The sequence below is a fragment of the Shewanella algae genome (assembly GCF_009183365.2).
Classification (GTDB): Bacteria; Pseudomonadota; Gammaproteobacteria; order Enterobacterales; family Shewanellaceae; genus Shewanella; species Shewanella algae.
This window is the reverse complement of sequence record NZ_CP068230.1, coordinates 445,001-906,373: the sequence shown is the minus strand read 5'-3', so window position 1 is coordinate 906,373 and position 461,373 is coordinate 445,001. Positions and strand designations below refer to the sequence as shown.

General features: G+C 53.4%; 381 protein-coding genes, 8 tRNA genes, 6 rRNA genes, 3 pseudogenes and 1 riboswitch (1 of these 399 running past the window's edge). Of the genes and pseudogenes, 154 read left to right on the top strand and 244 right to left on the bottom strand.

From position 1 onward, the window contains the following. The 4 genes from E1N14_RS04100 to hldE all read right to left on the bottom strand — a co-directional run. Nucleotides 1-439 carry the 5' portion of an Hcp family type VI secretion system effector gene (locus tag E1N14_RS04100; protein WP_025890191.1) on the bottom strand. Its footprint begins 80 nt before the window's first position, so the window shows 439 of its 519 coding nt (coding positions 1-439); its start codon is at nucleotides 437-439; the stop codon falls past the left edge of the window. A 329-nt stretch (nucleotides 440-768) separates the two neighbouring features. Then, complete coding sequence (locus E1N14_RS04095; protein ID WP_025010373.1) at nucleotides 769-1,248, bottom strand: TetR family transcriptional regulator; 480 nt, start codon at nucleotides 1,246-1,248, stop codon at nucleotides 769-771. A 156-nt stretch (nucleotides 1,249-1,404) separates the two neighbouring features. Then, the gene (locus E1N14_RS04090) at nucleotides 1,405-2,232 is read right to left on the bottom strand and encodes a hypothetical protein (protein ID WP_051546989.1); all 828 of its coding nucleotides are present in this window, start codon (nucleotides 2,230-2,232) and stop codon (nucleotides 1,405-1,407) included. After that, nucleotides 2,232-3,662 (bottom strand): bifunctional D-glycero-beta-D-manno-heptose-7-phosphate kinase/D-glycero-beta-D-manno-heptose 1-phosphate adenylyltransferase HldE, encoded by a 1,431-nt coding sequence (gene hldE, locus E1N14_RS04085; RefSeq protein ID WP_062793522.1) that lies wholly within the window; start codon nucleotides 3,660-3,662, stop codon nucleotides 2,232-2,234. The genes E1N14_RS04090 and hldE overlap by 1 nt, the downstream gene beginning before the upstream one ends. Before the next feature lie 105 nt (nucleotides 3,663-3,767). On the opposite strand from hldE, the gene E1N14_RS04080 reads away from it, so the two are divergent. Then, nucleotides 3,768-4,691 carry an LpxL/LpxP family Kdo(2)-lipid IV(A) lauroyl/palmitoleoyl acyltransferase gene (locus E1N14_RS04080; protein ID WP_025010371.1) on the top strand — a complete coding sequence of 308 codons (924 nt, stop codon included), beginning with the start codon at nucleotides 3,768-3,770 and terminating at the stop codon, nucleotides 4,689-4,691. Between the two features lie 57 nt (nucleotides 4,692-4,748). Here the strand turns inward: E1N14_RS04080 and E1N14_RS04075 are convergent, their stop codons facing one another. Next, nucleotides 4,749-6,473: a potassium/proton antiporter gene (locus tag E1N14_RS04075; protein ID WP_025010370.1), complete on the bottom strand. Its 1,725-nt coding sequence runs from the start codon at nucleotides 6,471-6,473 to the stop codon at nucleotides 4,749-4,751. Between the two features lie 514 nt (nucleotides 6,474-6,987). Between E1N14_RS04075 and E1N14_RS04070 the strand changes: the two genes are divergently transcribed. The 3 genes from E1N14_RS04070 to E1N14_RS04060 all read left to right on the top strand — a co-directional run bounded on the left by E1N14_RS04070 (nucleotide 6,988) and on the right by E1N14_RS04060 (nucleotide 11,893). After that, a complete protein-coding gene (locus tag E1N14_RS04070) occupies nucleotides 6,988-9,261 on the top strand; it encodes a nitric-oxide reductase large subunit (protein ID WP_025010369.1) in 2,274 nt (757 codons plus the stop codon). An 85-nt stretch (nucleotides 9,262-9,346) separates the two neighbouring features. Then, nucleotides 9,347-10,867, top strand: a complete 1,521-nt coding sequence (gene norR, locus E1N14_RS04065) for a nitric oxide reductase transcriptional regulator NorR (RefSeq protein WP_025010368.1) — start codon at nucleotides 9,347-9,349, stop codon at nucleotides 10,865-10,867. Between the two features lie 111 nt (nucleotides 10,868-10,978). Continuing rightward, nucleotides 10,979-11,893, top strand: coding sequence for a L,D-transpeptidase family protein (locus E1N14_RS04060; RefSeq protein ID WP_025890079.1), 915 nt, complete (start codon nucleotides 10,979-10,981; stop codon nucleotides 11,891-11,893). A 68-nt stretch (nucleotides 11,894-11,961) separates the two neighbouring features. Here the strand turns inward: E1N14_RS04060 and E1N14_RS04055 are convergent, their stop codons facing one another. After that, a complete protein-coding gene (locus E1N14_RS04055) occupies nucleotides 11,962-12,783 on the bottom strand; it encodes an N-acetyl-ornithine deacetylase (protein WP_025890080.1) in 822 nt (273 codons plus the stop codon). 100 nt (nucleotides 12,784-12,883) lie between these two features. Continuing rightward, nucleotides 12,884-13,225, bottom strand: coding sequence for an FKBP-type peptidyl-prolyl cis-trans isomerase (locus E1N14_RS04050; RefSeq protein ID WP_025010367.1), 342 nt, complete (start codon nucleotides 13,223-13,225; stop codon nucleotides 12,884-12,886). Between the two features lie 184 nt (nucleotides 13,226-13,409). Between E1N14_RS04050 and zapE (E1N14_RS04045) the strand changes: the two genes are divergently transcribed. Beyond that, nucleotides 13,410-14,528 (top strand): cell division protein ZapE, encoded by a 1,119-nt coding sequence (gene zapE / locus E1N14_RS04045; protein ID WP_062793523.1) that lies wholly within the window; start codon nucleotides 13,410-13,412, stop codon nucleotides 14,526-14,528. On the opposite strand, the gene E1N14_RS04040 is transcribed toward zapE (E1N14_RS04045), so the two are convergent. The 3 genes from E1N14_RS04040 to E1N14_RS04030 form a co-directional block, all read right to left on the bottom strand. Continuing rightward, the gene (locus E1N14_RS04040; protein ID WP_025010365.1) at nucleotides 14,499-15,938 is read right to left on the bottom strand and encodes an amidohydrolase family protein; all 1,440 of its coding nucleotides are present in this window, start codon (nucleotides 15,936-15,938) and stop codon (nucleotides 14,499-14,501) included. The two genes, zapE (E1N14_RS04045) and E1N14_RS04040, sit on opposite strands and share 30 nt — an antisense overlap. Nucleotides 15,939-16,049: 111 nt before the next feature. Beyond that, nucleotides 16,050-17,378, bottom strand: coding sequence for an MFS transporter (locus E1N14_RS04035; protein ID WP_062793524.1), 1,329 nt, complete (start codon nucleotides 17,376-17,378; stop codon nucleotides 16,050-16,052). Further along, nucleotides 17,375-17,902 carry a nucleoside deaminase gene (locus E1N14_RS04030; protein WP_051546982.1) on the bottom strand — a complete coding sequence of 176 codons (528 nt, stop codon included), beginning with the start codon at nucleotides 17,900-17,902 and terminating at the stop codon, nucleotides 17,375-17,377. The genes E1N14_RS04035 and E1N14_RS04030 overlap by 4 nt, the downstream gene beginning before the upstream one ends. A 107-nt stretch (nucleotides 17,903-18,009) precedes the next feature. Here E1N14_RS04030 and E1N14_RS04025 point away from each other — a divergent pair, with 107 nt between their 5' ends. Further along, nucleotides 18,010-18,882, top strand: coding sequence for a LysR family transcriptional regulator (locus E1N14_RS04025; RefSeq protein ID WP_025010363.1), 873 nt, complete (start codon nucleotides 18,010-18,012; stop codon nucleotides 18,880-18,882). A 21-nt stretch (nucleotides 18,883-18,903) separates the two neighbouring features. On the opposite strand, the gene E1N14_RS04020 is transcribed toward E1N14_RS04025, so the two are convergent. Together E1N14_RS04020 and glnE are read right to left on the bottom strand one after the other, a co-directional pair. Next, nucleotides 18,904-19,863 (bottom strand): GGDEF domain-containing protein, encoded by a 960-nt coding sequence (locus E1N14_RS04020; RefSeq protein ID WP_025010362.1) that lies wholly within the window; start codon nucleotides 19,861-19,863, stop codon nucleotides 18,904-18,906. Nucleotides 19,864-19,946: 83 nt separating this feature from the next. Then, nucleotides 19,947-22,802, bottom strand: coding sequence for a bifunctional [glutamate--ammonia ligase]-adenylyl-L-tyrosine phosphorylase/[glutamate--ammonia-ligase] adenylyltransferase (gene glnE, locus E1N14_RS04015; protein ID WP_025010361.1), 2,856 nt, complete (start codon nucleotides 22,800-22,802; stop codon nucleotides 19,947-19,949). Nucleotides 22,803-23,038: 236 nt separating this feature from the next. On the opposite strand from glnE, the gene E1N14_RS04010 reads away from it, so the two are divergent. The 8 genes from E1N14_RS04010 (at nucleotide 23,039) to E1N14_RS03975 (ending at nucleotide 29,705) form a co-directional block, all read left to right on the top strand. Continuing rightward, on the top strand, nucleotides 23,039-23,989 hold the full coding sequence (locus E1N14_RS04010) for a hypothetical protein (protein WP_044733743.1): 951 nt from the start codon (nucleotides 23,039-23,041) through the stop codon (nucleotides 23,987-23,989). Between the two features lie 31 nt (nucleotides 23,990-24,020). Beyond that, on the top strand, nucleotides 24,021-24,920 hold the full coding sequence (locus E1N14_RS04005) for a DUF350 domain-containing protein (protein WP_025010360.1): 900 nt from the start codon (nucleotides 24,021-24,023) through the stop codon (nucleotides 24,918-24,920). Nucleotides 24,921-24,924: 4 nt separating this feature from the next. Continuing rightward, nucleotides 24,925-26,652, top strand: a complete 1,728-nt coding sequence (locus E1N14_RS04000) for a polyamine aminopropyltransferase (protein ID WP_062793525.1) — start codon at nucleotides 24,925-24,927, stop codon at nucleotides 26,650-26,652. Between the two features lie 79 nt (nucleotides 26,653-26,731). Beyond that, on the top strand, nucleotides 26,732-27,145 hold the full coding sequence (locus E1N14_RS03995) for a YjfI family protein (protein WP_025010359.1): 414 nt from the start codon (nucleotides 26,732-26,734) through the stop codon (nucleotides 27,143-27,145). Nucleotides 27,146-27,156: 11 nt separating this feature from the next. Continuing rightward, nucleotides 27,157-27,846: a PspA/IM30 family protein gene (locus E1N14_RS03990; protein WP_025010358.1), complete on the top strand. Its 690-nt coding sequence runs from the start codon at nucleotides 27,157-27,159 to the stop codon at nucleotides 27,844-27,846. A gap of 6 nt (nucleotides 27,847-27,852) precedes the next feature. Continuing rightward, complete coding sequence (locus E1N14_RS03985) at nucleotides 27,853-28,503, top strand: hypothetical protein (protein ID WP_025010357.1); 651 nt, start codon at nucleotides 27,853-27,855, stop codon at nucleotides 28,501-28,503. Nucleotides 28,504-28,509: 6 nt separating this feature from the next. Further along, on the top strand, nucleotides 28,510-28,836 hold the full coding sequence (locus E1N14_RS03980) for a hypothetical protein (protein ID WP_025010356.1): 327 nt from the start codon (nucleotides 28,510-28,512) through the stop codon (nucleotides 28,834-28,836). A gap of 71 nt (nucleotides 28,837-28,907) precedes the next feature. Beyond that, nucleotides 28,908-29,705 carry an ion transporter gene (locus E1N14_RS03975; RefSeq protein ID WP_025010355.1) on the top strand — a complete coding sequence of 266 codons (798 nt, stop codon included), beginning with the start codon at nucleotides 28,908-28,910 and terminating at the stop codon, nucleotides 29,703-29,705. A 79-nt stretch (nucleotides 29,706-29,784) separates the two neighbouring features. Here E1N14_RS03975 and E1N14_RS03970 read toward each other — a convergent pair whose 3' ends face one another. Continuing rightward, entirely contained in the window at nucleotides 29,785-31,269 is a 1,485-nt protein-coding gene (locus E1N14_RS03970) for a CYTH domain-containing protein (protein ID WP_037436941.1), read from the bottom strand. Between the two features lie 232 nt (nucleotides 31,270-31,501). Here E1N14_RS03970 and E1N14_RS03965 point away from each other — a divergent pair, with 232 nt between their 5' ends. From E1N14_RS03965 to putA, 4 genes are all read left to right on the top strand, one after another. Further along, complete coding sequence (locus tag E1N14_RS03965) at nucleotides 31,502-32,182, top strand: TIGR00153 family protein (protein WP_025010354.1); 681 nt, start codon at nucleotides 31,502-31,504, stop codon at nucleotides 32,180-32,182. A 27-nt stretch (nucleotides 32,183-32,209) separates the two neighbouring features. After that, complete coding sequence (locus E1N14_RS03960; protein ID WP_025010353.1) at nucleotides 32,210-33,478, top strand: inorganic phosphate transporter; 1,269 nt, start codon at nucleotides 32,210-32,212, stop codon at nucleotides 33,476-33,478. A gap of 127 nt (nucleotides 33,479-33,605) precedes the next feature. Beyond that, the gene (locus tag E1N14_RS03955; RefSeq protein ID WP_025010352.1) at nucleotides 33,606-34,184 is read left to right on the top strand and encodes a TIGR04211 family SH3 domain-containing protein; all 579 of its coding nucleotides are present in this window, start codon (nucleotides 33,606-33,608) and stop codon (nucleotides 34,182-34,184) included. A gap of 255 nt (nucleotides 34,185-34,439) precedes the next feature. Beyond that, on the top strand, nucleotides 34,440-37,631 hold the full coding sequence (gene putA / locus E1N14_RS03950; RefSeq protein ID WP_025010351.1) for a bifunctional proline dehydrogenase/L-glutamate gamma-semialdehyde dehydrogenase PutA: 3,192 nt from the start codon (nucleotides 34,440-34,442) through the stop codon (nucleotides 37,629-37,631). 75 nt (nucleotides 37,632-37,706) lie between these two features. Here the strand turns inward: putA and E1N14_RS03945 are convergent, their stop codons facing one another. Beyond that, nucleotides 37,707-38,936 (bottom strand): dicarboxylate/amino acid:cation symporter, encoded by a 1,230-nt coding sequence (locus E1N14_RS03945; protein WP_025010350.1) that lies wholly within the window; start codon nucleotides 38,934-38,936, stop codon nucleotides 37,707-37,709. A 230-nt stretch (nucleotides 38,937-39,166) separates the two neighbouring features. Beyond that, a complete protein-coding gene (locus tag E1N14_RS03940; RefSeq protein WP_037474925.1) occupies nucleotides 39,167-39,430 on the bottom strand; it encodes a hypothetical protein in 264 nt (87 codons plus the stop codon). Between the two features lie 407 nt (nucleotides 39,431-39,837). Between E1N14_RS03940 and E1N14_RS03935 the strand changes: the two genes are divergently transcribed. After that, nucleotides 39,838-41,136 carry a DUF5666 domain-containing protein gene (locus E1N14_RS03935; protein WP_025010348.1) on the top strand — a complete coding sequence of 433 codons (1,299 nt, stop codon included), beginning with the start codon at nucleotides 39,838-39,840 and terminating at the stop codon, nucleotides 41,134-41,136. An 87-nt stretch (nucleotides 41,137-41,223) separates the two neighbouring features. On the opposite strand, the gene E1N14_RS03930 is transcribed toward E1N14_RS03935, so the two are convergent. The 5 genes from E1N14_RS03930 to E1N14_RS03910 all read right to left on the bottom strand — a co-directional run bounded on the left by E1N14_RS03930 (nucleotide 41,224) and on the right by E1N14_RS03910 (nucleotide 47,300). Next, nucleotides 41,224-41,796: a NifB/NifX family molybdenum-iron cluster-binding protein gene (locus tag E1N14_RS03930; protein WP_025010347.1), complete on the bottom strand. Its 573-nt coding sequence runs from the start codon at nucleotides 41,794-41,796 to the stop codon at nucleotides 41,224-41,226. Next, entirely contained in the window at nucleotides 41,793-42,083 is a 291-nt protein-coding gene (locus E1N14_RS03925; RefSeq protein ID WP_025888568.1) for a DUF134 domain-containing protein, read from the bottom strand. Before E1N14_RS03925 ends, E1N14_RS03930 begins: the two co-directional genes overlap by 4 nt. Before the next feature lie 190 nt (nucleotides 42,084-42,273). Further along, nucleotides 42,274-44,019: a heme ABC transporter ATP-binding protein/permease CydC gene (gene cydC / locus E1N14_RS03920; protein WP_025010346.1), complete on the bottom strand. Its 1,746-nt coding sequence runs from the start codon at nucleotides 44,017-44,019 to the stop codon at nucleotides 42,274-42,276. A gap of 1 nt (nucleotide 44,020) precedes the next feature. Then, nucleotides 44,021-45,898: a heme ABC transporter permease/ATP-binding protein CydD gene (gene cydD / locus E1N14_RS03915; protein WP_025010345.1), complete on the bottom strand. Its 1,878-nt coding sequence runs from the start codon at nucleotides 45,896-45,898 to the stop codon at nucleotides 44,021-44,023. Between the two features lie 355 nt (nucleotides 45,899-46,253). Beyond that, nucleotides 46,254-47,300: a DUF3626 domain-containing protein gene (locus E1N14_RS03910; RefSeq protein WP_025010344.1), complete on the bottom strand. Its 1,047-nt coding sequence runs from the start codon at nucleotides 47,298-47,300 to the stop codon at nucleotides 46,254-46,256. A gap of 223 nt (nucleotides 47,301-47,523) precedes the next feature. Between E1N14_RS03910 and E1N14_RS03905 the strand changes: the two genes are divergently transcribed. Beyond that, nucleotides 47,524-49,023, top strand: coding sequence for a DEAD/DEAH box helicase (locus tag E1N14_RS03905; RefSeq protein WP_025010343.1), 1,500 nt, complete (start codon nucleotides 47,524-47,526; stop codon nucleotides 49,021-49,023). Nucleotides 49,024-49,163: 140 nt separating this feature from the next. Further along, entirely contained in the window at nucleotides 49,164-50,549 is a 1,386-nt protein-coding gene (gene dbpA, locus E1N14_RS03900; RefSeq protein WP_037436928.1) for an ATP-dependent RNA helicase DbpA, read from the top strand. Between the two features lie 128 nt (nucleotides 50,550-50,677). Here dbpA and E1N14_RS03895 read toward each other — a convergent pair whose 3' ends face one another. Then, nucleotides 50,678-51,142 carry a Fur family transcriptional regulator gene (locus tag E1N14_RS03895; RefSeq protein WP_025010341.1) on the bottom strand — a complete coding sequence of 155 codons (465 nt, stop codon included), beginning with the start codon at nucleotides 51,140-51,142 and terminating at the stop codon, nucleotides 50,678-50,680. Between the two features lie 447 nt (nucleotides 51,143-51,589). Here E1N14_RS03895 and E1N14_RS03890 point away from each other — a divergent pair, with 447 nt between their 5' ends. Next, nucleotides 51,590-53,842 (top strand): TonB-dependent receptor, encoded by a 2,253-nt coding sequence (locus E1N14_RS03890; protein ID WP_025010340.1) that lies wholly within the window; start codon nucleotides 51,590-51,592, stop codon nucleotides 53,840-53,842. Nucleotides 53,843-53,932: 90 nt separating this feature from the next. Here the strand turns inward: E1N14_RS03890 and E1N14_RS03885 are convergent, their stop codons facing one another. The 7 genes from E1N14_RS03885 to E1N14_RS03855 all read right to left on the bottom strand — a co-directional run bounded on the left by E1N14_RS03885 (nucleotide 53,933) and on the right by E1N14_RS03855 (nucleotide 64,248). Then, nucleotides 53,933-54,535, bottom strand: a complete 603-nt coding sequence (locus tag E1N14_RS03885; RefSeq protein ID WP_025010339.1) for a PqiC family protein — start codon at nucleotides 54,533-54,535, stop codon at nucleotides 53,933-53,935. Between the two features lies 1 nt (nucleotide 54,536). Continuing rightward, nucleotides 54,537-56,210 carry an intermembrane transport protein PqiB gene (pqiB, locus tag E1N14_RS03880; protein ID WP_247600934.1) on the bottom strand — a complete coding sequence of 558 codons (1,674 nt, stop codon included), beginning with the start codon at nucleotides 56,208-56,210 and terminating at the stop codon, nucleotides 54,537-54,539. Then, entirely contained in the window at nucleotides 56,203-57,510 is a 1,308-nt protein-coding gene (locus E1N14_RS03875; RefSeq protein ID WP_025010337.1) for a paraquat-inducible protein A, read from the bottom strand. Before E1N14_RS03875 ends, pqiB begins: the two co-directional genes overlap by 8 nt. A 105-nt stretch (nucleotides 57,511-57,615) precedes the next feature. Continuing rightward, nucleotides 57,616-59,091 carry an efflux transporter outer membrane subunit gene (locus E1N14_RS03870; RefSeq protein ID WP_062793527.1) on the bottom strand — a complete coding sequence of 492 codons (1,476 nt, stop codon included), beginning with the start codon at nucleotides 59,089-59,091 and terminating at the stop codon, nucleotides 57,616-57,618. Beyond that, on the bottom strand, nucleotides 59,091-62,189 hold the full coding sequence (locus E1N14_RS03865; protein WP_025010336.1) for an efflux RND transporter permease subunit: 3,099 nt from the start codon (nucleotides 62,187-62,189) through the stop codon (nucleotides 59,091-59,093). The genes E1N14_RS03870 and E1N14_RS03865 overlap by 1 nt, the downstream gene beginning before the upstream one ends. Further along, nucleotides 62,186-63,253: an efflux RND transporter periplasmic adaptor subunit gene (locus tag E1N14_RS03860; protein ID WP_025010335.1), complete on the bottom strand. Its 1,068-nt coding sequence runs from the start codon at nucleotides 63,251-63,253 to the stop codon at nucleotides 62,186-62,188. The genes E1N14_RS03865 and E1N14_RS03860 overlap by 4 nt, the downstream gene beginning before the upstream one ends. Before the next feature lie 110 nt (nucleotides 63,254-63,363). Then, the gene (locus E1N14_RS03855) at nucleotides 63,364-64,248 is read right to left on the bottom strand and encodes a LysR substrate-binding domain-containing protein (protein ID WP_025010334.1); all 885 of its coding nucleotides are present in this window, start codon (nucleotides 64,246-64,248) and stop codon (nucleotides 63,364-63,366) included. A 428-nt stretch (nucleotides 64,249-64,676) separates the two neighbouring features. Between E1N14_RS03855 and E1N14_RS03850 the strand changes: the two genes are divergently transcribed. The 3 genes from E1N14_RS03850 to E1N14_RS03840 all read left to right on the top strand — a co-directional run bounded on the left by E1N14_RS03850 (nucleotide 64,677) and on the right by E1N14_RS03840 (nucleotide 67,643). Continuing rightward, nucleotides 64,677-65,219, top strand: coding sequence for a porin family protein (locus E1N14_RS03850; protein WP_247600932.1), 543 nt, complete (start codon nucleotides 64,677-64,679; stop codon nucleotides 65,217-65,219). A 318-nt stretch (nucleotides 65,220-65,537) separates the two neighbouring features. Next, nucleotides 65,538-66,698 (top strand): class C beta-lactamase, encoded by a 1,161-nt coding sequence (gene ampC, locus E1N14_RS03845; protein WP_168429409.1) that lies wholly within the window; start codon nucleotides 65,538-65,540, stop codon nucleotides 66,696-66,698. Between the two features lie 297 nt (nucleotides 66,699-66,995). Then, nucleotides 66,996-67,643: a CatB-related O-acetyltransferase gene (locus E1N14_RS03840; RefSeq protein WP_025010332.1), complete on the top strand. Its 648-nt coding sequence runs from the start codon at nucleotides 66,996-66,998 to the stop codon at nucleotides 67,641-67,643. 167 nt (nucleotides 67,644-67,810) lie between these two features. On the opposite strand, the gene E1N14_RS03835 is transcribed toward E1N14_RS03840, so the two are convergent. Next, nucleotides 67,811-69,829 (bottom strand): protein-disulfide reductase DsbD family protein, encoded by a 2,019-nt coding sequence (locus E1N14_RS03835; RefSeq protein WP_247600931.1) that lies wholly within the window; start codon nucleotides 69,827-69,829, stop codon nucleotides 67,811-67,813. Between the two features lie 87 nt (nucleotides 69,830-69,916). Further along, nucleotides 69,917-70,990, bottom strand: coding sequence for a redoxin domain-containing protein (locus E1N14_RS03830; protein WP_062793529.1), 1,074 nt, complete (start codon nucleotides 70,988-70,990; stop codon nucleotides 69,917-69,919). A gap of 254 nt (nucleotides 70,991-71,244) precedes the next feature. Between E1N14_RS03830 and E1N14_RS03825 the strand changes: the two genes are divergently transcribed. Continuing rightward, entirely contained in the window at nucleotides 71,245-72,063 is an 819-nt protein-coding gene (locus tag E1N14_RS03825) for an AraC family transcriptional regulator (protein WP_062793530.1), read from the top strand. Between the two features lie 910 nt (nucleotides 72,064-72,973). Beyond that, nucleotides 72,974-73,246 (top strand): annotated as a pseudogene (locus E1N14_RS03820) (transposase); the annotation flags it as partial. A gap of 354 nt (nucleotides 73,247-73,600) precedes the next feature. On the opposite strand, the gene E1N14_RS03815 reads toward E1N14_RS03820, so the two are convergent. Together E1N14_RS03815 and E1N14_RS03810 are read right to left on the bottom strand one after the other, a co-directional pair. Beyond that, nucleotides 73,601-73,687: transfer RNA gene (locus E1N14_RS03815), tRNA-Leu, on the bottom strand. A gap of 130 nt (nucleotides 73,688-73,817) precedes the next feature. Continuing rightward, the gene (locus E1N14_RS03810; protein ID WP_025010328.1) at nucleotides 73,818-75,407 is read right to left on the bottom strand and encodes a bacteriohemerythrin; all 1,590 of its coding nucleotides are present in this window, start codon (nucleotides 75,405-75,407) and stop codon (nucleotides 73,818-73,820) included. A 271-nt stretch (nucleotides 75,408-75,678) separates the two neighbouring features. On the opposite strand from E1N14_RS03810, the gene E1N14_RS03805 reads away from it, so the two are divergent. Continuing rightward, entirely contained in the window at nucleotides 75,679-75,807 is a 129-nt protein-coding gene (locus tag E1N14_RS03805) for a DUF3149 domain-containing protein (protein WP_071237139.1), read from the top strand. Between the two features lie 86 nt (nucleotides 75,808-75,893). Here E1N14_RS03805 and E1N14_RS03800 read toward each other — a convergent pair whose 3' ends face one another. Then, nucleotides 75,894-76,505, bottom strand: coding sequence for a superinfection exclusion B family protein (locus E1N14_RS03800; RefSeq protein ID WP_044735654.1), 612 nt, complete (start codon nucleotides 76,503-76,505; stop codon nucleotides 75,894-75,896). A gap of 167 nt (nucleotides 76,506-76,672) precedes the next feature. On the opposite strand from E1N14_RS03800, the gene E1N14_RS03795 reads away from it, so the two are divergent. Further along, the gene (locus tag E1N14_RS03795; protein ID WP_062793531.1) at nucleotides 76,673-78,304 is read left to right on the top strand and encodes a sensor histidine kinase; all 1,632 of its coding nucleotides are present in this window, start codon (nucleotides 76,673-76,675) and stop codon (nucleotides 78,302-78,304) included. 1 nt (nucleotide 78,305) lies between these two features. Here the strand turns inward: E1N14_RS03795 and pepT are convergent, their stop codons facing one another. Next, complete coding sequence (gene pepT, locus E1N14_RS03790) at nucleotides 78,306-79,535, bottom strand: peptidase T (protein WP_062793534.1); 1,230 nt, start codon at nucleotides 79,533-79,535, stop codon at nucleotides 78,306-78,308. 86 nt (nucleotides 79,536-79,621) lie between these two features. Then, on the bottom strand, nucleotides 79,622-80,455 hold the full coding sequence (gene tcdA / locus E1N14_RS03785; protein WP_037436925.1) for a tRNA cyclic N6-threonylcarbamoyladenosine(37) synthase TcdA: 834 nt from the start codon (nucleotides 80,453-80,455) through the stop codon (nucleotides 79,622-79,624). Between the two features lie 638 nt (nucleotides 80,456-81,093). On the opposite strand from tcdA, the gene E1N14_RS03780 reads away from it, so the two are divergent. Then, nucleotides 81,094-82,170 (top strand): porin, encoded by a 1,077-nt coding sequence (locus E1N14_RS03780; protein ID WP_045283135.1) that lies wholly within the window; start codon nucleotides 81,094-81,096, stop codon nucleotides 82,168-82,170. A 117-nt stretch (nucleotides 82,171-82,287) separates the two neighbouring features. Here the strand turns inward: E1N14_RS03780 and E1N14_RS03775 are convergent, their stop codons facing one another. Further along, complete coding sequence (locus E1N14_RS03775) at nucleotides 82,288-82,944, bottom strand: thiopurine S-methyltransferase (protein WP_025010326.1); 657 nt, start codon at nucleotides 82,942-82,944, stop codon at nucleotides 82,288-82,290. 141 nt (nucleotides 82,945-83,085) lie between these two features. Next, on the bottom strand, nucleotides 83,086-83,433 hold the full coding sequence (locus E1N14_RS03770; RefSeq protein WP_025010325.1) for a hypothetical protein: 348 nt from the start codon (nucleotides 83,431-83,433) through the stop codon (nucleotides 83,086-83,088). Between the two features lie 228 nt (nucleotides 83,434-83,661). Here E1N14_RS03770 and E1N14_RS03765 point away from each other — a divergent pair, with 228 nt between their 5' ends. After that, complete coding sequence (locus E1N14_RS03765) at nucleotides 83,662-85,470, top strand: protein kinase domain-containing protein (RefSeq protein WP_062793532.1); 1,809 nt, start codon at nucleotides 83,662-83,664, stop codon at nucleotides 85,468-85,470. Here the strand turns inward: E1N14_RS03765 and E1N14_RS03760 are convergent. The 4 genes from E1N14_RS03760 to E1N14_RS03745 all read right to left on the bottom strand — a co-directional run bounded on the left by E1N14_RS03760 (nucleotide 85,467) and on the right by E1N14_RS03745 (nucleotide 96,069). Further along, nucleotides 85,467-88,250 (bottom strand): M16 family metallopeptidase, encoded by a 2,784-nt coding sequence (locus tag E1N14_RS03760; protein WP_247600929.1) that lies wholly within the window; start codon nucleotides 88,248-88,250, stop codon nucleotides 85,467-85,469. The two genes, E1N14_RS03765 and E1N14_RS03760, sit on opposite strands and share 4 nt — an antisense overlap. A gap of 119 nt (nucleotides 88,251-88,369) precedes the next feature. Beyond that, entirely contained in the window at nucleotides 88,370-90,775 is a 2,406-nt protein-coding gene (locus E1N14_RS03755) for a zinc-dependent metalloprotease (protein WP_025010324.1), read from the bottom strand. 60 nt (nucleotides 90,776-90,835) lie between these two features. Next, the gene (locus E1N14_RS03750) at nucleotides 90,836-94,528 is read right to left on the bottom strand and encodes a response regulator (protein ID WP_025010323.1); all 3,693 of its coding nucleotides are present in this window, start codon (nucleotides 94,526-94,528) and stop codon (nucleotides 90,836-90,838) included. Between the two features lie 146 nt (nucleotides 94,529-94,674). Further along, nucleotides 94,675-96,069 (bottom strand): PhoH family protein, encoded by a 1,395-nt coding sequence (locus E1N14_RS03745; protein ID WP_025010322.1) that lies wholly within the window; start codon nucleotides 96,067-96,069, stop codon nucleotides 94,675-94,677. A 354-nt stretch (nucleotides 96,070-96,423) separates the two neighbouring features. On the opposite strand from E1N14_RS03745, the gene rapA reads away from it, so the two are divergent. Together rapA and E1N14_RS03735 are read left to right on the top strand one after the other, a co-directional pair. Beyond that, nucleotides 96,424-99,330: an RNA polymerase-associated protein RapA gene (rapA, locus tag E1N14_RS03740; RefSeq protein WP_062793916.1), complete on the top strand. Its 2,907-nt coding sequence runs from the start codon at nucleotides 96,424-96,426 to the stop codon at nucleotides 99,328-99,330. Between the two features lie 228 nt (nucleotides 99,331-99,558). Further along, a complete protein-coding gene (locus E1N14_RS03735) occupies nucleotides 99,559-100,551 on the top strand; it encodes a DUF3530 family protein (protein ID WP_152134858.1) in 993 nt (330 codons plus the stop codon). A 76-nt stretch (nucleotides 100,552-100,627) separates the two neighbouring features. Here E1N14_RS03735 and E1N14_RS03730 read toward each other — a convergent pair whose 3' ends face one another. Together E1N14_RS03730 and E1N14_RS03725 are read right to left on the bottom strand one after the other, a co-directional pair. Beyond that, nucleotides 100,628-101,131 (bottom strand): YqhA family protein, encoded by a 504-nt coding sequence (locus E1N14_RS03730; RefSeq protein ID WP_025010320.1) that lies wholly within the window; start codon nucleotides 101,129-101,131, stop codon nucleotides 100,628-100,630. Nucleotides 101,132-101,221: 90 nt separating this feature from the next. Continuing rightward, entirely contained in the window at nucleotides 101,222-102,025 is an 804-nt protein-coding gene (locus E1N14_RS03725) for a crotonase/enoyl-CoA hydratase family protein (protein WP_062793914.1), read from the bottom strand. Nucleotides 102,026-102,390: 365 nt separating this feature from the next. On the opposite strand from E1N14_RS03725, the gene E1N14_RS03720 reads away from it, so the two are divergent. Together E1N14_RS03720 and E1N14_RS03715 are read left to right on the top strand one after the other, a co-directional pair. Then, a complete protein-coding gene (locus tag E1N14_RS03720; protein ID WP_025888766.1) occupies nucleotides 102,391-103,386 on the top strand; it encodes a response regulator in 996 nt (331 codons plus the stop codon). A 16-nt stretch (nucleotides 103,387-103,402) separates the two neighbouring features. Next, on the top strand, nucleotides 103,403-104,362 hold the full coding sequence (locus E1N14_RS03715) for a GGDEF domain-containing protein (protein ID WP_025010319.1): 960 nt from the start codon (nucleotides 103,403-103,405) through the stop codon (nucleotides 104,360-104,362). A 45-nt stretch (nucleotides 104,363-104,407) separates the two neighbouring features. On the opposite strand, the pseudogene E1N14_RS03710 reads toward E1N14_RS03715, so the two are convergent. Beyond that, nucleotides 104,408-105,039 (bottom strand): annotated as a pseudogene (locus E1N14_RS03710) (transposase); the annotation flags it as partial. Between the two features lie 378 nt (nucleotides 105,040-105,417). Here E1N14_RS03710 and E1N14_RS03705 point away from each other — a divergent pair. After that, complete coding sequence (locus E1N14_RS03705) at nucleotides 105,418-106,689, top strand: hypothetical protein (protein WP_025010317.1); 1,272 nt, start codon at nucleotides 105,418-105,420, stop codon at nucleotides 106,687-106,689. Between the two features lie 300 nt (nucleotides 106,690-106,989). On the opposite strand, the gene E1N14_RS03700 is transcribed toward E1N14_RS03705, so the two are convergent. The 12 genes from E1N14_RS03700 to E1N14_RS03640 form a co-directional block, all read right to left on the bottom strand. Continuing rightward, entirely contained in the window at nucleotides 106,990-107,346 is a 357-nt protein-coding gene (locus tag E1N14_RS03700; RefSeq protein WP_129586052.1) for a hypothetical protein, read from the bottom strand. A gap of 98 nt (nucleotides 107,347-107,444) precedes the next feature. Beyond that, nucleotides 107,445-107,879 (bottom strand): hypothetical protein, encoded by a 435-nt coding sequence (locus E1N14_RS03695; RefSeq protein ID WP_062793913.1) that lies wholly within the window; start codon nucleotides 107,877-107,879, stop codon nucleotides 107,445-107,447. A 107-nt stretch (nucleotides 107,880-107,986) separates the two neighbouring features. Continuing rightward, nucleotides 107,987-108,319, bottom strand: a complete 333-nt coding sequence (locus tag E1N14_RS03690) for a hypothetical protein (RefSeq protein WP_025010315.1) — start codon at nucleotides 108,317-108,319, stop codon at nucleotides 107,987-107,989. A gap of 140 nt (nucleotides 108,320-108,459) precedes the next feature. Then, entirely contained in the window at nucleotides 108,460-109,044 is a 585-nt protein-coding gene (locus E1N14_RS03680; RefSeq protein ID WP_025010314.1) for a hypothetical protein, read from the bottom strand. Between the two features lie 750 nt (nucleotides 109,045-109,794). Continuing rightward, complete coding sequence (cobO, locus tag E1N14_RS03675; protein WP_025011252.1) at nucleotides 109,795-110,409, bottom strand: cob(I)yrinic acid a,c-diamide adenosyltransferase; 615 nt, start codon at nucleotides 110,407-110,409, stop codon at nucleotides 109,795-109,797. Further along, complete coding sequence (locus tag E1N14_RS03670) at nucleotides 110,399-112,063, bottom strand: cobyric acid synthase (protein ID WP_025011253.1); 1,665 nt, start codon at nucleotides 112,061-112,063, stop codon at nucleotides 110,399-110,401. The genes cobO and E1N14_RS03670 overlap by 11 nt, the downstream gene beginning before the upstream one ends. Before the next feature lie 74 nt (nucleotides 112,064-112,137). Further along, on the bottom strand, nucleotides 112,138-112,725 hold the full coding sequence (cobU, locus tag E1N14_RS03665; RefSeq protein WP_025011254.1) for a bifunctional adenosylcobinamide kinase/adenosylcobinamide-phosphate guanylyltransferase: 588 nt from the start codon (nucleotides 112,723-112,725) through the stop codon (nucleotides 112,138-112,140). Then, on the bottom strand, nucleotides 112,722-113,498 hold the full coding sequence (locus E1N14_RS03660; RefSeq protein WP_025011255.1) for an adenosylcobinamide-GDP ribazoletransferase: 777 nt from the start codon (nucleotides 113,496-113,498) through the stop codon (nucleotides 112,722-112,724). Before E1N14_RS03660 ends, cobU begins: the two co-directional genes overlap by 4 nt. Further along, nucleotides 113,498-114,562 carry a nicotinate-nucleotide--dimethylbenzimidazole phosphoribosyltransferase gene (cobT, locus tag E1N14_RS03655; protein WP_025011256.1) on the bottom strand — a complete coding sequence of 355 codons (1,065 nt, stop codon included), beginning with the start codon at nucleotides 114,560-114,562 and terminating at the stop codon, nucleotides 113,498-113,500. Before cobT ends, E1N14_RS03660 begins: the two co-directional genes overlap by 1 nt. Before the next feature lie 17 nt (nucleotides 114,563-114,579). Continuing rightward, nucleotides 114,580-115,650 (bottom strand): FecCD family ABC transporter permease, encoded by a 1,071-nt coding sequence (locus E1N14_RS03650; protein WP_247600927.1) that lies wholly within the window; start codon nucleotides 115,648-115,650, stop codon nucleotides 114,580-114,582. Then, a complete protein-coding gene (locus E1N14_RS03645; RefSeq protein WP_051547098.1) occupies nucleotides 115,647-116,555 on the bottom strand; it encodes an ABC transporter ATP-binding protein in 909 nt (302 codons plus the stop codon). Before E1N14_RS03645 ends, E1N14_RS03650 begins: the two co-directional genes overlap by 4 nt. Nucleotides 116,556-116,654: 99 nt before the next feature. After that, a riboswitch (cobalamin riboswitch) is annotated at nucleotides 116,655-116,791 on the bottom strand. Nucleotides 116,792-116,886: 95 nt separating this feature from the next. After that, nucleotides 116,887-117,630 carry a histidine phosphatase family protein gene (locus E1N14_RS03640; RefSeq protein WP_025011258.1) on the bottom strand — a complete coding sequence of 248 codons (744 nt, stop codon included), beginning with the start codon at nucleotides 117,628-117,630 and terminating at the stop codon, nucleotides 116,887-116,889. 241 nt (nucleotides 117,631-117,871) lie between these two features. Between E1N14_RS03640 and metH the strand changes: the two genes are divergently transcribed. The 7 genes from metH to E1N14_RS03605 all read left to right on the top strand — a co-directional run bounded on the left by metH (nucleotide 117,872) and on the right by E1N14_RS03605 (nucleotide 130,395). Next, nucleotides 117,872-121,591 carry a methionine synthase gene (gene metH, locus E1N14_RS03635; RefSeq protein ID WP_062793917.1) on the top strand — a complete coding sequence of 1,240 codons (3,720 nt, stop codon included), beginning with the start codon at nucleotides 117,872-117,874 and terminating at the stop codon, nucleotides 121,589-121,591. Nucleotides 121,592-121,813: 222 nt separating this feature from the next. Next, nucleotides 121,814-123,316, top strand: a complete 1,503-nt coding sequence (locus E1N14_RS03630) for a hypothetical protein (RefSeq protein ID WP_025011259.1) — start codon at nucleotides 121,814-121,816, stop codon at nucleotides 123,314-123,316. 209 nt (nucleotides 123,317-123,525) lie between these two features. Further along, nucleotides 123,526-123,783: a DUF2999 family protein gene (locus E1N14_RS03625; RefSeq protein WP_025011260.1), complete on the top strand. Its 258-nt coding sequence runs from the start codon at nucleotides 123,526-123,528 to the stop codon at nucleotides 123,781-123,783. Between the two features lie 958 nt (nucleotides 123,784-124,741). After that, nucleotides 124,742-125,347: a hypothetical protein gene (locus E1N14_RS03620; protein WP_025011261.1), complete on the top strand. Its 606-nt coding sequence runs from the start codon at nucleotides 124,742-124,744 to the stop codon at nucleotides 125,345-125,347. Continuing rightward, nucleotides 125,347-127,872, top strand: coding sequence for a hypothetical protein (locus E1N14_RS03615; RefSeq protein WP_062793728.1), 2,526 nt, complete (start codon nucleotides 125,347-125,349; stop codon nucleotides 127,870-127,872). The genes E1N14_RS03620 and E1N14_RS03615 overlap by 1 nt, the downstream gene beginning before the upstream one ends. A 212-nt stretch (nucleotides 127,873-128,084) precedes the next feature. Next, on the top strand, nucleotides 128,085-130,010 hold the full coding sequence (locus E1N14_RS03610; RefSeq protein WP_025011262.1) for a peptidase U32 family protein: 1,926 nt from the start codon (nucleotides 128,085-128,087) through the stop codon (nucleotides 130,008-130,010). A gap of 10 nt (nucleotides 130,011-130,020) precedes the next feature. Continuing rightward, a complete protein-coding gene (locus E1N14_RS03605) occupies nucleotides 130,021-130,395 on the top strand; it encodes a PH domain-containing protein (protein ID WP_014386412.1) in 375 nt (124 codons plus the stop codon). 10 nt (nucleotides 130,396-130,405) lie between these two features. Here the strand turns inward: E1N14_RS03605 and E1N14_RS03600 are convergent, their stop codons facing one another. After that, complete coding sequence (locus E1N14_RS03600) at nucleotides 130,406-132,097, bottom strand: ATP-binding cassette domain-containing protein (protein ID WP_025011263.1); 1,692 nt, start codon at nucleotides 132,095-132,097, stop codon at nucleotides 130,406-130,408. Nucleotides 132,098-132,609: 512 nt separating this feature from the next. On the opposite strand from E1N14_RS03600, the gene hipB reads away from it, so the two are divergent. Together hipB and E1N14_RS03590 are read left to right on the top strand one after the other, a co-directional pair. Next, complete coding sequence (gene hipB, locus E1N14_RS03595; RefSeq protein WP_025011264.1) at nucleotides 132,610-132,858, top strand: type II toxin-antitoxin system antitoxin HipB; 249 nt, start codon at nucleotides 132,610-132,612, stop codon at nucleotides 132,856-132,858. Further along, nucleotides 132,858-134,159: a type II toxin-antitoxin system HipA family toxin gene (locus E1N14_RS03590; RefSeq protein WP_062793729.1), complete on the top strand. Its 1,302-nt coding sequence runs from the start codon at nucleotides 132,858-132,860 to the stop codon at nucleotides 134,157-134,159. Before hipB ends, E1N14_RS03590 begins: the two co-directional genes overlap by 1 nt. 140 nt (nucleotides 134,160-134,299) lie before the next feature. On the opposite strand, the gene E1N14_RS03585 is transcribed toward E1N14_RS03590, so the two are convergent. Continuing rightward, nucleotides 134,300-135,667, bottom strand: a complete 1,368-nt coding sequence (locus E1N14_RS03585) for an L-cystine transporter (protein ID WP_025011265.1) — start codon at nucleotides 135,665-135,667, stop codon at nucleotides 134,300-134,302. 303 nt (nucleotides 135,668-135,970) lie between these two features. Between E1N14_RS03585 and E1N14_RS03580 the strand changes: the two genes are divergently transcribed. Beyond that, nucleotides 135,971-137,998, top strand: a complete 2,028-nt coding sequence (locus E1N14_RS03580) for a S9 family peptidase (RefSeq protein ID WP_025011266.1) — start codon at nucleotides 135,971-135,973, stop codon at nucleotides 137,996-137,998. A 76-nt stretch (nucleotides 137,999-138,074) separates the two neighbouring features. Here the strand turns inward: E1N14_RS03580 and E1N14_RS03575 are convergent, their stop codons facing one another. Next, nucleotides 138,075-138,659, bottom strand: coding sequence for a LysE family translocator (locus E1N14_RS03575; RefSeq protein WP_062793730.1), 585 nt, complete (start codon nucleotides 138,657-138,659; stop codon nucleotides 138,075-138,077). Nucleotides 138,660-138,767: 108 nt separating this feature from the next. Here E1N14_RS03575 and E1N14_RS03570 point away from each other — a divergent pair, with 108 nt between their 5' ends. Next, the gene (locus E1N14_RS03570) at nucleotides 138,768-139,211 is read left to right on the top strand and encodes an Lrp/AsnC family transcriptional regulator (protein WP_025011267.1); all 444 of its coding nucleotides are present in this window, start codon (nucleotides 138,768-138,770) and stop codon (nucleotides 139,209-139,211) included. A 118-nt stretch (nucleotides 139,212-139,329) separates the two neighbouring features. Then, the gene (locus tag E1N14_RS03565; protein WP_025011268.1) at nucleotides 139,330-141,072 is read left to right on the top strand and encodes a sensor domain-containing diguanylate cyclase; all 1,743 of its coding nucleotides are present in this window, start codon (nucleotides 139,330-139,332) and stop codon (nucleotides 141,070-141,072) included. Between the two features lie 32 nt (nucleotides 141,073-141,104). On the opposite strand, the gene E1N14_RS03560 is transcribed toward E1N14_RS03565, so the two are convergent. Continuing rightward, a complete protein-coding gene (locus E1N14_RS03560) occupies nucleotides 141,105-142,307 on the bottom strand; it encodes a NupC/NupG family nucleoside CNT transporter (RefSeq protein WP_028781105.1) in 1,203 nt (400 codons plus the stop codon). A 630-nt stretch (nucleotides 142,308-142,937) separates the two neighbouring features. Between E1N14_RS03560 and E1N14_RS03555 the strand changes: the two genes are divergently transcribed. Beyond that, nucleotides 142,938-144,140, top strand: coding sequence for a porin (locus tag E1N14_RS03555; RefSeq protein ID WP_062793731.1), 1,203 nt, complete (start codon nucleotides 142,938-142,940; stop codon nucleotides 144,138-144,140). A gap of 46 nt (nucleotides 144,141-144,186) precedes the next feature. Here the strand turns inward: E1N14_RS03555 and mtgA are convergent, their stop codons facing one another. From mtgA to E1N14_RS03525, 6 genes are all read right to left on the bottom strand, one after another. Next, nucleotides 144,187-144,903 carry a monofunctional biosynthetic peptidoglycan transglycosylase gene (gene mtgA / locus E1N14_RS03550; RefSeq protein WP_062793732.1) on the bottom strand — a complete coding sequence of 239 codons (717 nt, stop codon included), beginning with the start codon at nucleotides 144,901-144,903 and terminating at the stop codon, nucleotides 144,187-144,189. A 159-nt stretch (nucleotides 144,904-145,062) separates the two neighbouring features. Continuing rightward, complete coding sequence (locus E1N14_RS03545) at nucleotides 145,063-145,731, bottom strand: alpha/beta hydrolase (RefSeq protein ID WP_025011270.1); 669 nt, start codon at nucleotides 145,729-145,731, stop codon at nucleotides 145,063-145,065. After that, the gene (gene trxC, locus E1N14_RS03540) at nucleotides 145,707-146,132 is read right to left on the bottom strand and encodes a thioredoxin TrxC (RefSeq protein ID WP_025011271.1); all 426 of its coding nucleotides are present in this window, start codon (nucleotides 146,130-146,132) and stop codon (nucleotides 145,707-145,709) included. Before trxC ends, E1N14_RS03545 begins: the two co-directional genes overlap by 25 nt. A gap of 80 nt (nucleotides 146,133-146,212) precedes the next feature. Continuing rightward, the gene (locus E1N14_RS03535; protein ID WP_025011272.1) at nucleotides 146,213-146,953 is read right to left on the bottom strand and encodes a sporulation protein; all 741 of its coding nucleotides are present in this window, start codon (nucleotides 146,951-146,953) and stop codon (nucleotides 146,213-146,215) included. A 194-nt stretch (nucleotides 146,954-147,147) separates the two neighbouring features. Beyond that, nucleotides 147,148-148,338, bottom strand: a complete 1,191-nt coding sequence (locus tag E1N14_RS03530; RefSeq protein ID WP_025011273.1) for a class I SAM-dependent rRNA methyltransferase — start codon at nucleotides 148,336-148,338, stop codon at nucleotides 147,148-147,150. Between the two features lie 163 nt (nucleotides 148,339-148,501). After that, nucleotides 148,502-149,554: an endonuclease/exonuclease/phosphatase family protein gene (locus E1N14_RS03525; protein ID WP_062793733.1), complete on the bottom strand. Its 1,053-nt coding sequence runs from the start codon at nucleotides 149,552-149,554 to the stop codon at nucleotides 148,502-148,504. Nucleotides 149,555-150,097: 543 nt separating this feature from the next. Between E1N14_RS03525 and E1N14_RS03520 the strand changes: the two genes are divergently transcribed. Together E1N14_RS03520 and mgtE are read left to right on the top strand one after the other, a co-directional pair. Further along, nucleotides 150,098-150,754 (top strand): hypothetical protein, encoded by a 657-nt coding sequence (locus E1N14_RS03520; RefSeq protein ID WP_025011274.1) that lies wholly within the window; start codon nucleotides 150,098-150,100, stop codon nucleotides 150,752-150,754. 22 nt (nucleotides 150,755-150,776) lie between these two features. Beyond that, the gene (mgtE, locus tag E1N14_RS03515) at nucleotides 150,777-152,132 is read left to right on the top strand and encodes a magnesium transporter (protein ID WP_025011275.1); all 1,356 of its coding nucleotides are present in this window, start codon (nucleotides 150,777-150,779) and stop codon (nucleotides 152,130-152,132) included. Between the two features lie 57 nt (nucleotides 152,133-152,189). On the opposite strand, the gene E1N14_RS03510 is transcribed toward mgtE, so the two are convergent. Continuing rightward, nucleotides 152,190-153,677, bottom strand: a complete 1,488-nt coding sequence (locus tag E1N14_RS03510; protein WP_152134857.1) for a DUF6892 domain-containing protein — start codon at nucleotides 153,675-153,677, stop codon at nucleotides 152,190-152,192. Nucleotides 153,678-153,959: 282 nt separating this feature from the next. On the opposite strand from E1N14_RS03510, the gene E1N14_RS03505 reads away from it, so the two are divergent. From E1N14_RS03505 to E1N14_RS03490, 4 genes are all read left to right on the top strand, one after another. Then, complete coding sequence (locus E1N14_RS03505; RefSeq protein ID WP_025011278.1) at nucleotides 153,960-154,424, top strand: hypothetical protein; 465 nt, start codon at nucleotides 153,960-153,962, stop codon at nucleotides 154,422-154,424. A 143-nt stretch (nucleotides 154,425-154,567) separates the two neighbouring features. Then, nucleotides 154,568-158,791: an ankyrin repeat domain-containing protein gene (locus tag E1N14_RS03500; protein WP_062793735.1), complete on the top strand. Its 4,224-nt coding sequence runs from the start codon at nucleotides 154,568-154,570 to the stop codon at nucleotides 158,789-158,791. 1 nt (nucleotide 158,792) lies between these two features. After that, nucleotides 158,793-159,620: a hypothetical protein gene (locus tag E1N14_RS03495; RefSeq protein ID WP_025011282.1), complete on the top strand. Its 828-nt coding sequence runs from the start codon at nucleotides 158,793-158,795 to the stop codon at nucleotides 159,618-159,620. 39 nt (nucleotides 159,621-159,659) lie between these two features. Beyond that, nucleotides 159,660-160,205, top strand: coding sequence for a hypothetical protein (locus E1N14_RS03490; RefSeq protein WP_025011283.1), 546 nt, complete (start codon nucleotides 159,660-159,662; stop codon nucleotides 160,203-160,205). Between the two features lie 127 nt (nucleotides 160,206-160,332). Here E1N14_RS03490 and fdhE read toward each other — a convergent pair whose 3' ends face one another. From fdhE to E1N14_RS03465, 5 genes are all read right to left on the bottom strand, one after another. After that, nucleotides 160,333-161,232 carry a formate dehydrogenase accessory protein FdhE gene (fdhE, locus tag E1N14_RS03485; RefSeq protein ID WP_025011284.1) on the bottom strand — a complete coding sequence of 300 codons (900 nt, stop codon included), beginning with the start codon at nucleotides 161,230-161,232 and terminating at the stop codon, nucleotides 160,333-160,335. A 2-nt stretch (nucleotides 161,233-161,234) separates the two neighbouring features. Then, nucleotides 161,235-161,858: a formate dehydrogenase subunit gamma gene (locus tag E1N14_RS03480; RefSeq protein WP_062793736.1), complete on the bottom strand. Its 624-nt coding sequence runs from the start codon at nucleotides 161,856-161,858 to the stop codon at nucleotides 161,235-161,237. Beyond that, nucleotides 161,855-162,760, bottom strand: a complete 906-nt coding sequence (gene fdxH / locus E1N14_RS03475) for a formate dehydrogenase subunit beta (protein ID WP_025011285.1) — start codon at nucleotides 162,758-162,760, stop codon at nucleotides 161,855-161,857. The genes E1N14_RS03480 and fdxH overlap by 4 nt, the downstream gene beginning before the upstream one ends. A gap of 2 nt (nucleotides 162,761-162,762) precedes the next feature. Continuing rightward, nucleotides 162,763-165,780 carry a formate dehydrogenase-N subunit alpha gene (gene fdnG, locus E1N14_RS03470; RefSeq protein WP_081782968.1) on the bottom strand — a complete coding sequence of 1,006 codons (3,018 nt, stop codon included), beginning with the start codon at nucleotides 165,778-165,780 and terminating at the stop codon, nucleotides 162,763-162,765. Nucleotides 165,781-166,487: 707 nt separating this feature from the next. Next, nucleotides 166,488-168,251 carry an alkaline phosphatase D family protein gene (locus E1N14_RS03465; RefSeq protein ID WP_062793737.1) on the bottom strand — a complete coding sequence of 588 codons (1,764 nt, stop codon included), beginning with the start codon at nucleotides 168,249-168,251 and terminating at the stop codon, nucleotides 166,488-166,490. Between the two features lie 247 nt (nucleotides 168,252-168,498). Between E1N14_RS03465 and E1N14_RS03460 the strand changes: the two genes are divergently transcribed. Continuing rightward, nucleotides 168,499-168,918 carry a CBS domain-containing protein gene (locus tag E1N14_RS03460; RefSeq protein ID WP_025011287.1) on the top strand — a complete coding sequence of 140 codons (420 nt, stop codon included), beginning with the start codon at nucleotides 168,499-168,501 and terminating at the stop codon, nucleotides 168,916-168,918. A gap of 109 nt (nucleotides 168,919-169,027) precedes the next feature. Here the strand turns inward: E1N14_RS03460 and E1N14_RS03455 are convergent, their stop codons facing one another. The 7 genes from E1N14_RS03455 to E1N14_RS03425 all read right to left on the bottom strand — a co-directional run bounded on the left by E1N14_RS03455 (nucleotide 169,028) and on the right by E1N14_RS03425 (nucleotide 176,969). Then, nucleotides 169,028-169,312 carry a heavy-metal-associated domain-containing protein gene (locus E1N14_RS03455; protein ID WP_025011288.1) on the bottom strand — a complete coding sequence of 95 codons (285 nt, stop codon included), beginning with the start codon at nucleotides 169,310-169,312 and terminating at the stop codon, nucleotides 169,028-169,030. After that, nucleotides 169,309-169,626, bottom strand: coding sequence for a mercuric transporter MerT family protein (locus E1N14_RS03450; RefSeq protein ID WP_037437323.1), 318 nt, complete (start codon nucleotides 169,624-169,626; stop codon nucleotides 169,309-169,311). The genes E1N14_RS03455 and E1N14_RS03450 overlap by 4 nt, the downstream gene beginning before the upstream one ends. Nucleotides 169,627-169,642: 16 nt before the next feature. Then, entirely contained in the window at nucleotides 169,643-170,785 is a 1,143-nt protein-coding gene (locus tag E1N14_RS03445) for a transglutaminase-like domain-containing protein (protein WP_062793738.1), read from the bottom strand. Between the two features lie 274 nt (nucleotides 170,786-171,059). Then, complete coding sequence (locus tag E1N14_RS03440) at nucleotides 171,060-172,280, bottom strand: hypothetical protein (RefSeq protein WP_025011290.1); 1,221 nt, start codon at nucleotides 172,278-172,280, stop codon at nucleotides 171,060-171,062. Then, nucleotides 172,277-172,927: a hypothetical protein gene (locus tag E1N14_RS03435; protein WP_025011291.1), complete on the bottom strand. Its 651-nt coding sequence runs from the start codon at nucleotides 172,925-172,927 to the stop codon at nucleotides 172,277-172,279. Before E1N14_RS03435 ends, E1N14_RS03440 begins: the two co-directional genes overlap by 4 nt. Then, complete coding sequence (locus tag E1N14_RS03430; protein ID WP_025011292.1) at nucleotides 172,927-176,598, bottom strand: ATP-binding protein; 3,672 nt, start codon at nucleotides 176,596-176,598, stop codon at nucleotides 172,927-172,929. Before E1N14_RS03430 ends, E1N14_RS03435 begins: the two co-directional genes overlap by 1 nt. Before the next feature lie 173 nt (nucleotides 176,599-176,771). Further along, on the bottom strand, nucleotides 176,772-176,969 hold the full coding sequence (locus E1N14_RS03425) for a YheV family putative zinc ribbon protein (RefSeq protein ID WP_025890053.1): 198 nt from the start codon (nucleotides 176,967-176,969) through the stop codon (nucleotides 176,772-176,774). Between the two features lie 239 nt (nucleotides 176,970-177,208). Here E1N14_RS03425 and nfi point away from each other — a divergent pair, with 239 nt between their 5' ends. Continuing rightward, nucleotides 177,209-177,886 carry a deoxyribonuclease V gene (nfi, locus tag E1N14_RS03420; protein WP_054743509.1) on the top strand — a complete coding sequence of 226 codons (678 nt, stop codon included), beginning with the start codon at nucleotides 177,209-177,211 and terminating at the stop codon, nucleotides 177,884-177,886. A gap of 154 nt (nucleotides 177,887-178,040) precedes the next feature. On the opposite strand, the gene E1N14_RS03415 is transcribed toward nfi, so the two are convergent. The 8 genes and pseudogenes from E1N14_RS03415 to E1N14_RS03380 all read right to left on the bottom strand — a co-directional run bounded on the left by E1N14_RS03415 (nucleotide 178,041) and on the right by E1N14_RS03380 (nucleotide 184,410). Next, entirely contained in the window at nucleotides 178,041-178,790 is a 750-nt protein-coding gene (locus E1N14_RS03415) for an Imm52 family immunity protein (protein ID WP_062793739.1), read from the bottom strand. A gap of 410 nt (nucleotides 178,791-179,200) precedes the next feature. Further along, nucleotides 179,201-179,422: pseudogene (locus E1N14_RS03410) on the bottom strand (alpha-amylase family glycosyl hydrolase); the annotation flags it as partial. A 214-nt stretch (nucleotides 179,423-179,636) separates the two neighbouring features. After that, nucleotides 179,637-180,626 carry a transposase gene (locus tag E1N14_RS03405; protein ID WP_152134856.1) on the bottom strand — a complete coding sequence of 330 codons (990 nt, stop codon included), beginning with the start codon at nucleotides 180,624-180,626 and terminating at the stop codon, nucleotides 179,637-179,639. Between the two features lie 227 nt (nucleotides 180,627-180,853). Next, nucleotides 180,854-181,276, bottom strand: coding sequence for a GTP pyrophosphokinase (locus tag E1N14_RS03400; protein WP_062793748.1), 423 nt, complete (start codon nucleotides 181,274-181,276; stop codon nucleotides 180,854-180,856). After that, nucleotides 181,273-181,503 carry a hypothetical protein gene (locus E1N14_RS03395; RefSeq protein WP_025011296.1) on the bottom strand — a complete coding sequence of 77 codons (231 nt, stop codon included), beginning with the start codon at nucleotides 181,501-181,503 and terminating at the stop codon, nucleotides 181,273-181,275. Before E1N14_RS03395 ends, E1N14_RS03400 begins: the two co-directional genes overlap by 4 nt. Continuing rightward, the gene (locus tag E1N14_RS03390) at nucleotides 181,493-182,020 is read right to left on the bottom strand and encodes a hypothetical protein (protein ID WP_051547102.1); all 528 of its coding nucleotides are present in this window, start codon (nucleotides 182,018-182,020) and stop codon (nucleotides 181,493-181,495) included. Before E1N14_RS03390 ends, E1N14_RS03395 begins: the two co-directional genes overlap by 11 nt. Before the next feature lie 90 nt (nucleotides 182,021-182,110). After that, the gene (locus E1N14_RS03385) at nucleotides 182,111-182,443 is read right to left on the bottom strand and encodes an Imm3 family immunity protein (RefSeq protein ID WP_028779714.1); all 333 of its coding nucleotides are present in this window, start codon (nucleotides 182,441-182,443) and stop codon (nucleotides 182,111-182,113) included. A 2-nt stretch (nucleotides 182,444-182,445) separates the two neighbouring features. Continuing rightward, on the bottom strand, nucleotides 182,446-184,410 hold the full coding sequence (locus tag E1N14_RS03380) for a deaminase domain-containing protein (protein WP_051547104.1): 1,965 nt from the start codon (nucleotides 184,408-184,410) through the stop codon (nucleotides 182,446-182,448). A gap of 330 nt (nucleotides 184,411-184,740) precedes the next feature. On the opposite strand from E1N14_RS03380, the gene E1N14_RS03375 reads away from it, so the two are divergent. Together E1N14_RS03375 and E1N14_RS03370 are read left to right on the top strand one after the other, a co-directional pair. Next, nucleotides 184,741-186,648 carry an ABC transporter ATP-binding protein gene (locus E1N14_RS03375; protein ID WP_062793747.1) on the top strand — a complete coding sequence of 636 codons (1,908 nt, stop codon included), beginning with the start codon at nucleotides 184,741-184,743 and terminating at the stop codon, nucleotides 186,646-186,648. Nucleotides 186,649-186,692: 44 nt separating this feature from the next. After that, entirely contained in the window at nucleotides 186,693-187,145 is a 453-nt protein-coding gene (locus E1N14_RS03370) for a DUF2390 domain-containing protein (protein ID WP_025011297.1), read from the top strand. Here E1N14_RS03370 and E1N14_RS03365 read toward each other — a convergent pair. Then, nucleotides 187,105-188,718, bottom strand: coding sequence for a GMC family oxidoreductase (locus E1N14_RS03365; protein ID WP_062793746.1), 1,614 nt, complete (start codon nucleotides 188,716-188,718; stop codon nucleotides 187,105-187,107). The two genes, E1N14_RS03370 and E1N14_RS03365, sit on opposite strands and share 41 nt — an antisense overlap. Before the next feature lie 19 nt (nucleotides 188,719-188,737). After that, nucleotides 188,738-189,244 carry a hypothetical protein gene (locus tag E1N14_RS03360; protein WP_025011298.1) on the bottom strand — a complete coding sequence of 169 codons (507 nt, stop codon included), beginning with the start codon at nucleotides 189,242-189,244 and terminating at the stop codon, nucleotides 188,738-188,740. A 122-nt stretch (nucleotides 189,245-189,366) separates the two neighbouring features. Here E1N14_RS03360 and E1N14_RS03355 point away from each other — a divergent pair, with 122 nt between their 5' ends. The 3 genes from E1N14_RS03355 to E1N14_RS03345 all read left to right on the top strand — a co-directional run bounded on the left by E1N14_RS03355 (nucleotide 189,367) and on the right by E1N14_RS03345 (nucleotide 191,576). Further along, the gene (locus tag E1N14_RS03355) at nucleotides 189,367-190,344 is read left to right on the top strand and encodes a hydrolase (protein WP_025011299.1); all 978 of its coding nucleotides are present in this window, start codon (nucleotides 189,367-189,369) and stop codon (nucleotides 190,342-190,344) included. Continuing rightward, a complete protein-coding gene (locus E1N14_RS03350; protein WP_025011300.1) occupies nucleotides 190,328-190,585 on the top strand; it encodes a YheU family protein in 258 nt (85 codons plus the stop codon). Before E1N14_RS03355 ends, E1N14_RS03350 begins: the two co-directional genes overlap by 17 nt. Before the next feature lie 103 nt (nucleotides 190,586-190,688). Continuing rightward, the gene (locus tag E1N14_RS03345; protein ID WP_025011301.1) at nucleotides 190,689-191,576 is read left to right on the top strand and encodes a phosphoribulokinase; all 888 of its coding nucleotides are present in this window, start codon (nucleotides 190,689-190,691) and stop codon (nucleotides 191,574-191,576) included. Between the two features lie 345 nt (nucleotides 191,577-191,921). Here E1N14_RS03345 and E1N14_RS03340 read toward each other — a convergent pair whose 3' ends face one another. Further along, nucleotides 191,922-192,704 (bottom strand): tetratricopeptide repeat protein, encoded by a 783-nt coding sequence (locus E1N14_RS03340; protein WP_025011302.1) that lies wholly within the window; start codon nucleotides 192,702-192,704, stop codon nucleotides 191,922-191,924. Between the two features lie 356 nt (nucleotides 192,705-193,060). Here E1N14_RS03340 and crp point away from each other — a divergent pair, with 356 nt between their 5' ends. Genes crp through E1N14_RS03320 form a run of 4 tightly spaced genes read left to right on the top strand, consistent with a single transcriptional unit; the run spans nucleotide 193,061 to nucleotide 196,114 of the window. After that, nucleotides 193,061-193,696: a cAMP-activated global transcriptional regulator CRP gene (crp, locus tag E1N14_RS03335; protein ID WP_025011303.1), complete on the top strand. Its 636-nt coding sequence runs from the start codon at nucleotides 193,061-193,063 to the stop codon at nucleotides 193,694-193,696. A 54-nt stretch (nucleotides 193,697-193,750) separates the two neighbouring features. Next, nucleotides 193,751-194,128 carry a PepSY domain-containing protein gene (locus tag E1N14_RS03330; protein WP_231473520.1) on the top strand — a complete coding sequence of 126 codons (378 nt, stop codon included), beginning with the start codon at nucleotides 193,751-193,753 and terminating at the stop codon, nucleotides 194,126-194,128. Beyond that, nucleotides 194,109-194,783 carry a response regulator transcription factor gene (locus E1N14_RS03325; protein ID WP_025011305.1) on the top strand — a complete coding sequence of 225 codons (675 nt, stop codon included), beginning with the start codon at nucleotides 194,109-194,111 and terminating at the stop codon, nucleotides 194,781-194,783. Before E1N14_RS03330 ends, E1N14_RS03325 begins: the two co-directional genes overlap by 20 nt. Continuing rightward, on the top strand, nucleotides 194,783-196,114 hold the full coding sequence (locus E1N14_RS03320) for an ATP-binding protein (protein WP_025011306.1): 1,332 nt from the start codon (nucleotides 194,783-194,785) through the stop codon (nucleotides 196,112-196,114). Before E1N14_RS03325 ends, E1N14_RS03320 begins: the two co-directional genes overlap by 1 nt. 92 nt (nucleotides 196,115-196,206) lie before the next feature. Here E1N14_RS03320 and E1N14_RS03315 read toward each other — a convergent pair whose 3' ends face one another. The 12 genes from E1N14_RS03315 to E1N14_RS03260 all read right to left on the bottom strand — a co-directional run bounded on the left by E1N14_RS03315 (nucleotide 196,207) and on the right by E1N14_RS03260 (nucleotide 212,924). Then, nucleotides 196,207-199,665, bottom strand: a complete 3,459-nt coding sequence (locus tag E1N14_RS03315; protein ID WP_062793745.1) for a zinc-dependent metalloprotease — start codon at nucleotides 199,663-199,665, stop codon at nucleotides 196,207-196,209. A gap of 23 nt (nucleotides 199,666-199,688) precedes the next feature. Continuing rightward, nucleotides 199,689-200,552: a hypothetical protein gene (locus E1N14_RS03310; RefSeq protein ID WP_025011307.1), complete on the bottom strand. Its 864-nt coding sequence runs from the start codon at nucleotides 200,550-200,552 to the stop codon at nucleotides 199,689-199,691. Nucleotides 200,553-200,604: 52 nt separating this feature from the next. Beyond that, a complete protein-coding gene (locus tag E1N14_RS03305; protein ID WP_025011308.1) occupies nucleotides 200,605-200,997 on the bottom strand; it encodes a hypothetical protein in 393 nt (130 codons plus the stop codon). Nucleotides 200,998-201,327: 330 nt separating this feature from the next. Next, complete coding sequence (locus E1N14_RS03300) at nucleotides 201,328-202,128, bottom strand: DUF1338 domain-containing protein (RefSeq protein ID WP_025011309.1); 801 nt, start codon at nucleotides 202,126-202,128, stop codon at nucleotides 201,328-201,330. Nucleotides 202,129-202,211: 83 nt separating this feature from the next. After that, nucleotides 202,212-203,672: a succinylglutamate-semialdehyde dehydrogenase gene (gene astD / locus E1N14_RS03295; RefSeq protein WP_025011310.1), complete on the bottom strand. Its 1,461-nt coding sequence runs from the start codon at nucleotides 203,670-203,672 to the stop codon at nucleotides 202,212-202,214. Nucleotides 203,673-203,682: 10 nt separating this feature from the next. Then, entirely contained in the window at nucleotides 203,683-204,702 is a 1,020-nt protein-coding gene (gene astA / locus E1N14_RS03290) for an arginine N-succinyltransferase (protein ID WP_025011311.1), read from the bottom strand. 101 nt (nucleotides 204,703-204,803) lie between these two features. Further along, entirely contained in the window at nucleotides 204,804-206,021 is a 1,218-nt protein-coding gene (locus E1N14_RS03285; protein WP_028779706.1) for an aspartate aminotransferase family protein, read from the bottom strand. 305 nt (nucleotides 206,022-206,326) lie between these two features. Beyond that, complete coding sequence (locus E1N14_RS03280; RefSeq protein WP_028779705.1) at nucleotides 206,327-207,232, bottom strand: alpha/beta hydrolase; 906 nt, start codon at nucleotides 207,230-207,232, stop codon at nucleotides 206,327-206,329. A 37-nt stretch (nucleotides 207,233-207,269) separates the two neighbouring features. Next, nucleotides 207,270-208,412 (bottom strand): HDOD domain-containing protein, encoded by a 1,143-nt coding sequence (locus E1N14_RS03275; protein ID WP_025011312.1) that lies wholly within the window; start codon nucleotides 208,410-208,412, stop codon nucleotides 207,270-207,272. A 138-nt stretch (nucleotides 208,413-208,550) separates the two neighbouring features. Continuing rightward, entirely contained in the window at nucleotides 208,551-211,031 is a 2,481-nt protein-coding gene (locus E1N14_RS03270) for a S9 family peptidase (RefSeq protein ID WP_062793744.1), read from the bottom strand. Nucleotides 211,032-211,209: 178 nt separating this feature from the next. Beyond that, complete coding sequence (locus E1N14_RS03265) at nucleotides 211,210-211,782, bottom strand: anthranilate synthase component II (protein WP_025011313.1); 573 nt, start codon at nucleotides 211,780-211,782, stop codon at nucleotides 211,210-211,212. Between the two features lie 242 nt (nucleotides 211,783-212,024). After that, a complete protein-coding gene (locus E1N14_RS03260) occupies nucleotides 212,025-212,924 on the bottom strand; it encodes a LysR family transcriptional regulator (protein ID WP_025011314.1) in 900 nt (299 codons plus the stop codon). A 232-nt stretch (nucleotides 212,925-213,156) separates the two neighbouring features. On the opposite strand from E1N14_RS03260, the gene E1N14_RS03255 reads away from it, so the two are divergent. The 7 genes from E1N14_RS03255 (at nucleotide 213,157) to E1N14_RS03225 (ending at nucleotide 219,231) form a co-directional block, all read left to right on the top strand. Then, nucleotides 213,157-214,377, top strand: a complete 1,221-nt coding sequence (locus E1N14_RS03255; protein WP_062793743.1) for an MFS transporter — start codon at nucleotides 213,157-213,159, stop codon at nucleotides 214,375-214,377. A gap of 140 nt (nucleotides 214,378-214,517) precedes the next feature. Next, a complete protein-coding gene (locus tag E1N14_RS03250; protein WP_062793749.1) occupies nucleotides 214,518-214,913 on the top strand; it encodes a cyclophilin-like fold protein in 396 nt (131 codons plus the stop codon). 4 nt (nucleotides 214,914-214,917) lie between these two features. Next, nucleotides 214,918-215,421 carry a (R)-mandelonitrile lyase gene (locus E1N14_RS03245; protein WP_025011315.1) on the top strand — a complete coding sequence of 168 codons (504 nt, stop codon included), beginning with the start codon at nucleotides 214,918-214,920 and terminating at the stop codon, nucleotides 215,419-215,421. Between the two features lie 101 nt (nucleotides 215,422-215,522). Then, complete coding sequence (locus E1N14_RS03240) at nucleotides 215,523-216,182, top strand: carboxymuconolactone decarboxylase family protein (RefSeq protein ID WP_025011316.1); 660 nt, start codon at nucleotides 215,523-215,525, stop codon at nucleotides 216,180-216,182. 7 nt (nucleotides 216,183-216,189) lie between these two features. Then, nucleotides 216,190-217,281: an alpha/beta hydrolase gene (locus E1N14_RS03235; protein ID WP_025011317.1), complete on the top strand. Its 1,092-nt coding sequence runs from the start codon at nucleotides 216,190-216,192 to the stop codon at nucleotides 217,279-217,281. A 58-nt stretch (nucleotides 217,282-217,339) separates the two neighbouring features. After that, the gene (locus E1N14_RS03230; RefSeq protein ID WP_037437334.1) at nucleotides 217,340-217,978 is read left to right on the top strand and encodes an NAD(P)H-binding protein; all 639 of its coding nucleotides are present in this window, start codon (nucleotides 217,340-217,342) and stop codon (nucleotides 217,976-217,978) included. Nucleotides 217,979-218,100: 122 nt separating this feature from the next. Further along, nucleotides 218,101-219,231 (top strand): GGDEF domain-containing protein, encoded by a 1,131-nt coding sequence (locus tag E1N14_RS03225; protein WP_025011319.1) that lies wholly within the window; start codon nucleotides 218,101-218,103, stop codon nucleotides 219,229-219,231. Between the two features lie 44 nt (nucleotides 219,232-219,275). Here E1N14_RS03225 and E1N14_RS03220 read toward each other — a convergent pair whose 3' ends face one another. The 21 genes from E1N14_RS03220 to orn form a co-directional block, all read right to left on the bottom strand. Beyond that, nucleotides 219,276-219,728, bottom strand: a complete 453-nt coding sequence (locus tag E1N14_RS03220) for a ClpXP protease specificity-enhancing factor (protein WP_025011320.1) — start codon at nucleotides 219,726-219,728, stop codon at nucleotides 219,276-219,278. Next, nucleotides 219,728-220,357 (bottom strand): stringent starvation protein SspA, encoded by a 630-nt coding sequence (sspA, locus tag E1N14_RS03215; RefSeq protein WP_025011321.1) that lies wholly within the window; start codon nucleotides 220,355-220,357, stop codon nucleotides 219,728-219,730. Before sspA ends, E1N14_RS03220 begins: the two co-directional genes overlap by 1 nt. A 95-nt stretch (nucleotides 220,358-220,452) precedes the next feature. Beyond that, nucleotides 220,453-221,148, bottom strand: a complete 696-nt coding sequence (locus E1N14_RS03210; RefSeq protein ID WP_025011322.1) for a cytochrome c1 — start codon at nucleotides 221,146-221,148, stop codon at nucleotides 220,453-220,455. Continuing rightward, nucleotides 221,145-222,362 carry a cytochrome b gene (locus E1N14_RS03205; RefSeq protein WP_025011323.1) on the bottom strand — a complete coding sequence of 406 codons (1,218 nt, stop codon included), beginning with the start codon at nucleotides 222,360-222,362 and terminating at the stop codon, nucleotides 221,145-221,147. The genes E1N14_RS03210 and E1N14_RS03205 overlap by 4 nt, the downstream gene beginning before the upstream one ends. Continuing rightward, nucleotides 222,362-222,952: a ubiquinol-cytochrome c reductase iron-sulfur subunit gene (petA, locus tag E1N14_RS03200; RefSeq protein WP_025011324.1), complete on the bottom strand. Its 591-nt coding sequence runs from the start codon at nucleotides 222,950-222,952 to the stop codon at nucleotides 222,362-222,364. Before petA ends, E1N14_RS03205 begins: the two co-directional genes overlap by 1 nt. Nucleotides 222,953-223,330: 378 nt before the next feature. Continuing rightward, nucleotides 223,331-224,254: a protease modulator HflC gene (gene hflC, locus E1N14_RS03195; RefSeq protein WP_025011325.1), complete on the bottom strand. Its 924-nt coding sequence runs from the start codon at nucleotides 224,252-224,254 to the stop codon at nucleotides 223,331-223,333. A 3-nt stretch (nucleotides 224,255-224,257) separates the two neighbouring features. Continuing rightward, nucleotides 224,258-225,397, bottom strand: a complete 1,140-nt coding sequence (gene hflK, locus E1N14_RS03190; RefSeq protein ID WP_025011326.1) for an FtsH protease activity modulator HflK — start codon at nucleotides 225,395-225,397, stop codon at nucleotides 224,258-224,260. A gap of 35 nt (nucleotides 225,398-225,432) precedes the next feature. Then, the gene (gene hflX, locus E1N14_RS03185; RefSeq protein WP_062793742.1) at nucleotides 225,433-226,740 is read right to left on the bottom strand and encodes a ribosome rescue GTPase HflX; all 1,308 of its coding nucleotides are present in this window, start codon (nucleotides 226,738-226,740) and stop codon (nucleotides 225,433-225,435) included. Between the two features lie 20 nt (nucleotides 226,741-226,760). Further along, the gene (gene hfq / locus E1N14_RS03180) at nucleotides 226,761-227,036 is read right to left on the bottom strand and encodes an RNA chaperone Hfq (RefSeq protein WP_025011327.1); all 276 of its coding nucleotides are present in this window, start codon (nucleotides 227,034-227,036) and stop codon (nucleotides 226,761-226,763) included. Nucleotides 227,037-227,123: 87 nt separating this feature from the next. Beyond that, nucleotides 227,124-228,050, bottom strand: coding sequence for a tRNA (adenosine(37)-N6)-dimethylallyltransferase MiaA (gene miaA / locus E1N14_RS03175; RefSeq protein ID WP_082813124.1), 927 nt, complete (start codon nucleotides 228,048-228,050; stop codon nucleotides 227,124-227,126). Next, nucleotides 228,043-229,905: a DNA mismatch repair endonuclease MutL gene (gene mutL, locus E1N14_RS03170; protein WP_062793740.1), complete on the bottom strand. Its 1,863-nt coding sequence runs from the start codon at nucleotides 229,903-229,905 to the stop codon at nucleotides 228,043-228,045. Before mutL ends, miaA begins: the two co-directional genes overlap by 8 nt. A gap of 7 nt (nucleotides 229,906-229,912) precedes the next feature. After that, nucleotides 229,913-231,238 carry an N-acetylmuramoyl-L-alanine amidase gene (locus E1N14_RS03165; protein WP_028779695.1) on the bottom strand — a complete coding sequence of 442 codons (1,326 nt, stop codon included), beginning with the start codon at nucleotides 231,236-231,238 and terminating at the stop codon, nucleotides 229,913-229,915. Next, nucleotides 231,225-231,707, bottom strand: a complete 483-nt coding sequence (tsaE, locus tag E1N14_RS03160) for a tRNA (adenosine(37)-N6)-threonylcarbamoyltransferase complex ATPase subunit type 1 TsaE (protein ID WP_025011328.1) — start codon at nucleotides 231,705-231,707, stop codon at nucleotides 231,225-231,227. Before tsaE ends, E1N14_RS03165 begins: the two co-directional genes overlap by 14 nt. A 38-nt stretch (nucleotides 231,708-231,745) precedes the next feature. Then, complete coding sequence (locus E1N14_RS03155) at nucleotides 231,746-233,230, bottom strand: bifunctional ADP-dependent NAD(P)H-hydrate dehydratase/NAD(P)H-hydrate epimerase (RefSeq protein WP_025011329.1); 1,485 nt, start codon at nucleotides 233,228-233,230, stop codon at nucleotides 231,746-231,748. A 421-nt stretch (nucleotides 233,231-233,651) separates the two neighbouring features. After that, nucleotides 233,652-234,107: a ferritin family protein gene (locus E1N14_RS03150; protein WP_025011330.1), complete on the bottom strand. Its 456-nt coding sequence runs from the start codon at nucleotides 234,105-234,107 to the stop codon at nucleotides 233,652-233,654. 198 nt (nucleotides 234,108-234,305) lie between these two features. Beyond that, a tRNA-Gly gene (locus tag E1N14_RS03145) sits at nucleotides 234,306-234,381 on the bottom strand. 286 nt (nucleotides 234,382-234,667) lie between these two features. Further along, nucleotides 234,668-234,743, bottom strand: a tRNA-Gly gene (locus E1N14_RS03140). Between the two features lie 126 nt (nucleotides 234,744-234,869). Further along, nucleotides 234,870-234,945: transfer RNA gene (locus tag E1N14_RS03135), tRNA-Gly, on the bottom strand. A gap of 121 nt (nucleotides 234,946-235,066) precedes the next feature. After that, nucleotides 235,067-235,142 (bottom strand) — tRNA-Gly (locus E1N14_RS03130). A gap of 122 nt (nucleotides 235,143-235,264) precedes the next feature. Next, nucleotides 235,265-235,340 (bottom strand) — tRNA-Gly (locus E1N14_RS03125). 115 nt (nucleotides 235,341-235,455) lie between these two features. Further along, a complete protein-coding gene (gene orn, locus E1N14_RS03120) occupies nucleotides 235,456-236,001 on the bottom strand; it encodes an oligoribonuclease (protein WP_025009371.1) in 546 nt (181 codons plus the stop codon). A gap of 112 nt (nucleotides 236,002-236,113) precedes the next feature. On the opposite strand from orn, the gene rsgA reads away from it, so the two are divergent. The 5 genes from rsgA (at nucleotide 236,114) to E1N14_RS03095 (ending at nucleotide 242,971) form a co-directional block, all read left to right on the top strand. Beyond that, nucleotides 236,114-237,178: a small ribosomal subunit biogenesis GTPase RsgA gene (rsgA, locus tag E1N14_RS03115; RefSeq protein ID WP_025009370.1), complete on the top strand. Its 1,065-nt coding sequence runs from the start codon at nucleotides 236,114-236,116 to the stop codon at nucleotides 237,176-237,178. Nucleotides 237,179-237,209: 31 nt separating this feature from the next. Beyond that, on the top strand, nucleotides 237,210-238,073 hold the full coding sequence (asd, locus tag E1N14_RS03110; protein WP_025009369.1) for an archaetidylserine decarboxylase: 864 nt from the start codon (nucleotides 237,210-237,212) through the stop codon (nucleotides 238,071-238,073). A gap of 2 nt (nucleotides 238,074-238,075) precedes the next feature. Beyond that, on the top strand, nucleotides 238,076-238,966 hold the full coding sequence (locus tag E1N14_RS03105) for a DMT family transporter (protein ID WP_375336954.1): 891 nt from the start codon (nucleotides 238,076-238,078) through the stop codon (nucleotides 238,964-238,966). Between the two features lie 75 nt (nucleotides 238,967-239,041). After that, a complete protein-coding gene (locus tag E1N14_RS03100) occupies nucleotides 239,042-242,245 on the top strand; it encodes a mechanosensitive ion channel domain-containing protein (RefSeq protein ID WP_062793551.1) in 3,204 nt (1,067 codons plus the stop codon). Nucleotides 242,246-242,251: 6 nt separating this feature from the next. Next, nucleotides 242,252-242,971, top strand: coding sequence for a glycerophosphodiester phosphodiesterase (locus tag E1N14_RS03095; protein WP_025009367.1), 720 nt, complete (start codon nucleotides 242,252-242,254; stop codon nucleotides 242,969-242,971). A gap of 32 nt (nucleotides 242,972-243,003) precedes the next feature. Here E1N14_RS03095 and E1N14_RS03090 read toward each other — a convergent pair whose 3' ends face one another. Beyond that, nucleotides 243,004-243,336: a DUF3392 domain-containing protein gene (locus E1N14_RS03090; protein ID WP_025009366.1), complete on the bottom strand. Its 333-nt coding sequence runs from the start codon at nucleotides 243,334-243,336 to the stop codon at nucleotides 243,004-243,006. A gap of 48 nt (nucleotides 243,337-243,384) precedes the next feature. On the opposite strand from E1N14_RS03090, the gene E1N14_RS03085 reads away from it, so the two are divergent. Beyond that, complete coding sequence (locus E1N14_RS03085) at nucleotides 243,385-244,311, top strand: D-2-hydroxyacid dehydrogenase (RefSeq protein ID WP_025009365.1); 927 nt, start codon at nucleotides 243,385-243,387, stop codon at nucleotides 244,309-244,311. Nucleotides 244,312-244,497: 186 nt separating this feature from the next. Continuing rightward, nucleotides 244,498-244,689: a bacterioferritin-associated ferredoxin gene (locus tag E1N14_RS03080; protein WP_025009364.1), complete on the top strand. Its 192-nt coding sequence runs from the start codon at nucleotides 244,498-244,500 to the stop codon at nucleotides 244,687-244,689. A gap of 61 nt (nucleotides 244,690-244,750) precedes the next feature. On the opposite strand, the gene parC is transcribed toward E1N14_RS03080, so the two are convergent. From parC to nudF, 7 genes are read right to left on the bottom strand one after another with little or no spacing between them, the layout of a single operon-like run. Beyond that, nucleotides 244,751-247,018 carry a DNA topoisomerase IV subunit A gene (parC, locus tag E1N14_RS03075; RefSeq protein WP_044733649.1) on the bottom strand — a complete coding sequence of 756 codons (2,268 nt, stop codon included), beginning with the start codon at nucleotides 247,016-247,018 and terminating at the stop codon, nucleotides 244,751-244,753. After that, nucleotides 247,018-248,193 carry a PQQ-dependent sugar dehydrogenase gene (locus E1N14_RS03070; protein ID WP_093982098.1) on the bottom strand — a complete coding sequence of 392 codons (1,176 nt, stop codon included), beginning with the start codon at nucleotides 248,191-248,193 and terminating at the stop codon, nucleotides 247,018-247,020. Before E1N14_RS03070 ends, parC begins: the two co-directional genes overlap by 1 nt. A 47-nt stretch (nucleotides 248,194-248,240) precedes the next feature. Then, nucleotides 248,241-250,127 carry a DNA topoisomerase IV subunit B gene (gene parE / locus E1N14_RS03065; RefSeq protein ID WP_025009362.1) on the bottom strand — a complete coding sequence of 629 codons (1,887 nt, stop codon included), beginning with the start codon at nucleotides 250,125-250,127 and terminating at the stop codon, nucleotides 248,241-248,243. Between the two features lie 53 nt (nucleotides 250,128-250,180). Next, entirely contained in the window at nucleotides 250,181-250,756 is a 576-nt protein-coding gene (locus tag E1N14_RS03060; protein WP_044733647.1) for a YqiA/YcfP family alpha/beta fold hydrolase, read from the bottom strand. 35 nt (nucleotides 250,757-250,791) lie between these two features. Further along, nucleotides 250,792-251,631, bottom strand: a complete 840-nt coding sequence (gene cpdA, locus E1N14_RS03055) for a 3',5'-cyclic-AMP phosphodiesterase (protein WP_025009361.1) — start codon at nucleotides 251,629-251,631, stop codon at nucleotides 250,792-250,794. Between the two features lie 15 nt (nucleotides 251,632-251,646). Then, on the bottom strand, nucleotides 251,647-252,081 hold the full coding sequence (locus E1N14_RS03050) for a DUF1249 domain-containing protein (RefSeq protein WP_025009360.1): 435 nt from the start codon (nucleotides 252,079-252,081) through the stop codon (nucleotides 251,647-251,649). Then, nucleotides 252,062-252,688, bottom strand: a complete 627-nt coding sequence (nudF, locus tag E1N14_RS03045; RefSeq protein ID WP_025009359.1) for an ADP-ribose diphosphatase — start codon at nucleotides 252,686-252,688, stop codon at nucleotides 252,062-252,064. The genes E1N14_RS03050 and nudF overlap by 20 nt, the downstream gene beginning before the upstream one ends. A gap of 236 nt (nucleotides 252,689-252,924) precedes the next feature. Here nudF and tolC point away from each other — a divergent pair, with 236 nt between their 5' ends. Beyond that, the gene (tolC, locus tag E1N14_RS03040; protein WP_025009358.1) at nucleotides 252,925-254,241 is read left to right on the top strand and encodes an outer membrane channel protein TolC; all 1,317 of its coding nucleotides are present in this window, start codon (nucleotides 252,925-252,927) and stop codon (nucleotides 254,239-254,241) included. 68 nt (nucleotides 254,242-254,309) lie between these two features. On the opposite strand, the gene E1N14_RS03035 is transcribed toward tolC, so the two are convergent. From E1N14_RS03035 to E1N14_RS03025, 3 genes are read right to left on the bottom strand one after another with little or no spacing between them, the layout of a single operon-like run. Next, nucleotides 254,310-255,047: a TIGR04219 family outer membrane beta-barrel protein gene (locus E1N14_RS03035; RefSeq protein ID WP_025009357.1), complete on the bottom strand. Its 738-nt coding sequence runs from the start codon at nucleotides 255,045-255,047 to the stop codon at nucleotides 254,310-254,312. A 3-nt stretch (nucleotides 255,048-255,050) separates the two neighbouring features. Continuing rightward, nucleotides 255,051-256,022, bottom strand: coding sequence for a DUF2333 family protein (locus E1N14_RS03030; protein ID WP_025009356.1), 972 nt, complete (start codon nucleotides 256,020-256,022; stop codon nucleotides 255,051-255,053). 12 nt (nucleotides 256,023-256,034) lie between these two features. Next, nucleotides 256,035-256,499 carry a copper chaperone PCu(A)C gene (locus tag E1N14_RS03025; RefSeq protein ID WP_037436342.1) on the bottom strand — a complete coding sequence of 155 codons (465 nt, stop codon included), beginning with the start codon at nucleotides 256,497-256,499 and terminating at the stop codon, nucleotides 256,035-256,037. 52 nt (nucleotides 256,500-256,551) lie between these two features. Between E1N14_RS03025 and E1N14_RS03020 the strand changes: the two genes are divergently transcribed. Then, entirely contained in the window at nucleotides 256,552-257,292 is a 741-nt protein-coding gene (locus tag E1N14_RS03020) for an enoyl-CoA hydratase (protein WP_025009355.1), read from the top strand. 62 nt (nucleotides 257,293-257,354) lie between these two features. Here the strand turns inward: E1N14_RS03020 and E1N14_RS03015 are convergent, their stop codons facing one another. From E1N14_RS03015 to E1N14_RS02990, 6 genes are all read right to left on the bottom strand, one after another. Beyond that, the gene (locus E1N14_RS03015; RefSeq protein ID WP_052657930.1) at nucleotides 257,355-257,729 is read right to left on the bottom strand and encodes a hypothetical protein; all 375 of its coding nucleotides are present in this window, start codon (nucleotides 257,727-257,729) and stop codon (nucleotides 257,355-257,357) included. After that, nucleotides 257,726-257,920, bottom strand: a complete 195-nt coding sequence (locus tag E1N14_RS03010; RefSeq protein WP_025009353.1) for a PspC domain-containing protein — start codon at nucleotides 257,918-257,920, stop codon at nucleotides 257,726-257,728. The genes E1N14_RS03015 and E1N14_RS03010 overlap by 4 nt, the downstream gene beginning before the upstream one ends. A gap of 127 nt (nucleotides 257,921-258,047) precedes the next feature. After that, nucleotides 258,048-258,347 carry a hypothetical protein gene (locus E1N14_RS03005; protein ID WP_025009352.1) on the bottom strand — a complete coding sequence of 100 codons (300 nt, stop codon included), beginning with the start codon at nucleotides 258,345-258,347 and terminating at the stop codon, nucleotides 258,048-258,050. A 243-nt stretch (nucleotides 258,348-258,590) separates the two neighbouring features. Continuing rightward, on the bottom strand, nucleotides 258,591-259,577 hold the full coding sequence (gene dusA, locus E1N14_RS03000) for a tRNA dihydrouridine(20/20a) synthase DusA (RefSeq protein WP_025009351.1): 987 nt from the start codon (nucleotides 259,575-259,577) through the stop codon (nucleotides 258,591-258,593). Between the two features lie 133 nt (nucleotides 259,578-259,710). Continuing rightward, complete coding sequence (locus E1N14_RS02995) at nucleotides 259,711-260,355, bottom strand: response regulator transcription factor (protein ID WP_025009350.1); 645 nt, start codon at nucleotides 260,353-260,355, stop codon at nucleotides 259,711-259,713. Between the two features lie 26 nt (nucleotides 260,356-260,381). Further along, nucleotides 260,382-262,193, bottom strand: a complete 1,812-nt coding sequence (locus E1N14_RS02990) for a sensor histidine kinase (RefSeq protein ID WP_081782871.1) — start codon at nucleotides 262,191-262,193, stop codon at nucleotides 260,382-260,384. Between the two features lie 214 nt (nucleotides 262,194-262,407). On the opposite strand from E1N14_RS02990, the gene dsrO reads away from it, so the two are divergent. From dsrO to E1N14_RS02970, 4 genes are all read left to right on the top strand, one after another. Then, the gene (gene dsrO, locus E1N14_RS02985; RefSeq protein ID WP_025009348.1) at nucleotides 262,408-263,151 is read left to right on the top strand and encodes a sulfate reduction electron transfer complex DsrMKJOP subunit DsrO; all 744 of its coding nucleotides are present in this window, start codon (nucleotides 262,408-262,410) and stop codon (nucleotides 263,149-263,151) included. Next, the gene (gene nrfD / locus E1N14_RS02980) at nucleotides 263,141-264,214 is read left to right on the top strand and encodes an NrfD/PsrC family molybdoenzyme membrane anchor subunit (protein WP_062793552.1); all 1,074 of its coding nucleotides are present in this window, start codon (nucleotides 263,141-263,143) and stop codon (nucleotides 264,212-264,214) included. Before dsrO ends, nrfD begins: the two co-directional genes overlap by 11 nt. After that, nucleotides 264,214-267,324: a tetrathionate reductase subunit A gene (locus E1N14_RS02975; protein WP_062793553.1), complete on the top strand. Its 3,111-nt coding sequence runs from the start codon at nucleotides 264,214-264,216 to the stop codon at nucleotides 267,322-267,324. The genes nrfD and E1N14_RS02975 overlap by 1 nt, the downstream gene beginning before the upstream one ends. Nucleotides 267,325-267,505: 181 nt before the next feature. Then, nucleotides 267,506-267,973, top strand: coding sequence for a chemotaxis protein CheX (locus E1N14_RS02970; protein ID WP_062793554.1), 468 nt, complete (start codon nucleotides 267,506-267,508; stop codon nucleotides 267,971-267,973). A gap of 56 nt (nucleotides 267,974-268,029) precedes the next feature. On the opposite strand, the gene alr is transcribed toward E1N14_RS02970, so the two are convergent. Both alr and dnaB read right to left on the bottom strand, forming a co-directional pair. Then, the gene (gene alr, locus E1N14_RS02965; protein ID WP_025009347.1) at nucleotides 268,030-269,106 is read right to left on the bottom strand and encodes an alanine racemase; all 1,077 of its coding nucleotides are present in this window, start codon (nucleotides 269,104-269,106) and stop codon (nucleotides 268,030-268,032) included. A 68-nt stretch (nucleotides 269,107-269,174) separates the two neighbouring features. Further along, nucleotides 269,175-270,581: a replicative DNA helicase gene (gene dnaB / locus E1N14_RS02960; RefSeq protein WP_025009346.1), complete on the bottom strand. Its 1,407-nt coding sequence runs from the start codon at nucleotides 270,579-270,581 to the stop codon at nucleotides 269,175-269,177. A 130-nt stretch (nucleotides 270,582-270,711) separates the two neighbouring features. Here dnaB and E1N14_RS02955 point away from each other — a divergent pair, with 130 nt between their 5' ends. Next, on the top strand, nucleotides 270,712-272,913 hold the full coding sequence (locus E1N14_RS02955) for a S46 family peptidase (protein ID WP_062793555.1): 2,202 nt from the start codon (nucleotides 270,712-270,714) through the stop codon (nucleotides 272,911-272,913). Between the two features lie 246 nt (nucleotides 272,914-273,159). Here the strand turns inward: E1N14_RS02955 and rplI are convergent, their stop codons facing one another. From rplI to rpsF, 4 genes are read right to left on the bottom strand one after another with little or no spacing between them, the layout of a single operon-like run. Then, nucleotides 273,160-273,612 (bottom strand): 50S ribosomal protein L9, encoded by a 453-nt coding sequence (gene rplI, locus E1N14_RS02950; protein ID WP_025009345.1) that lies wholly within the window; start codon nucleotides 273,610-273,612, stop codon nucleotides 273,160-273,162. A 30-nt stretch (nucleotides 273,613-273,642) separates the two neighbouring features. Further along, the gene (gene rpsR, locus E1N14_RS02945; RefSeq protein ID WP_025009344.1) at nucleotides 273,643-273,870 is read right to left on the bottom strand and encodes a 30S ribosomal protein S18; all 228 of its coding nucleotides are present in this window, start codon (nucleotides 273,868-273,870) and stop codon (nucleotides 273,643-273,645) included. Between the two features lie 11 nt (nucleotides 273,871-273,881). After that, nucleotides 273,882-274,187 carry a primosomal replication protein N gene (gene priB / locus E1N14_RS02940; protein ID WP_025009343.1) on the bottom strand — a complete coding sequence of 102 codons (306 nt, stop codon included), beginning with the start codon at nucleotides 274,185-274,187 and terminating at the stop codon, nucleotides 273,882-273,884. 8 nt (nucleotides 274,188-274,195) lie between these two features. Next, nucleotides 274,196-274,597 carry a 30S ribosomal protein S6 gene (gene rpsF, locus E1N14_RS02935; RefSeq protein ID WP_025009342.1) on the bottom strand — a complete coding sequence of 134 codons (402 nt, stop codon included), beginning with the start codon at nucleotides 274,595-274,597 and terminating at the stop codon, nucleotides 274,196-274,198. A gap of 205 nt (nucleotides 274,598-274,802) precedes the next feature. Here rpsF and E1N14_RS02930 point away from each other — a divergent pair, with 205 nt between their 5' ends. After that, a complete protein-coding gene (locus E1N14_RS02930) occupies nucleotides 274,803-275,546 on the top strand; it encodes a DUF481 domain-containing protein (protein WP_025886868.1) in 744 nt (247 codons plus the stop codon). A 26-nt stretch (nucleotides 275,547-275,572) separates the two neighbouring features. Here the strand turns inward: E1N14_RS02930 and E1N14_RS02925 are convergent, their stop codons facing one another. The 9 genes from E1N14_RS02925 to zapE (E1N14_RS02885) form a co-directional block, all read right to left on the bottom strand. Further along, entirely contained in the window at nucleotides 275,573-276,079 is a 507-nt protein-coding gene (locus E1N14_RS02925; protein ID WP_168429407.1) for a hypothetical protein, read from the bottom strand. Between the two features lie 69 nt (nucleotides 276,080-276,148). Continuing rightward, the gene (gene rlmB, locus E1N14_RS02920) at nucleotides 276,149-276,886 is read right to left on the bottom strand and encodes a 23S rRNA (guanosine(2251)-2'-O)-methyltransferase RlmB (protein ID WP_025009340.1); all 738 of its coding nucleotides are present in this window, start codon (nucleotides 276,884-276,886) and stop codon (nucleotides 276,149-276,151) included. Then, nucleotides 276,887-279,304, bottom strand: a complete 2,418-nt coding sequence (gene rnr, locus E1N14_RS02915) for a ribonuclease R (protein ID WP_025009339.1) — start codon at nucleotides 279,302-279,304, stop codon at nucleotides 276,887-276,889. Between the two features lie 45 nt (nucleotides 279,305-279,349). Then, nucleotides 279,350-279,970: a tetratricopeptide repeat protein gene (locus E1N14_RS02910; protein WP_025009338.1), complete on the bottom strand. Its 621-nt coding sequence runs from the start codon at nucleotides 279,968-279,970 to the stop codon at nucleotides 279,350-279,352. A 113-nt stretch (nucleotides 279,971-280,083) separates the two neighbouring features. Continuing rightward, nucleotides 280,084-281,379, bottom strand: a complete 1,296-nt coding sequence (locus E1N14_RS02905) for an adenylosuccinate synthase (RefSeq protein ID WP_025009337.1) — start codon at nucleotides 281,377-281,379, stop codon at nucleotides 280,084-280,086. 65 nt (nucleotides 281,380-281,444) lie between these two features. After that, nucleotides 281,445-281,633 (bottom strand): DUF2065 domain-containing protein, encoded by a 189-nt coding sequence (locus tag E1N14_RS02900; protein WP_025009336.1) that lies wholly within the window; start codon nucleotides 281,631-281,633, stop codon nucleotides 281,445-281,447. A 116-nt stretch (nucleotides 281,634-281,749) separates the two neighbouring features. Further along, a complete protein-coding gene (gene rpsI, locus E1N14_RS02895; RefSeq protein WP_025009335.1) occupies nucleotides 281,750-282,142 on the bottom strand; it encodes a 30S ribosomal protein S9 in 393 nt (130 codons plus the stop codon). A 14-nt stretch (nucleotides 282,143-282,156) separates the two neighbouring features. Then, on the bottom strand, nucleotides 282,157-282,585 hold the full coding sequence (gene rplM / locus E1N14_RS02890; protein WP_025009334.1) for a 50S ribosomal protein L13: 429 nt from the start codon (nucleotides 282,583-282,585) through the stop codon (nucleotides 282,157-282,159). Between the two features lie 298 nt (nucleotides 282,586-282,883). Next, entirely contained in the window at nucleotides 282,884-283,978 is a 1,095-nt protein-coding gene (gene zapE, locus E1N14_RS02885; RefSeq protein ID WP_062793557.1) for a cell division protein ZapE, read from the bottom strand. 170 nt (nucleotides 283,979-284,148) lie between these two features. Between zapE (E1N14_RS02885) and E1N14_RS02880 the strand changes: the two genes are divergently transcribed. The 3 genes from E1N14_RS02880 (at nucleotide 284,149) to degS (ending at nucleotide 287,233) form a co-directional block, all read left to right on the top strand. Continuing rightward, nucleotides 284,149-284,496 (top strand): ZapG family protein, encoded by a 348-nt coding sequence (locus E1N14_RS02880; RefSeq protein ID WP_025009333.1) that lies wholly within the window; start codon nucleotides 284,149-284,151, stop codon nucleotides 284,494-284,496. A 149-nt stretch (nucleotides 284,497-284,645) separates the two neighbouring features. Then, nucleotides 284,646-286,001, top strand: coding sequence for a Do family serine endopeptidase DegQ (degQ, locus tag E1N14_RS02875; protein ID WP_025009332.1), 1,356 nt, complete (start codon nucleotides 284,646-284,648; stop codon nucleotides 285,999-286,001). 149 nt (nucleotides 286,002-286,150) lie between these two features. Further along, entirely contained in the window at nucleotides 286,151-287,233 is a 1,083-nt protein-coding gene (gene degS, locus E1N14_RS02870; protein ID WP_062793558.1) for an outer membrane-stress sensor serine endopeptidase DegS, read from the top strand. 76 nt (nucleotides 287,234-287,309) lie between these two features. On the opposite strand, the gene rraB is transcribed toward degS, so the two are convergent. The 6 genes from rraB to E1N14_RS02840 form a co-directional block, all read right to left on the bottom strand. Continuing rightward, the gene (gene rraB / locus E1N14_RS02865; RefSeq protein ID WP_025009331.1) at nucleotides 287,310-287,699 is read right to left on the bottom strand and encodes a ribonuclease E inhibitor RraB; all 390 of its coding nucleotides are present in this window, start codon (nucleotides 287,697-287,699) and stop codon (nucleotides 287,310-287,312) included. A gap of 31 nt (nucleotides 287,700-287,730) precedes the next feature. Beyond that, the gene (locus E1N14_RS02860) at nucleotides 287,731-288,474 is read right to left on the bottom strand and encodes a 1-acylglycerol-3-phosphate O-acyltransferase (protein ID WP_025009330.1); all 744 of its coding nucleotides are present in this window, start codon (nucleotides 288,472-288,474) and stop codon (nucleotides 287,731-287,733) included. 138 nt (nucleotides 288,475-288,612) lie between these two features. Beyond that, entirely contained in the window at nucleotides 288,613-289,374 is a 762-nt protein-coding gene (locus tag E1N14_RS02855) for a metal ABC transporter permease (protein WP_093982046.1), read from the bottom strand. Nucleotides 289,375-289,376: 2 nt separating this feature from the next. Next, complete coding sequence (locus E1N14_RS02850; protein WP_025009328.1) at nucleotides 289,377-290,285, bottom strand: metal ABC transporter solute-binding protein, Zn/Mn family; 909 nt, start codon at nucleotides 290,283-290,285, stop codon at nucleotides 289,377-289,379. Beyond that, nucleotides 290,269-291,474, bottom strand: coding sequence for a hypothetical protein (locus tag E1N14_RS02845; RefSeq protein ID WP_025009327.1), 1,206 nt, complete (start codon nucleotides 291,472-291,474; stop codon nucleotides 290,269-290,271). Before E1N14_RS02845 ends, E1N14_RS02850 begins: the two co-directional genes overlap by 17 nt. Before the next feature lie 81 nt (nucleotides 291,475-291,555). After that, nucleotides 291,556-291,855, bottom strand: coding sequence for a hypothetical protein (locus tag E1N14_RS02840; protein WP_062793559.1), 300 nt, complete (start codon nucleotides 291,853-291,855; stop codon nucleotides 291,556-291,558). A gap of 243 nt (nucleotides 291,856-292,098) precedes the next feature. On the opposite strand from E1N14_RS02840, the gene E1N14_RS22140 reads away from it, so the two are divergent. Next, nucleotides 292,099-292,224 (top strand): hypothetical protein, encoded by a 126-nt coding sequence (locus tag E1N14_RS22140; RefSeq protein ID WP_037436329.1) that lies wholly within the window; start codon nucleotides 292,099-292,101, stop codon nucleotides 292,222-292,224. A gap of 4 nt (nucleotides 292,225-292,228) precedes the next feature. Here E1N14_RS22140 and E1N14_RS02835 read toward each other — a convergent pair whose 3' ends face one another. Next, entirely contained in the window at nucleotides 292,229-292,564 is a 336-nt protein-coding gene (locus E1N14_RS02835) for a hypothetical protein (RefSeq protein ID WP_025009326.1), read from the bottom strand. 179 nt (nucleotides 292,565-292,743) lie between these two features. On the opposite strand from E1N14_RS02835, the gene E1N14_RS02830 reads away from it, so the two are divergent. Further along, on the top strand, nucleotides 292,744-294,363 hold the full coding sequence (locus E1N14_RS02830; RefSeq protein ID WP_062793560.1) for a mechanosensitive ion channel family protein: 1,620 nt from the start codon (nucleotides 292,744-292,746) through the stop codon (nucleotides 294,361-294,363). Between the two features lie 60 nt (nucleotides 294,364-294,423). Here the strand turns inward: E1N14_RS02830 and E1N14_RS02825 are convergent, their stop codons facing one another. Next, complete coding sequence (locus E1N14_RS02825; RefSeq protein ID WP_062793561.1) at nucleotides 294,424-296,130, bottom strand: formate--tetrahydrofolate ligase; 1,707 nt, start codon at nucleotides 296,128-296,130, stop codon at nucleotides 294,424-294,426. 233 nt (nucleotides 296,131-296,363) lie between these two features. Then, nucleotides 296,364-297,197: a MaoC/PaaZ C-terminal domain-containing protein gene (locus tag E1N14_RS02820; protein ID WP_044735635.1), complete on the bottom strand. Its 834-nt coding sequence runs from the start codon at nucleotides 297,195-297,197 to the stop codon at nucleotides 296,364-296,366. Between the two features lie 198 nt (nucleotides 297,198-297,395). On the opposite strand from E1N14_RS02820, the gene E1N14_RS02815 reads away from it, so the two are divergent. After that, nucleotides 297,396-298,190 (top strand): methyltransferase domain-containing protein, encoded by a 795-nt coding sequence (locus E1N14_RS02815; RefSeq protein WP_062793565.1) that lies wholly within the window; start codon nucleotides 297,396-297,398, stop codon nucleotides 298,188-298,190. On the opposite strand, the gene E1N14_RS02810 is transcribed toward E1N14_RS02815, so the two are convergent. Together E1N14_RS02810 and E1N14_RS02805 are read right to left on the bottom strand one after the other, a co-directional pair. After that, nucleotides 298,151-298,786, bottom strand: a complete 636-nt coding sequence (locus tag E1N14_RS02810) for a chemotaxis protein CheD (RefSeq protein WP_025009325.1) — start codon at nucleotides 298,784-298,786, stop codon at nucleotides 298,151-298,153. The two genes, E1N14_RS02815 and E1N14_RS02810, sit on opposite strands and share 40 nt — an antisense overlap. A gap of 45 nt (nucleotides 298,787-298,831) precedes the next feature. After that, nucleotides 298,832-299,719, bottom strand: coding sequence for a TraB/GumN family protein (locus E1N14_RS02805; protein ID WP_025009324.1), 888 nt, complete (start codon nucleotides 299,717-299,719; stop codon nucleotides 298,832-298,834). A 47-nt stretch (nucleotides 299,720-299,766) separates the two neighbouring features. Between E1N14_RS02805 and E1N14_RS02800 the strand changes: the two genes are divergently transcribed. Both E1N14_RS02800 and E1N14_RS02795 read left to right on the top strand, forming a co-directional pair. Further along, nucleotides 299,767-300,078, top strand: a complete 312-nt coding sequence (locus tag E1N14_RS02800) for a hypothetical protein (protein WP_025009323.1) — start codon at nucleotides 299,767-299,769, stop codon at nucleotides 300,076-300,078. Between the two features lie 118 nt (nucleotides 300,079-300,196). Then, nucleotides 300,197-301,930, top strand: a complete 1,734-nt coding sequence (locus E1N14_RS02795) for a GGDEF domain-containing protein (protein ID WP_025009322.1) — start codon at nucleotides 300,197-300,199, stop codon at nucleotides 301,928-301,930. Here E1N14_RS02795 and E1N14_RS02790 read toward each other — a convergent pair. Continuing rightward, nucleotides 301,927-302,451, bottom strand: a complete 525-nt coding sequence (locus E1N14_RS02790) for a DUF3016 domain-containing protein (RefSeq protein WP_025009321.1) — start codon at nucleotides 302,449-302,451, stop codon at nucleotides 301,927-301,929. The genes E1N14_RS02795 and E1N14_RS02790 overlap by 4 nt on opposite strands. Nucleotides 302,452-302,733: 282 nt before the next feature. Here E1N14_RS02790 and E1N14_RS02785 point away from each other — a divergent pair, with 282 nt between their 5' ends. Next, on the top strand, nucleotides 302,734-303,039 hold the full coding sequence (locus E1N14_RS02785; protein ID WP_025009320.1) for a hypothetical protein: 306 nt from the start codon (nucleotides 302,734-302,736) through the stop codon (nucleotides 303,037-303,039). A 6-nt stretch (nucleotides 303,040-303,045) separates the two neighbouring features. On the opposite strand, the gene E1N14_RS02780 is transcribed toward E1N14_RS02785, so the two are convergent. Next, nucleotides 303,046-303,555, bottom strand: coding sequence for a DUF4240 domain-containing protein (locus E1N14_RS02780; RefSeq protein ID WP_025009319.1), 510 nt, complete (start codon nucleotides 303,553-303,555; stop codon nucleotides 303,046-303,048). 119 nt (nucleotides 303,556-303,674) lie between these two features. Here E1N14_RS02780 and E1N14_RS02775 point away from each other — a divergent pair, with 119 nt between their 5' ends. The 3 genes from E1N14_RS02775 to E1N14_RS02765 all read left to right on the top strand — a co-directional run bounded on the left by E1N14_RS02775 (nucleotide 303,675) and on the right by E1N14_RS02765 (nucleotide 305,474). Beyond that, nucleotides 303,675-304,070 carry a hypothetical protein gene (locus E1N14_RS02775; protein ID WP_037436326.1) on the top strand — a complete coding sequence of 132 codons (396 nt, stop codon included), beginning with the start codon at nucleotides 303,675-303,677 and terminating at the stop codon, nucleotides 304,068-304,070. Between the two features lie 172 nt (nucleotides 304,071-304,242). Then, nucleotides 304,243-304,515 (top strand): HU family DNA-binding protein, encoded by a 273-nt coding sequence (locus E1N14_RS02770; RefSeq protein WP_025009317.1) that lies wholly within the window; start codon nucleotides 304,243-304,245, stop codon nucleotides 304,513-304,515. A gap of 266 nt (nucleotides 304,516-304,781) precedes the next feature. Beyond that, entirely contained in the window at nucleotides 304,782-305,474 is a 693-nt protein-coding gene (locus tag E1N14_RS02765) for a TorF family putative porin (RefSeq protein ID WP_062793562.1), read from the top strand. A 23-nt stretch (nucleotides 305,475-305,497) separates the two neighbouring features. Here E1N14_RS02765 and rimK read toward each other — a convergent pair whose 3' ends face one another. The 4 genes from rimK to E1N14_RS02745 all read right to left on the bottom strand — a co-directional run bounded on the left by rimK (nucleotide 305,498) and on the right by E1N14_RS02745 (nucleotide 310,785). Continuing rightward, the gene (rimK, locus tag E1N14_RS02760) at nucleotides 305,498-306,403 is read right to left on the bottom strand and encodes a 30S ribosomal protein S6--L-glutamate ligase (RefSeq protein WP_025009316.1); all 906 of its coding nucleotides are present in this window, start codon (nucleotides 306,401-306,403) and stop codon (nucleotides 305,498-305,500) included. 81 nt (nucleotides 306,404-306,484) lie between these two features. Beyond that, nucleotides 306,485-308,212: a putative bifunctional diguanylate cyclase/phosphodiesterase gene (locus E1N14_RS02755; RefSeq protein ID WP_028779647.1), complete on the bottom strand. Its 1,728-nt coding sequence runs from the start codon at nucleotides 308,210-308,212 to the stop codon at nucleotides 306,485-306,487. Nucleotides 308,213-308,224: 12 nt separating this feature from the next. Then, on the bottom strand, nucleotides 308,225-308,656 hold the full coding sequence (locus E1N14_RS02750; protein ID WP_025009315.1) for a response regulator: 432 nt from the start codon (nucleotides 308,654-308,656) through the stop codon (nucleotides 308,225-308,227). Beyond that, a complete protein-coding gene (locus E1N14_RS02745; RefSeq protein ID WP_420877396.1) occupies nucleotides 308,653-310,785 on the bottom strand; it encodes a CHASE domain-containing sensor histidine kinase in 2,133 nt (710 codons plus the stop codon). Before E1N14_RS02745 ends, E1N14_RS02750 begins: the two co-directional genes overlap by 4 nt. A gap of 304 nt (nucleotides 310,786-311,089) precedes the next feature. On the opposite strand from E1N14_RS02745, the gene E1N14_RS02740 reads away from it, so the two are divergent. Further along, complete coding sequence (locus E1N14_RS02740; RefSeq protein WP_025886854.1) at nucleotides 311,090-311,272, top strand: PA3496 family putative envelope integrity protein; 183 nt, start codon at nucleotides 311,090-311,092, stop codon at nucleotides 311,270-311,272. A gap of 71 nt (nucleotides 311,273-311,343) precedes the next feature. Here E1N14_RS02740 and E1N14_RS02735 read toward each other — a convergent pair whose 3' ends face one another. Then, nucleotides 311,344-312,309, bottom strand: coding sequence for a PDC sensor domain-containing protein (locus E1N14_RS02735; protein ID WP_025009312.1), 966 nt, complete (start codon nucleotides 312,307-312,309; stop codon nucleotides 311,344-311,346). 221 nt (nucleotides 312,310-312,530) lie between these two features. Between E1N14_RS02735 and E1N14_RS02730 the strand changes: the two genes are divergently transcribed. After that, the gene (locus tag E1N14_RS02730) at nucleotides 312,531-313,883 is read left to right on the top strand and encodes a flavohemoglobin expression-modulating QEGLA motif protein (RefSeq protein ID WP_062793563.1); all 1,353 of its coding nucleotides are present in this window, start codon (nucleotides 312,531-312,533) and stop codon (nucleotides 313,881-313,883) included. Between the two features lie 56 nt (nucleotides 313,884-313,939). On the opposite strand, the gene E1N14_RS02725 is transcribed toward E1N14_RS02730, so the two are convergent. After that, nucleotides 313,940-315,307 carry an alanine/glycine:cation symporter family protein gene (locus tag E1N14_RS02725; protein ID WP_025009311.1) on the bottom strand — a complete coding sequence of 456 codons (1,368 nt, stop codon included), beginning with the start codon at nucleotides 315,305-315,307 and terminating at the stop codon, nucleotides 313,940-313,942. A gap of 201 nt (nucleotides 315,308-315,508) precedes the next feature. Next, nucleotides 315,509-316,468 carry a LysR family transcriptional regulator gene (locus E1N14_RS02720; protein WP_062793564.1) on the bottom strand — a complete coding sequence of 320 codons (960 nt, stop codon included), beginning with the start codon at nucleotides 316,466-316,468 and terminating at the stop codon, nucleotides 315,509-315,511. A gap of 92 nt (nucleotides 316,469-316,560) precedes the next feature. Between E1N14_RS02720 and E1N14_RS02715 the strand changes: the two genes are divergently transcribed. Beyond that, a complete protein-coding gene (locus E1N14_RS02715; RefSeq protein ID WP_025009310.1) occupies nucleotides 316,561-317,502 on the top strand; it encodes a sodium-dependent bicarbonate transport family permease in 942 nt (313 codons plus the stop codon). On the opposite strand, the gene E1N14_RS02710 is transcribed toward E1N14_RS02715, so the two are convergent. After that, entirely contained in the window at nucleotides 317,490-318,062 is a 573-nt protein-coding gene (locus tag E1N14_RS02710) for an SRPBCC family protein (protein WP_037436323.1), read from the bottom strand. The two genes, E1N14_RS02715 and E1N14_RS02710, sit on opposite strands and share 13 nt — an antisense overlap. Before the next feature lie 237 nt (nucleotides 318,063-318,299). On the opposite strand from E1N14_RS02710, the gene E1N14_RS02705 reads away from it, so the two are divergent. Both E1N14_RS02705 and E1N14_RS02700 read left to right on the top strand, forming a co-directional pair. Next, nucleotides 318,300-318,701, top strand: a complete 402-nt coding sequence (locus tag E1N14_RS02705) for a hypothetical protein (protein WP_025009308.1) — start codon at nucleotides 318,300-318,302, stop codon at nucleotides 318,699-318,701. Nucleotides 318,702-318,763: 62 nt separating this feature from the next. Next, nucleotides 318,764-319,003, top strand: coding sequence for a hypothetical protein (locus E1N14_RS02700; protein WP_025009307.1), 240 nt, complete (start codon nucleotides 318,764-318,766; stop codon nucleotides 319,001-319,003). Nucleotides 319,004-319,084: 81 nt separating this feature from the next. Here the strand turns inward: E1N14_RS02700 and E1N14_RS02695 are convergent, their stop codons facing one another. The 6 genes from E1N14_RS02695 to E1N14_RS02670 all read right to left on the bottom strand — a co-directional run bounded on the left by E1N14_RS02695 (nucleotide 319,085) and on the right by E1N14_RS02670 (nucleotide 325,268). After that, nucleotides 319,085-319,570 carry a hypothetical protein gene (locus E1N14_RS02695; RefSeq protein ID WP_025009306.1) on the bottom strand — a complete coding sequence of 162 codons (486 nt, stop codon included), beginning with the start codon at nucleotides 319,568-319,570 and terminating at the stop codon, nucleotides 319,085-319,087. Nucleotides 319,571-319,683: 113 nt separating this feature from the next. Beyond that, nucleotides 319,684-321,138, bottom strand: a complete 1,455-nt coding sequence (locus tag E1N14_RS02690) for an MBL fold metallo-hydrolase RNA specificity domain-containing protein (RefSeq protein ID WP_025009305.1) — start codon at nucleotides 321,136-321,138, stop codon at nucleotides 319,684-319,686. 423 nt (nucleotides 321,139-321,561) lie between these two features. Next, nucleotides 321,562-322,806: an organoarsenical effux MFS transporter ArsJ gene (gene arsJ, locus E1N14_RS02685; RefSeq protein ID WP_025009304.1), complete on the bottom strand. Its 1,245-nt coding sequence runs from the start codon at nucleotides 322,804-322,806 to the stop codon at nucleotides 321,562-321,564. Nucleotides 322,807-322,817: 11 nt separating this feature from the next. Next, nucleotides 322,818-323,831 (bottom strand): ArsJ-associated glyceraldehyde-3-phosphate dehydrogenase, encoded by a 1,014-nt coding sequence (locus E1N14_RS02680; RefSeq protein WP_028779635.1) that lies wholly within the window; start codon nucleotides 323,829-323,831, stop codon nucleotides 322,818-322,820. Between the two features lies 1 nt (nucleotide 323,832). After that, a complete protein-coding gene (gene arsB, locus E1N14_RS02675; RefSeq protein WP_062794008.1) occupies nucleotides 323,833-324,867 on the bottom strand; it encodes an ACR3 family arsenite efflux transporter in 1,035 nt (344 codons plus the stop codon). Between the two features lie 65 nt (nucleotides 324,868-324,932). Further along, entirely contained in the window at nucleotides 324,933-325,268 is a 336-nt protein-coding gene (locus E1N14_RS02670; RefSeq protein ID WP_025009303.1) for an ArsR/SmtB family transcription factor, read from the bottom strand. A gap of 780 nt (nucleotides 325,269-326,048) precedes the next feature. Between E1N14_RS02670 and putP the strand changes: the two genes are divergently transcribed. From putP to E1N14_RS02645, 5 genes are all read left to right on the top strand, one after another. Then, a complete protein-coding gene (gene putP / locus E1N14_RS02665; protein WP_025886847.1) occupies nucleotides 326,049-327,545 on the top strand; it encodes a sodium/proline symporter PutP in 1,497 nt (498 codons plus the stop codon). A gap of 105 nt (nucleotides 327,546-327,650) precedes the next feature. Further along, the gene (proB, locus tag E1N14_RS02660) at nucleotides 327,651-328,793 is read left to right on the top strand and encodes a glutamate 5-kinase (protein WP_044733611.1); all 1,143 of its coding nucleotides are present in this window, start codon (nucleotides 327,651-327,653) and stop codon (nucleotides 328,791-328,793) included. A gap of 46 nt (nucleotides 328,794-328,839) precedes the next feature. Then, on the top strand, nucleotides 328,840-330,087 hold the full coding sequence (locus E1N14_RS02655) for a glutamate-5-semialdehyde dehydrogenase (protein ID WP_025009301.1): 1,248 nt from the start codon (nucleotides 328,840-328,842) through the stop codon (nucleotides 330,085-330,087). Nucleotides 330,088-331,955: 1,868 nt separating this feature from the next. Beyond that, nucleotides 331,956-333,059, top strand: coding sequence for a phosphoribosylaminoimidazolesuccinocarboxamide synthase (locus E1N14_RS02650; RefSeq protein WP_025009300.1), 1,104 nt, complete (start codon nucleotides 331,956-331,958; stop codon nucleotides 333,057-333,059). 196 nt (nucleotides 333,060-333,255) lie between these two features. Further along, entirely contained in the window at nucleotides 333,256-333,714 is a 459-nt protein-coding gene (locus E1N14_RS02645; protein ID WP_025009299.1) for a universal stress protein, read from the top strand. A 10-nt stretch (nucleotides 333,715-333,724) separates the two neighbouring features. Here the strand turns inward: E1N14_RS02645 and E1N14_RS02640 are convergent, their stop codons facing one another. From E1N14_RS02640 to E1N14_RS02600, 9 genes are all read right to left on the bottom strand, one after another. Beyond that, the gene (locus E1N14_RS02640; protein WP_025009298.1) at nucleotides 333,725-335,005 is read right to left on the bottom strand and encodes a winged helix-turn-helix domain-containing protein; all 1,281 of its coding nucleotides are present in this window, start codon (nucleotides 335,003-335,005) and stop codon (nucleotides 333,725-333,727) included. Nucleotides 335,006-335,178: 173 nt separating this feature from the next. After that, nucleotides 335,179-336,018, bottom strand: a complete 840-nt coding sequence (locus E1N14_RS02635; protein ID WP_051546818.1) for an ABC transporter permease subunit — start codon at nucleotides 336,016-336,018, stop codon at nucleotides 335,179-335,181. Continuing rightward, the gene (locus E1N14_RS02630) at nucleotides 336,018-336,929 is read right to left on the bottom strand and encodes an ATP-binding cassette domain-containing protein (RefSeq protein ID WP_025886842.1); all 912 of its coding nucleotides are present in this window, start codon (nucleotides 336,927-336,929) and stop codon (nucleotides 336,018-336,020) included. Before E1N14_RS02630 ends, E1N14_RS02635 begins: the two co-directional genes overlap by 1 nt. Next, nucleotides 336,916-338,220 carry a nitrous oxide reductase family maturation protein NosD gene (gene nosD, locus E1N14_RS02625; RefSeq protein WP_025009296.1) on the bottom strand — a complete coding sequence of 435 codons (1,305 nt, stop codon included), beginning with the start codon at nucleotides 338,218-338,220 and terminating at the stop codon, nucleotides 336,916-336,918. The genes E1N14_RS02630 and nosD overlap by 14 nt, the downstream gene beginning before the upstream one ends. A gap of 5 nt (nucleotides 338,221-338,225) precedes the next feature. Beyond that, nucleotides 338,226-338,726, bottom strand: a complete 501-nt coding sequence (locus E1N14_RS02620; protein WP_025009295.1) for a nitrous oxide reductase accessory protein NosL — start codon at nucleotides 338,724-338,726, stop codon at nucleotides 338,226-338,228. A 75-nt stretch (nucleotides 338,727-338,801) separates the two neighbouring features. Beyond that, on the bottom strand, nucleotides 338,802-339,455 hold the full coding sequence (locus E1N14_RS02615) for a tetratricopeptide repeat protein (RefSeq protein WP_062793711.1): 654 nt from the start codon (nucleotides 339,453-339,455) through the stop codon (nucleotides 338,802-338,804). An 11-nt stretch (nucleotides 339,456-339,466) separates the two neighbouring features. Beyond that, nucleotides 339,467-340,219 (bottom strand): FKBP-type peptidyl-prolyl cis-trans isomerase, encoded by a 753-nt coding sequence (locus tag E1N14_RS02610; protein WP_062793710.1) that lies wholly within the window; start codon nucleotides 340,217-340,219, stop codon nucleotides 339,467-339,469. Between the two features lie 38 nt (nucleotides 340,220-340,257). Then, nucleotides 340,258-340,644, bottom strand: a complete 387-nt coding sequence (locus E1N14_RS02605) for a rhodanese-like domain-containing protein (protein WP_223828960.1) — start codon at nucleotides 340,642-340,644, stop codon at nucleotides 340,258-340,260. A gap of 113 nt (nucleotides 340,645-340,757) precedes the next feature. Then, entirely contained in the window at nucleotides 340,758-342,794 is a 2,037-nt protein-coding gene (locus E1N14_RS02600; protein WP_025009293.1) for a multiheme c-type cytochrome, read from the bottom strand. A gap of 389 nt (nucleotides 342,795-343,183) precedes the next feature. Here E1N14_RS02600 and E1N14_RS02595 point away from each other — a divergent pair, with 389 nt between their 5' ends. From E1N14_RS02595 to E1N14_RS02585, 3 genes are read left to right on the top strand one after another with little or no spacing between them, the layout of a single operon-like run. Next, nucleotides 343,184-345,109 carry a heme lyase CcmF/NrfE family subunit gene (locus E1N14_RS02595; protein ID WP_062793709.1) on the top strand — a complete coding sequence of 642 codons (1,926 nt, stop codon included), beginning with the start codon at nucleotides 343,184-343,186 and terminating at the stop codon, nucleotides 345,107-345,109. Further along, nucleotides 345,102-345,500 carry a cytochrome c-type biogenesis protein gene (locus tag E1N14_RS02590; protein WP_025009292.1) on the top strand — a complete coding sequence of 133 codons (399 nt, stop codon included), beginning with the start codon at nucleotides 345,102-345,104 and terminating at the stop codon, nucleotides 345,498-345,500. The genes E1N14_RS02595 and E1N14_RS02590 overlap by 8 nt, the downstream gene beginning before the upstream one ends. After that, nucleotides 345,497-346,096: a TlpA family protein disulfide reductase gene (locus tag E1N14_RS02585; RefSeq protein WP_025009291.1), complete on the top strand. Its 600-nt coding sequence runs from the start codon at nucleotides 345,497-345,499 to the stop codon at nucleotides 346,094-346,096. Before E1N14_RS02590 ends, E1N14_RS02585 begins: the two co-directional genes overlap by 4 nt. A 136-nt stretch (nucleotides 346,097-346,232) precedes the next feature. Here E1N14_RS02585 and E1N14_RS02580 read toward each other — a convergent pair whose 3' ends face one another. The 6 genes from E1N14_RS02580 to E1N14_RS02555 form a co-directional block, all read right to left on the bottom strand. Next, nucleotides 346,233-347,255 carry an HlyD family secretion protein gene (locus tag E1N14_RS02580; RefSeq protein ID WP_025009290.1) on the bottom strand — a complete coding sequence of 341 codons (1,023 nt, stop codon included), beginning with the start codon at nucleotides 347,253-347,255 and terminating at the stop codon, nucleotides 346,233-346,235. Continuing rightward, entirely contained in the window at nucleotides 347,255-348,583 is a 1,329-nt protein-coding gene (locus tag E1N14_RS02575; RefSeq protein WP_025009289.1) for a glycosyltransferase family 2 protein, read from the bottom strand. Before E1N14_RS02575 ends, E1N14_RS02580 begins: the two co-directional genes overlap by 1 nt. Next, nucleotides 348,576-349,967 carry a TackOD1 domain-containing metal-binding protein gene (locus E1N14_RS02570; protein WP_152134855.1) on the bottom strand — a complete coding sequence of 464 codons (1,392 nt, stop codon included), beginning with the start codon at nucleotides 349,965-349,967 and terminating at the stop codon, nucleotides 348,576-348,578. The genes E1N14_RS02575 and E1N14_RS02570 overlap by 8 nt, the downstream gene beginning before the upstream one ends. Nucleotides 349,968-350,225: 258 nt before the next feature. Beyond that, entirely contained in the window at nucleotides 350,226-351,161 is a 936-nt protein-coding gene (locus E1N14_RS02565; RefSeq protein ID WP_025009288.1) for a pseudouridine synthase, read from the bottom strand. Nucleotides 351,162-351,242: 81 nt separating this feature from the next. Beyond that, nucleotides 351,243-351,830, bottom strand: coding sequence for an LON peptidase substrate-binding domain-containing protein (locus E1N14_RS02560; protein WP_025009287.1), 588 nt, complete (start codon nucleotides 351,828-351,830; stop codon nucleotides 351,243-351,245). Between the two features lie 168 nt (nucleotides 351,831-351,998). Then, entirely contained in the window at nucleotides 351,999-353,054 is a 1,056-nt protein-coding gene (locus E1N14_RS02555) for a hypothetical protein (protein WP_025009286.1), read from the bottom strand. 469 nt (nucleotides 353,055-353,523) lie between these two features. Here E1N14_RS02555 and E1N14_RS02550 point away from each other — a divergent pair, with 469 nt between their 5' ends. Beyond that, entirely contained in the window at nucleotides 353,524-355,917 is a 2,394-nt protein-coding gene (locus tag E1N14_RS02550) for a TonB-dependent receptor plug domain-containing protein (RefSeq protein WP_025009285.1), read from the top strand. 216 nt (nucleotides 355,918-356,133) lie between these two features. Beyond that, the gene (locus tag E1N14_RS02545; protein ID WP_025009284.1) at nucleotides 356,134-356,598 is read left to right on the top strand and encodes a NanQ anomerase/TabA/YiaL family protein; all 465 of its coding nucleotides are present in this window, start codon (nucleotides 356,134-356,136) and stop codon (nucleotides 356,596-356,598) included. Nucleotides 356,599-356,651: 53 nt separating this feature from the next. On the opposite strand, the gene E1N14_RS02540 is transcribed toward E1N14_RS02545, so the two are convergent. From E1N14_RS02540 to pnuC, 4 genes are all read right to left on the bottom strand, one after another. Further along, entirely contained in the window at nucleotides 356,652-357,359 is a 708-nt protein-coding gene (locus E1N14_RS02540) for an MliC family protein (RefSeq protein ID WP_025009283.1), read from the bottom strand. Between the two features lie 133 nt (nucleotides 357,360-357,492). Next, a complete protein-coding gene (locus E1N14_RS02535) occupies nucleotides 357,493-358,170 on the bottom strand; it encodes a Crp/Fnr family transcriptional regulator (RefSeq protein ID WP_025009282.1) in 678 nt (225 codons plus the stop codon). Nucleotides 358,171-358,232: 62 nt separating this feature from the next. Beyond that, nucleotides 358,233-358,964, bottom strand: a complete 732-nt coding sequence (locus E1N14_RS02530) for a nucleoside phosphorylase (RefSeq protein WP_062793707.1) — start codon at nucleotides 358,962-358,964, stop codon at nucleotides 358,233-358,235. Next, entirely contained in the window at nucleotides 358,964-359,695 is a 732-nt protein-coding gene (gene pnuC / locus E1N14_RS02525) for a nicotinamide riboside transporter PnuC (RefSeq protein WP_269149838.1), read from the bottom strand. Before pnuC ends, E1N14_RS02530 begins: the two co-directional genes overlap by 1 nt. Nucleotides 359,696-360,009: 314 nt before the next feature. Here pnuC and E1N14_RS02520 point away from each other — a divergent pair, with 314 nt between their 5' ends. The 3 genes from E1N14_RS02520 to E1N14_RS02510 all read left to right on the top strand — a co-directional run bounded on the left by E1N14_RS02520 (nucleotide 360,010) and on the right by E1N14_RS02510 (nucleotide 363,099). After that, nucleotides 360,010-360,984, top strand: a complete 975-nt coding sequence (locus tag E1N14_RS02520; protein WP_025009280.1) for a LysR family transcriptional regulator — start codon at nucleotides 360,010-360,012, stop codon at nucleotides 360,982-360,984. Between the two features lie 75 nt (nucleotides 360,985-361,059). Beyond that, the gene (locus E1N14_RS02515; RefSeq protein ID WP_025009279.1) at nucleotides 361,060-362,409 is read left to right on the top strand and encodes a hypothetical protein; all 1,350 of its coding nucleotides are present in this window, start codon (nucleotides 361,060-361,062) and stop codon (nucleotides 362,407-362,409) included. A gap of 15 nt (nucleotides 362,410-362,424) precedes the next feature. Further along, on the top strand, nucleotides 362,425-363,099 hold the full coding sequence (locus tag E1N14_RS02510; protein ID WP_025009278.1) for a TorF family putative porin: 675 nt from the start codon (nucleotides 362,425-362,427) through the stop codon (nucleotides 363,097-363,099). Nucleotides 363,100-363,139: 40 nt separating this feature from the next. On the opposite strand, the gene E1N14_RS02505 is transcribed toward E1N14_RS02510, so the two are convergent. The 5 genes from E1N14_RS02505 to E1N14_RS02485 form a co-directional block, all read right to left on the bottom strand. Continuing rightward, a complete protein-coding gene (locus E1N14_RS02505; protein ID WP_062793705.1) occupies nucleotides 363,140-364,978 on the bottom strand; it encodes an SWIM zinc finger family protein in 1,839 nt (612 codons plus the stop codon). Then, complete coding sequence (locus E1N14_RS02500) at nucleotides 364,975-366,084, bottom strand: VWA domain-containing protein (protein ID WP_062793704.1); 1,110 nt, start codon at nucleotides 366,082-366,084, stop codon at nucleotides 364,975-364,977. The genes E1N14_RS02505 and E1N14_RS02500 overlap by 4 nt, the downstream gene beginning before the upstream one ends. Continuing rightward, nucleotides 366,069-368,279 carry a DUF5682 family protein gene (locus E1N14_RS02495; RefSeq protein WP_062793703.1) on the bottom strand — a complete coding sequence of 737 codons (2,211 nt, stop codon included), beginning with the start codon at nucleotides 368,277-368,279 and terminating at the stop codon, nucleotides 366,069-366,071. Before E1N14_RS02495 ends, E1N14_RS02500 begins: the two co-directional genes overlap by 16 nt. Next, nucleotides 368,267-369,319, bottom strand: a complete 1,053-nt coding sequence (locus E1N14_RS02490) for an AAA family ATPase (protein ID WP_028779601.1) — start codon at nucleotides 369,317-369,319, stop codon at nucleotides 368,267-368,269. The genes E1N14_RS02495 and E1N14_RS02490 overlap by 13 nt, the downstream gene beginning before the upstream one ends. A gap of 66 nt (nucleotides 369,320-369,385) precedes the next feature. Next, a complete protein-coding gene (locus E1N14_RS02485) occupies nucleotides 369,386-373,063 on the bottom strand; it encodes a DUF4132 domain-containing protein (protein WP_025009273.1) in 3,678 nt (1,225 codons plus the stop codon). 308 nt (nucleotides 373,064-373,371) lie between these two features. Here E1N14_RS02485 and E1N14_RS02480 point away from each other — a divergent pair, with 308 nt between their 5' ends. The 3 genes from E1N14_RS02480 (at nucleotide 373,372) to E1N14_RS02470 (ending at nucleotide 374,822) form a co-directional block, all read left to right on the top strand. Then, nucleotides 373,372-373,629: a hypothetical protein gene (locus E1N14_RS02480; RefSeq protein ID WP_141250909.1), complete on the top strand. Its 258-nt coding sequence runs from the start codon at nucleotides 373,372-373,374 to the stop codon at nucleotides 373,627-373,629. Continuing rightward, a complete protein-coding gene (locus E1N14_RS02475; protein ID WP_062793702.1) occupies nucleotides 373,617-374,168 on the top strand; it encodes a carboxymuconolactone decarboxylase family protein in 552 nt (183 codons plus the stop codon). Before E1N14_RS02480 ends, E1N14_RS02475 begins: the two co-directional genes overlap by 13 nt. Before the next feature lie 72 nt (nucleotides 374,169-374,240). Next, nucleotides 374,241-374,822: a TetR/AcrR family transcriptional regulator gene (locus E1N14_RS02470; protein WP_025009271.1), complete on the top strand. Its 582-nt coding sequence runs from the start codon at nucleotides 374,241-374,243 to the stop codon at nucleotides 374,820-374,822. A gap of 1 nt (nucleotide 374,823) precedes the next feature. Here E1N14_RS02470 and E1N14_RS02465 read toward each other — a convergent pair whose 3' ends face one another. From E1N14_RS02465 to E1N14_RS02435, 7 genes are all read right to left on the bottom strand, one after another. Then, nucleotides 374,824-375,738: a cation diffusion facilitator family transporter gene (locus E1N14_RS02465; protein ID WP_051546800.1), complete on the bottom strand. Its 915-nt coding sequence runs from the start codon at nucleotides 375,736-375,738 to the stop codon at nucleotides 374,824-374,826. Between the two features lie 175 nt (nucleotides 375,739-375,913). Then, nucleotides 375,914-379,120, bottom strand: a complete 3,207-nt coding sequence (locus tag E1N14_RS02460; protein WP_044733589.1) for an efflux RND transporter permease subunit — start codon at nucleotides 379,118-379,120, stop codon at nucleotides 375,914-375,916. A 10-nt stretch (nucleotides 379,121-379,130) separates the two neighbouring features. Further along, nucleotides 379,131-380,189 (bottom strand): efflux RND transporter periplasmic adaptor subunit, encoded by a 1,059-nt coding sequence (locus E1N14_RS02455; protein ID WP_243883585.1) that lies wholly within the window; start codon nucleotides 380,187-380,189, stop codon nucleotides 379,131-379,133. A gap of 80 nt (nucleotides 380,190-380,269) precedes the next feature. Further along, on the bottom strand, nucleotides 380,270-381,544 hold the full coding sequence (locus tag E1N14_RS02450; protein WP_025009269.1) for a TolC family protein: 1,275 nt from the start codon (nucleotides 381,542-381,544) through the stop codon (nucleotides 380,270-380,272). Nucleotides 381,545-381,818: 274 nt separating this feature from the next. Further along, a complete protein-coding gene (locus tag E1N14_RS02445) occupies nucleotides 381,819-382,214 on the bottom strand; it encodes a hypothetical protein (RefSeq protein WP_082813121.1) in 396 nt (131 codons plus the stop codon). Nucleotides 382,215-382,313: 99 nt separating this feature from the next. Beyond that, nucleotides 382,314-382,490 carry a DUF3012 domain-containing protein gene (locus tag E1N14_RS02440; protein WP_037436315.1) on the bottom strand — a complete coding sequence of 59 codons (177 nt, stop codon included), beginning with the start codon at nucleotides 382,488-382,490 and terminating at the stop codon, nucleotides 382,314-382,316. 79 nt (nucleotides 382,491-382,569) lie between these two features. After that, nucleotides 382,570-382,935 carry a SpoIIAA family protein gene (locus E1N14_RS02435; RefSeq protein ID WP_025009267.1) on the bottom strand — a complete coding sequence of 122 codons (366 nt, stop codon included), beginning with the start codon at nucleotides 382,933-382,935 and terminating at the stop codon, nucleotides 382,570-382,572. A gap of 171 nt (nucleotides 382,936-383,106) precedes the next feature. On the opposite strand from E1N14_RS02435, the gene arfB reads away from it, so the two are divergent. From arfB to E1N14_RS02420, 3 genes are all read left to right on the top strand, one after another. Then, nucleotides 383,107-383,523, top strand: coding sequence for an alternative ribosome rescue aminoacyl-tRNA hydrolase ArfB (gene arfB, locus E1N14_RS02430; protein ID WP_025009266.1), 417 nt, complete (start codon nucleotides 383,107-383,109; stop codon nucleotides 383,521-383,523). Between the two features lie 159 nt (nucleotides 383,524-383,682). Next, a complete protein-coding gene (aroQ, locus tag E1N14_RS02425; protein WP_025009265.1) occupies nucleotides 383,683-384,126 on the top strand; it encodes a type II 3-dehydroquinate dehydratase in 444 nt (147 codons plus the stop codon). A gap of 41 nt (nucleotides 384,127-384,167) precedes the next feature. Continuing rightward, a complete protein-coding gene (locus E1N14_RS02420; RefSeq protein WP_025886813.1) occupies nucleotides 384,168-384,548 on the top strand; it encodes an acetyl-CoA carboxylase biotin carboxyl carrier protein in 381 nt (126 codons plus the stop codon). Nucleotides 384,549-384,565: 17 nt separating this feature from the next. Here the strand turns inward: E1N14_RS02420 and E1N14_RS02415 are convergent, their stop codons facing one another. After that, nucleotides 384,566-385,006 carry a hypothetical protein gene (locus E1N14_RS02415; protein ID WP_025009264.1) on the bottom strand — a complete coding sequence of 147 codons (441 nt, stop codon included), beginning with the start codon at nucleotides 385,004-385,006 and terminating at the stop codon, nucleotides 384,566-384,568. A gap of 793 nt (nucleotides 385,007-385,799) precedes the next feature. Here E1N14_RS02415 and E1N14_RS02410 point away from each other — a divergent pair. From E1N14_RS02410 to E1N14_RS02385, 6 genes are all read left to right on the top strand, one after another. After that, the gene (locus tag E1N14_RS02410) at nucleotides 385,800-386,744 is read left to right on the top strand and encodes a DmsE family decaheme c-type cytochrome (RefSeq protein WP_025009263.1); all 945 of its coding nucleotides are present in this window, start codon (nucleotides 385,800-385,802) and stop codon (nucleotides 386,742-386,744) included. Nucleotides 386,745-386,759: 15 nt separating this feature from the next. Continuing rightward, nucleotides 386,760-388,754: an MtrB/PioB family decaheme-associated outer membrane protein gene (locus E1N14_RS02405; RefSeq protein WP_062793699.1), complete on the top strand. Its 1,995-nt coding sequence runs from the start codon at nucleotides 386,760-386,762 to the stop codon at nucleotides 388,752-388,754. Nucleotides 388,755-388,781: 27 nt separating this feature from the next. Continuing rightward, nucleotides 388,782-391,331 (top strand): DMSO/selenate family reductase complex A subunit, encoded by a 2,550-nt coding sequence (locus tag E1N14_RS02400; RefSeq protein WP_062793698.1) that lies wholly within the window; start codon nucleotides 388,782-388,784, stop codon nucleotides 391,329-391,331. A gap of 14 nt (nucleotides 391,332-391,345) precedes the next feature. After that, the gene (locus E1N14_RS02395) at nucleotides 391,346-392,011 is read left to right on the top strand and encodes a DMSO/selenate family reductase complex B subunit (RefSeq protein ID WP_025009262.1); all 666 of its coding nucleotides are present in this window, start codon (nucleotides 391,346-391,348) and stop codon (nucleotides 392,009-392,011) included. A gap of 44 nt (nucleotides 392,012-392,055) precedes the next feature. Continuing rightward, nucleotides 392,056-392,706 carry a TorD/DmsD family molecular chaperone gene (locus E1N14_RS02390; protein WP_025009261.1) on the top strand — a complete coding sequence of 217 codons (651 nt, stop codon included), beginning with the start codon at nucleotides 392,056-392,058 and terminating at the stop codon, nucleotides 392,704-392,706. Nucleotides 392,707-392,849: 143 nt separating this feature from the next. Further along, nucleotides 392,850-393,647 carry a Crp/Fnr family transcriptional regulator gene (locus tag E1N14_RS02385; RefSeq protein WP_025009260.1) on the top strand — a complete coding sequence of 266 codons (798 nt, stop codon included), beginning with the start codon at nucleotides 392,850-392,852 and terminating at the stop codon, nucleotides 393,645-393,647. A gap of 168 nt (nucleotides 393,648-393,815) precedes the next feature. On the opposite strand, the gene rpmE is transcribed toward E1N14_RS02385, so the two are convergent. Together rpmE and E1N14_RS02375 are read right to left on the bottom strand one after the other, a co-directional pair. Beyond that, nucleotides 393,816-394,028 (bottom strand): 50S ribosomal protein L31, encoded by a 213-nt coding sequence (gene rpmE, locus E1N14_RS02380; RefSeq protein WP_025009259.1) that lies wholly within the window; start codon nucleotides 394,026-394,028, stop codon nucleotides 393,816-393,818. A 125-nt stretch (nucleotides 394,029-394,153) separates the two neighbouring features. Next, a complete protein-coding gene (locus tag E1N14_RS02375; protein WP_162173413.1) occupies nucleotides 394,154-395,035 on the bottom strand; it encodes a FimV/HubP family polar landmark protein in 882 nt (293 codons plus the stop codon). A 213-nt stretch (nucleotides 395,036-395,248) separates the two neighbouring features. Between E1N14_RS02375 and priA the strand changes: the two genes are divergently transcribed. After that, a complete protein-coding gene (gene priA / locus E1N14_RS02370) occupies nucleotides 395,249-397,444 on the top strand; it encodes a primosomal protein N' (protein ID WP_062793717.1) in 2,196 nt (731 codons plus the stop codon). Nucleotides 397,445-397,469: 25 nt separating this feature from the next. On the opposite strand, the gene E1N14_RS02365 is transcribed toward priA, so the two are convergent. Then, complete coding sequence (locus tag E1N14_RS02365) at nucleotides 397,470-398,147, bottom strand: DedA family protein (RefSeq protein ID WP_025009257.1); 678 nt, start codon at nucleotides 398,145-398,147, stop codon at nucleotides 397,470-397,472. A gap of 281 nt (nucleotides 398,148-398,428) precedes the next feature. Between E1N14_RS02365 and argS the strand changes: the two genes are divergently transcribed. The 5 genes from argS to E1N14_RS02340 all read left to right on the top strand — a co-directional run bounded on the left by argS (nucleotide 398,429) and on the right by E1N14_RS02340 (nucleotide 403,524). After that, complete coding sequence (gene argS / locus E1N14_RS02360) at nucleotides 398,429-400,174, top strand: arginine--tRNA ligase (protein WP_062793716.1); 1,746 nt, start codon at nucleotides 398,429-398,431, stop codon at nucleotides 400,172-400,174. Between the two features lie 3 nt (nucleotides 400,175-400,177). Continuing rightward, entirely contained in the window at nucleotides 400,178-400,747 is a 570-nt protein-coding gene (locus tag E1N14_RS02355; RefSeq protein ID WP_025009256.1) for an SPOR domain-containing protein, read from the top strand. Between the two features lie 224 nt (nucleotides 400,748-400,971). Then, nucleotides 400,972-401,496 carry an ATP-dependent protease subunit HslV gene (gene hslV, locus E1N14_RS02350; RefSeq protein WP_025009255.1) on the top strand — a complete coding sequence of 175 codons (525 nt, stop codon included), beginning with the start codon at nucleotides 400,972-400,974 and terminating at the stop codon, nucleotides 401,494-401,496. A gap of 21 nt (nucleotides 401,497-401,517) precedes the next feature. Continuing rightward, complete coding sequence (hslU, locus tag E1N14_RS02345) at nucleotides 401,518-402,843, top strand: HslU--HslV peptidase ATPase subunit (RefSeq protein ID WP_025009254.1); 1,326 nt, start codon at nucleotides 401,518-401,520, stop codon at nucleotides 402,841-402,843. Between the two features lie 108 nt (nucleotides 402,844-402,951). After that, nucleotides 402,952-403,524 (top strand): nucleoside triphosphate pyrophosphohydrolase family protein, encoded by a 573-nt coding sequence (locus E1N14_RS02340; protein ID WP_025009253.1) that lies wholly within the window; start codon nucleotides 402,952-402,954, stop codon nucleotides 403,522-403,524. Here the strand turns inward: E1N14_RS02340 and torT are convergent. The 5 genes from torT to uvrD all read right to left on the bottom strand — a co-directional run bounded on the left by torT (nucleotide 403,508) and on the right by uvrD (nucleotide 409,572). Continuing rightward, nucleotides 403,508-404,530 (bottom strand): TMAO reductase system periplasmic protein TorT, encoded by a 1,023-nt coding sequence (torT, locus tag E1N14_RS02335; protein ID WP_025009252.1) that lies wholly within the window; start codon nucleotides 404,528-404,530, stop codon nucleotides 403,508-403,510. The genes E1N14_RS02340 and torT overlap by 17 nt on opposite strands. Nucleotides 404,531-404,685: 155 nt before the next feature. After that, nucleotides 404,686-405,114, bottom strand: a complete 429-nt coding sequence (locus E1N14_RS02330; protein ID WP_025009251.1) for a hypothetical protein — start codon at nucleotides 405,112-405,114, stop codon at nucleotides 404,686-404,688. Between the two features lie 139 nt (nucleotides 405,115-405,253). Continuing rightward, nucleotides 405,254-406,294, bottom strand: coding sequence for an NAD(P)H-dependent flavin oxidoreductase (locus E1N14_RS02325; protein WP_044733575.1), 1,041 nt, complete (start codon nucleotides 406,292-406,294; stop codon nucleotides 405,254-405,256). A 149-nt stretch (nucleotides 406,295-406,443) separates the two neighbouring features. Continuing rightward, nucleotides 406,444-407,304: a 4-hydroxybenzoate octaprenyltransferase gene (gene ubiA, locus E1N14_RS02320; RefSeq protein ID WP_028779581.1), complete on the bottom strand. Its 861-nt coding sequence runs from the start codon at nucleotides 407,302-407,304 to the stop codon at nucleotides 406,444-406,446. A 102-nt stretch (nucleotides 407,305-407,406) separates the two neighbouring features. Next, nucleotides 407,407-409,572, bottom strand: coding sequence for a DNA helicase II (gene uvrD, locus E1N14_RS02315; RefSeq protein WP_025009250.1), 2,166 nt, complete (start codon nucleotides 409,570-409,572; stop codon nucleotides 407,407-407,409). Nucleotides 409,573-409,911: 339 nt separating this feature from the next. On the opposite strand from uvrD, the gene E1N14_RS02310 reads away from it, so the two are divergent. Then, nucleotides 409,912-411,555 (top strand): methyl-accepting chemotaxis protein, encoded by a 1,644-nt coding sequence (locus E1N14_RS02310; protein ID WP_025009249.1) that lies wholly within the window; start codon nucleotides 409,912-409,914, stop codon nucleotides 411,553-411,555. Nucleotides 411,556-411,629: 74 nt separating this feature from the next. After that, a complete protein-coding gene (locus E1N14_RS02305) occupies nucleotides 411,630-411,854 on the top strand; it encodes a hypothetical protein (protein ID WP_025009248.1) in 225 nt (74 codons plus the stop codon). A 42-nt stretch (nucleotides 411,855-411,896) separates the two neighbouring features. On the opposite strand, the gene E1N14_RS02300 is transcribed toward E1N14_RS02305, so the two are convergent. From E1N14_RS02300 to E1N14_RS02290, 3 genes are all read right to left on the bottom strand, one after another. Further along, nucleotides 411,897-412,700, bottom strand: a complete 804-nt coding sequence (locus tag E1N14_RS02300; RefSeq protein WP_025009247.1) for an SDR family oxidoreductase — start codon at nucleotides 412,698-412,700, stop codon at nucleotides 411,897-411,899. Nucleotides 412,701-412,726: 26 nt separating this feature from the next. Next, nucleotides 412,727-415,324 carry a putative bifunctional diguanylate cyclase/phosphodiesterase gene (locus E1N14_RS02295; RefSeq protein ID WP_025009246.1) on the bottom strand — a complete coding sequence of 866 codons (2,598 nt, stop codon included), beginning with the start codon at nucleotides 415,322-415,324 and terminating at the stop codon, nucleotides 412,727-412,729. A gap of 97 nt (nucleotides 415,325-415,421) precedes the next feature. Then, entirely contained in the window at nucleotides 415,422-415,649 is a 228-nt protein-coding gene (locus tag E1N14_RS02290) for a hypothetical protein (RefSeq protein WP_133087278.1), read from the bottom strand. Nucleotides 415,650-415,680: 31 nt separating this feature from the next. Between E1N14_RS02290 and E1N14_RS02285 the strand changes: the two genes are divergently transcribed. The 3 genes from E1N14_RS02285 (at nucleotide 415,681) to E1N14_RS02275 (ending at nucleotide 417,946) form a co-directional block, all read left to right on the top strand. Continuing rightward, nucleotides 415,681-416,382, top strand: a complete 702-nt coding sequence (locus E1N14_RS02285; protein WP_025009244.1) for a spondin domain-containing protein — start codon at nucleotides 415,681-415,683, stop codon at nucleotides 416,380-416,382. An 11-nt stretch (nucleotides 416,383-416,393) separates the two neighbouring features. Continuing rightward, entirely contained in the window at nucleotides 416,394-417,137 is a 744-nt protein-coding gene (locus E1N14_RS02280) for a spondin domain-containing protein (protein ID WP_025009243.1), read from the top strand. Nucleotides 417,138-417,229: 92 nt separating this feature from the next. Beyond that, nucleotides 417,230-417,946 carry a response regulator transcription factor gene (locus E1N14_RS02275; RefSeq protein WP_025009242.1) on the top strand — a complete coding sequence of 239 codons (717 nt, stop codon included), beginning with the start codon at nucleotides 417,230-417,232 and terminating at the stop codon, nucleotides 417,944-417,946. 50 nt (nucleotides 417,947-417,996) lie between these two features. Here the strand turns inward: E1N14_RS02275 and hemE are convergent, their stop codons facing one another. Then, entirely contained in the window at nucleotides 417,997-419,061 is a 1,065-nt protein-coding gene (gene hemE, locus E1N14_RS02270; RefSeq protein ID WP_025886797.1) for a uroporphyrinogen decarboxylase, read from the bottom strand. A gap of 634 nt (nucleotides 419,062-419,695) precedes the next feature. Here hemE and E1N14_RS02265 point away from each other — a divergent pair. Then, a complete protein-coding gene (locus E1N14_RS02265; RefSeq protein ID WP_025009241.1) occupies nucleotides 419,696-420,178 on the top strand; it encodes an Rsd/AlgQ family anti-sigma factor in 483 nt (160 codons plus the stop codon). A 116-nt stretch (nucleotides 420,179-420,294) separates the two neighbouring features. On the opposite strand, the gene acnB is transcribed toward E1N14_RS02265, so the two are convergent. Then, nucleotides 420,295-422,892, bottom strand: a complete 2,598-nt coding sequence (gene acnB / locus E1N14_RS02260; RefSeq protein ID WP_025009240.1) for a bifunctional aconitate hydratase 2/2-methylisocitrate dehydratase — start codon at nucleotides 422,890-422,892, stop codon at nucleotides 420,295-420,297. Nucleotides 422,893-423,284: 392 nt separating this feature from the next. On the opposite strand from acnB, the gene hxpB reads away from it, so the two are divergent. Further along, the gene (hxpB, locus tag E1N14_RS02255; protein ID WP_025009239.1) at nucleotides 423,285-423,947 is read left to right on the top strand and encodes a hexitol phosphatase HxpB; all 663 of its coding nucleotides are present in this window, start codon (nucleotides 423,285-423,287) and stop codon (nucleotides 423,945-423,947) included. 57 nt (nucleotides 423,948-424,004) lie between these two features. Here the strand turns inward: hxpB and E1N14_RS02250 are convergent, their stop codons facing one another. The 9 genes from E1N14_RS02250 to ampD form a co-directional block, all read right to left on the bottom strand. Then, complete coding sequence (locus tag E1N14_RS02250; RefSeq protein ID WP_062793715.1) at nucleotides 424,005-426,059, bottom strand: M13 family metallopeptidase; 2,055 nt, start codon at nucleotides 426,057-426,059, stop codon at nucleotides 424,005-424,007. Nucleotides 426,060-426,210: 151 nt separating this feature from the next. After that, nucleotides 426,211-428,427 (bottom strand): patatin-like phospholipase family protein, encoded by a 2,217-nt coding sequence (locus E1N14_RS02245; RefSeq protein WP_062793714.1) that lies wholly within the window; start codon nucleotides 428,425-428,427, stop codon nucleotides 426,211-426,213. Nucleotides 428,428-428,515: 88 nt separating this feature from the next. Next, entirely contained in the window at nucleotides 428,516-432,958 is a 4,443-nt protein-coding gene (locus E1N14_RS02240; protein ID WP_025009238.1) for an EAL domain-containing protein, read from the bottom strand. Between the two features lie 171 nt (nucleotides 432,959-433,129). After that, nucleotides 433,130-434,560, bottom strand: a complete 1,431-nt coding sequence (lpdA, locus tag E1N14_RS02235; RefSeq protein WP_025009237.1) for a dihydrolipoyl dehydrogenase — start codon at nucleotides 434,558-434,560, stop codon at nucleotides 433,130-433,132. Nucleotides 434,561-434,717: 157 nt separating this feature from the next. Next, the gene (gene aceF / locus E1N14_RS02230) at nucleotides 434,718-436,694 is read right to left on the bottom strand and encodes a dihydrolipoyllysine-residue acetyltransferase (protein ID WP_062793713.1); all 1,977 of its coding nucleotides are present in this window, start codon (nucleotides 436,692-436,694) and stop codon (nucleotides 434,718-434,720) included. Between the two features lie 13 nt (nucleotides 436,695-436,707). Further along, a complete protein-coding gene (gene aceE / locus E1N14_RS02225) occupies nucleotides 436,708-439,374 on the bottom strand; it encodes a pyruvate dehydrogenase (acetyl-transferring), homodimeric type (protein WP_044733568.1) in 2,667 nt (888 codons plus the stop codon). Between the two features lie 72 nt (nucleotides 439,375-439,446). Then, on the bottom strand, nucleotides 439,447-440,199 hold the full coding sequence (gene pdhR, locus E1N14_RS02220) for a pyruvate dehydrogenase complex transcriptional repressor PdhR (RefSeq protein WP_025886793.1): 753 nt from the start codon (nucleotides 440,197-440,199) through the stop codon (nucleotides 439,447-439,449). A gap of 274 nt (nucleotides 440,200-440,473) precedes the next feature. Next, the gene (gene ampE, locus E1N14_RS02215; protein WP_025012050.1) at nucleotides 440,474-441,325 is read right to left on the bottom strand and encodes a beta-lactamase regulator AmpE; all 852 of its coding nucleotides are present in this window, start codon (nucleotides 441,323-441,325) and stop codon (nucleotides 440,474-440,476) included. Nucleotides 441,326-441,378: 53 nt separating this feature from the next. Next, a complete protein-coding gene (gene ampD, locus E1N14_RS02210) occupies nucleotides 441,379-441,957 on the bottom strand; it encodes a 1,6-anhydro-N-acetylmuramyl-L-alanine amidase AmpD (protein ID WP_051547208.1) in 579 nt (192 codons plus the stop codon). Between the two features lie 158 nt (nucleotides 441,958-442,115). Between ampD and nadC the strand changes: the two genes are divergently transcribed. The 9 genes from nadC (at nucleotide 442,116) to mutT (ending at nucleotide 450,378) form a co-directional block, all read left to right on the top strand. Further along, nucleotides 442,116-442,976 carry a carboxylating nicotinate-nucleotide diphosphorylase gene (gene nadC / locus E1N14_RS02205; protein ID WP_025012052.1) on the top strand — a complete coding sequence of 287 codons (861 nt, stop codon included), beginning with the start codon at nucleotides 442,116-442,118 and terminating at the stop codon, nucleotides 442,974-442,976. An 867-nt stretch (nucleotides 442,977-443,843) separates the two neighbouring features. Further along, nucleotides 443,844-444,257: a pilin gene (locus E1N14_RS02200; protein WP_025012053.1), complete on the top strand. Its 414-nt coding sequence runs from the start codon at nucleotides 443,844-443,846 to the stop codon at nucleotides 444,255-444,257. Between the two features lie 9 nt (nucleotides 444,258-444,266). Continuing rightward, nucleotides 444,267-445,973, top strand: coding sequence for a type IV-A pilus assembly ATPase PilB (gene pilB, locus E1N14_RS02195; RefSeq protein WP_025012054.1), 1,707 nt, complete (start codon nucleotides 444,267-444,269; stop codon nucleotides 445,971-445,973). 152 nt (nucleotides 445,974-446,125) lie between these two features. Further along, entirely contained in the window at nucleotides 446,126-447,391 is a 1,266-nt protein-coding gene (locus E1N14_RS02190) for a type II secretion system F family protein (protein ID WP_025012055.1), read from the top strand. 68 nt (nucleotides 447,392-447,459) lie between these two features. Next, nucleotides 447,460-448,374 carry a prepilin peptidase gene (locus tag E1N14_RS02185; protein ID WP_062793712.1) on the top strand — a complete coding sequence of 305 codons (915 nt, stop codon included), beginning with the start codon at nucleotides 447,460-447,462 and terminating at the stop codon, nucleotides 448,372-448,374. Next, a complete protein-coding gene (gene coaE / locus E1N14_RS02180) occupies nucleotides 448,375-448,986 on the top strand; it encodes a dephospho-CoA kinase (RefSeq protein ID WP_025012056.1) in 612 nt (203 codons plus the stop codon). After that, nucleotides 448,983-449,723 (top strand): cell division protein ZapD, encoded by a 741-nt coding sequence (gene zapD, locus E1N14_RS02175; protein WP_028779562.1) that lies wholly within the window; start codon nucleotides 448,983-448,985, stop codon nucleotides 449,721-449,723. The genes coaE and zapD overlap by 4 nt, the downstream gene beginning before the upstream one ends. Before the next feature lie 44 nt (nucleotides 449,724-449,767). Then, on the top strand, nucleotides 449,768-449,980 hold the full coding sequence (yacG, locus tag E1N14_RS02170; RefSeq protein WP_025012057.1) for a DNA gyrase inhibitor YacG: 213 nt from the start codon (nucleotides 449,768-449,770) through the stop codon (nucleotides 449,978-449,980). Continuing rightward, a complete protein-coding gene (gene mutT, locus E1N14_RS02165) occupies nucleotides 449,980-450,378 on the top strand; it encodes an 8-oxo-dGTP diphosphatase MutT (RefSeq protein WP_025012058.1) in 399 nt (132 codons plus the stop codon). The genes yacG and mutT overlap by 1 nt, the downstream gene beginning before the upstream one ends. A gap of 370 nt (nucleotides 450,379-450,748) precedes the next feature. Here mutT and rrf (E1N14_RS02160) read toward each other — a convergent pair. The 4 genes from rrf (E1N14_RS02160) to E1N14_RS02145 form a co-directional block, all read right to left on the bottom strand. Continuing rightward, nucleotides 450,749-450,864: ribosomal RNA gene (rrf, locus tag E1N14_RS02160) — 5S ribosomal RNA — on the bottom strand. Nucleotides 450,865-451,030: 166 nt separating this feature from the next. Continuing rightward, nucleotides 451,031-451,106: transfer RNA gene (locus E1N14_RS02155), tRNA-Val, on the bottom strand. A gap of 90 nt (nucleotides 451,107-451,196) precedes the next feature. After that, nucleotides 451,197-454,089, bottom strand: a 23S ribosomal RNA gene (locus E1N14_RS02150). A 337-nt stretch (nucleotides 454,090-454,426) separates the two neighbouring features. Continuing rightward, nucleotides 454,427-455,971 (bottom strand): 16S ribosomal RNA (locus tag E1N14_RS02145). An 845-nt stretch (nucleotides 455,972-456,816) separates the two neighbouring features. Between E1N14_RS02145 and E1N14_RS02140 the strand changes: the two genes are divergently transcribed. After that, entirely contained in the window at nucleotides 456,817-457,035 is a 219-nt protein-coding gene (locus tag E1N14_RS02140) for a helix-turn-helix domain-containing protein (RefSeq protein ID WP_051472875.1), read from the top strand. A gap of 101 nt (nucleotides 457,036-457,136) precedes the next feature. Continuing rightward, nucleotides 457,137-457,655: an IS630 family transposase gene (locus E1N14_RS02135; protein WP_037437727.1), complete on the top strand. Its 519-nt coding sequence runs from the start codon at nucleotides 457,137-457,139 to the stop codon at nucleotides 457,653-457,655. 160 nt (nucleotides 457,656-457,815) lie between these two features. On the opposite strand, the gene rrf (E1N14_RS02130) is transcribed toward E1N14_RS02135, so the two are convergent. From rrf (E1N14_RS02130) to E1N14_RS02115, 4 genes are all read right to left on the bottom strand, one after another. After that, nucleotides 457,816-457,931 (bottom strand): 5S ribosomal RNA (gene rrf, locus E1N14_RS02130). A 40-nt stretch (nucleotides 457,932-457,971) separates the two neighbouring features. Then, a tRNA-Thr gene (locus E1N14_RS02125) sits at nucleotides 457,972-458,047 on the bottom strand. Nucleotides 458,048-458,097: 50 nt separating this feature from the next. Then, nucleotides 458,098-458,213, bottom strand: a 5S ribosomal RNA gene (gene rrf / locus E1N14_RS02120). Between the two features lie 101 nt (nucleotides 458,214-458,314). Then, a 23S ribosomal RNA gene (locus tag E1N14_RS02115) occupies nucleotides 458,315-461,207 on the bottom strand. The 16S, 23S and 5S rRNA genes sit together here with 2 tRNA genes alongside, the layout of an rRNA operon. Nucleotides 461,208-461,373 lie beyond the last annotated feature (166 nt).

Here is a 461,373-nt window from a genome sequence, read left to right as displayed (position 1 = left end):
CCATTGACACCTCAACCAATTGAGTGAAATCCGCCTTGTTCGGGTCCTGGCAGTGTGGCATGTGGCAGTTGATGTCCACTATCGTCGCACCTTCAAGCTTGGTAGTGAAGAAGTGCTCCTGCTTGCCCTCGATAGAGGTGCGGTACCACTTCAACTCAACCTTGTTCAGCTTCTCACCGGATGACAGCGAGTTGTACATCAAAGGCACTGCCTTGTTCAGCGCCACGGTGAACTTGAACGGCTTGTGCACCCGCTGACCCGAAGGCATACCTGACTGTGGGTCGGTCGGCACTGTCACCACATGGTTGAATTCCTGAACCAGCATCTCGTCTTCATGACCTTCCACAAAGATGTCGCCCACTGACTCGGCTGTAAACGCGCCTGCGGTGATGTTGCCCTGGGTTTGACCTTCGATGGAGATATAACATGGTGTTGGCATGGTTAATTCCTTTTACTGTTGAATGAGTGATAAAACCTCATCACCCAATGCCAGAAGCATGCCAAATCGTAAGCCACTGTTTTACAACGACATCCAAACCCACCCCCACTCTCCGGGCAATTTCTTGCCCGAACCCGGGCAATTTTTTGCTCGCCGGGCAAATTCTTGCCCGAAAGAGTGGCCTGAAAGAGTGGCCCAAGGAATAAGCTGAAGTCGATTGGATTTTGTGTACATTAAAAAGAAATGAATGGATAAAAAAACAGCAAGCCTTAGCTTGCTGTTTTTTTATCCCTATGAATCGCTTGAATGAGAGTCGCTTAAACGGAATTTCAAGCGGCGCAGGCGATACCGGGATCGGAAAGCAACATAACGGCGCTGCGCCCCAGGAGATCGTTGATCATCTGCTCGCCCTTTTCACCCAGCTCTATCTGGGCATTTTCCCTGGCCATGGCCACGGCGCGAAACAGGGTTATCTCAGGATTGTTGTGTCCGCAGAGACTAAAGAAGAGTCTCAATACTGCCCTGTGCTCTGCTTGTTGCAGCGCTTGCATCCAGGATTTTTCGAGTGCTTCAACACTGGAAAAATCCAGAGCGGCCAAAAACAGCCGACCAATGCGCACATCCAACCTGGCAAGAAAATCGATTTTGCGCGGAAAATGGTGACTGATCCCCGTGCGGCTAATCCCCGTTGCTTCTGAAAGAGTTGTGTAAGACATAGCCTCAAAACCAATAGTTAAGATTTGTTTGAGAGCTTCGTCCATAATCTGATTGATAGTCAGCTCAGTCTGAGCCTTTGAACGCTTGGCCATTCTTGTCTGCCTCTTATCCCCGTTGTTTTTATTGCCAACGAGCTTATCAAAGGCATAGAGAGAATACTGCCAAAAAGAGGGGTGTTAACAGCGTTTTTCACTTTTGTTCAGCAAGGGTTCAGCTAGGACAGCTGAAAAAAAGCCTTATTTGTCACATTATTGCAACATTTTTTCTTTAACCAACCAACGATTGGCCATTTCAGTTCCCACCAACTGTTTCAGAGTGGGTTGCAGCACTTTGCCCAGTTGCTCACGACGCCAAAACATATAGCCAGGAAGGGTTTGCCGACCAGCCCGGTTAAAGAGATGCTGCAGCAAGCTGGAAAACTCTGCCACTTCACCTGGAGAATAATGGCGGATCTCTGGATAAAAACTGAGCACAAATGTAGCAAAATCAGCAAATTCCGCGATTTGTTTCAGATCATACTTATTTAACACTTGTATCAGATAAAGTGGGCTCCAATGTGACAAATTGCCGATATCGGAAAATACTGCCAGGTTACGACGGTGGTATTGTTGCCACACAAGTTCCAGACTGTTCCATTCTTTAGCACAACGCCAAGCGAGATAAGTATCAGCCAACCACTCGTGGTCCAATTCAGACAACTCAGTAGGCAGAATGTTTCCCTGCAAGCGCTTTACTTCCAGATGCCCCAATTCATGCCACAGGGTTAGTTGCGGCTGATGCTGCAACAGCATTTCATGGTTTTGGCCGTTCCAGATAGCAGTTTGACTTTGTGGGAGATAGTGCGGCACCCAGAGAACCATACCGGCAACGCTATCATCTTCGACGGGCAGAGACATGGCGCCTCTCATTCCCAGTGCATCGAAGAAAGCCTTTTGAGACAGGGGCAGTTGTTGTTTGACTCTATCGGGGAGTTGTTGCAGACACAGTGGCAGTTCCGATGGCGGGCATATCAAGGCTTGTTTTGGACCTACATCAGCCCAAAACACGCTTCCCGATAGCAGCGCCGCCATCAACATCAGGGCTTGGCCATAATATTCTGAATAATGGCGGTGGTGGAGATACCATCTTCGAATCCCAGCACCTTGACACTGCCACCGGCGGCGATCACCTCTTCACCTCCGGCTATCTCCTCCACCCGGTAGTCGCCCCCCTTGACCAGGAGATCCGGCAGCAATCTAGAGATCACTCGCTGCGGTGTATCTTCACTGAAAGGCACCACCCAATCGACAGCGGCCAGCCCCGCCAGTACTGTCATTCGCCGCTCAAGACTATTGACCGGACGCCCCTCGCCTTTGAGCCGTTTAACCGAAGCGTCATCATTGACCGCCACAATCAATCTATCGCCCAAGGCACGGGCTTCTTTGAGGTAACTGACGTGCCCGGCATGGAGTATGTCAAAGCAACCATTGGTCATCACCACCCGCTCACCTCTGAGCTTGGCTTGCTGCATGGCGTACAGCAGTTGATCTTCGCTGACCACACCAAAGCCTGACTCTCCCTGATGTTGAGCCAGGGCCTCGATGAGTTCAATGCGGCTGATGGTGGAAGTGCCCAGTTTACCAACCACCACACCGGCGGCGGTATTGGCAATGGCACAGGCTTGCGGCAGGTCGCTGCCGGCCGCCAAAGCTGTGGCGAGTGCCGAGATCACAGTATCTCCGGCGCCGGTCACATCATAGACTTCCCGTGCCACTGTAGGGATATGCAGCTCATCCCCTTCGCTGGTGATCAGTGTCATGCCCTTTTCAGAGCGGGTAACCAGAATCGCTCCCAGTTGATGCTTGCTAATCAAAGCCTGGGCCTTGGCCGCCAGATCGGCTTCCGAGCTGACAGTACCCACCACAGCCTCAAACTCACTCATGTTGGGAGTAATTAAACTGGCACCGGCATAACGGCCGAAATCGCTGCCCTTGGGGTCCACCAAGACACTGATCCCCTTGGCTCTGGCCTTGGCGATAAAGGCCTGAGGCTCAAAGATGGCACCCTTGGCATAGTCAGACAGCACCAGCACCTTGCAATCGTCCAGTAGAGCTTCACTCTGCGCCAATAGCGCCTGACTCTGCTCCTGGGCAAAGGTCTCTTCGAAATCCAAGCGGATAAGCTGTTGGTTACGACTCAGTACCCGCAATTTGGTGATTGTGGGTTTATCTTCAACCGTCAGCCACTTAGGCTCCACACCTAGAGTACTGACACCTGTATTCAGGGCCGATGCGGCTTCATCGGCTCCGACAATACCGGCCAGTTGCACCGAGCCGCCCAGCGCTGCGATATTCAGCGCCACGTTGGCTGCTCCGCCGGGCCTATCCTCTATCTGATTGATACGTACCACAGGTACAGGCGCCTCGGGTGAAATACGGCCGGTTGGGCCAACCCAGTAACGGTCGAGCATCACATCACCAACCACCAGAACCTTGGCTTTTTCAAATGGGGGCAGAGTTACCTTCATAACGGACTTGTCTTATTAGGCAAAATAAACCCCGATTGTACCTAATTTTCACACTGAATTGGGTTAGAATATGCGGTAATTTTTCCTGTAAACGGGTTTATCGTTTTGGTAGAGAAAGCACAATTTTCCGCTCACTTGTATCACCCTAAATTCTGGTTGCTGTGGCTGGCTGTCGGTCTGGCCAGACTGACCCTCCTGCTGCCTCTCAAGTGGCAGATGAAGCTTGGCAGTGGCATAGGTCTGCTGGCAATGAAGCTGGCCGGAAGCCGGGTTAACACCGCCAAACGCAACCTGGAGTTGTGTTTTCCACAAATGAGTGAGGCCGAGCGAGAGACGCTGCTCAGACGTAATTTCCAGGAAACCGGCAAGGCAATTTTCGACACCATCAATGCCTGGTGGTGGAGCAACGACAAAGTGCAGAAGCACATGCAGATAAAGGGCCAGGAGCATGTTGAGCAGACACTGGCCGCCGGTCAGGGGGTTATTCTGTTTGCGGTTCACTGCTTGCCGCTGGAAATGGGTGCAAGAATATTTGGCCAATTTCAGCCCGGGGTTGGTGTGTACCGCCCCCACAACAACCCTGTAATGGAATATCTGCAGGTGAAGGGCCGTTTGCGTTCAAACAAGGCGCTGGTTCCCAAGCGGGATCTTAGGCAGATGGTGCGTTGCCTGCGTAACCCTGATGTCATTTGGTACACAGCAGATCAGGACTTTGGCCGCTCCAGCGCCATCTTTATCCCCTTCTTCGCCGTTCCCGATGCTGCCACCATCACCGGCGGCACCACCTTGGCCAAGCTGGGTAAAGCCAAAGTGCTGCCCTTCTTTGTTGAGCGCAACGCCGACGATACGGGTTACAACATAGAGATCCAGGCGCCGCTGGATAACTTCCCCGGCGAAAATGAGGTGGAAGACGCCAAACGCGGTAACGGCATTGTCGAACAGTTGATCAGCCGTAACCCGGCGCAGTACATGTGGCTGCACCGCAGGTTCAAGACCCGCCCCAATGAGAGTGATCCCTCGCTCTATTGAGAAAGTAGCCGTAAAAATGCCGACTCAAGGTCGGCATTTCTTCGTTCTTCGCTTTTTTCAGTCTTCAGAGGGCAATCTCAAACCAACCCGGCTGACTGTCCCTTCCTGCACCTCGGCGACAATCCAGTCCAGCCCTTGCCAGAGGAATTGATCCCCCACTACAGGGTGACTGCCGAGTTGCTGTAGCAGTAAGTCGGCAACTCGCATCTGCTCATATTCGGGTTCCAGCTGCATGCCGTAAATCGGTGCCATATCGGCCAGCATCACATCCACTGAAATAAAGAAATCACCAAAGAAGCGGGGCGCCTCGCGTTTTTCTGGCGCCTCACTGAAAAGCTGACTCAGAGGCTCTAAATCGTCCTCTTGCCCCAGCACACAAAGAATGTCATCGGCCATCAGCCTGGTACTCCCCGAAGGGTGCAACAGTTCGTTATTGCGAAATACGGCGGCAATCCGGGTTCCCGCCGGCATGGCAAGACGCCTCAGAGGCTCACCGATACACCATTTGTTTTCACTGAGGCGATAGACAAATATCTCCCATTCACTGGTGGGATAAATTTCCACACCAGCGCGGGAAATAGGTGCCGGTTTGGGTGGCAACTCCACCTTGGCCAGCTGCGCCGCCTTGGACAAGGTACTGCCCTGCAGCAGCAAGGAAACCATCACCACGAAGAAGGCCAGGTTGAAGTAAAGCTGCGCTTGTGGCAGCCCCGCCATCATGGGAAATACCGCCAGAATAATGGGCACAGCGCCGCGCAGCCCGACCCAGGAGATAAACCATCTGTCTCTGTCATGGAAACTGCGAAACGGTAGCAAACTGAGCCAAACCGCAATCGGCCGCGCCAGAAAGATCATCCCGAACGCCAGTGCCAAACCCGGTAAGGCGATATCTTTCAGATCCGATGGCGTCAGCAAGAGTCCCAGTACCAGGAACATGCCTATCTGACTGAGCCAGGTCATACCATCGAGCACGTTGAGAATCGAGTGTTTGCCACGGGTCGCCTTGTTACCGAGAAATAGACCCACCAGATAAATAGACAGAATACCACTGCCTCCCAGGGCATTGGAGATGGCGAAGATCATCAGTCCGCCACTCAGCACCAAAATGGAGTAGAGGCCTTCCGGCAATTGATTGCGATTGATAACCTGCCACAACAGCCAACCGCCGCCGACACCGAGGATCCCGCCCAGGCCAAACTGTTTGATAAAGCTCAGTGCCAGATAGCTACCCGAGAGTTCATCGCCACTGCTGCCGAGAATGGCAATCAGAGTCACGGTCAAAAACACAGCCATGGGGTCGTTACAACCGGATTCGATTTCCAGTGTCGAACCGACACGCTCATTCACGTTTTTGCCCTTGAGCAGGCTAAATACCGCCGCGGCATCGGTCGAACCGACAATGGCTCCCACCAACATGCCCTGGAGTAAGTTGAGATCGAATAACCAGGCAGCCAACAAACCTGTCAGTGTGGTGGTTAACGCCACCCCAAAAGTGGCCAATGACAGAGCCGGCCACAATGCCACCCTGAAACTGGCAACCCGGGTACGCATGCCACCATCGAGCAGAATAACCGCCAGAGCCAGGTTACTGACCAAATAAGCAACTGAATAGTCATTGAATACTATGCCGCCTGGGCCATCTTCACCGGCAAAGATACCCACCGCCAGAAATACCACCAAAATAGGAATACCGAGTCGCGAAGACAATGGGCTAAGCAGCACGCTGACTGCAATAAGCAAGGCCCCGACAAGGAAAAAGCTGTTGATGATATCTGCGTTCAAATGACCCTCCAGTTGAAAATGCGGGGAAGCTAATAAAAGAGAAACCTGACTCTAACGAGACTCCGGAAAACACGTGGGTTACAGACGGGATTATATCATTAATTCGGGTTATTTTTCAGTAGAAACAGTTGACTTATTTTTACTTCCAGCGAAAAAGACCAGTAAAAGAAGCCAGGTAAACCCTTAAAAAATGGAAAATTTACCTATAAAACATCAAATCTTGACCCAAAGAAACATAAACTCAAATTAATGAAAAAAACTTTATTTTTTCAAATAACTAAAGAATTTGAAATCCAAGAATTCTCGTCAAGATATCAGCTATAGCTTTCTGGCAAACAGTCAGTGTCATAATGACAGCTGCCAATGTTAAAAAGACACTTTAAATACAATCAAAATGACACCATCAAAAACACATAAACAAGTAACATACTGATTAAATACAAGAATAAAAGTTGGCACGTTGGCTGCTCTATGTAGGAAAACCTATCAAATAGACTTTGTCAGAGGGATGCCAATGAGCAGACAAAAATTCACCCTGATCGCACTGTTACTTGTGTTGGTCGCTTCTTTCACTGTACTTCTCAGTATCGGCAGTGAAATCTATCGGGAAAAACCACCGATTGCCGATGTCTATAGCGACATCCAGGGCCAAGTGGTTTTCAGCGGCAAGGACATAGAACAAGGGCAGCTGGTTTGGCGCTCCATGGGCGGACATCAACTTGGCTCAGTCTGGGGCCATGGCGCCTATGTGGCTCCGGATTGGACCGCAGACTGGCTACACCGTGAGGCCGAAGCCTGGCTGGATATTCGCGCCAAGGAGACATACAACAAGCCTTTCAATAGCCTGGACAAGAGTACTCAGGCCGCATTGGAGCAGGCCTTAAGGGACGATTTGCGCCATAACACAGTCACTACAGACGAGAGAGGTCACACCCGGGTGGTGCTTTCCGATACCCGTATCGCCGCCATGGCGCAAGTGAGTCAGCACTATCAATCTTTGTTTGGTGACGATCCCGCGCTGAATGAGCTTCGGGAAGCCTATGCGATGAAAACCAATACCATAGGTTCTGCCGAGCGCCGTCAACAGCTCAATGCCTTCCTGTTTTGGGGCGCTTGGGCCGCAGTGACCGAGCGCCCGGATGCCAATTACAGCTACACCAATAATTGGCCCTACGATCCACAACTGGGCAATACACCGACATCAGACAATATCGTCTGGTCGATTCTGAGCATAGTGACTCTGCTGGCCGGTATCGGTGCCCTGGTTTGGTATCATGCCGCCGGCAAACATGAAGCCCTGCCAGCTCCTGCCACTGAAGATCCCCTGTTCAGACACAAACCCACCCCTTCACAAAAGGCCACGGGTAAATACTTCATTACCGCTATCGGCCTATTTCTGCTGCAAATACTGCTCGGTGGCGTCACGGCGCACTATGCGGTTGAGGGCCAGGAGTTTTACGGTATTCCCTTGAGTGAGGTCCTGCCTTATTCAGTGACCCGCACCTGGCATACTCAACTGGCAGTATTCTGGATAGCGACGGCCTGGCTCGGTACCGGGCTCTATATCGCACCGGCGCTTTCCGGCCACGAGCCCAAATATCAACGCTTCGGTGTCAACCTATTGTGGGTCGCTCTGCTGGTAGTGGTGCTGGGCTCCATGGCCGGTGAATGGCTGGGGGTACAACAATACTTCTCACTGGACAACAACTTCCTCTTCGGTCACCAGGGATATGAATACATAGATCTCGGCCGGGTTTGGCAATTGCTGCTGTTGGCCGGATTGATGATCTGGCTGGCGCTGGTGAGCCGCGCTATGTTGCCCGCCCTGAAACAGGAATCTGAGCTAAAGCCTGTGCTCTGGGTACTCTACGCCTCTTGTGTTGCTATCGGCCTCTTCTATGGTGCCGGGCTGTTTATGGGTAAACACACTAACCTTGCCATCGCCGAATATTGGCGTTGGTGGGTAGTACATCTGTGGGTTGAAGGCTTCTTTGAAACCTTTGCCACCTCGGTTATCGCCCTGATGTTTGTGCGTCTTGGCCTTATCCGTGCCCGCAGTGCCAATGGTGCGGTACTCTTCTCTACCCTGATCTTCCTGACCGGAGGCCTGATAGGCACACTGCATCACCTCTATTTCACCGGCACACCCACTTCGGTCATCGCCTGGGGCGCTATCTTCTCGGCGCTGGAAGTGGTGCCTCTGGCCCTTATCGGTTTTGAAGCGGTGGAAAGCTATCGCCTGCGCCGGGCCGCTCCCTGGATGCAACGCTATCACTGGGCCATCATGTTCTTTGTTGCCACCGCTTTCTGGAATCTGGTGGGCGCCGGTGTACTGGGCTTCCTGATCAATCCACCGATTGCCCTCTATTACATTCAAGGACTGAATACCACTGCCACCCACGCCCACGGCGCCTTTATGGGAGTCTACGGCATGTTGGGGATAGGCCTGATGTTGTTCTGCCTGTCAGGACTTGCCGGTAAACTGCGCTGGGAAGACAAGTGGCTCAAGGGGGCATTCTGGAGCCTGAATCTGGGACTGGCCGCCATGCTGTTCCTGTCATTGCTGCCGGTGGGCATAGTGCAGTTCTTTGCCGTGCTGGATCATGGCTACTGGTTTGCCCGCTCGGCAGAGGTGATCCACAGCCCGCTGGTAGAACGCCTGGTATGGATGCGGATGTTCGGTGACATCATCTTCTCCGTCGGCGGTTTATTGCTGGGCGCCTTCCTGCTGGGATTGTTGCGACAGGCGGTCAAGGCCAAACGCTTGGCCATTGCTACCAGTCACTAGCCACTCACACTGAAAAATAATGTCAAAATGACATTCCACTGTCCCTGGGGTAGACTCACCCCAGGGATTTTATTCAGGTCAGCTTATGCCACTCAGCCATTCCGATCTCACCCGTATCGCGCTGGATATCACCTCAGGTTTGCCAAACAGCGACAGATTCAGCCGTCTGCTGGCGACGGTACGGGACAATCTCCATTGTGATGCCGCCGCTCTGCTGCGATTTCAGGGCAATAGCTTTATCCCACTGGCAATCGACGGCCTCAGGGCCGATGTACTCGGTCGCAGCTTCAACATCACAGAGCACCCGAGACTGGAGGCCATCGCCCGCGCCGGCGATCTGGTGCGCTTTCCGGCAGACAGCCAATTGCCGGATCCCTACGATGGCCTGATAGCCGCCCACACAGATAAGCTCAAGGTGCATGCCTGTATCGGCCTGCCGCTGCTGGACAAGGAACAACTGATAGGCGCCTTGACCATAGATGGTCTGGACCCTTGCCAGTTCGATGATTTCAGCGATGAAGAGCTGCGAAGCCTGAGCGCCATCGCCGCCGCCTCCCTCGGCAATGCCCTGCTGCTGGATAAGTTGGAAAGCCTGTCGTTACAGAGCCAGAGTCGACCGCTGCCGGAAACCGGCCACAGTGAACTTCTGGGGGAAAGCCCGCAGATGTTGGCGCTGAAGCGGGAAATTGCCGTGGTCGCTCCCAGCGACCTGAACGTGTTGATCCTCGGTGAAACCGGCACGGGTAAGGAGCTGGTTGCCAAGGCAGTACACGCCGCCTCGCCCAGAGGCAACAAGGCTCTGGTGTACCTCAACTGCGCTGCACTGCCCGAGTCGGTCGCCGAGAGTGAACTCTTCGGTCATGTCAAAGGCGCCTTTACCGGCGCCATCAGCAATCGCGCCGGTAAGTTTGAATTGGCCGACAAGGGGACTTTGTTCCTCGACGAGATAGGCGAGCTCAGCCTACCGCTGCAGGCCAAGTTACTCAGGGTGCTGCAATACGGCGATCTGCAACGGGTTGGCGAAGACAGAAGCCTGACAGTGGATGTACGGGTTATCGCCGCCACCAATAAGGATCTCAAAACCGAGGTGGTTGAAGGCCGCTTTCGCGCCGATCTCTACCACAGGCTGAGTGTTTTCCCGCTACTTGTGCCGCCACTGAGAGAAAGGGGCCGCGACATACTGCTGCTTGCCGGGCATTTTCTTGAACGTTGCCGCAGCAAGCTGGGGCTGGAGCGCCTCAGTCTGTCCGCCGAATCGGAAGCCTGGCTGCTGGCCAACGACTGGCCCGGCAACGTCAGGGAACTGGAACACCTGTTGCACCGCGCCAGCGTGTTGGCGCGCGCCGCCAGTGACCATAACCAATGCCAGTTGCAACTGGGTGAGTTGCAGTCAAAGAGCCCCTCTCCAAGTGCACTGCCGCGCCAGTTGGACACAACAGTGCCTGCAGAAGCCATTACACTCAAGCAAGCCACAGCGGAGTTCCAAAGACAGCTGCTGCGCAGTGTGCTGGAACGGCACCAATACAACTGGGCCGCCAGTGCCCGCGAGTTGGGTGTCGACCCGGGCAACCTGCATCGACTGGCGAAACGCCTGCAACTGAAATAGTTTTTTTGCCGCAATCTGTTGAAATCTGCGCCGGAAAAGGTAAGGATGCCTGCTCGACTCTGATGCCTGAAACCATGGCGACTGACAGCGTTTAATGAAGAATAATATCCTATGACAAGAATTCCCCGCCTCGCCCTGTTACTGGGCCTGTTGCTTCCCGCCTGCCTGTCGCAGGCTGTTGAATATCCTCTGCCGCCAGAGGGCAGCAGTATCGTCGGTGACAACCAGTATTATGTGGTGCCCGATGACAAGCGCACACTGGAGAGTGTTGCCGACGAATATCAACTGGGGCTGACCAACATGACCGAGGCCAACCCAGGGGTCGACCCTTTTCTTCCCAAGCCCCGCAGCACATTGCTGATCCCTCACAAGCTGATCCTGCCGGATGCCCCCCGTAAAGGGATAGTGATCAACGTGGCCGAAATGCGCCTCTACTACTATCCCAAAGACAGCAATACGGTACAGGTCTTACCCATAGGCATAGGCCAGATAGGTCGGGATACCCCGGAAAACTGGGTGACCAAGGTTTATCGCAAACGCGCCAACCCCACCTGGACCCCAACGGCCAGGATCCGCAAGGAATATGCCGCCAACGGTATCACCCTGCCCAAGGTCTGGCCCGCAGGCCCGGATAACCCCATGGGCTTGTATGCGCTTTATATCGGTAACCTGTATGCCATTCACGGCACCAATGCCAGCTTCGGTATTGGCCTGCGTGTCAGCCAGGGTTGTGTCCGCCTGCGCAATCAGGATATCGAGCATCTGTTCAATACTGTGCCCAACGGCACCCGGGTACAGTTTGTCAATCAGCCGATAAAGGCCAGCCTGGAGCCGGATGGCGGTCGCTATCTGGAAGTGCATCAGCCGCTGTCGCGCACCGAGGCCGAGTTTGAATCCACCGCACCTGTGGTATTGAAGATGACCCCGGCCATCAGCCGCTTTATCGCCCATGCCGACACCGACTCCACCGTGCTAAAACGCCTGTTGGATGACAGAAGTGGTATTCCGACCCGCCTCAATCCCTGAAAGCCTTTCAAAAGCAAGACCCCAGCCTAGGCTGGGGTCTTGCTTTTGAGCGGTATCGCTTTTGGCTGTTACCCCTTGATGGGAGCCAACTGCTGCTGCACAAAGGCGTGCATCACGGCGCTGTTGGCCAGAATTCGCTGATCCAGATTCTGGGTTGCCGGCGTTTCACTGCAAACACCCACCTTGGCACCGGTGCGAACCAGCCAGGCCTCGAACGAAGTATCAAAGTGGTTGAAGATGACCCCGTCTTGCACCGGACAGCCATCGATATCGCCATCGGCGGCAATATCAAAGAAACGCCCCAGAGTATCACGCAGCTGCAAACTGAACTGGCCGGGTGATTGTCTGGGCTCAAAAGAATAGATATAGGTGTGCTGCTGCAACACATCCTCATGACAGGTCAATATGCCTTCGCGGCTGGCGCCCTGCAGCAGTTGGCCATATTCCAGCAGCAGCTTGCCTTCAACCGAAGGTGAACTGGCTTCGCCCTCTTTGGGCTGTAAAAACCCCCGGTTGGGGTTTTCACCGAACTTATTGAATCTGTGCCCCTTGGCAAAGCCAGTGGGGTTGACCAAAGGTAACAAGCTTAGATTAATTCGCTCGAAAATATCCTGTTGCAGTTCACTGAGGAAATGCAGCATACCCCAAGGGCCTGCAGCCTCTTCACCGTGGAATCCGGCACTGATCAACACAGAGGGCAGCTCCGCCGTCGCTGAGGGCGACTGATACAGCTCCAGTGGATAATCACCTATTTCGCCCAGCTTCTTGCGCCCCAACTGCAGACGGTCAACTTCCTGTTGCAATTGGGCATAGAAATGTTCGATATCCGTACTGTCGCAGGCAAAAATGTCTGAATGCCATTGAAAAGATGCGAAGGGGGAACGGCTCATAGTGCTTTTATGACTCAGATGAATGAAGGGCAAAGCTATAATATCAGCTTTATATAAAAACAAAATCCATCTGAGCCAATAGCGCTCAAAAGCCCTGGACTCAATCGTCGCGGGTCAGGACTTCCAGCAGTTCAATTTCAAATTCAAGATCCGAATTCGGCTTGATCAGCGTCCCAACCTGGCATTCGCCATAAGCCAGATGTGCCGGAACCTTGAGTCGGCGTTTGCCACCGACCTTCATCCCCATCAAACCCAGATCCCAGCCCTTGATCACCCGCCCTGTGCCAATGACACACTGAAAGGGACTCCCCTTATCCCAGGAAGAATCAAATTGAGTACCGTCACTCAACCAACCTCGGTAGTGAGCCGTGATAAGCGCTCCTTTCACCGCAGCTTTGCCCTGACCTTCCTCAATATCTATGATTGCCAATTCTGCCGTCATGGCTTGTTCCTCAACCTATGGTTCAAAAGGCGCATCTTATCCGTAAAAGGAACTGAACACTATTCCATGGATAGATGAAGCGGCATGGCAGGCACTTTTCCTTCAGGCTCAAGCCCTTGCTATACTGGCCGCCCGCGGCACTTATATGGCACTTAAATAACAGTCACAGGATGAGACGTCCAGAATGAAGCACACAATTTCACCCTCTGAACGCTATGCCCAAGGCCCTTGGCAGCAAGACCCCGCCCAGTTGCCTGCGCTGGCAGCGCTTGATAAGCGCTTTCAGTCGCTCGGTCAGGGAAACAAAGCCCCCGGGCTCTACCTGTGGGGGGATGTCGGCCGCGGCAAGACCATGTTGATGGATCTCTTTTTCAATGCCGTCGAGGGGCAACCCAAGCTCAGACTGCATTTTCATCACTTTATGGCCAGGGTTCACAGAGATCTGAACCGCATCAGCGGCACCCGTGAGCCTTTGGATCAGATTGCCGCCACACTGGCCAAAGAATGCCGCCTGTTATGCTTCGATGAGTTTTTCGTCTCGGATATCGGCGATGCCATTATTCTTGGACGTTTACTCGAAGGCCTGTTTAACCGTGGCGTTATGCTGGTCAGCACTTCCAATACGCCAATAGAGCGCCTCTATGAAAACGGCCTGCAGCGAGAGCGCTTTTTGCCGACTATCGACTTGTTGCAACAGAAGATGGAATCGCTGCACCTCAATGGCGAGCAGGACCATCGCCTCACCAAAGGCGCGCTCCATGCCCAGGCGGCACTTCCCCTGCTGCAGCTTGGCAATGAACCTGACTTCAGCCAGTGGTTTTCAAAAAACGCCTCGGGTCCAGGGCAACTCTGCATCATGGGCAGACCGCTTTTTTTCCAAGCTATGGAAGCCACACAATCCCTGGCCTGGTTTCGCTTCGATCAGCTCTGCGAAGGGCCGAGATCCACTCTGGATTATATGGAGCTGGCCGAAACACTGGATACTCTGCTGCTGAGCCATGTACCCAGGCTTGGCGGTGAGCGCCGCGGCTGGATCCGCGCCCGTGGCACCGAAGATGCTGCCGAAGCCGTCAGCACAGGCGATAGAAAGCTCAGTTACGCGCCGGAGGATGATGCCGCCCGGCGCTTTATCGCCCTGATAGATGAGTTTTATGACAGGGGTAAACAACTGGTGCTGCATGCCCAAGTACCACTGGAACAGCTGTATCAGGGCGGCGCCCTCAGCTTCGAGTTTCGCCGCACCTACAGTCGCTTAACCGAGATGCTGGGCAGCTCAGAGCTGGCGCCTGGCGTTATCCAATAGCCGCACTGACTCGGCCGCCTCGGTACGCATAGCGTCCAGCGCTTTGCTATCAAACAAGGTACCGCGATAGAAGAGCCCTCTTATCGATTGAGTGGCACCTATGTCCTGCAGCGGATTGTCCTGCAGCCATAGCAGTTCTGCCTTTTTGCCGACTTCAATGCTGCCATAGTCCTTGCTCTGGCCCATGAAGCGGGCGCCATTAATGGTAGCCGAGCGCAGAATATCGGCATTGTTCACCCCGGCCTGTTGCCAGAGTTGCAGCTCAGTGTGCAGCCCTTCGGCGGGGTAAACATAAGTGTTGAGCGCAGCAGAATCGCTGCCCGCCAGCAGGGTAACCCCGGCCTGCAACAGTTTTGGCAACTCGGCAGCCAGCGCTTGATAATGCTGCTTACGTGTCTGCCACTGCTGAGGTGTTTGCGCTCCCATACGCTCAATTCGCCAACGATATTTTTCGGTAAAAGCTCGGGTCAGAAACGCCATGAAAGGATCTTGGCTGTGATCTTGAGTATCGAGCCAGGCCAACTGGTGGCCGCCAATCAAGGTTGGTGTCACGGCAACGCCTTTGGCTGCCAACATGCGGTAACCCAGCTGCGCCTGCTCCGGGTCGAACCCATCACGATACGCCTGACTCGCCTGCTTAGTGCTCATACGTCCGGCCGCAACCGCAGCAGCAATTTGAGGCTCTTGGGCATTTCCCAGCCTAAGTACATATGAAGCATGTTCTATGCTGGACAGCCCGCTCTTGGCGGCTTCGAAAATGCTGACCCCATAGGGAATATGGCTGGATACCAGATGTCCACGGGCACGGGCCTCTTTGAGTGTTTCCAGATAGAGAGCCGCCGGCATGGTATTTTCAGTGATCTTGATAAAGTCGACCGCCATACTCTCAAGCTTGTCCATGCCTTGACGCATTTCGGCGCCATCGGCCACTTCCAGATCGCCATTCCAGACAGAGTCCGGACCTTCAAACTTCTGCCCGGCGCTGAAAATTTTCGGCCCCAAACGGTTACCGGACTCAATCTGTTTACGCCATAACAGCACTTCCGGCGCCAGATCGCTGGCCGCTTCACGCACCGCGGTAATGCCGTAACTTAAGTAAAGCGGCAGTAACAGGGCATTGTCCTCCACCAGTTCCCGGCCTTCGAAGTGCACATGCATGTCCCACAAAGATGGCATCAAAATGCCGCCCTGAAGATCCACAGTGCGCTCAGCCGTTAACTTGGCAGAGCTGTCTTCAATGGCGCTGATCCGCCCCTCATCGATCGTCAGTTGTTTACCTGATAGCAAACGCCCCTGCTCCACATCCAGCAAACTGAAATTGGTCAGCAGCCACTCATGGGGTTTGGCCTGCAGCGGCGGGGTAAATGATGTGGCCAAGAGACATAACAGCGACAGTTTTTTCAATGACATTCCGGCTTCCTTAATTATTATTTTAGGTCTAATAAACAAATTGTTATCAACAGTTCCAGGTATCTGGAGAGTTACAACGCAAACCTCTCCTGCCGAGGAATGATTTCGGCCTTATTGAGCATGAACCTTGGAGACTCGTTGCTGCTCATCTGTCACCCGGCGCGCAGGCAAACCTGATGGACCAAAACCAAAACAAAGCACGGTCACCACCAAGACAAACAACCAATGCAACAACCACAGTGGAGCAAAATCGGTACTGCTCTGCATCACAGGCGCTGCGCCGTCAAGCAACAAGGGCGGTAAGATCAAGGGAGGCAGCGCCGCCAGCAGGAAGCCGCCGCCCTGCACCATGGCACTGAGGCCGGCCGTCTGCTCGGCGCCGCGGTATTCTTCATGCACCAGGAGCAAGGTAAGTGAAAAGCTGCCGCCAAGCCCCACGCCAAGCAGCAGACTCCAAAGCACAGGGGCGCCCTGAGGCCACAAAGCCAAGGCCATAAAGCCTACTAATTGCGCGATAAGAGCCAACCACAACCAGGGACGGCGGTCGGCTTTTGCTTGCTTGCCGGCGAAACGACCTGCCAGCAGCGGTAACGTCAGGGCTGAAAACATCTGTGCCAGCGCCATCAGGGCCACCAGCCGCCCACTTGCAAGCTGAGACATGCCCAGTTTCTGATAGCTGAGCGGTAACCAAGCCACCAGGCTGGCATAGCCTCCATTGATAAGCCCGAAACTCAGCAACAAAGACCAGGCCTTTGCCCGGCGCCATGGCAAGCTTGGTTTAGTGGGCGCGGGATTATCCTCCCCTGATGTACTCACAATAGAGCCTTCAGTCAGAGGTGCAACTCTGGAAACAGCCGGTTGAGAGTCACGCCTGGCCAACCAAAGTGCGAGTAACAACACAGGTATGCAAGGCAGCGCCCATAATGCCAACACCGAAGCCCCCTCTGAAAACAGCGTTATCAACCAAGGAGTGACTCCAGCGCCCAGAGCGCCGCCGCCCATCAACAGCGCCGAGTATCCCCCCATTAATACCGGCAAGTGTCCGGCGAAATGCTGTTTGATAAGCCCTGGTAACTGCAGTTGCATCCAAGCTACGGCAAGCCCGGCCAGCAAGGTGGAGAGCCAAAGCAGTGGCATGGTAACTCTTGCTCTGAGTACCAGCGCCAAAGTCAGCAAGCCGAGGCTAAGAGCCACACCGGGCAAGCTGGAGAGCCTTTTAGGTAACCAAGGGGCAGTCAGCGCTCCAACCCCCATCAGCAACATGGGCATTGAGGTCAGCCATCCCAAAGCCTGCACCTCAATACCAAGCTCGCTACTGAGCTGTGCCAGCAAAGGCCCGGGCGATGTCAGAAAAGGCCTCAACGCCAGTGCACCACCAAACAATAACAGCAGCAGAGCCACTGCTTTCAGCCTGGTCAAATACGGCTGTTGGAGTGTCATTGCTCTTCGCTATCCCCAGCTGGATTTGCCTGAGCATCATGTGCCAAAGCGCCATAGAGCCAGGCAGGTTCAAAGGCGCTGTGACAACGACGAATGGTAAACCCCGGGCTCTGTGCAAGCTTTTGGCTCTCCAAACCCAGCAAACCATAGCTGGCTTCACTGGAGAATCCCCAGAATTCGGCATCGTGATTATCGAATACATAGCGTATCTCACGTATGCCTGCCATCAAGGCGGCAGCCAAACACATGGGGCAAGGGTGACCACTGGCGTAGAGCACGGCACCATCGAGTTGTGTCGTCTCTAATGACTTGGCCGCCGCACGTATGGCCTGCATTTCGGCGTGAGCCGAAGGGTCGCAGTCGGCTGCGACCCTGTTGACACCTTGTGCAATAATCTCCCCGTCTTTCAGCAACAGGGCGGCAAAGGGTCTGGCGCCGGACAGCAGATTATCTTTGGCCTTGATCACCAAGCGTTCTATTAGCTCGGCTTCTGTCAGCGGCATGCTTGTGAGTGTTGCTTTCATTCTGTGGCTTCCAGGCAAATTTTCCATCCAGTCTAAAAACTGCCTATTTGATTTGGAAATTAAATAATGAAATATTCATCAGTGGAATTCTCACTAATCCGGTACTGATGAAAACACCTCATTCTCCCGCCAACCTGGCACTGCTCGATCCTGTATTACTGCGGGCCTTTGTCGCCGTCGCCGACAGTGGCAGTTTCACCCGCGCCGCGGCCGCCACTCACCTGACCCAGTCAACAGTTAGCCAGCAGCTTCGCCGTCTGGAGCAACAATTGGGTTATCCTTTACTGGATCGCAGTGGCCGTTATGCCCAAACCACACCTGAAGGTGAGCGACTGCTTACTTATGCCAGACAGATACTGGCGCTGATGCGGGAAGCCGGAGGTCGAACACAAGAGGCGTTTACCCCACTTCGATTGGGAGTGCCGGAAGATTTTGCCGGTGAGGTACTGACCCTGGTGTTGGCCAAGCTGCAACGCCAGGAGCCGACATTACAACTGGAACTGACATCTGGGCTGAGCCAAGGCCTTTATGAAGCATTTCGTGATGGCAAACTGGATATAGTGCTGGTGAAACAACGCCTCGGCGCCAGTCGCGGCGTCGCCTGCTGGCCAGAACCTGTTTGCTGGTTCGACAGTCGCAGCCACTCGCTGGCAGAAAAGCGCCCGCTACCTTTGGTGGCCTTTCCCAATGGTGGTTTATATCGAAGTGAGATGATCCAGCTGCTTGATGAAACCGGGATAGAGTGGCAAATGGTGCAAGTCAGTAATTCACTGTCACAGGTGAAAGCCGCTGTAGCCGCAGGCATAGGAGTGAGCCTGTTGCCCAAACGCCTGCTCACAGACGCCCATATTCAGCAAGAGACTCTGCCACCGCCATTACCGATGGAACTGGTACTGCATGCTGCGCCCAGCCTGAACCATATGGGCAAGCGGCTAATTCAGGACTTGGTCGCCCGTTGTAATGACTTGATGGTTACTTAAGAAAACAAAACGCCAACCCAGCTAATCGCGCCCCGGCTTTCTGCGGTACATCAAGCAGTCGGCCTGAGCCATCAACTCGGCCAAGCTCCTGGGTTGGGCCGGATCGTATAGGGCTTCTCCGAGGCTGGCACGGATCTGATAGGGTTTTGCCAAGCGGAAGTTGAGTTCGGCCAAGGCTTTACGGAACCTCAACTTGATGGCCCTGACATCCAATGGTCGCAAATGGGTCAGCAGTACGGCAAACTCATCACCTCCAAGCCTGGCTACCACATCCGACTCGCGGAAACAGCTCACCAGCATGGCGGCAAAGGCCTGCAACACGGCATCACCTTCACTGTGACCATAGGTATCATTAATGGGCTTGAATTCGTTGAGATCCAGATACAGTAAGGCGCCGTAGAAACTTTCACGACAACAGGAAGACAGTGCCATCTCCCCCAGTAACTCAAAGCCCCGGCGGTTGGCCACGCCGGTGAGTTCATCCTGACAGACCTCTTCCATATGCTGCAGTTCGTTTTCCACCATATGGCCGAGATCTTCCAGACACAGCTTATCTTCCTGGGACAGTTCTCTTGGGCGTACATCTATGATGCAGAAGGTGCCAACCCGACAACCATTGCGCATAGTCAAAGGATAACCGGCATAAAAGCGGATATGGGGAGCGCCGGTAACCAGAGGGTTGTCGGCAAAACGAGGGTCCTTGAGAGTATCCGGGATCAGCATGGATTCAGGCGACAGGATGGCATGACCACAAAACGACTGATCTCTGGGTGTCTCCCTGAGGGAGATACCTAAGCTGGACTTGAACCATTGTCGTTTGGCATCAACCAGACTAACCAAACAGATGGGCACTTCAAACAGTCGCTGCGCCATGCGGCTGATGCGATCAAAGCGCTCCTCTGCTTCGGTATCCAACACCCCGAGTCCTTGCAGGGTAGCCAGCCTTAGTGGCTCATCCAAGGGCTTTGGGGGTCTTGGCATAGGCATTCCTCAACAGTGGCTTCAGGCAAAGCAATCGACAAAACTTCTCCGTTAACTATAGATAGCCTGAGCGCACCGGTAAACTATTGCCCCAGGATAAGCTCATAGATGTTACTAACCCGTTCGGCCTGCTCCGCCACTTTTTCCTGTGCCACCAGCCCAGGCAAACCGGCCAGAGTCAACCTGTGGTTTTCATCCCTCAGCATGCAATAGGCCTGGGTCAGATGCTGCGCCGACATCAAGGGCAGCAGTTCAAGCTCGGCCAACACCTCAAAAATCCGCACATTATCAGACCAGATACACAGCTCGGGGTGCTTATGGGCATGGGCCAGCACCAAATACTGAGCGATAAACTCAATATCGGCGATACCGCCAACGCTTTGTTTAAGATCGAACATTCCCTGCGGCGCTTTGAGCAGATGGTCGCGCATCTTAAGGCGCATCTCACGCACTTCGCTGGCCAGCTGTTTCCTGTCTCTTGCTTGGCGCAGCACGCTGTCACGCACCGCCTGAAATTCCTGCGCCAAGGCGTTATCACCGAAGACAAAGCGGGCACGAACCAAAGCCTGATGTTCCCAAGTCCAGGCCTCCTGCTGCTGATACTCGCCGAAATGCCCAATTTCACTGACCAAGAGCCCGGAGGCGCCCGATGGTCGTAGGCGCATGTCTACCTCGTAAAGCTCGCCCGACATGGTGCGGGTGGAAAACAGGTGTAATATCCGCTGCGCCAGTTTGAGATAGAAGTGCCCTACATCCAACGGCTTGTCACCGTCAGTCGAGCCGCCCTTGGCATTGTGCAGAAACACCAGGTCGAGATCCGAGCCGTAGCCCAGCTCAATGCCCCCCAGCTTGCCATAGCCGACGACGGCAAAACCTATCTCCCCGTCAGCCAGGCCAGGCGGCACGCCGTGGCGCTCTGTCATTTGCTGCCAGGCCTGTTGCACCACTTGCTCTATAATGGCCTCGGCAAGAAAGGTCAGGTGATCGCTGACCTGCATGATAGGTAAGACCCCGGTGACATCCGCGGCGGCAATTTTCAACTGTTGCGACAGTTTGAACTGCCTGAGCGCCTCCATCTGCTGCTCCATATCCTCTTCCGGAACCCGCAGCAGGTATTGGCGCAGTTCACTGCCGTAGTCATCCAGAGAAGTGGTGTCATAAAGCTGCGCCGGATCGATCAGTTCATCCAGCAACATGGGGAATTTCGCCAGCTGCTGGGCAATCCAGGGACTGGCACAACACAGGCTCACCAATTGTTGGCGGGCGCCAGGGTTTTCACACAGAAGTTCAAGATAAGTGGTACGGGTCAGGATCTGCTCCAGTACGCCGGTTACCGGCTTGAATGCCTTGCCGGGATTGGGCTGCAGCGTCAGCTCCTCAAGCATTTTCGGCATCAGCTTATCCAGGGTATCCCGCCCTCTTGGCCCTATGGCCCGGCGTGATACCGTCTCGCGCCAATGAGCCAGACTGCTCCAGAGTTCATTGTCTTCTATGCCTCGCTCGGCCAGCAGCGATTGTATGTCTTCCTCGCTGTCACAGACCCAGAGCTGGCAGGCCCAGCTATCACTTTGCTCCTCATTGTCTTCATCACCGCCGACGGTATCGCGAAAATGGCGATGAATCTTGAACATGGCGGCCTCAACCTCACTGCGCAGCTCTGCCTCATTGGCCATCCCCAATGCGTAGCAGAGACGATGCCAATCCAGGCCGTTATCCGGCAGGGTCTGGGTCTGTTTATCCCCTATGGCCTGCAACAGGTTTTCTACCCGGCGCAGCAGCAGATAACTCTGCTTGAGTTCATCTACCGCCAGGTACTCAAGTTGCCCCAAACTAAAGAGGGTATCTATGGCATCGAACAAGCTTTGACTGCGCAGCGCCGGCTCCCGGCCGCCGCGGATAAGTTGAAAACTCTGCACCACGAACTCCACTTCGCGGATACCGCCGGCACCGAGTTTGATGTTGTCCTTGAGCTGGCGCCGCCGCACTTCCTGGGCAATCAGGCGCTTCATCCGCCTTAAGGAATCTATGGCGGAAAAGTCGATATAACGCCGGTAAACAAAGGGACGTAGCAGGTCGTGAAGCTCATCCGAGTATTGAGTCCAGGGACCAAGCGCGCGGGCTTTGACCATGGCGTAACGCTCCCAATCACGCCCCTGTTCCTGATAATAATCCTCAAGGGCGCTATAGCTGACCACCAGCGGGCCACTCTCGCCATAGGGGCGCAAACGCATGTCGACCCGAAACACAAAGCCGTCAACTGTGACCTGCCCCAGCAGATTGACCAGGCGTTGCCCCATGCGGATAAAGAACTGCTGGTTATCCAGGCTGCGCCGACCGCCCTGGGTCTCACCGTGTTCCGGAAAGGTAAAGATCAAGTCGATATCAGATGAGAAGTTCAGCTCACGGCCGCCCAGCTTACCCATCCCCAGGATCATCAAAGGTTGTGGCTTGCCGTCGCAGTCACAAGGGGTTCCCAGACTCTGGCACATTTCGCGATAGAGCCAGTCTCTGGCGCCAATTATCAGTGCCTCTGCCAATACAGAGAGATCGAGCAGTGACTCCTGCAGCGGGCTATAACCCATGAAGTCGCGCCAGGCGAGGCGCACCATTTGCCGGTTGCGATAGTTTCGCAGCACTGACTTGGCGGTTTCTTCCTGGGTGACAGGGTCGAGCAGGGATTGGATTTCGTCGGCAAAGTCTTGTCTATCCAGGCGAGTGAGCTGGCCGCTAAAGAAGGGGGCAATCCATTCAGGGTGGCGGCACAGCTGAGTGGCAACATAATCACTCAAGCCCATAACCCGTTGCAGCTCCTGCTGCTCTATGAGGCTGAGCTCGGTAACCACCTCAGGCCAGCGCTCCACCAGCAGATGCCAATGCTTACCGGCCTGTTTGCACAGCAACTCGGAAAACGGCTTTTGACTGTCACACCCCAATTCCATAGTTATCCCTGTTCGATTGTATTCAAGACCATTTAGACATATTATGTCATCTTTGCCGCACAAACGTCCGCTCGACATGGATTTTAACCGGCCGATGCAGATGATTCTGACTTCACCCCAATTCTTGTGGGTGATACTCTGTGCACAGATTACACCAACTTGCACTGACGGCCTACGGGGACCAGAGGTTTTAGCAGCGTTTGCCGGGCTCAAGTGCTTATCATAATGGAGAAAACATGGCAGGAATGCTGATCCGTATTCTCAGTCTGCTGATGCTGTTATCACTGACAGCCTGCGGTGACGACAGACCCGAGCAGATTGCCCAGTTGCAACAGCTGAATGACCAACGTCTGGAAAAACTCGGCCAGATGCTGGACAAAGACCAGCTGCGCAATGGCATCTTACTCAAACAGTATGGTCAAATTCTGGCGCAGCAGCGGCCGGAGCTACAGCCGCTGGTGGAACAACTGACACTGGATGCCACCAGTAAGGGACCACTGTACAAGTCACTGGAAAGCAGGGTGAAAGACGCCAAGGTGGCGAGCAACTTTGTCAATCTTGACCAACAGTTGGAAGAGGGAAACAACCTCTATCAAGCGCTGGACTCCAGCCTGTTCAACGACATGCTTTCAGATCCCGTCAATGTGATTGCCGATATGTCAGAGGGCAAACTCGCCAGGGTCAACGCCATCAGCCGCGAGGCTTCAACCCTGGCCAATGGCTCGGAAGACTTTGGTGCCGGCAGCCAGTTAGTGGGTAACCCCGCCTATGGCCAGTGGCAAACCGATTCCAACGGCATGTCCTTTTGGGCCTGGTATGGCATGTACTCCATGTTTTCCAACCTGTTCCACAGGCCTGTTTATTATGACAACTGGTCCAGAGGCAGGGATTACAGCTACTACAATGATGTGGGGCGCTATCGCTATACCTCCCCCAAGCAGGCTAAAGCCCAAACCCAGGTCTATGAGCGCACCAAAAAACGTTTCGACTCTCAAGGCAAACGCTTTGACAGCCCTTATGCCAAGTCCCGCTCCGGCTCAAGCGCCCTCTCTCGTCAGAGCAGCGCCGCACCCAAGCCATCCAGCAGTGGGCAAACGGCCAGCAAGTTTCGCTCTAATTACTCTAAAGACAGCAGTTTCCGTAATTCTGGCAGTCGCACCAGCCGTGGTGTCAGCCGGGGCAAATAACTCAGCCAGGATCACAACTTAAGGAATGAACATGACTCTATTTCAGGAATTCGGCATCACTCAGGAACTGGCCGTCATACTCGCCATCGACCTTTCTATCGCCGTGGTACTGCTCACTCTGACCCGCTACCTGCAGGGATGGAGTGTTCGGGTAAACAGCAGTGAAGAGCTGGCGGTCAGAGACAACTTCGCCTTCGGCATCAGCACCGCCGGCGCTGTGGCGGCACTGGGTATCGTGCTGACCGGCGCCATTACCGGCGCCGCCGCTCACAGTTATCTGCAGGAAGCCATCGGCATGAGCGCCTATGGCCTGTTTGGGCTAGTGCTGATCAAACTGGGGCGCTTTTTGCACGATAAAATCGCCTTGAATAATATCGACAAGAACGCCCTGGTGCTCAAAGGCAATGTGTCGGTTGCCATAGTCGATGCCTCGGCCGCTATCGCCACTGCGATTATTATCCGCGCCGTACTGCTGTGGGCCGAAGATCTGACCCTGGATACCTTTATTGCCATCCTCAGCGCCTTCGCTATTTCTCAATTGATGCTGGTGTTGCTGACCCGCCTCAGAGAGAATCGCTACGCCGCCCGCAACCAGGACAGCTCAATGCAGCAGGCGCTGGCGCAGGGAAATACCGCCCTGGCGATACGTCATGCCGGGGCGATGATCGCCATGGCACTGAGCTTCAATGCCGCCAGTCACTTTATCGTCTTCAGCCCTGAAGCCTATGTCACCAACGCCCTTGGCTGGCTGGTGTTCTCCTTCATTATGTTGGTGGTACTGAGCCTGTTGCTGCCCCTGGTCAAACTCCTGGTGCTGGCAAAAATTGACCTCGCCGATGAGGTGGAGAAGCAGCACAACATAGGCTTGGCCGCAGTTGAAATGGCGATCAGCATAGCGGTTGCGCTGATCCTCACCGCTTTGATGGCCTGATCCCGTGGCATTAAGTAGTCACACCAACACCCAAGAGCCCAACAGACGTCACTTAGGTGCCCTCGATGATGCCTTGCTTCTGGGGATCATGGGGGTACTGGCGGCCTGTGGTCTGATATACGAATACCTGCTTTCCCATTATGCCGGGCGCATTTTGGGCGCCCTCGAGGCGGCCATCTACACCATGATAGGCTTGATGATAGTCTCCATGGGCTTGGGGGCCTTTGCCGCCCGCAAGATAAAGTGCGCCTTCAGCGGCTTTGCAGTATTGGAATTAACTGTCGCCTTGCTGGGCTCACTGGCGATTCTGATCACCGCGGCCGTCATCGGCTTTGGCCACGAGCTACCGGAACTGATAGGACGAACTCTGGGGCTACCGCCGGATCATCTGCCTCAGGGTGGCTTTATCGGCCGTTTTCAGGAGTTGTCCCGCTACCTGCCCTATTTCTGGGGTGTGTTGCTCGGTTTGATGATAGGCATGGAGATCCCGCTCATTGCCAGGGTGCGTCAGGCACTGTCCGATGAACACCTGCTGCACAATGCCGGCACCATTTATGGCGCCGACTATATAGGTGCTGGTGTGGGTGCGGCGCTCTGGGTCGGCTTTATGCTGGCGCTGGATATCCAGCTGGCTGCAGCCATGACCGCCGCCTTTAACCTCCTGGCCGGGTTTATCTTTATCATCCGCTTCAGGGACAGGATCCGCGCCGCCAACTGGTTACTGGCGGCACACGTACTGGCCACAGGAGTGCTGCTGATGCTGGCCATCAAGGGGCCGACCTGGGAGCAAGGATTCAACAACCTCCTGTATCAAGACAAGGTGGTCTATGCCAAGGCTACCCGGTTTCAGCAACTGACACTGACCAAGCGCCTGATGGGTAACCATCTGCCGCCTGTTTACTCCCTCTATATCAATGGCCGGCTGCAGTTCTCCTCCAGCGATGAGCATATCTATCACGCCTTTCTGGTACATCCGACTCTGGCTGCCAGTGCCCGTCACGACAAGGTGTTGATCATAGGCGGCGGTGATGGATTGGGCTTGAAACAGCTACTGAAATGGCAACCCAAGCAGGTCACTCTGGTGGATCTCGATGCCGAGATGGTCAAACTGTTCAAAGAACCCGGGGCTGAAGTACCGGAAGATCTCAGGACAGCATTGCTCGGCCTCAACGGCAACGCCTTTGCCGATCCCAGGGTGGAAATGGTTTTCGACGATGCCTTTAACGGTGTCGACCGCTTGCTGGCCCGCGGCGATAAGTACGATGCCATCATAGTGGATCTGCCTGATCCCTCACATCCGGATCTCAATAAGCTCTATTCAGACCTGTTTTATAAAAAACTCAGGGAACTTTTGAGCGCAGATGGGGCCATCAGTATACAGTCCACCTCGCCTTACCATGCGACCAAGGCCTTTATCTCTGTAGGCAAGACCCTGGCACTGGCGGGATTCAAGGTGAATCAGTATCACCACAATGTGCCCAGCTTTGGCGAATGGGGCTGGACCATAGGGACACTCAATGGCCAGGACGCCAAGAGCCGGCTGCAGCAGATGCAGCAACTGCCGGTAGAGGATGACTGGTTGACGCCCGGGCTTATTCGCGGAGCCTTCGAGTTTCCGAAACAGTTTTACACTAAGATGGACCAGGTTCAGCCCAACACCATAGGCTCGCTGCAGCTGTATTACTACCACCTGCAGGCATGGACAGATGAACAGGGTGTAGCAACCTTTTAAACAGGCAAAGATAACGCTTGACATATTATGTCTCGGTGTTATCTTTAAACGCAGACATAATATGTCAAAGAGGACAAATATGAATATTCACACTATTGCCAATCATTTAAATGGACTTGGCGACAACAGCTCTACTGGGTTCCAGTTTGACTGTTACCCCATTGAAGGGGATGTAGAAGTGTTGCAGGTCAATGTGGTTGGCCGTGAAGAGATCCCCGTATTTGTTTCGGTAACGGAAAACCAAATCCTCTGCATCAGTTATCTCTGGGGAGAGGATGAACTCAAGCAGGAACGCCGTGCCGAGATGTTTGAAACCATGTTGGAACTCAACATCCCTATGCCACTGTCTTCATTCGCCAAGATTGACGATAAGTATGTGGTTTACGGTGCACTCTCCCTGCAATCGAGCATGCTGGAAATAGAGCAGGAACTCTCTGTCCTGTCTGACAACTGTCTCGAAGTCATTGACGAACTGGTCGACTTTTTGAAATAAGGAGCCAAATCATGGGCATACTGAACAAAATTCTTACAGCATTCCGCGGTGGGGCCAACGAAGTCGGCCAAAGCATAGTGGATGCCAACTCAACCCGCATCTTCGAACAGGAGATCCGTGACGCCGAGAAACACCTCACCAAGGCCAAGCGTGAACTGACAGATGTGATGGCCAAAGAGATGCAAGCCAGCCGTGAAATCGATCGCATTAAGCGTGCTGTCGCCGAGCATGAAGGCTATGCCACTCAGGCACTGGAAAAAGGCAATGAAACTCTGGCACTGGAAGTGGCCGAGAAGATTGCCCAGCTGGAAATGGAACTGGCCGAGCAACAAACTGCCAACGACAGCTTCAGCGCCCATGCTGCCCGCCTGAAAGATCTGGTGAAGAAGACCGAACGTCAGTTGGCCGACTATCAGCGTCAGTTGAGCATGGTCAAGACCACTGAAAGCGTGCAAAAGGCCACGGCTTCCATTACCGACTCTTTCGCGTCAAGCAACTCCAAGCTGCTCAACGCCAAAGACTCACTGGAGCGTATCAAGGCACGTCAGCAACAGTTTGACGACCGCTTGAAGGCTGCCGAAAACCTGGAAGCCGAGAACAGCGACCAATCGCTGAAAGCCAAGCTGGCTGAAGCAGGTATCGGCGAGCAGAAGAGCAACGCCAGCGATGTGCTCGAGCGTTTGAAAGCTAAGAAAGGCTGATAACCTATGGGATTCTTTGGCAGCCTGTTTGGCAAAAAAGAAACTCCAGTGCGTCAGCTTAAGCACCCATCAGAGCTGCAAAAGGGCGATATGATCTCCCTTGATGACAGCTTTGCCCTGCCCGCGCATCTGCGCGGGCAGCAGCTTAGGGTCGAAGCCGTCAATACCTATGAGTATCAGCGCAGTCAGTCGACTGAATGGGTACTCAAGGGGCACAGCGGCGAAGCCATCTATCTGGGGCTGGATGAAGACGACGAAACCTGGCTGGCTTTCTCGCTGAAGATAAGCCGCGCTCAGGTCGATGCCTTATTCGATCTGGATGATTTCTCCGCGATCTTCGATGAGCCGGGGAAAGCAGAGCTGAGTACCAAGGCACTCACTGCCGAGACTGAGATGCTTGAGCAATGGCTCGGGAAACACTACCATCAGGTCAGTTTTGCTGAGTTTGGCTATTTCCACCGGGAAGATTACCGTGGACTCAGGCCGCCTCAGGATGCTGACGGTGCAACAGGTGATGCCTTCGAAAGCTATCAGTTGCTGGATGACGATGAGTCTCGCGCTCTGGATATCGAAGTCTATGAAGGCGGCGAAACCGACGTTGCGCTGACCCTTTACCGCCCCCTCAGCGATATTCGTGACTACTGGCCAGGAGAATAATGCGGCATGAGCAAGAACCACCCTTATCCGGAAAAATGGTTACAAAACCAAAAGGCTGCCAAGGCGACTCAGGTAGCTTTTGATCTGGATGAAAGGTTTCAATACTCCATCCGCAAGGCGGCCCTGGATACAGGTGTCAGCCCTTCAGATCAGATACGCATGATATTGGGTTTATCCGTGGCCAAGCGTCCCAAGCGGCCACGGTTAACCGTTTCGCTCAGCCCCACCGATTATGTCCAGCTCGCCGAAAAATACGGCCTGGCTCCGGATGCGCAATTGGAAATCAAAAAACGGGTATTGGAAGACCTGGTACAATTCGTAGACGAGCAATAAACAAGCGCGTTTACAGCTAACGGCAAGTCTTTTACCCTGAAAGGATACAAAGTTTCTCAATGGAAGAACCAATGCCGGATAAATCTCGCTGGTTCCTGAAACCGCCTGTTCAGGTCTCCCCTTTCGAATTGGCGATGATGATGTTGTCGCTGATCTCTGTGGTTGTGATCCTTATCATGACCTTTGTCCCTGTCGATCCTGAAACCCACAAGTTGTTGTTTTATATTGATACGGGTATCTGCTTTATCTTTATGAGTTATTTCCTGGTGGGTCTGTTCCGGGCAGAGAATAAACTCACCTATATCAAGTCTCACTGGGTCGACTTTGTCGCCAGTATTCCGGCGATTGAAGCACTGCGCTTTGCCCGTTTATTTCAGATCCTCAGGGTATTGAGGCTCATTCGCATGAGTCGCTCCCTGATAGGGCCACTGCTGAAGCAAAGGCGTCAGGCCACCATCGCCAGCTTGCTGGTATCCATGGTCACCATCATCACCATAGCCTCGGTATTGATGTTGCTGGTGGAAAGCGGCGCCGAAGGCGCCAATATTCAAACCGCCGAAAACGCCATCTGGTGGGCAATAGTGACCATTTCCACCGTAGGTTACGGTGACTTTTACCCTGTGACTACAGTGGGTCATGTGATAGGTGGGGTGGTCATCGTCTGCGGGGTCAGTTTCTTCGGGGTTATTTCCGGTTATATGGCATCACTATTTGTCGCTCCCGATGAGCAGGAGAGCCTGGAAAACCAAAGCAAGGTCATCAAGAGCGAGTTAGATTTGGTACTCGAACGCATGGAAGCCAACCAACAACAGATGCTGACGGAAATCGCCGACTTGAAACAGAAGCTGGCGCAGCAACAACGGGACTAATCAATCGACTAAAAAGGACGCCGAGGCGTCCTTTTTAGTGCTTACTCCCAGGCGATTCGTCCGGAACTCTTACCAGGCATCAGCGCCAGTAGGGTTGCTGCTGCAGTGCCATCTTGCGGGATTGTTCCATGGCAAAAATCAGACTCTGCTGTTTGTCTGCCAAAGCCTCGGCAAGCTCTGGCGCCAACTGCTCGGCCATGGCATAAGCGCCAAGACTGATGATCCCCTGACTCAAGTCCTGCCAGGGCGCGCGGAAACTATCGCGAGCCTTGGATGAGTAGAGACTGCCATAGGCCAGCCCCACCAGAATGCCTTCATCCAAGGGAGCTGCCAGCTTGAGATAATCATCACGGCTGAGTTCGTCTCCCGGCATGGCCGCCAGCAGTTTTTGCCAGGAAGCCTCCTGCAGACCGTCACAGGTTCCCTTCAAGCCCCCTGCCACGGCTATCTGCATCTCGCCACTGGCCAGCTCAAGCAACATATTCACCAGTTGCAACTGCAGCTGACCATAACGGCAATCCTGCCATAGCGCTTGCAAGCGGCTGCGGAAATCCATCTTTTGCAACTGTTGCACGGCTCGCTCGCGCACGCTCTCGGCATTGGCCAACTTACCAAGCAACAATTTATCCTGGGCCAGACGCGTGAGAGAGTTGGCTTCTGTTACAAAGGCGAGTTGCTGCTCCAGCCAGGAAAATCCCGCATCTGTCTGGCTGTTGCCCAGAGTAAACTGGCCCAGGGTCAAGCGCAGCAGGCGCACACAGGAGCGCAGACGCTGCCACAATAACGCTTGCCCTGCCGGGTCATCCAAACTCTCGGCAATCATGCCCTCCAACAGCTGCCAACGCTCCAGCGCCGTTTCCAGCACCACCAGGAGGGTAGCTTTGATATCACTGTCGCAGGGCAGGCTGATATATTGCAGCGCCTCCAACGCCAGCGGACTGGCCTGCTGCGCCAGACGATAACCTCGCTGCGCCTTGCTAGCCTTCCCAAGACGCATGGGCAGATTGGCAGCAACCTGCTGTGCCAACGGCAAGAGATCGGCCGCCCGGCCACGCTTGAGTTCAAACTCCAACTCACAAAGCGATTCGCTCTGGCCCCCGGCGGCGATAGTGCCGGTATCCAGAGCCAGTTCTATCAGGCTCTCCCCCTGAACCACCAACCAGCGGCAACGCTGAAAATCGGTATGAAACAGGCAGGTAAGCCGGGCCTGCAACGCATCGATGTCGGAATTCTCAGGCCAAATTTCGGCGGGAAATAGCGACAAAACCGGGCTATTGGCGTCTATATCGACATTGTATTCCGGCCGACTATGGATCCCACCGCTAACACGACCGGCCGTTTTTATAGTTTGCTCCCGCTTGCCATCACATCCGCGGACTCTAAGGCCCATATCCAGCTGACGCAGTGCCAGCTCGGGCGTATCATAATAGCCATTACTTAGCTGCTGGCACCCTTGGGATGTGGCGGCGGGTAAGGAGTTCAGAAATGTGGTCAGGCGACTGACTTCCGTGGCGGGGAAAAAGAGCTTAAGTTCTATCTCATTTTGTTGATTGTCGGCATCCATGGTGCACTACTGCTCATTTTGTCATCAAAAATTCATCATCTCGTCATTTCGAGGTCACAATGTCATATTGTTGTCACAAAAATGACCTAGGATTATCCTGTCGGGTGATATATAACCCGATAGAATAAGAACTGACGTGTTTTCTGTAAAAACACAGTTTCAATAAGCGGACGCTTGGGTTAACATTCGCCCGCTTTTCCAATAGTGGAATAACCTAAATAGGTAAACGGCTATGCCAGTAAACTCTATTTTAGGCGTGTTTGCAAAATCGCCGATAAAACCTCTGCAAGAGCATATAGACAAAGTATACGATTGCGCTTCGTTACTTGTGCCCTTCTTCGAAGCAACCATAGCTGAAGATTGGGACAATGCGGTCACTATTCGCAAGAAGATCAGCCAAGAGGAAAAAGAAGCTGACTCACTGAAACGCGAAATCCGCCTGACACTGCCAGGTGGTTTGTTTATGCCAGTAGAAAGGACTGACTTGCTGGAGCTCCTGACTCAACAGGACAAAATCGCCAATAAAGCCAAAGATATTTCAGGTCGAATCATCGGCCGCCAACTGCTTGTCCCTCAAACCATCCAAACCCCTTTCATCGCTTATTTGCAGCGCTGCCTGGATGCAGTCGCCCTGGCCAAAGAAGCGATCAACGAGCTCGATGATCTGCTGGAAGCAGGCTTCCGTGGCCGTGAAGTGGATTTGGTTGCCAAAATGATCAGTGAACTCGATGCCATCGAAGAAGACACTGATGATCTGCAAATTCAGGTGCGTCGACAGCTGTTCGCTATGGAAGCTGAACTGAATCCTATCGATGTCATGTTTCTCTATAAGATAATTGAGTGGGTTGGTGACCTGGCAGATCTTGCCGAACGTGTCGGTTCCCGCCTTGAGCTGATGCTGGCTCGCGTCTAACAAACAAAAGGTTATCAAGGTAACAACATGGTTGATGTATTAGTCACCTATGGCCCCTGGCTCATAGGTATCGCGGCTGTTTTCGGGTTTCTTATGGCCTGGGGCATTGGAGCCAACGACGTGGCGAATGCAATGGGTACGTCTGTTGGTTCAAACGCAATTACCATTAAGCAAGCGATCATTATCGCAATGATCTTTGAATTCGCCGGGGCCTATCTGGCCGGTGGCGAAGTCACCAGCACCATTCGCAATGGGATCATAGATTCCAGCTACTTTACCGAAGTGCCGGAACTCCTGGTCTACGGCATGATAGCTTCGCTACTGGCCGCAGGCATTTGGCTGGTCGCCGCATCAGCTCTGGGCTGGCCGGTTTCCACCACTCACTCTATCGTGGGTGCCATCATAGGTTTTGCCGCCGTGGGCGTGGGCACTGAAGCCGTTGCCTGGGGCAAAGTCGTTGGTATCGTTGGCTCTTGGGTCATCACCCCTGCGATTTCCGGCTTTATCGCCTTTATGATTTTCCAGAGCGTACAAAAACTGATTTTCAACACCGAAGATCCTCTGGGTAACGCCAAACGTTATGTGCCTTTCTACATGGCCTTTGCCGGCTTTGTAATGTCTTTGGTCACCATCACCAAAGGATTGAAACACGTTGGTCTCAAGTTCAGCACTGTCGAAGCCTATCTGCTGGCACTGGCGATTGCCATTCTGGTGGGTATCGCAGGTAAAATTGCCATCAGCCGCCTGAAAATGAGCAGCAAAAATGACCGCCAAACTCAATTTGGTAACGTGGAAAGAGTCTTCGCTATCCTGATGGTAGTGACTGCCTGTTGTATGGCTTTTGCCCATGGTTCCAATGACGTGGCCAACGCCATCGGCCCATTGGCCGCGGTAGTCTCTGTAGTCAGCAGTGGCGGAGAAATCGGCTCTAAGTCAGCTTTGGTTTGGTGGATTCTGCCTCTAGGCGCCGTCGGTATCGTTATGGGACTGGCCATATTCGGTAAGCGCGTAATGACCACCATAGGCAAAAATATTACTCACCTGACCCCAAGTCGCGGCTTTGCCGCCGAGCTGGCTGCTGCGTCAACCGTGGTTATCGCCTCGGGTACAGGTTTGCCTATCTCCACCACTCAAACTCTGGTGGGTGCGGTACTGGGTGTGGGCATGGCCAGGGGTATTGCCGCCATCAATATCGGTGTGGTTCGCAACATTGTGGTCTCTTGGGTCGTCACCCTGCCAGCCGGTGCCGGCTTGTCTATTCTGTTCTTCTTCACCATTAAAGGTGTGTTCGGCTAACAGAAATAGCTGTAGAAATCACGGTAAATATCATGATTATAAGAGGGAAGTCGAATGACTTCCCTCTTGCATTGGCGCCCTCAAATCCCTAGCATGTGGGCAGTATTTTGCGACAGAGAATGACTAAGTGTTAAGACTCCTGACTCTCATAGGGATGATGCTCCTGTCTCCCACCCTATTGGCCCAAGGCCAGACGCGCTATATTTCGGACGATGTCTTCATCTACATTCATGGTGGACCCGGCACTCAATACCGGATCCTGGGTAGTGTCGAAGCCGGTCAGCAGATAAGCGTGTTGCCTGAGCGCCAAGGCGATTACACCAAGATTATCGACCATAAGGATCGTGAAGGCTGGGTATTGACCAGCATGATCTCCAAGGACAAGTCGCTGCGTTTTCGCGTCTCAGAACTGGAAAGCCAGTTGGCCGAAGCCAAAGGCCAGCTCACAGGACTTCAGAGCGAAAATGGTGACTTCAAGGGCGAGCTTGGCAGCCTCAAGTCTCAGCTGAGCAAGGCTCAGGCGGAACTGGCTGAAGCCAGCACAGAACGCGATGAAGCCATAGCCAAGCTCAAGTCGATGAAAGACAATGAACGTTTCCGTATGTGGCAGGAAGGCGGGCTCATCGCCGCCCTGGGTTTGATCCTCGGGGTCATTCTGGTTTACATGCCAAGACCACAGCGACGCAAGAAAGATCGTTGGATGTAATAGCATTTTTCCCTTCTCAAAGGCCAGTGTTTAAAACCACTGGCCTTTTGTTTATGTGACTTTACAGCTGGGCTACGTAAAGCCAATTAAACAATTTTCACATTCCCGCCAAGATTGGTGTCACAGATCACATTTTGATTGTATAATCGGCGCGCGCAAGCGCCAATATTGTATACAAAAATAATAAAGCGTCTTTTGCGTCAGACATATTCCAGGTAATTCGAGCAGTCCTTAACTGCCCCCCAACCGGCTTAGATGGAAGCGATAACTATGTTCAAAGCGAGTGAAGTTCTGGCAGGCCACTATGATAGCGCCAATCTCGACGAACTCTTTAAAGCCATCAGTGACAACTATATTGTCGACGAAGAGCAATATCTGTCCGATCTGATCAAGCTAGTCCCGTCGAGTGACGAAACCATAGAGCGTGTGACCCGTCGCGCCCACGACTTGGTCAGCAAGGTTCGTCAATATGACAAAAAAGGTCTGATGGTAGGTATAGACGCTTTTTTACAGCAATACAGCCTTGAGACTCAGGAAGGCATCATACTCATGTGCCTGGCCGAAGCCCTGCTGCGGATCCCGGATCCGGAAACGGCCGATGCCCTGATTGAAGACAAGCTATCAGGTGCCAAATGGGACGAGCATCTGTCAAAGAGTGATTCTGTATTGGTCAACGCCTCGACATGGGGCCTGATGCTGACGGGCAAAATCGTCAAACTGGATCGCAACCTGGATGGCAGTCCAAGCAACTTATTGAAGCGCTTGGTTAATCGCTTGGGTGAGCCGGTGATCCGTCAAGCCATGTATGCCGCCATGAAGATCATGGGCAAGCAGTTCGTACTCGGCCGCACAGTTAAAGAAGCGCTGAAAAACAGTGAAGACAAGCGCAAGCAGGGCTATACCCACTCTTACGACATGCTGGGTGAAGCCGCACTGACCCAGAGAGACGCCCAGAAATACTTCCAGGATTACTCCCACGCCATCAGCGAATTGGGAGCCCAGCAGTACGATGAATCCCAGGCGCCCAGACCGACGATTTCCATCAAACTGTCGGCGCTGCATCCCCGCTATGAAGTGGCCAATGAAGACAGAGTCATGTCCGAGTTGTATGCCACAGTGATCAAGCTGATTGAGCAAGCTCGCAGCCTGAATGTCGGTATCTCTATCGATGCCGAAGAGGTAGACCGTCTCGAGTTGTCGCTCAAGTTGTTCCGCAAGCTATACAACTCAGAAGCCGCCAAGGGCTGGGGCCTTTTGGGCATAGTGGTGCAGGCTTACTCCAAACGGGCACTGCCTGTGCTCCTGTGGCTGACCAAGCTTGCCAAAGAGCAAGGCGATGAAATCCCGCTGCGACTGGTGAAAGGCGCTTATTGGGACAGCGAACTCAAGTGGGCTCAGCAGGCAGGTGAAGCCGGTTACCCTCTCTACACCCGCAAGGTGGGGACGGATCTCTCCTATTTGGCCTGTGCCCGTTTCCTGCTGTCGGACAAGACCCGTGGTGCCATCTATCCACAATTTGCCAGCCATAACGCCCAGACGGTCGCTGCCATCAGCGATATGGCCGGCGATCGTGAGTTTGAATTCCAGCGTCTTCATGGCATGGGACAGGAACTGTACGACACTATTTTGGCGGAAAGCCGAGCTCGCACCGTCCGAATTTATGCCCCGATAGGTGCCCATAAAGATCTGCTGCCCTATCTGGTGCGCCGTCTGCTGGAAAACGGTGCCAACACTTCATTTGTGCATAAGCTGGTGGATCCCAAAACGCCTATCGATTCACTGATCACCCACCCTCTGGTGACAGTCAAACAATACAAAACCCTGGCCAATAACAAGATAGTGAAGCCTGCCGACATCTTTGGCAGTGAACGCAAAAACTCCAAGGGACTCAATATGAACATTCTCTCTGAAGCCGAACCCTTCTTCGCAGCACTGGATCAGTTCAAGACTCATCAATGGCATGGCGGCCCGCTGATCAATGGTGAAACCCTGAGCGGCGAGTCAAAGGCGGTTGTCAGCCCCTATGACACGACACAAACCGTCGGTCAGGTGGTTTTTGCCGACAACCAAGCCGTCGAGCAGGCCATAAGTTCAGCCGTCGCCGCCTTCCCAGCCTGGTGTCGCACACCGGTGGAAAAGCGCGCCAGCGCGCTGCAAAAACTGGCCGACCTGCTGGAAGAAAATCGCGAAGAGCTGATCGTGCTCTGTACCCGCGAAGCAGGCAAGAGTCTGCAGGACGGCATAGATGAAGTCCGTGAAGCCATCGACTTCTGCCGCTACTATGCGGTGCAGGCCAAGAAGATGATGAGCAAGCCCGAACTGCTCCCTGGACCAACCGGTGAATTGAACGAGCTGTTTGTTCAAGGCCGCGGTGTCTTTGTCTGTATCAGCCCCTGGAACTTCCCATTGGCGATTTTCCTCGGTCAGGTGACTGCTGCCCTGGCTGCCGGCAACACAGTTATCGCCAAACCTGCCGAGCAAACCTGCCTGGTGGGTTACCGCGCCGTACAACTGGCCCATGAAGCCGGGATCCCCAAAGAAGCGCTGCAATTCCTGCCGGGCACAGGCGCCAGTGTCGGCGCTGCACTGACCAGCGACGAACGTATCGGCGGCGTATGCTTCACAGGTTCGACCGGCACGGCCAAGGTGATCAACCGTGCTCTGGCTGCCCGCGAAGGCGCCATCATTCCGCTTATCGCCGAAACCGGTGGTCAAAATGCCATGGTGGTAGACTCCACCTCCCAGCCGGAGCAAGTGGTCAACGATGTGGTTGCCTCTTCCTTTACCAGCGCTGGCCAGCGCTGCTCGGCGCTGCGGGTACTCTATCTGCAGGAAGATATCGCCGATCGGGTACTGGAGATCCTCAAGGGTGCCATGGATGAACTCAGTATTGGCTATCCTGGTTCAGTGAAGACAGATGTCGGCCCTGTGATCGATGCCACAGCCAAGGCCAATCTCAATGCCCATATCGAGCATATCAAACAGGTAGGCAAGCTTATCAAACAGGTGGAGCTGCCCGCTGACTGCAAAGATGGCCATTTCGTTGCTCCAACCGCGGTTGAAATCGATTCCATCAAGGTGCTGGAGAAAGAACATTTCGGCCCGATACTGCACGTTATCCGTTTCAAAGCCTCAGAGCTGGACAAGGTGATTGCCGATATCAACAGCACAGGCTTTGGTCTGACTCTGGGGATCCACAGCCGCAATGAAGGCCACGCCCTGAGCGTTGCCGACCGAGTCAATGTAGGTAACGTCTATATCAACCGTAACCAGATTGGCGCTGTGGTGGGTGTACAGCCCTTCGGTGGTCAGGGGCTTTCCGGCACAGGCCCCAAGGCTGGCGGGCCACACTACCTGACCCGCTTTATGACGGAAAAGACCCGTACCAACAACATCACAGCCATAGGTGGCAATGCCACTCTGCTGTCACTGGGTGATGCGGAATAATCTCCACCCATGAAAAAAGCCAGGAATAGTTTCCTGGCTTTTTATTACCTGCTCGCGGCAAACAAACTCACGCTATCAGCTCTTGGCTTCCTCGGGACAAAAGTTGTCCATCACCAGAGCGCAGGCTGCATCGCCGGTAATATTCAGCGATGTACGTATCATGTCAAATACCCGGTCGAGGGCAAACAGCAGTGGCAGTCCATCAATAGGGATCTTGGCCGCCAGTAATACGGCCACCACCAGGAAAGAAGGTCCCGGCACCCCGGCCTGGCCAATAGCGCCCAAGGTAGAGGTGAAGATGATAGCCGCATAGGCGGCAAGGCTCAGATCAATGTTATACATTTGGGCAAAAAACATGGCGACCAAACCATAATAGATGGCGTTGCCGCTCATATTGATGGTGGCGCCCAACGGCAATACGAAAGAAGCCGTGGCTTTTGAGACTTTCAACTCCTGCTCACAGGTTTCCATATTCACCGGCAAGGTTGCCATGGAGGAAGCTGTGGACAGCGCCATGACCTGGGGCTTTTTCATTGCACTGATAAAGCGTGCCGCCGACACCTTGGAAAACAGTTGCACCACCAAGGGGAAGAAGATGAAACCATAAATCAAAATTGCCCCAACGAAGACGATGAACAGTTTAAATACCACCTCCAGGGCTTCAAAACCAAAGGTGCCGACTGAGTCAGCCATCAGACCGAATACGCCTATGGGGGCCACCAGCATCACACAGTTGATCATCCATACCATGGCCTCCGTGATGGCGTTGAGCGCGCCGAGGATCGGCTTGGCACCATCGCCCTTGACCTTGGTCAGTGCTATGCCGAAGAAGATACTGAACACCAGGATCTGCAGAATATTGCCGCCTGTCAGCGACTCAAACACATTGGTCGGTATCATGCCGATGAAGGTATCCATCACCCCGGGGAGATCGCCCTGCTCCTTGGTGACCTCCATCAGATCCGTCATACTGTGAGCGGTAAAATCAACACCCTTGCCCGGTTCAAAAAGGTTTCCCAGCGCCAATGCCATCGCCACGGCAATGCCCGAAGTCACAATAAAGAAGCCGAATGTTCCGAGACCGATTTTCCCCGCCGATGGCGTATCCCCCAGGCTGGCGGCACCGGAGATGATGGCCACCAATACCAGAGGAATGACCAGCATCTTGATTAGATGGATAAAAATAGTCCCCAGTGGAGCAAACATGCTGGCATCTTTGCCCAACCACCAGCCGACAGCCGCCCCCAAAAACATGGCAATCACGACTTGCACGCCGATATTGCCAATCCAGTGTTTGTTATTCATTGTTATGTCCCCGCCGCACAAGGGCGTCATCTTGTCAAAATCAAAGCGGGCAAAGGTACCACATTCAAGCCAATCGCTTCCGTGAGTTTTCTCGACTCAGGCTCAACAATTAGTCAAAAATGGCAAAAGATGCAAAGAGAATTGGAAAAATTCAATTCTCTTTGCCTAGAAATGAGGAAAGTTTAAAAAAACTTGGATTTTAGCGGCCAGAAGTAGAGATATTTCAAAGCCTACAGCTGAGTAGAAACTGCCAAGGCTGCCGCTGCGGCCAATGCCACCAGCACTATCCAGACCATTGCATTGCCGCTCCCCGGCTCTTGGTCGGCCAATTCCAGTTCCGGATGCCCCTGCAAATAGTCTTCCACCTTCCTCTTTGCCTCTTTTAGGCTCAAGTTCTCACGTTCACGCAGGTGTTTAATTGCAAGAATCTTTTGCTTGTCTTCCAGCAAACTGATCACTTCCAAATCCAAGGAGCTTTCTTTGGTAGGGTTCATAGTATCTTCCTGATTGAGGGTGGACATCATTGTCACGACTTTCCTAATACAGATAACTTTAGCCATAAAAAGGTGTTGAGCCAAGTAGTAACTTGTTCTCTTTTTTAGCTATTAATGTTTTCCTACGGGATAAAAGCCTGGCTCCTACAAGGCAAAAAACATCAAAGCGCATTGATTGCGCTGCAACCGCATGTTTGTGCCTCAATTGCGGCCAATATGGGAGATTTATTCCCATAACCGCTTCAGAAAAAAAACCACTACAGCACGGGGATTTTCACAGTAACCCGCTATTTATTAACGGCAACACCCGATTATTAACAAAGTTTAATTCCCTCCTCATCTTGGCCTCATCTGCAGTTGTTTATTCTGCCGCCGTTTTTGAAATCCATGACCCTAAGGAGAACAGAATGCAAAGAAGCATATGGCTGGTTCCTCTCGTTGCCGGACTGAGCGCCTGTGGCGGTTCAGACTCCAATGAGCCGAACAATCCCGATCCCCAACCGCCGGTTTCCACTTTGGCCAAGACTATCCAAGGTACCCTGCAAAAGGTCGATACGGATAAGCTCTGGGTCAATGGTGTAGCAATCCCGGCGGCCCGGGCCAGTGTTGAAATCAATGAAACCAAGGCCAGTGTCGCCGAGCTGAAACCCGGTATGCAGCTCAACATCAACACAGATGGCAGCAGTGCCACCAGCGTGGATTATGACCCTGTGCTGGTTTCCCCGGTGAGCGCTATTGATGGCGAGCAGGCTGTTGTGGCCGGCTACCGGGTGACAGGGCTGGACATAAGTAAAATTAAGGCCGGCGACATAGTTGAGATCAGTGGTTATAACCTGAGTGATAACCAGTTCAAGGCCACCTATTTTGCTATCGACAATGACAGGCAAGAGATGGAAGTTGAAGGCCGGGTAAGCAAGCTGGACACCCATCTGAAGCAGTTCTATATCGGTAGCATGCAGGTGGACTATGGTGCCAATGCCGTGCAGGTAGAAGGCACACTGGCCAATGGTTCCTGGGTAGAAGTTGAAGGTCAATATCAGGGTGAAGTATTACTGGCTTCTGAAGTGGAAGTCGAACGCGCCCCGGATTTGGACAACGGCACTGAGGTGGAACTCGAAGGTCAGGTTACCTGGGTCAACGAGTTGCAAACCCGCTTTACCCTGAACCAAAAATGGCAAGTGACACTGGATGGCAAGACTCTCTTTGAAGATGGCACTGTTGCCGATCTCAAACCCGGTGCCTTGGTCGATGTGGAAGGCCTGTGGCAAGACGATACTCAAGAGCTGAAGGCCACCGAAATTGAATTTGAGAAACAGAGTCAGCCTCCTGTAATTGCGGGCCACGGCTTCGAGGTTGAAGGCAAGGCAGTGTATGAGGCCGGTGTATTCAGCATCAACGGCATAGTGTTGACACTGACGCCTCAGACCCGCTTTGAAGATGGTTTGAACCAAGCCAGCATCAACGGCACCTGGGTACAGGTTGAAGGATCAGAGCAAAATGGCCAATTCCTGGTAATGGAAATTGAACCTGAGGTGCAGGAAGCGGACATAGAGCTCAAGGGCTTGGTCAATGATGACGGCCAAGGCGCCAGCCTCTGGGGTTATAAGGCCAGCGACGACAGCCTCAAGCCCCATATCGGCAAGAGGGTCGACCTGGAATGCCGCTTAAGTGGCGAACTGCTGAGCCAGTGCCGCCTGGATGATTGATAGCGCAAGACTTTGCTAACCCAAGGTTTTGGGCAGAAGAGTGCCGGCTTACTGCCGGCACTCTTGTTTCTATTTTTGTAGATGGCTTTATCGCAAAGGCCTGAAGCCTGCGTAACTCAACTTGCCTTGTTGGTTTAACGGGTCACCAAGAGGTTTTAGTTTGGCGTCGGAGCGGCTCTTACAGCCACAGCCGCCACAACCGCCTTTCGCTTCCGCTTCATGGCCATGATCATCACCATGACAAGCTGCGCCGGTTTCATTATGACCATGGCAACCACAGCCGCCACCACAACCTCCTTTGGCTTGATGTTTGAGTGACGGACGTCCAGCCGCGGCATTGGTCAGCCGTAACTGAATATCGCTGGCCGCAACCAGCAAAGCGGCGATATCGCTGTTCTCTTTAGCGGGCCGACAAACGCTGATGCCGCCATCGAGCAGCTTACCCAACATTCGCTCGCCGATTTGATCCACCAACACAATGCGGCCACCTTTGTCCTTGATAAGTTGCAGCATCGCCTTTTTGGCGGCGCAGTTACCGCCTGCGGCTGCCGGGTTATCCAGGGTAAAACAGTGGTTATGGTGGTTATCATAAAAGGCCAGTTCTTTGGCCTTGGTAAAATGCCCGGCCAAGCGGCCCCGGCTCAAGGGTATCACTATCATCTCTGCTCCTCAGTGTGGGGCAACTCCAGCATCTGTCCCTCTATCAGGGCCTTGGCCAGCTTATGGCGTGCCTGCTTAATCAAGTTGCCAAAGGTCTGTCTGGATATCCCCATCTGCTCGGCGGCCTCTTGTTGCGCCAGACCGCGAAAGTCGGCTAGCGCCAGGGCCTCAAACTCATCGGCTGCCAAGGCGACCGCCTCCAGGGCTGAGGCCGGAATGCCGTTGGGTTTGTAGAAGCGGCAGGGCGTGCCATGCTGCAGGCGACGGCATTTTCTGGGTCTGGGCATGGGAGTATCCTTATTGGTTATTGGCATATGCCAATAACTCTATTCTGACTTTGAACCCTTATGGGATCTGTGATCCAGGCGAGAATTTAGCGCTTTCAAAGAAAAAGGGATGCCGATGCATCCCTTTGAATAAGCTAACTTGAGCCTCTTTTTGAGTATCTTCTTGAGTCTTTTTTTGAACCTCTGCGGCTCAATGTAACCTCTGATACAGGGCGCTGTAGGCGGTCGACTCCTGCAGCAGTTGCTCATGGCTGCCACTGGACACTATCTTGCCTTCATCCAACAGGTGAATGGCATCCATCTGCGCCATACCGGTTAAGCGATGGCTTATCATCACCAGCGTCTTATCTTTGGCAAACTGCAGCAGCAACTTGAGGATCTCCTGCTCGGTACGCCGATCAAGCCCCTCTGTGGGCTCATCAAGCAGCAGCAATGGCGCATCCCGCAGCAATGCACGAGCCACGCCGATCCGGCGCTGCTCACCACCGGATAGCTGACGCCCGCCCTCACCTATCCAGGCATTGAGCCCCTCGCCCTCAAGCAGCCCCTCCAGCCCAACCTGGCGCAGCACCTCGGCTAGCGTGTCATCAGTGACTTTTTCCGGCAAGGCCAGCTGCAGGTTATCTCTGAGACTGGCGCTGAGCAATTGTACCCGCTGACTGACCACTGTCATGGAAGCCCGCAAGGTCTTTTCATCCAAGGAGGCCACAGGCACGCCGCCCAGCAGTATCTCCCCCTGCTGCGGCTGCCACTGACGGGTTATCAAGGCCAGCAGGCTGGACTTACCCGAGCCGGTTTTCCCAAGGAGCGCCACCTTGCTGCCCGCCGAGACCTGCAGCGACAAGCCCTGCAGCACTGGCTGGGTATCTGTGTAACCGAAATGCACATCTTTGATGATAAGGGCGCCGCTCTCGGGCATGGCTGCCGAGACGGCAGGGAATTCAATGTCAGAGCGCTGCTCTGTCAGCTCGGACACCCGCTTGGCGGCCAAGAGCACAGAAGACAGATGTTGAAAGGCGCCGGCCAGCGGCATCATCATCTCGATACAGGCCAGAGTGGCAAACAAAACCATGGCCAGCAAAGGCCCGGGAGGCACGGCCGGCCCAACACCAGCGGCGGCAAACCAAAGCAACAGCAACACCAACAAGCCGTGACAGAGGATCAACATGGCCTGGCTCAGGCCGGTGATCGCCGCCATCGCCTTCTGACTGGCAAACCAGCTCTGCTCGGCGCGGTCGAGTTCCGCCCGAAAGCTTTCAGCAGCGCCGTCTTTGGCATCGGAAAACAAACTCAGCTCTGCCTGGCCGGACAACCACTCCAGCAGCCGTACCCGGTAGCTGCGCCGCGCTTCAATCAACTCGCGCCCGGGCTGCCTGCCAAGCAGATAAAACACACTCGGCAACAACAACCAACTGAGCAAGAGGCCAGTACAAAGCAGGATGGCCAAGTTGAGATCAAACCAACCGATAAAGGTGGTCAATGCCAACAACATCAGCAAGAAGGCAGTCAGCGGCGTCAACAACCTCAGATACAGGTGATCTAGCGTGTCGATATCGGCCACCAAACGGTTGAGCAGATCGCCGCGGCGCATCCCGGATAGATTGCGTTCACTCAAAGGCAGCAAAGAGCGCCAGGCCCACAGCCTGAGATCGGTCAGGATCCTGAAAGTGGCCTCATGGGTAGCCAGCCTTTCACCGTAGCGGCTTGCCGTGCGGGCAATGGAGAGGAAACGCACCCCGCCCGCCGGAGTAAAGTAGTTGAAGGTTTCCGCCGTTGCCAGAGCCAGACCGGCCACTGCCGTAGCAGATAAGAACCAGCCGGAGAGCGACAACAGGCCAATACCGGCCATTAGGGTCGTTACTGTCAGCAGCAGGCCGACAAACATCATCAACGACTGGCGGCGGAACAGCCGGATAAAGGGCAGTAACAGCTTCATCTCAGCGCTCCTCCCCTGACTCTGGTTTTGACTCAGACGCGGGTTTTGAGTCTGCCCCGGCTTCCGCCTCAGTGGCCGCGGCAATCGGCGGCGCCGATGCCTTTGACGTATCATCGAGGGAGACCGCCAGCGGCAGCTCATCCAACATCTGTGCCAGTAAGCCCGGCTGCGCTTTGAGCTCGGCAAAGGTGCCCTGCTGCACCAGTTTTCCCTGATCCAGCACCAGGACTCTGTCCATCCGATCCAGTTGATCCAATCTGTGGGTCACCATCATGCAGCTCTTGCCTGCCATCGCCTGCCACAGCGCACTAAGCACCAGTTGTTCACTCTGGCTATCGAGGCTGGCGCTGGGCTCATCGAGCATAAACAGCTGCGCCTGACGCCCAAGGGCACGGGCCAAAGCCAGCCGCTGCGCTTGCCCCACAGACAGGCCTCCGCTGTATTCATCCAATTGATGCGCCAGCCCATCCGGCAAGGCGCGAACATAGTCGGCCACCTTGGCCTGTTGCAGATAATCCCACAATTGCGCCTCGGTCAGCTCGGGCTGGCCGAGGCGCAGATTATCGGCGATGGTGCCGTGGAACAGCTGAGGATTCTGGCCAAGCCAGGCGATACGGCTGCGCCAGGCGGCAGGATCCAGCTCGGCCAGTTCAATACCATTGAGCTTTAAGCTGCCCTCATAGGGCAGAAACCCCAGCAGAGCGTTGAGCAGGCTGGTTTTACCGGCGCCACTCGGGCCCACCAAGGCCAACTTCTCGCCCGCCGCTAAGCTAAAACTCAGCGGCCCCAGTAAAGGCACGCCGTCTATGCTCAACACCTTGAGATCCCTGGCCTGCAGTTCAATGCTCTCACCGGAGAGGGGCTGTTCGCCACGCTTGAGTGGCTCAGGCAATTCCAGCAGTGCCATCAAGGATTCGGCGGCGCCTACCGCCTGGGCCTTGGCATGGTAGTGAGTGCCCATGTCGCGCAGCGGCTGATAAAACTCTGGTGCCAAAATCAGTACAAACATCCCGGTAAACAGGCTGATACCCATGCCGTAATGGCCAAAGTCCAGGTGCCCCAGATAACTGAAGCCGAAATACACCGCCAAAATGGCGATGGATACCGCGGCGAAAAACTCCAGCACGGCGGAGCTGAGAAACGCCATTCTGAGCACTGCCATGGTACGCTCACGAAAGTCTTCCGAGGCCTTGCCTATGGCGCGCTGCTCCGCTTCAGCGCGATAGAAAAGCTTGAGTGTCGGCAAAGCCTTGAGGCGATCCATAAAGTGGCCGCTCAATTGCTGCAATGCACTGAAATGCTTGCGGTTGGCATCGGCGGCGCCCATGCCGACCAAAACCATAAACAGTGGAATAAGGGGAGCAGTGCCGAGCAAAATCAGGCCACCGGCCCAGTTGATGGGGAAAACACATACCAAGATGATCAGCGGAATAAAGGCCGCCAGGCTCATCTGCGGCAGGTAACGGCCGTAGAAATCCTGCAAGTCTTCTATCTGTTCCAGCACTATACTGGCCCAGCTGCCGACAGGCTTGCCATTGACAAAGGCCGGCCCCAGACGCTCAAGCTTATTGAGCACGGCGGCACGCATCTGCTCTCTAAGGCGTCTGCCAGCCTCAAAGCTGACTCGCTCCCTGAGCCAAGCGATAACCGCTCGCAGCAACACCAGAGTGGCAAAGGCCAACATATGCGGAATAAATGCCTGCCTCTCTAGCTCGTTGATGATTAGCCCCTGCAACACAGTGGCCAGCACCCAGGCCTGGCCCACCAGCGCCAAGCCGTTGAGCACGCCCAACAACACAGAGAGTTTAAGGAAGGGGCCACAGGCAGATTGCTGCGCTTTGAGCCAGCGACCGAGTTGTTTCTCTAAGGATTTGTCCATGGGATCCTACTGCAAAATCAGCTAATGACTCTATTGCTGCCAAAGCCGCAAGGCAATAGCTTGACCTAAGGCGAATCGTTCGGTAGGAAAGCAGTATCGCAGGCATTGCCAAGGGAAGAAACCCGCCGCCAAGGAACTGTTACCGGACTCACAAAATTTGCGCCAGATCAAATAATCGTATCTTACGCCGAACGGATTAAGCCCAGGTTAACGCCATCCCCACAATCTACTTAACGCTAGATCTACTAATGCTAGAGGTTCACTTCGATGGCACAGCTACCGCAGTGAGCACACGGTGCATACTCACGGGGTAATACCAGCTCAATCGAGACTACCGACCAGAGATGGAGTGCCCTCAACGGCTGTGACCAAAACGCACCAGCACATGCCACAGCAACTTGAGCTGCTGCTTGAGCTCGGTTTCATTGCCATGCATGCGCCACTGCTGCGGATCTTTATGCAGTGCCAGCGCCGCCTCCCCTATCAGACGGGCATCGAGCAGGCCATCCGGTGCCACCAAGGAGGCGAGCTTGGGCATGGCGGCACCGCGAAAATCTGGCGGCACCTCATCAACCGGCATTTGATAGCCCTGATGCCAACACAGCTGCAGTCGGTACTTGTCACACAAGCGCTGAATCAGAATCTCCATCTCTGTGCCTTTGAATGCCGGGTCGGCCACCAAGTGAGTCAGGTCTTCACCTATCACCAGCTCACCATGGCATTGAGCCTCAATGTAATGATCCAGGTCACCGCTCATGGGGCGCTCAAACCTGGCTGCCACCCCCAAAGGCAAGGCATCAACTAGATAATCGACCAAGGCCGCCGGGCGCAACTGACCTACGCCCAATGCCGAACTACGTTCAAAGCACTCATTGAACAGTGCGGCAAAAATATCTTCAAAGCAGGCCGCAGTGCCTTTTTCCCTGGGCTCACGGCAGGAGTCCAGATAGCTGAATGTGCAGCGGTGCAACAACGCAGGTGATGACAACAGATAACAACTGCCGAAACGGGCCGAGGGGCCGTTTTGGTGCATGCCCAGATCCAGGGCGCCGTATTTGGGGCGCCCTCTGGCGCCACGATAACAGTCGCCGAACAGCTGGTTTTCCCAATGATCTCGCGGACCACCAACCTGAGGTGAGAGTTTGCCGTTGGATACACGAGTTTCAAACTGGGTCTTGTAAATACCGTCGGCCAGCATACCAGCCAACACGGGCCAACCGCGGGAGTCGATTCTGTCCGGGTGGAAATGAAAGGCGATACGGCCATGTTGAGCCAGCATATTCAACCCGAGCGCAAGCCGTGCCGTGTCGATGGCGGACATCGACTGCACATTCTTGATCACGCTCAGGGCATACTCCCTGCGATGCAGGGCCTGTGCCTGTATATGCTCTATTGCCCCCATACACCTCACCGAGTTGAGGCCTGAATTTGGCTCTTGCTTTTCCAAGATAGGTTAAGCGGCTGCTTTGCAACAGTAAAAGTTAAGACAAGCGTAAAATAAAAGGGTTCAAGTTGGCTGCAATTAGCACTTTAGCCGCAAATGCTGTAAGCTTGCCGCCTTCGCCGCAACGCTGTGCACTGCGGCTCCCATATCTCAGCTCCGCGCTGTCAATTGAGAAGATTGCATGAGTTTTGCCTCCCTGGGCCTGTCGGCCCCGATTTTGAACGCTGTCGCCGAACAAGGTTACTCCACTCCATCCCCCATTCAAGCCCAGGCCATTCCCGCAGTATTGCAGGGCCGGGATGTGATGGCTGCCGCCCAGACAGGGACAGGCAAAACCGCCGGCTTCACCTTGCCTTTGCTGGAGCGTCTCAATGGTGGCATTCGTCCGCGGGGCAACCATATCCGCGCTTTGGTGCTGACACCCACCCGTGAGCTGGCCGCTCAGGTGGCCGAAAGCGTCAGTCTCTATGGCAAGCATCTGGATCTGCGTAGCTCAGTGGTCTTTGGCGGTGTTTCCATTAACCCACAGATGCAGACCTTGAGAAAAGGGGTCGATATCCTGGTGGCCACACCTGGACGCCTGTTGGATCTGTACCAACAAAATGCCGTCAAATTCGGCCAGTTGGAAGTGCTGGTGCTGGACGAGGCCGACCGCATGCTGGATATGGGCTTTATTCACGACATCAAAAAAATTCTGGCTTTGCTGCCGGCCAAGCGACAAAACCTGATGTTCAGTGCCACCTTCTCTGACGACATTCGCCGCCTGGCAAAGGGCTTGGTGCACGATCCCGCCGAGATCTCAGTGGCTCCGGCCAATAGCACCGCCGAGCGGGTGAGCCAGAAGTTGCACCCGGTAGACAAGTCAAAGAAATCGGCGCTGCTGACCTCGCTTATCAAAGAGTACAAGTGGCAACAGGTACTGGTGTTTACCCGCACCAAACACGGTGCCAACCGTCTGGCCAAGCACCTGGATAGCAAAGGGATTGGCGCGGCCGCCATCCACGGCAACAAGAGCCAGGGTGCCAGGACCAAGGCACTGGCCGATTTCAAGAGTGGCAAGGTTAAGGTGTTGGTTGCCACAGATATTGCCGCCCGCGGCCTGGATATAGATCAGTTGCCGCAAGTGGTTAACTTCGATCTGCCCAATGTGGCCGAAGACTATGTACACCGCATCGGCCGTACCGGCCGCGCCGGTGCCAGTGGTCAGGCAGTGTCTCTGGTAAGTGCGGAAGAATTCAAGCAGCTCAAAGACATAGAGCAGCTGATCGGCAAGACTATCGAGCGTGAAATCGTCAATGGCTTCGAACCTCAGGAAGCCTTGCCGGAATCGCGGCTCAACCCGAACAAGATAGGCCCGAAAAAGCCCAAGAAGCCGAAAAAGCCCAAAGAGGGACATCAGGATGGCCAGCGCAGCGGCAACCTGGACAAAGGTAATGGCAACAAGCCGGCCAATGCTGAAAACCGCCATCGTCGTCCGGCCCAGGGCGCCAAGACCGAGGGTTCAAGTGCCAGACGTAAGCCCACAAACGCCAAGCCTCAGGGCGGTCGCTCTCAGGAGAGTAAGCCGCAAGGCGCCGGCAAGGGCAATAACAGCTCAGGTCAGCAGCGCAATAACCAGGGCCGAACATCACAGCAACGCGACTCACAAGCGCGCGGCTCCCGGCAAAGAAATGAGCGCTAAGCTCAATCAAGCCTGAGATTGAAAGCCCACCCGAGTGGGCTTTTTCAATGCTGCTAGATTAGTCTGCCTAAAAACCATCCCCGCCTGTTACAATACCCCTTTACCATTTTTGCTCCATTTGCGAGCCCATAGGACACAGCTTGAGTGATTTACCCTTTTCCAGCCTGCCGTTGAAACCCGCCCTGCTGGCCACCCTGAACGATCTTGGTTTCACTGCCATGACCCAGGTTCAAGCCGCCAGCCTACCGGCCATTATTGAGGGCCGCGACGTGTTGGCTCAGGCGAAAACCGGCTCGGGCAAAACGGCGGCCTTCGGTCTTGGGCTGTTGAATCGACTCAATGTGAAACGTTTTCGGGTGCAGTCCCTGGTGCTCTGCCCTACCCGGGAGCTGGCCGATCAAGTGGCCAAGGAGCTGCGCCGTTTTGCCCGCGGCATTCACAACATCAAGATCCTGACCCTGTGTGGTGGTGTGCCTGTGGGGCCACAGATAGGCTCGTTGGAACATGGCGCGCACATTATAGTTGGCACCCCGGGGCGAGTACTGGACCACCTGCAGAAGGGGCGTCTGGATCTGGGCGAATTGCAGCAACTTGTGTTGGATGAAGCCGACCGCATGCTGGAGATGGGCTTTGGCGATGCGCTGGAGCAGATAAGCGCCTATATGCCGGACAAGCGCCAGAGTTTACTGTTCAGCGCCACCTTCCCGGAGCCGATTGCCGAACTGGCCCGCGCCATGATGGATAAGCCGCTAAGCATTAAGTTGGAGCAGCAACATGATCAACTCAGCATAGCGCAGCAGTTTATCGAAGTGACGGACACCGCCTCCAGGCTGCAAGCGGTGGAAGCATTGCTACTGGCCCACAGGCCGGAGAGTGCCGTGGTATTTTGCAATACCAAAAAAGAAACCCAGGAGCTGGCCGACAGCCTGGAGCAGCAGGGCTTCAGCGTGCGTGCACTCCATGGCGATCTGGATCAGCGCGAGCGCGATCAGGCGCTGGTGCAGTTTGCCCTCAAGAGCGTGGTGGTGTTGGTGGCCACAGATGTTGCCGCTAGAGGGCTGGATATCGAAGCCCTGGATCTGGTGATCAATTATCAACTGGCGTTCGATCCCGAAGTGCATGTGCACAGGGTAGGTCGTACCGGCCGCGCCGGTGCCTCGGGCCAGGCAGTCAGTCTGGTAGGCCCCAAGGATGGCATGCGAATGGCGCTGCTGGAGGATATCTTCGGCCCGCAAACCATGAGCGAACTGCCACAGCCCGGCAGTTTTTCCTCTGCGCCGATAAGAGCGGCCATGCGCTGCATCCGCATTGAAGGCGGCAAGAAGCATAAGCTGCGCCCAGGAGATATTCTCGGCGCCATCACAGCCGACAACCGCCTGACCGGCGCCGATGTGGGCAAGATACAAATTCAGGATATCTGGTCTTATGTGGCGGTGCGCAGTGAGTGTGCCAGTACCGCGGTCAAATTACTGAGTGAACGCAAGCTCAAAGGCAAGTCGTTCCGCGCCTGGGCGATGAAACCTTAAAACCGAAACCATCAATATCGCCAGAGGCGGGGGTTTAAGGATGATAAAAAGCCTGCATCAATTGCAGGCTTTTCTTTTCACAAACTGTCTTTTCATTTTTGCCGCTTTTTCACTTCAGGTCAGGCAACTCAGCTCTTATGGCTGCATTGTTTGCAGCACCCCAGCAGCTCAAGCTGAGGCGATGCCAGGCTGAACTGATTGGCATCGGCACTCTGTTGCAGCGCTTTACTGATCCCGGGTTCCAGCAGCACTTCCTCCACCTGATGACACTCTTGGCAGATGAGAAACTGTGCCTGACTATGACATTGGCAGTCGAGGGCACCGCAGCTAACAAACTTATTAAGCGTCAGTAGCTTATGTACCAGTTGCTGTTCAGCGAGAAACTCCAGCATGCGATAGACAGACACTATGGGAAGTTGCTGGTGAAACTCACTCTTGACCCTATCGGCTATCTCATAGGCAGACAGCGGCGTATCGCTCATCAGCAGTACACTCAACACCTGGCTGCGCTTTGCCGTCAACCGGCCACCATTGGCCTGGCAACGGGCTTGCGACTGCTGGAGTTGTGCTTGGAACTGTTCATTTTGATTCATAGTGGCGTTTGAGTTTAATTAAATGATCTGGGCTGAGCGTTTTGGCCATGTCTGTTGCCAATGTAAGCGGTCTGCATCGGCTCGGACTCTATGCTTCGAGTCTCTATGTTTCGAATCTCTGAGCTTCGAATCCCTGTGCTTTAAGCTCTGGCTCCCGGCTCATAGCATTGTACCTGCAATGGCTAGCAGTCGTCCAAGCCGGGAGAGAAAGCCTATCCAGCTTCACTGCATCAAGCGATTGTTTTGGGCTTGTCTATTGCCACGGCCCTTCCCTCGACTGTGACTTCAATGTCTGTGTTAGCTGGCGCACCCCGACCCCCTGCACTGCCGCATAAAAGATCAAAAACAAAACAATCAAAACAAAAACCAAACAAAAGTAAATGAACTTGCTCCAAAGTCATGACAACAACAAAATAATGAAACGTTATAACATTACAAAATAAACCAATGAAATACTCAATTCCTTTGCTCTTGCTTGGCAGCGTGCTGCCGGTCGCAGCTGAGCAGATAGAACACCTGCAAGTCAGTGGTCAACGTCCTGAAACTTCACTCAGCTATCGCCTCGATGCCGATAAACTGGTTATGGAGGGGCCCAAGCTTGAGGAACAGAAAGCCGCCACTCTGGGAGATACTCTGAAATTACAACCCGGACTCAACAGCAGCTTTTTTGGCACTTCAGCCGGTCGCCCTCAAATCCGCGGTCTTGGCGGCCAGCGGGTTCTGATAGGCCTCAATGGCCTGGGGGTAAGAGACATGTCCTCAATAAGCGATGATCAACTGATCCCGGTGGAACCCTTTCTTGCCGACAGCATTAGTGTCATCAAGGGACCAGCGGCCACCATTCTCTACGGTGGTGAGGCGATAGCCGGCCTGGTAGAGCTTCAGGATGGTCGTATTCCATTAGAGCAAGCCACTAGCCCCCTCCAAGGAAAGCTGGAGCTGCAAACCGGCTACAATGCCGATCAGAGCCTGATGAGCCGACTTCAGGGCGGCAATGAACGCCTGGTATTTAACTTGAACTTACTGCACAGGGAACGCAGTGATTATCATATCCCCGGCTTCAGTAAAGACCGCGATTGCAAGGATTGGAGCCAGATTGTGGGCGACTCACGCTTGGCGGATCAGTGCCAGGTCGTACGCAGTCAGCCAGATTGGGAGTGGAACGGCAGTCGTTGGGTTGATGCAACCCCTGTTGAGCGGCAACAAATACGCGACCGCTCCATAGACAGCTTTGGTCGCGTCGACAACAGCAGCCTCTATATGACCAGCGGCAGTCTGGGGGCCAGCTTGCTGGGTGACAACAGCCTGCTGGGCGCCTCTGTAGGATATACAGAGAGTAATCGCGGCATTCCCGGATTCATGCATCTTGGCTCAAGGGCCACTGACACGCTGGAGCAAACCGGCGATATTCGCATTCACAGCAAACAACTAAGATTCGACAGTCTCTACCAATACAGATTCAGCGACCAGACATGGTTGCAGGACTTCAATCTCGCCACGGTCTACTCCAAACAGGAGGATGACGAGCAGATGTCAGCTCTGGACGTCAACGGCTTTGAACTCAATAACTGGCAACTCAACCCCAAGCTGAGCTACCAGCTCCATCCACGTCTTCCCGGAGCGCTGGGGCTGCAATGGGAACAAAGCCAACACCAAGGCTCGGGTGTGGACAATTACCTGCCGGAAATAGACACCAAGCGCCAGGCCGCTTTTTTGCTGCAGGACATTCTGCTGGGGCCTGTCAGTGTGCAACTCGGTGGCCGCTTGGAAAAAGTCGACTATCAACCCGAATTGGGAGATTACCAGCCGGGGAGAGGCGCGGGAGCCAATATCAAGGCCCGTGATTTTCATCTGAAAAACTATTCCGCCACCCTGCGTTGGGATATTTCCTCCCTCTGGTGGTTACGCACCGCCTTTGTCCATGCAGAACGGGCTCCTGCGGCGAATGAGCTTTACGCCAGTAATCCCCATTTTTCCTTACTCATAGAAGAGCAAGGCAACAGCGACCTCAAGGCCGAGCAGAGCGACTCTTTGAGTCTCAGTACCGGCTTCAGCTATGGCGGCTTCAGCGCCAGTGCCAGTTGGTATCAAAACAAATATCAGGACTTCATCTATCTGGGGAACACAGGTGTCAGTCGCGGTGGTGTTTACGTCAGAGAATGGCGTCAGGCCGATACAGATAACGAAGGTATGGAGGCTGAAGTCAGCTATCGTTTGCCCTGGCAACGCTTTGGCGACATAGAACTGAGCGCCTTCATAGACAGGGTCAAAAACCAACCTGTATACCGCTACGATGGCAGTTATAACCCCTTTGATTTCCAAAATCCGCGAGAACCCCGCCCCGGAGAAGAGAAGGAATACTGGCGCCGTACCATGGAGGGCAGCAGCATGCCGAGAATGCCCGCCTCCCGCCAAGGGGCGGAACTGCGCTGGCAATATGGCGATCTGCGCGCCAGCATCAACTATATCCACTACGACAAGCAGGACAAGGTGGCTTATCTGGAAAATCCTTCCCGCAGCTATGGCCTGTTGGGGGCTTACCTGGGAATAGAGCAAAACCTGTTTGGCCTCGACAGCGAGTGGTTTATCCGCTTGGATAACCTCACTGATGAAGATGCCCGCCCACACAATAGTTTCCTGCGTTACCTGGCACCATTACCGGGAAGAAGCGCCGCAGTGGGATTCAGAGCCAAGTTCTGACGCCATTCCCATTGCAGTAGACTCTCTAAAAGAAGCACACTGCTGCGACCGCATGATGCAGCCGCAGCAGTGGCTAAATTGGGCGAAACCTTAGCGATAAGAAGCCAAATTCTGTTCGCTAGTGAGATTCAGGCTCGCAATCCCGGGATTAATATCCCGCGCCAGCTTTTCAAGCCCCAGGGAGAGGCTCTCCACCAGCGCCGGGTATCCGTCTGAAGCCAGGGGCACGTCATAATGAAAGTCGGCCTGCAACACTTGTTCGCCGGAAGACTTACTGAGACGCCAATGGCCCCCAATCAAGGCATCGCCGCTGTATCGTCCGTGAAACTCGTTGAAACTTAAACTCAGGGTTAATGGCTGCTGCGCCGGTATATTGACCCAGGCCTCACGTGGGCATTCATTGGCCAACAAAGATGCCATCTTGACCTTTATCTGCCCAGTGATATCACCGGCCCACAGATGCTGACGGGCGATAGCCAATTCATGGTTTGAAACCTGATAAACCAAACCATTACCCGCCAGAAAGTCGGCCATTTCCACCCCGGCGAGGCGCCATTGGCACTGGCACAGAGGGGATGTTGCTCTCGCTTCAGGAGTTACCTGCGGCGCTTTACCCAAGAAGTAAGTGGCCACCTGGGGTTGGCTGGAGCAGCCGGCCAATACCAGCAGTAGAGAAAACAGGATAATTCGCATATCAATCGGCCTTTTTCGGTGCCGGATCGGCGGCAATATCTGCCCCCATGATCAAGAGGTTGGGTTTTTCATTCAGTTGCCGTGACAAAGGCTGCAACTCCCGCATCACAGCCTTGAGCTGTTTCAGACTGGATTGCAATTCGGCGTACATGGCCGAGTCCTGGCCATAGTCCTGCGCCATCCCTTGAAATTCCCGCAGCGTGTTTTGCAGCTCACCCGGTAAGGCCTGCATCTCCTGTTGCTTAAGCAACTGCTCCAATTTTTGCCCCACCTTGTCCCATTGCGCCAAGGCGGCACTGGTGTTTTCCAGGGTATGGTTGACCCCCTGGAAAGTGCTCTCCAGTGGTAAGTTATTTAATTTGCTGATCAGTTGCCCCACCTGTTTTTGTATTTCGGCCACTCCGGCACGCTTGGTGGGAAACAGTGGATACTCCATAAAAGTCCCGGCCCGGTATGGCTCGGCATCCGGATACAGATCCAAGTCGATGAACAGCGCGCCGGTTAACAGACTCCCTGTCTTGAGACTCGCTCTCAGGCCGGCCCCCAAATCTCTGTCTATTTCTGCGCGCAGCTGCTCAAGCCCCGCCGACTCGGCGTTTTCAAATACCCGCGCCAGCTCAATTCTGACCAATACCGGAATGGTGCCATTGCTGAATCCTGCGCCATGAACACCATACTGCTGCAACGTCAGCGGTGCCTTGACCACTTTACCTATAGTAATACCGCGGAATTCGACGCCGGCGCCTTCATGCAGCCCCCGCACCGACTCATCAAACAACATGACATATTCCAAATACTGGCTGTAGAGGCTCTGACTGGCCAACTCCCGCGAGTCATAGAGACGGAAATGGTCCTCACCATCCTCAACCTTTTCCCCGGCCAAACGCCCCTCCGGCAGGCCAAAGCTGACACCTCCTCTGAGCAATGACTCCAGGGAACCCACCTGCAGATCCAGCCCCTTGGCAGACAGCTGCATATTCAGCCCCGAGACCAGCCAAAATTGGCTGTTGCTGCGTACCAACTCATCATAGGGTTTATTGATAAACAACTGGTAAAACGCCTGGCGTTTATCGGTATCAAAGCCGGTGCTTTCCACTCTGCCGACAGTGAAGCCTTCGTAGAGTACAGGGTCGCCGACACCGAGCTTGCCCGCCTGGCGGCTATTGAGCACTACCCTGATGCCCTGTTCATCGGCCGAGGCCACCGGAGGATGCTCCAGCACATTGAATTCATAGTGGCCGACGGCCGTTCTTCCCGGCTCCAGCTCTATGTAGGCACCGGACAACAAGGTATCCAGCCCTGTTATCCCCTCTTTGCCGATTCTGGGCTTCACCACCCAGAAGCGGGCGTCTGTGGTGAGCATTCTCTCGGCGTCCGGCGACACTCTTGCCGTCGCGATAATCGCGCTGTAATCATCGCTCAGCTTGATGCTCTCAATCACACCAACATTGACATTACGCGACTTGATAAAGGTTTTGCCTACCTCTATGCCTTCGGCGGTCTTGAGGTGTAGCTTGATCTCACTGCCGAGCTGATTGAAGTAGTCGTAAAGCATCCAGCAACCGATGAGTAATGCAACTATAGGTATCAGCCAAACGGCAGACACCTTGGCGCTGGGGGACTCTTCGGCCCGGACAAATTCGTCATTTAACATAGATTCACTCATATTATTCATGGGCCCGCTTTTTGAGCCCTGACTGACTCCAGAGCACCCTGGAGTCAAAACTAATGGCAGACAGCATGGTCAGGATCACCACCATGGCGAAGGAGAGTGCCGCAGGTCCCGGCTTGATGGCCATAAGCTCATCCAACTGAACCAGAGCGGTCAGCAAAGCCACCACAAAGATATCTATCATGGACCAGCGGCCGATGAATTCGGTTACCCGGTACAGCGATTGATTGCGACTCTCTTTGCCCTTAACCCGCCCTTTACCCGCCTGGCGAAACAGATAAGCCAGAGACAGGATCTTGGCGGTAGGGATCACTATGCTGGCCAGAAAAATCACCGAGGCCACGGGATAGGAACCTAGATGCCAAAGCAATACCACACCGCTGATAATGGTCGATGCTTCGGTCTGCCCGACGCTGGTGGTATACATGATGGGATAGAAGTTGGCCGGTATATAAAACACCACGGCGGCCAGCAAAAAAGCCCAGGCCGTCTGCATACTTTGCAGTGGAATATAGGGCTGAACCCCAGCGCCGCAGCGGCAGCAGTTTTTACTCGACACCAGATTCAATTGGCCACAGATATGGCAGGAATCATGGTTGTGATTTAGATGGCTGTCACCGCTATGGACCTGGGCAATCTCTTCTCTGGGTGACAAGCGATCCCAGATCCATGAGCTGTCGATGACGGAGACAAACTTCACCAATAGCAGGCTGTAGAGGCAAAAAGCCCAGAAAGATGGCCCAAAACCGACATCTGCCAAGGCGATGATCTTCACCATGGCCACCAAGATCCCCACCAGAAACACATCGGCCATCAACCAGGATTCAAACTTGAAAATAAGCTTGCTGCCGGTTCTGGCCCAACCTAAAGATACAGCTCTCCCCTGGCTCGCCAGATAACCCAGGCGATAGATGCACATGGCAAAAAGGATATAGATCAGCGGCAAGATCACCACGCACAGTAAGATCACCAACGCCAATATGCTGTTGCTGGCGTAATGCATGCTGACCAAGGCGCCCCAGAGGCTGACCTTTTGCGACAAGCCCTGGACACTGAAAGACAGGAAGGGGAAACCCAGGCTCAAGGCCAACAGGATAAGGGTCGCCAAACCATAGGCCCAAACCTGCTGAAACGGTGCCTTCAAGGCTGACTGTAAGCCGTGATGACAGCGAGGACAGCTCACCTTATTGCCGGGTTTGGGCTCGCTAAAAGCACTCACCAAACCGCACTCTTCACAGGCCTGCAGCTGGGTATTTTGCCCTTGGCGGCCAGCATCTTCCGGCGGGGTATTTAACGACTCCACAATAACTCCTGTGATTTTCAGTGTGACCAGACTCAGCGGTTCACCCTGGAAAAAGCGGGTGCAGGGATAGACTCATACAAAGCCCCTGCACCTAAGATCAATGCCTTATCGTTGCGACTGGGTTTGCTTCAAGCTCCAGTCGCCCCCAAGCGCCTTATACAGAGTGACAACAGTAGAGGCGGTATTGAGCCTAGCCACCACTTCGGCATCCTGAATGTTGTTTTTAACGTTCTGGGCATTCAACACACTCAAGTGGTTCTCAAGCCCGGCTCGATACAGGGAGGTGGCCTTGGTCACCGCCGTCTCGGCCTGGGCCTCAGCCTTGGCTATATGCTTATGATATTCCAGGCTATTGCCGTATAGCCTAAGCACAGTTTCCACCTCATTGATGGCGTTATTGACTGTTTGTTGGTAACTCATCACGGCGGTCTTAAAACCACTCTCCTGGATATCAACCATGGCTTGAGTCCGACCGGCATCGAAAATATTCCAGTTAAACCCCGCCGCCAGCGCCCAAGTGGTGGAGCCTGAGGAGAAGAGATCGTCAAAGTGATCTGCCGATAATCCCGGGGCGCCGGTCAGATAAAAGCTAGGGTACTTGGCGGCAATGGCGGCCCCCAACTCCTGGTTCTTGGCGGCAATTTCCCGCTCGGCCAAGGCGATATCCAAACGCCGGGTCAACAATTCAGAAGGCACCCCGGTCGGGATCAACTGCTGCATCTGCGGCAATGCGGCATCAGTCAAACGCGCCTGGGTTTGGTTGATATTCTCCCCAAGCAGCAACGCCAGCCGATGCAGATGCGCCTGCTTGGCCGAGTCCAGCATGGGCAGCATCGCCTTGGTCGTCGCCAGTGCCGCCTTGGTATTGGCTACATCCAGGCTGGAGCCATAACCATGGCGCTCCAGCGACTCCACCAGTGCCAGCACCTCTATCTGCTCCTTGATATTCTTGGCCGCGATCAGCATCCGCTCCTCGGCGCCGCGATATTGCAGATAGTTATCTATGACTTCGGCCGTCATCAGGGTGGTGAGGTTGGCTCTCAGTATTCTTGCCTGCTCAACCCGAATTTCGGCGGCCCGGCTCAGGCTATCTATGCGACCAAACAGATCGGCCTCCCAGGCTATCGTCGCCCCGAGAAAGCTGCTATTGGGGTCTCTGTCCATCAGTTTGACGCTGCCGCCACCGAGGGCATCGGGCAAGGCAACACCGGAAACGGCGCCCCCCATCATGGGATCGTTCTCGCTGATCCGCAGATCCATATACCCACCACCCAGAGAAACCGAAGGCAACTTCAAAGATGACACTGCCGTTTCATAGGCCTGAGCCGAACGGATCCGCTCGGCGGCGATTTTCAGGTTGATGTTTTGCTGCTGCGCCTTGGCTACCAAGGCATCCAATTGCGGATCATTGAACTGCCGCCACCACTCTTGATAGTCAAGGGCCTGAGCCGCCACGCCTTGGGTATCGGCATTGAAATACAGCTCACTGACCTTCACGCTTGGCAACTGATAGTCAGGTGCCATACTGCAACCACTGACCAGGGTTACAGCGACAATGGCAGCCAAAATATGCTTCTTCATTACTTCACCTCTTTGGCTGTCAATACAGGCTGTGATGGGGCCGCCAACTCAAGTTGTTCGGCTTCTCTTTGTTCATCCCTGTGATAAAACAAGCGATAAAGGGCCGGCATTACAAACAGTGACAGCACGGATGCCGCAGTGAGACCGCCAATAATGGTGGCCGCCATCTGATCGAACAGGCGATCGGTAAGCAGAGGGATCATCCCCAGCGCCGTAGTCAACGCCGCCATTGAGATCGCCATGGTTCGATTCAAGGTCGCAGCCTTGATCGCCTCGGCAATGCCCAAACCGTTACGACGCTCAAGCTCTATCTGATCCATCAGGACAATGCCGTTTTTGATGATCATGCCCGAGAGGCAGATCATGCCGACTATCGCCATAAAGCCGAAGGGTTTATCCAGCAACAACAGGCTCCAGACAATGCCGATGGAGGCCAGCGGCAAGGTGATCATGATGATCAGAGGCTGGCGGAAGGCATTGAACATGGCGACCAGAATGATCAGCATCAACAAGGTGGCCTTGGGATTTTGTTCCAGCAAGTCATCAATGGAGCGCTGCTCGTCATAGTATTCACCACCCCACTCCATCTTGTAGCCGGCCGGCAAGGCAATGGCTTCAATCTGGGCGGCAATCTGCTGACGAACATTGGATGCGGTGTCGCCGCTAACTCCGGCCTGAACCGTGATAGCCGGCAGCCGGTTGCGACGCCAGATCATGCTTTCTTCACCCTTAATCTCTATGCTCTCAACCAGTTGCCCCATAGGCACACTGTGAGTCCCCAACAAAGAGCGCACCGGAATATTCTCAAAGTGCTCCAGAGTCGCGTTGGCGCTGCGCAGCTTAATGGGAATAAGGTCATCCCCATGCCTCATGGTGCCCACCTGGCTGCCTTCGGTCACCCGATTGATGGCATTGGCAATATCGGTTCGGGTTACGCCGGCGAGGCGCGCCGCATGCAGGTCGACCATAGGCGTCATCACCTTGCTTTCCTGGCGCCAATCGTCGCGAACATATTTGAGATTGGGGTGTGAAGCCATCACAGCCTTTGCCTCATCGGCCAGGCGATGCAGCACCTCGGGCTCCGGGCCGATAAAGCGCGCTTCAATCGAATACTTATCCTTGGTCGCCAGCTTGAGATCCCTGAATCTCGGCTCGGCATAGGGGAATTGCGCCTTTAACCAGGCATCACCACGACTGACCAGGGGCTCAATATCCTCATAGCTGCGGGTGTTGATCAGTATCTGGCCATAGCTGGAGTCCAGCGGCTCGGGTTCAACCGTCACCGAAAAGCGCGGCGCACTCTCGCCGACCGAGCTGGAGATACTTTCCACCTCTGGCTGCTGCAATAACCAGGCTTCCACCTTGCGCATATCGGCAGAGGTCTGCTCTATGCGACCACCATTGGGCAACCAGTAATCCAGAAACACTATCGCCCGGTCCGAAGACGGCATGAAGTTCACCTTCAGCAGCGGTGCGGCCAACAGGGTGCCGACCAGTAAAGGGATGACATACAACAAGGTTTTCTTGGGGTTTTCCACGACCCAATCAACTGCATTTTGATACATCAGCCAATAGCGTGAAGGAGCTTTCGCCTTATCTTCATCAGCGACCTTACCGAGGAAGAACCAGCACATCAGCGGCGTGACTATCATGGCGATCACCCAGGAAAGCAGCAGTGAACTGCACAGCACCTGGACAATAGACAGGGAAAACTCGGCCGAATCGGTTTGTGACAGCAATACCGGCGCCGTGCCCATGGCGGCAATCACAGTCGCCGCCAGCAGCGGGACAGCCATCTCCTTGATGCTGTCGACAACCGCCTGAGTGCGCTCTATCCCTTGTTTAATCTTGGCCTGGAACAGATCCACTATCACAATGGCGTTATCCACCAGCATTCCCAAGGCCAACACAAATGAACCCAGGGAAACCCGCTGCAGATCCACATTGGTCAAATTCATATAGACCAGGGTAAAGAGAATCGTCAGCAGCAAACTGGCGCCGACAATCGAAGCGCTGCGCCAGCCCATAAAGATCAGCAGCACAACCACAACAATCACAATACTTTCAATAAGATTGCTGATGAAGTTATTGACCGACTTCTGCACCTCTTCCGGCTGATAAGCGATAACCCCGATACCGGCACCCGCAGGCAATTCGGCCTGGTAATCCGCCAGCACTTGTTTGAGGGTGTCGCCTATGCTGACCACATTGATACCGTTGACCGGGCTCACAGCCAGAGTAACCGCTTGTTGGCCATTGAAGCGGCTCAAAGTAGTGGCAGGATCCTGATAATCCATGCTGATATCGGCGATATCGCCCAGGCGGATCACCGCCGAGTTCAAACCATTGATCCCGGTTTGAATACTGACGTTACGAATATCATCCACGGTTTGGAAACTGCCGCCCTGCTCTACCCGCAGGTTTTCAATCCCGAGATCAAAATCACCTGTGGTCACTGGCATATTCTGGCTTTGCAACTGATCGATCAGTTGCAGCATGGTCAGGCCGGTTTCGCTCAGACGTTCTTCCGAGATGCGGATATTGACCACCTGCTCGTGAATGCCGTGCAGCTGCACTTTTTTCACGCCCTCGACCGCCTTGATCCGCCGCTGCAACTCCCTGGCGTGGTCTTTCATCTCCGCCATACTCATGTTGTCGCCATAGACCGCAAACAACATGCCGTAGACTTCGGAAAACTCATCCTGAACTATGCTGATCTGCGCCTGCATCGGCAGCTCCAGCTTCACATCTTCCACCTTGCGGCGCAGTAAGTCCCACTGCTGCGGCAATTCGTCAGAGTTCACCTTCTCTTTGAGATCGACAAAGATCATCGAGCTGCCGGGACGGGACAGCGAGCGCAGCTTCCACAGCGACTCCATCTCCTCCAGCTTGGTCTCGACCTTGTCGGTCACCAACTGTTCCACTTCCTTGGCATCGGCCCCCGGATAGAGAGTCACGATAACCGCGCTTTTAACCGTAAATGAAGGGTCTTCCAACTTCCCCAGATCGAAATAGGAATAGATCCCGGCAATCATCCCCAGGACAGTGAAAAAAATGACAAAGGTTTTTTGTCTCAGTGCAAAGGTAGACAGACTCATGACTCAACCTGCGCCTCGCCCAATACCACCACCTTCTGCCCTTCCTCCACAAAGGCGCCACCGGCCAAAATAATGCGCTCGCCCTGCTGGAGTTCACCGGAAACACAGATAGAGTCATCGGTTTGGCTCACGGCTTTGACCGCTACCGCCCTGGCATGCTCATCAACCACCCGATTGACATACAGCTGAGTCTTTTGGCTGGCGTAAGGCAAGCTTACCGCCACATTGACCGCCTTTCCGGCAACCAGCTGCCTGGGCGCTTGTTTCAGGGCAAAGGTCACTTCATAGGTGCGTTTGAGCCTATCGGGAACACTGGCAATCTGGGTGATCTCGGCCGCAACCGAGCCTTCGGCATTGAACCAGGAAACCTCACCACTGGCGCCCTGGCGCAGATTCCAAATTTGGCTTTCAGAGACATCGACCACGGCATTAAGTGTGGTGGGTTGATGTATGGTCACTATCTGGGTGCCGACATCCACCAGCTCATATCGGTCGACGAAGCGCTTACCTATGACGCCGTCATAGGGGGCCTTGAGAGAGGTATAGGCCAGGGAATCCTGGGCCTTTTTCAAAGATTGCTTCAGCAGATCCACACCGGCATTGGCGCGGGCTTCGGCGCTGATCGCCCGATCCAGCTTGACCCCGGCTATCGCCTTGTCATTCATGGCGGCGCGAACCCGCTTAAGCTCAATGGCTGCCAAGCGATGTGCAGCCTCGGCCTCGCGGAGCCTGGCCTCAAGCTCCATCACACTGACCCGGAAGTCATGGGGATCCAAACGGGCGATGACCTGGCCCTTTTTGACCTCACTACCTTCATCGGCCAAGATCTGCTCCAGTGTGCCCGGCACCCGAAAAGACAGCTCGGCCGTCTTGTCCGACTCCAGAATGCCACTGAACTGATGCACTCTGTCACTGACAGGAGCCGGAAGCTCCATCACCTGCACCAGAGGAAGCGCGGCCGAGGCCGCCTGTGGTTGCTCACTGTTACCGCAACCCCACAGCATGAATACCACGCTACTGCAAAGCAGGCTCACCTTTAGCCCGGTCGGTTTTACTCTTGTCACTGCAATTTCCTAACTACTTGAATCAATTGCGGCACAGAGTAGTAGTAGCACTAATCTAAAACAATAACGTATGTTTATACAACAATGTCACGTTTTCCGTGACAATGTATTCAGGGGTGAATTTTCTGGGCTTCTTCCAGCAGGCTGTCGATCAACAGTCTGGCGGCGTGAGTCATCCCCTTGCGGCTGGGATACACCAGCCAGGCGTCATCCACATAAACCTCAAGCTCCGGCAGCACTTCCAGCAACTCACCCGACTTCACATGCTCTATAGCGCTCAACTCCGCCAACAAACTGATGCCGGCACCGTTCAAGACAGCATGTTTAATATAGTGACTGCTGTTGGATATCAAACGGCTGTGAACCCGATACTCGCCCAGATTAAAGTTCCAGTTATCTTCCAGTTCGCCGTTGGCCAAGCGGTGGATAATCAAGGCGTGATTACCGAGATCATCAATCGATGTCGGCATCCCATGCTGCGCAATATACTCCGGGCTGGCATAAAGCTTACGTAGTACTCTCATCAAGGGTCTGGCAATAAACGAGCTGTCTTTCATCTCGCCTATATGCATGCTGGCATCCAAGCCATAAGTCAAAATATCGTGGTATCCGAGGTTGCTGACATGGGTTTCCAGCGTAATAAGAGGGTAGGTTCTGAGAAACTCCTGCAGCAAGTTGTGCGCAATAACATCCGCATCCCCGACCAAGCCCAGCTTGACCGAACCTGTAGGCATGTTCCTCTGGTTCTTTATCGACTCGTTCAACGACTCCAGCCTGGGAATAATCTCCAGCAGCTGCTGGTAGTAGATTTCACCGGTTGGCGTCAGAGTCAGTTTACGCGTGGTTCTGGTAAAGAGTTTGCTGCCTAAATCGGCCTCCAGCTCACCGATACGGCGGCTGACAAAAGCCCTTGGAACCCCAATAGAGCTGGCCGCAGCCGCGAAGCTACCCAGATCCACAACCGACAGAAATAACCTGAGATCATCAATTTTCACTGTGCTTTTCTCACACCATTGCCACTTACAAACTATGCCACTGAGTATACCAGTATGCGGAGGCGCAATTCCTCAAGCACACTGGTTATTCGCCAATAACTGCGAGTGACGCAGTATCGAAAGCCATGTCCTCTCAAAGTTATTCACCTCCAGAGTCAAGATAGATGAAGATAAGACGGCAAAAACATCACTTCGACTGGCGCAGGGAGCGTGTAATAGAGATTTACTGTCAAAATCGATAGCGGCAATCACCTTGATTTACAGAACAAATTTAAGATCAATAAGCGTAATAATCTCAAAATTGTTTCAATTTTCAAGACAAAGAGGTTCGTTTGTGAGGACTTATTCCAAACGATTCCCTGGCGTAAAGTAGGACTCGTCAATCCAATCGATATTTTAATACAACGACTTAGCAGTCTTAGGAGTCCATGATGAATCTGAACAAAATAATGATGATGGCTGCGGGTGCAGCATTGGTTTGTAGCAGTGCTCAGGCCGTCGAAATCGATTACTTCGCCGGGGTAGGCCTGGGGTATCAAACAGATGAGATAGAGGGCGCTATCAATAAAGATAGCGAAGATCTGAACTATCAGGCCCGAATAGGCATGCTGATAGGGCAGCAACACCGAATTACCGGCACATTCGGTTATATGGAAGACAAGTTCAGCTATGCCGCCAATGACTATAAACAGGAACAATACAGCTGGTTGGTCTCCTATGACTACCTGCTGCCGGTACATCAAGATGTCAATCTGTTTGCCGGTGTCAGCTTGGGTGCAAATGACAACAAAGTCGCCGGTGAATCTTCCACTGATTTCGTCTGGGGCGGCCAGGTTGGCGTGCAGTACAAGTGGAGCGAACACTTTTCCTCAGACCTCGGCTATCGTTACCTGGCCCAAGACTATGAAGAGAATGGCATAGAGATTAATAACAGCCAGCAGGTGTACCTGACTCTGGATTACAAGTTCTGAACTGAATTGGCATGATTGCCGATAGCTAGTTAACCCAGCAAATTTATTCTCATCCTTAATTCATCAACCCAATGGCCATTTGGCTAATACCAGTCAGCTTTTAACTGACTGGTATTTTTTATTTTGGGCCATACACCTCTGAATAGGGTCCGGTTTCAAATATCAACAAAGCTTTTCCTATGAGTGAAGAAAGAAACTAATAACGGATAGATATCACCAAAATTGTGTTAGTGTGATTTCCATAGGATACTGGCGGCATAAACAGCAAGCGGCTTTGGTATCAACAGACAATTCAAGTCATTAATGCACGGAGATAGAATGATAAATAGAGTGACAAAACTTCTGGCTATGGTACTCGGATTCTCCGTTCATTTTGCTATGGCAGAAACACCTGCTGCAAATATCCAGTCGATAACGGATGAAGTAGACCAACAAGCCGGTATGCTGATGGAAAAGTACCATATCCCTGGCATGGCTATCGCCATTAGTATTGGTGGGGAGCAGCATTTTTATCACTATGGCATGGCCGATGTGAATGCCGGCATTAAGGTATCTCGGCACACCTTATTTGAATTGGGCTCTATCAGCAAAACCTTTACCGCCATATTGGGCAGCTATGCACAAAGCCTGGGAGCATTTAACCTGGAAGATAATGCAGCCAGGTATGTGAAACTATGGGAAGGGACTCCGATTGGTAATACCAAACTTATCAATCTCGCCACTTATACAGCGGGAGGGTTGCCGCTGCAGTTTCCCAATGAAGTCACCACCAATGATGGGATGCTGGCTTACTACAAGGCCTGGCAACCTGAATTTGCCGCCGGAACCCATAGACTGTATTCAAACCCCAGCATAGGTTTGTATGGCTATCTTGCAGCGCTGAGCATGAAACGTGAGTTTTCTGAGTTGATGGAGCAAACTGTCTTGCCTCAGTTGGCAATGAACAACACCTTCGTCAAGGTACCCGATAACAGAGTGGCGCAATATGCCTTTGGTTATAATGCAAAAAATGAGCCCGTACGAGTGTCACCAGGCATGCTCGATGCCGAGGCTTATGGCGTCAAATCCACCAGTGTCGATATGCTGCACTACCTCGAGGCCAACATGGGACTCAAGCCTTTGTCACCTCAAATAGCTGCAGCCATCAAAGAGACTCACAAGGGCTATTATGATACAGCCAGCTTTACCCAGGCGTTGGGCTGGGAGATATACGAATATCCACTGACCTTGAGTAAATTACTTGAAGGAAACTCAAGAGAAATGGCATCGCAACCAACAAAAGTGAAGGCCAGCGACGATATCGTTGAAAAAACGGGGGAAGTCTGGATAAACAAAACCGGCTCCACCGGCGGTTTTGGTGCTTATGTAGCTTTTATTCCGGCCAAAAAACTGGCCATAGTGATGTTGGCAAATAAGAGTTATCCCATTAGCGCACGGGTTGAAGCTGCCTATAGAATACTTGCAGCAGCACAGGAATGATGAGCATTTTAATATTTCCATACAGAGAAGGTTCGTATCTCATGCCGGCGGCTATGAAGCGTAAAAATTATTAATTTCCAAGCTGGCACTTGCTTTCGCAGGCAACAAAAAGCCAAAGATGCGCCATTAAATTTAACACAAGACAGTATTAACCATTGAATAAATATTGTTATTACAAATCCAGAATCGACATTAAAAAATATATGGCTTGTTAGATGCAAATGTAACTCCAAGGTAAATGGAGATTTGAAATCAGCGGGCTTTCATTCAGTTAAACAGAATTCCAGAGTATCTATTATGAGTAACAAACATTGGTCAAAAGTGACCTTACTGCATGAAGCTGTCACCAACCCCAACATCACTATCAAGGGTAAACACAGTTATTACAGTGACTGCTGGGACTCGGGCTTTGAACAATCCGTCGTACGATATCTTCAAGGGGATGAGGTCAGCCGCGATTGGGAGCTGGCATGGACAATCGATAAACTCCATATCGGTGACTATGTTTGCATCGCCCCGGAAGTGGTTATCTTGATGGGTGGAAACAGCACTCACAGAGCCGATTGGTTTTGTTTATACCCATTTATGGACTTTATCGAAGATGCCTATGTCGGCAAAGGTGATACGCATATTCATGATGGGGTATGGCTGGGCATGAGATCCATGATCATGCCTGGGGTCACCATTGGCGAAGGTGCCATTGTTGCCGCAAACAGTGTTGTCACTCATGACGTTGAGCCGTACAGCTTTGTGGCTGGCTCGCCTGCCAAAACGGTGAAATATCGCTTTGATAAAGCCATTATTGAAGAGCTTCTGGCTCTTAAGATTTATGACTGGCCCGAAGACAAGTTCAATCACCTTAAACAATATCTTTGCGCAAATGATATTGACGCCCTGAAGCAAGCCTGTGCTCTTTACGATAACGACATTCTGGAAGCTGATTAAGCGGTTATTTCAAGTTACTGACTGAACCTTGCCTAGTGGCTCAGTAAGCCATACTGAAGCCCCGGATTCATTCTATCTCAGTCAGGGTATTCGAGTTATCGCCAGCTCGGCGCTTATGTTTGAGCTGGCGACTTTGCCAAAAGGCAGACGGCTATGACTTACCGTCACTAATTTGTTGCCCTTCCTGCGGCTTTTTCAATCAGCATTGAGGAAGTTAACACTTGCGGCAATACTTGCGGCTGCAGGTTCCCTCTTTGATACCAAAGATATAATGGCACACCAGAGCGTTGATGTTTGGCCAGAAAGCCAGTGATCTCTGGGTCACCATTTGTCCAGTCCCCCAACATCACCGCCGTATTGGCTCGGGAAAAAGCCGCTTGGGTTTCCTGCCGCTCAATGGCTGTCTTCTCATTCACTTTACAGGTTAAACACCAGTCGGCACTGAAATAGACAAAGACATCCTGATCTTTTACCAAGGCCGAGAGAGTCTCTTCATTGAACGCCATGGTGCTCTCTGCATCTGTGACTGTTGCCTTGGTGCCACTTCCGGGAGCAACTGTTGTCAGGGAGCCGCCGCTAATGACTAACACCAAAACCAGTGGCCACCAAGGTTTTTGACGCCCGGCCTGTTGGAACAATCCAGTAAGCCATAGTCCCAAACTCAGTAACAACACCAACAGCAACGCAGTAAACACATATTGGCTGTCAGACTGTTGCATCAATACCCAAACCAATCCCAGAGCCGTTAAGAACATGGGCACAGCAAAAAAACGTTTTGCCGTCACCATCCAGGCACCGGGTCTGGGCATACGTTGACGCAATGCCGGAACAAACCCCACCAGTAAAAAGGGCAAAGCCATGCCCAACCCCAATCCAGCAAACACCATCAACCCTATGCTCGTCGGCAACACCAGGGCGGCGCCCAGCGCGGTGGCCATAAAGGGCCCGGTGCAAGGGGTTGCTACAAAAGCAGCCAGTACTCCGGTCCAAAAATCTCCCGCCGCCCCAGGCTTATGCTGCAACCGACTACCCGAACTCAGGGTACCCAGTTCAAACAAACCGGCCAAATTCAGCCCTATGGCCATCATCAACAGAATAAGCGCTACTATGATTTCCGGTCGCTGCAATTGAAACGCCCAGCCCACTTGATGACCAAACTCCCGCAACATTAAGATGAAGGCACCGAGGAGAAGGCACGCCAGCACAGCACCAAGGGTGTAAGCCACAGCCCCGGTTCTGGCCACACGCTCATCACTCAAATTGGCAAGACTCAGCACTTTCAAACTGAGAATAGGAAATACGCAGGGCATCAAATTCAGCAAGAATCCGCCCAGTACCGCCCCGAGCACGGCAATCAGAGAGGTGACAAGCAAATTGCCGGGTTGCTCGGGCGGCAAACTCACCTGGGTTGGAAACACCAAGTCGCCCTCCGGTTGCCGGACAGCCTTGATTCTGATTGCCAGCGTCTCATTCAAGGAAAGCACCCCGTAAAAGTCGCTGACATTGCCCTCAGTGGCAACGGTTTGCATAAAGAGGCGATCGCCGTTTCGAACAAAGGATTGTGATGCCGTATTGGATAGCACCCCGTTCACCTCGGGGTAAAAGTGCAGCTCCTCGGCCAGAGTGGTAGATTCAGGTAACGGCAGCGACAATACAAACTGATCCTTGTGAACAGTAAAATCTGCCGACGCCGCGGCAGGCCTTGGTATCAACTGTCGCCATGTATTAAAGGTCTCAAGATATTTCTTGGACGCTCCCTTTTCCCCAACTTTGAACCGGGTTTGTAACCGCTGCTGCTCGGGCACGCACAACTTGGGACTGCACACCAGATAGCGAATATCCACGGCGAGGGTGATAGGTGTGCCCGCCGCAATATCATCAGCAATAACCAATGGTGCCAATAAGGCATAGTCGCCGTGATAGATATAATTCATCAGGTCACTTGCCAGCAACTGCTCGGGAGCGGGATATTGCAGCTCGCCAACCGTTACCCCTTCAGGCAGATGCCATTGCAGCTGCTGCGGGAACCCGGCGTCCCCTGGGTTTAACCAGTAGCCATGCCAGCCCGCCTTGGGAGACATACGTATTGCCAAGGTGGTTTCGGTTCCGGCCGCTGGCATGCGGGACTCAAGTAAAAGTGATGCCGCTATCTTTTGGCCTTCATCTTCATAGGCTTGCGCTGACATTGCAGAACACACCATGAGCAGGCAAGCAGTAATGATTCGCATCCATAACGAGGTGGTTTTCATAGTATGTTCTGCGCTCCAACCGCTTTACTTACCACTGAGTAACACCTGGAGGCGTTCGGCAAAGTCATGCGCCTGATGGCTAACCTTTTCAGTGACTTTGCCGCTCTCATCGATAAAGACTATGGTCGGCAACTGGGTAACACCGAATTGCCCAAACAGGCTGCCTTCCTCATCGAAAACAATTGGCAAACGAGTGTGATAATTGGTTTGGTATTCGACCAAATCTGTCCGGGATGACCAGAGGTTAGTGGAAATAAGCAGCCATTGAGACTTGCCATTGGAGGCGGACTGCTCAACCATTTCCCGCACCAATCGACACGATTTGGCGGTATCCGGCTCTGATTCAGCCAGGTACCACTCACACCAGGGGGCAAAGAACACTAGCCCGGTAGCTTTACCCTGCCGGGTTGTGGACGGCAACGGGTAGTCAATGCTGTCAATCGACTTCAATCTCAAAGAGGCAAGCTTATCGCCAACTTCGTAGCCTGAAGCTTTTTCGGCAACAGTGCCGCTGAGCGGCGCCTTGTTTTCACCTTTGTCTGCGATAACCGCTTCCAACGCCTGATGAAACGCCTCGTCATCCTGATGCCCCACATACGCAATACGACCACTCCTATCAACCAAAAAGTGCTGCGGGGTTACCCTTAGCTTAAACGCCCTGGCCAGAGTGCCATCGTCTATGGTCACCGGCATGTTCAAACCGGCCTGTTTCACAAAAGCCCCGACGGAATTGATGTCATCACTGATACCGGTATTCACGGCGATCACTTGCAACTTCTCACCGTACTGCTGATAAATTTTTTCAAACCCCGGCATTTGCTGGCGACATGGAATACACCAAGTTGCCCAAAACTTGATGTATACAGGCTTGCTGCCATACAGCTGTTGTAGATTGAGCGTTTCTCCGGTCAGAGTGGTCAGCACTCGCTGCGGCGCCGGTGTGCCAATGAGTTCGCTACCGGCGAGTTTGGCCCTTCTTTCCCCTTCGGCGGCAAAATCATCCTCCGCCAAGGCCTGCCCTCCAAACACAACAGACAGAAGCTGGGTTAAAAGACCCACAATCAATAACTTGGATAGCTTAGGGGGTAAATGCGTCATGCTGTATTCCCATATCAGGTAATGGCTAAATGAAGGCCGTGGGGACCAAGGAGGTTTACCTGACTGAGATACAAAGTCGCCTTGAATTGGTTACGCAATGAAATGCCAGGTATCACGGCTGCTGGAATATTAGCTAATGATGGGAAATGCGAATTGTAGATTTTCGACATTTCATTAAGATGCAGTGAGGGGTACCGTGTTTTTGCCCAGCCGAGCTTTGATATACCCGCCCCCAGTTGATGGAGCACAGTAATATGTCGACATTGCCACATCTTGGTTTTCAGCGTTATCAGCCCTGTGCTCTACTGCGGCCTTATATCAGTTGTTACTGGCAGATTTTTAGACCAGCCGGCCCTGAGTCACTATCGACAGAATTTATGCATCCCGAAGGAGGCACAGGCATCATCTTCAATTTTGGCGCCCCGATGCACCTTGATGGCTTGCTGCATAAATCGCTGTGCCTGGTGACGGGGCCCACAAGGCAAAGCACCAGATTGGAGTTGTCAGGTCAGGTAGATGCCTTGGGGATCCGCTTCTGGCCTGGCAGCGGACGCGCATTTTTAAAATCCCCCCTTTCGGAAATCTTGGGGCAAACCCTGACACCGGCCGACCTGTCTTTGGCGCTGCTCAGCGATGAACTGGCGCAGCGCTTGGCCTTACTGCCGACAGCGCCGGAACGCATTGCGCTTCTGGAAACCAGGCTGATGCAATATCTGGCAGGTCATGAATCATTGGCCAAGGCAATGGAGCCGAGGATGAAATATGCACTGCACTGGATAACGGCCCAAAACGGCCTGGGAGAGATCCGCAACTTATTGACCAAGATAGATATCAGCCAACGCCAACTCGAACGTTTGTTCCAGCAAAACTTAGGCATGTCTCCCAAGAATTACAGTATCTTGCAGCGCACAGCCTTCGCCCGGGAACTACTCAAGCAGGAAACAGATAAGTCTCTTACAGAGATAGGCTATCACGCCGGCTTTTATGACCAAGCCCATTTCATTCGAGAATTCAAACAGGTGATAGGCATTACCCCTGGAAGTTTTAGAAGCAAGGCCCTACAGGGGCGATAGCACTGAAACCACCACATTTTGATAGCACTAATAAACTCAAGACTGTACATTTCCATCGATAAGATTTCCCTGTTTATATGTTAATATTCCAGTCGACGTCCTGAAATGGTGTTTCAGGAGTATCGTCATGCTGGATATGCGGGTGTGGCACTGCAAAGTTGAGCTGTCGCCAAAATGCACAAATTGTTCAAAAGACTATGAAGGAAGTACTTTTTGTTTTTTATCATACTATTATCATGCCTATTCATTAGAGAGTCCGGCATCAACACTTATGCGGTTTCGCAAGATCTTGTCAAAATTAACAATGAATTGATCGATTCAAACAAAGTTAATGGCGATATATTTTTTGATATAAGAAACTCATCTGAACCTTACATAAGGATTTTGATGAAAAAACACAGCATTAAACGAATTACTTTTAGTAAAATTAACCAAAGGATATCTATACGGTATTCTTTTGGCGGATGGGCGAGTTGGTTAATGCCCTATCGTTATTACTTATTTAGCTCCGACGGATACACTGAAGAGTATCAAGTTAAGTCTGTTAGACAATCAGTGAAAGATGAAACCGAAGAGTTTTATCATTTCTGCCAAAAGTTAGAATATGAAAACTGGTTCTATTGTGAATCTCAATCGTAGAAAGCATACATTAATGATATTTTTACAAAAAACTAAGTCAGTTCACCCCTTTACTTACTCCTCGAATTAATGGTGCATACAAAAACTCCATCAGTCGGCGGGTACCCGTTTTAACCTCTACCATGACTGACATGCCAGGCTTTAACTTAACCCACTTGCCATCAACATTAATTTCGTCTGTCACCAATGATGCTTTAAGGGGAAACAATAGACTAAGCTGTTCGTGCTCTATCGCGTCGGCTGAAATATCAGTTATAACACCATAGGGTTATCGAACGAAGGACGCAATCATACAGCACAACAAAGTTACCGTATTGGCAGTAAAGAGCCTTGGTTACTGGCAACCAACTTACCTATGGAGGTTTTCTCTTCAACCCAGGTGATCAAGCTTTATGCCAGACGGATGCAAGGAGAAGAAATCTTTCGCGACCTCAAACGACATGGACTCAGACGAAACTGCAACCATTGTCCAAACCGTTATGATGTGTTGCTGTTGATAGGCTTTGATGTATCGCTCTGGCTTGATAAGGAGGCGCGACAACATCCGGAATACTCAATCACATTTCCGTAGGCCCTAGGGTGAATTTCTTAAACGGGTTAATACTTCTGGGAGACCCGAGTTATGAGGGGATCCTCCAGCGCCAGATTAACAGGCTAGTTGACCAATAAAATGCCGGCATAGTGAAGTGATAAAGCCTACTAATGTGAGCGTTTGGTTGTAGGAAATTAAAGCAGAACTATGGGGTCAAGGTTGTGGGCCGGATGATATATCCACCTGAAAACAAAAAAACCGACGCAATGACTTACTCAGACCTGACTCGGGGCTGACTCGGGGCTGACTCTGACCTGAAAACAAAAAAACCGACTCAGGGTCGGTTTCTGTTATCTCTTAGAGAGATGGTACCAGAGGTCGGACTCGAACCGACACGCTTTTAAGGGCGGGGGATTTTGAATCCCCTGTGTCTACCAATTTCACCACTCTGGCACATATAGATTGTTTCGCGACGAAGTCTCATCGGCGAGTGAACGGCATTATACCTGTGCTCACTTCAATGGCAAGCGCTTTACGAGCCTGTTTGCCAAAATCCTGATCGGTTGGACAAAATTCAGTCTGACTACAGGGCTCCGCGGGCAATTAGGAAGCCAGTGTACTCCTTGTCACTGCCCTGAATATGGTTGATAAGCCAGGATTTGAGGAAGGCCATCAATTCATCGGCAACATCTTCACCATTGGCCACTCGTTTCTGGAAATCCAGTACCTTAGCCACTAATTGCTGGTGTTTAAGCTTGTGCTGCTCGGTCTGCGGATAACCGAAACGGGCAAACAACTCCTCTTCATAGGCGAAATGATTAGCGGTGTAATCCACCAGGCCCTGTACTATGCGTTTAATCGCTTCCAGGCCATAAGCTTCTTCCAAGGTGCGGTGCAGTTCATTGATCAGGGATACCAGACGTTGGTGCTGACGATTGATCTCTTCCATGCCGAGATCCAACTGCGGCCCCCACTCAACAAAGCGATGGCGTTTCTCCAACTGTTCCATCGCCCGTTTGTCGACATGGAAGCGCCCAAGCAGGGAACTGATCTCCTGCGACATATTGAATACCTTCAGACTGGAGAGGTTGGTACTGTGGGTCTCTTTGGCATTCTCCACCGCCACTTGTGCCATGGAGGAGATATTGCTGCTGATCTCTTCGGCAACTGCCTGCTGTTGTTCCGAAGCCGCCGCTATTTGATGCGACATATCTGTAATGCTTTCAATCTGAGCCACAATTTGCCCCAATGCTTGCTGCGCCTGGTGAGCCATCGCATGGGTGGCACCGGCCTGCTCGACACTGGTGGTCATCACTTTCACGCCTTCATCGGCGCCCTGTTGCAATTGCAATATCTGTTGTTGGATCTCAACTGTAGCCGCAGACGTCCGCTGTGCCAGGCTACGGACTTCATCGGCAACCACAGCAAAACCTCGGCCATGCTCGCCGGCGCGGGCACTCTCGATAGCGGCGTTGAGCGCCAGCAGATTGGTTTGCTCTGCCACTTGGGAAATGGTGTCTATGATGGTACTTATGTTGTTGCTGTCTTCCGCCAGGCGGGCAATAACTTGCTGAGTTTGCCCAACCTGAGCCGACATATCATCTATCTGCCGCACCACCTGCCTGACAGTTTGGTCGCCACTGCGGGCCGCCTGCCTGGCTTCTTCTGCGGCATTGGCGGCACTGGCAGCATTGCGGCTGACCTCCTGCACAGTAGAAACCATCTGGGTCATGGCGGTCGCTGCCAATTCCGCTTGTTTTTCCTGCTCCTCCACTCCGATATGGGCGGCATCGCTGATGGACTTGATATCCATGGCCACACTCTTCATCGCATCTGCGGTATTGACCAAAGACAGAATGGTGCGACCAACGTCCTCTCCCATACGGTTGATACCGTGGACCACAGAATGGAACATGCCGGCATCCTGTTCCGACAACTGATAGCTGAGATCGCCTTCTCCCAGATGACGGGCGGCGTTTTCCAGGCGCTTGAGATTGGACAGCTGTCTGGCACCGAGCCAAGCCAGCACTATCAAGGCGACCAATAGAGAAGCAAAGGCGAGATAACTGGCGCCGTGTAACAGGCTCCACAGGGGGAAAAGCAACAAGAGCAACAGTGGATAAAACTGCCACTGGTTTAATATCAGTTTTAAAAGACCTCGGGATGTTTGCATCGCACGCTCCTTGCCAATGAACAATCGCAGGCCAAGCCACCCTACTCCTTTAGTGTAGTAATTAATATTAGCCTTTGATCCTATTCCCTTTAGGGAACACTTACGTTGCTCCTTAGCCAGCTAATTTAAGCAAAACATGATAAAGCTCATGTTTTAACAAGCTGATTTACCCGATTAACAACTCTGACAACATTTGTTGATCGAGATCAGCTCCGGCCGAAGCAAATTTGGTTAGTTTAGCTTTGACTTTACAAGAAAGAGGACTTCAGTGATGGCATTCTGGTTAGATCTAATGTTCGGAAACCCCATAGGTTTACTGTCGATGATAGTTATCTTCAGTACTATCGGGATCATCTCCTACATTATGTGGATGTTTATTGTAAAGTCAGCAAAGCCTTAGCTTTGATTTCCATGTTCTTTTAAATGCAATGACGTTTTTGAGTATTGCTTGGGCAGCCCTGTGGCTGCCCTCTTTTTTTGCCGTCTTCAAGCGGCATGTTTCCGCACTTGGGCAATACCATTGATAAATTGCGGTCTTGCCTTGATAAGATGCTGCAGCTCTTCCTGGCTGGGCTCTCCGGATGGTAAACGCAATACTTTGCGGTTCAGATGCTTACGGGCAGCCATGGCTATCTTGTACTCGGCTGTGGGGCCTTGAATGGCGTAATGGCGTTCATTTCCCAGGCTCTCGAGTATGTGAGCCTTGAGCAGTGCCTGCACCGGCGTTTCATTTTGCGGCAGAGTCAAAACACTGGCTCCCTGCAGGAAGAACTCCCTTAACAGGGCACGCTCGGCGGGATCCAGTAACCTGACTTTCTCTTCAATCATTTCGTTGATCCGGCGCTCACTCAAACGGCTTATCGCTTCATCCAACAACAGATTGACGGCCAGCGCACCAATATAGGCCAAGGCCAGCAACAGTGTCAGGCCAATATAATGGGCATTGGTGTCTACCCAGGATTCCAAATGCAACAGGGCCAGCAAGGACTTTGGCATAAACAGCAGCAATGTGGTTATCAGCAGCACCCACAGTGTCAGTTGCAATGCAGCGGCCTTGAACTTGCCCTCTTTCAATACCTCAAGTTTCAGTCTCTTCATGGCTCTATCCAGCGTCAGAAAATTGTTCCAACCGCTAATCAAGCAAAACCAGTGCCAGGATTGCTCAGTGAACTTTGCCATCAGCGGCAACAAAAAATGCCGCGAAAGTCAGATGCGAAGCTATGCTTAAAGCTATCCACAGCAAGCACTTAAGATAGTTGAAATTAATGCCCGGTTTTATGCAGCAGCTCATCAGTAGTCCCATCGGCCGCAGGCTGACTCTGGCTATTATCCTGTTCAGCTCACTGATCACTCTGGTGACCACAGGTTTGCAGTTGGTTTCCGATTACAAGGGTGACATTGGCCGAATCAACGATGAGTTTGCCAATATTGAAAAAGCCAACCTGGATGTGCTGGCGGCAAGTATCTGGGTAATAGATGAAAGGCTTATCAAGACCCAACTCAACGGTCTCAACCAACTGCCGGATACCAGCTATGTGGTCATAGAAGATGACAGTGGTAAAGAATGGACCGCCGGCGAGTACAGAGACCAAGGTGTAATAGAGAAGCGCTTTCCGCTGGTGCACAAGACCAGCAGCCAGAATTTCAATGTCGGTGAGCTGAGAGTTCAAGCCGATCTCTCCAAAATCTACGACAGATTGGTGAACAAGGCCTTACTGATACTACTGGCCAATGGTATCAAGACCTTTCTGGTGGCCGGTTTCATTCTCTATCTGGTTTGGGCCACCATTACCCGGCACCTGTTGCAACTGAGTGAGTACTGCTCAGAGCTCGATTTGGAGCAGGATTATCAACCACTGCAGTTTAAGCGCCGGGACAAACAGGATGAATTTACCCAGGTTGCCCTGGCCATCAATTTGATGCAGCAACAGCTGCGCACCTCCTTCACACAATTGAACCGCTCCCGCTACGAACTGCAAGAAGCTCTGAGTGACAGGGAAAGACTGTTGGAACTGGAACGCAGTTATAAAGATGAGCTGGCAAGACAGGTCAAAGAACAAACCAAAGAACTTGAACAGTCGCTGTTGGTGTTGGAACGGGCTCAACAGGTGATGGTCGAACAGCAGAAAATGGCCGCGCTCGGCGGTCTGGTATCCGGCATCGCCCATGAGATAAACACCCCGATAGGTATCTGCCTCACCGCTGCCAGTAGTCAGCTGCAGCATATCAATGAATTGGTTGAGCTGTTGCAAAACGATGGCGCTACGCTGGAAGAGCTCAATGCCATTCTCAACGAGTATCAACAGAGCTGTGAACTGATCATCAGTAATATTACCCGCGCCAGTAACCTGATCCAGAAGTTCAAGGCGATTGCTGCCGAGCAAGGCAATGACGTGCACGAACAGATGCTGCTACCCCAGGTATTGCAGGAATTTGCCGATGCTGTAGCGCTATCTTTCAAGCAATTACAGGTAGATGTGGAGATCCAGGTCGAAGCCGATCTTTGGCTTACCAGCAGCCACAGCCTGCTGAAGCAGATAGTGACCAACATACTTTCCAACGCTTATGCTCACGCCTTTGAGGGTGATACCGGCCATAAGATCAGCATCAGCGCACAACAGCAGGGTCAAGAACTACAGCTGGATATCGAAGACAATGGCAAGGGAATCGCCCCCGAGATTGCCGGCCAGATCTTTGAGCCCTTCTTTACCACCAGCAGACGAACCGGCGCCACCGGGCTTGGATTGGCGGCGGCCTTCAATGCCGTCACACTACTGAAGGGCAATATCACCCTTCTCAATGACTCCAGCCTCGGCGGCGCACACTTTCGGGTTCGCTTCCCGGCTGTGATAGAGTCCCGCCCCGCCGATGACGACAGGGTAGAACTCTTTATTTAGATTACTCGGCGTATCTTTGAGTGGTTAACCTGGCGATATTGATGATCACCTCTACCGCCTTTTCCATTGACTCAAGACAAACATACTCATGTTTGCCATGGAAATTGTGGCCGCCGGCAAAGATGTTGGGACAAGGCAGCCCCTTCCAGGACAGTTGCGCACCGTCAGTGCCGCCGCGGATAGGTTTGATATCCGGTGTGATGCCGGCCATCTCCATCGCCTGACAGGCAATATCTGTCACATGAGGCACTGGCAAGATGCAGTCCTTCATATTGTAATAACTGTCGCTGATGTTAATCTCCAGGCTACCGGCCTGCAGCTCGGCATTACATTTGGCCACTGATTCCTGCAGCCAGGCCTTGCGCTGCTCAAACTGGGCCCTATCAAAGTCCCTTATCAGGTATACCAACCTGGCTTCTTCTGTTTGGCCTTCCATGGATAACAGATGGAAAAAGCCCTGATAACCTTCGCTGGTCTCGGGTGCATCATTGAGTGGCATTCTGGCGTGAAATCTGGCAGCCATGGTCAAGGCATTGACCATCACCCCATAGGCACTGCCTGGATGACAATTATTGCCTTTGGCGGTGATCACCGCTGTGGCGGCATTGAAGTTTTCATATTGAAGTTCGCCAACTGCGCCACCATCGACTGTATAGGCCCAATCGGCGCCGAAACGCTCGAGCTCCAAGCCATCAGTACCTCGGCCTATCTCCTCATCGGGCGTAAAACAGAGGTTGATCTCTCCATGGGGAATTTCAGGGTGTTGCAATAAATAGTGCAGCGCCGTGATGATTTCGGCTATGCCTGCCTTATCATCCGCGCCCAATAGCGTAGTGCCATCGGCAGTGATCAATGTTTTATTGAGGTAGTTCAGCAAAGAAGGAAACTGCTCAGGACTAAGCGCTTCCCCCTGCTCCAGTTCAATGATCTGCCCTTGGTAGTCATCTATCACCCGAGGTTTTACCCCGGCGCCGGAGTAATCTGCCGCCGTATCCATATGAGCCAAAAAGCCGATTGCCGGCACCTTGGCAGTATTCGCCGCTAATTTGGCATAAAGGCAGCATGATTCACTGAGGAAGACATCATCAAATCCCAACTCGAGCAGTTCTTGCTGTAACTGCCTGGCAAAGGCCACCTGACCTTGGGAACTGGGAATAGACTGGGAGTTCGGATCGGCTTGTGTATCCTGTTTGACATACCGCAGGAAACGATTGAGCAGCGCTTGTCGCATAAGCTGAATATCTGTAGCGAAAAAGTGTCTGGATTCTAACAATCCAGACACCTGCTGCATTAGACTCAGATCATGTTTTGTGCTGTTTATTCAGGCTTGGGATTATTGGCTTCCTGCGCCAAGCGCGCCAACACCCGGCTGGCTGCCACAAAGCCAAAGCTGCCGGTCACCATGGTCACGGCACCAAATCCCGAGGAACAATCCATTCTCATGCTGCCTTCGACACCAACCTTGGTGGAACAGACACTGCCATCCGTCTGGGGATACTTGAGGTGTTCACTGGAAAACACGGCATCAACGGCAAACCGCCGCTGTGGATTCTTGCTGAAACCATACTCTTTACGCAGCAAGTTGCGTACCTTGGCCAGCAATGGATCCTGAAAAGTCTTGGCCAGATCCGTTTGCTGGATCTGGGTTGGATCTGTCTGACCGCCGGCACCGCCAATAGTCACCAACTTAATCTTATTGCGTTTGCACCAGGCAATTAAGGCCGCCTTGGGCTTTACCGCATCTATGCAGTCCACCACAAAGTCTATGCCCTTGTCCTGTGCCAGATACTGACTCAGATTATCTGCTGCAATAAAGTCTTCTATTTCATCCACCCGGCATAGAGGATTAATCGCCTTAATCCGCTGCGCCATCACGGCGACCTTGGACTCGCCTATGGTGTCTGCCAAAGCATGGATCTGACGGTTGGTATTGGTCACACACACATCGTCTAGGTCCATCAGGCTGATGTGCCCTATTCCACTGCGGGCCAAAGCCTCTGCAACCCAAGTGCCGACGCCACCTATACCTATCACCATTACATGAGCCTTGGAAAAGGCTGCCAGTGCAGCAACACCATATAAACGGGCAATGCCGCCAAAGCGCTGTTGATAGGCTTCGGACTCCAGTAGTTCTGTGTCTGTATCTTGCATAACTTGGTTCCCAATTATCTTCGGTGGCATTTTAGCCGAATACCCGGCTATCCCCAAGCCGAGTAAGAGAGTGTGTATATCCCGGGTATGTTTTGCTTGGGCTTATGGATATAAACGGCTTAGTAAATACAGAGCTTCTTTTAGGGATAGATAGGGCACCATGGAGTGAACCAGGACAGCTACTTGGCTATATAAGGTAGAGTTTGCCACTGGCCGGATTGGGTGCCTAAATGAGAACCAGAGCACATAAATATCATTTTTATGATGAAAAATTTCACTTTTATTAAAACTTCATCTATCACTAATTTACAATTTGATCTATTAAAAATAACCAGCTGATACAGTCCCTCATACTGCAAAGTTATCTTTTTATAGCGAAAAGATGATTATGCTGATTTTGTGAACAATGGCGGTTGAATAGTTTTTAACCGAAATGGACATTTTGGTCACAGATTAAGGCTTTTCCCACAAGAATGGGGCAAAAAGTTTGATCTAGGCCACAATCTTGAGCAAACAAAACTGTAAGAATCAGCGCAGCTTTGTGACGGACAGGATGTCCGCTACAAATCCAGGAACACTCGTTTGTTAAATAACCATAAATACATGGAATAGAACTCAGGTTCTAGGGAGCACAACACATGAAGAAGACCCTTATCTCTGCGTCAGTAGCAACAGTTCTGGCCGCAGCCTCTTTCGGTGCGCTGGCTGATGGCCCAACTCTGTATGGCCGTCTGGATCTGTCTATCACCAACTCTGACACAGGTGCCACACTGCAAACTGGTACTAGCGGTGTTGAGTACGGTGAAAGCGGTACTTACATCGAAAACAACTTCTCACACCTGGGTGTAAAAGGTTCCGAGAAGATTGCTGATGGCGTAGAAATGCTCTACCAAATGGAATTCCAGGTAGAGAACACTTCAGGTTCTGGCGACACTTTCAAAGCCCGTAACACTTACCTGGGTGTAAAAACCAACTTCGGTACTGTACTGGCTGGTCGTAACGACACAGTATTCAAGCAAGCTGAAGGCGGTGTAGACGTATTCGGTAACACCAACGCGGATATCGACCGTTTGGTTGGTGGCCAAGTTCGTAGCGGTGACGGTGTTTGGTACTACTCACCAAAGATCGCTGACCTGATCACTCTGAACGCCACTTACCTGATGGAAGACAACTACGCGACTTACGACGCGAGCGGTAAAGAAATCGACAAAGACAACATGTACGCTCTGAGCGCCACTATCGGTGACAAGAAGCTGAAAGCTCAGAACTACTATGCTGCCATCGCCTACAACAAGGCTATCGGTGGTATCGATGCATACCGCGCCGTTGGTCAAGTTAAGCTGGGTGACTTCAAACTGGGCGGTCTGTTCCAGAACTCTGAAAGCATCGTTGACGGTTCTGACGACAACAACACTTACTTCATCAACGTGGTTTACAACCTGAACGGCGTTAACCTGAAAGCCGAATACGGCTATGACGAAGCCGGTTTCGGTAAGTACTTCAAAAACGTTCCAGTTGATGGCGTTGGTGTTAAAACAGCCAATGACATCGAAGTACAAAGCTTCATCGTGGGTGCAGACTACCGTGTAGCCAAGTCTACTCTGCTGTTTGCTCACTACGCAAACTACCAAGGCGAGTTCAAAGATGTTGGCGGCCTGAAAGTTGACCTGGAAGACGACAACGTATTCACCGTGGGTGTACGTTACGACTTCTAATCTCTGTTGAGATAGTGGTTATAGACACTAAAGGCGACCTCTGGGTCGCCTTTTTGTTTGCCAAAATTTCTACTAACCGATTGTTCCGCCTTGGATTATTATAATTTCCTGGGTAACTTATTTACGTTTCAGCAGATAGGCACTCTCATTGAGCCAAGGCACCTCTTTGGCAATGAACCTGGGGTTGTCGGCCAATACATCGGCTTGCTCCAGCAAAGTGACCTCAAACCACTGGCTCATACGCTCCGTTATCCACTCCTGAGTCACGCTGAATGGCGGCCCCTTGAGCATATCCTGCGGATATTCCAGAGTAACCAACAAACCGCAACAACCCCTTGGCAGCAAGGCGGCCAGCTTGGCGGCATATTGCAAACGCATCTCCTCAGGCCAGGCGATTAGCGCCGCCCTGTCGTAGAAGGCGCCAACCGACGCCAATTGCTCAGCCTTGATCGCAAACAAGTCACCCTGCAACAAGGTCATCTGTTCGCTGGAAAACGCCTGCAATTCGCCAAAGGCATTCTGTTGATACTCAAGGCCGTTCTCTTCAAAAAACTGCCTGACAGCCAATTCGCTCAGTTCGCAACCAAGCAGATCATGGCCCTTCTCGGCCAGATAACACATGTCCAAAGACTTGCCGCAAAGCGGGACAAAGACCTGCTCATTCCCCCTGAGTGCGAGTGTGGACCAGTACTTCACCAAAAAAGGGTTAATATCCTGCTGGTGAAAACCTATCTGCTGCTTGTGCCAGCGTTCATGCCAGAATCCGGGTTCCATCTATCCATCCTGTGTATCAGAAAACCTTGATACTCTATCGACTTGGACGCCGATTGCAAAGAGCCCAACAGCAACAGACAAAAAAGCCCGCCGCGGAGCGTGCAATGACTCCGGGGCGGGCAGCATCAGTTTTCAAGCTATTCAGGGCAGTCTGGCCAGGGTCTCCTGCACCTTGCGCAACCAATTACAGTTATCACACTGGCACTTGCGTCGTGACAAATGGTGCGGGCTCAGGCTGGAGTCGACAAAGTCGACGGCAATCAATAACTGCTGCTTCAACTCTTCGAGTGATTTCTGTTCCAGATCCACCAGTTCATCATTCTGGTTCATCCAGATACACTCCAATCCCTGATGACAAAAGTTACAGCGGTCGTCCACCGGATTGTAGAAACCCGCATGGGGACAATGACGCAATTCCATCGACTGTATCACCCTGGGACGAGCATACTCGAACAGTTCGATCAGCTCCTGCTTATCTGGCACTGACATAAGGCCTCCAAATCTCTTCTGCCACTGCGGCTTGTTGCAAACAGGTTACTCTGGGGAGGGCGCAATGAAATTGATATAGGTCAAAGTGCCGCCCAAAAGGATACGCTAGGAAGCCTGGTTCTGAGCTGGATCCCAGAGTCACAACTTGCCGCTGTTATCCCTTGCTGTTTTAATGAGCTTCTGCTTGTTGTTATTTTGTATCCTTGCCTGTGCCAATGGAGAAATCGCTTGCAAACACCTGAACTGCAGCACTTTTATATTTCTGAAGAGCAGTCCGTCTATCTGCTTAAGGCCGATGATGCCCGCAAACACAGGGCCTGGATCCGCCTCTGCCGCCAGCAACTGATCAAGTTGGGCTATGATGACCCGCAACTGATAGGCAAAGGCGCCTATGGTTTTGTGTTCGCCGGACGAAACAGCCATGGTCAGGAACATGTATTCAAGTTCTCTCGCATCACCCTGCCTCAGCAGGTACAGGACAGATTGGAAGAAGAGGCTTTCATGCTGTCTCAGGTCAATCATCCCAATGTGCCGCCACTGATAAAGTTCGACAGAGTCGGGCGCCAGGGGATCCTGGTGATGGCCAGAGCTCAGGGCCAGGATCTGGATCAGCGCTGCCGCCGCCAAGGCGCCTTGCCGGTGGCAGAAATCATGAGCATTGCCAGGCAGTTGGCGGATCTATTGCAATATCTTCGCAGCGGCAGACCCTTGGTACACGGGGATATCAAACCTTCCAACCTGGTTTATGACCCAGAGGAAGACAAGTTGTCTTTGATTGACTGGGGCTCGGCGGTATTTGCCCAGCGCGATGCCGACAACCGCCCGGTTGGCGGCAATGTGATGGAGTTAATGTCGAGCGATCAGCAGCATACCAACGCCCGCATGGGCGATGTTTACTTTATCGGCGATGAGCAACTCTCGGGGGCGCTTTCCAGCCCCAGGTTTGATGAACAGGGGGTTGCCGCCACCCTCTATGCGCTGGCGTCCGGTCAGGCCAGCCGCTTCGGTTCCCAGGTTATCCCGCCTACCAGCATAGGTCTACCGATGGAACTGGCCAGGATCCTCGAGGGGATGTTGGGCTCAGATCCTCTCACCCGCCTCAAGGCCGGCGACTACTTCCTGCGCAGTATGAGATACAGCCAGCATCTTTTACTGCCACCGCTGCCACAGGAGCTGAATGCCGAGATCCCCGTCTGGGTACAGAAGCGAGCCCGGGATGTGGAAACAGTCAGCTACAGTTCGCGTAAGTCGTTTCTGCGCAGCCATCATCCGGACGCCGATGCCGAGGCTATTCGCGCCGAAGATATTCAACTGGAGAAGTACTACCGCAACTTCCTCGCCGGTATGGGAGACACAGAGAAGGGCTTTATCGCTGCCGTAGGCCGCCTGGGTCAGTATCCTATAGTGGGCGGTTTGGCGATTCATTGGCAGGAGACAGGCGTCTATATCGACTCCAACCTGGCGCTTTATGATGAAGAGCTCAGGCCGGCATTGATTCAGGCGGTCAACAACATGGTGACCCTGGCCCGGGGCATTCATCGCATAGGTATCTTCAAGGCCTGTTTCTTCAACGCCAAAGATACCCTGCACCTGGAACGCAGCGCCCCTTCAGAGCCGTTCAAGGCCAAGGCGGATCAGCTGCTGCCCTTTGAGGTGGGCGATGTGCCGACACTCGAAGATCAATCCAGGCTGCACTCTTACTTTGAAGATGGCCGGGATCCGGATGAAAACCTGGAGCTGCCTGCGGAAATCATGACAGAGCTGGGCTGGCTCAACCAGATACACCACACAGGCTGTATCATCTTCGAAGCCCTGCCAACCCATATGAAGATCCACAGTTATCTGAGACTGCTCAACCCGAGAAAACAGGCGCAGTTTCGCGCCTGTCTGGACAGGATCCTCCGTCATGTCGACAAGATCCAGGGCCAGGGGGTTTCGGGGTTTATGAAGCTGCCCTATAAAAATACCCGCAGGTTCGAACACCTGCAGCGCAAGCCGGAACGCTTCTATCCGAGAAACCCCAAGAGCGGAGGTTAGCCGCCGTAACTGCTGGTCACACTCAAGCGGCGATCATTCTCAAGATACTCACGGGCCACGGCTTCCAGGGCTTCTCCATCCAGTTGCCCCAGTATCTGCCTGCGCTGCTGCCATCCCTGCCAGCGGCCCGGCCGACTTTGGGCCGTTGCCGCCAGATCCAACCAGAAACCGTTACTTCCCGGGGCACTTTCAAACCACTGCAACAAGGGCTGGCGCGCCCGCTCCAGCAGATCGGCATCTATGCCACCCTTGGCCTTGACTCTGGCCACGACCGCGGCAAAGCCCTGTTCGGCAGCCTTCAGCTTGGCGGCATCTGTGACAGTAAAGAGCCCCAGATAACCGTAACCTGTTGGATGCCAATCGAAATGATTAAAGGTATAAGGCGAATATCCGGCGCCGGCTTTTTCCCTGACCTCTTCATTCAACAGAATGCCCATCACCTGCTCAAGTAACATCAGTTCGCTGTGGCGTCGAACATTCTGCATGTCGGTGGTCGGCCACAGCCAGGCCAGTGCCGCCGAGTTCTCTGCGCCCCGGTGCAAGATTTGGCTCTGTGCCGGCACCTTGGGGAATACCGGCCGTTCGAAGGCCGGAGCCTTGGCCGGATGCCGCTTGATGGCGGCGAATGTCTCAGCGACCGCTTTTATCCCCTGAGCCTCATCGAAATCACCTACCAGCGCGATTTCCAGCATTCCCTTATCCAGCGCCGACGCCAACACCTTGGCAATTTCAGCAAAGTCCCGCTGTAATACCTGTTCTTCCCGGCCGTAACCATATCGGGGATCGCCGGGGAACAAGAGTCCGCTCAGACCATCCCAGAAGGCCTCTTCCGGATTGGCATTACGGCTCTGGCTCTCTGCCTTGACTTGTTGCCGGAAGAGGTTGATGGCTTCCTGTCGCCAACCCGGGGCGGTTAGAAAGGCGGCCTGTAGCCCAAGTTGGGTTCTGAGTTCATCGGCATTGGTATTGGTCACGCCGCCAAAGCCTTCAGTACTGACGCCAATATTTGCCGAGATGTTCTGCCCGGCAAAGATATCCGCCAGCTGTTGCCAGGAGTGCTGCTCCAGCCCGCCGTAAATAAAGGCATTATTGAACAGAGTGCCCAAACCTTCTTGGCGCGGAAATGGTAAATCACCGAATCCCAATGACAAGCTGACGGCCACATTGCCCTGCTCAAGCTCGGTAGGTTTGAGATTGAGTAGAGTCCCATTGGCAAAACGTAACTGGCGTATTCCGGTATCGGGATCCCGTTTATCGGCCACTATCTTCCCGGGTTCACCAAAGCTTTGATAGGCAAACTCGCTGGCTTGTTTGGCCTTATAGGGGGTAACAGATTGCAGCAAGCTGTTCTCATATGCCGTCAGCAGTTGTTGTTCCGCCGCGGCCGGCGCCTTGGCACCGGAGAGATAGATCCAGGGTTGCCCCTGCCAAAGCTCAGTCAGTGTCTGTTGGATAAGCGCCGGGGTAATTTGCGGCGCCAAAGCCTCAAAAATGGCCAGCTCATCTGCTGGTTCTATCGGTATCAAGTCCTCGGCATCCATTGATACCAAAGCCTCGGCCATATTCAGGCTGTGAATGGTGTTACTGCCGGCCAGATTGAGCAGATACTGCTTATGTTGGCGTTTCAGCGCCTGCTGCAACTCTTCATTGCTGAAACCGTATTGCAAGGCCTGGCGTATGGTCTGCTCCAGCAGTACCACGCCATCCTGCCAGTTGTCTTCCAGGGTCGCCAGAGCCAATTGCACCCTTCCCGCAGTGCCAAACTCTTCCCCTATCTCAACGGAGGCATCGGTGAAACCTTCTTCGGCAAACAGGTGCGGTTGCAACCTCTGATAGAGCATGTTACTCAGCAGCGACTCAAGCATCAACTGACGACGCCGTTCAATACCATCAGGCTTTGGCTTTATGGGCGTCAGCACTCCAAGAGAGACTTGAGTCGGCAAACTGGGGTCGAAGAAAGCGTCCGCCTGAGGCTGCTTTCTGACTACAGGCGGAGAAAGCTTCACCTGAGCTGCGGCAACCGCCTGAGGGTGCGGCTTCCAATCGGCAAACAACTGCTTGATTTGAGCCTCGGTACGGGCGATGTCCAGGTCGCCGACCAAGATCAGCGTTGTCCGCTCCGGGGTATAGAAACGTTGGTACAAAGAGCGCAGCTTGGCGACATCTGCCGCCTTGATGCTGGCGACTTCACCGATAGGGAAACGTCTGGGCAGCAGGCTGGAGGGGTACCAGAAATGCAACTGGTTGCGATAGTTTTCCAGCCCGGCCGATGTGCGCTCCTTGAGCTCGGCCAGCACTACGGCTTTTTCCTGGGCAAGCGCCTTGGGATCCAGAGTGAGTCTGTCGGCAATCTCCCGCATCAACATCAACCCGGTATCCAGCTTCTGCTCATCCCCTTGGGTGATGTTGAACTTATAGACTGTTTGCGTAAATTCAGTCACGGCATTGGTATCGGCGCCAAAGCTCAAGCCGAGACGCTGCAACCTTGGGATCATATCCCCTTCAGGCACAGCGGCCGAGCCTTTGAACGCCATATGTTCCAGCAGGTGCATCAGCCCCTGCTCATTTTCCGCCTCAAGCAGCGAGCCGGAGGCGATCCGCATCCGCATTATGACGGTATTGGCCGGCGTCTTGTTGTCCACCAATTGATATTTAAGACCGTTGTCCAGTTGGCCCTGATGAATGCGAGGGCTGACGCTGAGCCCATCGGCCTTGGCAACGAAGCAGAGAAGCAGCAATAAGCTGCCGAGCCAGGCTCTGAGAAACAGGATTTTTGGCAAAAGAATTCCCCCAAAAAACAGAGGTTCGGTGCAAAACGGGCCCGAACCTCTGGAATATGAAAGATGCCAATATAAGATATGGCATTAATTATGTCACATAATCAATACCTTACGACGTACTAAATCGGCGATCCCGGTGGTATTTCCGCAGGTTTGCTGATCACTCTGACTCCGGCTTGTTTCAGTGCCTGTTCAAGCACAGCTTGCAGTTGTCCATAGTGGGCAGCCTTGTAACCTGAACTTCTTTTTTCCTTTCTGGGCAACTGCTTAAGCAGATAATCCAGCTTCATTCTCACCATGGCTTTGACTTCCGGGGCGCTGGCGTCACTCTCCAGACTCTGCAACATGCCGTCCAAAACCACCGCATTTACCCGCATCGCAATACTGGTCTGATCTCCCGAAGGCAGGGATTTCAACAGTGTCTTACCCAGCAATCTGTCCAGCAAATCCTCTACCGAAAGCTGCTCTGTGTCTCTGGCAAAGGCCTGATCCACACGGTTGAGCCGCTCAGGGTTCAACAGCGCCGACACTGTGTGGCGACTGAGCACTTCTGCCATGGACAGCTGATCCACGGCAACCCCCAGAGATGAGCCGAAACTCTCGCGGCTGCGGTAATAGTTGCCGGCCTTGGGCACCAGTTGCTCCAGGAGTTCGGTTGGCAGATAAAGCTCTCTGGGATCCAGAGTCGCCAACAGGGTATCGAGCGCCCGCTTCTGCAATTCCGGCGCAATAAAATGCCAATTACCGCTATCGGCATCGGCCAGATAATTATAGTCAATGCCGCCGACAAACTTGGCCGCGGCGCTGATCTGGTAACGATTCAGCAGATAGATGGGCACCAGAGCATCGCTGAGTTCACCCAAGGGTTGCCCCGGCAACAGCGCCTTGGCGGAGAAGGTCTCCAACGCCTGGCGCCTGACCAGCTGCATTCTGGCCAGCTCCTTGACAGGATCCTCGCCTCTGTCCCAGAGACTGGCATAGGCATGGGCAGCTGAAGCAGCTCTCGAGTCGCCCTCGCCTATGTATCTCAGCCCCTGCTGCTGCACCTCTTTGAGCAGCGACTTGAGCGCGGCCTGGGTTTGGGCTTCATCACCAAAGTCACCATAACCGTACTTGATGGCGAACTTATCCCAGGCCCCCAGCCCTTCGGCGTAAGGCTGGCTGATATCCACCCGCTTGCCATCAAGGCGCACATAGGGATGGGGATAATCCATCACAGAAGCGTTGTTATTGGTGGAAGCGGCAAAGTTATGGTCCAGCCCCAGGGTGTGACCGATTTCATGAGCCGATAACTGGCGAATACGCGCCAGAGACAAGGCCATGGCGGCTTCATCGGCCGCTTGCCTGTCTTCCCAACCTGCGGTAAGGCCACGGGCAATCAGGTGATCCTGACGCACCCGCAGACTCCCCAGAGTGACCTGGCCCTTGATGATTTCACCACTGCGGGGATCTGTCACCGCCGCACCGTAGGACCAGCCACGGCTGGCCCTGTGCACCCACTGGATCACGTTGTAGCGCACATCCTGAGGGTCGGCGCCTTCCGGCAATAGCTCCAACTTAAAACCGTTGATAAACCCCGCCTCATTGAAGGCCTGCTCCCACCAGCGGCCGCCTTCAAGCAAGGCACCACGGATAGGCTCGGGTACACCGGGATCCAGATAATAGGTAATGGGCTCAACCACTTCGCTTGGCTCAGGGCCGGGATTAACCTTCTGCAACCGGTGGCGCAGCAAGAAGCGCTGGTTGATATCCTGATCTATGGCGGTGGCATAGTCCTTGTATTCATCGGACAGATAACCACTCATGGGATGATAACGACGCGCCTGATAACCCGGCTCGGGCAAGGCGATAAAGGAATAGCGCAGTCTCAGAGACAGGGCCTGGCCATCCGGGGTCACCTCGGCGACTCTGGCGCCGGCCTTATCACTGGCAAAGGTCAGCTGCACATCCACATCCGAGTTACGCTCGAACGACTTGACCGAGGCTGGCAACACCACAGAGCGGCTGGTGTCCAGACGATAATGCCCTTGGCCCCTGGCCACCAACTGTTGGCTGATGCCGTGCAGGTCCTGCAACATCAAGTCATTGACCGGCACCAGCAGACGTTTTCCTGGCAGGAGTTTACCGCGCCAGAGCACAGATTCGGCAAAGGCTTCATGCACGGCTCTTTGCTCGGCTTGGTCGTCGGTATCGGCACGAAAACGGGTATTGAGCTGTTTGAGCAGAATATAGGGCCCCTGACGCTCAAACTGCACCATGCGGGTATATCCCAGTTGCCCACGGTCAAGCCCAATATCATTGGAACCGGCGCCGTGGGGCAAGCTGGATAGCAGTAGCATAGGCTGGTTGAGTTTGCTCGGTTCCAGATACAGCTGCCCGGCTTTGGCATCATAAAAGAGATTGATAAAACCTTCGGCCTGAGTGCTTTCGCTGATGACGTCGGCGGCCTCCCTCTCCTGTGCCGCCTGCGCCAATCCGGGTACCGCGATCAGCGCCAGCAACAAGGTCCAACTTTGAGGTTTCATCCCATCTCCTGATTGTTATCTGTAAGTTGCCATTCAAGTTAAGGGATCGGCCGGTTTATCTCAAGTCCTGCCCACCCATTCACTCAAGGTATCAAAGAGTTCATTGAGCATAATGGGCTTGGTGATATGGGCGTTCATTCCCGCCGCCAGGCTCTTCTCACGATCGCCTGACATGGCGTGGGCCGTCATGGCGATAATCGGCAAGGTCTCCCTGTCGTATTTCTTGCGCAGTTCCCGGGTCGCCGTCAGGCCATCCATCACGGGCATCTGAATATCCATCAATACCGCGTCGTATTGACGCTGCTCCACCATCTCGAGGGCAATTTGACCATTGTCGGCCAGATCTACCTCATAACCGGCGCTGCGCAGCAGTTCAGAGGCCACCTGCTGGTTGATCAGGTTATCTTCCACCAGCAGCACCAAGCCTTTATGACCACCGCTCTGATTGTCGGTAATTTCAGCCACGGTCGCCGGATGGGGTTTCTCGGCGAAGGCAGAGATTATCTCATCAAACAGAGTCGAGGCCTTGAAGGGCTTTTGCAGCAACGCAAACACATTGGCGTCTTCCACCTCCTGTGCCAGCGGTTCGGCGGCATAGGCCGTCATCATGATCACCACGGGGCGCTTGCTTATTCTGCCATCGGCCACCATCTCATCCAGGGTACGGATCACCTCGCGGCCATCCATTTCCGGCATCATCCAGTCGATAAGCAGCAGGTCGGTTTCCTGTTTGCCCAGCTTATAGAGGGCTTCGGCACCGCTGGCGGCGGTGTCCACCTCGAAGTGGAAGTCGCGCATCAGGGTGGAGTAAATCTGCAGCGCCGTGGAGTTATCATCCACCACCAGCGCCCGCAGGCTGTTGAGCTGCTCCGGCATCACAAGAGGTTCAATCTTGGCCTCTTCGGCGATCTCAAAGCTGATGGTAAAGCTGAACACACTACCGACACCCGGCTCGCTCTGCACTTGCATCTTGCCGCCCATCATGGACACCAGATGCTTACTGATGGACAAGCCAAGGCCGGTGCCGCCATATTTGCGGGTGGTGGAGCCATCCGCCTGGGCAAAGGCGTCAAACAGTATCTCCTGTTGCTCCTTGCTGATACCTATGCCGGTGTCCCGAACCCAGAATTTGAGGGTGATGCGATGATCGCGTTCGCCGACATCTTCACAACCGAGTTCAATCTCCCCCTGGGAGGTAAACTTAACCGCATTGGACAGCAGATTCACCAGCACCTGGCCGAGACGCAGCGGATCGCCCTTGAGGATCAGCCCGGCGGTCACAGGGGCATACAACAACAGCTCGACCCCTTTCTCCTGTGCCTTGAGTGAGTTGATATCCAGGGCGTGCTCCAGCACCTTATCCAGCGGGAAGGAGACACGCTCCAGTTCCAGCTTACCGGCTTCAATCTTGGAGAAGTCGAGAATATCGTTGATGATCCGCAGCAGTGACTGAGCCGAGAAGCCGGCCTTCTCCAGATAATCTTTCTGCTGCACCGTCAGGTTGGTGCGCTGCGCCAGCTGCAGCATGCCTATGATGGCATTCATCGGCGTACGGATCTCATGACTCATATTGGCCAGGAATTCACTCTTGTAGAGGTTGGCCAGTTCGGCATCTTTCTTGGCCTCCAGCAAGGCCACTTCATTGCTCTTGCTGCGGGTAATGTCTTTGTGGGTACCCAGCATACGCCTGGGCTCATTGTTGGCGGTAAATTCCACCACCCGGCCACGGGACAGCACCCAGTGATACTGACCACTCTTGCCGCGCATCCTGAACTCTATCTCGTAGGCTCCAATAGGATCGGCCAGATACTGCTCGCGATACTCTTCGACCCGGATCCTGTCATCCGGATGGATCAACTCGTCTATGGTCGACAGCAGCGCCGGAAACTCATTGGTCTTGTAACCCAGCATGGTGTAGTAAGCCGGGTTGCAGATGATCTGCTCCGAATCCAGATACCAGTCCCACAGGCCATCTTCCACCGCGTCCATCGCCAGGTGATAACGTTCTTCCGACAATCGCAGCTGTTCGGCCGATTCATATTCGCGGGTCACATCACGCCAAACGGCAATCAAGCCCAGCATCTCGCCGCGGCGGTTATAAAACGGCAGCTTGAGGGTGTCGAGCAGCACGGGCTTGCCGGCCAGCTCGACCTTTTCCTGATAACGCAGCGGCGCCCTGTCTTTGAGTACCTGTTCATCCTCGGCGCGAATTCTGGCGGCCTGTTCCGGGCTGGTAAGTGTGTCTGAATTCAGGCCTATCATCTCGGCTTCTGTGTAGCCAAGCACCCGCTCGGCCGACTTGTTGCAGCCGAGGTACTTGCCTTCTTTATCTTTGAAGACAATGGCTTCCGGAATAGAGTCCAGCAGAGAGCGCAGCAGGGCATATTCCCGCTCACGTCGCTCTGTGGTTTCTTTCAGCCGTTCGGTGCGCCGGGCCACCAGTTTATCCAGCCGCTTGTTCTGCTCCGCCAGGTGACGGGTATATTGCTGGTTCTCTTCAAAAATGCGGCTGACCAACTGGAACCAGGGCTCCCAGCCCTGGGTGATCTTCTCCGGCGGCCGAATCGGCTCACGGGAACAGTCTTCCAGGTGCGAAAGCAGGCGCGAGGCAGGGCTGACGAAAGAGCGACGAGTCTGCCAGTGCACTATGGTCACCAGCACGGACAGCGCCAGTACCACAAGAATAAAGGTCAGCTGCAGCTTCTCGAACGAGTCCAGAAACAGGTCATCGACATCCTGCAGATAGAGCAGGCGCCAGGGGGCGTTGTGCAGCGCCACTGAGTGGATGTAATAGCCGTTACGGATCATCCCCTCGTGGGCATCGAACAGCTCGGACTCCGGCAGTGAATGCAGCTCGGATGGGATCCGCTGACTGATGTGGTAGACCCGGTTAATGCTGGAGGTATCAAAATCGCTGTGGGAGAGAATATTGTTGCCTTGATCCAGCAAAATCACTGTGCCCGGCATCTTGAAATAGAGACGTATCTGTTTGGCGAGCGATGCCAGTGTCATGTCCAGATTAATGGAGCCGATAAACTCATCTTCGAGATAGATGGGCACCCCGAGCGTGGTCAAAAGACCATTGCCGGCCGAGTCCACATAGGCCTCACTCCAGAACACACTGCGCTGGGGGTTCATCGCCGGCGTCGCCAGTTGAAACTGTTTCTTGTTCAGCAGTTCATCGCGAAAACGCTGCTCGTCCGAAGGCCAAGGGTAATAGGACATCATTCGCCGCTTGGACAGGTAATAGATGGCCGAGGCCTTGGGTGCGGCTTCCTTGGCGACCGGGAACGACAACGACAGCTCGAACAGCATCTCCAGTTCCTGATAGAACTTGTCGCTGCGGCCATCGAGAGAACCGGAACCGGTTATCCGCCCCATGTTGGTGAATGGCTCACCACTCTTGGCGTAATTGGGCTCCAGGGTAAAGAACTGACCGCTTTCGTTGAATTTCTCGTACTGGGGCAGTCTGTCCTTGCGTACCTGCTCGGCCAGGCGCAAGTGGTCCACGGCCACATTGCGCAGGCTCTTGACCGCACGGATACTGGATTCCAGCAAGAGGTCAATCTGCATCACATGGCGATCGACCTGTTCTTCTCTGAGCTCCATCTGTTGGGTCTTCTGGCGCTCAAAAAACACCCAGGCGGTGAGCAACGCCAGTACAATTACCCCCATATAGGTGTAAAACACTGCGCGATTGTAATTTTTCTGGATCGGAGATTTCAGCTGCAGATCCGGCTCACTCGATTTCATCCATTACCCTTGCATCACGTCCCATCCCCAAGCGGCGGGAAGGAAGAAGAACAAAGCCAATATCATATACTTAATTTGGTCGAATATGCAGTACCCCGCACAAAGCAAAGGCCCCGAAATGGGGCCTTTTTCAGTAGCAGGGGTTATCAGAGCTGCTCTTCGGCAAACTCCGCCAGCCGTGAGCGCACTACGCCGTTGAGGTAGATGTTGGCGCTGCCTTCAAAATTTTTAAAGCGTTCAACCATATAGGTCAAACCCGAGGTGACCGCGGTCAGATAGTTGGAGTCTATCTGCGCCAGGTTGCCACAGCAGATAAGCTTGGTGCCTTCTCCCATACGGGTGATCATGGTTTTCAGCTGTGAGGCGGTCAGGTTTTGACACTCATCCAGCAATACCACTGAGTTCTGGATCGAACGCCCACGCATGAAATTGATCGACTTAAACTGGATATTGGCCTTTTCCATTATGTAGTTGAGTGAACCACTGGGATTAACGTCATGCTTGTGCAACACCTCCAGGGTATCGGTAATTGCCGCCAACCAAGGGGCCATCTTCTCCTCTTCCGTGCCCGGCAGGAAGCCTATCGATTCGGCGATTTCCGGAGTATTCCGGGTGACTATCACCTTGTCGTAGAGATTACGCTCCACCACCAGCTCCAGTGCCGCCGCCATCGCCAGCAAGGTCTTGCCGCACCCTGCTGGGCCGGTGAGAATAACCAGATCGATATCTGGGTCCATCAAGGCCTGCAGCGCCATGCCCTGATAGATGTTCTTCGGCCTCACGCCCCAGGCCTCCATATTCATCAGGCGCTCGCGACCGAGATCCAGCACGTTGAGACTGGTTTCGCTGCGGCCGACCACCCGGCCACAAAACTCGGATTCCTCATCCAGCAGATATTGGTTGATGTAAAAGAGATCGTCGCCCAGGTCCTTGAGCGGCACATCATGCACAGTATGACGGCCATGACGCTCGGTGGCCACCTTGTGCAGATGCTCCCAGAAGTTGCCTTCAAATTGATGAAAACCCTTGGATAGAAAACGTATGTCATCGATCAGTTGATCTGTGCGGTAGTCTTCTACCAGGAGTATCCCGGCACCTTTGGCCTTGAGACGCATATTGATGTCTTTGGTGACCAGCACTACGGTACGGGGCTCATATTGATTTTGCAGATGCAGGGCTGTGTTGATGATGCGGTTGTCGTTGTTGTCGCCGGGCAGCGAGCCTATGGTGAATTCAATCTGGTGGTCGGGGAAGATGGCCAGAGTACCTGTGGCATCTGTGTGCCCTTCGCGGCTTGGAAGGGGAACCCCTTTGATTATCTGTTCCGGTGTGGTCTTGCCGCCGAGGATATCTTCCAGTGCCCGAATGGCGACCCTGGCATCGCGGCTGACATCCCGCTTTCTGTCTTTTATCTGGTCCAATTCCTCCAGTACCGTCATTGGGACCACAACATCATGTTCTTTAAAGGAGTAAATCGCTAAGGGTTCATGTAATAACACATTGGTATCAAGTACAAACAACTTTCTGTCGTCTTGTTCCATGGCGCCTCCATTTGCGTCAATGAGCTACTCACAGCTTTGTTGTCATGGGCCAGCGCAGGCCTGGGGTTGGGGTATATGGCACTCCTGTTTCTGACAGATGGCGGGTAGGTTTCACCACTGTGACATGGCTTAAACTAATACTGGCACCTTTAGCAGCGGATGACAAATACCCTTTGCAGTCTGTTCAATGGCCACTGCGCGGTATCCGTTTTTGAGTGTAGGATGCTAAAGATGACGATTGGATGACAAGCGAGCGAAAAGGCCTGCGTCATAAGGGGGGCAGGATTGGTATTATACTCGGATTGGTATAACATACGCGCCCTTTGAGAATCCGCCCGGAGATGAGAGTTAAAGATGCCCTTCGCCTTAGGTCAACGCTGGATCAGTGATACCGAATCAGAGCTTGGTTTGGGTACAGTAGTACAACTGGAAGGCCGCATGGTCTCACTGCTGTTCCCCGCCACCGGAGAGAACCGCATGTTCTCCCGCAACGACGCCCCGTTAACCCGGGTGATTTATAACCCAGGTGATCAGGTCAAGAGCCATGAAGACTGGACACTGACCATCAACTCTTTGGATGAAAAAGACGGGCTGGTGATCTACAGCGGCATTCACAGCGAAACCGGTGAAGAAGTGCAGCTCCGGGAAACCCTGCTGGACCACAATATTCGCTTCAACAAGCCGCAGGACAGACTCTTCGCCGGCCAAATAGACAGACTGGACAGATTCGGGGTGCGCTACGCCGCCCAGCAGCTACGCCACAATCTGGCCACCTCAGATCTACTGGGGCTGCAGGGTCCCAGAGTCGGCCTTATTCCACATCAGCTGTGGATTGCCCATGAAGTTGGGCGCCGCTATGCGCCACGGGTGCTGCTGGCCGATGAAGTGGGCCTGGGCAAGACCATAGAAGCCGGCCTCATCATTCATCAACAGTTGATGACAGGCCGCGCCGAGCGGGTACTTGTGATAGTGCCCGATACCCTGCGCCACCAATGGCTGGTGGAGATGCTGCGCCGCTTTAACCTGCGGTTTGCCGTATTCGATGAAGACCGCTGCATCGAGGCCTTTGCCGACCACGACAACCCCTTCTACACAGAACAGTTGGTGATCTGCTCGCTGGAATTGCTGCGCAAGAAGCGCCGTCTCGATCAGGCGCTGGATGCCGACTGGGATCTTATGGTGGTCGACGAGGCCCATCACCTGGAGTGGACCGAAGAAGCTCCGAGCCGCGCCTATCAAGTGGTTGAAGCTCTGGCGGAAGTGGTGCCCGGCGTACTGCTGCTGACCGCGACCCCGGATCAACTGGGCCATGAGAGCCACTTTGCCCGACTGCGACTGCTGGATCCGGATCGTTTCTACGACTATCAAGCCTTTATCAAAGAGGAAGAAGGCTACAAAGAGGTGGCCCTCGCCGCCGAGGCGCTGGCCAGTGGCAACAAGCTGCCCGACAATGCCATCAACAGCCTGACCGAACTCTTGTCCGAGAAAGATATCGCCCCCGCCATTCGCCTTATCCAGGCTGACGGCGTCGATTCTGAGCAGCAGCAAGCCGCCCGTGACGAGCTGCTGCAGGAGCTGCTCGATAGGCACGGCACGGGTCGAGTGCTGTACCGTAACAGCCGCGCCTCGGTCGAAGGCTTCCCGAAACGCATTTTCAACGCCTATCCACAGGCCATGCCGGAGCAGTACCTCACCGCGGCCCGAGTCAGTGCCATGATGAATGGTCACCGCACCCTGGAAATGAAGGCCGCCTATGCGCTGGCGCCGGAAAAAATGTATCAGGAGTTTGATGAAAACTCCGCCGCCTGGTGGAAGTTCGACCCCAGAGTCGACTGGCTCATCGATTTCCTCAAGCAAAACCGCAGCAAGAAAGTGCTGATCATCGCCAGTCAGGCCGCCACGGCGCTGAGTCTGGAAGAAGCGCTGCGCACCCGTGAAGGGATCCTCGCCACTGTGTTCCATGAGGGCATGTCCATCATAGAGCGGGACAAGGCCGGTGCCTTCTTCGCCCAGGAAGAAGGTGGTGCCCAGGCGCTGATCTGCTCGGAAATCGGTTCCGAAGGGCGTAACTTCCAGTTCGCCAGCCAGTTGGTGCTGTTCGATCTGCCGCTGAACCCGGATCTGCTGGAGCAGCGCATAGGTCGCCTGGATCGCATAGGTCAGAACCATGATGTAGAGATCCACCTGCCCTTCCTCACCGACACAGCGCAGGAGCGTCTGTTGGCCTGGTACCATGAAGGCCTCAATGCCTTCGAACTCACCTGCCCCGGCGGCCATATTCTGTTCAAGGAGTTTGGCGCCCAGTTGCTGCCACTGCTGGTGGAAGAAAACGAAGAAGAGATGGCCAAGCTGCTGCGCGACACCCGTAGCCGTTATAAAGAGCTCAAGCAGGCAATGGAGCAGGGCCGCGACAAGCTGCTGGAACTCAATTCCCACGGCGGTGACAGGTCATTGGCATTGGCCGAGAGACTGGCGCAGATGGATAACGACACCCAGCTTATCGGCTCAGTGATCCGTCTGTGGGACATCATAGGTCTGGATCAGGACGACAGAGGTGAAAACACCATAGTGCTGCGTCCGAGTGAGCACATGATGTTCCCCACTTATCCCGGTCTGCCGGAAGATGGCATTACCGTGACTTTCGACCGGGATACAGCCCTGTCCCGCGACGATATCGCCCTGATAACCCAGGAACATCCGCTGGTGCAAACCGGGTTGGATCTGATCACAGGTTCTGAGACTGGCACCACAAGTGTTGCCATCCTCAAGAACAAGGCGCTACCGGCAGGTACCGTATTCCTGGAGCTTATCTACCTGGCACAGGCCTCGGCACCCAAGTCCAGCCAGCTGTATCGCTATCTGCCGCCGACACCGCTGCGCATTCTGCTGGATAAGGATGGCAACAATCTGTCTGACAAGGTGAGTTACGAGCATTTTGATCGCCAGCTCAGCGCGGTTAACCGCCATATCGGCAGCAAGCTGGTCAATGCCTCGCAGGCGATATTGCATCCACTGCTGGCCAAGGGCGAAGCCCACGCTATGGAGGCTATGTCCAACCTGCAGGCCGAAGCGCAGCAGCAGATGGAGCGCCAATTAGGCGCCGAGCTGGAACGTCTGGAAGCCCTCAAGGCGGTGAACCCCAATATCCGCGATGCCGAGCTTGAGTATCTGCAAAATCAGATAGCCGAACTACGCGGCTATTTGGATCAATGCCAGCTGCAGCTCGATGCCGTGCGCCTGGTGCTGGTCAGCCACGCCTGATAATCCACTCAAATATCATCCCCCCAAGACCCGCTAACTGCGGGTCTTGTTTTTTGCGCTAAAGTTCAGAAGCCCTGGTGCACCACGCCTTCAAGCATTGGATCGACACACAAACTTTCGATACAACAGCTACTAGTGCACAAATTTGCGGCTTATAATTTTGGCATTGAGTCAATAAAGGCTGCAGAATCATGCTATTCCAGCCTATGAAAAGTTTAAGGAGTTCACTTGGCGCTGATATCCAGGACGATAGCTATGCTGTGCTTTTTCCCCTTGATAGCACTGGCAGCCGACGAACCAGCCAACAAAGACATGGCCAACCAGGAGCAGACTCAACCGCAACCGGTGCAGAAGCCTGCCAAGCAAACACCTGAAACAGCCCCTATGAAACCCAGAGACAATAGCCGGGCGTTGGAGCATGTCGCCGCCTCAGAACAGCAAAAGATCCAAGTAGATGGCGAGGAGCAAACCGTTCTGGTGCGCCCCTGGAGTGGCCCGAAACAATTGGGCGCAGCGCTGTTGCTGCCGCCCCCCGGCACCCATGCCGATGCCCCCGGGCTCAACGCCTTCTTGCGCCGCGGCATCAATCCGGCAGGCTGGGCCAGTCTCAGCATGACACCACCTCCCTTTCCTGAGCAGCCCAACTTCACCACAGAGGCCCAGGAAATAAGCAAGGCCGGCGATGGCAAAGTGCAGGGCAAGAGTAATCAGGCAACAAGCCGCAGAGAGGCGGAGGAGTGGCAGAAACTCAGAAAGCAGCAACAAACCTTTATCCAAAAGAGTCTGGCGCAATTGGACGCCTTGGGTGAGCCCTTTCCCGGCAAGCGCTTGCTGATAGCCCAGGATCAGTCCGCCGCCTTGGTGATTGAGTTGTTGGCGGCGCAGGAGTTGGCCAAGCCGGACTTGTTGGTGGTGATCAATCCCTACCTCGACGATCCCTATGCCAATTTGGCACTGCCAAAGCAACTGGCCGGGTTGGAGTTGGCGATACTCGATATCCAATCTCCCGACGGTCACCAGGCCTCGCAGGCTACTGTGGAAAGTCGCAAAACCCTGGCTTCAAGCAAGCCGGACAATCAATATCGGCAGCAGTTGCTGGCGCTGGATCTACGCCAGGATGTTGCCTTTGAAAACACCTTACTGATGATAGAAGGCATGGCCAGAAAGGTGCTGAAACAGCAGGCGCCAAACGAGAAGGCGGCCACTGAACCCCATCAGTGACCGCCTAATTGCAGAAGTTGCTGCCAAAACCGGCCGGCAGACCAAGCTTCCCGTAGAGCAAATATCGGCAGTGCGATTACTCTTTCTTGCCGCCCTTGGAGAACATCAACGCCAGGGAGATGAGCACCACAGTGCCGCCCATGAACAGCAAGTCCAATGCCGAGCTGGGTTTGATATCGGCAAAGAAGGAAAACACCTTGATGATCAGCATCATCAATATCACTTTGCCCAACTTGCTCTTGAGCGCATCTATGCTGGAGATGATCAATATCTTGCCGCCGGTATCCGAGTTACCGGCCGGCTCCAGGTTACGGATAAAGAGCTCATAGAGGCCGAAAGCGAAGATCAGCAGCACAGCCCCGAGCAGGAAGGTATCCAGTATCTCCACCAGTACCATCACAAGATCGTTACGCACATCATAGCTGCCACTGAGCAGGTATTCCCACAGCAGGGCAAACATATGCAGCACGTCCTTGACTCCCATGACAAAAGTGACCAAGGCCGCCAGCACACAGGAGAAGACTCCGACCATGACAGACAAGCGACTGCCCCAGAGCAGGCGTTCAAAAAAAATCCGCATCCCAATTTCCGTCTAAAAATAAAGTGACGGATTTTCAGGCAGTTTTGCCATTGAGGTCAAGTTATTATCCCATCATACGTGATAGGCATCTCACCAGTTTCGCCGCGGTTCAAAGGCCCGCTCGGGATCCTTGCCCTGACGCACGGCGGCAATGGCTCTGTTGCGCCCCAAAAGCAGACGCACCTGGCTCCAGGACTCCCGCGCCAGCAGGCGCCTACGGGAACCGTTCCAGCTGCGGTTAATACTCAGCTTTATCGCCGCCAACGCATCGGGAGAGCGCTCATTGAGCTCAGCTGCCAGTTCTTGTGCCCGGGCCAGGGGATCACTGCAGCACTCGGTCACCAGCCCAAGATCCAATGCCTTGGAAGCCGGGATTAATTCCGCCGTCATGCTGAGTTTCAATGCCTGATCTTTTGCCAGAATTTCCCGCAAACTCACCAGGCCGCCCATGTCGGGAACCAGGCCCCACTTGGCTTCCATTATTGACAACTCGGCGTCATTGGCGGCAATGCGAAAATCGGCGCCGAGCGCAATTTGCAAACCGCCGCCATAACAACGGCCATCCAAGACGGCAATGACAGGAACCGGCAACTCACGCCAGGCGACAGACACCTGCTGCGCCAGATTGGCATTGCCCGGTAACAGCTTGAACAGCAGTTTCAGCGCTTGCCAGGGAGAGTTGGCCACACTCTTGATATCCAGGCCTGAACTGAATTGGCCGCCCTCACCTCTGAGGATCACCGCCCGCAAATGTCGTTGACGGCGCAAATGACGTGCCATCGCCTTGAGTTCACTGAACATGGTGTAATTAATGGCATTGAGCTTATCCGGCCGATTCAAGCTAACGATAGCCAGCTGTTGTTGCCATTCCAGGCTGAGTGTCTGCCACTGCATCTGCAGGTCCTTGAAAGTTGAAGTTATGTTAACGGTATCACCATCACACTGGTCAGGCCAGAGCAAAAAGCGTCCCGTTTCAACAACACAGAGCAGTCTAAATTTTGACTAACGTCAACAATCTGACATTAGCTTTGACTTAGTGACAACAAGTGTTCACAATATCGACCCTCAACAGGCAAGCCATTGCACTATAATAAGATTTTCTCCTGCCAAATGTATGAGAAACGGGCATCAAGCCCGAGCTCGCCGATAACTGACTATCGGCCCAGTCCTCACTGATCCAGCGGCATAATCAGAGGATAATCACAAAAATGCCGCTGTAGGTGTTATCTTCAAGTAATGCAGTAGAACAGGAAATCTCTATGGCGATTCCGGTACTCATATGCGACGACTCTGCGCTGGCGCGAAAGCAGATGGCCCGTACTCTTCCCAAAGATTGGGAGGTAGACATCAGCTTTGCCGCCAATGGCGCCGAAGGACTGGAGGCAATTCGTGCCGGCAAGGGCGAGATTGTCTTTTTGGATCTCAACATGCCGGTCATGGACGGCTACGAAGTGCTGCAAACGATTCAGCAGCAAGACCTGCCGGCCATGGTGATAGTCGTCTCGGGCGATATACAAATTAAGGCTCATCAGCGAGTCAAGGCCTTGGGCGCGCTGGATTTTATTCAAAAACCCGTCAGCGCAGATGCCATCAGCAGCATACTGCAGGAATATGGCATTTTGCAGTTGGCCGAAGGCGGCGAAAGCAATGAAGAGCCAATGATCCAGGTGGATATGCGCGATGCCTGCCAGGAGGTTGCCAACGTTGCCATGGGCCGCGCCGCCGATCTGCTGGCCAAGCTGTTGGATGTATTTGTGCTCTTGCCTATTCCCAACGTCAATGTGCTGGAGGTCAGCGAATTGACCATGGCACTCAAGGCCACAGAGGAAAGCCCCAAAATTTCGGCGCTGTGCCAAGGCTTTATCGGTGCCGGGATTGCCGGTGAGGCTCTGCTGCTGTTTCACGACTCCAGCTTTAAGGATATGGCCAAGTTGATGGGCCTGTCGGATCCCGAAGATGCCAACACAGAAATCGAGGTGATGATCGACACAGCCAACGTGTTGATCGGCGCCTTCCTCAGCGGTATCTCGGAACAACTGGACATGCAATTCAGCCAGGCGCACCCTGTGGTGCTCGGTCGACATTGCACAGTAAATGATCTGATCCACGATAACTCAGATCGCTGGCAACGCACGTTGGCGATGGAGATCAATTATCGTATCGAAGATCACAATGTGCAGTGCGATCTCTTGCTGCTCTTTACCGAAGACTCCTTGCCGACGCTGAATTTCAAGCTCGGCTATCTGATGAACTGACAAAAACAGGTTTGCCATGGCAAAGGATTTGGATGCAATGAATGAACTGCACTGGCTGATCGATATGGTACAAACCATAGAGGTCGGCCTGGTGGTGCTGGACAGAGAGTACAATATTCAGCTGTGGAACGGCTTTATGGAGAACCACAGCGGCGTTTCTCCCAACGATATCAAGGGCGACAACCTGTTTGAACGTTTCCCGGATCTGCCAGCCAACTGGCTCAAGCAGAAGATGGAGTCTGTGTTTCTGCTGAAGAACCGCGCCTTCATCAGTTGGGAGCAGAGGCCCTATGTATTCAAATTCAAGAACTACCGGCCCATCACAGGCCGCGCCGAGTTCATGTTCCAGAATGTCACCCTGTTGCCGCTGGCCTCTCTGACCGGGCAGATCTCCCATATCAGCATCATCATCTATGATGTGACGGATATTGCCATCAACAAGCTGCAGCTCAAGAGTGCCAACGAGCGCCTGGAACACCTGAGCCAAACCGATGGCCTGACCCAGCTGCATAACCGCAGACACTGGCAACTATGCATGCAGCGGGAATTTGATCGCCATTCCCGCTATGGCGATCCTGCCAGTCTGGTGATGTTCGATATAGATCACTTTAAGCGGATCAACGACAGCCTGGGGCATATCGCCGGAGACAGGGTTATTCAGCATCTGTCCCATATTCTCAGCCAAAACCTCAGGGAAACCGACTGCGCCGGGCGCTACGGGGGCGAAGAGTTTGCTGTGGTCTTGTCCCACACCAGCGCCGAGGATGCCCGCTCCTTTGCCGAGCGGCTGCGCTCTCAGGTGGAAAGCAGCCGCTTCAGCTTCAATGGTCAGCCGGTGCCCTTTACCATCAGCCTGGGGATCTGCGATCTGAGTGATGAGGTGGAAAACAGCGATCAATGGCTGGCCAATGCCGATCAGGCCCTCTACCAGGCCAAGGTTTCCGGCCGCAACTGTGTCAGTATTTTCAGTGATTGATCCACAGATGACGGCCAATAAAAAACCACCTTCAGCGTTAATGAGATAATTGTTTTTATTCATTTTTAACGCACGTGGATAGGCTCCCATCAAGCTTGAATTGCCTCCTCTTGGTGCATTTCCCGGCGTTTGAGATGACAGTTGAGTCAGTTTAAAAATAATATAACTCGACGCATCTCTAAAACTTAATTGGTTCGGATGTAACGACGGTAAGCTTTTAGCCATCAACACCCTCTTGTATCTGATGAAGTTTTAGGCCAACAGTACACACCATAATTCTTGGATAACCAACTCGGCAATTGACTGCGTAACGTAAAGCGACTCTCCAGAAGATGCTGCTTCACTTCCCGATAGCCCACTTCTATCTCCCATCGATGGGCATATAAATCCACTATCTCTGCCCCCGGATAACGCAAGGGGTCAGTTAATGAGGTCAAAATGGAAACCGACTTACCTTTTATCGTCTTCGTCAGTAAGCGAGCTTCAATACTGTCAGGCAGCATAGGCCACTTCTTTCTGGCTTGAGGCGTGGTGGCTAACTGCACTAGTTGGTCGTGTTTTCCTAAAGAGCGTACCACTTCATATTGCGTCCCTTTCTTCAACGGCAGCGGCCAGTGACTCTTCGGTTGAGCCTGTTACCAGGCGTGCAAAAGTCCTAACGAATGGAAGCCTCTGTCAAGCTGCAATGGTATGGCGATTTATGGAAACGGTTTCACCATTTCCGGGCAGCGGACACGGCAAAGAAGAAATGTAGCAGTATTGCAGTTATTTAGAGCCTTCGCTCAGCTAAAGGGATCTCTATTGTTGTACTGCTGTCTTTTACGCCCAGAAATAGCCGTTGCACTAAAAGCCTCATGCCGCAGCTATTTCCCCCTCCCCCTTGTTCCCTATAAACTAATGACAAAGCGGGACTGTTCACGATAGCATAAGCGAATGAAAAACCATCATTCACTAAGCCCCTCATTTTAATTGTAAATACAGGGGTATTTCGCGAAAGAGTGATGGCAAAAGCCCAGCTACAAGCTTAATGAAACAACTCGCAACAAGGACTTTGCATGAAACAAGGATTGGTATTTCTTGGCCTGACCCTGGGTGGCCTAACCCTCAATGTCAACGCTCAGCAGTGCGATCTCAGCATCACAGGCACTGTGCCCGAAGGGATTAGCCTGGATAAGTTGGTCGTTTCCACCTATGACAAGGAGCTACCGGTCACCAGCAGGGACTACTCCCTGTGCGCCAGTAAGCAAGATCTCCAAGTCGTCGGCCGCCATAGCCCCAACAACACCATCTACCTGATGGATAAGAGTGGTGCCATCCCCAGAGGCATCTATACCGCCGAAGTATTTATCCAGAGCGAGGCGATCACCTTGGGCCCGGCTTCCAGTTTGACCAAGCAAGCCTGTAACCTGCGCTGTGGCTACTATGCCAGTCAAAGGGTACAGAACTCCAAAGAGTTGCAACAACTGGCGGCCGAATACCAACGGCTGTCTGCCAAAGATGGCAAGGCGATTGGCGCCTTCCTTAGCCAAAACCAAGCCAAATTAGATCGAATCTATTACGGCGATATCCACCCTAAGCCATCAGCCCCAATAAGCACGGGCGATCTCTGGGTCGATCCCTACAGCGGCGCGGGACTCTACTTCGATCCCCCCGAAACCATACTCAACAGCACCTTTAGAGATTATGTGAGCTCCGAAGCCAGAGCGGCGCGGCAACAGGATGAGGCCATAGCCGAAGCGATGAAGCAGCATAAAGCTTCACTGCAAGCTCTAGTGAAGGGTTTCAACAGTTGGCAAGAGCGGGTGGAGGCCGTCAACAGAGTCAGCGCGGAGCTAAAGGCCAACCAGGATCCGGCGGCGATAAAGGTGGCGCAAATATTCGAGCGCGGCCTTGAGGAAGCCGAGGCAACTCTTAAAAGTTACCTTACCAACGACAACAAGACCCCCATCGCATCTCTGACCCAGGCAAAAAAGACGTTCGAACTCTTGTTGGCCGACTGGACCAACGCCGCCTATATCCACAGCAAGGACAAACAGGCCTTCGCCGCCCTGTTCAGTGAGCAGTTTAAGCAGCAACTACCGATACAAGATCGCGAGTTGGACAAGGCGCTGAGCCGCCTTATCGATCTGCCAAATCATCTGGGGAAGTTGTCTATTGAGGATGGTTATCAGCACATTCAGCTGGAGTTTAACAATCTCCTGCCAGACTCGAACCAACGCTATGACTTTAAGGATGCCCTGCACAGCGTTAGCTTCGTGTATGAGAAGGGAGCCTGGCGACTCGACAGCGTCAGCCAGCTGCCCATTCGCCACTATGATAAAGGCTAGATATAAAATGGCGATCAAGGGGGCGAGTTTGAATCAACACCTCAGCCCCTTGATTCCCACTCTTTCAACAACTCTGGCATCTTGACTTTGTTCACTCTTAACACGTTATTTTTATCAAAAAACAATAAACTAAGCCAAAGCAGCAACTGATAAATCATAGCAAGCCATCATATTATCTAATCTCTTTATCATAGGTTTTCATCTACTTGGCCAAAGGAGTCATATCAATGCCCACCTCATGAACTGGCAGACAATTTCGCCGCCCTTTGAGTGATAGGTCTGATAGTCCATCATCACTTGTTAGGGTAAAAAGTTAAGATCACGCCTAATCCATCTTGCTTGGTATCTTGCAGCATGCCCACCAGTTTCTAAATATATGACAAATATAGCCATACACGAATCACAACGATATACATCACTACCGTTGTAAGGGTAATGCGATAAACTCACAGGAGCCATATCTGAAAATGGATTACTACCATTTTTGCTGTAAGTCTGATAACCGAGAAAAGTCATTGGTTCTATTTTACCCATAAAATGAAGTTTGTTTTCCAGGCCATCAGAGTTAGTCAAATGAAGCTTGGATTCCTTTCCGCACTCAGAACAAGAATTAGATTCTTGTTCTGCTACAACATTGAGTAAGTCATCGATATTCATAAAGCCCTCAGAACACAAAATAAAAATTGGAAAAGAAAATGCAAGCTGGAAAAATCGAGTCAAAAATTAGGAAATATATGGCCCTCTGCTCCGCAAAGCTAATGTTGGCTCTTACTTAATTTATTACATGCTAGTAAACCGCGATGCCTCACCAGTTTCTTAGCTTTATCAGCTTCAAGCAACCAGTATACTTCAAATACATACAATGGAAGAAAACTTATAAACGCAGCCATTAGGCTTTCTTCAAGCAATTTATAAAGTGGCCCCATTACCAATAACAGTACATAAAAAGCAATCACTCCCCAAAACAACATAAAGTAGGAATGTGCTTTAATAGATTGAAACATAACCGCATCCTGGTTATATCTCATCGCTCTAATTTCGTTTAATCTTTTTAATTTTATCTTGCGAAATGGCCCCTTTAAAATATGCGATATTTTTCGCATCATTGAATCTATGTAGGGGGCTAACTTGGGTATTAGATACGCCAAAATAGCACTACCCAACAAACCTATTACTACACCTGTATCCATCTACTTTCATCCTCCGACACTTATTTCATGTGTAACACAGTGCGCATGACCAAGGTAATTGGCGGCTTCTTTGCGTAAGCAAAAAAAGGGACTATTGTTGTGTTTTATTATGCGTTTGATTTATTTTCCTGAAACAATTCATAGGCCGATGCCTCTAACTCACCACAATCTGATATTAGGCTGCCATGCTCATCATATATTTTATATTCTTGCTGTATCCCACCGATTGAAGCACAGCCATCTAAACCCAGTAGCAAGTTATAAAATGTATCGTTCAGCAATTGATCAACTACCTTTGCGAAAACCTCTCGCTGATCAGAACTTAGATTAATTTGTTCTACCAACTTAGACAGAGCGCTTCCATAATTTGCATTGAAGCACCGTTCTAGAATCATTTCCTTTTCCTTCCTCCATAACTCGCAAAACTGATCAGAATTCATTCACATTCCTTACGCATAATACCCTGTTAATGGGTGAGCAACGCAATACTGAAGCTGCCACATGCCACCTTAATCACTAAATTCAACGCATAGTAAAAATTCCACGAGTTGCGAATCACCTTTAAATAGTTTATATGCAATCATTCCGAGCGTTTTCCAATTTCACTTCTGTCATTAGCTTGTTGATTCCATTCAGAAACTCTGTGGATACATTCTTCATCAAAATCACTCAAGGCATGTCTAGTTTGGTAAATTTGATCGACGATTGCATCTAGTGACTCAACAGAAAATTGGCATAGCTCGTGTTCAAGCCCGTCATTTCCGACTTTGAACTTAACTTGAGTGTATCCATCTTCATCTGTGTATTCCCAATTGGCATGAACTACTTTATTCCTTAGCACTCCACATTCTTTTAGGCTAGATATCAATGGCTTGTATTCTTTAATATCCCATCCGAAACCACGAATAAAATCGTCATTAAACTTTTTAAACAGATCAACTTTCGTTGAATACATCATTGAATGTAAGACAAGTAAGCCTCTTTGATCTGATCGATCAGAAAACTTTTCGCATAGCATGCTATCAAGACTCGCCTCTAAAGCGTTAAAGGCAACAACTATTTCACCAATTATTGGCAAAAAGTCTTGTATCACCTCGTAGCTATTTCCCGTATCATCCAATCCGTCCAGTATATTCTGCCCAACTGGTATCTTTTTAATTTTCATACTGAACCCTAATTATGTTGCATAACAGCTGGATAGTGCGCATGCGTGGTTTCCAAATCTATTATCTACCAACAGTATTTTATATCTTTTTGAATTTAAATCTATTTTCTGTGATATTACAGAAATAATGCGCAAATTTATCTTCAAATTGCCAGGCATTTTGTCAAAACTTTAATAGACAAGCAGCGTGGCTACCGCAGGGGGATTAAGTGTTCTGCCTCTTCCCCTAACCTAAATTTTATCTTTCTGTATCAGTATCTTGTCAGAGATTAACAACATTAGGCAAGCGATAAATTTGCTATCTTTTGGTCAATTCTTCAATCTGTGCCTGAGTGAAATCACTCATCCAGTAGCACCAAAGATAACCGCGAATAAAACAAGAGCGATACAAGCCGCGGAGTCACTTCAATCCCTAAACCAATGCACCTATTTCAAACTGTTTGCGGCTGTGACTAAGCCGTCAAGAAGGCTCAGCCCATGAGCATACAATGAGTATGTGATTGGGGGAGCCGACGCAGCCAATAACGCCACGGTCGTCAACAAAAAATACAGCACTGCAGTCTGATCGAGGGCTGACAAAGCCGACTAGTCACTTCAGCCCCTAAACCAATGCACCTATTTCAAACTGTTTGCGGCTGTGGCTAAGCCGTCAAGGAGGCTCAGCCCATGAGCATACAATCAGTATGTGATTGGGGGAGCCGACGCAGACAATAACGCCACGGTCGCAAACAGGAAGAAATAGAAGAAATATCAGTAGTCGAAACCAGGCTGCGCTTTAACCCCCGCCTCAAACGCATGCTTCACGCTATTCACCTCACTGACAGTATCTGCCAATTCAATCAGTTGCCTGTGGCAGTTGCGGCCGGTGATGATCACATGCTGCATTGGGGGACGATTTTGCAACGCATCGATCACTCGCTGCAGATCCAGATAGTGGTAGCTGACCATGTAGGTGAGTTCATCGAGCAGGAGTATGTCTATACTGGCATCCTGAAGCCATTTTTCGGCGGCCGCCCAGGCCTTTTCGGCGGCGGCGATATCCTTGGCTTTGTCCTGGGTGTCCCAAGTAAAGCCTGTGCCCATGACTTCGAACTTGACCCCGGCGCCTTCCAGTAGCTTGCGCTCACCGCACTCCCAGGTGCCCTTGATAAACTGCACTACGGCGCCCTGCTTGCCATGACCGACCGCGCGGGCCAGAGTGCCAAAGCCGGAAGTAGACTTACCCTTGCCGTTACCTGTCACTACCAGGAGTATGCCCTTCTCTTCGGTGGCGGCCGCGATTTTGGCATCCACCGCCGCTTTCACTTTCTGCTGCCGCTGTTTATGACGCTCTGCCTTGATATCGGTTTGATTATTATCGGTCACCCTGGTCTTCCTCTTTGAATATGTTGATTATTTTATTGAAATCCAGATGTTGCTCCAGCACATCGGCCAAACGATCCAGCTGTTGCTGACGCTGCTGATTGATATCCACTGTGCGGCCCTGTGGCGCCGTCATCCCGGCCCAGGTGAGCAGCAGTTCACAGGCCTCAGGGCTGTCAAACAAGCCATGCAAATAACTGCCGAGAATTTGATTATCCTCCGACAGCAGGCCCTCGCTGCGGGGTGCTGTGAATTGTGTAGGCCCTGCGATTTGTGAAGGTGCTGTGGCTTTTGCAGGCTCAGTGATTTTTGCGGGCTCAGTGGCGCTGACACAGTTGGCGTCACTGCCTCGCTCATTAAGCAACAGTGGCTGGGTGCATCTGTCCGGGATCCGCGACGCTCCGCAGTGGATCTCATAGCCGGAGACTGATGCCGATGATTGCCCAAGCCTCAGGGTACCGCTGATATTGAGCAGCTGTTTTTCGACTTGCAGCTCGGTAGTGAGCGGCAGGTAGCCCAGCCCTTGGCTGGTACCGGGCAAGTCTTCCAGTCCCAAGGGGTCGGCAATGCTCTGCCCCAGCATCTGAAAGCCGCCGCAGATACCGATAAGCTTGCCGCCGTAACGCAGATGGCGAGCTATGCCCTTATCCCAGCCCTGTTGGCGGATAAAAGCCAGGTCGGCGCGCACATTCTTGCTGCCGGGCAACAGCAGGAGATCCAGCCCTGGAAGTTCGTCCTGATGGGTCGGCCCTATATAACAAAACTCGATATCCGGATGCAGCCGCAGCGGGTCAAAGTCGGTATGGTTGCTGATCCTGGGGTACACCAAGACGCCGACTCGCAGTCGCGTCCCAGTTTGAGCTGTTTCAGATTGAGCTCGTGCTGATTGAGCTGTTACCGGCTGCTCGGCAGCAGCCCCCTGAGACTGAGCAGTTGTTTGCACCAGTGCATCTTCGGCGTCCAGATGCAGGGCATCGAGGTAGGGCAATACGCCCAATACCGGCTTGCCGGTGTGAGCCTCGAGCCAATCCAGCCCGGACTGCAACAATGAGATATCACCGCGAAAACGATTGATCACAAAGCCCTTTACCCTAGCTTGCTCACTCTCGGACAGCAGGGCCAAGGTACCGACCAGGTGGGCAAATACCCCGCCCTTGTCGATATCGGCGATGAGGATCACCGGGCAGTCCACCGCTTCGGCAAAGCCCATATTGGCAATATCGCCCTGGCGCAAATTGATTTCGGCCGGGCTACCGGCGCCTTCTACCAACAGCCAGTCAAACTCCTGCTGCAACCTGTGCCAGGATGCCAACACCGCCTGCATGGCAGCGGCTTTATAGTCACGACTCTCGGGGCCGAAAAAGGCGGCGGCTTCCAGGCTGGTCAGCGCCTTGCCCTGAATAATCACCTGCGCCTTGGTATCTGAGCTGGGTTTCAGCAATACCGGGTTGAAGTCGATTCTCGGCTCAAGACCGGCGGCCACCGCCTGCAGCGCCTGGGCCCGGCCAATTTCACCGCCATCCCGGGTGACGGCGCTGTTGAGCGCCATATTCTGCGGCTTAAAGGGCGCCACCCGCTGACCATGACGATGAAACACCCGGCAGAGTCCGGCTACCAAGGTGCTCTTACCGGCATCCGAAGTGGTGCCCTGCACCATAAGGCTGCGGCCAGGCCGGGCCAGAGTCGAAAATTCAGCTTTAAGTTCTGCGCTAATAAGGGGTACTGGGTTACTCATGCCTTGCCCTGCGGATCCGGGCTTGTACCCGAAGCGCTCAAGATCGGGTAATCAGAGCTCACAGGCTTTAACGCCAGCGGTAAACCTGCGACAACCAGAGTGACTCTGTCTGCCTTGGCGGCCAGCGCCTGATTGAGCCAACCGGCCTCATCGACAAAACGCCGACTCAGCTCCCCAAGCGGCACTATGCCGGAGCCGACTTCGTTGCTCACCAGCAGCAGATCGCCGTCAAACCCGGCTACCGCCTGCAACAAGGCCGCGCGTTCGCTAGCCATATCGGCACCAAAGCAGAGCTGATTACTGAGCCAAAGCGTCAGGCAGTCTACCAATACCGGCGCTCCAGAGCCTGAGCGCTGCACAAGCGCCTTGGCCAAATCGAGCGGCACCTCGGCCAACTGCCATTCGAGGCTGCCACCTTGGCGCGCAGTTTGATGGTGGGCGATACGCCGGGCCATCTCCTCATCGGCGGCCTCGGCCGTTGCCAGATACCAGGGTCGGATATTGGCCGGGCACAAGTCGGCCAGTTGCCGCTCGGCGTAACCACTCTTGCCGCTGCGGGCACCGCCCAGAATTAGATGGATCATGCCGGGCTGCCCCCCAATGCCAGCAACAGCATATAAACCGCCAGCTCACTCACCTGCTGCGCCGCTCCCAGGGTATCGCCGGTGTAACCGCCAATCTGACGCCGGAACCAGAACACCAGGGCCCAACGCAGCAGCAACATGGTCGGCAGTAGCCAGAACAGCAGCGTGGTGGACAGCAGTGCCGTCAGCACAATTCCAGTCAGCAGCAAAATACCCAGCTCATTGAGCCCCTGCTGCTGCGCCAGAGGTTTGCTCTTGCCCTCGTCGCGAACATAGGTTTCGCTAAAGATAATGCTGGCCGCCGTCACCCGGCTGACACAGTGCGCCAATACCAGAGCTAGCGCCGCCTGGTTGATGTCGTAAAGTGCCAATTCCAGCAGTAACTGGTACTTAAGCAGCAACACCAACACCAATGCCAAGGCGCCATAGCTGCCAAGGCGGCTGTCTTTCATGATTTTCAGTTTGTCTTCTACCCGCCAACCGCCGCCGAAACCATCTGCGGTATCGGCCAGGCCATCTTCATGAAAACCGCCGGTAACCAGCACACTGCTAATCATCGCCAGCACTATGGCAATGGAGCTTGGCAATATGCCGGCGGCCAGCAACAACACCAAGGCGGAGATCAAGCCCACCACCACGCCCACCAGGCCAAAGTAGCGGCTGGCCTTGTTGAGGCTGTCGCTGTCCACCGTCAGGGCACTGGGCACAGGAATACGGGTGAAAAAACCTATTGCGATCAAAAATAGCCGCAGCTGTCCGAGCCAGAATCCCATCAGAACACCTCTTGGGTAGCTGGCTCTACCACCTTGTCGACCCCGGCTTCACCAAAGCTGGCCATCTGGTTGTAGAAGTTGGCCGCCGCCTGCACCAAAGGCAGCGCCAGCGCCGCGCCCGAGCCTTCACCCAACCTGAGCCCAAGCCGCAGCAAAGGCTTGGCGGACATGGCCTCGAGCAGCAACTTGTGGCCGCGCTCTTCAGACTCATGGGCAAAAATAAGATAATCCCTCACCCCCGGCGCCAAACGCACAGCCGCCAGCGCCGCTGTCGACGCGATAAAACCGTCCACCAGCACGGGCACGCCAAATTCGGCCGCCGCCAACATGGCTCCTGTCATCTGCACTATTTCAAAGCCTCCGAGGCAGGCGAGGATACTGAGCGGCTCGGTCAGCTCGCAGTGGTGCAGCAGCAGTGCCTGCTCTATCAGCAGGCATTTGCGCTTAAGCGTCGCGGCATCTATACCGGTGCCGCGGCCGACACATTCACTCACAGGCAAGCCGGTCAGAGCAGCCATCACGGCGGCGGCAGAAGAGGTGTTGCCTATTCCCATCTCCCCCAGCGCCAGCAGGTTGCTGCCGGCATCGATATGGCGTTTTACCAAGGTGCGCGCCATGGCAAACCCTTGATGCACAGCGCCCGGTGTCATGGCGGCGCGTTTGTGGATAGGCCCGGTACCGGCGCCCAGGCGCTGCTCTGTAACCTCGGGGATCCCCAAGGGGCTGAGAATGCCGCAGTCAATCACCTCCAGCTCGAAGCCGGTCTGGCGACAAAACACATTGATGGCGGCGCCGCCGGCAACAAAGTTGAGCACCATTTGAGTGGTCACCTCGCTGGGGGCAATCGACACCCCGGCCGCGGCAATACCATGGTCGGCGGCAAACACCAGCATCACGGGACGGCGGATGACCAACTCATCAGTGGCGGAACCGAGCTGAATGCGCCCCAACTGCAGCGCCAAAGCCTCCAACTCACCCAAAGCGCCCAGGGGTTTGGTCTTGTTGTCTATGCGGGCCTGAATCGCGTCATCCAGCGCGTGATTGATTGCTGCAACCTGGTACATCCTTCCCTCTCTTATCGTTATTGGCCGCGTTTACGCAGCACCATCAGGAAAAACAGACTGCCGATGGCCGAGGTGATCACCCCCACCGGCAGCTCTTGGGTGGGCAGTATGCTGCGAGCCAGCACATCGACCCAAACCATAAACAGGCCGCCCGCCAGTGCCGTCAGCACCATGGGGTGCTGCCCCGGCAGCAACAACCTAACAATATGAGGCACCATCAGCCCCACAAAACCAATCCCGCCGCAGTGGGCCACCAGAGTGGCGGTAATAATCGAGCATAACAGCAGCATGGAAACCCTGAGCCTTTGCACCCTTATTCCCAGAGTGTGGGCGGTTTCATCACCGGCAAGCATCGCCAGTACCTGGCGCTTGAAGGCCAGGATCACCAGCAAGGCCGCCAGCACCACCAGAGTGGGCAGTCCAAGCCCATCCCAACTGGCGCGGGCAAAACTGCCCAGGCTCCAAAACAGCAAGGAGGTGGTAGCCTGCGGGGTGGAAAAATACAAGATCAGGCTGGTGAGGGCACTGAACATAAAGGAGATGGCGACCCCGGAGAGCAACATTCGCTCTATCTGGTTGCCGATATTCCTGCCCGCGAGCAGCAGTACCATAAGCACAGCCAAACTGGCACCGATAAAGGCTCCCAGCGGCAGCGATACCCCGGAGATGGCCGAACTCAGCCCAAGGCCGGTCGCCAGGGCGACCGAGACCACGGCGCCGAAGCTGGCGCCCGAGCTGATACCGAACAGGTAAGGATCAGCCAGCGGGTTGCGGGTCACCGCCTGCAATACATAACCCGACAATGCCAGACCGCAGCCGGCGATAAAGGCCAGCAAGATACGCGGCAGGCGCAGATCCCAGACAATACGCTCGCTGATGGCAGAAGGCTCCCCCACGCCCAGCAGGTGTTTGCCAATCACTCTTGCCACATCGAAGAGACTAATATCTGCGGCGCCAAAACCGGCGGCGGCCAAGGGTGTCAACACAGTGCCGAGCAGCAACAGCAGCCAGCACCAGTAAAGTCTGGGCAAGGGCTTGAGAAACCAGCCGATAAGCGAGCGCCCCGGTGCGACCATGGAAGTAGTCATGCGCCACCTCCCACCGAGCCTGGGCGCCGGTCAGTTTCCTTGTGGGCAACACAGGTTTCGGCCGAGGCAGGCCCTGCCATTGGCTCGACTATCGCAGCGCCGTGAGCCTTGCCGTGACCAGGCTCTGGCGACTGATAGCCGTAAAAGTAGTGGATCAGCGGCCTTCCTAACTGCGGATGCGTCCCCACCTGGCAGCAGACGCCGAAGACACCGGCAATTCTGTCTTCGGTCAATACGCTCTGGGGCGAGCCGTGGGCAATACGGCGGCCGTTATCCAGCAGCAAGAGTTCGTCACACAGGGCCGAGGCCAGATTGAGATCGTGAATCGAGGCGATCACCGTGACCCCCAGGCTGCGCACCAGCTCGAGGATCTGGATCTGATAGCGGATATCCAGATGATTGGTGGGCTCGTCCAGGATCAAAAGCTTGGGGCGCTGCACTATGGCGCGGGCAATCAAGGCCCTTTGCTTCTCACCGCCGGAAAGCTGCGCGAAAGGCTCTGCGGCCTTGTGCTGCAACCCGACCTGCGCCAATGCCGCCTGCACCTGGGCCTTGTCGGCCGCCGATGGCATATCAAACAACCCCTTGTGGGGAGTCAGTCCCATGGCCACTAATTGAGTCAGATCCAGTGCCAGTTGGGCCGGGGTATCCTGCAGCACCACGGCCACCTCTTTGGCGAAGGCTTTGGCAGACAAGCTATTGATATCCTGCCCAAACAGCTGGATCTGGCCGCTATCCGGGCGGATATAACGATAGAGGCAGCGCAGCAGGCTCGACTTACCGGCACCATTGGGGCCTATGAGCCCGAGCATCTTGCCGCTTGGCAGCTCAAAGCCCACATCGGCCAATACGCTGTGGCCATCGGGAAGCCAGCTAAGCTGTTGCACCTTGAGTGCCAGGCTCATAACCGCCCCCCGACATTGAGCCTGTGACCGGCAGAAGACTCAGGCTGCAGTGGAAGAATCATCTATTCGCTCCCCCGGTTTACCCGCCCGGGTTTCTGGTTTGGTTTATCAGCCTGGGCAGGTCTCCTGACTCGTCGCCAAAGGCGACTCACAGTTGCGGGCACAGTCCGGGCTTTCCCGGTTCCCTGGGTTGGTTCACCTGCAAAGGTGCCAACACCCTGGCTGCTGCCGCACTTGGCGGCCATTTGGGGTTATTATCCCGGTTTTATCGCCCGGCACAATTGCCTGGCGCAATAGCGCAGCACAATCACCGTCGGACGCTTGGTCCGCACTATTGCGGCCAGTGGAGCTTGCTGAAACACCGCCATTCCTGGCCACTTTCACCGCTGGCATCACGGCTGGCATAGAGGGTTATTCTGACCCAGGCCGCATAAGGTAGCTCCAAGGCGTTGAACACTGCCGCAGGCGGCATCTGCCCCGGCAGCAAAATCTCGGCCAACAGCAGCCGGATAACCCCGCTGTGAGTCAGGATCAGCGCTGCATCGGCGCTTGCTGAAGAACCAGAATCTCCTGAAACAGAGCTTTCGGAAGAATTAACCTCTCTCGCAAGCCAGCGCTGCACCATAGTCTGCCAGCCATCCAACACCCGGCGGCGAAAGGCTGGCAGCGATTCCCCGCCCGGCGGAGTATTGGCCACGGGATCACGCCAGAAGGCTTCGGCCGCCTCGCTATGCTGCTGATAGACACTCGCCACCTTCATGCCGTCCCAGTCACCGAAGTCCAGCTCCCAGAGCCAGTCATGCTGCTGCAGCGGCGCCGGGAAATAGTCGGGCATATCGGCCTTGAGCTCGGCGGCAAAGGCCTGGCAACGCTGGGCCGGAGAGCTCAGCAGCGACAGGCGTTCGGGAGCACTCGGCAACATCTCCAGCGCACTACTGATAGCCCGCCAGCTGCGCCACATCTGCGCTTTGCCCTCATCGCTCAGGGCCACATCACTGCGGCCGCGGATAATCTCGCCGCCTTCACATTCGCCGTGCCGCAGCAGATAGATATTCAGTTGCCTATGTTCAGCCACACACTTCTCCCATCAGAGTCCGGTGGTTACCGGACCAATTTAACCTTGCCGCAGGCCGCCGGAATCCGTATATTATGGACGTCTATACGTATAAATGTCCAAAATAACTTTCCGCGCCCACACACGCCTTTGGCTATCATGCCAGATAGTGCCCCGGGCGTCAGGTCGGCAGAGATGATGTCGCGGATGCCAAGCGCCGCGAATGTAAAACAGCAATAAGACAGGTATGAAAGGTAACCCTATGGCGACTTCACAGCACTCCCAAAGCCAGACAGAGCTCAAGCTCAAACAGACCCTCAAAGAGCGGATCCTGATTTTAGATGGCGCCATGGGCACCATGATCCAGGACTACAAGCTGGAAGAAGCCGATTACCGCGGCGAGCGCTTCAAAGATTGGCCTTGTGATGTCAAAGGCAACAATGATCTGCTGGTACTGACCCAGAGCGAGATCATCAAGACCATTCACAGGGAATACCTGCTGGCCGGTGCCGACATCATAGAAACCAACACCTTCAACGCCACCACCATTGCCATGGCCGACTACGAGATGCAGAGTCTGGCGGCGGAGATCAATTACCAAGGCGCCAGAATCGCCCGAGAAGTGGCCGATGAAGTGGCCGCCGCCAGCGGTATTCCCCGCTATGTGGCCGGGGTGCTCGGCCCCACCAACCGCACCTGTTCCATCAGCCCGGATGTGAATGACCCCGGTTTTCGCAACATACATTTCGACGATCTTGTGTTGGCCTACAGCGAATCCACCGAGGCGCTGATCGCCGGTGGCGCCGACATCATTCTGGTGGAAACCATCTTCGATACCCTCAATGCCAAGGCGGCGCTGTTTGCCATCGAAAATGTGTTCGAGAAACTGGACCAAAGGTTGCCGGTGATGATTTCCGGCACCATTACCGATGCCTCGGGCCGCACCCTGACAGGGCAAACCACAGAGGCCTTTTACCATTCTCTCAGACATATCAAGCCGCTGAGCATAGGCCTCAACTGCGCCCTGGGCCCGAAAGAACTGCGGCCCTATGTCGAGGAGCTTTCCCGTATCAGCGAGTGCTTTGTCTCGGCGCACCCCAATGCCGGTCTGCCCAATGAATTCGGCGGCTATGACGAGACTCCGGCGGAGATGGCAAGCGTGATAGGCCCCTGGGCCGAAGAGGGGCTGCTCAATATTGTCGGCGGCTGCTGCGGCACCACGCCTGCGCATATCAAGGTGATTTCTGAAGCCGTTAGCCTTCATGCACCAAGGCCGCTGCCTGAGCTGCCGGTGGCATGTCGCCTCTCCGGACTGGAACCCCTGACCATAGATGCAAGCAGCCTGTTTGTGAATGTGGGCGAGCGCACCAATGTCACCGGCTCGGCCCGGTTTCTCAAGTTAATCAAAGAAGGCCAGTACGAAACCGCGCTGGAGGTGGCCCGTGACCAGGTGGAAAACGGCGCCCAGATCATAGATATCAACATGGATGAGGGCATGCTCGACGGGGTCGAGATGATGCAGAAATTCCTCAACCTTATCGCCTCAGAGCCGGATATCAGCAAGGTGCCTGTGATGATCGACTCCTCCAAGTGGGAGGTGATTGAGGCCGGGCTCAAGTGCATTCAGGGCAAGGGAATAGTCAACTCCATCTCCCTCAAAGAGGGCGAGGCCAAGTTTATTGAACAGGCCAAACTGGTGAAGCGCTACGGCGCCGCCGCCATCATCATGGCCTTTGATGAACAAGGCCAGGCCGACACCCGGGAGCGCAAAACCGAAATCTGTACCCGCGCCTACCGGGTGCTGGTGGATAAGGTGGGCTTCCCGCCGGAAGATATTATCTTCGACCCCAATATCTTCGCCATCGCCACCGGCATAGAGGAGCACGATAACTATGCGGTGGACTTTATCGGCGCCATTGAAGATATCAAGGCCAACCTGCCCCATGCGATGATTTCCGGCGGGGTGTCCAACGTTTCTTTCTCCTTCCGCGGCAACAACCCGGTGCGGGAAGCCATTCATGCCGTATTCCTCTATCACGCCATCAAGGCGGGGATGGATATGGGCATAGTCAACGCCGGTCAGTTGGCCATCTATGATGATATCGACCCTGAGCTGAAGCAGAAGGTAGAGGCCGTGGTGCTCAACCTGCCGTGCCCGGTTGCCGACTCCAGTAACACAGAGCAGCTGCTCGAGGTCGCCGAGAAGTATCGCGGTGGCCCGGGCGGCGCAGGCAAGAAAGAAGATCTCGAATGGCGCAAGTTGCCGGTCAACAAACGCCTGGAACACGCGCTGGTGAAAGGGATCACCGAATACATAGACGCCGACACCGAAGAAGCGCGCCTGCAGGCCAAGCGGCCGCTGGATGTGATTGAAGGCCCGCTGATGGACGGCATGAACGTGGTGGGCGATCTCTTTGGCGCCGGTAAGATGTTTCTGCCGCAAGTGGTCAAGTCCGCCCGGGTGATGAAAAAGGCGGTCGCCTATCTCAACCCTTATATCGAAGCCGAAAAAGTTGAAGGCCAGAGCAACGGTAAGGTGCTGATGGTCACAGTCAAGGGCGATGTTCACGACATAGGCAAGAACATAGTCGGGGTGGTGCTGGCCTGTAACGGCTATGAAGTGATAGATCTCGGTGTCATGGTGCCGGTGGAGAAAATCATCGAAGTCGCCAAGGCCGAGAAGGTCGACATCATAGGCATGTCCGGGCTCATTACCCCGAGCCTGGATGAGATGGTGCACAACGTTAAAACCTTCGAGCGCGAAGGTCTGACCCTGCCGGCGATTATCGGTGGTGCCACCTGCTCCAAGATCCATACCGCAGTGAAGATAGCGCCTCATTATCCCCATGGCGCCATCTATATCGCCGATGCATCGCGCGCCGTGCCCATGGTCAGCAAGCTCATCAACAATGAAACCCGCCAGGCCACCATAGACGAAACCTATCGCGAATATGAAATGATGCGCCAAAAGCGTCTGTCGCAGACCAAGCGCAAGCAGATTGTACCCTTGCAGGTAGCACGGGATAACCGCTGCAGCCACGACTGGGCCAACTACCAAGCAGTGAAGCCCAACACCCCGGGGATCCAGGTGTTTGACGACTATCCGCTGGAGGACTTACTCGATCGCATCGACTGGACGCCATTTTTCCGCGCCTGGGAGTTGCACGGTCATTTCCCGCAAATACTGGATGATGAAGTCGTTGGTACTGAGGCCCGTAAAGTCTATGCCGACGGCAAGGCGATGCTGGAGCAAATCATCCAAGAGAAGTGGCTCACCGCCAAGGGCGTTATCGGCCTCTTTCCCGCCAACAGCGTCAACTTCGATGATATAGAGATCTACACAGATGACTCTCGCAGCCAAGTGTTGCTGACCACCCATCATCTACGGATGCAGCTGGAGCGGGTGGGCAACCACAACTTCTGTCTCTCTGACTTTGTTGCTCCCAAAGAGAGCGGCGTGGCCGACTATATGGGGGGATTTGCGGTCACAGCCGGCCATGGCATCGATGCCCATATTGCCCGTTTCGAGGCGGCCCACGATGACTACAGCGCCATCATGCTCAAGTGTCTGGCCGACCGCCTGGCCGAAGCCTTCGCCGAGCGGATGCACGAGCGGGTGCGTAAGGAATTCTGGGGTTATGCCAGCGAAGAAAACCTGGATAACGAGGCGCTTATTCGTGAAAAGTACAAGGGCATACGCCCGGCTCCCGGCTACCCTGCCTGCCCGGACCACACGGAAAAAGGCCTGCTTTGGCAGCTTCTTAAGCCAGACGAGTGTATCGACCTCAAGATTACCGAGAGCTTTGCCATGTACCCTACGGCGGCGGTCAGCGGCTGGTACTTTGCGCACCCGCAATCACGCTATTTTGGGGTAAGCAATATAGGCCGAGATCAGGTGGAAGACTACGCCCGCCGCAAAGGGATGACAGTCGCCGAAGCCGAAAAATGGCTGGCGCCCGTATTGGATTATGATCCTGAGTAAAAGAGGCTCTTAAGCGAACAACTGAGCTGTTCAGGGGCTCTCGCCTATTCGGGTGAGGGTCCCTGAATTCAAGACCGTTCCACATTTTTGATAACAGCCATACTCATCAAACACTTACTGTATCTCTCCTTCGCCCGTAAGCTGGTGCTTTTTGCAAGAACCTGAAACTGGGATTACTTTTAATGAGGTTGTCTCCATCACTTCATTGAAAAGGAATTCACTATGCGAACAGTGCATTTGGCCGCGGCCTTGCTTTGCCTATCTGGATGTACCAGTACACTCACCACAACGGTCATTAAAAGTAATGACGATCCCGGTGCAACATCGGCCAAGCAAGGTTTGGTTTACCATTTGCCGGCTTCATCGCAAACAGTAACGCTGACTCATAAATTGGTCTTTTGTCGTGTGGTCAATGATACCCTGGAGTTTGATTTCAACACTACCGCAACAGTCAAACAAACAGGGCATCCTGATCTAACCAAAGTATTCGTGATTAACCCTTCAGAGTTACATGCTTTCTCCAAAGCCTGGGGCATGAACGTGGTGATGCATCCCAATGGTTTGCTTAAATCCTTTTCCACCCATGCTGACGACAAATCCATAGAGTTGGGCATGGCGGCGATAAAAACCGTAGCCAACATTGCCGCCATTTCACAGGGAATTCCTATATCGATTGGTTCAGCTTCTCTCCCTCCAAGCGATAAAAACAATCAGGGGCAAGGCGTTACGCCTCCCAAAGCAGCTTGTATTCCAAAACTTTTGCATCAACCCTTGGTATCCGTGGTTATCGATAACCTGAAAGCTACAGTGACAAATAAACAAGGAGAGCTGAAGAAAAAACAGAAGCTCCTGGCCGCAAAAAAAGGGAATACCTCTGCAGAAGAAGCTGCGGTACTCAGCGCACAGAAAGCCGTATCCATGGCGACTCTTGAACTCGATACATTCCAGAAAGAAATCTCAGTGCAACGCGAATACACCATAGATACAGTATCAATCCCCCAAAATCAGCCTTATCTATTGCCTCTTGTTAGTGATGATTTCTTGCCTTGGGTAATATCCCGGGATACCGAGTTAAGAAATGACGTGGCGATAACTATGGCCAATAGATACCTATTTGGACTATCACTTGAAAAACTGGCTGATGTCGGATTAGCGAAAGAGAGCACCTTAAAAGCGGAAGAGGATTATCCGGGGTTGTATTACACAACGTTCGGAACCCGCAAACTACTATTAGTGCGACAAGACACTGCTAAGAAACAAAATAACCTGACGATGGTATTCAGCGGTTTTATTAATGCGCCTGAATTCGGCCACGTAGGCATTTTGCCCTACCAAAACCATATTGGAGAAAGTAACTCTTTTACGGCCGTATTCGACGCCAATGGTGCACTGACTTCAGTCGATTACGGAACTGAACGCCCTGCCTCAGAAAAAGTGGAGTCTGCCCTCTACGAGGTCACTGATTTTTATAGCGATTACGCCAATAATCGACAAACTATCCGCGATGCAGACAAGCTGGAGAGCCAGACATTGACCATCCACGCATTATCGATAGCCAATAGCACTTATCCGAACCTGACCGTTGATCAGTTAACCGCACGTGCCAGCATAGTCCAATCACTGCTCATCAAGCTTGGTGACACGGAGCAGAGTCGGGCGGCAATAACCTCTCTGTCGATGAACATAGACAATGACAATCTGATTCGATTAGCTGAGGCGTTATAAGCTGCCAAAGGTACTCGTCGGCTATCGAGTGGAACTGCTTAATATTTGCAATATAGGCAATTGGTTAGCCACCAATTGCCACTATGACTAGGGCTGATGTAATCGATATCCTGCTTCATTTTCTTTCACTAGTAAGGAAATACCTATTCGGGTCTGTTTCTTCTGTTAAAATCAGCGCAAATTGAATGTTTCAAACCAATGAGGAGCTTATGAATCCTATTATTGCCCTGCTGAAAGAGCACAATATCAGCGATGAACAAATAAACAGCCTGTTCCAGAGCCTGACCGAAAATCCCCTGATGGCCATGGGCACTCTGGGGCAGTTGGGATTGCCACCGGAAAAGCTGCAGGGGTTGATGATGCAAGTGATGCAGAACCCGGCACTGATCAAAGAAGCCGTCGAAGAACTGGGACTGGATTTCTCCAAGGTTGAAGCCGCCAAAGCCCAAATGAACAAGTCTGTTTAATCTTGTGCGCCCTCAAGGCCTGACTCATTTGGCTTTGAGGGCCGATTTCATGTTCTGTCATTCATCAGGTATTAGGCTGACAAATTGGCTGTGCCATCAGCTCAGTTCGCTGCAACGCTTAGGAAGGTGCGAATAGGTCCTCGTGGCACTCTCTTTTGTAGAGAGTGGCTTACACAGCAATTGGCGCTCAAGGCATCTGACTGAAGGCATGCCGGGGCATGTTGAAGTCGGATAACGCAGAGAGCCGGTTGCTGTGAAAGCCCCGAAGGGCGTGGCTTACAGACCTGTCTGCTGTGTTGTGCTTCTTGCAAAGGGCTAGGGCCATTTGCTGCGAACCACGCCTTGCATCCAGGCCTGTAAGCCGACGCAGAGCACACATGGGACTTGTTCGCACCTTCCATTTTTGATAGTTCTCTGAATCAATCCCCGTATCAAGCGCCCGGCAATTTCTGCAATAACTTTGATGCCCGTCCGGATTGGCCGCTGTCACTCGTGCCGGCGTATTACCAAAATCAGCGGGATAGGGATGAAATATATGTTCCTCACCATGAGTCGTTGAACAGTTGGGACACGACTTAAACTTCCGACCGCTTCCCGGCTCCTGCTTACGTAACATTCCGTTATTCAAACGCCCACCACAAAAGTTACAGTTCATCAGCGCTCTCCCTGTTATTAACTGATATTCAGCATGGCAAACAGCTCACGCTGAGCAAAAGATAACCAAAGGTGTGTTGAAAGCCAATCTATTCCCTCTTGTCTCTCCGCCATCGCCCTCACCTAACACAAGATTGAGACAAACCGTGTGTGTTTAACAAAAACGCTACAAAACGCTACATCATTTGCCGTGCCTCCCATTGAGTCGGCGTGCTTAAGTAGGTGCTCGGTCAATATTCGGCCAAGGAAGTATGGGTCGATGATCGAAAGCTGAATTTATCCCAATCATACAGGAGGTATTACAGTGACAAGATCCCAGTGGTTCCAGCGTCTATCGGCGCTATGTCTCGTCTCAGCCAGTTTGCTGCTGACACCGGCAGCCGTGGCCCAAAAACATCTCAAACAAAATCTCAGTCAATTGACCAGTCAGGCGTCCAGCATAGTCTCGGGCCAAGTGGTGTCTGTGACCGATGGCTTTGATGAGCGCAAACGCCCCTATACCCAGATCACTATTCGGGTAGGTATGGATGCCAAGAACAAACATAAGGCAGGCAGCGAATATACCTTCCGCCAGTTTGGTTTGCTCAAGCCCCGTTCCATGGGTAACGGCAAAGTCTACCTGGGCGTATCCCCCGAAGGCTTCGCCCGCTGGTCGGTTGGCGAGCAGGTAGTGGCCTTTATGAATCCGGATCTCGGTGCAGGCCTGACTTCTACCGTAGGGTTGGAACAAGGCAAATTCATTGTGCAAAACGGCAAAGTCAGCAATCAACTGGGCAACATAGGCCTGTTTGATGGCATGAACACCCAGTCGCTCAGCCCTGAAGAGCAGAGCCTTATCACCACGGCCGGCGCTGTGGATGCCGCCGCATTTATGTCTCTGGTTGGCAAACTGGTACAGGAGGCCAAATAATGAAGCTTTCAAGAATTGCCACGGCCTTACTGTTGGGCTCAGTCTCCTCTGCCGCGCTGGCCGGTGGCCCGCTGTATATTCACGAACCCACAATGCAGCCCTATAAGTGGGATACTTCCAAGGGGGCAATTCCCGTCTATACCGATGGCGGCCCTGTGATTAAAAACAAGGATGGCGTTGACGTACAAACCTTCACCGTTCTGGAAAAAGGGCTGGTGTTCAATCTCGACATAACACTGCCGGACGGCACTGTTATCCCGGCAGGTACTGTGTTGGACCGGGATTACACCTTCCTCAGCATAGCTCAGGCCAATGCCATTACCGCCAAGGCCGTGGGCGAATGGTCTGCGGTGGAAACCTCCACCTTTGAAATGTCGGTTCAAGGCACCATTGAACAGCAAATCGGCATCAAGGACGTCAATCAAACTAATGTCGATCAGATCTATTCCGCCGTAAACGGCTATGGTTTCTGGGTCAACTATGACACCGACGGCCAGATCCTGGAACAGTATTTCGGCGTACCACGCAGCCAGGTACTGGGGATAGCCTTCCCCGAGTGGGCCGATGAAGAAACCGGTGAAATCCTCGAGGCCACTGCCTTGATGAACGGCTGGTACGTGGGTATAGATGACACAGAAGGCGAAATGATTGCCGGGGTATTTACCCATGAATTCGGCCACGCCCTCAACATGTCGCACTCCCAGGCCAATGGTCATCTCAGCTATATGTCGGCCTCTTACAGCCCGCAATATGACGGGGTACCGGGCTGCGCCATCACCAATCAATACACCAGCGCCAGCCAGATAGCGCCGGACACTATTGAAACCATGTTCCCCTTCATCAATGTGTTAGGAGTTCAGGGTGCCGAGCAATCAACTGTTAATGTGCGCGACGATATAGTCAACCTGTCCGACCTCTATCCAACGGCGGAATATCGTTCAGGCTACGGCTCGATTTCCGGCACCTTGTACACCAAGGAAGGAGTGGACTATTCGGGTATGAACATGGTGGCCCGCAACCTGGATAACCCTCTGTACGATGTGGTCACTCAGCAGTCCGGCAACCTGACTCAAGGACTGGTAGGCCCGGATGGAAAGTTCACCATCAATGGATTGACTCCCGGCGGCCGCTATGTGCTCTATATGGAGACCATCAAGGCCGGTGGTTATCCTACCCGACAAACCGCCCTCTTGTCAGAGGCCGAATACTGGAACAGCAATGAAAGCAGTAATCCGGCCAGCGATAGAGCCTGTGATTTCACTCCTATCATTGCCGAAGCCGGGGTGACCAAACAGGCCGATATCTATTTCAACGGCTATAGCGATGGCATCCAATATACCCCGCTGGTAAGCGCCTTTGTGCTGGATCATGCCAAGAACGGCAAACGTGCCATGGGGATAACCGGCACTACGCCTTTCCTCTATGACAGCACCAAGAAAGCCCTGTTCGAGCTGCACCCGGCCGGTAATGCCGTGGTTGCCGGACACGCCACCATGAACAAAAACGCTACCAAGGCCGGTGTCATGGCGGACTTCAGTGGCAACGGCATCAGCAATGCCGCCATCTGGGATCTGCGCAGCGACAAGCTGACCTCGCTTGGGGATCTCAACGGTAACAGCTGCGGTGGCTCGGGACAGTCAGGCACCAACTCCAGCTATGTCTGGGATATGGATGACAATGGCGACACAGTTGTCGGCACCGCCTATCTGGATACTGACGGTAACGGCGCCTGCCAGAGTGCATTCAAGGACGAGATAGTGCCCTTTATCTGGACCAAGAAGGCCGGTATGCAGCAACTGCCTTACCAATTTGCCGAAAAGGTTCAATGGTTGCGTGCCGACAGGATAGCCGGCAACGGCAGTACCATTACCGGCACTTATGATGGCACCAGTCAGGTTGCCTGGGTCGATGGCCGCTTCCACGACACCTCGGCTGAGTTTGGCGCCCAGGACTCCTCGGTGATATCCAACGACGGCAGCACAGTTGGCTTTGGCACCCGCACCGGAGTCACCCTGTGGCATACGGACTCGGGCCAACAGGAGAACATAGGCAGCCTGCGCTGGTGTGAGCAGGTACCTTTCAATCACTTCTTCCTGGGTAATCTGTGTGCCGAAGGTTGGGATCACGACAGCATCAGCGCCGAATTTGGCGTACCGCGTATGCTGCTGCTTGATGCCAGCGACGATCTGTCGATGATTACTGCTCGCTCCGGTAGCCTGTTTACCGGTTTCAGTGGTGGTATCTACCTGGAAGGTTTGGGCTGGATGAGCACCAGGGAGTTCTTCGCCAAGCAGGGCGTTACCGAAGCCAAGGCACTGACCATAGATAACCCATTTGCCATCAGTGCCAACGGCTCTGAAATGATGGGTGGTATCGCAGGAGCAGTCTTGTCTATCGATGTCGATCTGAACAAAGCCTTTGTCTGCCGGGATGGCCAGGATGTTCAGCTAAGCTTCCCGAAACAGGTGGTTGCTGCCGTCAAAGGCGGAGCCGAGTTTGGTCGCTGTGCCCACCTGAACGATTGATACAAAGTTGAAGTAAACAACTGCCAACGGGAGCCTCAGGGCTCCCGTTTTTTGTCCGCCTGAAACCTTCCATCAGCGGTTGCTCTCAAGCCAGGCAGCCACTTTCCAACCGAAGAAATTGGTGCATCTGATTCCTTAGGCTTTCATGAATTACTGGCTCTGCTATAATTTGTGCCCGAAATTTTCAGGCATTTCCAGACGAGCGGTAAGCCATGTCCACTACAGGTGTTGAACTCTTTAATCCCGGCCAACAGGCACAAGCCCCTGATGCCGCCCCCAGCCAAGCGGTGCAACTGGCCGACAATAAGCTGGAGTTGATGGCTCCGGCCAAGAATGCCGATTTCGGTATCGAGGCCATTCGCCACGGGGCGGATGCCGTCTACATTGGTGGCCCGGCGTTCGGTGCCCGCCATACTGCCGGCAACAGTGTCGAGGACATTGCTCGCCTGTGTGAGTTTGCCCATAGATATCACGCCCAGGTATTTGTCACCTTCAATACCATATTGCTGGACGATGAACTGGAAGAAGCCAATCGCCTGATCTGGGCCGTGTACGAGGCAGGTGCCGATGCCATTATTGTGCAGGACCTGGGGTTGCTTGAGCTGGACTTGCCACCTATTGCACTGCACGCCAGTACCCAGATGGATAACAGGGTTCCGGCCAAAGTCGCCTTTCTCGAGCATGTGGGCTTCTCCCAAGTAGTGTTGGCGCGGGAGCTGAGTCTGAGCCAAATTCGCGCCGTGGCCGCCGAGACCAAGATGCGACTGGAGTTCTTTATCCATGGCGCCCTGTGCGTGGCCTACAGCGGCCAATGCTATATCAGTGAAGCCTACACAGACCGCAGTGCCAACCGCGGCGAATGCTCACAGCAATGCCGGATGCCGGGTAATCTCAAGACCCGCCAGGGCGACATCATTGCCAGCAACGACCATATGCTGTCGCTGAAGGACAACAATCAGACAGATAACCTCGAAGCGCTGATCGACGCCGGGATCCGCTCCTTCAAGATAGAGGGCCGACTCAAGGACCTCAGCTACGTCAAGAATGTTACCGCTCACTACCGCCAGCAACTGGATGCCATCATGGCGCGTCGACCCGAGTTTGAACCCTCGTCCCACGGCCGCTGCCGCTACAGCTTCACCCCGGATCCGGACAAGAGCTTTAACCGCGGCAAGACGGACTACTTTGTCAATGAGCGCAAGGCAGACATCGGCGACTTCCGCACCCCGAAATACTTGGGAGTAGAAGTAGGTAAAGTCAGCAAGATAGGCAAAGACTTCATCCAGGTCGACTCGAATGCCGAGTTCCACAACGGTGATGGCCTGGGCTTCTTCGCCGCCAACTATCAAAAGGCCAGGTTGTCGGATGACAAGCTGACAGGTTTTCGGGTCAACCGCGCCGAGGGTAACACCCTGTATCTGAAAAACATGCCGAAAGATCTCTATGTCGGTGCCACCTTGTATCGCAACAAAGATCAGGCCTTTGAAGCCCTGCTGGCCAAAGAATCTGCCGAGCGAACCCTGTTGCTGGACTTCAGCCTCAGCAATACCCAGACAGGTCTGGCGCTAACCGCTGCCGACCGTCATGGTCATCAGGCGACAGTGACCGCTGACTTCGAAAAACAGCAGGCCAAGGATATTGGCCGCAACCGTGAATCACTCGGCAAGCATCTCGCCAAGCTGGGCAATACAGATTTTCGTCTCGGACAAGTGGATTTGGGCGATGCCGAAGCCGTTTTTGTACCGGCATCCATCATCAATGGCCTGCGCCGTGATGCCATTGCTGCGCTGGACGAAGCGCGCATTCAGGGGTATCAAAGACCCACACCCTGGGTACGGGACGACAGTGCCCGCTTCCCGCAGCGCAGCCTGACCTATCTAGGCAATGTTGCCAACCAAAAGGCCAAGGACTTCTATACCCGTCACGGGGTGGTGTCCATCCGTGATGCCTATGAAGTGCGGCCGGTAAAAGGCGATGCGCCTTTGATGATCACCAAGCACTGCATACGTTACAGCTACAACATGTGCCCCAAAGAAGTGCCGGGGATCAAGGCCGAGCCGCTGGAAATGGAGCTGGGTGGCAAGCAGTTCAAGCTGGTGTTCGACTGCCATAAGTGTGAAATGCTGTTGGTAGGCTAAGGAGAAAAACATGGGATTTTTGAACGCCTTGATGGGCAACGCCAGTGAAGTGGATCTGGATAAACTCAACGAAGAACTGACGCCGATTATGGCCGACAGCGAACAGTTGCAGCTGGCCTATAAACTGGTTCGCGACATGTTTGTCTTCACCAACAAGCGCCTGATCTTGATAGATAAACAAGGCATGACCGGCAAGAAAGTGAGTTATCACTCCATCCCCTACAAGGCGATAGTGCACTTTGAAGTGGAAACCGCCGGACGCTTCGATATGGATGCCGAGCTCAAGCTGTGGATCTCAGGCCAGGCAGAGCCCCTGGTCAAAGAGCTCAAGCGCGGCACTGATGTGGTGGGTATTCAAAAAACCATAGCCAAATTCACGCTCTGAGGTTAAAAGTTTAAGATCCGCTATTTGACAGGGAAAACGCTTCTTCAATGCCGGTCTGCGCCACAAACTCCTCATCGTGACTGACCAGAATAAAAGCGCCCGGGTATGCTGCCAGCGCCGCTGCCAGACGCGCTTTCGATTCTATATCCAGATGATTGTCAGGCTCATCCAGCAGCAGTAAGGGATTGCCCCGCTGATGACTGACATAAAGCATGGCCAGCTTCATCTTTTCACCGCCGCTGAGACAAGCCACAGTGCGGTGCACCTGCTCGGCGCGAAAGCCTATCTGGGCCAGCAGAGTGCGGCGCTGACTGTCATCCATCAGGCTGTGATTCACCTGGTTATGATTAATCGGGCTGCTATCAACTTGAGCACAGCGCTGCAGGGTTTCCAGCAGTGTCCACTCTGGCTTGAGTAAGCTGAAATGCTGATCCAGATAGACACTGTGGCCATTGAGTTGCACTTGCCCAGAGCTCAACGCCAGCCTAGCCTGCAAGACCCGAAGCAAGCTGGACTTACCACTGCCATTGGCCCCCGCCAAACGCAGTTTCTCGCCACTGCTGAGGGTTAAATTGATAGGTTCTCGACTGCCATAGGGCAAGACAGCGTCCAATAGCCTTACCAAAGTCTGCTTTGCCACTGGCTGGCCATGGGTTTCGCGCCCCAGAGTCAGGTTTTGCCTGCGCCTTTGCTCACACTGCTGTTTCAGCCCGGCAAGCTCAGAGTCCAGCAGTCGCTGATGTTGCCGCTCCCGGGTCGCCATGGCCGCCGCATTGGCACCGGCCCGCTCTTTTTGACGGTCGAGCAACACTTTGGCCTGGCTGCCACTGCGCGCCAATTTCTCCCCTTTGGCTGCTCTCTGTTGTGCCCGCTCCCGACTCAACTGCGCCTGCTTTCTTACCTGACGCTGGGCCTTGACGACATTCTCCAACCTGCGATCAAGCGCTTGCTGTGCCAGGGTGTGCTGATGCCAATAGCTGTCATAGTTGCCGCCATAGGAATCGAGCCCCAAGCTGTTGAGCTCCCAGATTTCATCCATCTGTCGCAGCAGCTCTATGTCGTGGCTTATCAGCAGGATCTGCCCAGAAAATGCCGACATCCGCTGCCGCAGCCACTGTCTACCGCCTCTGTCCAAATGATTGGAAGGCTCATCGAGCAGCAACCAGTCTGCCTCGCTTTGAAACAAACGCCATAGTTTCAACTTGGCCTGCTGGCCACCACTGAGGCGTTCGAACTCAAGCTCGGGCTCTGCCGGCAACCCCAGCTCCCGGCAGAGTTCGAAAAAGGTTTGCCGCACCTGCCAGTCGTCATTGAGCTGCTCAAACCAATGACTGTCACAACAGCCCTGCTCTATTTGTGTCAGCGCCTGTAATCTGGTCGCCAAGCCCAGGCATTGGCTCAGGCAGCTTCCGATTTGCATTGTCGGCACTTGGAACGAGGGGCCATCAACCCGGCTTGCTGCGGCCGTTAGCAGCTTTGGTTCTTGCTGCTGCCGGTATATACCGCAAATGCCCCGGCGCTCAACCGTGCCGCTATCCGGCGCTCTCAAACCGCAGAGTATTTCGCCCAGCAAACTCTTGCCTATGCCGTTGCGACCAATCAGGCCGGTCATTCTAGCGCTCAGGTTACAGCTGATATCGGCAAACAATGGCTCAAGGCCATGAGTATAGAGTGAGATTTGTCTTGCATTAAATGCCTGCATCTTGCCTCCTGCAGACAGGGAGGCACGGCGAGATCCGATCCGGGTTTAAGCAGTCATGACATGGCGAATGAGTGCCAACTGACTGCAACAATAAAGACTTGAGCGAACACGCCGACCGACCCTGCCAATCTAATAATGGAAAAGTAAAAAAGATTGGTGATCAGGTGTCAGTTGTTCATTTTGGCGTGAGCTCCAATAGGCGAGGATGGCGGAATTATAACCGCCTGAGACAACAAAGATCCAGCTTGTCCCCTTTGGGGGGTTGTCCTTTGGGATGAGAGTGCGGCTCAAAACTAAACAGGATGCTAGAGCAGTATATGACTCAGCTCAATATCATTGTTCCTTCTGACTTCTATTGACTAAATATCCTCAATAGCGGATATTCAGTCAATTATACCCCAGTGGGTATAAAGTAGCATTTATCCCAACAAAGGGATAAATGCTAGCTAATCCTCTAGTGGGGATATGAGATAACTTTAAAATTCATCTCTAATCATTGAGGGCTGGAACTAATGATATATAGTCCAAAGCAACTCGCAGATATGATGCTACTGATACGCCAAAAGAATGGCTGGACTCAGTCAGAGTTGGCGAAAAAAGTCGGTATAAAGCAAGCAACAATCTCGAACTTCGAGAACAACCCCAACAAAACAACGCTTTCTACCTTCTTTAAGCTTGTACAAGCTATGGATCTAACACTGAGTATCCAAGAAAAAACACAGCTGACTTCGCCAAGTGAAAATGATGATGAGAGTTGGTAATGCAAAAGCTAATAGCATACATGAATGGTGAACTTGTTGGCACCTTGGCGAAGCATAAGAACGGCGCTCACACTTTTCAATATGATAAGGACTGGATAACCAATGCAATGACTCGCCCACTGTCATTGTCTTTGAGGCTTCAATTACCGACTATCACTTCCGATGCCGTTATCAACTATTTTGACAACCTCTTACCAGACAGCCCACAAGTCAGAGATAGGATCGTTGCAAGGTACAAAGCCTCGTCCAAACAACCATTTGATCTCTTGAAAGAAATTGGAAAGGATAGTGTTGGCGCTATTGCACTATTTCCTCCCGAACACCCCTATAAAAAAGAGCCACTCAGCTACGAAATATTGGATAATAAGAAACTAGAAGCCGTTCTTTCTGCATACAAGTCTGATATTCCCCTCGGGATGCTCAAAGAGGAAGAAGACTTTAGGATCTCAGTGGCAGGTGCTCAAGAAAAAACCGCACTCTTATTCATTGATGGACAATGGTGTATACCGAAAGGAAACACCCCAACCACTCACATTATCAAGCTGCCAATAGGCGAAATACCACAAGCTAACGCGACACTGGATCTCAAAGATAGCGTAGAAAATGAATATCTTTGCATTGAGCTAGCTAAAGCGCTGGGATTCGCAGTTCCCAGCGTCAATATAATCAAAACAGACAACCTTAAAGCTTTAGCTGTAGAACGATTTGATCGACGCTGGACAAAAGACAGAGCAGGCTTGCTACGCTTACCTCAAGAAGATATTTGCCAAGTGTTTGGTATGCCATCATCCATCAAATATGAATCTCAAGGTGGTCCAGGCATAGAACAGATCATGAAGTTATTAATGGGCTCAAGTAATGCACTTGAAGATCGATATAACTTCATGAGATTCCAGGTATTTCAATGGATCATTGGGGCTACGGATGGACATGCTAAAAACTTTTCTATCTATATTGATAGAGGAGGTAGCTATCGACTCACTCCATTCTACGACATTCTTTCAGCCTACCCATTACTGGGAGGAAAAGGACTCAATATTAGACAACTTAAGCTCGCTATGGGATTAAAAGCCACAAAAGGCAAGAAGTATGAAATCAATAAAATCCTGCCTCGTCACTTTTTAGATACTGCGAAAGCTGTGAATTTTAGTCAGGATAAGATGCAAAGAATAATGGATGAAATGAAAGGTGCGTTACCTGAGGCAATCTCGCAAGTAAGGGCGAATCTACCGGAGGGCTTTCCAGAGCATATCTCCGACTCCATTTTTGAGAATGCCAACAAAATAATTAAAAAAATCTAGCTATAAGATATTAATTTTAAATGCCATTTCCATAAGCGGATGCGGGTTAATTTCCTTTTTAAGTAAGATTTTCATTACCCGTGCCAATCTAAAAAAGGATGCCGCAGCATCCTTTTTCTCAAGCCGTTAGCCGGGGCAACTTACTGCTGCTCGGCCGTCTGGTTTTCCGTGGTTTGCTTCAATAGCCGACTGGTCATGGTACCTGCGGTCATGGAGCCGGATACGTTCAAGGCGGTACGCGCCATATCAATCAGCGGCTCGATGGAGATCAGCAGCGCCACAATGGCCACCGGCAGCCCCATGGCAGGCAGGACGATCAGCGCCGCAAATGTTGCACCGCCACCGACACCGGCTATCCCGAAGGAGCTGATGGTCACTATGGCAATCAAGGACAGCATGAAATGCAAGTCCAGTGGATCTATGCCCATGCTGGGCGCCACCATGACAGCCAACATGGCAGGATAGATACCGGCGCAGCCGTTCTGACCGATAGTGGCACCGAACGAGGCCGCCAGATTGGCAATGGCCGGCGGCACATTCAGCTGGGTCACCTGAGCCTCGACATTCAATGGAATAGTCGCCGCCGAACTGCGCGACGAGAAGGCAAAGGTCAGCACGGGCCAAATTTTACGGAAGTAGTCCAGCGGGCTAACGCCTACCATAGCCACCAGCATGCCGTGAACAACAAACATCAGTAGGATGGCGACGTAAGACGCCAGAATAAAGCCCAACAGGTTGAGCATGTCGGCAGCGCTGGAAGAGGCGACCACCTTGGCCATTAGCGCGGCAATACCATAGGGAGTCAGCGCCATAATCATCTTCACCAGGCGCATAACAATCGCCTGCGCACCTTCAACAAAGGTTCGTATAGGGGATTCCAGTTGCTCTTTCTCATGCATCACTTTGCGGGCCGCTATCCCGAGGAGGATACCAAAAATCACCACGGCAATGATGGAAGTGGAACGGGTACCAGCCAGATCGGCAAAAGGATTTACCGGAATAAAGCTCAGCAGCATTTGCGGTACAGTCAGATCGGCAATCGAAGCCGCCTTGGTATCCAATACCGCCATTTGCGCCGTTTCCCGGCTACCGGCTATCAGCCCCTCGGCAGAAATCCCTGAGATGGAAGTGACCAGAATACCTATCAAAGCCGCTACGGCCGTGGTCGCCATCAAAATAAATATGGTCAGGGAGGAGATCTTGCCGAGCGAGCCGCCCTTATCCAACTTGACCACTGCCGCTACCATGGACACCAACACCAAGGGCATGATCACCATCTTCAGCAAGGCCACATAGCCACCACCGACTATGGCTATCCAACTGAGCGCCTCTGCAGTGACCGGGCTGTCCACGCCAAAGTAAGACTGCATCAGGAAACCATAGGCACTGCCGAGGATTAAACCGATCAGCACCAGCCGGGATAATTTGTGCTCTTTTTGCTGTTGGTGAAACAGAATAAACAGAACGCCGAGAAATACCGCAATGGATGCGATAACTGCAATAGACATATGGAACCTTATACGGGAAACGGTATATGAAGAGAGAATCTACCGCATAATAAGCGCTAGTTTAAGCACGACAAAATATTAAGTTATTATTCTTTATAGCCTCTGATTATAAATAACCTGACTTAACCCCATACAAAACGGCCAAATTTCGCACGATACCGTACGATCGCTAACAGAAAGTTACACAAAATAATCCCATCAAACCGTGCCCGGATAAGCTTGTTTTCATCATCCGGGGATATACTCCCGAGGCAGCCTTCGCTGCCAAATATAATAACTATCTGTATCTAAAGGAGACTTTCCGTGAAGAAGGTTGGAATTCTGTTGCTCTGCCTCTTGATGCCACTGGCATCGGCGTGGGCAGAGCCGGGCAAGCCCTTGTCGGTTGAGCTATTGTGGCAACTCAAGCGTATCGGCAGCCCGGTAGTATCGCCCGGCGGCGAGCATATCATCGCCCCCGTGACCGAGTATGATGTCAAGGCCGACAAAGGGTCGACCCAACTTTGGTACTTTGATGCCGATGGCAAACATCAACGCCCACTGACTGCCGCCGGACTCAAGGTGAGCAACCCGGTATTTTCTCCCGATGGCAACACTCTGGCCTTTGTCAGCCAGCGTAATGAAGACGATGCCGGGCAGATCTATCTGCTGCCGATGAATGGCCCGGGTGAAGCCCAGCGGCTGACCGAAGTGCCTACCGGCGTGTATGGCATCAAATGGGTTGGCAAACATCTTTATTTCATCAGCAACATCTTCCCCGGGCAGGACTGGAAGCAGATGCAAGATCAGCTGAAAGCCGACAAGGACAACAAGACCTCGGCCAAGCAGTGGAATGCCCTGCCCTATGCCCAGTTCGATCACTGGCTGGATGAACGTCGTCAGGCGCATGTGTTCCGAATTTCCGCCAAGGGAGGCGAGATAGAAGCCATTACTCAAACGCTGGGCCATGAGCTGCCTCGTTCGAGTCAAAGTGCCGGCAGCTATGATGTTTCTGCCGATGAGAAACTGATCGCCTTCAACGCCTACGGTTCCGACAACCGGGTCGATCCCAAGCTGGACATCTTCCTCGGCAAGATAGGCGCAGACAAGGCAGAAAACCTGACACCGGACAACGAAGCGCCCGATAGCCGCCCAAGCTTCAGCCCCGACGGCAAGACGCTGGCCTTCACTCGCCAGAAGATCCCGGGTTTCTATGCCGACACCTCCAGGCTGATGCTGCTGGATATCCACAGCCGTAAGCTCAAGACCCTGACCGCCAATTGGGACAGATCTGTGTCTCAGTTCAGTTGGACGCCGGATGGCAAAGGCTTCTACGCCGCCATTGATGATGCCGCCACCAGCCGTATCTATCATATCGATGCCAAGAGCGGCAAAGTGAAGGCGATCACCAAGGACACCAACTATGGTCAGCCGCAGATAGGCAAGAAAGGTACTCTGATTGCCCTCAACGACAGCTTCCTTTATCCGGCGCGACTGCTGGCGATCAATCCCAAGAACGGCAAGGGCCAAAGGCTGGAGCAGTTCAATGACGAACTGCTCAAGGATGTGGATCTGGGCAGCTATGAGTCTGTGACCTACAAGGGTTACAACAACCAGGATATCCAGATGTGGGTGCACTACCCACCGGGTTTCGATCGCAGCAAGAAGTACCCGCTGTTTATGCTGGTACACGGCGGCCCACACAACGCCATCAGTGATGGTTTCCACTATCGCTGGAACGCCCAGACCTTCGCCTCCTGGGGTTATGTCACTGCCTGGCCCAATTTCCACGGTTCCAGCGGCTTCGGCCAGGACTTTTCCGATGCCATCAACCCGGACTGGAAAAACAAGTCTCTGGATGATGTCCTCAAGGCAGCCGACTGGTTTGAACAAAAGAGCTGGATCGACAGCGATCGCATGGTGGCCGGTGGTGCCAGCTACGGCGGCTATCTGACTTCCATCATCCTCGGGCAGAAACATCCGTTCAAGGCGCTGTTGATCCATGCCGCCGTGTACGACATGTACTCCCAGATGGCTTCCGACTTCGCCGTACACAGCACCCGCTTCGGCCACTACTGGGAAAACCCGGAAATCTACCAGTCGATTTCACCCCATTACTTTGCCGCCGGTTTCAATACCCCGACGCTGGTGAGCCATGGTCAGCTGGACTACCGGGTGCCCGTGGGACAAGGTTTTGAGCTGTTCCGCACCCTGCAAAGCCGTGGAGTGGAATCGCGGATGATCTATTTCCCCGATGAGAACCACTGGATCATGAAGCCCAACAACTCCATCTATTGGTATAACCAGGTCAAAGACTGGATGACCCATTATGCCGAGCCGGGCCCGCGTTAATCGCCGATAATCGGCATCCAAGCAAGAAGGCGACTCAGGGTCGCCTTCTTTCATATTAATGCCATGGAAGCGAACATCAGAGCATGGGTACTATGGATGCCAGCAAAAGACCGCCCATCAACAGGTTAAAACCACGGGCGTAGTTGGGCGCCGTCAGCCAGCGACTCAACTGTTTGCCGATAAGGGTCCAGATACTGACAGACGGGACATTGACCAAGGCAAATATTACAGAGATCAGCAACAACTGCTGCCAACTGGCACTCGGGTTGTATAGACTCACCGCAGCCAGCGCCATGGACCATCCCTTGGGATTGAGCCACTGAAACAATGTCGCTTGGATAAAGGTCATGCTGCGATAACCTTCATTGGTATTTCCCGGACGACTCAAGGCGATTTTCAGCGCCAGATACACCATGTAAGCAATACAGAGCAAACTCAGTAACTGGTGCAACCAAGGATAGGCCTGAAACAAGCCGGTCACGCCGATCCCCACCAACAACAGCATCAGGCTGAACCCCAGCACTATCCCCAGCATATGCGGTAAGGTGCGAACAAAACCCACATTGGCACCTGAAGTCATCAACATGATGTTGTTGGGCCCTGGGGTCACGGTTGAAACAAAGGCAAACATCACCAAAGGCCATAGCAAATTAGGCTCCATTCTTGCTTTACTCCTGAAATAAACAGTCAGCAAATACTAGATGGATTGGGACGCAATTTTGTGCTTATATTTGCTCTTAAAGTGAAAATTAAGCAACAAAACATCACCATGGATAGATTTGACGAAAGAATATTGCAAGGGCTACAGAGTGATGGCCGGATCTCCAATGTCGAGCTGGCCGAGCGGGTGGGATTATCTCCCTCTGCCACCCTGAGGCGGGTACAGGAACTGGAGCGAAAAAAACTGATCAAGGGCTACCGGGCCGTATTGGACAAGAGCCAACTGAACATAGGTTTTATTGCTTACGTCGCCATAGGCCTCAACAGTCACAGTAAACAATCCCAGTTGGGCTTTGAAGAGCATATCCGCTACGCCAAAGAAGTGATCGAGTGCCACAATATCACAGGCGCCAACGAATACCTGTTGCGGGTCGAGACCAAAGATCTCAGCAGTTATAAACGTTTTCATGCCGAAGTCCTCGGAGAATATCCTCAAGTCAAATCCATCACCACCATGGTGGTAATGGATTCACCGAAAGATCAACGTCAATAATTGTCTGCGATAAACCGCATGTCGCATGGTATTGCTGGCGACACTTTTTATCCTTGGGTACCATTGAGCAATAAAGAGGCGCCTGGACATGCCGGCGCCAGGGAAGATGGATACCTGAATGGAATTGAGATATGCGTTGCTGTGCTTGTTTTTGCTGCTAACCAGCCTAAAACTATTTGCATTAGAGCAGGTTAAGCTTCCCATTGTTGACATAGAACAAAGCAACGTCGCACTTGATGAATTCAAAATCGGCTATTTTGTTGATGACAGCCAGAGCCTCGGTTTTGAGCAGGCAAGCCAGAAGCCTTTCGGCGTAACCAATAATGTCACCACCTTGGGCACCAATGCCAGGGTCACTTGGTTCAAGCTGATACTGCACAATAAGCTCTCGCAGGAAAAGCCGCTGTTTTTACACCTGCCCCATGCTTACCATGTGCAGCAAATCGACATATATGAGGAAAGCGGCCAACAACTGCAACGACACGAGCAGTTGGATCTCGAACAGGCCGCCGACAACCCACTCATGTATCGGGGTACAGGCGTCTACCCATTGAAGCTGGCCCCAGATCAGATAACAACCCTGTATATTCGTAGCCACGCCTACTCCCATCAATGGTTTGCCATGACACTGATGGATGAGGAAAACTCGCGGCGGGCCCTGGTGAGCACTCACTATGATATTGCACTTATGGTGGGCATGTTGCTGGCACTGGTGTTCTACAACTGCCTGCTGTATTTCGCCACCAGTAAGAAAGAGAACATCTACTATTCGTTGTATCTGATCTCGGGTCTGGTGTGGATAGCCTTATCCTATGGTCTAGTTGCCAGCGTGTTCAACGCCTACGGCTCGAGCGTCTTCATGCTCAATCTGTCGCTGATCACCATGCCGATTTTCCTGCTGCTGTTTATGACGGCCATCTTCGAGACCAGGCAGTTCTACCCCACAGAGCACAAGGCGTTGCAGCTGATGTTGCTGTTACTGCTGGCGACCCTGTTCTGGGGCTTATTTGATATCTCTGCGGCACTCAAACCCGCCAGCAGCCTGGCTGCACTCATGATGCTGGTGACCTTCTCTGTGAGTATCTCCCTCTATCGCAAGGGCAACCCCCTGGTGAAGTACTTTCTGGTGGGCCACAGCTTCTTCGTGATCTTCAACGGCATAGCCGTGCTCTTCTACAAGGGCTTGATCTCTCCGAGCTATCTCAGCAGCCACGGGGTCGGCATAGGTATTATGCTGGAAGCCCTGACCCTGGCATTTATCATCTCCTACAGGATTAAAATCCTGGAGGATATCCGCGCCTCGCAGGAAGAACTCAAACGCCAGGCGGCCACAGATCCTCTGACCAAACTCTATAACCGGCGCTATTTCTATTCTGAGGCCGACTATCAACTTAAGCTGGCCGGCCGCAATGGCGAGGCTATCTCTGTGCTTATTCTGGATATAGACAGTTTCAAGCAGATCAACGATAACTTTGGTCATCACTTGGGCGACAGGGTCATAGTCGCCCTGGCCAAATTATTGAAGCAACACTGCCAAGGAGCCGAGATGGCGGCCCGCTTCGGCGGTGAAGAGTTCGTGATCTTGCTGCCGGGAGCCCCCCTAAGCCAAGCCTTGCAGCGAGCCGAGCAGCTGCGCCTCAATGTCGAAGCGATGCAGCTAACCGCCGACACGGGAGACAGGATAAGTTGCACCATAAGCTTGGGCGTGGCTGAGGTTGAAATTGCAACAGAATCGATAGAAGCGGCCGTAAAACGAGCCGACCGCGCGCTATACCAAGCCAAAAACAGTGGCCGCAATCGTGTATGTGCCGACACGCCAGGGGCGCTAGAGAGCTTACCGGCCGCCGCAGACTCGGTTTGAAGAAACAGGGGGGAGCCTCGGCTCCCCACTGCTTAGAGCATGATGCCTGCAATAACCGCCGACAATAAGCTGACCAGAGTCGCCCCGTAAACCAGTTTGAGACCATAGCGGGATACTACAGCACCTTTTTCGGGGCTGAGCGCCTTCACCGCGCCGGCAATCATTCCAATTGAACTGAAGTTGGCAAAAGACACCAGGAACACCGACAACACTCCAGTAGTATGAGCCGACAAGGCCCCCTCTTTGACCATTTTGCTCATATCTATCATGGCGACAAACTCATTGGTTACCAACTTGGTGGCCATGATACTGCCCGCTTGCATCGCTTCGCTGGCAGGAATACCTATCAACCAGGCCAAGGGATAGAACACATAACCCAATACCTGTTGGAAACTGATACCGAACACCACCTCAAACAGATAGTTGACCAAGGCAATCAGGGCGATAAAGCCAATCAACATGGCCGCGACTATGACGGCAACGGTAAAACCGGCAATGATATATTCCCCCAGCATCTCGAAGAAACTGACCTTGCCGCTACTCTTTTTATCGGCAGTCATCAGTTGGTCTGTGGTCGAATTATCCACTTCATAGGGGTTGATAATATTGAGCACCACAAAGGTACTGAACATATTCAGTATTAAGGCGGTCACCACAAAACGCGGCTCTATAAGCTGCATATAGGAACCGACAATCGACATGGATACTGTGGACATGGCTGTGGCAGATAGGGTGTACATCTGCTTGTCTGTCATGTGAGGAACCAGGTTCTTGATGGCAATGAAGTTCTCTGACTGGCCCACAATCATGGAGCTCACGGCATTGAATGACTCCAACTTTCCCATACCGTTAATCTTACTGAGACAGATACCTATCCCCTTGATGATCAAGGGCAGGACTCTCAAATACTGCAATATACCTATCAAGGCAGAAATGAAAATAATCGGCATCAACACCATGAAGAAAAAGGTAAATCCCCCCTCATTGGTCACACTGCCAAATACAAAATCCGTCCCTTGCTTGGCAAACTCCAGTAACTTGGAGAAAGCGGCGGCAAAGCCCCCCACTATTGTCACCCCAACAGAAGAGTTCAACAGGAACCAAGCCAGCAACAATTCCACCAGCAGCAGTTGTATCACGTAGCGGATTTTTATCTGGCGCCAGTTATTAAGGTTAGCCAATAGTGCCAAGCCAAGAATGGCCAACATACCTACAAAAAAATTTACATATTCCATAGCATCCACCTAACGCTGTTTTATTTTTAGCCACTCAAAAGTTAATTCAGTAAAAACTGAATATGAGTGTGTTGTGATTTTAATAATCTTGAATAAGTTAAAAACAATGTGATCGGCAATAGTACAACAGTGAATCCAAGCAAATTCATGAATATTAATTAATAATAGATTATTAAATCCATTCATAGTGTTATCGATCAAGCTTGATAAGATTAAGTTCAAAAAACAAACAATCTTCTTGTTGGCAATAAAAAACCAAAACATATAGCAACAATTAAAAACACAAAACCAATCACAAAAGCCAACAACGGCAACCTGAAAACAGGCCATACCACCAAAAAACAACAAAAAATCGAAAAGCGAAAACGGATTAAACACAAAAATTAATCATGCTTTATATTCCACTTTTCACTTAAGTGTAAAAACTACTCAAAGGAAAATAAAAAACACCAATAATTAAAAGGTTAGAGAAAAACAACCATCATCAACGTAGATTAAAACCCATCAATAATTTAGTCATAGAACTCGGCAACAAGTGTTAATTCCACAAGAGCCAGGACAAACCACTTTAAAAAAGAAAAAGCCTCAATAAAATCCGGATAAAAATAGTGAGAGTGAAACAAAAACAAGATGAAAGGTTCAAGTCCGGCAATTAACCCCATAGCCTTATTGGTCATATCAATATTGGCAAGTTTTACGGCCAGTGCCGTCGAAATCTATGGCGATGAGAATAACCAGGTGATTGTAGGCGGTAGGTTGCAACTGCATGTGATCAACACCCAGGGAAAAACCGAGATGGCCAATGCCGGCTCCAGAGTACGCTTCGGCTTCGACCATAAGCTCAATAACGGCTGGGTCATAGACACTCTATTCGAATGGGGCGTCAACGCCGTTGGCAAAACCGATTTGGTATACAGCAGCGACAGTGCCTTACATGCCGAAAGTGACGATTTTCTCAGTAATAGATTGGGTTATGTCGGCTTCAGCCATGAAAACTATGGCCGCATCTCCTTCGGTAAGCAATGGGGGGTATGGTACGACGTTGTCGGTGCCACCAACCAAGGCATGGTGTGGGATGGCAACGCTGCCGGAGTATTCAGCTATAACAAAGGCGATGGCGCAATCAATGGTGTCGGCCGCGGTGACAAAATCGTGCAATACCGCAACAGCTGGGGAGCATTCGAGTTGGCTGTTCAGGCACAAATCAAAGATGAATTAACCGAACTCAAGGCCAGTGGTGACCCAATAAATCCTTTCCCTCCGGGTTCCATGTTGAATGACTCATTCCATGACACTCAAGTGCGAATGTACAACACCTACGGAGTTGCCCTTGCCTACCAGCTGGACGGAGGTTGGAAACTCACCTTGGGTGGCAACACGGGTGATATAGACATCATACGTGCCGGCCAACGGCAGCAACAAGAGACAGATTACATCTATGGCATGGGAATCAGCTATGGTTGCTTTGGCTGTGACGGCCTGTTTGCCGCGGCTAACTACAACCATAACGCCTGGCACGATACCGATAACTTGGGGCGCATGTTGCCAAAATCCCAAGGTGTGGAAACTTGGATATCCTATCAATTTATCAATGGCCTGCGTCCATTCATCTCCTACAACATGCTCGATGCCGGTGCCGAATATGCCAGCGCCTATGGCGGCGATGAATTCAAGCGGCAGTTCGTATTTGCCGGATTGCATTATCAGCTGGACCGCAGTGTGACCCTATTCCTGGAGGCCCGGAAAGACTGCAGTGAGATCCATTCCAGCCTCGCCGGCATGGCCGACTCAGAGGATGACGGCGCAGCCATAGGAGTACAATACAACTTTTAGACCTGTTCTCCCTTTGCAGGTTTGCCCGTTTGACCAGCGGGCTTTTTTATTGCAATTGCTTCAGGGTTCCGCTTCCCAGTTGCCGCATCTGTTGCTGGATCCAGTCGGCGCGGCGGTTCATGTAAGCGCTGGGGGGATTGATTTGATATTGCCAGGGATTGGGCAACAAGGCGGCCAGCAAGGCTGCCTCGCGGGACGACAACTGGGCGGCGCTCTTATGAAAGTAGTGCTGCGCCGCCGCTTCGACGCCGTAGATCCCCGGGCCGAATTCGACAATATTCAGATACAACTCAAGGATCCTGGGCTTATCCAACACCAGCTCCAGAAGCAGGGTGAACCAGGCTTCGGCCCCCTTGCGAATAAAGCTGCGCGAAGACCACATAAACAGGTTCTTGGCGGTTTGCTGGCTCAAGGTGCTGGCGCCTCTGAGACGCTCCCCCTGAAGTTTATCTTCTATGGCAGTCTGAATCGCCTTGAGATCAAAACCGGAATGAAGGGCAAAACGCTGATCTTCACTGGCGATCACCGCCAGTTGCATATTGGCAGATATCTGAGTCAGCGGCTGCCACTGATGTTGCACCTGATGTTGTACCTGTTTGACCGGCGCAGGCGGAAACCAATAGCGTTCAATACGCCAGCTCCACAGCGGTGGGTTAACAAACTTAAGGGCAATCACCATCAGCAGGGACAGTATCACCGAGCCCAACAGCAGTTTTATCAGCCAGGCTGTCAGTCGCCTAAACCATCCCTTTTTCGCGGCCAAATTCGCTCCTGATAAATAAGCTCCCCCAAACTGAGTGAGCCTGGAAACCCTCTGTGAATAATAATTGAGTATTTTGCAAGGTGCGAACCAGGCCCGGAATGACAATCTGTAAGCTTATCCGGAGCACCCGGGAGACTCAGCGGCGCTTTTCTTAGCCCCTTAGTCAGCGCCGAAGCTGCCGCGCTCAAGAAAGCCCTGTACTGCCGCCAGCGTATCCTGATGCCAATGTATGGCCTTATGGCACAGGGGCAACACCATCCAATCACTGGCATCATCACAACGGGTAGAAGCCAGGGGTACCCGGCCATCGGACTCGCCGTCAATCAAGGTACCCAAGGGATCTTGAGTCCCACTGCCGGCGATGATCCCAAGATGAGCCTGACTATCCTCGCGCCAACTTGCCCAGCGCTGCCCCGGCAGCAGAGATTGCAGCGGCTGAAATAGCCGGGAATATCCCGGAAGCTTATCGGCCAGGCTCGCCAGCGGTGAACCATCATGGGGCGTGGCAATAAACACACTGTGGCCCAAATTGTCGGGCGGCTGCTCTACCAGCAGTTGCCGGACGATTAAGCCTCCCATACTGTGAGCCACAAAGTGCACCCTGGTATACTGCTGCCAATTCTGCTCATCCAGCGCCTGGCGCAATGTCGCTACCGCTTGTTGCAGTGAGCCGAAACGGGTGGGCAATCTGGGGCACAGGATACTGTATTGCCGGGCCAAGCCTTGGGCCAGAAATCCCATGTCGCGCTCATCTTTATTGAAGCCATGAACCAGCACCACCAGAGCTTTTTTGTTATCCAGCCTCAAATTGGCTGGCTCTTGAGCCATTGCAGGAATGCCTGTTTGGGCATGGCACCGGCCTGTTGGGCTATCACGCGGCCATTTTTGAACAGTATTATGGTCGGAATGGAGCGGATCCCATACTGAGCCGCCAGCGCTTGCTGAGCCTCGGTATCCAGCTTGCCAAAACGAAACTCCGGCTCCAGCTCGGCCGCACTCTGCTCGAATATGGGGGCAAACTGTTTGCAGGGGCCACACCAACTGGCCCAGAAATCCACCACCAACGGCAGCTCTGACTTGTGGGCATGGTTGGCAAAGTTGGCGCCGGTCAGCTCAAAGGGTTTGCCCTGAAATAAAGGCTGCTTACAGTGACCGCACTTAGGGCCTTGAGACAGCCGTTCTTCCGGCACCCGGTTCATTCCAGCGCACTGGGGACACGCAATCAACATAGAACTCTCCTCTCAAGCGGCGTTATCGCCGCACATTGTGAGATATGGGGATGACTCACGCCAGGCTCAAGCCAGTCGACTCAAACCAGATGAGGCTGCAACGCGGCCAACACCTGGGGATAATCGGCCTGGTTATCCAAGGTCAGACTCAGATAGCCATCGCCGCGAAAGGCCCGGTCCAGCTCCAGCAAGATATGGGTTTGCTTTCCGGCCGGTACCAGGGTGAGCTCCACTTCACGCAAAAGGCGGATCCCAAGCCCTGCGGGTACAAACTCCAACTCTTGATAGCAGCCTGAACCACTGCGAAACCCAGAGGTGTTGATATAGCCTTGCTCGACATCGGCTTTTTTAAGGACAAAGCCCAGCTCCTCCATGGCCTGCAGCAGGTGCAGCAACAGCTGGGTAGGCTGGATCGGCAGCAGATCCTGATCGCCCGGATCTATGGCGTAATCTATCGCCAGCCCGGTTTGCAGCCAGACCCGGCATTGATTGTTACGCACAGGCAACTCGGTAAATGGGGTCTCAGGATGCAACTGACCGATGAAAGGCAGTTCTCTCTCCTCTCCGGCCTGAAGTTCAAAGCCCTCGCTGATGCGCCAGCTGGCCAGGCAATGATTGATAAAGTGGCTGCTGTCGCCATCACTGACCTTAACCCGGGTCATTAGGGCCAGCTCCAGGCCGGCAATACTTTGGCTTACCTCGCCGCCTTTGAGCACGATTCTGGCTTCAAAGGTTTGCCCGGGTTGCAGGCTGGCATTGAGCAAGCGGGTATCTACACTGGCACCACCAACGCCAATTGCGGCAAGCAGTTTCTTAAACATCCTCTGTTCCTGTTTACTTAATAGACCTTGCCGCATTTAAGCCCCTTTTCCCCATAGAGTAAAGGGCACCAGGGGTTAACCCAAGACGGCAACAGCACAGATAGCGGTGGTTGAAAAAAGATTAGGAACAAAAAAGGGAGCCACGCCCCCTTTGTTCTTTGTTGATCATGCCTGGTTAACCAAAGTGGCCTGAGTTACCAGACTCTGGCCACCAAACCTTTGAGATAAAAGCCTTCCGGGAAAGCGCCACCTATGGGGTGATCCGAAGCCTGTGACAGGCGCTCGATAAACTGCAACTCGCGCTTTGCATCCAACGCCGCATCGGCCACTATCTTCTGGAACAGATCCGCCTGCATCAGCCCCGAGCAGGAGAAAGTCAACAGAGTGCCGCCCGGCTGCAACAGCTGCATGGCGATCATATTGATATCTTTATAACCGCGGCAGGCACCGTTGAGTTGCGCCTTGTTATCGGCAAACTTGGGCGGATCCAGCACTATGACATCAAACTTACGCCCTTCATCGCGATATTGTCTGAGCAGCTTGAAGACGTCGGCCTCATGGTAATGCACATGGCTGTCGTCCAGTTGATTGAGTGCCATGTTCTGCTTCGCCGTGTCCAGCGCCAGCTTGGAAACATCGACATTCTCAATACTGGCGGCGCCGCCCTTGGCGGCATAGAGGCCAAAAGTGCCTGTATAACAGAAGCAGTTGAGCACAGACTGACCCTTGACGAAACGGGCAGCCATGGCACGATTGTCACGCTGATCCAGATAGAAACCCGTCTTGTGACCCTTGGTCACATCCACGGCGATCTTGATACCGTTTTCCTCTATCACCACAGGCATGGCCGGCAATTCGCCATGCAGCAGGCCGGTAACCAGCTCCAGGCCCTCTTTTTTACGTGACTCGACATCGGAGCGCTCGTAGATGGCGCAGTCCGGGTAGAGCTCAGAGAGCACAGAGACCAATGTATCGCGCCAATAGTCGGCGCCGGCCGACAGCAACTGGCACACAAGCACATTGGCATACTTGTCTATGGTGATCCCGGGCAAACCGTCCGACTCGGCGGCAATAAGGCGGTAACCCGTAAGCCCCTGCTCGGCAATCAGGGCATCACGTCCCTTTTGGGCCCGCACTATGCGGCGTTTGAAGAACTCCCTGTCTATCTCTTCATCACGATTGAAGCTCCAAATCCGCACCTGGATCTGCGACTCCGGCGACCAGGAGCCCCGCCCCAGCCAGCGGCCATCATGGGCAACAACTTCAACCGTTTCGCCCATTTGTGGTTTGCCTTTGATATTGTGAATGCCGCTGGAAAAGACCCAGGGGTGATGCCGCAGCAGGGATTTTTCCCGGCCGGGTCTAAGTTTGATTTTGAGTACCATGATGCGCCTGTCTGGAGTGTCGGCAACCGGGTCCTGATGACCCGACTGACTTTTCAAGGGGCGAATAATAGCCTAAAAGTCGGCTCACCACAGGAGTTTTCGACAACTTTTTCGCGCGTTTTTGGGACTTTCGGCCGTTTGATTAGCCCACTTGAGTGCAGCGTCAGGGATGGCGTAAACGGACTTCTGCCAGTATTGGTGTATGGTCGCTCGCCTGTGCATCCTGCTCAAACTGCGGCCGCAGCAGATGCTTGTCATAAACCCGATAATCCACCACTTCTGCCAGGCTATGCTGGCTACGGGCATCAAACTCCTGACTCAACAACAGATAGTCGACCACACTGCCTTGAGAGCCGTGAAAATGGGTCACGGGGCGAGTAGCTGTCACTTGCCCGCAGGCTGGCTCAGAGACTTCTCGCCAGAGCTGCCAGGCGTCAAGCAGCTGAAAATGTGCCAGTTGCAGTTTCAACCTTTCATCAGGCAAGCCGTGGAGGCCTGCAGCGCGAATATCCCCGTTGTAGAGCTGTCCGGCGCCCACCAATAGGCCCTTGAGTTCACTGGAATCTATGCCGGCGTTGAAATCCCCCATCAGCACCACAGCGTTGTCGCTTTGCCGGCGCCGCTTGAGTATCGCCTGATACAACAACATGGCCTCACTGCCACGCTGCAAAGCGGCTGACCACCGTCCCAGCGCACTCTCGGCAAGCAGCCCGGCGGCACCTTGCAACTCGACCGCGCCCTTGGGCAACTTGTTGCGAGGTGATTTGAAATGCACCACATAGGTATCACAGTGGCCGATCCCAGGCAGCATCAAGGTGGCTCTCAGTATCTGACGACTACTTTGAAACTCATCCTTGAGTCCCAGTGAAAATGCCAGTTCGGCATCCAGCGCTACCGCCACCAAGGAAACAATCGGAAAACGGCTTGCCAGAGCCACCACACTCTTGCGGGCAACAAAGCCTTCTATGACCGGCGAATCCACCAGCGCAAAGTGGGCAAGACCGGCAGACTGACACAATTCGCGTAGCGGCTCGGGGCTGAATACCTCCTGCCAGCCCACCAGATCTGGCTGCGCCTGCTGCAGCCAGCGGGCTATCCAGTCGCACTTTTGTTGCCACTGTCCTTGGGTATAGATGTTGTTGAACTCATGAAACGCCAGCGGCGGCATGGCAAAGTTGAACAGATTCAGGCTGGCGATGCGGATATTGGAAGACATGAAAAGCGTTGCGGCTCCGGTAACTCTGCTGAGTGATAGTGTTGATATTAAGCCGCTGCTGGGATTTGTCCAATAGCGCCCCAAAAACAACCTTACGGCTACCCCTTCCACCCCAATAACCCAACAAATAAACAACATACCGCCGCTATTTGTGACTCAAAAACCCAGTTTGGCAGGCTTTTTCAATCTCCCGCTTGACTTGTTTGGTTTCGACCATACAATCGCCGCTGAATTAACCATACGGAGACCCACTGTGGACACACACATAGGTGACAGTAGATGCCCTGTCAGTCAGACAGGATTATTTGCCCGGCACTAGTCTGCAGCTTCGCAAACTACTGCCAGGCCTGGCAGTAGCGTAGTAAAGAATCCCTTTTCCGTTACTCCCCATTAAAAACCTTTTGAACTTTGCATGCGCGAGCATACCGCAGCGATCCCCTGTGGCTGTCAGCTTAATGCGCTTGCAACGACACAGGTTTGCTTCGGGTAGCCTTGCTGCCCCATCTACGACCTTGAGTGTTCCCCCACACAGGAGGAACAAGCATGAAACTCAGATATACCAATGCGCTGCTGCTGGGCGGCCTGCTCTGGCATGGACAACTGCATGCCGGCATTCAGTTACTGGAAGATCCCGATATTGCCGCTGCCACAGAGCTCGCTGTCGACTGGCAACGACAAGCGGGCAACAACGGCTTTGCCCTGGGGCTCAACCAAGCCGTCTTTGGCGGCGAGTTGGCGCTGGAACTGCAAACAGACAACCGGGATGCCCCCTGGGACAGGCATGAGAGCCGCGGCTGGCAACTCGGCTACAAACAACCACTGGCCACAAACGGCTTATCTCAGGTTCAGGCTCTGGCTCTGGAGCTGGGGCGTCATCACAGAGATGGCTGGCAGGGTCACGCCCTGGTCAGTACCGATCTGCCGATTGCCACCCAAGGCTTCTTTGTACGCAACAACTTGGGGCTGAGCCTGGAGTCGGGTGAAGGCCCGACAATGATTTTTGGCCTGGGAGCCGGCTTCAAAGTTCAGCAGCAAACCCTGCTGTTTGAAAACCAGTATCTGGGCCAAGGCGACTATGGCTACCAGCTACTCTGGCAAAACCAGCCCAACGCCCATTGGCAGTGGCAATTGGGTTATGGCAATCAGTATGGCGGTGGCGCCCGCCAGTTTGGCGCCGGCATACAATTTTTCTTTTCTTGATAGCTCATTGGGAGAATGACCTATGAACAGCAACAACATCATACTCAACCTGCACCTTATTCTGGCCAACAAAGACGCCAAGGCGATGCAGATGCTGGCATCCGAGCTGCACCCGGCGGACATAGCCGCCGTGCTGCCGGCCTTCGACAGCCAGCAAACCGCCTCAATACTGACCCTGTGCCAGCCCAAAACCGCGGCGGCGCTGCTGCGGTATCTGTCCCATCAGCAGCAAAAGCTGCTGGCGGAAGCACTGGATCATCAAACCCTTGGGAAAATTATCATGGAGATGGCGGCGGACGAGCGCGCCGACCTCTACAACGAGTTGGAGATTGAGCAGCAGGCCCTGCTGCTGCCGACACTGGCCAAGGCGGAGCGCGAGGACATGCGTACCCTGGCGGCCTATGATGACTCCAAGGTCGGCTCCATTATGACCTCTGACTATGCCCTGCTGCGGGTCAATCAAACCGCAGAAGAGGCCATAGACAGCCTGAGGAAAGTGGCAGCGGATCTGGAAACCATCTACCAGACCTATGTGGTGGATGAGCGCGGACGCCTGATAGGCAATGTGTCGCTGCGTCAGCTCATCATCGCGCCGCCCAAGGCGTTGGTGAGAGACTTTATGAAAGAGCAGACCATAGCCATAGAAGCGGAAGCCTTCAAAGAAGAAGCGGCGCAGATGATAGCCCACTATGATCTGCTGGCGCTGCCCGTGGTCAACGGCAACGACCAACTGGTCGGCATAGTCACTTATGATGATGCCATGGATGTGGCCAGTGCCCAGGCCGATGCCGAATTCAGCAAACACGGCGCCGTGGGGCAGTTGGCATGCTCTTTCAAGGAAGCCAGCATTGGCATGCTCTATCGTAAGCGAGTCTTTTGGCTGGTGTTGCTGGTGTTCGGCAATGTGTTTTCCGGCACAGGGATCGCCTACTTTGAAGATACCATCACAGCCTATGTTGCCCTGGTGTTCTTCTTGCCACTGCTCATCGGCAGCAGTGGCAACGCCGGTTCGCAGTCTGCCACCTTGATGGTCAGGGCGCTGGCCACCGGGGAGGTCGTCCTCAAAGACTGGCTGTCGCTACTGGCCAAAGAGCTGTTTGTAGCCGGCTTGCTGGGTGCCACCATGGCCATTGCGGTATTTACCCTGGGTTATTGGCGCGGCGGTGATATCGCCCTGGTGGTCGCCCTGACCATGCAGCTTGTGGTGATTATCGGCAGCCTGATAGGCATGTCCCTGCCCTTCTTGCTGAGCAAGCTCAAGTTGGATCCGGCCTCGGCCAGCGCGCCGCTGGTGACTTCGATAGCCGATATCATAGGTGTCATCGTCTACTTCAATGTCGCCACCGCTATTTTGGATTTTCCGCCTGTCAGTGGTTAATTGGCCTTGGCACAACCTATGCTGAAACCAAGCCAGGTTGTGCCATCCCAAAACGGCTTAATCCCCCTCTTCGATAACCTTAACGCCGCGTTTTTCGGCTGCCGCAATAAAACCTGCGCTCAGGTTGTTAAGGTCAGTGGTGGTGATCAATTTAAGATTGGGAAGCAGGCTTAAGTCTTCAGCCGCGATATCCTTCACCGCCAATATGCTGTCGCCGCATCCGGGATCCCAATAAGGATTGATATTGTAATAGACCTCAGCCCCACCGGATAAACCATCGTCCTGATAGAGCTCGGTTACCTTTGCCAGTTCCGTATCGGCAATATCCAGCGCCTGATAAAAATCTATCACCTGTGGTATCTCCCCGGCATCATTGCGCTCAATTTCGCCACCACAATACTCTGCGGCAAACTCCGCCAATGAAAACTTGGGCGAAAGCGAGTCTTGTCTATACATAAGTTCTTCAATAACCAGCAACTTCAACCCGAAATCTTTAAAACTATTCACCGCAGTTGACGCGGGGGCAAACTTTTTCGGGCCTTTGGCAAAGCGATTGGCCTCGAGCAGTAGCTCAGACAGCTGTCTGGCCTTGTCATTGATGGCAGCATATTGCCCGGCAACGCGGCAAGCAAAATCATAAAACTTCCGGGACACAGCCAACTTGCGAGCTGCCTCCTGGCGATTGAGGCTAATAAACTCCGGATAATGATGCTCAATATACTCGGCCTGTTGCTTATAATATTTTTGATCCGACTTGTTCTTTAACACCTTGGCAAGTCTATGATTCAATTCAATTAGCTCTGCCTGGCTGCGCATTTCCACATCAAGAGGCTCAATGAGCAAACGTTCAATAAGATAGCCGAGTTCAGATGCATCCCAGCTCTCTTTGAAGGAGATAACTTTCTCAAAGACTTTCAAAGAGTGCTTATACAAAAAGCCTTTGTATTCACCGGCCGCCAGCATATCTCTGGCAATATCGGCTATTGCAGGACAACGTCTATAGATGTCACGATTGAGCATACAGGCGTATATCACCCTCGCATAAAGGCTCTCGGCTTGCGGATGACAGGAGATACACCCCAGCGCCAGGGAACAATCAAGGTTAGGGTACAACTCCAGCATTTTTACTACAGTCGGAGCTATCGAGGCGCGGGTCTGTGGGTCAGCATAGCCATGATAGAAATAAAGCTGGCACAGGGTTAGGGCCAGCTCTACCGAGCTGAAGTTAGATTTGGGATCAGCGATAAGCTCACACTCCCCTCGGTCCAGGAGAGTATTGGTAACGGCGATAATCTCGGGGGATTTGGCAGAGATGATGCTTGAAGCAATGGATATTTTTGATGAGCACAGGGCAACGGCAACCTTGGCACACAATTCGGCTTCAGCTTGATTGCTCCAATCAGTCGTTTTCAATAGAAAAACAAACTTATCCAGGCAAAGCTTCACATTGTTCCCCGACCAGATTTTTCTGGCTCTATCCAGAGCAGACTTGTTACGGAACTTGGCCTCGGCCACTAACTTGAAACCTTCCTCTATTGCTTCCATGCGCACCACACTACCTCCCATACTCGTGTGAAAAAGACGAAATAACTGCACAGATGCCTGCATCGGCAGGCTCTGTCACTGCGAGATGTTACCGGAAAACTCTGCTTCAGAGGAAATCGAGTAAACAATGGGCAACCTCAAAGATTTACCTTTGCAAACTTTGCAGTAAAGCAAGAGAGTGGGATAATCCCCAGCTGCCATTTCGCTGACAAGCCCAACCCAGGCAGGCTCAGCGGGATAAATCACAGGACAGGCCTCTAGGCCGCCATGACAGGGAAACATATGCAAGGTATTGCACAGTGGCAAAGCGCCCAACCCACCGACAAAGTACAACGCTATCTCAATCGACTCGACGACTATGACGCTCCTTATATGCTGATTATCCAGCTGAATACTGAGGTGGCCGCGTCAATCGAGATACTCAATACACTCATTACTGAATTTGAGCTCGACGCCGAATGTGTCGAAAAGCTCAGCGATTCAATGCTTTTCTTAGCGCTTGAGTATTTATCCGGCGACGATGAAGCCGGGCAGATACAGGCATTTGCCCGGGAGTTTCAGACCCGGCTCACAGCCCTTGGCATACTCAGCCACGGTGCCATAGTGCACCACAACTGTCTGGGCCAAGCAGAGCAGAGCTTTCGCGACTGTTTGTCACTGGTCAAACGAATCATTGACGGCGCAGCAAACCAAAGCGAGCTGGCCATCATGGATTTCGGTGATAACAGCCCCAGGTTCATAAAGTAAAGACGACTCCAAATGGCGCTAATGCTAGGGGCAATCTCTCACACTTGTTGTCCCTTTTGTCCGGTTTATCAATGGACTTAGACCCTTTAGTGTAATCACGCCCGCAAGGCGGTGATGCAGTTACAACATCAAGAGACTAATCAATGGAACATTTCACGGAAGACAGCCGCAGCTTAGGCGGTGCGCTCAAGGATCACATTCTCAACCAGGATCTGGTGGCTATCAGCCAAATTGTCAGCACAGACAATGTCGATCACAGCCTGGTTCAGGACGGACTTCGCCAATGCAGGCCACTGGACTTTGTGCTGGAACAGGCCGATCCCAAGTTTGACAGAGTCGTCCAGCACCTATTAAAACTGGGCGCCGGTATTCGTCACTTGTTGGATAAAGAGCGTAAACCCAATCATCTGCTGCAACGAGCGCTGCGCTCGGCAGAGATGGTGCAGATGCTCAGCGAGCAAGAGGTTAATCTCAATATCCTGTGGCAGGGTGAATTTAACCTCTTGTCATTGGCCACCTGCCGCGGTGACTATCGTATGGTCAAGGCGGTGTTGGAACAGCAACTGCCGCTTTTGGATGATGAATGTTTCTTCTGGCACTGCTTCAGTCGTAACTCGGCGCTGGAGCAACAAACTGTGCAGTTACTGCTGTCTCACGGCATTGAATATCAAGGCAGTGAAGAGCGCGAATATTGTGATTCACTGCTGTTTCAGCTGTTCAACTCTCCCATGCCAGAACTGAAAATACTCTCCATTTTCAATATGTTGATCGAACAGCAATACGACTGTGACTTAGAGCGACGTTACTCTGGTAACACCTTGCTGGCGATGACGATAAAGAATGGTCAACGCCTATTGTTGACTCGCCTGGTAGAACTGGGAGCGGATATCAGCCACCATCAGCCGGAAGTGGCGCGCATGCTGCTGAACAAGGAGAAGCTGCAGTCCCGTCTGGTACTGGATGACAGCCTGGATCTGTTTTCTGCCGATGCCGCCGAGGTTGAGCGTTATCTGACAACCCAAGCAGATTTCACTGGCAAGTCGGTTATCGGCCCTATCCTGTGTCACACCAACCTGTCATCCAGCCAACGCTGCCGATTTGCCGAGTTGGCCATTGCCAAGGGAGCCGATGTCAACCAGGCATTCGCTTTCAGCACGGCCGGTGGCACCGAACTCTTCTGCACGCCTCTTTATGCCTTGTGTTCCATGGAGCAGGACAGACTGGATGAAGTCGCCCTGTTGCTGCGCCACGGCGCCGTGGATCCCGTTGAGAATCGCAGTGCCCTGTTTCTGACTATCAGCCAGGCCAGGCTCGAACTGCTCAAGGTATTGTTGCAAGGTGGCATCAACCCCAACTTTGCTCTGCGCGGCGAGCCGGTGAATGAAAACTGCCGTATGGATGATGAAATGTGGGTAAGCCATTTCTATCCAAGCCATCTCAGGGTTAAGCCCAACCCGGCGCAAAAGCGTGCCATGTTCAGCATGCTGCAGGAGGCAGGGCTCAGCAGCCTGCTACAGACAGATTCCGCATGGACCGCTCTGGATATCGCCTTGCTTCGCAGAGATCATGAGTTTGTGCAGCAGATGCTGGGCGAAGGTTTCCAGCCGCCCTTGAGCCCAAATACCCTTAACTGGGCGTTCGAATACTGCAGTGACCTGGCCACGCTGGAAACCTTAATTGCCTTGAGTGATACCCAGGTTGAAGTCACAGAGGAGATGGTCTCAGGTTATTTCCACTGTTTCGCCAACAAACCCGAGGAAACCTCTCAGGATCGCGAAGCCATTTTTGAACTCTTGCTGCGTCTGGGATTGGATCTGCAACGGCAATATGACGGAGGTTCACTGCTGGAGCTGGCGATACGCACCCGCAACGAGCCTGTAATACGGCGCCTGTTGCAGCTGAGACAGCAATTCCAGATCCCGGCCGATGCGGTCGCCTGGGCGATACACTCACTGCAAAGTCCACAACTTGTGGGCGATATCGTTGCCCTGTTCCCGGATTTTGAACTGGCCGATGTGCATCAGAGCTTCTCCGGCAACCACAAAGCCCCGGCAACGGCAATTACCCTGGCACTGCATAAGAAACGCTGGTCTTTGGCGCAATATCTGTTGCAACGTTTCCCGACTATGCGCGCCTGGACCGAGGTACGTTGGCTGACCGAAGATGTACTGTGGGAGCTTGAAGAGGACGGCCTGGAACTATTCCGGCTTCTGATAGAGCGCGAACAGGATCTGGATCGCCTCTGTTTGGATGGCAATGATGCCTGTCGTTGGAGCCTGTTGTATTTCCTCTGTTTTCGCTACGCCAAGCTCAAACAACACAAACAACTCTATCTCAGTGCGGTGGAAATTCTGCTGGAGGCGGGAGCCGCTGTGGATCAGCCCTACTCCCTGGATGTGGAGCGCACGCCAACCAAACCGGATATCACCCATATTTTCTCCTGCATTCTCTACGATGCGGAAAACGACTTTGAATACTGCCGCCCCATGTTTGATCTGCTGATCGACTATGGTGTCGACCCGACAGTGCCCGTGGGACAGTTCCACGAATCCGGGGTGATGAGCACGGTTCAGAGATATCATTCTATTATCAACGAAGAAACCAGTCTCAAGTTTGTCCGCTATCTGTGGCAAAGAACCGGATTCAACATCCATGAAGTCAACAATCTGGGCAATAACCTGATCTTTGCCGCCGCCATGCCGGGACGCCCGGAACTGCTGCGCTGGTTTGCCGAGCACGGTGCTGACATTCATCATGTCGGCGGCTTCGATCATTCCAATGCCATGCACAAATGTTTGTCCAACTATTCGGACATCAATCCAATCGATCGCGCCAAGACTGTGGCTGCCCTGTTGGATCTCGGAATGGACATAGAGGTACTGGATCCGGATCCCGACTCCAGGGCAACGCCGCTGATGACGGCCTGCACCTTTGGTATTCAATCCTGTATCGACCTTTTGTTGAGCCGCGGGGCCAATATCAATGCTGTCTCGCCTTTGGGCGACACCCCACTGCTGGCGGCCATCACCAGCCAGTACTGTTACGATGCCCACTCTTCTGTCGAAGCCAGCAAGAAGGGGCTGGTCACTCAACTGGTGCAACAGGGAGCCAAGATCAATCAACTGACGCCCGGGCGCAGCCATCCCTTGCTCGAGGCCGCCTTCGCCGATCGCCCCGGGATCTTCGAGTGTTTGCTGGAACTGGGGGCCGATCCCTGGATGCTGGATCCGAATCTCAAGTCAGAATCCTCGGGCAGCATAGGCTTTGTCAAACCGCAAACCCCGGATGCCGATGGCATGAATCCATTGGGCTTTCTGTTGATGCATGGTGAAAAGGCCAGACAATATCTGCAAATAATTGCCCGTTACTATGGTGATGACGTCATAGTCTCGGCAATTGCAGACCTTGAAGCCATGCGGCCACCGGTTTGCCCGGCGCAGGCAGCGGCCAAACTGGCGGAGCTTCAGCAGCCAAAACCACAGCCATCTCAAACACCTCAGGCGCCGGGCGCCGAAATTGAGCCAAGTGTTACCTTTAAAGATAACGAAACCCGGCTCAAATTCCGTCGCATCATCCGCCAATCGGTTACCTTGCAGGGTATCAGCGTTAGTCTGGATCTGGCATTTGAGGAAACCCGCGCCCTGGGCGCGGCCATAGAGGCCCAGTGCCCTGGTGCCAATATGAATAACCCCGTCAACTGGCAACGCTTTATCTGTGCCGTGTTCAATCAAAGAGCACCTGAGCTGGCGCAAGCGCTGCAGGCCAAGGATGATGAAGGTCTATGTGTCTTCGAGGTAGAGCCCGCCAAGGTATCAAGCCTGACTCAGATGCAGGCCTTGGGGCAGTTGTTCCGTGAACTGTTTGCCACCCCGAGAGCTGTGCTGGGCGCCCTCGAGGAAGTACAGCATGAGATTGAATGGCAAGCCGCCAGCGCCGCAACTTCAGCCGAGGACAAGACCACAGAAGATTCTGCACAAGCCCCTGATGAGGCCGTACCATTGGATCTTCGCGATCTGTACCAGATCATGGCCAACTTCGGTTTTGTCAACGTGATCTTCAAGCTGGACTCGACCACTATGAAACAGCTGGCCGCCAGCGTGCAAAGCCTGCTGCCACTGGAGATGAACGCCGAAGACTGGAGCAGGATCATCCAGGCCATCTGCCAAAGCCAATTTGGCGAACAGACAGATCTCATCTCCTTTGAGGCCATAGGCAACTACTTCCGGGTGGTGCTTGAGGATGAACCCGGGGTCAAACATGAGCTGGTGAAAAACTTCCGTCAACTGCTGCGGCAACTGTTCCACACAGAGCAGAGCTTCATGCAACAGGTAATGGCCGTACGCCAGCATCTACCGACCGAGGCCTGACTTGAAGGCCATCAACTGGCTGCTGTATGCCCTGCTGATGTTGCTTAGCCTACCGGTAGTTGCACGCTACTACTTGCCGGCCAAACTGGCAGGGCTCAAAGCCACCTGGATTTGTCGGCGCCATTTCGGCGCCGACCTCAGAGTGAGTGACTGCCGCCCCTTTTCTGTCGGCGGCGAGTTGGTGCCCCGTAAGGGGCGCTACAATCTGGAGCTCTACAGCCAAACTCTGGGTGAATACCTGAATCTGTACCAGCTTAAACGCGAAGAGATATCGGTTGAGCGCTTGTCGCAGGCGCGGGCAAAACAGCGGCAGCAGGCCCAAGCCGAGCGGGCGAGGCTCAAAGAGCTGTCCGATCTGCTCGGCGGCCCACTGTGGCTGTTTCGTCATCTTCGCGCCAACGAGCTCCACCAGCAGCAACTCTTGCTGGTGATGCCACCGGAAGGGAGCGAGACCCTGACACCTTGGCTGCAACGCTTGACCCGTCTACTGCTGGATAACCCAGATTGCTGTGCTTATTTGATACCCAAGGAGCGGCAAGCCAACTTGGCAAGCGAGTTGGCGCCGACCTTGCTGCCTGAGCGGCTCGGGGACAATGTCCGCCTCAAATTGGGCCTCAAGGAGCGCAAATTAAATTCGGCTCTGGCGCCATATCAACTGTTTGAGGCGCGGGCTTGCCTCAAAATTTATCGACCAAGGAAGTTTGGCAAGCTGCAGCCGGAAACACAGGGAATAGTGCCCCAAACGCTGTCTTTGGACAGCGAGCTTCTGAGCCGGGCCTTTCCCTCTCTGGTCTTCAGGCCACTGCCGCAAAACCGCCAAGAAAATTGAATTTGACCATCAATAACTTACACCAACCAAGAGGGACCTATGCCTACAACCTTTATATCCAGTCACAGACTGGGCAATGAAGCTTGCCCCGAAGATTTGGCCTTCCTGCTTAAACATTGCCGAGACTGGCTTGAAAGCGAGCTGTTCGTCCGCTTTCCTGAAGATGAAGATTGGGCGCCGTGGGAGGATACCAGTTACCTGAATGAAGATGACTGGGCCGACCCCGAAATAGCCGCCAACGTTAAAGCCATAAGTGATACCTGCAAGCACATCGCCTTTGTGGCCGAACTGCCCGATGGTGAGTACCTGGGTTACTGGCGCGGTGAAGCCAAGCGCCCGATAGCCGAGAGCCCGCTGGTCAAATACAGCAATGACGGCTGCTTCAGCCTCTGGGGCACGAGTATGCTGCAGGCATTGCATTTCGACATGGAAGAAGCACTCTTGGATGAACTGCGGGAAATCGCCGAGCGGGCAGGATGGCAACTGAGCCAAGCCCACTTGAGCGACTATTGCGAGAGCGAAGCGCCGGACAGCCCGGATGAGTTCCATCAGGCCAGATATCAATTCCATCGGCAGCATCCCTGAGCAGGAAAACAACCTTCTGAGCCAGCAGGCGTCAAAGAGCAAGAACTAAAAAACAAGGACAGCCCTGAGCCGTCCTTGTTGCTATGAGCTTAGTTCGCGTTTTTAGCCATTCACACCAATAACCAAACTAATCAGAGAGCTCATCTGCCAGCAAAAACGGATTTACCGTAGAAGCATGAAAGCCTTTTGCGTTTAACTTGGCATCCAAAGCCATAGAGGCAATATCGTCCGCAACCACATCCATCCTGGGATCTAGGTTCATAAACAGCATCTTGCTGTAGCCGTGGCAATCATCGCAGCTTTCAATGCGAACCGGCGTCTGATATTTGTCAAACGACCACAAACTCACCTCTTTTGCTTGATTGCAACTGCTGCAATGCGCCCGAATAAAATGCCATTGTGTTTCACACAAACTGCAGTGCAAATAACGCAGGCCTTCACGGGGTTTATCAACCACCACACTGGCTACCGGATGACTGCCACACACAGGACACATGGATTGCTGTTTAATCTCAGTGGTATCCATACGGCTGGCTACGGCCGCTGCCCAATGACTCCAATAAACAGATAACGCAGCCCACAAAAACAAGCGGTATTCTGCCGGTACCTGGCTGAATCGGCCATCCAACAGGCTGCCCGCCCACTGTTGCAGTTGCTCGGGTGTTTGACGCATCAACTGCCGTATCACTTGCGCCACATTGGCAGGCACAGTATCCAGCAGTTCACTGAGCAGTTGTTGCAACAGTGCTATCCAGTAGCCATTTTTCTGGATCCCGCGCAGTGGCATGGTGGCGCCGGTGTCGATATCCGGTGCCGGCCCCATTAGGGTGTCGCATAGTTTATGCTGCACCAACACCATGGAGCGACACAGCGCCAAATAATCTTCCAGCGAAGAATCCTTGGCAAGCTCGGCCAAGCGCTCCGCGCGGCGTAGGTAAACCTCTTTGGGATCGGCCGTGATCAGCACTTTCAAAGCCAAAGGGGAGCTGTCGGTAAAACTTGATGGGATCTCGCCGGCAAGACTCATGGTCAGTTATCCTCGTGTTCGTTCAACATGGCCGGATGGTGTTTGCAGGCCCAGGCCTTCGACACTTTGCCGTACAACATGCCAGTGATAGAACCTTCAATCCAACAAGCCATCCATACATGCACCACCAAGGCTATAAGCATCAGGATGCCGCAGGCCGAGTGGATCAAGGTGGCCCAGTTCACCGCTTCGGCAGAGAACATAGGAGCAAAGTAGGGCTGCCACATCATGAAACCGGTGACGATAAACGCCAACACGAAAACCACAAACGAGCGGAACAACATCTTTTGGCCAGGGTTGTAATGACCAACTGGAGGAATGTTTTCCTCTTTCTGAAGCAAAACCCACACAATGGCCTTCATCCACGGCAGATCATACCGGTTCCATTTGTTGTGGTTGTAGTAGCGCAGCAGCATCACTGCCAGCAGCACACACATAGCTATGCCAAAGAAGGGATGCATCACTTTCGCCAGTTGTGGCGTACCCACTATGCCACTCAGCCACTGAAACGATGGAAAGAAGAAGGCAAACCCGGTCAGGAAGGTGACCAGGCCCACAAAGACAATGACCCAATGGCAGATCCGGTCAATGAGCTTATGACGAACAATCATCGGCTGGTTACTCATTGTTTTTCCTCCTCTGCTTCGGTGACAGGCTCTGCATATCCGGGCTGATCTTCCTCAACGATATTGCGACCCACGGTAATCCTGTGCAGCAAGGCAATACCCGCTGTGGCCAACAGGCCGGCAGCGCCCAAAGGCTTCAACCAGTCCTGGCGGATTTCGGTTGCAATCGGTACCCGGGGTTCTATCGGCATGCCATAGGTTTCCGGCTTATTGATATTGTGCAGAATCATCATGTAGTGACTGCCGCCAACCCCTTCAGGGTTGTACAGGCCGGCGTTGGCATAACCCCGCTCTTTCAACTGTGCGACCCGCTTTTCTGCGTAGAACAACATGTCTTCGCGGGTTCCAAATCGCAGAGCCCCTGTGGTACAGGTCTTCACGCATGACGGCTCCAAACCCACGGCGAGCCGGTCTGAACACAGAGTACACTTATAGGCCTTGTTATCCTTTGCGCTCACTTTGGGCACATTGAATGGACAAGCGCTGGCACAATAACCACAGCCGATACACTTGTCAGAATCAAAGTCCACAGTGCCGTTGGCGTGTTGCACTATGGCCCCGGCGGTTGAGCAAGCTTTCAAACAAGCCGGGTCGGCACAATGCATACAGGCGGTATGGGTAAACTGCCAACGCAGTTGGTTGTCATCCACAACTTCGTGATATTGCATTATGTTCCAGCTATCCGGAGACAGAGTCATAGGATTCTGGTAACTGCCCTGGAAAGTACCAACGTCTTCACGCAGGTCGTTCCACTCTGAACAGGCAACCTGACAAGCCTTACAGCCGGTACATTTGGTCGCGTCAAACAGCTTGGTCACTTGTTGTACTGCACCGATGCGGCCATGAGCGGCCGGAGTGATATCTGCGGTACCCGAGCGGCGAATAATATCCTGAGAAGCCATAATCAAAAGCCCTCCGCTTTAGAAATATTCACAAGGAATGCTTTATATTCAGGAGTTTGCGTATTGGCATCCCCCACTGCAGAAGTCAGCTCATTGACGATATAGCTCTTTTGCGTCAGCGCTTCATAACTGCCATGGCGTGGAATACCTATGGTGTGCACAGCTTTACCTTGTACCATCATGGGTTGCAGACGCTTGGTCACATAAGCCTTGGTGATGATATGGGATCGTTTGGAGGTCACTTTCACCCAATCCCCATTGGCAATGCCCTTCTGAGCCGCCAGGGTTTCATCGATTTCGATAAAGTGTTGTGGCTGGGTAATGGCCGCCAAACGGCAGTGAGTCGTCCAGTTGTTGAAGTGCTCTGTCATTGAGTAGGTTGTGCCTACATATGGGAACTCTTCATTGGTCCCGAAGGTTTCACGCATTCCCTGGAACATACGGGCCACTGGGTTGTTGGTGACCTTGGGATGCAAGGGGTTGCTCGCCAGCGGTGATTCAAAGGGTTCGTAGTGTTCAGGGAAAGGACCATCTTTCAAATCGCGCAGTGCAAACAAATGCCCCACCCCATCGGCCTGCATGATGAATGGGTGTGCCGAATCCTGAGCATTCAACTTGGAATTGAAGTCAGGCACATCTATGCCTTGCCACTTACCGTCTTTGTACTCGAGCAATACGCGGCTGGGATCCCTTGGCTTTCCTTGCACATCGCATGAAGCACGGTTGTACAGAATGCGGCGGTTGGCAGGCCATGCAAATGACCAGTTGGGCGTTATCCCCTTACCCGATGGGTCACTGTTGTCGCGGCGGGCCATCATGTTGCCCTGCTCTGTCCACTGACCTGAGTAGATCCAGATACCGCAGGACGTTGAGCCGTCGGCTTTCAATTCAGTGAAGCTGTTCAGCAGCTTGCCGGTTTTAAGATCGTAGCCGTTCATCTCTTTCGCCAGCTCTTCCGAACTTGGCTCATGTTCGATGGCATAATCCCATTTGATTGCTGCTATAGGCTCTGGCAAACGGCCGCCTTCTTCACGATACAAGCGTTTCAGTTCCAGCATGATGCCGGAGAGAATGGCAGGATCCGACAGGGCTTCTCCCGGTGGATTGGCACCTTTAAAGTGCCATTGCAGCCAACGGCTGGAATTGGCAATAGAGCCGCTTTCTTCGGCAAAACAGGTGGTTGGCAGACGGAATACTTCGGTTTGAATATTTGCGGTATCAACATCGTTGAACTGCCCCGCATTACGCCAGAAACTTGAAGTTTCATTCGCCAAGGCATCCAGAATGACCAGAAACTTCAGGTTTGATAAACCTTTGGATACTTTCTGTTTATCTGGTTGAGAGTTCAGGGTATTGATACCTTGAATAAAGTATCCATTCACTTCACCGTGAACCATCATGTCTATCTGTTTGTTGATATCGTACTGTTGATCCCATTTGGGCAACCAGTCATAGCCGTAATCGTTTTCAGCCGTGGCGTAATCGCCGTAGAAAGATTTCAGCAGCGACACAGTAAAGGCCGGGTAGTTATGCCAGTAATTGGTTGAATTGGGACGCAGCGGTTTGGGCGTGTAATGGTTCAAGTAGGCTTCAAGATTAATATCCTGATCCTGTGGCAGTTTCAGATAACCAGGCAGACCTTGGCACAACAACGCCAAGTCAGTAGCCCCCTGCACGTTTGAGTGACCACGCAGCGCATTGACCCCACCGCCCATGATCCCCATGTTACCCAACAGCAACTGGATCATCGCCATGGTACGAATGTTCTGCGCGCCGACACTGTGTTGCGTCCAGCCCAGCGCATACAGGAAGGTGGCCGCTTTGTTGTCGACATGGGTAGCCCCAAGCTGTTTGCATACATCCAAATAGGCTTCTTTGGGGGTACCTGTGATACTCGAAACCGTATCCGGGTCGTAGCGTTCAACGTGCTTTTTCAACATGTTCAACACACAGCGGGGATGCTGCATGCTTGGATCGACTTTAGCGTAGCCTTCATCATCCAATTCATAGAACCAGGAAGACTTGTCATAGGTGTTGGCCGTTTCATCAAAACCACTGAATAGCCCCTCGTTGAAGTCAAAGTCTTCACGCACGATAAACGGGGCATTGGTATAGGCTTTAACATACTCAAGGTTGATTTGATTGGTGCTGAGCAGATAACGGATGACCCCGAGCAAGAAGGTGATGTCTGTACCTGATCGCAATGGAGCATAGGTATCGGCCACAGCAGCACTGCGGTTAAAGCGAGGGTCCACCACAATCAAGCGCGCATTATTGTGCTCCATCGCCTCGGTTACCCAACCAAAGCCAACCGGGTGTGCTTCAGCCGCATTTCCCCCCATGACAATCGCCAGATCGGTATTTTTCATATCGGCCCAGTGGTTGGTCATGGCTCCGCGGCCAAAGGTCGGTGCCATGGCGGCCGGTGTCGGCGCATGGCATACCCTGGCAATGTTATCCAGGCCCAGCATGCCTATGGCACGACCAAATTTATGGGTCATGAAGCAACCTTCGTTGGCCTGTGCCGACGAGGTCATCATCCCCAGACTGGTCAAACGGTTTACAGTTTGGCCCTTGGCGTTTTTCTCAACCAGGTTCGCGTCACGCTCATCCTTGACCAAGCGAGCGATGCGTTTAAACGCTTCCTCCCAACTGATACGTTGCCATTTATCACTGCCGGGAGCCCTGACTTCAGGGTATTTCAGTCGATGAGGACTGTTCACGTAATCCACCAACCCGGCCCCCTTGGGACACAAGGCACCGCGATTGATTGGGTTATCGGCATCACCTTCGATGTGGAAGATGTGCTGCTCGGCATTCTTGCCATTACTGCTTTGGCTGTACATCAATAAGCCACAACCTACTGAACAATAGCAGCAGTTATTGCGCGTCTCTTTCGCCCTGAGCAGTTTGAATTGTCTGACCGCAGCAAATGCCTTTTCAGACATCAATCCCAGTGCAGAGATTGCAGATGTTGCAGCTCCGGCAGCACAGAGTTTGAAAAACTGTCGTCTGTTCATTGTCATTTCACACACTCTCTTGTTATGTGCAATTTCCAACTGCGGCATGGGTGCCACAGACTCGAGTCAGGTAAAGTCCTTACTCACAGCAGGAGCATTCTAATAAATGACAATAAATAACAAATACAGACATGTGATCAGCAACACACTATCACAGCCACAGAAATTAAAACCAAAATTAATTTATGAAAAAGAATTAAAAACTAAAAGTATATTTAAAAACACAAATCAACAGAATTTAACTCCAAATAGCCATTGGTCAAATTGTCTGGTCAAAATGACCATAATGTATAACTTTGATAGCGAAGCAATTAATTAGCGTGACATACATCACCAATTAATCAATATAGAGCCTGTTAATAGAGCTAAATCAGCAAAAGCTTATTTGTGACCTATTTCTCACTTCAAGGATCTTTAATTTCATTAGAGGGGAGGGAATTCGCATCAAACAGCAGAGAACTGCTAATTAAGTACATGGTGATACTGGGTAAATTGGCTGGCAAGAAAGCACTGATAAATGAACCTGGCAGACTGAAATGATTTAAAGATTCTGGCCATATTTTGAATCGAAAAAGGACAGTTCTTGATCTGTCCTTTTTTCAGGTATGACTTGAAGTTTTCGTTTGGCACCTATTTCAAACCCAACTCATCCAAAAAGGTGCAAACGCCTCAGGCATGTCTGAAACTATCTATGCCTGAAGCACTTGTCAGCCAAGCAAGATCCCCGGCTTTCCATCCAAAGAACGGGCAATGGCACGGCGCCCCTCTGCTTCAGTGAAATCTTTGCTCAGAATGCTATCCACATAGAACCACTCGCTGACCACCTCTTCGCTGCTGAAGGTCAGCGTCATATAACCCCGGTTCAACAGGTTGGCGTATTTAAGGTCATCCACCAGCCCTACAACGGCCGCCTCTGTCGCCGGGATCTGCTCTGAAGGCAGGTTGAGGTAATACTCAAGACCAGGGGAGGAAACCGAACTGGTGGCAAACTCAACCCCAACCATGTTGCCGTCTTTGTCCTTGAGATCATTGGCCCAGGCATTGTGGGTATCACCGGCAATCACCACCAGGTTTTTACCCGAGGCCCGGGCAGTGGCCAGCACGACTTCACGCTCATAGGCATAGCCATCCCAGGCATCCAGGTTGTAGGGGATCGATGGCAGTTGCAAAAGTGCCAGCACTTCCGGCGTCAGTTTGGCCTGGTTGGCAGCCAGATAGGTCAGTTCCGCTTGGGTCAGTGTCGGATCGCCGGCCTGAGCACGAGCCGCCAGCTGGGCCAATGCCGCCAACTCGGCAAACTGCGGAATAGACAGCTGCTGAGTGGCTATCGCCGCCGGCAACATCATCCGCCCCATCAGTATCTGCTGCCCCAAAAGCTGCCACTTGGCACTGGATTGCAACAGTTTTCCCTGCAACCACAGCAGTTGGGTCTGGCCCAGAAGCGTACGCTGAGTGTCGGTCACGTCGGCGAGAAACTGCTGATCGTTGAAAGCGCCGGTAGCCGGATCCAGATAGTTGCCATAGTCCAACTGTTTGTCACGGGCCAACACCCGGGTATCCAGCATATGCAAATCCAGCAGATCGCCGAAGCTGAAACTGCGGTAGATCTCTTCATGATTGCCCTCGCGCCATGGGCGGATAGGCAGCCATTCGAAGTAAGCCTGCAATGCCGCCTGTTTACGGGCGTCGAAGTCCCCTTCCCCTTGGTTATGGTTTTCGGCACCATCCTTCCAGGTGTCGTTGGCCACTTCGTGATCGTCCCAGACGGTAATAAACGGCAGCTTGGCGTGCAGCTTCTGCAAACTGGCATCGCCGCGATACTGGCCATAACGGGTACGGTAATCGCTCAAGGACAGCAACTCTCCCGCGGGTAGTACCTCACGGCCCAGCTCGGCGGCATGTTCACTGGCATAACCACCACGGCCATATTCATAGATATAGTCGCCCAAGTGCAGCATGGCGTCGAGATCGTCCCGCTGCGCCGCCAGTTCATAGACATTGAAGTAACCGGCCGGGAAATTGGCGCAGGACATAACCGCCAGTTTGACCGAATCGACCGCGCCCTCGGGCAGGGTCTTGGTCATACCGACTGTGGATGTCTTGTCACCCGTCATAAAACGATAGAAGTAGCGGCTGCCGCTCTCCAGCCCTATGGCATCGACTTTAACCGTGTAGTCACGCTCGGCATTGGTCACCATTTCACCTGTGGTCACCAAGTCGCTGAAGGCACCATCACGGGACACCTGCCAGGATACTCTGACATCCCCCGCCGTTTGCGGTGTTACCCGGGTCCAGATAATCACGGCATCCTGAGTGGGATCACCACTGGCGACACCATGAAGAAAATCGGCGGCGACAGTATTGTCATCATTGTCACTGGAGCAGCCCATCAGGCCATATGAGAGTACGGCAGCGCCAACACCTTTGGCTGAGAGGGCAAGAAAGTCACGACGGGAGAAGTTGCGGGTCATTGTTATTATTCCTTTAAAAACGCTTCATAATGCTGGTATGAGGTCGGATGTCCAGATTGTGAAGTCAAACTATTACACAATTGTGACAACCAGGTAAACATCTGTTGATATTCAAACGAATTCAGTCGGTTAAACAAAATGACGTCCGCTTTAGGCCAAGGCACTTGCAGCCCGCGGTAACAGGGGGCAAAATGCCTTACAGGACAGAGAATTAGCCCTCTCAGGGCCCAGGTGAAGGAACAAGACAATGAAAGTCAAAGACATCATGAGCACCCAGGTGGTGTGTATCAGTGACGGCGCCAGCGTCAAGGACGCCCACCAGTTGATGCATTCCCGGGGCGTGCGCCATCTGCCGGTGATATCAGAAGCCAGCGGCACTCTGGTAGGGATACTCACTCATAAAAAGATGATTGCCACTGTAGTCAATCTGCTGACCCGCTACGGTCAGGGGGCGCTGGAACGAAAAGAACGCGGTACCCTGATAGCCGATCTGATTGAAACCGACTTTGAACCACTCAAGGCCGATGCACCACTGACCCAAGTGGTGGATTATTTTATCGCCAACAAGCATGGCTGCCTGCCTGTGGTGGACGAGCACAACAAGGTGCAGGGCATAGTCACCTCTTCTGACTTCGTCAAACTTTGCCGGGCGTTGCTCAAGGCTTGAACCCATCAAAAAAGCGTGCTTAGAGCACGCTTTTTTGGACTGAGCTTTTGCTTTTGGCGCAAGCTGAACCTATTGAATGAACCAGGTCTTAGGTCTTAATTCTTAGTTCTTAGGCCTCTGGCTCTATCTTATTGATACTGCCCTTATAGCCGGTTTCATCCACCGCCTTTATCAGCGCATCCATATCAAAGCCTTCAGGCACTATCACTCTGGCCTGCTGGGTCTTGAGCGAGGACTTGGCCTTAATCACGCCCTCTGTCTTGCGCAGCGCCTTGTTGATTACCGTGACACACAAAGGGCAGGTCATGCCTTTAACATCCAGGGTAACCACCAGATTGCCCGCCCAGGCAAACGGCGTGCACAGCAGCAGTAAAACCAGTAACAAGCTTCTCATTCAAACACCTCTAACAGCCAAGGTAATACAAAAGGGTAAAGCTGAAACGCCAATACCACAGGCACGGCCAGCCAGTAGAGCAGCAACATTCTGGTGCGGCTCATGGTCGCGGTGCACAGAGGCCTTTTGGAAAAATACAAACGCCAAAAGCCCAGCAGGATCAACAGAGTCGACAGCGCCAGCATGGGAACTTGCAGCCAGCCCAGCTGTTCAATGCCCGACAGCGAGGCCGCCGATACCCCAAACACCAGATAGATCAGCGGCCCAATACAGCACAGACTGGAGGCGACAGCGGCAACAACGGCTGCTGCCAGTGTCGCCAAAAACCCCTTAGAGCTGTTCTGTTGACTGGAAATCATAGGCGAAAACTTTAGGGTCATAGTAGTTCACAGGGTCGCCATCCACTTCGGCATAAGGATAGCCAAAGTTGTTCAGCGGCGTCTGCTCGGCCATGGGCGCCAGATCAAAGTCACGACCGAAATTGAAACCAACCCAGTTCATTTCCCAGTTACCGAACAGATAGTCGTTGACCGCCTGCACATCGGGATCCTGGTGTTGCTTGTTCTCGGTCAAACGCATCTTGGTCACATCCGCAGGGTCGGCCGGCAACCAGCCGTAACCCGCCAGATAGAACATGGCACGGCAGTGCTGACCACCACTGACCTTGGCCAGGCCGTTGACATCACTGCTGCCGAAGGCTTTCTTGGAGTATTTGCCCATCTTAATAGCCTGTCCAACACGGATCCCGAACATCTCCCGGGCAGGTATGCCGGCGGCGCGAGCCAAGGCCACAAATACCGAGTTGATATCAGTACACTTGCCACCCAGTTTGCCGCTCTCGAGAATAGTGGCCACATCACCCGTACCGCAACCGATAACATCGTTGTCGCGGAACATATTGGCGCTGACCCAGTTGTAGATGAGGCGGGCCTTTTTCAGCGGGTCGGTTTCCTTGCCAACAATCTTGTCTGAAGTCTGCTTCACTATGCCATCAATGGGCATATGCTTGGTCGGCAGCAGATAGCGCTCCACATCCACCGGGTACTGGATGGTTTTTGGGGCGCGATAGTGTTCGAGTTCGCCGTTTTTCAGCGGTTCCCAGTCGAGGGTTTCCAGCTCCATGACCAACTGCAGCTCCATCTTGCCTTTGGCATCAGGCCAGGTGGCAAACAGAGTCTTGGCACCATAGCTGTTATCGGCAGTGATATAAGCGTCCTGGAAATTGCCTTTGAAGTTCAGCTTGCGTAGCTGCTGAAACTGGGTGTCTTCCACCAGCGGGATCCACAACTTGACCACGCCCTCTGAGCCCTCGGGTGCGATCAGTTGGTAATCTTGAGTCAGGGTGAAATGTCTGCGGCCGTCGGCGGAATAATGCTCGACGGCCTTGGTCTTCGATGTGGCCGCCATCACAGGGCTGATGATACCGGCCGTCGACAAAATAGCCGCAGTTTTTAAAAAATTGCGTCTTTGCATTATTCGATTCCTTACGTTTGATTAACAGACGAGTCAATGAGGTGCCCGCTGGCGGACCGAAGCATTATAAGTGGCGGCCCCTGGCACCGCAACAAAGCCGCAGACACAGGGTCAGTGCAGCCAGAGTCACCAGCAAGGTGGAATAATAAGAAAAATTAACAAGTTTGCGAGACAAAACAACCATATTGGTCATCTTGTCTCGCCTTACGTTTACCAATGTAAAGCCGGTATGGCAGACAGAAAAACCGGCGCCGGATCACATTCTTACCTGGGCTTATCTCAGCCCCACTTCCACGTCGCGGATAATGAAGTTACCCGAATAAAGCGGATGGGGTTCACCCAAAGGCTCCAGGGCAAAGAAGCGTTTGTGCTCTTCACTGAGCCCCTCGAAGCCGCCTATCACCTGATAGAGCCAGCTTTCCGGATCCCAGGACAGCTGTTGCTGCTGCAGATATTCCAGCGCCGAAGTGTTGCGGCCCGAGTCAATGACGGCGCAGAAGTACTCATCCACGGCCTCTTTGAGCGGGTTATCAGGAATATCAAAGTCTTCCTGAGGATTAACCGCAACCGGCACATCGTGCTCCTGCAACCTCTTCGGCAGATGGTCACGACTGATAGCCTTGATACGGGCCACCATCTCCATCAGTTGCAGTTCCTGGCCGCTGTTATTCACATCCACAGATGCCGGTGCCAGCAAGGCCTCGGCATGATTGAACAGCACAGGCACCTGCTTGTGCGCCACATGGTCGGCCACCTGGTAGTCTGGGTGCAAATCTGTATACAGCAACCAGCCTTTGAGCAAACGGGTACGACCGCGGATCTGCCTGAAGCGTCCCAGCAATTCCAGTAGACGCCCCTGCACCACACTCAGCTCCTGGGTGCAATCACTGAGAGTGTCCTGCAACATGGTCACCAGCAGGCGGCGCAGCTCACGGATATCACCGGCAATTTCGCCAAGCTCGGTAAACTCAAACAGCTCCAGGCCGTTAAGCAGTTCCGATACCTGACTCTGAGCCAGCTCGTTTTCACGGATCTTGGCGTTAATTGAGCCCACATACCCAAACTCGTTATTGATCCGGCCCCAGAGCACACGAATGGAGTAACGCAGGCTCTCGGTGAAGCTGAATACGTGTTCGGTCAAGTCCGCCAGATAGGCCTCGGCGGCGCTGTAATCCACACTGGCGCGCGCCTCACGGTAGTGATTGGCCAAGGTCTTGATGGTAGCCAGGGCCGAACCGACGTTGGCGTTGATCTGGCGGTTACGCTCATCCTTGAGGCCCTCTTCCAGCAGGGCCCTGACATTACGCGACAATCTGAGCGGTTCGTCCGGCTCGGGGCGCCAGAGAATGCCGTTGTCGGTAAGCTTCTTCAGCAGCGCAGGTTCCTGCCGGGTCTCGTCCAAGCTACCGGAAAGATAGGCGTCCATCACCAATTCGGCGTTACGCCCAAGCAGCCTCAGCAGCTTGACCCCGGCCTGATGCAGGTTGCTGCTCATATCAGATCCCTCTGGGTGGCAGTTTCAGCCTGAGCCTCCAGACTGAGGCCCTCGGTTTCATCGATAAAGCGGATCACTTCGTAGAGGTAATCCAGCTTGCCGGTGGCGATATAGATCTGTTTTTCCGGATTCGGCCGCACCAGATAACCCAGCTCCTGCAAGCGCTTGAAAACCAGTTTAATCTGGCCATCGACACTGCTTGAGCTGGAGCCGAACAAGCGATACTGGCTCAGCTTGGCCAGTTGTTCGCGAAACGCCGGCGTATCCTCTATGCGGCTCTGCAATTCGGTAAGCCGCACCGCCGCGCCTTCGGTCAGGGGCGCGTCCTGGCCGCTGGCTTCCTGCACCAATACCAGCCATTCCACCATGGGGATCAACGCCTGGCAGATATCGCGAAACTGCGCCGAAATCACTTTGCGCTCGTCCTCTCCCAACTGCAGATAACCGCAGAAGAAGACTTCGCCCTCGGCGGCCTGGGCCACAGTGCGGTTGATTTGGTTGAGATAGGCCTCGACTCTGTCACGGGTGGCCGGGCTCTTGAGTGAGCGCCAGCCTTCCTCATCCGTGGTGCGGCAGATAAATTCACCCTTGAGCAGGCGCTCAATCAGGGCGCCTGAGCCGACGATAGTGCTTTGCAGTTCGCTCATTACACCGCCTCCTTGGCCAAGCGCTCAGAGAGCTTTTGCGCTATGGGATCGACCTTGGGTTTAACCACCTGCAGTCGCTTGGTCTGCTTGTTGATGATGTAGCGGTTGGCAAACAAATTCAGTACCTCGGACTCAGGGTTGGGGAAAGCACCCAACACGCTGATATTGTTGTTTTCACAGGCATCGAAGATCTTCTTCACGTTAGCGTGGTGCAAGGTGCCCAGCTCATCAATCGGCCAGTGCACAGTGACATCCGCCTTGCCCCGCAGCAAGCGGGTAAAGGCCAGCAGAAACTTACAGAGGATCAGATAAGCCATACCATGACTGGATGACTCGTTGAGCTGACGGTCGGTGCGGATCACCAGATCTGAGTTGCCCTCCTTGAGGCGCAGCTCAATCTCCAGCAGCTTGGCGATGCCGCCGGTCAGGGCCGAGCGGCCTATGATATCCAGTGCCCGGCGCATGCTGTTGGTATAGTGCTCATCCGGCAGACCGGTGAAGCCTTCGGCCTTCCAGGCACGGAACGCCTTGACGAACAGCTCCAGCTCAGGCCAGAACTCAAGTTCGCTGATACGCGAGCGGATCCTGACCGCAGATTCAGAGACGCCGTCGAGGAACAGCTCCTCCCCGACTTCGCGGGTAATACGGGCGCTCTGGGAGGCAATACGGCGGTCGATATCGGCCAAAACATCGTAGAAGGCGGTCAGGTCGACACCGAAGATCCGGCCCTGTTCACGCAGCGCGGTAATCGACTGCGGCACCATCACATTGAGCAACTGGGCCAGATGCGGCACCAACTTGCGATAATCCAGCAGGCGTATGCCCTTGTCGTTGACTGAGCTGGACTCTTCACGGGCCTTTTCCCAGAACTCGGACAGGCTGGAGCCTGACTTGCTGGCAATCACCTGATCGAAATGATCCACATACTGCCTGACCGAACCCAGCAGATGCTCCCGCTTGAGCAACAGCTCCTCGCCCTGACGCAGACGTTCACCCAGGCTGCCCTGGGGCTCTTCATCGTTACGCGGCAACTTCAGTTCAGCCAGCTTACGCAGCAAGGCGCGCAACTTGGTGAGGTTTTCCGAGGCCTCTACCTGAGCGGCATCGGACTGGCGCCTTTGTAGCTCCAGTTGCTGGCGGGCATGTTTGACTTCGTTGGCCTTGGTTTTCAATTGCTGATCCAGCTCGGAGGCGGCGCGCTTTACTTCGCCCAAGTCGGTCACCAACTTGGGTTTACGCACCAACCAGGTATGCTGATACCAGTCGTCATAGCGCAGCACTTCACTGCGGCGCTGCTCGGCAGCGGCAATAGCACCTTCCAGCTCGCGGATCTCCCGCTTGAGGGCGAGAATTTTGTCTTCGTCCACCCCGCGGGACTTGAGCTCGTTCTTGTACCACTGCTCGCAGGCTTTTTGCTCCTCTTTGGCACGACTGCGACGCTGATTGATGCTCTCCTTGAGCTGCTCCAGGTGCTGCTCCAGCGCGCCGACCACTTCCTGCCAGTAGGCATTCTTTTCCATTCTGGCATCCAGCGCCTGCTCTTTAAGCTCCTCCAGCCATTCCAGGTGCTGGTTGCGCAGCTGTTTCATCTCCTGATCCAGCAGTGTCAGGCGTTTACCGGCCTGCGCCTTACGCTCTGCCAACGCCTTGTTGATCTGCTCCTGCACAGTGCGGCGCTCCTCGAACAGACGCCGCAAATCGTCACGCAAATTCTTGTATGCCGTGCGGGCAAAGGTCAGCTCGCGGTTCAGTTTATCCAGCGCTTCGTTGGCCTGCACCAGGCGCTCTTCCGCTTCTTCCTGCAGCCCATAGGCGTTTTGCAGCGCATCTTCGGCCTTGGCCAGCTTGGCCCTCAGCTCAGGCTCTGAACTGGCGTATTCGGGAATTTCCAGCGCCTTGAGATCCAATGAGATCCCGAAAAGGCTGTCACTTTCGACGCCGACATTGGGGTGCAAGTCAGTGCGGTGCAGCAAGTCGGGATGTACCACCTTACCCAGGTGCTGCTCCCAACCCGGCACCTCTTTACGCAGGAACTCCAGCAAGGTGTGGGACTGGGGGAACAGCATGTGTTTGAGATCGTCCAGATCGCCCTGGCGCTCCGTGACTCTGAGCGCGGCAATTCTGAGTGATTCGCTGGCCTGATCCCTGAGTGAGCGCTGCTTGCGCTCTTCGCTCATCAGCCGCTCCACCTTGGCGTTGGCAGCCTCCTGCTCGGCATCGGCGCGGTCGATACGCTCGTCGAATACCGCCAGGCTGAGCTTCTCCTCCTCGGTATAAGTCACACTGTCGACCTGCAGCTTGAGCTCGGCCGCATTGAGCTTGAGTTGGTACTCCTGCTCCTGGAATTTGGCCTTGCCGTTTTCCTGTTGTTCACGGAATTCGGCATCGAGGCGCGCCAAGTCTTCCCGGGCCACTTCACGCTGCTTGTCGCGGGCCTCTCGTTGCTTATCCAGCTCCTGCTGCAGCTTTTCCAGCTCCTTGTTGAGCTGTTCGCCAATCTTGCTGCGGCGGGCGTTATAGGCGGCTTCTATGTCCTGGTGTTTCTCTGTTTGCAGCTTGTGTCTTTCGCTGAGGTTCTCAAGATCGCTACGCCACAGCGGCAGCTGTTCCAGATTGGCCTTGGCCTGTTCAATATCGGCATCGAGAAACGCCGCATGCTGGTTTTCGATGGCGTCGAGTTCATACTCCAGCTTGGCGACATCGCCCTTGGCGGCAGACAGCTCCTGGTTAAGCTCGTCGCGCTGCTCTTTCCACTCATCGTCCAATGCCTTGAGACGGAAGTTCAGCTCCCGCGACAGGGTCTGATTTTGCTCCTGACGCTGGGCCTCCAGCACTTCGTCATTGCGATAACCTTTGGCCAGGCTGCCAAGACGCAGTTCGGCCGACAGCAGCTCGTTGAACTCCTGCTCCAGCTTGTCAAATTCGGGACGGATCTGCTCAAACCCGGCGATCAGCTGACTCTCGCGGATCCAGGCCTCGACGCGTTGTGGATTGAGCCTTGATGCCGGTGGGTTAACGCCATCTTCTTCCAAAATGGCGGCGATCATCGACTTGACCGTTTCCATTTTGCCTTCTTTGGAATGCACCGCCTTGGCCAGCTTTTCGATATGGCGCAGTGAATGGTCGGCCTCGCACAGAGAGAACAAACGGGCATAGCTGCGCAGCTCAGTGCGGCTGGTGCCTGTGTTGAGCAAGGTGCGGTCATTCTGGATGATGGCGCGAAACTCTCGGGTATTCAAAAGCTTGGTATGGTTCACTCCGGCGCGTTTCATCTCACGGCCCAGTTCGGCCATGGTATGGCACAAAATAGTGTCGCCGTTTTGGGACTTGATATAGTCTCCCAGTTCAAATCCCTTGGCGATAAAGCGATAGTTGACCCCTTTGCCATCGCCGGCCGAGGCCAGCACCGCCTGATACAGCAAGCCATCACTCTTTTGGTATTCGTAAATGATATAGCTGGATTCTCTGGGCAGATACCAGCGCTCGAAGCTGTCACGGGTCGAAGGCACGACCCGGCTGGGGTATTCACCATAAAACACAGGCACCAGACGCTGCAGCGTGGTCTTACCCGAGGCGTTGGTACCACAGATATTGGTATGGCCATCGAGCTTCAGTTCCACTACGCCCGGCAGATGGGTGTCGATCAGCACTATTCGAATCAAGCTTGGCATATAAATCCTTATGCAGACAGCAAGCACCAAACGGCCAGAGGCCCCGGCACTCGCGGCAACAGGCGGGCAAACCGCCTCAATACAGCAAAACCCTTAAATTAATGGAAAGACCCACCCTTGGCAATTGAATGGCCGGTAAAGAAAGCGGGATCCGCTGCGGGTTTCAAAGAATATTATTCAGGTTTGAACAGGCCTATCACTTCACCTGTCGCCTTATGGCTGACCTTGTCATCGGTCTGCTGCTCGCGGTAATCACACTCGACACACTCGACCGTTTCTATGCCGTTCTCCTTGAACAGCACTATGCTGTCCTGAGCCTGACATTTGGGGCATTTGGCACCGGCCACAAAGCGTTTCTTGATCCTGTTCATCTTCTGAGTCTAGTTGATAAGCAATGGCGCTATTTTGCCATATCTGTAGCCGCTGTGGCGCATTTTAAACAGCATTACGGCAATGTTTGCGCCAAGGTGCTGGAAAAGCGGGGGGATCCCCGTGCCGGATGATGACGTTAGCAAAACAGGCCTGCTGGTATCCGAAAGCCAAAGTTATAATGAAAATATCTGGCTATCGGGTACAATCGCCTGCTGTAGCGCGGATAGGGAAATCAATAATGGATCTTATTATCAAGCATGACTGGAATATTAGCGAAGTAGAAGCTCTGGCTTTACAAAAAGAGCTGGCAGCCAAAGTTGTAAAGACAGATCAGTTTAATGAAATCAAACTGATCGCTGGTGTTGACGTTGCCTATAAAAAAGATAACGACAACTTAGTAGCTGCTGTTGTTGTTCTCGATGCCAATAGTTTAGAGATTGTTGAAACAGCAACCGCAGAAGACAAGGTTCAATTTCCATATATTCCAGGACTGTTTTCCTTCCGAGAACTACCACCATTAATTCAAGCATTCGCAAAACTTCAGCACTCACCGGATTTGGTCGTGTGTGACGGACAAGGTTACGCACATCCCCGTCGTTTTGGCTTGGCTTGTCATCTTGGTGTTATTTTTGATATACCCACCATTGGCTGTGGTAAAACACGATTACTCGGCGAACATCAAGATCCAAGTCCAATAAGAGGGGCTATTGCACCTCTAATGGATCACAATGAAGTAATTGGTAATGTGTTGAGAACTCAGACAAGGATAAATCCTATCTACGTTTCAATTGGTCACCGTATTTCATTATCAACTGCTTGTGATTGGATTCTGAAGCTATCACCTAAATATCGTTTACCAGAAACGACTAGGCAAGCAGATCAACTTGTGAACTCTACTATCAAGCAGCTAAGCTAATACATCCTCTCGATTGAACTCGACATAACAATCTGGCTTATCAGATTTAAATAACTTTACGTCATCCAAGTTTATAAAAAATCAAGTCACCCATGATAAAACAATGAATTGCCACTGATTTCTTTCCTAGACACCTTTTAGTTAGATAAACTAGCTAGAAATCATCTTCAACAGAAATAACTCCTGCATTAACCAATGCAATCTGAGTATTTCTCAACAGATTAACGACTTCAGAATCATTAACACCCATTAAGCGTTCAATTACCTCCAACTGACAACCATTAGCTAGATTACTAATTATGACATCACTAGGTATAGACTGGCTGTTGACTGTAGAACTCACGTATGAAATCCAACCGACACTATTGTCAAACTCCATATCAGGATCTATTTTGCAAGCCAAATCATGAGACGTGAACACTGCAAATTCTGGATTACATTGTGTAACTAAAAGCTTCCAAACTTGCCTAAAAAACTGCAATTCATTGACTCTACTTTCAACTGTATAATCTAGTTTACATACAACAGAATTTCCCGGACTAGCAGTACCATATGCTCCCGAACTCACTATAATAAAAAAAACTGGCCCACAGTCCAATTTAACTTTCCACTGCGATGTGAACCCCAAAGGGGACAATAGGGAAACAGTCGAATCTTCTTGAACAACTTCTGTATATGCGACATCAGGGTCAAGCACTAAACTAATAATTTTACTCTTTTGTTCGAGAAAATCATCTGGCATCACATCTAGTTTTAGTCCCTTTGAGAGTATTTCAAATGAGCACGGGCGTTCTACCGCTGCCTCAATACCTATGAGTAAATCAATGATGAAAGATAAGTATTCATCTAGGCACTGTTGCCTGTCTTGCCAATAGAATCCCATGTATTCTTTTGCTCTAATCATTATTGACCACCCTTAGGCGTATAAACTGGTTTAATATGTTTAACTTTACTCTCTCTTAACAACTGATTTACAAGTTCAAACTTTTCTTGATTAGGTATATGCCACTCGACTTTCGTTTTCACCTGTGATGCTACAGCTGACTGCTTTCTCGAAGATATATGATATATAGGACATCCTAAAATAGGATATATAGGACATCCTAAAAAATATGATATATAGGACATCCTAAACACTTTCTGAGTTATAAGGAAAAGCTCACTGCAGGGTGTCAGTCTCTGATAAATAACGACGTATTTTTGGAAATGAGACTCTCTGAGGCGCTCACTTTCGGAGGTTCATGCAGAATTGCCGTAGCGGCATGCCTGCAGCAGGCTTAAGCCTGTTTCTGAAAAATTACCAACGGTTTAAGGTTAATGGAGATGTATTGCTTGGCTTTGTTGCTTACCCCGGCACCATTTACCGCCATATTTGGCCTTCATGGCACACATCGCATCCCATCGGCCACTCATGCCACTGTACTGACGGCGAAACTCTTTGGCGGAAGTTATCCAGGCATCGTCACTGATACCAAGCTCAAGCAGTAATTTGGGTCTGGAATAAGCAATATAGCCACGCTTGTCTTCCCGCACCGCCCAAAACATGCAGGACAACATGCAGGACACCCTAAACATTTTCTGAGCAGCAAGGAAGCACGCCGCCGGGTGTCAGTCTCTGATAAATAACGACAGTTTTATGGAAATGAGCCTCTCTGAGACGCTCACTTTCGGAGGTTCATGCAGAATTGCCGTAGCGGCATGCCTGCAGCAGGCTTAAGCCTGTTTATGCAAAATTACCAACGGCTTAAAGTTAATGGGGATGTATTGCTTGGCTTTGTTGCTTACCCCGGCACCACTTACCGCCATATTTGGCCTTCATGGCACACATCGCATCCCATCGGCCACTCATACCACTGTACTGACGGCGAAACTCCTTGGCGGAAGTTATCCAGGCATCGTCACTGATACCAAGCTCAAGCAGTAGTTTGGGCCTGGAAGAGGCAATAAAGCCACGCTTGTCTTCCCGCACCGCCCGGCCTGTCCAATCAATCAGCTCCAGATAGTCGGCAAAGTGAAATGGAATCCCGACTTGTTCGGCGGTAGTTGCCGCACCATCAAATTGCAGCAGTGGCTTAACTGAAGCATTGGCAGATGCAGGCTCAGCATGTTCTTCTATGCGCTCCTGAATGGATGTGTAATCAGAAGTTTGCAGCGAATCTGCAATACCTGCGCGAATGGGATTTAAATCCACGTACATCATGCAGGCCAGTAGCGCCTGTTCATCGAGCAGCGCCTGCGACTTAAAGCGTCCTTCCCAGAATACGCCCTTGCAGCCATCTTCTCGATTGGCCTTGCGGGCGATATCTTCGTTTAAACAGCGCATAAACCAACTGATACTGCCAAGGCGTTCCTGCCAATTACCAATCAGCGTATCCAACAGTATTCGCTCACCGTCTGAGAGACTATCGCCCTTGAGGAACTTTGCCGCCACAGGATTGCCACTAAAGAGCCCTGTCCAACGTTCAATGACTTCAAATGGCGACAACGATTGTTGCGCTGCAAGGTCGATTTTGAGCACCAAATGGTAGTGATTACTCATAACCGCATAAGCGCAAACGTCGATGCAGAATATTGACGACAACTGCCTGATTTTATCCACTATCCAGCCACGCCTATGTTCGTAACTGCGCCCCGACAGTGCATCTTCACCACACAAAAATGCCCTTCTCACGCAACGGTTAATCACGTGGTAAAAAGGCGTACTTTCAGCATCTATCAACTGGCGACGGGCGGTGGTCATAACCAACCTCGACTGAGCTTTGATGGGTATTTCAAAGCCTAGTCGAGGCTGTGTGAAACATCAAAAAGATATGGCTGTCCTGTTTTTTATTGTTTTTTATTTAAAAAAGATATGGCTGTCCTGTTTTTTTTGTTTTTTATTTTTTTATATGGCTTTCCTGTTTTTTGCTGTTTTTTTTTAGTTTTTCTTTGGTCCAATACATGTAAAGACATTCGGTTTGTTTGGAACTACTTATTTTCCAGCCGCTTTAAAGCCCGGTGATATTTTTCAACTCTCGCCAAATCTTTGTCCGTTATCTTGCCCAATCTAGTCAGATCCAGATTATCCCTAATATCTTCAAGCTTAACTTTTCTCGCTAAATCATTGTTTGATACTCGTAAGACAAAGTCTTCGTAGCTTTCGCCTTTACTCTTGGTCAAGCTCGCTACAGCGTTAATGACGACTTCTGAAAACTCATACTTTTTTAAAGATTCCAGAGTAAACGAGCTATCTTCAACCACATCATGCAACACTGCTACAATCATTTCATCTTCAGCCTGAAATTTAAGCATCAACCTTAGCGGGTACAAAATATATGGTTGACCAGCCTTATCAAGCTGGCCAGCATGTGCTTTTGTTGCAATTGATATTGCCTGATCTAGGTCGCTCACCCTTTCTTTCCTGCCTCATACTCTTCCTTCGTTATTTCATCTCCAGACAACAGCGCCTCATTAAAGAGTCTATTATCGTCACTAATCACCTCTGAAGACTCCTGCTCACCGTAAAACTTCCGATAAATAGCTCCGTCATTCTTCATGCGCCTAAACATTACATCTTCAAACGGATAGTCAATATAAACATCTTTTGTATTCAGATATTCACCTGTCTTAATTGCCATAAACTGATCTCCTAACAGCGTCGTAATACGCTTTACTTTGAGCTTCAAGTGCAGATCGTCCTGGATCGGATGATGGCAATACGCGCCACTGCTCATAGAGCTTATGACCTTGTCCTCCAGGTATTCCAGATTTGGTTGCTATTGAGCTATACAGATCGTCACCAAGTAGAGTCCTCGCCATTGGTTCAGACTCCTTAGCGTAGATCATTGCAGGTGTGTTTACTTGGATCTCACCAAAAATACCGGCTTGAGTTTTTATAGTCGAATTAACCCCGCTATAACCCAACGGATCAGTAGCACCATTTATGACTTTGACTTTTGCGCCACGTTGAGCAAGTTCTGCTACGACTAAATCCATTTTATCGGGAGATACAATTATCGTATTTCTTGCCAAATCCTTAATTCTCGAAGCATCTCCACCATAGTGATTCATGATTTTTTGGATAGCTCTTTCTTGAGATTTAATTGGTGCTTTCGCAACTTGACCACCAAACATATCAGCAATCTCGTCCGCCATTGTATCAATCTCTAATTTTGCCGCTGGTGCCTTAGAGTAGATTTCACCAAACTTGTTTGGAACAACATACCCGCCACTGTCGGGTTCGCTTTATGCAAGAAGAGAAGATATTCGATTCATATCATCTCTTAACCTACACTGTTCATCATCACTAAGTTGTTGATCACACCGTTCAAGATTAATCCGCTCTAACAATTCTAGAGTTTGCTCCTTGATATCATCCCTGAGAAATCCATGCATTAGGCCTTCTTCACACAAAACCATATAAATAATTAGCTTTTCTAGCTCACCACTCTCAATTGACTTCGCATACTCAACCTGTACACGTGAAGAAGCTTGTCGAATATCGAGCCCATCGCGCATAAACTCTTCAATATCCTCATGGATAAATTCTTGAAGTTCTTCGTATGACCATTTGTCCATAATTATTCCCCCGCAAACACGTTTAGCTGAATATTAGGATAACGAGCTTTAAAATCGAAAATAACATCAGTGCAACTGGTACAAGTTAACCTTTCTGTAAACAGGTTTATTGAGCCTGTTGCATTTCGATTATTTCCAAGCCTTAAAGCCACATCGTTCAAGATCTTAAACTCCGTATCCCATTGTCTTGTATACGCGTCTGGCGTACCCACTCTAACATTGTCGGGATCGACTGCCTTCGGTTTAAAAATCCAATCAGATTCATCAGCTAAATGCACAAACCCATCAGCGCCCTTATCGGTTGGATAGTTAATACGACTATGAGCCTTCAACTCTATTGGCAATCCTGGAATATCAAGCTGAGCAACTCCAACATTGCCGCTACCTTGAAGCTTTTTAGGTAGCTCAGCACGAATATCTTCAACTCGGGTTTGTAGCGCCTTTTGGATGTTTAGTCTTTCAGCTTTAGTCAACACTTGCCTGTTTGGAACATCTTTATCCGCATTCTTCCGACTTTTCTGGGGAGTGTCAACATCACCCTTTGGCGTCTTGCTATTCAGTGGAGTCTGGTGTTTTCCGATATAAGTTTGAACTGCATGGTCGTTCCGAATCGCCTTTTGGGCCTTGGCGATATCTTCCAATACGCTACTGGCCGGGCTGATAATCCTGCTGGCCCGTTTCTTGGTCACAACAAGAAACATCAGGATCACCCCAAAGACGCTGCCAACCAGCGCCGCAAGCAGGACAAGAGACATCTCCAACATGCCATCCAAACTGACCCGGCTATGTATATAACCGGTTATTTCGGCCAGCTTATCTTTGGGAAGGGCGTCGAGATAACGCAGTGGCAGTGATTGCAATAAGGCCCGGACATACTCATCTTTTAACAGCAAGATCAGCATTTCCATCGCCTCACCTGTGGCCTTCAAGCCATTTTCACCGCGGGCACGCCATTGGGCCAGTTTGCTCTCCAGAGCATCGACATCGCCTGTCATTATCGCCTCGAGCAACAAAGAAAGACTTATCTCTGCTTCCTCGAGGAATGCCATCAAGCCACTGAAATCCAGCAAATCGTCCATGAAGCTGGCTGTTCCCTGACTCAGCCCCTGTGTATAAGCCTGGCCAGTCTGCAAGGCTTGTTGCCAGATTTGCTGTTGGTTGAACTGCTCTCGCTGAGCCGTCAGCTCCGCCAGCTGTGCATCCACTTTTTGCCTGAAGCTGTCACTGATTTGCTGAACATCCGCCTGAGCGGCCAACTGTTCGCTTTTCTTGGCCATTTCCGCTGCCGCGGTGTCCAGCGACGCCGCCAACTGACGGTAGAGGCCGGGTAACCTTTGCTCTGCACTTTGGCGCTCAGCCTCATCGCCGAAGATCACTGTGGCTTCCCCGTTGGGGCAATCTTCCAGGCAGGCCCAGCCCTTGGCATTCAATACCCCGCTCTTTTGCGAACCATCACTGAATTCGACTCTATAGGGCACCTTACCGGCCGCCGTCTCCTCTTTGTCATCGTAAACCAGTTCCAACTCCAACCTGCGTCTGGCTTGAGCGAACTTGGGGCTGATTTTGGCCGTTGGCGCCGTGGTGGGCGCAATCTGAGTAAGGCTGGGATCCGGGCTGTAAACAGGTTCGATGGCCGGGGCCAGGCTGCCGGTGGATGTCTTAAAGTGAGCACTGCTGCCTGCAGAGGCAAAACGCTTTTGGATCTGATTAACGGCGTGAGGGGAAATACCTTCTTGAATGTTGGTAATCCACTCGCCTGATTGATAACGAAATAGTGGCAAGATTGGAGTATCACTGAGGATCACTCTGCTGCCATCGGCCAGTTCCCGCTTGAGCTGCTCGAGCGAGCGCCCGGACGGCGCCAAAGATACCAGCTGTTCATTGCTCAAGCTTTGCCAGTTGGCCTCAATCTGCCCGGCATCGCTGAGATGCAACTCAGCCATGCTGACTACGCGGATTACGCCCATCTACGACTCTCCCTGTCTGCCCCAAGGTAATTAGGTTACCCCTTGGTAAAACTCCTTGTTTCCTGTGGCGCTTTTTTGAGCGCGCCTGGATGGTACTGCAAGTTTTTACAAAAAGCAGCTCAGAAATATCTGAAACTTTGGCTTTTTCCGATATTTTTCGCGTCGTTAGCCGTAAAACTATACTTTTGAGGGGAGTCTTTCATTCGAAATGATGACCTACTTTTACACCCAGGTGCCAGCTCACAGCAAAGTGTTGCTGCTATAGCCTGAGGCCGGGGTTCTGGGCTATCATCTGGCCCCATAAATTCAGCGTATTCCAAAGCAGTATTCATGATCACCATTTCCGATGCCCAGTTGATCCGTGGCACCAAGACCTTGCTTGACGAGGCCTCATTGACTATTTATCCCGGCCACAAGGTGGGATTAGTCGGCGCCAACGGTACGGGCAAGTCCTCATTGCTGGCCCTGATTTTAGGGCAACTACACCTGGACAAAGGCGAGATCAGCGTGCCATCCCAGTGGCGCATTGCAACTGTCGCCCAGGAAACCCCTGCGCTGGAGGTATCGGCACTGGAATATGTGCTCGATGGCGATCGTGAGTTTCGCGAGCTCGAAACCCAGCTGGCGAAAGCTGAAGCAGAGGATAATGGCCACAGGATAGCCGAACTGCACGGCAAGCTTGATGCCGTAGGCGGCTACAGCATACGCGCCCGTGCCGGTACCCTACTGGCAGGTCTTGGCTTTACCGAGGCCCAGCAGAGCCATCCGGTGAAGAGTTTCTCCGGCGGCTGGCGGATGCGTCTCAATCTGGCGCAGGCACTGCTGTGTCGCTCGGAATTATTGCTGCTCGATGAACCCACCAACCACCTGGATCTGGATACTATGTACTGGCTGGAGGGTTGGATTAAATCCTATCAGGGTACGCTGGTGCTGATCAGCCACGACCGTGACTTTATCGATGCCATAGTGGACGAAATCGTCCATGTGGAACACCAGAAACTCAACTTCTACAAGGGTAACTACAGCGCCTTTGAACACACTCGCGCCGAGCGTATGGCCCAGCAACAGGTGGCCTATGAGCGCCAGCAGCGAGAGCGTGCGCACATGCAGTCTTTTGTGGACCGCTTCCGTTACAAGGCCAGTAAGGCCAAACAGGCCCAAAGCCGCCTGAAGGCACTGGAAAGGATGACTGAGTTGATGCCTTCCAAGGCCGACAGCCCTTTCTATATGGAGTTTCGCGAGCCGGATGCGCTGCCCAACCCCTTGGTGAAGATGGAAGATGTGTCGGTCGGCTACGGCGACAAGGCTATTCTCAACAAGGTGCATCTCAATCTGGTACCCGGCGCCCGCATCGGTTTGCTGGGGCGCAACGGTGCCGGTAAGTCCACCCTGATTAAGTTGCTGTCTGAGCAACTCTCGCCCATGCGCGGCCTGTACGAGCCCAATCCCGGGCTCAATATCGGCTACTTTGCCCAGCATCAGATAGAGTTTCTACAGCTGGATGATACCCCGCTGCAGCATCTGCAGCGCCTGGCCCCCAATGCCCGCGAACAGGAGTTGAGAGACTTCCTCGGTGGTTTTGGGTTCCAGGGCGATATGGCACTTGCCCAAGTGCGTCCCTTCTCCGGTGGTGAAAAGGCCCGTCTGGTGCTGGCGCTGCTGGTTTGGCAACGCCCCAATCTATTGCTGCTCGATGAGCCCACCAACCACCTGGATCTGGAGATGCGCCACGCCCTGACCGTAGCGCTGCAGGGCTTTGAAGGCGCCATGGTGATAGTTTCCCACGACCGTCACCTGCTGAGACTCACCTGCAACGACTATTATCTGGTCGACGGCGGCGAAGTGCGGATGTTCGATGGCGATCTGGATGACTATCACCAGTGGTTGCTGGATGCCGCCAAGGCCGCAACGGCGAGTGTGTCCCAGGTTGACGAAGCCTCACCGGCCCAGGACAAGAAGCTGCAAAAGCGCCTGGAAGCTGAATTGAGACAAAAACTATCACCACTGAAGAAACGCCAGGCCAAACTGGAAGCCGAGCAGAGCCAGGCTACCGACAGATTGGCGGAGCTGGAAAATCTGCTGGCGGATACTTCTCTCTACGAGGCCGAGCAAAAGCCCAGACTGACGGAGATCCTCGCCGAGCGCACCCAACTTTCGCAGGCGCTGGAAGAGAGTGAAATGAACTGGTTGGAACTTCAGGAAGAGATAGACACCATCGAAGCCGAGTCAGGCCTTTGAGCCGGGGAAACCCGGGTGTTGAGATTGCAAGCAAGGAGAAAAGCGTGCCACATACGAGTCTGTTTACCTCTAGTCTTTGGCAGGAATGTGAAACACTTTACCCGGCGCTGGAAAGCCTGCTGATAAAACTGCAGGACGAACACGGCCTGATAGTCAACCTCTTGCTGCTGGCGCTGACCCTGGACAACAAAGGCGTTAGTCTCAACCAGGGCTCATGGGCCCAGCTCCACAGCGAAGTTGAGCAGTGGGAAAGCGGCATTCTGCGTCCCTATCGGCGGCTGAGACGCCTGGCCAAACCCAACCTGGGACAAGCCGAGTACCAACAGATGTTGGATGTCGAGCTGATGATGGAACGCAGAGGGCAGCAGTTGATATTGCACAAACTCAATGGCCTGCCTCGCAGCGTCACTGAAGACAAGCAACACAATCTCAGTACCTATCTGGCACAGTTCAACCTCAGCCCTCAGCAACATCCTGCTCTGCTGGCTCAGGCTTGAGCCTCCGAGCCAGCAAGCTGGCGTTGCGCGCAGTCAAACCATAGATACTCAGCTGTGGATTGGCTCCCAAACTGCTGGGGAATACAGAGCCATCCATCACCGACAGATTGCTGTAGTAATGCGCCTGGCCTTCGCTGTTCACCCAGGATAACTGCCTGTCTTCCCCCATGGCGCAGCCACCCATCACATGCGCCGAAGCCACTATGGTCTTCAGTGGCGCCAGCGGCATCTCGGCAATAACCTGTTTGGCCTCTTGCCAGGAGGACAAAATTCCGGCGCCCTCATTGATGGGCATAACCTGCTCGGCGCCTGCGGCAAACTGCAGCTCGGCCATGCTGGCAAAGGCCCTTCTGGCGGCGGCAAACAAGGCCGGCGTCAGAGGGTAATCCAGGGCAGTGCCTTTATCTGTCAGCAATACCTGGCCACCGGGCAATTCCGGCGAAAAGCCATCCCGGATCAGGGCTATGGTGACCTGCAGATGATTGAACCAGGACATCAGCTCGGCATGCTGTGGCCCATAGCCCAGGGTCTTGGAGGCGATAAGCACAGGATGCACCGGCGGTACCTCCAGCTTATATCCAGGTTGACCAGTGGCACCATCTTGCCAAACAAACTGATCCGAATATATCGACTGCGGTGCACCGGAGTGGGCATTGATTGCTTCCCGAAAGCGGGCGCCACTGAGCACGGTTGGGTGTAAACAGGTCTGCTTGCCGAGGCGCTGATAGGGATCTGTCATTTGTGAACGCAGCAGTAATGCCGGAGTGTGGATTGCCCCAGCCGCCACCACATAATGACGAGCGCGGATCATCAATTTGACTCCAGTGGGCTTGTTATAGCCATCGAGCGCCTCGGCTCTGAGGGCAAAAACCCGCTCACCATGATGCTCGAAGCGCTCGGCGCGAACATGGCTGTATAGCTCTGCCCCGGCATTCAGGGCAGCCGGTATTGTGGTGACCAGCATGGATTGCTTGGCATTCACCGGGCAGCCCATGCCGCAGTACCCCGTGTTCCAGCAGCCCAGCACATTGCGTTTGATAACTGTGTAGTCCCAGCCAAGCTCGACACAGCCATCCCTGAGGGCCTGATTGTTGCGGTTGGGATCTATCGGCCAATGACTGATATTGAGCCTTTGCTCCATCTTGTCGAACCAGGGATCCAACTCGATGCGGGACAAACCTTTAACCCCAAGGCTTTGCCAATAATCCAAGGTGGCTTTGGGGGTGCGAATCGAAGTGGTCCAGTTGACTGTGGTGGAGCCGCCGACCGACTTACCCTGGAAAATACTGATCCCCTTATCCTGGGTCTTCATGGCCGCCGCTTGCTGGTAGAGCTCTGGATAGGCGCGGCGCTCCTCCATGACAAAGTCAGAGGATGACTTGAGCGGCCCGGCCTCCAACAGCAAGACTCTGAGCCCCGCCTGAGTCAATACTTCAGCCGCCGTGCCACCGCCGGCACCTGTGCCTATGATGACAACATCCGTCTCCAGTTCAAGATCCTCGGTCAAAGAGGCTCCATCTGTATGTTTCCAACCTGCGGCCAGCCCGGCCAAAATGGGATCAGCTATCGGCAAATGTGTCTCCAGTCGGGTATCAGAGTGCCAGTTTTGGCTTGTTATAGTTGAGTCTGTCCCAATGCTCAGGGCAGGCATAATAGCTTGCCATCAACAACTCTCTGAGACCGAGATAAGCTTGTTGCAGCAGCTCCATCCAAGAGCTGCGCCAGGATTCCAGCATCTCGACCAATTCATTGGGGCTGCGCAGCATCAGAGGCGTCATGCTGCCACTCAGCAAGAGTAAACCAAAGCGGTTCTCCAGGATGTCGAGCAGCTGTTCCAACTCCTGACGCTGGGCCTTAGGTAGCCATTTCAGGGTTTGATTGACCGCATCCAGAGTGCGATTGATGGCACTGCTTCTATGTTTGTTAATCTCCGGCAATGCCCCTTCCAGCAACACGGGGATCAAGGCACCAAGCAGAAGGTCATGGGGCTTTTCGTGCTCACTCAGGTTGGCGATTTCCTCCTCCTCATAGAGGCTGACACCCAATGCCAATGCACTGGTTCCCCCCAAAGCCCAAAGCAGAAACTGCCGTCTTTGCATGCCTGTCCTCCTGTCATTCCCCTGCACTCAGCTGTGCTGACATCTGTGTTACAATCCTGCCAATAACCAATTAACCACAGCAAAGTGCCCACGGCAATAGGCCATTTCGCAAGCGAGATCCCATGAGCAGTAGTTTTCGTCCGCCCTGGTGGGCCAGGAGCCCCCATTTTCAAACGATCATACCTGTTTTGACCAAGGTGGCAGGGCTACCGCTGCGGCGTGAGCGGCTGGAGCTGGAAGATGGCGACTTTATCGACCTCGACTGGTTCAAGACGCCAACCCCGGGTAAGCCCTTGTTGGTAATACTGCACGGGCTGGAAGGCAGCGCCGACTCCCACTATATCCGCCGCCTGCTACGCGAGTGTCAGAAGCTGGAGCTGGCAGCCGTAGTGCACCATCACAGAGGCTGCTCGGGTGAAGACAATCGCCTGGCGCGCAGTTACCACAGTGGTGATACGGCCGATATCAGCCATAGCCTGCAAACCCTGAAGCAGCGCTATCCCCATTCGCCTCTGCTGGCGGTAGGTTACAGTCTCGGCGGCAATGTACTGGCCAAGTACCAGGGAGAATTTGCAGATAAAAGCCTGCTCAGCCGCGCCGCCGTGGTATCGGCACCGCTGGCGCTGGCATCCTGTGCCAAGCGGTTGGAGAAAGGCTTCTCCAAGGTTTATCAAAGTTATCTTATCCGCCAATTGCAGCAAAAAATGCTGCTGAAACTCGAGCGGGGCAACAGCCAGTTGCCGCTGAATGGTGAGGCCATCAAACGGCTGAACACCTTTTATGATTTTGACCATCAGGTGACTGCACCGCTGCACGGTTTCAACGGTGTCGATGACTATTATCAAAGGGCCAGCGCCTTGCCTTTATTGGGCAAGATAGCCAAACCGACCCTGATACTGCATGCGGCAGACGACCCTTTTATGACTGACGCCGTAATCCCTTCATTGGAACATTTGCCCGCCTGCGTCGAATATGAGCTGCATGCCAATGGCGGCCATGTGGGCTTTATTGAGGGCGGCACACCGTGGCAGCCACGCTATTATCTGGAGCAGCGATTGCTGCGTTATCTGACGGAGTCAACCCATGCTGATACCCTATGAATCCCTGCTGCAACTGCCCAAGGAAACCCTGGATAACCTGATTAAGGAATACCTGCTTTCCCAGGTGGAAGACGGCAGTTTCGATGCGCTGGGTGACAAGGCGTTGGAGCAGGCCATCGGCAAGTGCCGCCTGGCGCTCAAGAGCGGCCATTTACTGGTAGAATTCAGCGAAGATGACGAGTCTGTTGCCATCCGCTCCCGCGAGGAGATCATGCGGCGCACCCCACTTGTCGACGATTGACCCGTCCCCCTGCATTCCTTTATAAGTAGTTAACTAAAGGTTAACGGGTCAGATAACCACAGCGTCGGCCTGCGGCCCAAGTTCTTTGAAACAGGTAGGAAAAATGTCTGCAAAACATCCAATTATCGCAGTGACAGGTTCATCGGGTGCCGGAACCACGACTACCACAACCGCCTTCAGTCACATCTTCAGACAACTGGGGATCAATGCGGCCATGGTGGAAGGGGACAGCTTTCACCACTATACCCGCGCCGAAATGGAAGTGATGATCCGCAAAGCCAAGGCCGAGAACCGCAACATCAGCTATTTTGGCCCGGAAGCCAATGACTTTGCCCGTCTGGAGAAGTGTTTTTCCGACTATGCTGGCACGGGACAAGGGGAAACCCGCTCCTACCTGCATACCTTCGATGAAGCCGTGCCTTACAACCAGATGCCGGGTACCTTTACTCAGTGGCGACCGCTGCCGGAAGACACGGATATGCTCTACTACGAGGGGCTGCACGGCGGTGTAGTGACCGGCGAAAGCAATGTTGCCCAGCACGTGGATCTCTTGATTGGCATGGTACCCATAGTCAACCTGGAGTGGATCCAGAAGATCATTCGCGATACCTCTGAGCGCGGCCATACCCGTGAAAAAGTGATGGGCTCAATCGTGCGTTCGATGGACGACTATATCAATCATATGACGCCACAATTCTCCCGCACTCATATCAATTTTCAGCGGGTTCCTACGGTAGATACCTCCAACCCCTTCAGCGCCAAGGATATTCCCAGCCTGGACGAAAGCTTTGTGGTGATCCGCTTTCGCGGCATCAACAATGTCGACTTCCCCTATTATTTGAAGATGATCCAGGGGGCTTTTATGTCCAGGGTTAACACCCTGGTCGTGCCGGGAGGCAAGATGTCACTGGCAATGGAGCTTATTCTGACACCGCTGATTAAAGACCTGATGGATAAGCGCCAAGCCCTGCTGGAGCAGGATATTGAATAGGCTGGATGCAGATAAACTTTGGCTTCAGACTCGATTAAGTTTGATTTAAGTCTAAAGGGGTAAATTACAGTCATCGGGATTTCAGGCGAAATACTGATGGTTGACATACTCTTGGGGATAGATTCCCCCATCTTGATCTGTTTGTTCCCTCGAGTATGTCAACAACCTACCCTATTTTAGATGCCCATAATGGGCATTTTTTATTGCCCGAATTCGTGCTCCCCATGCAAGCGTCAGTTTCTTCCTCTGACGCAAACACAATCAACCACAGCTAAAACTTCAACCAAAACCCCAGCGTTCGGCAAAGGGATTATCCGTATCGGCTTGAAGTATTCACAATGGGCGTTATTCCATCAAGGGCACCACTTCACGGTAAGGCTTGTGACTGCGATAACTCTCCAGCCGCTGCCGGAATTCAAGCGCCTTACTGAGATCCTGCGACTGCTCCAGCGCTGCAATGGCCTGCTGCTGAGTCGCCACCGCGGCGGTAAAATCCCCTAATTCGGCGTAAGCTGCCGCCAAGTTATCGAGATTGGTGGGGTCCTGATTGTTGTCTTCCAGTAGTTGCTTGGCAAGCGCCAACGCCCGACCACCATCGCGGTACTTGGCTTCGGGGCAAGTGGCCAGGATCCAGGCGGCATTACCAAGAGAGATGTCATCACCGGCCGAGCTGAAAAACGCCACCGCCTTGCCGCAATGGCGGTTAACCCCTTCACCACCTGAAGCATAGAGGAAACCCAGTCTGAACCTGGCCCAATGGTTGCCCTGCTCCGCCAACGGCAGATACCAACGCTCGGCCAGCGCCAGATCCCGCTGCATCAACTTGCCTTCAAATGCCAGGTCTGCCAGGGTTTGCTGCGCCTTGGTTTCGCCCCCTTCGGCAGCCTTGGTCAGCCAAGCGAGGCCGGCAATTTTGTCCTCGGCAACGAAGCGGCCGGAGAGATACATCAAACCTAGCAGGTACTGAGCTTCCACTTCACCATTGGCGGCATTGAGCTGAATATAGGCCAGTTTACTGGCGGCAATTTCCTTGCTTGGCTGGGGAATGGCAAAGGCCTGTAACTGTCCGCTGAACAGACTCAAGGCCAACATGGCAGCCGCTGCAATTAAGGGAGACTTCACTCTGATACCCTTTGATAATCTATGCATACAGACTCATAAATTAGCCCGAACCCGGCGTGAAAGTCGAGGTCAATCCACCAATAAAACGCTAATAGTAGCTCTCAATGGGCTTGGCGAATTGTGAGCAAGGTGAAGAAGATGTGATTTAACCTACAGACTGGAGCGATTCCAGGGGCTTTTAATCTGTATTGGTTGACATGTATCACTAAAGTATCAGAATGATAACCAAGATTAGCGATTTAATTGCGTTGATTCACTCAGTCTAAACTAAGACCTGGTTCAAAGTTTACTCTTTGATATTGACGTAAAATCCTTATTTAGAATATCCTTACTTTCGTTTTAATCAATCGAGGAACATAGGCATGGCTCTGATTGGTAAGCCAAAACCAGATCCGACTTTGGAGTGGTTTTTATCACACTGTCACATTCATAAGTATCCAGCCAAAAGCACTCTGATCCATGCTGGTGAAGATTCAGACACTCTGTATTACATAGTAAAAGGGTCTGTTGCCGTATTGATTAAAGATGAAGAAGGTAAGGAAATGATCCTCTCTTACCTGAATCAGGGCGACTTTATCGGTGAACTGGGTCTGTTTGAAGAGCAAGCCGAGCGTACCGCTTGGGTTCGCGCCAAGCAAGCCTGTGAAATTGCTGAGATCTCTTACAAGAAGTTCAAGCAGCTGATCCAGGTTAACCCTGAGATCCTGATGAAGCTGGCCGCTCAGATGGCACACCGTCTGCAAAGCACCAGCCAGAAAGTGGGCAACCTGGCCTTCCTCGACGTGGCCGGTCGCATCGCTCAGACCCTGTTGCATCTGGCTAAACAGCCTGACGCCATGACACATCCAGACGGCATGCAGATCAAGATCACCCGTCAGGAAATAGGTCAGATTGTTGGCTGCTCCCGCGAAACCGTGGGCCGCATCCTCAAGATGCTGGAAGAGCAGAACCTGATCCAGGCGCACGGTAAAACCATAGTAGTTTACGGTACCCGCTAAGCCAGCTTCAGCTTGATTTAAGCCTGATTCTATAGAGTGGCCAAGGTAATAACCTTGGCCACTTTTGTTTTTCAGGAGCATCAATTGAGAGGGCTATTTTTCATTTGCTTTATTAGCCTGACTTTGAGCACTGCAAAGGCTGAAGTGGCCAGTCCCCACCTGGAACCCGATCACGATATCGCCAAGGAATTAGTGAAATCCGGGACGATCCTCTCCCTGGATGCCACGCTCTCTCAGCTACAATGGGTGTGCCATGGCAAATTGATTGACGCTCATCTCTATCAGAAAGAGGGTGAATGGCGTTATGATTTGCAGATAAAAGTCGAACATGGCCATATCGTCAGTCTGAGTCTGAATGCAGGCACAGGTTTACACGATGATCTAATCCCATTACCGAGCGAATGTCGTCCCAATGAAACTTCTACTCGTTGAAGATAATGCCCTGCTGGTTGAAGAACTGGCAAAACAACTAAAGCAAGCAGGCTATGTCACGGATGTGACCGACAAAGCCATAGAAGCCGACTATCTGGTCAAAGAAACCCAGTATGACTGTATCATTCTCGATATCGGCCTGCCCGATGGCAACGGCTTGCAGTTGCTGGAAAAATGGCGTCAACAGGGGCTGACTACTCCTGTGATTATGCTGACCGCCCGCAGCCAGTGGCATGAAAAGGTTGAAGGCTTCAATGCCGGTGCCGACGACTATCTGGGCAAACCCTTTCACACCCAGGAACTGCTGGCCAGACTGCAGGCGATAATCCACCGCACCCATGGCCGTGCCACTGTGCCCGGCAAGCAATTAAACTTCGGCGGCGTCAGTCTGGATGAAGCCGAGCAGACAGTGACTGTCAATGGTCAACGTTTCGACCTGACCGCCATGGAGTTTCGCTTGCTGCGGATCTTCTTGATGTCGCCCAAGAAGCTGCTTTCCAAGGCACAGATCACAGATAAGCTGTACCAGTTTGATGATGAGAAAGAGAGCAATGTGGTCGAGGTCTATGTCACCCATCTGCGCAAGAAACTGGGTAAGACAGCGATAGAAACCCGTCGCGGCCAAGGTTATATCTTTCACGGCAGCCAATCCTGATGATGTCCATCCGCACCAAGCTGAGCCTGTGGCTGACAGCACTGGTGTTACTGAGTACCCTGATAGGCCTGGCGTTTATGGAATCCATGCTGCGCCAGGCATTTCACGACTCTATTATCAACCGCTTGCAGGAAGATCTGGAGCAAGTGGCGCTGGCCACTCACCTCAATGACGGTGAGATCCTGATAGATCAGAGCCTGCTTTCCGGCTTCTACAAACCCGCCTATTCCGGGCGCTACTACCAGCTCAATCTGCCGGATCGGGAGATCCGCTCCCGCTCCTTGTGGGATCAACGCCTGGAAATAGTGCAATTGGAGCCAGGGCAAACCCGCGCCTGGCAAACCAAGGGGCCACAGAATCACGACATTCAACTGTTGTCTTTGGGGCTGACCTCAAGTAGCAAGAAGATCAATGCCACCCTGACGGTGGCACAGGATCTCAGCATTGGTCGCAAGGTATTTACCGAGGTTTATGGCACCAAACTGAGTGTCAACCTGGCCATGTTGCTGGCGATGATCCTGGGAATATTTCTGGTATTGCGGCAATCCTTCAAGCCGGTGAAGCAGATAAAACAGGCGCTGGCCAAACTCAGGGAGGGGGAGATCAACTCGCTGTCGCTGGAGACCATTCCTCCCGAAGTCAAACCTCTGGCCGAAACCTACAACGAGCTGCTTGAATACACGAGTAACCAAATTCAGCGCAGCCGCAATAATCTGGGCAATCTCAGCCACGGCCTGAAGACGCCACTGGCAGTGATGCGCCAGCAAGTAGAAGCGCTGGGGCTGAAAGATCCCGATACCGCCAGGGCACTGGAGCAACAACTGGATCAGATCCACAAGATGATAGAGCGTAAACTGGCGGCGGCGCGGATCACAGGCGATATGCTGCCGGCGGCACAGTTGGTACTGCCAAGGGATTTGGAGAGCCTGTGCCAGACCCTGGATAAGGTGCATAGACACAAGCAGATTAGCTGGCGCTTCGATATCAGTGATGGTATTCCCAGGCTGCCAATCCACAGGGAAGACGGCATGGAACTGCTCGGTAACCTGTTGGACAACGCCTATAAGTGGGCCTCAAGCCAGGTGTTGGTGAGGGTGTGGCAACATCAGGGACTGGTGTATGTCAGCGTCGAAGATGACGGCCCTGGGGTGGCAGAGGAAAACATGCAAACCCTCACCCGCCGCGGCAATCGCCTGGATGAAGAGATCAATGGTCATGGGCTGGGGTTGTCGATAGTCAAGGATATTGCCGAGCAGTATCAGTTGGATATCGACTTCTGCAAGAGCCCGGCACTGGGTGGACTCAAGGTTTCACTGACCTTCAAGGCCTGAAGGTTAGCCTGGCTCCTCAAGGAGTCACTCAGACAAAAATAAAGAACCCAGCCTAGGCTGGGTTCTTTGTTATCAAACAGTCAGACCTTGGCTCAATCAAGCACAGGCAGGTAGCTCAGAGCCAGGCGGTCGCGGCTCAGTTGACCATTGAGTATCTCACCCACAGTGCCACCCTTGAGCTGCTGTGCCAGCAGTTCAGGAGAAGCCGAGGCGATAAACTGCTCCACCTCCTTGATGCGGGCAATCAGCGCCAGCGCCAACTTGTTCTCGGCGGTCGCGGCGTAGATTTTACCGTTCAGGGACACTTGGGCCTGCATATCCAGCCCAGGGGCAGCCTGATGAATACCGACATATTCACGCCATACCCTGGCCTTCTGCTCACCCTGATAGTCGCTGTCGACCGATGCCAACACCACTTGTCTCAGCATCATCTGCAGCAGGTTACTCTTGCCTTTGGGTTGACCATTGACGGTATCAAAGCCGAAGAAGCGTGATACTGTACGGTCATAATTGGGCAGAGGCTCTATGCTCTGGCTGGCAAAATCGCTGTAGTAAGGCAGATACGTTTCCAGCTCAGGGCTGCTGTTGCAGGCATCGGCAAACAAAGGCTTGCCATTGCTGACCAGATCCGGGCCATTACCCAGCGCCATGCGGCAAAGCATATCTTCGAACAGCTTGCCGGTTTGTGGCAGATCCACCAGCGCCTTGTGACCACGGCTGGAAGTCGATCTCGGAGTCGTGCGACTTACCAAGGCACGCACTGCCAGCAGTTTGTCCGGCCATACCCCAAGCACATCACGCTCGTTGACATAAGGATGGTTGGGCGAGCCTTCAGGCGCCTTGATCCCGTTCAGCAAACGACCGGCGAAGGTAACATCGGCGCTCAACATATCCCGGAACTCTTCCTTGATACCATAGTTGATGATCAGTTCCTTCAATGCCTCTGGAGAGTCGGCAAACCTGCTGATCACTTCACCCGGAGCAAACTTCATGGTCATGTCGGCGCTCTTGAAGCGATACTGTTCCAGCAACTTGGCAAAGTTGTACTGCTGTCTCAGGGCTGCCTGACCATCTGCAGTGCGGAAGGTGACATCTACCACGGCATCGTTCTCACCGGCAAGGCGCAGGAACAGGTCTGCCGCCTTGTTCATCGCCCTTTGGTTGGCACAATACCAGGCATCCTGGCCGGCTGCGGCTTTCAGCTGACAGTCGTTGGCGAAGAAGTTTTCCGGCAAGTCGAACAGCCCCTCGAGGAAGCTGACATCTTCAATAAACTGGCGGATCTCATCAAACTGACGCTTGCGGGCAATGGTGTAACCCAGGCTGTGGTCTTCATAAAGCGACTGACGGTTATGTCTCAGGTTACTGGTTTCATAGCTGTCCTGATATCTGTCGATATAGAACTGGGCGATGTCATCCAGGTTCTGACCGGCATCACTGCGGTTACAGTTGCTGTTGAGCGACACATGCTCGTCGGTACAGAAGGCATAGCTGCGCAGCTTGTGGTCGCGGGCAATGTTGTAGAGCGCACCGAAACGTGTCTCGCCCTGGATCACTCCTTTTTGCAGCTCATCACGACGCTTGGCATCTTCGTCTTTGAGGGAGACAAAGTCGCCGTTGTCGGCCTCAACTTCACGGGCATAACCGAAACGCAGCGCCGCCAGGTCATAGGGCTCAAAAGTGGTCGCAAAACGGTTGACGTTGTAGTCCATCTGGCTGGAGAACTCGGCGTTCACTTTCAGATCAGGATAACCGGCACCGGCAAAGGCCTGGTTCAGTGTTTCCATTTCCTGTTGGTTGAAGGTGTTGTCACCATCGCGGCTACCGGCGAAGTTGTGTCTCAGGCCGAAGTTGTGGCCCAGTTCATGGGTCAGGGTACCGGCAAAGGCCTGGGCGGCCAGCGCAGTGCTCAGGCTATCCTGCAGATCCAGGCTCAGCTTCTCGAATGCCTGCAGCTTACCGCCAACATCACCATTGACCCACAACTCGGCATTCTGCCAATCAATCTTGTGGTCCTTGACGCCGGCCGGCAGCATTCTTTGCTGACCACCTGCGGCAAACACAGTGTCGACATGCATCAAAGTATGCTCGGACCAATAGTCACGGCTGGCTTCATCGAAGTCGGCCAAGGCGTTGAACTGCTGCTCAGCGGGCTTGAGTGGCAGAGCTGCCGGAGTGGCGGCTACCATCACATCGGCGGGCTTGTCCAGCGCGGCAGGCGCTGTTTCCAATGTTGCAGAAGCCGCTGGCTTAACCACGGCTTGCTGATAAGGCACGCCGGTGAGCGCTTCGACCGAAGCCGCATCCAACTTGCCGCGGTTATAATCCAGCATCAGTTGCCGATAGTAACGCACCGCGCCTTGCTTGAGGTTGGAGCTGTATTGGTTAACCCTGGCGCTGACAATCTCCCCTGTCAGTGGGTTGGCTGCTGAAGGACCGTAACCGGCCAGACCGTTATCCAGAGGCTCATCAAACAGAGTGATATGGTTATAACGCAGATCGCCATGGCGTTTATCGCCCGCCTGCTCCAGCTTAATCTGTGGCAAGCCGGTATGATAACGACTGTTGGCGATATTCATCGCGGTCACAGATTCGATAGCCGCATCCAGGAAAGGCTTGTTCTTGGCTTCATAGAAGTTGTTGGACAAGTAGTACACCAACTCACTCTTAGCCGGGTTGAAGCGGTTCAGGTAGGTACGAACATAGCCATCCACCCCTTCTGAGTCGGTTCTGTCCCGATAGCTGTGACTGGAGTTGAAGAAACCAAAGGTGCCCTTCTCATGCTCGCTGTAAGGAATGGCTTGATAATCTTCACTGGCCAGCTGATCCAGCGCCACTATGGAGATAAATTCCGTGGTGGTGAACGACAGATTATCCAGATTGCCACCGTAAAACTGATTGAAACACTGGCCCGATGCCTGATAGGTGTGTTCAATCTCGAAGTTGATCACGCCCTTGTCCAGGTCCATTTCATAGCCTTTGTAGGCTCCGGCATTGACCAGTTTTGGGGATTCAGTTTCGGTGACACACTCACCAAACATAAAGATATCGTTGATCCCCAGCTCGGCAATCTTGGTGTCGGCAAAGTCAGGCACAAAGAAGCGCTTGTCCTGCCAGGTCAGGTTGGCATCTGTATTGACCTGCTCGACGTTGATGCATTCACGCCACTTGTCTTCGGTACATCTGAAGTCTATATACTCACCGGGGATAGTCAGTACCGGGGCCTGGTTGATGCCCTCCTGGTAGCGGCTGTCATGACCAAGACCTATGGCGTCCCGGTCCAACTGGCGAACCTGAATACCATTCTCTGTCTTGTGCAGGGTCACCAACTTGGGATCCCCCTGGCTGAAGCCGCGGATAGCGGCGGCATAACGCGGCGCCTTGCCGACACTGCGGATATAGAGGTATTGGCGCTCACCGGCCTTCTCTATCGAGTCGCTGCTAATCTGTTTCTCATCTTTGGGCAATTCCTTGTATGGTTCTTCTCCTGCCCCACATCCTGCGAGTGCCAGGCTGGCTGCTATCGCCAGGCTCAGACTTGACTTCTTCATTTAATCCTCTGAATAAATTGAGTTTATAGGTATTTTGTTACTGAGAAATAGAAGGTGGAGCTGCGCTTGTCATACAGCTCAAAGCCTTCGGAAGGCCCCAGTTCCGGGTGGTAGAAACGGCCGCTGTTGTTATGGCCAATGGCCAGTGTCCAACTCTCGGCAGGCATCCATCCCAGTTCCTGGGCAAAGGTGAATTGGTCATCCATACGACGACCACGGTAATTCTTCGACATCCGATAGCGGCCGCTGATATCCAGGTACCAATTACTGGCAAACTGCCAATAGGCATCGGCCACCAGATCGACCTGATGTTCAATCAGCACCCGCTCACCGGCGGTCTTGTACTTGTAGGCGTTGTACCTGTATCTGGGAGACAGGTAGAAGCTGAAGTTGCCCTCAGGGCGATAGAAGAGATAGGCCGCCACTCTGGGGGCATACTCCAGTCTATCCAGCTTGGTGTAATGCGCCGCCGGCAGATAGACACCGACACTGCCCTTGAGCGACAGGGTATCGGTCAGGGAATAGAGTGGCGTTCGATACTCGAGCAAGGGATCAAAAAAGCTCGACTCCTTACCGTGCAGCGTCTCTTTTTCACCGCCAAAGGTCAGCAGCACACTGCCCCAATCACTGTTGTAATCGACCCTGGCATCCAGACTATAAGCCCGATACGCATCGAAGGCCGACTCACTGTAGACATTGCGGGTATAAGATGCATTGAAATAGGCAGTCCATTCGCCGAATTCTTCCTGTTTGAGTTCAAACTCATTAACCGCCTGAGCTTGTCCCGCAAGCAATAGTAAGCCCAGCAAAGGGAAGCTCGTCTTTGCTTTTTTACTTTTTATTATGCGTGACAAGGCCAGATCGCGGTGATATTTACCGGATCTCATATTTAAAAGCCTTAATTTATTTAAAACGAATTAATCTGGAGGTAATTCCAGTCTAAGAGGTACTGCCACGAATAGGTTTTACCCATTCAAGGAGTAGTTGCACCCAATAGGGCATCCAACCAAAGGAAAGTTGCGGGACACCCAGGTTGGGAATACGGGGCCCGCATAAGAACAAAATAAACCAACTGACTGTAATGGCTTTAAACACTTCGGCCAAGACGGCGTTATCCGCCAGTTTAACGGCCATAATACAAGGCAAGGAGAAAGAATAGATTGCCAACTGATTTACCGGTGACGCGTTCTGTTTGGCAATAGATATCAGCGTATTAACTTCTTCAAACTCATTAGATATCGCTGCATTAGAAAAAGCCAAAAACAACAGCAAAGGCATGGCCAACTTGACCAAGCTCTGCAATTTACTATTCGACTTATTTCTCTTATTCATGTGATTTTCCGCCGCCCCAAACGGAATAGCGTCTCGATATTAGCTCGAATGCATTCAATACATATTGTTACTTATGTAAACAGCATAATCATGAAAAACACAGTGATCAACACCAACACTTAATGACTAGTCTAAATAGATTAAAAACTGGGTATATATCATAAAAAACATCATAAAAATAAATTAACCTTGGCAAATCAACACCAATATAAAACATAATTAAAACATCATAAAAACATTAATGCTTCACTATATTAAGCATGATGTTTTGTTTACTTACAAAAAAGCCTCCTTAATTAAGGAGGCCATTCTGTAACTAATTAAGCACTGTTACGACTTGACGTTGGTACTCTCAAAAATCTTATCTGCCGAAGCCGCAACAAAGCCGGTATAGAGTTCACCATCGGCTTTGGGATAACGCAGGGCAAATTCATAGAAACAACTGGGGATCTCTACCGTCTTGTCATCAAAGGCGACAGGGATTCTGTCGGCCATGGTGGAAGACTGTTCCAACAAGACTTCAGCTGAACCTTTGATCTCACCGCCAACACTGTTGAGGGTAAAACCAGCCTCCTTGAGCGCAGTATTCACGGCGGCCAGGGTGCTGAATTCGGCCAGGTGGTTCACAGACACGGTAAAGTGGTTGGCACGATAACCAAAGGCGGCAACCCAGGCAGCATACTCACTCTCGGCGAGCAGGGCTTGGTAGGTGTCATAGTCAAGCTGCCAGTGTCTGCCTGAATAAGTAAAGTTATCTGCGGTCAAAGCCTGGGTTGGGATCTGCTCAACCAAGTCGGCAACCCGCTGTTGCAACTCTGGGCTGAACTCTTCCACTAGCAGCTCAGAAATAAAGACCTTGGGCTGAGTCGGGTCCGGATGCTCAAAGTGCTTTGCCACCAGCTTTTTCTGCTCAAAGCGATAATCGCCGCAAGCCACATAGCCCAGCGCTTCGAAATGGGCTGCCAGCACATCCAAGCCCACCTTGGGCAGATTGAATGTACGCAAGGCGATATGGTCGTTAATAATCGCCTTGCCTTGCCCCAACAGCTGGTGCACTTTGGCCGCCGATGGCGTCATCTTGATATAGTCCTGCCACATGGCATTGAACAGCGCATTGATATCTGTATGCATGGTTATTCCCTGTGTAATGCAGTTTGCCCAAAGGCAAATGGTATGTTCAAAAAAGGGAAGCGCCACTGCGCTTCCCTTCACTGTCAGAGGCTAAGTCCCGGACTCAATGCCTGTGGCAAACTCAGACCATCGGCCTCCATGGAAGCCACGGGATAAGCACAATAGTCGGCCGCATAGAAGGCGCTGGCTCTGTGGTTACCCGATGCCCCGACACCGCCGAATGGCGCCGCACCTGAGGCTCCGGTGATCTGCTTGTTCCAGTTCACTATGCCGGCACGAATCCGTGCCAGGAAATAGTCATAGTCTTCACGGCTATCGGCCAGCAATCCGGCAGAAAGGCCATAGCGGGTATCATTGGCCAGCGAAATCGCCCGGTCAAAGCTGCTGTAACGCACCAGTTGCAACAAGGGTCCGAAATACTCTTCATCAGGTAGTTCAATCACCTCGGTAACATCAATCAACCCTGGAGACACCAGGCCGGTACCGCTCTCAATATGGGTTAGTTCCACCAGCGAGACCCCGCCGAGATTCTGCAGATTACGCTGCGCCGCGACCATTCCCTTGGCTGCTGCTTCAGAGATCATCGAGCCCATAAAGGGCTGAGGTTCGGCATTCCAAGGGCCGACAGCTATCGCTTTGACCGCCGCAACCAGTGCGGCAATCAAAGCATCGCCCTGCTCACCTTTCTCTATGTAGAGTCGGCGGGCACAGGTACAGCGCTGGCCACTGGAGATATAGGCAGATTGAATTATTTCGTGCACGGCCGCCTTGATATCACTGATCCCTTTGACGATGAGCGGATTGTTACCGCCCATTTCCAGGGCAAGGATCTTGCCCGGATGACCGGCGTACTGCTGATGCAGCAAGTGGCCGGTGCGGGAGCTGCCGGTAAAGAACAGACCATCAAGCTGAGGATGTGAAGCCAGCGCTTTGCCGGTTTCCACTTCGCCCTGCACCAGATTGATAACCCCGGCGGGCAGGCCGGCTTTCTCCCACAGCTTGAGCATCAGCTCTGCCACTTTTGGCGTCAGCTCCGATGGCTTGAATACCACGGTATTGCCCGCCAGCAGAGCCGGTACTATATGGCCGTTGGGCAGATGCCCAGGGAAGTTATAAGGCCCGAAGACCGCTACTACGCCGTGGGGCTTGTGTCTCAGCACGGCCCGCCCGGCAGGCAGTTCATTTTCAGTTTCGCCGGTACGCTTGTGATAAGCCGCGACCGACAGACCGATTTTGCCTATCATGGCACCCGCCTCGGTGGCCGTTTCCCACAGTGGCTTGCCGGTTTCCTGCGCTATGGTGTCGGCGATTTCCGCCTTATGGGCTTCCAGCTGATCGCGATAGGCCTCTATCACCTGCAAGCGGCCGTCAAAGCCGAGCATAAACCAGTCAAACTGCGCCTCTCTGGCGGCTGCAACGGCAGCTTCAACTTGAGCCGGGGTAGCGGCATTACCCTGCCACAGGGTTTCGCCGTTGGCCGGGTTGCTTGAACTCATTGCCTGGCCTTCGCCAGCGAGCCATTGGCCCTTGATAAATTGTGTCATTATGCTGTTCCTATATTGCCAATACCCTGACCGATTGCCCGTCTGCCACCAAGAGTGCGGCGGCCAACTCGCTCGACAGGATCACTTCTTCACTGTCGTCTGTCAGCGCCAACTTGGCCGAACCGGCACGGTAGTCTGCCAAATGGGTGTTGGAGAGAATAAAGCTGTCCTTTGATTGAGGCATATCGCCGATACGCACCGTCAGCAGGCGACTCTCGCGCACGGAGCGAATGTCCGCCAGATTGCATTCAACCGTGGGGCCACCATCAAAAATATCCACATAGTTGCGCCAGCGGAAACCTTCCGCCTGTAACAGGCTCAGGGCCGGGCGTGTATTGGTGTGCACTTCACCGATAACCTTCTGCGCCGCTTCGGGCAACAGGCAGACATAGACAGGGCTGCGGGGCATCATCTCGGCCATAAAGGCCTTCTGCCCCAGACCTGAGAGGTAATCGGCTTGAATAAAGTCTATGCCGAGGAAGTTTTGCTGCAGCCAGCCGTAGAAAGGGGAATTACCGTTTTCATCGCTGACCCCGCGCATCTCGGCAATAACAGTTTCACCGAACCGATTGGCATGCTGGGCCAAAAACAGAAAGCGGCTGCGTGACAGCATGCGGCCATTGTTGCCCTTGCGGTAGGAGTCTCTCAGAAACAGGGTGCAGAGCTCGGCGGCACCAGTGTAGTCATGACACAGGCTGAGGGTTTCAACCTCGTTACGCACTTCTATCTGCGACGAATGATAAACCTCTGTGCCCAAACGGTAATGGTAGAAGGCATCTTCCATTCCCACCGCGGCTTCCAGACCACAGGTGCCCACGACCTCCTGGGTCTCTGTGTCTTCCAACACCATGAGGTAGCCTTCATCAAAAGGCGTTTCCACCGCCTTGGCGAAAGAAGCTTCCGAACGGGCAATCTTGCGGGTCAGCAGCTCATCATTGACCGGCAGCGAGGTGAATCCATGGCCCGATTCTTCGGCGATACAGCGCAGCGCCGGGAAATCTGAGGCTCGGATAGGCCGTATGATTAACATGGTTAAATCTCCACTCATCCACAGTTGCTGCTCCGTCGGGCCGGCCCGTCAGAACAGCAGCTGTGAGTCTATTGCGCTAAGTGGGCCTGGGCCCACGGGGATCAGGCGGCAACCACCTTGGCGACCGCTTTTTCAAAGCGTGCCAGACCCTCGGCAATATCACTTTCAGGGATGATCAAAGAAGGAGTAAAACGAACCACATTGGCACCGGCCATCAGTGTCATCAGGCCATTGTCGACCGAGGCCAACAGAAACTCACGGCTGCGTCCCTGATACTGTTCATTCAACACGGCGCCGAGCAACAGTCCCTTGCCGCGTACCTCGGAAAACACCTGGTACTTGGCATTGATTTTTTCCAGGCCATCACGCAGCAGTTGCTCACGACGCTTAACGCCCTGCAGCACTTCGGGGGTATTGACTACATCAAATACCGCGTTGCTGACGGCGCAGGCCAGAGGGTTACCACCATAGGTGGAACCATGAGTGCCCACTTTAAGATGAGCGGCAATCTTGTCAGTGGTCAGCATGGCCGCGATGGGGAAACCGCCGCCCAGAGCCTTGGCAGTGGTGAGAATGTCCGGCACTATATCTGTCCCCATGTAGGCATACAGCTCGCCGGTACGACCAACGCCGGTTTGCACTTCATCGAACACCACCAACGCATTGTGCTTGTCGGCCAGTTCACGCACCTTGGCCAGAAACTCTGGAGTGGCGTTTATGATACCGCCCTCACCCTGCAGCGGCTCCAGCATGATGGCACAGGTCTTGTCCGACACCGCGGCTTCCAATGCGGCAACATCGTTGAATGGCAGGTGTGTGATCCCCTGCGGCTTGGGGCCAAAACCATCTGAGTAGGCGGCCTGGCCACCGACACTGACGGTAAAGAAGGTTCTGCCGTGGAAGGCCTTGTCGAAGGCGATAATCTGATCTTTTTCGGCGCCGAAATTATCCAGAGCATAGCGGCGGGCCAGTTTCAGGGCCGCTTCATTGGCTTCGGCACCTGAGTTGGCGAAATAGACCTTGTCGGCAAAAGTGGCGTTAACCAGTTTGGTCGCCAATGCCAGTGCCGGCTCATTGGTCATCACATTGGACAAGTGCCAGAGTTTTTCGCCCTGCGCCTTAAGCGCCTCAACGGCGGCTGGATGACAGTGGCCCAAACAGTTAACTGCAATACCACCGGCAAAGTCGACATACTCTTTGCCTTCCTGATCCCAAACACGACTGCCATCGCCACGAACCGGGATAACGGGTGACGGTGCATAATTAGGCACCATGACTTCATCAAACTGGGCACGTGTCAAATTCATGTTTACACTCATTCCTTCTCATCCTTTGTGTTGTCGGCGGCTCTGTCGGCCACCGTTTTAAGCAGTTAATCTTTATTTTTTGTGAGTAAAACTGCACTTACTTGTGTTGCTTAGGTGTCATTATTAGCGAAATTGTGATCAAAATACCAGTTTGATCAATATGCAGGAGCAATGCCTTGGCCTATAAGTGCATAAAGATCTGAGTTTGAGAATTAAGCAGGCAAATATCTGCCGTTTAACGGCATAAATAGTCACAAAAAATCTCAACTGACACCGAATCCGTTAACTATTCACCTATTTTGAATAGTTAACGACAATCATAACAGTAGATTATTGCGTATAAAAGCAGCGATTTGGCCCCTGGCTTCCATGGCCTCGGGCAAGAGTTCAAATAGTGGAAAGACATGAGGCATATTGAGGTAGAAGCCAGCTTCTATCCGGCCTCCGTCGCGCAATACCGCCTGTTGCAGGCGCTCGGCATCCTGTAGCAGCAGCTCACGGGTACCGGCCAGCAGCAAGATGGGCGGCAAGTCCTTAAAGCAACCATAAAGCGGCGAAACCCGCTCAGACATGGGGTTACTACCGGCGAGATACGCCCCTCTGAGTCTGAGCAGTGATTCAATGGTGAACAAGGGATCATCGGCCGCCAGAATGCGCTCGGTATCACCTGTGATGCCGAGATCCAGCGCCGGAGAGAGCAACACGCAGGCTCTCGGCAACGGTAACTCGAGCTGTTTCAGCTGCAACAACAGGCTCAAGGCCAGATTGCCTCCGGCAGAGTCGCCCATCAGCACCAGTTTGTCTGGGTCACAATGCTCAAGTGTCATCCGATAAGCTTCCAGCACATCATCACAGGCTGCCGGAAACGGGTGCTCCGGCGCCAGACGATAATCGGGCACATAGCAGTCCGCCAGACTGCGCCGCATAATATCGGCCAGGAAACGGGCATGGGCATGGGGAGTCTTGAAACAGAAGCCGCCGCCGCGAATATAGAAGAGGCTGACTTCTCTTGGCTGCGGCAGCTGGTAATGGATGAGTGGCGAGTGGCTCAGCGGCCAGTGCTCGACCTTGAGTTCCTGCGGCCAGCCCAACCAGCGGCGATCCATCTCCAGTAAGCGCCGGCGAATGCCGCACAGAGGCACTTTGGCACTGCCGCGACTGACCGATGGCCGCGCCACGTAAGTTAACAACCGGTTCAATACCGAGGCTTGCCAACTGGGCATAGCTCCTCCATGGAAGGCCTACAGGCTCCGCAACGGCTTAAAGCAGCTCGGGTTTGCGGTAATTCTGGCCTTTGAGACGAATGAGTTCCTGTTCCGTGAGCTCATGATACGCCATCATGATCCGCCTGTCCCTGAATTCCAGTTGCCGCATCTCTTCCAGTAAAAAACACTTGGCAAAACAATCGGCTTTGGCCAGCACTGCCGCATTGGGTGACAACTGACTGAAGCCAAGGGCCGTGTCCCGCTCCTTGAGCAGAGTTACCATGGCCGCATCCGCAAACCCAAGCTGGGTTGGCAGTTGCCAATTGAGTGATAGCGCATGCTGCTTGACCAGGGAATAGACCAAGGCGGCGGGGAAATCACACAGGGCTATGGCATCATAGAGCGCCTTATCCCTGTCGCTGCTCGCCTCCCTGAGCCATGAGCCGCGCAACTGCTCAAACAGCTTGGCGCTCATGGAGAGCAGCACTGAGATCCCCAGTTGCTGCATCAAGGAAACCGCATACAGCATTGGTGCATCCAAGTCATGCAACTTGGCCAGGGTTCTGGCGGCAATGCCCTGCACCTGAGAGAAACGCCATAGCTTGCGCACAGTCCAAAGCAAGCTGGCGTGGCCTGTGGGCAGCCAATGACGACAGGTGTAGTAAGGGATCAATACCCGCAAGTGCTCAACGCCTATATAGCTGAGCACCAGCTTGAGATCTGTCAGTTGCACATCCAGATTCTGCGGCCTGCGGGCCCTGAAGGATGGGCTGTTCACCAGAGAACTCAAGTCTCTCACCAGCCAACTCTGCTCGGCAACGACCGGACGAAGGCGTGCCAGATCAAGCCTTGGGTGCTGCAATAACTCCAGCAGCAAGATCTGTTTATCTGTGATGCCTGATAAGCGTGTCACCTCTTCGATGGAAGCCAGACGGTTGCCGAGCTCAGCCGCCAGGGTATCGGTCAACTGAGCCGACACTCTTTGATAAAGCGCCTTGGCCTGTTGCTGCCTGGCGAGCCGCTCCAGAGTCGCCTCGCGTTCAACCTCAAGCTTGAAGGCCACCGCCTCCAGCTCAGGTTCAAGCTCATCGTCACCGCTGTCAATGCGTTGCTTGCCCAGTATCAACTGCTGATACAGACGCTGCTCTATCTCTATTACACTGCCGGGTTTGACCCCACCCGCTACCGACAAGCCCAAAATGTTGCCTTCCTGCCACGCCCGCACCCGGGCCCTGTGTTTTTATGTTAGTCCCTTTAGGGTTATATATATAGCGGTCACACCGGCAAAATCTTGATACCAAAAAGAAACAGGCCTCGAATGAGGCCTGCAAAGTGACTATTTCAGCTCTTGTTCAAACAACTTATAGATGCGGCGATACTCGTCCAGCCAGCTCGATGGCTGTCTGAAGCCATGGGGTTCAACCGGGTAGATAGCCGTCTCAAACATCGGCTTTTCCAGCTCTATCAGTCGCTGCACCAGGCGGACACTGTCCTGGAAGAACACGTTGTCGTCCATTACCCCGCTCATGATAAGCAGCGGCTTTTGCAAGCCCTCGGCATGATAGATGGGCGAGCTGCGTTCATAGGCGATGTGGTCCACATCCGGGGTGTTGAGTATGTTCGAGGTATAAGGCGCATTATAGTGAGCCCAGTCGGTCACAGGCCGCAACGCGGCACCGGCCTGGAACAACTCGGGTTGGGTAAACAGTGCCATAAAGGTCAAAAAGCCACCGTAAGAACCACCATAGGTGCCTACCCGCTTGGCATCAACATTGGCATGCTGACTCATCCACTTGACGCCATCGGCCAAGTCTTCCACTTCCGGATGCCCCATATTACGGTAGATGGCGGTGCGCCAGTCGCGGCCATAGCCTTTGGAGCCGCGATAATCCATGTCCATCACCACATATCCCTGCTGTGCCAGCAGGTTATGGAACATGAACTCACGGAAATAACCGGAAAAACCATAATGGGCATTCTGCAGATAACCGGCACCATGATTGAAGATCACCGCCGGATATGATTCGGCGCGATCCTTGTCGAAACCTGCCGGCAGATACACCCTGGCATAGACTTCACCTGCGCCATGGCTGGAAGGCACGGCAACCACCTCAGGCGCCTGCCAAGGATAGCTCTTGAAGCTGTCGCTGGTGTAATGGGTCAGTTGGGTCAGCTCACCGCCTATGGCTTGAATATAGAGCTCATCCGGCTGGGTCAGGCTGGAGGCGGTCAACAGCAGCGAACGGCCATCCGGGCTCAGGCTGTAGTCGAGCACTCCATTCCACTGGGTCAGTTGTTCATCCTTGCCGCTACTTATCTCAACCCGATAAACATTGTACTTGCCGGGGTGTTCTTTGTTGGCCTTGTAGTAGATATAACGATTATCCGGGCTCAGAGTGATGTCACTGACCACGAACTTGCCCGAGGTCAAAGCCCGCGCCTTGCCACCGAGCGGCTTGAGATACAACTGCGAATAACCACTCTCTTCCGACAGGTAGTAAAGGGTGTCGCTGCCGGGTAACCAACCATACTGATTGTAGTCATAGTTGACCCAAGCATCGTCATGCAGCCTGTGCTCAGTGACCAGCTTGCCCTTGGCCAGATCGACACTGGCCAGCCACCGGTCTTTGTTGTCCACAGCTTCCAGCATTACGGCCAAGCGCTTGCCTGAGTCTTGCCATTGAATGGCGCTCTGACTCCAGCCCCAATCCTGCATCAGTTGGATCTTGCGCGGGGCTTTTTCACTTTCGTAGCGTTCCCCCTTCGCCTTGGCGTTTTCTGCCTTGACGCCGGCCAACACATCCTGGTTGTAGCCGAGCAAACCTTCGATGGTTATCTCTTTCTTACTCTGCTGCTGCAAGTCCAGCAGTACCAAGCGCTGCCCTGGCGCCTTGTCTTCAGCCACTCTGGCTCGCACGGGCACAGGATCGACATAGCCATCTTTACCAAGATAGTTGGGCATGATGTCATGCTCGCCACGCCAGTTGTAACTCTTGTCCTGCAACGCCAGCAGCACATAGCGTCCATCCGGCGACAGGCTCAGTTCCACCAGCTGCTCACTCTCACCCAGATACCAAGGCTTGGCCGACAGGGTCGGGTCTTCATTCCGTAACTGCTGCTGATACGTCTCCCGAGCCTTGGCGTTTTCCTGCTGTTTGGCCACATAGCGGATCAGCTTGTGTTGCTCCTTGGCGAGATAAGTTTCCGGCTCTTTGGTCTGTGCCAGCTCTTTGGTCATCTTGATATCCGCGAGCTGCTCCACAAGGCCTGAGTCTGCATGCAATCTGAATATCTGCCCCGCCTGCCAATAGGCAAGATCGCCATTCGCTAAAAAACGCAGCCCTTCAACCTTGGTATTTTGCCGGGTCAACTGAGTGATCTCACCGCTATCGAGCGCCTTCACAAACAGGTTGCCTTGATAGATATAAGCCTTGCGGCGCTTATCCGGGCTCAAAACACCGTCTCGTTGTGAGACGGTATGCAGATCAGACAACGCCAGCTCCTGCGCCTGTTTGTCTGTCACTCCCTGACGATAGTAACTACGCAGCACAGATGCACTCTGCTGGCGGGCGAACAGCACAGCGTGGCTGTCATCGCTCCAGTAGGCACCTTTGGGGGCGAGTCCCATCCAATCGGGATCCGCCATAATTTGATTCAGAGTTAACGGCTTGTCGGCCACAGGAGGCGCTGCCAAGGGTACTGTTTGGCTGGGGTTGGTGATCTCTTGGGGGGTGAGTTGCGGCTCGGTGGCGGCACAGCCGCTGAGAACGGCCAGAGTCAAAACACTCAGACCGGCATGACGCATCAGGCTTTTCATCATCCTTCCTTTTTTATAGTTATCTTGGCCGCCGGGAAGCGACATATGACAGAAAACAAGCGATTGCGGCCTGTTATACCATATTTGCCAGAGGATGTTGTTCTGCAAAAGCTGAAAACTTGTAAAGGCTTGTTAAGGATGGAGCCTTGGTACGAATCCGGGACTGACTCACTGCTCCTTAAGCCAGACGCAGGAAATTATTGAGCAGTTCAAGCCCCTGCTGGGTCAGAATGGATTCAGGATGAAACTGCACACCGTAGAGGCGTTTTTGTGCATGGCTGATGGCCATGATTTCCCGCCCGTGTACCGGGTCATCATACCAGGCATCCAGACTGAAGCCTTCAGGCATGCTGTCAATCAACAGCGAGTGATAGCGGGTCACGGTCAAGGGGTTGGCCAGACCTTGAAACAGCCCGCGACCATTGTGACTGATTGCCGATGTCTTGCCATGCATCACCCGCTTGGCCCGAACCACCTTGGCACCGAATACCTGAGCCAGCGACTGGTGCCCAAGACAGACACCCAAGATAGGCAACTTACCGGCAAAATATTCGATGGCGGCCAGCGAGATCCCCGCCTGATCCGGGCTACAGGGCCCGGGAGAGATCACCAGATAATCCGGCGCCAGCTCGCGGATCTCATCGAGCCCAATCTCATCGTTGCGCTTGATAACAGGCTGCTGCCCCAACTGCTGAAAATACTGCACCAGATTGAAGGTAAAGGAATCATAGTTGTCGATCATCAGCAGCATATAACGGGAACCGATTGATTTAAGAGATAGGGCTTACAGTGCCGCAAACAAGATACCGCTGTAGGTATTCCATCTTTTTCAGGCGCCATCTTTTTGCGCACGCTATGTTACGTTTAACGCTGAGCAGGTTCAACCTGGGGATGAACAAGGATAGCTTTATTCGGTCAGCTATTGGTTCATTCAAACGACAAACTTATTGTATCCCGAATAGATGCCTTGGGCCGGTTCTCCTAGAGGCCAGTTCAATCCTTACCCTCATACCTGAGTCTGTCGATAACCAACCTGAATGCCGAACTGATATTACGCCGCCCGGAATAACACAGGCAGTATCCTTCAAACGGCGGACACCAATCGGCCAACACCCGCCGAAGGGATCCATTCTCTATCTCTTCCGTCACTTCGGCTTCGGTAACAAAGGCAATGCCGTGCCCGGCCTTGGCCGCTTCAATACACACATCACTCTCACTGAAAATAAAGGGGCCGGATACATGTTTGACTATCTCTTCGCCCTCTTTTTCAAACTCCCAGTCATAGACGGGTGCATGAGCATGAAACCTCAATACTAGGCAAGCATGCTCGTCCAAGTCATGGGGGTGCTTTGGCACGCCATGGCGTTTGAAGTATTCAGGGGTGGCCACGGCTGCCAATCGCACAGCGGGGCCAATTTTCACGGCAATCATGTCCGGGCCGACAAACTCCCGCAGCCTTACCCCGGCATCGAAACGTTCTTCAGTCAAATCCGTGAGGCGACTTTCCAGATTCAGCTCAATCTGCACTTCCGGGTAGTCACGCACTATCTGTGACAACTTGGGCCACAGCAGGGTTCGCAGCGCAGGTTTACTGGTAGCCAGTCTCACCAATCCTCTAGGGGCATCGCCCAATAGTCGCAACTCTTCAATTCTCGCATTGATCATCCCCAGCCCTGGCTTGAGGGCCGCCAACAATTTTTCACCTGCATCTGTGGTGGACACTTTACGGGAAGTACGATTGAGTAATTTGATACCAACCCCCTCTTCCAGGCGCCTTATTGCATGGCTGACCGCGGATTGGGACAGCTCGAGTCGGGTCGCCGCGCGAGTAAAACTGCGCTCTTCAGCGACCGCCATAAATAGAGTTAAATCACTCAATTCTTCCCGCTTCATATTATTCCCCAGCTTGGCCTTCAGCTCACCAAATCAATCAAATATTCACAAGAATACTTCGAAAACCAGGCCAATATAACCGAAAAACATCCATCATTAATGAATTGAATTCATAGTTTCAATGAATTTAGAGCGCTTGTTACCACAGGCGTCCAGACCTATTCTGCTGGTCATAGATTCATCCATCAGCGGCTACCAGCGCCAGCTACTCCTGAGGGGAAATTCTCAATCTATGAGCCATTCAGTTACAGACCCGCTTCCAACCACTGAAGATACCGCCTGCTGGAGTGGTGTCTTTGCCATGTCGTTATGTGTCTTCGTCCTAATTGCGTCTGAATTTATGCCGGTCAGCCTGTTGACTCCTATAGCCTCATCCCTGCAGATAACCGAAGGAATGGCCGGCCAAGGGATAGCCATTTCCGGCATATTGGCCGTGGTGACCAGCTTACTTATCCCGGTACTGGCCGGTAAGGTAAACCGTAAAACACTGCTTCTGGGACTGACAGGGCTGATGGGGATTTCCGGCCTCATCATAGGTCTGTCCGATAGCTATGCCAGTTACTTGCTGGGCCGGGCACTGATCGGTGTCGTCATAGGTGGATTCTGGTCCATGTCGGCGGCTATTGCCATGCGCTTGGTACCGAGTGAACAAGTCCCCAAAGCGCTGGCCATCTTCAATGGCGGGAACGCCTTGGCGATGATTTTGGCAGCCCCTCTCGGCGCTTATCTGGGCTCACTGCTTAGTTGGCGTGGCGCCTTTCTCTGTTTATTGCCAATAGCTGTCATCACCCTGATTTGGCAATGGCTTAGCCTGCCGTCCATGCCGGTTAGAGAGCGTTCAGCGAGGATCCGCGGCACTTTTGCGGTACTGGGCTTGTTACGCACTCCAGTAGTACTGGCCGGTATGCTGGCGATTGCCAGTTTGTTTATGGGGCAGTTTACCCTATTCACTTATGTTCGCCCGTTTCTGGAAAGCGTCACACAAGTGGCTGTAAAGCCATTATCCCTGATCCTGTTGCTCATAGGCCTGGCCGGGCTCATAGGCACCAGCCTTATCAATGGGGCTCTGAAACGACAATTTTATCTGACGCTGAAAATCATGCCCTTGTTGATGGCTGTCAGCGCACTCGGTTTGGCGTTCTTTGGCACTCAATTGATCCTGGTGATTGTGTTGTTACTCCTCTGGGGACTTATCGCCACAGCCGCCCCTGTGGGTTGGTGGGCCTGGGTGCCACGGACTATTCCGCAATCGGCCGAAACAGCCGGTGGCCTGATGGTCGCAGTCATTCAGCTCTCTATCGCCTTGGGTTCTACCTTGGGAGGTGTGTTATTCGACATTGGTGGCCACCAACTCTGTTTTGGTATCAGCGCCCTGCTGCTGTTGCTATCCACAGCTTTGGCCGGGGTAACACAAGGCTACGAAACCCCGAAAAGCCAAAAGGATAGGGTCTGACGATGACATGGACAAAGCCTTTGACCAATACAGCCTGTTTAAAGATAACCAAGGTATTTATGTTTGTCCTGCCTTTCCTTGGAGGACAAATGTCTCAGGCTCAAGACCGGTTATCCACTCAGATTGAGGAGACAAAAATCATGCACAGCATAACTCTGTTACTGGACGGCAAAACCCTGGTCGCGAGCCTGGAAGACAACTCTGCCAGCCGGGATTTTCTTGCCTTGTTACCCCTTGAACTTGAACTGAGCGACTATGGCGCCAGTGAGAAAATAGCGGACTTACCCAAAAAGCTCTCCACCTTGGATGTCCCCAGCGGGCATTCGGCCAAGGTTGGCGACCTCACCTATTACGCCCCTTGGGGGAATCTGGCCATTTTCTATCGTGATCACGGCTACGCCCAAGGCTTGATCCCGCTAGGGCGGATAGACACTGGCAAAGAGCTGATGAAATTTTCAGGCAGGCAGAAAATCCGCATAGAAAAAGCGGGGCTTATCGAAAGTAAACAGCTCAAGTCTCACTCTAACAAGGAGTAAAGCAATGAAACTCAACTTCATATTCACTTGCACATTATTGCTCATTTCGCTGCCAAATGTGGCTGCTCAGCCAAAGCAAAGTATCTCAGAATCAGGTTCCCGGCCTTCAATTGCCGGGCCAGAGCAATTTTTCACTGGTGCAGCACGTATCGACCCACTGTTTCCTGCGACCGATGAAATCAATGCATCTGCAGCCTATGTCACCTTTGAGCCTGGTACCCGCACAGCCTGGCATATCCATCCCAAAGGCCAACAAATTATTGTGACTCAGGGCGTAGGCTACACACAGGAATGGGGCAAACCTCGACAACAGATAAAGCCAGGCGATGTGATCTGGTGCCCTGCAGGCATAAAGCACTGGCATGGCGCAGCTCCCAAGACTGCGATGACACATCTTGTGGTCACGGGTCAAGACAATGAAGGCCGTAATGTCAGTTGGCTGGAAAAGGTCAGCGATGAACAGTATCTGGGACAGGATCAAGCAGACAAGACAGGGAAGCACCCATGAAACCCGGGATTAGTTATTGGCCGCTGATACTGTGTCTTTGCATCCCAATATTTCAGACTGCCGGACAAACACCCCATACGCTCCAATCGAGGACACCCACTATGACAGAACCAGAGCCTTTAACCTCAAGACAGCAAGCGATAGTACCTATTGCGGCTTTTGCCGCCGAAGGTAACTTGGCCAAGCTGGATACCGCCCTGGAACAGGGACTGGATGCCGGACTCACCATCAACGATACCAAGGAAATACTGGTACAGGTTTATGCCTACGCCGGCTTTCCCCGTAGCCTCAATGCGCTGGGAACTCTTATGTCAGTAGTAGAGACACGCAAGGCTCGCGGCGTGACAGATGAAATTGGCAAGTTGCCCAGTCATCCGCTCCCCAAAGGTGATGCGTTACTCTCAACGGGTACAGCCAACCAGACACAACTGGCTGGAGGCGTTGTCCAAGGCCCTCTGTTTGACTTTGCACCGGCCATTGATGAGTTTCTCAAGACCCATTTATTCGGTGATATTTTCAGCCGCGATAACCTGAGCTGGCATGACAGGGAAATCGCAACGCTGGCCATGTTGGCGGTTTTGCCTGGCACTGAACCCCAACTTCAGGCCCACATAGCCATTGCCATGAATCTGGGACTAACACCTGAGCAACTCACATCTGTGATCACCGGCTTGAAGCAACTGGTGAATCAAGCCAGCGCCGAGCGCGCGCAAACCGCGCTGAACCAGCACCTGGAGCACCAGCCCTACAACCAAGAGTAACACCAGCATGAACAACCTAGACACAGCAAAATCCCCCTCTGAGACGCTCGATAATGGGCGTCGTGAACTATTGAAAATGACAGGAGCCGGTATCGCCATGACCATTGCAACCACCATCCCCACTCCGGCATTGGCCGAGTCTGAATTGAAGCTCAGTGACAGTTGGGACAAGACCTTCAGCAAGAGTGACAAGGTCGAACATCAAAAAGTCACCTTTAAAAATCGCTACGGCATCACCCTGGCCGCCGACTTCTACCTGCCAAAAGCAAGGCAGGGCAAGCTGGCCGCAATCGCAATAAGTGGCCCCTTCGGCGCGGTGAAAGAACAATCATCAGGCCTATACGCCCAAAAGATGGCCGAATACGGCTTTGCCACATTGGCGTTTGACCCCTCCTATACAGGTGAAAGTGGTGGAGAACCCAGGAACGTCGCATCCCCGGATATCAATACCGAAGATTTCAGTGCCGCCGTGGATTTTCTCGGCTTGCAAAGCCAGGTGGATCGCCAACGAATTGGCATTATCGGCATATGTGGCTGGGGTGGCATGGCACTGAACGCTGCCGCAGTGGATCAACGCATCAAGGCCGTGGTAACCAGCACCATGTATGACATGTCCCGGGTCATGTCCAAGGGCTACAACGACAGCATGACTCATGAGCAGCGCAAAGAAATTCTGGGCCAGTTGAGCCAACAGCGCTGGTTGGATGCCGAAAATGGCTCACCCGGCTATGGCCCAATCTCTCTGGAACTTAAGGGAGGTGAACCCCGGTTTGTGCAGGAATACGCCGATTACTACAAGACCTCGCGTGGTTTTCACCCAAGGGCCATCAACTCCAATGCGTCCTGGACCATCACCAACCCTATGTCATTTATGAATCAACCTCTGCTGACTCATATCGCCGAAATCTCTCCCAGGCCTATTTTATTGATCCACGGTGAGAAGGCGCATTCCCGCTATTTCAGTGAAACAGCTTTCGCTGAAGCCGCCTCTCCCAAGGAACTGCTGATTATCGAAGACGCCAACCATGTTGACCTCTATGACCAATTGGAGCGGATCCCCTTCGATAAGTTGAACGCATTCTTCGGTGAGTATTTATAACTTTCAAGCGGACAGAGGCTCTCCTCTGTCCAGCTTTCATCTTTAATGGAGTTTGTTGATGCACATTTTGTTAATCGGTGCCAATGGCCGTTCGGCGCAAGCCATCTTGCCGCGTTTGTTGGAGATAAAGGAAGTGCAACTGACGCTTTTTCTTCGAAGATCTGAACGACTGCATCACCTTTACAATGACAGAGTTCGGCTGGTTGAGGGGGATGCCAACAAAGTCGATGACCTGGTCTCGGCATTGCCCGGAATCGATCTGGTGATAAACACCATGGGTGGAATGGATTTGGACCGCAAGACCCGAAATCTGGTGCACGCCATGGAAAATGCTCAGGTGCAGCGCCTCGTTGCACTCAATGCCGGCGGTATCTATGAAGAACTTCCTGAACCCTTCAATAGCTGGGACAAGAGTATGGTGGGTTTCACCCGGCCTGTTAACCTCAGAAGTGCCAATGTTATCGAAGCTTCATCACTCGACTACACCATACTGCGCCCCGTCTGGTTAACCGATAAACCGATAGAAGAGTTTCAACTTACTCAAAAAGGCGAGTGCTTTCTGGGGACCGAAACTTCCCGCGCCAGCTTGGGTAGATTTATTGCCATTTTGGCCAAGAATCCTAGCCTCTATAGCCGCTGTAATCTGGGAATAAGCCAAAGTGGCACAGAGGGCGAGATGCCTGCCGCTTACCGCTGAAAGACATTGGCCGTTCCGCCAAACTTCACCGGCAATCCGCTGCTATCTGTCGCCAAGACTGGTTCAACAACTGGGTTTGAATTAAGCTGATATTTCGAGTGGCTTATAAAAGTGCTTTGCCTATGCCCAATATGACCAGGTTGCTGAATTTTTTGCTGATGCTGGGGTGTGATAGATGTGCTATCAAGACCCGGGAGCGCAAAGTCATTCAGGTCAACTTGGGCGTACTGGTTTCCGTAACAACTATATTGCTGTTTATTTTGGGTTTTTATATCAGCGGTAACCAAGGCTTTATTCTTTCCGGCTTGAATCAGCTGCCCTTTGTTGCCCTGCTGCCTCTGGTGTTACTGCTCAACTACAAAGGAAAGTTCTTTGCCGCCAGGTGGTGTTTAATGTTGCTGTTGATGGCCGATGCCGCCACAGCTTTAATGACGGCCCAAGGTACCAGTATCAAAATCCACAGCTATTACCTGCTGTTTGCCATCATGTTGGTTGTACTGTTTGAGATCCGTGAATGGCGTTCCATCCTGATCCTGATGTTAGCCAATCTGGGGTTGTTCAGCTTCTTTGAGCTGCACGGCTGGCCATCCCACCCTGATATCGCCCTGCTTTCTACACACACTCTGGCCATTTTAAAGGCCTTGGTGATCTGCTCATGTATTATCAGCTCCTGCGCCATACTGCTGATCAGCGAAATGTATGCCGAGCGCGCCGAGCTGGTACTGCAACATCAGGCCGACACAGACACCTTGACCGGATTGCTTAACCGCCGCGCATTCATGCGCCAAGTCGCACTGCAAAGAGAGCAGCCGGGCTGCTGGGTGCTTGCCCTGTTGGATCTGGATTTCTTCAAGAAGATAAACGATAACTTTGGCCATGATGCCGGCGATGTCGCCCTTATTCATGTCAGTAAGCTGCTCAAGAAAGCGCTCAAGCCTCAGGAGCGACTGGCCAGAATAGGCGGGGAAGAGTTTGCCTTACTGCTGAGGCTGGATGAAACCGGGACTCAGGCCCTGCAGCAAAGAGGCGAGCAACTCCTTGAGTCCCTCAGACAACAAGGCCTGGAATATCAAAGTCATTACCTACAACTGACAGCTTCTGTTGGCCTGGCAACTCTCGATCCTGGAGATAGTGCAAGCGAGGCACTCAAACAGGCTGACAAGGCTCTGTATCAGGCCAAGATAAATGGTCGTAACCGAGTGGAGCTGGCAGGCGCGGTATTGCAGCCACTGAAAAGAAAAAGCCAGTCATAGTGACTGGCTTTTTGCAATGCTGTAGCTGAAGCGTCAACCCGGCTTTATTTAACCAAAGTCAGGTGGCCACGCCGTTTGGGCTTGTCTGCTGTAGGTTCAGTTTCGGCTTCAGTCCGTGGCTGTTCAACCTCTTCAACCACATTCAGCAGTGATTCTTCACCCTCTTCAAGCAGATAGGCATCTTCCATATCGAATACTGTGCCGGCACCATTTTCACGGGCATAGATGGCAACGATAGAAGCCATAGGCAGCAGCACTTGCTGTGGCACACCACCGAAACGAGCATTGAACTCGACAAACTCGTTGCCGAGCTGCAGGCCACCGACAGCACTGCCGGCGACATTCAGTACTATTTGACCATCCTTAACATACTGCAGCGGTACCTGAATATCTGGCACAGTGGCATCCACTACCAGATGTGGAGTCAGCTGATTATCCATCAGCCATTCATAGTAAGCTCTAAGCAGATATGGACGACTTGGGGTCAAATCTTTCATCAGATACCCATGCGCATTTCGCGCTCGGCTTCGGTCAGAGAGGCCTTAAAGGACTCACGCTCGAAAATACGGTTCATATAGGCTTTGATGTCTTTACCCGCGCGGTTATCCAGTTCGATACCCAGCACTGGCAGACGCCACAACAAGGGGCCAAGATAACAGTCAGCCAAACCGAACTCTTCACTCATGAAGTAAGGCATTTCGGCAAACACAGGCGCGATAGACAGCAGGCTTTCCTGCAACTCTTTACGGGCCGCATCGGCGCGGTCACCCTTACGGATACGGTCGACCAAGCAATACCAGTCCGTATCGATGCGATGCATCATCAGACGGCTTTGACCACGGGAAACTGGGTAAACGGGCATCAGCGGCGGGTGCGGGAAGCGCTCGTCCAGATACTCCATGATAATACGGCTTTCGTACAACACCAGTTCACGGTCTACCAGTGTAGGCACTGAGTTGTAAGGGTTGAGTTCCAGCAGATCCTCTGGCATATCATTGGGATCCACCTGCAACACATCAACAGTTACCCCTTTTTCAGCCAATACGATGCGAACCTGATGGCTATAGAGATCATCGGCACCTGAGAACAGGGTCATGATAGAGCGTTTATTGGCAGCAACAGCCATTGATACCCTCCGGAATTGAAAAAAACAAATGTAAACGAGGGGCAATGCCCCCCGTTTACATTATGCGGATAATATATTCTACCCCTTTCTAAGGGTTAGTGTACATCCTTCCAATATTCTTTCTTGAGCAGGTATGCGATCACGAAGAATATGAACAGGAAGCCGAGTACCCATTTACCCAGGTTTTCGCGCTCTAGTTTAACCGGCTCAGCCGAGTAAACCAGAAAACCGGTAAGGTCGCGAACAACCTGATCGTACTCTTCTGCAGACAGACTGCCACCGCTGACGGTGATGCTGCCATCTTCCTGCTTAACCGGCATACCTTGCAGGCCTTCCAGCACATGCGGCATACCGACTGACGGGAACACAGTGTTGTTCACGCCGAAAGGACGACTTGGGTCTTTGTAGAACCCTTTGAGGTAGGAATATACCCAATCTTCACCACGGACACGGGCTACCAGAGTCAGGTCCGGTGGCGCGGCACCGAACCACTTGGCCGCATCTTTGGTTTCAATCGAGTTTTCCATCAGCTCGCCGATCTTGGCATCTGTGTGGATTAGCTTGCGCATCTCATCGACAGGAATATCCAGATCTTCGGCGACACGTTGGTAACGTTGATATTGAGTGCTGTGACAACCGGCGCAGTTGTTTTGAAACAGCTCCACACCACGACGCAGCGACTCTTTATCGGTCAGATCAATATTGGCATCTTCCAGGTGCACATTGTGACCGCTGGCGGCAGACACCATACCAGGCACAAAGGCAACCAAAGCAATCAATAACTTTTTCATTTGAATGTCACCCTTTCTGGTACTGGCTTGGTCTTTTCACTCTTGCTGTAGATGAACAACAGCAGGAAGAAACCGAAGTAAGTGAAAGTAAAGATTCGGGCAACAATGGTCAGTGTTGGTGTCGCAGGTACCGCACCCAGGTAACCCAGGACGATAAAGGACACAGCAAACTGAGCAATGTTCAGCTTGTGAATCATGCTGCGGTAGCGAACCGACTTGACCTTACAGCGATCCAGCCATGGCAGAACAAAGAGTACGGCAATCGCCAGACCCATCATAACTACACCACCCAGCTTGTCCGGTACGGCCCGCAAGATGGCGTAGAACGGAGTGAAGTACCATACAGGCGCGATATGCTCAGGCGTCTTCATTGGGTTAGCAGCTTCGAAGTTAGGCTTCTCGAGGAAGTAACCACCACCTTCAGGCATAAAGAACAGCACGTAACAGAAGACAATCAGGAAGCCGGCAACGCCCATGATATCTTTTACAGTGAAGTAAGGATGGAATGGGATGCCATCGACAGGCCAGCCATTTTCATCTTTGTTCTTCTTGATTTCGATACCATCCGGGTTATTGGAACCCACTTCATGCAGCGCAATCAGGTGCAGGAATACCAGTACCACAAGTACCAGAGGCAACGCGATAACGTGCAGAGCGAAGAAGCGGTTCAGGGTTGCACCTGAGATCACATAGTCACCACGGATCCACAGGGTCAAGTCATCACCGATAACCGGAATAGCACCGAACAGTGAGATAATTACCTGAGCGCCCCAGTAGGACATCTGGCCCCATGGCAGCAGATAACCCATAAAGGCTTCGGCCATCAGCACCAGGAAGATCAACATACCGAACAGCCACAGCAGTTCACGAGGCTTCTGGTAAGAACCGTAGAGCAGGCCACGGAACATATGCAGGTAAACCACCACAAAGAAGGCCGAGGCCCCGGTGGAGTGCATGTAACGCAGCAACCAGCCGTACTCGACATCACGCATGATGTATTCGATGGAGGCAAATGCGCCTTCGGCGGTAGGCACATAGTTCATGGTCAGCCAGATACCGGTCAGCAGCTGGTTTACCAGAACCAACAGTGCCAGAGAGCCGAAGAAATACCAGAAGTTAAAATTCTTGGGGGTGGCGTACTGACCAACATGGCGGTTATAAGTTGCCGTCATAGGGATACGCGCATCGATCCAGTCAATTATATTCTTAACCATTATGCAGCTCCCTGGTCTACGCCGATGAGCACGTTACCATCATCAATGTATTGATGTGGAGGAATCACCAGGTTCAGTGGAGCAGGTACGCCCTGGAAGACGCGACCGGCCATATCGAACTTGGAACCGTGACATGGACAGAAGAAACCTGAAGTCACACCTTCAACCTGCTCTGAGAAAGAGTCTGGCAGGTAAGTAGGTGAACAACCCAGGTGAGTACAAATACCTACGGCAATAAAGTACTCAGGCTTAATCGAACGTACGCCATTTTGGGCGTAATCAGGCTGCTGTAATTCGTCAGAAGCCGGGTCCCGCAGTCTGTCATCGTGGGTTGGGAGCTCGTTAAGAACTTCCTCAGTACGGCGGACAATCCATACGGGTTTGCCACGCCATTCCACACGGATCAGCTGACCTGGTTCTAGCTTACTGATATTTACTTCTACCGGCGCACCTGCAGCTTTCGCTTTGGCACTCGGATTCCATGACTTTATAAAGGGAACCGCTACAGCGACGGCACCAGCACCGCCCACTACGGCGGTTGCAGCTGTCAGGAATCTGCGACGTCCGGTATCGACTGGCGCATTGCTCATCCACTTATCTCCCAGAGGGTGTTGGAATTTTTGTTTTTCAAGACTTTAGGCCTCTTAGTTCTCACTAAAGGGAAAAGTCGAATTTTGAGGCGGGGCTCATTATAGCGAAAAATTAGAAGCAGATCATAGTCAAAAGACACAAGTTGGTTAGGGAGATTACAGTTTTTTAGCAGGCAGGGTTAAAAAAACAGCAGATTTAGGCTACAAAATCTGAGCATCTCGAGAGTAATTTAACCATAGCTAAAACATAACCAATTGACTATTAACAGTATATTTTGGCTTTACACATTAATGCCAATAATTCTGTGACTTTCGCATCAAGCCGAGAAAAAGATAAAAAAAGACCCGGAACCAGTCCGGGTCTTTCAAGCAGTGCAATTACTTGCCTTTTTGCTTCATGTATTTGAAGAATTCGCTGTCCGGCTCCAACACCATGACATCAGACTTACCGGCGAAGCTGGCCTTGTAGGCCTCCAGGCTACGCAGGAAACTGAAGAATTCAGGATCCTTGGTATAAGCATCGGCGTAAATCTTGGCAGCAATGGCGTCGCCTTCACCGCGGATGTTCTCTGCATCGCGACGGGCATTGGCCAGAGTCACAACCACGTCGGCATCGGTCAGTGCACGGATTTTCTCAGCCGCTTCCTTACCTTCTGCCCTGTGTTTCTTGGCTACCGCCTGACGCTCGGCACGCATCCGCTGGAAGATACTGTGGCTAACGTTGGATGGCAGATTGATCTGCTTCACCCTGACATCGACCACTTCTATACCCAGACCTTCAGCACTCTTGGCAGCATTTTCCAGGGTAATACGCATCAGGTCATCACGACTGCTGCTCTCAGACAAGCTTGTGCTGCCTTCACTGGTACCGGAAACAATCTGTTTAATGGTCAGCTTACCGAACTCGGTACGCAGGTCACTGTTAATCTTACGCTGCAACAGTGACTCGGCCTTGGACTTGTTGCCACCATCTGTAGCCAGATAGTACTTTTCAAAGTCTTTGATCCGCCATTTGACATAAGAGTCGACCATAAGGTCTTTCTTCTCAGAGGTCACAAAGCGGTCGGCGGCGCCATCCAGAGTCTGGATACGGGCATCCATATAGCGGACTTTGTCGATCAACGGGATCTTAACGTTGAGACCCGGGCCATAGACTCGGGGCACCATTTTACCGTCGACCTTATCTTTCAACACTTCACCAAAGCGGGAAACAATAGCGCGCTCCCCTTCGTTGACGACCATCAGCGAAGACACACCAACGACCGCCAGCAGGGCAATAATAATGAGTACGAATCTGCTCATGGTTTACTCCCTTCCCTGACGCATACGCTCTTCGCGGGACATGCGTCCGTTGAAACTGCTGCTGTTAGTGTTTCTTTGACTACTGACGGCATCCACTTGCTGCTCGGGTTCCTGTTCAGTTTTGGGTTTAGACTTGCCTTCCTGAGACATCAGCTTATCCAGTGGCAGATACATCAAATTGCCATTATTCTTGGCATCAATCAGTACCTTATTGGTATCACTGAACACCTGCTGCATCGCATCGATATAGAGGCGATCGCGAGTCACTTCAGGGGCCTGCTTATACTCGGGCAGCAGCTTGTTGAACTTGGCCACGGCGCCTTCGGCATCCTGGATAACACGTTCTTTGTATGCACGGGCGTCCTGCTTGATACGTTCCACCTGACCACGAGCCTTGGGCTCAATTTCCAGCTGATAAGCTTCGGCCTGACGGATATAAGTGTGCTCATCTTCCTGCGCTGAAATCGCGTCATCGAAGGCATCTTTCACCTCTTCAGGCGGTCTGGCCGGCAGGAAGTTAACGTCTTCAATCTGCAGTCCCAGGTTGTAAGGCGCGATAATACGTTCAATCTCGGCGCGGGTGTCGTCACGAACTTTGGCACGCCCTGTGGTCAAAATGTCATTCATTTTTGAATGACCTATGACATAACGCAGCGCACTGTCGGTAGCTTCACGCAGGCTCGAGTTGGCATCAACGGCACTGAACAGATACTGGTAGGCATCTTTCACCTTGTACTGCACATCGAGTTCAACCACGACCATGTTTTCATCGGCTGTCAGCATGCTGCCGGAAGCAGGAATAGAGCGAACCGTTGAGACATCTACCGGTAAAACCGAATCGACAAAAGTGGCTTTCCAGTGCAGGCCGGGACCAACTTCGCCGACATGTTCACCGAAACGCAGCACGACACCCTGCTCCGCTTCCTTGATAGTGTAGAAACCGGAAAAACCCCATACTGCCAGGGCAATACCTGCAACTATGGCCAGAGTCCCCATGCTGAAGCCAGAACCACCGTTGCCCTTGCCGCCAAAGCGTTTGGTCAGATTGCGAAATACATCGTCCAGATCCGGTGGCCCCTTGTCGTTGCCACCTTTGTTTCCCCAAGGATCATTACCCTTGTTACCGGGCTCGTTCCAAGCCATTTAACTCTCCATAAGTGGATGAATAAACGAGATTATTAACAAACTACTTTATCAATCTCGGGTTCGAGGATAAAGGTTTCCAACTCACCTTGACTCTGTTTAACCAGCCGATGCCAGTCCGGCTGTGGTAAACGAATAGACAAGATACAGTTCCCCAGGTCGTCATACTCTTTCTGCTGTATCGCATCCAGTCGATAAAACTGGCCAAGATAATGTCCGGCCATTGCCGGTATTCTCAAGCTAAGCTCAACTATAGTGGCAGCGGTCAGTTGATCCACCGCCTGCTTGAGAAGGTCCAGTCCCAACCCTTTTTGGGCCGAAATCCATACTCTGTATGGCCGGCCTTCGGGGTCGAAATCTATTTTTGGGCCTATCTCTTCCAGCAGATCTATCTTGTTGCAGACCAGAAGCTGCGGAATTTTATCGGCCTCAATCTCTTTGAGCACTTCTTGCACCTGCTCAAAGTTGTCATTCATATTGTCGTCGGCGCAGTCCACCACGTGCAGCAGGAGGTCAGCCTGGCGGGTTTCCTGTAATGTCGCCTTGAACGCCGCCACCAACTCATGGGGCAAATGACGAATAAACCCCACAGTGTCGGCTAAAAATACGGCGCCGTTGTCCAACTCCAGCTTACGCAGCGTCGGATCCAGGGTCGCAAACAACTGATCGGCGGCATAGACCTCCGATGTTGTCAAAGCGTTGAATAGAGTGGACTTTCCGGCGTTGGTATAACCGACCAGTGACACAGTAGCCAAGTCGCTTCGCTGTCTGGCCCGGCGACTTTGTTCCCGCTGTTTGTCCACTTTTTCCAAACGACGATTGATGGACTTGATTCGCCCCCGCAGCAATCGCCGGTCAGTTTCCAGCTGGGTTTCCCCGGGGCCGCGCAAACCTATCCCGCCCTTTTGACGTTCAAGGTGAGTCCAGCCCCGTACCAGGCGAGTCGACATGTGGCGCAACTGCGCTAGCTCCACCTGCAACTTACCCTCATGGGTACGGGCCCGCTGAGCAAAGATATCGAGGATAAGCGTGGTTCTGTCCAACACCCGGCATTGACACAGGATTTCAAGATTTCTTTCCTGTGCAGGACTCAATGCGTGGTTGAAGATCACCACATTTGCCTCGGTCGCAGCTACCAAAGCTGCCAGTTCTTCCGCCTTTCCCGTCCCCAAGAAAAACTTTCGGTCAGGTGTCCGGCGGCTTCCTGTTATCACCCCTACCGAACGTGCTCCAGCCGAATCGACCAAGAGTTGCAATTCGAGAAGGTCTTCCCGGCTGTCTTCGTCGGAAAAGTCGATATGAACAAGTACTGCAGTTTCTCCCGCCTCATAGCGATCAAACAAGAAGTGAACTCCTTAACTTATTACTGTTCGCTGCTATCATCATGCTGCGAGTTATAGCCCTGCTGGCCGCCGCCCTGGTGATTGCTCACGTTGAATGGACGAGAAGGCACAACAGTTGAAATGGCATGCTTATATACCATCTGGCTAACCGTGTTTTTCAGCAAGATAACGAACTGGTCAAAAGATTCCACCTGTCCCTGCAACTTGATACCGTTGACCAGGTAGATGGAAACAGGAACGCGCTCACGGCGTAGTGCGTTCAGAAATGGGTCTTGTAAAGATTGCCCCTTAGCCATGTTTTTATTTCCTTTTTTTAATTTATATAAAATCTAACAAAAAGCTTTCTTGTTCGGTTTGAGTATTATACAGCAAGGGCTATTAAGCTAGCGGCAGTGGCGTATAAGCTGAACTATATTCCCTTGCGCCCCGCTCTCCAGCCAATTCAACTCTGGCCATCCTCGCAACCATGTTAATTGACGCTTTGCCAATTGCCTAGTAGCAGCGACGGCTTTTTCGACCATAGTATCATGGTCAAATTCACCCTCCAGATATTGCCAACACTGACGATATCCAACACATCGCATAGAGGGCATATCCAGGTGCAGATCGCCCCTTTGCTTCAGCTTGGCCACTTCGTCTGTGAATCCGGCCTGCAGCATCTGCATAAATCTTGTCTCAATCAGCCCATGCAGCGTCTTGCGCTCCTGTGGCGCAATGGCAAACTGCACCACATCATAGGGAAGCTCAGGAGATTTGGATTGAGTCAGCTCAGTTAAACTCTTACCGCTGATACGATATACCTCCAGTGCCCGAGCCAGTCGCTGTGGGTCATTGGGATGAATGCGTGCGGCCGAAACCGGGTCAATCCGCGCCAACTCCTGATGCAGCATTTGCCAGCCTTGCTGCTCGGCTTCCTGCTGTATCTGAGCCCTTATCGCCTCATCGGCACTGGGAAGTGGCGATAAGCCTTCCAATAATGCTTTAAAATACAACATGGTACCACCCACCAAAAGCGGGGTTTTTCCCATGCTGATTATCTGCTCAATCTCCCGCAGACAATCGCTGCGAAAATCGGCAGCTGAATAACTTTCGCTGGGATCACGGATATCTATCAGCCTGTGCGGCCCGCGAGCCAGCTCTTCCGCGCTGGGCTTAGCCGTGCCTATATTCATTTCCCGATAGATAAGTGCCGAATCTACCGAGATGATCTCGCAGTTGTGATGTTCGGCGAGTTCCAGCGCCAACGCTGTTTTTCCTGAGGCAGTGGGCCCCATCAATGTCAGCACTCTTGGCTGTTTCGCCTTACTCACTGCCTTCTTCTTCCAACCATTGCTGCCAGGGCAATACCTTGGCCAGCTGTAAAATTTCTTGTCGAGCTTGCTCGTCCAATGCAGAGATCCCCTGCCATATCAATGGTGCCGAAACAAAGCTACTTAAGCTGCTCTGCGCCAGCCAATTGGCCAAGGCCGCTTCCTGGGGCTGCTCAAATCTGAGCCATTGCAGCAGCTCAGGGATCAAACTCGCCAGCTGCGTGTCCCTCAGATATGGGGGCACTTTTTTGATTATCAACTGCGAATGACGAATACTGAGATCCAGCCCTAGCTGCCTCAGCAGAGTCGCCCTTTCCTCCAGCAATACCGGCCATTCAGGGTCGGCATCCACAGCAACCGGCATCAACAGGGGCTGACCAGTCAGCCCGGTAGGGATGCGAGCGATAATCTCAATATATCTCAATCGCTTGGCAGCAGCTTTCACCTTGAGCAGTTTAAGTTGCTCATCTTCGACCAACACCCAATGCTCGCCATCCAGCAGAGGCGGCATGACGGTCATCTTAGCTTCTGGGCTTGCTTCATTGACCACGCCAGGCGTCGACAATAAAGCGCCATAACTGCTGATGGCCGACTTGGACGGGGCAGCGGCTCCCTGACGGGGATTACCCCCAGAATATGAACCCGATGCCTTGCCACCTAAAGGGGCGTTGCCGCTATATTGGCTTTGATATCCAGCGCTGCCGCCGCTTGACTCGGGCTCGCGAAAACTCGGCTCGGCACGGCTGCTATCAGTCGTCCCACCTTGGGTGAAGCTTGTGCCAGCGGCGTCTGAACGCGCGTCAATGGGCGCAGCATAATCTGTTTGGCTTAAATGCGGATTAACGTCATCGACCGGCAGTTGCTGCGCTTGCTGCAGGGCAGAGCTCAAGGCCTGCAGAATATAATCGTGCACATATCTGGCCTGATGGAAACGCACCTCATGCTTGGCCGGGTGCACATTGACATCTACCTGGTGGGGATCCAGCTCCAGCATCAGCACATAGCCGGGTTGTTCCAACTCGGCCAAACCGGCAAAGGCCTGCCTGACCGCATGGTTCACCAAACGGTCTCTGACCAGGCGGCCATTGACATAAAAATAGTGAGTATCACAAGGCTCAACTTGCCAGGGTGACTGCAGGTAGCCACTGAGGCGCATGTCGTCATGCTGACATTCCACCTTCAACGCCTGCTCGGCAAACGGACGACCACAAACCTGAGCCAGACGCTGCAGATATTGGGCTTCATTCTCTGCCGGACGATAGTTGCGCACCTGTTTGCAATTGTGTTTCAAAGTCAGGTGAATTTCCGGCCTGGCCAGCGCAATCCTTTTCAGCCACTCATCGATATGGGTGAATTCTGTCTTGTCACTCTTGAGGAAACGTCTGCGCGCCGGGGTATTGAAGAAGAGATCGACCACTTCAATACTGGTACCCACTGGATGAGCCGCAGGCAGTATCTTGACCCCCATATCCGCGCCTTCGGCGTAAGCAAGCCAGGCCTCGGATTGTTCGGCCGTGCGAGATGTCAGGGTCAGACGGGAAACCGAACTGATACTGGCCAGCGCCTCGCCTCGAAAGCCAAAGCTGAGAATTGCTTCAAGATCGTCCAGTGTATGCACCTTGGAAGTGGCGTGACGGGACAGCGCCAGTGCCAGTTCCTCCTTGGCGATACCGCCGCCATTGTCCTGAATTCGAATAAGCTTGGCGCCGCCCTTATCGATTTCAATATCGACTCGGGTTGCACCGGCATCCAGGCTGTTTTCCACCAGCTCCTTCACGACGGAGGCCGGCCTCTCTACCACTTCGCCCGCCGCAATCTGGTTGGCCAGTTGTGGGGGTAATATCTGAATTGCCATTTCTTCCTCAGGCTCTGGGGATAACCAGTTGCTGACCTATACGCACTACATCCGATTTCAGGTTATTGGCTTTCTTGATATCGGCCACCGACACCTCATAACGATTGGCGATTACCGACAGAGATTCACCTCTGACAACCTTGTGTTTAATCACGCCCTGTTTGGCCAGCATGGTACCGGCCGGCGGATTGGCTTCAAAATACTTGAGCACGCCTTTATGAATCGCCTTGGCCAGCTTGTCCTGATGGTTGGCATTACTGAGCAACTTCTCTTCCTGAGGGTTGGAGATAAAACCGGTTTCCACCAGAATGGACGGGATATCCGGCGACTTGAGTACCGCCAGGCTCGCCGACTCGGGCTTGTGCTTGTGCAGTTTGGTCACCTTACCCAAACCAGAAAGTATGTCGCTGGCCACTGTGTGACTCATCGCCATGGATCTATCCATCGACATATCCAGCAAGGTCATCGCCAGATACTGTTCATTATCGGTATTTTGAATAATCTCACCGGCACCGCCGAGCAGCTCTGAATGTTTCTCTTTCTGCTCCAGCCAGCGGCCGATCTCGGTATTGGCTCTGCGCATGGAGAGCACCCATACAGAGGCGCCTCTGGGCTGAGGTGAAGTAAAGGCATCGGCGTGGATTGAGATCAGCAGATCGGCCTTACTCTGTCGCGCCAGTTCCGAGCGACGGTTCAGGTTAACAAAGTAGTCACCGGTGCGAATCATCACGGCTTTAAGTCCGGGAGTCGCGTTGATTTTCTGCTCGACTCGCTTGGCAATCGCCAGTGATACCTTTTTCTCGTACAAACCGGAAGGCCCGATAGAGCCTGGGTCATCACCGCCATGACCGGCATCGATGGCAATAATCACATCCCGCACCGCTTCAGTGGCTGTCGGGGTTACCCTGGCTTTGGCCGAAGTGCTCTTGTCATCGAGATCCACCACCAAACGGTTGCCGTATGGTGCAGTTGGCGGCAGGGAGAACAGATTGGCCTTAGCGGCCCGCTTGAGATCTATGACCACCCGCAAGGTGCCTTTCTCCGGCGGCTGGCTCAAACGCACCCTTTTGACCAAGGGGCTGTTGTTTTCAACTTTTTCCAGTTTGACGCCATTGGTGCTCTTTTTCAGATCCACCACAAGTCTGTCAGGGTTGCTCAGTGTGAAATAGCTGTAATCAGGCGCCTGGCTTAAGTCAAATACCACCCGGGTAGACTCGGGCGCCGCCCAAATACGCACACCGTCGAGTTTATTGGCTGCCCAAGTTGGCGCCGCCATTACCCAACAGATAACAAAAAAAGTCAGTTTAAATAAGATGTTATTAGTCTTTACCATTGTTTGTTATTTTTCTTAATAGCACCTTACCCTTGTCGGAACCGGCTTGCAGAGAGACTTCGCGACCAGTATTAGCATATTTGATATGCAGATGTATATCGGCAGCGGGCAAGCCCCCCATCCCCTGTTCCGGCCATTCAATAATGCAAAGGCTGCGCTCGTTGAAGTAATCCCGGATCCCCATAAACTCCAGTTCTTCAGGGTCGCTGAGTCGATAAAGGTCGAAATGATATACTTCGATTCCTTCAAGCTCATAAGGTTCCACGAGTGTATAGGTCGGACTCTTAACCGCACCTTGATGACCCAAGGCTTGAATTAAGCCACGGCTGAAAGTTGTTTTGCCGGCACCAAGTTCTCCGGTCAGATAAATGGTCAGTGGCGCACTGATCAAGGCCGCCAATTGCCGCCCGAAGGCGACAGTTTGAGTCTCATCTGCCAATTGCAGAGTCAAGCTGTGTTCGATAGTCATTTAAGTGAGGATCCACGCCTTACATTGGCCCATTAAGCTTACAAGTCAGTGTTTACCAGATGGCGGATCCAGGGCATAAGATCGCTGGCGAGCATGCCTCTCTCCCCGTCACGGGCAGCAAGGTCGGCAGCGCCGCCGTGAACTATCACGCCTGCCACAGTCGCGCGGGTGTTGTCCAGCCCCTGAGCCATCAGCGCGCCGATTATACCAGATAACACATCGCCACACCCACCGCTGGCGAGCCCGGGATTCCCCACAGGGGCAACAAACAGCTGTTTACCGTCATAAATGAGAGTACCCGCGCCCTTGAGCAGTACCACACCACCATATTGAGCCTGCAGCTTTCTAACCGCTGCAAACCTGTCGGCTTCGACATCAGCAATATCCGTTGCCAGCAACCTGGCGGCTTCCCCCGGATGAGGGGTCAGAACCCGATTGTCCTGGGAGCGTTTTTCCTGGCTCAAGAGATTGAGCGCATCGGCATCCAGCACGCAGGGCTTATCGCTCAAACTGACCGCCTTGAACAGATTGTATCCCCAGTCGGCGCGGCCAAGCCCTGGCCCCAACACCAGTACCTGTGCCCAGCCAAGGCGCAGATAAACTTCCATATCCACCAATTCACAGCCCCAGAACATCAGCTCCGGCCTGTTGGCATTAACCGTGAGTTGATGCTCCGGCCGGCTCACCACAGTAACCAAACCGGCGCCGCCCCTGAGACAGGCTTCGCCCGCCAGTCTGACTGCCCCACCCATGCCATAATCGCCGCCTATAACGGTGACCTTACCCGATTTGCCCTTGTGGCTGTCCCTGGGACGGGCTTCGAAAAGCCCCTTGAGGTACTCAGCGCCGACTCTGACCACATCCGATGGTGGCAGGAAGTCACTCAGCCCCAAGTCAACAAAATGCAGTTCGCCGCAGCAGTGCCTGGCCCTGCCGGTCAGTAGCCCTTGCTTAAGGGCCGCAAAGCAGAGTGTCTGCTCGGCTTCGACTGCCGCCCCAAGAGCTGCGCCGGTATCGGCATCTATGCCGGAAGGCAAATCCAGACTCAGCACCTTGGCCCGCGCGGCGTTTATCCGGGCTATCATGACGGCGGCTTCCGGCCGGACATCGCCCTTGAGGCCGGTACCCAACAGGCCGTCCACTATCCAATCGTATTCGGCTGCGGTTAAATCTGATACCTGAGCCACCTTCGGCGCGGATTGCTGCAACTTATCCCAGGCTTGCTGCCACTCGGTGCTGGGCTGACTGGCGGGAAAGATAAACAGGCTGGCGTTGAAACCCGAGTTCAATAACCAGCGCAAACAAACCAAGGCATCGGCGCCGTTGTTTCCCTGCCCGGCAATGACCAGTACCCGGCTGCCTTGAGTCAGCTTGGCCGCCAATAACTCAAAGGCGGCTTTCCCTGCCCGCTCGACCAACTCATAGAGGCTGCCCTGTCCGGCAGCCCCCCAGTCCAATTCGGCCTGGCGCACGGCCTTGGCGCTATACAGCTGACGGGGCATATCTGACAAATCCTGGGCCATATCGATTCTCCTATCTCCTGACTGACAGATACTGATGACTTGTTAACTCGAAAAAATCCACTCGTTCACTAAACTTATGCTGTGGCAAAGGATGCCGGAAGGAAGCACAGGGATGATGCTGCTGACACTGCTTATTTTAATACTTTGCGTATTACTGCTGGGATTACCCCTTAACGGAGGATTTCCCTGGTTCTGGCTCCTGGCTCTCTGCGCCTTATTGGTCGCCGTTGGCATCTTTCGGGCGCTGACACTACCGATAAAAAATCAGCATAAAGACTGTGATGATTGATAACACACTAGCAGTAAAGTCAGTGAGTATTTATGACTTGAATCAGAACAAGTTGATAAAAATGAAAAAGCCCGGTCTGGGCCGGGCAGAACTAACGGCAGACCCAAGCAGATCCGCCAAGTCTGGGAGACATTAAATATCGTCCATACGTATGGTACTGTGCACCAGTCGTTGCTGCTGGATCTTCTCGACCCGCACCAAATCCTCCAAAGCCCCTTTTACCTCGGCCGAAGCCGACGAACCGGCAGTTTTTTCCAGTAAGGCAATCAAGCGGTTTTCCAGATCCAGATGCAGATTCAGCACATCATCCTCTGTCATATTGGCCGCCAGCATGGTATCGCGGCAGCGCTTGCCAAAGTCCTCAAACACAATGTCTTTGTACCAGGTATCGAGGATCTTGTTTGGCGCATCATCGATATAATCTTCGAGAGTTTCAGCAATATGTTTCTGATGCTGTTCAAAATATTCCAGCATTAGTTTGACCCTGGATGAGTCGGCCTGAGTGTGTAATCTATGATAGAGCTGAGCCATATCAAGACGACATTTCGCTATAAATTCAAGGAGTTCACGTAACTGTTGAATACGCATCTGCCTATCTCCATTTTTCTGCCGTCAACGGCACAATTCAATTCGGTATGGAGACATTATGGAAGTAAAAAAGGTGGGAATATTTGAACAAGGTCATAAATCAGTGCTTACAAATGTCGCTACATTAGACAAAACGCAAGAAACCTGCGGCAGATCACGAAAAGCACTTTTTAATAATTTTGAGGGGGAAATAAAGATTGGAGCGACATATCGGGTTCGAACCGATGACCTGTACCTTGGCAAGGTACCGCTCTACCAACTGAGCTAATGTCGCATTGCTTATTTGCTTCATCATCCGAGCTGATAATCAACAAAGGTACCGACCTTCTATTTTATCAACTGAGCTAATGTCGCACCGCTTGTTTGCTGCATCACCTGCGTCAATAATCAACAAAGGTACCGACCTTCTGTTTTATCAACTGAGCTAATGTCGCATCGCTTGTTTGCTGCATCACCTGCGTCAATAATCAACAAAGGTACCGACCTTCTGTTTTATCAACCGAACTAATGTCGCATTGCAATAATGCATCCACCTTTAAAGACAGTGGGCGTCTGGAATTTGGAGCGACATATCGGGTTCGAACCGATGACCTGTACCTTGGCAAGGTACCGCTCTACCAACTGAGCTAATGTCGCATCGCTTGTTTGCTGCATCACCCGCGTCAATAATCAACAAAGGTACCGACCTTCTGTTTTATCAACTGAGCTAATGTCGCATTGCAATAATGCATCCACATTTAAAGACCGTGAGCGTCTGGAATTTGGAGCGACATATCGGGTTCGAACCGATGACCTGTACCTTGGCAAGGTACCGCTCTACCAACTGAGCTAATGTCGCATCGCTTGTTTGCTGCATCATCCGAGCTGATAATCAACAAAGGTACCGACCTCTGTTTTATCAACTGAGCTAATGTCGCATCACTTAAGTCCACATTTAAAGACCGTGGGCGTCTGGAATTTGGAGCGACATATCGGGCTCGAACCGATGACCTGTACCTTGGCAAGGTACCGCTCTACCAACTGAGCTAATGTCGCATCGCTTGTTCGCTTCATCATCCGCGCTAATAATCAACAAAGGTACCAACCTTCTGTTTTACCAACTGAGCTAATGTCGCATCACTTAAGTCCACATTTAAAGACAGTGGGTGTCTGGAATTTGGAGCGACATATCGGGTTCGAACCGATGACCTGTACCTTGGCAAGGTACCGCTCTACCAACTGAGCTAATGTCGCATTTCCACTTACTTTAACCGTTCACACTGGTTACCACCAGCGGAAAGGTGAGGCCGCATTATATGGAAATTTCCATCTGCTGCAACCCCCTGAAACAGATTTATCTACCGATCGCTCAAATTTTAAATACCCGCTCACGATAGAATTTCAGCTCGGCGATCGACTCCTGAATATCCATCAAAGCCTGGTGAGTATTTTGCTTTTTGAAATCCTTCATGATTTCCGGCTGCCAACGCTTGGTCAGTTCCTTGACCGTACTGACATCGATATTGCGGTAATGGAAGTAATCTTCCAGCTCACGCATATACTTGTTCAGAAAGCGTCTGTCCTGACCAACACTGTTGCCACACATGGGGGACACGCCTTTAGGCACGTACTGGCTCAAAAAAGCTATGGTCTCGGCTATGGCGTCAGCCTCTGTGTGTTTCGAAGCTTTCACCCGCTCAATTAGCCCAGAAGCGCCATGATGTTGTTGATTCCAATCATCCATGGCAGCCAACACTTCATCGCTCTGGTGAATCGCTATCACAGGCCCTTCACCGATAATGTTCAGCTCCTTGTCTGTAACCAAGGTGGCTATTTCCAGTACTCTATCGGTTTCAGGCTCCAGCCCGGACATCTCGAGATCTATCCAAATCAGGTTATTTGCATCCGCAACCATAGCTCAGCCTATCGCTCCTGTTCGCCTAAATTCAGGCTTTTTTGTTTAAGACCGTGTATCATACTGCTTTTTGCCAAGACACAAAATCACCTTATACCGCGAAGAACAGCCTGTGAGTAAAAAGAAACCATTGAGTCATGGCCAACTGCGCCGTATGAAAGCCAATCATCAGAAGCGTCTGCAACGTGGAAAAAACGCTACAGAGGCCGCTCCTGAAATACAGGATAGCTCACTCGGCCCCGAGCTGGAGGCCACGGTTATTTCCCGTTTCGGTCAGCATGCCGATATTGAAACCCATGATGGCCAACTGGTTCGTTGTAATCTTCGCCGCACCATAGGCAGCCTGGTTACCGGCGATAAAGTAGTGGTACGCCTGGCGACCGATCCGCAAACTACTGTCGCCGGTGTGGTTGAAGCCGTCCACCCGCGTAGCTCGTCACTGACCCGGCCCGATCTCTATGATGGCGTTAAAGTCATTGCCGCCAATATAGATCAAATTTTTATAGTGTCATCTGTGCTGCCGAGCTTTACTACCCAGATTATTGACCGCTATCTGGTGGCGGCTGAAGACACAGAAATTCCGCCAGTGATCATTCTCAACAAGGTCGACTTGCTGGACGAGACTCAGGCTGTTGAAGTGGAAACGGCTCTGGCCCGTTACCGCGCTATCGGCTACCCGGTCTATAAAGTCAGCAGTAAAACCGCTGAAGGGATAGAGCAACTGAAAACCCTGTTGCAAGGCAAAACCAGTGTATTTGCCGGGCAATCCGGGGTAGGTAAATCGTCTATTGTCAATGCCCTGCTGCCACAGGCGCAGTTACAAACCGGGGAAGTCTCGGAAAACTCAGGCCTGGGTCAACACACTACCACCACGGCCAAACTGGTTCACCTTCCTAGCGGCGGCGATCTGATTGACTCTCCAGGAGTTCGCGAATTTGCCCTCTGGCACTTACCTGCCGACCGTGTCGGCTGGTGCTTCGTGGAGTTCAGGGATTTTCTCGGCGGCTGTAAATTCCGCGATTGCAAACATCTGGACGATCCCGGCTGCGCATTGCGTAAAGCGGTAGAGGAAGGCAAAATTGCCGAAGACAGATTCAACAATTATCACAGAATTATCACCAGTCTGGATGAACAGCGTCACGCCCGCCACTTCCGCGCCGGCATGGACGACATTTAAGCTGGCAAAGCCCATTTGAAGGAAGCAAAAATTGGATAAAGTGAAGATTGCACTGCAGTACATGCTGCCCAAACACCTGTTGTCCCGCCTGGTCGGGAAACTGGCCGCGGCCGAAGCCGGCAAGCTGACCACCTGGGCTATTCGCTGGTTTATCAAACAGTACAAGATAGATATGTCAGAAGCGGCCCAGAGCGAGCCTGAAGCCTACAAAAGCTTCAACGCTTTTTTCACCCGCGCCCTGAAGGACGGCGTTCGCCCTCTGTATCAGGACTCAGAATATATAGTGCACCCGGTCGATGGCGCCGTGAGTCAGTGTGGCCCCATTGAAGACGGCCGCATTTTTCAAGCCAAAGGCCATCACTATTCGGCTCTGACCCTGCTGGGTAATCAGGCCAAAGACGCCGAACGCTTCGAAGACGGTGACTTTGCCACCATTTATTTGGCGCCCAAGGACTATCACAGAATCCATATGCCCATCAAAGGCACGCTGTCGAAAATGACTTATGTGCCCGGCGAACTCTTCTCGGTCAATCCGTTGACCGCCCGCAATGTACCCGGGCTGTTTGCCCGTAACGAGCGAGTGGTAGCCATATTCGAAACCGAGATTGGCCCCCTGGCCATGGTATTGGTCGGCGCCACCATAGTGGCCAGCATAGAAACCGTTTGGGCCGGCACTGTCACACCGCCGACAGGCAAACGCGTCTTTACCTGGGAATACCCCACCACTGGGCCGGATGCGATCACATTGGAGAAAGGTGCCGAGATGGGCCGCTTCAAATTGGGCAGTACCGTGGTCATGCTGTTTGCCAAAGACGCCTTGGATGAATTTGCCGATGATGTTGAGCCAGGTGCAGTGACCCGTATGGGTGCACCTTTTGCCAAAATAGAGGACTGAACTTGTCTGCCAAGGGGCAAGCTCGTACAGGCCTGACAGAACTGCATCTGGCGGTACTCCTGTTCGGGGGAACCGCCCTGTTCTCCCGGCTTATTCCCTTGAGCGCCCTCGATATCACTCTGCTGCGCTGCGTTATCGCCGCCATAGTTCTGGCGCTGCTGGTTAAACTCAGCCGTCAACGCCTGCGCTTGCTGCGCGGCAAAGATTACCTTATTGCTCTGTTACTTGGGGTGATTGTCAGCCTCCATTGGGTGACCTACTTTGCGGCGATGCAACTCTCCTCTGTCGCCATCGGCATGATAGCCTTTTTCACCTATCCCGTGATGACTGTGCTGGTCGAACCCTGGTTTACCGGCAGTCGCTTACACCTCAGAGACCTTGTCAGCGGTTTGGCGGTGCTGCTGGGGGTGATTCTGCTGATCCCCGAGCCATCATTGGGCAACGACGTTACCCTAGGGATCCTGGTCGGCGTTGTTTCCGCCATCTTGTTCACCGCCCGTAACCTGTTGCACAAACGCTACTTCACCGCCTACAGCGGCCAGCAGGCGATGTTTTATCAAACCGCGGTAGCAGTGCTGGTGTTGGCTCCATGGCACAGTCTTGATACCGCTGACATCAGCAACCAAACCTGGGGATTGCTGCTGCTTTTGGGAGTCGTCTTTACCGCGGCGCCCCATGCCTTGTTTACTTCGGCACTCAGATACCTGAGTGCCAAGACTGTCGGTTTGGTTGCCTGTTTACAACCCTTCTATGGCGCCATGCTCGCCTGGTTGCTGCTGGATGAGTCGCTGACTCTGGCAACCGCTATCGGTGGCACTTTAGTGGTAGCTACCGCCTTGTTTGAAACATCACAGAGTCACAAATCACAAGCCCCGAAAAAGAACCTTGGCTGACATATCAAAACCCGCTTAACTTAGCTAATATGAGCTGTCGATTAACTCTTTGAATTTAGCTCTTTGAATTTAACTATGGTTCGAGCCTGCCTTCTGCTGTTTTGTCTATTTATCGCCTCCGCCCAGGCCAATTCGCCACTGGGGTTGGATAAACGTCTGGGTCTTAACCAACAAAACACTGAAACCCTGTCGCAGGAGCAACAACTGGCGCAGCTGGAAAAGAGCATTCAGCAGCTTGCCGACACCAACCGCAGTTATCAGGAACTGCAACTCAATTTCGAAAGCAGGCGCCAGCATCTTTATGATCAGTTGCAGGAAGCCGCCGCGCCACTTAAGCCCGAACTCCATCAGGATCTGGATCAGCAGGCCTCCATGGCCTATCTGCGCCTTTCCGAACTGAAAGAGAGTGAAACCAGCCTAAGCCAGGCCAACAGCGCCATGCTCAAGCGCCACAGCGAGTTACCTGCCGAAATAGTCAAAATCAGACAGGCACTGCTGCAACAGCAAAAGGCCCAGGCAGTGGCCGGTGACAATGCCGCCAAAGAGCTGCAACAGGCACAGTTGTTATTGCTGGAACAACAGCTCACCACGCTGGAAAGCGAGTTGGCAGTCAGCCAACAAAAGCGCGAATTACATCAGTTACAACTGCAACTGGTACGCAAGCAGTTGCAGCAACAAGAGCTGCTTATCGAACAGCTTAACCGCGCCATTACCGATGCCAGGCAGCAGCAGGTCAATGCCACACTGGCCGAAACCCTCAATGCCGAGGCTGATGGCCGCGATCGCCTGACCACAGAGCTGAGTCTGGCCAACCAGAGATATGGCCAGCAATTGCAGCTACTGACGGAGCAGACCGCGCAGACCATAGCCCTGCAGGAACAAGCGGAGAAGCTGGATCAGTCCCACAGCAAGCAACTGGACAACATCAAGGAGCAGATAAGCTGGGTAAAGATGAACCCGGTTTTCGGTGAGCGCTTTTTGCAGATCCTGCAGTCACTGCCAAAGCCCCCCAACCAAGAGCACCTGCAGACCCAGATAGCCGATGCCAGACTCAATCGCTATCAGATTGAGCAGCAGTTTGCCGCCAATGAGCAACTGCTAACGACCCAATCCTACAGCAATGAATCTCAGCTGCGGCTGCTTGAGTCGCAACAGGCTTTGCTGAATCAACTATTGAAAGGCTATGACACTTATCTCAGTGAACTGGCCAAGCTCAAGAGCAAATATGAGCTGCTCACCGACAGCTACCAGAGGCTCAAGTCCACCCTCAATGAACACCTGTTCTGGGTACCCAATGCCTACAGCATCAGCAAGCTGTGGCTGACGGATCTGCAGCGCTCCAGTCTCTGGCTCTGGCAACAAACCAGTCTGCCTGAGATAAAGCAGGGACTGACCGAACTGAGTCCATACTGGTCCTGGTGGATCATCCTGGTGGTGTTGTGTCTGGTGGCCCAGGATATTCTCACCCCCAGATTCAAGACCATGATGCGCGAATGTGAGGCGCCGGTCGGCAAGGTGACCCAGGATAAGTTCATCTACACCATCCAGACATTAGTGATCAGCGCCGGTTACAGTCTGTTCAAACCCTTTCCCATAGTGGCTGCCGGCTTGATTATGCTGCAGTCAGACAGTAATCCCATTCAGGCCATCGGCATGGGTGTACTGGCCATAGGCAGCCTGTACCAGCTCTATCGCTTCATCTATCTGCTGGCGCTGGACAAGGGCCTGCTCATAGGCCATTTCAAACGGCCGCAAGAGGTGATCCGTCAAGGCCAACAGCGTTTTCGCCGCTTTGTCATCATGGCCATGCCTCTGGTGGGCGTCATGGGCTTTACCGAAATTCTCGACTCCTCTCTGGTGCGCAACAGCATAGGCCGCGGTGCCTTTATTCTGTTCTGTATCATGCTGTTTATGCTCTATCGGGACGTACTGACTCTGTCCCGTCGCTACCGTGAAAGCCATCTGGACGACAAGAACAAGCGCCTGCTGCAAAAGCTGCTGTGGCTGCTGCTGTTGCTGGTGCCGCCACTGAGCGCCGTGTTGGCATTCAGGGGCTACTATTTCACCGCCTTCCAGATGCTGCTGCAGCTGCAGCTTTCTTTACTGCTGGGACTCGGCTTCCTGTTGCTGTACCAGTTGCTGAAACGTTGGATGTTGATTGAAAGGCGCCGCATCGCCTTCGATCGCGCCAAGGCCCGCCGAGCCGAGCGTCTGGCGCAGCGGGAAAAAGGCGATACCTCATCGGGCACCAACGATCATCAGGACACCTATGAAGAGCCGGTAGTCGATTTGGAAACCATGTCCAGCCAATCACTGGGTTTGGTGAGATCCCTGCTGCTGCTGGCGTTTCTGGCCTGTTTGGTCGGCCTGTGGACCCAAACCCACACCGCCCTGTTCAGCTTCCTCGACGGCATTACTCTTTGGACAACAACGACTACCGGGGTAGGCGGAGTCGAGCAGCCTCTACCCATCACCATGAAGTCGCTGGTATTTGGCGCCATTGTGGTCGGCTTTTCCATGATGATAGCCACCAATCTGCCCGGCCTGTTGGAGCTGACTGTGCTGCAAAAGCTGGATCTCACCCCGGGAACCGGCTTTGCCATCACCACTGTGACCCGTTACCTGGTGGTCTTTATCGGTATCGTCATCGGCTTTGCCACCCTGGGGATGGAGTGGTCCAAGCTGCAATGGTTGATTGCGGCCTTGACTCTGGGTCTGGGTTTTGGTCTGCAGGAGATCTTCGCCAACTTTATCTCGGGCCTTATCATACTGTTTGAAAAGCCGGTGCGTATCGGCGATACCGTCACTATTCGTGAGCTCACAGGCACGGTTTCCAAGATCAAAATTCGCGCAACCACCATCATAGATTGGGACAGGAAAGAGATTATCATCCCCAACAAGGCCTTTATCACAGAGCAGTTAATTAACTGGTCGCTGTCAGATCCCATTACCCGGGTGATCATCTATGTTTCGGTCGCCAGGGATTCAGATCCTGCCCGGGTGGAGGCCGCGCTCTATCAGGCAGTGAAAGAGTGTGAAAACGCGCTGGAAACCCCTGAGCCGGAAGTCTGGTTTGCCGGTTTCGGCAAACACACTCAGGACTATGAAGTCAGGGCTTATGCCAAAGATATGTCTTCCCGCTGGCCGCTGCGCCACGATCTGCACAAGCGGATCAGCAAGAAGCTCAAGGAGAACCAGCTGGAGCTGGCTTATCCTCAGCTCGAAGTGCATATCAGCAACACGCACAACAAAGACACCAGCGGTATTATCAGAGGTTAATCGCAGATGTTGATTTTCGCGCACCGTGGCGCCAGTGGTTATGCGCCGGAAAACACCCTTAAGGCGATGGCGCTGGCACTAGAGCTTGGTTGTGAGGCAGTTGAGCTGGATGTGCACCATGCCGATGGTGAGCTCTGGGTCTTCCATGACCGCCGCCTGAGTCCCAAGAGCGACGGCAAAGGGCTACTCGCGCAGCAAAGCAGTCGCTATCTACGGCAGCTGAGGGTCGAGGGAGAACCTATCCCTACCCTGCGCCAGGTACTTGAGCTTATCGAGGGGCGCATGACGGTCAACATAGAGCTCAAGGGAGTGGGTTGCGTCGAGCCTTTTATCCAGCAATACCCGCAGCTACTGCAACTCGGCTACCAGCCAGAGCAGCTGCTGGTGTCTTCATTCAATCATCTCTGGCTCAAACAGGTAAAACAGCAGTTGCCCGACGTACCCGTGGCACCACTGCTCGAGGGGATAGCTCTCAACCAAGCCGCCGTGGTCAGTGAACTCAAAGCCTGGTCACTGCATCTGGATATCAGCTTTATCAGCCGTGAACTGGTTGCCGATGCTCATCAGCGTGGCGCCAAAGTGTATGTCTATACCGTAGATGATGCCGATGATATCAGGGCACTGGCGGCGCTGGGGGTAGATGGTATTTTTGCCAACTATCCAGACAAAGCCGCCGCCGCATTGACTCAGAAGTCACAAACCGACTACTGCCACTGGTTTGAGTGATTAGTCGTTTGAATGCTCTCTGATTAGTGTATTCAACTCTGGTTATTGCGCTGGGCCCAACTGCCGACAAAGATAAAAGTGGCGCTGACCAAGAGTAAAGTCCACAGTGCCGGTAAGTGCGCCAGCTGCCTGGCGAGCCAGGGACTGAGCGCCACTATCAGCATGCCGTAACCAAAGGCGTTGACCAGAATAAAGATCAGCGTGCGTAGCACAAAGTTGCGTGCTCCAAGCTTACGGCGCAGAAAACGGTTGAAATCGGCACCGAACACCAAAATGACGCAGGCAACCATGGCGGTGGCAATCTCATTGAGCCAGGGATAGAGCTGACTGCCCAGCTGGGTCAGCAGTTGCGTAACTGAATCCATTAAAATATAAAATCCATAAAAATAACGAAAACAACAAGGACAGATACTATGGCATACAAGCTGCTGTTACTCACCCGGGAAAATGCTGAATATCGACAGTTGTTGTCAGAAAAATCACTTCCTGGCCTTACTATCCTGGGCGATGACCCGGCCAATATCGCCAGTGCCGATATCTGGCTGGCCGAGCCGGCTCTGGCCCAACCGCTGCTGAGTCACGGCAAGAATCTCAGTTGGTTGCAATCAACCTTCGCCGGTGTCGATAAACTGCTTGGCGCTAAAACCAGGAAAGACTACCTGCTGACCAATGTGAAAGGTATCTTCGGCCCCTTGATGAGTGAATATGTGTTCGGTTATCTGCTCGCCGAAGTTCGCCAACATGCGCTGTATCATCACCAACAGCAGGAGAAATACTGGCACCCAGGTTCCCTGGCCACCCTGCAGGGGATGAAGATGCTGATCCTGGGCACAGGTTCCATCGGCGAGCACCTGGCCGCCAGCGCCAAGCACTTCAAGATGCAGGTCTGGGGTATGAACCGCAGCCAAAGGGCCGTCGCGGGCTTTGATTGCATCATCAGCCCGGCCCAGCTCGATGAGCTTTTGCCCCAGGCCGATGTGGTCGTCAACACTCTGCCGAGCACTCAGGAGAGCCGAGGCTTGCTGAGCAAAGAGAGACTGGCACAACTCAAAGACAGCGCGATACTGTTCAACATAGGCCGCGGTGACGCCCTAGATCTGGATGCCCTGGTGGTCGAACTCGGTCGCAGAAACCGGCTCAAAGCCGTGCTGGATGTGTTTGCCCAGGAGCCGCTGTCACCGCTGCACCCCATCTGGGATTGCCCCAATGCGGTAATCACTCCCCATATTTCGGCGCCCAGCTTCCCGTCTCAGGTGGTCGATATTTTCTCCCGCAACTATCACCACTACCTCAATGCCGAATCACTGGAGAACCTGGTGTACTTCGACAGAGGCTACTAATCCTTACTCTAGCGCGCCCATTCCTCCGGGCGCGGTGCTATTGGCTGACTAAAGACCTAATAACCAACTAAAGGGTGATCTGCCCTAAAATATACCCAAGCGTTATTAGTATTGATAACGGTTTTCATTTAGAATTACAAACTGAAAATTGCCTTCCACTTACCAGCAGCAACCGGAGCCCGATAAATGTACGTTTGTCTGTGTCATGCGATTACGGATACCCAGATAAAGCAGGCTGTCAGCCAGGGAGATGTTAGCCTCAGCGAGGTGAAAAAACGCCTCGGTGTGGGTGATCAATGCGGTAAGTGTGTACGGATGGCGACGCAAATCATCCAGAATCAGCTGGATCTCGAGCCCAATTATTACGAAGTCGCCTGATATATTGGGTAAAAAAACAAAAGCCGCATCATAATGCGGCTTTTGTAATTTCTGGGCCGGGCTACAACGCCGGCTCCTCCAAACTGACTTCGACACTGTCGACCCTTTGCAGTCCTCTTGGCAGCTTGGCGCCGCGACGGCCACGCTCACCACGGTAATGCTCCAGATCGCTGCTCTTCAATGTCAGCTTACGCTTGCCGGCCCAGAGGGTGACATTGGCACCTTCCGGCACCAGGTATAGATGTGTCACCAACTCTTCACGGTTTTTCGCCCGCTCCGATGGGATGCCGATGATCTTGTTGCCCTTACCCTTGGCCAACTGCGGCAGCGCCTCCATGGAGAACATCAGCATCCGCCCTTCATTGGTAATGGCCAGAATCGAACTGGGTCTGGACTTGTCCAGTTTACGCGGCGTTAAAGCCTTGGCATTGGCCGGCAGTGTCAGCAAAGCCTTACCCGCCTTGTTGCGCGAGACCATGTCCTTAAAGGCGCAGATAAAGCCGTAACCGGCATCACTCGCCAGCAGGAAGCAGTTATCATCATCCCCGAGCAATACGTGCTCCATGCTCTCCCCTGGGGCCAGATTGAATCTGGTGGTAATAGGTTCCCCTTGGCTACGGGCCGAAGGCAGAGTATGGGTATCCGTGGCGAAGGCGCGCCCGGCGCTGTCAATAAACACAGATTGCTGATTGCTGCGGCCGGCTGCGGCGCAGAGGAAACTGTCACCAGCCTTGTAGGACAACCCGGCGGCGTCTATATCATGGCCCTTGGCACAGCGTACCCAGCCCTTTTCAGACAACACCACAGTCACGGGCTCGGTCGGCACCAACTCCTGCTCCGACAGTGCTCTGGATTCGCTTCTCACCACCAGTGGAGAACGGCGGTCATCACCATAGGTTTCCGCATCTGCCTGCAGTTCTTTCTTGATCAAGGTCTTCAGGCGGCGTTCCGAGCTGAGCAGTTGCTGCAACTTTTCCCGCTCGGCTTCAAGCTCATCCTGCTCACCACGGATCTTCATCTCTTCCAGCTTGGCCAGATGGCGCAGCTTGAGGTCCAGAATTGCTTCGGCTTGCTTGTCTGTCAGCCCGAAGCGGCGCATCAACTCGGCCTTGGGTTCATCGTGGAAGCGGATGATCTCTATCACTTCATCAATATTGAGGAAGGCAATCATCAAGGCTTCAAGAATATGCAACCTGGCCAGGACTTTATCCAGACGAAATTCCAAACGGCGGCGCACAGTATGAATTCGAAACTCCAGCCACTCACTCAAGAGTTGCTTGAGCCCCTTGACCTGAGGCCGGCCATCGAGACCAAGCACATTGAGGTTGACCCTGTAGCTCTTCTCCAGATCTGTAGTAGCAAACAGGTGCGCCATCAACTGTTCGATATCGACCCGGTTGGATCTCGGCACTATCACCAAGCGAACCGGACTTTCATGGTCCGACTCATCGCGCAAGTCCGTCACCATAGGCAGCTTCTTGGCTTGCATCTGCGCCGCCAACTGCTCGAGGATCTTGCTGGAGCTGGCCTGGTGCGGCAAAGCCGTTATCACCACTTCACCGTTTTCCACAGTGTAAACCGCACGGGCCTTGATTGAGCCGCGGCCCGATTCATAGACCTTGGCGATTTCGGCGCTCGGGGTAATGATCTCGGCAGCTGTCGGATAATCGGGCCCAGGCACGAATTCCATTAGCCGCGGCAGGTCAGCCTTGGGATTATCCAGCAGCTCGATACAGGCATTGGCCAACTCGCGGGCGTTATGGGGCGGAATATCCGTGGCCATACCCACTGCGATACCGGTAATACCGTTGAGCAGAATATGCGGCAGTCTGGCTGGCAGGACCAAGGGCTCTTTCAGGGTGCCGTCGAAGTTGACGCCCCAGTCCACTGTACCTTGACCTAGTTCGCTGAGCAGTACCTCGGAAAACTTGGATAGCCTGGCTTCGGTATAACGCATGGCCGCAAACGACTTGGGATCGTCCGGAGCCCCCCAGTTACCCTGACCATCCACCAGGGGATAGCGATAGGTAAAGGGTTGCGCCATCAGTACCATGGCTTCGTAACAGGCGCTGTCACCGTGCGGGTGATACTTACCCAGTACGTCACCCACGGTACGGGCCGACTTCTTGTATTTGGCCGCCGCCGATAATCCCAGCTCGCTCATGGCGTAGACGATTCGCCGTTGCACCGGCTTGAGGCCATCGCCGATATGGGGCAAGGCCCGGTCCATGATCACATACATGGAATAGTTGAGATACGCCTCTTCGGTGAAGCGCCTGAGCGGCATCTGCTCCACGCCATCCAGGCTCAAGGCTATCGCATCACTCATTATTCATTTTCCTGTTCAGGTGTCGGCGCATAGTCCGACTCAGATTCAGCATCTTCTGCATCAGTGTCTTTGTAGTACAGGCGGTAGATGTTTCCCTTCAGATCATCCGAAATATAGACGGCGCCATCCGGGGCCATCGCCAGTGAATGGGGTCTGGCCACCGGAAACTCACCATCGAGAAAACTCACCAGGGTGCGGCGATTGCTCACCTGACGGCCATCGGTTTCCAATACCACTATCTGGTAGCCCACCTTACTGGAACGGTTCCAGGAGCCGTTCTCAGCCAATAAAATCTGGTTGTGATATTCGGCGGGAAACTGGGTTCCCCGATAAAACAGCATCCCCATAGGAGACACATGCGCCGGCAGTTCATAGACTGGCTTGGTAATATTCAGGCTCTTGGGCTCCTCATAGGCAGGCTCCTGCACCGCTTTGCCATGCACATAAGGGAAACCATAATGCGCCCCGGCAACATCGACCCGGTTGATTTCATCCGGTGGCAGATTATCCCCCATCCAGTCGCGGCTCATATCGGCAAACCAGAGGCGGTTATCCAGTGGCGACCAGTCAAAACCTATGACATTACGTATTCCGAGCGCTATCTGCTGACTACTGCCCGAATTCACATCCACGGCAATGATGCTGCCAAAAGGGGCACTGGGCTCACACACATTGCAGGGGGCGCTGATGGCGATATAGAGCCTGTCATCCGGGCCAAAGCGCATGGCTCTGGCGCTTTTCTTACCATTGCCCGGCAGTTGATCATAGACTTCCCGTGCCCGCGGAGGGCGCCTGAGCCTGGGTTCGATATCACGGAATACCACAACCCTGTCTTCCAGAGCGACATAGAGATCGCCCTTATGAAAAGCCAAGGCCTCCGGGTAATCCAGGCCCTTGGCTATCAGATAACGCTTATCGACCCGGCCATCATTGTTACTGTCGACCAAAGCGTGAATAGTGCCACTCTTGTGAGAACCGACAAACAGGGTACCTTCATCTCCTACTGCCATCTGCTTGGCATCGCCAACATCTGTGGCATAAAGAGAAACACCAAAGCCTTTGGTCACAGTAATGATCATCGACTGAGATGCATTGGCCGCCGCACTCAGCAACGCAGCGCCCAGCAGGAGCAAGCCTCCGCCAGCCGCGATACCGACTCTGTTATTCAGGTTCATCATATCCTTGCCTTTAAGTTTTATAGTTATTGGCACATCAAGGGCGATTACAGCTGAGCAAGGTCTCCCTTGGTTTCCAGCCACGACTTACGATCACCTGAGCGCTTCTTGGCCAGCAACATGTCCATCAATGCCACAGTCTCGTCGACATCGTCTATGGTCAGTTGTACCAATCTACGGGTGTTGGGATCCATGGTCGTTTCCCTCAGTTGCAGTGGATTCATCTCACCCAGACCTTTAAAGCGGGTGACCTGCACTTTTCCTTTCTTGTTGTCGGCGGCAATTCTGTCAAGAATGCCTTGCTTTTCAGGCTCATCCAAAGCGTAAAACACTTCTTTGCCGATATCGATACGGAACAGTGGCGGCATAGCGATATACACATGCCCCTTTTCAACCAGAGTGCGATAGTGTTTCAAAAACAGCGCGCACAGCAAGGTTGCTATGTGCAAACCATCCGAGTCGGCATCGGCGAGAATACAGATCTTGCCGTATCTGAGTTCAGAGATATCGTCGCTATCGGGATCGCAGCCTATGGCCACTGAAATGTCGTGCACTTCCTGAGAGGCCAGCACTTGGCTCGCTTCCACTTCCCAGGTGTTGAGAATTTTGCCCCGCAGCGGCATGATCGCCTGAAACTCTCTGTCCCTGGCCTGTTTGGCACTGCCACCGGCCGAGTCCCCTTCCACCAGAAACAGCTCGGAACGCGCCGGATCCTGACCTGTGCAGTCGGTCAGTTTACCTGGCAGCGCCGGGCCTGAAGTGACCTTCTTACGGGCGACTTTCTTCGCCGCCTTGAGGCGCTTCTGGGCGTTGTTGATGCACATCTCGGCCAGCAGTTCGGCTTGATCTGTGTTGCTGTTGAGCCAGAGGCTGAAGGCATCACGCACCACACCCGATACAAACGCAGAACACTGGCGGCTGGAGAGTTTCTCCTTGGTCTGGCCGGCAAATTGCGGATCTTGCATCTTCACCGACAGAATAAAACTGGCCTTGTCCCAGATATCTTCCGGGCTAAGCTTAATCCCCCTTGGGATCAGGTTGCGAAACTCACAGAACTCACGCATCGACTCGAGCAGTCCCTGACGGAAACCGTTCACATGGGTACCACCAAGCGGCGTTGGGATCAGGTTGACATAGCTTTCGCTGATACTGTCGCCGCCCTCAGGCAGCCAGGTAATGGCCCAGTCGGCGGCTTCCAGATTGGTCTTGATACTGCCGACAAAAGGCTCCTGTGGCAGCGCCGGGGCTTCTTTGAGGGAGTCTTTCAGATAATCGGTCAGGCCCTCTTCATAAAACCACTCATGAACCTCACCGTTTTGTTTGTTGGCGAAACGAATTCTAAGCCCAGGACAGAGTACCGCTTTGGCCCGCAACAGATAAGTCAGCTTGGTGACCGAAAAGTTCGGTGAGTCAAAATAGCTGGGATCCGGCCAAAACTGCACCCGGGTGCCAGTATTGCGGCGCCCGCAGGTACCGGTTTCCCTGAGGCTCTCGGCCTTGTCGCCATGCTCAAAGGCCATTTCATACACTTTGGCATCGCGGCGAACCGTGATCTCAACCCTTTTGGAGAGGGCGTTGACCACAGAGATCCCCACCCCATGCAAACCACCGGAAAACTGATAGTTTTTGTTGGAGAACTTACCACCGGCATGCAGTTTGGTCAGGATCAGCTCGACCCCGGGGATCCCCTCCTCCGGGTGAATATCCACTGGCATACCACGGCCATCGTCTGTGACTTCCAGCGAGTTGTCTGTGTGTAACACCACATCGATTCGGGTTGCAAACCCTGCCAAAGCCTCATCGACACTGTTATCTATGACTTCCTGACCCAGGTGGTTGGGTCGGGTGGTATCGGTATACATGCCGGGACGGCGTTTTACCGGATCCAGTCCGTTCAGTACTTCAATGGCATCGGAGGTGTATTGATTGGTCATAGCACACACTGTCTTTTATGTTCAGGCCATGGTGGGCCGCGAGGATCTGATTGTCAAGATAAGTGTAAAAAACGGCAGACTGCGTCCAGCTTGTCGCCGTAACCCACAAAACTATGGTTTCCACCGCTTTCCAGCAGCATCTCACAGCAGTGATATTTGCCCAGGGCCTGGCGATAATCCAGCACCTCATCGGCAGTCTGTAATAATACAAAAAAACGATCCGGATTGAGAATGACCGGCGTATCAAATTCAATCAGCTGCTGCTGATGTTGGGGCAATAATTGGTAATGTTCGTCGGTATAAGGGTTGTATTGCGGTCCCAAATAGTCGCTGAATAACTCAAAGGGACGCACCGCCGGGTTGACCAATACCGCCTTGCCGCCATAGCGCTCCGCCAGCCAAGAGGCAAAATACCCGCCGAGGGATGAACCGATAAACGCCAGTGGCTCGCCCTTGGCTTTGGCCGCTTCGGTCAACTGGATCAGCAACGCCATCGCCGCCTTGGGCGAAGTGGGTAGCTGTGGCTGCTCCAGTCGCACACCGGGAAAATGTTGTTCAATATAGGTGCGGGTAAGCACGGCCTTGTCAGACAAGGGAGAACTGTTGAAACCGTGAATGTAGAGCAGCATAGTTCCTCACAAGGGGCCACTGCTCCAAAGCAAATTCAGTAGCCGCTGGCCTCAGCATCCGGTGCGAAGCGCTCGCCCGGGATCCGATAAACATTGGTGAGCATGCTACCATCGGGCTTGAGCTCCAGCAAACGGTAGCCAGGCTGCAGTGCATCCAGCGCAAAATAGGAAGACAAGGGTTTGAATTGAATACAGGTCGATGGTGTCGCCATCAGAGATAACTTGTGAGTTTCACCCTGATATTCTGTATCCAATTGCTGATGAACATGGCCCCAGAGCATGCCCTTGACCTGAGGATAACGCCCCATCTCTTTGAGGAAATGGGCGCCATTGTCCATACAGTGCTGATCCAGCCAAGTGCAGTCCACCAGCACAGGATTATGATGCATCACCAGCAGCACATGTTTGTCCGGTTCGGCGGCTATGGCACTGCGGATGATCTCAATTTCGCTTTCGGCCATATGGCCCCCGGGCTTTCCCCGCACTGTGGAGTCCAGCAAGATAATCTGCCAATTCCCGGCCAATACCCGCCTGTGACCATAGACACGCTCACCCTGCATATGCAGATACATGATCCTGGGGTCATCGTGATTGCCAGGCAGATAATGGCAGGGCAGATTCAGCGGTTTGATGGCTTCGACAAAGTTGCGGTAGGACTCACCGGAGTAATCCTGGCTAATGTCACCACTGGCCAGCAGCATGTCGGCGGGATACTTGACTGCCTGGATGGTATTGATAACGGCATTGAGACTGTTGGCGGTATTTACGCCAAGAAGCTGTCCTTCAGGATCGGCAAACAGGTGAGGATCTGTGATCTGCACCAAACGAACACTCTTGTCCTCAGGAATACTGTATGTGATTGCCTCTTTCAGCACTTTGATTACCCAATCTCAGGACTGACAAACGAGGCGCGCCTGACAGTCTATTTTCAATAACTCCTCCAGGAAGGCGTTTACCTGGTACTTTTCATCGCGGTGGTACATGCGTAAGTTCGGATAATCATACACTGGCCGCAATTGGTAAATCTGTCGGCTGCTTAACACTTCTGCTAATTTAGCATCATGATAAATCCGCACAGTGACCTTGGGGGCAGGTATCAATCCGCCCTTCCCTACATGGCGGGAAATACTGACCAACTGGGTATAGCGGGTATTTTCCAGCAACTCGACATCCAGGCAGCCGAAATCCCCTTCTACCTGCCAGCTTTCACCCACTTCACCCTGCTCCGGCAACCAGCGCTGAATATGGCCATAGTTGCGGCCACACAGGGCTAAAAAGCGGCTGACATCCGGCTGGTATTTCTTGTCACTGTCTTTCTTGTTCATTGGCCTGGATTAAACTTTGATAGTTAAGCTGCAACCATTGCAGTCCGAGCACGGTCGAAGCATTGTCGATTTCGCCACTAAGCACTTTGGCATAAGCATCACTGCGGGAAAGCACATGCAACCTAATGTCTTCATGTTCTTCGGCCAAGCCATGCAGCCCTTTGGCCTTGGATGAATCCACCGCCGCCCAGTAAAAGAAGAAGCGTTCACTGCAACCTCCGGGGCTGGAAAGATAACTGCTTACTGCCGAAATTGCACTGGCATTGAGTCCGGTTTCTTCCAAAAGTTCCCGTTTGGCCACCTCATCGGCCACTTCGCCGGGGGCAATCATACCCGCCACCAACTCCAGCAGCCAAGGAGATTCACTGGTTTCCAGCGCAGGAAACCGCACCTGCTCAATCAACACCACTTTGTCTTCTTGCGGATCATAGGGTAAAACCACCACGGCATGGCCGCGCTCAAACACCTCACGAGTCACTTCATCGCTCCAGCCACCGGCAAACAGCCGATGACGGAAACGGTATTCCTCCATATGGAAAAACCCACGGTATAGCGTGCGCTGCCCCAGCACCTGAACATCCTCTTTGGTGAATTTTTCTGCTGCCATTTTCACTCCGCTTTAGCTATAAAAGGTGCAATTTCAAACCACCCGGCACCATTTGCCAATAAAATCTGTTACACTTCCGAATTGACTTGAAAACGGTTGATTTTTTAGTATCAAAACCATTAAGTTTTGCTGTATCGGGAAGCGTCGGGAAGCGCAAACCGCCTTTATCAAAGGCATTAACAGTCTAACGAAGTTGAAACCGCCCGTCACAGGGTGTTTGTCTATAAGGACAGCCAATGAAATTCAAGATCCGCACTTTATGCGCGGCGTTAACGCTCGCAGTTTCTGCCCCGGCCGTTCAAGCCGACGATTTACTTCAGATATATCAGCAGGCATTAACCAATGATCCAGTGGTACTCCAGGCCAAGGCCCAAAGAGACCAGTTGTATGAGAAAATTGAAGAGAATCGCGCACCACTGCTGCCAACTATCAGTGCCAATGTCGGTTATGATAAAGCCTGGAACGATCCCAGTGCCGACACCAGCGGCCTGACAGGTGCGATTAAACTTAACCAGGTCATCTATGATCATTCTGCCTGGGTCGGTTTGAGCCTGGCGGAGAAAGCCGCATCACAGGCCGATGCCGTCTACGCCTCTGCCCTGCAGACACTGATCACCCGGGTAACAACCGCTTACTTTGACGTGTTGGCCGCCAAGGACAACTATGAGTTCAAAGGCGCCGAGAAGCGTGCCATCGAGCGTCAGTTGGAACAAACCAAGCAACGCTTTGCCGTTGGTCTGACAGCCATTACCGATGTTCATGAAGCACAGGCTCAGTATGATCTGGCGACCGCCGATGAAATTTTGGCAGAGAATCAGTTGATCAACAGCTATGAAGCCCTGCGTGAAATCACAGGTATAGATCACAAGAGCATCGACATTCTGGATACCAACCGCTTCTCTGCGGCCAGCCCAACCCCGGCAGTGCCAGGCGATTGGCTTAAGATGGCCGAGACCAACAGTGTCGACCTGCTGACCCAGCGTATCGGTAAAGATATCGCCCAGGAAACCATCAGCCTCTATAAGGCCGGCCATATGCCGTCTCTGAGCCTGAGCGCCGGTTATACCAAAGGCCTGGAGCAGGAAATCGGCAGCCAGAGCCAACCTGACTTCGATAACGGTACCGTTGGGGTTAACCTCAGTGTACCTATCTTTGAAGGTTTCAAGGTCAGCTCTCAGGTGAAACAGGCGCAATACGCCTATGTTGAAGCCAGCCAGAAGCTGGAACAGACTTACCGCCAGGTAGTCAAAAATGTTCGCAACAACTTCAACAACGTTGGCGCTTCTATCAGCTCCATCAAGGCCTATGAGCAATCAGTGCTCTCTTCCGAAAGTGCATTGAAAGCCACTCAAGCCGGTTTTGAAGTGGGTACCCGTACCATAGTTGACGTGCTGAACCGTACCCGGGATCTGTATGATTCCAAGCGTCAGCTGTCCAACGCCCGTTACGGCTATATCAAGTCGATATTGGCGCTGAAACAAGCCACAGGCACCCTGAATGAAGATGATGTCATCTCCATCAACAACGGCCTGACAGCTCCTGCACAGCAGTAAGCTGAAGCTTAACCAATAAAAAAACCGCCAACTGGCGGTTTTTTTGTGGCTAATCGACTGAAACGGAATTAGAACACCAGTTCAACACCGGCAAAGAAGCCGTCAAACTGCATATTACTGCTCATGCCGTTGAAGCCGTTCACGTCAAATTTAAAGTCGCGGTAGCCGGCACGCACCCGGGTATCCAGCGCCACGCCATCAAACTCCCAGCCCAGACCTACTTGGTAGTCATAGACACTGGATTCATTGATACCGGCCAACACATCGGCAAAGGCGTACAAGCCGAAGAAAGGCAGGCCAACCTCGGCATTGGCATAACCCATGACCACACCGCTGTCGATATCACGCTGCTCAGGATGCCCCTTGTCTGCCACCCGGAAAGAACCATCCATCAGCTTGTAGGCCCCACCCACATCCAGAGAAACCAGATCATTGTCCAGTAGCTCATAGTAGAGGATAAAGTCTGTGTTGCTCAGGTCGGCCGTAGCATACACATCACCGCTGAAGGTGTGGCCGTTGAAACTGAAGTTGGCATTGCTCATAGCGCCATCTTCCTTCAAGCGGTTTTCGCGGATCTTCAGGTTGGGCAGCAGTGGTACAGGGTGCTCAACGCTGAACCAAAGGCTGTACTGGGCGGAAGAGTCATAGTTGAACTCCTGCTGCGGCTGGCCTTTCTCGGCGAAAGTACCGCTGGCATCTCCTTTCCAGTAATCGGCGCCTACCTTAAAGCCTACGACTGTTGCTGCCTGGGCGGAGGTCGCCATCAAAGAAGCCAGCAAGGCTGTCGCCAATAAAGTCTTTTTCATAAATTAACCCTGTGAAAGCAAGTTGGTTAAATCAATCACCGCGGCATTGGCGCGGGACACATAGTTGGCCATCACCAAGGAATGGTTGGCCACCAAACCGAATCCGGAACCATTGAGGATCATTGGGCTCCAGACTGTTTGCTGAGTCGCTTCCAGTTCACGGATGATCTGTTTGAGACTCACTTCGGCATTCTTTTTCTTCAGTACGTCAGCAAAATCGACCTCTACTGCCTTCATGAAATTCAGCAAGGCCCAAGCAGAGCCTCTGGATTCATAGAAGACATCGTCTATTTGCCACCAGCTGGTCTTAATCTGCTGGCTCGCCAGGTTGGGGGTCGACTGACGGGCGGCACTGTCACCGGCCAGATCGGTATTCAGCCTCTCCTGACCAACACTGGCGGCCAGACGCTGTGACATGCTGCCCAAGCGCTTCTGCACCTCTTTCAACCACTCATTGAGGTTGTCGGCGCGGGCATAAAACTGGGCATCCGGGTTATTGGGATCCATCATCCGCGCCCGGTAAACCTTCAATAGCTTGATAGCATCGCGATACTCGCTCTCGGCACTGGGCACCAGCCAACTGGTATGCTCGATATTCAGCTTGGAGTGTGCTTCCAACAGATCTTTGTCGGCGGTGGACTGAGACTGGGAGCGGCTGAACTCTTTGCGCATGATCAAGGCGAGATCCCGCACCTGTTCCAGGGCACCGAATTCAAACGCCGGCATGTTGTCCATCATCACAGAAGGCGGCATCATGTCGTTGGACAACCAGCCTCCTTGCTTATCCAGCAAGGTCTCCATGGTTTCGATCAAGGCGCTGGTAGTGGCATAACCTGTAATTTTCTCTCCCTTTTCCGATGTCATCACCTTGGGCGTCAACACTTCGGGTTCAATACTCCACCAAACACTGATGCCGTATGCGATAACGAACACTATGACCGCTGCACCGACACCTTTTTTCCATGTCATTTGCATCCCGGGTTCTCCTTAATGATGGTGATGATGCTCTTGGGCTGCAGGAGCATCATTGGGGGATTTTACTTCGAGTTCGATATTGAGGGTGTCACCATTGGCAAAACTTAATGTCATAGGCACTTTTTGCCCCAGCTCTAACGGTGCCTTGAGGCCCATGATCATGATGTGATCGCCGCTGCTTTGCAGCGTCAACTGGCCATGCTCAGGCAGCGGGAAAGCTGCCACATGGCGCATTTTAACCAGGCCATCTTCTTCAATCAGGGTATGCAGCATGGCTTCACGGGCCACAGGGGTGCTGGCAGAAACCAGCTCAGTCGCCGCGCCATGGTTGCTGAGTGTCAGATACGCCGCCGTATTGGGAACAGAAGCGGGCATGGCCCGGATATATCCTTGTTCGAGCATTATGTTCGAGGCGAAGGCGCTGGCACTGATGCCGGCCAGCAAGATAACTTTAAACAGTTGTTTGAATATCGCCATCTATGTCTTAAACTCCATGTAAAACCCATTTCGTCAGCAAAGGAAACAACGAATGAGCACGATTCAGGTTCAGGATGAGCAGGGTGTACGCATCATACGTTTTAACCGTCCGGATAAACGTAACGCCCTCGATCTCGATATGTATAAGCAGCTTACAGAATACCTGATCCAGGGGGAAGCGGACAACGAGATCCGTGCCTTTCTGCTGGCAGGCAGTGAAAACTGCTTTACTTCAGGCAATGATGTGGCGGATTTTCTCAAGCAGCCGGATCTGGGCCCCAACCACCCTGCAGTGCGATTTCTCTTTTGTCTGCTGGAGCTGAAAAAGCCCTTGGTCGCCGCTGTCAGCGGAGCCGCTGTCGGAATCGGTACCACGCTGCTGCTGCATTGTGACCTTGTCTATGCCGATAACACAGCCCAGTTCCGTTTGCCCTTTATCGACCTGGCACTGGTGCCTGAAGCCGGCTCCAGCCTGCTACTGCCTGAATTGGTCGGCTATCAAAAGGCCTCTGAACTGCTGTTGCTGGGCGAGAGTTTCGATGCCGAAACGGCGCTGGATCTCAAACTCATCAACCGCATGTTGAGTCCGGTGGAACTCTTCCCTTATGCGCTGGAAAAGGCCAAAGCCCTGGCTTCCAAGCCACCTCAGGCGCTGCAACTCACCAGACAACTTATGCGGCCACACAAGAGCCGGGTACAACACCAGATGCATCAGGAGTTGGAACTCTTCGGCCAACGTCTGCAGAGCGATGAAGCCAAAGCGGTTTTCCGCCAATTTCTCAACAAAGGTTAGATCATCGAGGCTGAATCCAATGTTGCTGCGACTGGGCTGACACCAAGCCAGTCGCAGCAACACTACTCCTGCCATTGACTGGACTTGCCTATTCCCCATACTGCCAATGCCAAAACCAGCACGGGCCAAATCACTGCAAAGCCGCTGATAAACATCAGTAATGCCGCAGCAACACAAAGTACACACACCACCGCCAACACACTGAAAGTCATTGCGGCCCACACCAATGCCAGCATCGCGGTTATCAGGGTCAACACCCAGCTCCAGTTCTCGGCATCCAGCCATAAAAACGGGCTACCCCAGATCCCCACTGACATAAACTCGCGGCTGAGCAGAGAGACCATAAGGATCAGCGCGCCGACTATGCTCCATACCAGTAACTGAGACAGCAACCTATATCTTCTGTGCTTGTTTCGACTCTTGTTATACATACTCATTTCACCCACTTGGGCCACAACAGTGCCAGGGCAAAGTAAGCCGTCAACCCGAGCAATGGGTGCATCAGAGTGATGACTGCGGCAACAATTCGGGTCCAGAATACCGACCAGCCAAAACGCTCGGCCATATCGCGGCATAGGCCACAGACGATGGAAGAATTTCCCTTGAGTGTACGTTCCAAATCAAACATAACTGACTCCGATTATCTCGTTAACTGTATCTGCCGGGCACCGCAGGCTAACAACGCCACCAGGGTGTAGCCAAGCAACGGCAGAAACATCAGTAGTGCCAAGGTGCTATTTATCCACATAGGCACCTCAATCGTTGGCTTGGGTCAGAACACTGGTCTCCACGGGTAATTCGGTGATCTGACTCAGGGTTTCTTGAGTCATCTCGTCGCTCAGTTGGGCCACACTACGCTCCAGTTCCTGTTGCAGGGAGGCCAGCATTTCACGCTTGGCACTGAGCAACATGGTCTGGGCCTGTTGACTCAGGTTCTGTTCAACAGCACTGAGGATAGGTTGAGTAGGCAGTACATCGGCCTGGGCTGAAACACTGGCTGAAGCCAAAACAACGCCAAGAAGCAAAGATTTAATAGTCAGGTTGGAAGTTTTCATGCTTGTCATCCCTTTCTGGTTAAGCTGAACGGGTCAGCGGTCAAGATGACTAATTCAAAGGACGTGCCAACTGGGAAAAACTTTAGTTAAGACTATGATATTAAATGAAATAAAAAATAAAAACGGTCAATCATTAACACAGAATGACTGACCGTAACAGCACAAAAATACAGCAATTTCCTATCTGTTGGTAAAAAGCACTATCACCATAGCGATTTTCACCACTCGGGTATTACAGCAAGGTCAAACTCCGCTGTGCATCATTTCACGAGCCTTAAGCAGCACTTCGATGCCAGCCCCCGGCTTGTGGGCATTCTCGCTCAAATGACGGCGCCAACTGCGAGAACCGGGGATCCCCTGATACAGGCCAGTCATGTGTCTGCTGATATGATTCAAGCGGCCACCCGACTGCAGATGAGCTTCCACATAGGGCAGCATGGCATCCACCACCTGATCGCGACTCATAACCTGGCTATCGAGGCCAAAGATCTTCTGATCCACCTCGGCCAACAGATAGGGATTTTGGTAGGCTTCACGCCCCACCATAACCCCATCCAGCTGGGCCAGATGGGCATGCATCTCTTCAAAGCTCTTGATACCACCATTGATGCTGATATGCAGGCCGGGAAAATCCTGCTTCAATTGATACACCCGGGGATAATCCAATGGCGGGATCTCACGGTTTTCCTTGGGACTAAGCCCCTGCAACCAGGCCTTGCGGGCATGGATGATGAAAGTATCGCAGCCGGCGGCACTCACCTTGGTAATGAAGTCACAAAGAAATTCGTAGGAATCTTTATCATCTATGCCGATGCGGGTCTTGACCGTCACCGGGATATCCACCTTCTGGCGCATGGCATCGATGCAATGGGCCACCAGCTCTGGCTCTTCCATCAAACAAGCACCAAAGCGGCCGTTCTGTACTCTATCCGATGGGCATCCCACATTGAGGTTAACTTCGTCATACCCCCTTTGCCGGGCGATTTCGGCGCAGCGGGCCAGATCCTCAACATTGGAGCCGCCCAGTTGCAATGCCAGCGGGTGCTCTTCCTGGTTATAAGCCAGATAATCGCCCTTGCCATGCAGTATCGCGCCTGTGGTCACCATCTCAGTGTAGAGCAGCGTCTGGCTCGACATCAGCCGGGCAAAGTAACGATAGTGGCGGTCCGTCCAATCCAGCATGGGGGCAATGGAAAAACGGCGGTTGGTGGCATCGATAGGGCTTGGCATTAACGGATCCGGTACGCAAAAATGGGCCGCTATTTTACCCTCTGTGGCCATAAAACGACAGCCGCAGATGAATCCCTCTCATAAGCCCCTAATCAAAGGTCATTCTGTTGCCGCCGAAGACTTTTGACCCGAGTTAATCAAACTCTGTCTCTATCCCGGCATAAATCAACAGCATTTCAGCCAGTGAGCTCACCTGCATGCCCTTCATCAGGTTGGATCTGTGGATCTCCACTGTGCGCATGGCGATGCAGAGTTCGTCGGCTATTTGCTGGTTCTTATAGCCCTTGGCGATGAGATGCAATATCTCTTTCTCCCTCGGAGTCAGCGCCTGGTAGATGCCTTGCAGCTTTCGGCGTTTGGCAATTTCGGCAGAGTGACTCAGCGCCTTGGTGACCGCCTCGGCGAGGCGAGCGCCATCGGCGGGCTTTTGAAAAAAGTCCACCGCGCCGGATTTAAGCGCATCCACCGCCAGCGGCACGTCGCCATGACCGGTGAGAAAGATCACCGCCAGCGGGCTATTACGCTCATTGAGCAGCTGCTGCAGCTGCGCCCCACTGAGCCCAGGCATACGCATATCGAGGATAAGGCAGCCGGGCTGCTCCAGCAGCTGCGCCTTGAGAAAATGCTCGGCATCTTCAAAGGCCTGCACCTCAAAACCATAGCCTTCCAGCATAAAGCCCAACGAGCGCCGCACCGAATCATCGTCATCCACCAGATAGACTGACTGACGCTTGTCATCGGTCGGTGAACTGTTTTGGGCCGCAAATTGTCCCGGCATTTTTCTTTCTCCTTGGCAAAACGGGTTTAAGCCAGCACCACAGTGACCAGACAACCGCCCTCAGGCGGCTGCAGCAGACTGATGCTGCCGCCATGGCTCTCGGCGATTTCGCGGCAGATCACCAGCCCCAGCCCCAGGCCATCTGTCTTGGTACTGGTAAAGGCCTGCATCAGGCTCTTGCCATCCTGTTTAAGCCCTGGGCCATTGTCCTGCACTTCCAGCAAGAGCTTGCCGGGCTGGGATTGATAATCCAGCCGCAGCGCAATAATTCGCTCGGCTTTAGGCTCTTCAGCCAAGGCTTCGATGGCATTCTTAAGCAGATTCAACAAGAGTTGTTGCATGGCGACCGTATCCAGTTGCATGGGGCTTTCTTCGCCGACAATCTGCCAATCGACGCGGATCGCTTGTTTCTCCAGTTCATGCCCCAGCAGAATAAGCGTCTCGCTCAGCAAGGGGCTGAACGGCTGCAACTGTTTTTGCGGCGGGCGCTTTTTCAAAAGCCCCCTGAGCCTTTGAATGATACCGTGGGCGCGGCCCACTTCCGCCTGTATCTGTTCCAGCGCCAGCGGCAACTTGTCCAGTTGCCCCTGTTGCAGCCTGACACTGGCGCCGTGGCAATAGTTGCCTATGGCCGCCAAAGGTTGGTTCAGCTCATGGGCCAGGCTTGCCCCCAGTTCACCGGCCACCGCCGCCCGCTGGGCATGTTCCAGCAGACTGAGGTTTTCACTCAGTTGCCGCTGGGCCTTGGCCAGTTCCCGGCCGCGGCGGCTGAAACTGTATTCGAGCCAGAAGTGATAACCGTTGAGCACCACCAGCAGCGCCAGCAAGCTCCAGCCCCAATGACTGTGGGCCTTGAGCCACTGCAACGCCCTTTGCCACCAAGGCGCCTGCAATGGGTGCAGGTCCAGATCCTTGAGCAGCTTATCAATGGCCAGTTGACTGACCGCCGTGGTCCACCCCAGCGAGCCGGACATTTTGGCCGCCTCACTGTCTTCCGGTAGTGCCAACAAAGCCAGGGTCAACTGCTTGGCCAGCCCCTGACCGGCACGGCTGGTCTTGGCCATGGACCAGTTGGGATAGAGGCGGGTCGACACCTCGCAGGCAAACCCTGCCGGCGCCTGGTTGTCCAGCACCCGATAGTGCCCGGCATCAATAAGCCCCTCCGCCGCCATCTGCTCCAATTGGCAGACTGGCACCACGGCGGCGTCTATGCTGCCATCGCGCAGGCGATAGAGCAGATTATCCAGCGGGAATCCCAAAGATTGGATCTCGGCCACATAGCTTGGCAGGTCTATCTGCTTGAGCCGCGCTTCATACACCAAGGTCAGGTAGCCGCCGAAGGCCTGGGTCGAGACTATCCCCAGGCGCTTGTGCCTGAGATCTTGCAGATGTTGCAGGCTGGACTCGCTTCTTACCACCAGCGCCGAACCCACCTGCATCGGCTCACCGGCATTGAGGCGGCTCTTGAGGGTCGCCAGCCAGCTTAAGGAATATTGCCGCGCCAACAGCACAGATTGGCCCGGATTGGTGATCACAAAGTCCAGCTCCTGGGCGGCCACCGCCTGCGACAGCTGCTCCAGCGTCAAAGGGTGCAGGCGAAAGTAATATCCCGGGATCTGCTGCTCGAGCCAATTCATGGTGGGTTGCCAGCGGTTGATGCTGTCGCTGTAGCCCCGGGTAGCCAACACACCTATATCCACCACCGCCTTATCCGTCAGCGCTCCAGTTGTCATGGCTGGGCCTGATACCGGCAACGGCTCAGTCGCTGCCGCAGCTGACGGCCAATGGCCGAGCAGTACAGCCGCAAACAGATAACACAGCAGATACAGGGTTCTCATCTCTTGATTTTGGCTCCGGTTAGGAAATGTTGCGGCCACAAGCTGCAGGACCAGCATCAGTCTGCCCGCCATTCTAGCCTCAATTTCTTGCGCTGGATCAATAGCGGCCCCGATATGTGGAAAACCACTATAGAGACCAGGGGCGCCAGTTGCCGAGAATACAGGCAACAGGAGCCCGGTGGGTTTCCAATCACCGCAAGACTCAGGAGTCTGTATGGACAAGAGTAAACGTCAACTACTGGGGCAAATCGCCGCCATCAGCGCCGGAGCTGCGTTTTTGCCCGTCGCCCAGGCATCGACTTCCAAGCCCCAGGCAACCAGTGGCAAACGCTATGGCATGCTGATCGATCTGCGCCGCTGCGTCGGTTGCCAGGCTTGCACTGTCGCCTGCACCATAGAAAACCAACCCCCACTGGGGCAGTTTCGTACCACAGTCAACCAGTATGAAGTGACCCAAGGGCAGGAAAGCGCCTTTATGATGCTGCCCAGGCTCTGCAACCACTGCGAAAACCCACCCTGCATCCCGGTTTGCCCCACAGGCGCCACATTTCAGCGCCAGGACGGCATAGTGGTAGTCGACAGCCACTGGTGTGTTGGCTGCGGTTACTGTGTTCAGGCCTGCCCCTATGATGCGCGCTTTATCAACCATGACACCAACACCGCCGACAAGTGCACCTTCTGCGCCCATAGGCTGGAGGCGGGCTTGCTGCCGGCCTGCGTCGAAACCTGTGTCGGTGAAGCCAGGATCATCGGCGATCTCAACGATCCCGGCAGCCAAATCAGTCGCATGCTGGCCGAGCACAGAGACGAGATCAAGGTACTCAAGCCCTCGGCCGAAACCTCGCCCTGCGTATTCTATCTGGGGATGACAGCCGCATTTGAAGAAAGGATCCGCGGCGAAGCACCGGTTCGCAGCCTGATGACCGCCACTGGAGAGGAGTTGCACCATGGACATTAAAGAGATCTTGACCCCGGATATCGCCATCACCTGGTTACCCTGGGCGGTGCAGTACTTCTTTATGATGGGACTGGCCTATTCCGCGGTGTGGATTGCGGCGCTGACCATTATCCGCCCCGGCGCCAAAGATAGGCGCCTGCTGACACTCTGCGGCAGCCTGATCCTCAGCACCGCCATTGTGGCACCTGTGGCACTCTTGGCCGATCTGCACCAACCCGCCCGCGCCTGGCACTTCTATATGCAGCTCAGACCGGATTCCTGGATGTGGTATGGCGCCTGGTTACTGCCGCTGTTTATGGCAACGGCGCTGGCCTTTGCCTACCTCTTGCTGCGCCCTTCCCTTCCGACTCAGCCCAAAGATGGCTGGAGCCGCCTGGGATACTGGTTACGCCTGGGGAACTGGCAAGGCGAGCCCTGGCTCAAGCCTCTGGCCTGGGTTGCCCTGCTCAGCGGCCTGAGCATCGCCCTCTACACCGGCATGGAAACCATGGCCATCAAGGCCAGGCCACTGTGGCACAGCTACTGGCTGCCGCCTCTATTCGCCGCCAGCGCCCTGGCCGCCGGCAGTGGCATGTTGATTTGGCTCAACCGCCTGTTCAATGGCCATAAGCAGGAGACCGACAAACAGCTGCTGCTCTGGCTGCGTGGCTCCTTCGCCCTGTTTGCCCTGTTGCTTATCGGCTGGGCCCTCAGTGGCGGCAACAGCGCCAATGAAGCCAGATTACTGCTCGGCGACAGTCCCAGTTGGCAACTGGCCGCTATCTGGGTGCTGGCAACCCTGGCCTTGTTGGCGCTGCTGCTGGCCTTCAGACATCTGCCCCGCTGGGCCTTGCTGTTTGGCAGCTTTGCCGCCATCCACCTGGCTTGGGGCTTTCGCTGGCTGGTGCTCATCCAGGCGCAGACAGATCCCAAGTATGGCGCCGGCACCTACTTCTATGAACTGCCCTGGGGCCCACAGGGGCTGCTGGGGATCCTGGGTACCTTTGGCCTATGGCTGGCCCTGATCACCCTGATTTCCGAACTGATACGTCAGTCTGCCACCGGACTGAAAGGAGCCGCATAATGGACAAGAGTAAGCGCCGTTTTATCAAAGGGGCTGCCATCACAGGTGGTACCGGACTGTTTGTTGCAGGCTACAGCCATACCCTGACCCAGCTAGGCAAGGGCCTGGTCAATGGCAGCTCGGGCAAAAACACCCAAGAAGCGATTCATGGCAACTCGCTGGCACCTGAGCTCAGGGTTGACCTGAATAGTGGCCAACTGAGCGCCAATGACAACCAGCGTCTGGCCAACACCATGTGTTTCGGCTGCTGGACCAAGTGCGGGGTACGAGCCCGTATCGATAATGAAACCGACAGCATTATCCGTATCAGTGGTAATCCTTATCATCCGCTGTCGGCCCGTGAACACCTGGACTTTGACACCCCGGTGCGCGATGCCCTGGTGTCCACCAGCGCCTGGCAGGAGCAGGGGCTTGCCGGGCGTTCCACCGCCTGCGCCCGCGGCAACGCCATGCTGGAGTTATTGGACAGCCCCTATCGGGTAACACGCTGCCTGAAACGGGTCGGCCCAAGAGGTTCGGGCCAGTGGCAGAGCATAGCCTTCGAGCAGTTGCTCAAGGAGGTTGTCGAAGGCGGCGATCTGTTTGGTGAAGGCCATGTGGATGGACTCAGGGCGATTCGCGATCTCAATACGCCATTGGATCCCGCCAACCCTGAATACGGCCCCAAGGCCAATCAGCTGTTGGTCAGCAACGCCTCGGATGAAGGGCGGGACACCTTGATAAAACGATTTACTTTCAACAGCTTCGGCACCCGTAACTTTGCCAACCATGGCTCTTACTGTGGCTTCAGCTATCGGGCCGGTGCCGGCGCCTTGCTGGACGATCTGAAAAAGTACGCCCACTTGAAACCGGACTGGGATCATGCCGAGTTTCTGCTGTTCATCGGCACTTCACCGCAGCAGTCCGGCAACCCCTTCAAGCGCCAGGCACGGCAAATGGCCAATGCCAGGGTCAACAACCGCAACTTCTGCTATGTTGTGGTTTCGCCCATGCTGCCCAACACCTCCAACCTAGCGTCGGCGCCGGACAATGTCTGGTTGCCGATCCGCCCGGCCACAGACGCCTCGCTGGCGATGGCCATGTTGCGCTGGATCATCGACAATCAGCGCTACAGCGCCGAGTTTCTCAGTGCTCCCAATGCCAAGGCCGCTAAAACAGCCGGTTTCCGCGGTTTCAGTAATGCCGGTTTCCTGGTGCATTCAGACCAGGCGCATCCGAGATACGGCCAATATCTGCACGCCAGCGAATTGGGTTTGACCTTCAGCGGCAAGCCCTTCGGTGATGAAGACCCCTTGCTGGTGCTGGACGCTGTCAGCGGTGAACCCATGGCCGCCGAAGCCTGCCCCAAGGCGCAGCTCGAAGTGGACCGCAGACTCACAGGACAAAATGGCCAGAGCCTGGCCTGCAAGAGCAGTTTCAGCCTGCTGGCCGAATCGGCCCGGCTCAAGACGTTGGCGCGATACAGCGCCGAATGCGATGTGCCGGTCGATGAGATTGAGGCCCTGGCCAACAAGTTCACCAGCCATGGCAGCAAGGCGGCGGTGATCAGCCACGGCGGCACCATGAGCAGTGATGGCTTCTATACCGCCTGGGCCATCATGATGCTCAACGCCATGATAGGCAATATCAACCAAAAGGGCGGCGCGCTGGCCAAGGGCGGTACTTTCCCCCCCTTCGGCAAAGGCCCACGCTACAATCTGGCCGAGTTTGACGGCATGGTACAGCCTAAGGGAGTATTCCTGTCACGCTCCCGTTTTCCCTATGAAAAAAGCTCGGAATACAAGCGCAAGCAGCAGGCCGGCGAGTCCCCCTACCCGGCCAGGGAACCCTGGTTCCCGATCTCGGCGCCCATGCTGAGCGAGCATCTAACCGCGGCGGTCAACGGTTACCCCTATTCGCTCAAGGCCTGGATCAACCATATGGGCAACCCTGTCTATGGCCAGGCCGGGCTCGGCGCCGCCATAGGCGAAAAACTCAAAGACCCCAAGGTGCTGCCGCTGTTTATCAGTATCGACAGCTTTATCAACGAAACCACAGCACTGTCCGACTATATAGTGCCGGATACCCTCACCTATGAGTCCTGGGGCTGGACCTCGGCCTGGCAGGGCACCATGACCAAGATAGCCACCGGCCGCTGGCCGATAGTCAAACCCAGGGTGGAACACACAGTGGATGGCGATCCCGTGTGTATGGAAAGCTTTCTTACCCGGGTTGCCATGGCGCTGGCCCTGCCCGGCTTCGGTGAAAACGCTGTGCAGGCCCATGATGGCACACGCCACCCGCTGACCCGCGCCGCCGACTTTTCTCTCTACGGCGCCGCTAACGTCGCCTGGTTGGGAGAGAAAGTCCCCGCCATCGGCAAGGAAGATCTCTATTGGTCCGGGGTTGCCAGGATCATTCCCGAACTCAAGGCCCGTCTCGGCGAAGAGGAAGCATCGAGAGTCGCTTATCTCTATGCCCGCGGTGGCCGTTTCGAATCAATGAACAAGGCCAGGGACGCCGAAGGCAACCCCGCCAAGGTCTGGCCCAAGCCGATGATGTTATGGAACCCTCAGGTGGGCAGTCGCCGTCACTCCCAGAGCGGCGAGTTTCTCAGTGGCTGTCCGCGCAGCTATGGTCAACGTCTGGCCGATGGCACAGAACTCAGGCAAGCCTTCGACCGCCAGTCCTGGCCCATGTTGCTGTCGAGCTACAAGTCGCACACCATGAGCTCCATGAGTATCGGCTCTGACAGGCTCAGGCAAGTGCACCCCAATAATCCGGTGCGGATCAATAAAGACACGGCCCAAAGATTGGGGATAGCCACGGGGGATACAGTGAAAATCAGCACCCCCAACGGCAGTGTGCTGGCACTGGTGGAATGCGTCGCCGGCGTGCACCCGGAGTGCATCGCCATTGAACACGGCTTTGGTCACAAGGAGCTCGGCGCGCGGGCATTCAGCATAGATGGCAAGCAGGTTGCTGCCAATCCGCTGATCCGCGCCGGGGTTAACCTCAACGATCTCGCTGTGCTGGATCCCAGCCGTTCGGGTTCCTACCCTCTGGTGGATTGGGCCAGCGGCGCTTCGGCCCGCCAGGGGCTACCGGCGAAAATCGAAAAAGTCTCCTGAAGCTCGCTCTGTGCCCGGTTTTTATGCCGGGCACAGTTTTTCCGGGCAAGAAATCGCCACAGAGCCCAAGCCATTGTTCTAAGCTAATAAGAGTGTGATCCAGTGGGCGGGAGTGAAACCGCTTATGGATTAGCCTTACGCTATCTGCACTTCCCTAGGCAGCAAGAGGAACAAATCCGGCATGAATGTCACTTTTATCAATCCCTTTCTTCAGTCACTTCTCAATGTGGTTTCCACCATGGCCAACATGCAGTTGACCCCGGGCAAGCCCAGACTCAAGACAGACAACCTGGCCAAGGGCGATGTCTCCGGGCTTATCGGTATGGTGGGGCCACAGACTAAAGGATCGCTGTCGATCACCTTTGAGCAAGGGCTGATCCTGGAGATAATGCAAAATATGCTGGGAGAAAATCCCGGCAATATCAATGAAGAAGTGACAGATCTGGTAGGGGAGATCACCAACATGGTGACCGGCGGCGCCAAGAACCTGCTGTCGGACAAAGGCTATGAGTTTGAAATGGCCACCCCTGTGGTGGTTTCCGGCATAGGCCATAAGATTTCCCATCAGGCTCAGGGCAAGAAGATCATCATGCCTTTTGTCGCTCCCAAGGGCTCGGCCTACATAGAGATCTGTTTCGAGAATCAATAATGACAAAGGGCGCCGAGGCGCCCTTTAGTGTTTGCCAACTCAATGGCATGACTCATTCAATCGAGGCAGACGGCCACTCTGGGAGTTAGCTTGGTCACCAGTTCATAGGCCACGGTTTCGATATGAGCCGCTACCTCTTCCACTGGTAACGCCGGCCCCCACAAGAGGGCATCATCACCGACCGCATCCCGGGCATCCGGCCCCAGATCCACAGTCAGCATATCCATGGACACCCTGCCAACCACAGGCACCCGGCGACCATTGATCAGCACAGGCGTGCCCTCGGGGGCATTGCGAGGATAACCATCACCATAACCTATGGCCACCACGCCGAGGCGGGTATCCCTTGATGAGCGCCAAAAACTCCCGTAGCCCACGCTCTCCCCGGCCTTGTGCTCGCGCACGGCTATCAGTTGTGACACCAGACTCATGGCCGGTTGCAGGTCGTGGTTGGCGCCTCGGTCACCGACCACAGGCGACACCCCATAGAGGGCGATACCCGGGCGAATCCAGTTTTGCTGGCTGCTGGGCCAATAGAGGGCACCGGCCGAGTTGGCCAGACTGCGGTCGCCATCCAACCCGGCGGTGAGCTGGTTGAAATGCTCCAACTGCTTGCGGGTATAGTCATTGTCCGGCTCATCGGCGCAGGCGAAATGGGTCATCAGATTGATGGGCTTGGCCACTTGCGGGCAATCCAGCAGCCGCTGATACACTTCGCTAAACTCGTCGCTGCGAAAACCCAATCTGTGCATGCCGCTGTCGACCTTGAGCCACACAGTTACCGGCTTATCCAGCTTGGCTTGCTCCAGCATCTGCAACTGCGACTCATGATGCACCACAGTGTCTATGTCATGCTTAACCAGTAGAGGCAACTCAGTGCTGCGAAAAAAACCTTCTAGCAACAACAGCTTGGCCGTTACGCCACCGGCCCTGAGCTCCAACGCTTCTTCGAGCCGCGCCAGACCGAAGCCGTCAGCACTGCTCAGGCTCTTGGCCACGTTCAGTGAGCCGTGGCCATAGCCGTTGGCCTTGACGACAGCAATAACTTTGCTGGCGGGCGCGATCTCACGCAGCCTGGCCAGATTATGTTGCAGCGCCCGGCTGCTAATCTCTGCTCTGGGAAAGGGTTTCAAAGCTTACCTTCAATCTTGGATTGGATGGCGCGCTCTCTGGCCGCGCCGGGAAAACCGTCCGCAGAGGTTTAGTCCTCTTCAAATTGCGGACCGGCGTAATTGTCAAAACGGGAGAACATCCCCTGGAAAGTCAGCCTGACCCGGCCGATGGGGCCGTTACGTTGCTTACCTATGATGATCTCTGCCGTGCCTTTATCGGGCGAATCGTCGTTATACACCTCGTCACGATAAATAAACATGATAAGGTCCGCATCCTGCTCGATAGAGCCGGATTCACGCAAGTCAGAGTTTACCGGGCGTTTATCGGCCCTTTGCTCCAATGAGCGGTTCAGCTGTGACAGGGCGATCACCGGGATCTCCAGCTCCTTGGCCAGGGCCTTGAGCGAGCGGGAGATTTCAGCAATTTCCAGGGTCCGGTTATCGGCCAGCGCCGGCACCTGCATCAACTGCAGGTAGTCGACCATGATCATAGACAGACCGCCGTATTCCCGGGCGATACGCCTGGCCCTGCTGCGCACTTCGGTCGGCGTCAGGCCCGAGCTGTCATCGATATACATCTTGCCCTGCTCGAGCATGATCCCCATGGTAGAGGACACCCGCGCCCAATCATCATCATCCAACTGGCCGGTACGTATCTTGGTCTGATCTACCCGGCCAAGCGACGCCAGCATACGCATCATGATCTGTTCCGAGGGCATCTCGAGACTGAAAATAAGCACTGGCTTGTTTTCATTGAGCGCCGCGTATTCACACAGGTTCATCGCAAAGGTGGTCTTACCCATGGAAGGACGGGCCGCGACAATGATCAGGTCACCGGACTGGAAACCTGCAGTCATCTTATCCAGATCGGAGAAGCCGCTGGATACACCGGTCACACCGTTGTGCGGGTTGTTGTACAGCTGCTCAATCTTGTCGACGGTTTTTTCGAGGATGGTCTTGATCCCCTCCGGGCCCTCGTTGGCGTTGGCGCGCTGCTCGGCTATCTTGAACACCTTAGTTTCGGCCAAGTCCAGCAAGGCGCCTGAGTCCCGCCCCTCAGGGTTGTAACCGGCATCGGCAATCTCATGTGCTACCCGGATCATCTCCCGCACCACGGCACGCTCACGCACGATTTCGGCGTAGGAAAGAATGTTACCGGCGCTGGGGGTGTTCTTGGCGATCTCACCCAGATAGGTAAAACCACCGGCATCTTCCAGCTCATCAGTCAGTTCCAGTTGTTCTGAAACCGTAATCAAATCTATGGGTTGGCCATTTTCTACCAGCTTTTGCATGGCACCGAAAATCAGCCTGTGGGAACGGGAGTAAAAGTCTTCTCTGACCACGGCCTCGGACACCTTGTCCCAAGCCTCTGCATCCAGCATTAGTCCCCCGAGCACGGATTGTTCCGCCTCAATGGAATGGGGGGGCAGCTTGAGCGCGTCAACCTGGACGTCTCTTCGCTTGTCTTTGGCCTTAAAGGCACCTTGCTGTTGCATAAATCTCCAACTCTCCAACAATCAGGCAAAATGTGATATAAAACCCGGTTCAATCAGAACAGGAATTTTACACCTACAATAACCTGTTTTTCATATCCAAACGGACACTAACAATAAATAAGGAATGAACATGCGCAATGCATTGGCTGCAGCCTTGGCGCTGACCTCTGGCCTCGCCATAGCCGATGAAGGGCAGTGGCAACCTTACCAAATGCCCTCTATTGCCGACAAGCTCAGTGAGCGCGGCATCGCCATCCCGGCAGAGCAACTGGCCGATCTCGGAAAGTATCCCATGAACGCCGTGGTGGGCCTCGGCTATTGTACCGCCAGTTTCGTCTCACCCCAAGGATTGGTTGTCACCAACCATCACTGTGCCTATCGGGGTATTCAATACAACAGCACCAAAGAACACAACTATCTGGCCGACGGCTTTTTGGCCAAAGAACAACGCCTGGAGCCTTCGGCCGGCCCCAACGAGCGCCTCTATGTCACCGAAGCGGTCACAGATGTCACAGATAAGATAACGGCCAATCTGCCGACCGAGCCACTGGCGCGTTATGAAGCCATCCAGGCCAACAGCAAGGCGCTGGTCAAAGAGTGTGAAGCCGACGACAACTACCGTTGCTCAGTACGTAGTTTCCATAATGGACTTGAATACTACCTGATCAAACAGCTGATTATTCGCGATGTGCGCCTGGTTTATGCGCCACCCGAGAGTGTTGGCGGTTACGGTGGCGACATAGATAACTATGAATACCCTCGCCACAGCGGCGACTTTACCTTCCTCAGGGCCTATGTCGGCAAGGATGGCAAGCCTGCGGCCTATGCCGAGGATAACGTGCCTTATCAGCCCAAGAGCTTCCTCAAGGTCAATGCCGATGGCGTTAAGGCCGGTGACGGCGTGTTTGTGGCCGGTTACCCGGGTTCAACCAGCCGCTACCGCCTGACCTCAGAGTTGAGATTCGCCAGCGACTGGCTCTACCCGACTCAAGCCGCCCGCTATCAGGCCAGAATCGACACCATTGAGGGCATGGGCGCTTCCGACAAGGATATCGCCATCAAGTATGCCGGGACTCTGGCTGGCATGGCCAACCGGATGAAAAAACTCAACGGCTTGTTGGATGGCTTCCACGCCACAGATATTGCCGCTATCAAGCAGGTCGAGGAAAATGCCTTCCGCGACTGGCTGGCCAAAGATAAAGACGCACAGCCGCTGACGGCACAACTGAGTGAGCTCGAACAACTGCTGGCCGAGCAACAGCACAAGTATCAGCAGAGCTACTATTTTGACAATGCTCAATCCAGTGCCTTGCTCAGCGCCGCCAAGCAGCTTTATCGCCTGGCCCAAGAAAACCAAAAGCCGGATGCCGAGCGCGAAGCGGGTTATCAAGAGCGTGACATGAAGATGTTCGCCGCCCATCTCAAGCGACTTGACTCCAGCTTCGATATCAGCGTCGACAAGACACTGTGGCAGATGGATATCGACGCCTACCTGGCGCAGGATAACCGGGTCGCCGTGATGGATCAGTTGCTGACACCCGAGCAAGGTATCAGCCTGGGCGACAAGCTCGAAGGCATGTATGCCCTGACCGAGCTGACCGACCAAGAGAAACGCCTCGACTGGATGCAGGCCAAGCCGGAAGCCTTTGAGAGCAGCAGCGATCCCTTCATTCGCATGGCTGTGGCCCTGTACGACACCAATATGGCGCAGGAAAAAGCCGGCAAGGAACTGGCCGGTAAGCTGTCCATCGCCCGCCCCGCCTACATGAAGGCGATCATTGCCTATAACAAGGCCATGGGTAAGCCTGTCTATCCGGATGCCAACGGCACCTTAAGGATCAGCTATGGTATGGTCGATGGCTATCAGTCCCGTGATGCGCTCTACAAGCAACCCTTTACCAAGCTGGAAGGGATAGTCGCCAAGCACACAGGTGTCGAGCCCTACAATGCACCGCAGAAGCTGCTGGATGCCATCAAGCAGGGACGACTGGGCGAGCATAAGGTGCAGCACTTGTATCAGGATCCTCGCAGCTGGTTGTGCCGCCTGTTCTCCTGCCTGGATAACCCGGCCGAGTTCAACTCTGTACCGGTTAACTTTCTCTCCAGCGTGGATACCACAGGAGGCAATTCAGGCTCCCCCGTGTTTAACGGCAAGGGCGAGCTGGTTGGCCTCAACTTTGACTCCACCTATGAAGCCATCACCAAAGATTGGTACTTCAACCCCACCATCACCCGCGCCGTGCACGTGGATATCCGCTACATTCTGTGGATGATGGATGAAGTGGATCATGCCGACAACCTGCTCAAAGAGCTGGAACTGGTGCGCAACTGATAGCCACTAATCTGCAATAACCCAGAAAACACCCGCCCCGGCGGGTGTTTTGTCTCTGTAGTAATAAGCAATCCAGTCAGCAGCGATTCTGCCTGAGATAGCCACAGTAACTGTGGGTAAGTGACAGTGTGCTTAAGTTTGGCATTAGCAGGCGAAGAAGAAAGGGGAAAAACCGTCGGCCCCGGCCAGCAAACAGGCATAAAAAAACACCGCCCGAAGGCGGTGTTTTTCTAGTAAAAGCCGGGATTAAGCTTCAGCAACAACAGTTACTTTAACTACCGCTTTTACTTCAGTGTGCAGCTGAACTTCAACTTCGAAGTCACCAGTAGTGCGCAGAGCGCCCAGTGGCAGACGTACTTCGGCTTTGGCCAGTTCAACGCCGGCAGCAGTTACTGCGTCAGCGATGTCACGGGTACCGATAGAACCGAACAGCTTGCCTTCGTCACCGGCTTTAGAAGCGATAACAACCGCTTCCAGAGCAGAGATCTGCTCTGCACGAGCAGTGGCAGCGGCCAGGTCGGCAGCCAGCTTGGCTTCCAGCTCAGCACGACGAGCTTCGAAAACTTTTACGTTCTCAGCGTTGGCAACAACAGCTTTGCCTTTTGGCAGCAGGTAGTTACGAGCGTAACCGGCCTTAACTGATACCTGGTCACCCAGGTTGCCCAGGTTTGCGATTTTATCAAGCAGAATAACGTTCATTATCAATTCCTCTAGCTAGAACAGTGCCGATTACTGATGCAGATCAGTGTATGGCAGCAGTGACAGATAACGAGCACGCTTGATAGCGCGAGCCAGTTGACGCTGATACTTGGCAGAAGTACCAGTGATACGGCTTGGAACAATCTTACCGCTTTCTGTGATGTAGTTTTTCAGAGTAGCGATATCTTTGTAATCGATCTCCGTAACACCTTCAGCAGTGAAACGGCAGAACTTACGACGACGGAAATAACGTGCCATTTGACAGTCTCCTAATTTTTCAATTCGACATTTTCGGCGTGTAACACCAGTCGGCTTTGGCCATTGCGACTCTGTTGTAGAGCCAGAAAACCACTGACTTGGATATCCACACCCGCTTTCAGCTTGTCTGCAACGCTCTTGAAGCGTTCACCACTCAATATCACTTGAAGTTGGCAATAGACGTTTCTGGGCAAATCGGCCTCGAAACGCTGCGACCTGTGTTCCAGTTGAATTACCGTGTGAGGTATTCCAGCCGGGCTATCAAAGTGTCTGGACCGAATGACGGTACCGGACAACACCAAGTGATTGGTGGTCACAGAAAAACTTACTCAGCGCTTGCTTCAGCGTTTTCTTGGGTTTCTTCAGCGGCTTTTTCGCTAACGGCGCTGCGACGTGAATCGCGCTCGTCTTTAGCTTTGGCCATTGGAGATGCTTCAGTGATGGCAGCTTTAGTGCGCATCACCAGGCTACGCAGAACGGCGTCGTTGAAACGGAAAGCAGTTTCCAGCTCTTCAACAGACTCTGCAGTGGTCTCAACGTTCATCAGAACATAGTGAGCCTTGTGCAGATCCTGGATTGGGTAAGCCAGTTGGCGACGACCCCAGTCTTCCAAACGATGGATTTGACCGCCAGCTTCGGTGATAACACCTGTGTAGCGCTCAATCATACCTGGTACTTGTTCACTCTGATCAGGGTGAACCATAAATACGATTTCGTAATGACGCATTTAGTGCTCCTTACGGTTATCTAGCCTCGTTGTTGGCTCAGTCAGACCAAATTGAGGCAAGGAACGAAAATTAATGTGACTGAATTAGGCGCGAAATAGTACATAAAGGCCGCGGTAAACTCAAGCAATAACTTTGCCTCGGCCCCATGAGCAGGTATTATGTGACGCTAAATTTATGGCAGTCACAGCAAAAGACATAAGAATAATGACAAGATCCTCTGTATTGGCGTTATTGTTTGCGCTACCGACTTCGGCGTGGGCCTTGGTGCCTCCGGATTATCGCGAGCCTCCAAGCGACTTCACCGCTGAGATTGAGGCCGGCTTTCAGCTCAACACAGGTAACACAGACTCAAGCAGTTTCAACGGTCGTACCAAGTTGGTTTACGACACGGAAAACGCCAAGCAGGAAGGAACCCTCAAGGCCTATTTCGCCTCTGACTCTGAAAAAACCACTGCCGAAAAATACGATCTGCAGCTGCAGTCCAACTACAAACTCAACGGCGGCTATATCTTTGGCCGCGGTGAATTCATCTGGGACAAGTTCGGTTCCTACACAGAGATCTACACGGTTTCCAGCGGTTATGGTTTCGATGCCATCAGCACCCGCCGTACCAAGTTGAGTCTCGAAGTCGGCCCTGGTTACCGATACAACATGCCGATAGAAACTGACGCGGCGCCGGATCCTGTGGCCGAGAAAGATGTGATCCTACGAACCGCGGCCAAGTTTGAACAGAAGATCCACGAGTACACCAGTTTCACTGCCGACCTGACCGCCGAGGTGGGCGAAAATAACAATACTCTGGCACTGGACATGGGCTATAAAAACACCCTGTTTCAGGACTGGGCCTTCAAGATAGGCTTCAACGTCAAATATACAGAAGTGGTGCCGGAAGGCAGTAAACAGACAGATACAATCACCACCTTCAACCTGCTCTATACCTTTCAGTAACTCCCGCGCTTGAAGAGCTCTTTCAACTAAAGAGCTCCAAGAAAACGCTCCAGGATTAACGCGGCGCGCTTTTCACCGCGCTCAAGCGCCTGCAAGTAGAGATAGATGGCGGTTTCATGCCGCTCCAACAGACGAAAGGCTGCGCCGTACTCAGAGTTATTCTCGGCATCATCCGCCCACTTGGCATATTTTTGCTGGTAAGGTTCGACCCAGAGGCGCAGCGCCGCAAGCAGTTTATGCCATGGAAGCTTAAGCCAACTGTCCACCTCTTTCTGCGCTTGCATGCGCAGCTGCTCCGGCAACGCCTCATCCAGACTCGCCAGCTCAGGCAGCAGTTTCAGCAAAGCCTTGGCAGTATATTGCTCCACCTTGAACAGTAGAGAAAACACGGCTTGGCTTTCTGTTAAGTGGATTTCTGTTAACTGACTTTCTGTTAACTGGCTCTCGGTTACCTGAGAATGATAATCCCGGCCGAGGCGCTCGAAGAACGCCATGCCATAGATTTCACCCAGATAGCCTTGTTGCAGTTGCATGAGATACGGGCCGGCACTGCTATACAGTTCATGGCCCGTATTCTCAAGAGAGGCTGCCATATTCGGCAGTTAGAGGCGCTGACGCACAGCTTCGAACAGGCAGATACCTGTTGCCACCGACACGTTCAGACTGGAAACACTGCCCGCCATAGGAATAGAAATCAGGGTGTCGCAGCTTTCGCGGCTCAGGCGTCTCAGCCCCTTGCCTTCAGCGCCCATGGCAATAGCCAGAGCCCCCTTGAGGTCAGCCTGATACAGGGTGCTGTCAGCCTCGCCTGCAGTGCCGGCAATCCACACACCCCGTTCCTGCAAACGCTTCATGGTACGCGCCAGGTTGGTCACCTGAAACAGAGGTACTGTCTCGGCCGCGCCGCAAGCCACCTTGCTGACGGTCGGCGTCAGTCCCACGGAGTTGTCTTTGGGCACTATGACGCCGTGAACTCCGGCCGCATCGGCATTTCGCAGACAGGCCCCCAGATTGTGGGGATCTGTGACGCCATCCAGGATCAACAAAAATGGCGAGTCCGTCTTGTCCAGCAGGACTTCCAGATCGTTTTCGGTCAAGACCTTGGCCGGACGCACCCGGATGATGATCCCCTGATGCTGAGTGCTTTCAGCCTTGTCATCAAGTGTCTTGCGGGATGCCTGCTGGGCGCGAATGCCCCACTGAGCCGCCATCTCCAACAAGGGCTTGACCCTATCATCCTGACGGCCACTGAGCAGCCACATTTCCAGCACCCGCTCAGGAGCGTGTTTCAGCAAAGACTCGACCGCGTGAATGCCAAACACCAGTTCCTGTTTTTTCATTTACTTCTTTCTCTTGACTCGTTTGGCTGCCTTGGGCTTTTTCGCCCCGGCGTTGCCGGCAGCCTTGGTTGATTTGCTCTTGGCGGCGGATGCGCCTGTGGACTTAGACTTGGCGCTCCCTTTACCTGCCGGCTTCTGTGCCTTGGCCGAGCGGCGGGCTCCTTCAATATTGACCCTTTCCCGCGCGGTCAGCGGCTTACTCTTGCTGCGGCCTTTACGGCGCTGGCTGCGGCCCTCTTCGTCCACCATCAGCAAGTCTATCTGTCTGTCGTCCAGATTGACCGAGGCGACTTTGACCGTCACAGCATCGCCAATCTGGTAGATCTGCCCTGAATGCTCACCTATCAGGCGCTGGCGCATGGGATCATACTGGAAATAGTCGCTGCCCAGGGTGGAGATATGCACCAAGCCGTCGATAAACAGCTCATTGAGGCGCACAAACAGCCCGAAGCTGGTGACAGAAGCCACCACCGCATCGAAGGTGTCACCCACATGGTCCTGCATAAACTCACACTTGAGCCAGTCGGAGACGTCACGGGTGGCTTCATCGGCGCGGCGCTCGGTGTTGGAACACTCTTCGCCAAGCTGATCCAGCTCATCGAGCTGATAGTGATAGCCACCGTCCGGGGTCCACTTGTCGCTCGCTTCACCGCGCTCCTTGGCGAGCAGGTAACGGATCACCCTGTGCAACACCAAGTCAGGATAACGGCGAATCGGCGAAGTAAAGTGAGCATACTCCTCCAGCGCCAGACCAAAGTGGCCTTCATTGTCCGGTGTGTAAGTCGCCTGGCGCATGGAGCGCAGCAACATCACCTGAATGAGTTCGGCATCGGCGCGCCCCTGGACTTTTTCCATCAGAGCCTGGTAGTCACTGGGTTCAGGTTCGAGACCGCCACCCATGGAGAGCCCCCGCTCAGCCAGAAACTCCTTGAACTGAGTCAGCTTCTGCTCGGATGGCGCTTCGTGCACCCGATAGAGGACTTCACCCTTGTGCTTTTTGACAAACTTGGCCGCCGCCACGTTGGCGAGGATCATACACTCTTCGATGATCTTGTGCGCCTGGTTACGGGCTCTGGGCACTATCTTGTCTATCTTGCGCTGCTCATTGAAGATGAACTGGGTTTCCAGCGTCTCAAAGGCGATGGCGCCACGGTTGGCCCGCTGGCTATCGAGCGCCAGATACAGCTCCTGCAACACCTTGAGATGCGGCAGTAAAGGCTTATGCTCTTCCAGGCCTTCTTCGCCTTCCAGCATGGCCGCCACCTGGGTATAGGTGAAACGGGCGTGGGAATGCATCACCGCCGGATAGAACTTGTAGCCGGATAACTTACCCGACGCCGACACTGTCATCTCGGCCACCATACAGAGACGGTCAACTCCCGGGTTCAGGGAACACAGGCCGTTGGAGAGCTTTTCCGGCAACATGGGGATCACCTGTGACGGGAAGTACACAGAGTTGCCTCGAGCACGGGCTTCTTGATCCAGCGCCGATTGAGTACGCACATAATAGCTGACATCGGCAATGGCCACCCACAGGCGCCAACCGCCGCTGCGCTTGCGCTCGGCATAGACAGCATCGTCAAAGTCGCGAGCATCTTCACCGTCTATGGTGACCAAGGGCAGTTGCCGCAGGTCGACCCGACCTACCTTGTCCTCTTCCTGCACTTCATCGGATATTTTGCGCAGTTTCTTTTCGATGGCGGCAGACCAGGTATGGGGTAGATCATAGTTGCGCAGGGCAATTTCTATCTCCATGCCCGGCGCCATCTCTTTACCCAGCACCTCAACCACCTTACCGGCGGCTTTGACATAGCGCCCCGGCCTGCGGGTGAGTTCCACCACCACGACATCGCCCTGACGGGCGCCGTTGCGATCAGCGTTGTCTATCAATATTTCCTGGGTAATCCGCTTATCATCGGCAATAACAAAGGCCATGCCGCAATCGACATGGAAACGCCCCACCAAGGCGGCGGTTCGCTCGGCGACCAAGCGCACTATGCGAGCTTCGCGGCGCCCCTTGCGATCGACTCCAGCCTTCTGCGCCAACACCTTGTCGCCATGGAAGTATCTGAGCATGTCACCATGGTTGATAAACAGGTCATCACCGCCTTCATCGGGACGGAAGAAGCCATAGCCATCTCTGTGGCCCAGCACAGTCCCCTGGATCAAGTCCATCCGCTCCGGCAGGCCATAACACTGGCCGCGGGTAAATACCAGCTGACCATCGCGCTCCATGGCACGCAGCCGACGCCGCAGCGCCTCGAGTTGTTCTTCGTCGGAGATGTTGAGGGCCGTGGCGATCCGCTCACGATTCAGGGGAGAGGTCTGCGAGCGCAGATATTCCAATATAAATTCCCGGCTGGGGATGGGGTTGTCGTACTTATCTTGTTCTCGCTCAAAATGAGGATCTTTTATCATTCAATTTCCAATTTTTTCGTTGTCGCATCCAGTGCGACAAGCTAATTAACGGCTTTGCAGATGTTCCTTTTTGGCCTTCTCCACCTGACTGGCGGGCATTTTAGCCGCTAACAGCTGCAATAATCTTTTGGCGTCTTGCTGGGTCTGTTCATCGCTGAACACCTGGTTGTAGAGCCAGTGATACCCCAAGACATAATCCCTTGGGCTACCATAACCCTTGGCAAACAGTTCGACCAGCATCATTCTGGCCGGCAGGTCACCGTTGGCGGCAGCGGGTAACAGGTACTGCACCGAACGTTCTTTGTCCTGCAGTACAAACTTGCCATCTTTATAATACTCGGCAATGCGCACCATGGCTTCGGCACTGCCCTGCTCGGCGGCATCCCTGAGCAGCGATATTCCTCTGGGCGGATTGGCCTTGACGCAGATGCCGAAATTAAGCATCTCACCCCAGAGGTACTGGTACAACGGCTGCTTGAGCACTTCGGCACGCGCCTCAATATCCTGCACCAGCTGACAGTCATCGGCTTTGACCCGGGTCAGGTATTGCTTGCTGCGAATAAGCTCCAGCAGTTCTTCCTGGCTGTAGATATCCACGGCCTTGGTTTCTTCGGCCAACACATTGGCACTGGTTACTAACAAGAGTAATAGGGCTATACGCAACATAAGCTGTCCTGATGACAAATAGACTGTCTTTTCATCGGCAGTATAACCCAATTCTTAAGGGCAAACAGTGTAAGCCCCATAAACGAAAAAGGCCGCTTAGGCGGCCTTTTTACTTAACTGAATGGATTCACCAGAATCATGGTCTCATTCCGGTCAGGCCCGGTTGAGATGATATCGACAGGTGTTTCCAGCAGTTCTTCAATCCGCTTGATATAGTTGATTGCTGCCTGCGGCAGTTGCTCCAGAGAAGTGGCACCAAAGGTGTTTTCACTCCAGCCTGGCATAGTCTCATACACAGGAGTAACGTGCTCGTAGCCTTCGGCCGCCAGCGGAGTCACATTGGACACAGTACCGTCTGGGTGCTGATAGCCTACGCAGAGCTTCACTTCTTTCAAGCCGTCCAAAACGTCGAGCTTGGTCAGGCAGAAACCACTGATGCTGTTGATCTGAACCGCGCGGCGCATAGCCACTATGTCCAACCAACCCGGACGACGCTTACGACCGGTTGTCGCACCAAATTCCTGGCCCTTGGTTCCCAGGTGATCGCCGATTTCACATTCCAGTTCAGTCGGGAATGGGCCGGCACCCACACGAGTGGTATAAGCCTTGATGATACCGCAGACATAGTCCAGGTGACGTGGGCCGAATCCTGAACCTGTTGCCACACCACCTGCGGTAGTGTTGGAAGAGGTTACAAATGGATAAGTACCGTGGTCGATATCCAGCAAGGTGCCCTGAGCGCCTTCAAACAGTATGTTGTCGCCATTCTTGCGGGCTTGATCCAGCAATTCGGTGACATCCACACACAGACCTTTCAGGTAGTCTGCCAGTGCCAGCGCGTCATCCAGAGTTTTCTGGTAATCAACGGCTTCGCACTTATAGTATTCGGTCAGCATAAAGTTGTGATAGGTCATCACTTCTTTCAGCTTCTCGGCAAACAGTTGTGGATTGAAGAGATCCCCTACGCGCAAGCCGCGACGGGAAATTTTATCTTCATAAGCCGGGCCGATGCCGCGCCCTGTAGTACCGATAGCCTTGTTGCCACGCGCTTTTTCGCGAGCAATATCCAGCGCACAGTGGAAAGGAAGGATCAGAGGACAAGCTTCAGAGATCAGCAGGCGTTCCTCTACCGGAATACCTTTCTCTTTCAGCATGCCGATCTCTTTCATCAGAGCATCGGGCGCCAAAACCACGCCGTTGCCGATAATGCACTTGACGTTATCGCGCAGAATGCCTGAGGGGATCAGATGAAGAACGGTTTTTTCACCATCGATAACCAGAGTATGACCAGCGTTGTGGCCACCTTGGTAACGGACTACGAATTTTGCCTGTTCGGTCAGAAGGTCGACAATCTTACCTTTTCCCTCGTCACCCCATTGAGTGCCGAGAACAACTACATTTTTGCCCATTGTTTGCTGCAAGGTTGCGGTTAAAGCAGGATTCTAACAGATATTGGCATGGAAGGGGCAAGTATTTATGAAAAAATAATCAATATGACAATTCCTGCAACAACCAGGACGCCGCCCAGGCGTTGCATGATAGCTGTCGGTTGGGAAGCCACTTCCAACAGGTAACGACGCCAGCGGTTGGGGAATAACAAGGGCCCCACCCCTTCCAGGATCAATACCAAACCCAAGGCCATCAACAGTAGTTGCCAACTCATGTTTCACCCCATTTAAACCTGCCACAACAACCCTGAGTATACAGGGCTGCCAGGGATAAATCTCAGCCATAAAAAAACCCAGCGTACGCTGGGTTTTTGGTATCTCGAAAGCGATATTAACGCTTGGAGAACTGTGGCTTACGACGTGCTTTACGCAGACCAACTTTCTTACGCTCAACCTTACGAGCATCGCGGGTTACATAACCAGCAGAACGTAAAGTAGGACGCAGAGCTTCGTCCAGCTCCATCAGAGCACGGGTGATACCGTGACGGATAGCGCCGGCTTGGCCAGTGATACCACCGCCCTTAACAGTTACATAGATGTCCAGCTTTTCAGTCATTTCAACCAGCTCAAGCGGTTGACGAACAACCATACGAGCGGTTTCACGACCAAAGTAAACATCCAGAGGACGTTGGTTAACAACGATGTTGCCACTACCTGCTTTAGCGAATACGCGAGCAGTTGAAGTTTTGCGACGGCCAGTGCCGTAGTACTGAGTTGCAGCCATTTGCTTAATCCCGTTTAGATATCAAGAACTTGAGGTTGTTGTGCAGCGTGGTTGTGCTCTGCGCCAGCGTAAACTTTCAGCTTACGGAACATGGCACGACCCAGAGGGCCTTTCGGCAACATACCCTTGACTGCTTTCTCGATGATCATTTCTGGCTTGTGAGCTTGCAGCTTCTCGAAGCTGATTTGCTTGATGCCACCTGGGAAGCCTGAGTGCGAGTAGTACGTCTTGCCTGCAGCCTTGTTACCGGTCACAGTTACTTTCTCGGCGTTGATCACGATGATGTAGTCACCGGTATCTACGTGAGGAGTGTACTCAGCCTTGTGCTTGCCACGCAGACGCAGAGCGATTTCAGTGGCGATACGACCCAGGGTCTTACCTTCGGCATCAACAACGTACCAGTCACGAGCTACAGTTTCTGGCTTAGCAGTAAAAGTCTTCATTATTACAAAAACCCAAAGTTAAATTCTGTCACATGCTACCTGCGGATGCAGATAACACAAAAATGCCTTTCTCTGCCCCTTCGAGCAAAGAATCTGGCTTTTAAATCCGCCCAATCGGCGGAGTAACGTGGGCAGGTGGCGGATTATAGACAAAGCTGAACTAAAAATCACCTGCTTTTTGAGATCCCGCCGTAAAAGACGATCTTTTTCAAGTCGTTACCGCTTTAGCACCATCGACGCCTTGGTCACCGCGCTCATTCGGTTGGATTGTCGGCAACAAAACGGGGGCAATCATCCCCTATGGCAGGTGCTCCAAAGCCAGGTAATCCCGGGACTGCATCTCAATCAGACGGGAGCGGCAGCGACGAAATTCAAAACTCAGTTGCCCATCTGTGTAAATCTGCTCGAGCGGTACCTCGGCCGAGATGATAAGTTTCACATGCCGCTCGTAGAACTCATCCACCAGCGCCAGAAACCGGCGGGCGATATCATCCCCTGTCTGCTGGGCGCCCATCTGTTCCAGGCCACTGAGCAACACTGTGTGAAACAGCTGCGCCAATTCCATATAGTCCCGCTGACTGCGCGGCCCATCACACAGCGCGCGGAAGTCGGCCAGCAAAACACCCTGGGCCTGCTTACGGATCACTATGCTGCGCCCATCTATCTCCAGCGGCGTTTCAGAGACTTCAGACTCAGGCGCCAGTTGGGTGAAATAGCGTTGCAGATTGCACTCGGCGGTTTCATCCAGCGGGTGATGGTAGATCTCGGCCTGTTCCAGGGTCCGCAGTCTATAGTCAATTCCAGAATCGACATTCAACACCTGGCAATTGGCCTTGATTTCGGCGATGGCTGGTAAAAATCTGGCCCGCTGCAAACCATTCTTGTAGAGGTCGTCCGGCACTATGTTGGAAGTGGCCACCAAGACCACGCCCTCCTTGAATAGGGCCTCGAACAGCGTGCCCAGTAACATGGCATCCGTGATGTCTGAAACAAAGAACTCATCAAAGCAGATCACCCGATATTGCTGCGCCATCTGTTTGGCTATAACCAACAGTGGGTCCCGGGTTCCCTTGAGCTCGTCCAGTTCCCGATGAATTCTGTGCATAAAGCGATGGAAATGCGCTCTCAGTTTCTGCTCACCCGGCAGGGCATCGAAAAAGGTGTCCATAAGATAGGTCTTGCCGCGCCCAACACCGCCCCAGAGGTAAAGCCCCTGAACCTTGCTGTTTTTTTCCCGGCTGAACCAATTGCGCCATCCGGACTTTTGCGGCCTTTGTAGCTCATCATAAACACGCTGTAATGCCTTTACCGCTTGCTCCTGCGCCGGGTCATGACTGAAATCTTCACGGGTGAGATCTTGTTGGTAATGCTGCCAGGGGGTTAACTGCGACACTTGAATTCTTCTCTTTTAACCTTAATTTGATGGGTACCTAACCCAACTCACGCAACAGAGTTGGGGCGGCAAATGGTATCATGAGACCCACGCTCGGGGTATATTTTGCCAGGTATCCCTATGGGGTCGAGCAAGAGCATAAGACACAAAGACAAACTTAAGGAGTCGATATGGAATGGCCACTGGTGTTTGCGGCTTTCATTCTGGGGTTGATACTGGGTTATATCGGCAAGACCTTGGTCAGCCGGGGGCTCGGCAAGAGCAATAAAGGGGCTACCATAGAGCGCAGCAAGATGGAATTGAGCCAACACAAGCAGGAGGTCAGCGATCATCTGGCCGAACAAAGGGCACTGCTGGGACAACTGACAGAACAGATCAATCGCCTCAATCAGCATTGGAATCAGGGCAGCCAAAGATTGGCCAAAGAGGAGCAACTGGCCCCTTTGCCAGCTATGCTGACCAGTGTGCCTGACACGGAAGAAAGGCCAGAGACTGCGTCCCCTGTCAGCGTGCAATAAAAATTAATCTTTGTTAATGAATGATGAACTTTTTACACAGGATTAAAGTCGGATTAATTACCGGACGCTCGTAAGAGCCTTTATGATTCAGCCACCTCGGTGGCAAACAGTACATGGTTATTTGATCCCGTATTAGGAGCAATGCATAGATGAAGACCAAGTTATCTCTTGTTTCCGCCGCCCTCCTAGGGGCCACCCTGACACTGGCCCCTGTAGTCTCCCAGGCCGCGCTGCCACAAGCCGTAGACGGCCAAACCATGCCGAGTCTGGCACCCATGTTGGAGCAAACCACACCTGCGGTTGTCTCTGTCGCCGTTTCCGGCACTCAGGTTTCCCGCCAACGGGTACCGGATATATTCCGCTACTTCTTTGGCCCCAACGCCCCTCAGGAGCAAGTACAGGAGCGACCATTTCGCGGTTTGGGATCCGGTGTCATCATAGATGCCGACAAGGGCTATATAGTCACCAACAACCATGTAATCGATGGCGCCGATGATATTCAGGTAGGGCTGCACGACGGCCGCGAAATCAAGGCCAAGTTGATAGGCAAAGATAAAGATGCCGATATTGCCCTGTTGCAGATTGAGGCCGACAACCTCACGGCAGTCAAATCTGCCGACTCGGATGACTTGAGGGTTGGCGACTTTGCCGTGGCCATAGGTAACCCCTTCGGTCTTGGGCAAACCGTGACTTCAGGTATTGTCAGCGCTCTGGGGCGTACAGGCCTTGGCATAGAGATGCTGGAAAACTTCATTCAAACCGATGCCGCCATTAACAGCGGTAACTCAGGCGGCGCCTTGGTTAACCTGCGCGGCGAGCTTATCGGTATCAATACCGCCATTGTGGCTCCCGGCGGCGGTAACGTAGGTATCGGCTTCGCGATACCGGCCAACATGGTTCATAGCCTGGTGGATCAGATTATCGAACACGGCGAAGTCCGCCGCGGCGTTCTGGGGGTCATGGGTCGGGATCTGGACAATGAACTGGCTCAAGGCTTCGGTCTCAAGACCCAACACGGTGGCTTTGTCAGCGAAGTAATGGAAGGCAGCGCCGCCGATAAGGCGGGCATCAAGGCAGGCGATATTATCGTCAGCATTAATGGCCGCAAGATCAAGAGCTTCCAGGAATTGAGAGCCAAGATTGGCACCATGGGTGCCGGCACCAAGGTAGAGCTTGGCCTGATACGTGATGGTGATGACAAGACAGTCAAAGTCACTCTGGGCGAAGCCAGCCAAGTGAAAGAAACTGCGGCCGGCGCCGTTCATCCTATGTTGGCCGGTGCCACTCTGGAGAACAGCAAGAAAGGTATCGAGATCACCGATATCGCCCAGAATTCTCCAGCGGCCATGAGTGGCTTGCAAAAAGGTGACCTGATTGTTGGGGTCAACCGTACCAAGACCGCCACTCTCAAAGCACTGAAAGAAGAACTCAAAGAGCAACAAGGCGCAGTGGCACTGAAGATAGTCAGGGGCAACAGCAGCCTGTATCTGATCCTCAGAGGTTGACAGTCATCCGGAAAAAGCGGGGATAACCCCGCTTTTTCTATTTCCGGTGCCCAATTCAGGGCAAAATTGACTTCCTGAGCCTTGACTATTGTTCGCAAGAGCAAGAAACATGCTAATCTAACGAGCCTTTTTTAATATTCAGCAATGTCATCATAATGAAAGAAACCCTGATCTATATCTGCAAAGCTGTGGTCTTTGGCCTGGTAATGGCGGCAGTCTTTCTGCTGGCCAACCGTTTTATGGGCGAAGGCAATCTCGGTGGCAACCTGTTGCAGTTCAGGGGAAACAGTGGTGCAGAGCTGTCCTTTGCCAAGGCGGTACGCCGCGCCGCGCCGGCGGTAGTGAATATCTATAGCCTGAGTATCAACCAGAGCCGGCCTCTGAATGGCGGCTCTCTGCAGGGCCTGGGCTCAGGCGTCATCATGAGCAAGGAAGGCTACATTCTCACTAACTATCATGTGGTCAAGAAGGCCGATGAAATTGTGGTGGCATTGCAGGATGGCAGAAAATTCGGTGCAGAGGTAGTCGGTCAGGATCCTGAAACTGACCTGGCTGTGCTGGAGATCCAGGGGGATAACCTGCCAGTCGTACCGGTTAACCTCGACAGCCCACCTCAAGTGGGCGATGTGGTGCTTGCCATAGGTAACCCCTATAACCTGGGGCAAACCATTACCCAGGGGATCATCAGTGCCACAGGTCGTAACGGCCTGAGCACAGGCTACCTGGACTTTCTGCAAACCGATGCCGCCATCAATGCCGGTAACTCGGGTGGTGCCCTGATAGACACCCATGGCGGCCTGATAGGCATCAACACTGCCGCCTTCCAGATAGGCGGTGAAGGGGGTGGCCATGGCATCAACTTCGCCATTCCCATCAAGCTAGCCTACGCTGTCATGGGCAAACTGATCAAGGACGGCCGGGTTATTCGCGGGGCTCTGGGGATCTCGGGTGAAGACGTCAGCCCGGTTGTGGCGCAAATACTTAATTTGCCGGATCTTCGCGGCGTAGTGGTAACCGGCATAGAACCCAATGGCCCGGCAGCACTGGCCGGTCTGAGGCCCAGAGATGTGATCACTCAGTATCAGGGGGAAGAGGTTACCCGCATCTATATGCTGATGGACAGGATTGCCGAGACCACACCTGGTACCAAGGTCACACTGCAGGTGATCCGCGCCGGTAAACAGATAGAGCTCCCGGTCGTTATTGGCGAGAAGCCGGTCGACTACAACTGAAAATAAATCTGCCGGCAAAACTGGCAGAGACAAAAACACCGGGCCAAGAACCCGGTGTTTTTATTGGTAACAGGACTTAGTCCTGCTCTTCGTCGTCTTCATCTTCCAGCTCGTCACCTATGTAATAGGTGCCCCAGCCGTCATAGTCAACCTTATGCTTGACCGCCAGCTGCAGCAACTGCTCACAGGCCTTATCCAGAAGTTCGGCTTCCAGTTGGTGGTAGGCAATGGCGTCAAAACAGAAAATCAAACTACCATCATCCAGTTCCACCTCTTCGGCATCGTTAACCTCAAAGCCCAATTTAAAGGCATCGACTGCGGCCTTTTCCAGGCGGTCAAAGTTAGTGGACGAAAAATGGTGCTCTATGGTGTATTCAGCATCGGCCTCAGAACCGTCATCCAGCAAGGACTGAATAATGTCACGGTTTTCCTGCTTCTGTGCCTGCAACAGACGTTCAATGGACATGCTTGTCTCCGAAAAAATAGGTCAGAGGGTATTATACGATATCCGCGGGCACAGTTTTACCCATAAGTGCTGCCGCCTCGGCATTGAGTTGTTTCAGTTTGCTGGCCATGGTGGCATGGACCTTATCGGACAACTCTTTAACATTGGCCTTGCTTAGGCCTTTGGTCGCCACCGGCTCCATCATCTCAATGATCACCACGCCATTGTTCCAGCGGTTGAGCTTGATATGGCACTGATTGGAAGCCAGTACCGGTACCATAGGCACTCCGGCGGCTATGGCGGTATGAAATGCCCCAGCCTTGAAGGGCAGCAAGCCGCGACCGCGACTGCGGGTGCCTTCAGGAAATATCCATACAGAGAGGCATTTCTCTTTGATCTTACGCGCCGTCTCGGCCATGGTTTCAAAGGCGCGGGTACGGTTTTTACGGTCGATGAGAATATTACCCGAAAGCCAATAAAGCTGACCAAACAGCGGCATCCACAACAGGCTCTTCTTTCCCAGGCTGACAGTGCCTTTGGGAACCGCTGCTGTGTGGGTAAACATATCGAAATTATTTTGATGGTTCGCCAGAAAGATACAGGGCTCACCCGGGTTGGTTTTGCCTGCACGCACTATGACTTTAACACCCAGTATAGGCGCTACCGCCGAAAACAGTCGGGCAAACAGGTGTACATTGTCTCTGTGTCTTGGACGCAAGATGCAAAAAATGCCACCAAAAACAAAGGCCAGCAATAAGAGTACCGCCAGCAGCAGAGAACGGACTATCAACAGCATAAATTTACTCCACTTATGCAACGGCGGACAGTATAGCTACAGGCCTGCTGTGGCTCAATCTTTTGTTTACATCTGTGCGCTGATTTTTAACAGCATAAAAAAATGCGGCCACTGGGGCCGCATTCAATCTCGCCAGTCTCAGCGGCGGCCGCTGAAGCCAAGCAGCACACGGAACAGCAGAGCGCTCAGTGCCAGAGTTGCCACTATCGCGGCCCCACTAGGCAGGTCATAACTCGCCGAGGCCCACAGACCGGCGACATAACCCAATACCCCGACCAGATAGGCCCAGCCAAGTGCGAAACGGCCGCTGTATTTATTCAGCGCCAGTGCCGGCAGAATCAAGGTGCTAAACACCAGATAGACACCCACCAGCTCCACCGACAGGGTTATCACCAGGGCAAACAGGGGATAAAACACGGCGCCATTGAGCAAAGACGGGCGCCACAGCAATAGCCCCAACACCAGAGCATAAACCAGTGCCGGCAAGATCAGTTGTGGCCAGTTGACCCAAAGGATCTGCCCCGACATCAGTTGCTTGAGCAGCTCGGCACCATGGGGGTCGTTGGAGAGCAGCAACATGGCAGCCACAGCAGCCAACACGTAGAAGCAGCCGATCATGGCCTCCAGCTCAGAGGCCATCTTACGTGACAACCAGGCTATGACTCCGGCCCCGGCCAGGGCAAACAATGCCGGCATCCATACATGAGAATAAGGAATATCCTCCAGATCATGGTTAAGATGCGCCACTATCGCCCCCAGAGCCGCCACTTGGGCAATCGCCAGATCGATAAAGATGATCCCGCGCTTCAACACCTGACGCCCCAATACCACATGGGTTGAGAGTACCAGCAGGCCGGCCGCAAAGGCCGGCAAGAGTATGCTGAACAGTCCGCTGTCCATAATCAATTCACGCTCTTGAGCAGCGAGATGGCGCTGTCATACAGGCTGAAAAGATCCTGACTCTGGGCGTTACCACCGACCGACATGGGCAATACCAATACAGGCAACTTGGCTCTTTCACCCAACCAGTTGGCGCCACGTTCATCCTGATAGGATGCCACTACCACGGCACTGACATCCCCTTGCCCTGCCCGCTCAAGCAGCGAAGCCAAGTGTGAACTGCTGGGGGGCAACCCGGGCTTGGGCTCGAGATCCGCGACCTGAGAAACTCCCAACCAGTTGAACAGATAGCGGAAACTGGTGTGATAGGCGATAACCTTCTTGCCCTTGAGTGATGCCGCTTCGGCTTCCCACTTGGGAATAGCCTGCTGCCAACGCTCGCTGAATGCCTTGAGCGCAGCCTCGTAATCGGCTTTTCCTTGAGGGTCCAGGGCCACCAGCTTGGCGCTCAGCGCCTTGGCGATATCCAGCATCCGATACGGGTCAAAGTGCAGATGCGGATTCCCCTTGGCGTGCACATCCCCCATGCTGCGGTCGACCGAATCCAGCTTATCCAGGGTCTCAACCTGATCGGCTGCAAAAAACAGCCCCTGATCCGTAGAGCGCACCTTGGCGTTGGAAGATTTCATCTGCAGCATAGGCAACCAACCGATTTCCAGATCCGCACCGGCGCAGACCGCCAGATCAGCCTGGCGCATCTTGGCGATTAAACTGGGCCGAGCCTGCACCTGGTGAGGATCCTGCAAGGCGGTTGTGGCCGAATAGATGTCCGCATCCGGCGCCAAGCTCTTGGCCAACGCGGCATATTCAGGTTCACAGGCAAAAATATTCAGGCTGGCCTGAGCCTGCCAACTGGCCACCAGAGTCAAAGCGGCCGTGGCCAGGCCGACAAATTTAGAATTGATGCGCACCGTGGGCCCCCAGAGTCATAACGTATTGCAGAGTGATAACATTGTCGTCTTCGATACCGTCGAAATTAGTGCCACGCTGATTGGTGTACTGCAGTCTTACGGTAGAGAAGTGGCTGTGATGCCAAGCCAGGCTAACTTCGGTTTCTTTCAGCTTCTGACCGTGGAAATGATCGTCGTGGGCCTGCTGGGTATCCAGCTCGCCGTAGCGGATCCCGGTAGACCAGCTGGGGCTCCATTGGTAGACACCGCTCAGATACCAGCCCTGATGGTAATCTTTCGGCTCTGCATGGGCGTGTTCATCCTCGTGATGCTCATGCTCGGCCTCGGCAACGAAATCTGCCACCCGGAAATATTCACCACTAACAGTCAGATGCTGATACTTGTAGTTGCCGTTGGGTGCCCACTTATAAACAAAGTCGGCAATATAGGTGTTTTCACCCGTATAAGAGGCACCATGGCTGTGACCTTCATGGTCGTGGCCGTGATCATGCTCCTCTTCCTCACCTGCGTGCTCTTCAAAAGGGGTCATGCGGCCATTTTCATTGCGCAGATATGACAGCCCCAACTGCCAGGAACTGTCTGTCCCTATATCGCCACCTATCTTGGTGTAAGCGGTATAAACACCCACATCCTTGAACTCGCGCTCGCCGTGTTCATCCTCGGCACGCATCTTGTCGCCCTTGAAAGCTTCCAGACCCATTACCCAGTAAAGGTCTGTCGGCGCCACATAGTTCAAGCGGATACCATCATCGAAGTAGTGATTGCCCAGGAAGGCACGGTAAGCCGCCGGTCTGTCGGTAAAGGCGTCTGTGTGGGGATGTTGGTTATTGAGATAGCCCACATCAGACAGGAAACGTCCGGCGCGCACCGCAAACCCTGCCGGCATCGCCAAGGTCTGAATAAAAGCCTCTTCCAGATTCACTTCGGTATCACCATCATGATTTTCTATGGTGGTGGTGAGTTTGCCGTAAAACATATCGTCAATATTGGCGCTGAGCGCCAGTTCGGTTTCCCCCAGACCAAAACCTTCCTGGCGCTCGGCCATGGGACGATCCGCCGTTTGATAATAGCCATCCAAAACCGCACTGATCGCCGGATTGGTCAGCGTAGGGTCCTGGGCCATTGCACAGGTGGAAACCAAGCCACAGGCCAAGGCCAGAGGCGAAATACGAGTTGAAAAAACAGTCATTTTAGCTCCTGAAATACAGCAGTCATCGCACCGCAATTCCATGCGGTCGATAGCAAAATTTAAATAGATGTCTCTTTAAATTCAGGCTGTTACAGGTGGAGCACGACTGTTAAACAGGCGAACGTGGGGCGCCTGCCAGGAAGGAGCCGTAAAACTGACTCTGATATAGGATTGTTTGACAGCATCCAGATGCAGCCCGGTGCCGGGCATGAGCTTGTTCAGCTGATGCTGATGGAAACAGAGAGTACAGTGGGTCTTGTGACCCTCTTCGAGATGGGAAATGCTGTGGGCCGATGCAGCCACAGACAAGAGCACCAGTATGGCGGCAAGCCATATGGCAATAGTGCTTCTTGTACGAACAGCGATATACAAACCTAACATCCCCCAGATAGATCCGGCGCTAGTGTAAGCCAGCCTACCCCGAGGTTGCAACAAGGTTAACAAGGCGAAGCTGAAACTAAAAGTTACAAGATATGTAACAACGCCAAGGTTTCGGCGCTAATTACAGCTTACAGGCCTGGCTGAGATTAAGTTCTGCTTAAGCTCTGCCGGTTAAGGTTTACCCTATACTCTTTGTGCTCGCGCGGGCCCGCCCATGGGAGCAGCCTAACCAAAGGAAAAGCTATGTTGGCATTTCTCAAAAATAACCTGGGGATTATCCTGTTTGCCATTCTGTTTTGCGGCGCCATTTTGGGCGGCATCTATTACGTAGAAACCTCCCTGGCCAATCAGGTACAGGTGGTAGACTGAGCCCTCAGCGATACTTCTGCCGCTGCGCCGAATCATCCTCTTCAACTTTAACCGGCGCTTCAACCGTGTGCAGATGATCCATCAGGTGGCTGATCAGCAAGACGATCAGCCCAAGGATTGCGACAGGTATCCCGAAGTGTCTGGTCTCTGGAACCAACCAGGCAAAGATAGCCGCAGCCGCCCCCAGATAAAAACCCACCAGTTTCAATTTCAATAACCAAGGCGTCTTCCCAAGCCAGGCTTCACAATGAGGACACTGGATCTGCGCGGAAAAGCCACTGCCCCGCTGCCGGGCTATCTGAGAAACATTAAAGGTTTTATTGCAATTGGAACATAGCACTCGAGCGTTCTCCGGCGAGCTCAACAAAGGGCGCTATTCTAGCAAAGCTGGCGTCTGCCTTATATCTCCCATGAGTGAAAAACCACAAATCCGTGAGCTTTTTGGGCGTCATGGGACATTTCGTGTCATATTTATTGACTCCAACACTTCAAAAATACAGATAAAAATCGGACAAAAACATGGTTAGAACTCTCTTGCTCGTGTTGTGTTTATCTCTTTCCTGGCAATCTTTCGCATCTGAACCCGAACCGCTCGCTACCGAGCAGCTCACTTTGATGCAGCAAACCATAAGACAAAATATCCAACAGCTTCGCAGTGCCAAGGGCGAACTCAAGGCGGTGACTGAGTTTAGGATCAAGGCGCTAACTCTGGCACAAAGAAATAAACTCAAAGAGAGCATAGATGCCATTGGCGACAAGAGCGCAGAACAGAATGCCAAGGTGAATGTTTTGCCGCATCTGCAAGCGCAGCGGCAACTCCTGCAGGAGATGGTGCAATATCTCGACAAGGAGATAATGTCGCTGCAGGGCAAGCTCGGCAAAGGGGAAGATCAACAGCTGATGCTTGAGATCTCCCGCCGCAGCCTGGAAAAGGATGAAATTCAAAAAGGCTTGCTGGAACTGCTCAACTGGTCAGAGCAACTGGGACAGGATGTCAGCCAGGCGAAAGAATCACTCAAGCAACGTCTTATCGTCAGAGCCGAGTTGCTCGAAAGTCTGGTGAGCTACAACCAGCAGCAGTTGGGCGTGCAAATGGCCGAAAATGCGCTGGCGGGCAAAGATGTCAGCAGCGAGCAGAGCAAGACCTTGACCCTGCTGAAAGAGCGGTTGGAAAACAACAGCAGCAGCCTGAGTGCAGTGATAGGCATGCTGGATAAACTGGATGTAGATACCAGCGATCTGAAAAAGACCCTGTTTGCCATTTCCGGAGATATCACCCAGGACGTCCTCAATATCGATATCGTCTCCAGTCTGGCCGGACAATGGTTTGATATCGCCAAGGCGCAGTTGATTGAAGGTGGGCCGGATATACTGTTCAAGATATTTATCTTCTTGTTTATCTTGCTACTTTCCGTCTTGTTGGCCAAATTAACCAAGCGAATCGTCGCCAAGGCGGTCAGTAACTCCAAGCTCAAGTTCAGCAAGCTGCTGCAAGATTTCTTCACCTCGCTTTCCGGCAAGATTATTTTCACCTTGGGGCTGCTGATAGCCTTGTCACAGCTTGGATTCGAACTCGGCCCATTGCTGGCCGGTTTCGGTATTGCCGGGGTAATTATCGGTTTTGCGCTACAGGATACCCTGTCCAACTTCGCCTCAGGGATGATGATCCTTATCTATCGTCCCTTCGATGTGGGAGATCTGATCCATGCCGCCGGCGTCACAGGCAGAGTCAGCCATATGAGCCTGGTATCTACCACCATCAAGACCCTGGACAACCAGCGGCTGATCATTCCCAACAACAAAATTTGGGGCGATACCATCAACAATATCACCGCCGAGCATCACAGACGGGTAGATATGACCTTCGGCATCAGCTACAGCGATAATATTGAACAGGCCGAAGCCGTGCTGGAGCAACTGGTACAAGAGCATCCCAAAGTACTTAAGCACCCTGAGCCTACGGTTAAACTGCACCTCTTGGGCGAATCCTCGGTGGACTTTGTGGTGCGCCCCTGGGTCAGGCCGGAAGACTATTGGGAAGTTTACTGGGACATCACCCGGGCGGTGAAGATGCGTTTCGACGAGGAAGGGATCAGTATTCCATTCCCGCAGCGGGACGTACACTTCTATCGCGGTTAAATCGGCGCGGCAGGATCCAATACAACCAAGGGCGCATCTGCGCCCTTGGTTGTTATCGAGTTAAAGCCCCATCACTTCACCCTGCTCATTGATATCGATATGCAGGTAGCCTGGATTCAAACCCAGCCCAGGCATGGTCATCACCTTGCCCACCAAAGCGGTGACAAAACCGGCTCCGGCGTTAAGCCTAAGCTCAGTGATTGGCAGGGTAAAACCGCTGGGTGCCCCCTTGAGTTTGGGATCGTGGCTGATAGACATAGGCGTCTTGGCCATACACACAGGCAGCTTGTCTGCGCCAAGACGCCGGATCTCTGCCAGTTGCTCACGGGCCTTGGCCGACAACTCTACCCCGGCCGCACCATAACCAAGCTCGGCCAAGGTTGCCAGACTGGCCTCGAGTCCAAGCGAAGGGTCATAGAGAGGCTTGAAGCCATAGCCCTTGCCTATGGCCGCCAATACCGACTCGGCCAGGGACTTGGCGCCATCGGCACCTAGGGCAAAGGCCTCACTGAGTTCACAAGCATCGGCGCCCTCGGCGAGGCAGGCCTGCCTCAGCCACTCAAGCTCCTGCTCGGTATCCTCGGGAAAACGGTTGACGGCCACCACCACAGGTGTGCCGTAGCGGCGCACATTGGCCAGGTGCCAGGCCAGGTTGGCAAAGCCCTGCTCCAGTGCCTGTTGGTTAGGCCGGCTTACTGCCTCCCCCTTGAGCCCGGCATTACTCTTAAGCGCTCTCAAGGTCGCCACCAAGACGGTGCAATCCGGCTGACGCCCGGAAATCGGCGCCTTGATATTGCAGAACTTCTCAAAGCCCATATCCGAGCCAAAGCCGCCTTCAGTGACCACATAGTCGCTGAGTTTCAGCGCCATTTCGTCGGCAATGATAGAGGAGTTGCCATGGGCGATATTGGCAAAAGGCCCGGTGTGGATAAGACAAGGGGCGCCGTTGAGGGTCTGCATCAATGTCGGCTCCAGCGCCTGACGCAAAATGGCGCACATGGCACCGGCAACCCCGAGCCGCTCGGCTGTGATGGCCTGTCCGGAGGTATCGAGTGCCAGCAACACCTGGCCGACACGGCGGCGCATATCGGCAAGATCGCGACTCAGGGCCAAAATGGCCATCAGCTCCGAGGCGGCGGTGATATCAAAGCCAGACTCATGCTCAGGGCCATTGTTATTTCCCAGCCCTACCTGAATTTGCCGCAGGCTGCGATCATTGTGATCCATCACCCTGTGCCAAAAAAGCTTTTCCGGATCGATATTGAGCGCATCCAAGCCACTGCGACGGCTGAACTCTGCCGCCCCGAGGCGTTGTTCGTGATGCAGCCTGGCATCCAGCGCGGCGGCGGCCAGGTTGTGGGCGCTGGTAATGGCGTGAATGTCCCCGGTAAGATGCAAATTCAGTTCTTCCATCGGCACTATCTGGGCATAACCGCCGCCGGCAGCCCCACCCTTGACGCCAAAGACCGGCCCCATACTGGGCTGGCGCAAACAGGCGCAGACCTTGTGTTCGAGCGCATGCAGGGCCTGGGTCAAACCTATGCTGGTCACCGTCTTGCCTTCACCGTGTGACGTAGGCGTTATCGCAGTCACCAGAATCAGCTTACCGGGCAGATAGTCATAGACCCGTTCGAGCAACGACAGCGGGATTTTTGCCTTGTGGTCGCCGTAACAGCTGAATTCACCGGGACGCAGCCCCAACTCAGTAGCGATATGCTCAATGGGACGCCTCGGCGTCATTCTAGAGATCTCTATGTCCTTCAACATTCAGTAAAACTCCCACAAGGGCCAAAGCAAATAGATCAAAGGACCCGCATACTAGGCCATTCCAGCTTCAAGCTAAAGTCGGAGCCCTCTTTATTCAGCAATACCTTAATCTGGGTCAAGAAATCTCTGGCAAGAGTTGGCCGAAAAACAGTTTCCGAACGGAGGGAAAATAGCGGGCGCAGGAATAATGGAGCCAAACAGGGGCCAAGGCGGGAAACCTAGGCCCCGACAGCTCAGAGCAGGGAGATCTCACCACAAAGATGCGGCCTGCGCCCTTTCTGATCTCTGAGTTCAAACTTATAGCCCTGCTCCATGGCCTCGGCGCAGAAGCAAACACTGGCCGGCATAAACAGCGGCAACTTGAACGCCACGTCAATGACACAGGGCCTATTGCCCAGCTCAGGCATCAACTGAGCCACGCAGCGGGCCTTGGACCACATACCATGGGCCAGCACCCGGTCGAAACCAAAACGCTTGGAAAGCAAGGGATGCAGATGGATCAGGTTATAGTCACCCGAGGCTCTGGCATAACGCCGACCCAAGTCGTCACCCAACTCCCAGACACTGGGGTTTTCCCACTGAATATCCCCGGCCTTGGGTGGTCTTGCCCTGCGCCCCGGCTTATCTATGCGATACAGATAAGTAGACAAGGATTCCCACACCAGCTCTCCAGCCACAGTCACCCTGGAAATAAGGTCAAACTCCAGCCCGGAATCTGTCTCTCGGCTGTCGGTGAGGCGACAGTCGATATCGAAACGCTCATCAAGGGTAACACTGCGAAACTGACTGATACGGTTACGCAGGTGGATCATTCCCAGCAGAGGAAAAGTGATGGCGTCATGGGTAAAGATCACCGCATGTAACCTGAAGGCCATCACATACAGATAGGTAGGCGGCAGAGTTTTGCCATCAAACTCGAAGCCACACACCTGAGCGTAGTCGGCCACCTTGCCGGGCTCCAAAGCCACGCCGGGAGTATTAACGCTGATACGAGGTAAAGGCTGGTTGTCCCAGCCAGGCTTTCGCCCGAAAAAAATCTTGCGATACAGCGAAAACAACGAAGGCATTGTTCGCAGTTCGACACTGAATTCCATAACCAAAAAGCCCACCTTGAGTATTCCAAGCCGAGCATTATACCTCATCCCTGCCGTTTTCGGAGCTATCTATGATTTTGCGATCTGTCCACCATAAGCGCTTGGGCCTGATGCCAAGGGCTGCGGCTTGTGAGACACTATATGCCTTCAAGTCATTCAGAACCCTCCAAAGTGCAAGATCAGAACTTTGACAAGCTGGCGCAAAAGTTCGCCAACAATATTTATGGAACCCCCAAAGGGCAGATCAGAGCTGCGGTACTCTGGCGCGATCTGCAGGAACAGTTACCCTATTTTGCCGGCCGTAAACTCAGAGTACTGGATGCCGGTGGCGGTTTCGGTTTTTTCAGTCAAAAACTGGCGGCCATGGGGCATGAAGTCGCACTTTGCGACATCTCCTCGGCCATGCTGGAACAAGCCAAAGAGCAGATTGCCGCCTCGGCCGAGCCCTTGGATATTCAACTGCTGCACTGCGCCATTCAGGAGCTGAACGTAACGGAACTGGGCCAGTTCGACCTTATCCTCTGCCATGCGGTTGCCGAATGGTTGCATGATGCCAAGGGGACGCTGGCAGGCTTGCTGTCACTCTTGAAAGATGACGGCCTGTTTTCACTGATGTTTTTCAATAAGGAAGCGATGCGCTTTCACGCCTTGGTGTCGGGCAATCTCGACTATGTGGCTGCCGATCTGCAGACCCGCAAAAAAGTCCGCCTCAGCCCGAAACATCCGCTGCAAATAGCCGATGTACAAGCTTGGTTTAACGAGTGGCAACTGGAGTTGAGGTGTGAATCCGGGGTAAGAGTCATCCATGACTATCTTAAAAAGAGCTTGCCGGATAATTTCGACTTCCAGCAACTGCTGGAGATGGAGCTGAAATACTCACGCCAGCAGCCCTATCTTTCTCTGGGCCGCTACGTGCATTTCATTGCTCACAAGGCATCCGGGCCGAACAACTCGATCGAGGGTTGATCTTTGCCATCCACTATCTGATCCAGATAACGGTTCTCTTCCGGCACCAGCTGCGCCAGGCGTTCGGGATCCATGTGCTTGAGCAAGACCTTGCCACTGTTGGGGTGAAACATCACCTTACGCGGCCAAGGGCCGCCCAAATCCTCCGCCTGCACTGGGATCTGCTCGAGTTCGAGATAACGCAGTACAAAATCTATGTTGGACTGGCCGACATTCAGCACACTGCTTTGGCCCATTCTGGCGCCGCCGAATACTTTGGCCTGTAATCTGTGTCGCTGACCACCGACACAGAGTATGGCATTGATCAACTGCTCCATGGCCCAGTTGCCGTAGCGGCAGCTGTAGCTGGTCAGTTGGTGCCAATCTTCGTGAAGTTTGCGCTCGGGTAACAGAAAATGATTCAGGCCACCTATGCCGAGTACGGGGTCCCAGATACAAGCCGCCACACAAGACCCCAAGCGGGTAAAAATGTACTCATCGGCACCTGTAATATAAAAATCGCCGGGATCGACCCTGGCAACCACCTTGCCAAAACGTTCATCCCACTGACGAACTGTTCCTTCAAACCCCTTGTACGCCTCGCTAATGCCTTGCATCTCAACTCCCTGTGTCCAAGCACAGCAAGTATAGACCCCAGCGCCTCAGTTTGCCTCGCCGGGCGGTATATCACAGCTTTGCCGCCAGCAGTTACGGCTGCTGACTCCGGCTTTATGCAAATACTCGAGTAGGCTCTTTTTACCGGCCAGATGCCCGGCACCGACGGCCACAAATAGTGGCGCCTGATTGGAACCCATTAGACTCAACAGGCGCTCGGCCATGCCTTGGTTACGCTGCCACAGCAGTTTTTCCAGCAATACGTCTTCACCTTCGGTGGACAGCTGATGCAACATCAACTCGGCCAACGCTTTTTCATTACCGCTGCGCCAAGCCGTGATCAGCGCCTGGATCTCCCGATCTTCGCCGCGAATACTCTCCCTAACCATACTCCACTGGTGCTCCAGCGCCAGCGAGTCCAGCAGTGCCAACTGCATTTCTGTACTTTCCAGCTCCAGCACGGGTCTGTCACCGACCCCATCCAACAGATACTGTTCCACACCCAGGCTGGGTTGATAACCCAGCTCCACGAAGCGCTGCATACTGATCTGTACCGACTGCAACCAGGGGGACATCATAGCCAATTGCCGGCACAAAGGCTTGCCGCCACAGTATCCCTGCAGCAGCGTCTGGGTTTCCTCATCCGGTGTTGCGGCCTTCAAGCCATACTTCTGCAGCAACTGCTGCGCCGCAGGATCGCGGACATCGGCTTCCAACACCAGAGCACCGGCGTGGCGATAGGCCTGCTCTATCTGGTTTGGCAGTGGATAGAAGTCGGTCTGGCCGACATGCACTGATCCCATGAGAAAAGCCGTCTTGCCGGCAAACTCCAGCTGATGGAAAGGCGGCTTGTCGCCATCTCTAGCTTGGGCCATACCGCTTAAAAGCAAGCCACATCCGAAGAAGATCCACAGCAGTCGACTTGTTGCGCGCATCCCTGTTCCTTATAATTTCAGCCAAAGTTCACCAGTTAGAGGCTGTTATGCCATACACCAAGGTCATTGAGCAACTGAAAGCCAATCTGCAGACCGCTTACCGTCAGGCTGTCGATGCCGATAACCGTCTGGATCAGCTGCAACAGGCCGGCCATGGAAAGTTTTCTGCCGTATTCACCCAAGAGCAAGGCTTTACCACATGCAGTAATCGCTTCCTCCCTTATGTACAGGAGCTGGCACAGGCGGTAGCGGATCTTGAAGCCGAAACGGCACCCACCCCGGAACAGCTGGAGGCGCTGCTGCCGAAACTGGCGGTCTTGCTGCAGACGCTGCAAAAATTTAAACAGCAGAGTAAGTAGCAAGAGTTCAAACTGCAAAATCACCCCGATAAGCCGGGTCAAGTCCGGCTTTGTCATCTTAGTGTCACTTGCAACACCTAGACTCTATCCGATTTGGGGCCTGGTGAGGTATTGCAGTTTGATGGCCATAGACAGGATTGCTGAGCTGAGAAGTGTGTTGGATAAAGAGGATATCACCGCACTGTTTCAGCCGATTATCAACATAGACAGCAACAGTATTCATGGCTTTGAAGCCCTAAGCCGCGGCCCTATCGGCAGCAGCGTTCATTCTCCATTTCATCTGTTCAGTACCGCCGAACGACTGGGGCGCCTCTCCGAGCTGGAGACCTTGTGCCGCCGGGTCTCCATAGCACAATTCCAGCAAAGACAACTGCCGGGCAAGCTGTTTATCAATATCTCCCCCAAGGCACTGCTGGATCCAAGTCATCCCAAGGGGCAAACACTCAAACTCTTGCAACAGTTCGGCATAGCACCATCCAATGTGGTCATAGAGCTGTCGGAACAATACCCGGCCGATGACATAGATCAGCTCAAAGCCTGTCTGGATCACTACCGCAATCAAGGGTTTCTGACCGCACTCGACGACCTTGGCGCCGGCTACTCAGGCCTGCGCCTCTGGTCAGAACTCTCGCCCGACTATGTCAAAATTGATCGCCACTTTATCCATCAGATAGATAAGTTTCCGGTTAAACAGGAGTTTGTCCGCTCCATCATAGAACTGTGCCAAAGCCTGACCTGTAAAGTCATCGCCGAGGGCATAGAGACAGAAGCCGAGCTGACGATACTGCGTCAGCTCGGGATCACCTATTGTCAGGGCTTTTTGCTTGGCAGACCCGAGGCGCAACCTGATAGGCAACTGCAGACCCGCTATCTCGCCATTCGTCAGCAGGAACAACCGAGATACAACGAGGCAGCAGAGAGCCTGTGCCATCAGGCGCAAACCTGCTGCTCTGATACCGAACTCAAGCAGTTGAGCGAACGCTTTCTCTCCCAGCCGGAGCTTCAGTGCATAGTGGTGCTGGAGCAGAAACATCCCTTGGGGCTGGTCTATCGCCATCGACTGATGGAGCTGTTTTCCCGGCCCTATGGCCGCGCCCTTCATGAGCACCAAGCGGTCACAGAGCTCATGGACAAAGATGTGCTTATGGTCGATGCGGCCACGCCGCTGTCGCGGGTGAGTCAAAAACTCACCGCCAAGCCTGGTACCGAAATAGCGCAGGAATTCATTATTCTGCGTCAGGGCGACTTCATCGGTCTGGGCCACACCCGCGAGCTGCTGCAGCGCATCACTGAACACAGAATACAGACGGCGCGCCACGCCAACCCATTGACTGAATTGCCCGGGAATGTGCCCATTCAGGAAGAGCTGCAACGGCTGCGCAAACTGCGACAGCATTTCTATCTGGCCTATTTTGATCTATGCCATTTCAAACCCTATAACGACATCTACGGCTTCAGTCGCGGTGATGAAGTAATAAGGGCCGTCGCTGGCCTGCTCAGACAATACGGCAAGGCGCAATTTATCGGCCACGTGGGTGGGGATGATTTCGTAATGATAGGCACAGAGCCGCAACTGCTCGGGGTTTGTCAGCAAATATTGGCAGAGTTTGAACAGGGCAAGAGGCAGTTTTTCAGTGACGAGCACTGGCAAAGACAGCACTTGTTTGCACAGGACAGACAAGGGCAGAAATGCCTTCAACCGCTACTGCGCCTCAGCGTCGGTATACTACCACCGCCATTGAGTTTGGACGCCAGCGAGCATGAGTTGTCCCGCTTGTGTGCACTGGCAAAAAAACAGGCCAAGCACAGCACCCAAGGGCTGTGCTTGCTGGAGATGCCGAGGACGGCTTAGAGTTTAGGCTTGAGTGTTTTCTGGAACCAGTCTTTCAGCATTCTTTCTTCATAACGGAAGCTGTCGCTGTTAATTCTGTCTACATGGTCGAGAAACTGCATATCAGTCAGCTTTTCATCGCCGGCAACGACCACCTGATCGCCTTCCAACAATCGATAACTGAAGCTTATCTTGGGCGGATAAACGTTCTTGACTACACGTATATCGTTGGCGGTAGCGCCAAAGGTAGGCCGCACATCGCCGGCCAAATCCACATCTGTGACTGTCAGTTCCAGCTTTTGGTTGTCTTTTAGAGATGAGGAAACGTCTTTATCCAAGGCTTTGGTCAAGGTCTCGAACAGACGTTTTTCGTAACGGGATTGCAGCTCGCTGGCAGACTTGATGTCCCGAAAATCCTTGGGTGACTGCCACTCAATTTTTACCTTACCCGACTCGGTAACCGGGTTTTCATCGACCTTGTCGGCCGCCAGCGCCGAGCCAGAGGTCAGGGCTGCTGCAAGTAACAGATATCTGATTTTCATATCAGCCTCCTTTGGGAGCGAATGTCAGTATGCATTTGGTTCAAACTCAGAGTATAAAATTTAACCTGAATCCGGGCTTAACGCAAAACTAATATGCGAACATCATCCTGTTATAAGTGATTATTTTATTTTGTTATTTTTCATAGACACCCACAAAAATGCGTTAACCTGAGTATCAATTTGTAGCAGCCCCAACAAGCTTTAACACAAGGCTGCTTGAGTCAGGCCCGAGGAAGTAATCTAATAGCAGTGCTAAAAAAACCAGTCACAACAGGAGCGCCAGTGAAATTCTCGCCGTCTTTGCTGATTACCTTGGGACTATTTACCGCCCTGGGAATTGTTCTCGTCGCCATCAATCAGGATGCCAAACCCAAGGGGCCGGAAACCTGGAGCGCCTTCATTTATACCCATGGCTTCGATTCGGGGCGTTATGTCAAAGAGGACGACTTTGGCGACTATGCCAGCTGTAAGGCGTTTGCCATCGAGAAGTCCCAGGCCTCGGAGGGGGCACCTTGGGAGTGTGGCAGCTACTGCCGCTTCGACTCCCGCCGTCAGGGCTTTCAGTGTGAACAGATGCGCAACGACTAAGCCTGCTTAGAAAGGGAAACGGGCGCTGAGCTTGGGGTAAAGCTTGCGCAGTGCCTTGGGTTGATCGTTGAAACGCTTACCCTTGGGCTGACTCAGCCCCGAAGGCACAAAAGGCAACTCTTTCCCGGTACGGGTCTCGTATAGCTGGCCGGCCAGCAGATCTATCTCCTCAACAAAAGGATAAGCATAGCCATTCAGCTGCGGCCAAACTTCCAGTTCCCCCAGCGAATCCGCTGCATTGCAGGCCGCCTGATAACGCTCCTTACCCAGAGTCACCAGGAAGTTGCGAAACTCGGCAAAGCCATAATCTGAATCGACTCCGGCGATGATGTAAGCAGCTCCCCAGAGATCCCAGCTGTAACTCAGCCTGAGCTGCCGGGCAAAGTGTTTATCAAACTCTGCCAGCTCATCATCGCTAAGACCTTGCAGTTTTTCGGTCAAACGCGCCTGGAGTTGTTGTTGGTCCTGTTCGGGATAGTCGCGGCTGACCAGCTCCCAAAACTGCTCTTCTGTCATTGAGTGTTATCCTGCCAAAAATGTCGGCGGTTATTTTACCGCAAAAAGCGATTAAAATCCGGCTGGACTCCCCCCAGGGCTTTCCATAGACTTAGGCCAATTTCTCACAGGAGTCATTTATGTCCATTTCAAGACCAATACCATTGGTACTGCTTTGTATCCTCTACCTGGTACTGGCTGTGGTAGCACTGTGGCGCACCATCAGCACCGGCGCTGTGGATCTGTTTACCTTGGGAGTCATCCCTGTATTGGTAGGCATAGTAATGCGCACATCCTGGTCATTGTGGGCATTGCGTATCTATCTCTTTATTCAGACTCTGGGACTCATGGCATTTGCCACTACGGCTTTGGTTGCACTGCAGATTACGCCGCAGGATGTCAAACTGGAGCTGGCAGGGCGAAATATCCCCTTGCTGCCGCTGGCGGCTGTGTTGCTGGCCTTGCTGTTATTCCAGTATTGGGTGGCTTTTTCCGGCAGGACCAAGCGCTTTTTGCAGCAGGAAAAGTCTGACTAGATCGCACTGAATTTAAGGAAATCGGCGACCGGCTCACAATTTTGTGTCTTTTTGGTTAAAAAATAGCGGATAAAGCCCAAGAAGCCCGCTGAAAGGCCTTTTCAAGCCAAAAACCTTATGGCATGTTAGATGGGCAATAATAACTTATCGACGGAAAGAAGAGACGCTCCAGATGAACAAAACTGAACTGATCGCTAAAATGGCAGAACACGCCAACCTGTCCAAGGCAGAAGCTGCCCGCGCACTCAAGTCGTTCGAAGTAGCAGTGACCGATGCCATGAAAGAAGGAACTAAAATCTCCATCGTAGGCTTTGGCTCTTTCGAAACTTCAACCCGTGCAGCCCGCACTGGTCGTAACCCGCAAACCGGTAAAGAGATCCAAATCCCTGCCGCCACTATTCCCAAGTTCAAGGCCGGCAAGGCACTGCGTGACAGCGTCAACTAAGCCGCTTTTCACGGATGAAAGCGCCTCATCTTGAGGCGTTTTTTATTGCCTGAGGTTCCCAACACTCCATTGCACAAAAAAAGTGCAGCCCGCCCCAGCCAAATGCAACATTTCCTTAACCTGCATCACACTCAAAAGCTAACCACATGTATTTAATGCCTATTTAAACTTGGCACAGGATTCGCTCATTCCGCACAGACAATAACGAGTATCTGCACCGGTCAAGCTTGCCCGGCTCCAGAACCCAAACCATCGAGGGGATGAGAATGAAACACACCAAGTTTTCACTGTCAGTTATTGCAGGTCTGTTGTTGGTGGCCGGCGAAACCCAGGCCGCTGTATCGGGGAATATAGGTGCCGCCTCCAACTATCTGTGGCGCGGCACCACCCAGACGGATGACTCTGTCGCCGTTCAAGGCGGTATAGACTATAGCCACGACTCGGGCTTTTACCTGGGAACCTGGGCCTCCAATGTCGACTTTGGTGACGATACCAGTTACGAGCTCGATTTTTACGGTGGTTACTCCGGCAGCATAGGCGAAGACTTTGGCTATGACATCAGCTATCTCTACTATGGCTACCCGGATGCCGAAGGCGATATCGACTTTGGTGAGCTGGCGCTGACTCTCAGCTGGAAGTGGTTTGAGTTGGGTTATGCCAAGGTGGTTAACGCCGGTGATGACGTGGCCGCTGCGCCACTGGATAACAAGGATTTGAGCTATATCCATGCCGGTTTCAGCTATCCCATCACGGAAACCGTGACGCTGACGGCACACTATGGTTATTCAGACGGTGATGTGGTGCAGAGTTGGTTCGGGGTTTCCGACTACGCCGACTACCACTTGGCCATCAGCAAGGAAACCGGCATAGGCTCAGTCTCCTTTATGGTGGCCGATACGGATCTGCCGGACGACGATGCCAAGATAGTGCTCAGCTATGTCTATGAGTTCGAATTCTAAGGATGGGAAAGCCCGAGGCGCAATCAGGCGATGACAGGACGATTGCGTTTACGGGCGGCAACCATTTTTTCGATATGCTCCACTATCGGCTCGGCCACCTTGATACCTGTGGTCAACTCTATACCTTCAATACCCGGAGCTGAATTGACTTCAAGCACCAAGGCGCCACGCTCGGAGCGAAGAATATCCACCCCGGCAACGGCCAGCCCCATCGCCTTGACCGCATCAATGGCTGTCTTGCGCTCCTGAGGGGTAATCTTGATTTTCTCGGCGCTGCCGCCCAAATGCAGATTGGAGCGAAAATCCCCCTCCGGGCCCTGACGTTTCATGGCTGCAACCACCTTGTCGCCCACCACAAAGCAGCGGATATCACTGCCGTTGGCTTCTTTGATATATTCCTGCACCAGAATATTGGCCTTAAGCCCCAGAAAGGCTTCAATAACGCTCTCGGCGGCCTTTTTGGTTTCGGCCAGCACCACGCCTATCCCCTGGGTGCCTTCCAAAAGCTTTATCACCAGCGGCGCACCACCCACCATGGCGATGAGATCCGGAATATCATCCGGCTTGCTGGCAAAACCTGTGACCGGCATACCCACCCCTTTACGGGAAAGCAACTGCAGTGCCCGCAGCTTATCCCTTGAGCGGGCTATGGAGATAGAGTCATTGGCAGCATACACCCCCATCATCTCGAACTGGCGCACCAGGGCGCAGCCATAGAAAGTCACACTGGCATGGATCCTCGGGATAATTGCATCAAAACCGCTGAGTTCCTCACCTTCAAGATGGATACTGGGCTGCACCGAGTTGATGTTCATATAACAGTTGAGTGGATTGATCACCCTGGCCTGATGACCACGTCCCTCACAGGCTTCCACCAGCCTGCGGGTAGAATAGAGCTCGGGAAATTGAGAGAGAATACCGATTTTCATGTTTGAGTGATCCGCCAAAGAGTTATGGCCCAGCAAAAGAAGTGGCATCTTTGACTATCCCTTGCCAATAGGCAAGTAAAATCAAACATCCCCCTCGGCCAGCAAAGGTAAAATATGCTGGGTTTCAAAATCCTGGGGCTGAATTGGCCGACAATAGAGATACCCCTGCAGCAGGTTACAGCCCCGCTCACGGCAAAACTGCGCCTGCGCCTCGGTTTCTATGCCCTCGGCTACTGACACCACGTTAAAGCCGTTGGCAAAGTTGATCAAGGCCGACAACAGACGCTTGCCGCGTTCATCCTGTTCGACCGAGGCCACAAAACTCTTGTCGATTTTCAGCACATTGATGGGAAAGTACTTGATGTGCTCGAGGGATGAAAAGCCGGTGCCAAAATCATCCAGAGAGAAAACAACTCCCAGTGCAGCTATCCGCTCCAGTACCTTGGCCAGCTCCAGCGGTTCCTCTATCAAGGCATTTTCGGTGAGCTCCAACTCCAGCAGCGAAGCCGGCAGCCCGGTTTGCTGCAATACCCTGACTATGGTCTGATACAGGGTTTCACGAATGATCTGTGACGGTGACAGGTTAACCGCCACAGATAACTGCTTGCCTACCGGAGCCAGCATGGCCAGCCACTTGACGGTTTGCGCGCAGGCCTGTGCCAACACCCACTCGCCTATCTCATCTACCAGGCCTATCTCTTCTGCTATCGGCAGGAAACTGTCCGGCGCCAGCAGCCCATCTTCAGGATGTTGCCAGCGCAGCAAGGCCTCCATTCCCAACAGCTCGCCGGAAATCGCATCGAATTTCCCCTGATAAAAGACCCTGAATTCATCCCGCTCCAGCGCGGTTCTCAGGCCCATCTCGATGCGGTTGCGAAACCTGACTTCTCTGGCCAACTCTTCGGAATAGAACTGGATCTGGTTGCGGCCCACCTTCTTGGCGCGATACATGGCAATGTCGGCACACTTGAGCAACTCAGAGCTGTCACAGACAGAATCGCTGTACACTGCAATGCCAATACTGGCGCCGATAAGCACATCATGTTCCCCCAGAGGGAAAGGCTCTTCAAAGGCCCTTTGCAGCCTGTTGGCCACCGCCATCGGGAAGTAACGATTCTCCGACTCGGTCACCAGCACTACAAATTCATCGCCGCCGAGACGGGCAATGAGATCCCCTTCCCTGAGCGCCGCACTGAGACGGTTGGCCACTTCCACCAGTAGGATATCCCCCACCTGGTGCCCTAAGGTGTCGTTGATACCCTTGAAATCATCCAGATCCAAGAGGATCACCGCCAGCATGTCCTGATGACGCTTGACCTGACTCAAGGTACGGTTCAGACAGAGCTCAAAACCGTAACGATTGACCAGCTTGGTCAGGGAATCATGTTCGGCCAGCTCTTTGAGTTTCTCGTGGCTTTGGCGCAATGCCAACGCCATGGAAGCCCTTTGCTTGGCATTGCGGATAGCACGGGTCAAGCGGCTGGTATTCACTTCATCCTTGAGCAAAAAATCCTGCGCCCCCAACTCGATGCAACGCTGCGCCAGCTTGTCGTCTTCATAACGGGAGATCATCACTACCGCGGTTTGCTCTCCGGCCGATTCATTGAGGCGGCTCAATACTTCCAGGCCATTGGCATCGGGCAACATATAGTCGAGCAATATGCCGTCGAAACGCTGCTGGCAGGCGAACTCCAAGCCACTCTGGGCACAGTTGGCTTCCATCACCTTGAACGCCAGTGACGATTGATCCAGGGCGCGGATGATAGCAGCTCTGTCTATCTCATCATCATCGATCAACAGCAGATTCATGCTTTCCATCCCTCAGGCTTCCGGCAACTCAACAATACGCCAATAGCTTTCCAGCATATTGAAAATATTATAAAAACCATCGCTTATTTCATGTTTGACCATATAGCCGGCCACATGATGCTTATAAGCCTCAACCTTGTCTTCATCGGCGCTTGAGGTGGTCAACACAAAGACCACGGAGAGAGACAGCACAGGGTCATTGCGGATATGGCTGAGAAACTCCAGGCCATTCATCCGCGGCATATTGAGATCCAGCAAGATAAGATAGGGGCAGCGCACCCGACCGTCGCCCAACATCTCCAAGGCCTCCAGGCCATCTCTGGCTCTGACCAAGGGGTTGAGCAGCCTGAGCTGCTGCATCGCCCGCTGCACCGCCATGAAGTCGACATCGTCGTCGTCCACCAACAGAATAGTCACTTCCTTGTATCTGGCTGTTTGACTCATGACTCCTCCTTGAAGTGGGCCGGCCAGGTGAAGTAAAAGCTGCAACCACGCCCTTCCGATTTCACCCAGATCTTGCCGCCCATGTTTTCCACCGACTTTTTCACCAAAGAGAGACCAAGGCCACTGCCTTCAACTTCATCTCTTGGCTTAAGCGTTTGGAATATCGCGAAAATTTTATGATGAAACTTGGCGGCTATCCCAGGGCCGTCATCCGTGACACAAAAACAATAATAGTCGCCCTGGCGCTCGCTGCTGACGCTGAGAACCCCCTCACCCTTGTCGTGGTGTTTGATGGCGTTGCTGAACAGGTTTCGGAAAACCAACTCCAGCGGTACTCTGGCCGTGGTCAGCAACGGCATATCAGACAGGATAGTCAGCTTGAACCCGGTTGGCGGCGCCACCAAGCTGAAGGTATCCTGCACCAATTGCTTGCTGTCCACTTCCGTCAACTCGGTATCCACCCTGCCTATGCGCGAGAAAGTCAGCAGGCCGTCCAGCAAGAGTACCATTCGCTGTACCCGGCTCTTGATCAGTCGCAGATACTTTTGCACCTGTTCACTGCTGTTGTCGCTGAGATCTTCTGCCAACCACTCGGATAACTGCTCTATGCCACGCAGCGGTGACTTGAGATCGTGAGAGGCTATGTAGGCAAAACTGTCCAGCTCACGGTTGATCTTCTCCAGCTCCTCAGTGTGTCGGGCTTTTTCGGCTTCAATCCGTTTGCGATCCGACACATCGTTGATAGTGGCCAGAATCGACTGGCCATTGGTGAAATGGATTGGGGTCAACCCCACTTCGACCGCCACCAAAGAACCGTCTTTGGCGCGGCCGAACAGATCATCGCGCTGGGACATATTCTTGGCAATCGGCTGCTGCAGATAACCACCCATGTGCCGATTGTGCGACTTATGCAGGCTTTCCGGCAGCAGTATATTCACGCTGCGGCCCAGTAGTTCGTCCCGGGCGTAACCGAACAGTTGCTCTGTATGGGCATTCACCAGAGTGATGAGTCCATGGCCATCTACCATGATCAGCGCCGATGGCGAGGCCTCAATAACCAGACGGAAGCGTTTCTCATTGGCAAGGATCTCATTGGCTAGCAAGCCTTCCTGATACCTGGCTCTGGCGTTATTGAGCAAGAAATAGAACAACACCATGATAAACAGCACGCCTATGCCCAGCATCAGCTTGCTTTGCAGCTTCTCGGTTTCGGAGACAAAACTCTTGTCGGCGCCGATTTTCAGCAACCATTGATGACCACCGACTTTGAGCGGCAACACATGGTTGTAGGTTTTGGTAACCTGGCCTTCCTCCTCAGTACTGTACAGCAACGAAGTGTCAGAGGCGGTATCACCATCAAATACCTGCAGAATCAGGGAGGGAAACTTATCCGCCAAAATGCCTTGCATCAGGTTGTTCATCCGAAAGGCGGCATAGACCACGCCCTTGGCGGCCTTGGGACCGGCGGCAGATTCATCATAAAGCGCCAAATACATCAAAAAGCCGGCCTGAATATCCTGCTGGGTTTCCTGTACCAGGGTGATTTTGCCGGAGACCGCCGCCTCCCCTGTGTTGATGGCTCTGTCTATCGCTTCACGGCGAGTCGGCTCGGAATACATGTCATAGCCAAATGCCCGCCGGTTACGCCAATCGAAGGGTTCCAGATAGATGATGGCCTGATAAGTGTCGCGCTCACCGGCAGGGTACACCCGATACTCATCAAAGCCTTCAGCCCTGATGGCCGCCTCATGGGCCGCCAGTTGCTCCGGGTGCAAAATAACGCTGTAGCCTATCCCCTGGATCCCGGGATAAAAGCTTTCCATCTTGGCGTTGGTCACATACTCATGCCACTCCTCACGAGTCACTCCATCGGATGCCATAAACAGGCCCACCCCGCCCCGCAGCACCTGCTCATAGGTCAACAGACGATCTCTTATGGCATCTTTGACCAGCATGGCCTGATACTCAAAGCGCTCACGTCCGCGCTGCTCCGCATATTGATTGAACAGATACCAACCCAGACAGGTGAACAGAAGCGCCACCAACATGATCAGCCAAACCGAGGCCGGAGTGGAAAAACCGAAGCTTTTTGCAGGGGAGGATGATGCGGTGAGACGATCGTCCTGGATCATAAACAGCCTAGTCCTTAGCCAATAAAGCGAATGCTATGAGGTTAATTCTGGTCAGGATCATGGAAAAAACAAGTCAAAAACAGCAAAAAATCCCCAAGTTTTAGGTCCTTGGAAAAGATCGTCAAAATGTTGTCTCGATCTCACTTCCTGTTGCGACTCAGTGCTAGATTTCAGTTTAACCAAGGCTAATATTGAGTAGAGGGACGGACAGAATCATTTGCTTTGTTAGACAAAAATTTTTGCTTTTCAGCCAATGCTTTTTTGGCTAGAAAATCCTTGGATAAACCGTGAGGAATTCGTTATGGCCCATATTGTTGAACTCGTGCCCAACGATGCTGAAATTGAAGCGATGACCACCCCAAAAAACCGTCAGGCCGAGAAGGCACTGCAGCACAAACGTCAGGTAAAACGCCGCTTGGAAGATTACCTGGAGCGCCTGGAACTCAGACGAGCCATGGGGCTCGATGATGACGATATGTTTTAGGGAAAGTGTGAACAAGTCCCATGTGCTCTGAGTCGGCTTGCAGATGTGGGAGGATGTCAGCAACATCCTCCTTATCCTTGCCGCCCCCGCAAAGACTGGGTTTGAATAAGCAGGGCCTCGGCTTTTGCTCCCAACCAGACGTATAGTCCCAAAGCCACCAATAAACCAACCACTGCCAGCATCATCAAAATCGCTCCCTGAATATATTCCACCTGCCCGAGTGATGCCTTGAACATGGTCAGCAAGGCCTCAATAGAGATGGCGATCAATATGGTGGAAACAAAGCGGGTAATGGTGCGCCGGGTGGAGCTGTGGCGGAAGATGTCTTTATGCATCAACACCTCCTCTTCCAGTATGGTCTTGCCGAGATCGAATATCGCCAACGCCAGGGTGATATAGATGATGATCCCGAACGGCTTGAGTGAGTCATGAGCCAGCTGCGGCCCCTGCGCCAACAAGTGCCAGATATCCCTGGCCGAAATCAGCACCAGTACCCCAACTATAATGAATAACCCTGTTACCAGAGTGAGATAAACCGCCTTGAACAGTGGCGTCACCTTGCGCCTGTGACTGTCGCCCATCATAAATTCAATCAGCCGGGTCAGGTTGATATCCACTACCACAAAGCCACGACTGGCATCCAAACGACTCACTCCCAGGGACGCCGACAGACACAATTGCCCGGACGCATTGGAAAGATAAGGTGAGGTTATCTGCACCCCGCTCTTGTCGCTGGCATTGAGAAAATAGGGGCGCTGGCTGCGATCCGGGTGTTCACCCACAGCCAGCAGTTTGATCTTTTGCTTGATAAGCGCCAGATTCGGGCTCACTTGGTGACCATTTTCGTCGAGTAAATACATCAATTCCACGAAGGGATAGCAGGCTGCCACTTCAGAAAACACTCTGATGGCCCGCCCTGTGTCGTCAAAGAGCTGAGAGTCGGCCATTCCGGTCAGAATCGACTGCAATAGTTCATCGATTAGCGGCTGATACTCATGAAAACGTTCAATCACACTCAAGTAACTCATGTTTGCCATAACTGCTCCTGAAATTCCGGCCATCTATCTCAGGTAAGCAGCTTGAATGCCAACAATGCAACATGATGAATATCAATTAATTAGCTTAAATCATCTGGGGCGACTATGCTCAATAACCAAGCGGTTGCACCAAGATCTGGCAAAGATAAATTCTATTGCCAGACAGCGCGTTATCCAAGATGATAGCCGCCAATAACCTGTGTCTTCCGAGGAGACTATTGATGCCAGACACAAGTGCCTATAAAGAGGATCTGCGGCGCCTCTCGGACGAGCTGATCCGGTTGCAGACGCCGATAAAAATCCTCGATGCCATCAAGTGGCCGAGAGAGATGGAAGCCCGTTTTCTCGAGAATAACGGCAAGCAATTACCCGCCATAGACGCCGAGTTTTACCAGCGTCTACCGCTGCCTTTTGACCCGGACAAGACCCGCCAAGAGTTATCCGAACTGCGCCTGCAGACCCGCAAGCGCCTGGGAAGATACGACAAGCTGGGCAAGATATTGATAGCCAATATCGAGCAATATCTTCAGGTTATCGACATGCTGCAACACCGCGGCAAGGCCGACTTCGGCGAATTCAGCCGTCGCCTCTACGGCAGCGCCAACCATAAACTCCATGGTGACAGACACAATCTCAGACAGCTCGGCGACCGTTTGAGTTACATCTTCTCGCTGCCAGCAGCGCTGCGCAGCAATCGCCATCACCCCAAAGAAATCGCCGCGCCGGAGGCGGTGGATATACTCGGCCGCCGCCTGAAAGATTACTTTCACAGTGACGATATTCGGGTGCGTCTCAGTGATGGCATAGTCTCGGATGCCGCCGTGGGCGGCGACACGGTCAAGCTCAACAGCAAGGCGCTGTTCAGCCAATCGGATCTTGATGTCTACGAGGTGCATGAGGGCTGGGTGCATGTGGGCACCACCCTCAATGGCCGGGCTCAACCCTGGGCCACCTGGCTCAGCGTCGGTTCTCCCAGGGTAGCAGCAGCCCAGGAAGGGCTGGCCGTATTGATGGAAACCATTACCCTGAGCTCCAACCCAGGGCGGGCCAGGCGTATCAGCGACAGGATCACCGCGGTCGATATGGCCGAGCAAGGTGCCGACTTTATTGAAGTATTCAACTATTTCTGCGGCCAGAATCTCAGTAAACGAGACAGTTACCGGGTAACTCAGCGGGTGTTTCGCGGCGGCATGGTACAGGGTGGCAGCTACTTCACCAAGGACATCTCCTATGTGCGCGGTTATGTGGAGAACATTAACTTTATCCGCTCCGCCATCACAGCCGGGATCCCGGAGATCATCCCTATGCTGTTTGTCGGCAAGCTGGCCATTGAGGATATCCCCGTGCTTTATCAGGCCCACAGGGAAGGGCTTATTGCCGCCCCCAAGTATCTGCCGCCCATGTTTGACAACTTCAGTGGCCTCTACGCCTGGTTTGGTTTCGCCTCCGGGATGGCCGGGATAGACCTCAAGGGGGTGCAGAGACACTTCAGCCGCCTGTTCAAACAGTTACCCAATGCCGAACCTATGTTCGAGTTATTGGAAGACACTGAGTTTGACAGCAACGCCGACTGATAAAAAAACAGGGCAACTCGAGTTGCCCTGTTTTTGGTTCTAAAGCAATTGGCTCGCTATTTTTGCAACTCGGCCTGGCGCTGCTTGATAAAGTATTCCCGAGTCAAAGCAAAGACCACTGGGCTGAGCAGCGCCAGGGCTATCAGGTTGGGGATCGCCATCATGGCATTCAGGGTATCGGCCACCAGCCAGATAAAGTCCAAAGACGCCATGGCTCCCACGGGCACCATCAGAGTCCAGACCAGGCGAAACGGCACTATAGCCTTGGTACCAAATAGGTACTGCACACATTTTTCACTGTAAAAGCTCCAGCCGAGAATGGTGGTAAAGGCGAAGATAGCCAGTGCCACAGCCACTATGTACTGCCCTATGGGCAAGGCATGGCTGAAAGCGTAGGAGGTTAAGGCTGCGCCGGTTTCCCCCGAGGTCCAGGCACCGGAAACGATAATCGCCAAACCTGTGATGGAGCAGACCACTATGGTATCGATAAAGGTACCCAACATAGCCACCAATCCTTGAGCCACAGGGTTATTGGTCTGGGCTGCAGCATGAGCAATCGGCGCACTACCAAGACCTGCCTCATTGGAAAACACCCCTCGGGCCACCCCGAAACGTATGGCGGCCCACACTGCCGCACCGGCGAAACCGCCCTGGGCCGCCACTGGGTTGAAGGCGCTCTCGAATACCAGCTCCAGCGCCGCCGGGATCTGATCGAAATAGACCACAATCACAGCCAAACCTGAGGTGATATAAAACACAGTCATCAGGGGTACCAACTTACCGGCAACGTCGGCAATCCGCTTGATGCCGCCCATCAGGACGGCCCCCACCAAAATCATCATCGCCAAGCCAGTTGCCCAGGCTGGAACACCAAAGTTGCTGTCCAAGGCATCGGCCACCGAGTTAGCCTGCACTGTGTTGCCGATACCAAAACCGGCAAAACCACCAAATAAGGCGAATAGCGTTCCCAACCAGGCCCATTTCTGGCCGAGACCATTCTTGATGTAGTACATGGGGCCGCCTATGTGGTTGCCACTATCATCGACCTCGCGATACTTGACCGCCAGCACGGCTTCAGAGAACTTGGTGGCCATTCCCACCAGCGCGGTGCACCACATCCAGAACAGTGCCCCCGGGCCGCCAAGAAATATTGCCGTCGCCACCCCGGCGATATTCCCTGTACCTATGGTGGCCGACAGGGACGTCATCAGCGCATTGAAGGGGCTGATCTCCCCTTTCATATTGGTGTCTTTATCCGGGATCCGCCCGGACCAAAGTAAACGGAAGCCTCTCCCCAGCTTGAGAAGCTGCATAAAGCGCAAACCTATGGACAGAAACAGTCCTACCCCCAGGATCATCACCAGCATGGGCACACCCCAAACCAGGCTGTTGAGCTGGCTAACCCACTCCATTATTGTTTCCATTCCAACCTCGTGTAGTTATTGTTATCGCTGCAGTTTCCATCTGTGATGGCAAAAACTGCATAAGGAACACCCAGATTACAACGAAAGATTAACAATTGGAAACCTACTGTTAAACCTCCCGCCGGGAAGCGAAAGCACTCAACGTCCACGCCCCCTTAAGAGAAAGGGCACGAACGCGAGCTGGATTAATTAGGATAAGACTCAATCGACCAATCCCAGGTTGACCGGCAACTTGGCTATGTCACCGGCCACCCATTCGGCCTCTATGCACTGCTGCAGATGCTCTGCCATAAAGTGCACCAATTGCCGCGCCGCATAGGGCATACGCCTGTCTTTACGGCTCACCAGATACCAATTGCTTTCCAGCGGGAAGCCTTTCACATCCAGAATAGCCGGGCGCTCACGCCCTTCCTCCAGGGTATGAGCCGAGATAACAGATAACCCCAGCCCCGAGGCGACCCCCAGACGAATGGCCTCATTGCTCTCTATCTGCATACAGTCGCCCAGTTCCATCCCCTGACCGCTGAGCCAGGATTCAAACATTAACCGAGTAGCCGACCCCGGCTCACGGATGAGAAACCGCTCGCGACTGAGCTGCTCAAACTTGAGTTCACTCTGCCCGGCGGCCCAATGATCTCTGGGGGCAATCAGCTGCAGTGGGTTACGGATGATCCGCGCCGATTGCACAGTTTCGCCCCTGGGAGGATGGCTGAAGAGGTAGAGATCGTCTTCCAGATGCTCAAAGCGATTCAGCACATGGGCACGGTTACCTATGTTCAGTGTGACTCGGACACCGGGGAAACGACGATAGAAGGCGCCGAGGATCCGCGGCACCACGTACTTGGCCGTGGTCACCAGGCCGATATTGATGTGGCCGCTCTCCCCTTCCCGCACCTTGGCCAGCATGCCGTTGAAGTCTTCCAAACGGGTCATCACGTCGACGGCGGCGCGGTAAAGCTCCTGCCCCACCTGAGTCGGCCGCAGTCCCCCCGGGCCGGTTTCCAGCAAGGGCTCACCCACCAGCTCGGCCAGTTTTTTCAATTGCAGCGACACGGTCGGCTGAGTCAGATACAAGTGTCTGGCAGCGGCGGAAATATTCTGCCGCCGGACCACTTCAATATACACCTGCAACAAGCGCAGGCTGAGATGGCGAAGATCCATAGATAATTATCTATATATATGTAGTGAATAATTTATTTTCCAATATAGCGCCGGGCGAGCACAATCTCCAGCCGTCTAACAAGGAGAACCCCATGCCTGATGTTGTTATTGCCTTTTTCGGTCTAGGCCTGTTGGCCGGTCTGCTCAAATCGGATCTCAGAGTCCCCGAATCCACCTACGAAACCCTTTCCATACTGTTAATGCTGACCCTGGGCCTCAAGGGCGGCATGGCGCTGCACGGCCACACAGATCAGCTGTCCTTTGCCGAGCTGGGGTTAGTGATAGGTCTGGGACTGGCTATCCCGCTGGCCCTGTATCCCATATTGAAAAAAGTGGTTCGCCTGTCACAGAGCGATGCCATCAGTATTGCCGCCCACTACGGCTCGGTCAGTGCCGGGACTTTTGCCGTTGTCTACGCCATGACAGAGCAGCTGGGCTGGCCACTCAAACCCGAAACCACTCTCTATCTGGTACTGCTGGAGCTGCCATCCATCATAGTCATGTTGTGGCTCTATCGACGCCTGAACCGGGATAAGCCGGGACGCGGCGGTAATATCCTGCTGGAAGCGCTCACCAGCCGTGGGGTGATATTGCTGGGGGGCGGCGTGCTTATCGGATGGGGCTACGGCTCTGAGGGCTTGGCCTCTTTGAGCCCTGTGCTGATGCAGGGATTCAAGACCTTGCTGGCGCTGTTCCTGCTGGAGATGGGATTGTGTACCGCCAGGGTTTGTGCTCCGCTGCCCTTGAGTCACTGGCGCCTGTTGGCATTCGCTGCCGTCACGCCTTTCGTACTCGCCTGGGTGGGTATCATTACAGGTCACGCCCTGGGGCTGCCCGCTGGTTCGGCACTGGTACTGGCCGGCCTCTGCGCCAGCGCCTCTTATATTGCAGCACCGGCGGCGATCCGCGCGGCCATTCCATCGGCCAATATCGGCGTGGCCATGCTGGCCTCGCTAGGGGTCACCTTTCCGATTAACCTGTTGATAGGGCTTAATCTTTACCGTCAATGGGTGGCCTGGATTTACGGGCTCTGAATCTGTTCCTGCGGCGTGGGTTCAGATTCGAGTAACAGCTTGAGATTGCTGAGCCCGCGCAGTAGATCCGTGGCGATCATGGTTTCAAAGTCAACAAACAGAAACATCAGATTCGTCGGGTAATCCAGATGCCCCTTAAAGCTCCAACTGAGGTTGGTTCTATTGCCTTCATAGGGTTCAAATAGCATGTAGGCAGGTTCAGTGGCCTCGAAGGGAGTCAGAAACCTGAGCTCATAATCGATACGCTTGTTAGTTTCCATGGCGACTATCTCCTGCTCGCCTTGGCCCACCTCCGGGTTATCACTCTTCCAGGCAGAGACAAAACCGACAGTGCCGTCAACGCCGCGATAGCTGCGTTTCATCGCCGGATCCATCTTGGCCCAGACGCTGAAGTTATCTTGATTTTTCAGATATTTCACATAGTCATAGACCTCAGCCACCGGGCGGTTTATCACCACATTGGTGGTCACCTGGTAGTCGCTTTTGACAAACAGGGCGGCAATCAGCGGCACAGCCACTATCAGTGCCAACAGGATAAACAGTGTCTTGATAAAACGCATAAGGATTCTCCAAACAAGTTTTCTTCCGACAACAATTACTTGCCTGAGTATATCCTGCAAGCAGACCAAAAAGTAACCAAGTCGTTAGAGATTGAAATAGCCTTCTTGAAACCGCCTGCACAAACAAACCCTGGCCGAGAAGCGAACCAAGCCACAAATCCCCTCAGGCGATTTGTTGTGCAAATGCTTTTAGGTTACAGTCACCTGTAAACATGGACGTCTAATCAAGGGACTGTAATGGGATTTATCCTGGCGCCATTGCTTGTTATCTGGCTGGCAATACTGACTGTGGCGGGTTACCAGGCCACTTTATACTTCAAAGAAACTTTCAGCCTCAGCGGGCTGTTGGCATTTTCCAGTGTCAGTTTGCTTTGCGCCGCCCTCTATTTCCTGCTCCATTTCCGACGCTATCAGGACGCCGAATCCTTGGGTGCCTTCGATATCAGCATGGAACTGCTGTTTAACCCCATAAGCGGTGGCATCTGCGTATTGGCGCTGCTGCTGATCTGGCTGGTGCCCATGGGGGTTTGCAAGCCTCTACTGCTGGCACTGGTACTTGGCCTGGCTATCGCCACCCTGGCCGGGGTCGTTTATGAGGAGAGCTTTATGACAAAACATGGGATTCAACGCACTTACTGAACAAGATATAGTGCGAGCTGTGATTTCCGGCCACTGAGGCCACATCAACCCAAGGAGAGAGAATGATCAAACTCAGCAATAAAGAAACCGGCGCTTTTATCGGCCATATCTCTGAGCAGCAGCTGCAGTATCTGATCGACAACCTGGTAGAAGAGCATGATGCCGACCAGGATTACTGGCTGAACCGCACTCAAATAGAAACCTTCAAGGCCAGCGGTGCTGATGCCGAGCTCGTCAACCTGTTGGAAACGGCCATGGGCGAAGCCGATGAGCTGGAGATCCTCTGGCAGCACCAGGGCTAAAGCCAAGTTTGCGCCAACAGTAAAAACGCTCCTTTATCAAGGGGCGTCTTTACTTGTTGTTAATAGCAAAGATAAAAATAGTTAACCGATAATAGCCTTCAAGAGCACCCCTAAAATAACTCCTAGTAGACTCATGGTTCCGGCTATCCACCAACGAGTTTCCTTTTTATGGGCAATTTCGCTTGAGTGAAGGTTAATGGCAGTGGTTACCAATGTTGATATATCAGAGTTACTCAAAGGGTTCCTTGAAATGCGTGCTTTCTTTTCAGAACATAGCCCCCGAAACTCTTCTCTTGATATTTTTTCTTCTTTATCAATATCATATAATTTTTGATAATTCCTGCGCCAAACAAGAGATGCCTTAGTTCTAGTTTGATCCAAACGAAAAAATTCAGGATGTTGCTCAAATATCCTTTTCCAATATTCTCCCTGACTTTCATCGCCAGATATACGATCAGCCCAACCAGAAAACTCCAACTTGTAAAACTTATATGTTCCCATAACCTGTATTGCGGCTATGACATCAGCTAGACGATTTTTATTATCAATGTACGGGGTATTACTCATATTGCTTTACTTTGTCTCACTTAAGGTTAATTCTCTTTTGATTCAACGTCATAGCGCTCGACCTACTATAGGGAATGAACCGAAAAGTTAAGTTTATGACTTCCCACTAAAATTTAGCCCACAACCCAGCTCAGTTCGGGTAAACGGCTGAGATCCAGCTTGTCGCCTTCGGTCGCTATGGCCGAGGCCTGGGGTCTGGGCTTGGGCTGCACGCCATCGGCATGTTCCAGCACACTCAGGAGTTGCCGCTGGGCATCCGGCTCACCATGAACCAGAATGAGTGGCGGCGCCCCCTCAAACTCACGGTACCAGCGCAGCAGTTCGGCCTGATCCGCATGGGCCGACAGCCCACCGACTGTGTGAATTCTGGCGGCGACGTTCACCGAATTACCGTTGATGGTGAGCTCACTGGCGCCATCGACCAACAGCCGCCCCGGGGTTCCCAGTGCCTGAAAACCACAGATGATAATGTCACACTCGGGCCGCCACAGGTTGTGTTCCAGATGACAGCGGATACGACCGCCGTTACACATGCCGCTGCCGGCAATAATGATAAGCCCCTGGTGTACGTCGTTGAGTTCCATCGACTCTTCGGTACTTTGGATAAACTCTATCCCAGAAAGCAGCGGGTGCTGCCCGGGGTGTTGATGCACGAAACGCTTGAAGTCCTCGTCCATCAAGGGATAGTTATTGATATACACCTTGGTGGCCTCTATGGCCATGGGGCTGTCGAGGCAGATTTTCCAACGTGACAGATCCCACTCCCCGGCATAGAGGTGAAACAGATACAAAAGCTCCTGTGCCCGGCCAACCGAAAAGGCAGGGATCAGGATATTGCCACGGCTCTCACTGATGGCTGTAGCGAAGATCCCCTTGAGTTCTTCCAGGGTCGCCTCCCAACTACGGTGCAACCTGTCGCCATAGGTACTTTCCATCAGCACCAGATCGGCCTGTTGGATCAGCGTCGGGTCTCTCAGAATCGGCATACCGGCGCGGCCAAGATCGCCACTGAACACCAGTTTTTTCTGGGTGTTGCCATCATTGATCCACAGCTCCAGTAGCGCCGACCCCAGAATATGGCCGGCATCACTCAAACACAGGGTTACACCGGGAATGGGATCCAGCTTGGTGCCATAGTCCAGTGGAATAAAGCGGGTCAGTGCCAGTTCGACATCTTCTTCGGTGAACAGCGGCTCTATGGGCTCGAGATCTTGCTTGGCACGTTTGCGATTCTGCCGCTCGGCATCACGCTGCTGCAGCATGGCGGCATCCTTGAGCATGATGGCGCACAGCTCCATGGTGGCCTTATGGGTATAGATGGGGCCGCTAAAACCCTGCTTCACCAGCAAGGGCAAGCGCCCCGAATGGTCAATATGAGCGTGGCTCAACACCACGGCAGTCAGGGATTCAGGAGCAAAGGGAAAGGCTTCATGGTTACGCAGTTCATCCTGCCGCCCTCCCTGAATAAGACCACAATCCAACAGCAAGCTTTCGCCGTTGACCCGCAACAGATGGCAGGAACCTGTGACTTCTTGGGTGGCGCCCCAAAACTGCAAACTCATGGACATGACACTTCCCTCTTTGAAACAATTCGGTCAATGAAGCTGCGGATAATCCTCCCAACGCTATTAAGCCAGAATCTCGGGAAAACTCTGCCGCACCTTCCTAAGGAAGGTGCGAATAAGTCCTCGTGGCACTCTGGCTTGCACAGCAATTGGCGTTCAAGGCATCTGACTGAAGGCATGCCGGGGCCTGTCGAAGTCGGATAACGCAGAGAGCCGGTTGCTGTGAAAGCCCCGAAGGGCGTTGCTTACAAACCTGTCTGCTATGTTGTGCTTCTTGTAAAGGACTAGCCATTTGCTGCGAACCACGCCTTGCATACAGGCCTGTAAGCCAACGCAGAGCACGCATGGGACTTGTTCGCACCTTCCCTAAGCCTATGCCCTTATGGAAAAAAGTGACACTCCCTTATAGTCTAATTTTGCAGTGGATCATTGCGCCTCATGCTCTTCCGGCAGACCACGGGAGATAACCAATGTCAGCAGTAACATGGCGCTGGAAACCCACAGACAAGCCTCCAGCCCCCACCACTGAAACAGCGCGCCGGAAAGCACTGTGCCCAGCAAGCGCCCGGCGGCGTTGGCCATATAGTAGAACCCCACATCCAGGGATACCCCATCCTCACGGGCATAACTGACAATCAGAAAACTGTGCAGCGAAGAGTTCACCGCAAACAAGGCGCCGAACAGCAACAGGCCGCCGATCAGCCAGACATGGGAGTATTGGCTGCCAAGCCCAAGGGCGATAAGCGCGGGCACCAGAGTGAGCAGGCCGCACCAGAAGAGCGCCGCCGCCCGTTCCGGCAAGGCCGAGCCTTTATGCTTGCCGACTGTCTTGCCGTCAGTACTGGCGGTCAGCCTGGGTGCCAGGGCCTGCACCAAGCCGTAGGCGATAATCCAGCCGGCCAGAAAGCCCCCCACCTGCCAGTGATCCCAGCCAAATTGGCTGGCCAGATACACAGGCAAGGCCACCACAAACCAAACATCCCTGGCAGCAAACAGAAACAGCCTGGCCGCAGAGAGAATATTCACTGCCCGGCTTTTGGAAAACAGCTCACTGAACTTGGGCTTATTCTTGGCCAGGCCCAGTTCCGCCTTGAGAAACAGCAGCGAGCTCAGCCACACCAAGGTCAAAACAGCGGCCATGGTGGCAATGGCACCGGCAAATCCCAGCAGGCTAAGCAGGGCGCCGCCGAGGAAGAAACCTATTCCTTTGAGGGCGTTCTTGGAACCGGTCAGCAACGCCACATAGCGATACAGGGTCTGTCCCGCCTGAGCCGCATCCTTGGGTACCAGAGTCTTGATGGCACTCTTGGCACTCATCTTGTTGAGATCTTTGGCTATCCCCGACAGCGCCTGGGCCGCCATTACCCAGGGAATGGTCAGCCAGGCCTGAGGCACCAACAGCATGGCCAGCGCCACTATCTGCAGCCCAAGGCCGATATTCATGGTGCGGTTGAGCCCCAAACGGGCGCCAAGCCAGCCGCCCAACAGATTGGTTACCACACCGAAAAACTCATAGAAGAGAAACAGCATGGCAATGGCCAGCGCACCGTAACCCAACTGATAGAAATAGAGCACCACCAGCATGCGTAGCGCACCATCTGTCAGGGTAAAGGCCCAGTAGTTGCCGGTGATCAGCAGATATTGGCGCAGCGCCGGACTCATTTCAGCCATGGTGTTGTCCTTCAGGCATCCCGGTCCAAACGGCCTACCATCAGAGCCAATTCGGCGGTGCGATTGGCATAGCCCCATTCGTTGTCATACCAACAGTAGAGTTTGAGCTGAGTGCCGTTGATCACCATGGTAGACAGCCCATCCACTATGCAGGAGCGGGGATCTGTCTTGTAGTCCACCGACACCAGCGGCCGCGACTCGAAGCCGAGAATGCCCTTGAGCTCAGTCTCGGCCGCCTGTTGCAGCAAGTCGTTGACCTGTTGCTCTGTCACTGTTTGCTCCAGTTCAAACACACAGTCGGTCAGCGAGGCGTTGGCCAGTGGCACCCTGACCGCATGGCCGTTGAGGCGGCCTTTCAGCTCAGGGAAGATATGGGTAATGGCGGTGGCACTGCCTGTGGTGGTCGGGATCAGGCTCTGGCCACAGGAGCGGGCACGGCGCAGATCCTTATGGGGCGCATCCAATATGGTCTGGGTATTGGTGATGTCGTGAATTGTGGTCATGGAGCCATGACGAATACCGAAGTTCTCATGGATGACCTTGACCACAGGCGCCAGACAATTAGTGGTACAGGATGCGGCTGTTACTATCGGATGCCTGGCCGGGTCGTAACACTGATGATTCACCCCCATCACCAGATTGGCGACGCCGTCCTCTTTCACAGGCGCTGTCACCACCACTCGTTTGACCCCTTGATCAAGATAGGCCTGCAGCAGCGCCTTGGTTTTCATCTTGCCCGAGGCCTCAATCACCAGATCGCATTGAGACCAATCGCTGTCTGCAATGGCCTGATTGCGACTGGTCGCTATCCGCCGCCCGGCTATAACTATGGTACTGCCCTCATGCTCGACTGGGTGCGACCAACGGCCATGAACCGAGTCAAACTCCAACAGGTGCGCCAGGGTGGCGGCATCGCCGGCAGGGTCGTTGATCTGCACAAATTCGAGTTCCGGCCAATCCCAGGCAGCCCTCAAGGCCAGCCGTCCCATGCGGCCAAAGCCGTTAATTCCCACCTTTATTGTCATCTCAGTTCTCCGTTAATTTATTGGCCGCTGGCCAGTTACCGCGGCGGCGATTGGCAAACGCCACCAGGGATAGCATCACAGGCACTTCCACCAGTACCCCGACGACTGTGGCCAGCGCCGCTCCCGAGTGCAGACCAAAGAGGGAGATAGCCACGGCAACCGCCAGTTCGAAAAAGTTGGATGCCCCTATCATGCAGGCCGGAGCGGCTATGTTGTGGGGCAGGCGCAAACGCTTCGCCAACCACCAGGTCAGCAGGAAAATACCGTAAGTCTGCAGTAACAGTGGAATGGCTATCAGCACAATATTTTGTGGCTGGGCCACTATGGTTTCGGCTTGCAATGCAAACAGCAATACCACAGTCAGCAGCAGCCCCAATATCGACCAGGGCTTGAGTCTGGACAGCAAGGCCGTAATCGCCTCTGGCCGGCTATTGAGGTGTTTGCGGGTCCAGATCCCCGCCAATAGAGGCAGCAACACATACAAAGCCACAGACAGAATCAAGGTTTCCCATGGTACCTGAATATCGCTCACCCCCAGCAGCAGTGCCGACAGTGGTGCAAAGGCAAAAATCATGATCACATCATTGACCGATACCTGCACCAGAGTGTAGTTGGCATCGCCCCGGGTCAGTTGACTCCAAACAAACACCATGGCGGTACAAGGAGCGACTCCGAGAAGGATCATCCCGGCGATATACTCCTGCGCTGTTTGCGGCTCTACCCAAGGGGCAAACAGAAAACGGAAAAAGAGCCAGCCGAGCAGCGCCATGGTAAAAGGCTTCACCAACCAGTTGATCACCAGCGTCAGCAGCAATCCCTTGGGATTTCGGCCAACATCCTTGATAGCGGAAAAGTCAATTTGCACCATCATGGGATAGATCATCACCCAGATAAGCACGGCGATCACCAGATTGACATGGGCGTATTCCAGCGCCGCCACCGCGGCAAATACATTAGGCGCCAGATAACCCAGCGCTATCCCAGCTAAAATACACAGCCCTACCCACAGGCTGAGCCAACGTTCAAAAGTTCCCATACATCCCCCTCTCCGGTCCCCCGGCGGTTAACTTCCGGTGCTCAAGTGATAGATCCCGGCCGGATTCAACAGCAAGCTTGCGGCCTCGAGGCCATGGCCTCCAGCCGAGTCAGCTCATTAGCAATAAAGCCCGGGTTGGCCGTCAGTGTGTCCCGCAGCAACTGCTCGCACCAGGGTGCCAGCTCGGGGCTGAGACGATAAAACACCCATTGGCCCCGGCGTCTGTCCTGCAGCAGCCCCTGAGTTCGCAGCTGCGCCAAATGACGGGAGATCTTCGGTTGACTCAAGGCCAGGGCCTCAGTCAACTCGCAGACACAAAGCTCTCCCTGCTGCAGGATCAACAGCAGACTGCGCAGCCGGGTTTCATCGGCCAAGGCTTTGAAAAAAATGGTTAGTTCCATGATAAATGCCACTCCTTAAGGCCAATGATCGGCCTGCCATACATCTGCCAATTTCAGTTGGTCACTCAAATAAGCACCTTCAGCAATCTGGAGAATATATGGATAAACAGATATATGATAAATCATATATAAAAACGCCTATAGTTCAAGCGCTATTTTGAGGAGTTTGTCGGGTTGGAATTGGAGATCTGCCCCAGGGGTTACACGGGTTTGCAGTGGTTCGCTTGGCAGAAGCCGACGCTATCGTAAATTAATTTTAAACCCTAATTATTTCCGGTTTATTTCAGAACCAAATCAGAAAATTGTTATAGCTCAAATATAGAACCTATCGCCTACCTTATAATTGTATGCAATATATTAAAAATTGAAAAAACTAAAATAACCACAAAATAACCAACTGATTAATATAAAAATAACCTTCCACAGCCAGTTTAAAACCTAGTATTCCACTCAGATATAAACTTGATCATTTTCTGATAAACATGAATAATATCGTTCGAACAAAAACCATTTGAACACTAATCAATAGATTGGTTAGCCTTCAAGTGGTTTTTCACTAGCCCAACTTCAGATGAAACTTAAGGAAGGAGAATCACGATGAATGCCAACAGCTCACAGGAGTCTGACAGTCATCTTTCACGCTACCAAATCAGCCTCAGAGATAAAGCCAAGCACCTGATCCAATTAGGGTGTTTCTGGCTCGTACTCTCAACCTACCTGTACCCATTCTGCAAACAAAAACTCAATCAAGCCTTCACTGGCAATAACGGGCACTAATCTATGGATTATTCGAGTTATATCTCTTTGGCCATCTACTTTGTGGTCATGCTGGCGATAGGCCTGTTTGCCTATCGCAATTCTACCGATGATATTTCGGGCTACATTCTCGGCGGCCGTCAGGTCAGCCCTCAGGTCACGGCGCTGTCGGCCGGCGCTTCCGATATGAGTGGTTGGATGCTGATGGGTCTGCCGGGCGCCATGTTTGTTATCGGCTTCGACACCATCTGGATTGCGCTTGGCCTGCTTATCGGCGCTTGGTTCAACTATCTGCTGGTAGCGCCCAGGCTCAGGGTTTATACCCAGGAAGCAGATGACGCCCTGACTCTGCCGGACTTTTTCAGCAAGCGCTTCGAGAAGAAAAACGGCTCGGTGCGGATGATTTCTGCAGCGGTGATCATACTCTTCTTTACTCTCTACACCTCTGCCGGCCTGGTCGCCGGGGGCAAACTGTTTGAATCCGCCTTCGGCCTGAGTTACCAGCTTGGCCTGGTGATCACTGTCTCAGTGGTGGTGGCCTACACCCTATTGGGGGGCTTTCTGGCCGTCAGTATGACCGACTTTGTTCAGGGCTGTATTATGTTTGTCGCCCTGGTGATGGTGCCTATAGTGGCTTTTCAGGAGTTCAACAATGGCACTGAGATGATGGCGCAGGCCAATCACACCATAGTGCCTCTATCTGAATCTGTGGAGAAAATGAGCCTGCTGGCGATTGTTTCCAGCATGGCCTGGGGACTGGGTTATTTCGGTCAACCACATATCATAGTGCGCTTTATGGCAATTCGTTCGGTGAAAGATATCAAGACGGCCCGCAACATAGGCATGAGCTGGATGTTGGTGACCATACTCGGCGCCCTGGCCACAGGCCTTATCGGTGTCGCCTATGTCAACAAGTTCCACCCTGGGCTGCAGGACCCGGAAACCATCTTTATTCTGTTCTCGGAAATTCTGTTCCACCCCTTGGTGAGTGGCTTCCTGCTGGCGGCGATTCTGGCGGCCATCATGAGCACCATCTCCTCACAGCTGCTGGTGTCATCCAGTTCGCTGACAGAGGATGTCTACCGCGCCGTGTTCCACAAGGACATAGACGAGAAGAAGCTGGTTAACATAGGTCGCCTTGGGGTGTTTGCCGTTGCTGCCGTGGCCACTTTACTGGCACTGGACAGCGACAGCAGCATATTGTCACTGGTGAGTAACGCCTGGGCCGGTTTCGGTGCCGCCTTCGGGCCACTGGTGCTGTTCAGTCTGTTCTGGTCGAAGATGACCCACTCGGGTGCCGTCGCCGGTATCCTCACCGGCGCCATCACTGTGCTGCTGTGGATCCTGCTGCCTGTCTTGCCCGATGGCAAGACACTCTCCAGCGTGATCTACGAGATAGTTCCCGGCTTTATCATAAGCTCCACGGCCATAGTGCTGGTCAGCCACTTTAGCCAGGATCCCTCACACTCAGTGCAGAAGACCTTCCACGCTACCCGGGAAAAGCTGCAACAGGCCGGCTGATAGCTGGATAGTACAAATCCCGTTATAGACCCGGTGGCAGACGCCGGGTCTAGCTTCAATCCCCAATCCGCTTCGAAGTAACACCTCAAACAGGTTAAGGAAGTTATGAATAAGCAACCAAGGCAACGAATTGTTTTAAAAGTCGGCAGCGCCCTGATTGCCCCTGACAGACAGGGATGTAGCTCGCGCTATCTGCTGGCCATAGCCCAATTCATTGTGCGCTGCCGCGCTAAAGGCATTCAGACCATACTGGTTTCTTCCGGCTCAATTGCCGCCGGAGCCCACAGATTTCCGCTCAAACCGGGCAGTGAAGCCAATAGCCCTGAGGCCCAGGTAGTACTGAAAAAAGCCATGGCCGCCGCCGGGCAGACTGAGATGATGGCGACCTGGGATAAGTTTTTCGACTTTCCCACGGCGCAAATTCTGCTGACCCATGGCGATCTACGCGACAGAGAGCGTTACCTGTCGATTAGGGAAACCGTGTTTACCCTGCTGGATCACGACATACTGCCGATCCTCAACGAAAACGATACCGTCACCACAGATGCACTCAAGGTGGGTGACAACGATAACCTGTCAGCCATGGTGGCAGCCGCGGCCGACGCTGATACCTTAGTGATCTGCTCGGATATTGATGGGCTCTACAACAAGAACCCGCATCTGCACAGCGATGCCGAGCTGCTGCCCGAGGTCAATAAAATCGATGCCGCCATCTATGCCATGGCCGGCGGTAGTCACAGCGATGTCGGTACCGGCGGTATGCGCACCAAGATAGAAGCGGCGGAAAAGGCCAGCTCCCACGGCATTGATACCTATATAGTCAACGGCTTCAAAGAGGAGAGCTTTAATGCCCTGTTGTCGGGCCGCAATCCCGGCACCCTGTTCCGGGCATCCGAAACTCCGTTGCAGGAGCGGATGCATTGGCTGACCCACACTGTCAGGGCTCAAGGGGAAGTGATAGTCGCCGCCGATGAGGTGATGGACAGCGCCAAGAATTGCGCCGAGCTTTCCAGCAATGAAGTACTTGAGGTCAAAGGCAACTTTGCCGCCGGCGATACCATACTGCTGCGCAGCGACGACGGCACCCGTCTGGCCAAGGCCCGCAGCAACTACAGCAGCAGCCTGCTGAGTTTTATCGCCGAGCAGGAAGACCCTGAACTGGCCGACAGCTTCACCGACAGCCTGGGCGGCATAGTCTCGGAAAAAGATATCGCCCTACTCAGTAAAACGCCGCAACTGGAGAAATAGCAGCGGCCCGCCACCAGAGTAGCGCAACGAACAAAGGAGGACCCTAATGAGTCTGATAACCACACTGGCAAGCTCAGCGGCCAAGGCGGCCAGGGAGCTGGCACTCATAGATACCCAAACCAAAAATCAGGTGCTGAAAGCGATGGCCCGGGCGCTTCTCGCTGAAAATGACAATATTCTCAAGGCCAACGAGGAAGATCTCCTTGCGGCCCGCAACGCAGGTCTCAGCGAAGCCATGCTCGACCGTCTGACCCTGACGCCAGAGCGGATCGCCGCCATGGCCAGTGGCATTGACACCATAGTCGAGCTGGATGACCCCGTGGGTCAGCGCCGCGAGCTGGGCCGCCGCCCCAACGGTATTCAGATAAGCAAGCTCAGAGTGCCGCTCGGGGTAGTCTGTATGATCTATGAGGCGCGCCCCAATGTGACCGCGGATGCCGCAGCGCTGTGTTTCAAATCGGGCAACGCGGTAATACTGCGGGGCGGTAAAGAGGCGCTTAACTCCAGCCTGGCGATAGCCAAAGTGCTGCACAAAGTGCTGCAGGAGTTCAAACTGCCGACCGCGCTGGTATCCGTGGTGCCGGATCCCGACCGTGCCTTGATGCTGGAACTGTTGCAGCAGCGCGACTACATCGACCTGGTGATCCCAAGAGGCGGCGAAGGCCTAATCAACTTTGTCAGCGACAACTCTAAAATCCCGGTTATCCAGCACTTTAAAGGCGTTTGTCACCTCTATGTCGACAGAGATGCCGATGTGGAAAAGGCGCTCAACCTGCTGCTCAACGGCAAGACCCAGCGCACCGGTGTCTGTAATGCCCTGGAAGGCCTGTTGGTACACAAGGATATCGCCAAAGTCTGGCTGCCTATCGCCGCTCAGGCCTTGGCCGACAAGGGGGTGAAGATCAATGCCGATGAGAAGGCGGCGCCCTTCTTCGACCAGGCCACTGTGCTGACGGAAGATGAGTTCGGCCAGGAATACCTGAGCCTGGAAATCGCCGTACGCCAGGTCGACTCACTGGCGGATGCCATGGAGCATATCGCCCGCTTCGGCAGCCACCATACCGAGGTGATCTGCACCGAAAGCCAGCAAGCGGCGCAACAGTTTCAGCAAGGGGTCGATGCATCTGTGGTGATGGTCAACGCCTCATCGCGCTTCAGCGACGGCAGCGAGCTTGGGCTCGGTGCCGAAATCGGTATCGCCACCACTAAGCTCCATGCCTACGGCCCCATGGGACTGGAGTCATTGACCACGGAGAAATTCTTGGTCAATGGAACAGGTCAGACACGCGACTGAGGAAGGGTTTGGCAATAGCGGGGCTTACTGCCAAACCGCTATTGCCCACCACCTAGAGTGCGGATGCTGGAAGCCCGGATGCCGTGAATGACAGGATGTCCGAGAGCGGCCTTCTCACACTTGCTCCCCTGTGACATGGAGAGAGTTGCGCAGCAACGTGCTTACGAGCGAGATCAAGAGATGGCAACTTGGCTGTTATGCATTGAGGCATTTGAACCACAACTTTAGGCCGCTGGCACAGCGGCTAGCATTGCTTTCAGCTCAAAATAGCCAAATAACATAGATTGAACTTCCAGCAACTGATGTCTCCCATTGCCTGCCGCAGGCTTATGCACAGGCGATCCTGTGACACGGCGTGAATACGTCCCTGTAACCTCGACGAAAACGTCCCTGTTTTCGACGGTCACAGTTCCGCCTGTGCCTGGGGAATAGGCGTATGTCTGTGGGTATATAAGCAATTTCAAGCAACGCTATTATTACAGAATTGCACCAATTCCCGCTCGAAGCGGCCGCAGGGCGTTGATGACAATCGCGTAGCGAGGCATGGATGCCGAAGCAGCGCCAGTCGAATCAGGGATGAGCGTCTGGCGCGATAGCGAATTGACATCATAAGCACAAGGGGTTTTCCGCTGCGTCGCGGGTCGCTGGGGGTTTGGAAAGGGGGCGAGTCGATACAGCCCCCTTTTCTCGGGTGTGGGGCGAAGCTCCACGACTTTACGCCGCTGGCACAGCGGCTATCATGGCTTCCAGCTAAAAGTATCTAAGTTAGTATTGGCAGGGCCTCCGGCGACGGATGTTTCTCATTGCCTGCCGCAGGCTTATGCACAGGCGATCCTGTGACACGGCGTGAATACGTCCCTGTAGCCTCGTCGAAAACATCCTTGTTTTCGACGGTCACAGTCCCGCCTATGCCTGGAAAATAGGCGTATGTCTGCAGCTCAAAACAACTCTGTGTGGGAAGAATTGCACCAATTCCCCCTTCGGAGCCGCCGCTGGCGTTGTTGCAAATTGGCGTAGCCGAGACAGGGATGTCGAGGCTCGAAGGTCGAGCAAGGAGGCGAGTCCTGAGTGTAGCCAATTTGCTTCATAAGCCAGTGGGGATTTCGGCTACGTCGGGGTGTCTTTGGGGATGCAAGGGGCTTTGGACAAGCAAAGCCCCTTGCCCGGTGTGGTTTGGCGAGAGTTGCGTAGCAACGTGCTTTCGAGCGAGAGCCAGGGATGGCGAACTGGCCGTTGTGCATGGATGCATTTGCTCCACGACTTTAGGCCGCTGGCACAGCGGCTATCATAGCTTCCAGCTAAAAGTTACTAATTAGTATTGGCAGGACCTCCGGCGACGGATGTTTCTCATTGCCTGCCGCAGGCTTATGCACAGGCGATCCTGTGACTCGCTGCGAGAACATCCCTGGCTCAGAAGGTCACAGTCCCACCAATGCCTGGAAAATAGGTGTATGTCTGTAGGTATATAAACAATTTCAAGCAACGCTATGATTGCAGAATTGCACCAATTCCCCTCGGTGTAGCCGAAAGCCATTGGCGCATAATAAGGCAGCAGAAACATGGATGCCGAATCAGCGCCCAAGCTCCCTGGGTTCAACCTCATTAGTCTCTATCGCGAACAGAGTTTTGCTCCAGTAAACAAAGCCTCCCCGTGGCAAAAGGTTGCGACTGAGGTAAAATAGCCCATCTTTTGTCGGCGGCATCTCATACTTGTATGACTCCACAGCGGCTCTACCTCTCAAGCACAGCCTTTTTTGCTGCTTGCTGCTGCCCCGCCGCCGGCTCGCATTCTCCCGGAAACAGGCAGATAACAATAACCCCGCCTGCCGGACTTAGCCTTAAACCCTACACCCAGAGGAATACTCGTCATGAGTCTTGCTGATTCCGTTCTAGCCGTAAACAATGATTTGCCTATCCGCACCGACAAGCCGGTTCACAGCGGAAAAGTGCGCAGTGTCTACTGGTTGACCGAGGCCGACAGCGCCAGATTGATCCGTGAAAAGGGCTATGATGTGCCCGCCGATACTCCGCTGGCGATCATGGTGATCTCGGATCGTATCTCCGCCTTCGATTGCATCTTCCACGGCGAAGAGGACCTCAAAGGGATCCCGGGCAAAGGGGCAGCGCTCAATGCCATCTCCAACCACTGGTTCAGCCTGTTCAAGGAAAAAGGGCTGGCCGACAGCCATATTCTCGACATTCCCCATCCCTTCGTGTGGATAGTGCAAAAGGCTCGCCCGATAAAGGTGGAAGCCATTATTCGCCGCTATATTACCGGTTCCATGTGGCGCGCCTATCAAAAGGGTGAGCGGGTATTTTGCGGCATCACGCTGCCGGAAGGATTACAAAAGGACCAGCAGCTACCCGAGTTACTGATCACCCCATCGACCAAGGGCATACTCAAGGGGATCCCCGGGGTACCGGAGCAGGATGATGTCAACATCAGTCGCGCAGATATCGAAGCCAACTTCGAGGCCTTCGGCTTTGAAAAGCCTGAAGATATCGATCTATACGAAAAGCTGCTCAAGCAGGGATTCGAAGTCATTTCCGAGGCGCTGGCACAGCAAGATCAGATCTTTGTCGATACCAAGTTCGAATTTGGCTATGTCACTGACAAACAAGGCCAATCCAAGCTTATCTATATGGATGAAGTGGGAACCCCAGACTCTTCACGTATTTGGGATGGCAGCGCCTACCGTGACGGTAAGATCCTCGAGAACTCCAAAGAAGGCTTCCGTCAGTTCCTGCTCAACCACTTCCCGGATCCGGATATCCTGTTGAACAAGGATAGAATGCCGGAACGTGAAGCCCTGGCCCGCGACAACGACCTGCCACTGGAGGCCATGATGAATGTCTCGCGTACCTACACAGGTATTGCCGAGAAAGTCACCGGAGCCAAGATTACTCTCTCGGATAATCCCAAGGCAGAAATCATCCGGGTACTCAAGGAACAATACGGCTTGGTGGACTAAGGCATTCTGCCGCGGCTGCGACTCAGGCAGTTTCCCGTTAAGCATAAAGCCCCGTCCGGGGCTTTATTCGTTCAATGACAGGGATTTTAGCCGAACCGGCACCTGCGAATATCTCCCCTGAACGCCAAATTTGTACCTTGCCAAGGCTGGCTTAAACTTAAAGAAGTGGCCAAGGCCGAGTAAAAGGAGATGCATCATGCGTACCCGACAAATCCTCTGTCCGGTCGACTTCTCTGAAGAATCCGAACACGCCCTAGAATATGCCATAGAGTTGGCGGCGCTCTATAAAGTAAAACTGAGACTGCTGCATGTGATCAGCAAGGCCTATGGCGAAGACATTACCACTCTACCCCATCACGAAGAGAACTTCGGCATAGTGGCCGTGACCCAGGCGCAGCTGCAACAACATATGCAGGCCTATGCCTCGGAGAAAATCCATGCACTTTTGCAGCAGTTGCATCCAGAGCAGCAACTCGAGGTGCTTATCCGCCGCGGCAGCACTGCCGGCCAAATCCTCGAAGAGGCCGAGAGCGCCAATGTCGGCATGATAGTTATCGGCTGTCATCAACGCACTGCGCTGGCCCATTGGCTGCTGCCCAGCGTCGCCGAGGAGATTATCAACAAGGCCAAGTGCCCTGTGATGGTAGTAAAGTAGCCTTATCGGCTCAGAGCTTCACTTCACTGTAGGTAGTCCAGGCCAGTAAATTACCCATCTGCGGCACTATCCAAACGGCTGTCTTGTGATCCTGGTAGACCCGGAAGTAGTAGATCTCCTCGTCACGGATATCGTCTTTACGGATCTCGCGATAGAAGTGCATCGCCGAGTCACTGACATTGTCCGGCTTGGTGAGTTCTTTCTGGTTCACTTTCACCTGGAACACATCCACCGGGGTGCCGGAGATCTCGGTGCGGTACTGGTGAAAATAGCCCCGCAGTTGATATTTGATCGGTGTGGTAAGGCAGTCCTGGTCGGTAACGCAGGCCGATGAATAAAACTGCCCCGAGTCTTTGCTGTCGTAAACCAGCGATAGGCTGAGATCGGTACGCACCAAGAGCTCATCTGCGACCGGGAAATAGATATCCGCATGGTAGTTGTGCTCCACCAACTCGGCATTGTCTACCGCCGGCGGCAGAATAATGCGGTTATAACGGATCCGCCGCTCCATCTCCTGGCTCAGGGGCACAAACTCCTTCATGCTGAGACCGGCAGGTTTGGGATCTATGGCGGTGATATTGATGATGCCATCGCCGTCACAGCCTGTTTCATCGGCACTGGGACAGATGGCAAAAGAATAATTACGGCCATCCGAGGCGGCATAAGCGCTGAAATGCTTTAATCCGGGGATAAGATTTCCCTCAGGCGCCAGATGCTTTTGCCACATGGAAGGATGCAGCTGCTTGGCCTCATCACTGTAAAACAACTGCGCCGAGGCCAGCGTGCCTCCCACATTCAAGGGTAACTGCTTGTCGGCACGCCAATGGCTCACCTGTTTGACCATTTCGTGATAGTCACTGTAGTACCAGAAGAAGCCCACCAGCCCCAACAGCAATAAAATACCCAGGAGTTTGATTTTCAGAGACACACTCACCAAGGCAGTGCGGATGGCTTCACCATCGGAGATGGCCAGCATATGCACATGGGACTGTTCGGAAATATTCAGCTGATAGCCACGGCGGGCAACCGTCTTGAGTTGAATTTCGGGATAGGGTTCCAGTTTCTTTCTGAGAATACTGATGCATTGGGTCAGTGAGGTCAGCGCCACCACCCGCTCCGGCCAACCTACAGCCAGCAACTCATCTTTTCCAAACACGTTTCCCGGGGCAGACAACAGGTGTGACAATACCTGAGCCTCAGAAAACGACAGGACGATTTCTGAACCATCGCGTTGATCCAGCAAGTGTTTTGCCTTGGTATCCAACGCCAAATAGGGAGTCAGCTGTTGCATTGGCACTCCGAAAAGTCACTCCAGAAGATTTGACTGCCCCCATATCACGGGAGCTTGAGGATAGGTTATAAGTTTAACCTGAGTGCAACAGTCAGAATGTGATACTTATATCAATTAACAATTTGTTTTCGTTAAATAAAAACTATCTAATACAGCAAACTCCAATAGCAGATTCACAGCGGCCGGCGCTGAAAACTGTAGCGGCACAGCCAAGATAACAACAACAGCCAGCCAAAGAGTATTCCCAGTAACCAGGGCCAGGTCGGCACACCACTGGCCAAGCCCAGAAAGCTTTGATTAAGCAAGCGAAACACACTGGCCGGGTTCAGCAACATCAGCCACTGCAATCCCGACTGCCCAAGGGTATCGGCCGCAACCACGGCCAATACCAGCAAGGCCAGATCATAGAGCAGCACCAGCAGCAGCCAAAGCAGCATCAGCAGCGCCAGTGCCTGAGCTTTCTGTTTGACCTGCATGCTGACCCAGTAGCCTAAAAGCATAAACACCAACCCGAGCAACCAGGCGCTGGCCAGCAAGAGGGCAAGGGACGCGGGCAACTCGACGCTACGATATTCCTGAGCCAATACAGGCAGTAACCCCAAAGGCAAGCCAAACCCCAGCAGCAAAGCCAGCAGCAGGGCGCCGCCCTGCCCCATCAGTTTACCGGCCAGCCACTGACTGCGGCTCAAGGGGTAGGTCAATAGCAATAACAGGGTGCCGGCTTCGGCCTCCCCCACCACGGCATCGAAACTCAATAGCAGCGCCAGCAGCGGCACCAGAAAAACGCTTAAGGTTAAAAGAGAGTTGAATAGCTGTGGCAGCGCCTGCCAACGAAACTCACCGCCTAAGGCCCCGGCGCCGAAAATAACCGCAGCCGCCAACAGGGCAAACAAACAGCAAGCCGTTTGCAGCCAGCGGCTCCGCAGGCAATCTTTGAACTCCTTGGCGGCAACGATAAATAACGGATTAGGCCGCTGGGGTGTCAATGCTTCATTTTCTCTGACCAGTTGCATCAGGCGGCCTCCCCGAATCTTTTAGCCGCGACATTCCGGCGATTTGAGTCAAGCGGTGCCATAAAATGATGAAACAGTTCACCGAGGGATGCCGGAGGCAACTGAAAGTCAAAGCAGCGGTATTGCTCCGTCAGTATGGCTATCGCCTCCGGCACGCTGGCCTTAGCCAGTTTCAACCGGCCAGCGGAAAAGCTCGGCCCCAGCACGGGATCGCCACTGAGGTCCAGCCGAGATGGCAACTGGATTTCCTGTGGTAAGTCAGCCTCTTGCCTCAGGTTATCCAGGCTTCCCAGCGCCCGCATCCGGCCATTTGCCAGCATGAGCGCCAAGTCAAGATGCGGCTCAACCAAAGCCAGTTCATGGGTGCAAACCACTATGGTGCAACCTTGCTGTTTCAGCGCCGCCAATTGGGCATACATGAGCGCCGAGGCCGAGGGGTCCAGGCCCACTGTCGGTTCATCGAGCAACAGTAATCTGGGGCGGCTCAGTAGCGCCTGCGCCAACCCAAGTCGCTGTCTCTGGCCCTTGGAACACTGTCCCAACCTGCGTTTTACCAAGCCATCCAGTTCAAACTCAACCAGCAGCTCTTTGACTCTGGCCGCACCTATGCCCTTGAGCCCGGCGAAATAATTCAACAGTTCGCCCAAGGGCATATTGTCGTAGAAGCTGACGTTCTCCGGCAGATAACCCACCTGCATTGGGCTTTCACCTGCGGCCTTGCCGAGAATCTTCAGCTCGCCACCGGCGGGTTTCAGCAGCCCCAGCAGCAGTTTGATCAGGGTCGATTTGCCGGCACCATTATGGCCCAGCAATGCCAGCAACTTACCCTGGGGCAGCTGCAAGCTGATATCCTCCAGCACAGGCCTGTCGCCACGGACATAGGCCAGTTGCCGACAATCAATGCTGGGCATAGTGGGTCTCCTCGTCACTCTGTTGCGAATTGGTTTTCATCTCTTGTTTCGGCGTAATATCAATGGGCTGCAGCAAAGGAAAACTGTCGCGAACACCTATATCCTCGGCCAGTGCCAGCTGGCGCTGCAGCCAGCGCAGCAAGAGCACCACAGGGCTGTCCATCAACCATCTGGCCTCGGGGTAAAGCCAAAACAGCCTGTCCAGGGCATCGTTGGGCAGATAGGGGGTATCGCCTATGCCATCACCATCGAGATCCCAGCCCTGATAGCTGCTCCAATAGTTGCCCTGTCCCAGAAGGCTCCACTCCTGCGACTTGCTGCCGACATAACGCACCTGAGTCAGATTGTTTTCTATGTTGTTGCGCCACAGACTATTGCCCTCACCGCCCAGGGCAACACTGATACCGGTATCGCTGTCACTGAAATGGTTATGGCTGATACGGTTGTCGGCGGCGCCATAGATAAACAGCCCCTTGCCTTCACTGGCGATGGCGGGATCGCCCTTGGGGTTGTGAATAGTCGCCACCCTGTTATGGTGCACCTCGCTCTGCTGAGTCACATTGAGCAAGATACCAAAATCGATTGCGGCGCTGACTTGATTGTGTTCCAGGGTGATCCCCTTGGAGCTCATCAGCGCATAGCCGCCCTGTAGCCACTTGGCGCTGTTGTTCCAGGCACTGTCATTGCGGGTATACATATAGTGAATGCCATATTGCTGGCGGCTGAATTGATTGTGGCTGACCCGGCTGGCGTCGACGTTTTCCAGATAGATACCGTCGCGCACCGAAGCTATCTGATTGTGGTGCAGCTCGGGGGCATCAACATATTTGAGAAAGATGCCGTCACCTCTGTCCAGCAGATAACGCCTGTCGTCACCGCTTATACGGCAGTATTCCACTTCCGGGCGTTTGAGCTGCTCGCCATGAATGCCAAATCCAGGCCCCGACAGCTCAAGCTGCAGCAGGCGGACATCATCTGCCCCCGGCAGCAGACGCACCCCGGAATCATGTTCATAAAGATCGCCGCCCCAGTTACGTATCTCAAGCCCCTGCAGGCGCACGCCGGCGGCCTTGATAGTCACAGCGCTGCCTTTACCGCCGGCATCGATTATGGTGCCTGGCTCACCGACAATGGCGATAGCCTTGTCGATCACCAGCGGCCCCAAATACTCGGCGGCAGAGAGAGTCAGCACCTCGCCTTCACTCAGTGCATCTATGCGTGCCTGTAGCGGGCTTTGGCCGCCAAGGCAGCCAAAAGAGAGCAGCATCAGCGCCAGCAGGGTGCGTAACATCTGTCTCAGTTGGCTCCTTCCAGCAGTTCCAGGGTGACCTCTTCATAGGCTAGTACCCGGCCACCCCAGGCTTCGGCGAAAGCCTGTGCCGCTTCCTTGGTTGAAAACGGTGCAACAGCAGGCCCCATCACTCCCTTCTTGCTGGTGCCATAGACATACCAGGCCTTGGTGGCATCGATAAAGGCGTTGTCGTCCGGCTGCTCCCAGTCGGTAGTGCCCATGTCATGAACAAACATGGCGGCAATACGGCGTTGATTTTCCGGTTGCAGCGCAAAGCTGAACATGTCGCGGCTGGAGCAGAACTTGGGCACGGCATCACTGTCTTTGAGCATAAGTTGCCCCTTGGGCCCAGGGTATTTGGTGATCATCATGCCGCACATATGGCACCTGTCATGCTGTTTCAGGTGCTGGGCGTGATGTTCATGATTGTGGCTCTGCGCCGGTGTGCATCCGGGCAGCCCCAGCAGCAGGATGGGAATGGCGATGGCCAGCAGTGTCTTTTTCATCTTTCTCTCCAATCAATAGATTCAACGCCTCGCCGGGGCCTTGCAGGGACAACCCATTTGGCGAGGGTTGAAAAATCACTCGAGTCGGCTGCGGGCGTTGGCAATGGCATATTGCAACGCCTCACAATCCAGTTGCGTATTGTTGCTGTCCAGCAGCAGTTGCCAGTGGCCTATGGCCTCGGCATATCTTTGGTTGAGGAAGGCATCATTGGCCAGCAGCAGCCGGGTGCCGGGATCGGCACTATCCAGCGCCAGGGCCTGTTCGACCCAATCCTGGGATTCCGGCAACCACTGGCGTTGATCTCGGTAATAGGCGGCTTCGGCCAACTGCCCCAGTAAGGCGGCGCTCTTGCCCTGAAGCTGCAACTGCTGCTTCAGGGTAGCCACCGCATCCAGATACATGCCGCCGCGCACATAGGCCTGGGCCAGCTGTTGCATCAAGGCACTGTCTTGTGGCGCATCGGCACTGGCGCGTCTGAGCCTGACAATTTCGGCGGCCAGCAGGTAGTCTATGCTGTCGTCGGCCTCGGCCGACTGCCAATCCTGGTAGCGGCCGGTATAGGAGTAAGTCCCAAGACTCAGGCCTATGATCAGCAGCGGCAGCAGACTCCAGTGCCACAGGGCAGGAAGAACTCTGTCCCCGCGGCAGGTTTGCCACTGATAGAGGGCAAACAGGCTCATAAATGCCAGGCTCAGCAGGGCCAGTCCCAACCAGAGCGGATTAGCCATAGTGCCTCCTGTCAACCGTGGCCAGGCATTGAGTGCTTGCTGTCTTTACCCGGCTTTTCGACCTTGACAAGCTCGACTTCAAACACCAGAGTGGCCTGCGGCGGGATCACCCCGGGGGCCTGCTCGCCATAGGCCAGCTTGGCAGGGATCACGAAACGGAACTTGGACCCTTCAGGCATCAGTCTCAGGCCTTCTTCCCAGCCGGGGATCACTGTCATCAGCGCGAAACGACCGGCAGCCTTGTTTTTGCTGCTGTCTTCAAACACAGTGCCGTCGATGAGCTTGCCGACATAGTTGACTGTCACCACATCTTCCGGGTTGGGCTTCTTGCCCTTGCCCATGCTCAGCACTTCGTACTGCAGGCCACTGTCGGTAACCTTAACGCCGGACTTTTTCTTGTTCTCGGCCAGGAAAGCTTCGCCGGCCTTGAGGTTTTCTTCGGCCAGTTTGTCGAAGCGCGCCTCTCTTTCTTCATTGAGGGCGATGGCTCTTTGGTTGAGCAGATCCAGGATCTGTTCATCTGTCAGTTGCTGCTTGTCTTTAAGAGCATCGGTAAAGCCGGTGATCAGCAGCTCCATATTGACTTCGGCGCCCAGCTCCAGCTGTTGGTAAACCTGGCCCGAAATATAGTTGCCCACTGAGGCACCCAGGGCGTAGGAGGTCTTGTCTGTCTCTGTCTTCAAGTCGGCCGCCAGCGCGGGCAGGCTCAGACAAAGCGAGAGGGAAATAGTAGTAGCAAGTTTTTGTAATTTCATGGTTTTCATCCTGCAATTTCTAAATTCAATGCCCAAATAATCTATTTTCAAGGACGCTCAATCGGCCGTCCCGAGATGCGCCAGCCATAGATACCATCCGGCATCTGCCTGACATCGGTATAACCCAGTTTCATCACCTCTCTGGCGGCCACATTGCTGGCGGTGCAGAGGCGGTTGGCACAGTAAAACACCATGGTGGTGTCCTTGTTTTCCGGCAACAAGGTCTTCCAGTTATTGACGTTGAAGTAGATGGCGCCGGGAATGAAGCCATCCCCCCATATCTCCAGAGTGTTGACGTCATAGAAGATCACTCCGGGCTGGCTGAGCAGCATCTCGGCCTCACGCATGGAGATCTGGTTGAGTATCTCTTCGTGGTAAGGGGCAGGAACCAGATCCCCGCCACCGCCGGCCAACACCGCCGGTGTCGCAACCATAAATGCCAGTGGCAGCAAGGACTGTTTCAGCGCCTGTTTCAATGAGAGTCGGACTCGCATCTTTATCCTCCATTAAAGGCTCCGGACGAGCGCCCGGAGCCTGAGTTGCCTAATTACAGCGAGGCTGTCTTGGTGCCTTTGCCGTCGGCGATGGCTTCAGCCTGAGTCACATAAGTGACAGCTGCATCCATACGCTTGACTGCGTAACGGGGAGCGTGAACCCCCCAGGAACCGTCTTTACGAATAAACTCAACTATGTCGCGGGCCTTGTCGGTCAGCAGCAGTACCTGAGTCTTGTCTTCAATAGACAGCTTGTTCTTGGCGACTTTGCGATCAACACGCTTGAGCGCTTCTTCCACTTTGGCCAGGCTGTCTTTAACAGGTGTCTGCCACTTCATGACCTTGCCGTAGATCTCTTTCTGATCCTTGAAGTGCAGGCCCTTGCTCAGCTCAGACTGGAACTGGCTGTGACAACCTTTACGCTCAACCACATCGTGGTCAGAGATAGAGGTACGGGCACAGGTCCACATCAGGTCGAGATAGCCGTGACCATTCTCATCCTTGGCCACAGTCCAACCTTTGGTGGTGGACTTGCGAGGTTGACCTTCGGGTGGGTTAAGGGTCTTGCGATCCGGGCTGACATCAATCTTCCACAGGTGAGACTTACGCACTGCGTCGAAACCGGCCATATCCGGATACTGAATCGCGGTGAAGTTCTCACAGCTGCCCATGTTGGGCATGTGACAGCTGGTACAGCTGTTCTTGGCGTGGGTACCTGTATTGGCTGCCATTTCGGCCTGAACCTGGTGACAGTCAACACAGTCTTTCTTGATGGCAGGCTTGGTATAACCTGATTTCCAGTCATTGCTGGTGACTTCGTGTGGATCGTGACAGGTAGAACAGCGCATGCCCTTGTCATAGTGAGAAGACATGAACATCTGTGAACCTTCGGTACCACAGGAAGGACAGGCAGACTTCATCTTGACGTTGAAGGCATATTCCAGCTTTTCTTTGCCTTGATCTGTCTCGGCCAGCTCATCGATATAGTTGAAACGCTGGTGACAACGTTCACAGTTGGAAGGCATGCCGCCGCCGTTACCACCATCCAGGTGACCACCGGCGCCGTGACACTCTTCACAAGCGATACCACGGCTGATGGTGTGTTCCTGCAGCTTCTTGGGATCGCCAAGAGCATCCAGGTATTCCTGCTTGTTCTTGAAGTCAAACTTGAAGCTATGGCAAACCTCGCAGTAGGAGCTGGCAGGCTGGAACAGGAACTCTTTCTTGTACTTGGCACCGTAGGAGGTCATACCCCACTGGTGAGAACCACTGGCGCCGAAGTCTTCCATCTTGGTGGGGAAGTCAGGAATCACCTTCTGGATCTTCTTGGCCATTTCCGGGGTCAACCATTCGGCCCAACCACGGGAGAACTGGTTACCACCGGCAACCATGGTACCTGTACCGTCTTTCAGCAGACCGCCTTCAATATGGTAGGAACCACGCACCAGGAAGCTGTCGATATAGCCATACTTGGTTCTTGGAGTACCGACTGTGGCGTAGATAGCATCCGGAGTTATGCCGTCCGGCAATACGGAAGCATCAGAGCCATACAGCTTTTTCTTCAGATCATTGTCCACTTCCGGGTGTTCACCGGGGAAACGTATGGTCTTGGCGTGACGCGAGCGCTGCCACTTCTCATACTGCACCGCGTGACACTCACCGCACTTCTCAGGGCCAACAAACTTATTGGGGAAGTCGAGAATAGACTTGGCCGCCAAACGATACTGCACCGCAGAGGGGCGTCCCACCCGCTTGCTGTACTTCTGGCCGTTACCTTGGTCCATGTACTCTTCACCGCGGTCACTGACCTTGTACATACCAATTAACTTGCCCTGCTCCTGATACTTGAACACAGGGTGATTCTGGAACAGGTAGTCGAACAGCTCTTTTTCCTGAACGATATAGTCCTGCAGCGTCTTGACGCCGTTTACCTTTTCCATGCCGTTGGGATTGGCGATCACCTTCTGCGCCGACTCTCCCATCTGCTTATTGCCGTGACCTGGTTTATCTGCCGCGAGCGCACCAGCCCCGCTGACGGCAGTTAAACAAAACAACATGCTGAGTGTTGTCCTTTGTTGCCATCGTCTCATCATATACTCCTGAATTTGTCGTCGGTTATTTCACAAACGAACTTGTTATTGCCGGCTTGACCGGTCACGACTCATTCTTCATATGTACAAGGACAAAAAGCTGCGCCAGAGCACAGCTAGCCCCCGCTTGAGAACTCAAGAAAGCAACACCTTACATTTACCTTTAAAAACAGTAACTTTAATCTTGAACAACAGAACTATTCAGTTCTTTTTTTGAGCGTTTTATTTCTCAAAAAACCTCAAAACCCCGGCTGAAAATTGAAAAATACCGCACCGGCAAACATAGGCTGATAAAGGCGTGACAGATCACAGAGCCAAAGGGGTAATAACCCTAGTCTCAGTGCCATAGATCCATTTCCGGGAAGTCCCGGCATAACAAGAGAGCGGCCATGTTTTCCATCACCATGTTGCCCGAACTGGGACACTTCCTGCTGATCCTGGGCGGTAGTTGTGCCTTGTTTGGCGCCTTGCTTGCGCTGCTCAAATATCGCAACCCAGGTATCGAATGGCCACTGCGGCCACTGCTGCTGGGGCAAGCGCTGGGACTAACAGGCGCCATACTCCTGCTGGCATTGGCGTTTATCCTCAACGACTTCTCTGTGGCTTATGTGGCCAACAACTCCAATTCGGCCCTGCCGCTGTTTTATAAAGTGGCCGCAGTCTGGGGCAGCCATGAAGGGTCTTTGCTGTTTTGGATGACAGTAATGGCATTATGGGCCTGGCTGGGGTTGCCGAGGCGCTCGCAAGATCAGAACTATCTGTTGATGTTGCACGGTAGCTGTTCGGCGATTCTCTGTGGCTTTGTCTTTTTTATGTTGCTGTACGCCAATCCCTTTGCCCGCCTGCTACCGGAAGTGCCGATAGAAGGACGCGATCTCAGCCCCATGTTGCAGGACATAGGCCTTATCCTGCACCCGCCATTGCTGTTTCTTGGCTATGCAGGCCTTGGGATCTGTTTTTGTATCGCGCTGGCATTGCTTGTCAGCCACAAGTTCAGCGCCGCCCGCCTTGGCAAGCTCAAGCGCCATCTGCTGCTGACCTGGGTGTTTCTCACCGCGGGTAATGCCCTCGGATCCTGGTGGGCCTATAACGAGCTGGGCTGGGGTGGTTGGTGGTTCTGGGATCCGGTGGAAAATGCCGCCTTTATTCCCTGGCTGGTGACCACAGGCGCGCTGCACTGCCTGTTGATCAAAAACCACAACCCTTTGGCACAGCTCTCGGCCCTGGCACTGGTGTTGCTGGGCTTCAGCCTGTGCCTGCTGGGCACTTTTATTGTGCGCTCCGGCATTATTCAGTCTGTGCATGCCTTTGCTGCCGATCCCGAGCGCGGGGTGATCATTCTATTGCTGTTGCTGCTCTACGGAGGCGCCGGTTTCTGCCTGTTTGGCCTCAGATGTCGCCATCACTGGCAACCGGGCAAGCTGGCACCACTTGGCCGGGACGGTCAGCTGTTGCTCGGCAGCCTGATCTTGCTGACCATGGCGCTGACGACCCTGCTGGGTACCCTTTACCCGCTTTTCTATCAGGCACTTGGCCTGGGAAGCCTGTCGGTAGGGGCGCCCTACTTCAATACTCTGTTTGTGCCCATGTTGGCGCTGCTGCTCTTACCCCTGGCGCTAAGCACCCTGCCCCATATGGCGCCAAGGCGCCTGGGGCTGCTGGCGCTGGTCACTGTAGCTGCGACCGCTCTGGCGCTGTTTTTCGAGGGCAGCCTCGACCCTTGGCTACTGGCGGGCGGTGCAATGAGCCTCTTTCTGCTCTGCACCCTGCTGCTTTATCTATTGCCGCTGGGCCAGATTGCCGGTAAGCGCCGCAATATTCCCATGTTGCTGGCCCACACCGGCCTTCTTGTCAGCATCATGGGTGCTACCGGAGTCAGTTGTTTCGAGCAGCACTCTCTGCTGCGTATGGGCCCGGGCCAAGGCAGTATTCTGGGCGACTACACCTTTATCTATGAGCAGACCCGTTTGCTGGACAAGCCAGCCTACCGCGGTGAACAGGCAGTAATTCGGGTTGAGCGCAATGAGCAACTGCTTACTTACCTCTATCCGGAGCGTCAGGAATTCAACTCCAACGGCATGTCGCTGTCCCAGGCTGCCATCTATCGCGGGGCCTTTGGCGATCTCTATGTCTCCATGGGCACCCAACTGAGTTATGAAGAGTTTCTGGTACGTCTCAGCATCAAGCCGCTGGTGAGTTGGATCTGGCTCGGCGGTGGTTTGATGGCCATTGGCGGCCTACTAGCCCTCGGAAGCCGACGACGCCTGCTGCAAACCGATGTATTAACCGCCTCAGGGAGACTTCAACATGATTAAGCTAATGCTGCTTGGATTATGGCTCAGCTTGGGTTGCGCCGAAGCCCAGGCGACCGACATGGATATTGCCCGTCTCAGCATAGATATTTCCAAGGAACTTCGCTGCCCCATGGCCACCAACCAAAACCTGTTTGAGTCGGAAACCGCCATTGCCAGCGAGCTCAAGGCGCAGATCTATCTGATGCTGCAGCAGGGCAAGAGCCGGGAACAGATACTCGACTTTATGGTGGAACGCTATGGCGAGCAGATCCGTTATCAACCCACGCTGAACGCAGGTACGGCGCTGCTGTGGTTGGGGCCAGTACTCTTGCTGCTTGTGCTCCCCGGCGTGTTGCTGTTTTTCGGCCGCAGCAACAATCAACCCCCTCACGATCAGGAGAATCCATCTTGAGATCCTATTTGCTTCTATGTCTTGCCCTGTTGCTGCCGCTGTCGGCCCAAGGGGGCATAATGCAGCACAAGGCTTATCACACAGGTGAACCTGTGCCAAACAAGCCTATGATTATGCGTGAATTTGTTGAAATGCAGCACGCCAGAAAGGTGGCAAAGGTGACCTTTGCCGATCTACAGGGTAATCCCAAAACCTTGGCTGAATATCAAGGGCGTTTGGTGCTGCTGAATCTGTGGGCCAGCTGGTGCCCGCCCTGCCTGCGTGAGATGCCGGCACTGGCCAAGCTGCGCAGTAAACTGCAGGGCAGCAGTATTCAGATAGTGCCGCTGTCGATAGATGAAGATCCGGCTGCTGTGGCACCTTTTCTGGCCAAGCATGAACTCAAGTTGGATGACAGCTGGATAGACAGCAAGAAAGAGATAGAGAAGATCATGCCGGCCAACGTGGTACCGGCAACTTATGTGTTTGATCCCAATGGGAACTTAGTCGGCTTTATCCGCGGCTATCTGGACTGGGATGACCCGGATATAGCCGACTATCTGTTGCGCTTTGCCGCCAAGTATCAGGCGCTGGCCCAAAGCAAAGTGCCACAGTAAACCGTGCAACCGTCCCGGAGCATCTCCCAAGTCACTCCGGGCAACTCTTTGGCAAAGAACAATGTGACTTCTCCGCCATACTTTTTGCCCGCTTTCCCGTCACGCACGCCAATTTTTGTCGGGAAAGCCTTTTTTCTCAGAAACGATCGAAACTCACTTCCACCGGAACGCCCTCAATCGCCAAAGGCAGGCTCTGATGCAAAGCAAGCGTGACCTTGAGTGCCGGTTTGTCACCATCGAAAGGACCGGACAGCTGCTTGGGCACCTTACCCACCAATTCGGTCGGTTCTTTAATTTCGGCGCGGATCCGGGTTCCATTGGGGAGTTTGACGCTGGCCTGCTGTCCCTGAGCAACATAGTTGAGATACTTGGGCGCCAGATAACAGACCACCACAGGCTGTGCCCGCCCCGACAGCCAAAGCATAGGCTGCTGCTCGGCTATGGTTTCCCCCTGCTGCACCAAAACATCGGCTACCCGGCCGGCAAACGGCGCCTGTATGGTCAACTGCTGGCGTTTGGCCTGCAGCTCAGCAAGCTTTAGCAGCAGGCTGTTGCGACTCTGGGCTATCACCCCCGCATCCCGCTCCTGCTGCTGCAACTGCCTTTGCTGCAACAGCTCGGCCCTGGCCTGCTCCAGCGCCATTCTGGCACTGGTATGGGCCTGCATCACCGCCGCCATATCTGCAGTGGGAACCACCCCCTGCTTACGAAATGACTCGAACTGCGACAATAGTTCATCCTGACGCTTTACCCCCTGCTCGGCCACCAGCACCCGTTGTTCCAGTTGCCCCAGAATAGCCAGGTCCTGCTCCAGCGATGGCGGTGTCAGCTCGGCCAACTGGCGCTGTAACTCGTCAATGCTGGCGTCCAGACCGGCATCGACCCTACTCCCGGGTTGTACCGAAAGCTCCAGCAATCGGCCCTTCTGCATTGCCCGCATCTCCAGCGGCTCAGAGGTCAGTATTCCCGGTGCCAGCACAAACAGGCTGGGGCGCAGCAACACCCAAAGCAGCAAGACCACAGGGGCGATAACCAGCAATAGCAGCAGATACCAACGCCATTTCATTCCGCCCCGTTTTGCCGGGGCATAGTCCACCTTTAAACCTTGATCCCGGGTGGGTTGTTGCGCCTTGGCAGCCGCTTGATAAGTCACTTTCACTAAAATTTTCTCCCGCGTTTCAGCACCCACCAGGGAGCCATGGAACTCTCTTCATGTGAGCGTCTGACCACTTCATTAAGCAAGGCAAACAAGCAGATACTGCGCATAAACAAGGCGTAGAAGGGATAAAGCGGCAACCAGAGCAGCAGCTTCAGGTCCTGACGTGGCCGCTCGGAAATCGCTACCAGTACCAGCAGATAGAAGAACAGCAAGAATCCCAAATATCCCAGGTAGATGGTCAGGGCAATGGTTGTCAAAAACTGCCAGGGGTACGCCAGTGCTATCCCTAAGCTGTAGAGCAAGATGACAAAGGGCATCAGCACGTTTTGCAAGAAGCCGTAGACCAGAGTAAAGGCGAAGGTGGCACCCCCCAGAAGCCCGGGGGTAAAGGCCGGCCAGTGCTTGCGAAAGTAGAGAAACAAAAGGTCGCCATCCCAACGTAATCTTTGCCAGACAAGCGTCTTGAGATCCATGGGGGCATCGGTATGCCCTATGGCCAGCGTGGCAAAGGGAATGCGCCAATTGGGATGACGGCCAAAGTACTGTTTGAATCTCAGCGTCAGATCCAGATCCTCGGCGGTATGGGTATCCCAGCCGCCGATTTTGACCAGCAAGTCACGGCGAAAAGCGCCGAATGCTCCTGAGATATTGTTGAGCAGATTCCAATGCCCAAGACCGGTCTTGCCGCCTTGCATGGAGATCAAATATTCAATCGCCTGCATCCGGGTCCACAGCGAATCATCGACATTGCGCACCCGCAAAGAGCCACCGACTGCCGGCACGTTGGGATCGGCGAACAGCGGCACGATTTGGGAAACCATATCATTGTCGAACGAAGTGTCGGCATCGGCATTCATCACCAGCTCGCCGCTGGCCCTGGCCAAACCGGCATTCAGAGTCGAAACCCGGCCGCCACGTTGCCACTTGGGCAGTACGATAATCTCCCGCCCCGGGCGGCGGCATTGTGCCGCTGCTGCCTTGGCGACCTCGAAGGTTTCGGCGTTTTGCACCGCGCCGTCAACCATGGCAATGATCTCCATCTCCCCCGGGTAGTCCTGTTCGGCCAAGGTGGCTATGGTTTGCCGCACCGCTTCTTTCTCGGCATAGCAAGTAATGATGCAACTGACCTTGGGTCGATAAGCCTTCTCAACCTTGGGGCGGCGGAACGTTTGCCAATGCCAGCCGATGACGCCTGAGACCACTATCAGCATCAATGGCATTTCGTAGAGAAAAATCATCGGCACCAGCCAGAGAAACAGGCTGACGTCTGTCGCCAGGTTGTGCCAAATATCCAGGCTCATAAAAGCCAGGGTATTGAACTCACTCACCGTCCAATACCTCGGCCTGCTGCAGACGGCTGGCCAACCAGGATTCAACTTCGGCACCAAGTTGTTGATCCGGCAGGCTGACCGCCTTGAGCCTTAACCTCAACTCTCCCTCTGGCACACTGTCATTGAGCCGCTGTAGTTTTTGCTTCAATGCCGGTAACTGTGACTCGCCAGTGTAAGGCAATAGTAACAAGACGCCTTGGTCATCATGGCTGCTGCAGGCATCGGTCACCCGAACCAGGCTCAACAAGCGCTGCTTGAGAGCATCGAGCAGAGTCAAGGCGCGGGCTTCTCCGCTGCCGGCCAGATCCGGCGCCAACGCCTCCAGATCCAATACCAACAACAGGTGCTCATGACCATGACGCAGTGCCAACTGATTGTGCCACTGCAGTAACCAGAGGAAGTGAGCCCGGCTCATCTGTTCGCCAAGCGCGGCAAACAGTTGCTGCTGAACGCCATGGCGCACCAGTTCCCTTCCCTGCTCCGCCAGTTCAAAGTCAGAGATGCGACGTATGGTCAGCTCGTCCGGTTGATGTCCATGACCACAGTGCATACAAACAGCATCGACCTTGGCCTCCAAAAACAGGCTATTACAGCTATTGCAGTGTTGGTTTTCTATTGGTCTGTCATAGTCGACACCTATATGCCGCAGCCGCTGCAAACAGTTGGGGCAACTGAGTCCGCCGCTGCGACTGAAGGCTTGCTGACTATCCACATGACCACAGTTAAAACAGTGCAAACTGGTCTGCATATCAATTTCTATGCTGCGGCACTGGGGACAAAGATCGATATAGTTGAGGTGCCCTGAGTGGCACTTGCAGCATAGCCTGACTCTGTCCTTCAGCTTGGTGGGTGCCAGCCAATGCCGGTTCAATAATTTATCCAATAGCAGTTGGCTTGCCTTTGCTGACCCCGTCAATAGCTGCAGCAGTGGATACTCATAAAGATGTGGTTTTTCCGGCGTAGCCACAGGTTGTAAACGATATTCAGGAAATAACCACATAAAACTCAACAGCCGATAACTGACATCATCCTGGCTGGGTAATTTAATTAAGCTCTTCCTTTGCCAATAATTTTCCAACTCTTGTTTGAAGTCAGGCTGAAATAAACCATTGGCCAGATATTCAGAGAGAGGGCTTGGCGTTATCACTTTGATCATGGCCATAAAGCTTGATGGCTGGCATCTCAGCTGAATCAGCGCTTGGTCCTGAGCTTCAGCCGGCAGGTTCAGGCAGATGACTTCATAATCAAGACCGGCAGCCAAGAAATCACTAACATCATTAAACACTTCAAAATCAGTGCTATAACTTTCTGAATTTCGAAAGCCAATCCAACAGGGGATGGCCTGTGCCTCAACACTGATATCGGCTCTGGTAATGGACATATAAATCTCGGCAACGACAAGCCCGCCAATGAAAGATGAAAACATCCTTGGCGAAGTTTGTACGAATCAATTAGAATCTATTTTTAAGCGGTGGAGATTATATAACCAAAAAAAACAAAACCGCCAATATTTTGACGAAAAAAGAGAGCCTGCCACTTTATTATTCAGATCAACTCATAATTAATTATATTTAAAATAAAACTATGAAATATACTTAATTACCCCTAAACAATATCCTTCTTTTTATTTCCAAAAGTATCAAACTGTATCAATCAATTCAGTTTCAAAACCATCCACTTTTATATCCTGCTGTTTGCCACTGATGGGATCGATAAAGCGCAAGCGACAAGCCATCAGCTTGAGGGGCTTATTGAAGTTATCTTCGCTCCTGGGTTGCAGTTCGGGGTAAAACCTGTCGTTCAGCAGTGGCATTCCAAGACTCTGCATATGCAGCCTGAGTTGGTGAGTCTTGCCGGTAATTGGACTCAGACTGAACAGCCCCATATCGCCATTAACGGCGATGAGACTGATTTCCGAGTGACTGTTGGCCTCACCCTCTGCCAAGCGCATGATAAAACTGGGCTCGCCCTTGATGAGGCGATTTTTCACTGTCCAGTGCAGCGGCAGGCTAAGTTCGCCAGTTGCCAATCCAGCCTGAAGCTCAGGTGTCAGCCGCGCCAGCGCCTGATAGTCCTTACGTATCTGGCCTTCACGGAACAAAGCATGATAGGCATGCCGAGTTTCGGGATCGGTGGACATCAGCATGACTCCGGCCGTTTCTCTGTCCAGCCTGTGCGCCGGCGCTATGGTTTCTATTCCGGTGCGGCGCCTTAACCTATGCACCAGGCACTCGTTGACATAGTTACCGCTGGGAGTCACAGGCAAAAAGTGCGGTTTGAACACCAGAATGCTGTGCTCGTCCTGAAACAGGATCCGCTCTTCAAAAGGGATCCGGGTTTCTTTGGGGACTTCACGGTAATAGTAGACCCTGGCGGTAGGCCGATAAGGAGTATCAGCCTGGATAGTCTCACCATTCTGCCAGTGTACCTTGCCGGCAGCGACCCGCTCACGCCAGACATCGGCATCGATGCGGCTGAAATGGTCGATAAGAAAGGCCAAAACAGTGGCTTTGTCGGTCACATCCCTTGGCAAGACTACATAGGAGGGCTGTGCGGCTCTGTCTGTTTGGCTCATAACTCTTCCGGCAAAATAAAAATGGCGACTCAGGGCCGCCATTCTACTCTATCTACCTTAAATTATTCGAGGCAGGTACACTCAAAGCTGCTGCTGAACATGGGACTTAATCAACTTGAGCACAAAGTCCATGGTCTTGTGGCAATCAGGTTGATTCAACAACAGCTGTTTGTCCTTGTTGTATAAGGGCAAAACTTCCAACCAACGCTGGCTAACCCAAGCGGCATCATCCAGATGCACTTCTGATGAGTAGAGCCCGCGCAAGTCCGGGTTGACCTCATAAAACTGCTCCAGCGCCGCGCTGATAAGGGTGAACTCGCCCCGAATAGGCTCCTCGGCCCAGTTGGGACAATCCATGACCTCGGCCAGCCAGCGGCCATCTTTTTCCTGTTTGGCGGACAGGACTTTGACCCTTTGCTTGCCTTCCAGGGTGATACTCAGCGAGTCATCTTCCAACTGATTGAAGTCGATCAGCTCGCAGCGAGTGGCAATGGGGAAACTGGGCGGCATGGCAACGCTGTTACGCATTCCGAAAGCCAGCGGATATTTCCCCTTCAGGACATCGGCCACCATGCTCAGGGTGATGGGGTCAAGGATCCTGATCTCAAGCCGTCCACCTGGCAACAACAAGGCATCATAGGTCAGTAACGCCATTTCCTGTGTATGCATAGCAACCTCCTTCCCCTCGGGGAGTGAGTAACCGAAAGCGAACCTGAGGTTCAACATTCGCTTTAAAGTCTAGCAGTTGCTGAAATTTCATCCATTGGCAATTTGGGCTAGTCCTTAGGTCTGCTAATGAATTAGACAGGCGTTGAGTGGGTTTTGTTGCAAGCTTGCTTACAGAGGCTCCAGCCTTTGGGCTATCCTGCCACCGAGAAATACCTCGGCAAATTCATCAGCCAATCTGTTACTCATATCGGCGGCGCGGCGCCAATATTGAGTACGACTGGCGGTATCCAAGGTTTCAAAGTCCTTGCGATCCGGAATTTTGCCATAGGGCAACGAAGCGACAAATTCCTCGGTGGGAGCCAACACCAAAGCATTATGATAACGGCGCTTGGCCCGGCGCCATGGCAGGGATTTATCGAACCATCCCGGCGCCATATGGGGATAAAAATGCGGATACAGGGTCAACCCCGGCGCCCGTGACAGCGGCAGGTCGAAGTGGTAATCAGTGATGCCGCCATCATAGAAGTGCCCGCTGGTCACACCGCTGATTTCGGTTACCGGTGACAGCAGCAGTGGAATAGAACCTGTAGCCAGCAATACGGCTTCGATATTGTCACTGCTGAGCAAGGCGCTGTCTCCCGGGAGATCTTTCAACTGAGCGAAGGGAGAACCCTCTATGGCAGAGGCAAATACCAGACGCTCAAAGTGCCACCCCAAGGTGCGGCGACTGACAAGGTTGGTCATGGCGGTAGCGCCCAGGCCTGCCGCCAGCGCCAACTTGCTGCCGGCCCGGTTCAAGTGACGGGCGCGGCACACCACTATGTGACTGCGAATATGCGGCTGTTTGAGGATCTCTTCGGTGCCGCTTGAGCCTAAAATCCCGCTGACTATACCGCGGACCTGGCGGCTGACCTCTTCCCGGCTCGGACGGGTTTCATAGCGCTGGCCTATGTAGAGTTGTTCCAACCTTTGATAAGCCGCCAGCGGATCTGCCTGAGCCAGACAGGCCAAACGCCAGGCTCCGGATGAAGCGCCAAGAGTGTAAAGCGGTGTCTGCCTCTGTTTGAAAAACTCGCCAAACAGGTATTTGTCGAGCCCGGCAATCCCCAGCCATTTGGGACCACCGGACGCCGCCAGTAGTTGAGTAAAATGATCAGGCTTTAATCCCTGTTCCATCAATGTCTGATAGGCATCTGTACCGGCAAGAAATCGCAAGTTAGCCAAAAAGTCACTCCCTGAGCCGCAAAAGTCACAGGCAAGATACCGCAGCCTTGCACGGCAGCCAAGTTTGACTCAAGTGTGCCTGGCTTTTGCACTGCCAGAGTGTTCCCCCTCTCCTCCCGGCGGCTCCGAAAAACGGCCGGGACGACTCAAGTTCAAACGCCCAAGAAAACACTCGTAAGGCAGATTTGAAAGTCAAGATAGTCATAAATAGGCTTTCAACTCAAAAACAACTGTATAAATAAAAGCGAAACAGCCAATTAAACCCCAAACAAACCCAATATTTCCCTTATATAACCCAAACAGCCAAAACCCCGGATAGCCAAGGTCAGGGAAAGGTTTCTATCCAAAAAACTAAATGTTTCTAGAACGCTGCGCTCTGAGTTATCACTTTTACGTCTAAATGCATCAATTGTAACAATGCTACTATCCGCGCAATAAAAATGCAGTTTTGAATCATTCAAGAGGTCGTATGCGCTTAGCTCTTATTTCACTGGCAGTGGCGAGTCAACTGACTGTTCCTGCCGTCTTTGCTGCCGAAGAGCAGCCCAGTATCGAAACCATCTCCGTCATAGGTTCACGTATCGCCCTGCGAACCGCCACCGACAGCGTGGCACCGGTCGATATCATTACGGCCGAACAACTTGAAGCCACTGGCATGACGGAAACCGCCAAGGCGCTGCAGTTTGCCGCACCTAGCTACAGCTTCCCCTTCTCCTCGGTCACCGATGGCTCAGATGCCGTGCGTCCCGCCAGTCTGCGCGGCCTGTCACCGGACCATACCCTGGTGCTGGTTAATGGTAAACGCCGTCATGGCTCGGCACTGGTCCACCTCTCTGGTACTGTGGGCAAGGGCTCGTCCAACGTCGACTTGAACGCCATCCCTATGACGGCCATCAAACGCATCGAAATTCTCCGTGATGGCGCTTCGGCACAGTATGGCTCTGACGCCATAGCCGGGGTGATCAACGTGGTGCTCAAAGACAACAGTGAAGGTGGCATGGTATCGGCCCAAGCCGGTCAAACCTATCAGGGTGATGGCGAGCAATGGCGTGTCGGCCTCAACCACGGCCTCAGCATAGGTGACACTGGCTTTGTGAATCTGTCGCTGGAAGCACATCACAAGAACAGCACCAATCGCGCCGGTTTGGATCCGCGTCAGCAATATCCATTGCTGGCCGATGGCAGCCCGGATCCCCGCGAAGAAACCGTTAACCGCAAGAATCACCATGTGGGTGACGCCGAATATGACAACCTGGGGTTGTTTCTCAATGCCGCTCAGGAGTTTGCCAATGACAGCAAACTGTACGCCTTCGGTGGCTTGAGCCAGCGCGAGACCCGCTCCGGCGCCTTCTTCCGCCGTCCACTGGATAGCCGCAATGTTGCCGAAATCTATCCCGATGGTTTCCTGCCGCAGATAACGCCCAAGATCACAGATCAGTCTCTGCTGCTGGGTTATGAATTTAACCTGGGCGAGTGGCAGTTGGATGCCTCGGCCGGATACGGCAAGAACCGCTTTAAGTACCGGGTTGAGAACACACTCAACGCCTCTTTGGGCCCCGACAGCCAAACCGAATTCGACGCAGGTACCCTGTCCACCGAAGAGTGGAACCTGACTCTGGATGCCTCACGTTACTTCGACTTTTACAATGACTCAGAGCTCCTGGTCGCTGTAGGCACAGCCTGGCGCCAGAACGCTTATCAGGTGGAAGCCGGAGAGCAAGCCTCTTATATCAATGGCGGTTATCAGAACAAGGCCGGCGGCAGCCAAGGCTTTGGCGGCTTTACCCCAGAATCGGCGGTAGATGAGGATAGAGACAACATAGGTGTCTATCTCGAGGTGGAAAACCAACTGACCGACGACTTCTACTGGGCCGCCGCGGTGCGCTATGAAGACTATTCCGACTTTGGTGACAACACCAGTTGGAAGCTGGCCGCCAGATACGATCTGACCGACAACCTGGCACTCAGAGCCACTGCCAACACAGGCTTTCGCGCACCCAGCGTGCAGCAGTTGTACTTCACCAATATCTCGACCCTGTTCAACCCGGATCCCGTGACAGGCCAGCTGGTACCGACCGAGTCGGGCACCTTCAACAACCTGTCTTCCGTGACCCAGGCGCTGCAGGTAGGCAAGCTGCAACCCGAGTTGTCAGAGTCCTTCAGCCTGGGATTGGTGTACACCAATGATTCCGGTCTGGCGGTGACTCTGGATGCCTATCAGATCAGCATAGATGACAGAATCGTGCTCTCCAGCTCACTGACACCGGCCGACTCCCAGGTGGTGGCAGATGCACTGGCCGGTACCAACGCCGAGTCGGCACGCTTCTTTATCAATGCCGTAGATAGCCGCACCCGAGGTGTGGATCTGGTGGTGACCCAGGACTTTGATCTCGGCAGCTACGGCGATCTGCGCGCGAGCCTGGCCTATGCCTATAACGACACGGAAATCCGCGATATCCATCTGCCAAACCTTCTGGATGGCCTGGAAGATCAGCTGTTTGACCGTATAGAGCAGACCCGGATGACCAAGGCCAATCCGAAGAACACAGGTAACCTGGGGCTGACCCACAGCCTGGGCGACTTCAAGACCAACCTGCGCCTGAGTTACTTTGGCCCCTACACCATAGGTTACTCACGTGAAGACGTGGAGTACGACGGTAAGTTCACCGTGGATCTGTCGCTGACCTATGCGGCCACAGATAACCTGAGCTTCACCGCCGGGGTGCAGAACCTGTTCGATACCTATCCGGAAAAACGCCCGGACGACAACAACTTCAACGGGATCTTCGTCTATCCATTGACCAACACACCTTTTGGTTTCAACGGCGGTTACTACTTCCTCGAAGCCAGATACAGCTACTGATTTACCGGAAAACACATTTGCAGGGAAACATATTTGCAGGGAAACATGGGGGCCGGCGATATCGCTGGCCCTTGTGCTTTTTGGCGCTGATCCCCCCTGATATCGGCCGCTTGGCAACTCAAGCGCCTGTCAGGCGCCTGCAGCTTCTCAAAGAGATCAAACTTCCAGCAGGAATGCTATTATACTGAGCCAACCCCTTTCCCCAGAAGATACAAAATGATAGTGGATACTCTGGCCAACCGTGGCCATTACCGAGTGCTGGGCCCGCGTATTCAGGCTGCCCTGGATTATCTGGCCGCAACAGATTTCAGCCAACTGGCCCCCGGCAGCTATGAACTGGATGGTAAAAAGCTGTTTGCCATAATCAACGATTACCACACCAAGCCCAGAGAAACCGAGCCATTCGAGGTACATAGACGCTATCTGGACGTGCAGTATGTGGTCAGTGGTGAAGAGGAGTTTGGCTACCTGCCGCTGGGAGCCCAAACGCCCAGTAGCCCCTATCATGAGGCGCACGACTATGCCGAGTTTGATTATCAATCCAACCGCGAAGCCGCGGCATTTATCCCTTTGAAGGCCGGCATGTTTGCCATCTTCTTCCCCGGAGACATGCATATGCCGGGTACGCTGGCCAAAGCCGTTGCTGTCCGCAAGGTAGTCGTAAAAGTACTGTTGGATTAGAAGGCCACTTGCAGTAAAACGCCCGCGATTGCGGGCGTTTTTGGGTCTGTGGTTTACTTATCGTCTTGGGTTGTGGGCTTGCAAAGCATCTCCTCGGCGCCATAACCCCAGGTCACCCTGGCCTCGCCCTGATGCTCCCAGAAGCTGTAGTCACCGCCCTGATACTTGGCGCCGCTGCCGCTTGGCACACTGAACATCAAAATGCTTCTGTCGCCGCGCTCGGCAATCATGGTTGCCGGCTCTGTCTCGAAGAAAGTGGTCACCAACTCATTGGCCGGGTTGCCGTCACAGGCAAAGAATACCGGGCCGCTAGACGCCACCAAATGATAACGGGCCTGCAACTCCACTATCCGTCTTTGATATGAATCCCTGGTACATTGCAGCTTGTCTTCACTCTTCCAACATTCGTTGCGGCCCTTGATCCAGCCGCGCTGCTCGGCCTTGAGCAGGGGTGGCTGTTCATTGACCGCCTTGTCACTGGCCTTGGCATAAACTTCGGCCAGCTGCTGATCCAGCTTGGCAAGCTCTGGCTCCTGACAAATAAGCATCTCTATGCTGGAAGCCCGCTCGCCCAAGGCGTTGCAATCAAATGTCGGCAGTTCCCGCTCTGTTGCCTGGGGCGAGGTTGAACCACCACCTGTAGCCAATGCGGCGGCAACATCCTGGCTGTTATCCAGTGTCTGCTGCCCGCAGCCACTGAGCGTCGCCGCGGCGACCAACGCCAGTAAAAGCCCTGTCTGTGAAACTGTCCCGAAACTCATTTTTGCTCCTTAATCTTCTCGCTAAACCTACTCGCGGATGCCTAAGCCTTTGCACAAATTAATGCCTAAGCCTAGTCTAAAACCCGGCGCCTGTCCGCTGGCTGAATTAAATATGAGATCAATGAGTTGGCTATTAAGCCTTATCGACAAAATCCTGCAATGCCTGCAGGTTGGCAATTTTCAGCAAGGCGCCCTGTTTTATGACCAGGCCCTTGTCGATAAGCTCTTTTACCGCCCTGCGATAGACCCGGCCAGAGGTGCCGAATCGTTCCGCCTCCTGATCCGGGCTGCCACAGGAACCCAGCATCACCTCTTCGTGTTGACGCCTGAGCAGATCGAAAGCGATGTTATAGCTGATGGGGTGCAAGAGCCTATTGGTGTAGATGTCCAGCGAGTCCTGATAATCCCAGGCCAGGGCGCTGGCAAAAAAGAGGGTAAATTCGGGTTGTTGCAGCAGCATCTGCCTGACTTTCTTCAGGCATAACTGGCGGATTTCCATCGGCTCTTCGGCCACCACACTCCACTGACAACTGGTGGCGGTAAAGAACTCCATCTCACCGAAAAGGTGCCAGTCGCAATCCAGCTCCCCCAATTGAAACCTGCGACCGTTGACGGCGCAGATATTCATCGACACCCGGCCTTCGGGCACCAGGCACATATGGGTCAACTCCCGCCCCTGAGACAAGAGATCTTCACCGGCCTGCAGCAATTGGCTCTGGCCACAGCACTCGAGCATGGCATCGCAAAACGCCTGGTGAGACTGCTTAAGATGCGCACTGAAACGCCCGGTGCTGTATGGTTGCAGCTGCATAACAACAAGATCCCGTAAAGATGATGGCTCATGCTAGCCCATCAGCCTTACGGGCACAAACTTCAACAGCAGAGCGCCTGCAGCGCCGCCAAAGATGCCAGCTTCTCCCCCTGCATCATGGCGCTATCGGCGTCGACATACTGGTTGATGCCCTGTTGCACATCTTCACCATACAAGACCACATTGTTGAGCACCGCGGCCACTTCCAGGCCTCTCAGGCGGCCGAGAGTCAACAGCGCAGCAGTTTCCATGTCGGCCCCCAAGACTCCGAGTCGATGCCAATGACGGCAAATCTCCAGCTCATCATCCCGGTAAAAACTGTCGTGTGAACGCACTATACCGGAGTGGAAGCGGCAATCCCGGCGCTGCAAATAGGCCGCCATGGCATTGATAAGCTGCCGACTCGCCAGCGCCGGATAGCCGGGCGGCGCATAACAGCCGGAGCCACCGTCATCACGCACTGCGGCCTCCGCCAGAATCAACTCGCCCAAGGCTATCTGCGGTTGCAGCGCGCCGGCGGAGCCGACCCGAATGACACGGCGGGCGCCACACTGATACAACTCTTCCAGGGCGATGATCGCTGATGGTGCGCCTATGCCTGTGCTGCAAACAGTGACAGGTACGCCTTGGTAAAATCCGTCCATGCTGCGAAACTCGCGGTTCTCTGCCAACAACCGGCCATCGTCCAACAGCGCGGCAATCCGATTGACCCTTTGTGGCTCACCGCAGAGAATCACCCGCTCACTCACCTGCGATGGAGACAGACAGATATGCGGCTGTTTATCGGCACTCATCAGCAAGCCTCCGCCGGACGACTGCCATTGTCTTTGGCGGTACGCATCCACTGACGGGTGCCGTTGGCGGCAATAAACAGCAGGATGATGTATTCAATCGATAGGGCATAAACCCCTTGGGCGGCATAGATGCCGACACTGACCACATTGATAAGTACCCAGAGGATCCAGTTCTCGACATATTTTCGGGTCATCAGAATTTGCGCCACCACAGACAGCACTGTCATCACTGAATCCCAGAAGGGGAAGGCATCCGGCTCCAGCACAGGCTGGGCCAGCCCGGCACCAAACAGGTTGAGCGTATCGACACTGACCTGGGCAAAGAGAGCAAATACCGGGTCGATATAGACAGTCATCAGGCCGATGCCCAGCACCGAAACCGCCGCGGTAAAGGCCAGTTTCTGCTTCGATAGCCAACGCACCTTGAGGGTGTCGCCGGTTTGCTGATCCGGCCGGGTCCAGGCATACCAGCCATAGAGGTTGGCGCAGAAGAAAAACAGCTGCAGCAGCAAGATGCCATAGAGCTGTATTTGATAAAAAATAATCGCAAACAGAGTTACATTAACCAATCCAAACAGATAGTTAATCGTTTTTTCCTGGCTGGCGAACCAGATACAGAGCAAACCAAATACTGTGCCCACGGCTTCAATCCATGACATGGCATAGCCACTGCCAATGGGAATGTTCACCAGGGTATTGTTGATATCAAACCAGGCGGCAATATCCATCATCTATTCCTTGCATTATTGTGTTTTGCACCAATGTAAGCAGATGGCAAAGCTCAAGTTAAGGACATTTGTCCACCTTGACTGATTTAAGTCACAGCTCACTCTTGTGTGGCGCCTTCAGCACTGAAGCTGTGCCCTGACGCAGATGTTCACAATGGACATTTTCCGCTTTCGGGATTCGCTTTTTTCGATTCGGCAACATTGGGCGCCATGTAACATTTTGGTTAATTCACTCAAGTCAGATGTGACTCAGTTCACTGTCCAGGGCTGGGCTAGCCCCCATGATGCGGGCATACCTTAGAAGCATTTAACCAGCTATGAAAGATATAAAACGACTGGACTATGAATTAATGCAGGTGCTGATCGCCATAGATGAGCACAGAAATTGTCAAAATGCCGCCCATGCTTTGAGGATAAGCAATTCCGCCATCAGCAGGCACCTCAAGCAGCTCAGGGAAATTTTTGATGACACCTTGTATATCCGCCGTGCCAGTGGTTTTATTCCCACCCATAAGGCAAGCCAGTTGCTGCCCATGGTTCAGGACCTGTGTCAGCGCTATCAGGAATTGGAGAATCAGTTCACCGAGTATCAACCGGCCAAGTCACGGGAGCACTTTGTTATTTCCGTCTATGATGACTTCAGCCCCATTATTCACAAAATACTCAATAATAAGGTGCGCCCTTTCGCACCTGATATGAGTTTTGATATTCGAATTCTGTCCCACGAATACACCACAGAACTGGAAAACGGCAATATAGATATTGCCGTGATGTCAGAAAGCTATACCGGCGCCCATTTACAGGGCAATCTATTTGCCGAAGTGAAAAATCTGTATTTATTGGGCAACCGTAAACATCCTTTCTTGCAGGATAACGTGCAGGTGACTTTAGAAGACTTGTTCAAATATCCCTATTATGAGATGGATAATTTCTGCGACTTGCCCGAGCCTTTAATTGTCTCTGCAGCCAGACAGCGCAACCAGGAGTGTGTCATCGCCGGCTCTACGGGGAGTCTGGCCAGCCTCGCCAGCGTATTGCTGGACATGCCTTACTACTCCATCTCCTGCAATCTCTTTACCACAGATTATATCGCCGGTTTTCCCAATCTTATTTATAGAAAACTGCCCCTCGAAATAAGTCAGACCCTATTGAGCGAAATAAACACCAACAGAGATATAGGCCATTATGTCGTGGTCAGTGATCTAAATAAATCACAGGCCAGAGACTGGCTTAAGGAGGTATTGGTCAGAGAACTGAAAAGCGAATGGAACCTTAGAAAACCCAACTCATAACAAAAAGTCTCCCGGAATGAAAAATGGCAAGAGTCCGCTCTTGTCAGGGGGAGCTATTACCTAAGGGATAACAAGATGAAACCAAGAATACTGAATATGGCCACATATTCGGCAGGGCTGGCTGCGCTCCTTTGTCTGCTGGGGCAAGGGGTTCAAGCGGCAGACAGCTGCCTGAATTGTCACAGTGATCAAGCAAAGTTACAGGCGCTGATAAAGCAGCATCAGCTGGAAAAAGAGTCGCTCTCCGTCGAGCAACAATCACTACAACTCCTGGTAAGCCAAACAGATATGGGTAGTCACGCCGAACTCGGTTGCCGTGACTGCCACAGCAAAGCCGACAAACCAGAGGGCAGAGCCTGGCACCCAGGCGTTCTGGCCGATCCCAGTGCCGATGGCGGCAGTGTCTGTGGCGACTGCCATGGTGAGGAGATGATTACCAACTTCCGCCACTCACTGCACTTCACTGTCAATGGTGTCGCCAAGGGCTTGATGGAAAGGTTACAGCAGACCCCAGAGCGGGCCCAGTTGTTTGAACAGATGCATAACGGCGAAGAAGGCTGCGCCAGTTGTCACGCAACCTGCGGCCAGTGCCATGTCAGTGCTCCCGACTTCGCCGGTGGCGGCCTTTTGAATAAGCACGCCTTTGTCGCGACTCCGGATCCGGTCAAAACCTGTGAAACCTGCCACTATGAAAATGCCGAGCAGCACAAAGAGCAAGATGTACACGTCACCAAGCACGATATGAGCTGTATCGACTGTCACAGTGCCCAGCAGGAATTCCACGGTCGGGACATCAAGCAGATCCCCGAAGGCAGACTCTACAGCGAAGGCCCGGACAGCAACAAGACCGGCCCTTACGAGCAGACCCAGAAACGCGACATAGTAGCGGTGAAATGTGAAGACTGCCACCAGGATAAAGTCGCCGATCACACCGAACTTCTGAGCGGCAAGGCATCGCCCATAGATCACAATGCCAAGCTGAAGTGTACCGCCTGCCACACCCAGCCCTACAGCAACTGCTTCGGTTGCCATCAGGACGACACCTTGTCTGTGGGCAACTGGCAGAGTCTCAAGACAGCCGAGACTCCGGAGCAAAACATCAAACTGGGGCTAAGCATAGCCAATGATAAAAACAGCAAGCTGATCCCGCTGAGCCATTCGGCCGGGATCAGTATCGATGCCGGGGTCAAGGTGGATCTCAAAGATCCGGCCACCAAATCCTATTGGGTGCCCTTTTCTACTCACTTTACCGCCAAGAACCCTCTGGCCACCAAGCAGGCACGCGAAAGTGGGCGCATGTGTGAAAACTGCCACAACACTGATGAGGATATCTTCCTCAAAGAAAGCGATTTGCGCTTGGGAGAGACAGATCCCGTCTCCGAAAGCCAGTGGATAGTCCCTAAAGAACGTTTACCCAAACACTGAGCCCAGGAGCCGAACATGAAACATAGGATGATAATCAGTTTACTGCTGTGCGGCCTTGGCAGCATGCAATACGCGCAGGCCCAGGAAAGCGCCTTTCAGACCTCAGGAGTGATCATGGGGCTGAGCAACTATCTGTGGCGTGGCCTGACCATCAGCGATGACAAACCCTCACTGCAGGCCGATATCATGTTGGAGCATGAGACAGGTTTCTATGCCGGATTCTCCTTTGAAACCTATAGGTATCAAGGTGATGAGGGGATAGAGAAGGATTATGAAATCGACTACTACGCGGGTTACTACCTGACGGTCAGCGACGAGTTGGGCTTTGGCTTCAATGCCATGCGTTACACCTATGGCGACAGTCACTCCAATCTCGAATATGCCCTATCCATGGATTACAACAGCTTAAACTTGGCGCTCAACTATGATCAGGACTTTGAAACCTGGTACAGCGAGGCCAACTATGCGCTGCCGCTGGCGAATTATGGCGAGCTGGTTATCCATGGCGGCTATTACTTCGATGCCGAAACCATGGACTTTGAAGATAAGGGGGAACTGCAAGACAGCGCCTACGATTTGGCGCTGCGCTACAGCTATCCCCTGTTGTCACAGCTGGATCTACTGCTGGAAGCCAGCTATCAGGAGTTTGAGCACGACCACTATATGATAGGACTCGCGTTCAACTTCTAATCAAAGCTAGCTGACGACGAATTCCTCACCATAACAATAATTAGCAACTCCCAAACTCTTGCCCCGCCCCTGCTGCGGGGCTTTTTTTAGATTCATCGCAGCCCTCCGGATAATGCACCGGCTTGATCAGGCACATAGCGAGCATTTTCTCGGCGCAATAGGCGGCGCGCAGATAGTCCCGCGCTTTAGCTCCCTTGAGGTTGTGATTCAGCGTCATCAGCCCGAGACGCTCGGCCCTTTGCGCCAATGTTGGCCTTGGTGCCGGCAGACCATCGGCCAGCTCATCCAGCACCCCATGCAGGGTTTGCTGCATCAGGCCAAGGCGCGGCTGCGGCGCCTGGGGTGCTGACGGCTCGGCCAGCGCCTGCGCGAGTAGTTGCTGGTCGCCGGATTGGGGCAAGGTATCGAAAAAGAGGCTGAACCAGTTATCCAACAGCAGGGACACAGGCCGCAGGTATAAGTGGCTGGCAGTGCGCTCGATGCGCGCCACTATCAGCTCGGGGACCCGCTCGCCCAGCAACTCCAGATTGGTCACGGCTCTTTGACTCAACTTGTTGTAAGGCAGTGAGAAACTCAGCAGCGCCCGCTCCCTGTCCCAATAGTGCAGTTCCATACACTGACTGGCCTGATTGAAACCACTTAGGTAGAGACCGCTCGGCCGGAAACACAGGTACTCCTGTTGCCAGTCTATTTCGTCGGCAACAGAAAGACTCACGGGCTCCAGCGGCTTGGTCGCGGGGTAGACCCGGGTATCCTGCAAACGCCGCAGGCGCCCCCAGGCATTGAGTTCGGCCTGAGCCAGGGTTTGGGTCTTACCCTGCCAACCCAGGGCCGACGGCGCGCCTGCCAGCATGGGCAGACCGCGAAATACGCTGGCATAATCCAGCCGCTGCTCGGCTTTGGTGCGGTTCTCGGCCAGAGTGATAAAACGCCCCTGCTCATCCTGCAATACCTGAGTCACACCATGGGCGCCCCCTTCGCTCTGCCAGGGGAAAGCGCCCAGCCCCAGCACCTGCTCCGGCGCTTGTTGATAGGGTCTGAGCGTCTGTGGCTGGCTGCCTTCCAGAGCCGCCAAGGAGCGGGCCAGACAGCTGAGCAGCAATTTTCTATCCATGACGCCTTGGCCCGAGACATATTTTTCCAGCGTGCCATGCAGCTGTTTCAAAGCGGTCAGTGGCAGATTTTGTCTGTCCATGGGCACCAGCAGGAGTTCCAGCTCTACCAGGGACGCGGGTCGCAATCTCTCAATGCCGAGCTCAGTCATATGCTCCAGCAACTTAAGGCAACGGCTCTTTAACTGATCGCGGCTCTGCTGCCCCAGATACTGCAACTGCGCCTGCTCATCGAGCAGCCATTGCGGCCATTCAAAGGCGATGGCCTGTTCTTGGCAATAGAGCCAGACGGCGAGCAGCGCATAACGCTGCGCCTCTTCGGTGCAGATAATATCCTGCAGCCCCTGTACGCACCGAAAATACAGCTGCTGCCTCTCCAGTTCGACGCAGACTGTGCCTTGCGCAAGCTTAATTTTCGCCGCCCAGCGGCGCTGACTCTGCTGATACAGGCGGCGAACCTGAGTCTTGCCAGCATCATTCAAAAGCTCGGCCAGATGGAGTTCCACCCGGGGCGGCTCTTCGACGCGAGTCTCAGGGGATGCGGGCCGCTCCAGCAGATAAAGCGCCGCTGCCACTATGTGTTTACACAGGCCGGAGGCGCCGCAATCGCAGCGACTGGCGAGCGGGTTATCCCAATCCAGCTGCCCCTTTTGCCCTTCAAACTCAAAGCCATAATCCTGCATCTGCGGCTGACTTTTCTCCAACGCCTTGCGGGCCCGGCGCACCAAACCAGCACTGCCGAGGCTGGTGAGTATGGTTTCATTCATCGGCGTAGCCCCATAGTCAGCGCCAGCCATTCGGCAAAGTTATCCGGGCTGAGTGAGCCTATCTCCATCCCCAGGCGCTGCAGCTTGTCGGTGGTAAAAGTACTGTAGAAAGGCTCGGCATCGTGATTCATGGCGGTCATCCCCAACATCTTGATACCACTGTCTATCATCCCCTGGGCCTGGGCCAGCAAGGCCTGCATCGAACCGCCCTCTTCAAAGTCGGACACGGTTGCCACCACAGAGCGCCCCGGCTCAGAACAGAGTTGCTGACAATAGCGCCAGGCCTGGGAGATTAGGGTGCCGCCGCCCAACTGGCAATTCAGCAACACAGACACGGGGTCCTGGGCCTGCTCACTCAAGTCCACCACTTGGGTGTCGAACACTACCAGCGACAACTTCACCGATGGCAAGCGGGTCAGGATCCCGGCGATCACTGCCGAGTAAATCAGCGAAGTCGCCATGGAGCCGGACTGATCTATGCAGAGCACTATGTGCCAGGGCAGTTGGTGCTGCTGACGGGCATGGAAATAGACCCGCTCGAAACAGACCTTCTCGCCATCAAAATGCTTGAGGTTGCGGCGAATACTGGTCTGCCAGTCCAGATTGGCCAGCCGTTTCACCGGACTGTGGGCCTGGCGGTTGAGCCTGCCACTCAAGTTGTTGATATAGGTCGGCCGCAGGCGACGCAGCAACTCCTCGACCACTCCCTGAATAATCCGCTCTACCTGTTGCCGAATGGCCGGCTTGTGATGGGCATTGAGTTTCAGCAACTGCTTCAGCACCCCCATACTGGGAGTGATCTTTTCCAGCACCTGCGGCTGCTCCAACACCTGATGCAACCCAAAGCGCTCGACCGCATCGGACTGCAGCCTGTCGTTGACCGAACGGGGAAACAGGGTCTCCGCCGCCTCCAGCCAGTTGGTCACTGCCAACTCGCTTTCCCCCAAGCCAGCGCTTACCTTGAAGCCACGCTGCAGCTGGCCCTCCTGATAGAGCTGCTGCAACACCTCATCCTGTTGCTGTTGCCGGGAGCTGAGACGGGTATCAAGCGCGTTGGCATAGCGCCCCAACACCAGACGCCAGCGCTGCTTCAGTTGCTCATCCATTGACTCAATCCTTGTTGCTCCAGGTCAATTCGCAGCTGCCGCTCCAGCGCCAACCCCTGTTGAAAGTCCTGTTCAGATATCCCGTATTGCAACCAATTCAGGCCGTTATCCCACTGATTCAGCTGCAGCAAGCGGCGGCAGAGCTCATCCACCTCTCTGGCATCCAGCGCGCAAAACAAGCCCCTCATGGCCGGTAGCTTGTCGATAAACTGCGCCTCACTCAGCTCACTGAGCCAGTGATTCAGCATGGGCAACAGGCCATGGTCTTGCCGCAACCAGTGCGGCACAACCTTAAGCAGCGCCTCAATCACAGGGAAGGGATCGTTTTGCAGTTGCAACTGTTGCAGCAGTGGCGCCGGGTCCAACTTGTCCAGCTCGATAGCCAAGGCCTGCAGGACAAAATAGAGCACGGGTCGATGGGCGTTATGGCTTGTCAACCAGCGCAGTCTGTCACGCCAGGGAGACTCGAGCTCGTCCTGATGCAAGACAGCTACGCTCTGCAGATCCAACAGTAACTTCAGCGCCTCTTCATCGCTCAGGCGGTTGATTGCCGGTAAATGAAAGCCGACCTGATGCCACAGGGCTTTTTGGTAAGCCAGCAGCTCAATATCGGCAAACAGTGGATGATGCGCTGCCGCCAGCAAGGTCATAAAGCTATTGGCCAGTTGCTGAATGTCGCTGCATTGGCTTATCTGCTGCGCAATGGCATGGGCGCTCAGCTCTTCCGGCATCCCCAGATGCAGTGCCAACACCAGTTTTTCCACCAGTTGCTGCAAATCTTCCTGGGGCAACTCACTGAGCTGCCGTTTTACCACCAGCTCGAGACGCAGCCCCAGGCTGGATTTCTCGGCCAGTGCCACTTCCACCGCCGGAGTCCAATGATAGTTCCAATGTTCATGGCGATGGTTGAACTTCAATTGCCGGATGACCGGCATGCCATTTTGTGGCCTGGCAAAACCGCTGCCCACAAACAGCAGCCGACACAGGAGGCGACGGCGCTCAATATGCTTGTCCGTCATGGCGTAGAGATCGAAGTGGCAGCGTCCCGGTTTATCCGTCTGCAGCCTGGCCTTGCGACATAGCGCCAACACCTCTTCCACCAGCGGTAAACTGGGTTGGTCGGCCGGTAACTGCCCCAGGGCATCGCCGCTGAGCAACTTTTGCCAGGGTTCGAGTGTCGATGCCGACAGCTGCTGTTTAATCAGGCAGCTGCCCAGAGAATCCAGCAGATCATAGCTGCCGGGGCGCGCCAAGCCACGCAAACGACAGAGGGCCTGCAGATGCTCAAAGCAGTTTTTCTTATAGATCAGCGGCAGTTGCGGCATCTGCTCCAAGAGGTAGAGCAACCAATCATCGGCGTTCAATTGCCGCTGCTGAAACTGCCAGCGACAGAAGGCCGGATAAGGCATACCGGCGCCGTAGCCTTTGCGGGCATCCAGCAAGGGGTCACTGAAACGGATCACAAAGCTGTCTTGCGTATCATCGACGACGATCGCCTCGGCCTCGTCGGCAAAGTTGATCAACGCCGGGGTATGAAAACCACCTGTGAGCACAGCCACTCGCTCATAGCGGCGGCGGGCCGCCTTGATATGGGCCCGCATCTGGGTTTCACGGGCCAGATCGCCCATCTCTTCCAGGCTGTCTGTGCCAAAGCAGGCACGACTAGCGGCGCAGAACAGCAATACCTGGGTAAAGAAGCTCTCGGCCGAGGCGAAATTTTGTTGTTCAAACAAACGCTGCCAGAGTTCGTCGGCATCCCGGCATCCCAGTTGCTGCTGTAGGCGGCTGCTGTAGTCCGAGCTTAAAAAGCGGCTATCACTCCAACGGTTGCTTACACCGCCCTCCTGCGTCTTTTCATCCAGATCGATGAAGATCACCTCAATGCCCTGCGCCATCGCCCAGCGCAGCGCCTGCCATTCAGGGCTGTTCTCGGCCAGAGGGTAGTAGCTGCCACTCTGATAGATGGCAATAGGCGGCACTACAGTATCGCGCTGCAGCAGTGGCAGATGGCGGATAAAACTGCCGGGGGCTTCTATTAACACAGCCTGGGGCTGCCGGCGCTGCAACTGCTCCAGCACCATGGCGGCGCAGGCCGGGCTGTGATGCCGCAGTGGCAACCAGCACACCCCGGGATCGGCCGCGGCGGCCTTGAGCAGTTCACCAAACTCCCCTCTAAGGAGCATCACCTCATCCACAGAGCTTTTCCTGCCTGGAAGAAGGCTTGCCAGCCCTGGCGCTCTCGGGCAACCACATCCATGTAATGAGCCAGCTTCTTCACATCGTCGGCCTTGTCCTTGATTAGCGTGCCGTGCATCTGCTGCACCAACTGGGCGGCACTCATGGGCTCTTGCCAATAGAGGCTGTGCAGGGCGCAGCCATGCACTATATTAACCGCCTCGGCCGTGGACAGAGTGGCATCCATCGCCTGTGGGCCGACGGTACTGCGAAGGTCGTGAAATACCCGCACCAGCAAGTCCACCAGCGCTTCATCCAACTGCACCTGTTGGCCGCTGTCCGCCAAACGTTGGCTCACCTGAGCCAAAATCAGCTGGCGCTCCAGCAGAGGATCGCTGAGCACAGGCACTGTCTCGAAGTTGAAACGGCGCTTGAGCGCGCTGGACATCTCGTTGACCCCACGATCCAGCAGGTTGGCGGTGGCTATCAGGTTGAAGCCGGGCTTGGCCTGAATCGAGACGCCCAGCTCGGGGATACTGAGGCTTTTTTCCGACATCAGCGAGATCAGCACATCCTGCACCTCCTGCGGGCAGCGGGTGATCTCTTCGATACGCACCAGCTTACCCTGCTCCATCGCCTGATAGACGGGGCTTTTCAGCAGGGCTTCCAGGCTGGGGCCACCGGACAGTAACAGGGCAAAGTTCCAGCTGTACTTGAGCTGCTCCTCCGTAGTGCCTGCTGTACCCTGAATGAGATACTCACTGCTGCCGCTGATGGCGGCGCTCAACAGCTCAGAAAGCATCGACTTGGCGGTACCGGGTTCACCAACCAGCATCAGGCCGTTGTTACCCATCAGGCTGACAATGGCCCGCTCCACCAGGGCATCTTCCCCGTAGTATTTGCGACTGATATCAAGCGCCGCATCGCCGCAGATAAAACGTCGCACCGCCCCGGCCGACATGGCCCAGCCCGGTGGAATAACGCCCTTGTCGGCCGCCATCAAGCGTTGCAATTCATCCCGATAACGCTGCTCGGCATGAGCCCGAATGACTTGTTCCATCCTGTTTGCTTCTCCTTATTGGCTGCCACCAGTAAGGAAGCAGCCTAATCCATCCGTTATCGACCTTTACCAAGGCAGTTTCAATTCCCAGTCCGGATCTGCCACACACTTGTCGCCGACTTCACGATAGTCAACGGCGATGGCATTGAGCAGGTTGACCGGCACCTCGGCCAACGGCAGTTGACGGTAGCGGGCATAACGGCCGCGGGGGTTGGTCCGCTCCATGACCCTGATGTCATAAATGGCGGCTGCCTCGTTTTCTTCCGGCACGCAGTTACCGCTGAAGCCGAACTCCACTCTCAGCCCCAGGGTATCGAAACGCTTGAAGTAGTGATCAAAGAAACCGCCGTCTTCCGCTTCACCGCGCTGATAACCTTTCTTGGTCAACAGGCCACGCAGGGTATAGCAGTCGGTCATCCGGCCGTGCTGGTCATTGAGAGCCTCCTGGCCTTCAGTTAGCGTCACTTCGGCACTTCGCAGCTGCTCGAACAACGGCTTGACCTTGTAATCCTTGAGATGTGAACGCCAGGCATCCAGCGCTGCCGCCGCTAATAGGTTACCGCTCACCAGGCGTATACTCGCCGCAGCGGGCAGTTGCAGCTCTTCATCGTCAATATCGATAAAGGCGCCGTCTTCCGTGGGTCTGAAGGTTTGCCATTGACCATCAATCTCCACCTGCCAGAGGGTGCGCTGCAACAGGCGATACATGACCGGATGCTGATGCAGGTATTGCTGCCAGTCCGCGGCGAGCCAATGCCGCTCTGTGACCATGGCCTCATACAATCTGGCACTTTGCTGTTCAACCACCTGCTTGAGTTCTTTCTTGCAGTTGCTGAACCATTTTTTCACTTCGGCAATATCGCCTTCGTTGTCTGTCTGCCGAGGTTGCGGCAGGCTCTTGAGCAGCTTGCCCTCTTCGTTGAGCAATCTCAGCTTGAGGTCGTCCCCGAGTGCCAGCGCCAAAGTACGGCTGCCGAATTCAAACGGGCTGGGCTGGGTCAGATGTTCGAGCCCGGCCGTCTGCACAGTGCGATCCGCCAGTTCATCCTGAGTCCAGCCGTTACGGGCCGCAATTTGACTGACTTGCGCCCGTGCCAGCTCCTGCACCGAGTTGGTGCGATAACGCCGCGAAATACTCAGCAGAAACTGAATCGCCACAGGATCGTCCGAGTTGGCCAAAGCCTGCAACATGGCCTCTATCTGTGCCCGCCGCTCATAGCGCTTCTTCATAAAGGGTTGGATCATGCCCAGCAGGGTTTGCGCATCGCCGCCAGCGATCAGGGCCAACATCCCCTTGTCTTTGATGGCCGAGCCCAAGAGCTCATTCTTTTTCTCGGCAAAGCAGGCCTGAAACGCATCCTCAAGGGTCTTGTGTTGATACTCCTGACCCCAGTCGTATTTGGCCCAATGCTGATAAGATTGAAAGGTCTGCTGCTGATGCGCCTTGGCATATTCCAATGCCTCATCATCTGAAGGGCAACGGGTATCCTGGGCGATAAATGCCGCCAGAATGAAATGCCCAAGACGCTGACGGCTTTCGCTATCCAGCAGCGACAGATAGTGACTCAGCAATGGGTTGCCCTGAGGCTGCTTGAGCTTCACCGCCAAGACTACCCACCAGAACACAAGTTCGGGCTCGACCGGGCTGCCGTCTTCAAAACGGCATGCGGGCAGCGCTTCACGCGGGAACCAATCCATGGACTTGGGTGGCGCCTTTTTAAGGCCGGCCTTGGCTTCGGCCAGCAGCGCTTCCTTGCCAAGAAACTGGCTGATATCGGCGCCGGTTTGCAACAATGCTTCCAGCAACACGACCCGGGTTGGCATATCTTTCTCTTTATTCAGCGCCTGGCTCAATGCCTCCTGCGCCGAAGCCGCCTTGAGGCGACCCAGCCAAGTGGCGGCCAGCACCCGGTTATCCTTGCTGCCGGAGGCCAGCTCAGGAGTGATAAGGGTGATATCGGCGCCGTGGCGTTCGGCGCAGTACTGAGCCGCCGCCTGTATGGCTTTGCGACCATGGAAGGCATGTTCATGAACCTTCCTTTGCCAGTGCTGCGGCAGCTTGGGAAATTCTGCCAGAATCGCCAAGGTCTGTATCAATACCTGATTGGCATCGTGTCGATAGGTTCCATTGAGCACTTGGCCATTGAGGCCATGCTCTATATAGTCGGGGTTTTCGGCAAAGAAGGGCCAAATCAGCAGTTGTTCACAGGCGGCCGGCAACCAGTCACCTTCCCGGCCTTCGTAGCCAAACAGGGCTTCAATCAAGGCCGCGGAGGGTTGATTCTCTTGGTTGCACAGGCTCAAGAGTTGTCGTAAGTCCGTCATCCCCTGCAGACTTTTCAGAATATGTTCCTGGCTCAGCATACGCTCCCAGGAATGGCAGGAGAGCTCATGGCGTTCCATCCGCAAAATCAGCCTTAGACAGGCTTTGGGGTGCTCGTCGAGATCGGCGTGGCTGATCAGAGAATAAAACCCTGACAGAGATGATTGCCGGCCTCTTTCGAGGTCCATCAGCGCCGCTTGCAGCTGGGCACTACTGACTTGCTGCCAACGTTGCAGACTTTTCCGGTCGTCGGCCAAATGCCTTTTGCGATAGCTGGGGGCATCTGGGTGCTCCGCCGCAGCGATATCGTTTTCAAGCTCTTTGATCTCTTTAGCCAACTGCTTTTCACACAGACCTAGCCATTCTTCAGGCACTTTGACGTTTTTATCAATGGCCGCAACGGCCGGAATATCCCAGCTAAACTGGTCACTCTGTTGCTGCCGGGTCGTGTTATCCAGCATTTTCGCCAGTGCCGTTTTTACCGCGGCGGATTTCTCTTCACTGTGCCAGCGCTGCAGCAAGGGGGTCGCTTCAGGATAGAGGCCGGCCACAACCAGCCAGTGGCCACGGGTAGCCGCCTTGGCCGCCGGAAATTCCCGCTCCAGAAACGCCAGCAGCTCTTGTTGCGAGCTCTTTTTCAGCAGTTTCAGGGCCTCTTCACGGACAGTCGCCGAACCATCGGCGGCCAACGCCATGACCAGCGGCAGCTGCGCCGGTGACAGGGTCTGACAGGCTTTATTAAGCAAAGCACAAAAGGTTTCACGGCCGCTGAAATGCAACTGTTTCAACAGCTGCAGATATTCAGGATCTTCACTGAGCTTGAGCCAGTCGGTTCTCTTCCTCAGCGCGGTGCGGAATGTATCGTTATAATAAGAGTCAGAACCTTCAAGAATAAAGGCTTCCAGCTCATGGGGCGGGTGTTCATATTGCGCGACCAGCGAAGCAAGATAGTCACGACTGGGCAGATCTTTGCCCGCCAAACGGCAACCGTAATACTCTTCCGCCAACTCTTTGAACAGCATCAGCACGCCATTGAGCCAGCCGCTCGAGCTGTTTGGCACGCCGTAGATGCTTATGTCGGGGTTGCAGGCATGACACACCAAGCCGAGACGGCGCATAACGGCCGCTTCATTACAGGCACCGGTTGCCACAAACCGGTTAATGGCATCACGGGCCTGAATCAGCCGCTCATCATTTTGTCCGTAGCCATAGGGAACACCCGGCCGCGCCAGTGTTTCTCCAGCACTGAGCTGCTGGAGCTGCGACAGACACGCCACAGGTTCACCGGTCAAAATATACTGACTGACGGCTTGTGCCAAACCCGTTTGCTGCTCATCGATAATCCGGCAAGCGTCTAGCAATAACTTGTCTGTATTGGGGCGAGTGAAGGCTTCAAGCTTGTTTTTTAATACGTCCAGCATCTCTCATATTCCTTGAGTCATTAGCAAATATGTCTTCCTTCCCCCAATAGCAGACATTCAGTAAACACCTGCTTAAGCCGGCGGTTGAGCCTCCTTTTCGGACGAGGAAGGGCAATTCTAACGGAAACGCAAAAACAATATCGTTTACAAAACACCCATTTACAGTTCAATGCCGCCAAATGTGATCTGCCCTCCCCCGGGATGACGCCATATTACCCATAGAGTGCGGTTGATTGACCTTAAAGCCGCCAGCGGCTTTAGCCACGCTAACAGCAAAATCAGTGATATCCGGCAAGGGGTCATGGTCAATGTCTCAAACCTTGTTTGAAAAACAGGCTAGCTGGAGATTGCAAACAAAAGTTACCAATGGTAACTTTGCAGTTGTTACTATGAGTAACTTATTCAACCAAGCGCCGGTGCTTTCGTTTCATGGATATCCGTTTCATGGGTATCCGTTTCAAGGACAGACAAAGCAGCCGACCGGCACAGCTTGGTATTTTTTGCCGTTGCGCTCAAGCCGTAAACGGCCAATAACAGCAACAGGAGTTTTAGTGTGGAAAGGTTAACCAAGTGCACTCTGGACAATGCCGATGAACTGGCCAAACCCATATTGCAGGAGATCAAGAGTCGCTACGGCATGATCCCCAACTTCTATTCGGCTCTGGGCATAAATGGCGCGGTCATGAAGGGCTATCTGGAGTTTGAGGCCAATCTGGAAGAGCACAGCCTGCTGAGCCTGGCCCAGCGGGAGATGATCTCCCTGGCGGTTGCCAACTATAACGGCTGCGAATACTGTGTCAGCGGCCATAGCTTTTCCGGGAAACGTGCCGGGCTCAGCCCCGATGCCTGCATCAAGGCGCAGCAGGGCAAGGCCGATAACCGCGAAGACCAGCTGCTGCTGGACGTCGCCCTGGCGTTGCTGCAACACAGAGGCAAGTTACCGGACTCTTTGCTAACAGACTGTCTGGATGCCGGGATCAGTGAGGCCAAGGTGATGCAGGTCTGCGCCTGGAGTGGCCTGAATAACTTCAGTAACTGGGTTAACAACACAGTGCAGCCGAAAATCGACTTCCCAAGGGTTCCACTGCAACCCTATACTGAGTGACAAAAGAGAAGCGACAATGCGATGCATTGCCGCTTTTTCAATTTTATTAAACCAGCTATCTGTGGGGGATGCGTGAAGAAGAGAATGCTCAAAGATCAGCGCCGCGAACAACTGCTCGAAGTTGCCTGTGAGATTGTCCGCGAAGCCGGTACCGATGCGCTGACCTTGAACACCCTGGCTCAAAAAGCCGGAGTGACCAAGCCTTTGACCTATCGTCACTTCGCCACCCGGCAAGGATTGCTGGCACAGATGTACCGCCATTACGACAATCTATTTGTCGAGGCGGTGAAACAGGCCGCAGCGGAGCAAAAAGCCTCGCTGGCAGAGCTATGCACCCTGGTCTGCCGCGCCTATCTGGACTGCGCCGTACGCTGCGGCCCAGAGTATGAGGCGATAGTTGCGGCGCTGCGCGGCTATCCCGAGTATCAGAACATCACCACAGATATTCGCGACTTCTTCACCGACTTCTACAGCGAACTCTTTGCCGATTACCTCAAGCTGCCTGCGCCGCAAAGCAAGCTGCTGTGCTGGGCCATACATGGCGCCATCAATGAAGTCGCCAATGCCGTGGCCTGCGGCCATGCCCAGCCGCAAGAAGCAACAACCAGGTTAAGCCAACTGCTGCAGCGCATGCTCGGCGCCGACGGATGCTGATTCAGGCAAACCTGCACTCAAGCGTTATCTCCGCCCCCAGGGTGCGCCGGCTCAACCAACGCCTGAGCCGCTGCTGCACCAATGGCAATTCACCGTCCAGCCCAGGCTCCAGATAGACCACCACAGTCAACACGTTTTGCTTTTCATCCAAACGCCACAGGTGCATGGACTCGACTCTGGCGACTTCGGGTCTGGCGGCCAATTGTTCCTGCAGCAGTTCCGGAGCCAAGCCGGCCGGCGCCTGCTGCATTAGAATGCGCCCGGATTCCACCAGTAACAGAGCACCGTGGTAGATCACATAGGCTGAGATCAACACAGTAACCAGGAGATCGACCCAATACCATTGGTAGAGGATGATAAGCCCGCCGGCCACCAGCACGGCCACAGACGCCATGGCATCCGACACATTGTGAATAAAGGCGGCGCGGATGTTCATATTGTCCTTGGCACCGGCGCTGTGAGTCAGCATGGCGGTGCCAATATCGATAATCAAAGCCAGTCCCGCCAACCAGAACACCAGCATGCCATCCACAGGTTGCGGACTCCAGAAGCGCTGCAAGGCCTCATAGATAAGGTACACCCCCACCAACAGCAAGGTTGCCGCATTGATAAAGGTGCCCAGTACTTCGGCGCGTTTATAACCGTAGCTCATACCGGGGTGACTGGCTTTCTGGCCTATTTTGCGGGCGATCAAGGCAATCAATATCGCGATGGCGTCACTGAAATTATGCAGCGCGTCGGCAATCAGCGACAAACTGCCGGCCAGAATACCGCCAAACAGCTGCGCCAGAGTGAGTAACATATTGATGATCACAGCCAGTCCCAAGCGGCGACTGCCGAGATCCGGGCCATGTTTGTGGGGGTGGCCGCTGCTCTCCAACTCCAGCGGCTGCCAATCTTGAGAAGATTTCTGCATAGCATGTTTCCTTATAAAAGGGGGCATCCCTGCCCAGGCCCAGCCGCAAAGCGGCAGGCCTTATGACGCAGGCCAGGTAGGCAGTCCGGCCATGATCCAAAGCGGCTCTCATCTTCCACTTTGGGGCGTCACACTCCAATCAGTACAATGCTTCTCTATCGGAGCAATTCTGCTGTTATTCCAAGGCTTCCAGCTCCTTGTCGCTCTTGAGATACAGGGCTCGATACAGGGTTGGTAATACCAGCAGGGTCAATGCGGTTGAGCTCAGCAGGCCGCCTATCACCACCACGGCCAACGGCTTTTGGATCTCACTGCCGGCACCGGTTGACATCAAGATGGGGATAAGCCCCAGCGCCGAAGTCAGCGCCGTCATCAACACAGGTCGCAGACGGCCGACCGTACCTTCATACACTGCCTGCTCCAATGACTCACCGCTGTTGCGGCGCTGGTTGATTGAGTCCACCAGCACCACCCCATTGAGCACCGCCACCCCAAACAGAGTGATAAAGCCGATGGAGCTGGGCACAGATAGATAGGTACCGCTGAGCCAAAGCGCCAACACGCCGCCAATCAGCGCCAGTGGCACATTGGCCATGATTAGCGCCACCTGCTTGATGGAGCCGAAGGAGAAGTAAAGCAGCAAGGCAATAAGCGCCACAGAAATGGGCACCACCAGGATCAGTCTTTGCTGAGCCCGCTGCTGATTCTCATATTGGCCGCCCACCATCACGGTATAGCCGGGAGGCAGTTGGGCCTCGGGCACCAGGTTGTAGATATCCTGCACCACGGAACCCATGTCCCGGCCTGAGACGTTGGCCTGCACCACCACTCGCCGCTGCACATCGTCACGGCGGATATTGGGCGGCGCCATCTCTATGCTGACATCGGCCACTTCACCCAAACGCACCTGAGCCCCATTGGCGGCCACCAGACGCAGATCGGCTATCGCATCCGGGCTCTGGCGGAAACGGCTGGCCAGACGCAGGTTGATATCGTAACGGGCGTTGCCGTCGATAACCTGGCCGGCGCTGCTGCCGCCTATGCCTGTGCTCACCAGCGACATCACCTCATCGACGCTGATGCCGTAACGTCCCAGCATCGCGTTTTTCGGCCGTACCACCAATTGCGCCTCGCCGGTGATCTGCTCAAGAGACACATCCACGGCACCGGGCACCTGGGCCACCAGTTTCGACAGTTGTTCGCCTTTTTCCGCCAGCACATCGAGATCCGGACCAAACAGCTTGATGGCCAACTGCGCCTTGACCCCGGACAGGAGTTCATCGACCCGGGTAGCGATTGGCTGGGAAAAGGTCAGCAACAACCCGGGGAAGACACTGAGTTTCTGCTCCATCAGGCGTTGCAGTTCGGCGCGACTATTTGCAGAAGTCCACTGTTCCAGCGGTTTGAGACCGATATAGATTTCAATATTACTCACAGGCTCAGGATCGCCGCCCAGCTCAGGTGCCCCTATGCGTGACAGGGCATACTCCACCTCAGGAAACTCCAGCAGCAGGGCCTCAAGTTTGGGCGCCACATCCAGTGAAGTATCCAAACTCGCAGTGGGTGCCAGGGTAACCCGCAAGTTGATGGTGCCCTCTTCCAGTTCAGGCACAAATTCCGTGCCCAACCTTGGCAACAGCGACAGGCTCATGCCCAGCATGACTACCGCCACCAGCCCCACCTTGCCTGGCGCGGTCAACACCTTTTGCAGTAGCGGACGGTACACCCGCTCAAGCGGTGCCAACACTGGACTTTGACGGAAAGTCACCCCCTTGCGGAACAGATAAACGGCCATTGCAGGCACCACCAGCAGTGCCACCAACAGCGCCGAGACCATCGCGAGGATGATGCTCACCGCCATCGGCTGAAACAGCTTGCCTTCGACCCCTTGCAGGGCGAACAGCGGCGCAAACACCACTATAATGATCGCCGTGGCAAAGAACACCGGGCTGCACACCTCTTTGGCGGCCTGCCATACCCGCATGGCAATCGAGCCTCTGTGTTGGTCTTCGTCGGCATGGTAGGGATCGTCTTCGCAGTCGCTGCGCTGCCGAGCCTGGTCCTGATGGCGCCTATCCGGCTCACTCAGATGTTTGAAGATGTTCTCCACCATCACCACAGAGCCATCCACCAGCATACCTATGGCGATCGCCAAACCACCGAGCGACATCAGGTTGGCCGACATTCCCAGATAGCTCATCACCAGCAATGCCAGCAAAATGGAGACAGGAATCGACAGCAATACCAGCAAGGTGGCCCGTACGTTGACCAGAAACAGTGCCAGGATCACCACGATAAACATAAAGGCCAGCAACAGGGCATCACGCACTGTGGTCACCGCCTTGGTCACCAGATCGGCCTGATCGTAGTACACTTCGAAGGTGACCCCCTCGGGCAGCGCCTGGCTTATCAGCTGCTCGCGGGCAGCAATTTCATCAATGGTGGCCTTGGTGTTGGCGCCCATTCTTTTGAGCACCACCCCGGCAACCACTTCGCCTAAGGCCTTGGCTTCGCCATTGTCGTCCCGACGGGTCATGGTGACGGCGCCAACCCGGATTTCACTGCCAAAATCCACTTCGGCCAAATCGGAGACAGTGACCGGTGTGCCCTGGTATTCGCTCACCGGAATGCGGCCTATGGCATCCAGCCCGGCCTGGCCCGCAGGCAACAGACCATAGCCGCGCACCACGAGTTGCTCCTGACCATTGGGCATAAACCAACCGCCGGCATTGCGGTTATTGGCATTCAGCGCCTGCTCCAGCTGTGACATAGACAAACCGTAAGCCAGCAGTCGATTGGGATCGACCCTGACCTGATACTGACGCACTTCGCCACCGAAAGAGAGCACATCGGTCACGCCGCCAACCGGCATCAGCAGCAGCTTCACCAGATAGTCATTGAGACTGCGCAGCTCATCGGCGCCGATATTACTGTCCGGCTCGGCCCGCAGTATGTACTGATAAATCTGCCCAAGACCCGAGGTGTTGGGACCGATTTCCGGCACCCCGACTCCGTCCGGGATCATCTCTTTGGCGGCGGCCAGCTGTTCAAACACCTGCTGGCGGGCAAAATAGATGTCCGTGCCTTCCTCGAACACCACTGTCACTATGGACAGGCCGGTGCGGGAGAGTGAACGAACTTCTGTCACCGCGGGCAGTGAGTACATGCTGGACTCCACCGGATAAGAGATGAGTTTTTCCACCTCTTCGGCCGCCAGCCCCTCGGCTTCGGTATTGACAGTGACCTGCACATTGGTCACATCGGGAAAGGCATCAAGATTAAGCTTTGGCAGGGAAAACACACCCACTACCAGGACGACAATCAAGGCCAGCAACACCAGAAAGCGGTTGCGGATCGCCCAATCTATTAACGATTGCAGCATAGTGCTGTCCTCAATGGTTGTGGATGTCGAAGCCGGCCTTGGCCAGCTCGGATGCCAGGAAGAAGGCCCCGGCGGTAACGACCCGGGTTCCCGGGGCAATACCTGACACCAGGTTCATGCCGCGCTCGCTGGCCAGCAGTTGCACTTCTTTGGCCTCGAAACCGTCATCATCTTCGATGAACACCTGCCAGTCACCGTCGCTACTGCGACTGAGCGCCGCATCCGGCAGCATCACACCTTCACCGCGGGGATCGGGCAAAAACAGTTCGGCAAACTGACCTGCGTGCCAACGCACCTGGGTGTTATCCAGTCGCGCCAGCACCCGCTCGGTGCGGGTCACGCTGGACAACTCATGGGAGCGGCCTATCACACTGGCACTGACACTGCGATCACCAATCCGCACCAGGGTTTCGCTGCCTTCACTCAAGCCTTCGGCCTGCGATGGGGTCAGCTCGGCGGCCACCCACAGTGAGCGCTCATCGGTCAGTTGCAGCAGTTGGCTGCCGGCACCGAGCAACTGCCCGAGGCGCGCCTCATCCTGCTGCACCCGACCATCTATGGGCGCCAGCAGTTGATACTGGCCTATTCCCTGCGGCCGGCTTTCCAGCGCCTTGATCTGTTGATCTGTCATCTGCAGCGACTTGAGAATGGCGCGTTTTAAACTGGCATCGACCTGAGTCTGCAGCCTGCGACTGGCACTGACGGCACTCTCGCTCATGCGGCTGACCCGGCTCCACTCGGCGGCGGCATTGATATAGTCAGCCTGGGCCTGGGCCACGGCGGCGCCACCCAAGGTCAGCAGAGGATCGCCCGCTTTTACCTCCTGTCCCGGCACCACATGCCGCTCCAGCACTCGCACTTCCAGCTGCGGCGCCAGCACCACAGTGCGCTCGCGATCCACCAGCAAGGTGGCATTGGCGAAAGCATTGAGGCTAAAGCCACCGGCGCTGACCACCTGGGTCTGGACACCGGCCAGTTGGCGCTGCTCACTTGAGAGCTGCAGCGCCTGATGTTCATCTTCATGTCCTTCTTCGGCGGCGATAGTCAAGGGGCTGGACAGCCCCAACATCAGCGCCAGTAAAGCGGCCTGCAGCCGTGGGTATTGTAGAGTCTTGTTCATTGTCCGGTACCTTAGTGTGTATGGGGCTGTCATTGGGCGTTCTCCTGGGATACGGCTATTTCCGGCAGCGCGCCGGGCAGTTGCCCCGAAGCTCCCATCCACTCGAGCCAGCTTTGGTAGAGGGCGGCTTCCAGTTCGAGACCGGCCTGAAAGCTGCTGGCCAACTGTCGCCGGCTGGTCAAATAGTCGCTGGTGCTGAGATCGCCGCTGCGCCAGCGTTGCCCTAAGAGCTCGGCCGCCTTGCGACCGGCCACCAAGGCCTGCTGTTGCCAGTCGAGCCAGCTCTGCTTCAATCTGGGTAAGCTGTAATTGAACTGTTGTTGTTGTTGTTTTAGCGCCATCTCAATGCTTTGGTATTGCGCCTTGGCGGCAGTGACCGCCTCCATTGCCGCCTTAATCGATTCGCTGTAGTCGTTACGCAGATGCAACGGCACAGATACGCCAATCCCCAGCTTGTTGTCGGAGCCTTCCCTCTCGGCGTTGAGGCTGAAATTGGGATCGGCCGCCGCCTGGGCCTTGGCTTGATTGACTTGCAGCCGCGCCAACTCCAGTTGTAATCCGGCGGTGGTCAGTGCCGGCACGGGCGCCTCAGTCGCGGGCAATTCGAGACGGCCGGCGAAACTGCCAAAGGGAAGCTCTGCCCGGCCAAAACGCGCCAGAATGCGGGTATCGGCATCCAGCAACGCCTTCTGGGCCAAGGCCAGATCACTGATGGCACTGGCTTGTTCCAACTCCATCAGATTCAATTCCGCTTGGGACAAATCACCGACCTCGGCCCTTTGCCTGGCTATCTGCAACTGTTGCTCACCATAGTTTTGCTGCGCCCGCACGAACATCAGTTTCTTCTGTGCCAGGCTCTGATCGACCAGGGCCTGCAACACCTCGGCATACAAGCGGGAGCGCTCGAGAGTGATATCACTCTCCAAGCGCATCAACTCCGTAAGCGCCAATGCGCTGGCGGCTGCGCGCTTGTCGCCCCAGTCAATGGTTTGGCTAATGGACAGGCTGTAGGTGTCATCCTCTGGGGCATTGAGATAACTCAAGCCCAACTCGGGGTTGTAGATGGCGCGATCGGCGCCCTTGGCCAGATATTGAGCCTCACGGATCCTGGCTTCCTGAGCCTGAAACTCGGGTAAGGTGAGGATCTGTTGTTTAAGCTCGCCAAACCAGGCCAGTGAGGGTTCGCTCCCCGACTTGACCTCGGCCACAAGAGAGGTGTTATCCGGTTTTTCTCCGGCAAGGGCGGGCTGATAGGTTAGCGCTCCCACGCCCAATAGACTCATAGAGACTATAAATTTCAACATAAACTTTCCTTGGAAAGACATATTTGGCAGCAAGCCAATGGTGAACATTGGCCAAAGCATAAACCTTGGAGTTAAATCTAAAGTCAAGGGTTGGCTTTGATAATTTCTGAGTTGATGCTGACCACAGTGCTGCGCAACGCCTGCCAAGACGCATGACCAGAGTTGGTTGCAAGAGAGAACCGTTTCAGGCTCTGACGACAGCCAGCACAAGACAAACGCAATGGGACACAGGCAAGCTATGCCCGGGCTTCACACGCACTGATGATCAGAAAGATCAGACTATTGGGGGGCGGTAATCCGGAGTGGAGAAATAGGGTTGAAAAGCGGGCTCCAGGCTCTGGGGCCTGGGGTGCATCAAGGGAGCCGGGCTGTGTGCCAGGGTAACCGGCAGTGACAGATGACCACCATGACACTGACAGTCGAGGCAGAGATCGAACTGTTGGGATTCAGTATGGGTCAGTTGATGACTGTGGCTGACAAAGGGAATATCGGCTTCCAAGGCTTCATCTGTGCCACAGGTACAATCCACACACTCGCTGATGACTGTGACTTCGGTGACAAATTTGAGATGAGGATGGTTGCTTTCTTCCTCGGCCGGATTGCCCAGATGCAACTGATGCGCGCCGAGATTAGCGGCGCAAAATTGCAGCACCACCAAGGCGATAAGCATATGAGTCAGTTTGCGGACAAATACAGTCAAGAATAATTCCGGTTAAGGGTAGAAAATGGCCCGTGCCCAAATAGACCTACAGGCCAAGATAAAGTTCAGTTATTTAAACACACAATGTTTGGCGTAATCGGCCGCTTCATTGGCGCTCCAATCACCTTTGGGCTTTTCATCCATCTGCTTACACCAGGCTTCACTGCCCACTTCAGGGGCACAAGCACTCAATCCAGCGGCAAAAGCCAGCGCCAGAGATGCAGCAAAAACTTTGGATAATGACATCGAAATTTCCTTATCTGAGTTACTTAATCGCCACAGAATAGCAGAATAACCGGCTTTACCCTATAGGAGGTTTCGGCAACTAGCAGGCCGAACGCTTGGCTATCCAACGAATAGCTTCATCTTTATGCTCCAGCGGATACCAGGCCAATTCAGCGCTGACAAAGGGCCCCAGCAGGCGCACCGCATTGCCTACCCAGTCTGGGCCGCCGACAAATACCAAGGCATCGAAGGGGGGCAGTTGCACCTCACCGGCTCCCGAGAGTGATGCCATTTCCCAGCCTTCCAACAACACATCTGCCTCTATGTAGAGGCAGACCTGGCCCCACTCCTGGCGGTAGCTCTTGATGGCGGGACGCAGATAGGTGCGGTAATCCTCGGCTGTGATACGGCCGCTGGCAAACAAGCTGATCACGCCTTTGGCAATATCCGGAATTTGACACAACATAAGCAAAACTCCATTGAACCTTCGACACCTGCCAACGGCACGGCATCTGATGACTATGGGTTATCCCCTTATAGTAAGTTTAGCCTTACAAGACTTTCCGCCTCGTCGAGTAAGTAAACTCTCCCATGGGATGGTAATATAGCGACTGCCTCAGAAAACAGCTATTTTGCCATGATAAAGATCTCAAACCGTGTCCAAGTTTCAGAAAATGAAATCGAATGGCAATTTATCCGCTCCAGTGGTGCCGGGGGCCAGCACCTGAATAAGGTCTCCACTGCGGCCCAACTCATCTTCGACATCAAGGCCTCATCACTGCCGGATTTCTACAAGGAAAAGCTGCTGGCCAAGGCGGATCATCGCATCAGCCAAAGCGGCAAGATCATTATCAAATGCCAGCAAAGCCGCAGCCAGGACGCCAACCGCCAGACTGCCCTGCAGCAGTTTATCGAGCTGGTCGCCTCAGTCGGCGAAGTGGCCAAGAGACGAATTCCCACCAAGGCCACCCGCGCCAGCCAAAGGCGCCGGGTTGACAGCAAGAAGCAACGCGGTGAAGTAAAATCGCTGCGGCAGAACAAGATCCGCTTCTGATAAGACCAGTCTCGCTGCGGGAATGGACAATAATTGCTGACAACAGGAAGGAATGTGCAGCGATTGTGCGGCTATTGGTCGACAAATTCGACAGCTTTTGCTGAAATCAGGGAGGCACAGATCCAGGTGCGAACTCTCCCTCAAGGCAAGGAAAACAATATGAGCAGTCAGGCAAAAATACTCTTGGTGAATGGCCCCAATCTTAACCTGCTTGGTCGCAGAGAGCCGGAACATTACGGTCATCGGACGCTGGAGCAGCTGGTGCAGGGACTGCAGGACAAGGCTCTTGCCGCCGGAGTGGAACTGGAACATATCCAGTCCAATGCCGAATACCAGCTCATAGAAGCTATCCACAACACAGATGCCGGATTTGTGATCATCAACCCGGCCGCCTTTACCCACACCAGCGTAGCACTCAGAGATGCCCTGCTGGGGGTCGCCATTCCTTTCATCGAAGTGCACCTTTCCAATGTGCATGCCAGAGAGCCGTTCCGCCATCACTCCTTTTTTTCCGACAAGGCCAAGGGAGTGATAGTAGGACTGGGGCCAAAGGGTTATGAGTTTGCCCTGGAAGCCGCCATAGAGGCACTCAAACAAGGCTGAGCAGAGGAAGGTCCGGTCACCCTTAAGTGCTGAGAATGACGATGGACATCCGCAAAATCAAAAAACTGATCGAATTGGTGCAGGAATCCGGCATCAATGAGCTGGAAATTACTGAAGGCCAGGAAGCCGTGCGTATCCGCCGTTTTGGTCCGCAACAACCCCAGGCCAGTTTCAGTATTGGTAATGACAGCGTGCAAGTACTGGCGCCTGTGGCCGGTACCTTTTTGCGCAGCGCCGGCGACCATGGTGTCCCTTTGGTGGAGCTGGGCACAGAAGTTGAGCCGGGCACAGTACTGGGCTATGTGCAGGCGATGAAAGCCCTCAATCCGGTCAAGGCAGAACAGAGCGGCACGGTTAAAGCCATACTGGCTGAAAACGGTGAAGCGGTAGGACTACAGCAAACCCTGTTTGTATTGGACTAATTTCCCCCAATTTAGCTTCACCCCATATTGCGGCTGAGTTGGCGCCGCTGCGTATACAAGGACTCCAACTGGCGACTGATACTCAGCAATTGTTGCCGCAGCAATTGCTGAGACTCGCTCAAAGCCTCGACGGACATCTCGGCCGCCAGTTTGGGGGCCAAATGCAGTATCTGCTGCTCGGCCTGAGTGATTGATTGTTGCTGTACTTCCTTGATAAACAAGAGCCTGAAGCAATCAAAAAATACTGCCAATAACGTCCCCTCATCTATCCTTGCCTGTCTGAAGACAGGGTCATCGGGACGGTAGCTGATGGCGGCAACCAGATTGCACAGGGTTGTCAGCGAAGTCGCACCACCGGATAAACCGCAAGCAGACTGATAGCTTGCCAGAGTGGCAGCCAAGCGCTCGGCAAATTCGGCCTTCTGCCACTGGGCTGCTATTGCATGGATCACGCTCATATCCATCTCCTATAGGGATAAGTCACATAAAAACAGATAATTAAAGCGGTCACTCAAAGTGAGCATTTCCCAATCGAAACTTTATATATCTTTTAACCATAAATCAGTCGCATTTGCGTCAGTGAAATAAAGTATTTCCGCTGTCGGTATCAGCAAGCTATTGAAACTCTGATTTAATCAATAAAATTCACTCATCATTCCACTGCACACAGAAATAGTTTAGAAATCCGCATCCAGAAACGGCATAGTCTTTGGTTAGTGTACAGAATACCTAAAAAGCATCAGGCAAATCTTATTGAGAACCAATTAATAAAACAGAGTAAATGTATAAATTTAGGTAACCTGCATTGGGTTATTATCTATTTTTCAATATCTTTTCCATTTAAGGTAAGTATCAACCGAGGCTGTTCACCCAAAAACTAATTAAGCCCTTCCAACTAAACTCACCCATAAACCAATAGCACACAAAACCATATAAATCAGAGCCATAGACAAACATCCGTGACATTTCACAGGCACAAAACCAGGCCTACCAAACTCTGCCCCAAGGACTCCAGCCTAGAAAGGCGTTCAGCTCAATAACAAGTTTGTTGGAATCCAGCTCTGTTTGATAATTGTTTGAGTGACAAATGTGACGATCATCACCAGAAAGAGTGCAGTGTTTTATATGCATATAAAGGTATGGGTATTCCTTTTGGATTAATGTATCCATGACGAATTAGAAAAGTATTTCAAGCAAGATTTAGGCTGGCCTTATTTCTATGCTGATGCATATAAATAAACGGGAGTACATATGATATCCACATTAAAAATATCAGCATTCATAGTGCCGATAATATTATTGTTCCCGGCTGTGAATGCTGCCCCCTGGGCTGATTTAAGCCAAACAGAACTGGAGCAACAACTGGAGCAAAAGTTCAGTGAAGGAAAGTATTCCCCCAAGGGTGCCGACTCCTGCTTGATGTGTCATAAGCGGGATCAGAAAGTCATGGCCCTGTTTCAGGGGGTTCATGGCGCCCTGGACAACAGCCGCTCCCCCATGGCCGGATTACAGTGTGAAGCCTGTCATGGTCCCATGGGCAAACATAACCGTGGCGGTAAAGAGCCGATGATAAGCTTCGGCGCGGGTTCAAAACTGTCGAGTGATAGCCAAAACAGTGTTTGCCTTGGCTGCCACAATGACCCCAAACAGATGGCTTGGCACAACAGCTTGCATAACCTGGAGCAGGTGGCCTGCGCCGATTGTCATCAGGTGCATGTCGCTGAAGACCCCATGCTCAACCCTCTGCGGATCAACGAGGCCTGTACCAGTTGTCACACCCGTGCCAAGGCCGATATGAGCAAGCGCTCAGCCCACCCTCTCAAGTGGGATCGTATGACCTGTATCGATTGCCACAACCCTCATGGTTCCCTGACTGAAAGCGCGCTGAAACAAACCAGCCTCAATACCACTTGTTATGAATGCCATGCCGACAAGCGTGGGCCAGTGCTGTGGGAGCATGCCCCAGTGGTGGAAAACTGTGCCAACTGCCACAAGGCTCACGGCAGTCTTAACGAATCCTTGCTCAAAGCCCGGGTACCACAGTTATGTCAGCAATGTCACGCCGACGATGGTCATGCAGCAAGGGCGGTGGCTCAGGGTGGCAACAGCGCCTTTGGGGCCGGCAAGAGCTGTTTGAACTGCCACAGCCAAATCCATGGTTCCAATCACCCGGCCGGCAGTTTGCTGTCCCGTTAAGCAGGAGTGTTGAAGATGAGATTTCCTTTGAATCTGTTGACCATGGCTCTGCTGGGGCTCTCAGGCTCAGCGATGGCTGCCGACTTCAGTGTCAACCGCGCCAATACCGACAAGGTCAATACCTCAGGTTTCCAATGTCGCCAGTGTCAGTTGGCTCCCGGCTTAAGCGGTGAAGTGACTGCCAATGCCGGGTACAACGACAGTGATGATATCCATAGTGGAAATGCCTTGGGAGATGGCCGAGACGGCATGATAGCCAGTGTCGATGCCGAACTCGGTTACCGCAGCCAAGGAGGCTATCGCAGCCAGCTTAGGGCCCATGATTTGGGGTTGGATAACGGCTTCGTCAGTCTCAGAACCGGTCGCCCAGGTCAGTATCAACTGGCGTTGGATTACCGCAATCTGACGCGCTTTGAAAACAGTGATGCAGCGACTCGGCTGTGGCACGACAAGGGGCTGCTGCAACCCAGCCCCAATCTACGTTATCTGGATCTTGAGCTGGAGCGGCAACAGGCCGGCATAGGGCTGAGCTATGACTTCGGCGCCTTGGCATCACTCGGCGACTTGAGCAGCTATGTGCGTTATGACAGAGAGGAAAAGCAAGGCCACCGCAGTGCCAGCCTGATAACACCAAGGCCGGTCAACTTTGCCTTGCCTGTAGATGAGAGCAATGACAAGTTGCGGGCAGGTTTACAGCTCAGTGGCCACAACTGGTTTACTGAACTGGCCTATCAAGGAAGCCAATACAACAATGATATCAACAACCTGAGTCTGCCTTATGCCGCAGACCTCTACAGCGCTACGCCGGACAACCAGGCGCACCAACTGACCTTGAACGGTCAGTACCGCCTGGCCAGCACGATTTTCAGTGGTCGGATAGTCGCCGGGAGAATGCTGCAGGATGAAGGACTGATCCAGATGACGGGAAATCCTCTGCAGAGCTGGGATGGTCAGGTCAATACCACAGACGCCAACCTGGCCGTCAGTACCGCGGTGAATAGCCGTCTACGCCTGGGTGGACAACTGGATTACCGCAAACGTGACAACAACTCCAGTGTGGCTGAATTTGTCCAGCTTGAACTCAATCCCGTCAGTGGCGCCATACGACAAAACCCATTGCTGGATATTGAGCGCCAGAGTGCCCGGCTCAATGCCAGTTATCGCCTGGCGCCCGGCTATCGCCTGCAAGGTGGATATGAATTCAAGCAGGTAGAGCGCAGCTATGGCGAGCGGGAAGAAACCCGTGACCATAACCTGTGGGCCAAGCTGGGAATGCAGTTGGTTTCACCGCTGCGGCTGGATCTCAAGGCCAGTTATGGCGACCGCGGCGGCAGTCGTTATCAAGCCGGCGAGCTGACATCCAGTGAAACCAATAGCCTGTTGCGTAAGTACCACCTGGCGGATCGGCGGCGGACGGCCATGGAAATGGGGCTGCAGTATACGCCGCTGAACTGGATGACCCTGGATTTCAACAGTCACTATGCCCTGGATGACTACCGGGACACTGTAATTGGATTGACCGAATCTCGTGACTATGGATACGACCTGAATCTGTCTTTGCAATTGAGTGAACGCTTGAGCGCCTACGGTACGGCCGGTCAACAGTGGATCAGTTCCCAACAAAACGGGGATCAGTTAACGCCATGGCACAGTGACATCAAGGATAACTTTATCTCCCTCGGGGCCGGCCTAGCCTACAGCGGTTTGCTGGATGAACGCTTGACCTTGGGGGCTGATTATCAATTTGCCAACTCTGAGGGTAACACCCTGACAGAAGGCGGGGCCTATGACGACTACTACAGCTTTAACCACAGCGTAGAACTCTACGGCCGCTACCACCTGAACGACGCCATGGCACTGAAACTTACCTATAGATATGAACGCTATTTCGACACAGATGGTAACGAGGTCGGGATAGACGCAGTGACGGGTTTAACGACTTTGGGGGTGCTCAACCATAACTACAACGCCCATCAGCTGATGTTGTCCTTCAGCTACCTGCTGCCTTGAGCAAGGCTTACATTGTGAGGATAAAAAATGGAACGTAGAAACTTTTTGAAGATGAGTGCTGCTCTTGGCGCTGCAGCCACGGTATCCGGCTGTGATTCCAGCTCTAAGGACGCTAACGTGGTGCCTCCCAAGCCTCCGGTAACTGACGAACAGCTGAATTGGTCGGCATGCCTGGTGAACTGTGGCTCCAACTGTCCGGTCAAGGTCTTCAGCCGTGATGGGGTCATCACCCGCGTTGAATCAGATCATGAAACCACTGATGAATACGGCGTCAACCATCAGATCCGTTGCTGTCCACGTGGCCGTTCACTGCGTCAACGCACTTATGCAACAGATAGATTGCGCCAACCCATGAAACGGGTCGGTGAGCGCGGCGAAGGTAAGTTTGTTCCTATCACCTGGGAAGAAGCCTATGCCGAGATAGGCTCCAAACTGCAACAGATAGCCCAAGACCAAAGCAAGGGGCCCGAGTCTATCTACATGCACTATGGCACCGGCGCTTACTATGGTTTTGCTGCCAATACCAAAACCTGGGGACGGCTGCTGAACCTGAATGGTGGCTTCCTGGACCACCATTGGGACTATTCCTGGGCCGGCGTTTATGCCGCCTGTATTGCAACCTATGGCGATCAGTGGGATAGCATTGGCGGCACTTCGCTGGATCAAATTGCCAACTCGGATCTGTTTGTGGGTTTTGGTTTCAACCCCAATGAAATCCGTATGAGCGGCAGCGGCGAAGGCTATGATTTTATTAAGTCTCTGGCGGCCAATACCAAGGGCATCAAAGTTTGGATGGTAGAGCCTCGCTACACAGACTCAATGCGCGGAAACGAGGATCACTGGCTTCCCATCAGACCCGGCACAGATGCCGCACTGATTGAAGCCATCATTCATGAAATGATCACCTCAGGGTTTGTCACTCGCGAAGTGAAAAGCTTCCTGGATAAATATGTGGTGGGATTCGACCAACAGTCCCTGGAAAATGCCAAGGCCGCAGTCGCCCTCAACAGCGACGCCTTCATTGCCTCCCATGCCCAGTACATAGATCCGGCAGAGAACTACCACGATTACATCATGGGCGTAGGTAAATTTGCCGCCGATGGTGCCCACAACACCCAGTGGGCCGCCGAAATATGTGGTGTGCCGGAACATAAAATCAAAGCCTTGGCCACAGATATCATGAACGCCAGCGCACCCTATATCAGCGCCGGTGCAGGTATCAGCCGCCATGCCAACGGTGATCAGGCTACCCGCGCCGTGTACACCCTGGCAATCATGACGGGCAAACTGGGCCGAGAAGGGGTTAACAACGGGGCCATGCCCACCAGCTACAGTTTTGCCGTGCCGGCAATGCCTACCGGCACCAACCCGGTTGAGGTCACTATTCCGGTATTTACCTGGTCCGATGCCATAGTTCGCGGCCAGGAGTTTACCGGCAGCAAAGATGGTGTGCGTATCGCCGGCAGCAGCAACGAGCTGGTGGATCACAATGCCACCACGCTGAAAACCGGCATCAAGGCCATTATCAACTGCGCCGGTAATGCCCTGGTTAACCAACACTCCGACAGCAACGGTACCGCGGCTATTTTGAAGGATGAAAATCTGTGTGAGTTAATCGTGGTCTGCGATTGCTGGATGACACCATCAGCCAAGTTTGCCGACTATCTGTTGCCGGACAGCGCCTGGCTTGAATCCAACGACTTTGCCAACGACAGCTATGCTTCGGGTCAGATGGCCTACGCCACCTTTATGAGCAGCGCCTTGAAACCTTTGGGCCAGGCTCAATCCATGTATGAAATCTGCAGCGGCATCGCCCGCGCCATGGGTAAAGAAGCCGCCTATACCGAGGGTCGTACAGGCGAACAGTGGTGTGAGCACCTTTATACCCAGACCAAAGCAATGCATCCGGACATCAATTGGCCCGATACTTATGCAGAAGCGCAAAAGGCCGGGGTATTCCGTAAATACATGCCATCGTCGACCATTGCCATGCAGGCCTTTGTGGCCGACCCGGTTGCCAATGCCAGACCAACCATCTCAGGCAAGATCGAGCTGTACTCCATCTCTCTGGCCCGCAAGGCAGCCACCTGGACACTGCGTCCTGGAGATCAAATCACTGCATTACCCAAATATGTTGTGACCTGGGACGGATATCAGGATCAGGAAACGATTGATAAAGGCTTTAATCTGCAATTGTGTGGCTACCATACCAAGGGTCGCACCCACTCCAGTTACCACAATGTGCCCTGGCTGCGCGAAGCGGTGGAAGACGCACTGTGGATGAACCCAACTGACGCTGCTGAACATGGTATTGCCGACGGTGACATAGTCTGGGCCTATAACGAGCGAGGCACCATTGAAGTACCGGTGAAAGTGACCCCCAGGGTCATACCCGGTGTTTGTTCCCTGGGACAGGGTGCTTGGTACAAGCCGGATCCGGCAATGAGTACCGGGCCTTCCGGACATACTGTCGATCTGGGCGGTTGCATCAACACTTTGACCAAGTATCACCCGTCACCCATTACCAAGGGTAACCCTCAACACACCAACCGTGTTGCTGTTATCAAGAAAAGATAATAGAGGATCAAAAAATGACTCAGCAAACTCAATATGGATTCTACTTTGACAGCAGCAAGTGCACAGGTTGCAAGACTTGTCATATTGCTTGTAAAGACCGCATGGTTGGCCTGTTACGCTCAAAAGACAACGTCAGGGAACTGGGGGTGGCCGCCTTGCCCGGAGTGATTTGGCGACGGGTGTATGAATACGGCGGTGGCAGTTGGAATCAAAACGGTGACGGAAGCTATGAACAGGACGTATTTGCCCACTACGCCTCCATAGGCTGCAACCATTGCAGCGAGCCTGTCTGTGTTAAGGCCTGCCCCACAGGTGCCATGCATAAACAGCAAGACAAGGGTTTGGTATTGGTCGAGGAATCTTTGTGTATAGGCTGTCAATCCTGCGCCCGAGCTTGCCCTTATGATGCCCCGCAATTGGATACTCAGCGCAAGATCATGACCAAATGCGACGGTTGCCAGGATAGGTTGCAGGAGGGGAAGAAGCCTATTTGTGTTGATGCCTGCCCACTCAGGGCCTTGGATTTCGACACCATGGATAATCTACGGGCCAAATACGGCGATGGCGATGGCCATTTTGCCCCGCTGCCATCACAATCCATCACCTCACCCAACCTGATAGTCAAAGCGCCACGAAATGCCCGCAGCAATGGGCAGATCCTGAATATCAGGGAAGTGTAACCCTCAAGAGAGCAGCCTTGGCTGCTCTCCCTCTTTGGAGTTTTATGGCTATCTCAACCGATACACTTCTCTGTTTGCAGAGTATCGCCAACGTATTGCATAAGGTGTTGTTGGATCTGCCCACGGCAGAGCTGGTTGAACACTTTACGCTGAGCGATATCGCCACGCAGTGGCCCAGGCTGACTCACAGCCAACGCGAATCTTTGGCTTTGAACAAGTTGAGCGACTATCTCAAGCACTGGGATGGAAGCCGTGAGCAACTGATTGCACTGCAATTGGATTATGGCCAGTTATTCAACGGCCCCGGGACTCCGGTTGCGCCGCCCTGGGGCTCGGTTTATCAGTCTGCTTCAGGTTTGTTGAATGGCTCTTCCACCCTAGATTTACTGACTTTTTATCAACAGCATGGGTTGCAGATCCATTTCGATCGCAACGAGCCGGTCGACCATCTGGGACTGCTCTGCGTTGTCATCGCCTACCTGCTGGACAAAATGGCGACAGATAATCGAGAACAGTATTCACCAATATTGCAAAGGCTATTGACTGACCATGTCCAACCTTGGGTGCAGCGCTGCCTGTCACTGGCGGAAGAACATGCTCAAACCGGCTATTATCTAGGTTTATCACTATTGGCCAGCGAGTATTTTCGTTATCTGCAAGCCGTGAGTAATGAGCTCGATGACAGCGACGTCTGAAATCAATATGTTAAATATGGATATAAGTAGATATATAGAAAACATAATGGCATAAGTTAACCTGGTTTTACGGATCGACGCCACATTTGTCCAACCGAAGCCATGTTACAATTCTTACAAATGTTATATTTTGGGTGCGAATAATGTTGACTGCAATCTCACTTGGAGCAGATGAAAAAAAGAAATCGACGCTGTTCTTTCCCGGCGGAGTCAATGATCGCATTGCCGAATTTTTCTATGCCAATGGCGCGCCACAGAAATTAAAAAAAGGTGAGCAGTTAAATAAAAATCTATTATTGAACAACTTTATCTATCTCGAAAGCGGTCTGATTTTCTACTCCAAAAGAACCAATGACTTTACCCGTCCAAAATTTCTGAATGCCATATTCCCAGGGCGACTGACCGACTATCATCTGTTGCTGGATGAGGGCTGCACTTGTTGTAAGAATATTCTTGCTGCCAGAGACAGCAAAATCATCACTATAGATAAGAAACTGATAAAAAAGCTGGTGACAGAAGATATCGACCTGTTTATGCAGTTCATGTATGACGCAGCCTATTATACAGAACGCCAGACCGGATTGGCCATTTTCTTGCTGACCTCATCACCGGAAGACAAACTGATCAAGTTCTTATTTGATATATTGGTTGTGCTTCAAGTTCCCTTTGATAAACATTGGTTAACCATAGATCTTAAATTAACCCGTGACGAAATTGCCGACATATTGCATATCAGCACTATTAAGTTGGACCTCATGTTTGGTCAATTAAAGAAGCAAGACTTGCTTAAACGGGTTAGTAATAAACTATGCGTTAATATCGATATTTTCAGCGACTTATCCCCCTGCCCATTGGGTAGGGAAGATGCCAGAGGCTGTCAGTCGAACAATATGCAAAAGTTCAAGCCGCAAAATATGATAAGTACCAACAATAGATATTAATCTGTTGCCCCATACCGCCATATTATTCATGGCAGATAATAATCTATATTGCCTGAAAGCAACTTGGTTTCGAACTGAATTCATAGCCCCATGAGGAATATTCAGGACGGGGTAAAGGCAACAAAAAAGGCGTCCCATGGACGCCTTTTCGATTGGTTGCAGTGGCAATTACTTCTTGCCCAGCATACCGAAACGCTTGTTGAACTTGTCGATACGACCACCGGTATCAACAACTTTCTGAGTACCAGTGTAGAAAGGGTGACATGCACCGCAAACGTCCAAGTGCAGAGCTTTGCCTGCAGTAGAGTTTACTTTGATGACGTTGCCACAAGTACAAGTTGCAGTGATTTCTGCGTATTCAGGATGGATACCTGGTTTCATTGGGGTTACCTCAAGTTAAGGCCATGTCGCTCTTCCAACCCGAAGTCGGACACCACATGCGGTTAATATCAAAAGTTCAGGGCGCAGAATAGTACAGTATCTACCCAGCGCTGACAAGTAGGCGACTACATCTGCTCGAACTTTTCTTTGGCGGCCGTCTTATCTCCATAGGACTCCAGCAAGCTACTACTGGGGCAGTGCAACTTGGCATCACTGCGAAGGTTGCGAATATCACCGCGACTGAAGGCCTTGGGATTGGCATCAAAAATGGCTAGCATGGCGCCATAGACGTGGGTATGGCTGCTCTGTGCATAACGGCTGGCCACCCGCCAGAGGGTTTCAGTACCATCGAAATCCAGCATGCATCCCGGCTCACGACTAGCAATTGGCAGAGCCTTCACCTGGCGCCCCGGCGCTGCAACGGCTTGAGATGCCGAGGGCACACCAAGGCTTTGAGACTCACTCTGGGGTTGACCGGCGACATCTTTAACTCTTTGAGCTTGAACGGCTGGCGGTGGCACGACTTTGCTTGATACTGCTGTGGCTTGCACAGATCTGGCCTCTATCGTTTTGTTTTCTATGGCCTTGTTTTCTATAGCTTGGGTTGACACGGCAACCTGCGGTGACTCAGTCGGCATCTGCTCGGCAAAGACTCTTGCCCGGTTGGAGCGCAGCGCCACAGGTACTGAGGTATCGAACAAGGGTAAGCGTTTGAGTTCATGCCAGCGATTGATTCGGTATTCCCGCACCAGTAATTCGGCCTGCTTGTCGGTCACTTCATCTATCCCCAGCAGCAGCACCATGTAGCGGTTAATGGGTTGCACCATGAGTTTTTCCGCCGCACCTTGCTGCCTGACAATAAACTCAAGCCGGGTCATATCCTCACTGTCGGCCACCACATTGACCTTGATCAGCGGCAGATGCCCGAGTTCAAACATTCTTTGATTGATACTGACATGGGCGGTTTCTGCTATGGCAACAGACGTTAGCAACATGAGTACAAGCATCAGTAAACCCGCTCTCATCCATATCCTCTCTAATTTGATTTTTAGTTACCCAGTTTAGGTTATCCGGCTTAGGTTCTCTGGTTTGAATTCGTTAAGTCAGCGCGTTCAAGCTGCGGTTTTTGCGGCTTTTTGTTTCCGGGACTGGTTCTCTCATTCTAGCCTGAGTAAACTGACGGGCAACATGTGCCGTGATTATTTGCGAAAACTCTGACTATGCCGCAGTTTGTAGAAGTTGCCCTTCCCGTTCCCATGCGGCAGAACTTCAGTTACCTGATGCCCAAAGCTTGCCCCTGGCCACTCGAGCCGGGAATGCGGGTGCGCGTGCCCTTTGGCCGCCAGCAACTCATAGGCCTGGTGACAGGCCTGAGTGATGAGTGCGAACTCGAGCCCAAACAACTCAAGCCAGTATATCAAGTGCTGGACAGCGCGCCATTGCTGCCACCTGCGCTGTACCAACTGACCCTCTGGGCCGCCAGATACTATTTCTGCAGCCAGGGGCAGATGTTGACCCAGGCCCTGCCGGTGGCGCTGCGCAAGGGTGCCGATGCCGCGCCGGAGAAAATCAGTTATCTGTGTCTGACCAGTGCGGGCCAGGAGGCCACGCTGGAGTCGCTGAAACGCGCTCCCGCCCAACGCAAACTGCTGCAACAGCTCAAACAAGGGGAACTGACCACTGAAGAGGTCAATGCGCTGGAGCTGAGCAAGAGTGCCATCAAGGGGCTGCTGGACAAGGGCTGGGCCGAGCAACGAGAGCGGTCAGTCAGCGCCAATCTTGAATGGCGGCAACAGCTAGAGCTGAGGGAAGAGCCTCACAGACTCAACCCGGAGCAAGCCGTGGCGGTCGCCAGCCTCAATGCACAGAGCGGCTATCAGTGCAGCTTGCTTGAAGGGATCACAGGCTCAGGCAAGACAGAGGTCTATCTGGCGGTACTGGAAACCATACTCAAGGCTGGCAAGCAGGCGCTGATCCTGGTGCCGGAAATCGGCCTGACGCCGCAAACCATCAACAGGTTCAAACGCAGATTCAAAGTCACGGTTGCCGTGATCCATTCCGGCCTGACCGACAAGCAGCGCCTCGACGCCTGGCGCCTGGCCCGCAGCGGCGAGGCGGCCATCATAATCGGCACCCGCTCGGCGCTGTTCACTCCCATGGCCTGGCCCGGGATCATCATTCTCGATGAGGAACACGACAGCAGTTTCAAACAGCAGGAAGGCGTGGGTTATCACGCCCGGGATCTGGCCGTCATGCGCGGCCATCTGGAACAGGTTCCTGTACTGCTGGGCAGCGCGACGCCGTCGCTGGAGAGCCTGCAAAACGCCCTCAGCGGCCGCTATCAGCATCTGCAATTGGGAGAGCGGGCAGGCAATGCCCTCAAGGTGCGCCAGGGACTGATAGATATCCGCAACCAACCACTGCAGGCCGGCATGTCGCAACCGTTGCTGAACGAGATGCGCCTGCATCTGCAGGCCGGCAACCAGGTGTTGCTGTTTCTCAATCGCCGCGGCTTTGCCCCTGCCCTGCTGTGCCACGAATGTGGCCATCTGCACGAGTGCGATCGCTGTGATGCGTTTTTCACTCTGCACCAATCCCTCGGCGAAATTCGCTGCCACCACTGCGGCAACCAGTATGCAATTCCACGCCAGTGCCACAACTGCGGCAGCACCATGTTGCAGGGTCAGGGTATAGGCACGGAGCAATTGGAGGCGGCGCTCAGCAAGGAGTTTCCCGAGTATCCCGTGGTGCGAATCGACCGGGATACCACCAGCCGCAAAGGCTCGCTGGAACAGCACTTAAGCGCCATTCATCGCGGCGAATACAAGATATTGGTGGGCACCCAGATGCTGGCCAAGGGACATCACTTTCCCGATGTCACCCTGGTGGGACTGCTCGATGTAGATGGCGCCCTGTTCAGCGCGGACTTTCGGGCTCCTGAGCGCTTCGGCCAGCTCTATACCCAGGTGGCCGGTCGCGCCGGCCGCGCCAGCAAGCCGGGCACTGTGCTGCTGCAGACCCATCAGAGCGACAACCCTTTGCTCAGGGATCTTATGCACAGAGGCTATGGCGAGTTTGCCCGCAGCCAGCTCAATGAACGCCAGCAGGCACTGTTGCCACCGGCCTGGCATATGGTACTGATCCGCGCCGAATCCCACCGCGCCGAGGATGCCGATGCCTTTCTGGCAGCCTTCGCCGCCATGTTACCCATGGACAAGGATTTTGAAGTGATAGGCCCACTGCCGGCGCCGCTGGATCGCAAGGCCGGCAAGTATCGGCGCCAGTTGTTGGCTCAGGCCAAGGACAGACGCAGGCTGCAACAGGTGTTTGAACAGCTGTTGCCCCAGGCCGAACAGCTGCCCGAGGCCAAGCGCTGCCGCTGGAGTCTGGATCGAGATCCTCAGGATCTGCTGTAACTCCCTTGAACGGCTTTAATCCGGCTCAGAATTGACCGTGAGGCCCCTGCTTGTCCTGCGGCTTGCGCAGTAGCTTATAGGTCAGCCAACTGCCGAGCGCCAATACCAGAGTAATCACCGGCGCCGCCATCAACGCCATGGTCAACAGCTTGCTGATCCGCTCCGGCAGAAACGGCATCATGTAGCCCAGCGATACCAACAGCCCCACCCAGAAGAAGGCACTCAGAGCTGCAAAAAAATAGAAGGTCTTGATACAGGCCATGCGCACGCCCATCACCAAAGGCAGCAGCGAACGCACCAGCGGCAGGAAACGGGCACAGAAAAGCGCCACCAGCCCATGACGCCCAAGGAGTTTATCCACTGCCGCCAGGCTGTCAGCCGGCACCTTGTAGACCCAGCCCTGCACCCTGGGCAGACGATTGAGCAGCCGCCCCTGAACAAATGCCAAATAGCTGCCGCCTGCGGCCGCCACAAACAGCAACAGATACACCAGCAAGGGGTTAAGGATCCCCATGGCCGCCAGGGTACCTGAAAGAATGACCACACTGTCGCAAGGCAAGGGGGCCGCCGGCAGCAAGGCGCTCTCCAGAAAGATAAAGCTGAAGATGCAAACATAGATACTCAGGGCAATACCCGGAGCATGCAGCGCGGTAAAATCCTGCTGCCAAATAGCCTGTAACACTGTGGTGATGGAGTCCAGCATCTTTATCTCCATTAAAACTATCGGCACGCGCCGATGGGGAAATCTTGGATCCGAGAAGGATCGGAGAGACATCATACTCCCCCAAAATGAAGATCAGCGATTCTTAAACAAAGATTCATCCATAATAGTGATCTTAAAAGGCACCCGGCTGCGGCAAACCCAGGCAACAACAAAATTTGCTGATAAAACCGTACAGGTGATAGCAATGTTACCGCCGAAAGCGCTAGAATGTGCGGTTATTCCCCTTTTAACCTTTATCAGTCAGTGTCGATAAAACGCCAATGAAATCACATATCCAATCTTTGCTTGAACAGACAGTAGCCACTTTGAAACAACAGGGGCTGGTCCCCGAAGAGACTGCGCCAAGGATTCAGGTAGACCGAACCAAGGATAAGAGTCACGGCGATCTGGCCACCAACCTGGCCATGATGCTGACCAAAGCTGCCGGCAAGCCGCCTCGGGAGCTGGCACAACTGATCATCGACAATCTGCCGGCCTCCGGCCATGTGGCCAAAGTAGAGATAGCCGGCCCCGGCTTTATCAACTTCTTTATTGATGACAATGCCCTGGCCAAACAGCTGCAGGCGGCACTGGCTGACGAGCATCTGGGTATAAACCTGCCCAAGTCGCAGACCGTGGTAGTGGACTACTCCTCCCCTAACCTCGCCAAAGAGATGCATGTGGGCCACCTGCGCTCCACCATCATTGGCGACAGCGTTGTGCGGGCGCTGGAGTTTCTCGGTCACAAGGTGATCCGCCAAAACCACGTCGGCGATTGGGGTACCCAGTTCGGCATGTTGCTGGCCTATATGGAAGAGCTGCGGGCACAAAATGGTGAAAACGCCAACCTGGAGCTGTCGGATCTGGAAAGCTTCTATCGCGCTGCCAAACTGCGTTTCGACGAGTCGGCCGAATTTGCCACCCGCGCCCGTCAACTGGTGGTCGAGCTGCAATCAGGTGACGAGTACTGCAACAAGCTGTGGCGTGAATTCAACGATATCTCTCTGAGCCACTGCCATGAAGTGTATCAGCGCCTGGGCGTCAGCCTGACCCGCACCGATGTCCATGGTGAAAGCGCTTACAACGACGATCTGGAACAGGTGGTCAAAGATCTGGATGCCCAAGGCTTGCTGTCTGAAAGTAACGGCGCCAAGGTGGTATTCCAGGAAGAATTCCGTAACAAAGATGGTGAAGCCCTGCCGGTGATCATTCAGAAGGCCGATGGCGGCTATCTCTATGCCACCACAGACCTGGCGGCCATGCGCTATCGCTCGGGTACCCTGCATGCCGATCGTGCCCTCTACTTCGTGGATCTGCGCCAGGCACTGCATTTCCAGCAAGTGTTCAGCCTGGCCCGCACCGCAGGTTTTGTACGCCCGGAAATGACACTGGAACACATGGGCTTTGGCACCATGAACGGTGAAGACGGCCGCCCATTCAAGACCCGCAGCGGCGGCGTGGTGAAACTGGTTGACCTGCTCGATGAAGCCAATGTCAGGGCGCTGGAGCTGGTACGCAGCAAGAACCCCGACATGGACGAAGACACCCTGGCCGAAATCGCCCGGGTAGTGGGCATCGCCTCGGTGAAGTACGCCGATCTGTCGAAGAACCGCGCCAGCGACTATATCTTCAGCTTCGATCAGATGCTGAGCTTTGAAGGCAACACAGCGCCATACCTGCTGTACGCCTACACCCGGGTTGCCGGGATCTTCAAGCGGGCCGAAGGTGTGGATCTGAGCAATGCCATTATCGCTCTGGAACACGACAAGGAAAAAGAGCTGGGCAACAAGCTGGCCCAATTCGGTGAAATCCTTGCCCGTATGGTCGACAAGGGCCAACCCCATGTGCTTTGTGGTTATCTGTTTGAACTGGCGGGTGCCTTCTCCAGCTTTTACGAAGCCTGCCCTGTGCTGGCGGCCGATAACGAAACCCAGAAGCACAGCCGTCTGCTGCTGTCTCAATTGACTGCCAAGACCCTCAAGCAGGGCCTGTCACTGCTGGGTATCGAGACCCTGGAGCGCATGTAATCCATGGGACGCGATTACGCCAATAGCAAGCCCAAGCCCCGCAAGCCAGCCAAGCGGGGCACTCGCAAGCAGCCGCAGCCCAGGCAAGGCTTTCCTGTGCTGTTGCTTGTGGTGGTAGTGGCCGTGGTGGCCGGCTTTGGCTATTTCCTCTGGAGCCTGAAGAGCAGCGCTCCCGAGGCCGAAGTGGTTCAACCTCAGCCACAGACTAAGCCGGTGCCCCAGAAGAAAGACCCCAACGCCCTGCCGCCCAAGCCCAAAGAGGAGTGGACCTACCTCAAGGAACTGGAAAACAAACAGGTAGAAGTGGATCTGCCGGAAGAGAGCAACAAGCCATCTCGCCCTTATCAGATGCAGTGTGGTTCCTTCCGGGTGCAGTCCCAGGCCGACGAGATGAAAGCCGTGATCGCCTTCCAGGGGCTAGAAGCCCAGGTGCGCAAGGTGCAAGGCACCAGCGGTGTCTGGTACAAGGTGGTACTCGGCCCCTATGACAGCAAGCGCGATGCCGAGCGGCAGCGCCACGTGCTGCAAAGAGCCGGTCTCAACGGCTGTATGATCTGGTTCTGGGAAGAATAAACTCCTCTCAATTTAAAGGCTGCAAACAATAAGATTTGCAGCCTTTTTGTTTTTCAGCACGAAAGCCTCTGCCGGGCACTTGATATTCCGGCCCCCAACCCCATATAGAAAACTATCACCTCATTAGTTGGCCTTGCTGTGCCCCCAATGGGCCGTTTCATGCAGCAGACCCTGGGGATTTGACCCATGACGGACGCGCCGTCCGCCCGAGAAGAGGATCTATCGTGACCACTATCGTATCTGTACGCCGTAATAATCAGGTTGTTGTCGCCGGCGACGGCCAAGTGTCTCTGGGCAACACTGTGATGAAAGGCAATGCCCGCAAAGTACGCCGCCTGTACCACAATAAGGTACTGGCCGGTTTTGCCGGTGGCACCGCCGATGCCTTTACCCTGTTTGAACGCTTCGAGGCCAAACTGGAGATGCATCAGGGGCATTTGATGAAGTCGGCGGTCGAACTGGCCAAAGACTGGCGCAGCGACAGAGCCTTGAGAAAACTCGAAGCCATGTTGGTAGTGGCCGATCATGAAAGCTCACTGATCATCACAGGTAACGGCGATGTGGTGCAGCCGGAGCATGATCTTATCGCCATAGGCTCTGGTGGCAACTATGCCCAGGCCGCGGCGTTGGCGCTGCTGGAAAACACCGAACTGGGTGCCCGTGATATTGCCGAGAAGTCGCTGACCATAGCCGGTGATATCTGCGTATTTACCAACCAGTTCAAGACAATAGAAGAACTGAATTACTGATCCCGAGCGTGAGGAAGCATTATGTCTGAAATGACACCCCGCGAAATCGTCCACGAACTGGACGCGCACATCATAGGCCAACAGAAGGCCAAACGCTCTGTCGCAGTAGCCCTGCGTAACCGCTGGCGCCGCATGCAGCTGGATGCCGGCTTGCGCCAGGAAGTGACCCCGAAGAATATTCTGATGATAGGCCCAACCGGTGTCGGTAAGACAGAGATCGCCCGCCGTCTGGCCAAGCTGGCCAATGCGCCTTTCATCAAGGTTGAAGCGACCAAGTTCACCGAAGTGGGCTATGTGGGTAAGGAAGTAGAGCAGATCATCCGCGATCTCACCGACGCCGCGGTCAAACTGACCCGCGAGCAGCAGATGAAGAAGTGCCGCACCCTCGCCGAAGAAGCCGCCGAGGAACGGGTTCTCGATGCCCTGCTGCCCAAGCCAAAGAGTGAATGGGATCAGGAAACCGAGGACAAGTCCCACACCCGCCAGGTGTTCCGTAAGAAACTGCGTGAAGGCCAGTTGGACGACAAAGAGATCGAAATCGATGTCTCGGCGCCGCAAATTGGCGTCGAAATCATGTCACCTCCCGGCATGGAAGAGATGACCAACCAGCTGCAGAGCCTGTTCCAGAACATGGGTCAGGGACAGAGCAAGCGCAAGAAACTCAAGATCAAGGATGCCTACAAGCAGCTGGTCGAAGAGGAAGCCGCCAAGCTGGTCAACCAGGAAGATCTCAAAGAGCAGGCCATTGAGCTGGTCGAGCAACACGGCATAGTGTTCCTCGATGAGATAGACAAAATCTGTAAGCGCGGCGAAACCTCAGGCCCGGACGTGTCCCGCGAAGGGGTACAGCGTGATCTATTGCCTCTGGTGGAAGGCTGCACAGTCAACACCAAGCACGGCATGGTGAAGACAGACCACATTCTGTTTATCGCCTCCGGCGCCTTCCAGATGAGTAAGCCATCGGATCTGATCCCCGAGCTGCAGGGCCGTCTGCCGATTCGAGTCGAGCTGGATGCCCTGACCGCCTCTGACTTCAAACGGATCCTCACCGAGCCCCACGCCTCGCTCACCGAGCAGTATGTGGCCTTGATGGGCACCGAAGGAGTCAGCATCGAATTTACCGAGTCAGGTATCGACCGTATTGCCCAGGCCGCCTGGCAAGTCAACGAGCGTACCGAAAACATCGGCGCCCGTCGGCTGCACACTGTGATGGAGAGGCTGATGGAAGACATCTCTTTCGAGGCCAGCGACAAGTCCGGCAGCAAGTTTGTTATCGATGCCGAATATGTCGATGCTCACCTGGACAACCTGGTTCAGGATGAAGATCTGAGTCGCTTCATTCTCTGATTTTCACCTCAAAAAGCCTCCTTCGGGAGGCTTTTTTACGGCGCTTTTTTGCCTTCGGCGCGCGCATTCTTTATCATCCTCTCCTTTGCCCAAGCTGGAACCCAAGCTATGAAACTGACTCTGCTGACTCAAGAGCTGTACAGCAAGCTCTACCGTGATATTCAGGAATTTCGCGCCACTTTCGACCTCCCGGTCAACTCTCCTGACACCCTGGATGCCAAGGCAGACACACTGCACACCTCGCTTATCAGCGAAGAGCTGACCGAACTGGCCGAGGCAGGCGATAAAGTTGAACAGGCCGACGCCATAGTCGACAGCGTGTATGTGTTGATGGGCCGCTTGGTACACTTGGGCTGCACCCAAGTTAGGAAGCGACTGGAGATCAGCTACCTGATAGATCTGCTGCTGCAGGTTGCCGCCAACAAGGCAATCGACTTTGAGCCCTGCTGGGATGAGGTACATGCCAGCAACATGAGCAAGGTATGCCGCAATGAGCAGGAACTGGCGGATACTGTGGCTCACTATGCCAAGCAAGGGGTGGAAATTGTCGGCAGCCGTCAGGGCGACTTCCTGATAGCCAAGTGCGCCAAGGATGTGGAAATGACCGGCAAGACAGTGCGCCAGGGCAAAGTGCTCAAGTCTGTCTATTATCGTCCGGCCAACCTCAAGGGTCTGGTTTAGCCCCCTCGAGTTTGCTCAGCTCCCTGTAGGTCATCCATTGTCCTTCAGGGGGCAAGGTCTGACTCATGTCCAGCTCAGAGATGTTTTGCGGGGTGACTACCCGGATCTCCGGGCTGACCCGCCCAGGCACTTTTTCGCCCTGCAGCAGCCTCACCGCCAAATCAACCGAAATTCTCGCCTGCAGTACAGGTGAGTCTGTCACTGTTGCCATCAACTTGCCCTGCTCAACCAAGGCCATGGTTTGCGGATTACTGTAAAATGCCAACACCCGCCCGGGAAACATTCTGGCCGCCACAGTGGCCGCCACCGCATTGCCCAGTAGATAATCGGCCTGAAAGCGCCGGGTCAGCGCCCGCACCAAGTCGGCCTGCACAAAGGTTTCAGTGACACCATAGCCGCCTTCAATCAGCTCGACTTGGGAACCGCTAAGCCCCTGTTTTAGTCCCAACTCGGCATCCATCACCCAACCCGCTCCCGAAGGGCCGGGAAACCAGGCCAGGCTGAAATCCTGTCTGCCACTGGCGGCAAACAGATATTGCACCGCGGCTTGAGTCATATCGACAAAAGATACCAGCGAGCGACTGTCTACCTGATTGCTGTTAATACCATTGACCAGATCCACAACTCTGGCGCCCTTGGCCCTGAGCCTCGGCAATTCAGCGTTGAAAAGCTCCGCCGAGACAGCCGCCAGAATATAACCTTGGGCACCGCGAGCCTCGCATTCATCTAGCTGGCGCAGTTGCCGCTCCGCCTCAGTGTAGCCACCGGCATCATAAATACCTATCTCGACGCCCAGCCTGTCCGCCTCCTCGGCCAAGCCCCAGGCGACACCCCACCAATAATGATCTTTACCGTGGGGTAAAAGAGCACAGAGGCGCCAGACTTTGTTGGCCCGCACCAGCGGCTTATACAATTGCGCTTCACCATCGGCACGCACCTTGACCGGATACCAGGTTGCCGTGGCAGGAAAAACCAGCAGCAATAAACTGCAGAGGAGATATTTCATCTTTTATTCCCGAGAGTCACTCTATTAACCTTATACCAATCGCCATAAAGTGGTGCCTTGATCGCGCATTCGACTGACTCGGGACGACAGAGAAGCAGAATTCAGCTACAAAAAAAGCAGACCTCCAGGTCTGCTTTGTCAGTGAGTTAAAGTGGTTAGAACTTCACTAGGGTCCCTTTCAGTGCCACCCCGGCCATGATGGCACCGGCGCCACACTCATATTCGGTCTCGCTGGCAAACTCACGCTTCTTGTAATAGGACTGGATATTGACCACAGCGTCCATCCCCTCACGCTCGGCGCGCTCCTGCAACGCCTTTAGCGCACTCAACATCACCCACTCACAGGCTTCGCGATCCGACTTGCCAAAGGCATTGGTCTTTTTATTGGTGATCACCTCACCATAGCTCTTGCTGATCTCCGGGTGAGCCTGAGTGGCAAAATACAGTGGCACATCGTAAAGGGCTTCTTTGGCCTTCTCGGTCTGCAGCAGTTCCTGCACCGGATACTGGGCTATGGTGTCGCGGGCCGCGGCGTTGGCACTGACCATCAGGGCCAGCAGCGCCAGAGCAAGTGATTTTTTCATCTATATCTCCCTATTGCGGCTCCACGCCGCAGTCAAAGCTTTGATTGCAGTCCATCTAAAGATAGGGTCACTCCGCCGGTTGCAGGAGTGACTAATTCGCAATGATACAGGCAGTTACATACACTAGACCAGAAAAAGCTCAAGCCCTGATAAAGGCCGCCATCAACTCACGTGTCAAGTCGGCGGCGGGAATTTCCCGACATCCCTCCGGATTCTGACCACACCAGAGCGGGCTGAAATCACTGCAGTCGCGTGCTTCTGCCGCAGCGCGCAGCGGCGCAATGGCATTGGCCGCCAATGGGAAATCCGGCGCTTGCCCCAAAGGCCCCAACTCACGCATCAAACGGGTCATTATGCCTCTGGCCGGACGGCCACTGTAGAGATTGGTCAGCGCCGTATGGCGATTCATTTGCGGATCTTTCAGCGCTTGGCGATGCAATTCACTGATCTCGGCCTCCGGGCACAAGAGATAGGCCGTACCCACCTGCACCCCGGCCGCTCCCAAAGCCATGGCCGCCTGCACTCCGGCGGCGTCGGCAATACCACCGGCGGCAATCACGGGCACCTTCACCGCCTGTACCAGGCGCGGTAGCAGGGCAAAGGTACCACTGTGCTCGGTCAAATCATCACTGAGGAAATGGCCTCTGTGACCACCGGCTTCCAGGCCCTGAGCTATGATGGCATCCACGCCTCTGGATTCGAGCCACTTGGCCTCGGCGACGCTGGTTGCCGAGGCAATCACCTTGGTGCCCCAGCTCTTGACCCTGAGCATCAGTTCGGTGGAGGGAAGCCCGAAATGAAAACTCACCACTTCGGGACGAAAGGGTTCTATAACCGCGGCAACCTCGGCATCGAAGGGACGCCGCTCGGCGCCACCGCCGAGATCTTCGACCTCGAATTCACGGTAATAGGGCGCCAGTTGCTGCAGCCAGGCATGCAAACGCTCGACTTGTTCCTCGGGTGGCTTATGGCAGAAGAAGTTGAGGTTTACCGGCCGGTCACTCTGGCGCCTGAAGCTCTCTAGCGCCAGCTTGAGTTTGTCATGGGATAACATGGCGCAGGGAATAGAACCAAGCGCACCGGCGGAAGCGACGGCCAATGCCAGCGGCACGCCCTGAGCGCCGGCCATGGGGGCTTGAATAAGCGGCAATTCAATACCAAAGAGTTGTTCTATCAACATACCAAGACTCCTTCTTGCTTCAGTCCTCAGCGGCGCTATTCCCGCTGCTTGGTTCAATCATCCGGCTGTTCAGACTAACGGTTGGCGGTTGTTTGCGCCAGCAAAAACGCCGCGATAATCGCGGCGTTGACAGTCAAACTCAATGTCATTCAGAGCAGGTAATCCATCCCCAAGGCGACAAACAAGGCCATACCCGCCCAGTTGTTGTTGAGAAATGCCTTGAAGCAGGGAGCCCGCTGCCGGTCGTAAATCAGCCTCTGCTGATAAAGCCCAAAGCCGATAAAGGCCAGCAGCCCCACCAGATAGAGGGCACCTCGCTCGGCCACATAACCTGCAGTCATAAAGCAGGCCAGCGCTGCCAGCTGAAACAGGCCGATGATCTGCCTGTCGTAACGGCCGAACAGAATGGCGGTGGACTTGATCCCCACCTTGAGGTCATCGTCCCTGTCCACCATGGCATACATGGTGTCGTAGGCGACAGTCCAGAACCAGTTGGCGGCAAATAGCCACCAGGCTTCGACAGGCACTTCACCTGTCTGGGCGGCATAGGCCATGGGAATCGACCAACTCCAGACTATGCCGAGGAACATCTGCGGCATATTGGTGTAGCGCTTGGTGAAGGGATAGATAATGGTCAGCAGCATGCCGACAAGGGAGAGTTTAACCACCAGAGGGTTGAGCAGCAGCACCAAACCAAAGGCAAACAGCCCCATGACCACAAACAGGCCCAGCGCTTCTTTGACCGTGACCTCGCCACTGGCCAAGGGCCTGGACCTGGTGCGCTCGACATAGGTATCCAGCTCACGGTCGGCATAGTCGTTGATGATGCAGCCACAGGCACGCATCACAAACACACCTACGATAAAGATGATCAGCACCTTGAGATCCGGTAAGCCCCCGGCCGCCAGCCACAGCGCCATTAAACAGGGCCACAGCAGCAGAAAAGTTCCTATGGGTCTGTCCAGACGCGACAGACGGGCATAGACATCAATTTTTTCCCTCAAGTTCATCGGTAGGCTCTCCAACACATCTCAGCCTTAAATTTGCCAAGCATTATGACTCAGCAACAGTGTGATTGACACCGCAAAACGCGAATTTTCCTACCCGGGCTGTCAACAAGCAGTTAACTTGGCGTAGGCCACCACCAACCACTTGCTGCCGAAGTCATCGAAATTCACCTGCACCCTGGCCTGTGCTCCCTGGCCTTCAAAATTGGTCACTATCCCCTCACCGAATTTGGGGTGCAGCACCCGTTGGCCAACATTGAAGCCCGTGTCGTTGAAGCTGCTTTGCGACTTGCTGAACCTGTTATTGGCCATGGGAGTTGCCACCTGCGCCTTGAGACGGATCTCCTGCAGGTACTGAGGCGGGATCTCCTTGATAAAGCGCGACGGCCGCGAGTAGTTTTCACGGCCATAGATGCGGCGTGACTCGGCATAGGTGATATACAGCTGCTGCATGGCGCGGGTCATGCCCACGTAACACAGGCGCCGCTCTTCTTCCAAACGATCGCCCTCTTCCAGCGACAACTGGCTGGGGAACAGCCCTTCTTCGACCCCGGCCATAAACACCAGCGGGAACTCCAGCCCCTTGGCCGAGTGCAGCGTCATCAACTGCACCGCATCTGTGTGGGCATCAGCCTGGCCTTCTCCCGCCTCCAGCGCCGCATGGGACAGGAAGGCATTCAACTCACCCATGTCCACCAGCTCTTCCGGCACTTCGAAGGTGCGCGCCGCGGTGACCAGTTCCTCGAGGTTTTCCACTCTGGCCTGAACCTTTTCGCCCTTTTCCTGCTCATACATGGCCTTGAGCCCGGAGTCCTGGATCACTATATCCGCCTGGCGATAGAGGGGCAGCTCTTCGGTGTCGCTGCGCAGCTGCACTATCAAGTCCATAAAGCTGCGCACCGCATTGGCGGCGCGGCCGGCCAAGACTTTCTCTTCCAACAAACGGACGCAGGCCTGCCACAGGGTCAATTGCTGCTGCCGGGCCGTGGTTCTGAGAATATCCAGAGTGCGATCGCCTATCCCCCTGGCGGGAGTGTTGACCACCCGCTCGAAGGCGGCGTCATCGTCGCGGTTGGCAATCAGGCGCAGGTATCCCATGGCATCCTTGATCTCCTGACGCTCGAAGAAGCGCAAGCCGCCATAGATGCGATAGGCCAGCCCCTTGTGCAGCAAGGCCTCCTCCAATACCCGTGATTGAGCATTACTGCGATAGAGGATGGCGCAGTCACTGAGACTGCCGCCCTTGTCCTGCCAGTCGCCAATGCGGCCTATGATGAAGCGGGCTTCATCCATCTCATTGAAGGCACAGTAAACTGAGATCGGCTCACCATCGACATCTTCAGTCCACAGCTGTTTGCCCAGCCGATCCGGGTTGTTGGCGATAAGTTCGTTGGAGGCCTTGAGAATATTGCCGCTGGAGCGATAGTTTTGCTCCAGGCGAATAGTTTCGGCATTGGGAAAATCCTGTAAAAACTTGTGCAGGTTTTCCACTTGGGCGCCACGCCAGCCATAGATGGACTGGTCATCGTCGCCCACTATCATCACATTGGCGCTCTTGCCTGCCAATACTCTGATCCAGGCATATTGAATGGCGTTGGTGTCCTGAAACTCATCCACCAGAATATTGCGGAACCTGTCCTGATAGTGGGCCAGAATATGTTCCTTGTTGAGAAACAGCTCGTGAGCCCGCAAGAGTATCTCGGCAAAGTCTACCAGTCCGGCGCGGTCACAGGATTCCTGATACACCTGATAGATTTGCACCAGTTTCTGCTCCATGGGGAAGAGGCCGCCATCCAGATGTTTCGGCCTTAGCCCTTCATCCTTCTTGCCGTTGATATAGCCGGCCACCATCCGCGGCGGATACTGTTTCTCATCCAGATTCAGGCTCTTGAGGATGCGTTTGAGCAGCCGCAGTTGATCATCCGAGTCGAGGATCTGAAAATTTTGCGGCAGGCCGGCATCCTGCCAGTGAGTGCGCAGCAGACGATGGGCCAGACCATGGAAGGTACCGATCCACATGCGGCCCATATGGTTGCCGACTATCTTCTCCACCCGTTCCCGCATCTCAGCGGCCGCCTTATTGGTGAAGGTCACCGCCATAATGGAGTATGGGCTCTGGTTTTCCACCTGCAGCAGCCAGGCAATCCTGTGAGTCAGTACCCGGGTCTTGCCGCTGCCGGCACCGGCGAGCACCAGCATGCTGGATTGAGGTGCGGCTACCGCCTCACGCTGCTTGTCATTCAGGCCATCCAATAAAGAAGATACGTCCATTCGCGCCTCCACAAAAACGAGCGCGCATTATAGCAGGAAAGACCCATAGCTCCTACGCGCCTTGGCAGGCTACTGACAGAACTGGACTCTGATGCAGGGGGCACAGCAGAGTCGGCTCCATCTGTATTCCTCCTGCTTTGACCACAAACAAGACTCTGCATTTGGCATTGATATTAAATCATTACTAAATAATGACTTAACAATATAAACAATCAAAAATACTAAAAATTAAAACAATTACCTATTAAATTGCCACAACTCACAGTTTGCATCCGGACAAACACCTAGGATCTTGAAACATTCACTATATATTTCATACATTTGTTTTGGAGCCGGGTTGTGAACCAAGCCATCTTTTCCAATCTTTCTTTGCGCAAGTTGTTGATCACCTTGTTTGCCGCGCTGCTGGCGCTGTTTTGCCTGTCATTGGGCACCATTGCCTATCACCTGCAGGAGGTGAAAAGCCAAATAAGCCTGCTGGAGCGGGAGTACCACAGCAATGATCAGGCCGCCTCTTTGCTGCAACTGGTATCCGGCCTCAGACGGGAACAGCTGGGATACAGCTTGAGACGGGTACTGAATGCCCCCATGAGTGAGGAGTCACGTCAGTACCTGCAGGATCAGACCCTGGCGATCAACTCGGCGCTGGCGCAACTGAAACAGGGTGCCGGGCAAGATACCCTGGTGCAACTGCACAAGCTGGATGCCCCACTGCAGGCCTTTATGGGACTGCATAAACAATTTTTGGATCGAGACAGCAGCGACCTGCCGGAAAACACCGCCAACATGCTGACCTCCATGGAGTCCTGGCATATTTACAACAATGTCGAGACCGAACTCAAAGCCTTGATGGAACTGGAAACCAATAAGGTCAGCTCTGCCAGAAGCGCCAGTGAACAGGCAATTCAATCCCTCAGCAGCAGTCTGGTCATCGTCTTCTGCCTCTTTGTGACCCTGGCATTGGGAGCCGGCTGGTTCCTGCTGCGGCGAATTTTTATCCCCCTTGGCGCCACTACCCAAGTGCTGGAGCAGATAGCCTCTGGCGATCTCGCAACCGAAATTCCGATGGAAAAATTCAGCAGCAGCGAGTTCAAACACCTGGCCGAAACCCTGGGACAGATGCGTAACACTCTGCATGAGATGATTTCCCAGATAGGCGCGGCCTCGGTGCAACTGGCCGCCGCCGTGGAAGAGATGACTACAGTCGCCGCCGAAGCCGCCGAAGAGATGCAGCAACAGCGCTCTGAGGTCGATCAGGTGGCTACCGCCATGACAGAGCTGCAGAGCTCGATTGCCGATATCTCCCGCAACACCACCCAAACCGCCGATCAGGCCAACCAAGGGGTGCTGGCCACCACAGAGGGCCAACAAGTGGTGCTGCAGACACTGGACACCATTCAAAGCTCGGATGCGGAAATCACCGCCGCCAGCGAAGTGATAGGCCAGTTGCAAAAAGACTCAGATTCCATTGCCATGGTGCTGGAAGTGATCGCCCAGATAACAGAGCAGACCAACTTATTGGCCCTCAACGCCGCCATCGAAGCCGCCCGGGCCGGTGAGGCAGGAAGAGGCTTTGCCGTGGTGGCCGATGAAGTGCGCACACTCGCCAGCCGTACCCAAAGCTCGGCGCTGGAAATCAAAGGCACCATAGAACAGCTGCAGCAAAGAGCTCAGCATGCCAACGAAGTGATGCAAAAGAGCCGCGAGCGGATGCAGGGCAGTGTTCGCTGCGCCAATGAGGCCAGCGATGCGATTGAAAGGATCAGTGCCGCTATCGGCATCATCAACGACATGGCGATTCAGGTGGCCAGTGCCACCGAGCAGCAAACAGCGGTTACCGGTGAGTTGGGGGTCAACATCACCAATATCAGTGATGCCGCCTCCAAGGTGTCCATGGGGACGGGGCATGTGTCTCAATCCAGCCAAGAGCTGAGTCAGTTGGCCCACAACCTGGCGCATTTGATCAGCCGTTTCCGCACCTAAAATGAGATCTTCGTCACACTCATGCGGCCACGACGGCCGCATGATAATACCATTCCAACTTGGAGAGACTGACTATGGGATATTCAATCAAAGACTTGGTATATAACGGTGAAACTCACGGGGTGCACAACTGGTCGACACTGGAAGGCAGCCAGTTTTACTGGCATCCGGATTGGCTGCATATCGCCGAGGATATAACCGGCCACAAGGCAACGGCCCATATTCAGGCCAAAGCCGCCAAGGCCAGCCATGAGGAGGCGAAGGCCACCATAGTCCAGCACCTCAACGACAAAAAGTAATCTTAAATAAGCCTCCCACGCGGAGGCTTATTTATTCTTGGGCTAGTGCCCGGACGCTATTGCCTTACGGGCAAGATTATCCACCCAGGCTGGAGCGATAAGGCGGACAAAACGCCCCAGACGACCACGCCAAGAGGTGATCAACATTCGCCCCCGCCCGGCTATGACCGGCAGCATCATCTGCGCGCATTCTTCGGCGGTCATGATCTTGCTCTCTGCCATGGGAGAAGTTCCGAGCGGTTTACCCTCTCCATCCAGCGCCCGCCGGTGGATCTCGGAGACCACAAAGTCAGGACATATCACGGTCACAGCAACATTGTCCTCGGCCAACTCGATTCGCAGTGAATCAAAAAAGCCCACGACAGCATGTTTGGAAGCGGCATAACCACTGCGGGTCGGCACCCCGGTCAAACCGGCCACGGAAGCCACCACCACCACTTGCCCTTGGGAAGCCTTCAGATGCGGCAGTGCTGCATGGGTCAGCCAGGCCGGTCCCAAATAATTGACCCGCATCAGCTGTTCAAGAATGTCCAGTTGCTTGAGTTCATCGAAGCGGCTCCACATGGTCATGCCGGCATTGTTGATCAGTATATCCAGCCGGCCGAAGCGTTCGATAACCGTGGCTATCAAGGCTTCACAGTCCTGTTGTCGCCCGACATCACTACAAACCACCAGTGGCGCACCGCCAACCGACTCGACCTCCATCGCCAGGGTACGCAACCTGGATTCATTGCGGGCACTGAGCACCAGTTGTCCGCCAAGCGGCGCCAGTGCCAGAGCGAGCGCCCGGCCAATACCTTCCGAGGCGCCGGTAATCACTATGACCTTATCAGCAAGTCCTTCCATCTGCAGTCCATTGTCAGTCGAAGTTATCAGGCTAAGCTCGCATACTCCTCCTGCAAGTGCAATCCCTGCTGCCGGCGCTCATGGCGCTTCTCCCACTGCAAAAACTGCTCCAGAGGTTTTGGGCGTCCTATCGCGTACCCCTGGGCATAGTCGACCCCTATCTCCAGCAGCTTATCCATGATCTCCTGGTTTTCGACAAACTCAGCCACTGTCTCTATGCCCATGACCCGGCACACATCGTGAATCGATTTGACTATCGCATAGTCCCTGGCATTGGTCGCCAGATGCCGGACAAAGCAGCCATCTATCTTCACATAATCCACCGGCAGCTCCCGCAGGTAGCCGTATGAGGCAAAGCCACTGCCAAAGTCGTCCAGAGCAAAGGCAAATCCCAAGCGGCGCAATTGGTTGAGCATCTCCATCGCCCGGGTTCGGTTCTGAATAGCACTGGTCTCTGTGATCTCAAAGCAGACACAGGAGCTGGGAATGCCATAGCGTCCCTGCATCTCGGCGATGTAATCCAGCATACCTTCACTGCCCAGGCTGTTTCCCGAAAGGTTGATGGAGATACAGATCTCCGGCCATAGCTGAGGATGCTCGGATAGCCAGAGGAACGCCTTGCGGATCACTTCCCTATCGACTTCCGGCATCAACTTGAACCGCTCCGCCGCCGCAATAAACTGTGCCGGAGGCAGAATACGACCACTGTTGTCGCGGATCCGCAGCAAGATCTCCAGCCTTTGACGGCGACAGCAGCCGTTGAGTCCTTTAATCGGCTGGAAATAGAGCAGCAGCTCTTTATCCTCTATGGCTCTGGCAATACGCACCGCCCACTTGGGGGCATTGCGTTCATTGGCCAGCTCTTTGTTGCGATCATCGAAGAAGTGAATTTGACTACTACCCTTGCGCTTGGCCGCCAGACAAGCGATATCGGCATCCTTGAGCAGCTCGGCGGGCGCAGAGCAAGGGCCTCTATGGAAGGCCACGCCACAGCTGACCCCGACTCGGTAATGGGCGCCGCCACAGGGCAAGATCTGCAGACAAACCTGCCTCACCACCTGCTTTAAGAACCTGGCAACTTCCAGAGCACTGCGGTTACGGATAGCCAAGCCAAATTCATCACCACCGAGTCTGGCCAACATCTCGTCACCCTGCAGACAGGACTCTATGGCTCTGGCAACCATGACCAGCATCTGATCGCCGGCGTCATGGCCGCAGTTGTCATTGATAAGCTTGAACTGCTCCAGATCCAGATAACAGAGTGCCAGGGTCTCGGTGCCTTCGGCGTATCCCGGCAGCCGCTCTTCAAAGGCGCTGCGGTTGTAAAGCCCGGTAATACCATCGACACTGGCCTTCAACCTCAGTTGTTGTTTGAGGGTTTCCTCCTGGGTAATGTCCCGCAGCACAGTCACCACGCCTATCACCTGGCCCTTGTGATTGCAGAGGTTGCTGACCGCCCGCTCCATGATTCTCGGCTGCTGCATCTGCAGCGTAACCTTGCTGTATTCGGGAACCCGGCTGCCGCTGGACATAAAGTTGAGCAGTTCTTCGTCCAGTTGATTATCGCTCTTGAGCAGGGTATCCAGAGTCCGCCCCAAAGCCTGTTGACTGCGCAGCCCGAGTAGGGATTCCGCCTGAGGATTGAGATAGATCACCCTGGCCTTATTGTTGGTGAGGATCACGGCTTCGGCAATGGATTCCAGGGTGATTCGGGAACGCTCTTTCTGCTGAAAAATCCGCAGCAACAGGTTGTTGATCCTGTCGGCCAACACCTTGAACTCGGCGCCGCCGCTGCCGCTGACATGGGTATAGCGTCTGGCGCTGGGATCTATCTCCTTCAGCTCTGTCATCAAACGGTCGAAAGGTTTCAGCAAGCCGCGTCGCAGCCAGAGATAACCGGCGGCCACCATCAGCATGCCGCCGAGCAACAGCAGCATGACAACCAACAGGCTTTGCCATTCCAGCCGCTCGAAGGCGTCTCTTTGTTGTTTAACCTGCAGCGCCAGCACAGGCCCAATAAGGGTGGGCACTTGGATTTGACTGGCCAGCTTAAGATGTTGCCCCGGGCTCACCTGCTGTTGCAGCGGTGCCAGCGCCACGGAATGGATAAGGTCAGCCTGTCCCAGGCTCTGCAGGTGCGCAGGGGTCAGTAAACGAGTGACTATCAGAGCCTCGTCATCATCGAAACGATAGAACCCCAGCTGCAAAGGTTGCTCATTGACTATCACGGCGCCAAAGGCTTCCTTGTCCAGGGTGGAGAAGAGTCCGGCGGGAGGGATTATCTGCCCGGACACCCGGGTCTTGCCGTCTGCCAGCGCCGTCACCTTACCCTGATGCAGATGAAACAAACTGATATTGGAAGACTGCAACCCCTCCAGCCAACCTTTCAGCAGCGACTCGCCCGGCGTTTGAAGAATGGGAACATAGAGGCGCGCCAGTTGTAACAGGCGCCGGGACTCACGGGTAAACTGCTGCTCAATTCCGACATACTCATGCTCCAGCGTTTGCTGCCGGAACTGACCCAGACTGTATTCAAACCAAAAATTCAAACTGTAGGCGACTGCAAGCAGGGCAGGAATACAAAACCCCAGGATAAATACGCCTATTTTTTTGCCAATGTGCATCTTAAACCACGGCTGATTGTTACCGGATACCAAGAATGGCCGGACTCCGGCAGGCAACATACCTCATTTAACGTCCGGTTAAAACTCTTGACTGGCGTCATTGCCCGTTTGCCGCCACTTTGCCCGCGACAAACTGCACCAGCTTGCCCTGACTGTTATCCAATTGTGTTGATTTGGCGCAGTAAAAGGCGGTTAGGTATGTGCTTTTGAGCACAATTTGCAAAATTGAAAATCCCAATCGCCGTAGATTAGCCATTCCCCGCCCCGAAAAAGTGAAGCTTTCGTGATAAACCGGCGACCTTGAGGTGAACTCCAGGGTAAACACTGGACTTATCCCCATAAGAAGGAGCAAGCCGATGAAACCCAAGTTACTACTGCCACTGCTGTTGAGCACACTGCCACTGAGCCAGTTATCCCAAGCCGCCCAGTTGGAGATAAGTATCAACAACCTGACCCATGGCAACCACTTTACCCCCTTGCTTATCGCCGCCCATGACGGCAACAGTCACCTGTTTCAAGCCGGAGAGCCCGCAAGCTCTGCCCTGCAGAAGATGGCCGAAGGCGGAGATATCAGCGAACTGCAACTGGCAGTCACAGCCAACAACGGCGTGATTGTGGCCAACCCAGCCGCCGGCTTACTGGCCCCTGGCGCCAAGGTTGAAAAGGTAATGCTGGATAGCGGCGCCCTGACCCATCTGAGTCTGGTGGCCATGCTGCTGCCCACTAATGATGCCTTTGTCGGCTTGGACGGTTGGGAAATACCCAGCACTCCGGGCAGCTATACCCTCTATCTCAATGCCTACGATGCCGGGACAGAAGCCAACGACGAGCAGATTACCGGTGGCGGCGCGCCTGGAGTTCCCGGTATTCCGGCGGCGCCCGATGGTATGGGCGGCCAGAACGGCACCGGCGTGATGGACGACTCAAGCAATGACAGGGTGCATATCCACCCGGGACTACTCGGGGATACAGATCCCAATGGCGGCATCAGCGATGTCGACAGCCGTATCCATCGCTGGCTGAACCCGGTTGCCGCCTTGATCGTTACCGTCAAATAAAGGAGCGGCAGATGAACACTACAAGCCCTAGAGAACCGACTCAGGCCCGAGCCTTTGCCCTGTCCCTGGTGCTGATACTGGCACTGGTAATGCTGACCGCCTGCTCGGACAATGACCATCCCGGCACGCCACCCCAGCCACCGGAACCTGAGCCTGCTACCAGCAAATTCGATATCCGGGTGACCAACCTGACCGCTAACCAACCTCTATCACCTATCGCCCTGTTGACTACCGACAAAGAGCTGCAACTCTGGCAAAACGGCTCGCCGGCAAGCCTGGCACTCGAGCGACTCGCAGAAGGTGGCGACAACAGCGAGTTGGCCAATATCAGCGGAGTCCACACACTGATGAGCGCCGAAGCTCCGCTGGCCCCCGGGATGACCCAGGACTTCAGCCTGAACCTGACCTCAGAAGAGAATATGACCTTGGCCCTGGTCACTATGCTGGTGAATACCAATGACGCTTTCAGTGGCATTCAGCAGGTAGACCTGAGTAACCTGGCAGCCAATGAGAGCTTGCAACTGCTTGCTCCCGCCTATGATGCCGGCACCGAAGCCAACTCAGAAACCAAAGGCAGTATTCCCGGCCCGGCCGATGGCGGTGAAGGCTTTAACAGTGCCAGGGATGATGTCGATAGAGTACATCTCCATCCTGGGATTATCTCGGCCGATGACGGTCTGGCCGACTCGGTCTTGGCGCCCTCGCACAGGTTCGATAATCCGGTGCTCAAGATAGTGATCTACCGTAAGTCCTAGTCTTCAGCGCTTTGCTCCCAAGATAAGAGCCTGAAAGAAAACCCCGCGGCGCCGGGTCAACTCCAATACCCAGAGTTGATTCGGAGCCCAAGATGATCCCTTCCAGCACACCGCAGATCCTGCTGCTTGCCCATGATCAGAGCCTGGCCGATATCCAACGCCTCAATCTCGAGACTCTGGGCTGCCAGCTATGGCAAGCGACGAGTTTTCAACAGGCCAGAAGACTGCTGGCGAGTAAACCTCTGGCCCTGTTGATCATGACACGCCAACTGCCTGACGGTGACATGCTCGGCCGTTGTCAGATGCTCAGGCAAGAGTATCCGAATCTGCCGCTATTGCTTCTGGGGGAGTCCGACAACGAGGCCGATGTGGTTCTGGCTCTTGAGGCCGGTGCCGATGACTACCTGCTTCAAAGCTGTGGCACTTTGGAGATACGTGCCCGGATCAGGGCCTGGCTCAGACGGGGCGAATACATCAAGCTGCCGGGTCAGCAACTCGAATTCAACGGCCTCAGCATCAATAGTGCTACCCGCGAGGTCAAGGCCTTTGGCCGGCCACTGCAGTTAACCGCCAGAGAGTTTGATCTCTTGCTGTTTATGGCCAAGCGGCCGAGACAGGTATTCAGCCGGATGCAACTGTTGCAAGGCGTTTGGGGTTCAAATTATGCGGGCTACGAACACACGGTCAACAGCCATATCAACCGCCTGCGCACCAAATTGGCCGCATGTCCCAAGAGTGAGCCCATAGTGACTACCGTATGGGGTGTGGGATACAAGTTTTCACCACCCGAGCAGGCCAGCCATTACTGAAAAAGCAATAAAAAAAGCCCGCAATGCGGGCTTTTTTATTGCGCGAATGCTTACTTGTGGTACTGGGCAGACAGCTCGTGTACCGACTTGACGAAGGCTCCGGCGTGCTCAGGATCCACATGCTGGTGGATGCCATGGCCCAGGTTGAATACATGGCCCGTACCTTGACCATAGCTGGCCAGGATCTGTGCCACTTCCTCACGAATACGCTCAGGAGATGCGTACAGAGTCGATGGGTCCATATTGCCCTGCAGGGCCACCTTGTCACCCACACGCTTGCGGGCATCGCCAATGTCTATGGTCCAATCCAGACCCAGAGCATCACAGCCGGTTTCAGCCATGGCTTCAAGCCACAGACCACCGCCTTTGGTAAACAGGGTCACTGGTACCTGACGGCCTTCGGCATGACGATTCAGTCCATCGATTATCTTCTGCATGTAACGCAGTGAGAACTCGCGATAGGCCGCATGAGACAGCGCGCCGCCCCAAGAGTCAAAGATCATCACGGCTTGAGCGCCGTTGGCGATTTGGGCGTTCAGATACAGGGTTACGGAATCTGCCAGCTTGTCCAGCAGCATGTGCAGGGCGGCAGGCTCGGCATACATCATCCGCTTGATCTTTTCGAAGGCCTTGCTGGAACCGCCTTCAACCATATAAGTGGCCAGTGTCCATGGTGAACCGGAGAAACCGATCAATGGCACTTCACCCTTGAGTTCACGGCGAATGGTGCTGACGGCTTTCATCACATAACCGAGCTCATCTTCCGGATCCGGTACAGCCAGCTTCTTGATGGCTTCAATGGTGTCGGTTGGACGCTCAAAGCGAGGGCCTTCACCGGCTTCGAAATACAGGCCCAACCCCATGGCATCAGGCACAGTCAAAATATCGGAAAACAGGATTGCCGCATCCAGTTCAAAACGACGCAGCGGCTGCAGGGTAACTTCACAAGCCAGTTCGGCATTACGGCACAACGCCATAAAATCACCGGCTTCGGCGCGGGTAGCGCGATATTCTGGCAGATAGCGGCCAGCCTGGCGCATCATCCAAACTGGGGTAACATCAACAGGTTGCTTGAGCAGCGCACGTAAATAACGATCGTTTTTTAATTCTGCCATTGGGCTTATTCCTACTCCGATTGAGATCTGCTGGGGCGGTAGTTTAGCATTTGCGGCTGTATTGTAACCTGTGTCTGAGTATTTATGTGACCACAGGCATGGATAAATACTATTCCAGTGAGAAGTTTGCGTACTGCCAAGCCATCCAGGCCGCTCCACAGGCAAGCCGATAGGCACCAAGCCATGGGTGTGAACCAAAAGCAGTAATCAAACAGATAAACGGAATACAGGGGAACTTGATGAAGCTCAAGACTTGCCAACACAATCGGCCAGGGATCACATTCTCACAACAAAAGTATAAAGATTGAGGCGTCAGACTAATGTCTTATGACAGAAAAAAGTTGCACAGGTTCCCACCCTTTGGTATAAAAAGTCTGCGCTAGCAAGAACAATCAAGAAGCTCGTCACATCGAGCCTGTTAAAACTTTCCTCGCCCAGCTGTAGTTTCTACCGCTGGGCTTTTTATTTCCCATTCCACGCCTGGATACACAATTTAACATTTGAGTTGTTTTTGTATACAAAACAACTGGTTTGTCCATGTGTAAAAAAGTCGTCTACACACCGAAAAGAGTTGATCACTGGCTAACTTGTCACCTAAATTAGGAACAAGTGCGGCGATAAGGATGAGAAGATCATGCTGAAACAACTTGAACAGGCCGAGCAAAAATGGGGCGGAGCCAATGCTCTGGTGGATCAATGGTTGAACAACCGCAGAAAGTTACTGGTTTATTACTGTAAGTTGGCCGGACTGGCTCCTTATGAAAACCGTGACAAGTCCCTGCCCTGTGTCGATCAGGTTCGCAGCTTCTGCAATCTGCTGGTGGATTATGTCTCGGAAGGTCATTTCGAAGTCTTCAATAAGGTAGTCGACGCCTGTGACGAACAGGGACAATCGAACAAGGCACTGGCACAGCAGTTGCTGCCGAAGATTGTCGAGACCACAGATCAGGCTCTGGACTTCAGCGACAAGTATTCCGAGCTGGAAAGCGACGATCTGCTCTACCAGCTGGATAAAGATCTCGCCGAACTGGTGCACGCCCTGGAGACCCGCTTCCAGTTGGAAGACAGAATGTTGGAAGTGCTGCACAATAAGAAGTTGGCACCGACCATCAACTGATCCCTTAACGAGTCTGCAGCTTATCGCCGTTCCTTGCGCCTTATTGCACTCGCTTGCAGCTCGTTTCAGACACAAAAAAGCCAGCTCTATGAGCTGGCTTTTGTTATTGCGATAACTTAAACCGCTGACTGGAAGATCACTTCACCGGCCTTCTTGGTGTAAGACTCCAGTTGGTCGAAGTTCAGGTATCTGTAGGTATCGGCCGCTGTTGCGTCCAGCTCCTTGGCATATTCCTGATACTCTTCAGGGCTTGGCAAACGTCCCAGCAGCGCTGCAACGGCAGCCAGCTCGGCAGAGGCCAGGTACACATTGGCACCTGTACCCAGGCGGTTCGGGAAGTTACGGGTAGAAGTCGAAACGACAGTCGCGCCTTCGGCAACCCGTGCCTGGTTACCCATACACAGAGAACAACCCGGGATCTCGATACGGGCACCGACGCGGCCGAAGATACCGTAGTAACCTTCTTCGGTCAGCTGATCCTTATCCATTTTGGTTGGTGGAGCAATCCACAGACGAGTAGGCAGCGTCTTGGCGAACTTGTCCAGCATCTTACCCGTGGCGCGGAAGTGACCTATGTTGGTCATACAGGAACCGACAAACACTTCATCAATCTGGGTGTTGGCTACCTGAGACAGCAATACGGCGTCATCGGGATCGTTCGGTGCACACAGAATAGGCTCTTTGATCTCATTCAGATCGATCTCAATAACCGCTGAATACTCGGCATCCTTGTCGGCTTCCATCAGTTCAGGGTTCGCCAACCACTCTTCCATGCCCTTGATACGACGTTCTATGGTACGGCGGTCGCCGTAGCCTTCGGCAATCATCCACTTGAGCATGACTATGTTGGAGTTCAGGTACTCGATGATAGGATCTTTATCCAGCTTGATGGTACAACCGGCGGCAGAGCGCTCGGCAGACGCATCAGACAGTTCGAATGCCTGCTCAACCTTGAGGTGCTCCAGGCCTTCGATTTCGAGAATACGGCCGGAGAAGATATTCTTCTTGCCCTTCTTCTCAACGGTCAGCAGACCCATTTCGATGGCCTTGTGCGGAATCGCATGCACCAGATCACGCAGAGTGATACCAGGCTGCATCTTGCCCTTGAAGCGCACCAGCACAGACTCAGGCATATCCAGTGGCATAACACCGGTAGCGGCGGCAAAAGCCACCAGGCCGGAACCGGCTGGGAAAGAGATACCGATTGGGAAACGGGTGTGCGAGTCACCACCTGTACCTACGGTATCAGGCAGCAGCATGCGGTTCAGCCAGGAGTGAATAACACCGTCACCTGGACGCAGGGAAACACCACCGCGGTTCATGATGAAGTCAGGCAGAGTGTGGTGCGTATTCACGTCAACAGGCTTGGGATAAGCGGCAGTGTGACAGAAAGACTGCATGGTCAAATCGGCGCTGAAACCGAGACAGGCCAAGTCTTTCAGCTCGTCACGTGTCATAGGGCCGGTAGTGTCCTGAGAACCGACAGAAGTCATCTTGGGTTCACAGTATTGGCCGGGACGGATACCTTCTACGCCACAGGCCTTACCTACCATCTTCTGCGCCAGGGTGTAACCCTTGCCGGTATCGGCAACGTCACCTGGACGCACGAAGACATCGGAGGCTTCCAGACCCAGAGCTTCACGGGCCTTGTCGGTCAGACCGCGGCCGATGATCAATGGAATACGGCCACCGGCACGCACTTCGTCCAGCAGCACATCAGTCTTGAGTTTGAATTCAGAGATAACTTCGTCGCTGTCGTGACGGGTCACTTTACCGGCATAAGGGTAGATGTCGATAACATCGCCCATCTCCATATTGCCCACATCCAACTCAATCGGCAGAGCACCGGCATCTTCCATGGTGTTGAAGAAGATAGGAGCTATCTTGCCACCGAGGCAGAAACCACCGGCACGCTTGTTGGGCACGAACGGAATATCATCGCCCATGAACCACAGCACAGAGTTGGTCGCCGACTTACGGGAAGAACCTGTACCGACCACGTCGCCCACATAAACCAGTGGGAAGCCCTTGGTCTTGAGTTCTTCAATCTTCTTGATTGGGCCTACTACGCCTGGCTGATCCGGCTCAATACCGTCGCGGGCGTTTTTCAGCATCGCCAAGGCGTGCAGTGGGATATCGGGACGTGACCAGGCATCAGGAGCCGGAGACAGGTCGTCGGTGTTGGTTTCGCCTGTGACCTTGAATACGGTCAGAGAGATTTTATCGGCCAGCTTGGGACGGCTGAGGAACCACTCGGCATTGGCCCAGGACTCAACCACTTGCTTGGCATAGGCGTTACCCGCCTTCATCTTCTCAACCACATCGTGGAAGGCATCGAACATCAGCAAGGTGTGGGACAGAGCCTTAACCGCCAGCGGGGCCATCTGCTCGTTGTCCAATTGGCGGATCAGGGGTTCGATGTTGTAACCGCCCTGCATGGTACCCAAGAGTTCCAGCGCACGCTCGGCGCTCAGGATTGGGGATTTCACCTCACCCTTGGCAACGGCATCCAGAAAACCGGCCTTAACATAGGCGGCTTCGTCAACACCTGGGGGAATACGATTTTCGAGCAGGTTAAGAATAAATTCTTCTTCGCCTGCAGGTGGGTTTTTCACTAATTCAACAAGCTCAGCCACTTGATGTGCATCCAATGGCTTAGGGACTACGCCCTCAGCAGCACGCTCTTCGACGTGTTTACGATATGCTTCTAGCACGGCAACATTCCTCTTTGTTAGGCGCTCTTACGACTGCACGTCTTCATGAATGAAGCTGACAGCCCCACAGGATCGACCCGTAAATTCCGGCCTGCAGTATACTACAGCTTTGCAAAAGTATGAATGAGATCACACTAAGGCAACTGAGAAATCGTGGCAAAATCCCAAGGTCGGCGACACACTAAGCCCCTCATTAAACAAAGGAAATTAGACAATAGTTTGAAAAAATGATTTTTTCATTTAAATACAAATAATTAGATTGTAGTAATCGAATTAAATTCAAACGCCTTCAGCCAAGCATCTCCTAATCTCCCCTGCCGGGATAATTTTGCATCCCGGGGCCGCTTTTCGTTATCCTGCGTCCAAATCCGCGCCGTTTTTGAGACTTTTCCATGCAAGCACCCGCAATACAGGCCGTTATTTTTGATATGGATGGGATATTAATTGACTCAGAGCCCGTCTGGCAGCAAGCCGAGTATCAGGTTTTGCAGCAGCTGGGGATGACTGTCAGCCGTGAAGCCATACAGCAAACCACTGGCCTGCGAATCGATCAGGTGGTGGACTTCTGGTTACAGCGCTTTCCCAAGGTCAAAGTAGAACCTCAATATATCGCCGATCAAATCATAGCGGCGGTAATCGCCTATATCCGCCGCGATGGCAAACCCATGCGCGGTGTTGTCGATGCCCTCAGCGCCTGTCGCAGCCGAGGCCTGAAAGTGGGCCTGGCCACCTCTTCCTCCTGGGATATTATCGATGCCGTGCTTGGCAAACTCGCCATCACAGAAGCCTTCGATGCGATACAATCGGCTCAGGATTTTCCACTCGGTAAACCCCACCCTGAGGTTTATCTCTCCTGCGCCGCCAAACTGGCACTGCCACCAAGCCGCTGCCTGGCGGTGGAAGACTCTTTCAATGGCCTGATAGCCGCTCGCGCCGCCAATATGCAGACCTTGATAGTCCCGGCAGCCGAGCAGCGCCAGGATCCCCGCTGGGCTGCGGCGCATTATCAACGTGATAGCCTGGAAGCCCTGCCGGCACTGCTTGATACCCTGTAAACCGCCAGATACAACAGAGCCAGGCATCTGCCTGGCTCTGTTTTCTGATAATCCGCCTTACCAGATCTTCACTCTGTCCTCTTCCGACAGATACATCTTGTCAGTCGGCTTGAGGTCGAAGGCTTTGTAGAAACCTTCCACGTTACGGGGAGTGCCCATGGCGCGGTAGTGGCTGGGTGAATGCGGGTCAGTCAGCAGACGACGTCCTAGCTCTTCGTCACGGTAGTTGCGGCGCCACACCTGTGACCAACCGACGAAGAAACGCTGATCGCCTGTCAGGCCGTCCATTACCGGCGCTTCTTTACCGTTGAGGCTCAGGTGATAAGAGCGCAGGGCAACGGTCAAGCCACCCAGATCGCCTATGTTCTCACCCAGAGTCAGGTCACCGTTGACGAACTTGCCGGGCAGAGCTTCAAACTGGCTGTACTGGGCAGACAGCTGCGCGCCGCGCTTCTGGAACTCTTCGCGGTCTTTGTCTGTCCACCAGTTGCGCAGGTTACCGTCGCCGTCATACTTGGCGCCCTGATCATCAAAACCATGGCTGATTTCGTGGCCAATCACCGCGCCTATGCCACCATAGTTCACCGCGTCATCGGCTTCCATGTTGAAGAAAGGCGGCTGCAGAATGGCGGCCGGGAACACGATTTCGTTCATCACAGGGTTGTAGTAGGCGTTCACCGTTTGCGGTGTCATGTGCCACTCGCTGCGGTCGATTGGCTTGCCCAGCTTAGCCAGCATGTCCTGGTACTCAAAACGGGCATAACGCTGATAGTTACCCACCAGATCGTCGGCCTTGATCTCCAGATTGCGGTAGTCTTTCCACTTGTCCGGATAACCTATCTTGTAGGTAAACTTGGACAGTTTTTCCTGAGCCGCTTTCTTGGTCTCAGGTGTCATCCACTCCAACTCATCGATGCTGACTTCAAAGCCCTTGATCAAGTTCTTGATCATCGACTCCATCCGCGCCTTGGCCTCAGGCTGGAAGTGACGGGCAACGTATTCTTTACCCACCAGCTCACCAATCACTTGATCGGCGCCATCGACGGCCCGCTTCCAGCGTGGTTTTTGCTCCTGAATACCCATCAAGGTTTTGCTGTGGAAATCAAAGTGCAGATCGACAAACTGCTGGCTCAGCAAGCCGGCATAGGAGTCCACCAGATGGAATGCCAGGTAGTCTTGCCAGGCCGAAACAGGGAACTTGCCGAACTCGGCGCCCAGCTTCTCAAAGTAGGAAGGTTGACGCACTATCACGTCCTGGGTCTTGCCGGTAAGACCGGCAGCCTTGGCGAAACCGTCAAAGTCAAAGCCGCCCATCAACTGCTGCAGCTCTTTCAGGCTCATCTTGTTGTAGGCCTTGTTGGCGTCACGAGACTCGACCCGGCTCCACTGGCTCTGGGCAATAAAGAGTTCAATGTTGGCGACATTGGCTGCGGCGGCATCCGCGTGAGGATAACCGGCGGCGCTCATCAGATTGCGGACATATTCACGCATCGCTTCGCGGTTGGCGACAAACTTGGGATCGTCCTTGAGGTAGTAATCACGATCCGGCAGTGTCAGGCCGCTCTGGTACAGGTAAACCCCGTACTGGCTGGAATTCTTGGCATCGTTGTTAACGTAAAAACCAAAGGGAATGCCGGAGCCATCGGTCAGCAGTTTGCCCATCAGTGCGGCAATATCGGCGTGGCTGGCGGTTTTGGCGATATCTGCCAGTTGCCCCTTGAGCGGCGCAATCCCCAGTTGGTCAGTCAGAGTGCTATCCATATAGGCGGCATAGAAATCGCCTATCTTCTGCTCCACTGAACCTTCGGCCTTATTGGGCTTGGCGGCGGCTTCTTCGATAATCTGTTTCAGGGCTGCCTGGCTTTCTTCGTAAAGAACAGAGAAAGCACCATAGTTGGATTTGTCAGCCGGGATAGGCGTAGTGGCCAACCACTTACCGTTGACGCTGTAGTAGAAATCGTCCTGATGGCGAACCTGATGGTCAAAGTTTTCCAGCTCAATACCGGAGGCCTTTTTCACTTCTACTTGCGACTGCGGCGCTTGCTGGCTGGCACAGGAAGCCAGACCAAGGCTGAGGGCGATGCCCAATGCCAGGGTGCTTATTTTGCTCATTTTCTTCCCCGAATTTGTGATTGTTCAGATAGTTATATTGTTACAAAGATACCAGTTTCAAACCTTAGCACTCCCTGTGACCAGTCTGTAGTGGATTTTTGTAAATATCTATGAACACTACAGAGCTGGTCACAGACGGGCCAGGCCCGCATTAGAAGTTTTTGCCGATAAACAGGTAGACAGCATTTTCGCCATTATCGCTGAAACCAAAGCCCAGTGCCGCCGGCCCCAGTTGGGTATCTGTGCCCAGGAACAGGCTGCTGGAATAGATGAGATCGTTAAACATCACATGTTCATCCAGCCCCCAAACATTACCCGCTTCCAGACTGGCCCCCAGGTATAGAGGGAAGTCCTTCATCCCCAGCGCATCACGGCCGAGATCATACTGATAGATAAAGGCACCAAACACCTTCTGGGCGCCGGCAATAGAGTTCTTGTGGTAGCCGGAAAGATTAAGGAAACCGCCGAGGTCGGAGACATAGAGAGTAAAGTTGCCATCTTTATCCACGGTTGAATAAGAGGCCTTACCGACGAAGGAGTGATTGCCGACACTGACCACCCCTTTCCAGTCTGCTTCAATCTGCAGCGAGTGCTCGGGGTCTGTCTTGAAGTCGCCCTCCTCATACTCCTCATTGCGCAGGTAGATATTCAGGGTGAAGCGATTGCCCGAGGTAGGGAAGCTGATGCTGTCCAGAGTGTCGTAGCCAAACTTGAAATAGGCGCCGTAGGTGTTGAACTTGAGATCTTCAAAGAAGGCCTCGTTGGACACCACCCCCGACTCACCTGTCAGCCCCAGCTCAATCCGGCCCTGTTTGACATAGTTGTACCCCAAACCCAGGTCGATTCTGTGGCTCTTGCGATCCAACTCGAAGTAGAGCTTGTTGGCATCAAACAGATCCCAGCTCTTGATCTCGTACTGGTAACGGGCGCGGGCATAAAACTGCTGATCCCGGTCCAGAGGTTGATAAAACTCGGTGCCGAGCAACTTCTCGAACCCCATTTTCACTTCATTGCGCCACTCACCGCCATTTTCGGTGAGGTCTGTCATGGTCAAAGCAGCATCCAGAGTCACTGCCGAGTCCAACGAAAAATCGTCTTCCCAGTTAAAACCAAACTGGAAGTAGTTGGGGCCCCAGGACTTGGCCTTGGTGGTCACGGTTAACACCCGGCCTTCATCTGTGTCCTGAAACTCGGCGCTGACCCGCTCGAACTTGTTCAGCGAGTAAAGCCGGGCAATGCTTTCGTTCAACTGCTGCTTGGTGACTCTGTCACCCACCTCGATATCCAGTATGTCATCCAGCAGCGAATCACTGACTTTGGACTGATTGTTAAGGACTATGCGGGTAACGGGCCTCTCCAGATTATCGAGCCAGTCACGACTGGCGTCGCGCTTTTGCTGCACATAAGCACGGTATTCCTCGGGAGGCACCGCCAGTTGGCTCAACCTGGCCGTATGCTGCACCGCGGCCGTCACCCCGGCTTCCAGCGCCTTGGGCATATCAGCAAAGTCTGTGGTGCTGAGCTTATCTATGGCCGGACGGATCAGGATATCGTCTTTGGTCAATAAGGCCTTTTGCCGCTCTGTACTGGCATTGGTCAGCATGGTGGACAGCTGGTTCAACACCGCTATGGTGCCGTTGAGCTGATCCTTTTTCACCAATGGCGAGCCAATATCGACGGCGATAATCACATCCGCGCCCATGGCCTTGACCACATCCACGGGCATATTGTTGGCAATGCCACCATCCACCAGCAACTTGCCATCGATTTCAGCCGGTTGCAGCGCTCCCGGCACCGTGGCCGAGGCCTGCATCGCTTCCACCAAGCTGCCACTGCTGATCACCACAGGCAGACTGGTTTCCAAGTCGGTGGCCACTGCCCGGTAGGGAATGGACAATTCGTTGAAACTGTTGAACTCCCGCACCAGATCCGTAGTGTTGCGGTACAGCTGCGACATGGTTTGCCCGAGGAGCACGCCACTCGGCGACTGTACTTCACCGCCGCGGATCCCCAGGTTAAGCGGAATATTGTATTGATCTCTTTGCTGCTTATCACGATAGCTCATGGCCTGGCGCGGAATGGTATCCGAATACCCCTTGGACCAGTCTTCATTCATCATGATGGTTTCAATTTCAGTGGCACTGTAACCCAGCGCATAAAGGCCGCCGACATAGGCGCCTATGCTGGTACCGGCGACATAGTCGACCGGGATATTGTTGGCCTCGAGCATTTTGAGAACCCCGACATGCGCCGCGCCCTTGGCACCACCGCCACTGAGAACCAGGCCCACTTTGGGACGTTCGGCCGCCACGGCAGCCACACTCAACAGAGTGCCTATCAAAACCAGTAAGCGCAGAGAGGTCTTCATACCTAGCAAGAGTTCCAGAATTAGAGTCGGCATATTCTAACAAAGAATTTACAGTAAAGAGAAAGTTCCAAGTGAGTATAAGCAGCGATTATTGGTGGTGCGTCTCGTAAAACCAGGATGCCAGTTCGGCGGCCGGCACAGGTTTGGCAAAGTAATAACCCTGAATGATGTGGCAGCCTCTGTGAGTGACCTGTTGCAACTGCTCCCGGGTTTCCACCCCTTCGGCCACGACCTTGAGCCTGAGGTTACGGGCCAACTCGACAATACTGCTGACAATCGCCTGATCGGCACTGTTGCCGGCAATATCCTTGAGGAAGGAGCGATCTATCTTCAGAGTGTTGACTTCAAAGTGGCGCAGATAAGCCAAAGAAGAGTAGCCGGTACCAAAGTCATCGATAGCGACTTCTATGCCGTGGGCTCTCAGCTGTTTCAAATGCTGACGGGCAATGTGCAGCTCTTTCATCAACACCCCTTCGGTGATCTCCAGCGCCAGATATTCGGCCGGCATCCCGGTTTCTTCGAGGATATTGAGCACGCCACTGATAAATTCCGGGTGACGGAAATGCACGGCGCTGACATTCACCGACAACTTGAACGGCTCGGCCGCACTCTGGCTCCAGCGGGCACCGTCCTCACAGGCCTGACGCAACACCCAGCGGTCGATGGCCACAATCAAACCACAGGACTCGGCCACCTTGATGAAAATATCCGGCCGCACAAAACCTTCACTCGGGTGATGCCAGCGCAGCAAGGCCTCCATGCCGATAAACTTTTGCTGCTCCTTGACATCAAACTGGCCCTGATAATAGAGCTCAAACTCGCCCTGCTCTATGGCGTGGCGCAACATGGCCTCCAATTTCAAGTGGTACAGCGCCTCGGCATTACGCTCACTGGAGTAGTATTGGAAGTTGCCGCGCCCCTCTTCCTTGGCATGATACATGGCCTGATCGGCGTTCTTGATCAGCGCCTCCGGCTGCCTGGCATCGTCGGGCCAGATGCTGATCCCTATACTGGTGGAAATAAAAAACTCCCGTCCATAGAGTTCGAACGGCTGCGCTATTTGCGCCAACAGGCGCTCACACAGACGGTTGAGCTTATCTATCTCGGCTTCATTCACCAGGATCACAAACTCATCACCACCGAAACGACACAGCACCTGCTCCTGATCCATCACAGACTGCAGCCTGTTGGCCGCCTCCACCAACAGGGCATCCCCCATACTGTGGCCATAAGAGTCGTTGACATGCTTGAACCTGTCCAGGTCCAGAAACAGCAAGGCCAGTTTCTGCTGTTTGTCATCGGCTCTGTCTATCGCCTGCTGCAAGCGGTTGGCAAACAGCGAGCGATTCGGCAAGCCGGTCAGCACATCATAGTTGGCCAGACGGCGCAGATCGGCTTCGGTGCGTTTCCGCTCTGTGATGTCGGAGAACACCACCACATAGTGCTGCACCCGTTCCTTGAGATCCTGCATAGAGGAGATATTGAGCCACACAGGACAACGCGACCCGGCCACGCCGACAATCTCCAGCTCGCCGGTCCAGGATTCCACCCCTTGCAGCAGAGTGGCAACATTGTCTTTGTGGAAGTTTTCGCTAACCACCAGCTCGCCGAAGTGCCGTCCTTGCAGGCTATGTCTATCCTGACCCACTATCGACTCAGCCGCTCTGTTGGCTACCTTGATGACCTCATCGGCATCCAGAATAAACACCCCTTCAGAGGTGTTTTCAAACGCCTGAGCCAGCAACTCGACTTCGTCTTCCAACTGGCGCTTGATGGTAATGTCAGAGTAAATCCCGGCAGCCTTGCTGACCTTGCCGGAAACCGGATCATGACTGACAGGCCTGCCGCGCACCCTGAGCCAGCCCCAACTGCCATCACGGCGGCGATAGCGGTATTCAGACTCGAATCTGTCGCTCTCACCTTCGACCATCTTGTTCCATTCATCCAGTGCAGTGGCCTGGTCGTCCGGATGCACCGGCAGCTTGTCTATGCCGATAAGAATAAAGTCTTCATCACTCCCAAGCACGCCGCCGCGATTATCCAGATGAAACAGGCCTGTATCGCGGCGCCACTCCCAGAGATCCGATTCACTGCCCCTGAGCGACTGCCTCAGCCTGTCATCGCTCTGGCGCAGCGCCAGGTTCATGGTCATAAAACGCCGCACCTGGCGCTGACGCAGCAAGACTATGGTGAACACCATAGCCAATAATGCCACCACCAACAGACCTTTGAACCAACGACTCTGCCACCAGAACAGGTCAACAGTGAAAGGGAAACGGAAAGGTTCCGACTGCCAGATACCGTTATTTTGGCTAAGCACCTCCAGCTGGTAGGCACCGGGGATCAACCCTGAAAGGTTGATCTGTGACTGATTTTCCAGCAGTAAATAGTTCAGCTCATCCTCGCCAGGACGTCGTAAACGGTACTTGAGGCTGATAGGCGCATCGTCCAGATAATCCATACTGGTCAACTGAAAGCTGAGCATTCTGGCACCCGGGGCAATGAGCTGTCCCGGCGTAGGCACCAGACTCAGCTCTGTCTTGTTGTCATAGTAGGCGGCAATGGATTCGAGAATGGCGCCGTGCCTTGGAATACGGTTTACCAAAGAATCGACATCCAGCAACATCACTCCATCCGGAGTGCCCACATAGAGCCCCTGCTGTGGTTCATAGAAATAGGCTCCTTCGTTGAGCTCCTTGCCCAGCAAGCCATCGTCGTCGTTGAATACCTTGATTTCACCACTGTGTTTGTCCTGACGGATCAGCACATAAGTACAACCAACCATACGATAGTCGCCGGTATCCTGCAGGAAAAATACGGTATTGCAGTCCAGTTGCCACTCTTGCGTCAAACGGCGGATCTTCATGGTCTGCAAGTCCAGCTCTATCAGGCCTCCCTGACGGGTAGCCAGCCAGAAGCGGTCTGGGCTCAATTCCAGCAGTTGGCTCACCGTGGGCATATGCGGCAATTCATCAAATACTGTCGCCAACGAGCGAAAACCGCCGCCCTGCTCCAGATAACCGAACGACTTGTTGCCACCGACCCACAAACGTTCGCTGCTGTCGCGGTAAACGCTATAAATAATCGGATTACTGCCGCTGTATTCGGCGCCGGGCAAATTCCTCTTATTGATGCTGCCCTGCTCCTTGTCCCACTCATAGAGACCATTGCTGGTTGCAAACCACCAGAGATTGCCCTCATGCAGGGTATTGAGCACTGTCTTATGACTCAGGGACTGCCCGCTGCCGCTCCACTCTCCCAAGGGTTGCCCTTCCAGAGTCTGCTTATTCATCACAAACAAACCGTTGGTGGACGAAAGCAGCAGGTGTTCTGAATCCAGATTATCTATCTTGTAGATGCTGTCATTGACCTCCATCCCTCTGGGAACCGCCGTTTTGGTCTGTTGAGTCTTGCGGTTAACGGCAATCACGCCCGAGTCGGTTCCCAGCCACAACATCTCGTCGTCAGCCAATATGGTCCACACCATTTCATCACTGAGCTTATAGGGTTCAGAGGCGCTGAAACTATCCAGTAAAAACTCGGGGGAGTCGGCCACCACGGCCAACGAGTGTCCTGTACCACCGACCCAGATCAAACCATTGCTGTCCACCTGCAGGGCGTTGATATATTCGATACCGGCCCTGAGCTTTAACTGCTCTTTGAACTGTTTTAATTTGCGGGTGTGCGGAGACCATTTCAGCAACCCCTGCTTGCTGGCAATCCACAGGTTGCCCTTGAGATCTTCGGTGATCACACTGGTGAAAAAGGGAATTTCGGCCACGGCCTCTATGCGGTTGCTTTCAAGGTTAACCCGATAGAAGCCTTTACTGGCCGCCATCCAAATCTGGTTGTTACTGTCGAGAAACAGGGCGTTGAGGCGGCCATAACTGCCCTGCCATGACAAGCGTTGTTTGACGCTGCCATTTTGCGATCTCAGCTCCACACCATAGGCGTTACCCAGCAGCAAGTCGCCGTTCTCAAGCTGTTGGATTTGACTCCATAGCAGGTCACTGTCGTAGGGTAGGTCAAACAGTTTCTGCAGCTGTTGCAGGTCATGACTCAAGCGCCAAACCTGGCCTTTTTCGGTTAACAACAGCCAGTCACCGGCCGCCGATTTCAAACTCTTCATTAGGCCGCCGCCCTGATACTCGGGGAACAGCTCATCGCTGCCAAACTGACGGAAACGGTTATCGGCTATATGGTAGAGGTAGGCATGAGACAGAGTGCTCACCAACATCTGCTGTTGCCCGAGAGACTTGACCAGGGGCAGATATTCATCGGCCATCCGCGACTCCAGGCCGTCGCGGTCCAAACGGCGGATATTGGCGTTACTGAGGCGATACAACCCCTGCTCGGTGGAGAGCCAGATAAATCCCCGCTCATCCATACTGATGTCGAGAATACTGGTATTGATCAAGCCGTCTCTGGAGGAGAACACTCTTTTAACCAACTCATCGGCATATGCCGGTGCTGCCCCCAAACAAAGGCAGAGCAATAACCCAAGACCTGCTGTTATTAGTTTTCTTATCATCGGCTGATGAATAACCTTGGTGACCAATCTTGAATGTACCAGCTAGGCCGCTGAATTTCATCTTGCAAACAACAATTCATTTACATACCCGAGCCAAAGCACAAAAAAATCGGGCCCAGTCAACTGAGCCCGATTTCAATACTTCCTGGGGACAAACGCCCAATCAGCAGATTACTTTTTCTTTTTTGCCTTTGGGTTAGGCAGATCTGTGATTGAACCTTCGTAGATCTCTGCTGCCAGCCCTACAGACTCGTGCAGAGTCGGGTGAGCGTGGATGGTCAGCGCCAGATCTTCGGCATCACAACCCATCTCGATGGCCAGGCCGATTTCACCCAGCAACTCACCACCGTTGACACCCACAATGGCGCCACCGATCACTCTGTGAGTCTCTTTGTCGAAAATCAGTTTGGTCATACCTTCGCTGGCATCGGAAGCGATAGCACGGCCGCTGGCTGCCCATGGGAAGGTCGCGGTTTCGTAAGCTATGCCCTGCTCTTTGGCTTCTTTCTCGGTCAGACCAACCCAGGCCACTTCAGGATCTGTGTAAGCGATGGATGGGATGACTTTAGGATCGAAGAAGTGCTTCATACCGGCAATCACTTCTGCGGCCACGTGGCCTTCGTGGACACCTTTGTGAGCCAGCATTGGTTGACCCACGATATCGCCCACGGCGAAGATGTTGGCCACATTGGTACGCAGCTGCTTGTCGACATTGATAAAGCCACGCTCATCAATCTTGACCCCAGCCTTGTCGGCATCGATCAGCTTGCCATTGGGAGTACGGCCAATGGCCACCAGCACTGCGTCGTAACGCACTGGCTCGGCAGGCGCAGCCTTACCTTCCATAGACACATAAATACCGTCTTCTTTGGCTTCAACCGCTGTCACCTTGGTTTCCAGCATCAGGTTGAATTTCTTCTTGATCTGCTTGGTAAAGACCTTAACCACGTCTTTATCGGCCGCTGGGATCACCTGGTCGAACATTTCAACCACGTCGATTTCACTGCCCAGAGACGAGTAAACAGTACCCATTTCCAGACCTATGATACCGCCGCCCATGACCAGCATCTTGCCTGGTATCTCTTTCAGTTCCAGTGCATCGGTAGAGTCCCAGATACGTGGATCTTCATGAGGAATGAAAGGCAGCTGAATTGGGCGAGAGCCGGCCGCTATGATGGCGTTATCAAAGTTAACCACTGTGGTTTCACCGTCGGCACCTTTCACTTCGAGGCTGTTGGGGCCAGTGAACTTACCGAAACCGTTAACCACCTTCACTTTACGCATCTTGGACATGCCGCCAAGACCATTGGTCAGTTGGCCGATCACTTTCTCTTTAAAGCCACGCAGCTTGTCGAGATCGATCTTTGGCTCGCCGAACACAACGCCGTGATCCGATACCGCCTTGGCTTCTTCAATCACTTTGGCTACATGCAACAGGGCTTTGGAGGGAATACAACCCACATTCAGGCATACGCCACCCAGAGTGCTGAAACGCTCAACAATCACTGTCTCCAGGCCTAAATCTGCCGCGCGAAAAGCCGCAGAATAGCCAGCAGGGCCAGCACCTAATACCACTACCTGAGTTTTGATTTCGTTACTCATTTTTTCCTCTGATTTCTTTCATTCCGTTGGGGACTGCCAGCCCAACCTGCGATGCGCCAGCTCGAAAGTGCTTGTCTCGTAAGGTGGGCGCATTTTAACCCGTGTTTGACACTGATCACAATAAACAAAAGGCCGCCCCGAGGGGCAGCCTGTTGTGTTAGAGGATCATTGTACGAATATCGGACAAGATACCTGACAGAGTGACGCTGAAGCGCGCCGCCAGGGCCCCGTCGATCACCCGGTGATCATAAGACAGTGACAGTGGCAACATCAGCCTTGGCTCAAACTCTTTGCCGTTCCACTTGGGCTTGATCTCAGACTTGGACACCCCGAGAATCGCCACATCCGGATAGTTGACGATAGGCGTAAACGCGGTACCGCCGATACCACCCAGGCTGGAGATAGTGAAGCAGCTGCCTTGCATGTCGGCTGCCTTGAGCTTGCCGTCGCGGGCCTTGATCGAAATTTCGGTCAGCTCGCGGCTGAGCTCGATAATGCCTTTCTTGTCCACATCACGCACCACAGGCACAACCAAACCGTTTGGCGTATCGACCGCCACCCCGATGTGGAAGTACTTCTTGCGGATCAGCGATTCACCGTCCGGGCTCAGGCTGGAATTGAATACCGGGAACTGCTGCAGCGTCTTGGCAACCGCCTTCATCATGAACACCAGCGGAGTGATCTTCACATTCAGCTTCTGCTTGGCAGCCAGTTCGTTCTGCTGCTTACGGAAAGCTTCCATCTCTGTGATATCAGCCTCATCGAACTGAGTCACATGGGGAATGGTCACCCAGTTGCGGTGCAGGTTAGGGCCGGAGATCTTCTGGATCCGAGTCAGTGGTACTTCTTCCACTTCACCGAACTTGCTGAAGTCCACCTTAGGTGCATCGATAACCTGCAGACCACTGCCGCCGCCGACTGAGGTCGCCGCCGTAGCCTTGGGCCGTGACAGCTCATATTTCACATAGGCCTGCACATCCTCTTTGAGGATACGGCCCTTGCGACCTGTACCTTTCACCTGAGTCAGGTCAACACCGAACTCTCGGGCCAGGCGACGTACCGCCGGAGAAGCGTGTACCGCACCTGTGTTAGGCTGGGCACCCGCACTCGGATGATGCGGCACAGGTGGACGACTCTGCGCTGCAGGCGCGGCCGCCGGAGCCGGAGCTGCTACCTCTGCCTGAGCAGGAGCTTCTGCCGGTGCAGCAACAGAAGCCACCGCGGCGCCTTGGGTCTCAACCGTGGCAATCACGCTGCCCTGAGACACCTTGTCACCCACTTTGACGGTCAGAGAAACCAGCTTGCCACCGAAGGGCGCCGGCACTTCCATGGTTGCCTTGTCGGTTTCCAGCGTGATCAGCCCTTGATCGGCACTGATCTCATCACCTACCGCCACCAGCACTTCGATAACGTCCACATCGGCAGCATCACCGATATCGGGAACCGCAATCTCTTTCACTTCAACTGTGGCAGGCGCAGCTGACTGAGCGGCCGCTGGCTGTGCGGCTTCAGAAGCCGTTGCTTGCGGTGCTTGCGGTGCTTCGGCAGAGGCGCCAACTTCCAGCAGCAATACCAAAGAGCCCTGCGAAACCTTGTCGCCAACCTTCACTTTCAGTGACTTGACTGTACCCGCCTGAGGCGAAGGTACATCCATGGTCGCCTTATCGGTTTCCAGCGTGATCAACCCGGCATCGGCTTCGATAGCCTCACCTTCGCTCACCAGCACCTCAATAACATCGACATCTGCGGCATCGCCAATATCCGGCACTGTCACTTCGATGACCTGGCTGCCGCCGGCTGCAGCGGCCGGCGCCGCCTGTGCTGGAGCGGGAGCCGCTGCCGGGGCAGGCGCAGCTTCTGCCTTGGGCGCTTCTGCAACAGGTGCAGCTTCTGCGCCTTCGGCAGCCATCAAGGCTATCAATGTGCCTTCAGACACGCTGTCGCCAACGGCCACTTTCAGCTCTTTGAGCACACCGGCGAATGGCGCAGGAATATCCATGGTCGCCTTGTCGCTTTCAACGGTAATAATGGAGTCTTCAGCCGCCAGGCTGTCACCCACATTGGCACAGATCTCAATAACCTGTACCTCGTCCCCGCCAATATCGGGAACCAGTACTTGTTTCATATCAGCCATTCTGCTTCCCCTCTTACGCGTGCTGTGGGTCGATCTTGTCGGCGTCGATGCCGTATTCGGCAATGGTCTTGGCCAGAACATCTACCGGCAGCTCGTTACGGTCCACCAGCGACTTGAGCGCAGCAACCACGATGAACTTGGCATCCACTTCGAAGTGGTGACGCAGGTTGGCACGGCTGTCAGAGCGGCCGAAACCGTCGGTACCCAGCACCTTGTAGTCACAAGGCACATAAGCGCGCAGCTGCTCGCCGTAGATCTTCATGTAATCGGTCGCCACAATGGCAGGCGCATCTTTGGCCAGCACTGTGCTCACATAAGGCACCTTGGCGGTTTCTGTTGGGTGCAGCATGTTCCAGCGCTCAACCGCCTGGCCATCACGCGCCAGTTCGTTGAAGCTGGTAACGCTGAACACATCGGTGCTGATACCGAAGTCTTTCGCCAGCGCCTGTGCCGCCTTGCGCACTTGCTCGAGGATAGTGCCGCAACCCATCAGCTGGACTTTGCCTTTGCCGGAACCGGCAACGCTTTCCAACTTGTAGATACCCTTGACTATGCCCTCTTCCACGCCTTGTGGCATTTCAGGCTGAACATAGTTCTCGTTCATTGTGGTCAGGTAGTAGAAGATATCTTCCTGATCTTCACCATACATGCGGCGAATACCATCCTGAACGATAACGGCAATCTCATAACCATAGGTTGGGTCATAGCTGATGCAGTTAGGAATGGTGTTGGCCAGAATGTGGCTGTGACCATCCTGGTGCTGCAAGCCTTCGCCGTTCAGTGTAGTCCGGCCGGAAGTACCACCTACCAGGAAGCCACGGGCGCGCATGTCGCCGGCGGCCCAGGCCAGATCGCCGATCCGCTGGAAACCGAACATGGAGTAATAGATATAGAAAGGGATCATCGGCGTATCATTGACCGAGTAGCTGGTCGCAGCCGATACCCAAGAGGACATGGCGCCCAGCTCGTTAATCCCTTCCTGCAGTACCTGACCGGACTTGTCTTCACGATAGTAAGCAACCTGATCCGCATCCTGAGGCACATATTTCTGGCCTTCGTGAGCGTAAATACCCACTTGACGGAACAGACCTTCCATACCAAAGGTACGGGCCTCATCCGGGATGATAGGTACTATCTTCTTACCTATGCCCTTGTCTTTCAGCAAGGCGGTCAATACCCGCACAAAGGCCATGGTAGAAGAGATCTCACGGCCGTTGGAGCCTTTGAGAATCGCATCGAAAATCTTCAGTGAAGGCACTTGCAGCTCTTCGCTGAACTTCTGCCGACGGGCAGGCAGATAACCCATCAGGGCCTCACGGCGTTCCTTGAGGTATTTGACCTCTTCGGAATCCGGTCCAGGATGGTAGAAGGGGATCTCTTCCAGCTTGTCGTCAGGGATTGGAATGTTGAAGCGGTCACGGAAGTGACGAATGGCTTCAATATCCATCTTCTTGACGTTGTGGGCAATGTTCTTGCCTTCACCGGCATCACCCAGACCATAGCCCTTGACTGTCTTGGCCAGGATCACGGTTGGGCGACCCTTGGTCTTCTTGGCTTTATCGAGTGCGGCGTAAATTTTCACCGGATCGTGGCCACCGCGGTTCAGGCGCCAGATGTCATCGTCTGACATATTGGCTACCATCTCGGCAGTTTCAGGATACTTACCGAAGAAGTGTTCACGGGTCCAAGCTCCGCCTTTGGCTTTACAGTTCTGGTATTCACCGTCAACAGTTTCGTTCATCAGTTGCAGCAGCTTGCCGCTGGTGTCACGGGCCAGCAATGGATCCCAGTAACGACCCCAGATAACCTTGACCACTTCCCAACCAGCGCCGCGGAATTCACCTTCCAGCTCCTGGATGATCTTGCCGTTACCGCGCACAGGGCCGTCGAGACGCTGCAAGTTACAGTTAACGATAAACACCAGGTTATCCAGCTCTTCACGAGCGGCCAGGCCGATGGCACCCAGCGCTTCCGGCTCGTCACACTCGCCATCGCCCAGGAAGCAATATACTGTTTGCTCGGAGCAATCCTTAATGCCACGGTCAGTCAGGTACTTGAGGAAGCGCGCCTGATAGATGGCCTGGATAGGACCCAGCCCCATGGAAACCGTAGGGAACTGCCAGTAGTCAGGCATCAGCTTGGGATGCGGATAGGAGGACAGGCCTTTGCCATCCACTTCCTGACGGAAGTTGGCCAGCTGTTCTTCGCTCAGACGACCTTCGAGGAAAGAGCGGGCATAGATGCCGGGGGCAATGTGGCCCTGGAAGTAAACCAGGTCGCCGCCATCTTTCTCGTTGGGAGCACGGAAGAAGTGGTTAAAGCACACATCATAGATAGTGGCACTGGATGAGAAACTGGAAATATGACCACCAAGCTCCAGATCTTTCTTGGAACCACGCAGTACCATGGCCAACGCGTTCCAACGCACAATGGCGCGAATGCGACGTTCCATCTCCTGATTGCCCGGCATATGGGGTTCTTGCCCGGCAGGAATGGTATTCAGGTAAGCAGTAGTGGCAGTGTAAGGCAGGTGAGTACCGTTACGGCGAGCCTTTTCGATCAGCTTTTCCAACAGGTAATGAGCACGTTCGGGACCTTCCTGCTCCAATACGGCCTGCAGGGATTCTACCCATTCCTGTGTCTCTAACGGATCCAAGTCTTGTAGCATATTTTCAGACATGACACTGTCCTTCTATACATTGTATTAATAGTGATTACGACGTCCTAAGGTGGGCACTGGGCCGCCCCTGGGCTACACGCCGCTCTTCAAACGGCGCAGGCTACGCTGCAACCGGCTATCTTCTTCCCGTACCGACAACATGACTTCCTCGATATAACTCAAGTGGTCATTGGATGCTTCACGCGCGGCTTCGGGATCGCGGCGAACAATTGCGGCCAACAGGGCCCGCCTATGTTCATTTGCCATGGAAGAAGCTTCTTCGCGACGGCTCAGAAGCTCCAGGTTTTGCGCCACATTTTGATGCAGCACAGGAGTTAAACTCAGTACCAGATGCAGCATGGCAACATTGTGTGATGCCTCGGCCACTGCCCGGTAAAAATGCACAATGGCAGCGGCTTGCGCTTCGATACCCTCGGCGTCTTCCACTTCCTGGATCATCCGCTTGATATTCTGCATATCGGCGTCTGTTCCGCGCAGGGCGGCAAAATAGGCCATCATGCCTTCGGTGGCATGACGGAACTCCAGCAAGTCGTATTGACTCTCCGGATCACCCTGCATAAGTTCGACTATGGGATCGGCAAGACTCTGCCATAACTGTTCTTTGACGTAGGTACCACCGCCCTGACGGCGCAGCAGTAATCCTTTGGCTTCCAGCTTTTGAATCGCTTCCCGCAGTGAGGGGCGGGAGACTTCAAATTGCAACGCCAACTCGCGCTCAGGAGGTAACTTCTGACCCGGCTGTAGGCTGCCTTCAAGGATCATCTGTTCCAACTGATTCATGATGACGTCAGAAATCTTTGGCTGACTGATTTTGCTATAAGCCATCTGGCCCTCAGCTCCTATTGTAAATTGGTCTTACCAATTTCTACGAGTGAGCGCACTTTATCAAATCACACTTTTAAAGTCCAGTTAGTGATCTGCATCAAGTCAACTCACGATGTGTGAGCATAGCCTATATTTTTTCTTCTGGGGTCAGACCAATTAACAAGCCTCAACCAGCCTATTCCTTCACCGCTGCTCAACCTAGGAAAGTTGCAACAAACTCACCTTCCCTGCAGCGGTTAACCCATCAAAGCGCCCAAGCCGGTTCAGCGCTTGCTTAACTGACCAGACCAAAGATGGTCAACAGCGACAAAATAGTGATCAGCAAGGTCGAGTTGCGCTTACTGAGAGCCAGCAGTGCCAAGGTAGATTGTACTGAAACCGGCACATCTTCATCTTCCGGCAGGGTTTCGGCGGCAAGAGCCACTTCTGTCACTATTTCTCTCGGCTTAGAGTCCAGACTCAACGCCAGTTGGCACCAACGGGGAAAAGCATTGCTGAAATGGCCGCACAGCACATAGCCAAAGCCTATTATCCGTGCCGGCAACCAGTCGAGCCAATACAGCAGGGTATGTACCACGGGCCACTCTTTGCCAAGGCGCTGACGCCTTTCATCAAAAAAACGCACGCTGCAATAAAACACGGCGCCTACAGGGCCAAACAAGATAAGGAACAACGCGACGGCGCCATAATAACGATAGTTGAGCCAGGCTACGCTCTGCCCCACCCGACTGCCCAGCTCACGCTCGCTGACCGCATCAAGGCACTCACTGCAATCCAGCTCACCGGCAAAATGAAAACTGGCCTGCACATCACCACGGCAGGCAGCCTGCACATAACGCTTAAACAGGCGTCTTTGATACTGATGGGAAAAACACACTACCGCCAGCGCCACCCACAACAGCAGCGAAGGCAAACCCCAGAACCATCCATTCACTACCCATAGTGCCACTGCCACTGTCACGGCAGGCAATAGCAGCGCCAGTATCATACCGCCCACAGTACCCAACTGGCTGTCGGTAAACATCTGCTTTTGATACCAGCGCAGCCCGCTGTCCAACTGCCAGCGGGCAGGCAAGAGCTTCAAACGTTCAACAATAATTGCGACCAACAGGGAAAACAGTGCCATCTTTTCTTCTCCTTGCTATCTTGAGGCCTGCGGCCATAACAGAGCTACACCAGTCACAACGCCTGTAAATATCTTTGCCAATCAAATCCCGGGCCTGGGTCTGTCTTGCGCCCCGGCGCGATATCGCTGTGACCCACTATTCTCTCTTTGGTGATATCCGGGTAAGCCTGCTGCAAACTCTGGGTCAGGGTAATAAGTTTATGATACTGCTCTTCGGTAAAGCCGGAATCATCTGTGCCCTCCAGCTCTATACCAACGGCAAAATCATTGCAGCCGCTGCGACCTTCAAAGTTCGATACCCCGGCGTGCCAGGCGCGCTGATCCACAGAAACAAATTGGCGCAACTCACCATCACGGCGAATCAGAAAATGTGCCGAAACTTCCAGTCCTTTCAGCCCGGCGAAACTGGCATCGGCCTCAATGTCCAGAGTACCCAAAAATAGCTGCTCTATATAAGGCAAACCAAAGCGGCCGGCCGGCAGACTGATATTATGGATTACCAAAAGGCTCACCTCGCCATTGGGCCTGTGATTAAAGTGAGGTGAAGGGCTAGGCTCAGCCTCTTTATACCAGCCTTCAACCCATAGCTTATGCGCCAAATGCTCACTCTCCTGACTCGAATAACCATACATACAGCAGCACCTTGGCTGTAGTCACATTGGCTCAAAATAACTTCGAGCCTAGCCAGGGCCAATTGTGCCTCCAACACAATACCAGCAGCGCCCCTTATTATGCTAATCTAGCGGCATAAATTTCCCCAATAATCCCGAGTCAATCAAGGACGCGCATCATGCTCGAAAATGATATCAGGGTCAGTGTCAAAGCGGCACTGGACGAAGACCTTGGCCACCAGAAGGCCTCCGAGGGCGATATCACCGCCCTGTTGATCCCCGAAGATAAACACGCCGAAGCCACCCTTATTACCCGCGAAGAAGGTGTCTTTTGCGGTAAGGCCTGGGCCGAGCAGGTATTCAATCAGCTCGGAGGTGAAGTGGCGCTGCACTGGCATGTGGATGATGGCGACCTTGTGCTGCCCAATCAGCTGCTGTGTGAACTCTCCGGCCCGGCGCGCCTGTTGCTCACCGGCGAGCGCACCATGATGAACTTTATTCAAACCCTCTCAGGGGTAGCCAGCCTGACCAAAGTCTACTGCGACAAGCTGGTCGGCACCCAGTGCCGCTTGCTCGATACCCGCAAGACGCTTCCCGGCCTGCGCACAGCGCAGAAATATGCCGTCACCTGCGGCGGCGGCAAAAACCACCGTATCGGTTTGTTCGATGCCTTCCTGATCAAAGAAAATCATATTATGGCCTGTGGCAGTATCGCCAATGCCATCTCCGCCGCCCGTGAGCTACGCCCCGAAAAACCTGTGGAAGTGGAAGTAGAGAATCTGGAAGAACTGGCTCAGGCACTGGAAGCCGGCGCCGACATAGTCATGTTGGACAACTTCGATGTGACTATGATGCTGCAGGCAGTTGAACTCAATAACGGTTTCAAGGCCAAAGGGCTTGGTGCCAAACTCGAAGTCTCCGGCGATGTCACGCTGGAAACCATAGCGGCTTTCGCCCAAACCGGAGTCGACTATATCTCGGTCGGAGCTCTGACCAAGCATGTGCGAGCCATGGATCTCTCCATGCGCCTCAAGGGCTGATAACCTCCGGGGCATACCCTGAATTTCTATGGGTATGCCTTTCCAGCCAGGGCCCAACGGATAGCGGTTAAACCTGCAGATGAAGCAAGCCGTGGCAAAGTACTTGGCGCCAATCAATAAGCTCCAAGAAGTCATACCAAGCTGTGCTTTGCCAGATAGGCCCCCTCATAATCGACAAAACACCATCATATTCAAATAGCTAGAACAGCTATTCAGCAATATGCCAGTAAGCATCAGTCAATGATGCTCTTAATCAGCTGCTTGGCCAGTCCTGATACCGGTTGCAAACAGGTAAATGCTTGCTCACAACCCGCCTAATCACTAAGAAACAAAATTGCAACAATTGTATTTAAGCAAATGATAAAATTACCTGTTTTTTTGACAACGCCACTTCCCTGACACTTAATTCAGTAACTGTCAAAATACTGTTGCCGGTAAAACTTGGTGATCAGTAACATTTTTGATTTTTTTCCGAAATTTACGCTGCTTTTTACCGATTGTGGATTCCATTTTCAGTAACTTTATACTAACTTTTATGGCAGGCGAGATGGCCGTTTTTGGCCAACCTCACCGACAAGGTAACCACCCAAACTGATATTTGTTTATGGCATAACGCAGTTACAACTGTAAAATACATGCTTTGAGTAAATACTCAGTTCCTTGAGGTGCGGTTTGCCGGAACGACATACGATAAACTTAAATGGTTTTGCTGAACTGATTGAGTCTGATCCAACACGCTCTGGGGCATAAAGCCACCCGAGCTGGAATCGCCAGCAACACAACTGAACAGGTTTCAGGCTGGTAGGAATAAGAGTAACAGGGACTAAGTTACCGATTCGCTCAAGAAGGCAACGATGGAGAAAGCAAATGAAAGGTATCAAACTTAACAAACGCGCTCAGGGTTTCACCCTGATCGAACTGATGATCGTAGTAGCCATTATCGGTATTCTCGCGGCTGTAGCACTACCTGCATACCGTGAGTATGTGGCAACTTCACATGGCGGTGCTGTAATGAAAGGGGTCGCTGGTTATGTATCGAAAGCCCAGGCATGTATCCAAACCAATATTGGCTGCACTTCTTTAAATGCCGAAATTAAAGCAAATAGTAAAATCACAGATGTCACCGTCTCAGAGGCTAATGCCGTGGACTTGGTTTATTCTGATGGTGCTTGTGCAATTACAGCTAAGATAGGTGCTGATGGTGCTCTTGAGTACTCAATTGCTGCCGGTACTGATGGCACGGCAACAGCTGCTCAGTGCCAAGAAGGTGCAGGGCTGTAACAGTTTAGTATGCCAACATCCGGCTTACACCTAGGTCTGTCGACTCTTTTTATCCGTAAAGGTCTACTGACGGAAAATCAGTTAACCGAAACGATAAGACATTCCCAGAAAAATAAACAAACACTGGTCACCACTCTGGTGGCCAGTAATCTTTTATCCGCTCGCACTATCGCCGAACTCTGCTATGAAGAATACGGCACCCCGCTGCTGGATCTCAATGAGTTTGATTTAAACAGTATCCCGGAAGAATTTCTCAATAAAAAGCTGATCGATAAGCACCGCTGCCTGCCGTTATTCAAGCGTGGCAACCGCCTCTATATCGCCACTTCAGACCCCACCAATATTGCCGCCCTGGAAGATTTTCAGTTCAGCGCCGGCTTGCACGCCGAAGCGATACTGGTAGAGGAAGATAAGCTCAGTAAAGCACTGGAAAAAGTGCTTGAAGAGGACTTGAGTTCGCTGGATCTCGATGGCCTCGATGAGGAATCCCTCGCAGGTATCGAGGTCACCGACACCGACAAACGTCAACAGGAAGATGGTGAAAGTAAAGATGACGCCCCCATCGTCATCTATATCAATAAGATTTTGACCGATGCCATCCGCAAGGGCGCATCGGATCTGCACTTCGAACCCTACGAGAAGCGCTACCGCATCCGTTTCCGTATCGATGGCATCCTCCACGAGGTATCTGAGCCCCCCATTTCTCTCTCGGGCCGTATCTCAGCCCGCTTGAAGGTGATGTCCAAATTGGATATCGCCGAGCGCCGCGTTCCTCAGGATGGCCGCATCAAGATGAGGCTGTCGCGCAACAAGAGTATCGATTTCCGGGTCAGTACCCTGCCCACTCTTTGGGGTGAAAAGATAGTGATGCGGATCCTCGACTCGTCTTCCGCGCAATTAGGCATCGAAAAACTCGGCTATGAGGAAGACCAAAAACAAGCCTACCTGGAGATGCTGGCAAGGCCCCAGGGGATGATTCTGGTGACAGGCCCTACCGGCTCTGGTAAAACCGTTTCCCTTTATACTGGCCTCAATATCCTCAATACCGAAGAGCGCAATATCAGCACCGCCGAAGACCCAGTGGAGATCAACCTGGAAGGGGTCAACCAGGTACATATCAACCCCAAGGCAGGGCTAACCTTCGCCTCGGCGCTGCGCTCCTTTTTGCGTCAGGACCCGGATGTGGTGATGGTGGGGGAAATTCGCGACCTGGAAACCGCCGAAATCGCCATTAAGGCGGCACAAACCGGCCACTTGGTACTCTCGACCCTGCATACCAACTCATCGGCCGAGACTCTCACCCGCCTGCTTAATATGGGTGTTCCCGGCTATAATATCGCCAGCTCTGTCAACCTGATTATTGCCCAGCGCCTGGCCCGCCGCCTCTGCCCCGAATGCCGCCAACCGGAAGATATTCCCGAGCATGAACTGCTGCAACTGGGCTTCACTCAGCAGCAGATAGACGCAGGCTTTACCCCTTACAAGCCCTGTGGCTGCGATCTCTGCTCCGGTGGTTATAAGGGCCGGGTCGGTATCTATGAGGTAATGAAGATGTCCGACGAAATCGCCAGAACCATTATGGAGGGCGGTAATTCGCTGCAGATTGCCGCCACTGCCAAACAGCAGGGGATGCGTGATTTGCGCCTTTCCGGTCTTTTAAAAGTGATTCAAGGCGTCACCAGTATCGCCGAGATAAATCGGGTCACCAGCTACTGATTGAATTAGTAGACCTATTGGATATCCGAAGCGATATTACTCTGGGACTAATCAAATAGATAATCGCCAGAGAGCCAGTGAGTAAGCATTCGCCTGTGACTCTGACTAAAATTAAGGCAAGCTAACAAATAAGCGTATTGCAAGGAACAATTATGGCAACCGCAACGGCGACAGCAAAAAACAATAAAGCCAAGAATAAAGGCGCCAAAGCCCAACCCAAGATCCACACCTTTACCTGGAAGGGGAATAATCGCGACGGCAAACTCAGCTCCGGCGAACTGCGTGGCACCAGCATCACCGAAGTAAAAACCCTTCTTAAAAGCCAGGGGATTAATCCCAAGACGGTACGTAAAAAATCAGCGTCTATGTTTGGCGATAAAAAGATCAAGCCGATGGATATCGCGGTGATCACCCGTCAGATAGCCACTATGCTGGCTGCCGGGGTTCCCTTGGTAACAACTATTGAATTGATCGCCCGCGGCCATGAAAAAAACAAGGTGCGGGTACTACTCGGCACTGTATTGGCCGATATCCAAGCCGGCATCCCGCTGTCCGATGCTCTTCGCCCCCATAGAGCATACTTCGATGATCTCTACGTCGACTTGGTTGCCGCCGGTGAACATTCAGGTTCCTTGGATGCCGTATTTGATCGTATCGCCACCTACAGGGAAAAGTCAGAGGCCCTTAAGTCGAAAATTAAGAAAGCCATGTTTTACCCTGCTGCAGTGGTGGTAGTTGCCATAGCCGTTACCGTGCTGCTGCTTGTTGCCGTTGTACCTCAATTTGAAGAAATATTTAAAGGCTTCGGCGCCGAACTGCCTGCCTTTACCCAATTAATTGTCAATATCAGCCGCGGCCTTCAGAGTACCTGGTATCTATTTCTGGCTGGTATCGTTATCAGTGCCTGGCTCTTTGTCCGTGCTCATCGAAATTCAGAAAATTTCCGTAACCGTATCGACGAAATGGTGCTTAAGATCCCCGCGATAGGAGATATCTTACATAAAGGTGCCATGGCCCGTTTTGCCCGCACTCTGGCCACCACTTTTGCTGCCGGGGTGCCGCTGATTGATGGCCTGGAGTCTGCCGCCGGCGCCTCCGGTAATTATGTTTACCGCAAGGCGCTATTAAATGTGCGTACCGAAGTGATGGCCGGGATGCAGATGAACGTGGCCATGCGCACTACCAAGCTATTCCCCGATATGCTAATCCAGATGGTGATGATAGGTGAAGAATCCGGCTCATTGGACAACATGCTCAACAAAGTCGCCAATATCTATGAGATGCAGGTAGACGATGCCGTAGACGGACTCTCCAGCTTGATAGAACCTATTATGATGGTAGTTATCGGCACCATAGTCGGCGGCCTAATCGTCGGCATGTATCTACCTATCTTCAACTTGGGTAAAGTGGTAGGTTAAGGCTGGCTATTCGCCGAAGTGTAATAATAAAACCAACACTTAACTGTTTTAGGGTCGCTTAGTATCGCATGTCAGAATTTATTGCCGTATTGAGCCACAACCAGTGGCTCTTTCTTGTTCTCTGTTTTTTGTTTGCCTCTGTAATAGGCAGCTTTCTCAATGTGGTAATCCATCGCCTGCCGGTAATGATGAAGCGCGAATGGCAGCAGGAATGCAATCAATACCTGCAGGAATATCAACCCGAATTCGCCAAACAGCTGGGTGAAGCCAAGCTTAATGCACCAATAGATAACTATCCGGCCAAATACAATCTGTTACTGCCGAAATCTGCCTGCCCCAAGTGTGGCGCCCATATCAAACCCTGGCACAACCTCCCCATAATCGGCTATTTGTTGCTTGGCGGTAAATGCGCCTCCTGCAACACAGCTATTTCAGCGAGATACCCGATATTTGAGCTGCTGACCGCCCTGCTTATCAGCACTCTCGGTTGGTATTTTGGCCCGACACTGCAGTTTGTTTACGCCACTATTCTCACCTTTGGATTGATAGCCCTCAGCGGGATAGATCTGGATGAAATGCTGCTGCCGGATCAGATTACCCTGCCGCTACTGTGGCTTGGTTTACTGGTTAATATCTCGGGCACCTTTACTAATCTGACCGATGCCACCATAGGGGCCACTGCCGGCTATTTAAGCCTCTGGTCGGTCTACTGGCTATTTAAACTGCTCACCGGCAAGGAAGGCATGGGCTATGGCGATTTCAAGCTGATGGCATTGTTTGGCGCCTGGCTTGGCTGGCAGATGTTACCTCTAATTATTCTGCTCTCTTCTCTGGTCGGTGCCCTAGTAGGCGTTTTACTTATTCTGTTCAAGAACCTTAATCGGGGTAACCCTATCCCCTTTGGCCCTTATATTGCTATCGCAGGTTGGGTCGCTTTGGTGTGGGGGCAACAGATTGTCGACTGGTATTTGGGAACACTCTAAATGGCCGAATTTATTGTAGGGCTCACCGGCGGTATCGGCAGCGGCAAGACTACGGTCGCCAATCTGTTTGCCGAGCAGGGAATCGTCCTGGTCGATGCCGATATCATTGCCAGAGAGGTGGTCGCCAAAGACTCAGATGGCCTCAGGCAAATTGGCGATAAATTTGGCCCTCAGATGCTGACTCCCGAAGGCAATCTGAATAGAGCGGCGCTGAGGGAACAGATATTTCATCATCCGGAAGACAGGGAATGGCTCAATGCCCTGTTACATCCCATGATACGTTCTCGCATGTTGGCACAGGTTAAGGCGGCAAACTCCCCTTATGTCATCATGGTGGTGCCTCTGCTTTTTGAGAATGGCCTGGATAAACTGGTGAATCGCACTCTGGTGGTAGATATTTCACCAAAATTACAGTTACAGCGAACTATTGAGCGGGACAAGGTGTCTAAGGAACAGGTTCAAAACATTATCAATAGCCAGAGCGACCGCAATAGCCGACTCAACAAGGCTGATGATGTGATTGACAATCAGGGAGAAATCACCGCGCTACAAGCTCAAGTACTGGCGCTGCATAATAAATACTTACAGCTGGCAGATCCTATACACCCATGAACACGACAGAACTGATATTCGAACAGCCGTTAAATGAAAAGATCCGCAGTTATTTGCGTCTGGAATATCTCGCCCGTCAATTGGACAATAACCTCCAGCAAGATCATCAACATAGATGCTTCTACCCACTATTCTCCCTCTGTGAACTCACCGAACGCTGTGATTACCGCAGCGAAGTCATCAAAGATATCGACCGCCAATTAATCCAACTGCAAAGCTGGCAACAGCAGGACGATGTAGACCAGCAGCAACTCCAGTACTATCTCGAGCAATTCTCCCATGCCAGAGAAGAACTGCAACGTCCACAGCGCCCCGGCAGTCAGCTTAAGCAAGACAGATTCATATCGGCGCTCAGACAAAGATTCAGCATGCCTGGTGCTTGCTGTAACTTCGATCTGCCACAACTGCACTTCTGGCTGGCTAAGCCTTGGGAAGAACGCTGTCAGGAGTACCTCCAATGGACCAGTCACTTCAGCAGCCTACTACAGCCCATCAGTCTGCTGTTGCAACTTACCCGTATGAGCTGTGAATATCGTGATGCTGTAGCCCATGCCGGCTTTTACCAAGGCGACAGCCAACAAAGCTTGTCGCTGGTCAGAGTCAAGCTGGATGCAGAGCAAGGCTGCTACCCCACCATTAGTGGTCACAGAAACCGCTTTGCCATTCATTTTGTGCAGTTCGAACAACAAAAGCATTCCGACAAAACCGTCAAATTCCTACTGGCGACCTGCGGCTAAACTCTTTACCATGGGCGCCATCCGTTAGCCCAAGAGATACAAAAATGCCTATCACAGTTAAGTGCCCCACCTGTCAAAAAGAGGTGGAATGGGCCCCCAAATCCAAATTCAAGCCCTTCTGTAGCGAGCGCTGTAAACTCATCGATCTCGGTGATTGGGCCTCGGAAAAACATGCCATCCCGGTCAAGCCAGAGTTTGATGAGCAACTGCTGGATGAACTGGGCTACGATGAAGGTAATTTCTTCAAGGATCAGTAATGACAAAAAGAGTACATGTAGCGGTCGGTATCATTAAATCCGGCGAGCAGATCCTATTGGCCAAGCGTCATGGGCATCTGCACCAGGGAGGAAAATGGGAATTTCCAGGAGGTAAAGTCGAAACCGGCGAAACCGTCACCCAAGCCTTAGCCAGAGAACTGGCGGAAGAAGTCGGGCTTAACATAGCCGCCTCTACCCCTTTTATGCTGTTGTCTTATGACTATCCAGATAAGCAAGTGTTACTGGATATTCACCTAGTCACTGAATTCAGTGGCAATGCCTATGGCGTAGAAGGACAGGAAGTCGAATGGGTGCACTTGGATAAACTCCAGGAATATACTTTCCCGGATGCCAACCAACCGATTCTTGATAAAATCCTTACAGAGTTTTCAAACTAACCCCTAAGCCAGCCGTCTAAGCTGGCTTTCTTATTATCCCTATCTTTCTCCCAAATCCCCCCAACAGTGGTCATCGTTGATGGCGCAGGCTGGCATACTATGGATACGGCAATGCCTTTCTCAAATCTCACTTTGATTAAGTTACCCGCCTATTCTCAATATCTCCACAGCACCATCTCACATGGGGGCGAAAGACATCTGCTCATCAAGCACAGCTTGATAGATGGCTGTAGCGCGAAGCAGCTTGGCTGCGAGCTGAGGGGCACACACTGCGCCAGCAGCTTTGGGCTGCATGTTAAGTCGTGCTCGCTGGAAGCGAGACAAACAAAAAAGCCCTAGCATTTAGCTAGGGCTTTTTTGTTTGTTAGGCGTCTGGCGATGACCTACTCTCACATGGGGAGACCCCACACTACCATCGGCGCGATTGCGTTTCACTTCTGAGTTCGGAATGGGATCAGGTGGGACCACAATGCTATTGTCACCAGACATATTCTTACTGGTTAATTGTCCGTCTGACGGTATTGTTTCCTCGCTACGCTGCTCATGTACTTCAGTACACTGCGCGGCTCGCTCGTCACGGCTTTGTCAGCCAAACAATTACCTGCGTCATTAACCTTTGTTCTTCAATTCAGAAAGCTGTTGCTTTGAAATATGGTGGTCGCTACTGGGATCGAACCAGTGACCCCCTCCTTGTAAGGGAGGTGCTCTCCCGGCTGAGCTAAGCGACCGGTATTCTTGGCTGTGCTCTTTTCAGAGCCTGAGTTCAAACTTCAATCAAGTATCGACTTCTTCAAGTCCGTAAAACCCATCTGGGTTGTATGGTTAAGCCTCTCGAGTCATTAGTACAGGTTAGCTCAACGCCTCGCAACGCTTACACACCCTGCCTATCAACGTCCTGGTCTCGAACGGCTCTTCAGAGGGCTCTAGGCCCTAGGGATGACTCATCTTGGGGCTCGCTTCCCGCTTAGATGCTTTCAGCGGTTATCGATTCCGAACGTAGCTACCGGGCAATGCCATTGGCATGACAACCCGAACACCAGCGGTTCGTCCACTCCGGTCCTCTCGTACTAGGAGCAGCTCCCCTCAATCATCCAACGCCCACGGCAGATAGGGACCGAACTGTCTCACGACGTTCTGAACCCAGCTCGCGTACCACTTTAAATGGCGAACAGCCATACCCTTGGGACCGACTTCAGCCCCAGGATGTGATGAGCCGACATCGAGGTGCCAAACACCGCCGTCGATATGAACTCTTGGGCGGTATCAGCCTGTTATCCCCGGAGTACCTTTTATCCGTTGAGCGATGGCCCTTCCATTCAGAACCACCGGATCACTATGACCTGCTTTCGCACCTGCTCGACGTGTCTGTCTCGCAGTTAAGCTGGCTTATGCCATTACACTAACCGTACGATGTCCGACCGTACTTAGCCAACCTTCGTGCTCCTCCGTTACTCTTTGGGAGGAGACCGCCCCAGTCAAACTACCCACCAGGCACTGTCCCTAACCCCGATTAGGGGCCCAGGTTAGAACATCAACACTACAAGGGTGGTATTTCAAGGTTGACTCCAACAAGACTGGCGTCTCATCTTCATAGTCTCCCACCTATCCTACACATGTAGGGTCAATGTTCAGTGCCAAGCTATAGTAAAGGTTCACGGGGTCTTTCCGTCTAGCCGCGGGTATACGGCATCTTCACCGCAATTTCAACTTCACTGAGTCTCGGCTGGAGACAGCGTGGCCATCATTACGCCATTCGTGCAGGTCGGAACTTACCCGACAAGGAATTTCGCTACCTTAGGACCGTTATAGTTACGGCCGCCGTTTACCGGGGCTTCGATCATGAGCTTCTCCGAAGATAACCCAATCAATTAACCTTCCGGCACCGGGCAGGCGTCACACCGTATACGTCATCTTGCGATTTTGCACAGTGCTGTGTTTTTGATAAACAGTTGCAGCCACCTGGTATCTGCGACTCCCGTCAGCTCAGAGAGCAAGTCTCATCACCAACAGGAGCGTACCTTCTCCCGAAGTTACGGTACCATTTTGCCTAGTTCCTTCAGCCGAGTTCTCTCAAGCGCCTTGGTATTCTCTACCCGACCACCTGTGTCGGTTTGGGGTACGATTCCTGCTAACCTGAAGCTTAGAAGATTTTCCTGGAAGCATGGCATCAACCACTTCATCCCCGTAGGGACTCGTCGTCAGCTCTCAGTGTATGTGTGCCCGGATTTGCCTAAGCACACCACCTACTACCTTAAACGCGGACTACCAACGCCGCGCCGGCCTAGCCTTCTCCGTCTCTCCATCGCAGTTAGCAGAAGTACGGGAATATTAACCCGTTTCCCATCGACTACGCCTTTCAGCCTCGCCTTAGGGGTCGACTCACCCTGCCCCGATTAACGTTGGACAGGAACCCTTGGTCTTTCGGCGAGGGGGTTTTTCACCCCCTTTATCGTTACTCATGTCAGCATTCGCACTTCTGATACCTCCAGCGTGGGTTACCCCTTCGCCTTCAACGGCTTACAGAACGCTCCTCTACCGCACTGATGCAAGCATCAGTACCCGTAGCTTCGGTGAATTGCTTAGCCCCGTTACATCTTCCGCGCAGGCCGACTCGACTAGTGAGCTATTACGCTTTCTTTAAATGATGGCTGCTTCTAAGCCAACATCCTAGCTGTCTAAGCCTTCCCACATCGTTTCCCACTTAGCAATTACTTTGGGACCTTAGCTGACGGTCTGGGTTGTTTCCCTTTTGACGACGGACGTTAGCACCCGCCGTCTGTCTCCCGGATAGCACTCTTTGGTATTCGGAGTTTGCAAAGGGTTGGTAAGTCGGGATGACCCCCTAGCCTTAACAGTGCTCTACCCCCAAAGGTGTTCGTCCGAGGCGCTACCTAAATAGCTTTCGAGGAGAACCAGATATCTCCCGGTTTGATTGGCCTTTCACCCCCAGCCACAAGTCATCCGCTAATTTTTCAACATTAGTCGGTTCGGTCCTCCAGTTGATGTTACTCAACCTTCAACCTGCCCATGGCTAGATCACCGGGTTTCGGGTCTACACCTAGCAACTCAACGCGCAGTTAACACTCGGTTTCCCTACGGCTCCGCTATTCGCTTAACCTCGCTACTAAATGTAAGTCGCTGACCCATTATACAAAAGGTACGCAGTCACGGTCTCAAGTACCGCTTCCACTGCTTGTACGTATACGGTTTCAGGTTCTATTTCACTCCCCTCACAGGGGTTCTTTTCGCCTTTCCCTCACGGTACTGGTTCACTATCGGTCAGTCAGGAGTATTTAGCCTTGGAGGATGGTCCCCCCATATTCAGACAACATATCACGTGTGCCGCCTTACTCGATTTCATCTCTGGTTAGTTTACGTGTACGGGGCTATCACCCTGTGCCGCTGTGCTTTCCAACACATTCCACTAACACCCCAAAGACTTAAGGGCTAATCCCCGTTCGCTCGCCGCTACTTGGGGAATCTCGGTTGATTTCTTTTCCTAAGGGTACTTAGATGTTTCAGTTCCCCTCGTTCGCCTCAATACGCTATGTATTCACGTATTGATGACAGCTTATGCTGCCGGGTTTCCCCATTCGGACATCGCTGGCTCAAATGCTTGTTACTAGCTCACCAACGCTTTTCGCAAGTTACTACGTCCTTCATCGCCTCTGACTGCCAAGGCATCCACCGTATACGCTTGGTCGCTTAACCATACAACCCGGATGAGTTTTCATCGGACTGTATTGCAACCAGCTTAGGTTTACTTGTCTCACTTCCGGGTTAAGGAAGTGGACTCGCCTTGAAGAATTTCCAAAACACTTGATTGAAGTGTTTGAGAACTCAATTTGTATGCATCAATTCCACTCCGAAGAGAGGTTTTGATGTCTACTATCAGCTTTCCAAATTGTTAAAGAACTCATTGACCTACTAGGGTCAACGGCCTGCTCTATGAACAAGCAATCTGTGTGAACACTCAAAAGGTACACGGATGTACCGAATGTCGAAAATGCAGGAGCAATTTCCGACCAAGCACCAATTATCGCTTAGGTAAGGAGGTGATCCAGCCCCAGGTTCCCCTAGGGCTACCTTGTTACGACTTCACCCCAGTCATGAACCACACCGTGGTAAACGCCCTCCCGAAGGTTAAGCTATCTACTTCTGGTGCAGCCCACTCCCATGGTGTGACGGGCGGTGTGTACAAGGCCCGGGAACGTATTCACCGTGGCATTCTGATCCACGATTACTAGCGATTCCGACTTCATGGAGTCGAGTTGCAGACTCCAATCCGGACTACGACCAGCTTTATGGGATTAGCTCCACCTCGCGGCTTCGCAACCCTCTGTACCGACCATTGTAGCACGTGTGTAGCCCTACTCGTAAGGGCCATGATGACTTGACGTCGTCCCCACCTTCCTCCGGTTTATCACCGGCAGTCTCCCTAAAGTTCCCGGCATTACCCGCTGGCAAGTAAGGATAGGGGTTGCGCTCGTTGCGGGACTTAACCCAACATTTCACAACACGAGCTGACGACAGCCATGCAGCACCTGTCTCACAGTTCCCGAAGGCACCAATTCATCTCTGAAAAGTTCTGTGGATGTCAAGAGTAGGTAAGGTTCTTCGCGTTGCATCGAATTAAACCACATGCTCCACCGCTTGTGCGGGCCCCCGTCAATTCATTTGAGTTTTAACCTTGCGGCCGTACTCCCCAGGCGGTCTACTTAATGCGTTAGCTTGAGAGCCCAGTGTTCAAGACACCAAACTCCGAGTAGACATCGTTTACGGCGTGGACTACCAGGGTATCTAATCCTGTTTGCTCCCCACGCTTTCGTGCCTGAGCGTCAGTCTTTGTCCAGGGGGCCGCCTTCGCCACCGGTATTCCTCCAGATCTCTACGCATTTCACCGCTACACCTGGAATTCTACCCCCCTCTACAAGACTCTAGTTTGCCAGTTCGAAATGCGGTTCCCAGGTTGAGCCCGGGGCTTTCACATCTCGCTTAACAAACCGCCTGCGCACGCTTTACGCCCAGTAATTCCGATTAACGCTCGCACCCTCCGTATTACCGCGGCTGCTGGCACGGAGTTAGCCGGTGCTTCTTCTGCGAGTAACGTCACAGATGTAAGGTATTAACTTACACCCTTTCCTCCTCGCTGAAAGTGCTTTACAACCCGAAGGCCTTCTTCACACACGCGGCATGGCTGCATCAGGGTTTCCCCCATTGTGCAATATTCCCCACTGCTGCCTCCCGTAGGAGTCTGGGCCGTGTCTCAGTCCCAGTGTGGCTGATCATCCTCTCAGACCAGCTAGGGATCGTCGCCTAGGTGAGCCTTTACCTCACCTACTAGCTAATCCCACCTGGGCTTATCCATCAGCGCAAGGCCCTAAGGTCCCCTGCTTTCCCCCGTAGGGCGTATGCGGTATTAGCAGTCGTTTCCAACTGTTATCCCCCACAAATGGGCAAATTCCCAGGCATTACTCACCCGTCCGCCGCTCGTCATCTTCAAAAGCAAGCTTTTGAAATGTTACCGCTCGACTTGCATGTGTTAGGCCTGCCGCCAGCGTTCAATCTGAGCCATGATCAAACTCTTCAATTAAAGTTTTGGTTGAACCCGAAGGTTCTGCTCAATGAATTCTGTTCGTATGAACACTCTTCATCGAGTTAAATCGTTTTGTCGATTTCTCAATGCCTGTGAGTGTCCACACAGATTTGCTTGTTTATCTTGTTAAAGAGCAATCCCTTAGGCGCTGTGGCCATCGGGTCAGGGCTGCGTATTCTACGCTTTCCTGCTGCGGCGTCAAGAGGTATTTACCATCTTTTTTCGCCTGTCGTTGAAAGGACTCGAGAGCCGTTTTCTTCGACCCTGTCACGTCTTTCGCGTTGCCGCTGTGCCGTGTCAGTGGGAGCGCATTATAGGGAGCCAAAACTTTTGTGCAAGGGCTTTTTAAAAGAAAAACTCAATTTATTGGTCGACTGTAGAAACCCCGTTCAACTACACAGCTTACCTACCAATTAACCACAGACTTATCCACAAACCTATTTGTATAAACAATTCTGGTAGTCGTACTTAGGGGAAAGATTCAACTCATGCATTACACCTTATTAGTCATGAAACCAGTCAGAAATAATCGAGATTCTGCATAATTACTAAAATGTTTTCTCATCCAGTACACCAAGTTCATAGCCTCGAAGCCAGAATCCCAAACTTTAGCTGCGCGGCTCATCGACTCTGAATACCCGACATGTTCATACAGCCGATGATAAATAACTGCGCCTACTGACAAACCACATTGCTCTGCTTGCAGCCTGGGGAAACTTAGAGCATTGGTGAATAGCTAGAGATAAACGATTAATGCCTACCACTCTGCAAAGGCAAACTAAAAGGATATTCATTAGCTCAGTTGCGGCGACTGCATTTATCAAGAATACGCACGGACAACTATGTCATTAACAGCCCTGCTCGGTGTGAGTCGCACCAGTGTTAATGCTTGGGTCGCAAATTACCTGGCTGATGGACGCGATGGTTTGCTTGATAAACCTAAATCCGGACGACCCAATCAACTCTCTCCTCATCAATTAGAGCAACTTAAAAAGTTTATCGAGAAGAATGCTATCAAGCAGGACGGTGGACGCTTAATAGCTGAAGATATCAGAGTTTAAATCTGTAACGACCTGCATGTGAGCTATAGCTTGGCCAATGTGTACCGCTTACTCCATGCGCTTGATTTCAGTCTCATCCCGGGTCATCTTCCACTGAGCGTGTGGATGTGTGGTTCCAAGACGAAGCCAGATTTGGTCAACAAAACCAAACGACAAGACTTTGGGCAAAACGGGGTAGCCGTCCCCGTGTCGTCGAACAGCAGCAATTTGATTATGGGTATCTGTTTGGGGCAGTGTGCCCAAGTAGCGGTAAAACGGAAGCATTGATTACGCCCTTGGTCAACAAAGATGCCATGATGCTTCACCTTGAATTGATATCGTTGGCAACCGAGAGCGACCGGCATGCAGTGGTCATCGTTGATGGCGCAGGCTGGCATACTATGGATACGGCAATGCCTTTCTCAAATCTCACTTTGATTAAGTTACCCGCCTATTCTCCAGAGCTGAACCCGATGGAGCAAGTTTGGCAATGGCTCAGACAACACTGTCTTTCCAACCGAGTATTCGATTGCTACGAGCAAATTGTTGACCAAGTATCCCGAGCCTGGAATACCTTCATTGAGGATACCGGTCGGGTTAAATCTTTGTGCTTTAGAGACTGGATGAATCTAACAAGATAATTAATCAAATTGGCATTAGCCGTCTGGCGATGGCCAGCTTCGAGCAAGCTCACTGCGTTCGGACTCTTTATCTTCCCCATGTGAGAGTGGACATTTCAAAATGCAATTAAAACGAAAAATCCCCAACACAAAGTGCTGGGGATTTTTCATTTTATTAGGCGTCTGGCGATGACCTACTCTCACATGGGGAGACCCCACACTACCATCGGCGCGATTGCGTTTCACTTCTGAGTTCGGGATGGGATCAGGTGGGACCACAATGCTATTGTCACCAGACAAATTTTGTTGCTGCTATTTAGTGCCTAGCAGCTGAATATGGTGCTGATACCCAGAATCGAACTGGGGACCTCATCCTTACCAAGGATGCGCTCTACCGACTGAGCCATATCAGCGAATTCAACTTTGATTTCACTTTATCTAAAGTAAAAATCAGAAATTGGGCGTCTGGCGATGACCTACTCTCACATGGGGAGACCCCACACTACCATCGGCGCGATTGCGTTTCACTTCTGAGTTCGGGATGGGATCAGGTGGGACCACAATGCTATTGTCACCAGACATATTTGGTAATCTGGAAAGCTGTGCTCTTCTTCAGAGCCTGAGTTCAAACTTCAATCAAGTATCGACTTCTTCAAGTCCGTAAAACCCATCTGGGTTGTATGGTTAAGCCTCTCGAGTCATTAGTACAGGTTAGCTCAACGCCTCGCAACGCTTACACACCCTGCCTATCAACGTCCTGGTCTCGAACGGCTCTTCAGAGGGCTCTAGGCCCTAGGGATGACTCATCTTGGGGCTCGCTTCCCGCTTAGATGCTTTCAGCGGTTATCGATTCCGAACGTAGCTACCGGGCAATGCCATTGGCATGACAACCCGAACACCAGCGGTTCGTCCACTCCGGTCCTCTCGTACTAGGAGCAGCTCCCCTCAATCATCCAACGCCCACGGCAGATAGGGACCGAACTGTCTCACGACGTTCTGAACCCAGCTCGCGTACCACTTTAAATGGCGAACAGCCATACCCTTGGGACCGACTTCAGCCCCAGGATGTGATGAGCCGACATCGAGGTGCCAAACACCGCCGTCGATATGAACTCTTGGGCGGTATCAGCCTGTTATCCCCGGAGTACCTTTTATCCGTTGAGCGATGGCCCTTCCATTCAGAACCACCGGATCACTATGACCTGCTTTCGCACCTGCTCGACGTGTCTGTCTCGCAGTTAAGCTGGCTTATGCCATTACACTAACCGTACGATGTCCGACCGTACTTAGCCAACCTTCGTGCTCCTCCGTTACTCTTTGGGAGGAGACCGCCCCAGTCAAACTACCCACCAGGCACTGTCCCTAACCCCGATTAGGGGCCCAGGTTAGAACATCAACACTACAAGGGTGGTATTTCAAGGTTGACTCCAACAAGACTGGCGTCTCATCTTCATAGTCTCCCACCTATCCTACACATGTAGGGTCAATGTTCAGTGCCAAGCTATAGTAAAGGTTCACGGGGTCTTTCCGTCTAGCCGCGGGTATACGGCATCTTCACCGCAATTTCAACTTCACTGAGTCTCGGCTGGAGACAGCGTGGCCATCATTACGCCATTCGTGCAGGTCGGAACTTACCCGACAAGGAATTTCGCTACCTTAGGACCGTTATAGTTACGGCCGCCGTTTACCGGGGCTTCGATCATGAGCTTCTCCGAAGATAACCCAATCAATTAACCTTCCGGCACCGGGCAGGCGTCACACCGTATACGTCATCTTGCGATTTTGCACAGTGCTGTGTTTTTGATAAACAGTTGCAGCCACCTGGTATCTGCGACTCCCGTCAGCTCAGAGAGCAAGTCTCATCACCAACAGGAGCGTACCTTCTCCCGAAGTTACGGTACCATTTTGCCTAGTTCCTTCAGCCGAGTTCTCTCAAGCGCCTTGGTATTCTCTACCCGACCACCTGTGTCGGTTTGGGGTACGATTCCTGCTAACCTGAAGCTTAGAAGATTTTCCTGGAAGCATGGCATCAACCACTTCATCCCCGTAGGGACTCGTCGTCAGCTCTCAGTGTATGTGTGCCCGGATTTGCCTAAGCACACCACCTACTACCTTAAACGCGGACTACCAACGCCGCGCCGGCCTAGCCTTCTCCGTCTCTCCATCGCAGTTAGCAGAAGTACGGGAATATTAACCCGTTTCCCATCGACTACGCCTTTCAGCCTCGCCTTAGGGGTCGACTCACCCTGCCCCGATTAACGTTGGACAGGAACCCTTGGTCTTTCGGCGAGGGGGTTTTTCACCCCCTTTATCGTTACTCATGTCAGCATTCGCACTTCTGATACCTCCAGCGTGGGTTACCCCTTCGCCTTCAACGGCTTACAGAACGCTCCTCTACCGCACTGATGCAAGCATCAGTACCCGTAGCTTCGGTGAATTGCTTAGCCCCGTTACATCTTCCGCGCAGGCCGACTCGACTAGTGAGCTATTACGCTTTCTTTAAATGATGGCTGCTTCTAAGCCAACATCCTAGCTGTCTAAGCCTTCCCACATCGTTTCCCACTTAGCAATTACTTTGGGACCTTAGCTGACGGTCTGGGTTGTTTCCCTTTTGACGACGGACGTTAGCACCCGCCGTCTGTCTCCCGGATAGCACTCTTTGGTATTCGGAGTTTGCAAAGGGTTGGTAAGTCGGGATGACCCCCTAGCCTTAACAGTGCTCTACCCCCAAAGGTGTTCGTCCGAGGCGCTACCTAAATAGCTTTCGAGGAGAACCAGATATCTCCCGGTTTGATTGGCCTTTCACCCCCAGCCACAAGTCATCCGCTAATTTTTCAACATTAGTCGGTTCGGTCCTCCAGTTGATGTTACTCAACCTTCAACCTGCCCATGGCTAGATCACCGGGTTTCGGGTCTACACCTAGCAACTCAACGCGCAGTTAACACTCGGTTTCCCTACGGCTCCGCTATTCGCTTAACCTCGCTACTAAATGTAAGTCGCTGACCCATTATACAAAAGGTACGCAGTCACGGTCTCAAGTACCGCTTCCACTGCTTGTACGTATACGGTTTCAGGTTCTATTTCACTCCCCTCACAGGGGTTCTTTTCGCCTTTCCCTCACGGTACTGGTTCACTATCGGTCAGTCAGGAGTATTTAGCCTTGGAGGATGGTCCCCCCATATTCAGACAACATATCACGTGTGCCGCCTTACTCGATTTCATCTCTGGTTAGTTTACGTGTACGGGGCTATCACCCTGTGCCGCTGTGCTTTCCAACACATTCCACTAACACCCCAAAGACTTAAGGGCTAATCCCCGTTCGCTCGCCGCTACTTGGGGAATCTCGGTTGATTTCTTTTCCTAAGGGTACTTAGATGTTTCAGTTCCCCTCGTTCGCCTCAATACGCTATGTATTCACGTATTGATGACAGCTTATGCTGCCGGGTTTCCCCATTCGGACATCGCTGGCTCAAATGCTTGTTACTAGCTCACCAACGCTTTTCGCAAGTTACTACGTCCTTCATCGCCTCTGACTGCCAAGGCATCCACCGTATACGCTTGGTCGCTTAACCATACAACCCGGATGAGTTTTCATCGGACTGTATTGCAACCAGCTTAGGTTTACTTGTCTCACTTCCGGGTTAAGGAAGTGGACTCGCCTTGAAGAATTTCCAAAACACTTGATTGAAGTGTTTGAGAACTCAATTTGTATGCATCAATTCCACTCCGAAGAGAGGT

Excerpts from the sequence above, each read along its gene's own strand:
- E1N14_RS03235 (WP_025011317.1), top strand. The coding sequence starts at position 216,190 with ATGAACAACCTAGACACAGCAAAATCCCCCTCTGAGACGCTCGATAAT.
- E1N14_RS02485 (WP_025009273.1), bottom strand. The coding sequence starts at position 373,063 with ATGCTGGACGTATTAAAAAACAAGCTTGAAGCCTTCACTCGCCCCAAT.
- nudF (WP_025009359.1), bottom strand. The coding sequence starts at position 252,688 with ATGGCAGCAGAAAAATTCACCAAAGAGGATGTTCAGGTGCTGGGGCAG.
- E1N14_RS03100 (WP_062793551.1), top strand. The coding sequence starts at position 239,042 with ATGGTTCGAGCCTGCCTTCTGCTGTTTTGTCTATTTATCGCCTCCGCC.
- hipB (WP_025011264.1), top strand. The coding sequence starts at position 132,610 with ATGATATATAGTCCAAAGCAACTCGCAGATATGATGCTACTGATACGC.
- E1N14_RS02845 (WP_025009327.1), bottom strand. The coding sequence starts at position 291,474 with ATGACTGTTTTTTCAACTCGTATTTCGCCTCTGGCCTTGGCCTGTGGC.
- hflK (WP_025011326.1), bottom strand. The coding sequence starts at position 225,397 with ATGGCTTGGAACGAGCCCGGTAACAAGGGTAATGATCCTTGGGGAAAC.
- E1N14_RS03305 (WP_025011308.1), bottom strand. The coding sequence starts at position 200,997 with ATGAATAAGAGAAATAAGTCGAATAGTAAATTGCAGAGCTTGGTCAAG.
- E1N14_RS03690 (WP_025010315.1), bottom strand. The coding sequence starts at position 108,319 with ATGAATTCTGATCAGTTTTGCGAGTTATGGAGGAAGGAAAAGGAAATG.
- hfq (WP_025011327.1), bottom strand. The coding sequence starts at position 227,036 with ATGGCTAAGGGGCAATCTTTACAAGACCCATTTCTGAACGCACTACGC.
- E1N14_RS03970 (WP_037436941.1), bottom strand. The coding sequence starts at position 31,269 with ATGGATGCCGACAATCAACAAAATGAGATAGAACTTAAGCTCTTTTTC.
- E1N14_RS03270 (WP_062793744.1), bottom strand. The coding sequence starts at position 211,031 with ATGAAAAGCCTGATGCGTCATGCCGGTCTGAGTGTTTTGACTCTGGCC.
- E1N14_RS02355 (WP_025009256.1), top strand. The coding sequence starts at position 400,178 with ATGGGACGCGATTACGCCAATAGCAAGCCCAAGCCCCGCAAGCCAGCC.
- E1N14_RS02855 (WP_093982046.1), bottom strand. The coding sequence starts at position 289,374 with ATGGACAGCGGACTGTTCAGCATACTCTTGCCGGCCTTTGCGGCCGGC.
- E1N14_RS02995 (WP_025009350.1), bottom strand. The coding sequence starts at position 260,355 with ATGCCGGGACAATTTGCGGCCCAAAACAGTTCACCGACCGATGACAAG.
- E1N14_RS03385 (WP_028779714.1), bottom strand. The coding sequence starts at position 182,443 with ATGGACAAATGGTCATACGAAGAACTTCAAGAATTTATCCATGAGGAT.
- E1N14_RS02820 (WP_044735635.1), bottom strand. The coding sequence starts at position 297,197 with ATGCCTTCGTTGTTTTCGCTGTATCGCAAGATTTTTTTCGGGCGAAAG.
- E1N14_RS02990 (WP_081782871.1), bottom strand. The coding sequence starts at position 262,193 with ATGAGAACCCTGTATCTGCTGTGTTATCTGTTTGCGGCTGTACTGCTC.
- E1N14_RS02695 (WP_025009306.1), bottom strand. The coding sequence starts at position 319,570 with ATGAGTAATACCCCGTACATTGATAATAAAAATCGTCTAGCTGATGTC.
- ampC (WP_168429409.1), top strand. The coding sequence starts at position 65,538 with ATGATAAATAGAGTGACAAAACTTCTGGCTATGGTACTCGGATTCTCC.
- E1N14_RS03355 (WP_025011299.1), top strand. The coding sequence starts at position 189,367 with ATGAGCAGTAGTTTTCGTCCGCCCTGGTGGGCCAGGAGCCCCCATTTT.
- E1N14_RS02265 (WP_025009241.1), top strand. The coding sequence starts at position 419,696 with ATGCTGAAACAACTTGAACAGGCCGAGCAAAAATGGGGCGGAGCCAAT.
- E1N14_RS03380 (WP_051547104.1), bottom strand. The coding sequence starts at position 184,410 with ATGGGCGTAATCCGCGTAGTCAGCATGGCTGAGTTGCATCTCAGCGAT.
- dnaB (WP_025009346.1), bottom strand. The coding sequence starts at position 270,581 with ATGCAACAGCAAGGTGCCTTTAAGGCCAAAGACAAGCGAAGAGACGTC.
- arfB (WP_025009266.1), top strand. The coding sequence starts at position 383,107 with ATGATAAAGATCTCAAACCGTGTCCAAGTTTCAGAAAATGAAATCGAA.
- E1N14_RS03490 (WP_025011283.1), top strand. The coding sequence starts at position 159,660 with ATGCCTACAACCTTTATATCCAGTCACAGACTGGGCAATGAAGCTTGC.
- E1N14_RS02570 (WP_152134855.1), bottom strand. The coding sequence starts at position 349,967 with ATGTCCATTACCAGAGCCGATATCAGTGTTGAGGCACAGGCCATCCCC.
- E1N14_RS02655 (WP_025009301.1), top strand. The coding sequence starts at position 328,840 with ATGAGTCTGATAACCACACTGGCAAGCTCAGCGGCCAAGGCGGCCAGG.
- hslU (WP_025009254.1), top strand. The coding sequence starts at position 401,518 with ATGTCTGAAATGACACCCCGCGAAATCGTCCACGAACTGGACGCGCAC.
- E1N14_RS03745 (WP_025010322.1), bottom strand. The coding sequence starts at position 96,069 with ATGGAACAAGACGACAGAAAGTTGTTTGTACTTGATACCAATGTGTTA.
- E1N14_RS03715 (WP_025010319.1), top strand. The coding sequence starts at position 103,403 with ATGGCAAAGGATTTGGATGCAATGAATGAACTGCACTGGCTGATCGAT.
- E1N14_RS03990 (WP_025010358.1), top strand. The coding sequence starts at position 27,157 with ATGGGCATACTGAACAAAATTCTTACAGCATTCCGCGGTGGGGCCAAC.
- E1N14_RS03840 (WP_025010332.1), top strand. The coding sequence starts at position 66,996 with ATGAGTAACAAACATTGGTCAAAAGTGACCTTACTGCATGAAGCTGTC.
- degQ (WP_025009332.1), top strand. The coding sequence starts at position 284,646 with ATGAAGACCAAGTTATCTCTTGTTTCCGCCGCCCTCCTAGGGGCCACC.
- E1N14_RS03590 (WP_062793729.1), top strand. The coding sequence starts at position 132,858 with ATGCAAAAGCTAATAGCATACATGAATGGTGAACTTGTTGGCACCTTG.
- E1N14_RS04035 (WP_062793524.1), bottom strand. The coding sequence starts at position 17,378 with ATGACACTCCAACAGCCGTATTTGACCAGGCTGAAAGCAGTGGCTCTG.
- cydD (WP_025010345.1), bottom strand. The coding sequence starts at position 45,898 with ATGGACAAATCCTTAGAGAAACAACTCGGTCGCTGGCTCAAAGCGCAG.
- crp (WP_025011303.1), top strand. The coding sequence starts at position 193,061 with ATGGCTCTGATTGGTAAGCCAAAACCAGATCCGACTTTGGAGTGGTTT.
- putP (WP_025886847.1), top strand. The coding sequence starts at position 326,049 with ATGGATTATTCGAGTTATATCTCTTTGGCCATCTACTTTGTGGTCATG.
- rplM (WP_025009334.1), bottom strand. The coding sequence starts at position 282,585 with ATGAAGACTTTTACTGCTAAGCCAGAAACTGTAGCTCGTGACTGGTAC.
- E1N14_RS02390 (WP_025009261.1), top strand. The coding sequence starts at position 392,056 with ATGGCTATCTCAACCGATACACTTCTCTGTTTGCAGAGTATCGCCAAC.
- E1N14_RS02645 (WP_025009299.1), top strand. The coding sequence starts at position 333,256 with ATGCGTACCCGACAAATCCTCTGTCCGGTCGACTTCTCTGAAGAATCC.
- E1N14_RS03725 (WP_062793914.1), bottom strand. The coding sequence starts at position 102,025 with ATGCAGTGGCAGACACTCAGCCTGGAATGGCAACAACAGCTGGCTATC.
- E1N14_RS03390 (WP_051547102.1), bottom strand. The coding sequence starts at position 182,020 with ATGGCGGACGAGATTGCTGATATGTTTGGTGGTCAAGTTGCGAAAGCA.
- E1N14_RS03520 (WP_025011274.1), top strand. The coding sequence starts at position 150,098 with ATGAAACTCAGATATACCAATGCGCTGCTGCTGGGCGGCCTGCTCTGG.
- E1N14_RS03945 (WP_025010350.1), bottom strand. The coding sequence starts at position 38,936 with ATGAATAACAAACACTGGATTGGCAATATCGGCGTGCAAGTCGTGATT.
- E1N14_RS04005 (WP_025010360.1), top strand. The coding sequence starts at position 24,021 with ATGACTCTATTTCAGGAATTCGGCATCACTCAGGAACTGGCCGTCATA.
- E1N14_RS04090 (WP_051546989.1), bottom strand. The coding sequence starts at position 2,232 with ATGTTGATGGCGGCGCTGCTATCGGGAAGCGTGTTTTGGGCTGATGTA.
- E1N14_RS03005 (WP_025009352.1), bottom strand. The coding sequence starts at position 258,347 with ATGAAAACTTCCAACCTGACTATTAAATCTTTGCTTCTTGGCGTTGTT.
- E1N14_RS02765 (WP_062793562.1), top strand. The coding sequence starts at position 304,782 with ATGAAACACACCAAGTTTTCACTGTCAGTTATTGCAGGTCTGTTGTTG.
- E1N14_RS03925 (WP_025888568.1), bottom strand. The coding sequence starts at position 42,083 with ATGCCCAGACCCAGAAAATGCCGTCGCCTGCAGCATGGCACGCCCTGC.
- E1N14_RS03020 (WP_025009355.1), top strand. The coding sequence starts at position 256,552 with ATGAGCACGATTCAGGTTCAGGATGAGCAGGGTGTACGCATCATACGT.
- E1N14_RS03285 (WP_028779706.1), bottom strand. The coding sequence starts at position 206,021 with ATGAGTGTAAACATGAATTTGACACGTGCCCAGTTTGATGAAGTCATG.
- E1N14_RS03265 (WP_025011313.1), bottom strand. The coding sequence starts at position 211,782 with ATGCTGCTGATGATCGACAACTATGATTCCTTTACCTTCAATCTGGTG.
- E1N14_RS02825 (WP_062793561.1), bottom strand. The coding sequence starts at position 296,130 with ATGTTGAAGGACATAGAGATCTCTAGAATGACGCCGAGGCGTCCCATT.
- E1N14_RS03835 (WP_247600931.1), bottom strand. The coding sequence starts at position 69,829 with ATGTCAGCGCAAGCCTATGAAGATGAAGGCCAAAAGATAGCGGCATCA.
- norR (WP_025010368.1), top strand. The coding sequence starts at position 9,347 with ATGCCACTCAGCCATTCCGATCTCACCCGTATCGCGCTGGATATCACC.
- E1N14_RS04055 (WP_025890080.1), bottom strand. The coding sequence starts at position 12,783 with ATGAGCCGTTCCCCCTTCGCATCTTTTCAATGGCATTCAGACATTTTT.
- E1N14_RS02725 (WP_025009311.1), bottom strand. The coding sequence starts at position 315,307 with ATGGAAACAATAATGGAGTGGGTTAGCCAGCTCAACAGCCTGGTTTGG.
- pqiB (WP_247600934.1), bottom strand. The coding sequence starts at position 56,210 with ATGAATAATATGAGTGAATCTATGTTAAATGACGAATTTGTCCGGGCC.
- E1N14_RS04040 (WP_025010365.1), bottom strand. The coding sequence starts at position 15,938 with ATGTCATTGAAAAAACTGTCGCTGTTATGTCTCTTGGCCACATCATTT.
- fdnG (WP_081782968.1), bottom strand. The coding sequence starts at position 165,780 with ATGAACAGACGACAGTTTTTCAAACTCTGTGCTGCCGGAGCTGCAACA.
- E1N14_RS02455 (WP_243883585.1), bottom strand. The coding sequence starts at position 380,189 with ATGTTGGGGCTGTCCAGCCCCTTGACTATCGCCGCCGAAGAAGGACAT.
- E1N14_RS03050 (WP_025009360.1), bottom strand. The coding sequence starts at position 252,081 with ATGAACAAGAAAGACAGTGACAAGAAATACCAGCCGGATGTCAGCCGC.
- E1N14_RS02520 (WP_025009280.1), top strand. The coding sequence starts at position 360,010 with ATGAAAGATATAAAACGACTGGACTATGAATTAATGCAGGTGCTGATC.
- E1N14_RS03935 (WP_025010348.1), top strand. The coding sequence starts at position 39,838 with ATGCAAAGAAGCATATGGCTGGTTCCTCTCGTTGCCGGACTGAGCGCC.
- E1N14_RS03375 (WP_062793747.1), top strand. The coding sequence starts at position 184,741 with ATGATCACCATTTCCGATGCCCAGTTGATCCGTGGCACCAAGACCTTG.
- E1N14_RS03810 (WP_025010328.1), bottom strand. The coding sequence starts at position 75,407 with ATGCAAACATCCCGAGGTCTTTTAAAACTGATATTAAACCAGTGGCAG.
- E1N14_RS03010 (WP_025009353.1), bottom strand. The coding sequence starts at position 257,920 with ATGTTTGATTTGGAACGTACACTCAAGGGAAATTCTTCCATCGTCTGT.
- E1N14_RS03885 (WP_025010339.1), bottom strand. The coding sequence starts at position 54,535 with ATGCGAATTATCCTGTTTTCTCTACTGCTGGTATTGGCCGGCTGCTCC.
- E1N14_RS03350 (WP_025011300.1), top strand. The coding sequence starts at position 190,328 with ATGCTGATACCCTATGAATCCCTGCTGCAACTGCCCAAGGAAACCCTG.
- E1N14_RS02460 (WP_044733589.1), bottom strand. The coding sequence starts at position 379,120 with ATGCTGCAATCGTTAATAGATTGGGCGATCCGCAACCGCTTTCTGGTG.
- aroQ (WP_025009265.1), top strand. The coding sequence starts at position 383,683 with ATGAGCAGTCAGGCAAAAATACTCTTGGTGAATGGCCCCAATCTTAAC.
- E1N14_RS02185 (WP_062793712.1), top strand. The coding sequence starts at position 447,460 with ATGTCAGAATTTATTGCCGTATTGAGCCACAACCAGTGGCTCTTTCTT.
- E1N14_RS03210 (WP_025011322.1), bottom strand. The coding sequence starts at position 221,148 with ATGAAAAAGTTATTGATTGCTTTGGTTGCCTTTGTGCCTGGTATGGTG.
- E1N14_RS02780 (WP_025009319.1), bottom strand. The coding sequence starts at position 303,555 with ATGACAGAAGAGCAGTTTTGGGAGCTGGTCAGCCGCGACTATCCCGAA.
- E1N14_RS03085 (WP_025009365.1), top strand. The coding sequence starts at position 243,385 with ATGGCATACAAGCTGCTGTTACTCACCCGGGAAAATGCTGAATATCGA.
- E1N14_RS03850 (WP_247600932.1), top strand. The coding sequence starts at position 64,677 with ATGATGAATCTGAACAAAATAATGATGATGGCTGCGGGTGCAGCATTG.
- mgtE (WP_025011275.1), top strand. The coding sequence starts at position 150,777 with ATGAACAGCAACAACATCATACTCAACCTGCACCTTATTCTGGCCAAC.
- E1N14_RS03025 (WP_037436342.1), bottom strand. The coding sequence starts at position 256,499 with ATGGCGATATTCAAACAACTGTTTAAAGTTATCTTGCTGGCCGGCATC.
- rpmE (WP_025009259.1), bottom strand. The coding sequence starts at position 394,028 with ATGAAACCAGGTATCCATCCTGAATACGCAGAAATCACTGCAACTTGT.
- E1N14_RS03310 (WP_025011307.1), bottom strand. The coding sequence starts at position 200,552 with ATGAGATCCGGTAAATATCACCGCGATCTGGCCTTGTCACGCATAATA.
- E1N14_RS04025 (WP_025010363.1), top strand. The coding sequence starts at position 18,010 with ATGAAAACACCTCATTCTCCCGCCAACCTGGCACTGCTCGATCCTGTA.
- E1N14_RS02190 (WP_025012055.1), top strand. The coding sequence starts at position 446,126 with ATGGCAACCGCAACGGCGACAGCAAAAAACAATAAAGCCAAGAATAAA.
- E1N14_RS02400 (WP_062793698.1), top strand. The coding sequence starts at position 388,782 with ATGGAACGTAGAAACTTTTTGAAGATGAGTGCTGCTCTTGGCGCTGCA.
- rnr (WP_025009339.1), bottom strand. The coding sequence starts at position 279,304 with ATGATAAAAGATCCTCATTTTGAGCGAGAACAAGATAAGTACGACAAC.
- E1N14_RS03625 (WP_025011260.1), top strand. The coding sequence starts at position 123,526 with ATGAATCCTATTATTGCCCTGCTGAAAGAGCACAATATCAGCGATGAA.
- E1N14_RS03705 (WP_025010317.1), top strand. The coding sequence starts at position 105,418 with ATGAAACAAGGATTGGTATTTCTTGGCCTGACCCTGGGTGGCCTAACC.
- E1N14_RS03535 (WP_025011272.1), bottom strand. The coding sequence starts at position 146,953 with ATGTTTAAGAAACTGCTTGCCGCAATTGGCGTTGGTGGTGCCAGTGTA.
- E1N14_RS02755 (WP_028779647.1), bottom strand. The coding sequence starts at position 308,212 with ATGAATCTGCTGTTGATCGATGATGATGAGATAGACAGAGCTGCTATC.
- E1N14_RS02510 (WP_025009278.1), top strand. The coding sequence starts at position 362,425 with ATGAAACATAGGATGATAATCAGTTTACTGCTGTGCGGCCTTGGCAGC.
- E1N14_RS03245 (WP_025011315.1), top strand. The coding sequence starts at position 214,918 with ATGAAACTCAACTTCATATTCACTTGCACATTATTGCTCATTTCGCTG.
- parC (WP_044733649.1), bottom strand. The coding sequence starts at position 247,018 with ATGAGTGATGCGATAGCCTTGAGCCTGGATGGCGTGGAGCAGATGCCG.
- E1N14_RS03320 (WP_025011306.1), top strand. The coding sequence starts at position 194,783 with ATGATGTCCATCCGCACCAAGCTGAGCCTGTGGCTGACAGCACTGGTG.
- E1N14_RS03650 (WP_247600927.1), bottom strand. The coding sequence starts at position 115,650 with ATGACTACTTCCATGGTCGCACCGGGGCGCTCGCTTATCGGCTGGTTT.
- E1N14_RS02910 (WP_025009338.1), bottom strand. The coding sequence starts at position 279,970 with ATGTTGCGTATAGCCCTATTACTCTTGTTAGTAACCAGTGCCAATGTG.
- fdxH (WP_025011285.1), bottom strand. The coding sequence starts at position 162,760 with ATGGCTTCTCAGGATATTATTCGCCGCTCGGGTACCGCAGATATCACT.
- E1N14_RS02905 (WP_025009337.1), bottom strand. The coding sequence starts at position 281,379 with ATGGGCAAAAATGTAGTTGTTCTCGGCACTCAATGGGGTGACGAGGGA.
- hldE (WP_062793522.1), bottom strand. The coding sequence starts at position 3,662 with ATGAAGGTAACTCTGCCCCCATTTGAAAAAGCCAAGGTTCTGGTGGTT.
- E1N14_RS03035 (WP_025009357.1), bottom strand. The coding sequence starts at position 255,047 with ATGAAAAAGACTTTATTGGCGACAGCCTTGCTGGCTTCTTTGATGGCG.
- E1N14_RS03300 (WP_025011309.1), bottom strand. The coding sequence starts at position 202,128 with ATGCATACAGATATCAATGCGCTGTTCAATGCCATGTGGCAGGACTAT.
- E1N14_RS02860 (WP_025009330.1), bottom strand. The coding sequence starts at position 288,474 with ATGCTGTTGATAGTCCGTTCTCTGCTGCTGGCGGTACTCTTATTGCTG.
- E1N14_RS02420 (WP_025886813.1), top strand. The coding sequence starts at position 384,168 with ATGGACATCCGCAAAATCAAAAAACTGATCGAATTGGTGCAGGAATCC.
- E1N14_RS02735 (WP_025009312.1), bottom strand. The coding sequence starts at position 312,309 with ATGGCAAACATGAGTTACTTGAGTGTGATTGAACGTTTTCATGAGTAT.
- E1N14_RS03870 (WP_062793527.1), bottom strand. The coding sequence starts at position 59,091 with ATGAAGAAGCATATTTTGGCTGCCATTGTCGCTGTAACCCTGGTCAGT.
- nfi (WP_054743509.1), top strand. The coding sequence starts at position 177,209 with ATGGATCTTATTATCAAGCATGACTGGAATATTAGCGAAGTAGAAGCT.
- E1N14_RS02830 (WP_062793560.1), top strand. The coding sequence starts at position 292,744 with ATGGTTAGAACTCTCTTGCTCGTGTTGTGTTTATCTCTTTCCTGGCAA.
- mutL (WP_062793740.1), bottom strand. The coding sequence starts at position 229,905 with ATGGCAATTCAGATATTACCCCCACAACTGGCCAACCAGATTGCGGCG.
- E1N14_RS03480 (WP_062793736.1), bottom strand. The coding sequence starts at position 161,858 with ATGAGTAACCAGCCGATGATTGTTCGTCATAAGCTCATTGACCGGATC.
- E1N14_RS02540 (WP_025009283.1), bottom strand. The coding sequence starts at position 357,359 with ATGAGTTTCGGGACAGTTTCACAGACAGGGCTTTTACTGGCGTTGGTC.
- glnE (WP_025010361.1), bottom strand. The coding sequence starts at position 22,802 with ATGGAATTGGGGTGTGACAGTCAAAAGCCGTTTTCCGAGTTGCTGTGC.
- E1N14_RS03660 (WP_025011255.1), bottom strand. The coding sequence starts at position 113,498 with ATGGGATTCTGGCTCGGACAGCTGCGGCTATTTTTGATCGCAATAGGT.
- pdhR (WP_025886793.1), bottom strand. The coding sequence starts at position 440,199 with ATGGCTTATAGCAAAATCAGTCAGCCAAAGATTTCTGACGTCATCATG.
- E1N14_RS03440 (WP_025011290.1), bottom strand. The coding sequence starts at position 172,280 with ATGAGCAGCAACCTGCATCAGGCCGGGGTCAAGCTGCTGAGGCTGCTT.
- E1N14_RS02690 (WP_025009305.1), bottom strand. The coding sequence starts at position 321,138 with ATGTCCATGAGTTTGCAGTTTTGGGGCGCCACCCAAGAAGTCACAGGT.
- pilB (WP_025012054.1), top strand. The coding sequence starts at position 444,267 with ATGCCAACATCCGGCTTACACCTAGGTCTGTCGACTCTTTTTATCCGT.
- E1N14_RS03780 (WP_045283135.1), top strand. The coding sequence starts at position 81,094 with ATGAAGAAGACCCTTATCTCTGCGTCAGTAGCAACAGTTCTGGCCGCA.
- E1N14_RS03830 (WP_062793529.1), bottom strand. The coding sequence starts at position 70,990 with ATGACGCATTTACCCCCTAAGCTATCCAAGTTATTGATTGTGGGTCTT.
- E1N14_RS02295 (WP_025009246.1), bottom strand. The coding sequence starts at position 415,324 with ATGCACATTGGCAAAAAAATAGGCGTATTTATCCTGGGGTTTTGTATT.
- E1N14_RS03090 (WP_025009366.1), bottom strand. The coding sequence starts at position 243,336 with ATGGATTCAGTTACGCAACTGCTGACCCAGCTGGGCAGTCAGCTCTAT.
- E1N14_RS03545 (WP_025011270.1), bottom strand. The coding sequence starts at position 145,731 with ATGGCTCAAGAGCCAGCCAATTTGAGGCTGGATAACAAAAAAGCTCTG.
- E1N14_RS03680 (WP_025010314.1), bottom strand. The coding sequence starts at position 109,044 with ATGAAAATTAAAAAGATACCAGTTGGGCAGAATATACTGGACGGATTG.
- E1N14_RS02740 (WP_025886854.1), top strand. The coding sequence starts at position 311,090 with ATGGCCCATATTGTTGAACTCGTGCCCAACGATGCTGAAATTGAAGCG.
- E1N14_RS03980 (WP_025010356.1), top strand. The coding sequence starts at position 28,510 with ATGAGCAAGAACCACCCTTATCCGGAAAAATGGTTACAAAACCAAAAG.
- E1N14_RS02720 (WP_062793564.1), bottom strand. The coding sequence starts at position 316,468 with ATGGATCTTCGCCATCTCAGCCTGCGCTTGTTGCAGGTGTATATTGAA.
- cobU (WP_025011254.1), bottom strand. The coding sequence starts at position 112,725 with ATGATCCATCTAATTCTGGGCGGTGCCCGCAGCGGCAAGAGTGGTTAC.
- E1N14_RS02715 (WP_025009310.1), top strand. The coding sequence starts at position 316,561 with ATGCCTGATGTTGTTATTGCCTTTTTCGGTCTAGGCCTGTTGGCCGGT.
- E1N14_RS03605 (WP_014386412.1), top strand. The coding sequence starts at position 130,021 with ATGGGATTTTTGAACGCCTTGATGGGCAACGCCAGTGAAGTGGATCTG.
- E1N14_RS03960 (WP_025010353.1), top strand. The coding sequence starts at position 32,210 with ATGGTTGATGTATTAGTCACCTATGGCCCCTGGCTCATAGGTATCGCG.
- nosD (WP_025009296.1), bottom strand. The coding sequence starts at position 338,220 with ATGTTACGCACCCTGCTGGCGCTGATGCTGCTCTCTTTTGGCTGCCTT.
- E1N14_RS04070 (WP_025010369.1), top strand. The coding sequence starts at position 6,988 with ATGAGCAGACAAAAATTCACCCTGATCGCACTGTTACTTGTGTTGGTC.
- rimK (WP_025009316.1), bottom strand. The coding sequence starts at position 306,403 with ATGAAAATCGGTATTCTCTCTCAATTTCCCGAGCTCTATTCTACCCGC.
- hxpB (WP_025009239.1), top strand. The coding sequence starts at position 423,285 with ATGCAAGCACCCGCAATACAGGCCGTTATTTTTGATATGGATGGGATA.
- E1N14_RS02955 (WP_062793555.1), top strand. The coding sequence starts at position 270,712 with ATGCGCAATGCATTGGCTGCAGCCTTGGCGCTGACCTCTGGCCTCGCC.
- E1N14_RS03095 (WP_025009367.1), top strand. The coding sequence starts at position 242,252 with ATGTTGATTTTCGCGCACCGTGGCGCCAGTGGTTATGCGCCGGAAAAC.
- E1N14_RS03940 (WP_037474925.1), bottom strand. The coding sequence starts at position 39,430 with ATGAACCCTACCAAAGAAAGCTCCTTGGATTTGGAAGTGATCAGTTTG.
- yacG (WP_025012057.1), top strand. The coding sequence starts at position 449,768 with ATGCCTATCACAGTTAAGTGCCCCACCTGTCAAAAAGAGGTGGAATGG.
- hemE (WP_025886797.1), bottom strand. The coding sequence starts at position 419,061 with ATGGCAGAATTAAAAAACGATCGTTATTTACGTGCGCTGCTCAAGCAA.
- E1N14_RS02900 (WP_025009336.1), bottom strand. The coding sequence starts at position 281,633 with ATGAGTTGGCAACTACTGTTGATGGCCTTGGGTTTGGTATTGATCCTG.
- priA (WP_062793717.1), top strand. The coding sequence starts at position 395,249 with ATGCCGCAGTTTGTAGAAGTTGCCCTTCCCGTTCCCATGCGGCAGAAC.
- astA (WP_025011311.1), bottom strand. The coding sequence starts at position 204,702 with ATGTTAATCATACGGCCTATCCGAGCCTCAGATTTCCCGGCGCTGCGC.
- E1N14_RS03325 (WP_025011305.1), top strand. The coding sequence starts at position 194,109 with ATGAAACTTCTACTCGTTGAAGATAATGCCCTGCTGGTTGAAGAACTG.
- E1N14_RS02385 (WP_025009260.1), top strand. The coding sequence starts at position 392,850 with ATGTTGACTGCAATCTCACTTGGAGCAGATGAAAAAAAGAAATCGACG.
- E1N14_RS02630 (WP_025886842.1), bottom strand. The coding sequence starts at position 336,929 with ATGCCCAGCATTGATTGTCGGCAACTGGCCTATGTCCGTGGCGACAGG.
- orn (WP_025009371.1), bottom strand. The coding sequence starts at position 236,001 with ATGGTTGCGGATGCAAATAACCTGATTTGGATAGATCTCGAGATGTCC.
- metH (WP_062793917.1), top strand. The coding sequence starts at position 117,872 with ATGGCGACTTCACAGCACTCCCAAAGCCAGACAGAGCTCAAGCTCAAA.
- pnuC (WP_269149838.1), bottom strand. The coding sequence starts at position 359,695 with ATGATGGATATTGCCGCCTGGTTTGATATCAACAATACCCTGGTGAAC.
- E1N14_RS03240 (WP_025011316.1), top strand. The coding sequence starts at position 215,523 with ATGACAGAACCAGAGCCTTTAACCTCAAGACAGCAAGCGATAGTACCT.
- E1N14_RS03565 (WP_025011268.1), top strand. The coding sequence starts at position 139,330 with ATGGAATTGAGATATGCGTTGCTGTGCTTGTTTTTGCTGCTAACCAGC.
- E1N14_RS03890 (WP_025010340.1), top strand. The coding sequence starts at position 51,590 with ATGAAATACTCAATTCCTTTGCTCTTGCTTGGCAGCGTGCTGCCGGTC.
- E1N14_RS03465 (WP_062793737.1), bottom strand. The coding sequence starts at position 168,251 with ATGACCCGCAACTTCTCCCGTCGTGACTTTCTTGCCCTCTCAGCCAAA.
- E1N14_RS02480 (WP_141250909.1), top strand. The coding sequence starts at position 373,372 with ATGTCTCAAACCTTGTTTGAAAAACAGGCTAGCTGGAGATTGCAAACA.
- E1N14_RS04050 (WP_025010367.1), bottom strand. The coding sequence starts at position 13,225 with ATGACGGCAGAATTGGCAATCATAGATATTGAGGAAGGTCAGGGCAAA.
- E1N14_RS03670 (WP_025011253.1), bottom strand. The coding sequence starts at position 112,063 with ATGGTGCAGGGCACCACTTCGGATGCCGGTAAGAGCACCTTGGTAGCC.
- E1N14_RS02635 (WP_051546818.1), bottom strand. The coding sequence starts at position 336,018 with ATGCAACTGGTCAGAGAAAATGAAGCATTGACACCCCAGCGGCCTAAT.
- ampD (WP_051547208.1), bottom strand. The coding sequence starts at position 441,957 with ATGTATGGTTATTCGAGTCAGGAGAGTGAGCATTTGGCGCATAAGCTA.
- E1N14_RS03080 (WP_025009364.1), top strand. The coding sequence starts at position 244,498 with ATGTACGTTTGTCTGTGTCATGCGATTACGGATACCCAGATAAAGCAG.
- E1N14_RS02250 (WP_062793715.1), bottom strand. The coding sequence starts at position 426,059 with ATGAGCAAAATAAGCACCCTGGCATTGGGCATCGCCCTCAGCCTTGGT.
- E1N14_RS02640 (WP_025009298.1), bottom strand. The coding sequence starts at position 335,005 with ATGCAACAGCTGACTCCCTATTTGGCGTTGGATACCAAGGCAAAACAC.
- E1N14_RS02545 (WP_025009284.1), top strand. The coding sequence starts at position 356,134 with ATGATAGTGGATACTCTGGCCAACCGTGGCCATTACCGAGTGCTGGGC.
- uvrD (WP_025009250.1), bottom strand. The coding sequence starts at position 409,572 with ATGGACGTATCTTCTTTATTGGATGGCCTGAATGACAAGCAGCGTGAG.
- E1N14_RS03255 (WP_062793743.1), top strand. The coding sequence starts at position 213,157 with ATGAGCCATTCAGTTACAGACCCGCTTCCAACCACTGAAGATACCGCC.
- E1N14_RS03975 (WP_025010355.1), top strand. The coding sequence starts at position 28,908 with ATGCCGGATAAATCTCGCTGGTTCCTGAAACCGCCTGTTCAGGTCTCC.
- E1N14_RS02565 (WP_025009288.1), bottom strand. The coding sequence starts at position 351,161 with ATGAGCCAAACAGACAGAGCCGCACAGCCCTCCTATGTAGTCTTGCCA.
- E1N14_RS03555 (WP_062793731.1), top strand. The coding sequence starts at position 142,938 with ATGAAAGGTTCAAGTCCGGCAATTAACCCCATAGCCTTATTGGTCATA.
- E1N14_RS02700 (WP_025009307.1), top strand. The coding sequence starts at position 318,764 with ATGATCAAACTCAGCAATAAAGAAACCGGCGCTTTTATCGGCCATATC.
- aceE (WP_044733568.1), bottom strand. The coding sequence starts at position 439,374 with ATGTCTGAAAATATGCTACAAGACTTGGATCCGTTAGAGACACAGGAA.
- E1N14_RS03750 (WP_025010323.1), bottom strand. The coding sequence starts at position 94,528 with ATGAAATCGAGTGAGCCGGATCTGCAGCTGAAATCTCCGATCCAGAAA.
- E1N14_RS02670 (WP_025009303.1), bottom strand. The coding sequence starts at position 325,268 with ATGGAACTAACCATTTTTTTCAAAGCCTTGGCCGATGAAACCCGGCTG.
- nadC (WP_025012052.1), top strand. The coding sequence starts at position 442,116 with ATGCTCGAAAATGATATCAGGGTCAGTGTCAAAGCGGCACTGGACGAA.
- E1N14_RS02620 (WP_025009295.1), bottom strand. The coding sequence starts at position 338,726 with ATGAAAAAGACACTGCTGGCCATCGCCATTCCCATCCTGCTGCTGGGG.
- E1N14_RS02365 (WP_025009257.1), bottom strand. The coding sequence starts at position 398,147 with ATGCTGGACTCCATCACCACAGTGTTACAGGCTATTTGGCAGCAGGAT.
- rpsI (WP_025009335.1), bottom strand. The coding sequence starts at position 282,142 with ATGGCTGCAACTCAGTACTACGGCACTGGCCGTCGCAAAACTTCAACT.
- E1N14_RS02770 (WP_025009317.1), top strand. The coding sequence starts at position 304,243 with ATGAACAAAACTGAACTGATCGCTAAAATGGCAGAACACGCCAACCTG.
- E1N14_RS02395 (WP_025009262.1), top strand. The coding sequence starts at position 391,346 with ATGACTCAGCAAACTCAATATGGATTCTACTTTGACAGCAGCAAGTGC.
- E1N14_RS03995 (WP_025010359.1), top strand. The coding sequence starts at position 26,732 with ATGAATATTCACACTATTGCCAATCATTTAAATGGACTTGGCGACAAC.
- E1N14_RS02375 (WP_162173413.1), bottom strand. The coding sequence starts at position 395,035 with ATGCTTGTACTCATGTTGCTAACGTCTGTTGCCATAGCAGAAACCGCC.
- E1N14_RS02415 (WP_025009264.1), bottom strand. The coding sequence starts at position 385,006 with ATGAGCGTGATCCATGCAATAGCAGCCCAGTGGCAGAAGGCCGAATTT.
- E1N14_RS03825 (WP_062793530.1), top strand. The coding sequence starts at position 71,245 with ATGTCGACATTGCCACATCTTGGTTTTCAGCGTTATCAGCCCTGTGCT.
- cobT (WP_025011256.1), bottom strand. The coding sequence starts at position 114,562 with ATGTACCAGGTTGCAGCAATCAATCACGCGCTGGATGACGCGATTCAG.
- E1N14_RS02930 (WP_025886868.1), top strand. The coding sequence starts at position 274,803 with ATGACAAGATCCTCTGTATTGGCGTTATTGTTTGCGCTACCGACTTCG.
- E1N14_RS03220 (WP_025011320.1), bottom strand. The coding sequence starts at position 219,728 with ATGAAAGATTTGACCCCAAGTCGTCCATATCTGCTTAGAGCTTACTAT.
- E1N14_RS02530 (WP_062793707.1), bottom strand. The coding sequence starts at position 358,964 with ATGAGTGCCGATAAACAGCCGCATATCTGTCTGTCTCCATCGCAGGTG.
- E1N14_RS03795 (WP_062793531.1), top strand. The coding sequence starts at position 76,673 with ATGCCCGGTTTTATGCAGCAGCTCATCAGTAGTCCCATCGGCCGCAGG.
- E1N14_RS02840 (WP_062793559.1), bottom strand. The coding sequence starts at position 291,855 with ATGTTAGGTTTGTATATCGCTGTTCGTACAAGAAGCACTATTGCCATA.
- E1N14_RS03630 (WP_025011259.1), top strand. The coding sequence starts at position 121,814 with ATGCGAACAGTGCATTTGGCCGCGGCCTTGCTTTGCCTATCTGGATGT.
- E1N14_RS02970 (WP_062793554.1), top strand. The coding sequence starts at position 267,506 with ATGAATGTCACTTTTATCAATCCCTTTCTTCAGTCACTTCTCAATGTG.
- E1N14_RS02410 (WP_025009263.1), top strand. The coding sequence starts at position 385,800 with ATGATATCCACATTAAAAATATCAGCATTCATAGTGCCGATAATATTA.
- E1N14_RS03500 (WP_062793735.1), top strand. The coding sequence starts at position 154,568 with ATGGAACATTTCACGGAAGACAGCCGCAGCTTAGGCGGTGCGCTCAAG.
- E1N14_RS03505 (WP_025011278.1), top strand. The coding sequence starts at position 153,960 with ATGCAAGGTATTGCACAGTGGCAAAGCGCCCAACCCACCGACAAAGTA.
- E1N14_RS03345 (WP_025011301.1), top strand. The coding sequence starts at position 190,689 with ATGTCTGCAAAACATCCAATTATCGCAGTGACAGGTTCATCGGGTGCC.
- E1N14_RS03155 (WP_025011329.1), bottom strand. The coding sequence starts at position 233,230 with ATGGCCCAGGATTTGTCAGATATGCCCCGTCAGCTGTATAGCGCCAAG.
- E1N14_RS02140 (WP_051472875.1), top strand. The coding sequence starts at position 456,817 with ATGTCATTAACAGCCCTGCTCGGTGTGAGTCGCACCAGTGTTAATGCT.
- E1N14_RS03985 (WP_025010357.1), top strand. The coding sequence starts at position 27,853 with ATGGGATTCTTTGGCAGCCTGTTTGGCAAAAAAGAAACTCCAGTGCGT.
- E1N14_RS03230 (WP_037437334.1), top strand. The coding sequence starts at position 217,340 with ATGCACATTTTGTTAATCGGTGCCAATGGCCGTTCGGCGCAAGCCATC.
- nrfD (WP_062793552.1), top strand. The coding sequence starts at position 263,141 with ATGGACATTAAAGAGATCTTGACCCCGGATATCGCCATCACCTGGTTA.
- E1N14_RS03865 (WP_025010336.1), bottom strand. The coding sequence starts at position 62,189 with ATGAGTCTGTCTACCTTTGCACTGAGACAAAAAACCTTTGTCATTTTT.
- aceF (WP_062793713.1), bottom strand. The coding sequence starts at position 436,694 with ATGGCTGATATGAAACAAGTACTGGTTCCCGATATTGGCGGGGACGAG.
- E1N14_RS03415 (WP_062793739.1), bottom strand. The coding sequence starts at position 178,790 with ATGATTAGAGCAAAAGAATACATGGGATTCTATTGGCAAGACAGGCAA.
- E1N14_RS02800 (WP_025009323.1), top strand. The coding sequence starts at position 299,767 with ATGCCATACACCAAGGTCATTGAGCAACTGAAAGCCAATCTGCAGACC.
- E1N14_RS03260 (WP_025011314.1), bottom strand. The coding sequence starts at position 212,924 with ATGAAGCGGGAAGAATTGAGTGATTTAACTCTATTTATGGCGGTCGCT.
- E1N14_RS03315 (WP_062793745.1), bottom strand. The coding sequence starts at position 199,665 with ATGAAGAAGTCAAGTCTGAGCCTGGCGATAGCAGCCAGCCTGGCACTC.
- E1N14_RS03755 (WP_025010324.1), bottom strand. The coding sequence starts at position 90,775 with ATGAAACCTCAAAGTTGGACCTTGTTGCTGGCGCTGATCGCGGTACCC.
- tcdA (WP_037436925.1), bottom strand. The coding sequence starts at position 80,455 with ATGCAAGATACAGACACAGAACTACTGGAGTCCGAAGCCTATCAACAG.
- E1N14_RS03615 (WP_062793728.1), top strand. The coding sequence starts at position 125,347 with ATGAAGCTTTCAAGAATTGCCACGGCCTTACTGTTGGGCTCAGTCTCC.
- rapA (WP_062793916.1), top strand. The coding sequence starts at position 96,424 with ATGCCCTTCGCCTTAGGTCAACGCTGGATCAGTGATACCGAATCAGAG.
- E1N14_RS02880 (WP_025009333.1), top strand. The coding sequence starts at position 284,149 with ATGGAATGGCCACTGGTGTTTGCGGCTTTCATTCTGGGGTTGATACTG.
- E1N14_RS03805 (WP_071237139.1), top strand. The coding sequence starts at position 75,679 with ATGGCATTCTGGTTAGATCTAATGTTCGGAAACCCCATAGGTTTACTG.
- arsJ (WP_025009304.1), bottom strand. The coding sequence starts at position 322,806 with ATGGCTGAAATGAGTCCGGCGCTGCGCCAATATCTGCTGATCACCGGC.
- E1N14_RS02330 (WP_025009251.1), bottom strand. The coding sequence starts at position 405,114 with ATGAAAAAATCACTTGCTCTGGCGCTGCTGGCCCTGATGGTCAGTGCC.
- E1N14_RS03405 (WP_152134856.1), bottom strand. The coding sequence starts at position 180,626 with ATGACCACCGCCCGTCGCCAGTTGATAGATGCTGAAAGTACGCCTTTT.
- ampE (WP_025012050.1), bottom strand. The coding sequence starts at position 441,325 with ATGGCACTGTTTTCCCTGTTGGTCGCAATTATTGTTGAACGTTTGAAG.
- argS (WP_062793716.1), top strand. The coding sequence starts at position 398,429 with ATGAAATCACATATCCAATCTTTGCTTGAACAGACAGTAGCCACTTTG.
- E1N14_RS02465 (WP_051546800.1), bottom strand. The coding sequence starts at position 375,738 with ATGCAGAAATCTTCTCAAGATTGGCAGCCGCTGGAGTTGGAGAGCAGC.
- E1N14_RS04030 (WP_051546982.1), bottom strand. The coding sequence starts at position 17,902 with ATGAAAGCAACACTCACAAGCATGCCGCTGACAGAAGCCGAGCTAATA.
- petA (WP_025011324.1), bottom strand. The coding sequence starts at position 222,952 with ATGAGCAATGCGCCAGTCGATACCGGACGTCGCAGATTCCTGACAGCT.
- coaE (WP_025012056.1), top strand. The coding sequence starts at position 448,375 with ATGGCCGAATTTATTGTAGGGCTCACCGGCGGTATCGGCAGCGGCAAG.
- rlmB (WP_025009340.1), bottom strand. The coding sequence starts at position 276,886 with ATGAAAAAACAGGAACTGGTGTTTGGCATTCACGCGGTCGAGTCTTTG.
- E1N14_RS02440 (WP_037436315.1), bottom strand. The coding sequence starts at position 382,490 with ATGTCATTATCCAAAGTTTTTGCTGCATCTCTGGCGCTGGCTTTTGCC.
- E1N14_RS02730 (WP_062793563.1), top strand. The coding sequence starts at position 312,531 with ATGCCAGACACAAGTGCCTATAAAGAGGATCTGCGGCGCCTCTCGGAC.
- E1N14_RS02200 (WP_025012053.1), top strand. The coding sequence starts at position 443,844 with ATGAAAGGTATCAAACTTAACAAACGCGCTCAGGGTTTCACCCTGATC.
- torT (WP_025009252.1), bottom strand. The coding sequence starts at position 404,530 with ATGAAATATCTCCTCTGCAGTTTATTGCTGCTGGTTTTTCCTGCCACG.
- hflC (WP_025011325.1), bottom strand. The coding sequence starts at position 224,254 with ATGAGCAGATTCGTACTCATTATTATTGCCCTGCTGGCGGTCGTTGGT.
- E1N14_RS03905 (WP_025010343.1), top strand. The coding sequence starts at position 47,524 with ATGAGTTTTGCCTCCCTGGGCCTGTCGGCCCCGATTTTGAACGCTGTC.
- E1N14_RS03645 (WP_051547098.1), bottom strand. The coding sequence starts at position 116,555 with ATGAGCCTGGCACTCAAGGTGCAACAGCTTAGCTGGCTTCCCGATGGC.
- E1N14_RS02515 (WP_025009279.1), top strand. The coding sequence starts at position 361,060 with ATGAAACCAAGAATACTGAATATGGCCACATATTCGGCAGGGCTGGCT.
- E1N14_RS02300 (WP_025009247.1), bottom strand. The coding sequence starts at position 412,700 with ATGGAAGGACTTGCTGATAAGGTCATAGTGATTACCGGCGCCTCGGAA.
- parE (WP_025009362.1), bottom strand. The coding sequence starts at position 250,127 with ATGACCAATCAATACACCTCCGATGCCATTGAAGTACTGAACGGACTG.
- E1N14_RS02790 (WP_025009321.1), bottom strand. The coding sequence starts at position 302,451 with ATGAAAATCAGATATCTGTTACTTGCAGCAGCCCTGACCTCTGGCTCG.
- E1N14_RS02595 (WP_062793709.1), top strand. The coding sequence starts at position 343,184 with ATGTTTTCCATCACCATGTTGCCCGAACTGGGACACTTCCTGCTGATC.
- arsB (WP_062794008.1), bottom strand. The coding sequence starts at position 324,867 with ATGGGAACTTTTGAACGTTGGCTCAGCCTGTGGGTAGGGCTGTGTATT.
- tsaE (WP_025011328.1), bottom strand. The coding sequence starts at position 231,707 with ATGACTATCGAACACAGCTTGACTCTGCAATTGGCAGATGAGACTCAA.
- E1N14_RS03585 (WP_025011265.1), bottom strand. The coding sequence starts at position 135,667 with ATGTCTATTGCAGTTATCGCATCCATTGCGGTATTTCTCGGCGTTCTG.
- E1N14_RS04020 (WP_025010362.1), bottom strand. The coding sequence starts at position 19,863 with ATGCCAAGACCCCCAAAGCCCTTGGATGAGCCACTAAGGCTGGCTACC.
- E1N14_RS03060 (WP_044733647.1), bottom strand. The coding sequence starts at position 250,756 with ATGCTGCTCTACATTCACGGTTTCAACAGTTCTCCCTTGTCTGACAAG.
- E1N14_RS02240 (WP_025009238.1), bottom strand. The coding sequence starts at position 432,958 with ATGATAAGAAAACTAATAACAGCAGGTCTTGGGTTATTGCTCTGCCTT.
- pepT (WP_062793534.1), bottom strand. The coding sequence starts at position 79,535 with ATGCGACAAGCGCTGCTCAATCGTTTCCTGCGGTATGTCAAACAGGAT.
- E1N14_RS02805 (WP_025009324.1), bottom strand. The coding sequence starts at position 299,719 with ATGCGCGCAACAAGTCGACTGCTGTGGATCTTCTTCGGATGTGGCTTG.
- E1N14_RS02500 (WP_062793704.1), bottom strand. The coding sequence starts at position 366,084 with ATGGATGAGCAACTGAAGCAGCGCTGGCGTCTGGTGTTGGGGCGCTAT.
- trxC (WP_025011271.1), bottom strand. The coding sequence starts at position 146,132 with ATGTTGATTGCGTGTCCCCAGTGCGCTGGAATGAACCGGGTGCCGGAA.
- E1N14_RS02535 (WP_025009282.1), bottom strand. The coding sequence starts at position 358,170 with ATGCAGCTGCAACCATACAGCACCGGGCGTTTCAGTGCGCATCTTAAG.
- zapE (WP_062793523.1), top strand. The coding sequence starts at position 13,410 with ATGAAGCACACAATTTCACCCTCTGAACGCTATGCCCAAGGCCCTTGG.
- E1N14_RS22140 (WP_037436329.1), top strand. The coding sequence starts at position 292,099 with ATGTTGGCATTTCTCAAAAATAACCTGGGGATTATCCTGTTTGCCATT.
- E1N14_RS03910 (WP_025010344.1), bottom strand. The coding sequence starts at position 47,300 with ATGGGGGCAATAGAGCATATACAGGCACAGGCCCTGCATCGCAGGGAG.
- dusA (WP_025009351.1), bottom strand. The coding sequence starts at position 259,577 with ATGCCAAGCCCTATCGATGCCACCAACCGCCGTTTTTCCATTGCCCCC.
- E1N14_RS02435 (WP_025009267.1), bottom strand. The coding sequence starts at position 382,935 with ATGTTGTGTCAAATTCCGGATATTGCCAAAGGCGTGATCAGCTTGTTT.
- E1N14_RS03530 (WP_025011273.1), bottom strand. The coding sequence starts at position 148,338 with ATGGTACTCAAAATCAAACTTAGACCCGGCCGGGAAAAATCCCTGCTG.
- E1N14_RS02445 (WP_082813121.1), bottom strand. The coding sequence starts at position 382,214 with ATGCTTATCGCCTTGGTGGTGCTGCAATTTTGCGCCGCTAATCTCGGC.
- E1N14_RS03225 (WP_025011319.1), top strand. The coding sequence starts at position 218,101 with ATGCCCAATATGACCAGGTTGCTGAATTTTTTGCTGATGCTGGGGTGT.
- E1N14_RS03965 (WP_025010354.1), top strand. The coding sequence starts at position 31,502 with ATGCCAGTAAACTCTATTTTAGGCGTGTTTGCAAAATCGCCGATAAAA.
- E1N14_RS02325 (WP_044733575.1), bottom strand. The coding sequence starts at position 406,294 with ATGTTGATAGAACAACTCTTTGGTATTGAATTGCCGCTTATTCAAGCC.
- E1N14_RS03425 (WP_025890053.1), bottom strand. The coding sequence starts at position 176,969 with ATGAACAGGATCAAGAAACGCTTTGTGGCCGGTGCCAAATGCCCCAAA.
- rraB (WP_025009331.1), bottom strand. The coding sequence starts at position 287,699 with ATGTCCATTGAACGTCTGTTGCAGGCACAGAAGCAGGAAAACCGTGAC.
- putA (WP_025010351.1), top strand. The coding sequence starts at position 34,440 with ATGGAAGCGATAACTATGTTCAAAGCGAGTGAAGTTCTGGCAGGCCAC.
- zapD (WP_028779562.1), top strand. The coding sequence starts at position 448,983 with ATGAACACGACAGAACTGATATTCGAACAGCCGTTAAATGAAAAGATC.
- E1N14_RS02610 (WP_062793710.1), bottom strand. The coding sequence starts at position 340,219 with ATGAAAACCATGAAATTACAAAAACTTGCTACTACTATTTCCCTCTCG.
- E1N14_RS03770 (WP_025010325.1), bottom strand. The coding sequence starts at position 83,433 with ATGTCAGTGCCAGATAAGCAGGAGCTGATCGAACTGTTCGAGTATGCT.
- E1N14_RS03525 (WP_062793733.1), bottom strand. The coding sequence starts at position 149,554 with ATGTCTTCCAATATCCGCATCGCCAGCCTGAATCTGTTCAACTTTGCC.
- E1N14_RS03700 (WP_129586052.1), bottom strand. The coding sequence starts at position 107,346 with ATGAATATCGATGACTTACTCAATGTTGTAGCAGAACAAGAATCTAAT.
- E1N14_RS03600 (WP_025011263.1), bottom strand. The coding sequence starts at position 132,097 with ATGCAGGCATTTAATGCAAGACAAATCTCACTCTATACTCATGGCCTT.
- E1N14_RS02705 (WP_025009308.1), top strand. The coding sequence starts at position 318,300 with ATGGGATTTATCCTGGCGCCATTGCTTGTTATCTGGCTGGCAATACTG.
- E1N14_RS02275 (WP_025009242.1), top strand. The coding sequence starts at position 417,230 with ATGATCCCTTCCAGCACACCGCAGATCCTGCTGCTTGCCCATGATCAG.
- E1N14_RS03070 (WP_093982098.1), bottom strand. The coding sequence starts at position 248,193 with ATGAACCTGAATAACAGAGTCGGTATCGCGGCTGGCGGAGGCTTGCTC.
- tolC (WP_025009358.1), top strand. The coding sequence starts at position 252,925 with ATGAAATTCAAGATCCGCACTTTATGCGCGGCGTTAACGCTCGCAGTT.
- E1N14_RS03570 (WP_025011267.1), top strand. The coding sequence starts at position 138,768 with ATGGATAGATTTGACGAAAGAATATTGCAAGGGCTACAGAGTGATGGC.
- E1N14_RS03445 (WP_062793738.1), bottom strand. The coding sequence starts at position 170,785 with ATGCAAAGACGCAATTTTTTAAAAACTGCGGCTATTTTGTCGACGGCC.
- E1N14_RS02550 (WP_025009285.1), top strand. The coding sequence starts at position 353,524 with ATGCGCTTAGCTCTTATTTCACTGGCAGTGGCGAGTCAACTGACTGTT.
- E1N14_RS03165 (WP_028779695.1), bottom strand. The coding sequence starts at position 231,238 with ATGGTAAAGACTAATAACATCTTATTTAAACTGACTTTTTTTGTTATC.
- E1N14_RS02605 (WP_223828960.1), bottom strand. The coding sequence starts at position 340,644 with ATGGTTGCGACACCGGCGGTGTTGGCCGGCGGTGGCGGGGATCTGGTT.
- E1N14_RS02615 (WP_062793711.1), bottom strand. The coding sequence starts at position 339,455 with ATGGCTAATCCGCTCTGGTTGGGACTGGCCCTGCTGAGCCTGGCATTT.
- E1N14_RS02775 (WP_037436326.1), top strand. The coding sequence starts at position 303,675 with ATGTCCATTTCAAGACCAATACCATTGGTACTGCTTTGTATCCTCTAC.
- E1N14_RS02680 (WP_028779635.1), bottom strand. The coding sequence starts at position 323,831 with ATGACAATAAAGGTGGGAATTAACGGCTTTGGCCGCATGGGACGGCTG.
- E1N14_RS02710 (WP_037436323.1), bottom strand. The coding sequence starts at position 318,062 with ATGCGTTTTATCAAGACACTGTTTATCCTGTTGGCACTGATAGTGGCT.
- E1N14_RS03430 (WP_025011292.1), bottom strand. The coding sequence starts at position 176,598 with ATGCCAAGCTTGATTCGAATAGTGCTGATCGACACCCATCTGCCGGGC.
- astD (WP_025011310.1), bottom strand. The coding sequence starts at position 203,672 with ATGACACAATTTATCAAGGGCCAATGGCTCGCTGGCGAAGGCCAGGCA.
- E1N14_RS03460 (WP_025011287.1), top strand. The coding sequence starts at position 168,499 with ATGAAAGTCAAAGACATCATGAGCACCCAGGTGGTGTGTATCAGTGAC.
- E1N14_RS03205 (WP_025011323.1), bottom strand. The coding sequence starts at position 222,362 with ATGGTTAAGAATATAATTGACTGGATCGATGCGCGTATCCCTATGACG.
- E1N14_RS04060 (WP_025890079.1), top strand. The coding sequence starts at position 10,979 with ATGACAAGAATTCCCCGCCTCGCCCTGTTACTGGGCCTGTTGCTTCCC.
- E1N14_RS02810 (WP_025009325.1), bottom strand. The coding sequence starts at position 298,786 with ATGCAAGGCATTAGCGAGGCGTACAAGGGGTTTGAAGGAACAGTTCGT.
- E1N14_RS03395 (WP_025011296.1), bottom strand. The coding sequence starts at position 181,503 with ATGGCAATTAAGACAGGTGAATATCTGAATACAAAAGATGTTTATATT.
- E1N14_RS02305 (WP_025009248.1), top strand. The coding sequence starts at position 411,630 with ATGGGATATTCAATCAAAGACTTGGTATATAACGGTGAAACTCACGGG.
- E1N14_RS03575 (WP_062793730.1), bottom strand. The coding sequence starts at position 138,659 with ATGGAGCCTAATTTGCTATGGCCTTTGGTGATGTTTGCCTTTGTTTCA.
- E1N14_RS02405 (WP_062793699.1), top strand. The coding sequence starts at position 386,760 with ATGAGATTTCCTTTGAATCTGTTGACCATGGCTCTGCTGGGGCTCTCA.
- E1N14_RS03015 (WP_052657930.1), bottom strand. The coding sequence starts at position 257,729 with ATGAGTATGTATAACAAGAGTCGAAACAAGCACAGAAGATATAGGTTG.
- E1N14_RS03280 (WP_028779705.1), bottom strand. The coding sequence starts at position 207,232 with ATGCCCAGTTGGCAAGCCTCGGTATTGAACCGGTTGTTAACTTACGTG.
- E1N14_RS03250 (WP_062793749.1), top strand. The coding sequence starts at position 214,518 with ATGCACAGCATAACTCTGTTACTGGACGGCAAAACCCTGGTCGCGAGC.
- E1N14_RS03775 (WP_025010326.1), bottom strand. The coding sequence starts at position 82,944 with ATGGAACCCGGATTCTGGCATGAACGCTGGCACAAGCAGCAGATAGGT.
- ubiA (WP_028779581.1), bottom strand. The coding sequence starts at position 407,304 with ATGAACTTGAGGGAAAAAATTGATGTCTATGCCCGTCTGTCGCGTCTG.
- E1N14_RS03560 (WP_028781105.1), bottom strand. The coding sequence starts at position 142,307 with ATGGAATATGTAAATTTTTTTGTAGGTATGTTGGCCATTCTTGGCTTG.
- E1N14_RS02505 (WP_062793705.1), bottom strand. The coding sequence starts at position 364,978 with ATGAATGAAACCATACTCACCAGCCTCGGCAGTGCTGGTTTGGTGCGC.
- proB (WP_044733611.1), top strand. The coding sequence starts at position 327,651 with ATGAATAAGCAACCAAGGCAACGAATTGTTTTAAAAGTCGGCAGCGCC.
- E1N14_RS02450 (WP_025009269.1), bottom strand. The coding sequence starts at position 381,544 with ATGTTGAAATTTATAGTCTCTATGAGTCTATTGGGCGTGGGAGCGCTA.
- E1N14_RS03730 (WP_025010320.1), bottom strand. The coding sequence starts at position 101,131 with ATGCGGATTTTTTTTGAACGCCTGCTCTGGGGCAGTCGCTTGTCTGTC.
- lpdA (WP_025009237.1), bottom strand. The coding sequence starts at position 434,560 with ATGAGTAACGAAATCAAAACTCAGGTAGTGGTATTAGGTGCTGGCCCT.
- E1N14_RS02750 (WP_025009315.1), bottom strand. The coding sequence starts at position 308,656 with ATGAGTCAAACAGCCAGATACAAGGAAGTGACTATTCTGTTGGTGGAC.
- E1N14_RS02340 (WP_025009253.1), top strand. The coding sequence starts at position 402,952 with ATGAAACTGACTCTGCTGACTCAAGAGCTGTACAGCAAGCTCTACCGT.
- rpsF (WP_025009342.1), bottom strand. The coding sequence starts at position 274,597 with ATGCGTCATTACGAAATCGTATTTATGGTTCACCCTGATCAGAGTGAA.
- mutT (WP_025012058.1), top strand. The coding sequence starts at position 449,980 with ATGACAAAAAGAGTACATGTAGCGGTCGGTATCATTAAATCCGGCGAG.
- cydC (WP_025010346.1), bottom strand. The coding sequence starts at position 44,019 with ATGAAGCTGTTACTGCCCTTTATCCGGCTGTTCCGCCGCCAGTCGTTG.
- dsrO (WP_025009348.1), top strand. The coding sequence starts at position 262,408 with ATGGACAAGAGTAAACGTCAACTACTGGGGCAAATCGCCGCCATCAGC.
- E1N14_RS03455 (WP_025011288.1), bottom strand. The coding sequence starts at position 169,312 with ATGAGAAGCTTGTTACTGGTTTTACTGCTGCTGTGCACGCCGTTTGCC.
- E1N14_RS02650 (WP_025009300.1), top strand. The coding sequence starts at position 331,956 with ATGAGTCTTGCTGATTCCGTTCTAGCCGTAAACAATGATTTGCCTATC.
- rplI (WP_025009345.1), bottom strand. The coding sequence starts at position 273,612 with ATGAACGTTATTCTGCTTGATAAAATCGCAAACCTGGGCAACCTGGGT.
- E1N14_RS02560 (WP_025009287.1), bottom strand. The coding sequence starts at position 351,830 with ATGCATACACAGGAAATGGCGTTACTGACCTATGATGCCTTGTTGTTG.
- E1N14_RS03895 (WP_025010341.1), bottom strand. The coding sequence starts at position 51,142 with ATGAATCAAAATGAACAGTTCCAAGCACAACTCCAGCAGTCGCAAGCC.
- E1N14_RS02280 (WP_025009243.1), top strand. The coding sequence starts at position 416,394 with ATGAACACTACAAGCCCTAGAGAACCGACTCAGGCCCGAGCCTTTGCC.
- E1N14_RS04010 (WP_044733743.1), top strand. The coding sequence starts at position 23,039 with ATGGCAGGAATGCTGATCCGTATTCTCAGTCTGCTGATGCTGTTATCA.
- E1N14_RS03695 (WP_062793913.1), bottom strand. The coding sequence starts at position 107,879 with ATGGATACAGGTGTAGTAATAGGTTTGTTGGGTAGTGCTATTTTGGCG.
- sspA (WP_025011321.1), bottom strand. The coding sequence starts at position 220,357 with ATGGCTGTTGCTGCCAATAAACGCTCTATCATGACCCTGTTCTCAGGT.
- E1N14_RS03150 (WP_025011330.1), bottom strand. The coding sequence starts at position 234,107 with ATGCGTATTCAACAGTTACGTGAACTCCTTGAATTTATAGCGAAATGT.
- E1N14_RS03360 (WP_025011298.1), bottom strand. The coding sequence starts at position 189,244 with ATGCAAAGACGGCAGTTTCTGCTTTGGGCTTTGGGGGGAACCAGTGCA.
- fdhE (WP_025011284.1), bottom strand. The coding sequence starts at position 161,232 with ATGAGTCTTGCCGGCGAGATCCCATCAAGTTTTACCGACAGCTCCCCT.
- E1N14_RS04095 (WP_025010373.1), bottom strand. The coding sequence starts at position 1,248 with ATGGCCAAGCGTTCAAAGGCTCAGACTGAGCTGACTATCAATCAGATT.
- E1N14_RS02600 (WP_025009293.1), bottom strand. The coding sequence starts at position 342,794 with ATGAGACGATGGCAACAAAGGACAACACTCAGCATGTTGTTTTGTTTA.
- E1N14_RS02285 (WP_025009244.1), top strand. The coding sequence starts at position 415,681 with ATGAAACCCAAGTTACTACTGCCACTGCTGTTGAGCACACTGCCACTG.
- E1N14_RS02590 (WP_025009292.1), top strand. The coding sequence starts at position 345,102 with ATGATTAAGCTAATGCTGCTTGGATTATGGCTCAGCTTGGGTTGCGCC.
- E1N14_RS03435 (WP_025011291.1), bottom strand. The coding sequence starts at position 172,927 with ATGAGCGAACTGCAAAGCACTATCGTCGGCTCAGGCGCCCTGATTGAG.
- E1N14_RS03800 (WP_044735654.1), bottom strand. The coding sequence starts at position 76,505 with ATGAAGAGACTGAAACTTGAGGTATTGAAAGAGGGCAAGTTCAAGGCC.
- E1N14_RS03930 (WP_025010347.1), bottom strand. The coding sequence starts at position 41,796 with ATGATAGTGATACCCTTGAGCCGGGGCCGCTTGGCCGGGCATTTTACC.
- rpsR (WP_025009344.1), bottom strand. The coding sequence starts at position 273,870 with ATGGCACGTTATTTCCGTCGTCGTAAGTTCTGCCGTTTCACTGCTGAA.
- E1N14_RS03610 (WP_025011262.1), top strand. The coding sequence starts at position 128,085 with ATGTCCACTACAGGTGTTGAACTCTTTAATCCCGGCCAACAGGCACAA.
- E1N14_RS03030 (WP_025009356.1), bottom strand. The coding sequence starts at position 256,022 with ATGCAAATGACATGGAAAAAAGGTGTCGGTGCAGCGGTCATAGTGTTC.
- E1N14_RS02245 (WP_062793714.1), bottom strand. The coding sequence starts at position 428,427 with ATGAAGACCTCTCTGCGCTTACTGGTTTTGATAGGCACTCTGTTGAGT.
- E1N14_RS02925 (WP_168429407.1), bottom strand. The coding sequence starts at position 276,079 with ATGCAACTGCAACAAGGCTATCTGGGTGAAATCTATGGCATGGCGTTC.
- E1N14_RS03510 (WP_152134857.1), bottom strand. The coding sequence starts at position 153,677 with ATGGAAGCAATAGAGGAAGGTTTCAAGTTAGTGGCCGAGGCCAAGTTC.
- E1N14_RS03720 (WP_025888766.1), top strand. The coding sequence starts at position 102,391 with ATGGCGATTCCGGTACTCATATGCGACGACTCTGCGCTGGCGCGAAAG.
- E1N14_RS02975 (WP_062793553.1), top strand. The coding sequence starts at position 264,214 with ATGGACAAGAGTAAGCGCCGTTTTATCAAAGGGGCTGCCATCACAGGT.
- E1N14_RS02490 (WP_028779601.1), bottom strand. The coding sequence starts at position 369,319 with ATGGAACAAGTCATTCGGGCTCATGCCGAGCAGCGTTATCGGGATGAA.